We start from the raw sequence: 454,721 nt of genomic DNA, 5'->3' as shown, positions 1-454,721 counted from the left end.
CGCTTCGCCCTGGCCTTCCAGCCGCCGGACGGCGAGCGCCGCGACCTGGGCGAGCTGGAGGTCAGCATCGACCTGGGCGCCGTCTACCTGCGCCTGCTCCATGGCGGTCTCGCCAGCCTGCTGTGGATGGGTGTGTTCCTCTGCGGCCTGGCGGTGGCGCTGAGCTGGCTGTTCCACAGCCTGGTCACTCGTCACCTGCGTGCGATGGCTGACTTCGTGCGCGGGCTCACCGGCGGCGACCTCGGCACTGAGTTGGCGCTGGATAAGAAACGCTCGGGCGAAGAAGACGAGATCGATACCGTCGCCGACGCCCTCGACGGTTTGCGCCGCGCCCTGCGCGCCGAGTTGCGTCGGCGCGAGGCCGACCGCGAGGCTTTGCAGAGCAAGCGTGACGAATTGCAGCGGCGGGTCGAGCGGCGCACTGCCAGCCTGCGCCGCGCCAAGGAGGAAGCCGAAGCTGCCAACCGCGCCAAGAGCCGCTTCCTTGCCACCATGAGCCACGAAATCCGCACGCCGCTCAACGGCATCCTCGGCATGGCCGAACTGCTGCGCGCCGCGCCCCTGGGGGAGCAGGACCGGCGCCGGCTTCAAGCGTTATCCACAGCAGGCGAAGGACTGCTGGCGATCCTCAACGAGGTGCTGCACTTCGCCAAGCTGGAGGACGGCGCCAGCCAGCCGGAGCCGGTGGACTTCTCGTTGCGCCGGCTGCTCGACGATGTGGTGACCCTGCTGGAGCCGCGCGCCGAAGAGAGTGGTACCTGCCTGCGTCTGCGCGTCGATTCCCAGGTCGAGGACGCCTGCCGGGGCGCGGAGCAGTTCCTGCGCCAGGTGCTGAGCAACCTGCTGGCCAACGCGGTGAAGTTCACCGAGGAAGGCGAAGTACTGCTGGAAGTCGCGCTGCTCGGGGGAGGCGACACCGGCCAGCGGCTGCGCTTCACGGTGACCGACGACGGTATCGGCATCTCCGCCGAACAGCAGGAGAAGATATTCCAGCGCTTCACCCAGGCCAGCGACGAGGTGGCGCGGCGCTACGGTGGCACCGGCTTGGGTCTGGCCATCAGCAAGCGGCTGGTGGAAGCCATGGGCGGCGAGATCGGCGTGGAAAGCCTGGAAGGCGAGGGCAGCACCTTCTGGTTCGAGATCGAGCTGGCGCCGGGTGTCGTTCCGCAGTCCGGCATCGGCCCCGAGCCGGCGCCGGCGCTGGACGTACTGGTAGTGGAAGACGTCGCCCTCAACCGCGAGGTCGTCCAGGCCCTGCTGGAGCGCGACGGCCACCGTGTGCAGCTCGCCGAGGACGCGGAGCCGGCGCTGGCGCTCACCGCCGCGCGGCGTTTCGATCTGATCCTGTTGGACATGCACCTGCCGGGCATGAACGGCCTCGACCTGTGCCGGGCTATCCGTACTCAACCGGGTGGGCTCAACGTCACCACACCGATCCATGCCTTCACTGCCAGCGTGCAGCCGGGCATGGTCCGTCGCTATTTCGAGGCCGGCATGCAGGGCGTGCTGGGTAAGCCGCTGCGCCTGGACGACCTGCGCCGTGCGCTGTCCGGCGTGGCCTGGGAGCTGTTGCCGGAGGCTGTGGATGACGGTCCGCTGGATCGGCAGGTACTCGATACCCACCGCCGCCTGCTGGGCGAGCACAAGCTGAACGAACTGCTCGTCAGCCTGTGGAAGTTGCTCGATGAACAGTGGCCGCTGCTGCTGGATGCGTTGCGCCAGGATGACGCCGTTGAGGCGGCGAGCCTTGCGCATCGGTTGGCGGGGAGTTGCCGGTCCATGGGGGTGCGCGGGTTGGGGGAATGCCTGGGTGAGCTGGAGGAGGCGGCGCTTGCGGGGGCTTCGTTTGCCGGCTGGCCGGAGCGGTTGGAGCGGGAGAGGGTTGTTGCTTCTGAGCTTTTGAAGAGCATCCGGGCGTAGTTTCGGCGCGGGCGGACGGCCCTCACCCCAGCCCTCTCCCAAAGGGAGAGGGGGCCGATCGGTGTAGTTGGTCAGTTCAGCGTTCGCCGGCGAGCACCGATTTTGCAGCTTGCTCAGGACAGTCCCCTCTCCCTTTGGGAGAGGGCTAGGGTGAGGGGATCGCCCCAGCGTCTTGCCAGCCAGGGAGCGCCCCTACAAAAAAGAAACCCGCTGAAAGCCCCGCCCCACGCGCCCTGCACAAAATCCTTACATCTTTCTACAACTTCGATCCGGAGGAACAACGGGGCCTTACATCGCCTTCCAATAATCCGGTGGCATCCGTGCCCGAGCCACGGCCTCTGATTGATTGGAGATAACAATAATGATCCAACGTAGAGTTCCGCTCCGTCGCGCCCACCGTTTCCCGGAGGTGCGCCATGTCTGAGTCCTATCACGCCACGAGCGGCGAGAAAATCCAGCTCACCCGCGCGCTCAAGAGCCGCCACATCTTCATGCTGTCGCTGGGCGGCGTGATCGGCACCGGCCTGTTCATGGGCTCGGGTGTCACCATCAGTTCCGGCGGCCCGATGGGCGCCATCCTCGCCTACCTGGTCGCGGGCCTGTTGATGTACCTGGTGATGGTCTGCCTGGGCGAGCTGTCGGTGCAGATGCCCGTCTCCGGCTCCTTCCAGGCCCACGCCACGCGCTTCATCGGCCCGGCCACCGGGTTCATGATCGGCTGGGTCTACTGGATGAGCTGGGCCTCCACCGTCGGCCTGGAATTCACCGCCGCCGGCATGCTGATGACCCGCTGGTTCCCCGAGGTGCCGATCTGGCTCTGGTCGGGCTTCTTCGTGGTCGTGCTGTTCTCCCTCAACGCCCTGGCCACCCGCGCCTTCGGCGAGGCGGAATACTGGTTCTCCGGGATCAAGGTCGCCGCCATCCTCGGCTTCATCGTGGTCGGCCTGCTGGTGATCTTCGGCGCCATCCCGCTGAACAGCGGCGAGGCCGCGCCGGGGCTGTCCAACCTGGTCGGCGACGGCCTGTTCCCCAACGGCCTGTCCGCCGTGTTCGCGGTGATGATGACGGTGGTCTACGCCTTCCAGGGCTGCGAGATCATGGGCGTCGCCGCCGGCGAGACCGACCAGCCGGAAAAGAGCATCCCGCGCGCCGTGCGCAACGTGGTGTTCCGCGTGCTGATCTTCTATGTGCTGGCGATTGCCGTGCTGTCCTGCATCGTGCCGTGGAAGCAGGCCGGGCTGATGGAAAGCCCCTTCGTGCAGGTGTTCGACATGGTCGGCATTCCCTACGCCGCCGACCTCATGAACTTCGTGATTCTCACCGCGATCCTCTCGGTGGGTAACTCCGGCCTCTACGCATCGACCCGCATCCTCTGGGCCATGTCCAAGACCGGCATGGCACCACGCAAGCTGTCGAAACTCAGTGCCCGTGGCGTGCCGCTCTACGCGCTGTTGATCAGCCTGGGCTTCGCGCTGCTGTCGCTGCTCACCAGCGTGGTCGCCGCCGACACCCTGTTCATGGTGCTGATGGCGGTGAGCGGGATGGCCGGCACCGTCACCTGGATCGTCATCGCCTACGCCCAATACCGCTTCCGCCGTGAACACATGGCCAAGGGCGGCACCGTCGCCGACCTGAAATACGCCGCGCCGCTGTTCCCGCTGATCCCGCTGGCGTGCATCGCGATCTGCTGCTCGCTGTTCGTGTTCCTCGCCATGGACCCGACCCAGCGCCCGTCGTTGTACTGGGGCTTCGGCTTCATGGGCGCGTGCTACCTGGCCTACTACCTCCTCAAGCGCAAGCGTGGCCAGGTGTTGAGCGAGGAGGCGCTGCCGAGTATCGGCTGAGTCGTACTGCATCGGAAAAGCCCCGCCTCGCGGGGCTTTTTCTTTGGGTAGGGCGCATAACGCGCCAGCGTTATCCGCCGCAGGGCCGGCGGATAACCTGTTCCAGGTTATGCGCCCTACACGTCGTGGCTTTTGTAGGACCGAGGGGGGCGCCTAGCCCTTGCTCGTGAACACGCCCAACGCCGGAGCTGCCGGGGGGCAATCGCGGACGGAGTCTGCTCCTACGCTCGCCGGTCAGGGAGGAGCGGACTCCGTCCGCGAAGGCCCGCAGGGCCGTTTGTTCGAAGTTGTAACAAGCTCTCGGGGGAAACCGAGAGGAATCCCCTCAGCCCCCGCGTCGCGCGGCCTTCCTGCCGTTCGGCGGAGCGTTACAAGCCACCCATTCGGGTGGATTGCCGCCTTGCTGAACACTTGTTTAGTATTGGCCATCGCCTCAACACAATCGACTACAAGAACGAGGGCAGCATGACTCAGCCATCCCCGCTCAGCCGGGTCCAGGACGGCATCGCCTGGATCACCCTGAACCGCCCCGAGCAGCGCAACGCGCTCGACGTCCCCACGCTCAAGAACCTGCTGGCCCTGCTCGACGCCTACGAGGCCGATGCGGCCGTGCGCGTCATCGTGCTGACCGGTGAAGGCCGCAGCTTCTGCGCCGGCGCCGACCTCGCCGAATGGGCCGAGGCCGAAGCGCGCGGCGAGCTGGAAACCTACGGCTGGACTGAAACCGCCCACGCCCTGATGCGCCGCCTGCACAGCCTGGACAAGCCGACCATCGCCGCCGTCAACGGCACTGCTGTCGGCGCCGGGATGGACCTGACCCTGTGCTGCGACTTCCGCATCGCTGGCGCCTCCGCGCGCTTCAAGGCCGGCTACACCGGCATGGCCTACTGCCCCGATGCCGGCGCCAGCTGGCACCTGCCGCGCCTGATCGGCAGCGAAGCGGCCAAGCGCCTGCTGTTCCTCGACGAATTGTGGAATGCCGAGCGCGCGCTGAACGCCGGCCTGGTCGGCGAAGTGGTCGCCGATGAGCAACTGCAAGCCCACGTCGGCGAATTCGCCGCACGCCTGGCCGCTGGCCCGACCTACGCCTTCGGCCACACCAAGCGCCTGATCCGCGAAGGCGCCAGCCGCACCCTGGCCCAGCAACTGGAAGCCGAACAGGCCGCCGGGCTGCTCTGCGGCCGCAGCGAAGATGCCGCCGAGGCGCTGCGCGCCGTGGCCGAGAAACGCTCCCCCCAATTCAAAGGCCGCTGACGGCTGCAGGTGATGTGATGGATTTCCAACTGACGCAAGAACAGGAAATGCTCGTCGAAGCGGTCAAGGCTTTCGTCGAGAAAGAGCTGCTGCCCTACGAGGAAGAAGTGGACCGCGCCGACGCGGTGTCCCCGGAGCTGGCCGCGAAGATTCGTGGCAAGGCCCTGGCAGCCGGCTTCTACGCCTTCAACATGCCCGAGGAAGTCGGCGGCGGCGGCCTGGACTATCTGTCCCAGGCGCTGGTCGAGCGCGAGCTGTCCAAGGTCTCCTGGGCGCTGCATGTGTTCGTCGCGCGCCCCTCGAAGATCCTCATGGCCTGCAAGGGCGAGCAGATCCAGAACTACCTGCTGCCGGTGGTCCAGGGCGAGAAGATCGACTGCTTCGCCCTCACCGAGCCGGGCGCCGGCTCCGACGCCAACTCGATCAAGACCCGCGCCGTGCGTGACGGCGAGGACTTCGTGATCAACGGCTCCAAGCACTTCATCAGCCATGCCGGGCACGCCGACTTCGCCATCGTCTTCGCGGTGACCGACACCTTCGAGCGCAACGGCAAGAAGCGCAACGCCGTGACCGCTTTCCTGGTGGACAAGGGCACCGCCGGCATGACCGTGCGCCGTGGCCCGAAATGCGTGAGCAACAAGGGCTACCACACCTACGAAATCTTCTTCGACGACTGCCGCGTGCCGGCCTCCCAGGTCCTGGGCGAAGTCGACAAGGGCTGGGAAGTGGCCAACGCCTGGCTCACCGCCGGCCGCGTGATGGTCGCCGCCAACTGCGTCGGCCAGGCCCAGCGCGCGCTGGACCTGGCGCTGCAATGGTCCGCCGACCGCAAGCAGTTCGGTGCGGCCATCGGCAGCTACCAGGGCATCTCCTTCAAGCTCGCCGACATGGCCACGCAGATCCGCGCCGCCGAACTCATGACCCTGCACACCGCCTGGAAGATGGACCGCGGCAGCATGACCGACGGCGAGGCCGGCATGGCCAAGCTGTTCGCCAGTGAAGTGCTGGGCAAGGTCGCCGACGAGACCGTGCAGATCTTCGGCGGCATGGGCCTGATGGACGAAGGCCCGGTGGAGCGCATCTGGCGCAACGCGCGGATCGAGCGCATCTGGGAAGGCACCTCGGAAATCCAGCGCCACATCATTTCCCGCGAACTGCTGCGTCCGCTGTTGCGCTGATTTGCGGTTTTCTCCGGGGAAGGGATGGCTTTCCGGCACTGCCTGAAGACCCCTCTCCCCAGCCCTCTCCCTAAAGGGAGAGGGGGCAAGAGCGATTCGGCGCGCGGCCTGATACCGAGCGCCGAAGGATGACCCCGGAAGCTCCCCTCTCCCTTCAGGGAGAGGGGCTGGGGGAGAGGGCTCAGGCCCCGAACCGAGATTCGACATGAAAAGAGAAAACCTCCAGCGCCTGTTGGCCCCCCGTCACGTCGCCTTCATCGGCGGCCGCAGCATGGCGCGCGCGCTCAAGCGCTGCGCCGAAGGCGGCTTCCCGGGTGCGATGTGGCTGGTCAACCCGCAATACGACGAACTCGAAGGCGTGCCCTGCGTGCGTAGCGTTGCCGACCTGCCCGAAGGCCCGGACGCAGTGTTCGTCGCCACCAACCGCGACCTCACCCTGCAGGCCGTTGCCGAGCTGGCCGCCAAGGACGCCGGCGGCGCCATCTGCTATGCCTCCGGCTTCGCCGAGACCGGCGCCGAAGGCGAAGCGCTGCAGCGCCGCCTGCTCGAATCCGCCGGCGACATGGCCCTGCTCGGCCCCAACTGCTATGGCCTGCTCGACTACCTGCACGGCTCCGCGCTGTGGCCGGTGGCCCACGGCGGGCACATGGTCGAGAAGGGCGTGGCGGTGCTCACCCAGAGCGGCAACTTCGCCTACAACCTGTCCATGAGCGACCGCTCGCTGCCCATCGCCTACATGGCCTCGGTGGGCAACCAGGCGCAGCTGGGCGTGGCCGAACTGATGGACGTGCTGCTCGACGAGCCGCGCGTGACCGCCATCGGCCTGCACCTGGAAGGCCTTAAGAACGTTCCCGGCTTCGCCCGCGCCGCCTTCAAGGCGCTGCAGAAAGGCATCCCGGTGATCGCGCTGAAGACCGGTGTGTCCGAGATCGGTGCCGAGCTCGCGCTCAGCCACACCAGCTCCCTGGCCGGCTCCGATGCGCTGTACGACGCGCTGTTCGACCGCCTCGGTGTGATCCGCGTCAGCGGCCCGGTGAGCTTCATCGAAACCCTGAAGGCTGCCGCCTGCGGCAACCTGCCGGCCGGCCCGAGCCTGGCCGCGCTGGCCTGCTCCGGTGGTGATGCCGGGCTGATCGCCGACTACGCCGAGCGCAACGGCCTGAGCCTGCCCAAGCTGGTCGATGCCCAGCGCGCCGAGCTGGCGCAGGTGCTGCCGGATTACGCCAACATCGCCAACCCGCTGGACTTCACCACCGCCATCTGGGGCGACGGCCCGGCACTGGACCGCATGCTCGACAGCGCCCTGCAGACTGAAGCCGATGCTGCCCTGCTGGTGCTCGACTACCCCGGCGAAGAGACTGGCGAACGCCCGCAGTGCGACCTGCTGCTGGAGCTGTATTGCGCCGCGCTGGAGCGCCACGGCAAGGTCGGCTTCATCGCCTCCGCGTTGCCGGAACTGCTGCCCAGGCACGCCCGCGAACTGCTGCACTCCCACGGCGTCGCCGCGCTGCAAGGCGTGGAAGACGGCCTCGCCGCCTGGGGCCGCATCGCCCATTACCGCCAGCGCCGCGAAGCGCTGCTGGCCCGTGGCGAAGCCGCGCTGGTGCCGCTCTGCCCGCAGGCGCTGGAAGGCGAAGGCCGCCTACTGGACGAGTGGCAATCCAAGCAGGCGCTGAAACCTTTCGGCCTGCCGCTGCCACGCGCCGCGCTGAGCACCCCGACCCAGGCCCGCGAAGCGGCCGCCGATGTTGGCTTCCCGCTGGCGTTGAAAGTGGTCAGCGCGCAACTGCCGCACAAGACCGAGGCCGGCGGTGTGGCGCTCAACCTGCGCAACGAGGCGGCGCTGGAAGCTGCACTGTTCGACATGCGCGAGAACATCGCCCGCCACGCGCCCAAAGTGCCGTTCGACCAGGTGCTGCTGGAGCGCATGGCCAGCCCGCCATTGGCCGAGCTGATCGTTGGCATCAAGCGCGAGAACGGCTTCGGTCTGGCGCTGGTGTTGGGCGCCGGCGGCATCCTCGTCGAGCTGCTCAAGGACAGCCGCAGCCTGCTGCTGCCGACCACCGACGCGGCGATCCGCGATGCCCTGCTGAGCCTGCGCAGCGCGCCGCTGCTCACCGGCTTCCGTGGCCGCGCGCCGGTGAATCTGGAGGCGCTGGTGGAGGCGATCCGCGCGGTGGCCGACTACGCCTGCGAACACGTGGACAACCTGCTGGAACTGGACGTGAACCCGCTGCTGGCAGACGCCGATGGCGCCGTGGCGGTGGATGCGCTGATCCGCGTCGCTGAATGACCGTACCTGTAGGAGCGAGGGGGACGCCTAGTTCTTGCTCGCGAACAGCCCCGCAGCGGGATTTGTTCGCGAGCAAGCTCGCTCCTACAAAAAGCAATTCGGTACTTGAAGGACGAATACGAACGCTCCCCTCTCCCGCTTGCGGGAGAGGGGGCAAAAGCGGCGCACGCCGGACACTCGGCGTAGGCCCCCACGAGTAGGGCGAATAACCGCTTGCGGTTATCCGCCGAAGAACAGTTCGGGAGATCGTTAATGCAAAACGACAAAACTCTCACCGGCGGCCAGGCCCTTGTGCGCCTGCTGGCCAACTATGGCGTCGACACCGTGTTCGGCATTCCCGGCGTGCACACCCTGGAGCTGTATCGCGGCCTGCCCGGCAGCGGCATCCGCCATGTGCTGACGCGCCATGAGCAGGGCGCCGGCTTCATGGCCGACGGCTACGCGCGCGTCAGCGGCAAGCCGGGCGTGGCCTTCATCATCACCGGGCCGGGCGTGACCAACGCCGCCACCGCCATCGGCCAGGCCTACGCCGACTCGATCCCGATGCTGGTGATTTCCAGCGTCAACCACACCGCCAGCCTGGGCAAGGGTTGGGGCTGCCTGCACGAGACCCAGGACCAGCGCGCCATGACCGCGCCGATCACCGCATTCTCCGCCGTCGCCCTGAGCGCCGAGGACCTGCCCGAACTGATCGCCCGCGCCTACGCCGTATTCGGCAGCGAGCGTCCGCGCCCGGTGCACATCTCCGTGCCGCTGGACGTACTCGCCAACCCCGTCGCCCGCGATTGGACCAATGAAGTGGTGCGCCGCGCCGGCCGCGGCCAGCCTAGCGCCGAGGCGCTCCAGCAGGCTGTGGATAAACTCAAGGCCGCCCAGCGCCCGATGATCATCGCCGGCGGCGGCGCGCTGCATGCCGCCGATGCCCTGGCCGCGCTGAGCGAGCGCCTGGCTGCGCCGCTGTTCACCAGCGTTGCTGGCAAGGGCCTGCTGGCGCCGGAAGCGCCGCTGTCCGCCGGCGCCACCCTGTGCACCCAGGCTGGTTGGGACATGATCGCCGAGGCCGACGTGGTCCTCGCCATCGGCACCGAAATGGCCGACACCGACTTCTGGCGCGACCGCCTGCCGGTCAACGGCGAAGTGATCCGCGTCGACGTCGACTCGCGCAAGTTCAACGACTTCTACCCGAGCGCCGTGGCGCTGCTGGGCGATTCGAAAGCCACCGCCGAAGCCCTGCTCGCTGCGCTGCCGAGCGCAGCCCGTGACGCGGCGAAAGCGCAGTCGCGGATTGCCGAACTGCGCGCGCAGATCGACGGCGGCCACGCCCCGCTGCAACTGATCCACAAGTCGATCCTGCAGCGCATCGCCAAGGTCCTGCCGGACAACGCCTTCATCGCCAGCGACATGACCCAGCTGGCCTACACCGCCAACTACCTGTACCCGAGCAAGGCCCCGCGCGGCTGGCTGCACCCCACCGGCTACGGCACCCTCGGCTACGGCGTGCCCGCCGGCATCGGCGCCAAGTTCGGTGCGCCGGAGCGTCCCGGCCTGGTGCTGGTGGGCGACGGCGGCTTCCTCTACACCGCGCAGGAACTGGCCACCGCCACCGAGGAGCTGGACAGCCCGCTGGTGGTGCTGCTGTGGAACAACGATGCGCTGGGGCAGATTCGCGACGACATGATCGGCCTGGACATCGAGCCCATCGGCGTCCTGCCGCGCAACCCGGACTTCGCCCTGCTCGGCCGCGCCTACGGTTGCGAGATGCGCCAGCCGCAGAGCCTGGACGAACTGGAGCGCGACCTGCGCACCGGCTTCGCCCATCCGGGCGTGACGCTGATCGAGCTGAAACACGCCTGCGCCCAGTAGGACCTGTTGCACCCGCCGGGGCCCCTGGGCCCTGGCGCCTTTAAGGATGAACACCATGCGCTACTCGAACTTCACCCAACGCATCGCCGGCGACGGCGCCGCCGCCTGGGACATCCACTACCGCGCCCTGGCGCGCATGGAGCAGGGCGACGACATCCTGCTGCTATCGGTGGGCGACCCGGACTTCGACACTCCCGTCCCCATCGTGCAATCGGCCATCGACAGCCTGCTGGCCGGCAACACCCATTACGCCGATGTGCGCGGCAAGCGTTCGCTGCGCGAGGCCATCGCCCGCCGTCACAGCGAGCGCAGCGGTCAGGCCGTCACCGCCGATGACGTGGTGGTGTTGGCTGGCGCCCAGTGCGCGCTGTATGCCGTGGCGCAGTGCGTGCTCAATCCGGGCGACGAAGTGATTGTCGCCGAGCCGATGTACGTCACCTACGAAGCGGTGTTCGGTGCCTGTGGCGCCAAGGTCATCCCGGTGTCGGTGCGCTCCGAACACGGCTTCCGCGTGCAGGCCGAGGACGTCGCCGCGCTGATCACCCCGCGCACCCGCGCGCTCGCCATCAACAGCCCGCACAACCCCTCCGGCGCCAGCCTGCCGCGCGCCACCTGGGAAAAGCTCGCCGAGCTGTGCGTGAAGCATGACCTGTGGATGATCTCCGACGAGGTCTACAGCGAGCTGCTGTTCGACGGCGAACACATCAGCCCCGCCAGCCTGCCGGGCATGGCCGAGCGCACCGCGACCCTCAACAGCCTGTCGAAATCCCACGCCATGACCGGCTGGCGCGTGGGCTGGGTGGTCGGCCCGCGCGAGCTCTGCGCGCACCTGGAAAACCTTGCCCTGTGCATGCTCTACGGCTCGCCGGACTTCATCCAGGACGCCGCCTGCACCGCGCTGGAAGCGAAGCTGCCGGAACTGGAAGCCATGCGCGAGGCCTACCGCCAGCGCCGCGACCTGGTGCTCGACTGCCTGGCCGATTGCGTCGGCGTGCGCGCCCTGCGCCCGGACGGCGGCATGTTCGTGATGGTGGATATCCGCGCCACCGGGCTCTCCGCCCAGGACTTCGCTGATGTGCTGCTGGACCGCCACGGCGTTTCCGTACTGGCCGGCGAAGCCTTCGGCCCCAGCGCCGCCGGGCACATCCGCCTGGGCCTGGTGCTCGGCGCCGAACCGCTGCGCGAAGCCTGCCGCCGCATCGCCTTGTGCGCCGCCGAACTGCTCAAGGAAAAACGCTATGCATGACCGTACGCGGCTCTACATCGACGGCACCTGGGTGGCGCCGCAAGGGCAGGGCGTGGCCGAGGTGCAGAACCCCGCCACCGAGGAATGCGTCGGCCGCGTGCCGCTGGGCGGCGAAGGCGACGTGAACCGTGCGGTGGATGCCGCGCGCCGTGCCTTCCCGGCCTGGTCGCAAACGCCGTCCCATGTGCGCGCCGGCTACATCCGCGCCCTCGCCGAACAACTGAAGAACCGTGCCGACGAGATGGCCGCGCTGATCACCGCCGAGCTGGGCATGCCGGTGCAGTGGTGCCGCATGGTGCAGGTCGACGGGCCGATCAAGGGCCTGGAAAGCTACGCCACGATGGCCGCGCACATGGACGAAGTGCGCGAGGTCGGCAACTCGCTGATCGTGAAAGAGGCGGTGGGCGTCTGCGCCTTCATCAACCCCTGGAACTACCCGCTGCACCAACTGATCGGCAAGCTCGCCCCGGCGCTCGCCGCCGGCTGCACCGTGGTGGTCAAGCCGAGCCAGGACACCCCGCTGCACGCCTTCCTGCTGGCCGACATGGTCCACGCCATCGGCCTGCCGGCCGGCGTGTTCAACCTGGTCAGCGGCCCCGGCTCCAAGGTCGGCGAAGCACTGGCGCGGCATCCGGACGTGGACATGGTCTCGTTCACCGGCTCCACCGGCGCGGGCGTCAAGGTCTCCGAAGCCGCGGCGCCGACGGTCAAGCGCGTGTGCCTGGAGCTGGGCGGCAAGTCGCCGTTCCTGATCACCGCCGATGCCGACCTGGCCGCCGCTGTACGCCACGGCGTGCAGGACGTGATGATCAACTCCGGGCAGACCTGCACCGCGCTCACGCGCATGTTGCTGCCGGCCCATCGCTATGCCGAAGCCGTGGAAATCGCCCGTGCCGAAACCCTCGCGCTGAAGATGGGCGACCCGCTGGACGCCGACAGCTTCCTCGGCCCGATGTGCTCGGGCGGCCAGCGCCGCACTGTGCTCGATTACCTCCGTGTTGGCCAGGAAGAGGGCGCGCAGCTGGTCTGCGGCGGCGCCGAACGCCCGGCCCATCTGGAGCGTGGCCACTATGTGCAGCCGACGATCTTCGCCGGGGTGAACAACCAGATGCGCATCGCCCGCGAGGAAATCTTCGGCCCGGTGCTGTGCCTGATTCCCTATGCCGATGAAGCAGAAGCCATCGCCATCGCCAACGACTCGCCGTTCGGTCTGTCCAGCGCCGTCTGGGCCGGCGACCGCGAAGATGGCCTGCGCCTCGCCCGGCAGATGCGCGCCGGCCAATGCTTCGTCAACGGCGGTGCCTTCAACTACCGTGCGCCTTTCGGCGGCTACAAGCAGTCCGGCAACGGCCGCGAATGGGGCGAGCAGGGCTTGCACGAGTTCGTCGAGCTCAAGGCCATTCAACTTTGAGCGCCTGAAGAGCGCCCTCTCCCCAGCCCTCTCCCGCAAGCGGGAGAGGGGGCAAAAGCGCTTCGGTGCTAGCGGGGGGAGAGGGCGCAAAAGGTTAAACATCAACACTCCCTCTCTCTTCGGAGCGGGGCGCGTAGCCAGGGCTGGGGAGAGGGTGCCGAGCCAACACACCGATCCGCCAAGAATCGCTTTTCTGGCCAGGAATCCACATGAACGTACTGATCGTCCACGCCCACAACGAACCGCAATCCTTCAGCACCGCGCTGTACCAGCTCGCCGAGGAAACCCTCCGCGGCCAGGGCCATGAAGTGCAGGTCTCCGACCTCTACGCGATGAACTGGAACCCGGTGGCCAGCGCCGCCGACTTCGGCGCCCGCGCCAACCCCGAATACCTGGTCTACGCCCTGGAGCAGCGCGAAGGCGCCAAGGCGAAAACCATCGCCGCCGACATCCAGGCCGAGCTGGACAAGTTGCTCTGGGCGGACCTGGTGATCTTCAATTTCCCGATCTACTGGTTCTCCGCGCCGGCCATCCTCAAGGGTTGGTTCGACCGCGTGCTGGTCTCGGGCATCTGCTACGGCGGCAAGCGCTTCTACGACCAGGGCGGCCTGGCCGGCAAGAAGGCGCTGGTGACCGTGACCCTCGGCGGGCGCGACCACATGTTCGGCGACGGCGCCATCCACGGTCCGCTGGAAGACATGCTGCGGCCGATCCTGCGCGGCACCCTGGCCTACACCGGCATGAGCGTGCTGCCGCCGTTCGTAGCCTGGCACGTGCCCTATATCAGCAACGACGCGCGTCAGGACTTCCTGCGTCAGTACCAGGATCGTCTGCAGAATCTGGAGAGCGACCAGCCGCTGGAGTTCGTGCGCCTGGAGCAGTTCGACGAGCGCCTGTATCCGCTGCCGCGCTGAGCATTTGCGCTTTTTGTAGGAGCGAGCTTGCTCGCGAACCCAGGTGCGCGCCGTTGACTCCGCGGGCCCTCACCCTAACCCTCTCCCAGAGGGAGAGGGGACTGATCGGTGCAGGATGAAACAGCGCCATCGGCTGGCACGAACTACTCCCTCTCCCAGAGGGAGAGGGGACTGATCGGTGCAGGATGAAACAGCGCCATCAGCCGGCACGAACTACTCCCTCTCCCAGAGGGAGAGGGGACTGATCGGTGCGGGATGAAACAGCGCCATCAGCCGGCGCGAACTACTCCCTCTCCCAGAGGGAGAGGGACTGATCGGTGCAGGATGAAACAGCACCATCGGCCGGCACGAACTACTCCCTCTCCCTCTGGGAGAGGGTTGGGGTGAGGGCAATGAGCTGCGCCAGACCTAACCGTCAGAAATGAAAAAGGGCGGCCATCCGAAGAAGGCCGCCCCTGGAGAAAGAGTCAGTCGCTGCAGCCAGGTATGCGCGGGGGAGATGGTCGACGATTGGTGTATCGGCGACCGTACGATGAGCCTGGTATGCCCAACGTTGCTGCAGCGACCTGGCCGGCACTATACGTGGTAACAATCGCCAAACAACGACCCTATACTGCGATTCAGTTTTGCGGCGCGGACAATAATTGTCGTCGTCTCCTACAAGATGGATAAGCAGGGGGAACCATGGACGTGCTTCATGCGATGCGGGCTTTCGTCCGGGTGGTGGATGCTGGCAGCTTCACTGCGGCGGCCAATGCTCTGGGGTTATCCACCGCCCAGGTCTCGCGCGTGGTTTCCGACCTTGAATCCCAGCTCGAAGCCCGCCTGCTGCACCGCACCACCCGCCGCCTGGCGCTGACCGAAACCGGCGAGCGCTACCTGCTGCGCTGCCGGGAGATCCTTGCCGACGTCGAGGAAGCCGAAGCCGAAGCCAGCGGCGCGCACCTCAGTCCACGGGGGCGACTGCGCGTGCATTCGCTGACCGGGCTCGGCCAGCAGCACCTGCTGCCACTGATTTCGCGCTACTGCGAGTCCTTCCCCGAGGTCTACATCGAGCTGACCCTGGCCCAGCGCCAGCCGGACATCCTCGAGGAAGGCCAGGACGTGGTGATCACCCGCGACCGCGAGCTGCCCGACTCCGAGTTCGTCGCCCAGACCCTGGGCACCATCTACAGCGTGCTCTGCGCCAGCCCCGACTACCTCAAGCGACGTGGCACCCCGACCAGCGTTGCCGACCTGCACCAGCATCAGTGCCTGCGCCTGCAGGACCCGACTTTCCCCGAAGGCTGGGCATTCGAGGAAGGTAACGAGGAAAGCGTGATCCGCCCGCGCGACACCTTCATGGTCAACGTCGCCGAAGCGCTCAGCGGCGCGGCCAGTGCTGGCATGGGCATCTGCCTGCTGCCCAGCTACGTGGCGGCGCCGGCGCTGCGCCAACATACCCTGGTGCGCGTGCTACCGCGGCACAGCCTGCACGTGCGGCAGATCTACGCGCTATACCCGTCACGGCGATTCCTCGATGCGAAGATCCGCACGTGGGTGGACTTCCTCAAGGCGGAGTTGCCGAGGGTCTTCGCCGAAGACGAAGCAGTGCTCAACGATCCTGTCAATTGGGCCTGAGGCGCGCCTAGTGTCTTTGCGCCAGCGTGGCGGATGGTCGCAGCCGCTCTATATCGGCGTTCTCGGAAGATCGCAGCGGATTGTTGCTTTTTAGGCAATGCTTTGTTGGTTAGCTAGCTATTTTTCGAGCGACTGTTGCGCCGTAACCTTTCTCCAACCCCGACCAATCGGGTGTTCAGAAAGGATCACCGTCATGTCCCGTTCGCTTTATGTTGCTGCCCTGCTGTCCGTCTGCTCGCTGTCCTTCACTCAGCTGAGCTTCGCCGAAGAATCGCGCCTGATGACCGACAAGATGGTCAAGGCCAACGAAGCAGTGATTGCCCAGCAGCAGGCCCAGTCCGCCGAGCAGACTGCCAAGGCCGCTGCCAGCAGCAACGCCGATTCCTGATCGGCCGCTTCCCCCGGGAGGTCCGGAGCGTGAGCCGGGCTTCTCAACACCTTGCGCCGCATAAGACATGCGGCGTTTTTTTTGCCCGCGTTTTTCGTCTGGAGAGCAATTGTTACAGATGCTGTAACAGTCTTTCGCTGTGGGTGGTCTGTATTCCTGTCTTATCGGTCAATATACTTGACCCAACAGCGCGACTTTCGAGTGGCGCCGTTACCGGCCTCACCGCCGGCAATCTTCCCGACGTCGATTCTTGATTGCTCCAGATCGACGTCCGTCTCAAGGCCGCTGCTATCAGCGGCCTTTTTTTTATGGGGCGCACGACGCCTGGAAGACGAAGAACGGAAAGCCGAAATGACCCTGCCAAGGGCCCCAGTACAGGTGGGCCTGCGCCTTGGCAAACCCCACTTCGCGCAACCTGTCGAGCATGTCCCAGCCGAAGCGCTGGAAGCACAGCACACCGCCATCGCCAATCGGATCGCCGTGGTATTCCGGCGGCAGCAGGTGTTCCAGCACGCCGTTGGCGTCGAAGCGTGCGCGCACTTCGGTCGCCGCCAGGCCGGGACGGAACGGCACGGTGAAGACCAAATGGCCGCCGCTGCGCAGTATCCGCCGGCATTCGGCGAAGGCACGGACGAAGTCGGGGATGTGCTCGAAGATGTCCTGGGTGATCACCAGGTCGAAGCGGCCATCCTCGAATGACAACCGGGTCAGGTCTTCGTGACGGATTTCCTGCTGATAGCGTTCGTTCCAGTAGCTTTTCCCGGGCTCGTGGTCCGCGCCCAGGAACTCGCTGCCGAGCAACCGTGGGAAGCGGCGTTCCAACTGCCGGTAGCTGGCGGTGATGCTTTCGGCGACGAAGACCTGCGTCTGTTCCGCGAGTGCGAGATGCTGGACGCGATCCAGCAGCGCGCGCATCCGGCTATTGAGGCCGCAGCCTTTGCACACCGCGGTTTCCGACCAGGCCGGGTGAACGCTGCCATCGGTGCCGACGCTGCCGAAATGCCAGTCGACCTGGATAGGCTGCACCGCCTGGCAACCGGCACACCAGGCATCGAGCGTCATCGGATGGCGCGACCACAGCACACGATCGTCAATGGCGCCGCCCAGGCGGCGAGCCGTCGGAACCTGCTGGGTTTCCCGCGCCCGGTTCCATTGTTCCGCGCAGTCGAAGGCGCCCAGCCAGATCGAGGGTAGAAGGCTGCCGGTCATACGTATTGTCCTTGTTATGGAGAGCCCGGGAAGTTGGCCGGTGGACGGCTGCCGATAGGGTAGCGGGTGGCTATTCTTTTGCCACCATCCGCTGAAGGCATCGCTGGCGGGAGGCTGGCGGCTGTGAGAGGCTCGGCACAAGATTCGATAGATCGACAAGGACGTTCATGATGAGCGACAACCCCTTCGCCACGCCCCTGGCGTCATTGACGGCGTCCAGCAGCGCACCGGCATCGGCCGGGAACCAGCCCTTCCTGTTCGTTGCCGCCATGGTCGCGGCGGCTGCGCTGCTCTTCTTCGGCAGCAATGGGGTGCAGTGGATCACTGACCTGGGCGGCTTCCGCGAGCGGCTCGTGCAGTACCTGCCGGCGATGATCGCCAACTGGGTTGGCGGGCTGAGCCTCTATGCGGCGGCGGTCCTGCTGCTGGTGCATGCCCAGCGCGAGCGCCATGGCATCGCGCAGTTCAATCCGCAGGCCGGGCTGTTGGCGGGGTTCGCATTGCTGTATCTGTTCGGCACCCTGATCGTCAGCACCGGCGTCGCGTTCCTGAGCCAGTCGTTCTATTCGTGGGCCTTCGAACAGAGTGCGCGCAGCTTCTGGATAGCGCTGCACGGCCAGTTGTCCACCTTGCTCACCCTGGTGCTGGGTTGCCTTCTACCGCTGTGGCTGGTCCTCAGGTATGCGCGGGCGCGTTGGGAGCGGCTGGCCCCGGGGCAGACCCTGGTGCTGCCGTCCTGGCATATCGCCCTGGGCGTGGCGCTCTGTTTCACCGCGGTGATCTACAAGTTGTTCTCCGCGCTCAGTTATGGCGCGCTCTACCTGTATCTCGGCGACGGCAGCCTGCAATCGGTGTTTCTCCTGACCAGCTGCGTGCTGCCGTTCCTGATCGTCATGGCTGCGGTGCATACACGCCTGCCGGCGCAGGTCTCGCGCTTCGCCGCCGGGCGCGTGCTGGCGGCGGCCGTGGCGCTGGTGGCGCTGTGGACGGTGCTGGTCCTGCTGGTAGCGCTCCTGGTGGCGTTCGCCGCGTACAGCTCGCTGAGTTCCAGCAGCCTGCCGGTCTATCTGCTGCCGCCTGCGGTGATCGTGCTCGCGCTGCTCTGGCCGCTGGCGCGCTGGTGCACCGGCTGGTTCTTCGCCGAGCAGCTTGTTCAGTCTTCGCTCAGGTAGTCCCCGCGGCTCAGTCCGTGGCGCTGCATTTTCTCGTTGAGGGTGCGGCGCGGCAGGTCGAGTAGCTCCATCACCGCCTTGATGTCGCCTCTGCACTGGCCCAGCGCCTGGCGGATGCACTGCGCCTCGTAAGCCTCCATGCGCTCGAACAGGCCGTTGCCGGCCGGCGTGATGGGCCCGTCGGCACGGTCCAGGCCAAGCACGTGGCGTTCGGCGGCGTTGGCCAGCTCGCGGACGTTGCCCGGCCAATCGTGGGCGAGCAGGCGGGCCAGTTCGCTGGCCGTTAGTGGCGCGGCTTCGCGGGCGAATTTCTCGCTGGCCAGCAACGCATAGTGCTCGAACAGCAGCGGGACGTCCTCGCGGCGTTCGCGCAACGGCGGCAGGCGCAGCTCGGCGACGTTCAGGCGGTACACCAGGTCTTCGCGGAAGCGTCCGGCGCGGGCTTCTTCCAGCAGGTCCGGCTTGGTCGCAGCGATCACCCGCAAATCGACCTTGATGCTCTGGTTCGAGCCCAGGCGTTCCAGTTGCTGTTCCTGCAGTACGCGCAGCAGCTTCACCTGCTGGGCCAGCGGCATGCTTTCGATCTCGTCGAGGAACAGGCTGCCGCCGTTGGAGTGTTCCAGCTTGCCGATGCGCTTACCCTGGGCGCCGGTGAAGGCGCCGCTCTCGTGGCCGAACAGTTCGGTCTCGAACAACTGCTCGGGGATCGCCGCGCAGTTCAGCGCGACGAAAGGCTTACCGGCGCGCGGGCCGAAGTCGTGCAGGCAGCGCGCGACCAGTTCCTTGCCGCTGCCGGTTTCGCCACGGATCAGCACGTTCACCGGCGTGCCGGCCAGCGCCATGATCTGCCGGCGCAGGGTTTCCATCGGCCGTGAGACGCCGAGCAGGCGCGACTCGATCTGGTGCTTGAGCGCAGCCTGTTCGCGCAGTTGGCGGTTCTCCTGCACCAGCCGGCGTTTCTCCAGGGCGCGGCGCAGGCTGTCGAGCAGGCGTTCGGGGGTGAAGGGTTTCTCGATGAAGTCGTAGGCGCCCTGGCGCATCGCCTGCACCGCCATGGGCACGTCGCCGTGACCGGTGACCATGATCACCGGCAGGTCGCGGTCGATCTTCTGCAGGCGCTCGAGCAGCGCCAGGCCGTCGGTGCCGGGCATGCGCACATCGCTGATGACCACTCCGGGCAATTCGCGCGATACGCTTTTCAGACACTCCTCGGCGCTACCGCACAGGCGCACCTCGAAGCCGGACAACTGCAGCCACTGCTGCACGGCGTCGCGGATGGCGGCTTCGTCGTCGACGAAGAGGATGGTCTCGCTCATGGTCTTCCTTCTTCGCGGGCGACCGGCAGGCTCAGGTGGAACACCGCGCCGCCGGAGGGTTGGTTGGCTGCGCCGAGGCGGCCGCCGAGTTCGTGGACGATGCCATAGGATACCGCCAGCCCGAGGCCGAGTCCTTCGCCCACCGGCTTGGTGGTGAAGAAGGGATCGAAGACGCTGGCCAGATGGGCTTCGTCGATGCCCGGGCCGTTGTCGGCGACTTCCAGGCACCAATGTCCTTCGTCGCGGCGCAGGCTCAGGGTGATGTGCGGATGTTCGACGTCCGCCACCGCGTCCAGCGCGTTGCGGATCAGGTTGACCAGCACCTGCTCGAGGCGGATCGCATCCCCCAGCACCCAGGCGGGCAGGGTCAAGTTCTGGCTGATGTCCACGCGTTCGGCGCGGATGCGCACGGCGAGCAGTTGCAGCGCCTGTTCGACCACATGGCCGAGTTCGATGCGCTCGCGCAGGCCACCGGGCGTCTTGCGGGCGAATGTCTTCAGGTGGCCGGTGAGGGCGGCCATGCGTTCGAGCAACTCGTCGACGCGTACCAGCGCGGCGCGGGCGTCGTCGTGGCGACCGGCGTCCAGCAGCAGGCGCACGCTGGCCAGCTGCATGCGCTGGGCGGTCAGCGGCTGGTTGATCTCGTGGGCGAGCGCGGCGGACATCTGCCCCAGCGCGGCCAGCTTGGCGGCCTGCACCAGGCCGTCCTGGGCGGTGCGCAGGGCGGCGGTACGCTGCTCGACCAGGCGCTCCAACTCTTCCTGGTTGCGCTGGCGCAGGCGGGCGAGGCGGCGCCGTTGCTGCAGCCAGAGGACCAGGAACACCAGCGCCAGCCAGACGCCGGCGGCGGCCAGGCGTGCGCTGGTGACGTCGGACTGCACGCCGCGCGTATCGCGCAACAAGTGCAGGGTCCAGTCTTCTTCCGGCAGGCCGACCGATTGCCAGAGGTAAGCGCCGCTGATGTCCTGGCCGTCCACGCGCACCATGCGCGCGTGCTCGCCGAGGGATTCCAGCGTCCGGTGTGGCAGCGCGCTGAGCGGCTGCCTGTGGTACTGGCGGGTATCGGCCAGTTCCGCACGGGCCACCGCGTCCAGCGGCATCAGCTCGCGGTAGCGCCAGCGTGGGTGGTTGGCGAGGAACACCACGCCCTTGCTGTCGCTCACCAGCACTACGTCCGGAGTCTGGCTCCACTGGCGCTCGAGGTCGGGGAATTCCAGCTTGACCACGATGGCGCCGAGGAAGTTGCCCGTGTCGTCCCGCAGCGCGTTGGACAGGAAGTAGCCGGGAATCCCGGTGGTCACGCCAACCGCATAGAAGCGCCCGGCGCCCTGGGCGATGGTCTGGCGAAAGTACGGGCGGAAGCTGTAGTTGTGGCCGACGTAGCTGGTTGGAAGGTTCCAGTTGCTGGCGGCCACGGCGAGGCCGGTGCGGTCCAGCAGTTCCAGCGTCGAGGAGCGCGCCGCGCCGTTGATCTGCTGCAGCTTGAGGTTGAGCCGGTGCTGCACCTCGTCGGTCACCGGGCCGCGCATGGCTGCGCGCAGTTCCGGGTCCAGCGCCAGCACGGCGGGAATGCTGCGGAAGCGTTCGATCAGGGTATGCAACGAACTGGCGTAGAGGCCCAGCTGTTCATGGGCGGTTTCCGCCTCGGCCAGCAGCGCGCGGTGCCGCGCCTTTTCGCCGGCCCAGTACACCGACAGCACCAGGCCGGCCAGCAGGAGCAGGCTGAGCAGGGCAAGACGGAGGGGGCGGGGAAGCGGCATGTTCGCGGCAAGTCATGCAAGGACGGCGACGATAGCACGTTGGCGCTCTGGTTCGGGGCCCCGCCGCCTCGTTACACTGCGGCGTCCTGATGGAGATACACCCATGCAGTTGTTGTCCTGGGCCCACGAAGGGTCCGCCGGTTTCACCTTGCGCGGCTGGCGCAGCGAACCCAGCGGCAAGCCGCTGTTGCACTTCCTGCACGGCAACGGTTTCTGCGGTCGCGCCTACGAGCCGATGCTGCGCGTGCTGGCGAAGGATTTCGACCTCTGGCTGTGCGACGTGCAGGGCCACGGCGACAGCGACCACGGCGGCCGCTTCCATGGCTGGAACCGCAATGCCGAGATGGCGGTGGAGGCGTTCCAGGCCGGCAGCCGGCTGTTCGGCGACGTGCCGCACTATGCCGCGGGGCACAGCTTCGGCGGCGTGCTCACCAGCCTGATCCTGGGTCGCCATCCCGAGCTCTTCCGCCGCGCCGTGCTGCTCGATCCGGTGCTGTTCACTCCGGCGATGATCGGCGTGATGGCGCTCTCCGAAGTGCTCGGGCTGCACAAGCGCCGCACCATGGTGCAGAAAGCGCGCTCGCGGCGCAGCCAGTGGGCGGATCGCGAGGCGGCCTACGCTGGCCTGCACGGTCGCGGCATCTTCAAGGGCTGGACTGACGCAGCGCTCTGGGCCTACGTGGAGAACGCCATGAAGTGCACTGACGCCGGCGTCGAGCTGAAATGCCGGCCCAGCCGCGAAGCGGAGATATTCAGCTCCTTCCCCAAGCGCCTGTGGCCATCGCTGAACAAAGTGGTAACGCCGACCCAGGTGTTGTTCGGCGAGCGTACCTATCCCTTCGTACCCAAGTCCGTGGCGCGCTGGTGCGCGTCGAATGCGGTGGTGAGCGGGCAGTGCGTCGACGGCGGGCACTGCTTCATGCAGGAGTTTCCCGAGGAGAGCGCCGAGCGAGTCTCGCGCTTCCTGCTGGGCCACGAATGAACGACCCGGTCCGCGAGTCCGTCTGGCTGGCGCTGTCCGAGCTGTGGCTGGACACCGAGTTGGACGACAGCGGCCTGGCCGCCATCGCCCGGACCCTGGCGATCAGCGGTTTCCCCGTCGATGAGCTGGAGGCGATCTACCGCCTGGAAGTGGCGCCAGTGGTCTGGAGCAATGCCTGGGCGACAGCGGGCGTGTGGGACGGCTTCGACCCGGACTGGTTGTTCGAGGCCTGTCGGCGTAATCAGAAGCGGCGCCGTTCACTCTGGCATCGCGGGCGCTGCCGATTGCTCAGGAAGGCGATGACGGCGGCGGTGCAGGACGACTGGGCGAAGATCCGCGCGCAGCTCTAGTCGCCGACCTTCTTGCCCTGGTGTGCCCGACGCCATTCGTCCAGGCGCACGACTTCGGCCTTGGCGCGTGGCACCGGCTCGTCATCGAACACGGCATCGACGATCTCGTCGTCCGAGGCGTTCACGACGGGATGGAACGTGGCGACCGGCATCACCGGGGCGCGCGGTTCGGGTTCCATGCGGAACAGTGCCAGCTCGACGCGGCCCAGGTGCTGGCCGAACATCGCGATGCTGCCGGCGTAGCGTTCCTGGCCGGTGGCGGTGAACTCGAAGGCGTACTCGCGAGCCAGACGCAGGTTGCCCCGGCCGTCGCGCTGGAAGCGGAAGCGTTGCAGCGCCATGGCGTCGTCGAGCAACTCAACACCTTCGCGCGCGCAGTGCTGCTTGGCCAGGGCCAGCGCGCGTTCGCGAATGCCGTGGGCACGCCACCACCAGGCGGCGGCCGCGATAACCAGCATGAAGATGAAAAGATTGCCCAGGTCCACGTCAGCTTCCTCGGAATCGGCGCATCAGCTTACTCACTCCGTCGCCGGGCGGCGAGGGGCGGTTGTTCACAGGGTGTGAATTGCGCTCCATACTGCGCCATTCTGTAGCAGGACACCGTTATGCCGCGCACTCCCCACGTTCTCGCCATCCAGTCCCACGTCGTCTTCGGCCATGCCGGCAACAGCGCCGCCGAGTTCCCCATGCGCCGCGTCGGGGTGAACGTCTGGCCGCTGAACACCGTGCAGTTCTCCAACCATACCCAGTATGGTCACTGGACGGGCCAGGTGCTGCCGCCGGAGCAGATTCCCGCGCTGGTGGACGGAATCGCTGCCATTGGCGAACTGGGCAATTGCGACGCAGTGCTGTCGGGCTACCTGGGCAGTGCGGCGCAGGGCCGTTCGATCCTCGACGTGGTACGCCGGATCCGCGAGGTGAACCCGCGTGCCGTGTACCTGTGCGACCCGGTGATGGGCCATCCGGAGAAGGGCTGCATCGTCGCCCCGGAAGTCAGCGAATTCCTGCTCCACGAGGCCGCCGCGGTGGCCGACTACCTGTGCCCGAACCAACTGGAACTGGACAGCTTCTGCGACCGCCAGCCGACTTCCCTGGAAGACTGCGCCGAGATGGCCCGTGGCCTGTTGGTGCGCGGCCCGAAGGCGGTCCTGGTGAAACACCTGAACTATCCCGGCAAGCCGGCGGATGCGTTCGAGATGCTGCTGGTGACGCTGGACGAAACCTGGCACCTGCGCCGCCCGCTGCTGGCCTTCCCGCGTCAGCCGGTGGGCGTGGGCGATCTGACCTCGGGCCTGTTCCTGGCCCGCCTGCTGTTGGGCGACGACCTGCGCAGCGCCTTCGAATTCTGCGCCGCCGCTGTGCATGAAGTGTTGCTGGAGACCCAGGCCTGCGGCAGCTACGAGCTGGAACTGGTGCGCGCCCAGGACCGCATTGCCCATCCGCGGGTGAAGTTCGAGGCGATGAAGCTGGGGTGAGCTGACTACGGTATTGAAAGGGAAGTCCTGGGCGAGGGCTTTCCCCTCACCCTAACCCTCTCCCAGAGGGAGAGGGGACTGTCCTGAGCGGGTGGGCAGAGTGAAGCTCGCCGGCTGACGCCGAGTTATCCACAGAATGCCGAACGGCCCCCTCTCCCTCCGGGAGAGGGTTGGGGTGAGGGCAGGCCCTTGCGACGAAGCGGTTCGCGAGCAAGCTCGCTGCTACAAAGAACGGCTCAGAGCATGTACTTGCCCAGCAGCAACCCACCCACCACCATCGCGGTCAGCAGGCCGAACGCCAGCCCCAGGCGTTTCTCGATAGCCTCGCGCAGCGCGGGCCCCGCCCAGAACAGCAGAGCGCAGGTCGCCGCAAAGCGCAGGGTGCGCGCCACCACGCTCAGGGCGATGAACAGCACCAGATCGAGCTGGGCCACCCCGCTGGTGAGGGTGATCAGCTTGTAGGGCAGCGGGGTGAAACCGCCGCCCAGCAGCACCATCAGCCAGCCGAGCTCGTTGTAGCGCTCGGCGACCTCGGCGAAGTTCTCCTGCAGGCCATAGAAGGCCAGGATCGCCTGCCCCACCGTCTCGAACAGCAGCAGGCCGATGAAGTAGCCGGCGATACCGCCCAGCACCGAGCTGACGATGCAGATTGCCGCGTAACGCCAGGCCTTGGCCCGGTTGGCCAGGACCATTGGCACCAGCAGCGCATCCGGCGGGATGGGAAAGAACGAGCTCTCGGCGAAGGTCACCCCGCCCAGCGCCAGCTCCGCGCGGGGATGCCCAGCCAGGCGCATGGTCCAGTCGTACAGCCGGCGCAACATGGCGTCAGGCCGACTGCGGCAGGTGGTCGTCACCCGGCGCCGAGGCGGTGTCCTCGCGTTCCACGCGCTCGACCATGCCGCGGGCGATTTCCCGCTCGCCCATGATCACCAGGTTGGCGCCGTTCTGCCCCAGGTAATCCACCTCGGCGTCGAAGTGGGCGCGGGCGATGATGTCCAGGTTTGGGTTGATCGCCCGTGCGTGGCTGGAAATCGTCCCGGCCTCGAAGCCATTGGGGATGGCGATCAGCAACCAGCGCGCCGAGGTGATATTGGCCTGGGTCAGTACATCGGGATTGGCGGCATTGCCCACCACCACGCAGAGGCCGTGTTCGCGCAGCTCGGCGGCTTTCTCGCGCTTGTCCTCGATCACCACCACCGGAACCTTGTCCTTGCGCAGGCGCTCGCTCACCAGCGCACCGACGCGGCCATGACCGATGAGGATGGCGTGGTTGTGCTCCAGTACCGGCGGCGGCAGGTCCTGGGGTTCCACCTGGACCACGCCTGAGTCGCTCTCGGCCTTCTGCTCCTGGCGCGCCTGCAGGCGGTCGATGGCGATGAACAGCAGCGGGTTGACCAGGATCGACAGGATCGCGCCGGCCAGCACGAGGTCGCGGCCGGCTTCGGGCAGCAGGTTCAGGGTCACGCCCAGGCCGACCAGGATGAAGGAGAACTCGCCGATCTGCGCAAGGCTCGCGGCGATGGTCAGCGCAGTGCTGTTGGGGTGGCCGAACATGCGCACGATGACGTAGGCCGCCACCGACTTGCCGAAGACGATCACCAGGAAGGTCGCCAGCACCGGCAGCGGCTCCTGGATCAGGATCGCCGGGTTGAACAGCATGCCCACCGAAACGAAGAACAGCACGGCGAAGGCGTCGCGCAGCGGCAGTGAGTTCTCGGCGGCCTCGTGGCTCAGCTCGGACTCGTTGAGGATCATCCCGGCGAAGAACGCACCGAGGGCGAAGGACACGCCGAAGATAACCGCCGAGCCGTAGGCGATGCCCAGGGCGATGGCCAGCACGGCGAGGGTGAATAGCTCGCGCGAGCCGGTCTTGGCTACGCGCTCCAGCACCCAGGGCACGAAGCGGCGGCCGCCGACGATCATCACCGCGACGAAGGCGGCGACCTTGCCCAGGGTCAGCAGGATCGGCATCAGCACGCCGCCCTCGCTGCCGTCGGAGGTGCCGCCCAGCGAACCCGCCAGCGCCGGCAGCAGGACCAGAGTGAGCACCATCGCCAGGTCCTCGACGATCAGCCAGCCGATGGCGATGCGGCCGCGCTTGGTGTCGATCAGCTGGCGCTGCTCCAGTGCGCGCAGCAGCACGACGGTACTGGCCACCGACAGAGCCAGGCCGAAGACCAGGCCGCCGCCGAAGTTCCAGCCCATCATCCAGGCCAGTCCCAGGCCGAGCAGGGTGGCGACGCCGATCTGCACCACCGCGCCGGGGATGGCGATGGCTTTCACCGACAAGAGGTCCTTGAGCGAGAAGTGCAGGCCGACGCCGAACATCAGCAGGATCACGCCCAGTTCGGCGATCTCCACGGAGAGCGCCTGGTCGGCGACGTAACCGGGGGTGAAGGGGCCGGCCAGCACGCCGGCGAGCAGGTAGCCCACCAGCGGCGAGATACGCAGGCGGTTGGCCAGGGCGCCGAGGACGAAGGCCAGCACGAAGCCGACGGCGAGGGTGGTCAGTAACGGGGTGTGATGCATGGTCTGGGCTCCGGGCACTCAGGGAGCGACCAGACTGCTTAAAAGCACTTGGCCGCTCGACGGTGGGTCACGGGGGCAAACCCGCGTGTGAAAAGTTTAGGCGTAGTAATGATTTCCTACCTTGCTTTCACGCAAGGGTAACCTGTTGACGCATTGGGAAATTTCCGCGACACCTAGGATTTCTTTTCAGGAAATGTCGCGATCGTCCGTCATTCGTCGCGAATGGCCTTGTAACGCTGTTCCAGCTCCTGGCGAATCTGCCGGCGTTGCTGCGCCTGGGCGAAGCGACGTTTTTCATCCTTGGTCTGCGGATCGAGCTGCGGCACGACGATCGGCTTGCGCGCGTCGTCCAGCGCCACCATGGTGAAGAAACAACTGTTGGTGTGGCGCACGGATTTCTCGCGGATGTTCTCGGTCACCACTTTCACGCCGATCTCCATGGAGGTGCGGCCGGTGTAGTTCACCGAGGCGAGGAAGGTGACCAGTTCGCCGACGTGGATCGGCTCGCGGAAGATCACCTGGTCGACCGAGAGCGTTACCACGTAGTAGCCGGCGAAACGGCTGGCGCAGGCGTAGGCGACTTCGTCGAGGTACTTGAGCAGGGTGCCGCCGTGGACATTGCCGGAGAAGTTGGCCATGTCGGGGGTCATCAGGACGGTCATGCTGAGCTGGTGGTTGCCAGGTTCCATGGAATTCTCTTCGGAATTGTCGTGGGAAAAGGAAAGGGCCTCACTCTGGACAACCGGAGCGGGGCTGACGACACAGTTTTTTCTATATCCCTGATTGGCCCGTGGCGCCAGTGGACCATCCGCCAGCGGTGTATCCGCCGTTCGATCAACGCCCTTAACGAAAACGGGCGACCTCTGGCCGCCCGTTCACGTCGCTGCGCTTCAGCGCCCGGCCGAGAGACCGAAGTCGATGGCCAGGTCTGCGCCGGTGATGGCTTCGGATTCCGGTTTGCAGAGGTACCAGACCAGTTCGGCGACTTCCTCCGGGCGGATGAAGCGCGCCACCTTGCCCTGTGGATAATCCTTCAACAGCTCGCGCTTGTAGGCTGCCGGATTGCCTTGGCCATAGCGTTCGGCCTGGTAGTCGAGCATCGGCGTGGCGATGTCGGCCGGCGAGATGGCGTTGACCCGCACGCCGGATTCCGCGAGTTCCAGGGCCAGCGTGCGGGTGAGCATGGTCAGCGCCGCCTTGCTCGCACAGTAGGCCGCGGAGCCGCGATAGGCCTGGCGGCCGGAGTCGCTGGAGATATTGACGATGCTGCCGTGGTTTTCCTTGAGGTAGGGCGTCGCGGCCTGGCACATGTAGAACGCCGCCTTGAGGTTGACTCCCATGACCAGGTCGAAGTCGTCCTCGTTGAAGTCTTCCACCGGGCCCTCGCGCCAGACGCCGGCGGCGTTCACCAGGGCGTCGAGGCGGCCGGTGCGGGCGAGAATGTCGGACATCAGGCTGTGGCAGTTGTCGGCTCGTCGCAGGTCGCCGACGGCGGTGGCGTCCAGCGGAACCTGGGCGTTGAGCGCATGCAGGCCGGCTTTATCCACGTCGGTGGCGGCGATGCGCCAGTGGCTTTGGGCGAAACGTTTGGCGATGGCTTTTCCGAGGCCACCGGCAGCGCCGGTGATCAGTACGACGGGAGTGCTCATTGTCTACGGGTTCTCCCTGCCTGAGAGAGGACGGCGGCCGGCAGGCAGACCGGCGGGCGCCGCATCGATCGCGGAGCGCTCAGGCGCTCCGTGCAACTACAGACCAAGAAAAGACCAGAATCTTCACTCTGGCAGGGTAAATTTTTCGTAAGACTTTCGCGTGTCAGCGGGTGAGCTGCAAATGCCGGATCAAGGGCAGGATCAAAAGCCCCTCACCCTAACCCTCTCCCGCAAGCGGGAGAGGGGACTGATCGGCGCAGAGTGAAGCAGCGTTGTCAGCCGGCACGCACGGCCCCCTCTCCCTCTGGGAGAGGGCTGGGGTGAGGGGAAGCAGTGGTGCAAACTTCACACGTGTCGTGGATCGTAGGGCGAATAACCGTTCACGGTTATCCGCCGATCAGGCCTGTCGCATCACGCGTGATGCAGATACCAGCGCCAATCCTGCTCGCCCACCTCGCCCATGAACTGGCGGAACTCCTCCCACTTGATGGCCAGGAACACCTTGAGGAACTCCTCGCCCAGCGCCTCGTGCGCCCAGGTGGACGACTCCAGCGCGCGCAGCGCGGTGAGCCAGTCGGTGGGGAGGAATTCGGTGGCTTGCTCGTAGCCGTTGCCGACGATGGGGGCGCCCGGATCGATCTGCTCGCGGATGCCTTCATGGATGGCCGCGAGGATCGCCGCCGCCGCGAGATACGGGTTGGCGTCGGCGCCGCAGATGCGGTGCTCGATGTGCCGGCTCTTCGCCGGGCCGCCGGGCACGCGGAACGACACGGTGCGATTGTTCACGCCCCAGCTCTTGGCCAGCGGCGCGTAGCTGTTGGCCTGGAAGCGGCGGAAGGAGTTGGCGTTGGGGCAGAAGATCGCGAGGGAGTCCAGCAGGCGCGCCATCATGCCGCCGATGGAGTGGCGCAGCAGCGGGGTGCCGTGGATGTCTTCGCTGGCATAAAGGTTGTTGCCCTCGGCATCCGCCAGGCTGACGTGCAGGTGCATGCCGCTGCCCGCGCGGTCGCCGAACGGCTTGGCCATGAAGCAGGCCTGCAGCCCGTGCTTGTTCGCCACGCCTTTTACCAGGCGCTTGTAGCGCACGCCTTCGTCGATGGCCTGCATGACGTCGAAACGGTGTTCCAGGGTCAGCTCGACCTGGCCTGGCGCGTACTCGGAAATCGCCGTGCGTACCGGCAGGCCCTGCACTTCGCAGGCGGCGTAGAGATCGTCGAGGAACGGCTGCAGCTGTTCGAGTTCGTAGACGCCGTAGACCTGCGGCGCTTCCGGGCGGATGCCGTTCATCTGTAGCGCCGGTTGCGGGCGACCGTTGGCGTCGCGCTGCTTGTCCAGCAGATAGAACTCCAGCTCCACCGCCATTACCGGGTGGAAGCCGTCGGCTTTCAGACGATCCACCACGCGGCTCAGCGCCTGGCGCGGGTCGGCCGGGGTAGCCGGCAGACCCTGGGTCGGGTGCATGCTCACCTGCAGCTGGCCGGTGGGGCTGGCACGCCAGGTTTGCAGGGTCAGGCTGCCGGGCAACGGGTAGGTCCAGCAGTCGGCGTCGGCCACTTCCCATACCAGCCCGGTGCCTTCGACGTCCTCGCCCTGCACGGTCAGCGCGAGGATCGAGCTGGGCAGCGGACGGCCGTTGTCGTAGATCGCCAGCAGCTCGTCGCGGTGCAGCAGCTTGCCGCGCGGGATGCCGTTGGAGTCGATGATGAAGAGTTCGATGCTGCGCACGTCCGGGTGGGCGGCGAGGAAGGCTTCGGCTTCCTGACGATCGGCGAATTGCATGGTGGTCCTCGGTGGCGCGGGGCGCGCCGCAAAATGCTTTTCGTAGGAGCGGACCTTGTCCGCGATGCCTTTGGCTTTTACCGCCTGCCGGCGGATCGCGGACAAGGTCCGCTCCTACAGGGTTCTATCGATCAGGCTTCGCGTGCGCCGGGAATCGCCAGCAGCTCGGTGATGCCGGCATCGAGGGTCTCGATCAGGCGATCCACGTCGTCGGCGGTGGTGTCCGGGCAGCACAGGGTCATGTTGTGGAACGGCGTGATCAGGATGCCGCGGTTGATCAGGTACAGGTGCAGCGCCATCTGCAGCTCGTCGTGGAAGGCCGCTTCGGCTTCGGCGCCGGTGCGCGGGGAGACGGGGCAGAACTGGAATTCGCTGCGCGCACCCAGCTCGGTCACCGACCACTTCAGCTCGTGCTTGGCGATCAGGGTACGGAAGCCGTCGGCCAGGCGCTTGGCCAGCGGCAGCATGTGGTCGTAGGCCGCCTGGGTCATCACCTGTTCCAGGTTGGCGCGCATGCAGTGCATGGCCAGGGCGTTGGCCGAGAGCGTGGTGCCCATGCCGCTGTGGCCGTGGCCATGGCTGTCTTCCTGGGCGCTCTTGCGCGAGGCGGCCATGCGTTCGGCCATCTCCGCGCTGCAGCCGAAGATGCCGCAGGGCACGCCGCCAGCGATGGGCTTGCCGACCACGAAGAAGTCCGGGTCGAGGTTCCACAGTTTCGTGCAGCCACCGATATTGGTGGAGATGGTGTGGGTTTCGTCGATGATCAGCAGCGAACCGTACTTGCGCGTCAGCTCGCGGCACTTCTGCATGAAGCCCGGATCGGGCAGCACCATGCCGATGTTGGTCATTGCCGGCTCGCACAGCAGGGCGCACACATCGCCCTGGGCCAGCGCGGCTTCCAGCGCTTCCACGTCGTTGAAGGGGATGGAGCGGCTGTGCTGGGTCAGGTCATAGGCCTGGCCGACCAGGCCGGAGCGATGCACGGTTTCGCCGTCGCGGTAGCGCACCATCACGTCGTCCACGGTGCCGTGGTAGCAGCCGTCGAACACCAGCAGGGTCTTGCGCCTGGTCACTGCGCGGGCCCAGCGCAGCACATAGCGGTTGGAGTCGGTGGCGGTGGCGGTCACCTGCCAGTAGGGCAGACCGAAGCGCTGGGCGAGCAGCTCGCCGCAGACCACGGCGTCTTCGCCCGGAAGCATGGTGGTCAGGCCGCGCGCGCCTTGTTCGGCGAGGGCGCGGGCAATCGGCGCCGGCGAGTGGCCGAACATGCTGCCGGTATCGCCGAGGCAGAAGTCCACATAGTCATGGCCGTCCACGTCGTAGAAGCGGGCGCCCTGGGCGCGTTCGACGAACAGCGGGCAGGGCGTGGACCAGTCGGCCATCCAGTGCATCGGCACGCCGGCGTACAGCGACTGGTGCGCGCGCTCGGCAAGGGCGACGGACTTGGGGTTCTGTTCCAGGAAGCGCTGGCGCTCGCGGGCGGTGAAGAGATCCACGGCCTGTTGGGCGATTCCGCTGGCGGTCATGTTGCACACCTCGTTTGTTATTTCGCACATCTTCCATTTGTGATCACAAAAATGTCAATACAGTGGATCGGCTGCCTGATAATCTGCCCTGTAACGAATTCTGTGATCACAGAATGGAACGACATCCATGAATGACATCACGACTGTATCGCCATGGACCGGCCAGGTCGCTCTGGTCAGCGGCGCCGGCAGCGAGTCCGGCATCGGCTTCGCCTGTGCCCGCCGCCTGGCGCGCAACGGTGTGAAGCTGCTGCTCACCGCCAGCAGCGAGCGCGTCCTGCTGCGGGCGGAAGAAATGTGCGGCGAAGGTTTCGACGTCCGTGCACTGCCGGCCGATCTGACCGACGAAAACGATGTTCGCCGCCTGGCCGAATGGGCGCAGGCGCAATGGGGAAGGGTAGACGTGCTGGTGAATAACGCCGGCATGGCCATGCAGGGCAGCCCGGAGCCCTTCGCCGAACTCGCGGCGATGGACCTGGTGACCTGGAACCTGTCCCTGGCGCGCAACCTGACCAGCGCATTCCTGCTCACCCGCGCGCTGCTGCCGGGCATGCTCGAACGCGGCTACGGGCGCATCGTCAATGTCAGCTCCACCACCGGCACGCGGGCGAGCAATCCGGGCGAATCCGCCTACAGCGCGGCCAAGGCCGGGATGCTCGGCATGAGCATGGGGCTGGCGCTGGAAGTGGCGCAGCGCGGGGTGACGGTGAACAGCGTGGCACCGGGCTGGATTGCCACCGGCTCCAGCAGCGACGAAGAAATCCAGGCCGGACGGCGCACGCCGCTCGGCCGATCCGGGCGACCGGAGGAGGTGGCCGCCGCCATCGCCTTCCTGGCTTCGCCCGAAGCCAGCTACATCACCGGCGAAGTGCTGGTGGTGGATGGCGGCAACTGTCTGATCGAGAACAAGGGATAAGCACGATGAAGCACGACTGCAGCCTGACCTTCGCCCAACTGCCGGCACCGCCGGCCGGCCAGGAGTGATTGGCGATGGCCGACAATCTTCAGGAACAGCTCTACCAGAACCTGCGCCAGGCCTTGCTCACCGGGCGCTTCCAGCCCGGCGAGCGGCTCAAGATCCGCGACCTGGCTGACGAGTGGGGCACCAGCCCGATGCCCGTCCGCGCCGCCCTGCAGCGGCTGGTGGCCGAAGGCGCGCTGGAAGGCGAACCGCAGCGCTCGCTACGGGTCCCGGTGATGACCCGCGAGCGCTACCTGCAGATCCTGCAGGTGCGGCAATCCCTGGAGGGGCTGGCGGCGGAAGACGCGACCCGACACTTGCGGCCGGCCGACATGGCGGTGCTGCGCGATTGCACCGAACGCATGGAAAGTGCGCTGAACATCCGCGACGTCCAGGGTTACCTGGAAGCCAACAGCCTGTTTCACCTGACGCTCTACCGCGCCTGTGGCAATCCCACGCTGCTGCGCATGATCGAGGCGCTGTGGCTGCAGGTCGGGCCGTTCTTCAATCGGCTGTTCACCGAGGCCGACCTGTCGCTACGCCTGAACGACTTCCACGAAGACACCCTGCAGGCGCTCGAGCGCGGCGATGGTGAAGGCGCGCGCAAAGCCATCGAACAGGACCTGGGCTACTGCGGCCAGTACCTGCTCAATCTGCTGGAGCTGGAAAGCGGGGGAAGGCTCGGGGCGCGCTAGGGCGCCCTTCAGGGGGTCTTGATGAAGCGGACGTTGTCCTTCTTGATCAGGATCGTCTCGCCGTTCAACTGCTCGAACTCGTAGTAGTCATTGTATTTGTCGTAGTCGGAGTGATCCTTCACCAGAATTTCGCTGCCATCCTGCAGCGTCACCACGGCCTTGTCGGCGCATCCGGCGAGGCCGAGCAGCAACAGGCAGGTGAACAAGGCTTTCAACTTCATAGTTTCTCCACGGGGCATCGTACCCGCCCGGGCAGCAAGGGCTGGAGGTACGCTGGGTTGCCTGTGTGACCATGGAAGTTTCAGGAAATTCCGACACCGAGCTTCAAGTATCCAGCCATACGTCGCGTGCCCAGGTCCAGACGGAGTCCCAGGTTTCCTCGGTGAGCTCGCCGTCGGCCCAGAGAATCACCTCGCCGTCCTCGGCGACCGCGTAGTAGTCGTCACCATCGGCGCAGAGCGGGATGAGCTCGCGCGGCAGTCCACTGGCCCAGGCCACGGCCGCCACTTCCGGCAGGTAGGTGTGGGACTGTGGATCGGTCGCCGTGACGGGTTCCAGGCGGCCATAAACGACGTCGCTGACCAGCAGGAGGAATTCGCGGAATTCCGACGGAATGCCGATCAGCAGCGCTTCCTCGATCTCCACCAGCAGTTCTTCGTCGGGCAGTTCCAGCGGTACCGGAACCGGCTCGTTCGCTTCACGCAGTTTTTCGATCACATCTTCCACAGACGGGGCCTCTCTATATTCGACGAATGGCGCGCTTTATACAGTAGTAGCCGGCCCTCCGCGCAAGACCACTGCGCGGGCGCCGTCCGGACGAGCGGCGGGGTGATTGTCAGGGCATGGGGCGCCCTCACCCCAGCCCTCTCCCAGAGGGAAAGGGGACCGTTCGGTGTAGCGGCGAAGTGTGGCGTCAGCTGGAAATTCAGGTTGTATGCCGATCCTGTCGCGGCCTCTGCTCTGCTCCCTCGCCCTTCCGAATAGGGCTGAGTTGAGAGCAAGTCCAGCGCACGGGTGTTCCGCGAGAAACGAAAAAGCCCGGCCAAGGCCGGGCTTTTCCAGATCGCGCAGGATCAGTTCTGACGGATGCCCGCCACCAGCCAGGGCTGGTTCTCGCCCTGCGGGCGTTCCATGCGCCAGCTTTCGCTGAAGGGCTCGCCCTGGTCGAAGCGCGAGGACTTCGACACACCGCTGAAGGTCAGGGTGGCGATGGTCTTATCGGCCTGGTCGTCCACGCCTTCGAGCTGCACATCGAGGTTGTCGATGTAGGTCGACTGGTAGGCGTCGCCCAGGTCAGCGCGCTCCTGCTTGAGGAACTGCAGCATCTGCGGGGTGACGAACTCGGCGATCTTGTCCATCTCGTTGGCGTCCCAGTGCTGCTGCAGGGACATGAAGTGCTCGCGGGCGGCGCCGATGAAACGGGTTTCATCGAACCAGCTCGGCGCGTTGATCACCGGACGGCTGTCCATCACCGGGCGGGACGCGCCACCGAAGATCGACGGCGGGGCGGCCGGCATTTCACGCTGCATCGGTGCGTGACCACCGGCCATGGCGGGCTGCTGGCCCTGCTGCTGGCGGCGACGCGAAGCGATGAAGCGGAAGGCGATGAACGCGATCAGCGCGATGATCAGGATGTCGAGGAACTGCATGCCCTGGAAGCCGTCGCCCATGAACATGGAGGCGAGCAGGCCACCGGCGGCAAGACCGGCCAGCGGGCCGAGCCAGCGCGAAGCGCCGCTCTTGGCGGCAGCGCCAGCAGCACCTGCGGCGGCACCGGTCGCGGCCGGGCCGGCGGCAGCCGGGGAATTCGGGGCGGCGTTGGGTTGCGCCTGGCGGGTCTGGTGGCTCGGCGCCGAGCCCATGCTCTTGCCGCCACCGAAACGTTTGGCGGCGTTGACGTCGAGGCTGAGCGTCACGGCGACACAGAAGGCCATGGCAAGGCTGAGAAAGCGCTTCATCGTTGTCATTCTCTTGGTTGGTATGCGACGCACGTCATGTTGAAGGCCGGGGCCGGTGAGGGCCAGCCGGATATTGTTTCGTGCTGTTGCCCTGTCCGGGCCCGACACCTGATATGGGGGCGGTTGAATCCCTTTCCAAATCAGTCTGTTACTGATTCTTTCAGAGCCGCCTGTCGGAGGAGTCGGATGGTAGGCTTCGCTGAGCGAGGCCGTCAGCCGCGCGATCCCCTGACCCCACGCCGCGAGGACCGCCGACCATGCATGCCATCGACTTCATCCAGGACCTCGCGGTGATCATGCTGATCGCCGGTTTCGTCACCATCCTCTGCCATCGCTTCAAGCAGCCGGTGGTATTGGGCTACATCGTCGCCGGCGTGATCATCGGCCCGCATACCCCGCCCTTCGCCCTGGTACATGACGAGGACACGATCAAGACCCTCGCCGAGCTGGGGGTGATCTTCCTGATGTTCTGCCTGGGCCTGGAATTCTCCCTGCGCAAGTTGTTCCAGGTCGGCGCCACGGCCTTCATCGCCGCGTTCCTGGAAATCACCCTGATGATCTGGGCCGGCTTCGAGATCGGCCGCCTGTTCGACTGGAGCACGATGGATTCGCTGTTCCTCGGCGCGATCCTGGCGATGTCCTCGACCACCATCATCATCAAGGTCCTGGGCGACCTGAAGATGAAGAACGAGCGCTTCGCCCAGCTGATCTTCGGTGTGCTGATCATCGAGGACATCCTCGGCATCGGCATCATCGCGCTGTTCTCCGGCATTGCCGTGAGCGGATCGGTGGAGGCGGACCAGGTGTTCTCCACGGTCGGCAAGCTCAGCCTGTTCATGGTCGTCGCGCTGGTCGTCGGCATCCTGCTGGTGCCGCGCCTGCTGGCCTACGTGGCGAAATTCGAAAGCAACGAGATGTTGCTGGTGACGGTGCTGGGCCTGTGCTTCGGCTTCTGCCTGCTGGTGGTGAAGCTGGAATACAGCATGATCCTCGGCGCCTTCCTGATCGGCGCAATCATGGCCGAGTCGCGCCAGCTGATCCAGATCGAGCGTCTGATGGAGCCGGTGCGCGACATGTTCAGCGCGATCTTCTTCGTCGCCATCGGCCTGACCATCGATCCCAAGGTGCTGGTGGACTACGCCGCGCCGATCCTGGTGATCACCCTGGTGGTGGTGGCCGGCAAGCTGATCTCCTGCGGCGCCGGCGCGTTCATCGCCGGCAACGACGGACGCACCTCGATGCGCGTGGGCATGGGCCTTTCGCAGATCGGCGAGTTCTCCTTCATCATCGCCGCGCTGGGTATGAGCCTGGGAGTGACCAGCGACTTCCTCTACCCGGTGGTGGTCGGCGTGTCGGCCATCACCACGCTGCTGACGCCTTACCTGATCCGCTCCGCCGACCCGCTGGCGCTGTACCTGGGCCGCAGCCTGCCGTCGCCCATGGTGCGCGTGTTCAGCCTGTACGGCGAATGGCTGCGCAGCATCAAGCCGCGCGGCGACAAGGCGATCCTCGCCAGCCTGATCCGTCGCATCCTGCTGCAGGTCGGGGTCAACCTGACGCTGGTGATCGGCATCTTCTTCGGCCTGGCGTTTTTCGCCGGGCAGATCGGCCAGTGGCTGGCGCAGTTCGTCGAGCCCGAAGCGCTGCACAAGGCGCTGATCTGGGGCGCTGCGCTGCTGCTGTCGCTGCCGTTCCTGATCGCCGCCTACCGCAAGCTCAAGGCGCTGGCGATGCTGCTGGCGGAGATGGGCGTGAAGGCGGAAAGCGCCGGCCGCCATACGGCCCGCGTGCGCCGGGTGATTTCCGAGCTGATCCCGCTGCTGTCGCTGGGCGGCATGATGCTGCTGCTGGCGGCGCTCAGTTCGAGCATCCTGCCGCCGGGCGAGCTACTGGTGGTGGTGGCACTGATTGCCGCGCTGGTGATCGCGGTGTTCTGGCGCTGGTTCATCCGCGTGCACTCGCGGATGCAGGTTGCGCTGATCGAGACCTTCGAGCAGAACGGCGGCGGGCATCACTGAGCCCGCCGGCTGTCATTGTGTAGGCTCGAGATTCTGCCGTTTGGCTGACTGCTCGCGTTCGAGTCTCTGCATGTCGCGAACGGCAATTCGGACAGCCTCATAGTACTGGCCGACGACCTCACCGGCCTCGCCGCACAGGACCGATCGCCCTCGTTCGATCCAGAGCGCCCGATGACATAGCTCCTTGATCGCTTCCATGCTGTGCGAGACCAGGATCACAGTCTTGCCTTGCTTGATCTTGGCCTTCATGGCGGCGTGGGATTTCTCGCGGAAGGTCTGGTCCCCCACGCCGAGCACTTCGTCGATCAGCAGAATGTCCGGATCGGCATGGATCGCCACGGCAAAGCCCAGACGCGCGCGCATACCGGTGGAGTAGGTGCCCACCGGACGCTCGAAGAAGTCGCCCAGGTCGCTGAATTCGCGGATGTCATCCATCTGCCGGCGGATGCTGTCGCGAGGCATGCCCAGCAGCAGGCCGCTGATGACGACGTTGTCGCGCCCGGACAGCTCCGGCTTGAAGCCCACGTTCAGGGCCAGCAGGCTGGCGGTCAGTGGCTTGTGGCGGATCAGGGTGCCGCGGTCGGGGTCGACGATCCCGGCGATCATGCGCAGCAAGGTGCTCTTGCCCGCGCCGTTGTTGCCGATCACGCCAAGGGTCTCGCCCTCGTAGAGCTCGAAGCTGACATCCTGCAGCGCCCAGAAGGACTCGTAGCGCAGCATGCCGACCCGCTGCCGGTACGACAGCCCGACGTGCTCGGCCTGGAGAATCAGATCACCGGACATGCTTCACCTCAGAACAACAGCTTGGGGTATTTGCGCTCGTTGCGGTGCAGTATCCACAGCGCCATGCCAAGCAGCGGCAGGGCGGTGGCCAGCACGTAGAGCTGTTCGCCCCAGGCCGGCCACTGGTTGTGCAACAGCACGTCACGGAAGGCGGTGATCATCACGGTCATCGGATTGAGGTTCAGCAGCGGGGCCATGGACGCGGGAATCTCATGGATGCTGAAGAACACCCCGGACATGAACATCATCAGCATCAGGAGGTTGTCCACCACCTGGCGCAGGTCCGGCACGAAGGGCAGCACCGCGGCCAGCAGGAAGCCGAAGCCGATGGTGAACAGCAACTGGTTGAGGATGAGCACCGGCAGTGCCAGCCATTCCAGCGATGGACGGTAGCCGGCGAACAGCAGCGACACGATCAGCAGGGTCAGGATGATCAGGAACTTGAAGGTATTGCTCAGTACCGGAATCAGCGCGAATACGTACTTGGGCACGTGGATCTGCTGGATCAGCCCGGCGTTGCCCTGGATGGAGTTGCTGGCCTGGCGCACCGAGCCGTCGAACCATTTCCAGGCCACCATGCCGCTGAGCAGCAGCGGGACATAGCCTGGACGGCTGTGGCCCAGCGCCAGGCCGAAGACGATGTAGAAGGCGCCCATGTACATCACGGGCTCGAGGATCCACCAGAGAAACCCCAGAAAGCGTCGCGCCACTTCGGTGCGCAAGTCGCTATAGACGCCGAAAAGAATGATGTCCCTGTGCTTCATGTCGTTCTTGTTGGATTGAAAAGGGTGGGGTATTTAAACACAATGCGCAGCAGCAAGCCTGCGTGCGAATGCGGCGCAATCTGTGCGGATCATCGCCCAAACATAAGAAAAAAGAGCTGGTATGCGCCTATTCGATGTTTTGTTCGGCACTTCCCGAAAAGCCTCCCGGACCACGGAAGACCTGGTTCTCATGGTGGTCGGTATGCACCGTAGCGGCACCAGTTTCCTCACCGGCTCCTTGCAGGAGGCGGGCCTGGAGCTGGGCAAGCACAGTACCTGGAACCCCCACAATCTCAAGGGCAACCGCGAGAACACCGATATCGTCGCGTTCCATGACGCGATGCTGGCTGCCCGTGGCCACGCCTGGGACAACCCGCCCACTGTCGCGCCGCAATGGACCGAGGCGGAGTATGCAGCCGCCCGCGAGCTGATCGCCGGTTACGATGGCGTGAGCCGCTGGGGCTTCAAGGACCCACGCGCCCTCCTGGCGGTTGAAGGCTGGCAGAAGCTGATCCCGGAGCTGCGCTTCGTCGGAATCTTCCGTCATCCGTCTGCGGTCGCCGATTCTCTCCAGGCCCGCGGTGGTATGCCACGCGAACAGGCCCTGGGCCTGTGGCTGGCCTACAACCGCTGCCTGCTGGAACTGCACGGCCGGGTGAAATTCCCGGTGCTGTGTTTTGACCAGGACGAGGACAGCCTGCACCACCAACTGGACGAGGTGCTGCGCGGATTCGGCCTGCAGCCACCAGCGGCCGAGCGCTTCTTCAGCTCCGAACTCAAACATCATCGGCACGGCGACGAGCAACTCGCGCCCGAGCTGATCGCCGTGTACCAGGCTCTCAAAGCCATCGCAGATTGACCCGGGGGTTGTGTCATGCCCATCTTTCGTCGCGCGCCGCGCCTGAGCGTCGTGGTCATCGTCTACAAGATGCCCGAGCAGGCCGACAAGACGCTGCATTCGCTCAGCCCTGCCTATCAGCACGGCGTGAACGAACGAGACTATGAAGTCATCGTCGTCGAAAACCATTCCGACCGTTTGCTGGGGCGCGAGCGCGCCACCCGGCACGCGGGCAACGTGCGTTATTTCCACCGCAACGAGACCGAGCGTACGCCGGTCCATGCCATCAACTTCGGCGCCGCCCAGGCCCGTGGCAGCCATGTCGCGATCATGATCGACGGCGCCCGCATGCTCTCGCCGGGCGTGCTGCGCCACGCCCTGGATGCCTTCCGCCTGGCCCCGGAGGCCGCGGTCTCGGTGCCCGGTTACCACATCGGCCACAAGCTGCAGCAGGTGGCGGTGAACGAGGGCTACAACGAGGACGCCGAGCAGGTACTGCTACAGAGCATCGAGTGGCCGAGCAACGGCTATCGCCTGTTCGACATCGCGGTGCTCAGCGGCTCCTGCCAGGGTGGATTCTTCCAGGCCAACTACGAGAGCAACTTCATCGCGATGTCGATGCGCAAGTGGAGGGCCCTCGGCGGCGTGAACCCGCGCTACAACGATTTCGGCGGCGGCAACGCCAACCTGGATCTGTACAAGCGCCTGCTGGAATACCCCGACACGCCGTTCTACCTGCTCTACAGCGAAGGCTCGTTCCACCAGTTCCACGGCGGCGTGACCACCGGCACCCTGCGCGAGGAGCGCGAGCGGGTGTACAAGCTGCTCGACCAGCAGGACATACAGATCCGCGGTGAGAACCGCAATCCGCCCAGCGTGCGACCGATCCTGCTGGGCACCGTGCATCCGCACATCTTCCGTTTCCTCGACCATTCGCTGAGCCGGGTGAAATCGGCATGACATCGCCTTCCGAAAAGCGTCCGCTGCTGTCGATCATCGTCATCGCCTATGACATGCCGCGCCAGGCGCTCAACACCCTCATCAGCCTGTCGCCGGACTACCAGCAGGGCGTCGATGCCGATGACTACGAAGTCATCCTGGTGGAGAACCGCTCCCAGCGGAACATGGATGCAGAGGCCATTGCCCGGCTTCCCGGTAATTTCCGCTACTACCTGCGTGACGAGGCGGGCGTGTCGCCCGCGCCGGCGATCAATTTCGGCATCGCACAGGCCCGCGGACGCTTCATCGGACTGATGATCGACGGCGCACGGATGGTGACTCCTGGAGTGGTCCAATATGCACTGATGGCCATGCGGATGAACGAGGATGCCCTGGTTGTCGTGCCCGGCTACCACCTTGGCGAGGACGAGCAACAGTTCCATCTCAGTCGCGGTTACAGCGAGGATGCCGAGCAGGTACTGCTGGAGAAGATCGACTGGCCCAACCAGGGTTATAGATTGTTTGAGATTTCCTGCTGGAGCGGCGCGAATCCCAACGGTTTCTTCCAGCCATTCATGGAGTGCAATTGCTTGTTCGTTTCCGCCGGGCGGCTGGCCGAGGTCGGCAATGCCGACGAGCGCTTCGACATGCCCGGTGGTGGCGCCCTCAACCTGTTCATCTATCGAGCTCTGGCTGTGCATCCGCAGACTCAACTCTTCATGCTGGTGGGCGAAGGGTCGTTCCATCAGTTGCACGGCGGTGTGACCACGTCAGAGGTTACCGGGCGTGAGAAAATCCTGGAGTTGCAGAAGGAGCAGCTATGCGAGTTGCTCGGTGAGCCCTTCCGCTCGCCGACGGTCGAGCCGATCCTGCTGGGCAAGGTGAAAGCGCCAGCGCAGCATTACCTGCAGCGCTCGGCGGAGCGGGCGCAGGATCGCTTCGGACGTTTTGCGGCACGCGGTGAGCATCCCTTCCAGGATGATCTGCAGAAGAGCGCCGGGGCTCGGCACTGACTGTCATGGCCGAAGCCAGGATCGCGGTGCTCGACGACCTGCGCGGTGTCGCCATCCTGCTGGTGGTGCTCTACCACGGGGTGACCGCGGCTTTCGGCTTTACTCCGCCCGCTGGTGGTGACTACTGGCTGGCCTATGTCTATGCGGGCAACAGTGGTGTCAGTCTGTTCTTCCTGCTGAGCGGGATCCTGGTGTCGCGTCCCTTTTTCCTGGCGTTACGCGAACGTCGACCAATGGACCTGAAGCGCTACATGGCGCAGCGAGCCCTGAGGATCCTTCCCCCATATTACCTGGCAGTGCTGGTTGCAGTGCTGGTGACCGGGCGTTACGAGCAGATACCTGCTGCCATGGTGTTTCTCGCCTGGGGTTATGACGTTGGCGTATTCAGCAATGTATGGTGGAGCCTCGCCACGGAGGTGCAGTTCTACCTTTTCCTGCCGCTCTTCTTCCTGGTGCTGGGATTTGATCGCCGCCTGGCGGCGGGCGTATTGCTGATCTGGCTACTGCTGTTCGTTGCCGTCTGCCTGCACTGGGTCTCCTTCGGACTGCTCGGCAACATCTACTGGGCCCTGTCGCTGGGTGGGAAACTGCCGGTGTTCCTGTTGGGCGCGGGGATCGGCTGGCTTCTGGCTGAACAACGATTACCGACGCTGAGTACTTTGCCAGGGGCAATGGCCTTGTTCCTGCTGGTCGTCGTATTGGCGGTCTTCCTGCAGGTCACGGTCGAGCACGGTGTTGTCGAGTTCTCCTGGCGGCAGCCCTGGATTGTGGTGCCGGAAGGCCTGCTGTGGGGCTCGGTGGCCTTGGTGATGCTATCGACGCCAGGCCTGGGCGGTGGCCTGCACCGCCGACCGTTGCGCTATCTCGGCAGGATTTCGTATTCCCTCTATCTGATTCACCAGCCTGTGCTGGTGGCTTGCCTGTCCTACGGCAATGCTGCCGACATGCGGGTCTGGCCAAGGCTGCTGCTGGGCCTGGTGCTGGCGCTTGCGCTGGCCCACCTGAGTTACAGCCTGATCGAAAAACCTGCCCTCTCACTGAAGAATCGGTACTCTTCTAAAACCAAAGATTCGGAGGCTTTGCCGGTATGACTTCTGTTTATATGCCGCCATCGGTGCGCCATTTTGAGCCGCTGCACATGGTCTTCAGCACCTGGGTTGATCACCTGGCATTCGGCTACGATCTGGTGACCGCGCTGCGACCCAAGCTGCTGGTGGAACTGGGCACGCACAAGGGGCTGTCCTACTTCACCTTCTGCCAGGCGATGAAGGAAAACGAGATCGACGGTGTCTGCTATGCCGTGGATACCTTCGAGGGTGACGCACACACCGACAAGTACGACGAATCGATATACAACGCGGTGAACAACCACAACCGCCAGCACTACCACGGTTTCTCCTACCTGATGCGGATGTTCTTCGAGGACGCCCTCAAGCACTTCGATGACGACTGCATCGATCTGCTACATATCGACGGCTTCCACACATACGAAGCAGTGAGCGCGGACTTCGCCAACTGGTATCCCAAGGTCAAGCCTGGCGGCATCATCCTGTTCCACGACGTGATGGCGCGCCTGCAGGACTTCGGCGCCTGGAAGTTCTGGGACGAGATCCGTGGCCAGCACGAAACCTTTACCTTCAACCATGGCTTTGGCCTGGGCGTGCTGCGCAAGCCCGGCGGCGATCGGTACAACGATCATCCGCTGATCAGGCTGCTGTTCGAGGAGGCCAAGGCGGACGAGGGCGCTGGCCTGCGCGCGTTCTACGTGCATGCGAGCAAGCATCTGGAGAACACGCGCAAGCTCAAGCGCTTGAGCCAAGGTCAAGGCCAGCAGCAACCGGCCAGCTAAAGCATGAGTGAGCTCGCTGACGCACGGGCGGGGCTGCGCCAGCCGGCGAGCTATCTGCCCGAGCTTGAGTCGCTGCGTGGTTGGGCGATCCTGCAGGTGGTGGGTTTCCACTACTTCGGTATCCTCGGACTGGCCACGCGGCCGGACAACCCGGCGTGGGTGACCCTGCTCGGCGGCGGCAACAGCGGTGTCACGCTGTTCTTCGTGCTCAGCGGCTTCCTGCTGGCGCGGCCGTTCCTCGCGGGCCTGCGTAGTGGTGAACAGGTCAGTATCCGGCGCTTCTATTCGGCGCGTTTCTTCCGCATCGTGCCCTTGTATTACGTGGCGGTGCTGCTGGCCTGGGGGATGACGCAGAAGGCGGTGACCTTCAAGGCGCTGCTGTTCATTCCCATCGGTTTCCAGGCGTTTCCCTTCAGCGTGCCCTGGTGGTCGCTGTGTACCGAGATCCAGTTCTACCTGCTGCTGCCGTGGGTGATGTGGCTTCTGCGCTTCGCTGCCGGCCGCTGGCTGGTGGCGCTCGCCGTGCTGGGCTGGGCGGTGGCGCATGTCTACCTGTTTCATTCGCCGGGCTGGCTGTCGCCGACCAACCCCTGGGAAAACTCCCTGTTCGGCCGCGCCGGCGCCTTCTTCGTGGGAGCCGCCTGCGCGGCGTTCAGCCTGAGCCAGCGCTACCTCTGGCTGCGCGAACGTGGACTGGTCGCCCTCGCGCTGCTGGCTGGCTGCCTGGTCGGTCTGGGGCGGCTGTGGCTATGGTTCTCCCTCACCGGCGAGCGCAACGCTCTGCAGGCCCTGCCGATGTACCACAACATCGAAGCCTTGCTCTGGGGTGGGGTGATGCTCGGTCTGTTGACCCTGGGCTGGCGGATCAAGCGAGTGCTGGCCAACCCGCTGCTGGACCACTTCGGGCGGATTTCCTACTCGCTCTACCTGGTCCACGTTCCACTGCAGTTCTACTGCCTCTACCCGCTGAAAGCCGCCGGCATGACGCTGGACAGCAACCCCGACGCCTACCTGCTGCGCATCGCCGTCAGCCTGGCGGCGTCCTGGGGACTGGCCTGGCTGAGCTATCGCCTGGTCGAGATGCCGTTCCTGAGGCTCAAGTCGCACCTGGCGACCTACTCCGGGCGCGCCCCCTGGGCGCGCCGAGCAGCGGATGCCTGACGTGGGTCAGGCCGGTACATCGCGCCAATGCGTGGCGAAGCCTGGCTCTGCTTCTCCCTGCGGACGCCCGTTGGTGTAGTAGTACAGCGCCAGGGAACGGCGATAGACACCGTCGGGGCAGGTCAGCGGTTGCGGGTGGCCATGGAAGGACTGGGACGTGGTGCTGAAAACCACGCAGCGGTTGAGGATCGGCAGAACGCGTTGCGGCGGGCCGGCCATCTGCGGGTCCCACAGCTCCAGGTGTCCGCCGTAGGATTCGGACCATTCTTCGTTCAGATAAATCAGCACGTTCAGGCGTCGATCCAGGCCGAAATCGCGGTGCGTGGCGAAATCGGTGTGGACCTTGAGAAAGCCGCCACGGGAGATCTGGTGGATGCCGGCCCCGCGCAGGTTGGGGTCGGGAATCAGGTTGGCGATGCCGCTGAGCGTGGCCAGGTAATCGAGGAATCCATGGGAGTTGAGCTCCCAGAACAGTTGCCGGTAGGTCGGCGGCATCTGCAGGTAATCCCGGATGTTTCGCTTTTCCTTCTGGACATATTCGCCACTGGATTTATCCGTGTGCGAAGCGTTGTTCCAGAGTGGGTTGTCCTGCTCTTTCGGGTATTCTTCGAGCAGTTTTTGAATGGTTGTCGATGGCAGGAAGTTGTCGATGACGATATGCGGGAACGGCGAGTTGCCTTGATAACGTGGGGCCTGCTCGACGACCCGGCGCGCCAGGTCCTGATAGTCCAGCAGCAGACCGTTCGACGTGGTCTCGGCTGAAGGCGTGCTTTTTGGGGTGAAAAGCTTTCTGAGCATCTTCCGGGGATTCGCTGAATGTTGTTCTTTTCGATGCGCGCGACGTCGTCGCTCGCTGCCCGTATAGCCTGTGCGCTGATGATTCTGCTTGCCAGCATGGCGTGCAGCAATGCTCAGGATCAATCCTCACGACCGAATATCCTGTTCATCCTGGCCGACGACCTGGGCAACAACGACATCGCGTCCTGGGGTGACGGCCAGGCGCCGACACCCACGCTGGACCAGCTGAGCCAGCAATCCCTGCGCTTTCGCCAACATTATACTGACAGCACCTGCTCGGTCAGCCGCGCCGCGCTTCTGACTGGCCGTGCGCCGGTGAACATCGGCTTCGAGCCTGACGGCCTGGGCCTGTCCCCTGATCTCGATACGCTGCCCAAATCCCTGCACAAACTGGGCTACAGCACCCATCACCTGGGCAAGTGGCACGTTGGCGAAGGATTGGAGTACCTGCAGATACGCCCGAACCACCAGGGTTTCGACGACTGGTTCGGCATGCTCAACCACTTCGTCCTGCAGGGGCCTGATGCCAATGGCAAACTGATCCGCCGCAAGCCGACCTTCAACGACCCTTGGCTGCAACGCGATGATGGCCCGCCGCAGCAGTACAAGGGGCATCTGGACGACCTGCTGACGGACCGTGCCATCGACCTCATCCAGAACGGGCGGGTCGACGGCAAGCCTTGGTTCATCAACCTCTGGTTGTTGTCGCCGCATCATCCGTTCGAGCCCTCCGACGCCTTCCGCCGGCAGTTCCCCGATACCGACGAAGGACGCTATCTAGCGGTGCTCAAGCAACTCGATCACAACGTCGCGCGCTTGCTGGAAGCGCTCTCTCGCAGCGGGCAACTGGACGACACGTTGATCGTCTTCACCAGCGACAACGGCAGCCCGAATCTGGCCCGCGACAGCAATTACCCACTGACCGGTACCAAGGCCACTTACTTCGAAGGCGGCGTGCGTGCGCCGCTGCTGATCATGTGGCCGGGACATACCACCGGGCGGGATGTGGTCGGCGTTTCACGCATCACGGACCTGTACCCGACCCTGGTTGGCATGGTTGGCGGCGTACCGCCCAAGGGACTGAACGGGCGAGACCTGTCTGCGCAATTGAACGCCACTGCGCCGCTGCCGCCGGTGGGCGCGCAGTACTGGGCGGCGGACGTGATGGACTGGGGCATGACCTATGCCGGCCACCTACCCGGCCGTGGGCTCTTCTACCGCAATCTTTTCGCAAAGCTGGAGAGTCGACCGGTGACCGGTCCGATCGGGGCTCCGGCAACGGCCCCTGCGGTCTCGACGACCTTCAATCACGAGGAGGCCTCCAGCCTTATTGGAGCATGGGAGCGTAAAAACCGTCCGGTGCCGCTGCAATGGCATCCGGCCGAGGGCGCGCGCCCGGCATACGCGTCGGGCAGGGACTTTCAGCGCTCGCCGGTGTTCGGTGGGTTCAGTCTCGGCCTGGCAGCCACGCGTAGCGTGGGCGCAGGCCGGCAGATACTGGTGGATCAGCCGGGCATCTGGAGCCTGGCCCTGGAGCAGAAGCGCCTGGTGGTGACGCACGGCGCGCGGCGCTTCCAGAGCGAGCCGGTGGCCTTGCGAGAGGGCTGCAATAGCATCGTGACCAGTTTCAACATCAAGCCCGCGTCGAGCTTCCCCTTCCCTGGGCCGGAAAAAGGCCTGCTGGCGATCTACCTGAATGGGCGCGCGGTATTGAACGCTGATCAAGCCATGCCGCGCGAAGTCAGCGCAGAGGCCATGGCGGTACCGACCTACATCGGCGCCGCCGCCGACGGCAGCCAGCGCTATGGCGGCCGCATCGGGCCACCGCAATTGGTGGGCAAGTACCTGCTGCCGGAGCAGGACGGTTATCGCCTGGCGGACATGCAATCCTCACTGTGCCCCGGCGCGACCCGTTGAGAGGTGGTGAGCCGGAGGCCTAGACGGCCTCCAACTTCGCATACCCCATCATCAGCCACTTGCTGCCCTCGCTATCGAAGTTCACCTGCACCCGTGCCTGGGCGCCGGAGCCTTCGAAGTTGAGGATCACGCCGTCGCCGAACAGCGGGTGGCGCACGGACTGGCCGAGGCTGAACGGCGTGTCCGGCACGCTGGCGCCGCTGAACAGGTTGCCGCTGCGCTGGTTGCCCGAGAGCGGGCGGCTCACCGAGTTGGACAAGCGTACTTCCTGGATCAGGCTCGGCGGGATTTCGCGGACGAAGCGCGACACCTTGTTGTAGGTCTCGCTGCCATACAGGCGGCGGGTTTCCGCGTAGGTCATCACCAGGCGTTGCATGGCACGGGTGATGCCGACGTAGGCCAAGCGGCGTTCTTCTTCCAGACGGCCGGGTTCTTCCAGGCTCATCTTGTGCGGGAACAGGCCTTCTTCCATGCCGGCGAGGAACACCAGCGGGAATTCCAGGCCCTTGGCGCTGTGCAGCGTCATCAGCTGCACGCTGTCCTCGAAGGCGTCGGCCTGGGTGTCGCCGGACTCCAGCGCAGTGTGGTCGAGGAAGGCCACCAGCGGCGGGGTGTCCTCATCGTCCGGGGTCTCGAAGGCGCGGGCGGCGCTGACCAGTTCTTCCAGGTTCTCCACCCGGGCCTGGCCTTTCTCGCCCTTTTCTTCCTTGTGGTAGGTGACCAGGCCGGACTGCTCGATGACGATCTGAGTCATCTGGTGCAGCGGCATGCCTTCCACTTTCACCGCCAACAGGTCGACGGTTTCCAGGAAGCCGTTGAGTGCACTGGCAGCGCGGCCGGCAACGGCCTTGGCGGCGATCACGTCGTTGATCGCGCGCCACATGGAGGTGCCATTGTGGCGCGCAGCGTTGCGGATCGCCTCGACGGTCTTCTCGCCGATGCCGCGTGGCGGCACGTTGATCACCCGCTCCAGCGCGGCGTCGTCGTCGCGCAGGCGGATCAGCCGCAGGTAGGCCAGGGCGTTCTTGATCTCGGCGCGCTCGAAGAAGCGCTGGCCGCCGTAGATGCGGTACGGGATCTTCTCCCGCAGCAGCGCCTCTTCCAGCACGCGGGACTGGGCGTTGGAGCGGTAGAGAATGGCGATCTCGCTGCGCTTGAGGCCGTCCTTGCGCAGGGCGTCCTCGATGGTTTCGACGATGTAGCGCGCTTCATCGTGCTCGTTGAAGCCGGCATAGAGGGTGATCGGGTCGCCGTCGACGCCGTCGGTCCACAGTTCCTTGCCCAGGCGCCCGCTGTTGTTGGCGATCAGCGCGTTGGCGGCCTTCAGGATGGTCGCAGTGGAGCGGTAGTTCTGCTCCAGGCGGATGTCCTCGGTGCCGGCGAAGTCGTCGCCGAACTGCTGGATGTTCTCGATCTTCGCGCCGCGCCAGCCGTAGATCGACTGGTCGTCGTCGCCCACCACCATCAGGCTCTCGCCGCCCTTGCCGAGGAAGCGCAGCCAGGCGTACTGCACGGCGTTGGTGTCCTGGAACTCGTCCACCAGGATGTGGCGGAAGCGCCGCTGGTAGTGCTCCAGCAGGCTCGGGCGGTCGCGCCAGAGGTCCAGCGAGCGCAGCAGCAGCTCGGCGAAGTCCACCACGCCGGCGCGGGCGCAGGCGTCTTCGTAGGCCTGGTAGACGCTGACCATGGTCGACAGGTAGAGGTCGCCACCGGCCTGGATATTCTGCGGGCGGTTGCCCTCGTCCTTCTGGCCGTTGATGAACCACTGCGCCTGGCGCGGCGGCCAGCGCTGCTCGTCCAGCCCCATCTCGCGCACCACGCGCTTGACCAGGCGTAGCTGGTCGTCGCTGTCGAGGATCTGGAAGTTCTCCGGCAGTCCGGCTTCCTGCCAGTGCGCGCGCAGCAGGCGGTGGGCCAGACCGTGGAAGGTGCCGACCCACATACCCGCCGGGTTGATCCCCAGCAACTGCTCGATCCGCGCGCGCATTTCGGCGGCGGCCTTGTTGGTGAAGGTCACGGCCAGGATGCTGTGCGGCGAGGCGTTCTCGACCTGGATCAACCAGGCGATACGGTGCACCAGCACGCGGGTCTTGCCGGACCCGGCGCCGGCGAGCACGCGCTGGCGCCCCAGCGGCGCGGCCACGGCCTGGCGCTGCGGGTCATTGAGGGAGTTGAGCAGGTAGGAGATGTCATCGTTCATGGGTCGGCATTCTACCGGTGGGCTCGAAACCCCGGCAAACCGGACCGCCGTCCGGCGGATTCCCGACGAAAGTTGGGCAGGCAGCCGGCCAATTGCCATCTGTGATGCTGTTAGCAGGACGCCGTCCTCGGTTATGCTCCGCCGACTCTTAGGCCAGAACCTACAAGAAAAACCGCCTATGACCGCTTATGTAGAGCCTTCGGCGATCCCGGTGAGCCATGCCGAGATCCGCCAGCAGTACGCTCACGAGATCGCTGTCGAACGCACTCGCCTGCTGTATCAGGGGTCGCGGGTGCCGACGCTGCTGATGCTGCTCAACGGGTTGGCGTGCGCCGGCCTGCTGTGGGAGGACGTGCCCGTCGCCCGCCTTTGCGGCTGGCTGGTATGGCTGGTGCTGCTTGCCGTGCTGCGCCTGATCCAGGTGTCCGCCTTCAATGCGGCCTCCGTCGAGCGCCAGGCCAGCCCGCACTGGCAGCGCACCTTCCTGTTCGGCGCCGGCGCCTCCGGCCTGACCCTGGCCTTCGCCGCCATCGCGCTGGTGCCGGCGGATGCCTTCCTCCAGCAATCCCTGGTATTCGGCCTGATTGCCGCGGCGATCCTCTCGGCCAGCGTGGCCTACGCCGTCAGCCTGCCGGCTTTTCTCACCTTCGCCTTGCCCTGCCTGTTCCCGTCGATTTCCTACCTGCTGATCAGCGAGAACCCGCTGCAGCAGGGCTGGGGCGTGCTCGGGGTGATCCTCCTGGCCGCGTTGCTGGTGGTGGCCTGGCAGATTCATCGGCTGGTCCACACCAGCCTGCTGCGGCGCTTCCAGGCCCAGGCGCTGGTGGCGCACCTGGAGCGTGCCAAGGCGCAGACCGAAGCACTGAACCAGGACCTGGAGCGCGAAGTCGAGCAGCGCCGGCGTGCCGAGCGCGAGCTCTGCCGCGCCCGTGACGCCCTGCAGGAGCGCGTGGAGGCGGGCAGTGCGCAGCTCAGCCATACCGAGGCGCGCCTGGCGCTGGCGCTGGAAGCCAGCGAGCTGGGCCTGTGGGACTGGAACCTCTTGACCGACGAGGTGCACCACTCGCACCTGCAGGAAATCTTCGGGATCGCCCAGGAGTCGGTGAAGACCGTGCGCAACGACCTTCGTCCGCGCCTGCATCCGGACGATGTGCCGCTGCTGCGCCGCGCGCTGGTCGAGCACCTGAAGGGCCGCACCGACGGCTACCGCATCGAGTACCGCGTACGTCACGCCGACGGCCACTGGGTCTGGGTCGAGGACCGTGGCCGGGTGATGGAGCGCGACGGCCACGGGCAGGTCACGCGGATGGTCGGTACCCGCGCCGACATTTCCACCCGCAAGCAGCGCGAGGAAGAACAGCGCCTGGCCGCCACGGTGTTCGAGGCCGCCAGCGAAGGCATCATCATCCTTGACCCGGACTACCGCCTGATCGCCCTCAACGAGGCCTTCACCCGCCTCACCGGCTACCGCCGCGAGGATGTGCTGGGGCATAACGTGGCGCGTCTGATGGGCTCTTCGGAGGCCTTGCGTCGCTACCAGTTGATCCGCGCCGAACTGGAGCGCCAGGGCACCTGGCAGGGCGAATTGATCGAGACCCGCAAGAACGGCGAGCTTTACCCGCAGTGGCTGCAGCTGAATGTAGTGCGCGACGGCCGCGGGCAGGTGGCGCAGGTGGTCGGCTTCTTCGCCGACCTCACCGCCCGCCGCGACGCCGAGGAGCGCCTGCGCTACCTGTCGCACTACGACGAACTCACGGGCCTCGCCAACCGCACGCTGTTCAAGGAGCGCCTGCACGAGGCCAGCCAGCGCGCGCGCCAGGAAGGCCGCACGGCGGCGCTGCTGCTGATCGACCTGGACCGCTTCAAGCTGCTCAACGACAGCCTGGGCCATGAGGTTGCCGACCAACTGCTGCGGCAGATGTCGCGGCGCATGACCCAGACGGTGCCCGAGGCGGACACCATCGCCCGGCTGTCCGGCGACGAATTCGCCGTGCTGATCGACTCCTACGCCAGCCTCGCGGCGCTGGCGCGGTTATCCAGCCGCCTGCTGGCCAAGCTGCGCACGCCGATGACCGTGGGCGGCCACGAACTGGTGGTCAGCGCCTCGGTAGGCATCAGCCTGCTGCCGGACAACGCCTGGGAAATCTCCGCGCTGATGAGCCAGGCGAACATGGCCATGCAGCACGCCAAGCACCTGGGCGGCAACACCTTCCAGTTCTTCACCGACAACCTGCAGGCCTGCACCCTGGAGCGCCTGCAGCTGGAGACCCGGCTGCGCAAGGCCATCGACGAAGGCCAGCTGGACGTCCACTACCAGCCCAAGCTGAACCTCGCCAACGAGCGCCTGGACAGCGCCGAAGCCCTGGTGCGCTGGCACCATCCGGAAATGGGCATGGTGCCGCCGGGCGATTTCATCGGTCTTGCCGAAGAGACCGGGCTGATCGGCGCCATCGGCGAATTCGTCCTGCGCCGCGCCTGCCAGCAGGCCCGCGCCTGGCAGCGACAGGGACATGAATTGCGCGTGTCGGTGAATCTCTCGGTGCACCAGTTGCGCACCGGCAACCTGGTGGACCTGGTGCGCACCGTGCTGGACGAAACCGGCTTGCCGTCACACCTGCTGGAGCTGGAGCTGACCGAAAGCCAGCTGCTGGACAACGTCGACAGCGTCACCACGACCTTCCGCCAGTTGCGCGAGATGGGCGTGAAGCTGGCCATCGACGACTTCGGCACCGGCTATTCCTCGCTCAGTTACCTCAAGCGCTTCCCGGTGGACTACGTGAAGATCGACCAGACCTTCATCCGCGACCTGTCGGAACGCGGCGAGGACGCGGCCATTACCCGCGCGATCATCGCCATGGCGCACAGCCTAGAGCTGAAAGTGGTGGCCGAGGGCGTCGAGCACGCCGAGCAGCTGCGTTTCCTGCGCGCCCATGGCTGCGACGAGATCCAGGGCTTCCTGATTGCCCAGCCGTTGCCGGCGGCGGCCTGCCTGGCGCTGCTGGAGCGGATGAAGCGGCCGGCCTGAGTGAGGCCACGGCTCAGCCCGGCTGCTGGGCGCCGACGAACAGCAGGTTGTTCTCCAGGTGGATGTGTTCCACCAGGTCGCGCCGCAGTGTTTCGAGCCCGGCATAGAGCTGGCGCCAGTCCTCGTCGGCATCGGCGGGGGCGGTGAAGGCGTCGGTCAGCTCCGCCAATACCAGCAGTGACTGCGCATGTTCGTCATGCTCATGGCGCATGACGCCGATCGGGCCCTGCACATGAGTCAGCGGAATGCCCTGGCGCAGCCAGGGAAACAGCACGCCTTCTTCCTTGCACATGTGCCATTCGAGTTCCTGCTGCATCGTCGTCAGGTGCTCCGCCAGCCCGCCGGGGCACTGTGGATGCGTGGCGTGGGCGCGCTCGGTGCGTTGCGCTTGGGCAATCAGCGCGGGTAGCTGCTGGCGATGGACCTGGTGGTAGCGCGCCAGGATGTGATCGATCAGCGGCGCACTGCCCGCCCCTTGCCAATCGGGCGCGGGCGCGTCCGCCGGCAATGCGTCGAATGCACTGATCAGTCGCTGCAGGTCCAGGTCGTGCTCGCTTGCCGCCTCGCGCAGGCTGCGTTGGCCGCCGCAGCCGAAATCCAGCCGGTGGTCATGCAGCAGCGCGACGCTGCCGGGCAGGCTCAGGGCCAGGTCGCTCAGGGTGCGGTCGGCGAAACGGTGGTTCATGGCGGGCTCGGCTCGGGCGAATGGTGGAGGCGGGCAGTCTACGGAGGTTGGCCGGGCGCCCTCGTTGATGACGGTCAAGCTTCGCGGCGGGGGCGGGCGAGCGGTTCACGGGCGCTCCCTGACCAGGCGGAACCCCAGGTTGTCCGGCGGTTGCCCGGCGGCGCACCCGCCGCCGCGCGCATCGCGGACGAAATCGTTGAGCGCCGCGCGGTGGCGCCCTTCGGCGATGCGGATCGAACATGTCTGCAGTTGGCTGAGCGGGCGGCCATCAGCCTCGAGAGCGACCCGCTGGTGGCAGCTTTGCGTCCACTCCCAGACGTTCCCCGCGAGATCCGCCACCCCGTACTCGTTGAGGCCGTGGCTGCCGCGTGGTTGCACCTGCGGCGCGTCGACGGTGCGTGTCTCGGCCTCGAAGCTGTAGCGGGCGAGCCAGCGACGGGCCGGATTGCTGCCGTCATCGTCGATGCGCAGCGCATCGTCGGCCCAACGCGACCCGGCGAAGAACGCCCATTCCCGATCAGTGGGCAGGCGCCAACGCTGGCGAGTGCGGCGCGACAGCCAGTCGGCGTAGAGCTGCGCATCCAGCTGGCTGGCGCCGGTCAGGGGAAGGTCGGCGCCGGACGTGCCGCTGCCATCCAGGGGCGGGCAAACGCCCTCGGCCACGCAGCGCGCGTACTCGCGCCGGCTGACCTGGTATTTCATCACCACGAACTGCGGCTGCAGGTACTCGCGTCGGGCGGGCGCATCAATGGCGCGCTTGCCCTGCCAGTAGTCGCCGGCAGGGCGGAAGGTGAAGTCGCGCGCGGCCAGCTCTACGGTTTCCGGCGCCAGTTCCGGGTCTGCGCCGGGGGCCTGGAGAAGGATCGTCACGCCGATCAGCAACGCGGCGGGCAGGCCGATCAGGAGTTCCTTGCGCATCGCGTAGCTCCCGCAGCATGGCCGGCCCGTCGGGCCGGCCGGTGACCATGGCGGATCGGCCCTTCAGCGGATCGGCGACGGCGGTTCGACCTGGCTCATCAGGTCGGAGTCCCACTCACCCTCGACCTGGAAGTGCGCGGTGGCACCCAGCAGCACGCCTTCGATGAGGTTGTGGTTGAGGTAGGCGTACAGGCCCGGCTGGCGGAAGGTGTAGAGCGCGGCACCGGCCGCGCCGCCGGGGATGAACCAGGTTTCCAGGTCCTGTTCCGGCGGGTTGCTGAACTTGCCGCTGGCCCAGACGTGGTCGCCGTGACCGCCAATCAGGTGTGGACGCGTATCGCGGTTGGCCTGGGAATGGACGATCAGCACGGTCTCGCCCACCTTGGCGGTGAGCGCGTTCTTGCCGGTCAACGCGCCGACGTTGCCGTTGAAGACGATGTGGCTGGGGATCAGACCGCGCATGACCTGCTGCATGTCGGCGAAGCCCGCGGCGGGCGAGGCGTAGCGCTTGAACTTGCCGTCCTTGTCGCGCGGTACGTAGAAGTCCTGCTCGCCGATGTAGACCACCTTGTCGTAGCCCAGCGGCTTGCCGGCGCGGTCTTTCAGCCCGTCGCGCGGCAGCACCATGATCGCGCCGTTCATGCCCGAGACCACGTGCCAGGGGATCATCGCGCCGCCCGGTGCGCAGTGGTAGACGAACACCCCGGGTCGTGTCGCCCGGAACCGCAGCCTGACCTGCTCGCCGGGGCTGACGATGGTCAGCGCGCCGCCGCCCAGTGCACCGGTGGCCGCGTGGAAGTCGATGTTGTGCGGCATGCTGTTGGTGGCCGGGTTGACCAGGGTGAGTTCGACGTAGTCGTCCTGGTGCACCACCATCAGCGGGCCGGGTACCGAGCCGTTGAAGGTCATGGCGTGGACCTCGGTGCCCTGATCGTCGAGGATCAGCGTTTTCTCCTCGATGACCATGCGGAATTCGACCACTTTGGGCTTGCCCGTGGCCCGCGCCTCGTGGGCATGTACCTGCGGCGGGGCGAGCAGTTCGACCTGCACGCGCTCCAGCGCGGACAGGTCCGGGGCCGGGCGCCCTTGCTTCGGCGCCGATTCGCCGGCGGCCATGGCCGTCCTTGCGCCCAGCAGCGAGCCGCTGACGCCCAGTACCACGGCGCCGGCAAGCAGGGTGCGGCGCGAAACGGACATCTCTTCCTGATCGTGCATCGTGATCTCTCCGTGTCAGACGAAACCGTTCGTCGAGCGCAGAAATACCCCTTGCCGAGCCATGGACTTTTGAGCGGCGACAACTTCCCGGATTGCCGGACAACGTGTCGCAGGGGCGCTATGCCGTAGAGCGCGTTTACAGTCTTGTGCCGAAGGAGGCGGGCAAGTGTGGTTGCGGCGAGGTAAGATTCTCCCTCTGTGCCAATGCGCTGCGCCTTGGGCGCGCGCTCCAACGGACAAGGACCTTTCATGCGTCTGTACGGACTGACCCTGCTGGCTCTGGTCGCCGGCTGCCTCGGTGTGCAGGAAGCGCGCGCGAGCAGCGACGACTCCTGCTACCCGAGCTGGAACCTCAAGCGCGACACGCTGGATGTCTGCAACAACTTGCCGTTCCTCAGTCCGGGCAACGACAGCCGGGTCAATCTGCAACTGCTGCTGGCCGACGCCGGGCAGGCGAGCATTCCCAACCGCGCACTGTCCGACGACGAACAGCAACTGGGCTATGGGCAAGTGCCGTTCCCCCTGGCGCGCTGGCTCGATGGCGCCGCGGCGGGTGACGCCAGCGACAGCGCGGCGACCGCCAGTACCGCGCAACTGGCCGACCTGATCGCGCGCATCGGCCTGCCGGCGGACAGCCTGCCGGCTTCCTCCGATAGCTTCGCCAGCGGCGAAGGCAGCCGTTGCCGCAGCAACAATGCACTCACCGCCCAGGATTTCCTCGGCCAACTGTTACTCGCCGACCGCCTCGCCGCCAATGAGCGCCAGGAACTGGCCCGCGCGCGCCTGACGCTGCTCGGCGCCTGCCAGTGGGACGAAACCCAGCTCAGCGTGCTGCTCCCCAACGACCTGCAAGGCGCCCCGGCCAAGGCTTTCCGCACCTACCTGAAGGGCGCGGCGGACTTCTACAGCGGCCGCTTCGGCGAGGCGCTGAAATCCTTCCGCGCGTTGCAGGACAGCGACCAGCCATGGCTGCAGGAAACCGCGCGCTACATGGTCGCTCGCGGCCTGCTCAACCAGGCGCAGCAGAACGCCTTCGACGATATGGGCTACCCGGATCTGCGCAAAGTCGACAAGAAGGTTCTCGGCCAGGCCGAAGCCGCGCTGGGCGACTATCTCAAGCGTTATCCACAGGGTCAGTACAGTGCCTCCGCCAAGGGCCTGGTGCGCCGGACCTACTGGCTGATGGCCGATGAAAGCCGATTGGCCGGCGAGTATGCCGAACTGTTCGGCCGCGACGATGGCGATGCCGATCTCGCCCAACTGGTCCAGGAAGTGGACAACAAGCTCCTGGTCACCGCGCACCCGGCCGATGTGCGCGATGCGCGCCTGCTGGCGGTGCTCGACCTGATGCAGATGCGCCACCACGAGCCGAACGAGCCCCGCGCCCTCGACGTCGCCGGGCTCGCCGGACAGAAGGAGCTGTTCGCCAAGCAACCTGGTTTGCACGACTACCTGACGGCGGCTTACCAGCTGTACGTCGCGGAGAATGCCACCCAGGCGCTGAAATCGTTGCCGGAAGAACTGCCGTCGAAGCTCGACTACCTTGCCTTCAGCCAGCAGACCCTGCGCGGTTTCGCCCTGGAGGCCGGCAACGACTGGATCGGTGCCGAGAAGCTCTGGCTGCGCCTGCTGCCACTGGCGGAACAGCCCCTGCAGCGTGACCAGCTGGAGCTGGCGCTGGCCTTCAACTACGAACGTAGCGACCGCCTGGTGAAGGTCTTCGCCGAAGGCTCGCCGGTGCACACGCCGATCATCCGCGAAATCCTCCTGCGTCACGTCGCCGGCCCCGACCTGCTGCGCCAACAGGCGCGCTCCGCCAGCATCTCGGTGGAGGAGCGCGACACCGCGCTGTTCGCCCTGCTCTACAAGGACCTGCTGCACGGCCAGTACCAGGCGTTCATCGACGACCTCGCGCTGCTCCCCACCGACGGCAGCGGCAAGCCGCTGGGCGCCAGCATCGGCTATCTCTACGGCAGCCTGCCGCTGTCGCTGTTCCAGTGGCCTGGCGGCAAGAACGACAGTGGCTACGAGTGCCCGGCCATCGTCGACGTCGCCCGCGATCTGTTGCAGAGCCCGCAGCCGCCCAGGGCGCTGAACTGCCTGGGTGAATTCATCCTGCGCAACAACCTCGACGGCTTCCCGCTGGATACCCAGCCCAGCGAACGCGAACTGGGCGGCGGTGAATCGCTGTTCCCCGGCACGGCCTACTCGCGCATGGACGGCTACCTCAAGGTCATCGCCGACAAGCAGGCGCCGGACGACGACCGCGCCTACGCCCTGTTCCGCGCGATCAACTGCTACGCGCCCAGCGGCTTCAATGGCTGCGGCAGCCAGGACATCGCCCCGGCGCAGCGCAAGCAGTGGTTCCGCGCGCTCAAGGGCCAGTACGCCGCCACGCCTTGGGCCAAGTCCCTGAAGTACTACTGGTAAGCGTCGTGCGCCGGGCCGTTGCGTTGGCGCTGGCGTTGCTCGCGGGCAACGCCTCGGCGGCCGGCGTGGACGCCGCCGAGCACGATGCCTTCTGGCTCTGGAGTGGGGTGGCCGCGCAGCCGGTGCTGGCCCAGGCGCGCACGCTCTATGTGCTGCAAGGGCAAGTCAGCGCGCCGCGCCAGAAGGGCGGCCGTGCCCGCCTGATCGCCCAGGGCATCGCCATTCCGCGTCTGACGCGGGGTGAGGTCTGGGTGGTCTACCGCGCCCACACCCTGCGCTGGAACGAAGACATCTACCGCACCCTGCTGTCCCAGCTGCGCCGTTGGCGCGCGGCGGGTAATCCGGTGGTGGGCGTGCAGATCGATTTCGATGCGCGTACGCGCTACCTCAACGAATACGTCGACTTTCTCCAGGACCTGCGCAAGCGCTTGCCGCCGGAGTGCCGTCTGAGCATCACCGGTTTGATGGACTGGGGTAGCAACGCTGCGCCGGAGACCATCAATCGCCTGGCCGGCGTGGTGGACGAGGTGGTGGTGCAGACCTACCAGGGGCGCGAGACGATTCCCAACTACCAGGCCTACCTGCCGCGCGTCGCGCGCCTGCAGCTGCCGTTCCGCATCGGGTTGGCGCAGTACGGGGAATGGCAGGCGCCGGATTACCTGGCGGATAGCCGGTGGTTCAGGGGGTATGTGGTGTTTCTGCAGAATCCCTGACCGGCAGGGAGCGTGTGTTATGGGCGAGCTCGCGAACTGTCGCTGCTTGGGCCTGCCCTCACCCCAACCCTCTCACACAGGGAGAGGGAGCCGTCCGTAGCGGCTGACGCAAAATTTTCATCCTGCACCGAACGGGTCCCCTCTCCCCCCTGGGAGAGGGTTAGGGTGAGGGCCTTTAGAACTGGGCTGGGCAATCAGCTCCCGCCGCACCCGCACTTGCCGCAATCATTCCCGCAGCCGCCGGCTGCAACCGCTTCGCGGGCATCCCGCGTGGTCCCGCCATTCAGATTGCGCATTAGCAGCGCGTACTGCAGCTCCAGCTCCTCAGGCACCGGAATGTAAACCACATGCCCGTCGCCAGGCGCGACGCCGATGGACTCGCCCCGCGTGTTCTCCAGCGCATGCAGGCGGAAGGTGCGGTTGCCGGTCGGGGTCATCAGCTCGACGCTGTCGCCGGTTTCGAAGCGGTTCTTCACCCGCACTTCCGCCAGTCCGTTACGGCGCTCACCGGTGAACTCGCCGACGAACTGCTGGCGCTCGGACAGGGAGTGGCCGTACTGGTAGTTCTGGTACTCGTCGTGCACGTGGCGGCGCAGGAAGCCCTCGGTGTAGCCGCGATGGGCGAGGGATTCCAGCGTATCCATCAGGCCCAGGTCGAACGCGCGCCCGGCCACGGCGTCGTCGATGGCCTTGCGGTAGGCCTGGGCGGTGCGTGCGACGTAGTAGTGGGACTTGGTGCGGCCCTCGATCTTCAGCGAATGCACGCCCATCTGCGCCAGGCGCTGCACGTGCTGGATGGCGCGCAGGTCCTTGGAATTCATGATGTAGGTGCCGTGCTCGTCCTCGAAGGCCTCCATCAGCTCGCCGGGGCGGTTGCCCTCTTCGAGCAGGACGATTTCCTTCGTCGGTGCGCCGATGCCCAGGGTCGGCTCGACGTTTCGCACGGCGTGGCCCAGTTCGTCCTCATGGGCGGCGTGGGTCTGGTACTCCCAGCGGCAGGCGTTGGTGCAGGTGCCCTGGTTGGGGTCGCGGCGGTTGATGTAGCCCGACAGCAGGCAGCGCCCGGAGTAGGCCATGCACAGCGCGCCGTGGACGAAGACTTCCAGCTCCATGCCTGGCACGCGTTCGCGGATCTCGCCGATTTCCTCCAGCGACAGTTCGCGGGACAGGATTACTCGCTTGAGTCCCTGCTGGCGCCAGAATTCCACGCTGGCCCAGTTCACCGCGTTGGCCTGCACCGAAAGGTGGATATCAACCTCGGGGAAATGCTGGCGAACCAGCATGATCAGGCCGGGATCGGACATGATCAGCGCATCCGGGCCCAGGGCGATTACTGATTCGACGTCCTGCAGGAAGGTCTTCAACTTGGCGTTGTGCGGGGCGATGTTGACCACCACGTATAGGCGCTTGCCCAGGGCATGGGCCTCGTTGATGCCGGTGGCGAGGTTGGCGTGGTCGAATTCGTTGTTGCGCACTCGCAGGCTGTAGCGCGGCTGGCCGGCATAGACGGCGTCGGCGCCATAGGCGAAGGCGTGGCGCAGGCTCTTCAGCGAGCCGGCGGGGCAGAGCAGTTCGGGGGAAAACGGAGTGTGGGACATGGCGGCGCAGTGGGTAGTGGGAAAAAGGCCGCCACTCTAGGAAATTCGCGGGTTGCGCGTGCTGAGCGAGGTCAAGGGCATGGCGTTTTTTGTGGGAGCGGTGGGCGTAGGAGCAACTGTTTTCGTCCGGGAAACCCATACCAGTGCTTCCCCCTCACCCCAGCCCTCTCCCTCAGGGAGAGGGGGTAGTCCGAGCCGGCGGACGCAAAGGTTTCATCCTGCACCGAACGGTCTCCTTTCCCTCTAGGAGAGGGGGGCAGTCCGAGCCGGCTGACGCAAAGGTTTCATCCTGCACCGAACGGCCCCTCTCCCTCAGGGAGAGGGGCGGTCCGAGCCGGCTGACGCAAAATTTTCACCCTGCACCGAACGGTCCCCTTTCCCTCAGGGAGAGGGGGCAGTCCGAGCCGACTGACGCAAAGGTTTCACCCTGCACCGAACGGTCCTCTTTCCCTCAGGGAGAGGGGGCGGTCCAAGCCGGCTGACGCAAAGGTTTCACCCTGCGCCGAACGGTCCCCTTTCCCTCAGGGAGAGGGGGCAGTCCGAGCCGGCTGACGCAAATGTTTCACCCTGCACCGAACGGTCCCCTCTCCCTCTGGGAGAGGGTTAGGGTGAGGGCCGACCAAGGCGCAGAAGCATCTCCCAGGAGCGGATCCCATCACTCCAGCCACCGGCGCCCCTGCAGCTCCAGCAGCGTCTGCGCCTGCTCCGGCCCGTTGCTGCCGGCCGGATAGGGACGCGGACTCTGGTAGTGCTCATGCCAGCCGGCCAGGATCGGGTCGACCCAACTCCAGGCCGCTTCCACCTCGTCGCGGCGCATGAACAGCGTCGAGTCGCCCTCGATCACGTCCAGCAGCAGGCGCTCGTAAGCGTCCCAGCGGCGCTTGTTGGTGCTGAAGGCCAGGGCCAGGTTCAGGTCAAGTTCCACCGGCTCCAGCTGCATGCCCTTGCCCGGCGCCTTGGCCATCAACTGCACGCTGATGCGCTCTTCGGGCTGCAACCTTATCCACAGGCGGTTGGCCGTGCTGGCGGCGCTGCCGATCAGGCCGTTGGGCGCCGGCTTGAACTGGATGACGATCTCCGAGCACTTCTTCGCCATGCGCTTGCCGGTGCGCAGATAGAACGGCACGCCGGACCAGCGCCAGTTGTCGATCTCGGCCTGTACGGCGACGAAGGTCTCCGTATCGCTGTCGTTGTCGACATTTTTCTCGAACCAGTAGGCCGGCACTTCCTGCCCGCCGATGTGCCCGGCGGTGTACTGGCCGCGCACGGTCTTGTCCTGCACGTCCTGCCCGGAGATCGGCCGCAGCGCTTCGAGGATCTTCACCTTCTCGTTGCGCACGGCCTCGGCGTTGAAGCGAACCGGCGCTTCCATGGTCACCAGGCAGAGCAACTGCAGCAGGTGGTTCTGCACCATGTCGCGCATCGCCCCGGCGTGGTCGTAGTAGCCGCCGCGGTTTTCCACGCCTAGGGTCTCGCTGACGGTGATCTGCACGTGGTCGATATGGCCGTTGCGCCACACGGGTTCGAACAGTGTGTTGGCGAAGCGCAGCGCCATGAGGTTCTGCACGGTTTCCTTGCCCAGGTAGTGATCGATGCGGAACACCCGCGACTCGTCGAACACCTCGCCGATGGCCTGGTTGATCGCCAGCGCCGAGTCCAGCGAATGTCCCAGCGGCTTCTCCAGCACGATGCGCGCCAGCGGTCCGGCCAGGCCAGCGATCTTCAGGTTCTGCGCAATCGGCGCGAACAGGCTCGGCGCGGTGGCCAGGTAGTGCACCAGCACGCGGCCTTCGCTGCGTTTGAGGGCCTTGGCCACGCGGCCGAAGTCGGCGCTTTGGGAGGCGTCCATCGCCACGTATTCCAGGCGCTGGGCGAAACTGCGCCAGGCTTCGGCAGAAAAGTCGCTGCGCGCTACCTGGGCGCGGCAGTTGCGCTCGGCCAGGGCGAGGTAGGAGGCGTTGTCACGGATACTGCGGGCGAGGGCGAAGATCCGCGTGTCGGCCGGCAGGCGATTCTCCCGGTGCAGGTGGTAAAGCGCCGGCAGCAGCTTGTGCAGCGCCAGATCACCGCTACCGCCGAATACCAGGATGTCGCAGGAGCTGGGAAGACTAGGGCTTGCGGGCGTAATCAAGGACTTATTCCCTGGGCTTGGCGGGTAGTTTTGTAGTATAACTACAACAAGACTACATAAATTTCAGACAACTATCACCGAGCCTATCCCTGTGAACCTTTTGCAGCACATTGCCCAGTCGCGTCATCTGCTCCGCAAGTCGGAGCTCAAGGTTGCCGATCACGTGATGCAGGATCCTGCATCGGTCATGCACAGCTCCATGGCGGACCTCGCCCACAGCGTCGGCGTCAGCGAGCCGACCATCGTGCGCTTCTGCCGCGCCATCGGCTGCAGCGGTTTCCAGGACCTCAAGCTCAAGCTGGCGCAGAGCCTTGCTGCCGGCGCCAGTTTCGGCCAGTTCTCGATCAACGAGAGTGATTCGGTGGCGGACTTCAGCCTGAAGATCTTCGACACCACCCTGCACTCGCTGATGGAAGTGCGCGAAAACCTCGATACGCACGCCCTGGAGCGTGCCATCGCGGCCATCGCCCATGCCCAGCGTGTCGAGTTCTACGGCTTTGGCGCTTCCGGCGCGGTGGCGGCGGATGCCCAGCACAAGTTCTTCCGCCTGCTGCTCTCGGCGGCGGCGTACTCCGACCCGCACATGCAGGCCATGTCGGCGGTGACCCTGAAGCCCTCGGACGTGGCGATCTGCATCTCCCAGTCCGGCCGCTCCAAGGACCTGCTGGTGACCGCCAACCTGGTGCGCGAGGCCGGCGCCACGCTGATCACCCTGTGCCCGAGCCAGACCCCGCTGGCCGATCTGGCCACGGTGAACCTGGCGGTGGACGTCCATGAAGACACCGACATCTACACCCCGCTGACCTCGCGCATCGCCCACCTGGTGGTGATCGACGTGCTGGCGATGGGCGTGGCCATGGCCCGTGGCCCGGATCTGGTGAACCACCTCAAGAGCGTGAAGCGCAGCCTGCGTAGCCTGCGGCTGTCGCCGAAGGTGGTGAAGAATCATGAGGAGCGCCCGGAAGAGGCGTCCTGAGGTCGTACTACCTTGAAGAGCCCTCACCCCAGCCCTCTCCCGGGGGGGGGAGAGGGAGCTGATCGTGCCGGCTGATACTGCGGCGTCATCTCACACCTTACTGTCCCCTCTCCCTTTGGGAGAGGGCTAGGGTGAGGGGAAGGCCGCCACACGGACCTCCCGGAAAGGCCCCCGCCAACCGCTCGTCGGCGTCACCACCGCTTCACTGCCACGTCGTCAAACGGTCATCCGTCGTCAGCATGCTGGCGTCTCCAGCCCCCCGGCCTTGGGAGATGCGAGATGCCCCGCCATATCGACGACACCCAGCAGCAACTGGACGCCAAGACTCGCCGCAAGATTGAAGACCAGCGGCGCATGCAGTTCCGCCGCGCCATCGAGGACCGCGTGGAAGCCCAGCGCCTCGCCCTCGAAACCTCTGATTTCCCCGATCTGATCGCCGCCGCCTACCTCACTTCGGCGAAGGCGGGCCGGCGAAGCGTTCGGCAAGCTGGCTGATCAAGGCCCGCTCTTCACGGATGAAGGCGACGAACGCCTGGGCCACCGGGCTCAGGCGCTTGCCGCGGGCGTGCACCAGACACCAGCTGCGGTAGAGCGGCAGCTCTTCCACCGGCAGCTCGTGCAGCAGCCCGGACTGCAGTTCGCGGCTCACCGCGTGGCGCGGCAACAGTGCCAATCCGAGTCCCGCCAATACCCCTTCCCGTGATCCCTCCAGCGAGGCGAACTCCAGCGTCTGCGCGAAGTGCGCGCGTTTCTGCTGGAAGTGTTCCTCGCAGGCCTTGCGCGTACCCGAGCCGGGCTCGCGGATCAGCAGCGGATAGGGTTCCAGGTCCTTCAGCGAAAGCTTCGCGGCATTGCACAGCGGATGGTCCGGCGGCGCCACGGCAACGATCGGGTTGTTCAGGAAGGGCAGGAATTCCAGCGCCATGTCCTGGGGCACCAGGGACATGATCACCAGGTCGTCGCGGTTGTCCGACAGGCGCTTGATCACCTGGGCGCGGTTGACCACCGTGAGGTTCAGGCTGACGTCCGGGTGCTGCGCGTGGAACGCGGCGAACAGGTGCGGGGTGATGTACTTGGCGCTGGATTCCACCGCCAGGCGCAGCTGGCCCTGCAGCGAACCCTTGAGGTCGGAGAGATTCATGTCCAGCACCTCAAGGCGCTGGAAGATGTCGGTGGTGGCACGCAGCAGTGCGTCGGCGGCGTCGGTCTGGTAGAGCTTCTTGCCGATGTACTCGAACAGCGGTTGGCCGACCAGTTCTTCGAGCTGGCGAATCTGCAGGCTGACCGCCGGCTGAGTCAGGGCCATTTCCTCCGCGGCGCGACTGTAGGAACGGCTTTCGCACACCGCACGGAAAACCTGCAGTTGGCGAAGGGTCATACGCATCAATGACTTACGCATAGAACTCGACCTGATCGCGACATTTTCGATCGACTATAAAGCATTCTTTATGGCTACCCCAATAATTATTGATTTTGGTTAATCCTCCCTCCCGCGCTAGGGTAAAAACACGCCGGAACCCGCTCCGGCCACGAATATCCACAAGAGAATCCAGCTACCTGTAACGGGGCTGCCGATTGGTCTTTACGCCGGGGTCCACAAGGCCCGGGCCGAGGGAAAGCCGCAGTGATCAAGAAAATCCTGATCGCCAACCGTGGGGAGATCGCTGTCCGGATCGTGCGCGCCTGCGCCGAGATGGGCATCCGTTCGGTGGCCGTCTATTCCGATGCCGACCGTCACGCCCTGCACGTCAAGCGCGCCGACGAAGCCCACAGCCTGGGAGCCGATCCGCTGGCGGGTTACCTCAATCCGCGCGCCCTGGTGAACCTGGCCGTGGAAACCGGTTGCGACGCCCTGCACCCCGGCTACGGCTTCCTCTCCGAGAACGCTGAACTGGCCGATATCTGCGCCGAGCGCGGGATCAAGTTCATCGGCCCGTCCGCGGAAGTCATCCGCCGCATGGGCGACAAGACCGAGGCGCGGCGCAGCATGATCGCCGCCGGCGTGCCCTGCACTCCCGGTACCGAAGGCAACGTCGCCGACCTGGCCGAAGCCTTGTCCGAAGCCGAGCGCATCGGCTACCCGGTGATGCTCAAGGCCACCTCCGGCGGTGGCGGCCGCGGCATCCGCCGCTGCAACAGCCGCGAAGAGCTGGAGCAGAACTTCCCCCGCGTGATCTCCGAGGCCACCAAGGCTTTCGGCAGCGCGGAAGTCTTCCTCGAGAAGTGCATCGTCAATCCCAAGCACATCGAGGCGCAGATTCTCGCCGACTCCTTCGGCAATACCGTGCACCTGTTCGAGCGCGACTGTTCGATCCAGCGCCGCAACCAGAAGCTCATCGAGATCGCCCCCAGCCCGCAGCTGACCCCCGAGCAGCGCGCCTACATCGGCGACCTGTCGGTGCGCGCGGCCAAGGCCGTGGGCTACGAGAACGCCGGCACCGTGGAGTTCCTGCTCGCCGATGGCGAGGTGTACTTCATGGAGATGAACACCCGCGTGCAGGTGGAACACACCATCACCGAGGAAATCACCGGCATCGACATCGTCCGCGAGCAGATTCGCGTCGCGTCGGGCCTGCCGCTGTCCGTGAAGCAGGAAGACATCATCCACCGCGGCTTCGCGTTGCAGTTCCGCATCAACGCCGAAGACCCGAAGAACAACTTCCTGCCGTCCTTCGGCAAGATCACCCGCTACTACGCGCCCGGCGGCCCCGGCGTGCGCACCGACACGGCGATCTACACCGGCTACACCATCCCGCCGTACTACGACTCGATGTGCCTGAAGCTGGTGGTCTGGGCGCTGACCTGGGAAGAGGCGCTGGACCGCGGCCTGCGTGCGCTGGACGACATGCGCGTGCAGGGCGTGAAGACCACCGCTGCCTACTACCAGGAAATCCTCAAGAACCCGGAATTCCGTAACGGCCAGTTCAACACCAGCTTCGTCGAAAGCCACCCGGAACTGACCCAGTACTCCATCAAACGCACCCCGTCGCACCTGGCCATCGCCATCGCTACCGCCATTGCCGCCCACGCTGGCCTGTGAGGATCACGTACATGACCGTTGCCAAGAAAGTCACCGTCACCGATACCATCCTGCGCGACGCCCACCAGTCGCTGCTGGCGACCCGGATGCGCACCGAGGACATGCTTCCCATCTGCGACAAGCTCGACAAGGTCGGCTACTGGTCGCTGGAAGTCTGGGGCGGCGCCACCTTCGACGCCTGCGTGCGCTTCCTCAAGGAAGACCCGTGGGAGCGCCTGCGCAAGCTCAAGGCCGCGCTGCCCAACACCCGCCTGCAGATGCTCCTGCGCGGGCAGAACCTGCTGGGCTACCGCCACTACAGCGACGACGTGGTACGTGCCTTCGTCGCCAAGGCGGCGGTCAACGGCATCGACGTGTTCCGCATCTTCGACGCGATGAACGACGTGCGTAACCTGCGCGTTTCCATCGAGGCGGTGAAGGCCGCCGGCAAGCACGCCCAGGGCACCATCGCCTATACCACCAGCCCGGTGCACACCATCGACGCCTTCGTCGCCCAGGGCAAGGCCATGGCCGACATGGGCGTGGACTCCATCGCCATCAAGGACATGGCCGGCCTGCTGACTCCGTATGCCACCGGCCAACTGGTCAAGGCGTTGAAAGAGGCGCTGCCGCTGGACGTGGTGGTGCACTCCCATGACACCGCCGGCGTGGCCAGCATGTGCCAGCTGAAAGCTGTCGAGAACGGCGCCGATCGCATCGATACCGCCATCTCCAGCATGGCCTGGGGCACCAGCCATCCGGGCACCGAATCCATGGTCGCCGCCCTGCGCGACACCCCGTTCGATACCGGCCTGGACCTGGAACTGATCCAGGAAATCGGCATGTACTTCCACGCCGTGCGCAAGAAGTACCACCAGTTCGAGAGCGAGTTCACCGGCGTGGACACCCGCGTGCAGGTCAACCAGGTGCCGGGCGGGATGATTTCCAACCTGGCCAACCAGCTCAAGGAACAGGGTGCGCTGAACCGCATGGCCGAAGTGCTCGCGGAAATCCCCCGCGTGCGCGAAGACCTCGGCTTCCCGCCCCTGGTCACCCCGACCTCGCAGATCGTCGGCACCCAGGCGTTCTTCAACGTACTCGCCGGTGAGCGCTACAAGACCATCACCAACGAGGTGAAGCTCTACCTGCAGGGCCGTTACGGCAAGGCGCCGGGCAAGATCAACGAGCAACTGCGCCGCCAGGCCATCGGCAACGAGGAAGTCATCGACGTCCGCCCGGCCGATCTGATCAAGCCGGAGCTGAACAAGCTGCGCGAAGAGATCGGCAGCGTGGCCAAGTCTGAAGAGGACGTGCTGACCTACGCCATGTTCCCGGACATCGGCCGCAAGTTCCTCGAGGAGCGCGCCGCCGGCACGCTGAAACCCGAAGAGCTGCTGCCGATTCCCAATGGCAAGGGCGTCGCTGCTGCCGGCGGTGAGGGCGTGCCGACCGAGTTCGTGGTCGACGTACACGGCGAGAGCTACCGCGTGGACATCACCGGCGTCGGCGTGAAGACCGATGGCAAGCGCCACTTCTACCTGTCGGTGGATGGCATGCCCGAGGAAGTGGTGTTCGAGCCGCTCAACGAGTTCGTTGGCGGTGGCGGCAACAAGCGCAAGCACGCCAGCGAGCCGGGCCATGTCAGCACCACCATGCCGGGCAACATCGTCGATGTGCTGGTGAAGGAAGGCGACAAGGTGAAGGCCGGCCAGGCCGTGCTGATTACCGAAGCGATGAAGATGGAAACCGAGGTGCAGGCGGGCATCGCCGGCACCGTGAAGGCCATCCACGTAGCCAAGGGCGACCGGGTCAACCCCGGTGAGATCCTGGTTGAAATTGAAGGCTGACCAAGGACAGACGGGTCTTTAAGGTTCAGTCCCACGGGGGAGCACGATGCTCCCCCTTTTTTTTGCCCGCAGGGTTTTCATCCGACGGCGCGTTTGCTTGATCTGCGTCGGAAATTTCCTTCAGAAACCCATTAGCGTCGATGCTGGGAAAACTGACCAGGGTGCGGTGATGGGGAGAGTCGTTCTGTTGTGGGTGCTGCTGTGCGCGAGCGCCCAGGCATGGGGTCAGTCATCGGAGATGATGGATCGGCTCGCCGCTCTGGAGAAAGACCCTGCCAAGCGCGAACAGGCCTATGCGGCGGCGGAGGATCGCATCCTGCTGTGCAGCAAGTGCCACGGCAAGGATGGCAACAGCAAGCGCGACTACATTCCCAACCTCGCCGGGCAGAACCCGCAGTACCTCTTCGATGCCTTCGAGAAATACGTTTCCGGCGAGCGTACCGACTTCGTGATGAACCAGGCGGCCAAGTTGCTGACGCTCCAGGAGCGGGTGAACGTCGCTTTCTATTTCAGCCAGCAGAAGGTCCAGCCGAAAGCCGAGGCCACGGTGTTGGACAAGACGCTGGTGGAGCAGGGCGCGCAGCGTTTCGCCACGGTCTGCGTAACCTGCCATGGCCCGGCTGCGCTGGGGCATGACGGTTTTCCGCGTATCGCCGGGCAGCCCCGGGTGTACCTGACCCACGCGCTGCAGCGTTACCGCGACAAGGATCCGAGCCGGGCCGGATCGCCCATGTTGGGTGTGGCGGCGCTGCTCAGCGATGAGGACATCACGGCGCTGACGGCGTATCTCAGCCAGCTGCAACCCGCGCCTTAGTTCTGGCCGCGCGAACGGCGGCCAGAGGTCTTACCTGTCGTCCAGTGATGGACGACTCACCATCACTCGCACTTGAGCATCGACGCGACCTGGCCGAACTGCTCGTTCGCCGCGGTGCAGGACGGCGCCAGCTGAGATTTGTCGGGCACCGCGTTCCACTGCGCCTGGGCCAGTTCCAGGGACTTTTCGAATTGTGCGGAAGCCGCTGCGCCAGACTTGGCCACGCACGCCTTCACGCGGGCGACATAGTCATCGCACTCCTTGGGCAGAGCAGAAGCGTTGGCTTGCGGTGCGGCAGCGGATTGCTGCGGTTGTGCGGCGGGTTGGGCAGGGGCGCTGGTGGCTGCGGGTGCCGGGGCGCTGGCCTGGGTGGCGTGTTCTTCTTTCTTGTCGCAGGCAGCGAGAGTGGCGCAAAGGGAGAGGAGGAGGCAGATTTTCTTCATGGTTTGCTCTTGTTCAGCGGTTGGCAGGGTTCGGCCGCCCAGATTGGCGACCGAGGCCCGCGATGTTTTCGGTTCCCGCTTGCATCCGGTAGGCGCCTCCTTCCGAATTCGTCGCTGACAATTCCGAAAGTAGTGCGACGCCATCCCTGCCACGCCCCGACTTTGGCCGCCCTGGTTCGCAGGTTCAGCCAGGTAAACGAAAGAAGCCCGGCAATTGCCGGGCTTCTTTCAGCGCAGTTCAACGGATCAGAACGCCATCTGCCACTGGGCGATCAATGCGTGGTTCTGCGCGTTGCTGCCCATCTGGCCGCTGTAGCCGATGCCCACGGTGTTGCGCGCCGAGACACCGACGTCGAAGCCGACGTCCAGCAGCAGGCTGTTGCGGTCCAGCGCGGTGCCCTGGACGCTGAAGGCGTCGCCGCCGGCAATGAAGGACTGGCGGGTTTCGCTGTCGATGTCGCCGAAGGTGTGGCGCCAACCCAGCCCCAGGCGCGGGGTGAAGCTCATGCCGTTGCTCAGGGTGTCCAGGCGGGCGATGCGCAGGCCGAGGGTGCTGCTCAGGTTGTCCTGGTCCTGGGAGTCGACGTGCAGCGCGGCGGCGCCGCCTTTCTCGTTGTAGGAGTCGCGTTCATAGCGCTGGTAGTCCAGGCGCGCGTAGGGTTCGGCGCTCAGGCGGCCGCTGCCCATGGCGTAGCCGGTCTCGGCGAAGGCCTGCCAGCTGTCGGCGTCGTAGTCGCCTTTGGGACGATCGCTGAAACCGTCGAATTCGACCCGGCGTTTGCTCTCGCCGTCATGGCTGCTGTAGGCCGCCCCCAGACGCACCGCCAGCGGGCCGTTCTGGTGCAGCGCGTAGGCGCCCAGGTGCCAGCTGTCGATGTCGCCGGAAACGCCACCGCTGCCATCCAGATCGGTGTGCGAATAGCCGCCGAGTACGCCCAGGCGGCAGTCCGGGGTCACCGCCCAGTCGGCGCCGAGCAGGGTGCCGCCGGTGTTCTGCTGCAGGTCGCCGTTGTTGTCGTGCTCGTCGAGCTTGCCGTGGCTGCCGATGCCCTGCACCCACAGGCGGCCGGCGGCGTTCGGGTCGTTCAGGTTGCGCGCTTCGTTCGGTACGCCGGTGGCGGCGAGCATCGGTGTGTCGCCGCGCTCGGTGGCTGCCAGCAGACTGCTGCTGCCCAGCTGGCGTACGGCGTTGAGCATGGCGCCACCGACCTGCTGGCTGCCGGCGATGGTCGCGGCGGCGAGGCTGGCGTTGCTGGCGCCGGCCAACTGCTCCAGGGCAGCGGTGGCGTTGCCCGCATCGCTGGTGACCAGCGCGTTGTAGAGCGCGCCGCCGTTCTGGCTCTGCAGCGCGGCGCCGGCGTTGCGGCCGTTACTGCTGCTGGCCAGATCGCCGAACTGCACGTCGTTGCGGGTCAGTTGCAGGTCGACGCTGTTGACGCTGTAGCTCAGGGTCGGGGTGAGGAAGGCGAAGTTGCTCTTCACGTCGGCGAACTGGCCACTGACGCCGCCCGTGGAGCTGATGACCTGCACGCTGCTCTGCCACGGCCAGTTGCCGCTGCCGGCCTGCACGGCGAGGTGCGAGCCATCGATGCTGGTCTTGCCGTCGACTTGCACGGTGGCGTGGGCGCCGCTGGGCTCCACGCCGAAGGACAGGGTCGAGCCGCTTTGCAGGTTCAGGTTGCCGGTGACGTGTGCGGCGCCCTGGGCCGGAGAGGCGATCAGGGTGCCGGCGACGTTAAGGCCGCCGACGCTGCCGTTGCCCGAGTAAGTGGCACCCTGGTCGATCTGCAGGGTGCCGAGAATGCTGCCGGTGTTGGTCAGGCTGGCGCCGCTGAAGACTTCGCCGCCTTCGCTGAAGTCGTTGCTGCTGGAGAGGGTCCAGCTGCCTTTTTTCACATCCAGCCACTCGAAGTTCTGGCTGTTGCCGAAGCTGCCGCCGGCGGCGTCGTCGAGGGTGACGGTATCGCGGCCGGTGCCGCCATCCACCAGGCCTTCGAAGCGGCTGCCGGAGAGCAGCGTCAGGCTGTCGTTGCCGCCGCCCATTTCCAGCGCGATGCCGTTGCCGCCGTGGATCAGGCCGTCGTTGATCACGGTGTCGTCGAGGTCGCCTGAGAAGGTGACGCCGGACAGGGATTCACCGGAAATCGTGCCGTGGTTTTCCAGGGTGGTGGAGCTGAAGCCGCTGTTGCCGTTGCCATCGTCGACCAGGATGCCGCGGTCGACGCTGCGGATAATGGCGCCGGCGTAGTTGATGATGGTGCCGCCGCCCATGGCGATGCCTTCGCTGCCGTTGGGCGAGCCGTCTTTCGAGCCGGCTGCGCCGAGGCCTTCGATGATGCCGTGGTTCTCGATGTGGCCGGTGTAGTCGATGTCCACGCCATCGCCGTCGCCGTCCGGCACCAGGCCGTTGTAGGCGCCGCTGATGCGCCCGTAGTTGATCACCGTGCCATCGCCGTCGGAGCCGAAGCCCGAGCCGTTGCGGCCGATGATCACGCCGTCTTGGTAGTTGATCAGGGTAGCGCCCACATCGGTGGTGATGCCGTGGCGGCCGCCGCTGATCAGACCGTGGTTTTCCACATGGCCGCCCGCGGCGCCCTGGAAATCGATGCCGTCGTTCTTGGTGTCGGCGGTGATCATGTCCGAGCTGCTGATCTCGCCATAGTTGGTGATGCTCGCATTGCCGCCGGGGCGAATCGCGTCGTTGCCGTCGCTGTGGATGACCCCGCTGGCGCGGTTGATGATCGTGGTGGTCGCAGCGCTCTGCAGCTTGTCCAGGTCCAGCGCCTGGCCGGTGGCCGAGGTGATGCTGCCGGCGTTGTCGATCAGCAGACTGCCGGCGCTGAACGGGTTGTTCATGCGGATGGCGTCGTCGTAGCCGACGATCCGGCCGCCTTCGCGGTTGATGATCTGGTAGAAGCGCGTGGTGCTGTCGCTGCCGGAAGTGTCGACCACGCGGCCGGTGGTGGACTGCAGCAGGCCGCTGTTATCGATGACCACGCCGCTGCCGGTGGCTGCGCCCTTGAGGTCGAGGCTCTTGCCGCTGGTGACCAGGCTGCCGGTGCTGGTGACCGTCAGGGTGTCCTGGTTGGCCAGGGTGCGGCCGCTGGTCTGCGCGTCGCTGATGATGGGCGATACCGGAACGGCATTGGCGGTTTCGGCGGCCAGGCTCGCCAGAACGACGGCGATACTCAGCGCGAGCGGAGAGGGCTTGTGCAGCATGGCGTGGCGTCCTTTTCTTATCGAAGTGGCCGCCTGTTATAACGATGGATTCTTACGCTTTTGTAACGCTGCTGGCCTTGTGCCTTGCCTGCGTGCCCAGCGGGAAGACGAGAAACCTTATATACTCTGCGGTCTTTTTACCGTTTCCACTGTGAGAACCGCCGTGAGCCAGCTGCCGCCCTGCCCCAAATGCAACTCCGAATACACCTACGAAGACGGCGCCCAGCTGGTCTGTCCCGAGTGCGCCCATGAGTGGTCCGCCGACGGCTCCGGCGAGAGCGACAGCGATGCCCGCGTGATCAAGGATTCGGTGGGCAACCTGCTGCAGGACGGCGACACCGTCACCGTGATCAAGGACCTCAAGGTCAAGGGCTCGTCCCTGGTGGTGAAGGTCGGCACCAAGGTGAAGAACATCCGCCTGGTGGATGGCGACCACGACATCGACTGCAAGATCGACGGCATCGGCGCGATGAAGCTGAAGTCGGAGTTCGTGCGCAAGGTTTGAGCCTTCTGCGCAGATATAAAAAAGCCCGGCCAAGTGCCGGGCTTTTTTATGCGTCTACGACGCCCCTCACCCTAACCCTCTCCCAGGGGGAGAGGGGACTGTTCGGCATGCGCCGAAATGACGGTGCTTACCAACTGGCGCAGTAGCTTGTCGATGCACCGGACGGCTCCCTCTCCTGGGGGAGAGGGCTGGGGTGAGGGGAAAGGCGCCGCGACGAAGTCAGGTCATTCCTTGTAGTAAACGATCTGGTTGCTGGTCGCCAGCAGCGCGCCGGACTCGCTCCACAGCTGGGCGCTCTGGTCGAAGAAGCCGTTGCGGAATTCCTGGGCGCGGGCGTCGCCCAGCAGGTAGCCGGTGCCGACCTCCGCCAGTTGCGCGGCGTCGGTGTGGAAGTAGGTGGTGATCGACACGGTGCCGGCCGGTACCGGCGTGGCGCGGCGCAGCCAGACGCGCGGGTAGAAGATGTCGCTCACCGCCACGAGGGACAGGAAGTCCAGCGGTCGAGCCTGGGCGTCGCGCAGCCACAGTTGGCTGCGGCTGGTCTCGCCAGTGCCGTCCCATTTGGTCGGGAAGGCGCCGGAGACCGGGCGCATCTCGTACTGCTTGGGCCAGGCCACGCCTTTGGCGGCCGGGCTCATTGGCTCGAAGTCGCTGGCCGGGGCGAGGCTGGGGAAGGGCAGGTCGGTTAGGCTCCAGGTCTCGCGGCGCAGCGCGGTGACCAGGGTGGCAGTGGTGGTGACCTGCTGCTCGCCGGTTTCATCGGCCTGGGTCAGTTGCAGCAGCCAGTGCTGGGTGGAGCGGTTGGTGCGCACCGGGATGGCTTCGACCTGGAAGGCGCCGGCCACGACCGCCGCGGCGTAGTTCACCGTCAGCGAAACCGGGCTGCCGAGCAGCTGCGGGTGACGCAGCGCGCCTTGCAGCAGCACTGCGGCGGTCACGCCGCCGAAGGGGCCGACCATGTTCCAGTAGTCCTGGCTGGTGTGGCCTTCGTAGAGGTTGGCTTGGCCAGCAACGGGTTGCAGGGCCACGGCGCGGTCGAACGGATGCAAGGCGGTATCGGTCATGACTCTCTCGGCGCTTTTTGTTCTCGGGAGAGGCTCTATGTAGAGGAAAGCGCCGAGGCGGGTCAAGGATACCGAGCGGTCAGGGCGTGACCTCGAACCTCAGCGTGCCGATCACCTGGCCAGCCTCGGTGAGCACCTGCACCTGCCACTTGCCGCTCGGGTCGTTGGGGAAGTTCTGCTTGTGCGTCCAGGCGCGGTAGCCGGCCTCGCGGCCGCCCTTGATGTCCAGGGCGATGCGGTCGACTTCCTGGCCGTCCTTGCGCCAGGCGTGATAGATGCGCTCGTTCAGCCCGCGCGGAGCGTTGATCGCGGTGTAGGCGTAGAGACCCTGGCTCTTGATCTGCGCGACGCTGACCGTCTCCAGGCTGTCGCCGGGAGTGCGCTGGGCGTTGTCGAAGCTCTCGGTCACCGCCATCTCGGTCATCCACAGGGTCGACGGCGGCACCCAGGCGCGGGCGAACCAGCCCACCGCGCCGATGGACAGGGTCAGGCCGATCAGGGCGAACCAGCGCCACCATTTGTGGATCTTCACCGTCACCGCGAGGCTCGGGAACGACAGCAGCACGGCGATTCCCAGCGCCGCCTCGTAGCTCTGCGGGGTGCTCAGGTGGAGGATGATCGGCAGCGCGGTGAGCAGCACCGCGAACAGCGTCAGGGTGTGGTAGCCGAGGAAGGTCCAGCGCCGCACCGACAGCCACTTGTAGTAGATCGGGTCGGTGATCGCGGCGAGCCCCGCCAGTGTCAGCACGCCGGTGAACAGCGCCTGGCCGCTGTTCCAGGTGGTGGTGACGAAGAAGAACGGCAGGCAGAAGAACAGGCTTTCCTGGTGGATCAACTGGGTCGCGTAGCGCAGCAGGCCTGGCGGTACTTCCCAGCCGAAGCGGCTCTTGAAGCGCTTGGTGAGCAGGTTTTCCAGCATCAGCCAGATCCAGCTGACCAGCATGACGATGGCCATGGCGCGGGCGAAACCGGCGCGGTGGCGGTCGACCATGACGAAGCTGAACACCCCGGAGCAGAAACCGAAGAGGGCGATCAGGCGCTGCGCGCGCTCTTTCCAGATGAGCATGGGGGAGATGGGACAACGAAAACGAAAGGAGGCGGGATTGTAACGCCGGATGTCGGGGAGGGGCACGGGGAGTGACGGGAGGGGCGTCTGGTACTCGGGCGTTTCCCTCACCCCAGCCCTCTCCCGGAGGGAGAGGGGGCGGTCCTCTGCATCGGTGGAATTTGGAGCCAGCCGGCGAGCATTGGGCTTTCAGCCGGCGCCGAACAGTCCCCTCTCCCTCTGGGAGAGGGTTAGGGTGAGGGCAGGCCGCCGAGCCGGGGTTTGTTCGCGAGCAAGCTCGCTCCTACGAACAGCAACCTCAGTGCTTCCCGCTCAACTCCTCCCGCGCGAAATCGACGAACAGCTGCGCCGGCTTGGTCAGCTGGGCGCGCTTGAGCCAGGCGGCGACCAGGCCGGAGGTGCTGACTTCTTCGGCGACATCCACCGTCACCACCTTCTTGCCGTCGTAGGTGCACTCGGAATGTGGACGGGTGACCAGCAGAGAGAAGCCGAAGCCCTGGCCGACCATGCCACGGACCATCTCGATCGACGGCGAGCTGAAGGCGATGTGCGGGTTCAGCCCCAGTTCCTCGAAGATGCGCACGAAGTAGGTGCGGCTGGGCTGCACGTCCAGCAGGATCATCGGCTCCAGCACCAGGTCGCGCAAGGACACCTTGTCCTGCTTGGCGAAGCGGTGGTTCTCCGGCAGCAGCGCGTAGGGGCGCTGGGCGGGCATCAACGGGTCGGTGGAGATGGTGGCGTCGAGGTCGTGTTCGTAGAGCAGTGCCAGGTCGAAGCGGCCGGCGGTGAGGCCTTGCACCAGTTCCTGCTGCTCGCCGTCGCTGATGCGGATTTCCACGCCCGGATAGCGTTCGCGGAAGCCCGAGATCAGGCGCGGCAGGTAGAGCGGGGCGACGGTCTCGAAGCAGCCGATGTCGATCTGCCCGGCGACCACGTCGTTGTCCGCCAGGGCGTTCTGCTCGAACTCGTGGGCCATGCGCAGCAGCTCCTGCGCCTTGCGGTAGAAGCGCGCGCCGCTGGGAGTGAGCGACACGCCCTGGGCGTGGTGGCGGATGAACAACTGCACGCCGAAGCTCTCTTCCAGGCCCTTGATCGCCGTGGAGATGGACGGTTGCGCGATGTACAGCTTGCGCGAGGCTTCAGCCACGCTGCCGCACTCCACGGTGGTCACGAAATACTTCAGTTGCCGCAAGGTATAGGAAGCCACTGCACGCCTCGTTGATGCTTTTTTGAACAAGATACCGTGTTGCGCGGCCTCGCGGGCGCTGCACATGGCGAAGATTTTCCTCGCCGGGGACCACATTTTTCATGGCCTTGGCCGCCTGCTGCGACCCGCCGGGCACGGGCATACTCCGCTGAAACCCGAAATGCACCCTGCAAAACCCGTACACGCGGACTGGAGTAAAGCCCATGCGCATGGCCCTGTGGCAGACCTGCGGACTTCCCGGCGACGTCGCCGGCAACCTCGACCAACTGGAGCGCCAGGCCAGCGCGGCCGCTGCTGCCGGCGCGCAGCTGCTGCTCTGCCCGGAGCTGTGGCTGGGCGGCTACAACGTTCCGCAGCGGATGAACGAGCTGGCCGAAGCGGCGGACGGGCCATCCGCCCGGCGTATAGGCGAGCTGGCGCAGCGCTTCGGGCTGGCCATCGCCTACGGCTACGCCGAACGCCACCGGCAGGGCGGCAAGCCGTACAACTCGGTGCAGGTGATCGGCCCATCCGGCGCTGCCATCGGGCACTACCGCAAGGCGCACCTGTTCGGTGCCATGGAGCGCGACGTGTTCAGCGCTGGCGATGTGCTGGAAGCCCCGTTCGACTATGCCGGCTGGCGTATCGGCCTGCTGATCTGCTTCGACGTCGAGTACCCCGAGGCGGTGCGCACCCACGCGCTGAACGGCGCCGGGCTGATCCTCATCCCCACCGCGCTGACGCCGGAGTACGGCGCGGTTCCGGGCGTGATCGTCCCGGCGCGGGCGGTGGAGAACCAGTTGTTCGTCGCCTACTGCAACCACTGTGGCGTGGAGGATGGGCTGGCCTTCCTCGGCGGCTCCTGCATCGTCGCGCCGGACGGCGAGCGCCTGGCTGCGGCCGGGCCCGCAGAGAGCCTGTTGATCGTCGATCTGGACCCGCAGCAGCGTGCCCGCCAGGCCGACACTTTCCCTTACCTGCCTTGCCGCCGGCCCGAGCTTTACACCGCTCTTACCCGTTGAAATCACGGCCCAGAGCGGTGCGCGCCTGGGCACCATGGGTGGGCGGCGCGAGCCAAAGTGGTGCGAGGCTGCCCAGCTTTTTCATATACCCCGAAGACAAATTTAATAATTTTCCTTGGCAAGGCCTTGGGCGACCATCCAATCCACATTCCAACAACAACGATCCTCTACGGAGTGCCCTGGTGTACGAGCTCAACGATTGGCGGCAGCGTGCTGCCCGGCAGACCTTCATCGACAGCGCGCTGATCGGCGGCCGCCGTGTCGCGGCACAGGACGGCACCACCTTCGCGTCCATCGACCCGGCGACCAACCGCCTGCTGGTCAATGTCGCCGCCTGTGGCGCGGCCGAGATCGACGCCGCCGTGCGTGTCGCCCGCCAGGCCTTCGAGACCGGCCCCTGGGCGCGCATGGCGCCGCGTGAGCGCAAGGCTGTGCTGCAGAAGCTCGCCGAGCTGATGATGGCCAACCGCGACGAACTGGCCCTGCTCGACACCCTGAACATGGGCAAGCCGGTGATGGACGCCTGGAACATCGACGTGCCCGGCGCCGCTGGCGTGTTCTCCTGGTACGCCGAAAGCCTCGACAAGCTCTACGACCAGGTCGCGCCGACTGCGCAGAACGCCCTCGCCACCATCACCCGCACGCCGCTGGGCGTGATCGGCGCCGTGGTGCCGTGGAACTTCCCGCTCGACATGGCCGCCTGGAAGCTGGCGCCCGCGCTGGCCGCCGGCAACTCCGTGGTGCTCAAGCCCGCCGAGCAGTCGCCGTTCTCCGCCCTGCGCCTGGCCGAGCTGGCGCTGGAAGCCGGTATCCCCGAAGGCGTGCTGAACGTCGTGCCGGGCCTGGGCGAAACCGCCGGCAAGGCGCTGGGCCTGCACCCGGATGTGGACGCCCTGGTGTTCACCGGCTCGACCCAGGTCGGCAAGTACTTCATGCAATATTCCGCACAGTCCAACCTCAAGCAGGTCTGGCTGGAGTGCGGCGGCAAGAGCCCGAACCTGGTGTTCGCCGACTGCCGCGACCTCGACCTCGCCGCTGAAAAAGCCGCCTTCGGCATCTTCTTCAACCAGGGCGAAGTCTGCTCGGCCAACTCGCGCCTGCTGGTCGAGCGTTCGATCCACGACGAGTTCGTCGAACGCCTGATCGCCAAGGCCCGCGACTGGACGCCGGGCGACCCGCTGGACCCGGCCAGCCGTGCTGGCGCCATCGTCGATAACAAGCAGACCGCCGGCATCATGGCCTGCATCGACCGCGCCCAGAGCGACGGCGCGCAGCTCGCTTGCGGCGGTCGCCAGCTGAGCTTCAACGGCTCGGACAACTTCATCGAACCGACCATCTTCACCGGCGTGCGCCCGGAACAGTCCCTGGCCCGCGACGAAGTGTTCGGCCCGGTGCTTGCAGTCATCCCCTTCGACAGTGAAGAGGAAGCCGTGCGCCTGGCCAACGACAGCATCTACGGCCTCGCCGCCTCCCTGTGGAGCGACGACCTGCACCGCGCCCACCGCGTGGCTCGCAAGCTCAATGCCGGTACCGTGTCGGTAAACACCGTGGACGCGCTGGACCCGGCGATTCCGTTCGGTGGCGGCAAGCAGTCCGGCTTTGGCCGCGACCTCTCGCTGCACTCGTTCGACAAGTACACCCAGCTGAAGACCACCTGGTTCCAGCTGCGCGACTAAATGCAAGACAGGCCGCCGGGATCAAACCCGGCGCCTGAGCAACACCCGAATTCCTAACCGAACCGCTCGAGACGGCCGGTGAGACTGCCCAGGTAAGTCCGTCGCCCTCGATCCCCTGAAGACCCCTCAGGCCGGCTGCCGGAGCACCGCCGAGGGATAGAGGAGAACGTCGATGACCGACAAGACCCGCGCCCCGCGCGACACCCGTGAATACCAGAAAGCCGATGCGGCCCACCACATCCATGCCTTCCTCGACCAGAAGGCGCTGAACGCCGAAGGCCCGCGCGTGATGGTGCGTGGCGAAGGCCTGCACCTCTGGGACAACGACGGCAACCGTTACCTGGACGGCATGTCCGGCCTGTGGTGCACCAACCTGGGCTACGGCCGCAAGGACCTGACCGCCGCCGCCACCGCCCAGCTGGACGAGCTGCCGTACTACAACATGTTCTTCCACACCACCCACCCGGCGGTGATCGAACTCTCCGAGACGCTCTTCAGCCTGCTGCCCGACCACTACAGCCACGCGATCTACACCAACTCCGGCTCCGAGGCCAACGAGGTGCTGATCCGTACCGTGCGCCGCTTCTGGCAGATCGAAGGCAAGCCGCAGAAGAAGATCATGATCGGCCGCTGGAACGGTTACCACGGCTCCACCCTGGCGGCCACCGCTCTGGGCGGCATGAAGTTCATGCACGAGATGGGCGGCCTGATCCCGGACATCGCGCACATCGACGAACCCTACTTCTTCGCTGCCGGCGGTGACCTGACCCCGGCCGAGTTCGGCCGTCGCTGCGCGCTGCAGCTGGAAGAGAAGATCCTCGAACTGGGCGCCGACAACGTTGCCGGCTTCATCGCCGAGCCGTTCCAGGGCGCCGGCGGCATGATCTTCCCGCCGGAAAGCTACTGGCCGGAAATCCAGCGCATCTGCCGTCAGTACGACGTACTGCTGTGCGCCGACGAAGTGATCGGCGGCTTCGGCCGTACTGGCGAGTGGTTCGCCCACCAGCACTTCGGCTTCCAGCCCGACACCCTGTCCATAGCCAAGGGCCTGACTTCCGGCTACATCCCCATGGGCGGCCTGGTGCTGAGCAAGCGCATCGCCCAGGCGCTGGTGGAAGAGGGCGGCGTGTTCGCCCACGGCCTGACCTACTCCGGCCATCCGGTGGCGGCAGCGGTGGCGGTTGCCAACCTGCGCGCGCTGCGTGACGAGGGTTGGGTGAATGCGGTGAAGAACGACACCGGCCCGTACCTGCAGCAGTGCCTGCGCGAAGTCTTCGGCAACCACCCGCTGGTGGGCGACATCCAGGGCACCGGCTTCGTCGCCGCGCTGCAGTTCGTCGAGGACAAGGCCACCCGCAAGCGCTTCGACAACGAGAACGACATCGCCTGGCGCTGCCGCACCATCGGCTTCGAGGAAGGCGTGATCATCCGCTCCACCCTCGGCCGCATGATCATGGCCCCGGCGCTGGTCGCCGGCCGTGCCGAGATCGACGAGCTGGTCGACAAGACCCGCCGCGCGGTGGATCGCACGGCTCAGGAAATCGGCGTGCTGTAAGGCACGACCTGTAGGAGCGAGGGGGACGCCTAGTCCTTGCTCGCGAAGCTTTTGTGCTGGGTCTGAGGGCCCCTCTCCCTAACCCTGGCTGCGCGCCCCGCTCCGAAGGGAGAGGGGACTGGATCGGTGCAGGTTGATGCCAAGGTGTCAGCCGGCACGAACAGCTCCCTCTCCCTTCAGGGAGAGGGCGGGGGGAGAGGGAACCCGCTAGCGCCGAAGTTTCACGAGCAAGGACTAGGCGTCCCCCTCGCTCCTACAAAAAAGAACACCAACAACAACGCCGCGAGCGCAAAGACGCCCGCGCGATGGAACCCTTTTGCCCGGCTCCTGGCCGGGGGTACTGCCCAGCAACACAACAACGCCAATCCGGCTGTGGGAGTCGTTCCATGAAAGTGTCCTTGTTCACGCGCATCTCCATCACCTGTGCCCTCGCCGCCGCTGTCGGCAGCGTTAATGCCCAAGCTTCAACAGGGCCCCAAAGCATCACCGTCATCTCCTTCGGCGGCGCCACCAAGGCGGCCCAGGAGCAGGCCTACTTCAAGCCCTTCGAGGCCAGTGGCGCCGGCAAGATCGTTGCCGGCGAGTACAACGGCGAGATGGCCAAGGTGAAGGCCATGGTCGATGTCGGCAAAGTCACCTGGGACGTGGTCGAGGTGGAAAGCCCCGAGCTGCTGCGCGGCTGCGAGGAAGGCCTGTTCGAGCGCATCGACCCGGCTGCCATCGGTGCCGAATCGCAATTCGTACCGGGCACTCTCAGTGAATGCGGCGTGGCCACCTACGTCTGGTCCATGGTCATGGCCTACAACAGCGCCAAGCTGGCCAAGGCCCCGCAGTCCTGGGCCGATTTCTGGAACACCGCCGAATACCCGGGCAAGCGCGGCCTGCGCAAGGGCGCCAAGTACACCCTGGAAATCGCCCTGCTGGCCGACGGCGTGAAGCAGGAAGACCTCTACAAGGTGCTCGGCACGAAGGAAGGCGTCGACCGCGCCTTCGCCAAGCTCGACCAACTCAAAGCGAACATCCAGTGGTGGGAAGCCGGCGCGCAGCCGCCGCAGTGGCTGGCCGCCGGCGACGTGGTGATGAGCGCCGCCTACAACGGCCGTATCGCCGCCGCGCAGAAGGAAGGCGTGAAGCTCGGCATCGTCTGGCCGGGCAGCCTGTACGACCCGGAATACTGGGCCGTGGTGAAAGGCACGCCGAACAAGGCGCTGGCCGAGAAGTTCATCGCCTTCGCCAGCCAGCCGCAAACCCAGAAGACCTTCTCCGAGAACATCCCTTACGGCCCGGTGAACAAGGGCACGCTCGGACTGCTGCCGGCGGAGGTGCGTGACCAGTTGCCCACCGCCCCGGCCAACCTGGAAGGCGCCCGCTCGGTAGACGCCGCCTTCTGGGTCGACCACAGCGAAGAGCTGGAGCAGCGCTTCAACGCCTGGGCCGCTCGCTGATTTGATCCATTCCTGATCCGAGCCCGGCGTCCGCGCCGGGCCTGCCTTGCCAACGACGCGTGAGAAACACAATGACAACGACGCAAAACCAGGCGACGACGCTGGAGCTGAGCACCATCCAGCCCATCGCCGCGCACGAACGACACGGCCGCGCTCGCGACCTCTTCACCATCTGGTTCGGCAGCAACATCATGCTGTTGACCGTGGTCACCGGAGCCCTGGCGGTCACCGTGTTCAAACTGCCCTTCTTCGCCGCCGTGCTGGCGCTGGTGCTGGGCAACCTGGTGGGCGGCGTGTTCATGGCCCTGCACTCGGCCCAGGGCCCGCAGCTGGGCGTACCGCAGATGGTGCAGACCCGCGGCCAGTTCGGCTCCTTCGGCTCGCTGCTGGTGGTCGCCCTGGTGGTGATCATGTACCTGGGCTTCTTCGCCTCCAACCTGGTGCTCGGTGGCCAGGCACTGCACGCACGCTTCGAGGTGATCGGCACCAACACCGGCATCCTGCTGGTGGGCGCGATCAGCGTGATCGCCACGGTGTTCGGCTACCGCCTGATCCACGGCTACACCCGCGTGATGTCGTGGTTGTCCGGCGCGGTGCTGCTGGTCAGCTTCGTCTGGCTGGTGTTCGTCCACGGCCTGCCGGCGGACCTGCTTGAGCGCAACGAGAACAACATCCCCGGCTTCCTCGGTGCACTGTCCATCGCCGCGCTCTGGCAGCTGGCCTACGCGCCCTACGTGTCCGACTACTCGCGCTACATGCCGCAGGGCACCGGTTCGCGCACCGCGTTCTGGTCCAGCTACTGGGGCTGCTGCCTGGGTTCGATCCTGCCGATGCTGCTGGGCGTGCTGGTCGGTCTGTCGGTGGGCGAGGGCGACGTCATCGCCGGCCTGATCGAGATGACCGGCGGCTTCAGCGCCGTGATGGTCGCGGTGTTCTCCATCGGCATTGCCGCCACCAACTCGATGAACCTGTACTGCGGCACGCTCTCGGCCATCACCGTCGGCCAGACGCTGATTCCCGCCTGGTCGGCCAAGGCCGGCTGGCGCGCGGTGATCGCCCTGGCGCTGTTCGGCGGCTCGCTGACCATCGCCCTGCTCGGCCAGGACAACTTCATGGCCAACTACACCAACTTCATCCTGTTGCTGCTCTACGTGCTGGTGCCCTGGAGCGCGATCAACCTGGTCGACTACTACCTGATCGCCCATGGCGAGTACGACGTGCTGTCGTTCTTCCGCCGTGACGGCGGCATCTACGGCACCTTCAACTGGACCGCGGTGAACTGCTACATCCTCGGCATCCTGGTGCAGATTCCGTTCATGTCCACCGCGCTGTACACCGGCGCTGCCGCACAGGCCATGAATGGCGCGGACATCTCCTGGGTCGTCGGCCTGGGCGTGGTCTCGCCGGTCTACTGGCTGTTCAGCCGCAAGCGCCAGCGCGCTCTGAAGGCGGCCCGCGCATGAGCCGTCGTACCGGGTTCTTCTTCGACGAGCGCTGCTTCTGGCACGCGACCGGGCTGCACGCCTTGATCCTTCCCGTCGGCGGCTGGCTGCAGCCTCCGGTGGGCGCCGGCCACGCCGAATCGCCGGAGAGCAAACGCCGGCTGAAAAGCCTGATGGACGTCTCCGGCCTGAGCCAGCAACTGCACATGTCCAGCGCGCCGCTGGCCAGCGAGGAAGACCTGCTGCGCGTGCACCCCGCGAGCTACCTGGAGCGCTTCAAGGCGTACAGCGAAGCCGGCCACGGCGACATGGGCGAGGAAACCATGGTCAGCCATGGCACCTACGACATCGCCCGGCAATCCGCCGGCCTGACCATCGCCGCCGTCGACGCGGTGCTGCGCGGTGAGTTGGACAACGCCTACGCGCTGTCCCGCCCGCCGGGTCATCACTGCCTGCCGGATCGCGGCATGGGCTTCTGCTACCTGGCGAACATCGCCGTGGCGGTGGAGACGGCCAAGGCGCGCCACGGCATCCAGCGCGTGGCGGTGCTCGACTGGGACGTGCACCACGGCAACGGCACCGAGGCGATCTTCTACGGCCGCGACGATGTGCTGACCCTGTCGATCCACCAGGCCGACTGCTACCCCACCGGCACCGGTGCGGTGGACGACATCGGCGAAGGTGCGGGCAAGGGCTACAACCTCAATGTGCCGCTCTATCCGGGCAGCGGCGACGACGCCTACCGCGTGGCCATGGAAACCATCATCGTGCCGGCGCTGGAGCGCTTCCAGCCCGAGCTGATCGTGGTCGCCAGCGGCTTCGACGCCAACGGCGTGGACCCGCTGGCGCGGATGCTCGCCCACAGCGAGACCTTCCGCTTCATGACCGCTGCGGTGCGTGACGCTGCCGAGCGCCTGTGCGATGGCCGGCTGGTGGTGGTGCACGAAGGTGGTTACGCGGAAGCCTACGTGCCGTTCTGCGGTCATGCGGTGATCGAGGAAATGGTTGGCGTGCGCACCGAAGTGGTCGACCCCTTCCTGCCGATGCTCGAAGGCCAGCAGCCGGACGCGGACTTCCGCGCCTTCCAGCGCCAGGCGCTGGAGCGGATGGCGGCGAAGTTGCTGGGCTGAACCCGCGACGAAACGGCGGATAACCGCGAGCGGTTATTCGCCCTACGACAGGGATTCGGCCCCACGTAGGGCGAATAACGCCCCAGGCGTTATCCGCCGCCGGTCCTGGGTCTAACTTGGGCCTACGTTCCACCACGTATTCGTGCCCGAGCGGCTAGAGTGGGGATTCCATCCAAAACAACGGATCGCGTCCCCATGAAGTTCCTGCTCCTTCCCCTCGGCCTGCTGGCCTTTTCCTCCCTCGCCCACGCCGCTGCCGACTGCGCCGACGCCCAGACCCAGAGCGAGATCAACGCTTGTATCGGCGCCGCTTTCGAAGCCAGCGACAAACGCCTCAACGATCTCTACGGGCAGTACCGCCAGCGCCTGGATGCCGGGCAGAAGAAGGCACTCACCGCGGCGCAGAAGGCCTGGCTGAACTACCGCGACCTGAGCTGCAAGTTCGAGACGTCCAGCGTCGAGGGCGGCTCCGGTTACCCGATGGCCTACAGCAATTGCCTGAAGGCCATGACCGATAACCGCATCAAGGAACTGCAGGCGCTGTCCGACTGCCAGGAAGGCGACTTCAACTGTCCTGCGCCCAGACCCTGATTCGTGTGGGAGCAACGGCCTTTCCCGGATGGCACCGCGTTTGCGCTTCCCCCTCACCCCAGCCCTCTCCCTCAGGGAGAGGGGGCAGATCGTGCCGGCTGACGCTGTGGTGCCATCCTGCACCGCACAGTCCGCTCTCCCCTGGGAGAGGGAGCAGATCGTGCCGGCTGACGCTGTGGTTTCATCCTGCACCGCACAGTCCCCTCTCCCTCAGGGAGAGGGGGCAGATCGTGCCGGCTGACGCTGTGGTGCCATCCTGCACCGCACAGTCCGCTCTCCCCCTGGGAGAGGGAGCAGATCGTGCCGGCTGACGCTGTGGTTTCATCCTGCACCGCACAGTCCCTCTCCCTCAGGGAGAGCGAGTAGATCGTGCCGGCTGACGCTGTGGTGTCATCTTGCACCGCACAGTCCCCTCTCCCCCTGGGAGAGGGTTAGGGTGAGGGCCGATCCGAGCGCAGGAGTATCTGATAGGAGCGCATTCCAACGGATAAAAAAAGGGAGCCTTGCGGCTCCCCTGGAGAGACGGCCGCGCTGGGGAGCACGGCCGTGGAGCAGGTGCGTCGTCAGGCGGCGCGGAACAGGTTGTGCGGGTCGATGACGAATTTCTTCGGCACGCCGGCATCGAACTCGCCGTAGCCTTTCGGCGCGTCGTCCAGGGTGATGACTTCCACTCCGACGATGTCGGCGATCTTGATGCGGTCCCACATGATCGCCTGCATCAGCTGGCGGTTGTACTTCATCACCGGGGTCTGGCCGGTGTGGAAGCTGTGCGACTTGGCCCAGCCCAGGCCGAAGCGGATGCTCAGCGCGCCATGCTTGGCGGCGTCGTCCACTGCGCCCGGGTCCTCGGTGACGTACAGGCCCGGAATACCGATCTTGCCGGCGACCCGCACCACGCCCATCAGCGAGTTCAGTACGGTGGCCGGAGCCTCGTGCTGCGAACCCGAATGACCGTGGCCGCGAGCCTCGAAGCCCACCGCATCGACCGCGCAGTCCACTTCCGGCTCGCCCAGCAGATCGGCGATCTGCTCGTGCAGCGGAGTGTCCTTGGACAGGTCGGCGATCTCAAAGCCCTGGGCCTTGGCGTGGGCCAGGCGGGTCGGGTTGACGTCGCCGACGATGACCACAGCGGCGCCCAGCAGACGCGCCGACGCAGCAGCGGCCAGGCCGACCGGACCGGCACCGGCGATGTAGACAGTGCTGCCCGGGCCGACGCCGGCAGTCACTGCGCCGTGATAGCCGGTGGGCAGGATGTCGGAGAGGCAGGTCAGGTCGCGGATCTTCTCCATGGCCGCGTCGCGGTTGGGCAGCTTCAGCAGGTTGAAGTCGGCGTAGGGCACCAGTACGTATTCCGCCTGGCCGCCGACCCAGCCGCCCATGTCGACATAGCCGTAGGCGCCGCCGGCGCGGGCCGGGTTGACCGTCAGGCAGACGCCGGTGTGCTGCTCCTTGCAGGTGCGGCAGTGGCCGCAGGCGACGTTGAAGGGCACCGAGACCAGATCGCCGATCTTCATGGTTTCCACGCCCCGGCCGATCTCGACGACTTCACCGGTGATCTCGTGGCCCAGCACCAGGCCCTGCGGCGCGGTGGTGCGGCCACGGACCATGTGCTGGTCGGAGCCGCAAATGTTGGTGGAGACCACGCGCAGGATCACCCCGTGGTCGATCTGCTTGCCCTGCGGGTCCTGCATCTTCGGATAGGGGATGTTCTGGACCTCGACCTTTCCCGGGCCGAGATAAACCACACCACGATTGCCAGACATACGCATTCCTCATTGTGTTTGTGGGTACAAAGGCGGGCCATTCGGCGCGCGGTTCTGCACTGGGATGTCGTGTGTTGCGCGACAGGGCCGGTAGGTACTGCTGGCAGCCGGCTGGGCTGTCGGTGTTGCTCGTGCATGGGGGCTGGGCTTCAAGAGCCCCTCTCCCTAACCCTCTCCCGCAAGCGGGAGAGGGGATATCCGTGTGTGGAGGGAGCGCTGTGTCAGCCGGCGACTCCGAACTGCTCTTGCCCCCTCTCCCTTCAGGGAGAGGGTTGGGGAGAGGGGGTTCTTACAGCACCACCGTCCGATTGGCGTTCAGGAACACCCTCCGCTCGATGTGATACCCCACGGCCTTGGCCAGGGTCAGGCACTCCACGTCGCGGCCCTTGGCGATCAGGTCCTCGGGGTAGTGGGAGTGATCCACGGGCTCGACGCCCTGGGCGATGATCGGGCCCTCGTCGAGGTCGTTGTTGATGTAGTGGGCGGTGGCGCCGACCAGCTTCACGCCCTTCTGGTAGGCCTGGTGATAAGGCTTGGCGCCCTTGAAACCGGGCAGCAGGGAGTGGTGGATATTGATCGCCCAGCCGTCCAGGCGGCGGCACAGCTCGGGGGAGAGCACCTGCATGTAGCGGGCGAGGATCACCAGTTCGGCGCCGGTGTCCTCGATCACCTGCCAGACCTTCGCCTCCTGCGCACCCTTGTCGTTCGGGTCGAGGGCGAAGTGGTGGTAGGGGATGCCGTGCCAGCGCGCCAGCGGTTCCAGGTCCGGGTGGTTGGAAACCACTGCCACCACGTCCATCGGCAACTGGCCGATGCGCTGGCGATAGAGCAAATCGTTCAGGCAGTGGTCGGCCTTGGAGACCATGATCACCACCTTGCTGCGGTAGCCCGGCGGGGTCAGCTCGACGTTCATCTGGAAGGGCGAGACGCGGTCGGCGAGGCCGGCGCGGAAGGCCGCCTCGTCGAAGCCGTCGCCGGCGCGGAATTCGATGCGGATGAAGAAACGCTGGGCCAGGCGGTCGTCAAAGGAGTGGTGCTCGGTGACGTAGCAGCGCTGCTCGAACAGGTAGCGCGTAACCACGTCCACCGTGCCCAGCAGGCTGGGGCTGTCGGCGGTGAGGATCCAGGTATCGGGGGTGCGGCTCATGGTCTGGCTCCGAAGTTTTCCTCTGGTGGCAGAGGTTGGAGTGGGTTTCCCTCACCCCGGCCCTGGCTGCGCGCCCCGCTCCAGAGGGAGAGGGGGAAGAGCGTTTCTTACGCTGCTATCTGCAGGCCGTACTCGGCGCAGGCGTCCTGCAGCCACAGCCAGATGTAGTCGGAGAAGCTGCGGCGCACCACCAGTTCCCAGGTGTGCTCGCCGGTATGGCGGATCACCAGCTGGGACTTGGCGAAGTTCGTACCCACCGCCTTGCCCACCGGGAAGTTGCTCGGGTGCACGTCGTAGCCGGTGGACTTCATCAGCACTTCGCGGACCTTGGCGCCTTCGAGCTCCAGCAGGGTCTGGCCGCCGCTGACGTTGATCACCGAGTAGTGCAGCTCTTCGCCCAGTGCCTCGCGCAGGCGCTGCTCGACGGCGAATTCCTCGCCACCGGGGACGATCAGCAGCCACTCGTCCGGGCCGAGCCACTGCAACGAGGTTTCACCCTTGGCCACCAGGCCCAGGGCGACCGGCAGCTCCAGGCCCAGGGCCTTGTGCACGCCGCCGGCGAAGGCCGGCTCATGGGCATCGCCACGCAGGGTCAGGTGGCCGAGGAATTTCTTCTCGCGCAGGGTCACGCCGGCATTGGCCACCTTGCGTGCGGCGAGCTTGTCCAGCTCGGCGTGGTGCAGGGGCGATTCGGCCTGGATACCGTCTGCGGGGCGTTGCTGGTAGAGGTTGGCTTTGCTCATGTTCTGTTCACCTTGGGGGCGCTTATTGCCTGTTTCCCCTCACCCCAGCCCTCTCCCAGGGGGAGAGGGGGCCGAGCTGAGTGTGCTGTGAGTGTCGTGCTCGCCGGCCGCTCCGAACTGTCCCCTCTCCCCCTGGGAGAGGGTTAGGGTGAGGGCAGCCGAACGCGCCGAATCAATCCACGTTCTGCCGCTCCCCTTTCGGGTCGTAGAACACCGAGCTGCAGATTTCCGCCTCGATCACGCGGCCATCGGCCAGCGGGGCGTAGACCTTCTCGCCCAGGCGCTTGATGCCGCCCTTCACCACCGCCAGGGCGAAGCTGTAGCCCAGGCTGCTGCTCATGTAGCTGGAGGTGACGTGGCCGACCATGGTCGCCGGGACCGTGTGCTGCGGGGTGAACAGCAGTTGCGCGCCTTCGGGCAGCAGGTCCATCGGATTGGTGGGCTTGAGGCCCACCAGCTGCTTGCGGTCTTCGCGCTGGCAGTCGGCGCGGTTCATCCCGCGCCAGCCAATCCAGGAGAACGGCTTGGTACGACCGACCGCCCAACCCATGTTCAGGTCGTCCGGGGTGACCGAGGCGTCGGTGTCCTGGCCGACGATGATGAAGCCCTTCTCGGCGCGCAGGACGTGCATGGTTTCGGTGCCGTACGGCGTCAGGTTGTACTTCGCGCCGGCGGCGATGATGGCCCCCAGCACACCCATGGCGTAGTTGGCCTGGATATTCACCTCGTAGGACAGTTCGCCGGTGAAGGAGATGCGGAACACCCGCGCCGGGACGCCGGCGACCTTGCCTTCCTTCCAGGTCATGAAGGGGAAGGCGTCCTTGTCCAGGTCGATGTCGGTGACCTCGGCCAGCAGCTTGCGGCTGTTGGGGCCGGACAGGGTCAGGGTGGCCCAGTGGTCGGTGACCGAGGTGAAGTACACCTTCAGCTCCGGCCATTCGGTCTGGTGGTACAGCTCCAGCCACTCCAGCACGCGCGCCGCGCCGCCGGTGGTGGTGGTCATGACGAAGTGGTTGTCCGCCAGGCACGCGGTCACGCCATCGTCGAAGACCATGCCGTCTTCCTTGCACATCAGACCATAGCGGGCCTTGCCCACGTCCAGCTTGGTCCAGGCGTTGGTGTAGACACGGTTGAGGAACTCGCGGGCATCCGGACCCTGGATATCGATCTTGCCCAGGGTCGAGGCGTCCAGCAGGCCGACCGACTCACGCACGGCGCGGCACTCGCGGGCCACGGCGGCGTGCATGTCTTCGCCGCGCTTGGGGAAGTACCAGGGGCGCTTCCACTGGCCGACGTCCTCGAATTCGGCGCCGTTCTTCACGTGCCAGGCGTGCAGGGCGGTGAAGCGCACCGGCTCGAACAGGTGGCCGCAATGGCGACCGGCGACGGCGCCGAAGGTCACCGGGGTGTAGTTCGGGCGGAACATGGTGGTGCCGGTGTCGGCGATGCTCTTGCCCTGGGCGCGGGCTGCGATGGCCAGGCCGTTGATGTTGCCCAGCTTGCCCTGGTCAGTGCCGAAGCCCAGCGCGGTGTAGCGCTTGACGTGCTCGATGGACTCGAAGCCCTCGCGGCAGGCCAGTTCGATGGCGGCGGCGGTGACGTCGTTCTGGGTGTCGACGAACTGCTTGGGCGCGCGCGCCGTGGATTTTTCGTGGGGCACCTGGAACAGCGCGAGGGTAGCGTCCTCGGCGCGTTCGGCGACCACCGGCAGCTCACCGTCGACGGCCTTGAAGCCGCCGTCGATTGCCGCCTGGTTGCCGGCCTTGAATCCGTCGGCCAGGGCGTCGGCGAGGCGGAACACGCCGTTCACCGCACCGGCGCAAATACGCTTCTGGAAGGCCAGGCCGGGAACGAAGGCGAGGATGTCCTCGCGCCATTCTGGCTTGCCACCCAGGTGCGAGGCCAGGTGCACCACCGGGCTGTAGCCGCCGGAGCTGGCGACCAGGTCGCAGTCCAGCCACTCACCGGGCGCATTGACCTTGTGGCGGAAGGTGTCGATGGACGCCACCTTCGCGCCGGTCACGCGTTTGCTGCCGCGTGCCTCGATCACTGCGCTGCCGGTGATGACCCGCATACCGCGCTTGCGCGCTTCTTCGACCCATTCGCCACGTGGATTGGGGCGGGCGTCGGCGATGGCGACCACCTGCAGACCGGCTTCCTGCCAGTCCAGGGCGACGCGGTAGGCGTAGTCGTTGTTGGTGGACAGCACCAGTTTCTTGCCCGGTGCCACGCCATAGCGGCGCACATAGGTGGAGACGGCGCCGGCGAGCATGTTGCCCGGCACGTCGTTGTTCGCATAGACCAGCGGGCGCTCGTGGGCGCCGGCGGCCAGCACCACGCGGTTGGCGCGGACGCGGTGCACGCGCATGCGCACCTGGCCCAGCGGGGCAGTTTCGCCGATGTGATCGGTACGGCGCTCGTGGATGGTGAGGAAGTTGTGGTCGTGGTAGCCGTTGACCGTGGAACGCGGCAGCAGGATCACGTCCGGGTTGCCTTCCAGCTCGGCGATGGCCTTGGCCACCCATTCCTCGGCCGGCTTGCCGTCGAGGGTTTCGCGGGTGTCGAGCAGGCTGCCGCCGAACTCTTCCTGTTCGTCGGCGAGGATCACCCGCGCACCGCTGCGCGAGGCGGCCAGGGCGGCGGCGAGGCCGGCGGGGCCGGCGCCGACGATCACTACGTCGGCGTGGTGGTTCATCCAGTCGTAGCTGTCCGGGTCCACTTCGGTGGGCGCGCGGCCCAGGCCGGCGGCCTTGCGGATGTACTTCTCGTAGGTCAGCCACATGGACTGCGGGTACATGAAGGTCTTGTAGTAGAAGCCGGGCGGCATCAGCTTGCCGCCGACCTTGCCGAAGATCCCCATGAGGTCGTTCTGCACGTTCGGCCAGCCGTTGGTGGCGGTCGCCACCAGGCCGTTGTACAGCGCCTGCTGGGTGGCGCGGACGTTGGGCACCTGGGTGGATTCGCGCGAGCCGATCTGCAGGATGGCGTTGGGCTCTTCGGCGCCGGCGGCGACGATGCCGCGCGGGCGCGAGTACTTGAAGCTGCGGCCGAGGATGTCGACGCCGTTGGCCAGCAGCGCGGCGGCCAGGGTGTCACCGGCGAAGCCCTGGTAGCTCTGGCCGTTGAAGCTGAAGGTCAGCGGCTTGTTGCGGTCGATGCGACCGCCACGGGACAGGCGATTGATCTGGCTCATTAGGCCTTCTCCACGGCGGGCTGGACGGCGGATTTTTTGTCGGAGTCGGCGGCGGTGATGCTGGGCTTTTCGCCGATCTTGTAGGTTTCGAGAATCTCGTAGGTCACAGTGTGGCGGGTGACGTTGAAGTACTGGCGGCAGCCGGCGGCGTGCACCCACAGCTCGTGGTGGATGCCGCGCGGGTTGTCGCGGAAGAACATGTAGTCGCCCCACTCGGCATCGGTGCAGGCGGCGGGATCGAGCGGGCGCGGGATGTGCGCCTGGCCCTTGGCGTGGAATTCCTCTTCGGAACGCAGCTCGCCGCAATGGGGGCAGAAGATGTTGAGCATGTTTGTAGCCTCCAGAAACTGTTCTCGCCGGCTGACCGGCCCCCTCTCCCTTCGGAGCGGGGCGCGTAGCCAGGGCTGGGGAGAGGGGCGCTCTCCCGGCTGTTTCGTTTCGGTCAAGGGCTGGCTCGCGCCTGAAACACCCTCTCCCGCCCTACGGGCACCCTCTCCCTGAAGGGAGAGGGCCATCAGATTTCGCCCTTTGGGCGGCTGTTAATGCGCGACGGCGGCGGCGCCGTGTTCGTCGATCAGTGCGCCGGTGTGGAAGCGTTCGATGGAGAAAGGCGCGGCCAGCGGATGCGGCTCGCCCTTGGCCAGGGTGGCGGCGAAGACGTTGCCCGAGCCAGGGGTGGCCTTGAAGCCGCCGGTGCCCCAGCCGCAGTTGAAGAACAGGTTCTTCACCGGGGTTTTGCCGATGATCGGGCAGGCGTCCGGGGTGGTGTCGACGATGCCGCCCCACTGGCGGTTCATGCGCACGCGGGACAGCACCGGGAACATCTCGACGATGGCCTGCAGGGTGTGCTCGATCACCGGGTAGGAGCCGCGCTGGCCGTAGCCGTTGTAGCCGTCGATGCCGGCGCCGATGACCAGGTCGCCCTTGTCCGACTGGCTGATGTAGCCGTGCACGGCGTTGGACATGATCACGCTGTCGATGATGGGTTTCAGCGGCTCGGAGACCAGCGCCTGCAACGGGTGGGATTCGATCGGCAGGCGGAAGCCGGCGAGCATCGCCATGTGCCCGGAGTTGCCGGCGGTGACCACGCCGACGCGCTTGGCGCCGATGAAGCCGCGGTTGGTCTCGACACCGATCACCGCGCCGTCCTGCTTGCGGAAGCCGATCACTTCAGTCTGTTGGATTAGGTCCACACCCAGGGCGTCGGCGGCACGGGCGAAGCCCCAGGCCACGGCATCGTGACGGGCCACGCCGCCACGGCGCTGCACGGTGGAGCCCATGACCGGGTAGCGGGCGCTCTTGGTGCAGTTCAGGTAGGGAATCTCTTCGGCCACCTGCTGGGCGTTGAGCAGCTCGCCGTCCACGCCGTTGAGGCGGTTGGCGCTGACGCGGCGTTCGCCGTCGCGCATGTCCTGCAGGGTGTGGCAGAGGTTGTAGACGCCGCGCTGGGAGAACATGACGTTGTAGTTCAGGTCCTGGGACAGGCCTTCCCACAGCTTCATCGCGTGTTCGTAGAGCAGCGCCGACTCGTCCCACAGGTAGTTGGAGCGCACGATGGTGGTGTTGCGCGCGGTGTTGCCGCCGCCCAGCCAGCCCTTCTCGATCACCGCGACGTTGGTGATGCCGTGCTCCTTGGCCAGGTAGTAGGCGGTCGCCAGGCCGTGCCCGCCACCGCCGACGATGACCACGTCATACACCGGCTTGGGCGTGGGCGTGCGCCACATGCGCTGCCAGTTCTCGTGGTGGCTCAGGGAGTGCTTGAACAGGCCGAAGCCGGAGTAGCGTTGCATGGGGTGCTCCTGATCTCTTCCCCCTCTCCCCTGGGGAGAGGGCTGGGGTGAGGGGTTTGCTCTCCCTCATCCGCCCTTCGGGCACCTTCTCCCAGAGGGAGAAGGAAGTTCGTCAACGGTAGACCGGGAAGTCCGCGCACAGCCCGGCGACCTGGGTAGCCACCTTGGCCTCCACGTCGGCGTCGCCCAGGTGGTCCAGCACGTCGCTGATCCAGCCGGCCAGCTCGCGGCACTGTTCTTCCTTCAGGCCACGGGTGGTGACGGCCGGCGTACCGATGCGGATGCCGGAGGTGACGAACGGGCTCTGCGGGTCGTTCGGCACGGCGTTCTTGTTCACGGTGATGCCGACGCGGCCGAGGGCGGCGTCGGCTTCCTTGCCGGTCAGGCCCTGCTTCACCAGGCTGATCAGCATCAGATGGTTGTCGGTGCCGCCGGACACCACGTCGTAGCCACGCTCGATGAATACCTTGGCCATCGCCTGGGCGTTCTTGATCACTTGGGCCTGGTAGTCCTTGAAGCCGGGTTCCAGCGCTTCCTTGAAGCACACCGCCTTGGCGGCGATCACATGCATCAGCGGGCCGCCCTGGGCGCCGGGGAAGACGGCGGAATTGAGCTTCTTCTCGATCTCTTCGTTGGATTTCGCCAGGATCAGGCCGCCGCGTGGGCCGCGCAGGGTCTTGTGGGTGGTGGTGGTGACCACGTCGGCGTAGGGCAGCGGGTTCGGGTACAGGCCCGCGGCCACCAGGCCGGCAACGTGGGCCATGTCGACGAACAGCAGCGCCCCGACCTTGTCGGCAATGGCGCGGAAGCGCGGGAAGTCGAGAGTCTTGGAGTAGGCGGAGAAGCCGGCGACGATCATCTTCGGCTTGTGTTCCACCGCCAGGCGCTCGACTTCGTCATAGTCGATCAGCCCGGTGTCGGTGTTCAGGCCGTACTGCACGGCGTTGTAGAGCTTGCCCGAGGACGACACCTTGGCGCCGTGGGTCAGGTGGCCGCCGTGGGCCAGGCTCATGCCCAGGATGGTGTCGCCAGCATTGATCAGCGCCAGATACACGGCGGAGTTGGCCGAGGAGCCGGAGTGCGGCTGTACGTTGGCGTAGTCGGCGCCGAACAGCTGCTTGGCGCGGTCGATGGCCAGCTGCTCGACCTTATCCACATGCTCGCAGCCGCCGTAGTAACGCTTGCCCGGATAACCTTCGGCGTACTTGTTGGTCAGCCCGCTGCCCTGGGCCTGCATGACGCGCTTGCTGGTGTAGTTCTCCGAAGCGATCAGCTCGAGGTGGTCCTCCTGGCGGGCCTCCTCGGCATCCATCGCCGCGAGCAGTTCGTCGTCATAGCCCTGGATCTGGTCGTGCTTGCTGAACATCGCTGGTCTCCCTGCGGCGCCCGGAAGCGCCATGGCCGGTACGGAGCCGAGTGGCCCCCATGGCAGCGATGGTATGACTGGCCCTCTCTGGCCAGATGCCTACGCACGCCGTGGCTAGGTGCGTTTGCGACATGTAGGGGCACGCCAGACGCGACATGTAGGAAATGACTGGAAATGCCCTTGGGGCGTGGATGCGCGGTCGGTCGGCTCGCAGAATGCGACGCGCTGCACCGCTCGGTGCCATGCCAGAAAGGAGTTCGAGCATGTCCAAACCCGCCGCTCGCCTGAGCGATCAGGACGCCTGCCCATTAATCGGCCATGGCGTGAATGCGACCGTCACTGGCTCTCCCAACGTCATCATCAATGGATTACCGGCCCTGCGCATAGGCGACAGCACCGCCTGCGGGGATGTCGTGACCGAGGGCATTCCCACCATCCTCGTCAACGGCCAGCCCATTGCTTTCCTGGGAAGTGCCACCGCCCACGGTGGCGTGATCATCAACGGTTCTGGAGATGTTCTGGTGGGCACGCAGCACACGCCTGCGCCGTTCATCCCGCCTGCGCCTTTGCCCAATACGTTTGAGGATAGGTTCCAATTGGTCTGTTCACGGACTGGCGAACCCATTCCCCGCTACCCTTACGCCATCCGCCGAGCCAACGGGGTGATCGAGAAGGGCGTATCCGATGACCAGGGGTTCACTCATCTGGTGAGTCGCCTGGGCGAGGCAGAGAAGGTCCAGATTCTTGCGGGGGGGTGTGGCATGAGCGCCGGGTCGAACGCCGTTCTCGATGCACCCAGGGTAGCGGCCACCCGTACGCTGACTCCTGTGGACGATCAGACGATCAAGCAGGTGCCGGTCGAGGTGAAGAAAGCAGTGGTGTTCTTCATCGGCGGGGCTGCGGACAAGGAATCGTATTACTTCCAGGGGCCGAACAATAATATCGCGGCTCCCAAGAGCACCCTCGATACCGATTTCGAAAATCAGCGGCATGCTGGAATCTATGCATCCCATTACCTGGATTACAGCGAAGCGCGGGGCTGGTGGGATATCGATAAATATGTATTGAAGGAAATTCCCACCCGGTCGGTTCCCGTTTACATCGTTGGGCACAGCCTTGGTGCCTGGAATGGTGCGCACCTCTCGAAGATTCTGACCGACAAGGGTTACCGCGTAGAAATGCTGATAACTCTGGACCCCGTGGGTAATGGCTTCTGGGTTTGGCTGGGTTCGGATATTTACTTGAGCAAACCAACGCCCGTGGCCTCGTTCTGGATCAATGTTCGCGCGGCCGCAGTGCATCCAAACATGTCGGACAGTGTTGCCGAGTTCGGTGAGCGCTGGATACCCGAAGGGACCGACATAGACATCGCTGCGGATATCAATCACGCGGATGCGGATCGCATGTTCACGGTCACGATGTTGCCGAACTACTCGCCCCACTATTACATCAAGCGATCGATCGAGGAGTATTTGGGAAAATGAAGCTTGGCAATGCTCTTTTCCCCCTTCTGATTGCAGCGTTCTGTTCGGCGTGCATGAAAGATCACCACCAACCCACCGCAAACTTGACTTACTTACGCTCGGAGCCGGTAACGGGGCGCATAAGTTTCAACCTGTACTTTGCGTCAGACCTCGATCTCGATGATGTTTATTCCCATCTCGAGGGTAGTGGCAAGATTGGCCAGCGCCTGGTGTGCTCGCTCGAGCGTGAGCCGATATTCGCGATGGATCATGTGATCCCGGTGTTCGGATACGGCACGGTAGATCGCATCGGCCAAGATAGCGGTCAATATCTTTATTCCTCCAGCTTGCACTTTTCGGAAACGGAAGATGAAGGCCGATCGGATCGGTTCATTAATCAGCAGCGTTTCAAGGAGGTTCTTGCTGGGCGCACGAGTATTCCATGCAAGGTCGTGATGAACGCCTACGGTTACAAGGCTTACTTTTCCCACACCCTTACGCTGCCTGCAGGCGAGCTCCTGCCGCTGCTGCTGGAGCAATGATGCAACCTCGATTGGCTGGACGAATCGCGCTGGCTCTCTGGATTGGCGCAGTGCTGTCGCCGCAGGTTCAAGCCATGTCCCGACTCTTCGACGGCGACGCCAACGTCTGGATGCAGGGCAGGACGCTGTGTTTCGGCGGCGCGATGTTCAAGTCCCCAGGCCTGTTCTTCAACCACACGCTGCAGGTAGATGAGCGGCAGGTGGCGGTGCATTACATCGAAGTCGCCCGCGAGCCTTACGAGCCGTTCTGGTCGTCGGCCAGCATCGAACCGACCCAGGGCGTGCCGCTACGCGGCGATACCTGCTTCGGCTATGGCCAGGCAATCCCAGGCTTCCGCGAGAAAGTCCTCGCACGGCCCCTGGAGCCCGGCTTGTACAACGCCACTCTCGGCGGCCACGACAGTGCCGGCGATGGCCAGCGGGCGACCTTCATGAAGACTTTCTGCCTGGTGTCACGCGGGGAGGGCCTCGCCGTGGCGGGTGCAGCCTACGACGAAGCCTTGGGCCGCTGGCGCTGCATGCCCTGATCGCGCGAATTCCGGATCGGAAAATGCCGCCCCTGCAAATGGGAGCGTCCGGCAATGGCTGGATGCTAGAGATCGAGCGGCACTCACTCCGCTGAGCCCTTGCCACCCGTGTTGCCGATCTCGGCGGTGCGGGCCCCGCTCAAATCTGGCAGCGAATGCCGCGTCTCCGGCGACATCGGCCTGCGGACGGATTACCGGACCGACGATCAGCCGCGCAGCGAAGTCGACGGTCGGCCGGAGGTCACAGGCCCGCAGGCCCGCAGGCGATTGCGCCACGCGGCGCTTGAACGGCCCTGCACGGGGAGCGGCGTAGCGGATAAACTGCGCCTCTCACGAAATGCGAGGACGCCATGAACCGCTCCCTGACTCTGCTTTCCGCCCTGCTGCTCACCGCGACGCTGCAGGGCTGTGGTGACGACAGCAAACCCGCCAAGGCCGAAGCGCCCGAGGCTGCCAGCAGCGCCGCCGCGGCCACCCCGGCCGGCGACAGCTGCACTGGCCATGTGCTGGAGAAGGCGCTGCCGCCGACCAAGGCCATCTACGGCTACCCCTACCTGTCCCGCGAGTGCGGCTATGACGACGCCACCATCGTCTACGGCAAGGCCGATGGCAGCCAGCACCTGGTCGTGACCCTGACCGATACCGGCCTGCCTGCGCCGGGCGCCGACCAGCAGGGCGAGGCCGCCAGGCAGTACCTGACCGCCCAGGCCAAGCTCCGCGACACCACCGCGAAGAACGTCTCGCTGCTCAACCAGGCGCGCCAGGCTGCGCTGCAGAACGGCACCGCCGCGCAGTTCGGCGGCGAGCAATACCTGCCGGTGATCGACAGCACCCGCATGGGCGACCCGCTGGCCATCAGCGTGCCGGGCCCGGACGACAAGGCTGGCGAGTCGAGCCTGACCGGCCTGATCAAGGGCCGCTACGTGCTCAACATGACCTCGCCGGACAAGCCCAACGGCGGCACCGCGCAGTCCCTGCGCGAGCTGTTCGTGCCGATCTCCGAGCAGATGGCACTGACCAAGCTGCCCTGATCCATCCCGCGGCCTCCCGTCAGTGGGAGGCCTGCGCCCTCCGGCGGCGGGCGACTATCCGTTGCTACGCTGCTGCCTGACGCACAACGTTTTCCGAGGCCGCACCATGACCGACAACACCCAACAGTTCGCCAGCGACAACTATTCCGGCATCTGCCCCGAAGCCTGGGCGGCCATGGCCGAGGCCAATCGCGGCCACGAGCGCGCCTACGGCGACGACCAGTGGACCGCCCGCGCCTCCGACTACTTCCGCGAGCTGTTCGAGACCGACTGCGAAGTCTTCTTCGCCTTCAACGGCACCGCGGCCAACTCCCTGGCCCTGGCGGCGCTGTGCCAGAGCTACCACAGCGTGATCTGCGCCGAGACCGCCCACGTCGAGACCGACGAGTGCGGCGCGCCGGAGTTCTTCTCCAACGGCTCCAAGCTGCTGCTGGCGCGCACCGACGCCCAGGGCAAGCTGACTCCCGAAGCGATCCGCGAGATCGCCCTCAAGCGCCAGGACATCCACTATCCCAAGCCGCGCGTGGTCACCATCACCCAGGCCACCGAGGTCGGCACCGTCTACCGCCCGGACGAGCTGCAGGCGCTCAGCGCCACCTGCCGCGAACTGGGCCTGCACCTGCACATGGACGGCGCACGCTTCTCCAATGCCTGCGCCTTCCTCGGCGCGACCCCGGCCGAGCTGACCTGGAAGGCCGGCGTCGAAGTGCTGTGCTTCGGCGGTACCAAGAACGGCATGGCGGTGGGCGAGGCCATCCTGTTCTTCAACCGCGAGCTGGCCGAAGGCTTCGACTATCGCTGCAAGCAGGCCGGCCAACTGGCCTCGAAGATGCGCTTCCTCGCCGCACCCTGGGTCGGCGTGCTGCAGGATGACGCCTGGATGCACTACGCCAGCCATGCCAACCGCTGTGCACAACTGCTGGCCGAGCGCGTCGCCGACGTGCCGGGCGTGCAGCTGATGTTCCCGGTGGAGGCCAACGGCGTATTCCTGCAGATGTCCGAGCCCGCGCTGGAAGCCCTGCGTCAGTTGGGCTGGCGCTTCTACACCTTCATCGGCGCCGGCGGCGCGCGCTTCATGTGCTCGTGGGACACCGAGATCGAGCGGGTCGAGGCGCTGGCGGCGGATATTCGCAAGGTGATGAGCGCCTGAGTTGTCCCCAGTCGCTGGGGACGGTTGCTCGCGCAACCTGTCGCCAACCTGTGGATGAACTCCTGCAAGCGACGGGCGGCGAGGCTTTCAGAGGCTTGATCAAACTTTGATCGAGGCCTGCAGGAGCGGACCGCCCCCTCAATCGCCCATGGCGCGCTCCAGCAAGACCAAGAGCCCCTCACCCTAACCCTCTCCCGCAAGCGGGAGAGGGGACCGTTCGGTGCAGGATGAAGCTATGGCGTCAGTCGGCACGATCTGCCCCCTCTCCCCCTGGGAGAGGGTTGGGGTGAGGGGATATAGGGCGGCACCGATTCCCCAGAGGGAAATAGACGCTCTTGCGGGCGTCAGATACGCACCGCCGTCCCGCTCACGCTGACCATCAGCATGCTGCCGTTCTGGCCCACCACCTCGTAATCCAGGTCGATGCCCACCACGGCATTGGCGCCCAGCTCCTCGGCGCGCTCCTGTAGCTCCTCGAAGGCGATCTCTCGCGCCCGCCCCAGCTCCTTCTCGTACGCACCGGAACGGCCGCCGATGATGTCGCGCAGGCCGGCGAACAGGTCGCGGAACACGTTGGCGCCGAGGATCGCCTCGCCGACCACGATGCCGCGGTATTCCTGGATGGTCTTGCCCTCGATGGTGGGCGTGGTGGTCAGGATCATGGGACTGGCTCCTCTGCTGGGGAAACTCAGCATAGCCCTGGGCCCGGCGCGGGGGGCGCCGGCTGTGTTTCAGCATTTGCCGAAAAACTGGGGGCAGCCTTGTGATAAAGCTGTGGATAAGGTCGTGGGAAATGACAGCGTCGTGGCAGTTTCGTGAATAGCGAAAAATCCCTGCGAATTGTCGCAGGGGCCGCGTAATCCGTGGCTTTCATGCATGAAATGGGGCGTTGTGGAGATCTCCACAGTCGCTGTGGAGGCAAGCTTGTCCAACCTGTGGAAAAACTGTTGGGAGGTGCCTGCGGAGCTGATAGCACGTGGCTTCCCTGAAACTGGTTGTTTTCTGACCAAGTCCGTCTTTTCAATTACTTGCGTGCCTGTGTATCGATTGCGGTGATTTTTCTGTGCATGACCTTTCCACCGCTATCCCCGGTTTATGTTGACCCGCTTGTGCGCCTCCTGTGGAAAACATCACCAGCGCCACGCCTGGCGGGGTCTTCACAGGCTTGTTCAAAGATTGATCAGCGATGAATGCAAGCGACTGATCCACAGCCACTTTCCCCAGCGACGCGGGCTACGGGAAACTTTCCACAATCCCTGTGGGGCGAATCTCGCAGAAGGTGTGGACAACCTGTCACCAGATCGCCAGAGGCCGCGTACAGCGTGCCTTTATCATCTCAGTACGTTTTTTGATCAAATGTCGAAAGCCCCGTCACTTCTGGCTTTCAGCGATTTTCACGGCGGGTTTTCCACATTGGCTGTGCAGCGTTCTGCCGGGAAGATGTGGGCGGACTGTGGATGGATCGCTGCAAGCTGCGCCGGTACTGGTGCGCGGCGGGCTGATCAATATTTGTCCAGGGGCACTGGGCGCGCTGCCTATAATTCACCCCACGGCGGGCAGAAACCCTGGGGGCGGGAGACCATCATGTCCAGTTACTCGGTGGAACAGATCCGCACCGTGGCCCTGGTCGGCCACGGTGACTGCGGCAAGACCCTGCTTGCCGAGGCGCTGCTGCAGCACAGCGGGGCGATTGCCAGCATGGGCTCGCTGGAGCGCGGCGACACCCTCTGCGACTCCGACCCCATGGAGCGCGAATACCATCACTCCCTGGCCGCCGCGCTGGTGCACTTCGAGCACGCGGGTGCGCAGATTCGCCTGATCGACACTCCTGGCTATCCCGACTTCATCGGCCACGCGCTGCCGGCGCTGGCGGCGGTGGAAACCGCGCTGGTGGTGGTGAACGCGCAGAACGGCATCGAGCTGTCCACCCGCCGGATGATGGACTGGGCCGGTGAGCGCGGCCTGTGCCGGATGCTGGTGGTGAACAAGATCGATGCCGAACGCGTTGACCTGCCGGCACTGCTGGCGGGTTTGCGCGAGTCGTTCGGCAAGGAGGTATTGCCGATCAATCTGCCCGCCGAGGGTGGCGCACGGGTTGTGGATTGTTTCTTCAATCCCGATGGCGAGGCTGACTTTTCCTCCGTGGCCGAGGCGCACCAGGCGCTGGTCGACCAGGTGGTGGAGGTGGACGAGGCGCTGATGGCGCATTACCTGGAGGAGGGCGAGGTGGCGCCCGAGGCGCTGCACGAACCCTTCGAGCGCGCGCTGCGCGACGGGCACCTGATTCCCCTGTGCTTCGTCTCCGCACGTACCGGCGCCGGCGTGCCGGAGCTGGCCGACATTCTCGCGCGCCTCGCACCCAATCCTGCCGAGGGCAACCCGCCGCTGTTCCTGCGTACCGATGACAAGGGCAAGGAGCATCCGGTGCCCTGCCAGCCGGACCCCAAGGCCCATGTGCTGGCCCATGTGTTCAAGGTGGTGATCGACCCCTTCGTCGGTCGCCTGGCCGTGTTCCGCGTGCACCAGGGCACGATTCGCCGGGAAATGCAGCTGTTCGCCGGCGACGGGCGCAAGTCGTTCAAGGTGGGTCATCTGCTACGCCTGCAGGGAAAGAAGCACGAGGAGGCGCCCTGGTTGATCCCCGGTGACTTTGGCGCACTGACCAAGGTCGACGAACTGGACTACGGCGTGGTGCTGCACGACTCCCATGACGAGGACCATATCCACCTCAAGCCCGTGGAATTCCCCGAGCCGATGCAGGGCCTGGCCATCGAGGCGAGCCGGCGTGGCGACGAGCAGCGCCTGGCGGAAATCCTCCAGCGCCTGCAGGCCGAGGACCCCTGTGTGCGCCTGGACTACAACGCCTCCACCCAGCAGACCGTGCTGCGCGGCATGGGCGAGATGCACCTGCGTTATCTGCTCGAGCGAATGGCCGGGCAGTACAAGCTGGAAGTGCAGACCCGCGCGCCCGCCGTGCCTTACCGCGAGACCGCCACGCGTGCAGCGGAGGGGCATAGCCGGCACAAGAAACAGACCGGGGGAGCAGGGCAGTTCGGCGAGGTGTTCCTGCGCATCGAGCCGCTGCCGCGTGGCGAAGGTTTCGCGTTCGTCGATGCGATCAAGGGCGGGGTGATTCCCGGCAACTTCATTCCATCCGTGGAGAAGGGCGTGCGCTCGGCGCTGGCGGCCGGGCCGCTGGCCGGCTTCCCGGTGGAGGACGTCAAGGTCACGGTCTTCGACGGCAAGAGCCACTCGGTGGATTCCAAGGACATCGCCTTCCAGGCCGCCGGGCGCAAGGCGATGCTCGATGCGCTGCGCAATGCCGGTGGCATCGTGCTGGAGCCGGTGATGCAGATCGAGGTGACCACCCCGGAAACCCATCTGGGCGACATCACCGCCGACCTCACCGGCCGTCGCGGCCAGGTGCTGGGCACCGAGTCGCTATCGGCCAGCGTCGCGCTGGTGCGCGGTCAGGTGCCGCTGGCTGAGTTGGACGGTTACGCCAACCGGCTCAAATCCATTACCGCCGGGCAAGGTCTCTACAGTCTTTCCTCCAGCCACTACAGCGCTGTCCCACAGGACGTGCAGCAACGCCTGTCCGGCAGCTACAAGGCGACCCCGGAAGAAGACTGAGCGAATGTGGATATTCGTCGCAGCCCATGCCTGAAAAGGCCTGCGGCTGTGCGCTTGCGTGCGCCTTGGTGGTGGCTCCGCGCACAAGCTCGAAGCCAGGTGGCATGCGGGTTGCAGACGGGATCGAGGCGGCCAGTCCGGTCGGCCTTAGGTGTCTCCGGCCTTGCGTCGGGACACCTTCAGCCTGTGGATAACTCAGTGGGTAACGTGTGGGGCGGGTGGGGGCAGCCTGTGGTCAGTACTCGATCACCACATCGCCCTTGGGCACGCTGCAGCAGGACAGGATGTAGCCTTCGGCGACGTCTTCGTCGGTGATCCCGCCGTTGTGCTCCATCTCCACCTCGCCGGAGCGCTTCATCACCTTGCAGGTGCCGCAGATGCCCATGCCGCAGGCCTTGGGAATGTGCAGCCCGAGCTGGGCGGCGGCGGCGTGGACAGTCTCGCCCGGCGCCACGCGGATGCTCTTGCCGGTCTCGCAGAACTCGACGAGGTTCTGGTCCGCGAGCGGCACGGCCGGCGCTTCGGCGGCCTCGGCGGCCAGCTCCTTCACGTCGGCGCGCACTTCCGGCGGGGTCGGGCCGAAGGCTTCCTCGTGGTAGCGCGACATGTCGTAGCCCTCGGCCTCGAGCAGGCGCTTGACCGCGTGCATGTAGGGTGTAGGGCCGCAGCAGAACACTTCGCGCTCGAGGAAGTCCGGCGCCATCAGCTGCAGCATCGCCTTGTTCAGGAAGCCCCGGTAGCCGGCCCAGGACTCGCCCATCTCGTATTTCTCGCAGATCAGGTGCAGCTTGAAGTTGTTGATCCGCGAAGCCATGTGCTCCAGCTCGCGGTGGTAGATGATGTCCTTGGGCGTGCGCGCGCTGTGCACGAAGACCATGTCGACATTGCCGTTGGTATCGAAGAACCAGCGCGACATGGACATCACCGGGGTGATGCCGACACCGCCGGAAAGGAACAACGCCTTCTCGGTCGGGAAGTCGATGGCGTTGAAGTTGCCCACCGGGCCGTGCACCGGGACCTGGTCGCCTTCCTTGAGGTTGTCGTGCAGCCAGTTCGAGACCTTGCCGCCGGGCACGCGCTTGATGGTGATGGAGAAGCTGTACGGCACCGAGGGCGAGCTGGAGATGGTGTAGGAGCGCATGATCGGCTGGCCGTCGATCTCCAGTTCCAGGGTGACGAACTGGCCGGGCTTGAAGAAGAACATGATCGGCGCGTCGGCCATGAAGCAGAAGGTGCGCACATCCCAGGTTTCCTGGATGGCTTTCACGCAGCGCACCAGGTGGCGCCCGTTGGCCCAGGTCTGGGTGTTGACCGGGTTGAGGAAGGTGTTCGTCGACATGCTGTCTCTCCGCGCACGCGGGCCGCGCAGGGCCTGATGGGGCAGCGCCGGGGCCCGCTTGTCTGTGTCGCCTGGACATAGAAAGCACGGGGCCTTGCGGCATGCCTGATGGGGCGGATTGTGTGCACGACCTCGGGTGCTGCATTTACCTGCCAGCGACATTTGCATGCTTATCGCGACCTGCCGCCTGGGACGTGCGCTGGCGCGTCGGGAAATGACGTGGCCGTGTCGCCCATGGATAAGGGTATTCCCGGCTCGCGGCCCCACACTCAGCTCCATGCCGAGCAACCCCAATCGGTTGAACGAGGACGGCGGGAAAGCGCACTCGGCGCGCTGTGCACCTGCTGCCACTGCCCTGCGTGGCAAACCGTATCAGCCACTATTTCCGCCGGCAGCCAACGGGCTACGGCATGAGGACCTAGCAATGGACGTCACTACTACCCTGAGTCTGGGCGATCCGCTGGAACCGGCCCGCAAGGCCACCGCCGAGATGCTGCGCACTCGCGACCACAGCTTCTCGCTGCCGCAACCCTTCTACAACGACGAGCGCCTGTTCCAGCTGGACATGCAGGAGATCTTCCACAAGGAGTGGCTGATCGCCGGGATGACCTGCGAGATCCCGACCAAGGGCAACTTCCTCACCCTGCAGATCGGCGACAACCCGGTGATCGTCCTGCGCGGCGCCGAGGGCAAGATCCACGCCTTCCACAACGTCTGCCGCCACCGTGGCTCGCGCCTGTGCGTCAGCGACAAGGGCAAGGTCGCCAAGCTGGTCTGCCCCTACCACCAGTGGACCTACGAACTGGATGGCCGCCTGCTGTTCGCCGGCACCGAGATGGGCGCGGACTTCGACATGAAGGACTACAGCCTCAAGCCGGTGAACGTGAAGACCGCTGGCGGCTACATCTTCATCTCGCTGTCGGAGAACCCGCCGGCCATCGATGACTTCCTGCGTACGCTCGAGCACTACATGGAGCCGTACGACATGGAGAACACCAAGGTGGCGGTGCAGACCACGCTGCGGGAAAAGGCCAACTGGAAGCTGGTGCTGGAAAACAACCGCGAGTGCTACCACTGCAACGGCTCGCACCCGGAGCTGCTGAACACCCTGCTGGAGTGGGACGACGTTACCGACCCGCGTGCCAGCCAGGCGTTCAAGGACCAGGTCGCCGCCTGCACCACCGCCTGGGATGCCGAGAAGATTCCTTACGCCCATGCCAGCTTCGGCCTGCGCAACCGCATCGTGCGCATGCCGCTGCTGCAGGGCACCGTGTCCATGACCATGGACGGCAAGCAGGGCAGCAAGAAGCTCATGGGCCGCATCCAGAACCCGGACCTGGGTTCGATGCGCATCCTGCACCTGCCGCATTCGTGGAACCACTGCATGGGCGATCACCTGATCGTCTTCACCGTTTGGCCGATCAGCGCGCAGGAAACCGTGGTCACCACCAAGTGGCTGGTGCACAAGGATGCGGTGGAAGGCGTCGACTACGACGTGGCACGCCTGCGCGAAGTCTGGGACGCGACCAACGACCAGGACCGTCGCCTGGCCGAAGAGAACCAGCGTGGCATCAACTCCACCGCCTACCAGCCGGGGCCGTACTCGAAGACCTACGAATTCGGTGTGATCAACTTCCTCGACTGGTACAGCGAGCGGATGCTGAACAACCTGGGCGAGGAATCCGCCCACGCGCGTCTGGTCGCCGAGAAGTAAGCCCGCCCGCCCACCCAGCGCCCCCGTTCTCGGGGGCGCTGTCGCTCCGGAGGAATCCACGTGGACGCCATGCTCTTCTACAGCAGCTCCGCTTTCGTCACCGGCCTGGTGGCGTGGAACCTCTTTGCCTGCTGGCGCAAGCGCTGACGCACTGCCCTGTTTAGAAGCCCCTCACCCTAACCCTCTCCCAGGGGGAGAGGGGACCGTTCGGTACAGGATGAAACCTCGGTATCGGCCGGCACGATCAACTCCCTCTCCCTCCGGGAGAGGGTTGGGGTGAGGGGATACCCATGGCACGGGCTTCCCAGCACCAAACAGTCCCTCACAGCTTCCTCCCGCGCTCACCCGAAAAATGCGCTTCCCTGCCGTCCGCACGGCATACATTTTTAGGAGCCCCTCACCCTAACCCTCTCCCAGGGGAGAGGGGACCGTTCGGTACAGGACGAAACCTCGGTATCGGCCGGCACGATCAACTCCCTCTCCCTCTGGGAGAGGGTTGGGGTGAGGGGAGACCCATGGCACGGGCTTCCCAGCACCAAACAGTCCCTCACAGATTCCTCCCGCGCTCACCCGAAAAATGCGCTTCCCTGCCGTCCGCACGGCAAACATTCCCCAGCACGACGCAAACGCTGTCGCCCATGTCGTGAGGTTGACGCTTTCGGGTCGACCCTGGTCGTTTTCGAACCGGGTCGCCTCCGGGGGCAGGGATATCCTGCCTGCAAAGCGTCGGCACAAGCCCCGGCGCACCAAGCCTGAGAAGAGGTACGCCAAGATGAGCCCAGCCGAAGTCCACGCCGACAGCATCGTCATCGATGGCCTGATCATCGCCAAGTGGAACCGCGAGCTGTTCGAAGACATGCGCAAGGGCGGCCTGACCGCCGCGAACTGCACCGTCTCCGTGTGGGAAGGCTTCCAGGCCACGGTGAACAATATCGCCGCCAGCCAGAAGCTGATCCGCGAGAACAGCGACCTGGTCATCCCGGTGCGTACCACCGCCGACATCCGCAAGGCCAAGGAACAGGGCAAGACCGGCATCCTCTTCGGCTTCCAGAACGCCCATGCGTTCGAGGACCAGATCGGCTACGTCGAGGTGTTCAAGCAGCTGGGCGTGGGCATCGTGCAGATGTGCTACAACACCCAGAACCTGGTCGGCACCGGCTGCTACGAGCGCGACGGCGGCCTCTCCGGCTTCGGCCGCGAGATCGTCGCGGAGATGAACCGCGTCGGCATCATGTGCGACCTGTCCCACGTCGGCTCCAAGACGTCCGAGGAAGTCATCCTCGAGTCGAAGAAGCCCGTCACCTATTCCCACTGCCTGCCGTCGGGCCTCAAGGAACACCCGCGCAACAAGTCCGACGCGGAGCTCAAGTTCATCGCCGACCACGGCGGCTTCGTCGGCGTGACCATGTTCGCGCCCTTCCTCGCCAAGGGCATCGACTCGACCATCGACGACTACGCCGAAGCCATCGAGTACGTGATGAACCTCGTCGGCGAGGACGCCATCGGCATCGGCACCGACTTCACCCAGGGCCATGGCCAGGACTTCTTCGAGTGGCTGACCCACGACAAGGGTTACGCCCGCCGCCTCACCAACTTCGGGAAGATCGTCAACCCGCTGGGCATCCGCACTGTGGGCGAGTTCCCCAATCTCACCGAGACCCTGCTCAAGCGCGGCATGCCCGAGCGCGTGGTGCGCAAGGTCATGGGCGAGAACTGGGTGCGCGTCCTCAAAGACGTCTGGGGCGAGTAAGCCGCCTTCCCCCTCTCCCTCTGGGAGAGGGCAGGGGTGAGGGCTACCGCACTCACCCGTAGAACCCCTCACCCCAACCCTCTCCCCAAGGGAGAGGGAGCCAGAAGAATTGGAGCGAAATCCCATGGCCAAACACGCCCCCGAACTGCCCATCGAAGTCGACAGCGAAACCGGCGTCTGGACCACAGACGCCCTGCCGATGCTCTACGTACCGCGGCACTTCTTCGTCAACAACCACATGGGCATCGAGGAAGAGCTGGGCGCCGAGCGCTACGCCGAAATCCTCTACAAGGCCGGCTACAAGTCCGCCTGGCACTGGTGCGAGAAGGAAGCCGAGTGCCACGGCCTGGTCGGCGTGGAAGTCTTCGAGCACTACATGAAGCGTCTGTCCCAGCGTGGTTGGGGCCTGTTCCAGATCGAGCAGATCGACCTCGACAAGGGCACCGCCCAGGTACGCCTGAAGCACTCGGCCTTCGTCTACGTCTACGGCAAGGTCAACCGCAAGGTCGACTACATGTTCACCGGCTGGTTCGCCGGCGCCATGGACCAGATTCTCCAGGCGCGTGGCAGCGATATCCGCACCGTCGCCGAGCAGGTCTACAGCGGCGCCGAGGAAGGTCACGACGACGGCCTGTTCGTCGTCAAACCCCTCTGATCTTTCGCCCCCTGTAGGAGCGAGCTTGCTCGCGAACAAGCAGCCGCAAGGCCGCCAGACAACAAGAAACCTCTGATCCCGTGAGGATGCCGCAATGGCTTTCGAGGCAATGTTCCAGCCGATCCAGATCGGCAAGCTGACCATCCGCAACCGCGTACTCTCCACCGCTCACGCCGAGGTGTATGCCACCGACGGCGGAATGACCACCGAGCGCTACGTGAAGTACTACGAGGAGAAGGCCAAGGGCGGTATCGGCCTGGCCATCTGCGGTGGTTCCTCCGTGGTCGCCATCGACAGCCCGCAGGAATGGTGGAGCTCGGTGAACCTTTCCACCGACCGCATCATCCCGCACTTCCAGAACCTGGCCGACGCCATGCACAAGCATGGGGCCAAGATCATGATCCAGATTACCCACATGGGCCGCCGCTCGCGCTGGGACGGCTTCAACTGGCCGACCCTGATGTCGCCCTCCGGCGTGCGCGAGCCGGTGCACCGCGCCACCTGCAAGACCATCGAGCCGGAAGAGATCTGGCGGGTGATCGGCAACTACGCGCAAGCGGCTCGCCGTGCCAAGGCCGGCGGCCTGGACGGCGTCGAGCTGTCCGCCGTGCACCAGCACATGATCGACCAGTTCTGGAGCCCGCGGGTCAACAAGCGCACCGACGAATGGGGCGGCAGCTTCGAGGGCCGCATGAAATTCGGCCTGGAAGTGCTCAAGGCCGTGCGTGCCGAAGTCGGCGACGATTTCTGCGTCGGCATGCGCATCTGCGGCGACGAGTTCCACCCGGACGGCCTGTCCCACGAGGACATGAAGCAGATCGCCAAGTACTACAGCGACACCGGCATGCTCGACTTCATCGGCGTGGTCGGCTCGGGCTGCGACACCCACAACACCCTGGCCAACGTCATCCCGAACATGACCTTCCCGCCGGAGCCGTTCCTGCACCTGGCGGCCGGGATCAAGGAAGTAGTCAACGTGCCGGTGTTGCACGCGCAGAACATCAAGGACCCGAACCAGGCCACGCGCATCCTCGAAGGTGGTTACGTGGACATGGTCGGCATGACCCGCGCGCACATCGCCGACCCGCACCTGATCGCCAAGATCAAGATGGGCCAGATCGACCAGATCAAGCAGTGCGTCGGCGCCAACTACTGCATCGACCGCCAGTACCAGGGCCTCGACGTGCTGTGCATCCAGAACGCCGCCACGTCCCGTGAGTACATGGGCGTGCCGCACATCATCGAGAAGACCACTGGCGTGAAGCGCAAGGTCGTGGTCGTCGGTGGCGGCCCGGCAGGGATGGAGGCGGCGCGCGTTGCCGCCGAGCGCGGCCACGACGTCACCCTGTTCGAGAAGAAGGACCAGCTCGGCGGACAGATCACCACCGCCTCGAAAGCCCCGCAGCGCGACCAGATCGCCGGCATCACCCGCTGGTACCAGCTGGAGCTGGCGCGGCTGAACGTCGACCTGCGCCTGGGCACCGGCGCGGATGCCGACACCATCCTCGACCTGCGCCCCGACGTGGTGGTGCTGGCCAACGGCGGCCATCCGTTCCTCGAGCAGAACGAACACTGGGGCGCCGCCGACGGGCTGGTGGTCAGCAGCTGGGACGTACTCGACGGCAAGGTCGCGCCGGGCAAGAACGTGCTGGTCTACGACACCATCTGCGAGTTCAGCGGCATGTCGGTGGCGGATTTCCTCGCCGACAAGGGCGCCCAGGTCGAGATCGTCACCGACGACATCAAGCCGGGCGTGGCCATCGGCGGCACCACCTTCCCGACCTACTACCGCAGCATGTACCCGAAGGAAGTGATCATGACCGGCGACCTGATGCTGGAAAAGGTCTACCGCGAGGGCGACAAGCTGGTAGCGGTGCTGGAGAACGAATACACCGGCGTGAAAGAGGAGCGGGTGGTCGACCAGATCGTCGTCGAGAACGGCGTACGCCCGGACGAGAGCCTGTACTACGCGCTCAAGCAGGGCTCGCGCAACAAGGGCCAGATCGACGTCGAGGCGCTGTTCGCGATCAAGCCGCAGCCGTGTCTCAGCGAGCCGGGTGACGGTTACCTGTTGTTCCGCATCGGCGACTGCGTGGCCCAGCGCAACACCCATGCGGCGATCTACGACGCGCTGCGACTGTGCAAGGACTTCTAAGAGCAGCGTCAGGCTGCAGGCGGCAGGCTACAGGTGAGCGCTTTGCCTGGAGCCTGCAGCTTGTAGCCTGTAGCTGCGGCCAAGGTGGTTTTCCATGTTGAGCACACTGCTTCCCATACTCCTTTTCACCGCCCTGGCACTGGCCGCATTCGGTGCCGTGAAGCGCTTCGCGATGTGGCGCCGTGGCCGGCCCGCGCAGGTCGACTGGATCGGCGGCCTGCTGAAGATGCCGCGTCGCTACCTGGTCGACCTGCACCACGTGGTCGAGCGCGACAAGTACATGTCGAAGACCCACGTCGCCACCGCTGGCGGCTTCGTGCTGGCCGCGCTGCTGGCCATCCTCGTGCACGGTTTCGGCCTGCACAGCCGCATTCTTGGCTTCGCCCTGCTGGCGGCCACCGCGCTGATGTTCTGCGGTGCGCTGTTTGTCGCCAAGCGCCGCCTCGACCCGCCGTCGCGCCTGTCGAAAGGCCCGTGGATGCGCCTGCCGAAAAGCCTGCTGATGTTCTCGGCGAGCTTCTTCATTGCCACCCTGCCGGTGGCCGGCATCCTGCCGGAGGGTTTCGGCGGCTGGTTCCTCGCAGCCATCCTCGCCATCGGGGTGGCCTGGGGTGTGTCCGAGCTGTTCTTCGGCATGACCTGGGGCGGCCCGATGAAGCACGCCTTCGCCGGCGCCCTGCACCTGGCCTGGCATCGCCGCGCCGAACGCTTCGGCGGCGGCCGCTCCACCGGGCTGAAGCCGCTGGACCTGCAGGACCCGATGGCGCTGCTGGGCGTCGAGAAACCCACCGATTTCACCTGGAACCAGTTGCTCGGCTTCGACGCCTGCGTGCAGTGCGGCAAGTGCGAAGCCATGTGCCCGGCCTTTGCCGCCGGCCAGCCGCTGAACCCGAAGAAGCTCATCCAGGACATGGTCATCGGCCTTGCTGGTGGCAGCGACGCCAACTTTGCCGGTTCGCCCTATCCCGGTAAACCACTGGGCGAACACAGCGGCGGCCCGCACCAGCCGATCGTCGCGCTGGACGGCAAGGCGCTGGTGGATGCCGAGACGCTCTGGTCCTGCACCACCTGCCGCGCCTGCGTCGAGGAATGCCCGATGATGATCGAGCACGTCGACGCCATCGTCGACATGCGCCGCCACCTCACCTTGGAAAAGGGCGCGACCCCGAACAAGGGCGCCGAGGTGCTGGAAAACCTCATCGCCACCGACAACCCCGGCGGCTTCGCCCCCGGCGGCCGGCTGAACTGGGCGGCCGACCTGAACCTGCCGCTGCTGGCGGACAAGCAGCAGGCCGACGTGCTGTTCTGGGTCGGCGACGGCGCCTTCGATATGCGCAACCAGCGCACTCTGCGTGCCTTCGTGAAGGTCCTCAAGGCCGCCAACGTCGACTTCGCCGTGCTCGGCCTGGAGGAGCGCGACAGCGGCGATGTGGCACGCCGCCTGGGTGACGAAGCCACCTTCCAGACCCTGGCCCAACGCAACATCGCCACCCTGGCCAAGTACCGTTTCAAGCGCATCGTCAGCTGCGACCCGCACAGCTTCCACGTGCTGAAGAACGAGTACGGCGCGCTGGGCGGCAACTACCAGGTGCTGCACCACACGACCTTCATCGATGAACTGGTGCAGAAGGGCGCGCTGAACCTCGGCCAGAGCAAGGCCGGCAGCGTGACCTACCACGACCCGTGCTACCTCGGCCGCTACAACGGCGAGTACGAAGCGCCGCGCGCCGTGCTCAAGGCCATCGGTATCGAGGTCAAGGAAATGGCCCGCTCCGGCTTCCGTTCGCGCTGCTGCGGCGGTGGCGGCGGCGCGCCGATCACCGACATCCCCGGCAAGCAGCGGATTCCCGACATGCGCATGGTCGACATCAAGGAAACCGGCGCCGAGCTGGTGGCCGTGGGCTGCCCGCAATGCACCGCCATGCTCGAAGGCGTGGTCGCGCCACGCCCGGAGATCAAGGACATCGCCGAACTGGTCGCCGAGGTCCTCATCGAGGCCACCGAGGTGCCGGCAAAAAAGCCGTCGCTGGCGCGCCGTGAAGAAGCGGTGGAGGTGCAGTGATGGGGTTCTTCCTACTGCCGCGAACCCCTCACCCCAACCCTGGCTACGCGCCCCGCTCGAAGGGAAAGGGGGCCGGCCGTGCCAACCTGGAAATGCGTATCTCCCTGCTCGCTCGGACGACTCCCTCTCCCTGGGGAGAGGGCCGGGGTGAGGGGACAACCGCCAGCACGGAGACACAATCATGAGCGACATCATCCGCCGCGACCCACGCGCCGAGTGGATCGCCCGCAACCGCCTGCACCCGCTGCATGTGGCCATGCAGTCTTCCCAGGGCGGTGAGAGCCGTTGGATGGGCCCAAGCGGCGTGGTCCGCAAGAACCCTCACGCCGTCGGCTTCATCGGCCCCAACGGGATCAAGCGAATCGACCGCTCCGGCGGCCAGCAGGGCACTGGCGGCAAGCGCAGCAGTGCGCCGGATGTGGTGCAACTGCCGCTGATGCTCATCGAGCAGCCGGCCTTCCTGATTGCCGTGGTGCCGGACATGGTCGGCGGTCGCCTGTCCAGCCACGACCGTGATCTGCTGGGCCTGGCCCGCAAGCTCGCCGGCAGCGACGGTGCGGTGCTGGCCGTGGTGTTCGGCGAGCACAAGGAAACTGCCTTCGACACCGCCGGCGTCGATCGCCTGCTGCAGATCGAGGGCAACGAATACGACGGTTACGCGCCGGAACAACGCGTGCTGGCGCTGCGCTCGGCCAACAGCCAGTTCTCTCCGCGCCATTGGTTGCTGCCCGACAGCCGCACCGGTGGCGGCGAACTGGGCCGCCGTCTCGCCGCCAGCCTGGGCGAGCGCCCGGCCACCCGCGTCTGGCAGGCCGAAGGTGAGCGCTGCATCGGTCGCGCCGGTGCCGGCCAGCAGGACCTGCACCGCGACCTGCCGCGCCTGATTCTGGCCGCTGCCGAGTGCGCCGAGCCGGTCAGCGAAACACGCCATGAATCCCGCGCCGTGGAACTGGAAAGCAACGTCGCACGCAATCTGCCGCGCATCGAGGACCTCGGCCCGGTGGCCGTGGACCCGGCGCAGATTCCCATGGCCGAGGCGGAGTTCATCCTTTCCGGCGGCAATGGCGTCAAGGACTGGGAGCTGTTCCACCGCGCCGCCGTCGCCCTCGGCGCCACCGAAGGCGCGTCCCGCGTGGCGGTCGACGACGGCCACATGCCGCGTGCCCGGCAAGTCGGCGCCACCGGTACCTGGGTGACTGCACGGGTCTATCTCGCCGTCGGTATTTCCGGTGCGATCCAGCACCTGCAGGGCATCGGCTCCTGCGACAAGGTGGTGGCGATCAACATGGACCCGGGCTGCGACATGATCAAACGCGCCGACCTCTCGGTGATCGGTGATTCCGCCGCGATCCTCAAGGCGCTGATCGAACTGGCCGAAGCCCATCGCAATGGAGCGGCGCGCGATGCGGCGTGAAATGAGTTCCCCGGTAGGGCGCATAAAGCCGAAGGCTTTATCCGCCGCCAATGCATTATCGGCGGATAACGCTGCGCGTTATTCGCCCTACGCCAGCTTGAAAGCCCGAGGTGGCTTATGAACGACCTGAACATCATCGCCCTGGTCTCCATCGGCGCCCATCCCGCCTCCGGCCGCGCACGTCGCGCCGACCAGGATGCCCGTGCGGTGGAACTGGGCATGAACCTCGCCGGTAAGCGCCTGCGCGTCGTGCATGCCGGCGAAGCCGGGGAAGAGGCGCTGCGCGGTTACCTCGGCATGGGCCTGGATGAACTGGCCGTGCTCGAACAGCCTGCCGGTGCCGACGCACTTCCAGCATTGGCCGCCTACCTGGGCGACAGCGAGGCGCAACTGGTACTCACCGGCACCCAGGCGGAAACCGGCGAAGGCTCGGGCATGCTGCCCTTCCTGCTGGCCGAGCGTCTTGGCTGGCCGCTGGTGGTCGGGCTGGCGGAAGTTGAGAAGGTCGAAGGCGGCAGTGCCCAGGTGCTGCAGGCACTGCCCCGTGGGCAGCGCCGCAGATTGAAGGTTCGATTGCCCTTCGTTGCCAGCGTCGACAACGCCGCGCCGGTTGCTCGCCAGAGTGCTTTCGGTCCGGCCCGCCGGGGCTATCTGGAGGCTCACGAAGTCGAGGTGGTGGAAGACCCCCTGCTCGCCGACGGCAACCTGCAACCCGCGCGCCCGCGCCCCAAGCGATTGAAGGTGATCAAGGCCAAGACCGGCGCCGAGCGTATGAAGGCCGCCACCGCCAAGGCTTCCGGTGGCACCGGGCAGGTGCTCAAGGACGTCACGCCCGAAGCGGGTGCCGAGGCGATCTTCAAGTTGCTGCGCGAGGAAGGCGTGATTCGCATCTGATGATGGAGTCGTCGGATGGCGATCGCGGACAAGGTCCGCTCCTACAGCTACTTCATCTGCGTAGGAGCGGACCTTGTCCGCGATTGGCGGGTCCAAATTCAGTTGGCGGCAGGAAATCACTGAATTAACACGAGAATTATCTTGTAAGCCATTGAATTGACAGCATACGGCTTGTCAGAAGAACCGCGTTTTCGCTGGCCCCGCCGCGCCCCTTTCTTTATCCTCCGCACCCTTTGAAAGGCTTTGCGGAGGCTCCCATGCTCGATTCCACCCTCGAACAACTTGAACAGTTGGTCGCCGAACTGCTGCAACAGAACGATGTGCTCGTTCAGGACAACGCCGCGGTGCGTGAAGAGCTGCTCAAGGCCCGTGAGGAAAACGACACGCTGCAACTGTCGCTCATGGAGCAGGAAGAGAAGCACAACGCCACCGCGACTCGCCTGCAGGCGCTGATCCGCCGCGTCAGCGACAGCCGCGCCAGCGCATGAGTGGCGACGGCGTCCGCGTCCTGCGCATTCTCGGGCGCGAGTACAGCGTCCGGGCGCCGGCTGGTGAAGAGCGCCGGCTGCAGGACGCGGCCGCGCTGTTGCAGGCGGAGATCACCGCCAGCAAGAAGAAATTCCCCTACGTCACCAGCAATGAGCTGATGGTGCTCTCCGCGCTCAACCTCTGCGCCCGCCAGCTCGGCGCGTCGGATACCGAGTGCGACGAGGCGGACGCCGTAGAGCGTATCGCCGCCCTCAACCGCCGGATTCTCGATCACCTGCAACGGCAGGATTGATCCTCCGCACCACTCTGCTTTTTGTAGGAGCGCGGGGATGTGCCTGTTCAGCTCTCGTAGGAGCGGATCTTATCCGCGAAAACGCATGGCACCGAGGCAAGGCGGGAAACCGCGGGCATGACCCGCTCCTGCAGCCTTCCCAATCCCGAATCACAGGCAAAAAAAAAGGGACACCGGGTAAGTGGTGCCCCTTCGAATGGAGAGTGGGCCAAGAGGCCCCTCAACCGGTGAGACGTGGCGCTTCGAGCAAGCCCGCGGCGCCGGGTATAAAAGAAGGGACTGGGGGTAACCAATCCCTGAAAGGTGAGGGAGGAATACTCCCCCTCAACCGGTGAGACGTGCCCGGCTCGCGCCGGGCGGATGATCAGGCGCGCAGCGGAATCAGGCGCGGGGCGATCATGTTTTCCGGCAGCAGGATGTCGGCCAGGGTGGCTTCGTCCAGCAGCTTCTCCTCGCGAACCAGTTCCAGTACGCCACGGCCGGTTTCCAGCGCGATCTTGGCGATGCGGGTGGAGTTCTCGTAGCCGATGTACGGGTTCAGCGCGGTGACCAGGCCGATGCTGTGCTCCACCAACTGGTGGCAGCGCTCGACGTTGGCGGTGATGCCGGTGATGCAATGCTCGCGCAGCATGTCCATGGCGCGCTGGAGCAGGCGGATCGAGTCGAAGATCTTGTAGGCGATCAGCGGCTCCATCACGTTCAGCTGCAGCTGGCCGCCTTCGGCCGCGATGGTCAGCGCCAGGTCGTTGCCCATGATTTCGAAGGCGCACATGTTCACGGCCTCCGGGATCACCGGGTTGACCTTGCCCGGCATGATCGAGCTGCCCGGCTGGCGCGGCGGCAGGTTGATCTCGTTGATGCCGGTACGCGGACCGCTGGACAGCAGGCGCAGGTCGTTGCAGATCTTCGACAGCTTGACCGCGGTGCGCTTGAGCATGCCGGAGAACAGCACGAAGGCGCCCATGTCGGAGGTGGCTTCGATCAGGTCGGCGGCCGGGACGACCGGGTGGCCGCTGATTTCGGCCAGGCGCTCGACGGCCAGTTTCTGGTAGCCGGGGTCGGCGTTGATGCCGGTGCCGATCGCGGTGCCGCCGAGGTTCACTTCGGTCAGCAGTTCCGGCGCCAGGCGACGCAGGCGGTCGAGGTCTTCGCCCAGGGTGGTGGCGAAGGCATGGAATTCCTGGCCGAGGGTCATCGGTACCGCGTCCTGCAGCTGGGTACGACCCATCTTCAGTACGCCGGCGAACTCGACGCCCTTGGCGGCGAAGGCCTGGATCAGGCTGTCGAGGCTGGCCAGCAGGGTGTCGTGGCCGAGCAGCAGGCCCAGGCGGATGGCGGTCGGGTACGCGTCGTTGGTCGACTGCGCCATGTTCACGTCGTTGTTCGGGTGCAGGTACTTGTACTCACCCTTGGTGTGGCCCATGGCTTCGAGCGCGATGTTCGCGATGACTTCGTTCGCGTTCATGTTGGTCGAGGTGCCAGCGCCACCCTGGATCATGTCCACCACGAACTGGTCGTGGAAGTCGCCACGGATCAGGCGGGCACAGGCCTCGCTGATGGCAGCGTGTTTCTCGTTCGACAGGTGGCCAAGCTGGTGGTTGGCATCGGCTGCCGCCTGTTTGACCATCGCCAGGCCGACGACCAGCTTCGGGTAGTGCGACAGCGGCACGCCCGAGAGGCGGAAGTTGTTCACAGCGCGCAGGGTCTGGATGCCGAAGTAGGCGTCAGAAGGTACTTCGAGGGTGCCGAGGAGGTCTTTCTCTATGCGGAACGATGCAACAGGGGACATGACGGGGATTGTCTCAGGGAAACACGGCCAGTGCCGCGATGCCCGGTAGACTAGGGTTTTCGCCTTTCGTCGGCCAATGCTGTTAAAGGCTGCCTCATGCACGAACGGCATAATGTACCCTGTGACGAATTGATGACGGCGAGCGTGTGACTGTGCTACGCGCGCCCGGCTCCTGACCAATCGATCAGCGCGTGAACGCGTTGGAGTTGACGTGAACCTCGAGACCAAATGGCTGGAAGACTTCAGCACCCTGGCCACCACCCGTAGTTTTTCCCAGGCCGCTGAAAAGCGCTTCGTCACCCAGCCGGCCTTCAGCCGGCGCATCCGCAGCCTGGAGGATGCCCTCGGCCTGATCCTGGTGAACCGCCAGCGCACGCCCATCGAACTGACCGAGGCCGGACAGCTGTTCCTGGTCACCGCCCGCGCGGTGGTCGAGCAACTCGGCCAAGTGGTGCGCCACCTGCATCACCTGGAAGGCGGGCAGGGCGAGGTGCTGCAGTTCGCCGCCGCGCACTCGCTGGCGCTGGGCTTCTTCCCTCCGTGGATTGCCCGACTGCGTTCGGAAGGGCTGAACATTGCCAGCCGCCTGGTGGCCACCAACGTCGGCGAAGCGGTGCATCTGCTGCGCGAAGGCGGTTGCGACCTGATGATGGCCTTCTATGACCCGGATGCGGCGCTGCAGATGGACCCGGAAGTCTTCCCCTCGCTGCACCTGGGGCGCACCGAAATGCTGCCGGTGTGTGCGGTGAACTCCGCCGGTGTGCCGCTCTACGATCTCGACAGTGGGCAGAGCGTGCCGCTGCTGGCCTACAGCGCCGGCGCTTTCCTCGGTCGCGGGGTCAACCTGCTGCTGCGCCAGCGCAACCTGCGTTACACCACCGTCTATGAGACGGCCATGGCCGACAGCCTTAAAAGCATGGCGCTACAAGGCATGGGCGTGGCCTGGGTGCCGCGCCTGAGCATGGAGTCGGAGCTGGCGCGCGGCGAGCTGGCGCTGTGCGGTGGCCCGCACTGGATCGTGCCGCAGGAAATCCGCCTGTACCGCTGCGCCCTGGTGCGCAAGGCGCAGATCCGCTTGCTGTGGCGCAAGCTCGAAGGCGGCCTGGGGCTGGACGAGACGCCCTGAGTCGATCACCGGCCGCCTGCTTTGTGTAGGCGGGCGGTACCTGGGTGATACCCAGGCGGCTGTGCTGTGATCGATGTCTATTGCGTTGCGAACGCACCCAAGGCGCGGGACGGAAATCCATCCCGCGCAAAGGCTCCTTACATCTCGACCACGATCCGCCCTTCGATCTGCCCGGCGCGCATGCGGTCGAGGATGGCGTTGATGTCATCCAGCTTGCCGGCGGCGACGGTGGCCTTCACCAGGCCTTCGCCGGCGAAGTCCAGCGCTTCCTGCAGGTCCGCGCGGGTGCCGACGATGGAACCGGTGATGTGCAGGCCCTTGAGCACCACGTCGAAGATCGGCGTGGGGAAGTCGCCCGGCGGCAGGCCGACCAGCGACACGGTGCCGCCCCGGCGGGCCATGCCGATGCCCTGGCCGAAGGCGCTGTTGGACACGGCGGTGACGACCACACCATGGGCGCCGCCGATATCGCGCTGCACCACTTCCACCGGGTCCTCTTTCTTCGCATTGATGGTCAGGCTGGCGCCGAGCTTGCGGGCCAGCTCCAGCTTGGCGTCATCCACGTCCACAGCGACGACGTGCAGGCCCATAGCCTTGGCGTACTGCACGGCGACGTGGCCCAGGCCGCCGATGCCGGAAATGGCCACCCACTGGCCGGGGCGCGCTTCGGTTTCCTTGAGCGCCTTGTAGACGGTGACGCCCGCGCAGAGGATCGGCGCGATTTCGGTGAAGCCAACATTCTTGGGCAGGATGCCGACGTAGTTCGGGTCGGCCAGCACGTATTCGGCGTAGCCGCCATTCACCGAGTAGCCGGTATTCTGCTGGCTCTCGCAGAGGGTTTCCCAGCCGGTCAGGCAGTGCTCGCAGCAGCCGCAGGCGGTATACAGCCAGGGCACGCCGACGCGGTCGCCTTCCTTCACGCGGGTGACACCGGTGCCGACGGCAGCGACGAATCCGACGCCTTCATGGCCGGGAATGAACGGCAGGCTCGGCTTCACCGGCCAGTCGCCTTCGGCAGCGTGCAGGTCGGTGTGGCAGACGCCGGAGGCCTCGATCTTCACCAGTATCTGCCCGGGGCCGGGCAGCGGGACTTTGACTTCCTCGATCCGCAGCGGCTCGCCAAAGGCGTGGACGACGGCGGCTTTCATGGTCGTGGGCAGGGTCGTGGACATTGCGCTCGCTCCTTGAAGGGTGAGGTGCCTGCCCCGTCCGGGGCAGGAACGTGTCAGAAGAGTCTGAGCCCATGAGCCTAGGCCATCTTGAGCTGTGGCAAGCTTTTCCGAAGTCATTGCAGGGTGATTCAATCGGGTAATGACGAAATCGGGACCAACGGTCACGCACAGTGCACTCCGCTGCGCCCTTTGCGGTATACTGCGCCGCCTTCAAGCCGGCACTGCCCGCCGGTTTGGCCACGTACAAGCCACGCCCTCACGGAGTCGTGGCTTGTTGGTTTCTGACGCGCCCAAGAGCGCACTTGAGAGAGGCACGACGATGAGCGCACTGGTTGGCGTGATCATGGGTTCCAAATCCGACTGGAGCACCCTGAGCCACACCGCAGACATGCTGGACAAGCTCGGCATTCCGTATGAAGTGAAGGTGGTTTCCGCCCACCGTACTCCGGACCTGCTGTTCCAGTACGCCGAAGAAGCCGATGGCCGCGGCATCGAAGTGATCATCGCCGGCGCCGGCGGTGCCGCCCACCTGCCGGGCATGTGCGCCGCCAAGACCCACCTGCCGGTCCTCGGCGTGCCGGTACAGTCCTCCATGCTCTCGGGCGTCGATTCGCTGCTGTCCATCGTGCAGATGCCCGCGGGCGTCCCGGTCGCCACCCTGGCCATCGGCAAGGCCGGCGCGACCAACGCCGCACTGCTGTCCGCCAGCATCCTGGGCGCCAAGTATCCTCAATACCATGAGGCGCTGAAGCAGTTCCGCGCCACCCAGACCGAGTCGGTGCTGGACAATCCCGATCCGCGCGAGGCCTGAGCAGAACCATGAAGATCGGTGTCATCGGTGGCGGCCAGCTGGGCCGCATGCTGTCCCTGGCGGGCACTCCGCTGGGCATGAACTTCGCCTTCCTCGACCCGGCGCCGGACGCTTGCGCACAAGCCCTGGGCGAACACATCCGCGCTGACTACAGCGACCAGGACCACCTGCGCCAACTGGCCGATCAGGTCGACCTGGTGACCTTCGAGTTCGAGAGCGTGCCGGCCGAGACCGTGGCCTTCCTATCGCAGTTCGTGCCGGTCTACCCGAACGCCGAGTCGCTACGCATCGCCCGCGACCGCTGGTTCGAGAAGTCCATGTTCAAGGACCTGGGCATACCCACCCCGGCCTTCGCCGACGTGCAATCCCAGGCCGACCTCGACGCCGCGGTGGCCAGCATCGGCCTGCCGGCGGTGATGAAGACCCGCACCCTGGGCTACGACGGCAAGGGCCAGAAGGTCCTGCGCAAGGCCGAGGACGTCACTGGCGCCTTCGCCGAACTGGGTAGCGTGCCCTGCATTCTCGAAGGCTTCGTGCCCTTCACCGGTGAAGTGTCGCTGGTGGCGGTGCGTGCTCGCGATGGCGAAACCCGCTTCTACCCGCTGGTGCACAACACCCACGAGAACGGCATCCTGCGCCTGTCCGTGGCGAGCACCGAGCACCCGCTGCAGAAGCTCGCCGAAGACTACGTCGGCCGCGTGCTCGACAAGCTGGCCTATGTCGGCGTGATGGCTTTCGAGTTCTTCGAGGTCGACGGCGGCCTGAAGGCCAACGAGATCGCCCCGCGCGTGCACAACTCCGGCCACTGGACCATCGAAGGGTCCGAGTGCAGCCAGTTCGAGAACCACGTGCGCGCCATCGCCGGCCTGCCGCTGGGCTCGACGGCGAAAGTGGGCGAGAGCGCCATGCTCAACTTCATCGGCGAAGTTCCGCCGGTGGCTGACGTGCTGAACATCGCCGACTGCCACCTGCACCACTACGGCAAGGCCTTCAAGGCCGGGCGCAAGGTTGGCCACGCTACCCTGCGCAGCGACGACCTGCCGACCCTGAAGGCGCGTATCGCCGAGGTCGAGGCGCTGATCGCCAAGGGCTGACCGCCACGCCGTTCCGAAGAAGCCGCGTCAATCACTGACGCGGCTTTTTTCATGCCCGCTGCGCGCAATGCTGTAAGGCTCGCGAAACACGGGCGGTCGCTCTGGATCGCGGCGGAACACGGAACGCTGGCGTTTCCTACACTGTCCCATGACAGGCGCGTACCCACCGCGCTCAACCCACAAGGAGGGACTGTCATGGGATTAATCGGAACCATCGTCATCGGCCTGATCGTCGGACTCATCGCGCGCTTCCTGAAGCCCGGCGATGACAGCATGGGCTGGATCATGACCATCCTGATCGGCATCGGCGGCTCGCTGTTGGCCACCTACGGCGGCCAGGCGCTGGGCATCTATTCGGCCGGCCAGGCGGCGGGCTTCATCGGCGCAGTGATCGGCGCCATCGTCCTGCTGGTCATTTACGGCCTGATCAAGAAGAATTGACGGTGATTTCCGGCCCTCTCCCGCTAGGGGGGAGGGTGCTGGAAGAACATCCCGCCTGTGCCCGACCGGGCCATTCGAGTCCACGATGCGCCGACCATTGCTCGCCTGCTGTCTGATAGTGCTGACTTCCCTGGCATCCGCCGCCGAACTTCCCGAAACCGACTGGCTGTCCCTGATGCCACCCAGCGACCGCAAGGCGCTGGAAAACATGCCGGAAATCACCCACAACGGCCCCGAGGCCAACGGCACCTTTACCAACAAGGGCGGCCTGAAACAGACCGAAAAGAAGCTGCCGCAGGTGATGTATTCCACCAAAACAGTGGCTGCACTCAACGGCAAGGCGCTGCGCCTGGGCGGTTACCCTGTGCCGCTGGAGAACGATGCCAAGGGCCGCGTCACCGAATTCTTCCTGGTGCCCTATCCGGGCGCCTGCATCCACGTACCGCCACCGCCGCCGAATCAGATCGTGCTGGTGCGCTACCCCAAGGGCATCCAGATCGACGATATCTACAACCCGATCTGGGTCAGCGGCACGCTGAAGGTGGAGAGGGTCAGCAATGACCTGGCCGATGCGGCCTACGCCATTGACGACGCCAAGGTGCGGCCGGTGGTGGAGAGCGATCTGTAACCGCTTCCGGCCTTCTTCCTGAGGTCAGTACCTGTGCGTTCCCCTCACCCCAACCCTCTCCCAGGGGAGAGGGAGCTGTCCGTACCGACTGGTGCCATGGTTCCATCCTGCACCGAACGGTCCCCTCTCCCTCTGGGAGAGGGTTAGGGTGAGGGCGCCGGCCTTCCACCCAGGCTTCAATCCTTCAGCGGCTCACCCCAGATCTCCACGCTCATGGTCTCGCTACGCCCCGGCGCCACGCTCATCACGTCATCCCATACCCGCGCGGTCTCGATGCAGAGCATCTGCTGCCAGGCATCGTTGGGGAACTGCGACAGACGCGCCGCCTTGTCGATCCAGGGATTCCACACCACCGCCGAACGCGAGCCGCTGGCCTGGATGTGGATGCTGCGCTCCCAGGTCGGATCGCGGATCACCACGACTTTCTCCACGTCCAGGTAGATGCGGTCGGTTTCCCCCGCGACCCGTACCACGCCGTGCTGCTCACGCAGCTCCCAGTTTTCCAGTGTCTCCACATAGCGACAGCCTTGCAGCCCATCGATGCTGGCCTGGCGTACGTCGCCCACGGCGAAGTAGGTGTGCAGTGCCTGGCTGACGGGCAGCGGCGCATCGCCCAGGTTGTGGGTGGTCATTTCCAGCGTCAGGTGTTCGCCGAAGCGCATCACCAGCTCCAGCCGCGCCGAATGCGGCCAGCCGGGCAGGCCGTTGCGTGCATCGAAGCTGAAGTGGACGGAGAGCTGGCCGAGTTCGTCGGCGATGTCGTCCAGCTGCCAGTCCACCGCGCGCACCAGGCCGTGGGCCGGCGGCTTGTCGCCCTGGTAGGCGGTGCGGATCTCCACTGGATTGCGTTCCAGATTGCCAAACCAGGGCCAGCAAACGGGTACGCCGCCGCGAAGGGACTGGCCGTGGCGGTACTCGGCGGATTCGCTCAGCCACACCAGGGGTGGCTGTTCGTGGGGCTGGTAACTCAGCAATTGCGCGCCCTGTTGGGCGATCAGGGCTTCACCATGGGCGGTGTGGATGCGCCAGCAGGGCAGTTGGTCAATCTGCACCTGTTCGACGCGGGGAGTCTGGATGTCGCTGCTCATGGTGGTCTCCGGGACTGCGATGCGAGAGGGTCAGTATCACCGATCCTCTGCGCGCCGGGCAGTTCCCGGAGAGTGAAAAGATCAGCTCTGGCGCAGGTCTTCCAGACGCTTGAGCTGCTGACCGTCGGCGTCGAGATTGGATGCATCCAGCCACGACTCGAAGGCTTGTTGGCAGCGCCGCCATTCGCTGTCGATGATGGAGAACCACGCGGTATCGCGGTTGCGGTCCTTCACCACGGTGGCCTGGCGGAAGGTGCCTTCGTAGGTGAAACCGAGCCGCGCCGCCGCGCGCATGGAGCGGGCATTGAGCGCGTTGCACTTCCACTCCAAGCGGCGGTAGCCCATCTCGAAGGCCCAGCGGGCCAGCAGGTAGACCGCCTCGGTGGAAGCCGGCGAGCGCTGCATCACGCGACCATAGGCGATATGGCCGATCTCGATGCTGCCGTCCTTGGGGAATATCCGCAGGTAGCTGAGCAGCCCGACCGCGCGGCCGCTCGCGCGGTCGATCACAGCGAAGAACAGTGGGTCGTTGCTCGCCGCGTTCGCCGCCAGCCAGGCATCGAAGGGCGCCCGCTCGGGGAAGGGGCCATACGGCAGGTAGTCCCACAGGACCGGGTCGGAGTCCGGGCCTTGCAGCGCTTCCCACAGGTCATCGCCGTGGGTGGCAACGTCCAGCGGCACCAGGTTGATGGTGCGGCCGGTCAGCGTGCGGCGTTCGGGGCTGGCGGCGGGACGCCAGTTCAGCAGGGGTTGGTCGTTCATGGGCGCTCCGGCTCAGAGGATCTTGCGGTACTGGACGAACCCGGAGCGGTCGGCAATCCGGTCGTAGAGGAACATCGCGTCGGTGTTGCTCTCGTGGGTCAGCCAGTGCACCCGCGAAGCGCCGTTCGCGCGGGCGTCGGCGTAGACGTGCTCGATCAGCGCCGCACCGATGCCGCCACCACGTTGGCCTTCGGCAACGTACAGGTCCTGCAGGTAGACGTAGTCGCCCTGGGTCCAGCAGGAGCGGTGGTAGATGAAGTGCACCATGCCGATGGCTTCGCCATCGCGCCAAGCGAGGGCGGCGTGCATCGGTTCGGCCGCATCGAGGAAGCGTTGCCAGGTGACGGCCGTGGTGGCCTCGTCGATGGTGGTCTTGTAGAAGCGCTGGTAGCCCTGCCAGAGCGGCAGCCAGGCGGCGTGATCATCGGCAGTAATGGGGCGGATTTCGACAGCGGAAGACATGGTGACGACCTTGTGTGCGTTGGAGTGCTTCCAGCCTAGGCGCGGAATTGGTTCTGCTAAAGAGCCATTCATGATCAAATCAAAGGAACCATTGTCGCCGCTCTGGAAGCTACCCCATGGGTGTCCCGCTACCGTTCAACCCTTCCGGCATTCGCCTCGATTCTGCGCAACCGCTGGGCCTGCAATTGTTCCAGGCGCTGCGCGAGCGCATCCTCGATGGCCGCCTCGCCGCTCGCTCCAGGCTGCCGGCCAGCCGCGACCTGGCGGCGGCGCTGAGCGTCTCGCGCAATACCGTGGTGCGCGCCTACGAGCAGCTCTACGCCGAGGGTTACATCGAGGGCCGCACGGGCGACGGCACCTATGTGGCCGAGCGGGTGCAGCCTTCGGTCGAGACGATCCGTAGCGAGGCGCGCAGCCCGGACGCGCCTTCCCTCGAACGGCTGGCGCGGCATCATCTGCCCATGCCGCCCACCGGCGCGCCGCGTGCGTTCCGGGTTGGCGTGCCGGCATTCGACCTGTTTCCCTTCGATACCTGGGCACGGCTGCAGGCGCGCTTCTGGCGCGATCCGCCGCTGGATTGTTTGGGCTATGGCGACCCGGCCGGCGAGCAGCGCCTGCGTGAACTGGTCGCCGCCTACCTGCGCAGTACCCGAGGCCTGCACTGCGACGCCGGGCAGATCATCATTACCAGCGGTGCCCAGCAAGGTATTGCGCTGTGTGCCCAGGTGCTGCTGGCTGCTGGTGACGGCGCTGCCATCGAGAATCCCGGCTACCGCGCCGCCGGCCATGCGTTTGCCACGGCGGGCGCGCGACTGCACGGCGTGCCGGTGGATGCCGATGGCCTGCGCACGGACCAACTGGGTCAACTGCCGGATTGCCGGCTGGTCTACGTCACGCCCTCGCACCAGTACCCCACCGGCGTGACCCTCTCGCTGGCGCGCCGCCTGGAACTGTTGGAATGGGCCGAGCGCAGCAATGGCTGGATCGTCGAGGACGACTACGATGGCGAGTACCGCTACAGCGGCACGCCCCTGATGCCGCTGGCGGCGCTGGATCGCCACGACCGCGTGCTCTACGTCGGCACCTTCTGCAAGATCGCCTTCCCGGCGCTGCGCCTGGGCTATCTCGTCGTGCCGCCCGCGCTGGCGCAGGCCTTTGCCCGCCGCCGCGCGCTGGACGTGCGCCATTCGGAAGTCGGTACCCAGCGGGTGATGGCCGACTTCATCGCCGAAGGGCACTTCCAGCGGCATGTCCGCCGTATGCGCCGGGCTGCCCGCAGCCGCCGTGACGCGCTGCTGCGTGGCTGGCCGGAGGTCGAGGGATGCGCGGCGATGCCGGCGGTGGAGGCGGGTCTGCATCTGTGTGTGAAGGTCGACAGCCGCGAGCGAGAGTTGGAATTGGTGCGGCGCGCGGCGTCCGTAGGTGTGGAGGTGAATGCGCTGAGCGATTACTGGTTGCCGGATTCTGTTGAATCCGAGGACCAGCGCGCGGGGCTGGTGCTGGGCTTTGCGGCGGTGCCGGAGGCGCGGATCGGCGAGGCGTTGAAGGCATTGCACAAAGTATGGGGTGGCAAGAGCCCCTCTCCCCAGCCCTCTCCCTGAAGGGAGAGGGAGCCGTTCAGATTTCGCGGATACGACAGCGTTGACCGGCGGTCGCCGAGTTGCTGCCTATGCTGCGAGCCGGAGCTATTGGCCTTCCCCGCGATCACCGTCGCTCTATGCTTGCGCCGAACCAGTCCCCTCTCCCTTCAGGGAGAGGGTTAGGGAGAGGGAAAGAGCCCAGCCTAGACCTCGGAGATGGGCCGAGCTCCATACATCTAGTAACCCCCAGCTATTTCCTTAGCTGACTTACGAAGTTGGCGACAGACGCTACGCTCCCTAGAATGCTGCCCCTCTTGAAAAAGCATCCTCTGGAGTCGCCATGAGCCTAGCCCTGTCCACCGTCCCGGAGCGCAAGTCCCCTGCGCCCTGGATCGCCTTCCTCGTGCTGCTGGCGGGGGCGTTGTTCCTCGCCCAGGTGGTGAGCGGCCGGCAGGCCCTGTTGTTCCTGGTCGGTGGCGCGCTGGGGCTGACGCTCTACCACGCGGCCTTCGGCTTCACCTCCGCCTGGCGCGTGTTCATCCGCGAACGCCGTGGCGCCGGCCTGCGTGCGCAGATGGTGATGCTGGCGATCGCGGTGTTGCTGTTCTTCCCGGCGCTCGCGGCCGGCACCCTGTTCGGCGAACCGGTGAAAGGGCTGGTCTCGCCGGCCGGCACGTCGGTGATCGTCGGCGCCTTCATCTTCGGCATCGGCATGCAACTGGGCGGCGGTTGCGCCTCCGGCACGCTGTTCACCGTGGGCGGCGGCAATGCGCGGATGCTGGTGACGTTGCTGTTCTTCATCATCGGCTCGGTAGTCGCCACCCATCACATCGGCTGGTGGTTCGCCCTGCCGTCGCTGCCGCCGATCTCCATCGTGCAAACCCTCGGACTGTTCCCGGCGCTGGCGCTGAGCCTGGCGCTGTTCGCTGCCATTGCGGCCGTCAGCGTGGTGCTGGAGCGTCGTCGCCATGGCGTGCTGGAGCTGATCGCCAGTAATGGCGAGCAGGGCATCGGCCGATTCTTCCGTGGCCCCTGGCCGCTGGTGTGGGGCGCGGTGGCGCTGGCGCTGCTGAACTTCGCCACCCTGGTGCTGGCCGGGCGTCCTTGGGGCGTCACTTCGGCTTTCGCCCTGTGGGGCGCGAAGGCGTTCGAAAGCCTGGGTATCGCCGTCGACCAATGGGCTTTCTGGCAGGTCGACGCCAACGCCAAGGCGCTGGCTGCACCGGTGTGGCTGGACGTCACCAGTGTCATGGACTTCGGCATCATGATCGGCGCATTGCTGGCCGCCGGCCTCGCCGGTCGCTTCGCCCCGAGTCTGAAGATTCCCGCGCGCTCGCTGGTCGCGGCGGTGATCGGCGGCCTGATGCTGGGCTACGGCGCGCGCCTGGCCTACGGCTGCAACATCGGCGCGTACTTCAGCGGCATCGCCTCCGGCAGCCTGCACGGCTGGCTGTGGCTGGTCGCGGCGTTCTTCGGTAATGCGGTGGGTGTGCGCCTGCGGCCGATCTTCTTCCCGGCCGAGCGCGTGGAAGAGCGCCTGACCGGCTGCTGAGTCAGGCCGGGCGGGGCGTTTCGCGCTCCGCCCAGTAGGTCTGCTTGTGGCCGCGCGCCTGGTAATTACGCGCCAGGTCTTCGGCCTCGGCGCGGGTCAGCTTGCGGCGCATGACGAAGCGATTGCCGTTGTCGTCCAGGCGCAGCAGGCACCAGTCCCGCTCCTCAGGCATTGAAGGTCGACGTCTTGCGCAGGCGCAGCGCGAGCAGGATCAGCAGGACGCCGAAGAACACCGAGTAGGCGCCGATCACCCAGGCAACGGCGATCGCCCCGGCACCCGGATTGCCGATCATCAGCACGCCAAACAGCACCGACACCACGCCGGAAAGCCCCAGCCACCATTCGTTCTGCAGCGCCTTGCGCAGACGGATGGCGGCGATGATCTGCAGCACCCCCATCACCAGCGCCCAGCCGGCGATCAGCATCAGCAGGCCGAGCGCAGTCAGCTGCGGCCAGAAGAACGCCACCAGTCCGGCGGCTATTCCCAGGAGCCCGACCAGCACCAACGGCCACAACGGTCGACCGGATTCGCGCATCTGCGCGGCGGCGATCAGGGTGAACAGGCCGTCGACAAAGGCGTAGGCGCCGAAGAACAGCACCATCACGGTCAGCACGATGCCCGGCCAGACCATCGCCAGGATGCCGAACAGCAGGGCGGCGACGCCGCGCAGGGCGATCCATTTCCAGTGGCGGCCCAGGGCCTGCCAGAGCGGGTGTTGCGACATGGCGGCGATCCTCGCGAGGGGTATGGCTGAAACCATAGTCGTTGGCGCGCGGCATAGGCCCTGACGTGGGGCAAAAGAAAGCCCGGCACTTGGCCGGGCTGTGGAAGGCCCGTCGCAACGGGCGGGTGCCGTCAGGCGACGTCACCGGGGAGAGCGGCTGCGACACATCCGGCGCGGATTCTGCGATCCTTGCGGGTTGGAATGTGGCGTAGCGATGAACGGTACGGGCCCCGCCATGCGGGCGCCTCGAAGGTGTTGATGCAACGCAGCATATTCTTAGTTGATTGAGCGTTCAATAAAAAACGAATAGACTGGCCCACATTATCGCCGGACGGCACAGGCACGCCCGGCGAAGAGGAGATTCGAAATGCCCAAGGTCGGTATGCAGCCGATTCGCCGCTCCCAGCTGATCCACGCGACCCTCGAGGCGGTGGACCAGGTGGGCATGAGCGACGCCAGCATCGCCCTGATCGCCCGCCTCGCGGGGGTCTCCAACGGCATCATCAGCCACTACTTCCAGGACAAGAACGGGCTGCTGGAAGCGACGATGCGACATTTGATGTCGGCATTGAGCAAGGCTGTCGCCGAGCGCCGCGCTACCTTGCGCAACGACGAACCGCGCTCGCACTTGCGGGCCATCATCGCCGGCAACTTCGACAGCAGTCAGGTCAACGGCCCAGCCATGAAGACCTGGCTGGCGTTCTGGGCAACCAGCATGCACCAGCCGGCGCTGCGCCGGTTGCAGCGGATCAACGACCACCGGCTGTATTCCAACCTGTGCAGCCAGTTCCGCCGTGAACTGCCGCTGGCCCAGGCCCGCAGCGCCGCTCGCGGGCTGGCCGCGCTGATCGACGGCCTCTGGCTGCGGGGCGCGCTCTCGGGCGACGCCTTCGACACCGAGCAAGCGTTGGCGATTGCCTACGACTACCTCGACCAACAACTGGCCAAGCGCCCCGGATAGCGGGCGCAGCCTTGCGCTGACACCGACAAGAGAGGACCACCGCACCATGGCTCGATTCGAAGTACAGAAGCTCTACATTGGCGGTCGCTACGTGGAAGCCACCAGCGGCGCCACCTTCGAGACCATCAATCCGGCCAACGGTGAAGTCCTCGCCCAGGTACAACGCGCCTCGAAGGAAGACGTCGAGCGCGCCGTGCAGAGCGCGGTGGAAGGGCAGAAAATCTGGGCGGCGATGACCGCCATGCAGCGCTCGCGCATCCTGCGCCGCGCCGTGGACATCCTCCGCGAGCGCAATGACGAACTCGCCGAGCTGGAAACCCTCGACACCGGCAAGCCGCTGGCCGAGACCCGCTTCGTCGATATCGTCACCGGCGCTGACGTGCTCGAGTACTACGCCGGCTTGGTCCCGGCCATCGAAGGCGAGCAGATTCCGCTGCGCGAGACCAGCTTCGTCTACACCCGCCGCGAGCCGCTGGGCGTGGTCGCCGGCATCGGCGCCTGGAACTACCCGATCCAGATCGCCCTGTGGAAATCCGCGCCGGCCCTGGCCGCCGGCAACGCGATGATCTTCAAGCCCAGCGAAGTCACCCCGCTGTCCGTGCTCAAGCTCGCCGAGATCTACACCGAAGCCGGCCTGCCCGATGGCGTGTTCAACGTGCTCACCGGCAGCGGCCGCGAAGTCGGCCAGTGGCTGACCGAGCATCCGGTTATCGAGAAGATTTCCTTCACCGGCGGCACCTCCACCGGCAAGAAGGTCATGGCCAGCGCCTCCAGCTCCTCGCTCAAGGAAGTCACCATGGAGCTGGGCGGCAAATCGCCGCTGATCATCTTCGAGGACGCCAACCTCGACCGCGCCGCTGATATCGCCGTCATGGCCAACTTCTTCAGCTCCGGTCAGGTTTGCACCAACGGTACCCGCGTGTTCATCCCGCGCAACCTGCAGGCACGCTTCGAAGCCAAGGTGCTGGAGCGCGTGAAGCGCATCCGCCTGGGTAGCCCGCAGGATGAGAACACCAACTTCGGCCCGCTGGTGAGCTTCCCGCACATGGAGAGCGTTCTCTCCTATATAGAGTCCGGCAAGGAACAGAAGGCCCGATTGCTGTGCGGTGGCGAGCGCGTTACCCAGGGCGAGTTCGGCAAGGGCGCGTACGTCGCGCCCACCGTGTTCACCGACTGCCGTGACGACATGACCATCGTCCGCGAGGAAATCTTCGGGCCAGTCATGAGCATCCTCGTCTACGACACTGAAGACGAGGCCATCCGCCGCGCCAACGACACCGAGTACGGCCTCGCCGCCGGCGTCATCACCCAGGACCTGGCCCGCGCGCACCGGGCGATCCACCGCCTCGAAGCGGGCATCTGCTGGATCAACACTTGGGGCGAGTCGCCGGCCGAGATGCCGGTTGGCGGATACAAGCAATCGGGTGTCGGTCGTGAGAACGGCCTGACCACCCTGGCTCACTACACTCGCATCAAATCCGTACAGGTAGAGCTGGGCGACTACACCTCGGTGTTCTGATCGCCGCGATCGAGCCATGAAAGGCCGGTCGCAGGCATGACTCCCTGACCACCGGCCATCCCGAACACGCAGACACCGGCGCGCACGCGTCGCGGGCGGTGTCGTGCCTGAAAAAAGAGGAAGGCCTGCATGTCCCAGGAATACGACTACATCATCATTGGCGCTGGATCGGCCGGTAACGTACTGGCTACCCGCCTGACCGAGGACGCCGATGTCAGCGTCCTGCTGCTTGAAGCCGGCGGCCCGGACTACCGCGCCGACTTCCGCACCCAGATGCCCGCCGCGCTGGCCTACCCGTTGCAGGGCCGCCGTTACAACTGGGCCTACCTGACCGACCCGGAACCGCACATGAACAACCGCCGCATGGAATGCGGACGCGGCAAGGGCCTGGGCGGCTCCTCGCTGATCAACGGCATGTGCTACATCCGCGGCAACGCCATGGACTTCGACGGCTGGGCGCAGGAGAAAGGCCTGGAAGACTGGACCTACCTCGACTGCCTGCCGTACTTCCGCAAGGCCGAGACCCGCGACATCGGCCCCAACGACTACCACGGCGGCAGCGGTCCGGTGAGCGTCACCACGCCCAAGGCCGGCAACAACCCGCTGTTCCACGCCATGGTCGAGGCCGGCGTGCAGGCCGGCTATCCGCGCACCGAAGACCTCAACGGCTACCAGCAGGAAGGCTTCGGCCCGATGGACCGCACCGTCACCCCGCAGGGTCGACGCGCCAGTACCGCCCGTGGCTACCTGGACCAGGCCCGCGAGCGACCGAACCTGACCATCGTCACCCACGCGCTGACCGATCGCATCCTGTTCAGCGGCAAGCGCGCCATCGGCGCAACCTACCTGCACGGTGATGACAATGCGCTGAAGGAAGCGCGTGCACGCCGCGAAGTGCTGGTTTGTTCCGGCGCCGTTGCCTCGCCGCAGCTGCTGCAGCGTTCCGGCGTAGGCCCGTCCGCGCTGCTGCGCGACCTGGGCATCGAAGTCGTGCATGACCTGCCCGGCGTTGGCCAGAATCTTCAGGATCACCTGGAGATGTACCTGCAGTACGCCTGCAAGCAGCCGGTGTCGCTGTACCCGGCGCTGCAATGGTGGAACCAGCCGCAGATCGGCGCGGAGTGGATGTTCCTTGGTACCGGCCTTGGCGCGAGCAACCAGTTCGAGGCCGGTGGCTTTATCCGCAGCCGCCCGGAATTCGAGTGGCCGAATATCCAGTACCACTTCCTGCCGGTGGCGATTAACTACAACGGCAGTAACGCGGTGAGCGAGCATGGCTTCCAGGCCCACGTCGGCTCCATGCGCTCTCCCAGCCGCGGGCGGATCAACCTGACTTCCCGCGATCCGCGCAAGCACCCGAGCATCCTGTTCAACTACATGTCCTGCGAGCAGGACTGGCAGGAATTCCGCGATGCCATCCGCATCACCCGCGAGATCATGAACCAGCCGGCGCTCGACCCTTATCGCGGCCGCGAGATCAGTCCGGGCCTGGACAAGCAGAGCGATGCAGACCTGGACGCCTTCGTCCGCGAGCACGCGGAAACGGCTTTCCACCCGTCCTGCTCCTGCAAGATGGGCGATGACGACATGGCGGTGGTCGATGGCGAGGGCCGCGTGCACGGCATGGAAGGGCTGCGGGTGGTCGATGCGTCGATCATGCCGCTGATCATCACCGGCAACCTCAACGCCACCACCATCATGATGGCCGAGAAGATCGCCGATAAGGTTCGCGGTCGTCCGGCGCTGCCGCGCAGCACGGCGGACTACTTCAAGGCCGAAGGTGCTCCGGTGCGCGGGAAGCCGCAGCGCTGATTCCGAAACGCAGAGACGAAAACGCCGGCGAGAGAGCCGGCGTTTTCAGTTTTCAGCCACGACGTGGAGGAACCGGGCGGGTACGGCCGCTGCCGTCGATGGCGACGAAGACGAACACCGCCTCGGTGACCTTGCGCCATTCGCTGGACAGCGGGTCGTCACTCCATACCTCGACCAGCATGCGGATCGAGCTGCGGCCGACTTCCAGGGTTTGCGTATAGAAGGAGAGCTGCGCGCCGACAGCGACCGGGACCAGGAAGGCCATGCGGTCGATGGCTACCGTGGCCACGCGGCCTCCGGCAATGCGGCTGGACATGGCGGTACCGGCGAGATCCATCTGCGCCACCAGCCAGCCACCGAAGATGTCGCCGAAGCCGTTGGTCTCGCGCGGCAGGGCGGTGATCTGCAAGGCCAGGTCGCCCTGCGGGATGGGATCTTCTTGTTCAAGCTCGATCATAGGTAAGGGCCTCGTGCCCCCGGCGTACTCATGGTGAGGTTATCGAAAAACTCTCCCAAGACACCTGCCGGCGCAAGGCCTTGGGACAGCTTTTGATCGGCCTGCCAGCATTATATAGAAGCAGGAGCCTGTGCGACGACCGCGGGAATTCGAGAAATTCCCGCGGGCGCGGCCGCTGTGTCGCATTCGCGCAATTTGCTATGGTGCGGCACCTGCGGCTGCCGGCCGCAGCCACCTTGCCTGCAGAGATAAAAAGCACCATGCCTTCTGTGAACGCTCCTGCCGCGCCCGCGTCACGTCCGTTGACCCGCAGCGACTACAAGACTCTTTCGTTGTCCGCCCTGGGCGGTGCCCTGGAGTTCTACGACTTCATCATCTTCGTGTTCTTCGCCACCGTGGTCGGCAAGCTGTTCTTCCCCGCCGACATGCCGGAATGGCTGCGCCAGCTGCAGACCTTCGGCCTGTTCGCTGCCGGTTACCTGGCGCGCCCATTGGGCGGCGTGGTCATGGCCCACTTCGGCGACCTGCTGGGGCGCAAGAAGATGTTCACCCTGAGCATCTTCCTGATGGCCGTCCCTACGCTGATCATGGGCCTGCTGCCGACCTACGCGCAGATCGGCATCTGGGCGCCGCTGGCTCTCCTGTTGCTGCGTGTCATCCAGGGTGCGGCCATCGGCGGTGAAGTGCCGGGCGCCTGGGTGTTCGTCGCCGAACATGTTCCGCACCGCCATGTGGGCTACGCCTGCGGCACGCTCACGTCGGGTCTGACCGCGGGCATCCTGATCGGTTCGCTGGTGGCGACGCTGATCAACAGCGTTTACAGCGCAGAAGAAGTGCTGGGCTATGCCTGGCGTATCCCGTTCCTGCTGGGCGGCATCTTCGGCCTGTTCTCCGTCTACCTGCGCCGCTGGTTGCATGAGACGCCGGTGTTCGCCGAGCTGCAGTTGCGCAAGCAACTGGCGGAGGAAGTGCCGCTGGGTGTGGTGGTACGCGAGCATCGTCCGGCTATCGTGCTGTCCATGCTGCTGACCTGGGTGCTCTCCGCCGGCATCGTGGTGGTGATCCTTATGACGCCATCGGTGCTGCAGAGCGTGTACGGATTCGATGCGGCGATGTCCCTCAAGGCCAATAGCCTGGCCATCGTCTGCCTGAGCGTGGGTTGCATTCTTTCGGGGCGGCTCGCCGACCGATTCGGCGCGGGCCGCACCTTTATATATGGAAGCATCCTGCTGGGTGTCGTCTCCTGGACCTTCTACACCAGCCTCAAGGCCCATCCGGATTGGCTGTTCCCTCTGTATGCCGTGACCGGGTTGTGTGTAGGCGTTATCGGCGCGGTTCCTTATGTGATGGTCAATGCCTTCCCGCCGGTAGTGCGCTTCACCGGGCTTTCCTTCTCCTACAACCTGGCCTACGCCATCTTCGGCGGCCTGACCCCCATGGTTGTCGCTCTCCTTATGAAGGAAGACCCGCTAGGCCCGGCCTATTACGTCGTGGCCTTGTGTGTGGTGGGCTTGCTGGTTGGCGGCTACCTGCTGCGCCAGGAGCGCCTCGCAGGGCAGGGATTGACCGTAAATTGATCGATCGGACAGTTTCTTGAAGAAACTTTGAAAAAGTCGTTGACGGCCTTTTTAAAGTCCCTATAATGCGCACCACTCCCAGCGACGAAGCGCTGAAAGAGCTTGAAAATCAAGCACTTGCAAAGATTCGAAACTGAGGGTGGTGATCAGCAAGTGACTCACTTGCTACTTTCCATTGGCTGCCTCGGCAGCGACTGAAAAGAAGATTATCGAGGTGCTTGACAGCGAGTTTGAACGCTGTAGAATGCGCCTCCCGCTGGTGAGAAGGTTAACTTCTCCGAAGCGCAAGCGGTTGAGTAGAAAAGAAAATTTTCGAAAACAACGCTTGACAAGATGAGACGCTGCTGTAGAATGCGCGCCTCGGTTGAGACGAAAGAATCAACCAACTGCTCTTTAACAAGTTGAATCAAGCAATTCGTGTGGGTGCTTGTGATGTAAGACTGATGATCGACTGATTATCAGCAACGCAAGTAACACTCGTGAATTCGAGAGTTTTAGCTCTTTAAATAGAGCATGCGATTGCTGAGCCAAGTTTAGGGTTTTCTCAAAACCCAAGCAGTATTGAACTGAAGAGTTTGATCATGGCTCAGATTGAACGCTGGCGGCAGGCCTAACACATGCAAGTCGAGCGGATGAGTGGAGCTTGCTCCATGATTCAGCGGCGGACGGGTGAGTAATGCCTAGGAATCTGCCTGGTAGTGGGGGACAACGTTTCGAAAGGAACGCTAATACCGCATACGTCCTACGGGAGAAAGCAGGGGACCTTCGGGCCTTGCGCTATCAGATGAGCCTAGGTCGGATTAGCTAGTTGGTGGGGTAAAGGCCTACCAAGGCGACGATCCGTAACTGGTCTGAGAGGATGATCAGTCACACTGGAACTGAGACACGGTCCAGACTCCTACGGGAGGCAGCAGTGGGGAATATTGGACAATGGGCGAAAGCCTGATCCAGCCATGCCGCGTGTGTGAAGAAGGTCTTCGGATTGTAAAGCACTTTAAGTTGGGAGGAAGGGCAGTAAGTTAATACCTTGCTGTTTTGACGTTACCAACAGAATAAGCACCGGCTAACTTCGTGCCAGCAGCCGCGGTAATACGAAGGGTGCAAGCGTTAATCGGAATTACTGGGCGTAAAGCGCGCGTAGGTGGTTTGGTAAGATGGATGTGAAATCCCCGGGCTCAACCTGGGAACTGCATCCATAACTGCCTGACTAGAGTACGGTAGAGGGTGGTGGAATTTCCTGTGTAGCGGTGAAATGCGTAGATATAGGAAGGAACACCAGTGGCGAAGGCGACCACCTGGACTGATACTGACACTGAGGTGCGAAAGCGTGGGGAGCAAACAGGATTAGATACCCTGGTAGTCCACGCCGTAAACGATGTCGACTAGCCGTTGGAATCCTTGAGATTTTAGTGGCGCAGCTAACGCGATAAGTCGACCGCCTGGGGAGTACGGCCGCAAGGTTAAAACTCAAATGAATTGACGGGGGCCCGCACAAGCGGTGGAGCATGTGGTTTAATTCGAAGCAACGCGAAGAACCTTACCTGGCCTTGACATGTCCGGAATCTTGCAGAGATGCGAGAGTGCCTTCGGGAATCGGAACACAGGTGCTGCATGGCTGTCGTCAGCTCGTGTCGTGAGATGTTGGGTTAAGTCCCGTAACGAGCGCAACCCTTGTCCTTAGTTACCAGCACGTTATGGTGGGAACTCTAAGGAGACTGCCGGTGACAAACCGGAGGAAGGTGGGGATGACGTCAAGTCATCATGGCCCTTACGGCCAGGGCTACACACGTGCTACAATGGTCGGTACAGAGGGTTGCCAAGCCGCGAGGTGGAGCTAATCCCATAAAACCGATCGTAGTCCGGATCGCAGTCTGCAACTCGACTGCGTGAAGTCGGAATCGCTAGTAATCGTGAATCAGAATGTCACGGTGAATACGTTCCCGGGCCTTGTACACACCGCCCGTCACACCATGGGAGTGGGTTGCTCCAGAAGTAGCTAGTCTAACCGCAAGGGGGACGGTTACCACGGAGTGATTCATGACTGGGGTGAAGTCGTAACAAGGTAGCCGTAGGGGAACCTGCGGCTGGATCACCTCCTTAATCGAAGATCTCAGCTTCTTCATAAGCTCCCACACGAATTGCTTGATTCACTGGTTAGACGATTGGGTCTGTAGCTCAGTTGGTTAGAGCGCACCCCTGATAAGGGTGAGGTCGGCAGTTCGAATCTGCCCAGACCCACCAATTGTTGTGGTGTGCTGCTGATCCGATAAGGGGCCATAGCTCAGCTGGGAGAGCGCCTGCTTTGCACGCAGGAGGTCAGGAGTTCGATCCTCCTTGGCTCCACCATTAAATCGTCGAAAGCTCAGACATGAATGTTCAGGTTGAACGAACATTGATGTCTGGTCTTTGTGCCAGAACTGTTCTTTAAAAATTTGGGTATGTGATAGAAGTAGACTGAATAATCTCTTTCACTGGTGATTATTCAAGTCAAGGTAAAATTTGCGAGTTCAAGCGCGAATTTTCGGCGAATGTCGTCTTCACGTTCGAGACAGTAACCAGATTGCTTGGGGTTATATGGTCAAGTGAAGAAGCGCATACGGTGGATGCCTTGGCAGTCAGAGGCGATGAAAGACGTGGTAGCCTGCGATAAGCTTCGGGGAGTCGGCAAACAGACTTTGATCCGGAGATCTCTGAATGGGGAAACCCACCCGGGATAACCTGGGTATCTTGCACTGAATACATAGGTGTAAGAGGCGAACCAGGGGAACTGAAACATCTAAGTACCCTGAGGAAAAGAAATCAACCGAGATTCCCTTAGTAGTGGCGAGCGAACGGGGACTAGCCCTTAAGCTTCTTTGAATCTAACAGAACGCTCTGGAAAGTGCGGCCATAGTGGGTGATAGCCCCGTATGTGAAAGGTTCTTTGAAGTGAAATCGAGTAGGACGGAGCACGAGAAACTTTGTCTGAATATGGGGGGACCATCCTCCAAGGCTAAATACTACTGACTGACCGATAGTGAACCAGTACCGTGAGGGAAAGGCGAAAAGAACCCCGGAGAGGGGAGTGAAATAGAACCTGAAACCGTATGCGTACAAGCAGTGGGAGCCTACTTTGTTAGGTGACTGCGTACCTTTTGTATAATGGGTCAGCGACTTATATTCAGTGGCGAGCTTAACCGTATAGGGAAGGCGTAGCGAAAGCGAGTCTTAATAGGGCGTTTTAGTCGCTGGGTATAGACCCGAAACCGGGCGATCTATCCATGAGCAGGTTGAAGGTTAGGTAACACTGACTGGAGGACCGAACCCACTCCCGTTGAAAAGGTAGGGGATGACTTGTGGATCGGAGTGAAAGGCTAATCAAGCTCGGAGATAGCTGGTTCTCCTCGAAAGCTATTTAGGTAGCGCCTCACGTATCACTCCAGGGGGTAGAGCACTGTTTCGGCTAGGGGGTCATCCCGACTTACCAAACCGATGCAAACTCCGAATACCTGGAAGTGTCAGCGTGGGAGACACACGGCGGGTGCTAACGTCCGTCGTGAAAAGGGAAACAACCCAGACCGTCAGCTAAGGTCCCAAAGTTATGGTTAAGTGGTAAACGATGTGGGAAGGCTTAGACAGCTAGGAGGTTGGCTTAGAAGCAGCCACCCTTTAAAGAAAGCGTAATAGCTCACTAGTCGAGTCGGCCTGCGCGGAAGATGTAACGGGGCTCAAACCATACACCGAAGCTACGGGTGCATCGCAAGATGCGCGGTAGAGGAGCGTTCTGTAAGCCTGTGAAGGTGAGTTGAGAAGCTTGCTGGAGGTATCAGAAGTGCGAATGCTGACATGAGTAACGACAATGGGAGTGAAAAACTCCCACGCCGAAAGACCAAGGGTTCCTGCGCAACGTTAATCGACGCAGGGTTAGTCGGTCCCTAAGGCGAGGCTGAAGAGCGTAGTCGATGGGAAACAGGTTAATATTCCTGTACTTCTAGTTACTGCGATGGAGGGACGGAGAAGGCTAGGCCAGCTTGGCGTTGGTTGTCCAAGTTTAAGGTGGTAGGCAGAGATCTTAGGTAAATCCGGGGTCTTAATGCCGAGAGCTGATGACGAGTCATCTTTTAGATGATGAAGTGGTTGATGCCATGCTTCCAGGAAAAGCTTCTAAGCTTCAGGTAACTAGGAACCGTACCCCAAACCGACACAGGTGGTTGGGTAGAGAATACCAAGGCGCTTGAGAGAACTCGGGTGAAGGAACTAGGCAAAATGGCACCGTAACTTCGGGAGAAGGTGCGCCGGCGAGGGTTAAGGATTTACTCCGTAAGCCCATGCCGGTCGAAGATACCAGGCCGCTGCGACTGTTTATTAAAAACACAGCACTCTGCAAACACGAAAGTGGACGTATAGGGTGTGACGCCTGCCCGGTGCCGGAAGGTTAATTGATGGGGTTAGCGAAAGCGAAGCTCTTGATCGAAGCCCCGGTAAACGGCGGCCGTAACTATAACGGTCCTAAGGTAGCGAAATTCCTTGTCGGGTAAGTTCCGACCTGCACGAATGGCGTAACGATGGCGGCGCTGTCTCCACCCGAGACTCAGTGAAATTGAAATCGCTGTGAAGATGCAGTGTATCCGCGGCTAGACGGAAAGACCCCGTGAACCTTTACTGTAGCTTTGCACTGGACTTTGAGCCTGCTTGTGTAGGATAGGTGGGAGGCTTTGAAGCGTGGACGCCAGTCTGCGTGGAGCCATCCTTGAAATACCACCCTGGCATGCTTGAGGTTCTAACTCTGGTCCGTTATCCGGATCGAGGACAGTGTATGGTGGGCAGTTTGACTGGGGCGGTCTCCTCCTAAAGAGTAACGGAGGAGTACGAAGGTGCGCTCAGACCGGTCGGAAATCGGTCGTAGAGTATAAAGGCAAAAGCGCGCTTGACTGCGAGACAGACACGTCGAGCAGGTACGAAAGTAGGTCTTAGTGATCCGGTGGTTCTGTATGGAAGGGCCATCGCTCAACGGATAAAAGGTACTCCGGGGATAACAGGCTGATACCGCCCAAGAGTTCATATCGACGGCGGTGTTTGGCACCTCGATGTCGGCTCATCACATCCTGGGGCTGAAGCCGGTCCCAAGGGTATGGCTGTTCGCCATTTAAAGTGGTACGCGAGCTGGGTTTAGAACGTCGTGAGACAGTTCGGTCCCTATCTGCCGTGGACGTTTGAGATTTGAGAGGGGCTGCTCCTAGTACGAGAGGACCGGAGTGGACGAACCTCTGGTGTTCCGGTTGTCACGCCAGTGGCATTGCCGGGTAGCTATGTTCGGAATAGATAACCGCTGAAAGCATCTAAGCGGGAAACTAGCCTCAAGATGAGATCTCACTGGGAACTTGATTCCCCTAAAGGGCCGTCGAAGACTACGACGTTGATAGGTCGGGTGTGTAAGCGCTGTGAGGCGTTGAGCTAACCGATACTAATTGCCCGTGAGGCTTGACCATATAACACCCAAACAATTTGTGTGTTAGACGGTGAAGACGTAACGAACCGAAAGTTCGTGTGAACCGCAAATACCTGTCACATACCCGAATCTGGATGAGCGTGTGCGTAAGCCACGAGCGTCCGAAAGAATTGCTTGACGACCATAGAGCGTTGGAACCACCTGATCCCATCCCGAACTCAGTAGTGAAACGACGCATCGCCGATGGTAGTGTGGGGTCTCCCCATGTGAGAGTAGGTCATCGTCAAGCTCCTATCCCAAAGCCCCTGGTTAGCGAAAGCTGGCCGGGGGCTTTGCTTTTGCGCGCGGGAAAATAGCCTGACCGTAATCGCTCGCGGAATAGTCATCGCAGACGGAGTCCACTCCTACGCAAGCGATCGTCCTGGGCGTGATTACCGCGAGGATTCGCATGCCTGAGGCCGTTCAGGTGCGCGAGCAAGCTCGCTCCCAGAGCAACGCGTGAAGCGCTGTAGAGGCTCTGGAAAGCCATTTCCCGCCATTTCTGCCCAGCGATTCACCCTGTTACAACCCGTCCGCAACGGACTGATGGCATTTCATCCAACTGTCACATTCGCGTCATAGAGTCTTCATGCGGCCTGACGATACTGGCCCCCGTTCCATCCAACCCCATTCTCCTTAAGGAGCAAGGCATGAAACTCAAGCGTTTGATGGCGGCCCTGACTTTTGTCGCCGCAGGCGTAGGCACCGCCAGTGCGGTGGCCGCGATCGATCCGGCTCTGCCGGACTACCAGAAAGCCAGCGGTGTGTCGGGTAACCTGTCGAGCGTCGGTTCCGACACTCTGGCCAACCTGATGACCATGTGGGCGGAAGAGTACAAGCGCCTGTACCCGAACGTGAACGTGCAGATCCAGGCCGCCGGTTCCTCCACCGCGCCGCCGGCTCTGACCGAAGGCACCGCCAACCTGGGCCCGATGAGCCGCAAGATGAAGGATGTCGAGCTGCAGGCCTTCGAGCAGAAGTACGGCTACAAGCCGACCGCTGTTCCGGTTGCCGTGGACGCCCTGGCGATCTTCGTGCACAAGGACAACCCCATCAAAGGCCTGACCATGCAACAGGTCGACGCCATCTTCTCCTCCACCCGCCTGTGCGGCGGCAAGTCGGAAGTGAAGACCTGGGGTGACCTGGGCCTGACCGGCGACTGGGCCAACAAGCCCGTCCAGCTGTTCGGCCGTAACTCCGTCTCCGGCACCTACGGCTACTTCAAGGAAGAAGCCCTGTGCAAAGGCGACTACAAGCCGAACGTCAACGAGCAGCCGGGTTCGGCTTCCGTGGTGCAGTCGGTTAGCCAGTCCCTGAACGGCGTTGGTTACTCCGGTATCGGTTACAAGACCGCTAGCGTGAAGACCGTTGCCCTGGCCAAGAAAGAAGGCGGCGAGTTCATCGAAGACAACGAAGCTAACGCCCTGAACGGTAGCTACCCGCTGTCGCGCTTCCTCTACGTCTACGTCAACAAGGCGCCGAACAAGCCGCTGAACCCACTGGAAGCCCAGTTCCTGAAAATGGTGCTCTCCAAGACTGGCCAGCAGGTTGTCGTGAAAGACGGCTACATCCCGCTGCCGTCCAAAGTCGCCGAAAAAGCGATCAAGGATCTGGGTCTGTAATCAGCCTTTCAACCGGGCGGAAACCGCCGCCCGGCATGGGCTGACGCATACTCGACCGAGCCCGCCAGCATGGCTCTGCTGGTGGGCTTTGTCGCGTCACTTCCATGTCATCTTTCTGTCATACAGAGCCGCTAGGGTGTCACTCCATGAACGACATGGCCAACTCCCCGATGACTTCTTCTCTCCCCGAGCGGATCGATTTCAATACGCCTGCCCTGCAGCGCAAGCGCCGTATCCGGGCGCTCAAGGATCGACTGACCCGCTGGTACGTGCTGGTCGGCGGTCTCGCCGTGCTGGCTGCCATTACCCTGATCTTCTTCTACCTCGCCTACGTCGTGCTGCCGCTGTTCCGCGGTGCCGAACTGGAGACCCGCGAACCCCTCGCTCCGGCTTGGCTGAAGACGGCCCAGGCGCCGCTGCTGCTGAGCATAGAAGAGCAGAACATGGTAGGTATGCGCGTCGCCGCCAATGGCGAGGTCGTGTTCTTCGACGCCAAGAAAGGCGACGAGATGAATCGCGTTGCGCTGAAGCTGCCCGCCGGCACCAGCGTTACCTCCATCGCCGAGGACCAGCCGGGTCATCCGACCGTCGCGCTGGGCTTGTCCAACGGTCAGGTGCTGGTGTTCAAGCACAACTACAAGGTCACCTACCCGGACAACAAGAAGACCATCACCCCGCACATCGACTATCCCTATGGCGAAGCCGCGATGAACCTGGATCCCCAGGGTCGTCCGCTGGAGCACGTAGCGATCGTCTCGGGTGACGACAGCCTGCTGCTGGCCGCGTCCACAGGTAGCGAAATGCTCCTGCTCGGCCTGACTCAGCAGGAAAACATGCTGACCGGTGAAAGCACTCTGCAGGAAGAGCGCATCAACCTGCCGCAGATCGCCGACCCGGTGAAAGCCATCTATATGGACCCGCGCAAGCAGTGGCTCTATGTACTCAATGGCCGTGCCCAGGCCGACGTCTTCGACCTGAATACGCACCAGCTCAACGGCCGCTACAAGCTGCTGGATGACGCCTCCGCCGAAGTGACCGCCAGCAGCCAGCTGCTGGGTGGCATCTCGCTGATGGTCGGTGACTCCAAGGGCGGCATCGGCCAGTGGTTCATGGCTCGCGGCGAAGATGGCGAACCGCGCCTGTCCCACGTGCGTGACTTCAAGCTGGGCGACCAGCCGATCACCAGTATCGCGCCGGAGCAACGCCGCAAGGGCTTCCTGGCCCTCGACAAGCAGGGCAACCTGGGCATCTTCCACAGCACCGCACACCGCACGTTGCTGGTGGAAAATGTCGCCCCGTCCGCTGGCCCGATGGCGCTGTCGCCGCGCGCCAACCGTCTGGTCGTCGAACAGGGCGGCGAGCTGCGCCGCTTCGTGGTCAGCAACCCGCACCCGGAAGTGTCCTTCAGCGCGCTGTGGGGCAAGGTCTGGTACGAGAGCTATGACAAGCCTGGCTATGTCTGGCAGTCCACCGCCGCCACGACTGACTTCGAGCCCAAGCTGAGCCTGTCGCCGCTGACCTTCGGTACGCTGAAGGCTGCGTTCTACGCGATGATCCTCGCCGCACCGCTGGCCATCGCTGCCGCCGTCTACACCGCCTACTTCATGGCTCCGGGCATGCGCCGCAAGGTCAAGCCGGTGATCGAGCTGATGGAAGCGCTGCCGACGGTGATCCTCGGCTTCTTCGCCGGCCTGTTCCTCGCGCCGTACGTCGAAGGCCACCTGCCGGGCATCTTCAGCCTGCTGCTGCTCACGCCGTTAGGCATTCTCGCCGCCGGCCTGATCTGGAGCCGACTGCCCGAACGCATCCGCCTGAGCCTGCCAGCCGGCTGGGAAGCGGCGATCCTGATCCCGGTCGTTCTTGCCACCGGTGCCTTCGCCCTGTGGATGAGCCCGCACCTGGAGACCATGTTCTTCGGCGGCGACATGCGCCTGTGGATCAGCCACGACCTGGGCATCACCTACGACCAGCGCAACGCCCTGGTGGTCGGCCTGGCCATGGGCTTCGCGGTGATTCCGAACATCTTCTCCATCGCCGAAGACGCCATCTTCAGCGTGCCGCGCAGCCTGACCTACGGCTCCCTGGCCCTGGGCGCCACGCCCTGGCAGACGCTGACCCGCGTGGTGATCCTGACCGCCAGCCCGGGCATCTTCTCCGCGCTGATGATCGGCATGGGCCGCGCCGTGGGCGAGACCATGATCGTGCTGATGGCCACCGGTAACACCCCGGTCATGGACGTGAACATCTTCCAGGGTATGCGAACGCTGGCGGCAAACGTCGCGGTGGAAATGCCCGAATCGGAGGTGGGCGGGACTCACTACCGCGTGCTGTTCCTCTCGGCACTGGTGCTGCTGTCCTTCACCTTCGTGATGAACACCCTGGCAGAGCTGATCCGTCAGCGCCTGCGCAAGAAATACGCGTCGCTCTAAGCGACGCCTGACGAGGCTTACGGCTGTGAAACAGAAACAGGAATCCGTCAAAGCGTGGCTCGCCAGCGGTTCTCCCTGGGTGTGGATGAATGCCGGCGCGGTGTCCATCGCCGTGATCATGACCATCGGCCTGCTCGCCGTGATCGCTGTGCGCGGTCTCGGCCACTTCTGGCCGGCGGACGTGATCGAGGCGACCTACACCGTTCCCGGTGAAGCGCCCAAGACCCTGATCGGCGAGGAAGTGCAGATCGAGCAGGTGCCGCGTGCGCGTCTGCGCGGCGCTGGCCTGCCGGTGCCGGACAACGGCCCGGAGTTCATGACCCGCGAACTGCTCAAGCTCGGCAACCGCGACCTGTACGGCAGTGATTTCTCCTGGGTCATCGGCGAGTGGCTGACCGACCGCCGTCATCCCGCCGACATGGTCACCCTGGAGCGCCGCGAGTGGGGCAACTTCTATGGTTACCTGCTGAGCGTGAAAGAGAACGGCAAGGTTGTCGCCGAAGGGCCCGAGGCCATGGCCGAGCTGCAGACCCGTCTGAAGCGCGTCGATGACCTCTACACCCAGCTTTATCAGCTGGAGAAGAAGGACATCGGTGGCATCAACCACGGTCTTGAGCGGCTGCGCCTGAAAGAGCGCGGCCTGCAGCTCAACAACAAGCTCGATGCCACCGCCGAGGCCGATATCGCCGCCGGCCGCGCCGAACTGAATGCCCAGTACAAGGTGCTGGAAGAGCAGCTCAACGGCCTGCACCAGGAATTCAACCGCGATAGCGTGGTGATGCGCGACGCCACTGGCCAGCAGACCGAGATCACTCTCGGCAAGCTGGTCCATGCCTACCAGCCCAACCAGATGGGCGTGGGCGCCAAGCTGGGTTTCTACTTCAAGAAGCTGTGGGAGTTCCTCAGCGACGACCCGCGTGAAGCCAACACCGAGGGCGGTATCTTCCCGGCCATCTTCGGCACCGTGATGATGACCCTGGTCATGGCCGTGATCGTCACCCCGTTCGGCGTGATCGCTGCGGTATACCTGCGCGAGTACGCCCGCCAGGGCCTGCTGACCCGCATCATCCGCATCGCGGTGAACAACCTCGCGGGCGTCCCGGCGATCGTCTATGGCGTGTTCGGCCTGGGCTTCTTCGTCTATGTGCTGGGCGGATCGATCGACCGGATATTCTTCCCCGAAGCACTACCGGCGCCGACCTTCGGTACGCCCGGGCTGTTCTGGGCCTCGCTGACCCTGGCGATCCTCGCGGTACCGGTGGTGATCGTGGCCACCGAGGAAGGCCTGGCACGTATCCCGCGGGCCACCCGCGAAGGCTCGCTGGCCCTGGGCGCGACCAAGGCCGAGACCCTGTGGAAAGTGGTCCTGCCGATGGCCAGCCCGGCGATGATGACCGGCCTGATCCTCGCCGTGGCCCGCGCCGCTGGCGAAGTGGCGCCGCTGATGCTGGTGGGCGTGGTGAAGCTGGCTCCGGCGCTGCCGGTGGACGGCAACTACCCGTACGTGCACCTGGACCAGAAGATCATGCACCTGGGCTTCCACATCTATGACGTCGGCTTCCAGAGCCCGAACGTCGAGGCCGCGCGCCCGCTGGTGTACGCCACCGCGCTGCTGCTGGTGATGGTGATCGCCCTGCTGAACTTCTCGGCCATCGCCATTCGTAACCGCCTGCGCGAAAAGTACAAGGCGCTGGAAAACTGATTCTGCCGGCGGCGGGCAGCGCCCGCCGCCAAGCCTCCCAAGGAGACTGAACATGCAACATGAAACCGCATCCCACGGCATCGACATCGGCGCACTCGGCCGCGGCGACCGCCAGGGCATGAACCTGGCGAACGAGACCGTCGCCCTCGAAGTGCCCGGCCTGAGCCTGTTCTACGGCGAGAAGCAGGCGCTGTTCGACGTCAGCATGAACATTCCCAAGCAGCGCGTGACCGCCTTCATCGGCCCGTCCGGCTGTGGCAAGTCCACCCTGCTGCGCTGCTTCAACCGCATGAACGACCTGGTCGATGGGTGCAGCGTGAAGGGCGAGATCCGCCTGGACGGCCACAACATCTTCGCCAAGGGCGTGGACGTCGCCGAGCTGCGTCGCCGCGTCGGCATGGTGTTCCAGAAGCCCAACCCGTTCCCCAAGAGCATCTACGAGAACGTGGTCTACGGCCTGCGCATCCAGGGCATCAACAAGAAGCGCGTGCTCGATGAAGCCGTCGAGTGGGCGCTCAAGGGTGCCGCGCTGTGGGACGAAGTGAAGGACCGTCTGCACGAGTCTGCCCTCGGCCTCTCCGGTGGCCAGCAGCAGCGTCTGGTCATCGCCCGCACCATCGCCGTGGAGCCGGAAGTCCTGCTGCTCGACGAACCCTGCTCGGCGCTGGACCCGATCTCCACCCTGAAGATCGAAGAGCTGATCTACGAGCTGAAATCCAAGTTCACCATCGTCATCGTGACCCACAACATGCAGCAGGCCGCGCGCGTCTCCGACTACACGGCGTTCATGTACATGGGCAAGCTGATCGAGTTCGGCGACACCGATACCCTCTTCACCAACCCGGCCAAGAAGCAGACGGAAGACTACATCACCGGTCGCTACGGTTGAGGCCATGAGAAATCTCCTCTGGCTTTGTCGGCGAAGCTTGCCGTACGGGATGTACTGTCGGCGCTTCGCCTTCGCGCCAGCGAAGATTTCTCAAGGGCCTCAATGCTCTGGTTGAGACCGGATAAAGACTGAGTTCTGAACTTCGCACCTTTCAAGGGTTTGCACATGATCAACAAAGAAAGCCTCACCCACCACATCTCGCAGCAGTTCAACGCCGAGCTGGAAGATGTGCGCAGCCATCTGCTGGCCATGGGTGGCCTGGTGGAGAAGCAGGTCAACGACGCGGTCAATGCGCTGATCGACGCTGACTCGGGCCTGGCCCAGCAAGTGCGCGAGATCGATGACCAGATCAATCAGATGGAGCGCAACATTGACGAGGAATGCCTGCGCATCCTTGCCCGCCGCCAGCCGGCCGCCTCCGACCTGCGCCTGATCATCAGCATTTCCAAGTCGGTGATCGACCTTGAGCGCATCGGCGACGAAGCCTCGAAGATCGCCCGCCGCGCCATCCAGCTGTGCGAGGAGGGCGAGTCGCCGCGCGGCTACGTCGAGGTGCGCCACATCGGCGGCCAGGTGCGCAAGATGGTCCAGGAAGCGCTCGACGCCTTTGCCCGCTTCGACGCCGACCTCGCCCTGTCGGTGGCGCAGTACGACAAGACCGTCGACCGCGAGTACAAGACCGCCCTGCGCGAGCTGGTCACCTACATGATGGAAGACCCGCGGGCGATCTCCCGCGTGCTCAACGTCATCTGGGCCCTACGTTCGCTGGAGCGCATCGGCGACCACGCGCGCAACATTGCCGAACTGGTGATCTACCTGGTGCGCGGCACCGATGTGCGGCACCTCGGGCTGACCCGCATGAAGGAAGAAGTGCAGGGCTCCGGCAGCGCGAGCAAGCCCGAGTAAGCCCTTTACCGGTTGCACCGACGGACCCGGCCTCGCGCCGGGTTCGTCATTTTATGGCCAGGCGGTTTTATCCCAATGGCACGTAGCCACCCGGCAAGGCTATTCTTCGCCCTATCGTTTTCGGGAGATGCCGATGGGCAAGGTCAGTGTGCTGGTCGTGGATGACGCTCCGTTCATTCGTGACCTGGTGAAAAAGGGGCTGCGGGACCATTTCCCCGGCCTGCAGATCGAAGAGGCAGTCAACGGCCGCAAGGCGCAGCAGTTCCTCGCGCGCCAGGCCGTGGACCTGATCCTCTGCGACTGGGAAATGCCCGAGCTGTCGGGTATCGAGCTGCTGACCTGGTGCCGCGAGCAGGACAGCCTGAAGACCACACCCTTCATCATGGTCACCAGCCGTGGCGACAAGGACAACGTGGTGCAGGCTATCCAGGCCGGCGTCTCCGATTTCATCGGCAAGCCATTCTCCAACGACCAGTTGGTGAGCAAGGTGAAGAAGGCGCTGTCCCGCTCCGGCAAGCTGGAGGCCCTGGCGGCGCAGGCTCCGCAACGCAGCCTGGTCGGATCGATGCCCAACGATTCGCTTGCCGCGCTCACCGGCGGCAAGGCCGAGGTCGTGCGTCCGGCCGCGCCTGCTGCGCCGCGTCCCGCCCAGGCGGCCCCGGCGCCCGCGGTCGCTGCTCCCGCCGCTGCCCGGAGTGGCGCCAAGGGCCAGCAAGGCCAACTGCGCCTGCCGGCTGCCAACCTGCCCTGCGTGATCAAGGCGCTCAGCCTCAAGGAAGCGCTGCTGGTGGTGAAACGCGGTACGCCGCTGCCGCAGGTGCTGGAAAGCGCCGTGCTGGACCTGGAAGAGGACAGCGACGTCGCTCGCCTCAACGGCTACCTCCACGCCGTGGCAGCGCTCGAGCCCAAGCCCGATAGCGAATGGCTGCAACTGACTTTCCGCTTCGTCGATCGCGACCCGCAGAAACTCGACTACCTCTCGCGCCTGATCGCCCGCGGCAGCAGCCAGAAGCACTACGTGCCCGGCGCCTGATCCGGTTACATTTTTGCCGGACGGCCGGCAGGTACTGCTTCACACGCCGACCGGCGGCAGGTCGCGACGCCGCGGCGACGCTGCTAGTCTTGCCAGCGTCGCCATACCTATAACCAGAGTCGACATGCTAGGGCGCAGTATCTTCCTGTGCGGTCTTTTGGCCGCCTCGGGGACGGCTTCGGCCGTGACCATCTACAAGTACACCGACGCCAACGGCGTGGTCACCTACACGGACAAGGCCGTGGCGGGTGCGGCCGTGTTCGTCTTCCGCGACCGCATGGTCGAGCACCTGGAACAACAGGTGAAGCTGGAGACGAAGAAGCACGCTGGCGGCGAGACGCTGCAGGTGCGCAACGACCTGTACGCGCCGGTGGAAGTCGAACTGAGCGTGAGTGGCGCGCAGAACGCCATTGGCGTACCGGAGCGCCCGATCCGCTGGGTGCTGCCGCCGCGTAGCGCGATCCGTCTCGCCACCCTGACGCCGCTCGATCCCAGTAAACCTTTGCGCTACAAGCCCACGCTGCGCTACGCCCTGGGCGATCCGCGGCCGCGGCCGTTGTCCTATCAGTACGCCCTGCCGTGGGTGGGCGGTCCGTTCCGCCTGACCCAGGGCGCCAATGGCCGCTACAGCCACTTCACGCCCAAGGGGCGCTACGCCATGGACATCGCCATGCCGGTGGGCACGCCCATCGTCGCGGCGCGGGGCGGCACGGTGGTGAAGATCGAGAATGGCCAGGATGGGCGCGGCAAGAATCCATCCGGCAACTTCGTTCGCGTACTGCATGACGACGGCACCATGGGCGTTTACCTGCACCTGATGCGTGGCTCGGTGGTGGTCCGCGAGGGGCAGCGCGTGGCCACCGGTTCGCCGCTGGCGCAGTCGGGTAACACCGGCAACAGCAGCGGTCCGCACCTGCACTTCGTGGTGCAGCGCAACGTCGGCCTGGACCTGGTGTCGATCCCTTACGACTTCGCCCAGCCGGTGGATTCGCTGCCGAATTTCGCGGTGGTCAAAGGCAACTGACCGATGCCTTGCAGGAAAAGAAAAAGGCTGCCCGAGGGCAGCCCTGTTCGTTGCGCGGGGACTGTCAGTCCAGCTTGACCACCTTGGCCAGGACGATCTTCGGCCCTTTCATCTTTTTCACGATGATGCGCAAGCCTTCCGCCTCGAGGACTTCCTCCTCCTCGGGTACGCGCTTGAGGCTGTCGTAGACCAGGCCGGCGAGGGTATCCGCCTCGACGTGGTCGAGGTCGATGCCCAGCAGGCGCTCCAGCTTGAACAGCGGGGTATCGCCACGCACCAGCAGCTTGCCCGGTTGGTAGGCGACGATGCCGCGCTCGGTCTTGCGGTGCTCGTCCTGGATATCGCCGACCAGCACTTCCAGTACGTCTTCCATGGTCAGGTAGCCGACCACCTTGTGGTCGGCTTCTTCCACCAGCGCGAAGTGCGAGCCGCCCTGGCGGAACTGCTCCAGCAGGCGCGCGAGCGGCAGGTGTTTGGTGACCATCTCCAGCGGGTGGGTCAGCTCGTCGAGATCGAAGGATTCCGGCAGGCTATCCAGCGTGGCCAGGGCAAGCAGCAGGTCCTTGATGTGCAGCAGGCCGGTGAACTCGCCCTTCTCGCTGTCGTACACCGGATAGCGGCTGTACTTGTGGCGGCGGATGGTGGCAAGGATGTCGTCCAGCGGCGCGCTGCGCTCGAGGTACACCAGGTCCTCGCGGGAGTTGGCCCAGTCCGCCACTTCCAGTTCACCCAGTTCCACTGCCGAGGCCAGTACGCGCATGCCCTGGTCGCTGGGGTCGTGGGCGCGGCTGGAGTGCAGGATCAGCTTGAGCTCGTCACGGCTGTAATGGTGCTCGTGGTGCGGCCCCGGCTCGCCTTGCCCGGCGATCTTCAGGATGGCGTTGGCGCTGGCGTTGAGCAGCCAGATGGCTGGGTACATGGCCCAGTAGAACAGGTAGAGCGGCACTGCGGTCCACAGCGACAGCAACTCCGGCTTGCGGATCGCCCAGGACTTGGGCGCGAGCTCGCCGACCACGATGTGCAGATAGGAAATGATGAAGAACGCGGTAAAGAACGACACGCCGCGGATGACTTCCTCGGAGTGCACACCAATGGCAGCCAGCAGCGGTTCGAGCAGTTCGGCGAAGGCCGGTTCGCCGACCCAGCCCAGGCCCAGGGAAGCCAGGGTGATGCCCAGCTGGCAGGCGGAGAGGTAGGCGTCGAGCTGGTTGTGCACCTTGCGCAGGATGGTGCCGCGCCAGCCGTGCTGCTTGGCGATGGTCTCCACGCGGGTGGAGCGCAGCTTGACCATGGCGAACTCGGCGGCGACGAAGAAGCCGTTGAGCACGACGAGGAACAGGGCGAACAGGATCAGGCCGAAATCGGCGAAATAGGTGAGGAAGTGGCTACTAGGGGAAGGGTCCATGGTTCTGTTGGATTGAGAATGGACGGACAAGAATGCGGTTCAGCGGGCCCGGCTGGCAAGCCCGCTCAGTCAAGAGTCGCATTCGAGAGTGATTATGCGCGGGTCTCGACCTGCAGCGGCGGGAAGTGGCAGGTGAAGCTGCTGCCCTTGCCCGGCACGCTGCTGATGTCCAGGGTGCCGCGGTGGCGCAGCAGCACGTGCTTGACGATGGCCAGGCCCAGGCCGGTACCGCCGGTGTTGGCATTGCGGCTGGAGTCGACGCGGTAGAAGCGCTCGGTCAGGCGCGGCAGGTGCTTGGGATCGATGCCGATGCCGCTGTCCTGCACGGCCAGGTGCGCACCTTGCTCATCGCCCCACCAGCGAATACGGATCTCGCCTTCCTCGGGGGTGTACTTCACCGCGTTGAACACCAGGTTGGAGAAGGCGCTGCGCAGTTCGGCCTCGCTGCCCTTGAGCTTCACCTTCGAGTCGGCCTCCAGGCTGATCCGGTGGTTGCGCGCCCCGGATAGCGCCTGGGCGTCGTTGCGGATCGACAGCAGCATCAGGTCCACCGCCACCGGCTTGTTGTCCGCCGGGTAGTCGGTGGCTTCGAGCTTGGCCAGCAGGAGCAGGTCGTTGAGCAGGTTCTGCATGCGCCCGGCCTGTTGCTGCATCTGTTGCAGGGCGCGGGTCCAGCGCGGGTTAACGTCTTCGACGTTGTCCAGCAGCGTCTCCAGGTAGCCGGCGATCACCGTCAGCGGTGTGCGCAACTCGTGGGAGACGTTGGCGACGAAGTCCTTGCGCATCTGTTCCAGCTGGTGGACGCGGGTCACGTCGCGCACCAGCATCAGGTGTTCGCCGGCGCCGTAGAGGGTGATGTGGAACTGCAGGCGCAGGCTGTCGCTGATCGGCGAGCTGAGTTCCAGCGGCTCGCGGTAGTCCTCGCCCTCGAAGTATTCCTTGAAGCGCGGATGGCGGACCAGGTTGGTCACTGGCTGGCCGCCGTCCTGCGGACTCTTGAGTCCCAGCAGGCGTTCGGCGGACTGGTTCCACCACTCCAGGTTGCCGTCGCGGTCGAGCAGGATCATGCCGTCGCGCAGCGCGGCGGTGGATTCCTGCATGCGGTCGATCACCGCCTGCAGGCGCCCGCGGGCCTTCTGGTTGCGTCGCTGCAGGTGGTAGATGCTGTCGAACACCTCGCCCCACAGGCCGTAGCCATCGGGCGGGGCTTCGTCGGGCTGGTGATTCCTCAGCCACTTGTGCAGGCGCAGCAACTGCCAGGTCGACCAGCCGAGGTAGGCAGCCAGCGCCACGGCGATGGCCCAGCCGTACTGGCCGGTGATCACGCCGAGCAGCGCGCCAGCGGCCACCACCAACAGCAGGTGGCGTATCAGCACGCCTCTCCAGTTCTGGGTCACGAAATTCCGTTCCTTGTACCCGTCAGACGAGAAGTCGGGTCAGCTTTTGGTCGAGAAACGATAACCGGTGCCGCGCACGGTCTGAACCAGATTTTCGTATACCTCGCCCAGGGCCTTGCGCAGGCGGCGGATGTGCACGTCGACGGTGCGCTCCTCGACGTAGACGTTGCCGCCCCAGACCTGGTCCAGCAGTTGGCCACGGGTATAGGCACGCTCCTGGTGGGTCATGAAGAACTGCAGCAGGCGGTATTCGGTCGGGCCCATCTCGGCGGGTTTGCCGTCGATGGTCACGCGGTGGCTGATCGGGTCGAGCAGCAGGCCGCCGACTTCGATCGGGGTCTCGCTGTCGCCGGCGCCGGTGCGGCGCAGCACAGCCTTCAGGCGGGCCACCAGTTCGCGGGGAGAGAACGGCTTGGTGATGTAGTCATCGGCGCCGACTTCCAGGCCCTGGATCTTGTTGTCCTCTTCGCCCTTGGCGGTGAGCATGATGATCGGGATGGACGCGGTCAGCTCGTCGCGCTTGAGGCGGCGGGCCAGTTCGATACCGGAGGTGCCCGGCAGCATCCAGTCGAGCAGGATCAGGTCCGGCTTGCGGTCGACGATCACGGCATGCGCCTGCTGGGCGCTGTCGGCCTCCAGACACTCGTAGCCGGCCATCTCCAGGGCCACGGCGATCATTTCCCGGATCGGAGCTTCGTCATCGACGATGAGGATTGTCTTGCCAACCATGCTGAGGCCTCAGAATTTCTGTGTTGCGCCGCATTAGATAACGGAAATATTTCATGAATGTGACACCGGGATGTTAGCCGAGCCTTGTCGCAGAGCGCTCGTCTATGCTGAACCAGTCACTGCGCGCTTGCGCCACGGTGACGATGGAGCGCACCGGCCCGGTCGGCGGTGCGGCCGGCAGCCCGGCTGCCGGAACCTGCGATGACGGAAGTGAGTGCGTTGTCGACGTCGCCCTGGCCGGCCCTGCCTGTTACCTCGCCCGCCTGCACGTTTGCGCTCGCGCCGTTTCCACCTCACCAGAGGAGAAGCGTTATGAAACTGCTATTCCCGGCCCTGGCACTGGGCCTGATGCTGCCGGCGATGTCCGCGCTGGCCGCCGAACCCGGCATGGAGAAGAACGGCATGCTGGTCGATGCCAAGGGCATGACGCTCTACACCTTCGACAAGGACAGTGGCGGCAAGTCCGCCTGCAATGGCGGCTGCGCGCAGAACTGGCCGCCGCTGATGGCCAGCGCCGATGACAAGGCGATGGGCGACTGGACGCTGATCAAGCGCGATGACGGTAGCGCCCAGTGGGCCTACAAGGGCAAGCCGTTGTACACCTTCGTGCAGGACAAGAAGGCCGGCGACATGGCCGGTGACGGCAAGATGGGCGTCTGGCACATGGCCAAGCCTTAACGGCTCTTGCCAGGAATTCGCTCCTGCAGGTTGGGATTGCCGTAGGAGCGGACTCCGCCCGCGATGGTCTCCTGCGTGATGCGGACCTATCGCGGACGGAGTCCGCTCCTGCGAATGCCCCAGCATCAACGCAGGGCGAAATCCGCCACGGTGCCGAGGAATATCGCCAGCCCCGCCCAGTGGTTGTGCAGGAAGGCCTTGAAGCACTTCATCGGCTCGCGGTCGCGGGTCGAATGGAACTGCCAGGCGAAGCAGCCCGCCGCCACGGCCAGGCCCAGGTAGTAATACAGGTGCATGGCCAGCTTGTTGCCGGCCAGGATCAGCAGCAGGAGCATCAGGCCCTGCAGGCTCAGGTTGATCACCCGGTCGGCGTCACCGAAGAGGATCGCCGTGGACTTCATGCCCATCTTCAGGTCGTCTTCGCGGTCGGTCATCGCGTAGTAGGTGTCATACGCGACTGTCCACAGCACGTTGGCGAAGAACAGCAGCCAGGCCACGGCCGGCAGCGTGCCGCCAGCCGCGGTGAAAGCCATCGGGATACCCCAGGAGAACGCCGCGCCCAACACCACCTGCGGGTAGTAGGTGTAGCGCTTCATGAAGGGGTAGAGCGCCGCGATGGCCGCGCCGCCGAAGGACAGCCAGATGGTCTGCATGTTGGTGCACAGCACCAGCAGGAAGCTCAAGCCCAGCAACACGAAGAAGGCGATCCAGGCTTCGCGCACGGTGACCCTGCCGGTCGCCAGCGGGCGGGCCTTGGTGCGCTCGACGTGGCCATCCAGCTTGCGGTCGGCGAAGTCGTTGATCACGCAGCCGGCCATGCGCATCAGCACCGTGCCGAGGACGAAGATCACCAGGTTCTTCACGCTCGGCACGCCACCGCTGGCCATCCACAGCGCCCAGAGCGTCGGCCAGAGCAGCAGGTAGATGCCGATCGGCTTGTCCATGCGCGTCAGCTGGATGAAGTCCCAGGCGCGGGGATGCAGGCGGGCGAGGGGTTTGATCAGGGCGACGAACATGGCGGCCTCCGGAAAACGATCCGGGAATTATACGGGCTGTTGTTCCACCCGGTGCCACAGAGTCGGCAGGAATACCTCGGCGACCAGCACGCCCAGACCATCGCGGCTGAAGCAGGAGCGGCGGCCCCAGAGGCGCTCGGCGCGCACTTCGGCGGGTAGGCTGGCGGCCGGGTAGCGGCAGACTTCGATAGGGCCGCGGTGGAAGGCGCGGTCGCTGAACAGCAGCTCGCCCAGCGAACGCGTGCCCAGCAGGCGCAGGTCGAAGCCCGAGCCCTCCAGTGCCGAGCGTGCGGCGACGCTGCGGGCGAACACCCAGGGCGTGCCGTGGCCCTTCAGATACACCTCGCGCACCCAGCCCTGGCTGCCGTCGGGCACGCCCAGCGCGGCGCATTCGTCGGTGCGCAGGCGGTGCCAGCCTTCGGCGAGCGGCTGCACCGCGAAGTTGTCTGCGGAGAGGGCAGTGAGCCGGCGCGTCAGTGAGCCTTCATCGAACAGCCAGTCCTGGATCTGGGTGGTCGGCGCGGGATGCAACTGAGCGGCGGTGAGCCAGCGAGGCGGGTGGATCAGGGCGGCTTCGGGCACGGGTTCGACTTGCGGTTGGCCAGGGACGCGGCAGCTTAACATGGCGCCTTTGCGTGGCCGATTGCGTTGTCTGCAACAGTGCCTTGCGCAAAACCCCACCAAAGGTTTGGCCGGCCATCCGGCATTTTTCCAGGGGCTTGCGCCGCAAGCCCATCGCCAGTACAAAGCCGAACATTGGATGCACTGACGTCCAAGCGACAAGAACATGAGGGTGATAGCTGATGAAGAAGTGGCAGTGCGTGGTGTGTGGCCTGATCTATGACGAAACCAAGGGCTGGCCGGAAGAGGGCATCGCCGCCGGTACCCGTTGGGAAGACGTGCCGGAAGACTGGCTGTGCCCGGATTGCGGCGTCGGCAAGCTGGATTTCGAGATGATCGAGATCGGCTGAGCCCGTAAGGATTGATTCCCGCGACGGCGGCCTTCGGGCCGCCGTCTGCGTTTGCGCGGCCGGCAGGCCTTGGCCTTGCGCGGTAGACTGGACGGAGCCGGGTTGGCCTTGCTGACGCTGCCCGGCGGCACGGGCGCCGTTGGCCGGTGCGGTTAAAGTACGTTAGGTTCACTTTGCAATCGCAGGAGGGCTTGGCCGATGCGCAAATGGCAATGCGTGGTCTGTGGCTTCATCTACGACGAGGCACTGGGCCTGCCGGACGAGGGCATCGCCCCCGGCACGCGCTGGGAAGATATTCCGGCGGACTGGGTCTGCCCGGATTGCGGCGTGGGCAAGATAGACTTCGAGATGATCGAAATCTCGTAATCCCAACCCGACACAAAGTATTCATGCGGCGGCCCGAAGGCCGCCGTGCCGTCTTCAGGACAGAGCATTTCTAGAAGTGGAGAGCGCAATGAGCGACAACGCACCGCTGGTGATCATCGGAACCGGTCTGGCCGGCTACAACCTGGCCCGCGAGTGGCGCAAGCTGGACGCGGAAACGCCGCTGGTGCTGATCACCGCCGATGACGGTCGCTCCTACTCCAAGCCGATGCTGTCCACCGGCTTCTCCAAGGACAAGGACGCCGACGGCCTGGCCATGGCCGAAGCTGGCGCCATGGCCGATCAGCTCAAGGCGCGCATCCTCACTCACACCCGCGTCACCGGCATCGACCCGGGCCACCGGCGCATCTGGATCGGCGAAGAAGAGATTCACTACCGCGACCTGGTGCTGGCCTGGGGCGCCGAGACCATTCGCGTACCGGTCGAGGGGGATGCCCAGGACCTGATCTTCCCGATCAACGACCTGGAAGACTACGCGCGCTTCCGCAGCGCCGCCGCCGGCAAGCGTCGTGTGCTGCTGCTGGGCGCCGGCCTGATCGGCTGCGAATTCGCCAACGACCTCACCAGCGGCGGCTACCAGATCGACGTGGTCGCACCCTGCGAGCAGGTCATGCCCGGCCTGCTCCACCCGGCTGCCGCCCAGGCGGTGCAGCAGGGGCTGGAAGGCCTCGGCGTGCGCTTCCATCTCGGACCAGTGTTGAACAGCCTGGTGCGCGCCGGCGATGCCCTGGAAGCACACCTCTCCGATGGCCAGGTGATCGCCTGCGACCTGGTCGTCTCCGCCGTCGGCCTGCGTCCGCGCATCGACCTGGCTGCCGCCGCCGGCCTGGATATCAATCGCGGTGTCATGGTCAACCGCGAGCTGCGCACCTCCCACGCCAACATCTACGCCCTGGGCGACTGCGCCGAGGTCGACGGACTGAATCTGCTTTACGTGATGCCGCTGATGTCCTGTGCCCGTGCGCTGGCGCAGACACTAGCCGGCAAGCCGACGGCAGTAGCCTATGGCGCCATGCCGGTGACGGTGAAAACCCCGGTCTGCCCGCTGGTGGTATCGCCGCCGCCGCGCGGAAGCGAGGGTGAATGGCAAGTGGAAGGCTCTGGCCCGGACCTCAAGGTCCTGTGCCGGGATACCGCCGGTCGATTGCTCGGATATGCCCTGACGGGGGCCGCTGTGGGGGAAAAACTCTCCCTGAACAAGGAGTTGCCAGCCCTGCTGGCGTGACAAGCGTCGCCAATGGCAGTTTTGCCTTGGGAAAGAGCCCGCAAATTGTCAGACGATACTGGCGTACCAGCTTTCGGCGTGCCATTCTCCCCCCGTCTGCCGCAGCCTAGAGCCTGTACGGCAAGCCTGCGGTGCCTTGGGCGCTGTTGGGAAGACAGCACGGACACAACAACAACAAACCGTCAAAGAGGCATTTATGCGTAAACCAGAACTCGCCGCCGCGATCGCCGAGAAGGCCGACCTCACCAAAGAACAAGCCAACAAGGTGCTGAACGCGCTGCTGGATGAAATCACTGGCGCGCTTAACCGCAAGGACAGCGTTACCCTTGTCGGTTTCGGTACCTTCGTTCAGCGCCACCGTGGCGCCCGTACCGGCAAGAACCCGCAAACCGGTCAACCGGTCAAGATCAAAGCCAGCAACACCGTTGCCTTCAAACCGGGCAAGGCGCTGAAAGACGCGGTCAACTGATCGCGCCTGACCCGGAGCCAGAGCGGCTCCGGGTTGCCTCCTCCAGTTACATAATCCCTCCAAAAGACCGGATGTAGTCCGTTTTCAAACTGGCTACAATGCGCAGACTTTTGTCTCGAACGTCGAGGTTTGTGCATGAAATTCCGTCTTCTCCTGTGGATGCTCGGTCGCCTGATGGCCAAGGCCAGCCGCGAAAACCCGGCGTTCCAGAAGCAGCTCGAAGGCAAGGACCTGGTGTTCCAGCTCCACACCCTCGACGGCAAGGTCGCCCGCCACTACATCGTCAAGGACCTCAAGGTCAGCGCCCGTCGCGGTACGCATCCCAGCCCTGCCTTTGCGTTGGGCTTCAAGGATGGTGCCTACGGCTTCGCCACCATGACTTCGAAGAACCCGCAGCTGGCGTTCATGCAGGGCATCCAGAACAAGGACATCCAGATCCAGGGCAATCCCGGCCTGGTGATCTGGTTCCAGGGCCTGGTGAAGTACCTGAAGCCGAAGAAGAAAGCCGCGCCGGCCAGCGACAAGAAAGCGGCCTGAACCGGCCACAAAAAAGCCCTCTTGCGAGGGCTTTTTTTATGGGGGCAGAGAATGGCTTTTCGTAGGAGCGAGCTTGCTCGCGAACCGGAACCGCTTGGTGCTATTGGGTTCGCGAGCAAGCTCGCTCCTACAAGAGAAAGCGCGACTTCGCTCAGTGGCCGGGATTGAACTGGCTGGCCAGCTCGCGCAACACGGCCTCTGCGTCGAGTACCTTGCGCACGGCGTCCTCGGCCTTTTCACGCGGGATGTCCAGACGATCCAGCAGGTCCTGCGGGATGCTGGTTTCCGGGCCGCTGCCGATGCCGTGGTTGCGCAGCAGGCGGGTCGCCAGGCACACCAGGTTGGCGTAGGCCGAGCAGTCGCCGGCATAGGACGGATCGTGCTGGAAGCGCAGCGCGGTGTAGATCTCTTCCGGCATGTCCCAGGTGCGCATCAGCCAGGCGCCGATCTGCTCGCGGGTGATGCCCAGCAGGTGCTGCTCGACAAGGTTGTGCTCGACGTGCGGGTTCACTTCCAGGTGCCGGCAGATCAGCGAGAAATGCGGCGGGAAGATGTGTGCCAGGACCAGGTAGCCAATGCTGTGCAGCAGGCCGCCGAGGTAGGTCAGTCCGGCTTCCGGACGCTCGGCGCGCGGCACGGCGCGGGTCAGGCCTTCGATCACCGCGGCGGTGTAGATCGCCTGGTGCCAGTAGGGCGTGGCGTGCTGTGGCTGATCCTTGGGCAGGCTCAGGGTCTTGCCCAGGGCCAGGCCCAGGGCGAGGTTGATCACCAGGTCGAAGCCCAGTACGCGGACGATGGCGTCTTCCACCGAGCGGATCTTGCCGGGCGCGGCGTAGTAGGGCGAAGCCGCCCAACTGACTACCTGCGCGGCCAGCGCCGGGTCGGTTTCCACCACGCCGGTGATGTCGTCCACCGTGGCGTTGGGGTCGACGCGCAGCTTGATGATCTTCTGCGCGGTTTCCGGCAGCGGCGGGATCTCGATGGTTTCCTCGAGGCGCTGCTGGATGCGGCGGGCGGTGAACGCCTGCACGGCCTGGGTGATTTCCTTGCGGTCGTCGTCCGGGCGGTCGAGGTTCGGTCGGATCGATTCCAACGGCACGCCGAAACGCGCGGCGCTGGCTTTCTCCAGCAGCCCGCGGAACGACGCGGTAGGAATTTCCAGCAGGGTGCCCGGCGCGCCGGACTCGATCAGCAGCTGGGGTTCCTGCAGCAGGCGCTCGTCATACAGGCAGGGCGAGCTGGTCAGCGGCGGCAACGCCGGCAGGCGGCCGAGCTGGTGCTTGCCGAGCATGCGCTCCAGGCGATCGGGTTTGACCGCCACCAGCTTGCGGCCGGTGAGTTCGGCGAGGCGGTTCAAATCGAGCAATTGGCTCTGCGGGAACAGCACCAGCAGAGTGCCGACGGCGTCTTCCAGCAGGCTCGCCTGCACCCGGCGGGTGGCGGGAAGCGTGGTGGAGTCGCTGACCTCGCGAGAGGCGATGCCCAGTTTGTCGAGCAGCTGCAGGATGACCTCGGGGGCCTGCGAGGAGTCGGATGGGGCGCGTGCAAGGTCGCTCATGAATGTGATCCGGTTATCAACGGCTGGGTCGGAGTATAACCACGCGGTCAACAAGACCGAGCGATCAACTGACCGGCGAGAGTGAAGTAGATCACACTTGCCCGTATTGTTGGCCGTGGCGTAGCCAACGTGCCAGCAACGGGCTCACAGATTGCGGCCAATGCGCCAGCAGCGCCTGGGCGGCGTCGCGTACCGCCGGCAACAGGTCCGCGTCGCGCATCAGGTCGGCGACCTTGAATTGCAGCAGGCCGGTCTGGCGGGTGCCGAGCATTTCGCCTGGACCGCGCAGCTCCAGGTCCTTCTCGGCGATGACGAAGCCATCGCAGGTCTCACGCATGATGCCCAGGCGCTCGCGGCCAATCTGCGACAGCGGCGGGTGATACAGCAGCACGCAGTGGCTCGCGGCGCTGCCCCGGCCGACGCGGCCGCGCAGCTGGTGCAACTGCGCCAGGCCCAGGCGTTCCGGATTCTCGATGATCATCAGGCTGGAGTTGGGCACGTCCACGCCGACTTCGATCACGGTGGTTGCCACCAGCAATTGCAGCATGCCTTCCTTGAAGGCTTCCATGACCACGGCCTTGTCCGCCGGCTTCATGCGCCCGTGGATCAGGCCCACGCGCAGCTCGCCCAGTGCTGAGGAGAGTTCCTCGTAGGTCGTCTCAGCGGCTTGGCAGGTGAGTTCTTCGGATTCTTCGATCAGCGTGCAGACCCAATAGGCCTGGCGGCCTTCGGCGCAGGCGGCGCGCACGCGCTCGATCACTTCGATACGGCGGCTGTCGGCCACCAGCACGGTGTTCACCGGCGTGCGGCCGGGCGGAAGTTCGTCGAGGATCGAGGTGTCCAGGTCGGCGTAGGCGCTCATCGCCAGGGTCCGGGGGATGGGCGTGGCGGTCATGATCAGCTGGTGCGGGCAGAGCCGGCCGTCCACGCCTTTCTGGCGCAGGGCAAGGCGTTGCTGCACGCCGAAGCGGTGCTGCTCGTCGATGATCACCAGGGCCAGGCGCTTGAACTTCACTTCGTCCTGGAACAGCGCGTGAGTGCCGACGATCATCGGCACACCGCCGGCGATCTGCTCCAGCGCGCTGGCGCGGGCCTTGCCCTTGAGCTTGCCGGCCAGCCACGCGACCTCGATACCCAGCGGCTGCAGCCACTTGGTGAAGTTGACGAAATGCTGCTCGGCGAGGATTTCGGTCGGCGCCATCAGTGCCACCTGGTAGCCGGCTTCCAGTGCTTGCAGGGCGGCGAGGGCGGCGACCACGGTCTTGCCGGCGCCCACGTCGCCCTGGACCAGGCGCAGCATCGGCTCGGGCTGGGCAAGGTCGTAGGCGATCTCCGCGCCGACCCGCTGCTGTGCGCCGGTGGGCTTGAAGCCGAGGTTCTTCAGGTACAGCGCCGGCAGGCGTTTGGCCGGCGGTAGCTGCGGCGCGGCCTGGGAGCGTACGCTTTCGCGCAGGCGCTGCAGCGACAACTGGTGGGTCAGCAGTTCTTCGAAGGCGAGACGATGCTGCGCCCAGTGACGGCCTTCGGCGAGCTCTTCCAGGTCGGCATCCGGCGGCGGCCGGTGCAGGTAGCGGATGGCTTCGTCCAGCGGGCCCAGGCGGTAGTCGCGGGCCAGTTCCGCCGGCAGCCAGTCCGGCAGGCTCGACGGGCCGAGGCGCGCCAGGGTCTGCTCGCTGAGCTGGCGCAGACGCTGCTGGGTAAGGCCTTCGGTGGTCGGGTAGATCGGCGTGAGCGTCTGCTCCACCGGCGCCGCGGCGGCGTCGGTGAGCGAGCGGTATTCGGGGTGGTAGATCTCCAGGCCAGAAGCGCCGGGGCGCGCCTCACCGTAGCAGCGCAGGTGCGTGCCGCGCTTGAGGTTTTCCTTCTGCGCCTGGCTGAAGTGGTAGAAGCGCAGGCTTAGCACGCCGGTGCCGTCCTGCAGGCGAACCAGCAAGCTGCGGCGCTTGCCCATCACCACGTCGGCGCCGGAGACCACGCCTTCGACCACTGCATCCTGCCCCGGGCGCAGCGCGCCGATGGGGGTGATGCGGGTGCGGTCCTGGTAGCGCAGCGGCAGGTGGAAGAGGATGTCCTGGAGATTCTCCAGGCCGACCTTTGCCAGCTTTTCTTCCAGCGCGGCGCCCACGCCCTTGAGCGCGGTGACCGGGACATTCGACAGATCGGTCATGCCGGCTCGGCTTCACCCTTGACGGTCGGCTTGGCGACCGAGCACAGGCGGATCGAGTCGGCCAGCACTTCGATGGCGCGCGGTCGCGGGAAGCTGGCGCGCCAGGCGATGGCGACGGTGCGGAAGGGTACCGGCGCGCTGAACGGGCGCACTTCCAGCACGCCCGGCGCGTAGTGGTGGCTGTCCACGGCGGAGAAGGGCAGCACCGATACGCCCAGGCCGGAAGCGACCATGTGGCGGATGGTTTCCAGCGAACTGGATTCCACCGTGGTGTGCTTGTTCTCGCTGCCCTTGTGGGTAGTCGGGCAGGCTTCGAGCACCTGGTCGCGGAAGCAGTGGCCTTCGCCGAGCAGCAGCAGGCTCTTGTCGTTGAGCAGCTCCGGGTCGATGGTCTTCTTCGCGGTCCAGGCGTGGTCTGCCGGCATCAGCACGTAGAAGGGCTCGTCGAACAACTGCAGGGTCAGCACGTCGGCTTCGTGGAACGGCAGGGCGATGATGATCGCGTCCAGTTCGCCGGTGCGCAGCTTGTCGCGCAGGATGTGAGTGAAGTTTTCCTCGATGTACAACGGCATCTGCGGGGCGACCCGGTGCAGCTGCGGAATCAGGTGCGGGAACAGGTACGGGCCGATGGTGTAGATGGCGCCGACCTTGAGCGGCGAGGTCAGCTGGTTCTTGCCGGCCTGGGCCAGTTCGCGGATGCCCTGGGCTTGCTCCAGCACCTTCTGCGCCTGCGCCACGATGCCTTCGCCGACCGGGGTCAAGCGGACAGCGCTCTTGCTGCGCTCGAAGATCAGCACGCCGAGCTCGTCTTCCAGCTTCTTCACGCCCACCGACAGCGTCGGCTGGCTGACGTGGCAGCGCTCCGCGGCGCGGCCGAAGTGTTGCTCCTGGGCAAGCGTGACGATGTAGCGCAGTTCGGTCAGGGTCATGGCGACTAAATCCGTTGAGGTGGCCCAAGCATAGCGGCTGCACCGCCGCGAACCAACCGCGCTAAACTGCCGAGCTTTGATTCGCGGAGCCAAGCATGAGCAAGAGCACCTTCCCGAGCCTGATGATCGTCGGTTGCGGCGATGTCGGCAGCCGCCTGGGGCGCCAACTGGCCGCGCGCGACTGGCGTGTCCATGGCCTGCGCCGCAATGTCGCCGCGCTGCCGCTGGAAGTGCTGCCGGTGGCTGGCGATCTGGCCCAGCTCGAATGCCCCGATACCTGGCCGGTGGGCAACCTGGACTACCTGGTGTACTGCGCCGCCGCGACCCAGCATGACGAGGCCGGCTACCGCGCCGCCTACGTCGAAGGCCTGCGCAACACCCTCGGTTGGCTCAAACAGCGCGGGCAGACGCCCAAGCGCCTGCTGTTCGTTTCCAGCAGCGGCGTGTACGCCCAGCGCGATGGTGAGTGGATCGATGAGACGTCCCCGGCCGAGGCTGAAAGCTATTCCGGCAGCGTGATGCTCGAAGCCGAGCAGGTGGCGCTACAGAGCGGCATTCCCGCCAGCGTCGTGCGCCTCACCGGCATCTACGGCCCGGGCCGCGAGTGGCTGCTCAAGCAGGTGCGCGACGGCTACCGAGTGGCCAGCGAACCGCCGCTGTACGCCAACCGCATTCATGCAGAGGATTGCGCGGGCCTGCTGGCGCATCTGCTGGAAGCCGATCGCAACGGTGTTGCGCTGGAAGACTGCTACCTGGGCGTCGACAACGATCCCGCCGCGTTGCACGACGTGGTCGCCTGGCTGCGTGAGCACCTTGGCGTGACCCACTGGGCCGACGAGCAGACCGTGCGCCGCGCCGGCAGCAAGCGCTGCAGCAACGCCCGCGCCCGCGCGCTGGGCTGGGAACCGCGTTACCCGAGCTTCCGCGAAGGCTACGCGGCGATTCTGGCGGGCAAGCAGGACTGATGGACGCCAACCGGCTGCTGGCGCGCCCCTGGTTGCCGGGGGTGGAGTTGTTCCATGCGGACTTCTCCGGCCAGCCGTTCGGCCGTCATAGCCACGATGCCTTCGCCATCGGCGCCATCCTCCACGGTGCTGGTGGCTACCAGTGTCGGGGCGCACATCACGTGCTGCCCGCGGGCACCCTGTCGCTGATGAACCCGGAGGAGCCGCACACCGGCAACGCCGAGTCGGAGCGGCTGGTCTACCGCATGCTCTACATCGAGGAGTCGCGCCTGCTGCCGTTGCTGGGGCGCAAGCAGTTGCCGCGTGGTTTCCAGGCGCTCAATCCGCATGACGACGGGCAAGTCGCGGAGGCGCTGCGGCGTGTGGCAAGCGAGTTCGAACGCAACGATGCGCTGGGGCTGGAGAGCGAGTTGCTGGCGCTGCTGGAGCTGGTGTTCGTCCGTCACGGCGGGATGCGGCCGAATGCGGCGGCCTCACGCGACGGCAGCGTGACGGCGAAGCTGCGCGACTACCTGGAGGCGCATTACCGCGAGGCGGTCAGCCTCGAAGAGCTTGCCGCGCTGTTGCAGCGCCATCCGCGTCATCTGATCGAAGCTTTCCGCACCGCCTACGGCGTGCCGCCGCATACCTATCTGCTGCAACGGCGTATCCGCGAGGCCAAGCGCCTGCTGGTGGCCGGTGAGAAGCCGCTGGACGTCGCGCTTTCGCTGGGCTTCTACGACCAGGCGCATTTTTCCGGCACCTTCCGCCGCTTTACCGGCGTCACTCCCGGTCACTTCCTGCGCGCCACGCGCACCTGACTTTCTTCCAAGACTGGCGCCGGCCGGCCTCTCCAGACTGCGCGACATCGCATTCGGGAGATCGCCATGTTTGCCGCCTTCGCGCTGGTCGCCAGCACTCACTTCGCCGCTCTGCTGTCGCCGGGGCCGGATTTCTTCCTGCTGATCCGTGCCGCCTTGTTGCGCGGGCGGCGCCATGCGGACGGCTGTGCCGCCGGCATCGCCCTGGCGAATCTGGCTAGCATGCTGCTGGTGTTGTTCGTCCTCGGCCTGCTGCCGGAGGTGGCGAGCCATGGGTTGCGCGTCGTGCAACTGCTGGGCGGGGGGTATTTCGTCTGGCTCGGTGCGCAGGCATTGCTGGCGCGGCGCGAGTTGGAAATTCCCACGGCGCTGGGCCAGCCGCGGTCTGGAGGATTTCTGCGGGGAATGCGCGAGGGGTTGCTGGCCAGCAGCCTGAACCCCAAGTTGCCGATCTTCTACACCGGCCTGTTTGGTGTGCTCGGCCAGTTCCAGCTGCCAGCGTGGGCGCTGGGCGTCTGCGTGTTGTGGATGGGCGCGGTGGTGTTGCTGTGGGACCTGTTGCTGGTCCGCTTGCTGGATCGTCCGCGCTGGCGTGGCTGGCTCAAGCGCCGGGTGACGGCGCTGGACAGGATATGCGGAGGGCTGCTGCTGGCGCTGGGTGGCTGGCTGCTGTGGAGCGGGTTGCGCTGATTTTTTCCAATCGAGCCTGCCCGCTCGCGTGGATCAGTCGCGCTCCAGGGTCCAGACCTTGTTGCCCGGCGCGTAGCTGGGCATCTCGTCGGCCTGGGCGCGGTTCACCGCCTCGAACAGCTCCAGCTTGTCGCCATCGCGTTCGAACAGGTACTCGCGGCCTTGCTGGCCCTGTTGCAGCCAGATGCTGTCGTTGTCGCCGCTCATGGCCGCGCAGTCGCCGGCCAGGCACAGCGCATAGCGGTCGAAGCCGGGCATGCCTTCGAGACTGCCATTGGGCTGGAACTTGACCTTGCCGCCCTTGCCTTCGCCTTCCTCGATGATCCAGGTACCGTTGAGATAAGCCGCATAGAGAGCATTCTCGAACGTACTGCCGGCCGGGCCCTGTGCGGCAGGCTGCTCCTTGGGGCGAAGGAAGCGCTGCTCGGGCCAGTTGTCGCTGCCGACCTGCACCAGCTCCTTGCCATCCAGCTCCAGGGCTTCCTGGTTGCTGCCGTAGAAGTCGACGCGGTAGTGCTTGGGATCGGTCTGGGTCAGTTGGCCTTCACCCAGCTCGAAGCCGTTGCTGAAGGTGGCCTGCTGCGTCTTGGTGTCGATCTTCCATTCCAGATTCGGACCGTAGCCCAGCAGCGCCTCGCGCAATTTTCCGCCCTTGCCGGCGGCGTCGATGGCGGCCTGGTTGACCCAGACACCGGAAGGGTCGGACGGGGTGCCGGCACAGCCGGCGAGCAGGCCGAGCAGGGCGCTCAGGATCAGGGCGCGACGCATGTTTGCTCCTTGCGGACAAAGGAACGGGGCCGCTGGGGCCCCGTAGGTGTTTCGTGACGCTTATTCCAGGACGACGATGGCGTCCATCTCGACCTGGGCGCCTTTCGGCAGGGCAGCGACGCCGATGGCGGCGCGGGCCGGGTAGGGCTGGGTGAAGTATTTGCCCATGATCTCGTTGACCTTGGCGAAGTGCGACAGGTCGGTGAGGAAGATGTTCAGCTTGGCCACGTCGTGCAGATAGCCGCCGGAGGCTTCGATCACGGCTTTCAGGTTCTCGAAGACCTGGACGGTCTGCTCTTCGAAGCCCTCGACCAGTTCCATGGTTTTCGGGTCCAGCGGGATCTGACCGGAGACATAGACGGTGTTGCCGGCCTTGATGGCCTGGGAGTAGGTACCGATGGCGGCCGGGGCTTTGTCGGTATGGATTACGGTCTTGGTCATGTCGACTCCTTAGGGTGGGATCAGCTGCGCATGCGGGTGATGCGAATCACGCCCTTGAGCGCGCGCAGCTTCTTGATGACGCGGGCCAGGTGCACACGGTCATGCACGCTGACGACGAGCTGGACCACGCTGATGCGGCCGTCGCGCTCGTCCATGCTGATCTTCTCGATGTTGCCGTCGGCGGCGTTGACGCTGGTCGCCAGCAGGGCGATCAGGCCGCGCTGGTGCTCCAGTTCGACACGCAGTTCGACGTTGAATTCGCCGGTGACATCCTTGGCCCAACTGAGCTGGATGCATTTTTCCGGGTTGTGGCGGATTTCGAGGATGTTCCGGCAGTTCTCCAGGTGCACGACCATGCCCTTGCCGGCGGACAGGTGGCCGACGATCGGGTCACCGGGGATCGGCGTGCAGCACTTGGCGTAGCTGAGGACCAGGCCCTCGGTGCCGCGGATCGCCAGCGGCCCTTCGGCGCTGGGCGCTTCCTCGCCTTCGCTGGACAGCAGGCGACGCGCGACCACGTAGGCCATGCGGTTGCCGAGGCCGATTTCTTCCAGCAAGTCCTCGAAGACTTCCATGCGGTACTCGGCGAGCACGCCCTGGATGCGCTCCTGCGGGATTTTCTCCAGGTGGCTGTCGAAGCCAGCCAGGGTCTTGTTCAGCAGGCGCTCGCCGAGGTTGATCGACTCGGAGCGGCGCTGCAACTTGAGCGCGTGGCGGATGTGCGTGCGCGCCTTGCCGGTGACCACGAAGTTGAGCCAGGCCGGATTCGGCCGGGTGCCGGGCGCGGTGACGATTTCCACCGTCGCGCCGCTCTGCAGCGGTTCGGACAGCGGCGCCAGGCGGCGGTTGATACGGCAGGCGATGCAGCTGTTGCCGACGTCGGTGTGCACCGCGTAGGCGAAGTCAACGGCCGTGGAGCCCTTGGGCAGCTCCATGATGCGGCCCTTGGGCGTGAAGACGTAGACCTCGTCCGGGAACAGGTCGATCTTCACGTTCTCGATGAATTCCAGCGAGTTGCCGGCGCGTTGCTGCAGCTCGAGGATGCCCTTCACCCACTGGCGGGCGCGGGCGTGGGTGCCCTTGGGCGATTCGTCCTCGCTGGACTTGTACAGCCAGTGCGCGGCGATGCCGTGGTTGGCCATCTCTTCCATCTCGCGGGTGCGGATCTGGATCTCGATGGGCACGCCGTGCATGCCGAACAGCGTGGTGTGCAACGACTGGTAGCCGTTGGCCTTGGGAATCGCGATGTAGTCCTTGAAGCGACCGGGGAACGGCTTGTACAGGTTGTGCACGGCGCCGAGCACGCGGTAGCAGGTGTCGACCTTGTCGACGATGATGCGGAAGGCGTAGACGTCCATGATCTCGGTGAACGCCTTGCGCTTGCCGCGCATCTTCTTGTAGATGCTGAACAGGTGCTTCTCGCGGCCCAGGACCTGGCCTTCCATCTCCTCGCGGGCGAGGCAGTTGACCAGCGATTCCTGGATCTTGCCGACGATCTCGCGGCGGTTGCCACGGGCCTTCTTCACCGCCTGGCGGATACGCTCGGAGCGCATCGGGTGCATGGCCTTGAAGCCGAGGTCCTCGAACTCCACGCGCATGCTGTGCATGCCCAGCCGGTTGGCGATGGGGGCGTAGATTTCCAGGGTTTCCTTGGCGATGCGCCGGCGCTTCTCGCCCGACAGCACTTCCAGGGTGCGCATGTTGTGCAGGCGGTCGGCCAGCTTGACCAGGATCACGCGGATGTCGCGCGCCATGGCCATGGCCATCTTCTGGAAGTTCTCGGCTTGCGCCTCGGCCTTGGACTCGAAGTTCATCTGGGTCAGCTTGCTGACCCCGTCCACCAGTTCCGAGACGGTCTCGCCGAACTGCGCGGTGAGCGCTTCCTTGGCGATGCCGGTGTCCTCGATCACGTCGTGCAGCATGGCCGCCATCAGGCTCTGATGGTCCATGTGCATGTCGGCGAGGATATTGGCGACGGCGAGCGGATGCGTGACGTAGGCTTCGCCGCTGCGGCGGCGCTGCCCGTCATGGGCCTGCTCGGCGTAGTAGTAGGCGCGGCGAACCAGGTTGACCTGATCCGGGCCCAGATAGCTCGATAGCCGGTCGGCGAAGGCGTCTATGCTCGGCATGGGTCAACCCCCTGCCGAGCAGAACATCGCGGCGCGCCGATTCGTCGGCCCGACATCGACTTACAGGGCCTCGTTGTTGGCCTCGTCTTCAAAAGCAGCGAACAGCGGCTCTTCTTCAACCACGTCCTCCTGCTGAACGATGTCAGCATCCACCAGGCCCGACGCGATTTCGCGCAGAGCGACGACGGTGGGCTTGTCGTTTTCCCACGGTACCTTGGGCTCTTTGCCGCCGGTAGCCAGTTGGCGCGAACGCTTGGTGGCGAGCATGACCAGCTCGAAACGGTTATCGACGTTGTCCAGGCAGTCTTCAACGGTGACGCGGGCCATGGTGTTCCTCATTACGCAAATGGAGACCCGGAGAATTACCGGGCGGACTGGATAGTCTAAAAAATCGCCAATCTTTATGGAAGTGCCTTTGCTCGCCCGTTTCAGGCCAGCAGGCGTTGGAGCAGCTCGGTGTGGCGTTGCTGCTGGGCATCCTGGCGCAGCTGGCGGGCGCGGAAGATCGCCTTGAGGTCTTCCAGCGCGTGGGCGAAATCGTCGTTGATCACCAGGTGATCGTACTCCACATAGTGGCTCATTTCGCTGACGGCTTCCTGCATGCGCCGCTCGATCACCTCGTCGCTGTCCTGGCCACGGTTGGTCAGGCGCTGGCGCAGGGCTTCCTGGGTCGGCGGCAGGATGAAGATCGACTGCGCCTCGGGCATCAGCCGGCGTACCTGCTGCGCGCCCTGCCAGTCGATCTCCAGGATCAGGTCGTTGCCTTCGGCGAGGGTCTTCTCCACCCAGCGCTGGGAGGTGCCATAGAGGTTGTCGAAGACCTGCGCGTGTTCCAGGAACTCGTTGCGCTCAAGCATGGCCCTGAAGGTGTCGTGGCCGACGAAGTGGTAGTTCACCCCGTCCACTTCGCCCGGACGCATGCCGCGGGTGGTGTGGGAGACCGAGACGCGCACGCTGGGCATGGCGTCGAGCAGGGCCTTGACCAGGCTGGTCTTGCCGGCGCCGGACGGGGCGGAAACGATGTAGAGGGTGCCGGACATGGCGCTTTCCTGGAGTAACGGTTGACGTGGGGAAGCCGGGAACGCCGGCTTACTCGATATTCTGGACCTGCTCGCGCATCTGCTCGATCAGGACCTTGAGGTTGACCGCGGCCTGGGTGGAGCGCGGGTCGAAAGCTTTCGAACCTAGCGTGTTGGCCTCGCGGTTGAGTTCCTGCATCAGGAAGTCGAGGCGGCGACCGGCGGCGCCGCCGGCCTTGAGCACGCGGCGCACTTCGGTGACGTGGGTAGTCAGGCGGTCGAGCTCTTCGGCGACGTCGCTCTTCTGCGCCAACAGGACCATTTCCTGCTCCAGGCGCTGCGGGTCGAGATCGGCCTTCATCTCGGTGAAGCGATCGAGGATCTTCTGACGCTGGTTGGCGAGCATCTGCGGCACCAGCTCGCGCAGGTTCACCACTTCTTCCTGCATGGCGCTCAGGCGTTCGTCGATAATCTTCGCCAGCTCCGCGCCTTCGCGGGCGCGGCCGGCCTTGAGTTCGTCCAGGGCCTGGTTGAAGGCGGCCAGCGCGCTGGCATTGAGTGCCTGCGGGTCGGCGGCATCGCCCACCAGCACGCCGGGCCAGGCCAGCACCGCGAGCGGATCGAGCGGCGCGGGCTGCTGGATCAGGCCGGCGACGGTCTCGGCGGCGGCGACCAGCTGTGCGGCGCGCTCACGGTCGACCTGCAGTGGCTTGCCGGCGTTTTCCTCATTGAAGCGCAGGGTGCATTCCACTTTGCCGCGCGACAGGCCCTGGCGCAGCGCCTCGCGCACCGCGCCTTCGAGATCACGGAAGGCTTCGGGCAGGCGCAGGTTGGGCTCGAGGTAGCGGTGGTTGACCGAGCGCAGCTCCCAGCTGAGGGTGCCATGGGTACCGGCGCGCTCGACGCGGGCGAAGGCGGTCATGCTGTGCACCATGGGATTACCTCGCTGGATGCTTTTGGGAAAACGGCCGACAGACCGTCGGAAACCGGTAATTGTACCCCAGCGTGGCGCGCCGCCGCACGCCGGCGGTGGTTGTGCCCGCCCGCTGGCCTCTATAATGGCGGACATTCCCCCGCCAGCAATCTGTACAGGATGCCTCCATGAACCGTCCCAGTGGCCGCGCCGCCGACCAACTGCGCCCGATCCGTATCACCCGCCATTACACCAAGCACGCCGAGGGCTCCGTGCTGGTGGAGTTCGGCGACACCAAGGTGATCTGCACCGTCAGCGCCGAATCCGGTGTGCCGCGCTTCCTCAAGGGCCAGGGCCAGGGCTGGCTGACCGCCGAGTACGGCATGCTGCCGCGCTCCACCGGCGAGCGTAACCAGCGCGAAGCCGCGCGCGGCAAGCAGGGTGGCCGCACCCTGGAAATCCAGCGCCTGATCGGCCGCTCCCTGCGCGCCGCGCTGGACCTGTCCAAGCTGGGCGAGAACACCCTGTACATCGATTGCGATGTGATCCAGGCCGACGGCGGCACCCGCACCGCGTCCATCACCGGCGCCACCGTGGCGCTGATCGACGCCCTGGCTGTGCTGAAGAAGCGCGGCGCGCTCAAGGGCAACCCGCTCAAGCAGATGGTCGCCGCGGTGTCCGTGGGCATGTACCAGGGCGAGCCGGTGCTGGACCTGGACTACCTGGAAGATTCCGCCGCCGAGACCGACCTGAACGTGGTCATGACCGATGCCGGCGGCTTCATCGAAGTCCAGGGCACCGCTGAAGGCGCGCCCTTCCAGCCGGCCGAGCTGAATGCCATGCTGGAGCTGGCGCAGCAGGGCCTGCGCGAACTGTTCGAACTGCAGCGCGCCGCGCTGGCCGAGTGATCCGACGGGCGGTGGCCCGGAGAAGGAGCGAAAGATGAACGACGAAGTACCCGTGCAACAGGCTCGACCGAGCCAAGAAGCCCGGCAATGGGCGATGTTCTGTCACTTCGCGGCCTTCCTCGGCTTCATCTTCCCGTTTGGCAACCTGCTCGGGCCGCTGATCGTCTGGCAGGTCAAGCGTGAGTCGGATCCCTTCATCGACCAGCAGGGCAAGGAAGCGCTGAACTTCCAGATCACCGTGACCCTCGCGGTGCTGGTCAGCTTCCTGCTGATGCTGGTGGTGATTGGTTTCTTCCTGCTGGGGCTGGTGAGCATCGGTGCGCTGGTCCTCACCATCATCGCCGGTGTGAAGGCCAACGAGGGGTTGGACTATCGCTATCCCTTCACCTGGCGTCCGATCAAGTAAGCGCCGAACTCCAGGCACGAAAAAGCCGGCTCGAAGCCGGCTTTTTTCTGTCCGCCATTCGGCGGTACGACGGGGCTCAAATGCTCAGCGTCCAGTCGTAGTCCACGATCAGCGGCGCATGCTGGGAGAAGCGCGGCTGGCGCGGCAGCTTGGCACTGCGCACGAAGCGGCGCAGGCCCGGTGTCAGCACCTGGTAGTCGAAACGCCAGCCCAGGTTCAGAAGCTCGGCCTGTTCGCTTTCCGGCCACCAGCTGTACTGGTCGCCTTCGCGGTTGACCTCGCGCAGGGCGTCGACATAGCCCATGGTGCCGAAGATCTCATCCATCCAGCCGCGCTCCGGCGCCATGAAGCCGGGCATCTGCTGGCACTCGCGCCAGTTCTTCACGTCCAGCTTCTGGTGCGCGACGTAGAGCGAGCCGCAATAGATGTATTCGCGGCGCTTGCGGCGCTGCTTGTTCATGTACTGGGCGAAATCGTCCATGAACTTGAACTTGTGGTTCAGGTTCTCATCCCCTTCCTGCCCGGTAGGCAGCAGGAGAGTGGCGATACTCACCTTATCGAAATCGGCTTGCAGGTAGCGCCCGTAACGATCGGCCATCTCGAAACCCAGGCCGCTTATGACGGCCTTGGGTTGCAGACGACTATAGATTGCGACGCCGCCCTGACTGGGCACTTCGGCATCGCAGGCGTACAGGAAGTAGCCATCCAGTTGGTAGGACGGGTCATCCAGATCGAAAGCGGAGGCGCGGGTATCCTGCAAGCAGATCACGTCGGCATTCTGGGCTTGCAGCCAACTGAGCAATCCACGCTCCGCTGCAGCCTGAATACCATTCACGTTCACACTGATGATCCGCATAAATGGCCCCCAAAATCACGTGTGTGTATGATACCCGAGCTCAAACGGTTTAGCTAAATTCATACCGGCCGGTCCTCCTCCATGCACGCATATCAACGCGATTTCATCCGCTTCGCCATCGAGCGCGGCGTTTTGCGCTTCGGCGAGTTCACGCTCAAGTCCGGGCGCACCAGTCCCTATTTCTTCAATGCCGGGTTGTTCAATACCGGCGTTGCGCTGTCCCAGCTGGGTCGTTTCTACGCCAGCGCGGTGGTCGACAGTGGCATACCTTTCGACGTGTTGTTCGGCCCGGCCTATAAAGGAATTCCGTTGGCGGCCGCTACAGCGATTGCATTGGCCGAGCAGCACGGCCGCGACCTGCCCTGGTGCTTCAACCGCAAGGAAGCCAAGGACCACGGCGAAGGCGGTACGCTGGTGGGCGCGCCGCTGACCGGCCGCGCATTGATCATCGATGACGTGATCACTGCCGGCACCGCGATCCGCGAGGTGATGCAGATCATCGACGCCCAGGGCGCTCAGGCGGCCGGCGTGCTGATCGCGCTGAACCGCCAGGAGCGCGGCAAGGGCGAGCTGTCGGCGATCCAGGAAGTTGAACGGGACTTTTCGATTCCGGTCGTAAGCATTGTCTCGCTGGAGCAGGTGCTGGAATATCTCGCCGGTGATGCGCAACTCAAGCAGCATCTTTCGGCGGTCGAGGCGTATCGGGCTCAATACGGTATCTAAGCGGATCTAAGGTGTCGGGCATGGCCAAGCAGGGTGCTTACCGTTACAGGGTGTGGATGGGGCTTCTGGGGGCCATGCTCGCCGGCCAGGCGATTGCCGGCAGCCAGGTCGAGATGTATCGCTATGTCAACGACAAGGGCGTGACCGTCATCGATCGTCTGGGCGTGCCGCCGCAGTACATCGGCAAGGGTTACCAGGTGCTCAACGAGCAGGGCCGGGTTATCCGCGAAGTGCCGCCGGCGCCGACCGCCGCCGAGATCGAGCAGCGCAAGGCGGACGCCGCCCGCGCGAGTTCCGACCAGCAATTGCTGCGCATGTATACCAGCGTGGAAGATGTCGACCGCGCCCGTGATCGCAAGCTGGCCGAGCTCGACGGCCTGACCAGCGTGGCCAGGGGCAACCTGCAGTCACTCAAGACCCAGCAGGCCAACCTGCAATCGCGCGCCGCCGATCAGGAGCGCGCCGGGCGGCAGGTACCGGAAGACCTGGTGGCTCAACTGGGCAACCTGCGCGATGACGAGCAGCGGCTGCAGCAGGACATCGCCCGCTATCAGCAATTGCGCATTCAGTCGCAGGACAGCTTCGCCGCCGACCGCGCGCGCGTCGCCCAGTTGCTGGGCAACTGAGCGGGCGGCTCGCCGCTCATTGCAGCGGCGAGCAGCGTTCGAATTCGTTGATCTTTCCGCGCAGCCAGTCCGGCACGGGCTGGCTCGTCCGGTCTTCGCCTGCGTAGGCGTAGACCAGTTCTCCCAGTGTGAGCAATTGCTCGTCGCACCAGATCGCCACCTGGAACGTCAGGCTGCTGCGGCCCAGGCGGCTGACGCGCACGCCCATCTCCAGCCAGTCGTCGAAGCGCGCCGGCGCCAGGTATTCCAGCGTGGTCTTCACCGCGAACAGATCTCCGCCGCCACGCAGCAGGTCGGCCGGATAGCTTACGCCCAGGTGGCGGTAGTATTCGGTCGTCGCGACGTCGGCGTAGGTCAGGTAATTGCCGTTGAAGACGATGCCTTGCGGGTCGACCTCCGACCAGCGCACGCGCAGGCCGTGGAAGAAGCTGAAGTCGTTGCGGGAAGCGGGAGACGCGGCCATGCGGAACTCCATGGGCAAAAAAACACCCGCGAGGATCGCTCCTGGCGGGTGTCTTGATCAGCGGTGCTTGCGGTTGGTGATCAGGGTGCCGACGCCGCTGTCGGTGAATATCTCCAGCAGCACGGCGTTGGGCACGCGGCCATCGATGATGTGCGCGCTGGTCACGCCACCTTGCACGGCTTCGAGCGCGCAGCGGATCTTCGGCAGCATGCCGCCGTAGATGGTGCCGTCGGCGATCAGCTCGTTGACCTGCTCAGTGGTCAGGCCGGTGAGCACCTGGCCCTGCTTGTCCATCAGGCCGGCGATGTTGGTGAGCAGCATCAGCTTCTCGGCCTTCAGCGCCTCGGCCACCTTGCCGGCCACGAGGTCGGCGTTGATGTTGTAGGACTCGCCATTGGCACCCACGCCGATCGGCGCGATGACCGGGATGAAGTCGCCCTGCACCAGCATGTTCAGCAGGTCCACGTTGACCCCGGTGACTTCGCCTACGTGGCCGATGTCGATGATTTCCGGCTTGGTCATCTCCGGGGTCTGGCGGGTAACGGTGAGCTTCTTCGCACGGATCAGCTCGGCGTCCTTCCCGGTCAGGCCGATGGCGCTGCCGCCATGGCGGTTGATCAGGTTGACGATGTCCTTGTTCACCTGGCCGCCGAGGACCATCTCCACCACGTCCATGGTCTGCGCGTCGGTGACGCGCATGCCATCGATGAAGTGACTTTCGATCGACAGGCGATTGAGCAGGTCGCCGATCTGCGGACCACCACCATGGACCACCACCGGGTTGATACCGACGGCTTTCATCAGCACCACGTCGCGGGCGAAGCTGTTCTTCAGCTCGTCCGTTTCCATGGCGTTGCCGCCGTACTTGATCACCAGCGTCTTGCCGACGAACCGGCGGATATAGGGCAGGGCTTCGGCAAGGACGCGGGCAACCTGGGCGGCGTCATCGCGGCTCTGGGTCATGGTGGGCTCCGGCATAGTCTTACTTGAGGGTCAGAAGGGCAGGCTGAGGGCGGGGTCGACCGCTTTCAGCTGGGTGCGGAACACTTCCTTGATGCGTTCCAGTTCTTCCTGGGAGTCCGCCTCGAAACGTAGGACCAGCACCGGCGTGGTGTTGGACGCGCGAACCAGGCCCCAGCCTTTGGGGTAATCGACACGCACGCCGTCGAGGGTGGTGAGGTTGGCTTCGCCCCACTGGCCGCGGGCCTGCAGCGCCTCGATCAGGGCGAACTTGCCCTCGTCGGTGACGGTGATGTTGATTTCCGGGGTGGAGATGTCCATCGGGAAGGCGGAGAACACGCGCTCGGCATCGCGCTTGTCCAGGCTGATGATTTCCAGCAGGCGAGCGGCGCTGTAGATGCCGTCGTCGAAGCCGTACCAGCGTTCCTTGAAGAAGATGTGGCCGCTCATCTCGCCTGCGAGCAGTGCGCCGGTTTCCTTCATCTTCTTCTTGATCAGCGAGTGACCGGTCTTCCACATCACCGGACGGCCGCCGTAGCCGCTGATCAGCGAGATCAGGCGGCGGGTGCATTTGACGTCGAAGATGATGTCGGCGCCCGGATTGCGCGAGACCACGTCCTTGGCGAACAGCATCAGCAGACGGTCGGGATAGATGATGGTGCCTTCGTTGGTCACCACGCCCACGCGGTCACCGTCGCCGTCGAAGGCCAGGCCCAGGTCGGCGCCGGTCTCTTTCACCTTGGCGATCAGGTCTTCCAGGTTCTCGGGCTTGCCCGGGTCCGGGTGGTGGTTGGGGAAGGTGCCGTCGACGTCGCAGTACAGCGGAATGACGGTGCAGCCCAGGGCTTCGATCAGTTGCGGCGCAATCACGCCGGCCACGCCGTTGCCGCAGTCCACCACCACTTTCAGCGGCTTGGCCAGGGCGATGTCATCGCGGATCTGCTTGAAGTAGCGCGGCAGGATGTCGATCTGCTGCACGCTGCCCACGCCGGAGGCGAGGTCGTTGTTCTGGATGCGCTCACGCAGGGCCTGGATCTGCTCGTTGGCCAGGGTCTCGCCGGCGACGACGATCTTGAAGCCGTTGTAGTCCGGCGGGTTGTGGCTACCGGTGAGCATCACGCCGGATTTGCCTTCCAGGACGTTGGCCGCGTAGTACAGGACCGGAGTGGGCACCATGCCGACGTCGGTAACCTGGCAGCCGCAGTCGAGCAGGCCCTGGATCAGTTGCTGGACCAACTCCGGGCCGGACAGGCGGCCGTCGCGGCCGACGGAGACGCACGGCTCGCCGCGCGCCAGGCTTTCGGAGCCGATCGCCCGGCCTACCCAGTAGGCGGTTTCGGCGGTCAGGGTGTCGCCGACCACGCCGCGAATGTCGTAGGCGCGGAAGATGCTGGCGGGCAGTTGCGGGGCTTTAGGCGTGCTCATAGCGGGTGTTTGCTCCAATCCCAGGAGATCCTGGTCTTCATCAAGAATGTCGATGTCCAGAATGTCGGTGCTCTGGAACAGCGGGTCGACCAATGGCGCATCGGAGGCCGCGCCCGGGGCGCTGGCCACAGCCACCGCAGGGGCGGGAGTCGGCTGGGCAGGCGTTGCGGGGGCGGCGACAGGTGCACTGGCACCATTCGTTTCGGTTTTGCGGCGTGGCTGGCGGGCCAGCGCCTGAGCCAGCGCCTGCAGACTCGGCAGGCTTAGCTCAGGAGCTTTGGCAGTTCGTTGGCCGGCGAGTTCCTGAATGAACTGGCCCAGGGCCTGGGCATCCTTGCTGACACGGCGCTGCATGGCGCCCTGCGCAAGGTAGAGACCGAGCAGGGCGCCGGCGAGGGCGAGCAGCGCGGCAATACCCAGCAGGGCGGGTGAGTACAGGGGCTCGGTAATGCTCGCGCCGGGCGTGAAGCTGAGCTTCCAGTTGGGGTTGCCGCTGGGGAGTTGCTGAGCAGGCGCGCCGCTGGCCTGCCCCTGTTGCAGCAGGATCTGCGCAGGGGAGTTGCCGAATTGCTGGGAAAGCTGCAGTTGTCCGACGTCGGTCGGCAGCGGCGGCAAGGTGCTCAACAGGCGTTGCAGGTCGACGACCAGCAGCAGGGTGCCCTGGATGGTGTTGTCCGCTGCGCGCAGCGCCGTCGGGCTGTACACCAGCCAGCGATTGCCGACCTTGTAGGCCTCCGGCGCGACACTCTGGCCGCTTTCCACGCGGTGCAGCATGTCCAGCGCGGCATAGTTCAGCGGGCCCGGGCGCGAGGTGTCCTGCACCGCCTGGCCATTGGCATTGAGGTGCACATCCACCAGGCCGTCCAGGTGCCCCTGGGCGAGTGCCTTTTCAATTCCGGCGATTCGTGCGGGATCGTTGCTCTGCAGGATCGGGAGCAGCTCCGGGTTGCCGGCCATGCTGCGGCCGTCCGCTGCCAGCAGGCTCAGCGACTGGCGCAGGCCGCCAGCCTGGCTACCTCCCCAGGCGCTGCCCAGTTTTGCGGCCTGCACTGCGTCGGCCTGCCCGAACAGGGTGAACCACAGCAGCACGCCGGCCGCTGCCACGCCGCCGATCGACAGGACCAGGGCGGGCAGCAAGGGTTTGACGTCCAGCTTGGGGGCGGGCGTTCTGGCAGCCTTCTCCGCCGGAACGAGGTCCGGCAGTTCGGTGCTGTCCTTGGCAGTGCGTTGGAAAAGTTTCATGCAACGTCTCCTCGGCGATTCATCCTGAATGGGAAGGTCAATGGCTACCGGAGTGACCGAAGCCGCCGGCGCCGCGCTGGCTTTCGTCGAAGGTCTCGACCAGCTCGAAATGCGCCTGCACCACCGGCACCAGCACCAGCTGGGCGATACGTTCGCCGATGGCGATCTTGAAAGCGGTATTGCCGCGATTCCAGCACGACACCATCAGTTCGCCCTGGTAGTCCGAGTCGATCAGCCCGACCAGGTTGCCCAGCACGATGCCGTGCTTGTGGCCCAGGCCCGAGCGCGGAAGGATCAGAGCGGCCAGGCCCGGATCGGCGATGTAGATGGACAGGCCGGTGGGGATCAGGACGGTCTGGCCTGGCTCGAGGGTCAGGTCTTCCTTGAGCATGGCGCGCAGGTCGAGGCCGGCGGAGCCCGGAGTGGCGTACTGGGGCAGGGGGAATTCGTTGCCCAGGCGGGAGTCGAGGATCTTGGCTTGCAGGGAATGCATTGGGTTCTCAGTGTTGATTGATACGGTCGGCGATGAAGGCGATCAGCTGACGGGCGATCTTGCCCTTGCTGGTCTGGGCGAACGCAGTCTTGTGCAATTCGCGATCGATGACCGTGATGGCGTTCTCTTCACTATTGAAGCCGATTGACGGATTCGCCACGTCATTGGCGACGATCAGGTCGAGATTCTTGTCCTTGAGCTTGCGCGAGGCGTACTCGAGCAGGTTCTCGGTCTCGGCGGCGAAGCCGACGCTGAAGGGGCGGTCGCTGCGTTGCGCGAGGGTGGCGAGAATGTCGGGATTGCGCACCAGCTGCAAGAGCAGGCCGTCACCCTTGGTGGGGTCTTTCTTCAGCTTCTGCGGTGCGACCAGTTCCGGGCGGTAGTCGGCTACTGCGGCGGAGGCGATCAGGATGTCCGCCGGCATCGCCGCTTCGCAGGCGGCGAGCATGTCGCGGGCACTGACCACGTCGACGCGGTTCACCCGGTCAGGCGTGGGCAGGTGCACCGGACCGGTCACCAGGGTCACGCGCGCGCCGGCTTCGGCGGCGGCTTCGGCCAGGGCGAAGCCCATTTTTCCGGAGCTGTGGTTGGTGATGTAGCGCACCGGGTCGATGTTTTCCTGGGTCGGCCCTGCGGTGATCAGGATGTGCTGGCCGGTCAGGGCCTTGAACTCGAAGCAGTCGGCGGCCAGCTGCGCCAGCTCCTCGGCTTCGAGCATGCGGCCCGGGCCGACATCGCCGCAGGCCTGGCTGCCGGCGGCGGGGCCGAAGAAGTGCAAGCCGCGGCTGCGCAGAAGCTCGGCGTTGACCTGGGTGGCCGGGTCGCGCCACATGGCCTGGTTCATCGCCGGGGCGAGGGCTACCTGTGCGTCGGTGGCGAGCACCAGGGTGGTCAGCAGGTCGTTGGCTACGCCCTGGGCCAGGCGCGCCATCAGGTCGGCGGTGGCGGGTGCGATCAGCACCAGGTCGGCCCAGCGGGCCAGCTCGATGTGCCCCATGGCCGCTTCGGCGGCGGGGTCGAGCAGGTCCAGGTGGACCGGATGGCCGGACAACGCCTGGAGGGTGAGAGGGGTGATGAACTCGCGGCCACCCTGGGTCATCACGACACGCACCTCGGCGCCCTGGTCGCGCAAGCGACGGACCAGTTCGGCGCTCTTGTAGGCGGCGATACCGCCTCCGACGCCCAGAACGATGCGTTTACGATAGAGCCGCTGCATAGGCCAGCCTTAAATACGGAAATGGATGACGCGCGCTGAAGCCGACGACGCCTCCCCAGGCCTCCGGCTGCGCGAAGCGAGGGGGCTAAGATAGCACAGCGCCTGCGCGGGAACAGCGGGCGGACAAGACCTGGAGGTCCCTTGAGTATTCGTGACTGGCCCGCGGCGGAACGCCCGCGGGAGAAACTCCTCGAACGCGGCGCGGCGAGTCTGAGCGACGCCGAGTTGCTGGCCATCTTCCTGCGCACCGGCGTGGTCGGCTGCAGCGCCGTCGACCTGGCGCGGCGCCTGCTGAGTGAATTCGGCAGCCTGCGGGCACTGCTGGAGGCGGATCTGGAATCGTTCTGCAGCCACCTGGGGCTGGGCGTGGCCAAGTTCGTGCAATTGCAGGCCGTTCTGGAGATTGCCCGGCGTCATCTCGCCGAGCAGATCAGCCGCGATCCTGCCCTGGAAAGCCCCCAGGCAGTGCGGGACTTCCTCAAGTCACGGCTGCGCCATGAACCGCACGAAGTCTTCGCCTGCCTGTTCATGGACAACCGCCACCGGGTGCTGGGCTTCGAGGTGCTGTTCCACGGCTCCATCGACAATGCCAGCGTCTACCCGCGGCAGATCGTCAAGCGCGCCCTAGCGCACAATGCGGCGGCCCTGATCCTCACGCACAACCACCCTTCCGGGGTCTGCGAGCCGAGTCATTCCGATCGCCTGCTCACCCGGCGCATCGTCGATGCGCTGGCGCTGATCGACGTGCGTGTGCTGGATCATTTCATCGTCGGCGACGGCGAGCCGCAGTCGATGGCGGAGCTAGGAATGCTCTGACGCGCGGCGTTCTATGTCGCGCAGCAGGCGTCTGCGAATCAGGCCGCTGACGGGGCGGATGGCCAGCCAGTAAGGCGCGAACAGCAACTGGCTACGGGCGTCCGGACAGTGCACGCGGGTTTCAGTGCGAACACGGGTGGTGCCATCGCCGTCGCCTGGGTCGCAGGAAAAATGCAGCATCAGCCTGGCGGTACCGGGTTCGGAGAAATGCCGGAAGCTTTCACCGTCGGCACACGGACGCAGGCCGAAGTCGCTGCGCCAGAAACGCCCGATCAGTCCATACGCAAGTTCCCGATCGCCGTTGCGGCCGAGCAAGGTGAACTCATGCAGGCCGAAACGCGGGCGGTCAGCCAGGGCATTGCGTAGCCCCAGCCGAAGTGCCAGGCGGGCCGGGGCTTCGCGAATCTGCAAGAAACGCGAAGCCAGCGGGTCGTGCTCGGCGGTCAGCTCCGTGACCGCATCCAGCACCCGTGTTGGCGTGGCCCGCATGTCCCGCGAGTGTCGCTCGGAGAACTGGAAATCCGGCAGCAGTCGCTCCAGGAGCTCCATGCTCAGAGCTGGACCTTGGAGAAGTCCTGGCGGCCGAACGGGCTCACCGTGTAACCCTTTACGTCCTTGCGGGTGATGGCGGTCGCGGTGGGGTGCGCCAGCGGCAACCACAGCGCCTGGTCGTGGATGATCTGCTGCGCCTGGTGATACAGCTCGCTGCGCTTGGCCTGGTCGGCTACCGCCTTGCCCTGGCTGATCAGCCCGTCGAGTTTCTCATCGCAGTAGCGGGCGAAATTCAGGCCGGACTTGACGCTGGCGCAGGAGAATTGCGGGGTGAGGAAGTTGTCCGGGTCGCCGTTGTCGCCGGCCCAGCCCATGAACAGCAGGTCATGCTCGCCGGCCTTGGCGCGGCGGATCAGTTCGCCCCATTCGATCACGCGGATCTCGGCCTGAATGCCGATCTGCGCCAGGTCCGACTGCAACAGCTGCGCGCCAGTGCTGGGGTTCGGGTTGAGCAGGCTGCCCGAAGGGCGGGTCCAGATGGTGGTCTTGAAGCCGTCCTTGTGCCCGGCTTCGGCGAGCAGTGCACGGGCCTTGTCGAGATCGCGCGGATAGCCGGGGATGTCCTTGGCATAGCTCCAGGTGTTGGGTGGATAGATACCGTTGGCCGGTGTGGCGCTGCCGGCGAAGACCGTTTCCAGGTAGCTGCGCTTGTCGAAGGCGAGGTTGATGGCCTGGCGTACCTTGGGGTTGTCGAGTGGCGGGTGCTGGCTGTTGATGCCGACGAAGGCGGTCATGAATGCCGGGGTCTGCTCCACCTTCAGGTCGGCGGCCTTGGTCGCCGCTTCGACGTCCACCGGCTTGGGCGACAGAGCGATCTGGCACTCGCCGCGCTTGAGCTTTTGCAGGCGCACGCTGGCATCCGGGGTGATGGCGAACACCAGGTTATCCACAGCCGGCTTGCCGCCGAAGTATTCGGCGTTGGCGCTGTAGCGCACCACGGCGTCCTTCTGGAAGCGCTTGAAGACGAAGGGTCCGGTGCCGATCGGCTGGGCGTTGAGCTTCTCGGGGGTGCCGGCCTTCATCAGTTGGTCGGCGTATTCGGCGGAATAGATGGAGGCGAAGCCCATGCTGAGCATCGCCAGGAAGGTCGCGTCCGGATGGGTGAGGGTGAAGCGCACGTGATGCGCGTCGACCTTCTCCACGGCTTTCACCAGGGTCGGTAGTTGCATCGACTGGGCGTGCGGGAAGCCGCTCTGCGCCACCTTGTGCCAGGGCTGGGTGGGATCGAGCATGCGCTGGAAGCTGAACATCACATCGTCGGCATCCAGCGCGCGGCCTGGCTTGAAGTAGTCGGTGTGGTGGAAGGCGACGTCGTCGCGCAACTGGAAGTCATAGGTCAGGCCATCGTCGGAGACCTTCCAGCTCTCCGCCAGGCTCGGCACCACTTCGCCGCGGGCGGCGTCGAAGTCCACCAGGCGGTTCATCAGTACGTCGGCCGAGGCGTTGGTGGTGGTCAGCGAGTTGTACTGGACCACGTCGAAGCCTTCGGGACTGGCTTCGGTGCAGACACTCAGCGAGGCGGCACTGGCGAGGGCGGGAGAAATCAGAAGGGCGAGCAGGGCAAGACGCATGACGAACTCCGTGAGAGGTGGCAAGATGCCCATCCGCGCGGCTGGGCAGGTCATGCAAGGCTGTTGGCAACCTCGAAGGGGCTACCCTAGACCAAGCTGCCGGCAGCCACAACGATGACAGGCGACGAACGGCAGCAGTGCCGCGCCCCACGGGGGCTGGCGTCGCCTTTCTCGGCGTATGCTTGCCCTTGCGGCGCGAAGCGACTTTCTGATATAAAGCTGCGCTCTTTTCTGGGGCCCTGCCTGATCCTGCGACTCGATCGCGGCGAAGCGGCAGTTAAGACCCCGGTGAAACTGAGAATCCTATTGAGTTAAGCAGCCAACCCATGCCGGGTTTGGCATGTGGTTTATAGAGGGCTGAGCCATGTCGAGAGTTTGCCAAGTGACCGGTAAGGGTCCGGTTACCGGGAATAACATTTCCCACGCACACAACAAAACCCGTCGCCGTTTCCTGCCGAACCTGCAGCATCACCGTTTCTGGGTAGAAGCCGAGAAGCGTTTCGTACGTCTGCGCGTTTCCGCTAAAGGCATGCGTATCATCGACAAGCGTGGTATCGAGGCCGTTCTGAACGACCTGCGCGCCCGCGGCGAAAAATTCTAAGGAGCTGCAGTCATGCGTGAACTGATCCGTTTGGTGTCCAGCGCCGGTACCGGCCACTTCTACACCACCGACAAGAACAAGCGCACCAAGCCTGAGAAAATCGAGATCAAGAAATTCGATCCGGTTGTTCGCAAGCACGTGATCTACAAGGAAGCCAAGATCAAGTAATTGATCTTCGCCCTTGTGAAGAAACCCGCCCAAGTGGCGGGTTTTTTCTTGCCTGCGGAAAAGTCGACACGAAAAAAAGCCCGCCTACTGGCGGGCTTTTTCATGCCTGGGGGATCAGGCCTTCTGTTCGAAGATCACGTAGACCTTGCGGCAGGGCTCCAGCACTTCCCAGGTGCCGCTGAAGCCGGCCGGGATGACGAAGCGATCGCCGACGCGCACGGTCTTGGCGCCGCCGTTGGCATCACGGATCACCGACACGCCCTGGAGGATCTCGCAGTATTCGTGCTCGGTGTAGCTGACGTTCCAGTGGCCCGGCTCGCCTTCCCAGATGCCCACGTTGAACTGGCCGCAGCCGCTGGAGTAGTGGTTGCGTACGTTCTGCGCCGGGTCGCCCTTGATGATGCGGTCCGGGGCGGGGCGGTAGTGTTCGGGGGCGGTGGTGGCCTGGGCGAAATCGACGATCTGCTCGACGTTCATGGCGGTCTCGGTTCTTGTGTGTTTGTTTGCCAGAGTGCGTGCGTGCACGCGCGACGCTGTTGGATATTTCGCTCGACGCCGTGGTCGGTGACTATTCAGGCATCGATTCAGGCGAGTCTATGTTTAATAAAACGAACGTGACAAGGCTGTTTTGCCGTCTAGTGTAAAAAATATTGAAAATTGGCCGCCTCCAGTTTAGGGTTGCCAGCAGCATGCGTTCGCTTCGCCTTGCGATATTTTTGACAGCGCGCCCGCCGCCGGGCGCCTGCACCTAGATAAGTACATTAATAAGAGGACACGTTGTCATGGGTACCCTCACTCGCGCCGATTGGGAAGCTCGCGCCAAGGATCTGAAGATCGAAGGCCGCGCCTTCGTCAACGGTGAATACGTCGACGCCGCATCCGGCGCCACCTTCGATTGCCTCAGCCCTGTGGATGGCCGCTTCCTGGCCAAGGTCGCCAGCTGCGACCTGGCCGATGCCGAAAGTGCCGTGCAGGTCGCCCGTGCCGCTTTCGACTCCGGTGTCTGGTCGCGCCTGGCTCCGGCCAAGCGCAAGAAGGTCATGATCCGCTTCTCCGAGCTGCTGCTGGAGAACGCCGAGGAGCTGGCCCTGCTGGAAACCCTGGACATGGGCAAGCCGATCAGCGATTCGCTGAACGTGGACGTCTCCGGTGCTGCCAACAGCATCCGCTGGAGCGCCGAGGCCATCGACAAGATCTATGACGAAGTCGCCGCTACCCCGCACAACGAGCTGGGTCTGGTGACCCGCGAGCCTGTGGGCGTAGTGGCGGCCATCGTGCCGTGGAACTTCCCCCTGCTGATGTCCTGCTGGAAGCTCGGCCCGGCCCTGACCACCGGCAACTCGGTGATCCTCAAGCCCTCCGAGAAGTCCCCGCTGACCGGTATCCGCGTCGCCCAGCTGGCCATCGAGGCCGGTATCCCGAAAGGCGTGTTCAACGTCCTGCCGGGCTTCGGCCACACCGTGGGCAAGGCCCTGGCCCTGCACATGGACGTCGACACCCTGGTGTTCACCGGCTCGACCAAGATCGCCAAGCAACTGATGATCTACGCTGGCGAATCCAACATGAAGCGCGTCTGGCTGGAAGCCGGTGGCAAGAGCCCGAATATCGTCTTCGCTGACGCTCCGGACCTGAAAGCCGCTGCCGAAGCCGCTGCCAGCGCCATCGCCTTCAACCAGGGCGAAGTCTGCACCGCCGGCTCGCGCCTGCTGGTGGAGAAGTCGATCAAGGCCGAGTTCGTACCGCTGGTGGTCGAAGCCATCAAGGCCTGGAAGCCGGGCAACCCGCTGGACCCGGAAACCAACGTTGGTGCGCTGGTCGATACCACCCAGATGAACAACGTGCTGAGCTACATCCAGGCTGGCCACGACGACGGCGCCAAACTGGTGGCCGGCGGCAAGCGCACCCTCGAAGAGACCGGCGGCACCTACGTCGAGCCGACCATCTTCGACGGCGTGACCAACGCCATGCGCATCGCCCGTGAAGAGATCTTCGGCCCGGTGCTGTCGGTCATCGAGTTCACCGATGCCGAAGAAGCCGTGCGCATCGCCAACGACACTCCGTACGGCCTGGCCGCGGCGGTGTGGACCAGCGACCTGTCCAAGGCCCACCTGACCGCCAAGGCGCTGCGCGCCGGCAGCGTGTGGGTGAACCAGTACGACGGTGGCGACATGACCGCTCCGTTCGGTGGCTTCAAGCAGTCCGGCAACGGCCGCGACAAGTCGCTGCACGCGTTCGACAAGTACACCGAGCTGAAAGCTACCTGGATCAAACTCTGATCCTAGGCTGAAGCAGGTCGGCCCCGATCCAGGGGCCGGCTCTGACAAAGAGCCACACCCGCGGCCGGGTTTCCCTCAGGGAAGCCCGGCCGCTGTGCATTGCGCATCGGGCACCCTCGCGCCTGGCGTGCGCTCCGGATGGAACGGGAGAAAGACAATGCGTTGGGGTCCCTATTTTGCTGTGTGTGCTGCCGTGATCAGCATTGGTCTGGCCTTGGGCCTGACCATGCCGCTGGTCTCTCTGCGTCTGGAAGGCTGGGGCTACGGTAGCTTCGCCATCGGTGTCATGGCGTCCACGCCAGCCGTGGGCGTGCTGCTGGGCGCGATGATTGCCGGCCGTCTTGCCGCGCGGGTCGGCACCCCGTTGCTGATGCGCATCTGCCTGATCTCGGGCGCTTTCTCGGTTGGCCTGCTGGCGCTGCTGCAGAGCTATCCGATCTGGCTGATCCTGCGCCTGCTGATCGGCGTGCAGCTGACCGTGGTGTTCATCCTCGGCGAAAGCTGGATCAACCAGCTGGCCATCGAGAAATGGCGCGGCCGCCTGGTCGCCCTGTACGGCACCGGCTATGCGCTGAGCCAGCTGTCCGGCCCGGTGCTGCTGACGTTCATCGGTACCGCCGACAACCGTGGCTTCTGGTTCGGCGTCTGCCTGCTGATCGGCGGTGCGTTGCTGCTGCTGGGCCGCACCGGCGCGCCCAAGGTCGACCCGCACAGTGCCTCCGGACGCGGGCTGTTCGGCTTCTGCGCGAACCTGCCGGCGATTGCCTGGGCGGTTGTGCTGTTCGCCGGTTTCGAGGCAATGATCCTGACGTTGCTGCCCGTCTACGGCATCCAGCAGGGCTTCACGCAATCGGTGGCGCTGGCGATGGTCAGCACCGTGGTGGTCGGCGACGCGCTGCTGCAGTTGCCCATCGGCTGGCTGGCCGACCGCGTCTCCCGGCAGACGCTGTTCAAGGGCTGCGGCATCGTGCTGTTCCTCAGCAGCCTGGGCATTCCGCTGCTGCTGCACCACGCTGCCATCTGGCCGGTGCTGGTGCTCTTCGGTGCGGCGGCGGGCGGGCTGTTCACCCTGTCGCTGATCCTTATCGGCGAGCGCTACCGGGACGACGCGCTGGTGCGCGCCAATGCGCACATTGCCCAGCTCTGGGGGATTGGCTGCCTGATCGGCCCCTTGGCTACCGGCGCCGCCAGCCAGTGGATCAGCGGCCATGCGCTGCCGTTGGTGATGGCGCTGGGAGCCGCCGGGTTCGTCGTGCTGGTCTCCTACCGTGGCCTGCCGCCGGCAATGCGGGCGACCGACGCGGAGCTGCAGCAGGAGCGCTCCTAGAGCATCTTCTCCAGGCCGATGGCGCCGGCGATCCACGCGTTGAGCCGGCGCCAGGTGTTGCCTGGCTCGCGGTCGATTTCCACCAGCCTGCCGTTACGCTCTTCGATCCAGACCAGCTTCGGCGGATCGCTGTTGGGTGCGATCTTCACCTGGTAGCTGACCTTGGGCGACATACTGGCCAATGCGAGCCGGCGCACCTGGTCGGCCAGCTCCGGGCTGTCGACGATGATGCCGACTTCGGTGTTCCAGAGTACCGAACGCGGATCGAAGTTCAGCGAGCCGACGAACACCTTCTGCTGATCGAACACCGCTGCCTTGCTGTGCAGGCTGGCGCTGCTGGAGCCGCGCACCATCCACGGTGCGCCGGATTGGCGCTGATCCGGATCGGCACGCAACTCATAAAGTTTCACTCCGTGCTCCAGCAACGCCAGGCGATAGGGTGCGTAGCCCGCATGCACGGCCGGTACGTCGGTGGCTTCGAGTGAGTTGGTCAGCAGCCGCACGCTGACACCCTGGCCGGCCCGCTGGGTCAGGTAGTCGACCCCGGCGCTGGTTGGCACGAAGTAGGCCGAGACCAGGATCAGCTCCTTCGATACCCCGTCGAACAGCGGTTGCAACTGGGCGCTGAGCAGTTGTTCCGCGTTCGGCTCGCCCTGATCGAGCACCTTCAACGGCGTGTCCCAGACGGCCTTGCCCTGCGCCCAGACCAGCTCGTCCAGCCAGTTCTGCAGGTGTGGCCGGTCGCTGTTGCGGTTGAGCCGGGCGATGTAGCCATTGCGTTTGACCCGCTCCTTGGCCAGGTAGCGATCCAGCGAATGGCGGACATTTTGCAACTCATCGAGGTCCGGTTCGCTCCACAGGTAATCCTCGATGGGCCGACTGATACGGCTATTCCAGTATTGGTCGAAGCTTTGTCCAAGCGACTGGGCGACCGGGCCGACGCCCATAAGGTCGAGATCGCTGAAGTTCATCTCGGCCTTGGCGTCGAAGTACTCGTCGCCCAGGTTGCGGCCACCGACGATGGCTACGCTGTTGTCCGCCAGCAGCAGCTTGTTGTGCATGCGCCGATGCTGTTCGGAGAGGTTGAACAGGCGCCCGAGGTTGCGCGTGACGCCGGTGCTGCGGCCCAGGTGCAGCGGGTTGAACAGGCGTACCTGGATGTTGGGATGGGCCGCCAGGGTGCCCAGCTCATAGTCCCAGCCGTCGCTGCTGGTGTCGTCGATGAGGATGCGCACACGCACGCCGCGGTCGGCCGCCTTGAGCAGCTCGCGGATCAGCGCGCGGGTGGTCAGGCCGTCGTGCACGATGTAGTACTGGATGTCGAGACTGCGCTGGGCCTTGCGGATCAGTTCGGCGCGCGCGAGAAAGGCGTCGACGCTGGAAGCCAGCAGGTGGAAGCCGGACAGGCCTGGGTGAGCCGCAGCGCGCTCGCTGATCTCATTGTCCAGCGTGGTGCCCTGCACCGGCAGCACGTGCGAAGGCTCCGGCGGGGGCGCACTGGCGCAGCCACCGAGGGCCAGCAGGATCAGCAGAAGGAAGCGTGGAAGCAACGAGGCCATCTCCGACAAGCCCGCCGATGGCGGGCTGCCGGAGATTCTAGCCGCTCGTCGGGGATGCGGTCAGCCCGACAGCGCTTCCTTGAACCGGTACCAGGCCATGCCCAGCGCCAGCAGCGGCGAGCGCAGCAGCTGGCCGCCAGGGAAGGTGATGTGCGGGACCTTGGCGAACAGCTCGAAGCCGCTGCCCTGCTGCCCGGCGATGGCCTCGGCGAGCAGCTTGCCGGCCAGGTGCGTGGCGTTCACTCCGTGGCCGGCATAGGCCTGGGCGAAGTACACGTTGGGCTGGTCCGGCAGGCGACCGATCTGCGGCAGGCGGTTGGCGCCGATGCCGATCATGCCGCCCCACTGGTAGTCGATGCGCACGTTGGCCAGGTGCGGGAACACCTTGAGCATCTTCGGTTGCATGTAGGCGGCGATATCCGCCGGGTCACGGCCGGAGTAATGGCAGGCGCCGCCGAACAGCAGGCGGTTGTCGGCGGAAAGGCGGTAGTAGTCCAGCGCTACACGCTGGTCGCACACCGCCATGTTCTGCGGCAGCAGGGCGTGGGCCTGTTCGGCGGACAGCGGCTCGGTCGCGATGACGTAGCTGCCGGCGGGCAGCACCTTGCCGTCCAGGTAGGGATTCAGACGGTTCTGGTAGGCGTTGCAGGCGATCACCAGGGATTTGGCGCGCACGCTGCCGCCAGCGGTGCGCACGCGCACCTCGCTGCCATAGTCGATGGCGGTGACGGCGGAATTCTCGAACAGTTTCACGCCCAGGCTCTGCGCTGCGGCGGCCTCGCCCAGGGCGAGGTTGAGCGGGTGCAGATGGCCGGAGCCCATATCGACCATGCCGCCGACGTAGAAGTCGGAACCGACGATGGAGCGCATCTGCTCTTGCGGCACCAGGCGCAGTTCGTGGCGATAGCCGAGGCTCTTCAGCTCGTCGAAGTCTTCCTGGAAGCCTTCGACGTCGGAGGGCTTGTTGGCCAGGTCGCAATAGCCCCAGGTCAGGTCGCAGTCGATCTTGTACTGCTCGACACGGCGGCGGACGATCTCTACCGCTTCCAGGCCCATCAGTTTCAGCGCATGCACGCCATCGGCACCGATGACCGGCTCGAACTGCTCCAGACCATGGCCAACGCCGCGGATCAGTTGGCCGCCGTTGCGGCCGCTGGCGCCCCAGCCGATCTGGTGGGCTTCCAGCAGGATCACCGAGAGTCCGCGCTCGGCCAGCTCGATGGCCGTGTTCAGCCCTGAGAAGCCTCCACCGATGATGCACACGTCGGCCTTTTCCTCACCGGCCAGGGGCGGTACTTCGAGGCGGCGATTGACGCTCGCGGCGTAGTAGGACGGGGCGTGACGGTCGGTGTGCACCGGCTGGTGAACGCGGGCGTTCATGTGCGATATCCTGATTTTTGTGTTGTTAAAATTTTACGCAGGATAAACGCCGACTTCCCGCCCAGCCAATAGGCAGTGGCGCAAAAAGCGCCGGGAAGTCGTAAATAAATCGTGTGAGCTTGCCGCGGACGGCGGGGAATCGGTCCGGCTTTTTAGTCCGGCTATTTAGTCGGGGATGGGCAGGGTGAGGCTTTCCTTCACCTCTTCCATCACGATGTAGCTCTTGGATTCGCGCACGTGCGGCAGCTTGAGCAGGATATCGCCCAGCAGCTTGCGGTAGGAGGCCATCTCCGAGATGCGCGCCTTCACCAAGTAGTCGAAGTGACCCGATACCAGGTGGCACTCCAGCACGTGGGGCAGCTTGAGCACCGAGCGGCGGAAGTCCTCGAAGGTATCGCCGGACTTGTAGTCCAGGCTGATTTCGACGAACACCAGCAGGCTGGCCTTGAGGTACTGCGGGTTCAGCCGGGCGTTGTAGCCCATGATGATCCCTTCGCGCTCCAGCCGGCGCACGCGCTCGGTGCACGGCGTGGTGGAGAGGCCGACGCGCTCGCCCAGTTCGGTGAAGGAGATGCGGCCTTCCTCCTGCAGGATGCGCAGGATGTTGCGGTCGATCTTGTCCAGTTCGCGGCGGCTTTGATGCTGGGTTCTCATGGGAAGGACTCTGAAGTCGAGCAATGAGCTTGGGGGAATGTCGGCAATATAGTCGGTTGTGCAGGGAATATCACTGGCATGCCTTGAATTTCCGGCGGCGGACGGCCAGCCTGTAGGCCAATGCTCCGGTCTTCACGGCCGGAATCGCATGTTTTTTCGCCGGAGTTCCGCATGCCGCTTCCCCGTCTGCGCACCGTCCTCCTGCTGCTGTTGCTGATCCTGGCACTGGCGGTCGGCGGCCTGTGGCTGGCGGTTCCGCGCCTGCTGGCGGATGCCGGTGTGAGCGTCGAGCAATGGCAAGGCCTGGGCTTTACGCGCCAGGGTGTGACGGTGGAGCGGATGGCTCTTCAACGGCAGACGCCGGATGGTTCTCGGTTGGCCATTCAGCTACAGGACCTGCGCGTAGGCTGGCCGGAGCGCGCCGATGGCCGCTGGCGCCTGAAGGAGTTCGCCGCCGGTAGCATCGATGTGCGCCAATGGGCGGGACAGGGCGCGGCGGAAGATGACGCCGCGCCGCCGGACCTTGCGCAGCTCAACCGCTGGCTGGCGCTGCTGCCAGGGCAGTTGGCGCTGCAGCGCGTGTCGGTCGAATTGCCCTGCGCCCGCGAACAGCGCTGCACCCTCAATGGCAGCGCCCACTGGCAGCAGATCCAGGGCGGCGCCGCGGCGCTGGGCGGCGAGCTGCGCCAGGGCGGCCAGCAGCTTGCCTTCAACGGCCTGCTGCAACCGGGCGACGGCCAGTGGCGCCTGCAACTGAACACCTACCTCGACAACGAACAACTGCTCACCCTCGACTCCAGTTGGGCGCCGGGCAGTCGCCAGCTCAGCGGCCGCATTGCCAGCCCGGCGGTGCCACCGGTGCAGGCTGTGCGTAACTGGCTGGGCATGTGGTTGCCGACGCCGAACCTGCCGCTGCCGGTCCCTGAAGCCGGACGGCTGCGCTTCAGCTGGGATGTCCAGGTTGCCGGCGATTCGGCCTGGCCGGATTGGCCGGGGCTGCGCGACGGCCGGGGCAGCGCCGATCTTTCCCTGCAACTGCCGGAGCCCTGGCCGCTGCCGGGCCTTGGCAACCTGCAGGGCGACCTGCGGCTGATCGCCAGCGCGATCGGCATCGGTTGGCGGCCCACGGTGGTCGGCGGCGATCTGCGCCTGTCCGATCTCTACGGTGACTGGTTGCAGGCGCTGCCGGTCGGCTTGCGTCCGGCGCGGCTGACGCTGCACATGGAGCCTGGGGTCGATGAGGAGGCCGGCAGTGTGCGCGCCGAGCTGCGGGCCACCGGCGCCGCCGATCTGCGCTTGCGCGCGCGTATGGCATTGCTGGATGCCGCGCCGCTGGCACTGCAGCTGGATGACGCGAAACTCGAAGGCAAAGTCCCCCATCTCGAGGTAGCCGGGATGCGCGTCGACGACAGCCGCTTGAACCTGAGCTTCGCTGGCCGCGTGGACCAGCAGTCCGCCAACTTCGCCGTCGCCGATGGTACGCAACTTCAGGTCGGTGCCCTGACCGGACCGCAGTCGCTCAAGGCGAGCAAGTCCAGCGCCGCTCTCGGCAAGGGTACGTTCGACCTCGGCTATGCGCCCGATACACGCGCCACTCTGCAACTCAATGCGCCGCTGAAACTGGCCGTGGGCGAACTGCGCCAGCCCCACGTCAAACCCCTTTCCTGGAATGCCATCGGGACGCTGGCGGCGAGCCTCGACAGCCAGCAGTTCAAGGGCCGCCTGTTGAACAGCGGCGGCCTGAATGCCGACGTCGATCTGAACAACTCGGCAAAGCAGGGCGCTGCCCTGGTCGCACGCCATCCGGAATTCTTCCTGCGCAGCGGCAATCCACTGGAAAAATCCCTCGCCGACTGGCCGGCGCTACTCAGCCTGAATAACGGCAAGGCCAGCTTCGACCTGAGCTGGCGCCTGCCGCCGGGCAGCTCGCCGCAAAGCCTGGACCTCAATCTGCGCGGGCAAGGTCTGGACGGCGTGTACGACCGCAGCGAAGTCCACGGCCTCGACCTCCAGGCGAAATTCGCCCTGAAGGGCTCGCAGATGGAACTGCAACTGCCGCAGGTGAAAGTCGCCTCGCTCAACCCCGGCGTGACGCTGGGCCCGCTGTCCCTGCAGGGCAACTACAAGGGCTCACTCGAGGCGCCGCTGGGCGGGCGGGTCGACTGGCAGCAGGCGGAGCTGGCGCTGTTCAATGGCCGCGCCTGGCTGCCGGCCGGTGCCGTGGATCTTTCGACCCGCGGGCAGGGTCTGACCCTGAAGCTGGAAGGGCTGGCGCTGGAGACGATCCTGGCGGCCTACCCGGCGGAAGGGTTGTCCGGCACCGGCATCATCGACGGCAACCTGCCGCTGGGCCTGCACGACGGCAAGCTGGTCATCCAGGGTGGGGAAGTGGCCGCACGGCAGCCGGGCGTCCTGCAATTCCGTTCGGAAAAGATCCGCTCGTTGGGCCAGAGCAACCCGGCCATGCAGCTGGTGGCCACGGCCATCGACGATTTCCGTTACGACAAGCTGAGCAGCCGCGTGGATTATGATGAATCCGGCAAGCTGCTCCTCGCCCTGAGCCTGAGCGGGCGCAATCCCGCGCTGGAGCAGGGCCGGCCGATCAACCTCAACGTCAACCTGGAGGAGAACGTGCCCAAGCTGCTCACCAGCCTGCAACTGAGCGACCGGGTCAGCGACACCATTCGCAAGCGCGTGCAGGAACGCCTGCGCAACGACCCGGCCGCCGCGCCATGACCGCAAGGAGAATCCCGATGCGCCTTCGCGCCGTTTTACCCTTCCTGCTCCTGGCAGGCGTGGTCCAGGGCTGCACGCCCACCGTGCAACTGGCCGCGCCCAAGGAGCCGATCAACATCAACCTCAACGTGAAGATCGAGCACGAGATCTATATCAAGGTCGACAAGGCGCTCGACGGCATCATCAACGAGAACAGCGGCCTGTTCTAAAGAAGGAGCCTTTGCATGAGATTGCACCGCAAACTGGGCGTCGCGCTGGTCGCCCTCTGCCTGAGCCTGCCGGTCATGGCGATGAGCCTGGAGCATGCGATGTCCGCCTTGGGCGGCGCCAAGTCCCAGGGTTTGGTCGGCGAACAGACCGACGGCTACCTGGGCGTCGTGAAGAATGGTGGCGAAGCTGCCGATATCGCTGCGCAGATCAACGCCGCGCGTCGCGCCGAATACCAGAAGGTTGCCGGGCAGAGCGGCGCCAAGCTCGCTGACGTCGAAGCGCTGGCTGGCAAGAAGGCGATCGAACGTACGCCTTCGGGTCAGTACGTGCAGGTCAATGGCCAGTGGGTGCGCAAGTAAGCGCACCAAGGGGATTTCCCTGCTCGCCGCCGCTTGTCGCGACGAGCAGGGGCTGCTCTCCGAAGAGCAGGTAATTCCCGCGCACGTCGATCTCGGCGAGAGAAGTTCTGGTCGAACCTTCCCTGTTCGCTATTTCCTCTGGATATGGTGAAATTTTCGCCACATGTTCGACCACTCGGTCTAGGGCGAAAAGCCCATAATTCCGGTGGATGTCCCTCCGCAAAAGCGAATTTCGCCAGGATTTTTCGTCAAATACCGCATCGCAATCAGTGAATATCGCTGAGCCTGACTTCCTATACTGCGCGCATCTACGTTCAGAATAAGAAACGTCCGCGCCCCTGGCGCGACGTAGGAGGCAAAGATGCGCGTTCTGGTGCTTGGCAGCGGTGTGATCGGTACCGCCAGTGCTTACTATCTCGCCCGTGCCGGCTTCGAAGTGGTCGTCGTCGACCGCCAGCCCGGCCCGGCCCTGGAAACCAGCTTCGCCAACGCCGGCCAGGTGTCGCCTGGCTACGCCTCCCCCTGGGCCGCCCCGGGCATCCCGCTCAAGGCCATGAAATGGCTGCTGCAGACCCACGCCCCGCTGGCCATCAAGCTGACCGGCGACCCCAGCCAGTACACCTGGATGTGGCAGATGCTGCGCAACTGCAACGCCAAGAGCTACGCGGTGAACAAGGAGCGCATGGTGCGTCTGTCCGAGTACAGCCGCGACTGCCTCGACGAGCTGCGCGCCGAGACCGGCATCACCTACGAAGGCCGCTCCCTGGGTACCACCCAGCTGTTCCGCACCCAGGCGCAGCTGGACTCGGCCGCCAAGGACATCGCCGTCCTGGAAAGCACCGGCGTGCCCTATGAAGTGCTCGACCGCGCCGGCATCGCCCGCGTCGAGCCGGCCCTGGCCAAGGTGGCGGACAAGCTGGTCGGCGCTCTGCGTCTGCCCAACGACCAGACCGGCGACTGCCAGATGTTCACCACCAAGCTGGCCGAGATGGCCAAGGCCCTGGGCGTGGAATTCCGCTTCGGCCAGGACATCCAGCGCCTGGACTTCGCTGGCGACCGCATCAACGGCGTCTGGGTCGATGGCCAACTGGTCACCGCCGACCGCTACGTGCTGGCGCTGGGCAGCTACTCGCCGCAGATGCTCAAGCCGCTGGGCATCGACGCCCCGGTCTACCCGCTCAAGGGCTACTCGCTGACCGTGCCGATCACCAACCCGGACATGGCGCCGACCTCGACCATTCTCGACGAGACCTACAAGGTCGCGATCACCCGCTTCGACCAGCGCATCCGCGTCGGCGGCATGGCGGAAATCGCCGGCTTCGATCTGTCGCTGAACCCGCGTCGCCGCGCCACCCTGGAAATGATCACCACCGACCTCTATCCGGAAGGCGGCGATGTCAGCCAGGCGGAATTCTGGACCGGCCTGCGCCCGGCTACCCCGGACGGCACTCCGATCGTCGGCGCTACCCGCTACCGCAACCTGTTCCTCAACACCGGCCACGGCACCCTGGGCTGGACTATGGCTTGCGGCTCGGGTCGCTACCTCGCCGACCTGATGGCCAAGAAGCGTCCGCAGATCAGCACCGAAGGTCTGGATATCTCCCGCTACGGTTCCATTTCGGAGGCTCAGAATGGCCATCCAGCGCCTGCACACTAATCAGCGGATGAGCCAGGTCGTCGTCCACAACGGCACGGTGTACCTCGCCGGCCAGGTGGCGGATGACCTCACCGCTGGTGTCGAGCAACAGACCCGCGAAGTCCTCGCCAGCATCGAGCGCCTGCTCGATGAAGCCGGCACCGACAAGTCGCGTGTCCTCTCGGCAACCATCTACCTGAAGGACGTCGCCGCCGACTTCGCCGGCATGAACGGCGTCTGGGACCAGTGGGTCCCGCAGGGCTGCGCCCCGGCGCGCGCCACCGTCCAGGCGGCGCTGTGCTACCCGGAGATCCTCGTCGAGATCTCCATCGTCGCCGCACTGCCCTGATCGTTTTTGCGTGGCCCGGCCGGAGCGCCGGGTTTTTTTCGTCTGCAGTTTCGTACCACGTTGATAAAAAGAGAGCCTCGCCATGCGTCCCGCCCGTGCCCTGATCGATCTCGCCGCCCTGCGCCACAACTACCGCCTGGCCCGTGAAGTCACCGGCGCGCGAGCGCTGGCCGTGGTCAAGGCCGACGCCTACGGCCACGGTGCAGTGGTCTGCGCCCGCGCCCTGGAAGGCGAGGCTGACGGCTTCGCCGTGGCGTGCATCGAGGAAGCGCTGGAGCTGCGCGAAGCCGGCATCCGCGCGCCGATCCTGCTGCTCGAAGGTTTCTTCGAGGCCAGCGAGCTGGAGCTGATCGACGCCCATGATTTCTGGTGCGTGGTGCACTCGGCCTGGCAGTTGGAAGCCATCGAGCGCGCGCGCCCGAGCAAGCCGCTGACCGTCTGGTTGAAGATGGACTCGGGCATGCACCGCGTCGGCTTCTTCCCGCAGGACTACGCCGCCGCGCTGGCGCGCCTGAAGGCGCTGCCCCACGTGGCCAAGGTCGTGCTGATGAGCCACTTCTCCCGCGCTGACGAACTGGACTGTGCCCGCACCGAAGAGCAGGTCGCCGCCTTCCAGGCCGTGCGCGAAGCCGCAGGCCAGGGCCATGAGATCAGCCTGCGCAACTCCCCCGGCATCCTCGGCTGGTCCGAAGTGCCCAGCGACTGGGTGCGTCCCGGCATCATGCTCTACGGCGCCACTCCGTTCGAGCAGGCCCATCCGTTGGCGGGCCAACTGCGCCCGGTGATGACCCTGGAATCCCAGGTCATCAGCATTCGCGAGCTGCCGGCCGGCGAGCCGGTGGGGTACGGCGCGCGCTTCATCGCCGACCGCCCGGTACGCGTCGGCGTGGTCGCCATGGGTTACGCCGACGGCTATCCGCGCCATGCGCCGGACGGCACGCCGGTGTTCATCGACGGAAAGCCCAGCCGCATCATCGGTCGCGTGTCCATGGACATGCTCACCGTGGACCTGACCGACCTGCCGCAGGCCGGCCTGGGCAGCCGCGTCGAACTCTGGGGCCCGAACGTCCCCGCCAGCCAGCTGGCTTCCCTGTGCGGCAGCATTCCCTACCAGCTGTTCTGCAACCTCAAGCGCGTCCCGCGGGTCTATAACGGCGAGTGACGGATACCGCCCGTAAAGTTTGCGCAGGATCGTCGGGCGATCTGTTGTAAATACTGAACGGTGTTGCCATGATACGTGGCACTTGGAACCCGCTCGGCTCAAGCCGCTGCGGGTTCTGCCTTTCAGAGCCTGCCTGATCACAAGAATAAGGAGGACCCCACCCTTGGACGTCGGTGCTCGTCTGCAAGCCATCCGTAAGCTCAAAGGTTTGTCCCAGCGCGAACTCGCCAAACGGGCGGGTGTGACCAACAGCACAATCTCGATGATCGAGAAGAACAGCGTCAGCCCCTCCATCAGTTCGCTGAAGAAAGTGCTGGGTGGTATTCCGATGTCCCTGGTCGAGTTCTTTTCCCTCGATCTTGAGCAGAGCAGCAACACTCCTGTGGTCTACAAGGCAGACGAACTCAGCGACCTGTCCAGTGGCTCGATCATCATGAAGCTGATCGGCAAGGACTACCCCAGTCGTGCCATCACCCTGCTCGACGAGACCTATCCGCCGGGTTCCGACACCGGTGACGACATGTACGCCCACGAAGGCGAAGAGACCGGCGTACTGGTCGAGGGCCGCCTGGAACTGACCGTCGGCGACGAGACTTTCGTCCTTGAATGTGGCGACAGCTACTATTTCGACAGCACCAAGCCGCACCGCTTCCGCAATCCGTTCGAAACCCCGGCACGACTGATCAGCGCGACCACACCGGCAAATTTTTGAACAGCCGGTAGGACCGGCCAGACCAGCTGCGACCTAATGCCGCAAAGGCGGGCAAGGTGGCGCAATTGTTTCGAGCTTCCCGGCTTTGCCGTTATACTTGCGCCCGCTCGCGCGGCCCGAGACTGTGACTGCACCGCGACCGGGCGTGATAAGCCACGATGAGGGTGAAAGGGTGAACCTGATTAGAAAAATCCTGGCAGCCCAAGCTGCCGTGCTGGCCCTGTGGGCCGTAAGCGTTCAGGCCGCGACCAACGATGACGCCATCGCCAAGCGTCTGGAACCAGTGGGCAAAGTCTGCGTCCAGGGCAAGGAATGCGAAGGCGTTGGCGCCGTGGCTTCCTCCGGTGGCGGCGGTGCTCCGCGTTCTGGCGAAGAGATTGTCGGCAAGGTCTGCACCAACTGCCACGGCAGCGGCCTGCTGGGCGCGCCGAAGGTTGGCGACAAGGCCGAGTGGGACAAACGCGCCAAAGAGCAGGGCGGTCTCGACGGCCTGCTGGCCAAGGCCATCTCCGGTATCAACGCCATGCCGCCCAAAGGCACCTGCGCTGATTGCACCGATGATGAGCTGAAAGCTGCGATTCATCACATGTCCGGCCTGTAATAGCCGAGCTGTGCGAAAGAGCCGCCTCCGGGCGGCTTTTTCATGCCCGCAATCTTCTATCGAGAGTTGTCGGAGCATCTCGCGGCAAATCCGGTCCAAACTCCTGTCATCGCCCGTGGAAGCGAACCAGGAGGAAAGCCCGGTGCAATCCTGCTCAATCGAAATCGCTGTCGAACAACTGCTGCAGCGCCTGGACGGTCACATCCGTCTCGGCCTGCCGCTGGGGTTGGGCAAGCCGAATCATCTGGCCAATGCGCTGTACCGGCACATCCGCGAGAACCCGCGGCGACAGCTGACCATCTACACCGCGCTGTCCCTGGGACGACCGCAGGCTGCTGGCGAACTGCAGCGGCGCTTCCTCGATCCCTTTGTCGAGCGCATCTACGGCGACTATCCCGAGCTGGACTACCTGCACGACCTGCGCAAGGGTGCGCTGCCGGAGAACATCCGAGTCGAGGAGTTCTATCTCCAGCCCGGCAGCCTGCTGGACAGCGCTCCGGCACAGCAGAACTACATCAGTTGTAACTACAGCCACGTCGCCCGCGACATCAACGCCAAGGGTGTCAATGCCGTTGCCCAACTGGTGGCGCGCGACCCGGCGCGGCCGGGCAAGCTGAGCCTGGCCTGCAACCCGGACATCACCCTCGACTTGCTGCCGATGTTGCGGCGGCGCCGCGCGGCCGGCGAAACCATCGTCACCATTGGCGTCGTCCATGACCAGTTGCCGTACATGCCGGGCGACGCGGAAGTGGACGAGGACTTCTTCGACCTGCTGATCGACACCCCGGTGGACAGCAGCACACTGTTTTCCACGCCCAATCTGCCGGTTGGCTTGCAGGATCACTGCATTGGCCTGCATGCCAGCGCGCTGGTGCGGGACGGCGGCACGCTACAGGTCGGTATCGGTTCGATGGGTGATGCGCTGACTTCTGCGCTGCTCACCCGTCAGCGCAACAACGAAGGCTATCGGGCTTTGCTCGACAGCATCGAGGCCACCTCGCGGCATCCAGGGCTGATCGGACGGGACGGTGAAACGGGCGTCTTCCAGCAGGGCCTATATGGATGCAGCGAGATGTTCGTTCCCGGATTGCTGGCGCTGGCCGAGGCCGGCGTGCTTACCCGGCGCGTGACCTCTCGGCCAGGTGCGGCGCCGGGCGAAGCGGGCGTCTGGCTGCATGGCGGATTTTTCCTCGGTCCACAGGCGTTCTACCGGCGGCTGCGCGAAATGCCGGTCGAGGAGTTGGCGGGCATCGGCATGACCGGTATCGGCTTCGTCAACAACCTGTACCGCGACGAGGAGCTCAAGCGCGAACAGCGCCGCGATGCGCGCTTCATCAACAGCGCCTTCACCGTCACCCTGCTGGGTGCCGGCGTGGCCGATCAACTCGAAGACGGCCGAGTGCTCAGTGGCGTAGGCGGGCAGTACAACTTCGTCGCCCAGGCCCATGAGCTCGAAGGTGGGCGCTCCATCCTGATGCTGCGCAGTTGGCGCGAGTCCGAGGGCGAGCTGAGCTCCAACATTGTCTGGAGCTACGGCCATACGACCATTCCCCGCCACCTGCGCGACATGGTGGTGACCGAGTACGGCATCGCCGACCTGCGCGGCAAGAACGATGCGGAGGTGATCGCCGCCCTGCTGGCCATCGCCGACTCGCGCTTCCAGGACGAACTGATGGCCCAGGCGCAGGAGGCCGGCAAGTTGCCGAAGGATTTCGAACTGGATGCGAGTTACCGCAGCAACACTCCGGAACGCCTGCGTGAAGCGACCCGCGGGCTGCGCAATCTGCTGCCGGAATTCCCGCTGGGATGCGACTTCACCGAGCACGAGCGTGACCTGCTGCGCGCGCTGAGTTGGCTGAAGAGCAAGCTGCGCCTGAGCGAAATCCTCGAACTGGGCAAGGCGACGCTGGATGCGCCGGAGCCGGAGACTTTCCCGGACCACCTGGAGCGCATGGGCTTGGCCAAGCCGGAAGGATTACGCGAGGAGTTGTACCAGCGCCTGGTACTCGCCGGTCTGAAAGCCAGCGCCGAGCCGGACTCGTAGGAGCGGACCTTGTCCGCGAATGCATCCGGCCGCATGACCGTGTGCCGGTGGATCGCGGATAAGATCCGCTCCTACGAAACGCGTTCTTTTCAGGCATGAAAAAAGGCGGGCCCTCTCGGTATCCGCCTTTTTCGTGGAGCGCAGGATCAGTCTTCGAGGAACTCGACCTGACCATTGGCCAGGGATTTCACACGAGCTAGGGACTCCACGCGGTAGCCTTCGCTTTCCAGCAGTGCGCGGCCTTCCTGGAAGGATTTCTCGATCACGATACCCAGGCCGGCGATGCTGGCGCCTGCCTGCTGGATCAGGTCGATCAGCGCCTTGGCGGCGTGGCCGTTGGCGAGGAAGTCGTCGACGACCAGTACGTGGTCGGCGGCAGTCAGGTGCTTGGCCGAGATGGCGATGGTGCTTTCGGTCTGCTTGGTGAAGGAGAAGACCTTGGAGATCAGCAGGTCGTTCTTCAGCGTCAGCGACTGGAACTTGCGGGCGAAGATCACCGGAATACCCAGTTCAAGACCGGCCATGACGGCGGGGGCGATGCCCGAGGCCTCGATGGTGACGATCTTGGTGATGCCCTGGTTCTTGAAGCGTTCGGCGAATTCGTGGCCGATCTGCTTCATCAGCGACGGGTCGATCTGGTGGTTGAGGAAGGCGTCTACCTTGAGGACCTGTTCGGAGAGAACGATGCCTTCGCTGCGAATTTTGTCTTTGAGAGTGTTCACGGGGGTGCTTCCGGAGCGGCTGTCGCTGATGAAGCGCGTAATTCTACAATGCCCGAGGGGTTCTGCGCGACGTTCCGACCAGTGCAATTGCTGATCGAGTGGACAGTTTTTCGATGGGCGGAAGTGCACAGATCGCCTGTCGGGAGATACCTGCCTGGGCTTTGCCCTCTCCCTAACCCTGGCTGCGCGCCTCGCTCCGAAGGGAGAGGGGACTAGTTGGCTGCAGGGTCAAACTGATGTGTTAGCTGGCACGGAGAGCTCCCTCTCCCTTCAGGGAGAGGGCGGGGGAGAGGGGCTACGGCACGAGGCGGAGCGGGGGAAATCCGCCAGACCTCAGCGCTTGAGCATCGCCCGAATATCCGCCAGCGCCGAATTGCCCTTGGCCACCTTCACCTCCTGCGGCGCGTCCTCCAGGCCTTCCCAGACCAGGTCTTCGGGTGGCAGCTCGTCGAGGAAGCGGCTGGGCGAACAATCGATGATCTCGCCGTACTGCTTGCGCTTGGCGGCGAAGGTCATGGCCAGGTTCTTCTTCGCCCGGGTGATGCCCACGTAGGCCAGGCGCCGCTCTTCCTCGATGGTGTCGGCCTCGATGCTGGAGCGGTGCGGGAGGATTTCCTCTTCGACGCCGAGAATGAACACGTAGGGGAATTCCAGGCCCTTTGAGGCGTGCAGGGTCATCATCTGCACGCCGTCGGCGCCTTCTTCCTCTTCCTGCTGGCGTTCAAGCATGTCGCGCAGCACCAGCTTGGCGATGGCCTGCTCGATGGTCATGTCGCCTTCTTCGTCGCGCTCCAGGGTGTTCTTCAGCGCGTCGATGAGGAACCAGACGTTGCCCATGCGGAAATCGGCGACCTTGTCGCTGGATGCGTTCTGCCGCAGCCAGTTCTCGTAGTCGATGTCCATCACCATGCTGCGTAGCGCGCCGATCGGGTCACTGCCGGCGCATTGCTCGCGGACCTTGTCGATGAAGCGCTTGAAGCGCTGCAGGCGCTCGATGTAGCGGGCATCCAGGTGTTCGGACAGGCCAAGTTCGCCGGAGGCATTGAACATCGAGCAACCGCGCTCGGTAGCGTAGTTGCCGAGTTTCTCCAGGGTAGTGGAGCCGATCTCGCGGCGCGGCACGTTGATCACCCGGAGGAAGGCATTGTCATCGTCCGGGTTCACCAGCAGGCGGAAGTAGGACATCAGGTCCTTCACTTCCTGGCGTCCGAAGAAGCTGGTGCCGCCTGACAGGTGATAGGGAATCTGGTGGTGCTGAAGCTTCAGCTCGATCAGCTTCGCCTGATAGTTGCCCCGGTAGAGGATGGCGAATTCGCTGTAAGGCCGCTGCGTCTTCAGGTGGATGGTGAGGATTTCCATGGCTACCCGCTCGGCCTCGGATTCCTCGTTGCGGCAGCGGATCACCCGGATCGGATCGCCTTCGCCCATCTCGCTCCACAGCTGTTTCTCGAACACGTGGGGATTGTTGGCGATGAGGATGTTGGCGCATTTGAGGATGCGGCTGGTGGAGCGGTAGTTCTGCTCCAGCATCACCACTTTCAGCGAGGGAAAGTCGTCCTTCAGCTGCATCAGGTTTTCCGGGCGCGCGCCGCGCCAGGCGTAGATCGATTGGTCGTCGTCGCCCACCACGGTGAAGTGCGCGCGCTGCTGCACCAGCATCTTCACCAGCAGGTACTGGCTGGCGTTGGTGTCCTGGTATTCGTCCACCAGCATGTAGCGCACGCGGTTGCGCCACTTGTCGAGGATCTCCGGGTGCTCCTGGAACAGCTTCACCGGCTGCAGGATGAGGTCGTCGAAGTCCACCGCGTTATACGCCTTGAGCGTGCGCTGGTAATGCAGGTAGACCATGGCCGCGGTCTGTTCCTTGGGGTTGCGCGCCTTTTCCAGCGCCTCCTCCGGAAGGATCAGGTCGTTCTTCCAGCTGCCGATCAGGTTCTTGATCTCGTCCAGACCGTCATCGCCGGAATACTCCTTCTGCATGATGTCGGTCATCAGCGCCTTCACATCGCTCTCGTCGAAGATCGAGAAGCCGGGCTTGTAGCCCAGGGCCGCGTGTTCCTTGCGGATGATGTTCAGGCCCAGGTTGTGGAAGGTCGAGACGGTCAGGCCCTTGCCTTCGCCCGGGCGCAGCAGGGTGCTGACGCGCTCCTTCATCTCGCGGGCGGCCTTGTTGGTGAAGGTCACGGCAACGATGTACTGGGCGCGGATGCCGCATTGCTGCACGAGGTACGCGATCTTGCGGGTGATCACGCTGGTCTTGCCGGAGCCGGCGCCGGCCAGCACAAGGAGGGGGCCGCCGACGTAGTTCACGGCCTCTTGCTGGCGGGGATTGAGTCGGGACATGAAGGGCGGGGAATCGGTAGCGAAGCGGGGGCGTATTCTAGCAGGCCGTGCCGAGCGTCGGGGTGCCGCTTGGAATCGCGGCGATCTGTGACACGCTCGTACTTCTTTGTTTTGGATAAATCTGCACTTGTATTAGGCTTGTGACAGCATTTCTTGAAGAAAACTCTTAAGAGTTTCTCTGAAGCTTCGTCTACATCCGGTGGAGCCGGATGGCGCGGCTTCAAAACCGGGAGAGGCGGACGCAGGGACGGTGTCCGGGATTCTTCCATTTTTCTAGGACATGGGGGTCACTTGGCAGCGTCGGTCGAACCAACGCGCCTGCTCCTGCTGGCGGAAACGCCGCAGTGGGCCCAGCTACTGCGCGGTCATCTGGCTGCGTTGGGCCAGAGCTATTCGCTGATCACCGCCCCGTCCTGGCAAGCAGCCAGCAGCCTGTTCGATGAGAACCAGGTTGGCCTGGTCCTCGCCACCCCCGGCAAGCTACCGTCCTCCCACCAGTGTCATCTGCCGCTGGTCCTCTTGCTGGAGCGCGAGCCCGCGGAAGAACCAGTGGGCGTCGCCGACTACCTGGTGGCCGAATCGCTCAATGTCGAGGTCCTGCGCCGTACCCTGCGCTACGTGCGTGAGCGTGCCTCGCTGGAACATACGCTGCAGAGCCTCGCCGAGCAGGATCCACTGACCGGCATCGCCAACCGCCAGGGCTTCCAGACGTTGCTCGCCGCGCGGTTGAGCGACAGCGATGGACGTGGCCTGGCGCTCGGCCACCTGGACCTGGACAACTTCCGCCACGTCAACGACGCCCTCGGCCACCAGGCCGGCGACCGCCTGATCCTGCAGGTGGTGGCGCGGCTGAAGGCTCAATTGGACAACGGCGACCATATCGCCCGCCTGGGCAGCGACGAATTCGCCCTGCTGCTGGACACCCGCCGCGATCCGGCACGGGTGGAGAAGATCGCCGAGCGTATCGTCGAGTCCCTCGGCGAGCCCTATTGGGTCGAGGGTGAAAGCCTGCTGATGGGCTGCAGCCTGGGCGTCGCCCATGCCCGCGCCGGCGATGCCGCCGACCCGCTGCTGTGGCACGCGCACATCGCCATGCAGCAGGCCAAGTCGCGCCAGGGCTGCACCTTCCACGTCTTCGACGAACGCATCAACCGTGGCGCCCGCAGCCTCGCTGATCTGGAAAGCGAACTGCGCCGGGCGCTGCGCCGCGACGAACTGGAACTGCACTACCAGCCACGCCTGGACCTGCACAACGGCCAGATCGTCGGCCTCGAAGCCCTGGTGCGCTGGCGCCATCCCGAGCGTGGACTGCTGACGCCGGGCGACTTCGTGCCGCTGGCCGAGGAAAGCGGGCTGATCGTGCCGCTGGGCTATTGGGTCATCTCCCGCGCATTGCGCGACATGCAGTGGTTGCGCGGCCGCGGCCTGCCACCGCTGCACATGGCGGTGAACCTGTCGTTCCGCCAGTTCCAGGACAGCCAACTGCTGCCGACCCTGGAGCGCCTGATCCGCGAGCGCGGCGTCGATGCCCAGTGGCTGGAATTCGAACTTACGGAAACCGCCGTGATGCGCCGCAGCGATCAGGTGCTGCAGACCATGCAGGCCCTCGGTCGTCTGGGCGTGCGTTTCTCGCTGGACGATTTTGGCACCGGCTTCTCCTCCTTCGTGCACCTCAACAGCTTGCCGATCACCCTGCTGAAGATCGACAAGAGCTTCGTCGGCGGCATGCACGAGCGCCCGGAAAACCTGCAACTGGTGCGGGCGATGATCAACCTGGCGCATAACCTGAACCTGGAAGTGGTCGCCGAAGGCGTCGAGACCGCCGCCCAGCAGGACGAGCTGCGCCAGTTCGGCTGCGACCAGGTGCAGGGCTTCTGGATCAGCCGCCCGCTGCCATTGTCGGAGCTGGCGCGTTTCCTGGTCTTCGGCGCCAACCGCGCGCTACGCCTGCAGGACTCGGTCAGCTAGCGACCAGCGCCGCCCCAGACCTCTGCGGGCGTAGCAGGCGCGAGGTCTTCGCCTCGAACGCCAGTGTCAGCCCGATGGCCGCGCAGGCCAGCCCGGAAGCCAATCCCCACCACACGCCGCTCGGCCCCCAACCCAACGGGAAGGTCAGCAGCAGTGCCATCGGCACGCCCACCAGCCAATAGCCGGCCAGCCCGACGAGGAAGGTGGTGCGCGCGTCCTTCAGGCCGCGGATCGCGCCCATGGCGATGCACTGGGTGCCGTCGAACAGCTCGAACCATGCAGCGATGGCCAGCAGGCTGACCGCCAGTTGCACCACATCGCGGTTGGCCGGGTCGTTGTGGTCGATGAACAGGCCGATGACCAGTTCCGGCGCCAGCCAGAACAGCGCGGCGAAGGCGAACATGCAACTCGCGCCGAAGCCGATGCCCAGCCGCCCGGCGCGGCGCGCCTCGACCAGTCGGCCGGCTCCGTAGTGCTGGCCGATGCGGAAGGTCACCGCGTAGGAAATCCCCATGGGCACCATGAAGGCCACGTACACCGACTGGATGGCGATCTGGTGCGCCGCCAGCGCGGTGCTGCCGATCACGCCCATGCACAGCGTCGCCACGGTAAACATGCCCGACTCCACGGCGTAGGTGCCGCCGATGGAAATACCCAGCCGCAGCGACTCGCCGATCACCTTGAAGTCCGGCTTCGACAGGCCGGCCAGCAGCGGGTAGGGCGCATAGGCACGGTGCCAGCGCAGGTACAGGGCGAAGATCACCGGCAGCGCATTCATCACCACGGCGGTGACCATGCCGATTCCCGCCAACCCCAGGCGCGGCAGGCCGAACAGTCCTTCGATGAAGGCGTAATTGAGGGCGAAGTTGGCCAGCGCGCCGATCAGGCTGATCGCCATGACCGGACCGGGCCGCTCGATGGCGCTGGTGAAGCCGCGCAGCACCATGAAGGCCATGTAGCCGGGCAGGGCGAAGACGATGCTGTGCAGAAAACTCAGGGTGCCGGCGACCGTTTCCGGAGCCTGGCCGAAGGCGATCAGGATCGGCCCGAGGTTCCACAGCAGCAGGCCCGCCAGCAGCGCCAGCGCACCGCCTATCCACAGGCCGGCCTGGGTCGCTTCGACTACGCCGCGTGTGTCCTTCGCACCATGCCGGATCGCCACCAGATTGCCGGTGGCGGCCACCACGCCGACGCAGAAGGTCGAGATCAGCGCATAGGTAGATGCACCCAACCCACCGGCGGCCAGCGCCTCGCGGCCGAGCTTGCCCATCATCACGGTGTCGGTGAACACCATGGCCACATAGGCCAGCTGCGCGGCGATCAGCGGGCCGGCGAGGCGAAGGATGGCGGCAAGTTCGTCACGGTACAGGCGTTTCATGAGTCAGGCTCAGCAAGCGGCAGGCGCCGCATCGTGGATAGTCCCCCATTCTCCGGCGCTCGTGGATGCGGGCACAAAAGGAAAAATGCGATGCTATCCATGAGTCATACTCATGCCTGAGCGATTTCGGAGCCCGCCATGAACCGCCAGTTGCCGCCGCTGTACGCCCTGCGCGCCTTCGAGGCTGCCGCCCGGCATGCGTCCTTCACCCGCGCCGCCGAGGAGCTGGCGATCACCCAGAGTGCGGTCAGCCGGCACATCAAGACCCTGGAAGAACACTTCGCCTGCCGGCTGTTCCAGCGTCGTGGCCGCCAGCTGGAACTGACCGAAACCGCGCGGATGCTGCTGCCCGGCTTGCGCGATGGCTTCGATGCGCTGGAGCGCGCCTGCGCCAGCCTGCGCGCGGAGGAGGGCGTGCTGCGCCTGAAGGCGCCCTCGACCCTGACCATGCGCTGGCTGCTGGCGCGGCTGAGCAAGTTCCGCATGCAGCACAGCGATATCGAGGTGCAGCTGACCAGTGCGTGGATGGACGTGGACCGCGTGGATTTCGTCCACGAGCCCTTCGATTGCGCGGTGCTGCTCAGCGCCGGGCACTTCCCGCCGGACTGGGAGGCGACGCTGTTGTTCCCCGAATGGCTGATCCCGGTGGGCGCGCCGGATCTGCTGGTGGACGGCCCGTGGGACGCCGAGCGCCTGGCCGGCGCCGAACTGCTGCATCCCACGCCCGACCGCCGTGACTGGCGGCGCTGGCTGCAACGCATGGACCTGGGCGAGCGGGTGTCGCTCAAGGGCGGACAGGTCTTCGACACCCTCGAACTGGGCATCGTCGCCGCCACCCGAGGCTACGGCGTGTCCATCGGCGACCTGGTGATGGTTGCCGAGGATGCCAATCAGGGGCGACTCGCCTTGCCCTGGCCCAGCGCGGTGGCCAGCGGCGAGAGCTATTACCTGGTCTGGCCCCGCGCCCGCCGACACCAGAAGCGGCTGCGTCGTCTGCGTGATTTCCTCCAGGCGGAGGTCCAGGCCATGCAATTGCCGCCGGTGGTACTGCTTGAATGAGTCGGACCGGCGTTTACAGGTCGCGCGCCGTGGGTAATCTGTAGGCCCTTTCCTCCGCCATCGGCTGCCATGAACTCGATCGATCGCCTCATCCAGTTGGCCGGCCTGCGTGGCAGCCTCGACCTGCGCTGTCAGTTGCAGGGTGACTGGGCGCTGGACCACGAGCCGCTACCGGCTGGCGTGGCGCAGTACCACATCGTGCTGTCCGGCCATTGCCAGGCGGAAATGCCCGACGGCAAGGTCCTGCGCCTGGCCGCTGGCGACATCCTGGTGCTGCCTGGCGGCGCTGCTCACGTGCTGCGCAACGAGGGGCGGCGCGTGGCGCCGACGGTCCCGCAGATCAGCGAGGCTGGTTTCCTGCCACTGCATCGTATCGGTCGCGAGGGCGATACGCTGGATATGCTCTGCGGCAGTTTCCATTACCAACCTGAGTCGTTGCTGATGGGCGCTCTGCCCGAATACCTGAAAATCGCCAGCGATTCGTTTGCCCAAGGCGACCAGCTACCGGCGCTGGTCGGATTGTTGCGCGGCGAGGCGGACGCCAACCGGCTTGGCGCGCGGGTGCTGGTGGACGCGCTGTCTTCGGCGCTGTTCACGCTGATCCTGCGGGTATATCTGCAGGAAAACGCACCCAGCGGCGGCACCTTGGCGCTGCTGGGCGACAAGCGCCTGGGTCGTGCCTGGCAGGCGATGCTGAACGATCCCGCCCATGCGTGGACCATCGAGGCGCTGGCCGAGCGCGCGAGCATGTCTCGTGCGACGTTCATGCGCCAGTTCACCCAGGTTTCCGGGGAGTCACCCTGGGCGCTGCTGACCAAAGTGCGGATGGGTCTGGCCTACCGCCTGCTGGCCAGCTCGCAGATGAGCCTCACCGACATCGCCGCGCAGGTTGGCTACCAGTCCCAGGCGGCTTTCACCAAGAAGTTCCGGGACACCTATGGCGACGCTCCCGGCCGCGTGCGCCGCGCGCTGAACTAGCCCAGCTGCAACCCCGGCCGGGCTCGCTCGGCCATGGCTCCCGTTCCAGCGGGGTGCTTCGGACATTGCTTGCAGCAGCCCGGGATATTTCATACCTCGGGCCCACCTTTCCCGCTCCTACACTCGCCGTTCTGCTAATGATGGGTGGCGTCGAGAATGGATGTGGAAACCGCCTGGAGTCGATTCCCGAACCGCGCTGGCACCCGGTTCATTGCACTGCTCGCCGTCGTGCTGTGCTGCCTGCTGGCGAGCAAGGGGCTGGCGTTGTTGCCTGGCTACATGCTCGACGACTACCTGCACTCCGACACCTTTTCCGGTCGGCAATTGGCATACCTCAGCCAGGGCCGTTTCACCGAGGCGGCGTTGGCGACGCTTTCGAATGCCCTCGGGCTGCGCTGGACCGAGATCTACCTGTTCAACCTGGCGCTCTCCTTCGTTGCCTACGCGTGGCTGATCGGCCGCTTCGTCAGCGCGCTGGTCCCCGAGGGCCGGGCATTTGCCGCACAACTGCTGGGTGGCGCCCTGATCGCGGTGCACCCCTTCTTCACCGAGTTACTCGCCTTCCGCAACGCCGACGTCAATACGCTCTGCTTCGTCGGATTGCTGTGCCTGTTCCTGCAGGCCTGGCTGGGGATCGATGCTCGCGCTGCCCTAGCGCTCCAGTGGCGACGCCAGGTGGTGGCGGCGGTGGCGTTGACGTTGTCCATCGGCGCCTACCAGGCGGCACTGCCGTTGGCTGGCTGCGTGGTCATGCTGATCGTGTTCCGGCGGTCCCTGGATGGGCCCGCGTCGGGGTTCATCGCTCGCTACGCGGGCCAGTGGCGAACCTTGCTGCCGCTGGTAGGGGCAACCTTGCTGTATGCGCTGGTCAACGGCGCGATTCGGATGCTATTGCCCAATGCCACGGGGGATGCGCGGGGCAAGATCGCGGGCGCGCAGGAGCTGGCGCAGCGCCTGCCGCAGGTGGTGGACCTGCTCGCGGAACTGCTTTACCGCGGGTCGTCGTTCCAGTCCGCGGCGCTCAGCGTGACGATCCTGCTGATGCTGGTGTTTTGCGTGCTGCGGATGCGACACCTTGGTCCGACCGCTCCCTGCGTGGCCGCTGCCATGTTCCTGGGCTTGCTGCTGGCGTGCGTGCTGCCGCTCGCGCTCGCCGGCCAGTGGTGGCCGGTTTACCGGGCGCTGCCGGGGGTGGCTTTCCTGGTGGGCGGCCTGGTCACGCTGGGGCTGGGCGCGAAGGAGCGTCCGCCTCTGGCGCTGCTGCTCGGCGTAGCCGTGGTGGTGTGGGGCCTGGCGGGGCAGAGCAATCGCATTCTCTTCGACCAGTGGCGACTCAATCGGTGGGACATGAATCTGGCGGCGCAACTGCTGCTCGATCTCGAGAAGTCCTACGGCCAGGTGTTCCCCCAGGCCGTCAGTCTGGTACCGCCGCCGGTGTCGATCCACCAGACGCCCCTGCTGAGCGCCATGAAGGACCATGGGGTTTCGGGACTGCAACTGACGAAGTACCAGTCGGGACTGTTCCGCGAGGCTACCGGCCGGAGTATTCGCGTGGTGCCACCGGACACCACGGCAGTGCTGTATTGCCAGGCATCCCCACGTTGGCCGGCGGCGGAAGCCGTGACGCTTCGCGGCGAGGTGATCTATGTCTGCCTGTAGCGACGAGCCCGCGGCGCCCACAGGCATGTCCTGACGCGGACGCAATTGTCCGTGTCGTTCCAGTCGCAGAGCTGAAACAGCGCTTTGCTAGGGTCATTGCTGGACTAGTCCAGTGAGGGCCCGTGTCGGGCCTTCCCCATTCCAATAACACCACTCGGGGGAATTCCATGAAGCCCATGCGCACCTTGCTCGCCGGCCTGTTGCTGGCCGGTCTCGCCAGCACCGCCTTTGCCGCCACCGAACTGAAGCACTGGCCGGCGCCGGCCGCCAAGCAGCTCGACGCCCTGATCGCCGCCAACGCCAACAAGGGCGCCTTCGCGGTCTTCGACATGGACAACACCAGCTACCGCTATGACCTCGAGGAATCGCTGCTGCCCTTCCTCGAAATGAAAGGCGTGCTGACCCGCGAGAAGCTCGACCCTTCGCTCAAGCTGATCCCCTTCAAGGACGTGAACGGCCACAAGGAAAGCCTCAACAGCTATTACTACCGCCTCTGCGAGATCGATGATCTGGTCTGCTATCCCTGGGTCGCCCAGGTGTTCTCCGGCTTCACCCTCAAGGAGCTCAAGGGCTACGTCGACGAGCTGATGGCCCACGGCAAGCCGGTGCCCAGCACCTACTACGAAGGCGACGTGGTCAAGACCCTCTCGATCAACCCGCCGAAGGTCTTCACCGGACAGACCGAGCTGTACAACAAGCTGATGGAGAACGGCATCGAGGTCTATGTGATGACCGCCGCCCATGAAGAGCTGGTGCGTATGGTCGCCAGCGATCCGAAGTACGGCTACAACGTGAAGCCTGAGAACGTCATCGGCGTCACCACCTTGCTCAAGGACCGCCAGAGTGGCGCCCTGACCACCGCGCGCAAGCAGATCACCGAGGGCAAGTACGATCCCAAGGCCAACATGGACCTGGAAATCACCCCCTACCTGTGGACTCCGGCAACCTGGATGGCCGGCAAGCAGGCGGCCATCCTCACCTACATCGACCAGTGGAAGAAGCCCATCCTGGTCGGCGGCGACACCCCCAGCAGCGACGGGTACATGCTGTTCAACGGAACTGCCGAAAACGGTGTGCACCTGTGGATCAACCGCAAGGCGAAGTACATGGACCAGATCAACGGCATGATCAAGAAGAACGCCGAGGCCCAGGCCAAACTCGGCCAGCCGGTTACTGCCGACAAGAACTGGGTGATTGTGACGCCGGAGGAGATTCAGTAACCCGACGCATGCCCGGTATTGCGGCCATGTAGGACTTCCGAGCTGAAAGATATATCCTACATTAAATTAGAATAAATCCATTTTGTTCCCGGACATTGTGCCGGGAACTTTCTTATAGCGTGACCTTGAGTATGGCTTGGCATTCTGCTGGGCCTAAATTTTCAGGGTCACGCGCATGCGTCCATACGCTGTTTTTCTTCTTTTTGCGCCACTGATTTGGCACCCGATGCTATTTGCTGCAGAGGAATTTAATGCGGCAGCGGTGGGGACATACCAGGAGCCAGGGTTCAATGAGAATCATGATTACTCCGGAAACCATCAGGTTGATAGTGTTGATCCTTTCACCGGTGCGCTGAAAATATTAGTCCGCGACTTACGAATTCCCGGTAATGGCGGGCTTGATATCGAGGTCGTAAGAAACTACCAAAGCGTAACAAACACCGTTGGGCCATACAGTACTGGTTATACCGAGCGGACCCCATATGGTACTGGTTGGGACATGCATTTCGGTCGTGTTTGGGTCTCCGAAAAATACAAATATCTAAACGCAGCAGATAACAATCGTGGATGTCAGATTGGACAGCCTGCCTCGAACCTCAATCCGATACTCGAATTGCCTGATGGTTCCAAGCAGGTCTTGGCCAATGGCGATGGAAACGACTTTGCCTTTATAAGTAAATCCCGCTGGATCGGGCGCTGCTTGCCAACGAGTGAAAATACCGGTGACGGTGGGTTAGTCGTATTCTCCCCGGCTGGTATTAAATATGTATTCAATTTGATGGGGACGGTTTCTCCGGATAAACAGCTTAGAAGCTACTTTGTTACGCGAATCGAAGATGCGGACGGAAATAATCTAAAGTTCACATACAATATAGGTTCGTCAAACAAGTTGGCCCGTCACCATCTTCTCAAGAAAATAACATCCTCAGATGGCCGTGTGGTTGATTTTACCTACTCGGATGAAGGCGGTCCAAAAGCATTGCTGGCGGGAATATCTGCAAATGGCAGGACTATCTCCTATGGTTATACAGACGCAAGTTGGAATGTCGGAGCCACTCCGCAATACCTCACGACTGTAAATCATCCAGATGGAACGCGCTGGTTATACTCATATAATAATGCTAATTCCTTGGTTGGAATCAATCCAGGTCGATTCTCTCTTGTCTCGATGACGAGCCCGAATGGTTTGCAGACTAGGTATGAATACGACTTTCTGCAGATGGGCACAGATCCGGCGGAGAAGCTAAATGTCATCAAACGGCGGGTAAACGTTGGTCTTGTTGGGATGCAAACAGGCGATCTGACGTGGGATTACCAGTATTCCAAAGGCTACTATCCAAACAATGACCAAACCCTGGAAAAAGGCCCTTTGCAATGTATAACCTACGAGCATGTTGGCGCTAGCACCATACCGAATGGAGCTTCCAATGTTGATCAAGGATTGTGGAAAATAGGGACATTAGTACGCAAAAGCATTGCGGCGCGCTCCGGTACAGGGTGTGGAGTAGTGTTGCGCAATGAGGTTTATACATGGGACCGACAGGATATATCCAGCCAGAAGGAGATGCGGCGACTGAGTCTTCTGGTAGAGAATAGCACCCGTGCTCCATTGCTTTCGCAGCGAGTAATAAACCAGGCTGGGATGGCCTATACGACGCGCTATAGCTATGATGCTTACGGACAGCCTTCATCAGTTTCAGAGCAAGGCCAACGTAGTCGAACGTTGAGCTATACCTATGTTAGGCCGAATGGTCGTTGGATGTTAGGTAAGGTTTCCATCCAATCGACATCCGGTATTCCAGGGACAGTCGGCTATAGCTATACATCTACAGGCCGTATTTCACAAAAGTCCCTATATGGGGTAGTAACTAACTACACCTATACCGTGAATGGCGACTTGGCCAGTGAGGCTGATGGGAACGGCAATACCTCTCGTCAATCCGACTACTATCGTGGGGTTCCTAGACGAACCCAAAAGGCGGATGGAGGAGTGACGTTACGATCTGTAAATGCTAGTGGAACTCTGGACTCTATTACTGATCCGCTTGGGCGAACCACTCGGTATGCTTACGACGCCATGGACCGAGTGACACTCATACAATTGCCGAAAAGTAGTCTCACGCGGTACGACATAAATTACGAATTTTCTACCTCGGGTCTAAAACAGACTGCCACTCGAGCCGGATATACGATTGTTCGCCAGTTCAATGCTTTAGGATATTTAATTAATCAACAGGAAATGGGAGGCGCCTCTGCGATTGTCTCTAATGCAGTTTATCAGGCAGACGGGCACAAAGTGTTTTCCTCATTTCCTGGATATGGTGCCGCCAGTACGAGTGGTGAGCGATTTGAGTATGATGCTATTGGTAGGGTGATCTCCGTTCGACACTCCGATGGATCTAGTCAGTCCACTTCCTATGGGTTGAATAATGTTGAAACTTATAAAGACGAGCGAGGAAGCATAACCAACAAGTTTTACTCCTCGTTTGGTGATCCAGATGATCGGAGTGTGGTTAGGTTTGAACAGCCGGAAGGTGTGGTCACGGTTATCGGTAGGGACAATATTGATCGTGTAACATCTATAGAGCAGGGAGGGCTTACTCGAACATATACCTATGACTCTCGTGGGTTACTGGCAAGCGAGTTTAATCCAGAAACTCAGTTGACCGCCTATAGCTATGATTCGGCGGGTAATGTGGTAACTCGAAAGGTCGGCGGTGCTGACGTGGATCGTTATTCGTATGATTCTCTCAATAGGTTGGTCTTGAAGAGTCTCCCTGCTGGTCAAAATTTCACCTTTGAATATGACCTCGGAGGAAGGCTTGTAAAGCAATCTTCATATCAGGGTGCTACTTGGTCCTACGTTTACAATGCTCACGATCAAGTCATCAGTGAAGCTTTATCACTGACCAATCCCTCAAGGTCCTGGACGATAGGGTATGGATACAACGCCTTGGATCAACTCCATACCATCACTTACCCAAGTGGAATGCAGGTTTTCTATGATCCCGACGTTTATGGAAGGCCGCGGCAGGTTGGAACATTTGCTAGTGGAGTTACTCACTATGCTAACGGCGACTTACAGTCTCTGGTTTTTGCTAACGGCCGCTCCCTGACTATTGGTCAGGATACTTCAACGCTACGGGCAACTGATCGGCGGGTCGGCGGTCTTCCGCAGTTTTTTTCTCCGATGGCACAGCGTTATACCTATGACCAATCGGGTAATTTGACTCAATTGATCGATGAAATAGATCCGCGTTACAGCCAGTCCATGCAGTTTGATAATTTGAATAGATTGGTGGGTTCAGGCGGAATCTGGAATGGTGCAGTTTTCAGATATAATAATCGTAATGACTTGGTGTATCAAAGTATCGCTGGTCGGCAGTTGGAGTATTGGTATGATACGCAAGGCCGTCTGGCATCGATTAGTGGCTCAATGAATTTTGGATTGAGTTACAACAATCGAGGTAATACCACTCAGGGCCGCTCTAGATACACGTATGACAATGCTAACCAAATGCAGCAATTCTGCATCTCACCGCAATGGGAGTGTTCCAATCCTACTGAGAGCTATATATACGATGCGCGTGGATATCGTAGTGTAACTACCTTCTCAAATGGGATTCAGGCCATGAGCCTTTACGGACAAGAGGGAAGGTTGCTAAGAGAGGATTACCCGAGCGATGGTGGTTTTGTCGAGCATGTGTATCTGGATGGTGAACGTATAGCTTCACGTATGCAATGTGAGTTTGTCGATAGCAATGGCAATGGAATATCCGATTGCGAAGAACGTCGCTACCCGGTCAGTGGAATTCTAGGCGCCGGCTTATAATCACACAGGGAGAGATATCGTGCAAAACTGGTTAAAACTCCTACCCTTGATCTTTTTGATAAGCAGTGGTGCAGCGAGGTCGGATCAAGTGTTTATCACCTACTATCATAATGACCTACTCGGTTCGCCTGTTGCTGCGACGGATGAATCGGGAAAGATTCTATGGCGTGAGCATTTTCGCCCCTACGGAGAGCGGCAAGATGCTCCGTATTATTTTGGTTATGGGTCATTGGGATTTACTGGGCATGCTCATGGGCAGTTTAGTGGTTTGGCCTATATGGGGGCTCGTTACTATGACCCAGTAATAGGTCGTTTCCTATCTGTGGACCCTGTTGGTGCAAAGTCTGACGCGCCAGATAGTTTAAGTCGGTATGCATACTCCTCTAATAATCCTTTCCGATACATTGATCCTGATGGTCGAGAAATTGTTTCGGTTAATTCTGCCGACAATCGACGAATAGAATCCATGATAAATTCTATTTCTTTCGGTCGTTTCATGTTTTCAAAAAATAATCGACTGCAGATAGTGCCCGGTTCAGGCGGAAAGTTTGGATCTGCATATTACTCTCAGCGACTGATCTCAGGAATAGCTTCGGCTGGAGTTATCTCTATTTCCTTAGGTGGGGTGGTGGCTTTGCCTGGTGGTCGGCAGGAGAGTGTTAGTGATTATTTCGGAGGAGGGGTTACAGTGGGTCCGATTAAAGGTGGCGAACAGCGTGTAACGGTTTCCGAAAATGGTACCGCTGTTGAAGCTGCTGGAGGAGGCTATATACCCTATTCGCAGTCAGAGTCCCTTATGCACGAGTTGGTTGGCCATGCGATCCCAAGATTGGTTGGTGGCGGGTCAGGTGACGGTGTTGTAAATGAAAATAAAGTTAGGGTTCAATTGCCTGGAGTGCTTCTAAGAGTTCCTGGGTTAATGCGAGATACAGAATGAATAAGCTAATCTATAGGGCTTTTGTCTTGTTTTTCGCTTTGGGGGCTATCGAATGCTGGGCATACTCTTTGAAGCATCTAACATTGGAGCAGATTTCTGCGAAGTCTGATAGTGTATTTATTGGTCGAGTGGTTGGACTAGAAATGGATGGCGACAGGCGTATCGCCATATTTGATGTTATTCACATGCTAAAAGGAGTAGTTGATAAGGAAAGATTTATATATGAGGGGAGTGGCGTTTCAGAGGACGACGCCACTATGTGTTGCGAGACGAATGGTGTTTATTTGGTGTTCGGGGTGAAAGGCTCTGATGGTTATCTGTATGGTGCAAATGGTCCATATAGTACCTATCGGGCTGAATAAGTTGGGCAAGTTGCATTCTGATGGAGCTAGTTCGGCCGCCAAGAATCTCGGCCAATTCGCATTGAAATTGTCAGAGGCGTCGGTCTCCAAATACCACAGCGCCTCGGATCCGCCTGACTGAAGTCGATCAGCGACTTAGCGTCACCCGCGCGCTGCTCTTGAAGGCGCCCTGAACGACCGGAACGTCCTTCGCGTAGTACTGGAGGTAGTACGTGAGCTCTTCGGACTCTGCGTCACTTACGGTTCGCCCCGCATCCTTGGCCAGGTCGACCGGGCTGAAATCCTCGTTCAGTACTCGAACCTGAGCGTTGGTACCGGTAGAAAGGGCGTTGCGCAGACCGCCGGAGGCCGGGTCCATCAGGTCCGGTGCGGACCAGGCGACAATCGTCCCGACCGGGCAATCCGTCAGATGTAGCGTGAATCGCGTGTTCGCCGACCAGCTCCCGGCGGTGGACAGCGACTGGATGGAAACCTTCGGCAACTTCACCGAGATCTGTGCCGTGCCGTGTGTGCCGTTGATCTTGCAGCTGGCGGGCAGAGCCGAGCCGTCGACTTCGATTTGCACGTCATTGGCGAAGGCGCCGACTGTCAGTGAGGAGAGAACCGCTGCGAGGAGGATGCGTTTCATGAGGTACCTTCCCAGGAGATGAGCGAAGGTCAGCCGGCTGGTCTGCCGCTTCTGGCCAATTGGCGAGTCTGATAAAGCGTTTTTCCCGCGCTAATAGGCGGATTCCGATTTAGTCGTCGTTCGATTCCTATTTTTCGGCCACTTCTCAAGGCAGCATCCCGCTGTGCCGGCAGGCGGGTATTCCAGTCGGAAGCCGGCCCGGCACAGGCCTCCCGCGAAGTGGATGGCCTCGCGCAATCGCCCTTGAACAGAGACGAGGAAGTGCGTCGTCGCGCCGTGCCAGGCAGGTCAGTCCCTGAGCTGGCCCAGGCCATATTCCAGGCTGGCCGCGGAGAGTTCGCCCATCTGGCTGTGCTTGAGGCGCCCCTGGGCGTCGTAGAACAGCGTGGTGGGCATGCCGTAGGAACCGGTGAGCTGGCCCAGGCGGTTGCCGCTGTCGAGCAGCACTGCCGCGTCGCTCAGGCCTTGGTCGCGCAGGAAACGCTGCACGGCTTCGGCGTTCTCGCCCTGGTTGACCAACAGGAAGCGCACATCGCTGCGCTGCTTCTGCGCAGCCTCCAGCACCGGCATCTCACGCCGGCACGGCGGGCACCAGGTGGCCCAGAGATTTACCACCATGGGCCGGCCATCCAGCGCGCGCAGGTCCACGGCCGCGCCGCGCAGGTCCATTACCGTCAGTTCGGGAAGCTGCTGGCTGCGGTCCAGCGCCGAGGTCACGGCCTTGCCACCGCCCCACAAGCACACACCGACCACCGCCGCGACGGCTAGCGGCCGACGCAGCTCTGTCTTGCGCCATGCCAGCACGGCGCCGATCAGCGCAGCGGCAATCACGCCCGGCAGCGCGAGAAAGCCGCCATCGCGAATGTCCACGATGCTCAGCGGTGTCGCCGCGTATTGCTCGAAGTAGCGCGCAACGAAGGCCAGTCGCGCCGCCAGCAGGCCGCCGAGGAACATGGCGAACAGCGCACCTTCGGGATTGGCGCCGCGCCTGCGCGCGGCCAGCCAGCCAGCTAGCAGCGCGCCGAAGAAGCCGAGGTAGAGCAGGACGTGGGGCAGGGGAATGGCCAGCGGGCCAAGGGTGAGACTGGTCAAAGTGGGTGCCTGGCAAAAGGAAACCAAGGTACAACAGCCGGCGCCGCGCGGTAGCGTCGGGCTGTGGATAAATGTTTCGCCTCAGGCTGGCAGCGGCTCCGCGTGCTGTTCGTGCAGCTCGGCGGTGAGCCGCGTGGCGCAGGCGCCGACCTTGCGCACTGCGTCTTCGATGCGCGCCAGCTCGCGATTGGCGTAGTTCATGCGGATGCAGTTGCGGTACTTGCCTGACGCGGAAAAGATGTTGCCGGCCGCCACCTGCACGTTGTCGCGGCGCAGCTCCTGGTTCAGCCGCACGCTGTCGAACTGCGGGTCGAACTCGACCCAGAGCATGAAGCCACCGCGCGGCCGGCTGACCAGCGCGCCCTCGGGGAAGTAGCGGCCGATCCACTCGGTCATCAGGTCGCGGTGGCGCTGGTATTGCGCGCGCATGCGGCGGATGTGCGGCTCGTAGTGGCCGCCGCCGACGAATTCGGCCAGGGCCATCTGCGGCTGCGGTGCGCAGGTGCCGCTGGCGATGTACTTGAAGTGCAGGATGCGGTCCAGATAGCGCCCCGGCACTACCCAGCCGGTGCGCAGGCCCGGTGCCACGGTCTTGGAGAAGGAGCTGGCCAGCAGCACGCGGTCATCGGTGTCGAACGACTTGATGCTGCGCGGGCGCGGGAAGGCGTAGGCCAGTTCGCCATAGACATCGTCCTCGAGGATCGGCACGTCGTAGCGCGCCGCCAGCGTCAGCAGGGCGCGCTTGCGGGCGTCGGGCATGATGTAGCCCAGTGGGTTGTTGCAGTTGGGCGTGAGCAGGATCAGCTTCACCGGCCACTGTTCCATGGCCAGCTCCAGCGCTTCCAGGCTGATGCCGTTGGTAGGGTCGGTGGGGATTTCCAGCGCCTTCAGCCCATACGCCTTGAGCGCCTGCATGGCGCCGTGGAAGCTCGGCGAGTCGATCGCGACGATGTCCCCCGGCTCGCAGATCGCGCGCAGGGTGATGGCCAGTGCTTCCTGGCAGCCGGTGGTGATGACGATTTCGCTGGGCGGCACCTGGCAGCCGGAATCGAGCATCAGCCGGGCGATCTGCTCGCGCAGCGCGAGGGAGCCCTGGATACCTTCGTAGCCCAGGCTCTGCAGGTCGGTCCTGCGCGCGGCATGCACCATCGCGCGCTGCAGCGGCTTGAGCGACGGGCTGGCGATATCCGGCGTGCCGCGCCCGAGTTGAACGAATTCGCCTCCCGGCGCACGTCGCACCTGTTCCAGCACCTGGTCCCACTGCGACACGTCCACTGGCCGCTGGGCGGGGCGGGTCATGGCCGGCATGGGGGGTAGTTCGCGGCGTTCGGGCACGAAATAGCCGGACTTCGGTCGCGGCTCCACCAGCCCGTCGTCCTCCAGCACGCGGTAGGCCTGCTGCACGGTACTGATACTGACGCCGTGCTCCTCGCTGAGTGCGCGAACCGAGGGCAGCCGGTCGCCGGGACGGTACAGGCCTTGTTCGATACGTTCGCCCAAGGTGGCGGCCAGTTGCGCGTAGCGTTTCATGACAGATCTCCCGTGCCGGGTCGACGCGGCTCGATGCAGTACAGATCGGGAGAAAATACGCCATTCAGAAGGATTTCGCTCGGCTCTGTATGGAAAAAATTCTGTCGTGTTGAATCTGTAATGATTTTCGGCGATTCGTCACGCTATCCCCACGTCCGAGGAACCCGACTGGAGGAGCGACGACATGACCGGCCTGAGCGATGTGCGGCTGACCCTTTATCAGCAGGAGTTGCTGGAGATTCCCGGCAGCCACGTAGCCCCGCGCGGCCACGAGGAAAACCGCTGGCAGCAGTTCTGGCGCCGCGTGCGCACCCGCAAGCAACTGCTGGAGCTCTCCGACGAACAACTGCGCGACATCGGCGTCAGCCGCGAGCAAGCGAAGCTGGAAGCCATGCGGCCGTTCTGGCGCTGCTGAACAGGAAATGACCCATCAGGAGTGTTTATGAGCGAGATGCGCGCTGCCGCGTTTGACCGGATTGCCGCCGAACTCGGCTGTGACTTCAGTGGCGAGATCAAGATCGGCGGTGACTATGTGCCCTTCCTGATCGAAGGAAGCCAGGTGCACATCAGTGGGCAGATTCCACGGGTGGGTGATGAGGTTGTCGTCACCGGTCGGGCAGGCGGCGATGCGTCGTTGGCCGAGGCCCAGCGTGCCGCCAGGATTTGTGTCATGCGTGCGCTGGCCCTGCTGCGACAGGCGCTGGGCGATCTCGAGCGAGTCCGCAAGGTGCTGCACCTCAACGTGTTCGTGCAGTCGGCCGAGCACTTCACGCAGCAGAGCGAAGTGGCCGATGCGGCGTCGTCGGTACTGCACACGGTGTTGGGTGCTGCCGGCGTGCACACGCGCACCTCGGTCGGCGTCTATCAGTTGCCTAAGAATGCGACGGTCGAATTGAACCTCGTGGCTGTCGCGGAAGGCCTGTCCCGCTAGTGTCCCGCGCGGTACTGCAGCGCTTCGGCCAGGTGCGGTCGGGCAATGGCATCCGTCTGTTGCAGGTCGGCGAGGGTGCGCGCCACCTTGAGAATTCGGTGCAGGGCGCGCAGTGACAGGTTCAGGCGCTCGCCGGCTTTCTCCAGCCAAGCCTGATCGTCTGGGCTTAATGCACAATATTGGTGCATTTTCTTCAGGTCGAGAAAAGCGTTGGCGCAGCCTTGACGACTGAGCTGGCGCTGGCGTGCGGCGGCGACCTGTACGGCCAACTCGGCGCTGCTGATGCTCGGGCCGCTGGGCGCGAGGCTGGTGCTCTCGCGGCTGACGGTGAGGTGCAGGTCGATGCGGTCCAGCAATGGACCGGAGAGCTTGGCGCGATAGCGCTGGATCTGCTCCGGCGAACAGCGGCAGCGCCCGCTGGGGTCGCCGAGATATCCACATGGGCAGGGGTTCATCGCCGCGACCAGTTGGAAGCGTGCCGGGAAGCGGACGCGGCCGTTGGCGCGGGAGATGACGATTTCGCCGCCTTCCAGGGGTTCACGTAGCACTTCCAGAACTTTCCGATCAAATTCCGGAAGCTCATCGAGAAAGAGCACACCTTCGTGCGCCAGCGTGATCTCTCCCGGCTGTGGGCGGCTGCCTCCACCCACCAGCGCTGGCGCGGAGGCGGTGTGGTGCGGTTGCCTGAAGGGGCGCTGCGGCCAGTGAGTCAGCGGCCCGCGACCTGCCACGGAATGGATCGCCGCAACCTGCAGCGCCTCGTCTTCGTCCAGCGGCGGCATCAGGCCGGGCAGGCGGCTGGCGAGCAGCGTCTTGCCGGTGCCGGGTGGGCCGCTGAGCAGGAGGTTGTGGGCGCCTGCGGCAGCGACCAGCAGGGCGCGCTTGGCGGCGGTCTGTCCCTGGACTTCGGCGAGGTCGGGGTAGGGCGGCGTGGCGCGCAGCAGGCCGTTGGCCTCGTAGGGGCGCAGGCGCTCCTGGCCGCTGAAGTGCGCAGCCAGCTCCAGCAAGTGGCCCACGGCGTAGACGGTCAGGCCGCTGGCGAGACTGGCTTCCTCGGCATTTTCCTTCGGCACCACCAGTGCGCGTCCGGCGGCACGGGCGGCCAGTGCGGCGGGCAGCACGCCAGGCACTGGGCGCAGGGCGCCGGAAAGCGCCAGCTCGCCGAGGCATTCCAGGTCGTGCAGGCCCGCCGCGTCAGCCAACTGGCCGCTGGCGGCAAGGATGCCCAGGGCGATGGCGAGATCGAAGCGACCGCCGTCCTTCGGCAGGTCGGCGGGGGCAAGATTCAGAGTAATGCGGCGGCTGGGAAAATCGAAACCGGCGTTCAGCAGGGCGCTGCGGACGCGGTCCTTGCTCTCCTTCACGGCGCCTTCGGGCAGGCCGACGAGGGTCAGCGAGGGCAGGCCGTTGGCAAGGTGCGCCTCGACGGTGACACCGGGGGCTTCCACGCCGACCTGGGCGCGGCTATGGACGATGGCGAGGGACATGGATCACTCCTTGATCGCATGCGGCCCGCCGTCGGGGCTTACTCGGCGGCGGGCGGCGAGAGTTTGGCTTCCATCTCCGCGACCTTGGCTTCCAGTGCCTCGAGACGGGCGCGGGTACGGGCGAGAACCACCATCTGGCTGTCGAACTCGTCGCGGCTGACCAGGTCGAGCTTGCTGAAGGCACTCTGCATCAGAACCTTGAACTGAGCTTCCAGCTCGGCCTTCGGCAGGGGCGATTCGCCACCGAACAGGCGTCCGGCTTGTTGGCTGATGGCATCGAGGAAGGCTTTGGGCGGCAGCATGGTTCATGGGTTCCGGATTGAATCAGAGCGCAGTCTATCACGCAGCCGACGGCGGCTGCGGCGCGAGAGGTTGCACGCTTTTTGAGCAGTGCGCCCGCTCGCTGTGCGCGTTTTCGGTGCGCCGCGAGGGCGCTGGCGATTCGCCAGAAAGCCATTCTTTTCGCCAAGTACCTGATGCCGTGGGCATTTCCGGGAACTGGCAAGCTTCATGCTTTGGGGCATACATGGCGTGCACCGATGCAGTTCCGGTGCGGCAGGCGAGGCAGGGGATCGCTTCGTGGAAGGCAGTCGGAGTGCTGAGGTAGGGCGGCCGGCGCATTACAAAAGCCAGACACTGCGCTTAGACTTGTCCCCGGGTTCGTTCTTCCTGGGGCGGGTCCACCAAAACACGGGAGAGAGTTACATGAAGCTAGTCACAGCCATCATCAAGCCGTTCAAGCTGGACGACGTTCGTGAGTCGCTGTCCGAGATCGGCGTGCAGGGCATCACTGTGACCGAAGTCAAAGGCTTCGGCCGGCAGAAGGGTCACACCGAGCTGTACCGTGGCGCGGAATACGTTGTCGATTTCCTGCCGAAGGTGAAGATCGACGTCGCCATCGCCGATGACCAGCTGGATCGTGTTATCGAAGCCATCACCAAGGCCGCCAACACCGGGAAGATCGGTGACGGCAAGATCTTTGTCGTAAATCTGGAACAGGCCATTCGTATCCGTACCGGCGAAACCGGCACCGACGCGATCTAAGCCAAGCCCACACCGAACCCCACGCCCCAGGAGAAACAACAATGACTCTGCGCAAATACGCAGGGCTAGGCGCCCTATTGCCCCTCGCAATGCCCGGTCTGGCCTTGGCTGACGAGGCTGCGGCCCCCGTCCTGAACAGCGGTGACACCGCCTGGATGCTGATTTCCAGCGCCCTGGTGCTGCTGATGACCATCCCCGGCCTGGCCCTGTTCTACGGCGGCATGGTGCGCGCCAAGAACGTCCTGTCGATCATGATGCAGTGCTTCGCGATCACCGCGCTGATCAGCATCCTCTGGGTCGTCTACGGCTACAGCCTGGCCTTCGATACCGTCGGTATGGAAAAGGGCGTGGTCAACTTCGCTTCCTTCGTCGGCGGCTTCGACAAGGCCTTCCTCAGCGGCCTGACCAGCACCGGCCTGACCTCCGCCGCCGCGCTGTTCCCGGAAAGCGTCTTCGTGATGTTCCAGATGACCTTCGCGATCATCACCCCGGCCCTGATCGTCGGCGCCTTCGCCGAGCGCATGAAGTTCTCGGCCATGCTGATCTTCACCGCGCTGTGGTTCACCCTGGTCTACGCACCGATCGCCCACATGGTCTGGAGCGGTGACGGCGGCCTGCTGTGGGACTGGGGCGTGCTCGACTTCGCCGGTGGCACCGTGGTGCACATCAACGCGGGTATCGCCGGCCTGGTCGCCTGCCTCGTGCTGGGCAAACGCAAGGGCTACCCGACCGCTGCCATGGCGCCGCACAACCTGGGCTACACCCTGATCGGCGCCGCGCTGCTGTGGGTAGGCTGGTTCGGCTTCAACGCCGGTTCCGCCGCCGCCGCCAACGGCACCGCCGGCATGGCCATGCTGGTCACCCAGATCGCCACCGCCGCCGCCGCCCTGGGCTGGATGTTCGCCGAGTGGATCACCCACGGTAAGCCGAGCGCCCTGGGCATCGCTTCGGGTGTGGTTGCCGGCCTGGTTGCCGTCACCCCGGCCGCCGGTACCTGCGGCCCGATGGGCGCCATCGTGATCGGTCTGGCTGCCGGCGTGATCTGCTTCTTCGCCGCCACCAGCCTCAAGCGTGCTGTTGGTTACGACGACTCCCTGGATGCCTTCGGCGTGCATGCTGTTGGCGGCATCGTCGGCGCCCTGCTCACCGGCGTGTTCGCCGCTCCCGCTCTGGGCGGCTTCGGCACCGTGACCGACATCGGCGCCCAGCTGTTCACCCAGTTCAAGGGTGTGGCCTTCACCATCGTCTACACCGGTATCGTCAGCTTCGTGATCCTCAAGGTCCTGGACCTGGTCATGGGCCTGCGCGTCACCGAGGAAGAGGAAACCGTGGGTCTGGACCTCTCCCTGCACAACGAACGCGGCTACAACCTGTAAGGGTTTGCACAAGTTCGACGAAGGGCGCCCTCGGGCGCCCTTTGTTTTTTTGAACATCACGCTAGAATGCGCGCGCATCACCGTAGCTGACGGAGGTAGCCCGCCATGTGGCAGCAGAAATCCATCACCCTGCGCCCTCGCCCGCGAGGTTTCCACCTGGTCACCGACGAGATCCTGGCCGCGCTGCCGGAGCTGTCGCAGTGCCGGGTCGGCCTGCTGCACCTGCTGTTGCAGCACACGTCCGCTTCGCTGACGGTGAACGAGAATGCCGACCCGTCGGTACGCCGCGACTTCGAGCGGTTCTTCAACCGCCTGGTGCCTCAGGGCGAAGGTGGTTACGAGCATGATTACGAAGGCCCGGACGACCTTCCGGCGCATTTCAAGTCGAGCCTGCTGGGTTGTCAGCTGACGCTGCCGATACAGAAGGGAGGCTTGGCAATGGGCACCTGGCAGGGTATCTATCTCGGCGAGCACCGTGACCACGGCGGCCCGCGCAGGGTGGTAGCGACCTGGCAGGGCGAGCTTGTATGAATTTTTTCCGGCGGCGTTCGTCAAAGCGCGCAGCTGGGCTATAACTAACGTGCTTTGCAGCACCACAGAGGTTGAACAATGAGCGACGAAGAACTGGAACAGGACGAGCTGGACGGCGCTGACGAGGACGATGGCGAGGAACTCGCCGCGGCGGACGACGGCGAAGCCGAAGCAGACAGCGGCGATGGGGATGAAGCCCCTTCTTCCAAGGGCGGTGGCAAGAAAGCCAAGGCCGCTGCGGAAGAAGAGGAACTGCCCTCGGTCGAGGCCAAGCAGAAGGATCGTGATGCACTGGCTCGCGCGATGGAGGAGTTCCTCACTCGCGGTGGCAAGGTGCAGGAGATCGAGCCCAACGTGGTTGCCGACCCGCCCAAGAAGCCGGATAGCAAATACGGCAGCCGCCCTATCTGATATCTGATGCGTCATGAAAAAGCCCCGCCGCTCCCAACGGAGCGGCGGGGCTTTTTCATGTCCGTTCGTTGCGGCCCTTCATGCGCGATGCACCAGCGCTGGGTCTGGCCCTCACCCTAACCCTCTCCCAAGGGGAGAGGGGGCCGTTCGGTGCAGGGATAACCCTTGGCGTCAGCCGGCACGATCAGCTCCCTCTCCTTGAGGGAGAGGGCTGGGGTGAGGGGGAAGCTCAGCGAAGGACTTCGCGGGGAAGACCGTCGTCTTCTACAAGCGGGCCAGGACGCCCGGCAGCTCGGACAGGTTGTGGATGATCGCACTGGGCGCCTCTTCGCCGTCCCACGCCTTGCGCGCCGGGTTGAACCAGATCGCCTTCATGCCCGCGCGCCGCGCCCCGGCGATGTCATCGCTGGGATGGTCGCCGATGTGCACGGCGTGCTCCGCCGCCACGCCGCCGCGCTTGAGCGCTTCCTGGAACGGGTGCGGGTCCGGCTTGCCGACGCCGAGCTCCTCCGCGCACAGGGCGAACTGGAAGTAGTCGGCCAAACCCAGGCGGCGCACGTCGGCGTTGCCGTTGGTGAGCACGCCGAGGATGAAGCGGTTGGCCAATTGCTCCAGGGTCGGATGCACCTCGGGGAACAGCGCCACCTGGTGCCGCGCGTGGAGGAAGGTCTGGAAGCCGGCTTCGGCCAGATCCGTCGCCTCGGGTTGTGGATAACCCGCATCGAGCAGTGCGTGGAACAGGATGCGCCGGCGCAGCTCGCTCAGGCGGTGCTTGAGCATCGGGTCCTGCTGCATCAGCCGTGTGCGGATCGCCCACAGGTGCTCGATGGGTACCGGCCCGAGCTGCGCGGCGTTCACCGCCAGCCAGTCGCGCAAGGTAGCTTCGGCGCTGTTCATCACCGGGGCGACGTCCCACAGCGTGTCATCGAGGTCGAAGGTGACCAGGCGGATACTCATTCTTCTGCTCCGGGTTTACGGCGTGCCCGTGGGTGCGCCTGGTCGTAGACCGTGGCGAGGTGTTGGAAGTCCAGGTGGGTGTAGATCTGCGTGGTGGCGATGTCGGCGTGGCCGAGCAGTTCCTGCACCGCGCGCAGGTCCTGGGAGGATTCGAGCATGTGGCTGGCGAAGGAATGCCGCAACATGTGCGGATGCAGGTGCTGGCCCAATTCGCGTACGCCGGCCTCGCGCACCCGCAGTTGAATGGCGCGGGGCGTCAGGCGTTTGCCGCTGCGGCCGATGAATACCGCGTTGTCCTGCGGCGACACCGCGGCGCGCAGCGGCAGCCAGGCTTCGATGGCCTGCCGCGCGGCGCGGCCGACCGGCAGTTCGCGCACCTTGTTGCCCTTGCCATGGACGCGTACCAGGCCTTCCTTGAGGTCCAGCCATTCCAGATCGAGGCCGACCAGTTCGGAGAGGCGCAGGCCCGAGGAATAGAACAGCTCCAGCAACGCCTGGTCGCGGCGGGCGATGAAGTCGTCCTCGACTCCACCATCGAGCAGTTGTGCCGTGCGGTCGGTGTCCAGGGTGCGCGGCAGCTTGCGCGCCCCCTTGGGTGCGGCGAGGCCATCGGCGGGATCGTGTCGGCAGCGCCCTTCGCGGATCAGATACTGGAACAGCCCGCGCGTGGCCGACAGCAGGCGCGCCAGGCTGCGGCTGGCGAGGCCTTGCTGGTGCAGGCGGGCAACGAACAGGCGCAGGTCGCGCACCTGCAGCGCCGGCCATTCGGTAATGGCGGACTTTTCACAGAGTGCGGCGAGGCGCGTCAGATCGCGACGGTAGCCGTCGAGGGTATGGATGGACACCTGGCGCTCGCTGCGCAGGTGTTCCAGGTAGGCATCCAGATCGGCTTCGAGCGACAAGCGATCAGCTCCCAGCGGTGACGGCCCGGGCTGCCGGAATTCAGCGTACCGAGCGCAGTGGTGTGGCGAAGCGCGGCAGTGTCCGCGCGAGGACTTCGGCGACGTAGCCGAGGAACAGGGTACCCAGCGAACTCTTGTAGTGCTGCGGATCGGGGCTGCCGATCGCCAGCACACCGTGCAGGCCCTGGAAGGTCAGCGGCACCACGGCGGCGGAGCCGACCTGCTCGCGTTCGTTTTCGCAGAACAGGAAGGCCAGTTCGTGGGGGCGCAGCACGCCGCTCACGGTCTTGCCGCCCGACAGCAGGCCGCCAATGGCCTGGTGTGCCTCGGCGCTGCTGACCGATCGGCCAACTGGCAGGTTGTTGTCGCTGAACAGGATGAGGCTGACGTAGGGCACCAGGAATTCGTGACGCAGGCTGTCTTCGACGGTGCTGACGATCTCTTCCAGGCTGGTGGCGTCGAGCAGGTCGAGCACCAGGCGGCGGGTCTTGTCGAACAGCCGGTCATTGTCGCGGGCCACGTCCATCAGCTGAGACAGCCGATGGCGCATCTCGATGTTGCGCTCGCGCAGCAGGCGTACCTGGCGCTCCACCAGCGACACGGCATCGCCCGGCTGGTGCGGAATGCGCATCTCCGGGATCAGCTCGTCATGGTCGACGAAGAATTCCGGGTGCCGACGAAGGTAGTCGGCAACCTGTTCGGCTTCGAGCGTAACGGTCGGTTCCTGGGGAGTGTCAGTGGTCATAAGCGTCCCGGTTTATTGCCTGCGCCCGATCACGGGGCGTTGGAAACAGGCCTTATAGACGTACCTGGCCTTCGAAGACCCGCACCGCGGGCCCGGTCATCATAACGGGCTGACCCGGTCCTGCCCACTCGATGGACAACCGTCCGCCGGGAAGGTCGATTTGTACCGGAGATTGCAGCCAGCCCTGACGGATACCGGCGACCGCCGCCGCACAGGCGCCGGTGCCGCAGGCCAGTGTCTCGCCAGCGCCGCGTTCCCAGACGCGCAGGCGTGCCTGGTGCGGATTGACGATCTGCAGGAAGCCGATGTTGGCCTTCTTTGGGAAGCTTTCGTGAACTTCGAGTTTCGGTCCGAGAGTCCGTACCGGCGCGCTGTCCACGTCGTCCACGCGCAGCACGCCGTGCGGGTTGCCCATGGAGATCGCGGCCAGCTCGTAGCGCTGGCCGTCCACGTCGACGCTGTAGCTCAACGCCTCGGCATCGGCCTGGAATGGCACCTGGTCGGGTTGCAGGCGCGGCGGGCCCATGTCGACGGTGACCTGGCCATCGTTGGTGAGGGTCAGTTCGATCATGCCGCCCTTGGTTTCCACGCGGATGGTCTTCTTCGCGGTCAGGCGCTTGTCCACCACGAAACGGGCGAAGCAGCGCGCGCCATTGCCGCACTGTTCGACCTCGGTGCCGTCGCAGTTGAAGATGCGATAGCGGAAGTCCGCGTCCGGCGTGCTCGGTGGTTCGACGATCAGCAGCTGATCGAAGCCGACCCCGAAATTGCGGTCGCCCCACTGTTTCACGTGGCGCGGCTGTACATGGGCGTGTTGGCTGACCAGGTCCAGGACCATGAAGTCATTGCCCAGCCCATGCATCTTGGTAAAGCGCAGAAGCATCGTCGTCTCGGCCTCAGTCCGGCAGCAGGCTTTCGCCGGCGAATAGCTCTTCGATTGTCTCGCGGCGACGCACTTCATGCGCGGCCGAGCTATCCACCAGCACCTCGGCGGCGCGGCCCCGGGTGTTGTCGTTGGAATTCATGACGAAACCATAGGCGCCGGCCGAATGGTCGGCCAGCAGATCACCTTCTTCCCGGACGGGGTTGCGGAGCTGGCGCTGTAGCCGCCGATTCCGCAGGGCTGCATGTCACAGCGCTCGGCAATCGCCGACGAGGACACGTCTGCCACGATCAGTTGCCCGTCCCGGACGGCGAAGGCGTCCATGGGAACGCCCTCAGAGACCGTAGCGGTCCTTGCTATGTTCGTTCTTGGCCTTTTCGTCGTCCGGCAGGTACAGCGGGCCTTTCTGGCCGCAGCCGGCGATGGCGGCGGTCAGCAGGGCGATCGCGACGAAGGGAAGCAGCAGTCGCTTCATGGCGGAATCCTTGTAATAAAGCGTCAATTGGACCGGAGTATACCGACCCCCCGCCGCCTTGCCTATGCGAGCGGACTCCCGCCCGGCGGGGCTTGCGGCTCGCGCGGGGAGGGCAACTGGCCCTATGATGCCGGCAAAAAATGGAATGCCCCATGGACTATCGCGATCCCCTGCCCAGTTCGGTGTCGGTGGCCTACCTGCAGGGCCTCGTGGAGCATCTGCAGCGCCAGGGCGTGGACCCGGCGCAGTTGCTGGCGACGGTGCACCTGGAACCCTCGATTCTCGCCCAGCGTGACCAGCGCATCGCCGCCAGCGCCTATCTCGAGCTGGTCGGCGCCGGCGTGCGCCTGAGCGGCGACGACAACCTCGGCCTGCATCTGGGCGAAGCCGTGCGGCCCGGCTATTACGGCGTGCTGGGCTACCTGATCATGAGCTGCGCGACCCTTTCCGACGCCCTGCACCGCCAGGCCCGCTATGCCTCGCTGGTCGGCAACCTGGGGCGCGTCGAACTGGCCGACGAACCGCAGCGCGCCGGCTGCGAGCCGCTGGTGAAGCACTGCTGGGAGCCGCTGCTGCCGCAACAGCAGCGGCAGATGAGCGAGGAAACCCTGGCCGGCTGGGTCAGCTTCGGCCATTGGGTCAGCGGCGTGGACGAGGTGCCCTACGAGGTGCGCTTCAGCCACAGCGCCCCGGCGGACGTCAGCGAACACGTACGCATCTTCCGCTGCCCGGTGCTGTTCGATCAGCCGGACAACGCTCTGGTCTTCCCCAGGCGCCTGCTGGCGCTGCCGCTCGGCCAGGCCGACGCCCAGGTACAGCGCACGCTGGATGCCTACGCCGAGCGCTTGCTGGTGGAGATCAACAGGGGTGACAGCGTGCTTGACCGGGCTCGCCTGGAACTGGCGCGCCAGCTGCCGGAGCAGGGCGCCGACCTCGAGCGCCTGTCGCAGACGCTGGCGCTGAGCCCGCGCACCCTGCAGCGACGCCTGCGCGACACCGGCCTGTCGTTCAGCCAACTGGTGGACGAAACCCGCCAGCAACTGGTGCTGCACTACCTGCGCGACCCGGCGCTGGACACCGCCGATATCGCCTACCTGCTGGGCTTCAGCGAAGCGGGTTCGCTGGCCCGCGCATTCCGGCGCTGGACGGGGCAGAGTCTGGGCGAATACCGGCGTAAACTGGTGCCTTTGACTGATCCCGAGGACGATGCATGAGCACTTTGAGCGAAGCCCGCTTCCATGACCTGGTGGACGCCGTACAGGTAACGGTGGAGGACGCCTTCGACGACAGCGACCTGGACGTGGACCTGGAGAACTCCAGCGGCGTGCTGACCGTGCGCTTCGAGAACGGCACCCAGTTGATCCTCAGCCGCCAGCCGGCGCTGCGCCAGCTGTGGGTGGCAGCGCGCTCCGGTGGCTTCCATTTCGACTACGACGAATCCGGCTCGCTGTGGATCAGCGACAGCACCCGCGAGCCGCTGGGCGCACTGCTCAACCGCGCCACCCTGGAGCAGGCGGGCGAGGATGTCGACTTCCCCGGCATCTGATCCTTCGGCGAGCGTCGCCTCGCCCTGTTGCCGGCGCTGCTGCCTCGACGAGGCGGACGTCTGCGTCGGCTGCGGGCGCACCCTGGGCGAGATCCTGGAGTGGAACGAGGCGAACGGCGAGCGGCGCCGGGCGATCCTGACGGAGTGCGAAAAGCGCCGAAACAACCACTCACCGAAGTGGTGACTGGTCGGTGTTGCTTATTTTCTGTGCTGTGTTAGTGTCCGGGAAAACCCCGCCTTGGGCGGGGTTTTTCTTTTTTTGGATTTCATTGCGCATTCGCTCGCCGAACGCCTTTACTGCTAGAACACCCAGGGCCCCGAACGCGTGAGCGTCCGGGGCTCTCCTGTAAGGAGACTGCCAACCATCATGACCACGACACCCATCACCGTTACTCGACTCGACCTGCAACGTCTGGAGCGCATGCTCGACAGCCTGGATGAGTACGGCCCCGCGGCCGAGGCGCTGGAGGCCGAACTGGCCCGCGCCACGGTGGTCGGCCACGACGAGATACCGCCGGGCGTGGTCACGATGAACTCCACCGTGCGCTGCCGCGAGGAAGGCAGCGGCAAGGAATACCACCTGACCCTGGTCTACCCGGCCGGTGTCGGCGGCGACGGCAAGGTTTCCGTCCTCGCGCCGGTGGGTACCGCGCTGCTGGGCCTGACCACCGGCCAGAGCATCGACTGGCCGGTGCCGAGCGGCAAGACGCTGAAGCTGACCCTGCTGGAAGTGGAATACCAGCCCGAGGCGGCTGGCGACTTCGATCGCTGAGACCTTTCCAGACTCCCTCTCTCCGGACGCGCGGCCCGGCCCTTCAGGCCTCGGCCAGCGCCCGGTTCAGGGCCTGTTCCAGGCTCTGCTTGTAGCGCAGGAAGTGCACCGTCTGTAGCTCGCCGCCTTCGCGCATCGCCGACAGGTCCAGGTCAGTGATGTAGCAGGGATAGCGCTCCTGCCCGCGTCGCCGGTCGAGGATGTGCCGGGCCACGGCCTGGAACAGCTCGCTGCCGAATTCCAGTTCCGAGAACTCGCGGTGGTTGCAGTACAGCGTGGTGCGCGCGCGCTGGCCTTCGCCTGGTTCGACAATCGCCTGCACGTTGTAGAAAGGCATCGCCTCCAGCGGTTGCGGCGTGTTGCGCCGTTCAATGCGCTGGGCGCGCTGGTGTCCATTGGTCACCACCTCGTAGAAGAGGATGTCGGCACCTACCGGTCCCTGGGTTTCCAGCAGCGGTATCAGGGCGTTGCGACGGTATTGCACGGATTGCAGGAAGCGTTGCAGCGGCAGCAGCAGGCCTTCTTCGCTGTCGTACTCCTGGCGGCGCCGCCAGAGGGCGTTGCGCTCATCGAGGATGGTGATTTCCGCGCTGCCTTCGTCCAGGCGGTAGAACACCTGCACGGTATTGGCCCGGCCCAGCGGCAGGATCATGGCGAGATCGTCGCCTTCCAGCGCGTGCCGGTCCAGTTGCAGGAAGCCGCTGTCGTCCTGGGTATCGCCTAGGTGCTCCACCAGCGCCGGCAGGCCTTCGATCACCCGGTGGCTGACGCTTCCGGGGATCAGGTGCAGCAGGTGGAAATGCTGGCGCACCTGCAGCAGGTAGCGCCCGCCCTTGCCGCTGGTGAGTTGCCCGTGGGCATCGCGGAACAGATCTTCCACGCGCTGGGCGATGGCCGTGGCTCGGTTGCGGCAGAAGCAGCGCACCAACAGGCGCGGTGGCGGCGCGTCGGTGGGCAGGCCATTGAGGAATTCGCGCAGGCAGTCGAGCAGTGCGTGGGGGCCGGAGAATCGGTTGACCAGCAACTCGTTCCAGCTGTTCAGGGTGATCTGGTCGAGGGTCAGCACCAGGTTGTCGCGCACGCCGGAGTAGCCGAGCGAGTCGGTGCGCTCGGTGGTCATGTGCACGTTCATCTGGCTGTGCTGGCGCAACGGGTCGACGCCGACGTTCACCAGCAAAAGAACCTGTGTCGGCACCGTGCTACGCAGCAGGGCGCTTTCCGGCACCTCCGCCAGCGGCAGCGGGACGGCCTGCTGCAGGCTGCCCAGCAGGTTCTGCAGCTCGAATTCGCTCAGGTCGCTGGAGCCGGGTTGCAGGGGCAGTCGCGTGGTGGTGTCGATCACGCCGTTGCGATGGCTCCAGGCGAGCAGTTCCAGCAGGTCGCGGGCGCGGCGCAGCGGGGCGAAGTCGGCCATCTCCTGCAGCGACAGGTTGCCGCTGAACAGTGCCCAGTAGGGCGGCTTGCCGGCCTCGCCGCCGGGTAGTTGGGCGAGGGTGAGGATGTCTTCGGCCATGTCCGGGGCGATGCCGGGATTGATGAACTCGACCTTGCCGGCCTTGCGTTCGAAGGCGGCGTACAGGCGCCGGCCGAGGATGCCCATGTCCCGCGGGTTGATGCCGCTGGCGGCCTGCTGCAGGCGGGCGAACTGGGACAGGAAGCGGTAGCTGTGGGTCAGTTCGTTGACCAGCGCGCGGCGCTCCAGCAGTACCTGGCGTACTTTCCACTGGCTGCGGCTGTCGAGCTGGCCGTAGGCGCGGCTGTCCCATTTCCACGGCGCGGAGACGCGTTCCATCACCTTGCGCTGCCAGCTCTTGCGGCCCTGGCGCGGTGGCCGGCTGAGCTTCTTGCCGACCTTCAGGTAGAGGCAGCGACGGATCAGTTCCAGGCGTTCCTGCTCGCCGCGCGCCACCAGGTATTCCTCCAGGCGGCGGTAGAGCATCACGTAGGGATCGAGTTCTTCCACGTCCAGGCGGCCGGCGTAGATGGCTTGCTTGTAGCGCAGGCTCAGGCAGGAAACATTCGGGTGCTCGCTGGCGTAGACCTCGGTGAGCAACAGCTTGAGCACCGATTTGTAGGGCGACTCGATGCCCTTGAACAGCTGCCACATGCCCGCGCCGATGAATTCGCCGGGTGGGATGCGTGCCAGGTGCCCCAGGTCGAGGACGTCGTCGGCGCGGATGAAGCGCTTGCTCAGCAGTGTCTCGCAGTATTCGGCGTAGCGGCCTTCTTCATAGACCGGCACCAGCCACCACAGCGGCGTGCGTCCGCCGAGCCAGATGGCGGTGCGATAGAACTCGTCCAGCAGCAGGTAGTGCTGGCTGGTGCCGCAGTCGTCGGAGGTGAGCCGTGCTTCCCGCGCGCCCTGGGTGAAGCGTTGTGGATCGACGAGGAAGCAGTGCACCTCGGCGCCTTGCGTCGCGGCCCATTGCTCCAGCAGGTCGCACTTGCGGCGCAGCTCGGCCAGTTCTCGTTCGTCGAGCTCGGAGCTGTGGCAGACCCACAGGTCCAGGTCGCTCTGCTCGGCCTGGGCGACGGTGCCCAGGCTGCCCATCAGGAACAGCCCGTGGATCGGCAGCGGCGGATTGCCGCGTCGGGTCTTGTAGCTGAAGGAGCGGGTCAGGCGCTGGGCTTCGGCGAGGATGTCGTCGTCCGGGACGAAGTTGGAGAGTCCGGCGGGCGTGCTGGCCGAGACATAGCCGGGCAGCAGCGGATGGTTCACGTCCAGCAGCAGCGGCAACAGCTTGAGGACCAGTTGCTGGCGGGTGGACAGCGCTTCGCTCGCCCGCGCCAGACGACCCTCGTTGACCTTGAGGAAGCGCTGGCGCAACTGCGCCAGCACCTTGCGGTCGATGCCGTCGTCGATGTCCGGGCGGATTTCGTGGGTGAGCGTCATGGCGTACTGCTGCCTGGCCAGCGGCGCCGCATCAGGGTATGCGGCGCTCGGATGTTTGCTGGTTTATCGCCCGCTCGCGAATTTTCTTGAGGTCAGCCGCGCAGGATGCCGAGAAGGACCTGGGCGTGCTCGGCGGCATCGAGGCCCAGGCTGGTCAGGTAACCGCCGTCCTGCTGGTCGATCAGTCCCTTGGCGTGTAGCCGGCCCGCGGCCGCCACGGCCTCGACGGAGGCGTCACGGTGGACCTTCAAGCCCGCCTGGCTGTTCTCCAGGTCGTACAGCGCCAGCAGGTCCAGTTCCTCAACCATTTCTTTCGTGAAAGCCATTCGCCTAACTCCCGATGGTCAATGAGGCTTCAGTGTAGTCTCAAGTCCCGCCGGTTCGGCAAGCGCTGTTATGCCGCTGCCTCATTCGGCAACAGTGCCGTCCGGCAGGGTCGGCAGCGCGCGCAGGGCCTGTTCGTACCACTCGCCGTCGAAAGCGCGGTCGGCCGCGAGCATGGCCTCGATCTCGTGGGCGAGCACCAGGGCCATCAGGTGCAGGGCGTCCTCGCGCTCGTAGCCGACCAGCGTCAGCTTGTTGAACACCGCGCGGGCGGCCGGCGGGTTCTCGCTCTCGATCTGGTTCTCGATGGCCTGGATCAGGGTGTCTTCGGCGAAGGACTCTTCGCCGTCGTCTTGGTCGGTCATCACATTGCTCTCCGGCGGACTTGTGAAGCGGCGGGAAGTTGGCCAACCTGCGGGGCAACTTCCGGCTGCAAAGGATCGTTGGGCGACATGATCACCTATTACACCCTCGTCGGCGACCGCCTGGTACGCCATAACGGCAACGAGTGCCACGGCATGCCCAAGGACACGCTGTGGATCGACCTGTTCCAGCCCACGGCGGAAGAGGAGAAGCTGCTGGAGTCGATCATCGAGGTCGATGTGCCGACCCAGGAGGAAATGGCCGAGATCGAGGACTCCTCGCGCTTCTACGAGAGCAAGGGGGCGCTGTACATGACCACCACCGTGGTCGGCGGCATCCGCGAGCACAAGCCGACCACCTCGGAAGTGACCTGCGTGCTGACCCCGCACTGGCTGGTGACGGTGCGCTACACCGACCTGCTGGCTTTCCGCACCTTCGAGACGCGCACCCAGCGCGGTGGCTGCGAGGGCCGCAGCGACCAGTTGTTCGTCACCCTGATGGACAGCGTGGTGGACCGCATCGCCGATGTGCTGGAGACCGTGCAGAAGCAGCTCGATACGCTGGGCAACAGCATCTTCCGCGAGGGCCAGGCGGCCACCGATAAGACCGACCTGCAGGAAGTCGTGAAGCAGTTGGGGCGCAAGAATTCGCTGCTGTCCAAGCTCAACGAGAGCCTGCTGAGCATCAGCCGCCCGCTGGCCTATTTCCGCCAGGGCAGCAATGGCTGGATCAGCGACGAGGTGAAGCTGGGCATGAAGTCGGTGGAGCGCGACGTGCGCTCGCTGAGCGAGTACCAGACCAAGATGGCCGGGGAAATCACCTTCCTGCTGGACGCCACCCTCGGCCTGATCAACATCGAGCAGAACAGCATCATCAAGGTGTTTTCCATCGCCGCTGTGCTGTTCCTGCCGCCGACGCTGGTGGGCACGGTGTACGGCATGAACTTCGCGCACATGCCCGAATTGCAGTGGCTGGCGGGCTACCCGATGGCGCTGGTGGCCATGGTGATCTCGGCGGTCATTCCTTACTACTGGTTCAAATTCAAAGGCTGGCTGTAACGCGCGTCCGGGCGGTTTCGGAATATTCCCCCGGCGTGTGCGCTCGCTGAAATTGATGCCGGTCAAGGACGGCGGGCCGGGTGGCGCACAGAGTGGAAATCTTCCCTTGTCCGCTTTGTCTCACTGGAGGAGACCATGCCCGAGTCCACCACCCCTAGAAAGCCGCCGGTACGTCGTGCCACCAAACCCGCCAGCAGAGCCCGTGTCGCCGCCACCGCTTCCGAGCCCGCAGTGACCCCGGGTGGCCAGGAAATCCGCACGCAGAGCCACGGTCCGGTCGCCCTCAAGGTGGCTATGGCACCGCGTGGCAGCAACGAGGATTCCACCTCGGCCGAACTGCCGGCCAATTATCCCTATCGCAAACGCCTGCAGCGCAAGGAGTACGAGCGGCTCAAGGAGCAACTGCAGGTGGAGTTGCTGAAGGTGCAGAGCTGGGTGAAGGAAACCGGTCAGCGCGTCGTGGTGCTGTTCGAGGGGCGAGATGCCGCCGGCAAGGGCGGTACCATCAAGCGTTTCATGGAGCACCTGAATCCGCGCGGGGCAAGGGTCATCGCCCTGGAAAAGCCCAGTGACGCCGAGCGTGGCCAGTGGTACTTCCAGCGCTATATCCAGCACCTGCCCACCGCCGGCGAAATCGTCTTCTTCGACCGCTCCTGGTACAACCGCGCCGGGGTCGAGCGGGTCATGGGCTTCTGTTCGCCGCGCCAGTACCTGGAGTTCATGCAGCAGACGCCGGAACTGGAGCGCATGCTGGTGCGCAACGGCATCCACGTCTTCAAGTACTGGTTCTCGGTCAGCCGCGAGGAGCAGCTGCGCCGCTTCGTTTCGCGCCGCGACGATCCGTTGAAGCACTGGAAGCTGTCGCCCATCGACATCCAGTCACTGGACAAGTGGGATGACTACACCCAGGCCAAGGAAGCCATGTTCTTCCACACCGACACCGCCGACGCACCCTGGGTGGTGATCAAGTCCGACGACAAGAAGCGCGCACGCCTGAACTGCCTGCGGCACTTCCTGCACACGCTGGACTACCCCGGCAAGGACGAGAGGATTGCCCACGTGCCGGACCCCCGGCTTGCCGGGCGCGCCGCCGAACTGGACCGTGACGAGCTGAAGGAGGCCTCCGTCGCCGAAGCGCCTTCCGTCGTCGCGGCGGTCACGCCGGAGGAGGAAGCGGTCCCGGCGTGAATCACTACTGCTGGCTGAGCTGCATCAGCTGACCGGAGACGGCGCGGGCGTTGCGATCAACGATGATCGGCGCCCAGGGCCGGCCCGAGGCGCTGACCACGGCGTTGCTCTTGCTGTTCATGTCCAGCAGCGCCTTGCTCAGGTACTCCCAGCGGGTGCGCAGCTTCTTGGTCGAATCGTTGTCGGGCAGCTGGTCGATCCGTTGGGACAGCAGCGGCACCAGTACGCTTTCGTCCTGGCCGAGGTACTCCTGCGGCTGTTCGCGGGCCAGCTCCAGCCCGCTCATGTAGGCGCGGCCCAGGTATTGGGTGGCGAGGAACTCGACGCGCACCGGCAGCTCCCACAGCGGAATCTTGCTGGCATCGGCGGTGGCAGGGACGAAGCGTTCGACCTGGTTCAGCAGGTCACGCAGTGCGCGGCTGAGGTCCTGGTTGTAGCGCCAGGGGAGGTCTTCTTCCTTGGGGCCGTAGGAAACGCCATTGCGAATCTGGGTAACGAATTCCTGGTGCGCCTTCTTCAGCGCATCGTCGGACTTGGCGTAGCCCTTGACGGCGTTGTCCAGCGTGGCCAGGTCCTTCTCCAGCTGGGCGGCGTGGGTTTCCTGGAAGCCTTCGCCACGTAGTAGCAAGAGGCTATTGATCGAGCGACAGGTGTAGACCTGCAGGGTCTGCAATTGCAGTTCCTCGCTGGGCAGGTTGGCCTGGGCGGCGAGGGAGAGGAGTCCGAAACAGCACAGCAGGAAACCGCGATAGACATCGAGCTTTCGGAACATGGCAGAGGCGTCCTTCTTGTTATTGTGAGCTGCGTGATCAGCCGGGGCGCGTCTTATTTGGCGCCAGAAACGCAACTATCCCTAGGCTAGCTCCGAACCTTGTTGCTGCAACCGTCCGAAAGAGTGATTTGCGCAGGTGAGCAGGTGCCGACGGAGGGTTCCGGGAGGGAGGGGAGGTTGAACACCTCCGCCGGGCTTTAAATGCGGGCGGGATCAAGCGGGCGCGGAGGCCCGCCTCGTCGTCAGAAGCGCAAGTAGGCGGAGAGGGTGGTCTGGTCGAGGTCGATGTCACCGACGTCCAGGTATTCCTGTTCCAGGCGCACGCCCAGGCCGCCGATCAGGTCCACTTCGCCACCGAAGCCGTAGAGCGGATCGACATCGTCGGATTTGCCGGCGGCATCGTCGTCGGCGTGCCAGGCGTGCACGCCGGCGATGCCATACAGGCGGATGCGCTGGCCGATGGGGAAGCCCAGGTGCACGTTGGCCTGCAGGGATTCGCCATCGAAGTGCTTGCGGTCGTCGCTCATGTCGCCGAAGTCAACCACCGCGCCTTCCAAGGACAGGTAGTTGTTGAAGCGGTAGCCGGCGTAGAGCTTGTAGCTGTTGTCGTGGTCATCGAAAGACCGCTCGTCGATCTCGAGGCGAGTCACGCCGCCACCGACGTAGAGGCCACGGTCGTCTGCCATCGCCAGTGCCGGAGCGGTCAGCGCGAGGGCGCAAAGGAGTTTCGAAAGGCGCATAGGATTCCCTGGCGGCAGGCGAGGGGGCCGGCCGCTTCTCTGTCTTGCTGAAGATTGGGGTGCCGCAGTCGGTCCTGCGGCGGCACGCAATTAGAGCGAGGGAGCGCCGGCACCGACCATCGTAAGGTGTCGAGATTGGCGAATCCGGGTGTCGCGGTTCAGGCGTGGGCGGCGTGGCGCAGGCGTTCGCGGTCGAGGATCTCGATGCCGCCGTAGCTCAGGCGCAGGATGCCCTGGGCTTCCAGGTCCTTGAGGATCTGGTTGGTGGTCTGCCGGGACAGCGACAGCATGGCCGCCAGTTGTTCCTGGGGCAGGTGCAGCTCGCGTTTGGCAGTGGCCGACTCGCCGTAGCCCTCGGCGATCATCAGCAGGCGCCGGGCCAGGCGCGGCGCGGCCGGCAGCAGCGACAGCTCCTCCAGCACGGCGAAGGTGATGCGCAGCTTGTGGCTCATCAGCAGGGCGAAGTCGCGCCAGTATTCCGGGTGCTGGGCCAGGATCGCCTGCAAGGGCGCCTGGGGTACCTGCAGCAACGTCGTGGCGCCCTCGGCGTAGGCATCGTGGGTGCGTGGCTGGCCATCGAACAGGCAGATCTCGCCGAACCAGTTGGGGGCTTCCACCAGCGCCAGCAGCGCTTCCTTGCCGCTCTCGCCGACCACGCTGACGCGCATCGCCCCTTCGACCACACAGTACAGCCCGCAGGGCGCGTCGCCTCGGGCGAACAGCCGCTGTCCGGCCGGCAGGCGGCGTACCACGGCGGCATCGCACAGCGACTGGCGCAGGCCTTCGGGCAAGGTCTGGAACCAGCGGCCTTCACGCAGTAGGGGCAGGTAGGGCTTGGCGTCGGTCATGGCTTTGTCGGCTAGCTGACAGAGTGCAGGGGCGCACAACGCCATCATGCCAGTACCTTGCGGGAGAACAACAATGAAAACGCTCGTCGACCATCTTGCCCAATATGCCGCCTATCACCGTGACCGGCGGAACATCGTCAGCCATTTCATCGGCATCCCGATGATCGTGCTGTCCATCGCTACCCTGCTGTCGCGCCCCGGCTTCGAGCTGGCCGGCCTGCTGGTCTCGCCCGCCACGTTGCTGGCGCTGGCCTCGGTGGTGTTCTACCTGCGCCTGGACCTGCGCTTCGGCCTGCTGATGACTGCGCTGCTGGCACTCTCGCTGTGGATCGGCGCAGGGCTGGCGGCGGGCAGCACCGCGTCCTGGCTGGTATGGGGCATCGGCCTGTTCGTGGTGGGTTGGATCATCCAGTTCGTCGGCCACTGGTACGAAGGCCGCAAGCCGGCGTTCGTCGATGATCTCACCGGGCTGATCGTCGGCCCGCTGTTCGTCGCTGCCGAAGCGGCGTTCCTGCTCGGCCTGCGCGACGAAGTGCGCCACGCCGTGGAAGAGCGCGCCGGCCCCACCTGCATCCGCGAGAAGAAGGCGACCGCCTGATTCCGCTCACTCTGTGCCGCTGAGCTGGCGCAGGATCCGGGCGCTGTCGGGGTCGGCGGGGAAGAAGGTTTCCAGCGCCAGCTCCGACAGCGTCACGTCCACCGGCGTGCCGAACACCGTGATGGTGCCGATCAGGCTGCACACGCCCAGTTCGGTCTGCAATTGCACCGGAATCAGCACCATGTCGCCGCTGGCCGCTTCGTCATAGGGCGGCGCCGGATAGGCCGCCACTTCGTCGCGCAACGCCGCTAACGCCGGATCGCCGCTGGCTTCGTAATCGCGCTGCAAGCGCTCCACCACATGCGCCTTCCACGGGCCGAGATTGAGGATGCGCGGTGCCAGCCCCTTCGGGTGCAGGCTCATGCGCAGCACGTTGATCGGCGGCTGCAACAGCTCCGGGTCGACGCCGATCAGGAAGATATCCACCGTGCGGTTGGACGCCAGCAGGTTCCAGTGGCGGTCCACGACCATCGCCGGGTTCGGCTCGTGGGCCTTGAGCAACTGGTCGATGGCCTGTTTCGCCACGGTCAGCGCCGGGTCGTCCAGGCCTTTCTCCGAATACACCGGCGCATAGCCCGCCGCGCTGAGCAGGCGGTTGCGCTCGCGCAGCGGAATGTCCAGTTGTTCCGCCAGGTGCAGGAGCATCTCGCGGCTGGGCAGGGCGCGTCCGGTTTCGACGAAGCTCAGGTGGCGCGTGGAAATCTCCGCATCGCAGGCGAGGTCGAGCTGGCTGAGTCGGCGGCGCTGGCGCCATTGGCGGAGCAGGGCGCCGACAGGTTGGGCTTGGCTGTTCATGGTGACGAACGATAGACCTCTAGTCTCGTTGCGGCCATTACCTGGCAGGTAATCGACGCGCCGCAGGCTCGGGCGGATTCTTCAGCCACACGCCGCCAACCGGTGGCGACCCTTGAAGGAGCTTCGCCATGACTCTGCTGCAACCGTCCCCGCTGCTTCGCCTCACCCTCAAAGTCGACGCCATCGCCGGTGGTGCCATGGGCCTGCTGATGGCGCTGGCTGCGCAACCGCTGGGTCAGATCCTGGGCCTGCCGTTCGTCCTGCTGCTGGTGGCCGGTATCGTGCTCCTGCCGCTGGCGCTGGTGCTCTACTGGATGAGCAATCAGACGCTGCTGTCGCGCACCGGTGTCTGGGCGGTGATTGCCCTGAACGCGCTGTGGGTGGTGGAGAGTGTCGCCCTGCTGGTGACCGGCTACGTGCAACCGACCACCTTGGGCTACGCCTTCGTCATCGGCCAGGCGCTGGTGGTCCTGCTGCTGGCTGAGCTGGAGTTCTTCGGCCTGCGCCGGTCGGCTGTTCTTGCGCTGTGATGTTTGAGAAACGTAGGGCGCATAACGCGCCAGCGTTATCCGCCGGGCACTGGCCGGCGGATAACCTGTTCCAGGTTATGCGCCCTACGGTGCTGGTTTAAGCCAGCGCTTCGCGGACGAAGTCCAGGCGATCCTGGCCGAAGAACATCTCGTTGCCGACGAACATGGTCGGCGCCCCGAACATCCCGCGCTTGATGGCCGCCTCGGTGTTGGCCTTCAACGCGTCCTTCACCTCCTGCTCGGCGGTCAGCGTCAGCAGCGTCTGCGGATCGAAGCCTGCCTCGGCCAGCAACGGGCCGAGCACCGCCGGGTCGCCCAGGTTCAGCGCATCCACCCACATGCCCTTGAACACGCAGGCCAGCAGCGCATCGAAGCGTTCCGGCTGGCGCATCTGCACGCCGGTCGCGGCGCGCATCAGGGTCAGGGTGTTGATCGGGAAGTGCGGGTTCATTTTCATCGGCACGCCATAGCGGCGGGCGAAGCGGGTCATGTCGAGCAGCGTGTAGCGCCCCTTGGCCGGCACGGCGATGGGCGAGGCGTTGCCGGTGGCCTGGAACACACCGCCCAGCAGGACCGGGCGGTAGACCAGCTCGGCGTCGGTTTCGGCGCAGATGCCTGGCAGTTGGGTATACGCCAGGTAGGACGTCGGGCTGCCGAAGTCGAAGTAGAACTCGACGGATTTGCTCATGAGTGGCTCTCTCTTTTTATGTAGGTTCGCAAAATCGGCATACGACCTTGCGAGCTAGAGCCAGGCTAGGCGGAATCCAGCAGGGGCGCGGAGTTTACGTTTGTAAATGAGCAGCTCCTGCTGGATTCCAACGACGCCTGGCCGACGCGCAGCTAGTCGTCTGCCGATTTTTACCAGCGCTCGATCCACGGGCGGAGATCGAGTTCGAAGGTCCAGGCATCGCGCGGTTGACTGTGCAGGTACCAGTAGCTGTCGGCAATGTGCTCGGGGTCGAGGATGCCGTCCTGGTCCTTCTGTGCGTATTTCTGCGGGAAGTTCTCGCGGATGAATTCGGTGTCGATGGCGCCGTCCACCACCACGTGGCCGACATGCAGGCCCATCGGTCCCAGTTCGCGGGCCATGCTCTGCGCCAGGGCGCGGATGCCGTGCTTGGCCCCGGCGAAGGCGGCGAAGCCCGAGGCGCCGCGCAGGCCGGCGGTAGCGCCGGTGAAGAGGATCGTGCCGCGCTGGCGCTTGACCATGCGCTTGGCCACTTCGCGGCCGGAGAGGAAGCCGGAGAAGCAGGCCATCTCCCAGATCTTGAAGTACTTGCGTGCGGTCTCTTCGAGGATGCTGCACGGCACGTTGGCGCCGATGTTGAAGACGAAGGCTTCGATGGGGCCGATGTCACGCTCGATGGTCTCCACCAGCTCGATCACCGCTTCTTCGTTGCGGGCGTCGGAGGCGAAGCCGTGGGCCTCGCCGCCTTCGGCGCGGATGGCGTCCACCAGCGGCTGCAGCTTGTCCGCCGAGCGCCGGGTGACGCAGGCGACGTAACCTTCGCGGGCGAAGCGGCGGGCGATGGCGCCGCCGGTGGCATCGCCGGCGCCGATGACCAGGACGACTTTCTTGTTCGACATTTTCGTTTCCTCTGCGGTGCGCGATATTTGGTAAACGGTCGTTAGGTAAACGAACGTTATGTTAATATTCGGCACATCGTCAACCGCTTCGACGGAGTCGCCCCGATGCGCTACTCAGCCACCCACAAGGAAGAAACCCGCCAGCGCCTGCTCGACAGCAGTGGTGCGCTCGCCAAGCAAGGCGGTTTCGCCACCACCGGCGTGGACGGGCTGATGAAGGCCGTGGGGCTGTCCGGCGGGGCGTTCTACAACCACTTCGGTTCGAAGGACGAGCTGTTCGCCGCCATCGTCGAGCGCGAACTACAGCAAAGCGTCGAGCGCCTCTCGGCGAAGGGCAAGGTGCTCGACCGCGCGCGCCTGGAACGCGGTCTGAAGCGCTACCTCAATGTCACCCACGTGCAGGATGCCGGCGCTGGTTGCGCGATTCCGGCCCTGGGCGCGGAGATTGCCCGCGCCGACGAGTCAGTACGTCAAAGCGCCGAGGATGCGCTGGTGGAATTGCAGCAGGCCTGGGCTGAGGTGCTGGGTTCGGCGGAAGACGCCTGGGCATTGCTGGCGCAGTGCGTCGGCGCGCTGGTGCTGGCGCGGATGGTGGCCAGCGAACAGGCACAGAAGGCGATTGTCGAGTCGAGCCGGGATTTCCTGATCCGTCATCTGGACGAGAAGTGAGCTACGTCCCTTCGGGGCGCAATCTCGGCGTTGTTCACCAGCTCTCGTAGGGCGAGTAACCCGGCACGGGTTATCCGCCGGAATGGCGGATAACGCCCTAGGCGTTATGCGCCCTACGCGGCTGGGTTCGCGAGCAAGCTCGCTCCTACAAAAGAGCAGTTACAGGCCACGAATTGCGAGGTCCGCGCCCAGCAGCAACAGCCCACCGAAGAAGCAGCGGCGGAACGCCAGTGGGCTGATCCGCGAACGCAGCCAGGTGCCCAGGTACATGCCGATCAGCGCCGGCAGCAGGGCCAGCAGCGAGAGTCCGAGCACGTCCGCCTGCAGCAGTGAGCCGTGCTGGCTCAGGGTGATCGCCAGGGCCAGCGTCGACACGGTGAAGGACAGCCCCAGCGCCTGCACCAGGTCGTCCTTTTCCAGGCCGAGAGCCTGCAGGAAAGGCACGGCAGGAATCACGAAGACGCCGGTCACCGCCGTGATGCCGCCGGTGACCACGCCGATCAGCGGCGATAGCCAGCGCTCGTGCCGCGGCGCCACGCTGAAGCGCTTGTTCGACAGCCCCAGCAGCGCATAGAGGATCAGCGCCACGCCTAGCAACGGCGTGGCCGCCGGCCAGTTTTCCCCCGCCAGCAGCCAACCCACCGCCAGCGTGCCGATGACGATGCCGACCAGCATGCCCCACAGCCGTTTGAGCAGCCCGAGGAAACGCGGGCCGGCCGCGAGCTGCCAGATATTGGTGACGGTGGAGGGGACGACGAGGATCGCGGCGGCCTGCATTGGCGGCATCACCAGCCCGAGCAGTCCGACCGCCACCGTGGGCAGGCCGAGGCCCACCACACCCTTCACCAGGCCGGCGAGGAGGAAGGTGAGGACGATCAGTTCGAGGTGTTGGGGGAGGGCGTCGAACATGGCCGGGCCTTGTTTAAAGCGAGGCCGGCAGGATACGAGGGTTTGGGAGTAAAGGGACAGCGCGGTCCCTCTCCCCAGCCCTCTCCCTGAAGGGAGAGGGCGCTATCCGTGCCGGCTGAGAGAATACTGCTCCCTGCACTCAATTTGTCCGGCGGGCTCTGTGGAACCATCTCACTCCGAACGGTCCCCTCTCCCTTCAGGGAGAGGGTTAGGGAGAGGGCAAGCCCTCGCGCTGGAGCATGAGGCGGAAGACCGGCCGGATCAGATATTCGCCACCGGCTGATACGCCTTCGGCTTGAAGTACAGCGTCTCGCCACGCGCCAGGCCGGTCAGGCTGTCGTGGTCCTTGACCACTTCGGCCTCGATCAACTCGTCCTGCCCGTCGACCTTCAGGGTCACCCGGGTGATCGCGCCCAGCGGACGGATGTCGCGGACTTCCGCGGCGCGGTGCTCGGCCACTTCGGAGCGCGACAGCGAGACCTCGTGCGGACGGAACAGCACGTGCTCGTCGCCGCCGATGTGCAGGCGGTTGGAGTCGCCGAGGAAGTGGTAGACGAAGTCGCTGGCCGGGTTCTCGTAGACCTCGCCCGGGGAGCCGATCTGCTCGATCACCCCCTTGTTCATCACCACGATGCGGTCGGCGACTTCCATCGCTTCTTCCTGGTCGTGGGTGACGAACACGGAGGTCAGGTTGATCTCCTCGTGCAGGCGCGCGAGCCAGCGGCGCAGTTCTTTACGCACCTTGGCGTCAAGGGCGCCGAAGGGTTCGTCGAGCAGCAGGATCTTCGGTTCCACCGCCAGGGCGCGGGCCAGGGCGATACGCTGGCGCTGGCCGCCGGAGAGCTGCTCCGGGTAGCGGTCCGACAGCCAGTCCAGTTGCACCATGTTCAGCAGTTCGTGGACTTTCTCGGCGATGCGCGCTTCGCTTGGGCGCTCGCTCTTGGGCTTCATGCGCAGGCCGAAGGCGACGTTGTCGAACACCGTCATGTGGCGGAACAGCGCGTAGTGCTGGAACACGAAGCCGACGTTGCGATCGCGCACGTCGTGCTGCGAAACGTCCTCGCCGTGGAACACGATGTTGCCGGCGTCCGGGGTTTCCAGGCCGGCGATGATGCGCAGCAGGGTGGTCTTGCCGCAGCCGGACGGGCCGAGCAGGGCGACCAGTTCGCCGCTGTGGATATCCAGGTTGATGTCGTTCAGCGCCTTGAAGGCGTTGAAGTTCTTGCTGACGTTACGGATCTCGATGCTCATGGCTGGGCTCTCACTTATTCATCGTCAGCTTTGACTTTGGTGCGGGACAGGCGCGACTCGCTCCACTGCTTGAGCAGCAGGATGACGAGGGCCATCAGCAGCAACAGGGTGGCAACGCTGAAAGCGGCGACGTGGTTGTACTCGTTGTAGAGGATTTCGACGTGCAGCGGCAGGGTGTTGGTGACGCCGCGGATGTGGCCGGAGACCACTGACACGGCGCCGAACTCGCCCATGGCGCGCGCGGTGCACAGCACCACGCCGTAGATCAGGCCCCATTTGATGTTCGGCAGGGTCACGTGCCAGAACATCTGCCAGCCGTTGGCGCCGAGCAGGCGCGCGGCTTCTTCTTCCTGCGTGCCTTGTTCCTGCATCAGCGGGATCAGTTCGCGGGCGACGAAGGGGAAGGTGACGAAGATGGTGGCCAGGACGATGCCGGGCACGGCGAAGACGATCTGGATGTCGTGGTCCGACAGCCACTCGCCGAAATAACCCTGGGCGCCGAACAGCAGCACGTAGATCAGACCGGCGATCACCGGCGAGACCGAGAACGGCAGGTCGATCATGGTCACCAGGATGCTCTTGCCGGGGAATTCGAACTTGGTCACGCACCAGGCGGCGGCCACGCCGAACACCAGGTTCAGCGGCACCGAGATGCCCACGGCGATCAGCGTCAGCTTCAGGGCGGCCAGCGCGTCGGGCTCCAGGATGGCCTCGAAGAAGGTGCCGAAGCCCTGCTTCAGCGCCTCGCTCAGCACCACGAACAGCGGCAGCAGCAGGAACAGCGCAAAGGCCAGCCAGGCCAGCGCGATCAGGGCGCGGCGGCCCCAGACATTACCCCGGCGAGCAGCGTTGGCAGCGGCCGCGGCGGAAAGGCTTGCGGTACTCATGGCGCGCTCCTCAAGGCGTTTCGATGCGGCGTTGCAGCAGGTTGATCAGCAGCAGCAGGACGAAGGCGACGACCAGCATCAGCACGCCGATGGCGGTGGCGCCGGTGTAGTCGTACTGGTCCAGCTTGACCATGATCAGCAGCGGCAGGATCTCGGTCTTCATCGGCATGTTGCCGGCGATGAAGATGACCGAGCCGTACTCGCCGACGCCGCGGGCGAAGGCCAGGGCGAAACCGGTCAGCCAGGCGGGCAGCAGCGCCGGCAGCAGCACGTGGCGGAACACCTGCAGCGGCTTGGCGCCCAGGCAGGCGGCGGCTTCTTCGATTTCACGCGGGATGTCCGCCAGCACCGGCTGAACCGTGCGTACCACGAAGGGCAGGACCACGAAGGTCAGTGCCAGGGTGATGCCCAGCGGGGTGTAGGCGATCTTCAGGCCGATCTCGGTGGCGAAGCGGCCGACCAGGCCGTTGGGCGCATACAGCGCGGTGAGCGCGATGCCGGCCACGGCGGTGGGGAGGGCGAAGGGCAGGTCGATCATCGCGTCGATGATCTTGCGGCCGGGGAAGCGGTAGCGCACCAGCACCCAGGCCAGCAGGGTGCCGATCACGCCGTTGATCAGGGCGGCGATCAGCGCGGAGCCGAAGCTCAGCTTGAGCGCGGCGATGACACGCGGCGCGGTGATGATGGTCCAGAACTGATCCCAGGAGAGCTGGGTCGTCTTGAGGAACATGGCCCCCAGCGGAATCAGCACCAACAGGCTGAGGTACACCAGGGTGTAGCCCAGAGTCAGCCCGAAGCCGGGTATGACCGGGGAGATGCGTCGTGACATTGTCTGTCCTTTCTCATGAACGCGTTGAGCCCCCGCCATGGGGCGGGGGTTTTCGTTCCGCGCGGGCTGTGCACCGGCCCGCGTGGATCGTACCGCCCGGCACGGAGCCGGGCAGTCGGCGCATCACTGCGCCTGGTAGATCTTGTCGAACACGCCACCGTCGTTGAAGAACTTGGGCTGTGCGGATTTCCAGCCGCCGAAGTCCTTGTCGATGGTCACCAGGTTGAGTTTCGGGAACTGGTTGGCGAACTCGGCAGCGACCTTGGCATCACGCGGGCGGTAGAAGTTCTGCGCGGCGATGCGCTGGCCTTCTTCGCTGTACAGGTACTTCAGGTATTCCTCGGCGACCTTGCGGGTACCTTTCTTGTCGACGGTCTTGTCGACCACGGCCACCGGCGGTTCGGCGAGGATGGAGATGGACGGAACGACGATCTCGAAGTTCTCGCCACCCTGTTCCTTCTTGGCCAGGAACGCTTCGTTCTCCCAGGCCAGCAGGACGTCGCCAATGTTGTTGTTGACGAAGGTGATGGTCGAGCCGCGGGCGCCAGTGTCCAGAACCGGCACGTGCTTGTACAGATTCTTGACGTATTCCTGGGCTTTCTCGTCGCTGCCGTATTCCTTCTTCGCCCAGGCCCAGGCGGCGAGGAAGTTCCAGCGGGCGCCGCCGGAGGTTTTCGGGTTCGGCGTGATGACTTCGACGCCTTCCTTGGTCAGGTCGCCCCAGTCCTTGATGCCTTTGGGGTTGCCCTTGCGGACCAGGAACACGATGGTCGAGGTGTAGGGCGTGCTGTTGTCGGGCAGGCGGGCCTGCCAGTCGGCGGGCAGCAGCTTGCCCAGCTTGTTCAGTTCGTCGATGTCGCCGGCCAGGGCCAGGGTCACCACGTCGGCCTTCAGGCCGTCGATCACGGCGCGGGCCTGTTTGCCCGAGCCACCGTGGGATTGCTGCACGGTCAGGTCGTCACCGCCCTGGGCCTTCCAGTGCTTGATGAAGGCGGCGTTGTAGGCCTGGTACAGCTCGCGGGTCGGGTCGTAGGAAACGTTCAGCAGTTGGGTCGCGGCGGAAACCGGGCCTGCGATCAGTGCGCTGGCCAGTGCGGCCAGGGCGAAACGGCGGATGGACATGTGCAGCTCCTGAAAAAAATGCAGTTCTATTTGTGTTTGTTTGGCAGGGTCTTTCGGGGGGCGATGTCAGCCACGCATTCGTGGCTGGCAGCTGCAGTACCGGTGGGGCAGTGCGGTCATGGCGACGCTCCGGGTGTCCAGTCATGCCCCTTGATAAAGGGACGCGGGGCTCAGGCGGGTTTGCCTGGGCTCTGTTGCAGACGGAATTTTTCCTTGCGCTCGATCTGCACGACCTGGCCGTTGTGCACGGTGATCTCGACGGCGCCGAAACGCAGGCCACGCAGGGCGCTCTGCACTTCGCGCAGGATGTTGGCTTCGTCCTGGCCGTCCAGGCTACGGAGGGTTGCGCTCATGGGTATCTGCTCCTAGTGGGTTGACCACCGGCCGTTTCACCTACGGCGCGTGCGGTGTGAGCGCATATTAGGCAGGAGCTGGATATTCTTAAAAATACTGTTTAAGAATTTTTATATATCCGAAAGTTTTTAGCGCGATCTTATGCGGTGCCGCGCGGCAATTGCGCCAGCAGGACGCTGGCCGGTTGCGGTGCGCCATACCAGTAACCCTGGCCGAAATCGCAGGCGTGGGTGAGCAGAAATGCCGCCTGGTCGGGGCGCTCGATGCCTTCGGCGACGACTTGCAGGCCCATGCTCTGGCCCAGAGCAATCACCGCGCAGGCGATGGCGGCGTCCTCGGAGTCGTCTGGCAGGCCGGCGACGAATCCCTGGTCGATCTTCAGCTTGTGCACCGGCATGCGCTTCAAGCGCATCAGCGAGGAGTAGCCGGTGCCGAAGTCGTCGATGGCCAGGTGCACGCCGAGCAGGCGCAGCTGACAGAGCAGTTCCAGGGCCTGGTCGAAGTTCTCCATCACGGCGCTTTCGGTGATCTCCAGCTCCAGGTGATGGGGCGCCAGGCCGCTCTGCTCCAGGGCCAGGGCCACGCGCTCTTCGAGTCCGCCGCGGCCGAAGAGCCGGCTGGAGACGTTGACCGCGATGAAGTTCAGGCAGGCCCCCGCGTCCAGCCATTCGCGCATCTGCCGGCAGGCCCGCTCCAGCACCCAGGCGTCGATGGCGGTGATCAGGCCGCTTTCCTCCGCTACCGGAATGAACTCGCTGGGCGGGATCAGGCCGTGCTGCGGATGCTGCCAGCGCACCAGCGACTCGACGCCGACCATCCGCCCGCTCGCCAGGTCGTGCACCGGCTGGAAATACAGGCGCAGTTCGTCGTGGTCCAGCGCGTGGCGCAGCGCCGATTCCACCTGGACGTGGGAGCGCGCGCGGGCCGTCAGTTCGGGGGTATAGAAAGCGTACAGGTTGCGTCCGCTGGCCTTGGCCTGGAACAGCGCAGCGTCGGCATGCTGCATCAGGTGATCGACGTTGCGCGCGTCTTCGGGGAACAGGCTGACCCCCAGGCTGACCGACACGTAGATCAGCTGGCCATTGACCTCGAAGGGAGCGCTCATCGCCTCCAGCAGGCGCTGGGCCAGGCTGCTGGCCTGGTGCGGTTGCTGGCTCTCGAGCACCACGGCGAACTCGTCGCCGCCCAGGCGCGCCAGGGAGCAGCGCTCGTCCAGGCAGCCTTCCAGGCGCTCGGCCACGGCGCGGATCAGCAGGTCGCCGATGCTGTGCCCGAGGCTGTCGTTGATGTGCTTGAAGTGGTCCAGGTCGATGCTCAGCAGCGCGCCGCTGGTCTGCTCGCGCTCGGCGCGGGTCAGCGCCTGCTCGATGCGCTCGCGCAGCAGCAGGCGGTTGGGCAGGCCGGTAAGCGGGTCGTGGTGGGCGAGGAAGTCCAGCTCGTGCTGCGAGCGCTTGAGGCTGCTGAGGTCGGAGAACACCGCGACGTAGTGGGTCAGTTCGCCTTCGTCATTGCGCACCGCGCGGATGTGCTGCCACTGCGGGTACACCTCGCCGCTCTTGCGCCGGTTCCAGATCTCGCCGCTCCACACGCCGTGATCGTTCAGGGCGGTCCACATGCGCTGATAGAAGGCGGCATCCTGGCGCCCGGACTTGAGCAGCGAAGGCTGGCCGCCGAGCACGTCTTCGGCACTGTAGCCGGTGATGCGCGAGAAGGACGGGTTGGTGTGCACGATCACGCCGCGCGCATCGGTCACCAGTAGGCCTTCCTGGGTCGCCTCGAAGACGGCGGCGGCCTGGCGCAGGTGGTCCTCGTTGTTGCGCTGGCGGGTGATGTCGCGGCTGACGCCGGTCAGGCGCAGCGGCCGGCCGCTGGCGTCGCGGGTCAGGCGGGCGCTGCTGCGCACCCAGCGGTAGTGGCCGTCGCTGTGGAGGATGCGGTAGACGCACTCCAGGCGCGGCGTCAGGCCTTCGACGCAGTCCTGGTGGGCGGTGAGGACAGCGGCACGGTCATCGGGATGCAGCCGGTTCTCCCACAGAAGCAGGTCATCGCTCAGGCGCTCCCGGGGCAGTCCGATGAGGTCGGCGTAGCCGGGCGAGTAGTAGACGCGGTGGCTGTCCAGGTCCCAGTCCCAGATACCGTCCTCGACCACGTCGAACGCGCGGATCAGGCGCTGTTCGCTGTCGGCCAGCGCAACATAGGCGGCGTGCTGGCGGCGGAAATGGCGGCAGAGGAGGAGGAACAGCAACAGCGAGGTAATGCCGAGGAACAGGTACTTCTTCACCTCCATCCAGCGCAGCAGCGACGCGGGATCGATGAAAACCTTTTGTAACCATTGATCACTGAGCAGCACCCACAGGGACGCGAGGACCAGGTACGAGAGGCTGATGCGCAGGGCGCTGAGGCGAGGATTCATGCGGTCGTGGGATGGATTTATTGGCTGCGCAGTATAAAGGATGGCCTCTGGGCCCGGTTCGTATCTAAAAGACCGGATGGTAATCCGGACCTGCTTGGTGATAATGCGGGCTGACTTGTCCTGCGGGATGTTCGTTGTCAAGACGACCCTGCAAGTCGCAGCCCTACACCCCTTCCGAGGTACAGTATCGCCTATGTGGTACAACGGTTTCCTTGACCTGTCGCCGTGGCAACTGGTGGCGGTTACCCTGGTCCTGACGCATATCACCATCGTCAGCGTGACGGTCTATCTCCATCGCTATTCGGCGCACCGGGCACTCGAACTGCATCCGGCGCTGCAGCATTTCTTCCGCTTCTGGCTGTGGATGACCACCGCCATGAATACCCGCGAGTGGACTGCCATCCACCGCAAGCACCACGCCAAGTGCGAAACCGCCGAAGACCCGCATAGCCCGGTGTTCAAGGGCCTGGGCACTGTGCTGCGCACCGGTGCCGAGCTGTATCGCAAGGAGGCGGAGAACGCCGACACCCTGCGTATCTATGGCAAGAACTGCCCGGAAGACTGGATCGAACGCAACGTCTACTCGCGTTATCCCATCGGCGGCATCGTCCTGATGGCAATCATCGATCTCGCGCTGTTCGGCGTCCTCGGCATGACCGTCTGGGCCGTGCAGATGATGTGGATTCCCGTGTGGGCCGCCGGTGTGATCAACGGCCTGGGCCATGCCATCGGCTACCGCAACTTCGAGTGCCGCGACGCCGCCACCAACCTGGTGCCCTGGGGCATCCTGATCGGCGGTGAAGAGCTGCACAACAACCACCACACCTACCCGAACTCGGCGAAGCTGTCGGTGAAGAAGTGGGAGTTCGACCTGGGCTGGGCCTGGATCAAGGTGTTCAGCTTCCTGCGTCTGGCCAAGGTGGCCCGCGTGGCGCCCATCGCCCATCGCGTGGAAGGCAAGGGCAGCCTGGACATGGATACCGCCATGGCCATCCTGAATAACCGCTTCCAGATCATGGCCCAGTACCGCAAGCTGGTGATCGGCCCGCTGGTGAAGCAGGAGCTGGCCAAGGCCGACGAGTCGGTGCGCCACCTGTTCCGCCGCGCCAAGCGCCTGCTGTCGCGCGAGACCAGCCTGCTGGAAGAGCGTCACCACGCGCGCATCCAGGATCTGCTCGCCCAGAGCCAATCCCTGCAAGTGATCTACGAGAAGCGCCTGGCGCTCCAGCAGATCTGGGTGAAGACCAGCGCCAACGGCCACGACATGCTCGCGGCGATCAAGCAGTGGGTGCACGAGGCGGAAGCCAGCGGTATCCAGTCCCTGCGCGAGTTCGCCGAACAGCTGAAGACCTACTCCCTGCGACCGGCTGTCTAAACCGTCGAATCGTCCTAAGATGCTGTGAGATGCATCGCAAGAAATGCCCGCCGTTCGGCGGGCTTTTCGTTTATTTTGCAGCACCCTGGCGTAGTTTGCGGTCATAGCCCCGGTCAATGAGCGGGAGGACGCTGATACATGGACGAACACAACAAGATTCCGGCCGATCAGGATGAGGCTCTGCTGGCGCTGCTTCACAGCCGCGCCGAAGTGCAACGGCTGAAAGAGCGCGAACAGCTTTTCAGTGCGCTGCTCGCCAGCGTCAATTCGGTGCTGTGGGCCTTCGATTGGCAATCGCAGCGCATGGTCTATGTCAGCCCTGCCTACGAGCGCATCTTCGGCCGTTCCGCCGCGCTACTGCTGTCGGACTACAACGAGTGGCGCAACTGCATCTATCCCGATGACCTGGACTACGCCCAGAGCTCGCTGCAGGAAGTGCTCGAGCGTGGCGCCATCGAGCAACGCGAGTACCGCATCCTGCGCGCCGACGGTGAGGTGCGCTGGCTCAGTGACAAGTGCTTCGTCAGCCAGCACAGCGATGCCGGCCTGCCGCTGATGATCGTCGGCATCGCCGATGACATCACCGACAAGAAGCACATGGAGACCGAGCTGCATCGCCTGGCCACCACCGACGTGCTGACCCAGAGCAGCAACCGTCGCTACTTCTTCGACAGCGCCGAGCAAGCCTTCCGCGACTGCAAGGCGACCTCCACGCCGCTGGCCTTCCTGCTGCTGGACGTGGACGATTTCAAGAAGATCAACGACGTCTACGGCCACCAGGTCGGCGACGTCGTGCTGCAGCGCATCGCCCAGTGTGGCGCAGGCGCATTGCGCCGAGGCGATCTGTTCGGGCGCATCGGCGGTGAGGAATTCGCCGTGCTGTTGCCTGGCTGCGACGAAAGCATGGCGCGGCAGATCGGTGAGCGTCTGCAGCGGGAAGTACAGCGTTTGCGCTTCAACGAAGCCGAGCATTTCTTCAGCGTGACCATCAGCCAGGGGATGACCCTGTTGCAGCCTGATGACCAGAATCTTTCCGCGCTCTACAGCCGTTCCGATGCCGCCCTGTATCAGGCAAAACGCACCGGGAAGGACCGCATTGTTCAAGGATGAAACACATTTGCGGTGTCCGTGGCGTTTACACTAACACCTTCCGACTAATACTTTTGCCGCAGATACGACGGTGTACGTTTATGCTGTCAAAATGCCCGTGTCGGTATTATGGCGCCTTGTAAATCAGTAAGTTACGAATGCTGCTTTGCCTTTTGTCGGATTCTTGGCGTCACGCCGCTTCGTTGATTGACATGCCTTCTACCCCCCCACTATTACTATTCACATAGCAATATCGTGTGGTGTCCAAATGAGACACCACCAGGGAGCAGTCGCAAGAGCAGTCGTGTCACGGAAGATTCTGCCCACCTCTTCTTCCTGTCACTTTCCTATCGCTGCCTGATAACTTCCGGAGCCGTTCTGGCAGCCGGAAGCGCGATAGATTTTTGCTGTCGTTTTTCCAGATTTTCGGAAATGGCCGAAGGGCGGTAGCTTTGCCCGGCGAAAATTAAAGGCCACTCCAGGGACGAACTGCTGATAGTCGTTGATTGAATCGGGTCATTCGAACTCGGGCGGTAGCCTTGTCTTCGAATTCTGTGAAAGGCCCGATGCAGAGCGATCTCCACGAATGGAGCAGGTGTCGATGGGCGAGCAGATAATGGAAATCGGCGGAACTAACAGTACCGCGACGACACGCAGAAAATATTCAGCGACGTCTTCTTCGCGTGTGCAAAAGGTGAGTGCGTATAAATCTGGCGCCAATAAAGCCGAACGCTTCCCTACATTTATAGAAAGAACAACAGTTATTGCGCCAGGAAGTTATGGCATTACCCCGGCGTGCGCGAAAACTGAACTTTCGGCGAAATTCGCTAATCGCCAGAAGCTATTTGCCTTATCGCTGAAACAGCAACTTCCTGCCTGCGCGGAATTTTGTTTCCCGTCGTTCGCCTTCGACTCCGTCCGTGCCCCGTCTGCCGCCCTGGCGGCCTCGGCTGCGCCGCAAGTGACGGAATTCCGACGCGGACGCCATCCTGCCGGCCGACAGCGCCGGCATCACGTAAGCCGCGCGGTGCGCCGCGCTGGGAGTCATGGCTGATGGCCGAGCAATCGCTTCGTTCCACCTATGCCTGCGTTGTCGGCGGTGCCGGCCCGGCAGGCATGGGCTTCCTCTTCAACGCCTACAAGACCGGCGCGCTGGCCAGTCTCGCCCGTGATGGACTGCTGGTGGTGGACGCCGCACTTGCGGTGGGTCGCGGCCGGTTGGGCGACTACCACATCACCGCCAACTCGGTGGGCGACGTCTTCCTCGATTGCCTGCGCGACCCGGCCCTCTTGCCGATCTTCGCGCCGCTGGCGCACTCGCCGGCGTTCCGTGCTCTGCAGAACGATCCCCACGGTGCGCCGATGCTCACCCAGGTGGGCGAGTTGCTGGCGCACGCCTCGACGCTGTTCATGCGTTATGTCACCGAGCACCTCGGCGTCGAGGTTGCCCTGGGTACACGCATCGAGAAGATCACCGCCCAGGACGACGGCGCTTTCCAGCTGGCCCTGCGCAGTGGTTCCCACGGTGCGCAGGTCGGCGCCGGCGCGCTGGTGATGAACCTGGGAGGCCGGCAGAACCGCGAGTACCTGAGCTGGAGCCTGGCCGAGCAGGACCTGCACCTGTCCCATGACGGCCCCACGGTCTACTCCTCCGACGCGCTGCTCAGCCTGAGCCCCGCCGAGCTGGTGGAACTGTTCGGCGACCGGGTCACCCCCGGCAGCCGCTTCACCGTGGTCGGCGGTTCCCACAGCGCCTTCTCGATCCTCGACAACCTTGCCTGCGCCCTGGACTGCCTGGGGCTGGAGCAGATTACCCTGCTGCATCGCGCGCCGATCCGCCTGTTCTTCGAGAGCGTCGAGGAGGCCCGCAACGCCGGCTACGTCGTGGACGAGGGCATGGACGTCTGCCCGGTATCCGGCCGGGTCAACCGTTCCGGCGGCCTGCGCTACCGCGCTCATCAGGTCGGCACCGACGTGCTGTCCAGCGGGGTGGTCAGCGGCACGCGGGTCAAGGTCGAGCTGCTGTGCCTGGAAGACCGTTCACCGGCCGTGCGCGCGCGCCTGGAGCAGTGCTGCAGCGAGGACGGTGTGATGGTCCAGGCCATCGGCTACCAGCCCTGCCTGCCGGCGCTGCGTCGCGCCAACGGCGAGCCGCTGCAGGTGCGCGAGAGCAAGGGCGGGCTGGATTCCGACGCCGACGGCTGCCTGCGTGACCTCAATGGCCGGCCGATTCCCGGCCTGTACAGCTTCGGCCTCGGTTCGGGCCTGGCGGCCAACCCGATGCTGGGCAGCGAGCGCTCCTTCGACAGCCGCATCTATGGCGTCTGGCAGTTCCACCACGATGCCAGCGGGCGGGTCATCGACGCCTTGCAGGAGCACCTCGTCAGCCGCGTGCCACAGGTGCCGGCGGAAATGGATTCCCAGTCGGACGGCGTGCCCTTCGCACTGCCGGCGCTGGGTTGACCGGCGCGCGCCGGCACTCCATCCGACAGCTAACGGACTTTCCATCCAACAGAGGGATGCGACCGTGATCAATGTGACCAAGACGTACCTGGGCAACCTGGACAAGTTCAAGGGCTATGTGGAGCAGATATATGCCTCCGGCTGGATCACCAACCACGGGCCCTTCGTCACGGAGCTGGAAGAGCGCCTGCAGGACTTCCTCGGCGTGCGCCATGTGATCCTCACCAACAACGGCACCATTGCCCTGCAGGTCGCCTACCGCGCCCTCGGCGTCACCGGCAGCGCGGTGACCACGCCGTTCAGCTTCGTCGCCACCAGCAGCACGCTGCAGTGGGAGAGCATCCGCCCGCGCTTCGCCGACATCGATCCGCAGACCTGGAACCTCGATCCGGCGCGTATCGAAGCCAGCCTGGCGGCGGACACCACCGCCATCGTCGCCACCCACGTGTTCGGCAACCCCTGCGCGGTGGAAGAGATCCAGGCGGTGGCGCAGCGCAACCAGCTGAAGGTCATCTATGACGGTGCCCACGCGTTCGCCTCGCGCTACCGCGACCGTTCGGTGCTGGCCTGGGGCGACGTAAGCACCCTGAGCTTCCATGCCACCAAGCTGTTCCACACCATCGAGGGCGGCGCCATCGTCACCGCCGACGATGAGCTGGCCAAGCAGATCCGCCTGATGTGCAACTTCGGCATCGCCGGCGTCGACCAGATCGTCGGCCTGGGGATCAACGCCAAGCTCAACGAGTTCTCCGCCGCGATGGGCCTGTGCGTGCTCGACGAGATCGACAGCATCCTCGCCCAGCGCGAGGAAATCGCCGCGCGCTACACCGCCGCCCTCGGCGGTTACTACGACCTGCAGGTCTGCCAGAACGGCGCGAAGCTGAACAACAGCTACTACCCCATCGGCCTGCGCGACGAGGAACAGGTACTGCGGGTGCGTGCCGCGCTCAACGAGATCGGCGTCAACCCGCGCCGCTACTTCTACCCGTCGCTCGATACCCTCGACTACCTGGCGCCGCAGGAGCCGCAGGTGCTGTCCCGCGAGCTGAGCCAGCGCATCCTCTGCCTGCCGTTGTATCCGGGCCTGCCGCAGGACATCCAGCGCGCGGTGATCGAAGTGCTGCTGCTGGAAAGCGGCCGCGTCGCGGTCGCGGTGTAAGGGGACGATCATGCGCACCGCACGCTCGCTGTCGATGGTCCGCAATACCCTGCTCAATTACGCAGGGCAGGCGTACGCCATCGTCATCGGCATCCTGATCCAGCCGTTCTACCTCGGCCACCTGGGCGCCGAGGCCTACGGCCTGATCGGCTTCTTCGCGGTGCTGCAAACCTGGCTGCTGCTGCTCGATGTCGGCCTGTCGCCGGCGCTGGTGCGCCAGGTGGCCCACGGCCGTGGGGTCAATGGCGAAGGCCAGGACCAGGCGCGCCTGCTGCGCTCCTTCGAACTGATCCTGCTGCCGCTGACCCTGGCCAGTTCCCTGGCGGTGTTCGCCGGCAGCAACTGGATCGCCGGGCAGTGGCTCAATGTGCAGCAACTCTCGCCGGAGCTGGTGGCCCAGTGCATCAGCCTGATGGGCCTGCTGGTTGCCCTGCGCCTGTACGCCACCCTCTACCGCAGCGCATTGCAGGGCCAGGAGCTGCACGGGTTCATCAACGCGGTGAACGTGTTCATCACCACGCTGCGCTACTTCGGCGGCCTGCTGCTGGTGGCGCACGTCAGCCAGGACCCACTGGTGTTCTTCCAGTTCCAGGTCGGCGTGTCGCTGATCGAGGCGTTGCTGCTGGGCGGCAAGGCCTACGTGTGGATGGACGTGCGCCTGCTGACCCGCTTCTGCTGGGACACCGTGCGCCCGGTGCTGCCGTTCGCCCTGGGCATGTCCTTCACCTCGTGCCTGTGGATTGTCCTCACCCAGCTGGACAAGGTCCTGCTGTCGAACCTGCTGCCGTTGCAGCAGTACGGTTACTTCTCCCTGGTGGCGCTGATTTCCGGTGGCATCCTCAGCCTGGTCAACCCGCTGGCGCAGTCGCTGCTGCCGCGCATGACCATGCTGGTCGCCGAAGGGCGCCACGACGACATGCAGCAGCTCTATCTCAAGGCGAACCGTTTCGTCTGTGTGCTGCTGTTCCCGATGGTCGCGGTGATCGCCGCTCATGGTCATGACCTTGTCCTGGCCTGGAGCGGCGATGCCGTGGCCGCCAGTTGGTGCCGGCCGATTCTCGTCTGGTACGTGCTGGGCGCAGGCCTGCTGGCAGTGGCCAGCTTCCAGTTCTACCTGCAATACGCCCATGGCCAGCTGCGCATGCACGTCTGGTACAGCGTCATCTCCACCCTGGTGACCGTGCCGCTGGTGATCGCCAGCGCCTATCTGTACGGCGTCGTGGGCGTGGCGCTGTGCTGGTTCGGCCTGCGCCTGGTGTCGTTCCTGATCTGGCCGCTGATCGTGCACCGCACCTTCGCCCCGGAACTGCACGGCACCTGGCTGCGCGACACGCTGCAGATCGCCGCCCTGAGCGCCGCCGGCCTGTTGCTCAGCGAGCCCTTCTACACGCTGCTCGCTCGTTCCGGCGAGCGCCTGTGGCTGCTGGCGGCGCTCGCCGTGTGCGGCCTGATCACCCTGTTCCTCGTCGGCGCGGGCTCTGCCCCGGCATTGCTGCGCCTGTTCAAACCGTCCCAGAAGCCGAGTGTCTAGACATGGATATCCGCTCCGAGCTGCAGATCCTTTCCAACTGGCCGGAAGACCCGAGGCCGCTGCTGAGTGTCGTGTGCCTGGCCTACAACCAGGTGAACTACATCGGCCGCACGCTGGACAGTTTCCTGGAGCAGATCACCGACTTCCGCATCGAAGTGCTGGTCAACGACGACGCCTCCACCGACGGCACCACGGAAGTGATCGCCGACTACGCGGCGCGCTACCCGCACATCATCAAGCCGATCTTCCACAAGGAAAACCAGTACTCCAAGGGCCTGTCCCACGGCTTGCCGGTGTTCCGCAAGGCGCGCGGTCGCTACATCGCCTACTGCGAAGGCGACGACTTCTGGACCGACCCGCGCAAGCTGCAGATCCAGGTCGACTTCCTCGAAAAGAACCCCGACTACGTGATCACCTACCACGACGCCTACACCTTCAACGAGGACGGCGTGATGAAGCCGCTGCAGCTGGCCGGCAAGTTCCGCAGTGACGCCAGCCGCCTGGAGCTGCAGCAGGCGCGGGCGCTCTCGACGCTCACCACGGTGTTCCGCAACGTGCTCACCGAGATGCCCGAGGAGCTGCTTACCACGCGCATGGTCGACCTGTGCTGGTGGTCGCTGCTGGGCGCCTACGGCAAGGGCAAGTTTCTCGGCGACATCCGCCCCGCCGCCTACCGCGTGCACAAGGGCGGGATCTTCTCCATGCAGGCCGCCCGCGTGCAGCAGCACATGACCCTGCACACCTACTACTGCCTGGCGCGCTACTACCAGCGCCTGGGTAACCAGGAACTCAACGAGTTCTTCCTGATGCAGGTCTGCCGGATGTCCATGGCGGCCATTTCACCCACGCGCAAGGTCCAGGCGTTCCTGATGCTGATCGGCAACCACGGCGCCAATCTGCTCAAGCGGCTCAACCCGATTCAGGCGCGCTGAGCCGCGCCACCTCACTGGAGGATGGAAGTCCATGAGTGTCATGCCCCGCTCGTCCCTGGAAACGATCCAGGACACCCGGATCGACGTCGCGGCCCTGCTGCGCCTGCTGTTCGACCACAAGAAGATGATCATTGCCGTCACCGGCCTGTTCGCCGCGCTCGGGCTGTTCTACGCGGTGGTCGCCACGCCGATCTACGTATCCGGCGCGATGATCCAGATCGAGCAGAAGAAGAACGGCCTCAACGGCACGCCCGAGGTGATCAATCGCCCCGACTCGGTATCGATCGCCTCCACCGAGATCGAGCTGCTCAAGTCCCGCGCGGTGCTGGGCAGGGCGGTCGAACTGCTCAAGCTGGATATCGTCGCCCGGCCCAAGCGCATGCCGCTGATCGGTGACTACCTCGCGCGGCGCTACCACCCGGAGGCCGGGCAAACGATTGCCGCGCCGTGGCTGGGCCTGGGCTCGTATGGCTGGGGTGGCGAGCAGATCAAGGTGTTCTCCCTCGACGTGCCGGAGGAATACCTGGGCGAACCGCTGACCTTGGTGACCGATGGCGGCGAGGCCTATCACTTGCTCAACGCCGACGGCCAGCTGATCCTGCGTGGCGAGCTGAAGAAGACGGTGATGGAGAAGGGCTTCAGCATCGAGGTGGACGAACTGGTGGCGCGCCCCGGCACCGAGTTCACCCTGGTGAAGAACCGTCTGCTGACCACCACCCTGAACTACCAGAAGATGCTCAAGGTGGCCGAGGCCGGCAAGGATTCCGGGATCATCTACCTGACCCTGGAAGATCCCAACCCGCTGCAGGCTGACCGCATCCTCGACAAGATCAGCCAGCTCTATGTGCTGCAGAACGTCGAACGCAGCTCCGCCGAAGCCTCCCAGCGCCTGCAGTTCCTGCGCTCGCAGCTGCCGGTGGTGCGCCTGGACCTGGAGAAGGCCGAAGCCGCCTACAACGCCTACCAGACCACCGCCAAGTCCGCTGACATCAGCGTCGAGACGCGCGGCGTGCTGGACCAGGTGGTGGGTATCGACAACCAGCTGTCCGAACTCAGGCTCAAACGCGCCGAGTACGACCGCCTCTACACCCCGACCCACCCGCTGTACCAGGCGCTGAACAAGCAGATGGGCAGCCTGGAGGATCGCAAGGCGCAGCTGCAGAAACGCATCCAGACCCTGCCGGCCACCCAGCAGGAACTGCTGCGTCTGTCCCGCGACATGCAGGTCACCCGGCAGACCTACACCAGCCTGCTGAACAAGGCCCAGGAGCAGGACATCATCCGCGCCGGCACCATCGGCAACGTGCGGGTGATCGACACCGCCCAGGCCAACGTCGAGCAACCGGCCAAGCCGATGCGCAAGGTCATCGTGCTGCTCGCCACGCTGCTGGGCTTCTGCATCGCGCTGGGCATCCTGTTCCTGCGCCAGGCCTTCTACCGTGGCGTGGAGAATCCCGAGGCGATCGAACAGCTCGGCCTCTCGGTGCTCGCGGCGATTCCGTACTCGCGGCAGCAGGAGCGCCTGGAGAAGGAACGCAAGGGCGACATCCTCGGGCATACGCCCAAGCTGCTGGCTTCGTCCACCCCGGGCGACCTGGCCAACGAAGCGATCCGCAGCCTGCGCACCAACCTGCACTTCGCCCTGCTCGAAGCGCGCAACAACGTGGTGATGCTGACCAGCCCGGCGCCGGGCGCCGGCAAGTCGTTCGTCTCCAGCAACCTCGCGGCGATCGTCGCGCAGTCCGGGCAGCGCACCCTGCTGATCGATGCCGACATGCGCAAGGGCTACCTGCACCGGGTGTTCGGCCTGACCCCGCGCCACGGCCTGTCCGACGCGCTGAGTTCGCACCGTCCGCTGAGTGAAGTGATCCTGCCCACCGAAGTGCCGGAACTGGATTTCATCTCCTGCGGCTTCGCGGCGCCCAACCCCTCCGAGCTGTTGATGCACGACACCTTCGCCCAACTGCTGCGCGATGCCTCGGCCATGTACGACCTGGTCATCGTCGACACCCCGCCGGTGCTGGCGGTGACCGACGCCGCCCTGGTCGGCCGGCTGTGCGGCATCAGCCTGCTGGTGACCCGCTTCGGCCAAAGCCCGACCAGCGAGATCGACACCGCGCGCCGCCGCCTGGCGCAGAGCGGCATTCACCTGCAGGGCGCGATCCTCAATGGCGTGAAACGCAAGGCCTCCACCGCCGCCTACGACTATGGCGCCTACGCGTATCGCTACGACGCCAAGGATTGAGACAGCGGGCAGGGAAGGAGTACCGACATGGTCCATATCGTCAGCCTGATGCAGCCGTACCTGTTCCCCTACCTGGGGTACTTCCAGCTGATCGCCGCGAGCAGTCTGTTCATTCTCGGCGACAGCCTGCAGTACACCCGGCGGGGTTGGATCAACCGCAATCGCCTGCTGGTCGGCGGGAAGATCTGGCAGTTCAGTTTTCCGCTGGAGCAGGGCTCGCAGACCCAGGCGATCAACGAGCGATGGCTGAGCGAAGAGATGCAGGCGACCAACCAGCGCCTGCTGCACACCATTCGCCATGCCTACCACCGTGCGCCGTGTTATCCGCAGGTAATGCCGCTGCTGGAGGAAATCCTCGAACACCCCGAACGCAACCTGTCGCACTTCGCCGAGCACTCGATCCGTCGCATCTGCCAGTACATGGCGATCGACACGCCGATGACGCGTGTCTCCGAGCTGGACCTGGCCGACGACATCGGGCGCGACCAGCGGCTGATCGAGGCGGTGAAGCAGACCGGTGGCGACATCTACCTCAATCCCGAAGGCGGCCGTCACCTGTATTCGCCGGACGTGTTCAACGCCCATGGCCTGGAGTTGCAGTTCCTGCACATGGAGCCGGTGAGCTACCCGCAATTCAGCCCGGATTTCGTGCCCAGCCTGTCGATCATCGACGTGCTGATGTTCAACCCGCCGGACGAACTGCAGCGCCTGCTGGGCCGCTACACCGTGGAGCGGCCGCAGCCGTCGTCGGACATTCTCGGGGAGTACGAATCATGAACGCCTCTGCCGCTCTGTATCGCTGGTACCTGATCCAGACCAAGCCGCACCAGGAGCCGCGCGCCGAGGAGAACCTGATGCGCCAGGGCTTCTCCTGCTATCGCCCGGTGGTGGGGCAGGGCAGCCGGCCGCAACCCTTGTTCCCCGGCTACCTGTTCATCCGCCTGGATCAGCAGCACGACAACTGGTTTCCGATCCGTTCCACCCGTGGCGTGGCGCGCATCGTCAGTTTCGGTGCGCAGCCGCTGGCGGTGGCCGACGAGTTGGTGGAGGAGATCCGCCAGCGCATCGCGACCCTGCCCGAACGCCCCGCCAGTCGCTTCCACCAGGGCCAGGCGGTGCGCGTGAAGTGTGCCGGCGATTGCGAAGTGGAAGCGATCTTCGTCTGTGACGACGGCACCGAGCGCGGGTTGATCCTGCTCAACCTGCTGCAACGCGAACAACGTATCCGTGTCCCGCTCAGCCAGCTTTCGGCGGCGAGCGGCAACGACGGCTGGCGCGCCTGAGGCGACCGGCCGCAAGCAAGGAGGAGTGGCGAGATGAACGGATCGACCGTGCTGGTGACGCTGACCTATGGCGATCGCCTCGAGTACCTGGAAGAACTGCTGGCCCGTGCTTTTCGCGAGAAGGACATCACCCGCGCGATCGTCGTCAGCAATGCCTCGGTGGCGGAGCTGGACCAGCTGTTCATGCTCTGGCCCAACCGCGTGCAGGTGATCGAGCTGGACAGCAACACCGGTTCGGCCAATGGCTATGCGGTGGGTATCGAGGCGGCGTTGCAAAGCGGTTGCGAGTTCATCTGGCTGATGGATGACGACAACGCGCCGACGCCGGGTTCGTTCCCCCTGCTCAAGCAGCGCCTGATCGATTGCGCGCTACGCCATGGCACCGACAACACCGCCGTGCTGGGCTTCCGCCCGACCCACCAGGCCGACGTCGCCTCCGGTGTGCCGACCCGCTTCATCGCGCCGCCGCGTTCCAGCTACTTCGGCTTCCACGTGCGCCAGCTGCCCTACAAGCTCTGGCGCCGCACGCCCTGGGGCAAGCCGAAGCCGCGCCCCGTGCAGCCGCTGCTGGAGCTGCCGTTCGCCTACTACGGCGGCCTGCTCGGCCACGCCGATCTGTTCCGCCGCATCGGCCTGCCACGCCGCGACCTGGTGCTCTACGCCGACGACACCGAATACACCTTCCGCATCGGCGCCCTGGGCGGTCACTTGTACCTGGTGCCCGAGGCCGGCCTGGATGACCTGGAGAACTCCTGGAACATCAAGGCGCGCACCTCCAACATCTACGAGACCTACCTGCTCGGCAGCTCTGACCTGCGCGCCTACTACGCCGCGCGCAACCAGGCCTGGTTCGACAAGAACCTGTGGGTCACCTCGCCATTGATGTACCGCTTCAACCGCTGGCTGTTCATCCGCCTGCTGCACTTCTTCGCCCGCCGCCACCAGCGCGAGAGCCGCCTGGCCCTGCTGCTGCAGGCGATCCGCGATGGCGAGGCCGGTGCGCTCGGCATGAACCGGGCCTACCCGCTATGAGAGTGCTGCTGCTCAACACCCTCTACGCCCCGCACATCGGTGGTGGGGCGGAGGTCATGCTGCAGCACATGGCCGAGGGCCTGCGCGCCCGTGGCCATGCGGTGCAGGTGCTGAGCACCGGGCCCGATGGCGGGCTGAGCCGCGACACGATCAACGGCGTGCCGGTGTGGCGGGTCGGCGTACGCAATCTCTACTGGCCGTTCGACGGCCGCGCCCACGGTGCCTTGCAGCGCCTCGCCTGGCACGGCCTGGACCGCTACAACCGCGGCATGCGCGGCGTACTGGCGCGAGTGCTGGGGCAGACCGAGCCGGATATCGTGGTCTGCCATAACCTGTCGGGCTGGTCGATCTCCGCCTGGGATGCGATCCGCAGCGCCGGCGTGCCCATCGTGCAGGTCCTGCATGACCAGTACCTGACCTGCCCGCGCGGCGTGCGCTTCAACAAGGGTCGCCACTGCCAGCAGCAATGCGGCCCGTGCGCGCTGCTGCGGCGCTCCCACGCTGCCGCATCGGCCAAGGTCGATGCCGTGGTCGGTGTCAGCCGCTTCCAGCTCAACACGCTGCTCGATGCCGGCTACTTCATCGGCAGCCATCAGCATGTGGTCTATAACGGCTCGCCGCTGGCCACCGCGCCGGTGGCCGCGCCCATCGACGAGCGCCGTGCGCTGCGCTTCGGTTTCATCGGCGCGCTGACACCGAACAAGGGCGTGGAATGGCTGATCGAGCAGTTCCAGGCGCGTACCGAGGATGCCTCGCTGCTGATCGCCGGACGGGGCGATCCGGGCTACCTGAATCAACTCAAGTCCCTGGCCGACCCGCTGCGCGTGCACTTCGTCGGCTACCGCCAGGCGGCCGAATTCTTCGCCGAAATCGACATCGCCGTGGTGCCCAGCCTGGCTCCGGAATCCTTCGGCCTGGTGGCGCTGGAAGCCTGCGCCCATCACCTTCCGGTGATCGCCTCGCGGATGGGCGGCCTGTCCGAAATCGTCCAGGACGAAATCAACGGCCTGCTCGTTTCGCCCGCCCGCGCCGATTCGCTGGGCGATGCCATCGAACGCCTGGTACGCGATCCCTCGCTGCGCCAGCGCCTCGCCGCGCGCGCCCGCGAAACCGTGGAACCGATGCTCAGCGTGGAACGGATGCTCGACGAATACGAGGCCATCCTGCGCCACACCCTGCTCACCCGTGGAGTCCAGCATGGAACTGCAATCCCCGTATCCACGCTTTGAGCCGGCGCGCGGCCTGACCTTCGACCGCTCGCTGCTGGCGCTCGGGGTGCTGGTGGCGTTGCTGGTGGTGGAGACCTTCAACGGCGCGCTGCGCTTCTATGCCGACCAGGCCGGCCTGTCGGCCATCGTCTACCTGCCGAAAGTGGCCTGCGTGGTGGCGGTGGCCTGGGAGCTGATCACCCGCCCGCAGCAACGCGGCCTGTGGTTGCTCCTGCTGCTGGCGTCGGCCTCGCTGCTGCTTGGCCGCCTGCACGGCGCCGAGTTCAAGAGCGGCGCCTTCGCCGTGTTCATCTACGCACCGCTGCTGTTCGGGCTGCTCTGCGGCAATTACCTGGAAATGCACCGCAAGGCCGTGGGCTGGATCATCGCCTTCTGCCTGCTCGCCTCGCTCGCCGGCATCGCCGTGGACCTGCTGATCAACGTGCCCTGGAAGGGCTACACCTACTCCATGGGCGGGGTCGAGGTCAGCGCCAACCGCTCCTGGAGCGCCTACGGGCTGGACCGTATCGCCGGCTTCTCGCGCATGTCCTCGAGCCTGGCAATGATGCTGGCGGTCTTCAGCCTCTACCTGGGCTCCTTCCGCCTGCCGTTGCTGGCGCGCGGTCTGCTCTACGCGGTGGCGCTGGTGGGCATCGTGCTGACCACCAACAAATCCTCCGCCGGCGCCTTCTTCGTCGCCCTGATCGTGATGAGCATCAGCCGTCAGCGCCTGCTGTTCCTGTTCGCCGCGCTACTGGTGGTCCTTGGCGCATTGCTGCTGCCGCTGTACGGCCTGTACGCCCAGGTCGACCCGTACCTGGCCAGCGCCACCGGCGACAACCTGATGGGCTCGATGGTGGATCGCCTGGTCAACACCTGGCCGAACCTGATCAAGGTGATGGACTACAACGGCTGGATCTACACCGGCGCCGGCCTGGGCATGACCGGCAGCGCGTATGCGGCGTTTCCGATCTTCGGCGTCGAGCAACTGGCGGTGGCGGACAATTCGCTGCTCTACCTCTGGTGCCTGTTCGGCGTCGCCGGCGTCGCGCTCTACCTGATGGCGGTGCCGATGCTGATGCGCCTGCAACGCCAGCACGACCGCGAAGCCCGTGCGCTGCTCGGCATCGCCTACTGCATCCTGCTGATCGGCTGGACCAGCGATGTGCTCGAGGCGCAGATTCCCAGCCTGTTCCTCGGCCTGGCCATCGGCCGCGCGTTGCGCCTGCCGGGTGAAACCGCGCCGCAACCGGCGCCGCGCACCCTGCGCCTGCAGGGTGGGTTGCTCAGCCTGCTGGCCTGTGCGCTGCTGGTTGGCAGCCTCCTGCAAGCGCCGCGCGCCATGGCCAAGGAAGCGCCGGTGCAGAACCTGGGCGCGCCGGAATTCATCGTCGGCGCGAGTACCCACCAGAACATCCGCGCCGGCAACCGTGACGGTATCAACCGCCTGGCCCGCGAGGCCGGCATCTCCTCGTTCCGCGACGACGCCTACTGGTCCAGCGTCGAACGCCAGCCGGGCGTGCTGTCCATCGACGCCGCCTGGCGCGCGCAACTGCGCAGTACCCGCAGCCTGGGGATCGACACGCTGCTGATCCTGGGCAACGAAAACCAGTTCTACGGCAACGCCAAGCCACGCGACGCCGCCTCTCGCGAGGGCTATTTGCGCTACGTGCGCTACGTGGCGCGCAGCTTCAAGGGCCAGGTGGCGTTCTACGAAGTGTGGAACGAATGGGACGTGGAAAACCCCACCGACAAGGACTTCAGCGACGACTACCTGACCCTGGTGCGCGCCGCCGCCAAGGTGATCCGCGAAGAAGACCCGAACGCCAAGGTGCTGGCCGGCGCCGTGACGTTGCGCGGCATCCGTCAGGGCTTCGCCGAGCGCCTGGCCGGGGGTGGCGTGCTCGACGTCGCCGACGGCATTTCGCTGCACCCGTCGGTGTACTGCGAGGGCGAGATGTCCACGCCCGAGGCCTGGCTGGAGTGGTTCAAGGGCGTCGACCAGAAACTGCAGAACGCCGCCGGCAAACCGGTGCCGCTGTACTTCACCGAATTCAGCTGGCCGGCCCACGAAGGCGACTGCGGCATCAGCCGCGAGCGCCAGGCCGCCTACCTCGCCCGCGCCTATTTCCTGGTACGCAGCCTGCCCAACGTGAAGGGCGCCTGGTGGTACGACCTGGTGGACGACGGCATCGACCGCACCGACATGGAACACAACTTCGGCCTGCTCACCGCCAGCGGCCAGCCCAAGCCGGCCTACCACGCCATGGCCAGCGTGGCCGACATCATCGGCCGCTACCGTTTCGTCGGCCGCGTGCCCAACGAAGACCCGAACGTCTACCTGCTGCGCTTCGCCAAGGCCAGCGAGGAAATCCTGGTGGCCTGGACCCTGGGCCACGAACAGACGCTGAACATCACCAGCAAGCCCGGCAGCAGCGACACCCTCTGGCGCCTGGATGCCGTCGACGGCATCGCTCGCGGCGAGGGCCGGCCGGTGCCCTGGCGCTGCCCGCAGGGCGGTGGTGACTGTCAGGCCGATATCCGTATCGATGCTTCGCCCACCCTGGTGCGCAGCGCGGCGGAACCCCAGCTGTCGTTGCGTTGAGGAGAAGCATCCATGATCGTGATCAACGCGCGTTTCCTGACCCAGCAGCTGAGCGGCGTGCAACGCTTCGCCGAGCAGATTTCGCTGTCGCTGGCGCGGTTGCGCAGCGACGTGCATTTCGTCGCGCCGCCCGGTGAAATCCTCCGCCCGGAAATCGCCCGGCAGCTCAACGTCGAGCAGATCGGCCGCCACGGCGGACACCTCTGGGAGCAGCTCGACTTGCCGCTGTGGCTGGCGCGCCGTGGCCGGCCGTTGCTGGTGTCACTGTGCAGCACGGCGCCGCTGGCCTATTCGCGCCAGTTGGCGACGCACCACGACATCACCTACGTGCGCCATCCGGAAAGTTTCTCCTGGAAGTTCCGCGCGCTGTACCGGCTGATGATTCCGGTGATGCTGCGCCGCTCGCTGGCGCAGGTCACGGTCAGCGAGTTCTCCCGCCAGGAGATCGCCTCGCACTACGGCATCGATGCGCAGCGCATCCATGTGATCGCCAATGCGGTCTCCGCCGAGTTCTGCACCGGCCTTGAACCGGCGGTGGGGGAGCGGCCCTATGTGCTGGCGGTTTCCTCGCCGGCGACGCACAAGAACTTCTCCCGCTTGATCGAGGCCTTCGGCCTGCTCGGTGATCTGGACGTGGAGTTGCGCATCGTCGGCGCCGCCAATCGCAGCTTCGTCGACGCGCAGTTGCAGGCCAGCGGGCAGGGCGACCGGGTGCGCTGGCTCGGACGGATCGACGACGACCAGTTGATCGAGCAGTACCGCAACGCCGCCGCCTTCGTCTTCCCCTCGCTCTACGAAGGCTTCGGCATTCCGCCGCTGGAAGCGCAGGCCTGCGGCTGCCCGGTGGTGGCCGCCAGCAGCGCGTCGATTCCGGAAGTGCTGGGCAACTCGGTCCTCTACTTCGACCCCTACGACCCGCAGGGCATGGCCGACGCCATGCGCCGTGTGCTGAGCGATGCGCAGCTGCGCGACGACCTGCGCAGGCTCGGTCAGGAGAACGTCCTGCGCTATTCCTGGGACATCTCCGCGCTGCGGCTCTCCAGTCTCATCGACACCTTCCTGGCGGAGCGCTCGGACTACGTGCCGCGCTTCGAATCCAGCAAATAGCCAAGCAAGGAGGCAGACCATGAAAGGCATCATACTCGCCGGCGGTTCCGGCACACGCCTGCACCCCATCACCCTGGGGGTGTCCAAGCAACTGCTGCCGATCTACGACAAGCCGATGGTGTACTACCCGCTGTCGGTACTGATGCTCGCCGGCATCGACGAGATCCTGCTGATCAGCACCCCCGCCGACCTGCCGAACTTCCGCGCCCTGCTGGGCGACGGCGAGCAGTTCGGCGTGAAGCTCGAATACGCCGTCCAGCCCTCGCCGGACGGCCTCGCCCAGGCGTTCCTGATCGGCGCCGAGTTCATCGGCGATGACTCGGTGTGCCTGGTGCTGGGCGACAACATCTTCTACGGCCAGGGCTTCACCGAGACCCTGCGCGACGCCGCCGCACGGCAGCACGGCGCGACCGTGTTCGGTTACCAGGTGGCGGACCCGGCGCGCTTCGGCGTGGTCGAGTTCGACGATGAGGGTCGCGTGCTTTCCATCGAGGAAAAACCGCGGGTGCCGCGCTCCAACTACGCCGTCACCGGCCTGTATTTCTACGACAACCGGGTCGTGGAGATGGCCCGGCAGATTCGCCCTTCGGCCCGCGGCGAACTGGAAATCACCGATATCAACAACCTCTATCTGGAGCTGGGCGAGTTGCATGTGAGCCTGCTCGGTCGTGGCTTTGCCTGGCTGGATACCGGCACCCACGAATCGCTGATGGAGGCCGGGCATTTCGTCCAGACCATCGAGCAGCGCCAGGGCCTGAAAGTCGCCTGCCTGGAGGAGATTGCCTTCCAGCAGGGCTGGCTCAGCGCGACCAACCTGGCGCTGCAGGCCGAGCGCCTGAGCAAGACCGGCTACGGCCGCTACCTCCAGCAGTTGCTGCTGGACAAGCGCCACTGAACCGCAGCCTGCGAGCCCGCAGCGGGCTCGCAGGCCATGCGCCCAATCACGGACTGCGATAACGAAGCAGCGGCTCAAGGAGCGATGCCGGACATCGCGAGGTCATCATGCCCAACAAGACAAAAGGAATTCTGCGTGCGCACCAATCGCTGATTTCGCTGGCACATCGCCTGAGCGACATCCTGGTGATCGTGCTCACCGGGGTGATCCTGCTCAGTGCCGGCAGCGGCGTGCTGGAGTCCCAGCTGTGGGTCTCGGTGCTGCTCTGCGTGATGCTTTTCCATTGGCTCGGCGAGCTGAATCAGCTCTACGGCTCCTGGCGCGGCGAGTCGCTGCTGCGCGAATCGCTGAGCGTCACCCTGTACTGGTCGCTGGCGTTTTTCGCCGTGCTGCTGCTGGATATCTCACTGCGCCATGTGGAGCTGGAAGAGCCCCGGCGGCTGGGCTGGTTCGCCGTGGCGCTGCTGATCATGTGCGGCTATCGGCTGGCCATCCGCATGCTGCTCCGCGTGGCGCGCCGCCATGGCTTCAACAGCCGCAACGTGGCGATCTATGGCACCGGCGAGGTCGGTGCGCGGCTCGCCGAAACCATACTTAATGCACCGTGGATGGGCCTGCGCCTGATCGGCTTCTATGACGACCGCCCGCGGCAGATGGAACTGGGCGAGCGGGTGCCGGTGAAAGGCGATCGCCTGGCGCTGATCGAGGCGGCCCGTTCGGGGCAGATCGACAAGGTCTACCTGACGCTGCCGCTGTCCCGCGAGCCGTTGCTCAATGAGCTGATCCGCGAGCTGTCCGACACCACCGTGTCGGTCTACCTGATCCCCGACCTGTTCATGTTCGACCTGCTGCATGCCCGCAGCGAGAGCATCAACGGCCTAGCCACCATCAGCATCTTCGATACGCCCATGGACGGCCCCAATGCCGTGCTCAAGCGCATCGAAGACGTGGTGCTGGCTTCGCTGATCCTGCTGCTGATCGCCGTGCCGATGCTGCTGATCGCCCTGGCGGTGAAGCTCACCTCGCGCGGCCCGGTGCTGTTCCGCCAGGTTCGTTACGGCATGGATGGCCGGCCGATCCGCGTGTGGAAATTCCGCAGCATGACGGTGATGGAAGACGGTGCCGACGTCACCCAGGCGTCGCGCAACGACTGCCGCATCACCCCGCTGGGCGCCCTCCTGCGGCGCACTTCGCTGGATGAGCTGCCACAATTCTTCAACGTCTTGCTCGGCGACATGTCGGTGGTTGGCCCGCGCCCTCATGCCGTGGCGCACAACGAGCAATACCGGCGTCAGGTCAGTCGCTACATGCTGCGTCACAAGGTCAAGCCAGGCATCACCGGCTGGGCCCAGGTGAACGGCTGGCGTGGCGAGACCGACACCCTGGAGAAGATGCAGAAACGCATCGAGTTCGACCTGGACTACATCGAGAACTGGTCCGTCTGGTGGGATCTGAAGATCGTCCTGCTGACCCTGTTCAAGGGGTTCGTACACCGCAATGCCTACTGAGTTTCCACACTCGTTTCAAGGAAGGATTGCCATGAAAAACCTGCTCGCTTTCAGTCTCGTAGTCGGCAGTCTGGCGCTACAAGGCTGTGTGTTCTCCCCCGGTCAGCACATGACGGATTCCGATATCCAACGCGAGGCACAGAAAGAGGGGATGAACATCACCCTCGTGCCCATCACGCCCCAGGTGCTGCAACGCCAGGAGGCCGACTTCGCCGCCAGACCCGGCATACCGACGGAACTGACGAACTACCGCCCACCCCAGGAGGATTACGTGATCGGCGGCGGCGACGTGCTGTTGGTGACGGTCTGGGACCACCCGGAACTGACCAGCCCCGGCTCGACTCAGCAGATGGAAGCCAACGGCCGCGTGGTCGGCGCCGATGGCAACATCTTCTTCCCCTATGCCGGCGTCGTGCGCGCCGAAGGCCAGACCCCGGCGCAGTTGCGTAAACGCCTGTCCAGCCAACTGGCGAAGAAAGGCATCGTCGATCCGCAGGTGGACGTCACCGTGCTGCGCTACAGCAGCCAGCACGTGGTGCTTTCCGGGGCCTTCCAGAATGGCGGCCAGGTGGAGCTGAACAACACGCCGACCACCCTGGTGCAGGCCGTCAGCAAGGCCGGGGTGATCGCCGGCGAAGCGGACCTCTCGGGGCTGACGCTCAAGCGTGACGGCCGCGAGTACGTGATCGACGTCGACGCGCTGAACCGCACCGGCTCGACCCTCAGCGGCATCTACCTGAAGAACGGCGACCAGATCCACCTGCCGTACAACGACCGCAAGAAAGTCTACGTGGTCGGCGAGGTGGAGCGTCCGCAGGTGGTCACGTATCGCACCACCGGCCTGTCGCTGCTGGAAGTGCTGGGTAACGCCGGTGGCCTGAGCCCGGAAACCTCCGATGGCGACTCGGTCTATGTGATCCGCGGCGCTCCGCAGCAGACCGCCAGCAGCGGCCAGAAGGGTGTCTTCCAGGCGCAGGTGTTCCACCTGGAAGCCAAGCGCCCGACGGCCTACGCGTTGGCGAAGGACTTCGCCATGCAGCCGCAGGACGTGGTGTTCATCGGCCCGGCCAACATCACCCGTTGGAACCGCTTCATCAGCCAGCTGTTGCCGTCGGCTTCGTTCGTCGGCACCGGCGCCGCCCTGGGACGCTGACGGCGTACCCGGCTGAAGGCTTTGTCTTCAGCCGGGCCGCATCGGAATCTCCAGCACGACGTACGCAGCTTTCGAATTTTCCTACGCAAGCGGCGGGTTCGATGGAATCGACGCCGCTGCATCGGGTCGCGATCATCACGGCCATCCGGTGTATGGACGCACCACCCTCAGGGTGGGTGCCAATCCCCGTTTCTTGGGAGCCTTCCCCTAGCACGAGGCTCCGAACCCGCCCGCGTTGCAGCGTTGGCGGGTTTTTTTTACCCCGAATTTCACGGTGCCGGAGATCGGCAGCCAGAGGCCAATGGAGGTACCTCCAGCGATGGACAGGCAAGAGCGGGGAGGAGGTGTATCATATATTCCATAAAGGAATTACATATTAATAATTAATTCTTTTTGGATTTATAACGGTTCTTTTATCGTTGCCCTGCGTTGCAGCGAACTGGCTCGGATGGCGCGGAAAAAGGATGGCGGTATTCCGCCGGACCGAGGTGGTGAAATGGCGGTTTTCCGCTGATTCGGTCTTGTGGGGAGCGGCTCGAAGTTGGAGCCGAAGGCCGAAGGAATGCGGGTGTCGGACGAGGTAGGCCGGTTGGCCTGGGGATTGCCTTGTCAGTGGCGCGAATGCCTCGCGCATCGCCACAACAACAAGACACGAGAAACCGATCATGCCATTCCCGTCCTCTGCCGTACCCCTGTTCGCCAGCGCGCGCTTCGTTCCTGTCTAGGGGCGTTGAAACAACCCAAGAATCACGCAAGTCCGGCCGTGCCTGTCACACCGCGGCCGCTGCCTGCCGTTCGGTCGGCCCTGCTGGGGGCGGTCGTCGTCGCGATGGCCTGAATACCAAGATCAATAAAATGGGGAAAGTCCAATGAAAAGCCGCACTCTCACGCAATCGAGTCTCGCGCTCGCCATCGCCGCCGCGGGCCTGGCCCAGTCGGCCGTCGCCGGTGGATTCATCGAAGACAGCAAGGCCAACCTGACCCTGCGCAACTTCTACATCAACACCGACAACCGCAACGGCACCGCCGACCCGAGCAAGCAGGAAGAGTGGGGCCAGGGTTTCCTGCTCAACTACACCTCCGGCTTCACCGAAGGCACCGTGGGCTTTGGTGTCGACGCCCTCGGCCTGCTGGGCGTACGCCTGGACAGCAGCGGCGGCAAGCACTATGAGTCGGCCTCCCAGCAGGGTGGCACGGTGTTCCCGTCCAAGAGCAACGGCGACGCGGTGAATGACTTCAGCAGCCTGGGCCTGACCGCCAAGGCCAAGGTCTCCAATACCGAATTCCGTTACGGCACGCTGCAGCCCAAGCTGCCGGTGGTGACCTACAACGACGGTCGCCTGTTGCCTGTCACCTTCGAGGGTGGCCAGGTCGCTTCCACCGATCTCAAGGATTTCAACCTGGTTGCCGGTCAGCTGGAGCACTCCAAAGGCCGTAACTCCACGGATAACCGCAGCCTCAGCATCGCTGGCGCCAACGGCTCGAGCATCAGCTCCCGCGACAGCAACAAGTTCTACTACGCCGGTGGCGACTACAAACTGAACAAGGACCTGACCCTGCAGTACTACTACGGTCAGCTCACCGACTTCTACCAGCAGCATTTCCTCGGCCTGCAGCACAACTGGGCAATCGGCCCGGGTGTCCTGAAGACCGACCTGCGTGCCTTCGACAGCAGCTCCGACGGCAAGAACGGCAGCGCCTCCGGTCGTGCGGACGGCTATGTCAGCAGCGGCTACTACGGTGGCAACACCACCAAGGGCGAGGTGGACAACCGCGCCTTCAGCGGCCTGTTCACCTACTCGGTCAGCGGTCACAGCTTCGGCGCCGGCTACCAGGTGCTCAACGGCGATAGCGACTTCCCGTTCCTCAACCGTGGTGATGGCGAAGGCTCCACCGCTTACCTGATCACCGATGTGCAGATCGGCAAGTTCCAGCGCGCCGGCGAGCGCACCTGGCAGGTTCGCTACGGCTACGACTTCGCCAAGGCCGGCGTGCCTGGCCTGACCTTCCAGACCATCTACCTGCACGGCGACAACATCGATACCAAGCAGGGTGACCAGAGCGAATGGGAGCGTGACATCACCCTCGCCTACGTCATTCCGGACGGCGCCCTCAAGGGCCTGGGCTTCACCTGGCGTAATGCTGCACTGCGCAGCGGCCTGCCGGCATCCAGCACCCCGGGTTCGGCCAGCCAGCGCGACCAGGACGAAAACCGCCTGATCGTCAGCTACACCATCCCGCTGCTGTAATCCTCGCGGGCTGAAGAAAAAGCCGCCGGCCTCGCAAGAGGCGGCGGCTTTTTCATGCCTGCGCAAAAGCAGAAAGGCCGTCACCCCGGCGGAGTGACGGCCTTTCTGCACGGCGGCAAATCAGCGCTTCTGCGGTGCCGGCTGCTGCTGGGTGATGCAATGGATGTTGCCGCCGCCCAGGAGGATTTCGCGGCCTGGCACCATCACGATTTCGTGCTCGGGGAAGATGCGCTTCAGCGTGGCTTCGGCTTCGGCATCCGCCGGGTCGTCGAAACGTGGGGCGATGATGCCGCCGTTGACGATCAGGAAGTTGACGTAGGAGCCGGCCAGGCGGATCGACGGATCGCGCGGCTGAGTGCCGATCACCAGGTCGATGCCCTCGCACTCGGCTTCGGTCGCGTGGATCGGGCCGGGAATGACGATCTTGTGCACGGTCAGCTGGCGGCCCTTGGCGTCGCGGGCGGTTTCCAGCACGCGCATGGCGGCCTGGCAGCGCTCGTAGTTCGGGTCGTTCACGTCGTCGGTCCAGGCCAGCAGGACTTCGCCCGGACGCACGTAGCAGCAGAAATTGTCGACGTGGCCGTCGGTCTCGTCGTTGAACAGGCCGTCCGGCAGCCAGATCACGGTGTCGATGGCCAGGTGCTCGCGCAGCACGGCTTCGATCTCTTCGCGGCTCATGTGCGGGTTGCGGTTGTGGTTGAGCAGGCATTCCTCGGTGGTGATCACCGTGCCTTCGCCGTCCACGTGGATCGACCCGCCCTCCAGCACGAAGCCTTCGGTGCGATAGCCGTCGCAGCGCTCGATGCCGAGGATCTTGCTGGCAACCTGATCGTCACGGTGCCACGGGAAGTACAGGCCGCCTTCCAGGCCGCCCCAGGCGTTGAAGGTCCAGTCCACGCCGCGCACGTCGCCCTTGTCGTTGGTGACGAAGGTCGGGCCGGTGTCGCGCACCCAGGCGTCGTCGTTGCTGATTTCCACCACGCGGATATTGGCTGCGTCCGCCAGCTGTGCGCGGGCGTTCTCGTACTGGCCAGCGGAAACGCCGACGGTCACCGGCTCGAAGCGGGCGATGGCGCGGGCCACGGCGCTGAAGGCGGCCTGCGCGGGCTTGCCGCCCAGGCGCCAGTTGTCCGGGCGCTCGGGCCAGACCATCCAGGTCTGGGTGTGGGATTCCCATTCCGCCGGCATGCGGAAGCCATCGGCGCGGGGAGTGCTGGTCAACGTAGTCATGGGGCGATCCTGGGTTGAGTCATTCGAGAGGGCGGCACCCTCGATTGCCGCGAGCGGCCAGTATAGGCCGATGCGCAGAGTGAATGGATTTATATCCGATAAAAATCGATTCAAGAAGGGCTTTACTAAAAATTTAGGTCCGCTTATCCGGATATTTATCGGATAAAAATCGATTAGCTGAGCGGCGCAGAGCGCTTCGGCAAGCAGGGCGGCAGGTACAGCGACAGGTAGGCATCGATCACCCGCATGCCTTCCTCGGCCAGGCGCTCGGTGATGCCGCCGTGGCGCTGCACGGAGAGGGCATAGACGCGGTCGCCCAGCTCGATGGCGAGGCTGAATACCTCGATGTCCTGCGGCAGCGGCGGCAGCTCGAAGTGGCGCTCGAACAGTTCGCGCATGGCCCGGCCGAGCTGCACATCGTGCTGGCTGTCCGCCTGGGTGACTTCGGCCAGGCCGTGGCTGGCGAGAATCAGCTGGCGCGCGGCGGCATCGTCGGCGTACACGGCCAGCGTGCGTTGTTCGACCAGGCGAGCCAGGTCGCGCCAATCGCGCAGTGCAGCGTGATCCACCGGCTGTTCCAGACAGGCGCGGAAGGCGGCGTGGACGTCGTTGGTGAGGCCCTGCAGCAACGCCGGCACGCTGGGGAAGAAGTGGTAGACGGAGGAGGGCGGGATGCCCGCGCGTTCGGCCACCGCATAGATCGACAGGCTCGCCGCGCCGCTTTCCGCCAACAGCGCGCGGGCGGCGTCGAGGATCACGGCGATGCGCGCCTGGCTGCTGGCGCGGGGCTTGCGGGTGGGGGCGGGCATGTCGATCTCCGGAGCTGGGTGGCTATTGGACGCCAGCTCCGGGGGGCTCGGCAAGTCAGCTGCCGCCGTCGCGCAGCTTGGCCCAGACTTCGGTAATCACCGGGGCGGTCTTCTCCGGCGCGGTTTCCAGGGCGAACAGGCGGCGCTTGGTTTCCTGGTCCGGGTACAGGCCCGGCTGGTCGCGCAGGGCGGCATCGAGGAACTGCGCGGAGTCCTTGTTGCCGTTGGGGTAGAGGGTGGCGGCGGTGATCTGCGCGGCGACCTTGGGTTGCATCAGGTAGTCGATGAACTTCAGGGCCAGATCGGGATGTTCGGCGGTGGTGGGGATTACCAGGTTGTCGATGAACAGCACCGAGCCTTCCTGCGGCACCACGAAGCGCACCGGCTGGCCGGCGTTGGCGGCGCCCAGGGCATCGCCGACCCAGGCCATGGCGACGCACAGCTTGCCGCTGTTGAGGTCCTGGATGTAGCGCTCGCTGTCGATGTAGCGCAGGTTCGGGCGCAATTGCGCGAGCACTTCGCCGGCGCGGCGGATCTGCGACGGTGCGCTGCGGGCGAAGTTGCGGCCCTGGTAGTTCATCAGTACCGAGAAGGCTTCGTCCGGCGCGTCCAGGATGCTCATGCCGCAGGCTTTCAGGCGCTGGCTCTGCTGCGGGTCGAACATCACGCTCCAGCTGTCGGGCAGCTTGCCGCCGTAGGCCTTCTCCGCTTCGGGTTCGTTGATCGCCAGGCCCACGGCGCCCCACAGGTAGGGCACGGCGTGCTGGTTGTTCGGGTCGACCGCGGCCAGCTTGCTCAGCAGCTGGGTATCGAGGTGGCTGCGGTTGGGCAGTTTGCTGAAGTCCAGCGCCTGGATGCGCTTGTCGCGGATCAGCGCCGGCAGGTCGTTGTGCGAGGGCACGGCGACGTCGATTTTCTCGCCGCTCTCCAGGGCCTTCTTGACCTCTTCGGCGGTGCTGTAGGTCTTGTACTCGACGCGGATGCCGGTGTCCTTCTCGAAGTCCTTGAGCACCTCGGGGGCGATGTAGTCGTTCCAGTTGTAGACCTGGATGACCTGCTCGGCCCAGGCGGACAGCGGGCACAACAGCATCAGAATCACAGCGTACAGGCGTGGCATTGGCGATCTCCCTGAATGAACCACGTAATCAGCGGATGCGGCGTCAGCCGCTCGAAAGCGCAACAACAAAGACACGACAGACGCGATGGGCGCCGCGGTGGGCGGATGGAGACATCGCGAGCAGATAGGAATAGCGGGCATGAGTCGTTGCGGCGCCCCTCCTCGCCGTCACGATGTCGCTGTCCCCGGTGTGTGCCAGAGGCACAAGGAAACGCCGGCACGAGGGCCGGCGTTTCGTTTACCACTTATACGGTGTGCAAGTACCAGTTGTACTCGAGGTCGGAGATCGAATACTCGAACTCCTGCATCTCATGCTCCTTGCACGCGACGAAGATGTCGATGTACTCGGGACTGATGTACTTGTTCATCACGTCGCTGTCGTCCAGCTCGCGCAGGGCATCGCGCAGGTTGTTCGGCAGGCTCTGTTCCAGTTGCTCGTAAGCGTTGCCTTCGATCGCCGCGCCCGGCTCGACCTTGTTGGTCAGGCCGTGGTGGACGCCGGCCAGCACCGCCGAGAGCAGCAGGTACGGGTTGGCATCGGCACCGGCGACGCGGTGTTCCAGGCGCACCGCTTCCGGCGCTCCGGTGGGCACGCGCAGGGCGACGGTACGGTTGTCCAGGCCCCAGCTCGGTGCGTTCGGCACGAAGAAGGCCGAACCGAAACGGCGGTACGAGTTGACGTTCGGGCAGAGGAACGCCATCGACGCCGGCAGGGTCTCGAGCACACCGCCGATCGCGTGGCGCAACGCGGCGTTCTGCTCGGGATCCTCGCTGGTGAAGATGTTCTTGCCGTCCTTGTCGAGCAGCGAGACGTGGACGTGCAGACCGTTGCCAGCCTGACCCGGGTAGGGCTTGGCCATGAAGGTCGAGTCCATCTCGTGGTCGTAGGCGACGTTCTTGATCAGGCGCTTGAGCAGGACTGCGTAGTCGCAGGCCTTCAGGGCGTCGTCAACGTGGTGCATGTTGACTTCGAACTGGGCCGGGGCGCTTTCCTTGACGATGGCGTCGGCCGGAATGCCCTGGGCGCGGGCGCCGTCGATGATGTCCTGCAGGCAGTCGGCGTACTCGTCGAGGTCATCGATGGAGTAGACCTGGACCGATTGCGGACGTTTGCCGGAGATCGGCGAACGCGGCGGCTGCGGACGGCCGTTCACGTTCTCCTGGTCGATCAGGTAGAACTCCAGCTCGAAGGCCGCGACGATGGTCAGGCCGATGTCGGTGAACTTCTGTACGACTTGACGCAGCACTTCACGCGGATCGGCGAAGAAGGGCTGGCGCTCTTCCATCTCGTGCATGGTCATCAGCAGTTGCGCGGTCGGGCGCTTCTGCCAGGGTTCCATGGAGAGGGTGTTAGGGATCGGGAAACAGACGCGGTCCGCGTCGCCAATGTCCAGGCCGAGGCCGGTGCTTTCCACGGTGGAGCCGGTGATGTCGAGAGCGAAGAGAGAGGCGGGGAGGTTGATGCCCTTCTCATAGACTTTGGGCAGGTTGGTGCGTTCGATGCGCTTGCCGCGGACCACACCATTCATGTCTGCAATAAGGAGGTCGACGAATTGGACCTCGGGGTGTTCCTTCAGGAACTCACTCGCTTCTTCGAGCGACACGGCACTCTGGGGTACCGACATGATGTAACACCTTTATTGTTAAAAATTTCAATCATTCGAAAGCTGAGGTGTGAGTCAATCCGAATTGGCAAGGGTTGTCAATGTCGCACCAAAACGGAGCGTGGTGCTCGACATAGGCCGTTTTTGGGGCGTTTCGGGCCACTTTCAGTCGACGGAGAGCCTTTGCTGGCGGGCTGTTCAGTGGGGCGTGTTTGATTTTTTACATGACTATTGTGTAAAAAAATGAACAAGGCTAAGCTCGGCCTCAAGCCCATAACACTTACAAACACGGGTGTCCCATGTCTCGCCTGCCGTTAATCGGCGTGTCCGCCTGCATCAAGCAGATCGGTTCCAAACCCTACCATGTTGCTGGCGACAAATACCTCAGAGCAGTGATCTCCGGGGCCGCGGGCATTCCGGTGATCGTTCCCTCCCTGGGCGATGTCATCGACCAGGAAGCCATGTTGGCCGCGTTCGACGGCCTGCTCTTCACAGGCTCGGCGTCGAACGTCGAACCCCATCATTATAGTGGCTCCGCAAGCGAAGCCGGCACTTCTCATGATCCTGCACGCGATAGCACGACGCTGCCGCTGATCCGCCGCGCGGTCGCCGCCGGTATTCCGGTGCTGGGCATCTGCCGCGGATTCCAGGAAATGAACGTCGCCTTCGGCGGCTCGTTGCACCAGAAGGTGCATGAAGTGCCGGGCTACATGGATCACCGCGAACCCGCCGGTGAGCCGATCGAGATTCAATATGGATTGCGGCATGTCGTCGACGTGCAGCCGGGCGGCGTTTTCGCCGGTATCGGGCTACCCTCGCAGTTCCAGGTCAATTCTATTCACGGCCAGGGCGTTGATCGTCTGGCGCCCGGCCTTCGTGTAGAAGCTCTGGCGCCTGACGGGTTGGTTGAAGCCTTCTCCGTCGAAGGTGCGGCCTTCGCCGTCGGGGTGCAGTGGCACCCGGAGTGGCAGGTCGAAACGAACCCCAACTATCTCGCTATCTTCCAGGCATTCGGCAAAGCCTGCGGCAAGAGGGCGGGGAACCGCTGAGTCCGGCGTTGGGGCCGGGCTCTCAAACCCTGAGGTCTTTATGACTACCAAGCTAGACCAGCTGAGCGGCTGGTTGAAGGAACGCAAGATCACCGAAGTGGAATGCATGATCGCCGACCTGACCGGGATTGCCCGGGGCAAGATCGCGCCGACTGCGAAATTCCTCAACGAGAAGGGCATGCGCCTGCCGGAGAGCGTTCTCCTGCAGACCGTGACCGGCGACTACGTCGAGGACGACATCTATTACGACCTGCTGGACCCGGCCGACATCGATATGGTCTGCCGCCCGGACGAGAATGCCGTGTTCCTCGTCCCCTGGGCCATCGAGCCGACCGCGATGGTCATCCACGATACCTACGACAAGCTGGGCAACCCCATCGAGCTGTCGCCGCGCAACGTCCTCAAGCGCGTGCTCCAGCTGTACGCAGACAAAGGCTGGAAGCCGATTGTCGCGCCGGAGATGGAATTCTACCTGACCAAGCGCAGCGACGACCCCGACTACCCGCTGCAGGCTCCGATTGGCCGCTCCGGTCGCCAGGAAACTGGCCGCCAGTCCTTCTCCATCGACGCGGCGAACGAATTCGATCCGCTGTTCGAGGACATGTACGACTGGTGCGAACTGCAGGGCCTGGATCTGGATACCCTGATCCATGAAGAAGGCACCGCGCAGATGGAAATCAACTTCCGTCATGGCGATGCCCTGGACCTGGCCGACCAGATCGTGGTGTTCAAGCGCACCATGCGTGAGGCCGCGCTCAAGCACAACGTGGCCGCCACCTTCATGGCCAAGCCGATGACCGGCGAGCCGGGCAGTGCCATGCACCTGCACCAGAGCATCGTCGACATCAAGACCGGCAAGAACATCTTCTCCAACGCCGACGGCAGCATGAGCGAGCTGTTCCTGCACCACGTCGGCGGCCTGCAGAAGCTGATCCCCGAAGCCCTTCCGCTGTTCGCCCCGAACGTCAACTCGTTCCGCCGCTTCCTGCCCGATACCTCGGCGCCGGTGAACGTGGAGTGGGGCGAAGAGAACCGTACCGTCGGCCTGCGCGTACCGGACTCCACCCCGGACAACCGCCGCGTGGAAAACCGCCTGGCCGGCGCGGACGCCAACCCCTACCTGGCCCTGGCTGCCAGCCTGCTGTGCGGCTACATCGGCATGGTCGAAGGCTTCAAGCCCAGTGCCCAGGTCAAGGGTCGTGGCTACGAACGGCGTAACCTGCGCCTGCCGCTGACCATCGAGGCGGCGCTTGAATGCATGGAAAGCAGCAAGACCCTGGAAAAGTACCTGGGCGACAAGTTCATTCGCGGCTACGTGGCGGTCAAACGCGCCGAGCACGAGAACTTCAAGCGAGTGATCAGTTCCTGGGAGCGTGAGTTCCTCCTGCTTTCTGTCTGATCGGCGTGGGGCCCGGTCACCTGGCCGGGCCCTGTGTTTCTTAGAGAAGAGGTTTTACCAAGATGACTAACCAGACCAGCGCCAACACCCAACATTGGCAGGCGCTCAGCCGCGATCACCACCTGGCTCCGTTCACCGACTACAAGCAGCTGAACGAGAAGGGCGCTCGCATCATCACCAAGGCCGAAGGCGTGTACCTGTGGGACAGCGAGGGCAACAAGATCCTCGATGGCATGGCCGGCCTGTGGTGCGTGAACGTCGGCTACGGTCGCAAGGAGCTTGCTGAAGCCGCCTACAAGCAGATGCAGGAACTGCCCTACTACAACCTGTTCTTCCAGACCGCCCACCCGCCGGTGCTGGAGCTGGCCAAGGCCATCGCCGATATCGCCCCGGAAGGCATGAACCATGTGTTCTTCACCGGCTCGGGTTCCGAGTCCAACGACACCGTGCTGCGCATGGTTCGTCACTACTGGAGCGTCAAGGGCCAGCCGCAGAAGAAAGTGGTCATTGGCCGCTGGAACGGCTACCACGGCTCCACCGTCGCCGGCGTCAGCCTGGGCGGCATGAAGGCGCTGCACGAGCAGGGTGACCTGCCGATCCCCGGTATCGAGCACATCGCCCAGCCTTACTGGTTCGGCGAAGGCGGCGACATGGACCCGGAAGAGTTCGGCGTCTGGGCTGCCGAACAGCTGGAGAAGAAGATTCTCGAAGTCGGCGAAGACAAGGTCGCCGCCTTCATCGCCGAGCCCCTGCAGGGCGCGGGCGGCGTGATCATTCCGCCGAAATCCTACTGGCCGAAGATCCGCGAGATCCTCGCCAAGTACGACATCCTGTTCATCGCCGACGAAGTGATCTGCGGTTTTGGCCGTACCGGCGAATGGTTCGGCAGCCAGTACTTCGGCAACGCACCGGACCTGATGCCGATCGCCAAGGGCCTGACCTCCGGCTACATCCCCATGGGTGGCGTGATCGTTCGCGACGAGATCGTCCATACCCTGAATGAGGGTGGGGAGTTCTACCACGGCTTCACTTACTCTGGTCACCCGGTAGCCGCTGCGGTGGCGCTGGAGAACATTCGCATCCTGCGCGAAGAGAAAATCGTCGAGCGCGTGAAGAACGAAACGGCACCGTATTTGCAACAGCGCTGGCAAGAGCTGGCCGACCATCCCCTGGTAGGCGAAGCCCGCGGGGTAGGCCTGGTGGCAGCACTGGAGCTGGTGAAGAACAAGAAGACCCGCGAGCGCTTCGAAGGCAAGGGTGTCGGGATGCTGTGCCGCGAGCACTGCTTCCGCAACGGTCTGATCATGCGCGCGGTGGGAGACACTATGATTATCTCGCCGCCGCTGGTGATCGAGAAATCGCAGATCGATGACCTGATCACCCTGGCGCGCAAGTGCCTCGATCAAACCGCCGCAGCCGTTCTGTCTTGAGTCTTTCACCGGACCTTTGACAGACTGCGCCTGTGCGTTGGCCAGGCTCACCGGGTGGTGACGGAAGGAGATGTCCACGCCACCCGGAACATCAAAAAAACAAACGGAGCTACCCGCATGTTCAAGACCTTCGGCAAATCCCTGCTCGCTGTGACGCTGGCAGGTGCTGTGGCTGGTATGGCGCAGGCTGATGACAAGGTGCTGCACGTCTACAACTGGTCGGACTACATCGCACCGGACACGGTCGACAAGTTCACCAAGGAAACCGGAATCAAGGTCGTCTACGACGTCTACGACAGCAACGAAGTGCTGGAAGCCAAGCTGCTGGCTGGCAAGTCGGGTTATGACATCGTGGTGCCGTCCAACTCCTTCCTCGCCAAGCAGATCAAGGCTGGCGTGTATCAGCCGCTGGACAAGTCCAAGCTGCCGAACTGGAAGAACCTGAATCCGGACATCATGAAGACCCTGGAGATCAGCGACCCGGGCAACCAGTACGCGATCCCCTACATGTGGGGCACTATCGGCATCGGCTACAACCCGGACAAGGTCAAGGCCGTGCTGGGCGACAACGCGCCGGTGGACTCCTGGGACCTGGTGTTCAAGCCGGAAAACATCCAGAAGCTGAAGGCTTGCGGCGTGAGCTTCCTCGACTCGCCGACCGAAATGCTCCCGGCCGCCCTGCACTACCTGGGCTACAAGCCCGATAGCCAGGACCCGAAAGAGCTGAAGGAAGCCGAAGCGCTGTTCCTGAAGATCCGCCCGTACGTCTCCTACTTCCACTCCTCCAAGTACATCTCCGACATCGCCAACGGCAACATCTGCGTGGCTATCGGTTACTCGGGTGACGTGTACCAGGCCAAGTCCCGCGCTGAAGAAGCCAAGAACAAGGTCACTGTGAAGTACAACATTCCGAAGGAAGGTGCCGGCGCGTTCTTCGACACCGTTGCCATTCCGAAGGATGCCGAGAACCAGGAAGCCGCGCTGAAGTGGATCAACTTCCTGCTTGAGCCGGCCGTCATGTCCGAAATCACCAACGTCGTGCAGTTCCCGAACGGCAACGCTGCCGCGACCCCGATGGTGAACGAGGCGATCCGCAACGACCCGGGTGTGTATCCGACCCCGGAAACCATGAAGAAGCTGTACGCCTTCCCGGACCTGCCGGCGAAGACCCAGCGTCTGATGACCCGCAGCTGGACCACCATCAAGTCCGGCAAGTAATCGGGTAGTCGCTGCCGCCTGGTGCGGCAGCCGATGATCCGGGCAAGCGGCGGGGGAGCGCGCTCCCTCGCCGCCACCGGTAGCAACAAACAGCTTCCATCGGTGGAATGGCTGCGCAAGCCCTGGCGCTCTCGTGCTGCGAAGGCTTCGGCGCTATCCACGGACTGGCCGTCGACGCCCCCGGCAGCAACCGATTTGAAGAAGTTAAAACAACGAGAGGACTCACGTGTGCGCATTCCCTTCCGCAGAACCCTGATCGCTGCAGTCTCCCTCTTCGGCCTGACTTCGCTGGCCCAGGCGGAACAGACCGTCCACATCTACAACTGGTCCGATTACATCGGTGAAACCACCCTCGCCGATTTCGAGAAGGAAACCGGCATCAAGCCGGTGTACGACGTCTTCGACTCCAACGAAACCCTGGAAGGCAAGCTGCTGGCCGGTCGCACCGGCTACGACGTGGTCGTGCCGTCCAACCACTTCCTCGGCCGCCAGATCAAGGCGGGCGCGTTCCAGAAGCTGGACAAGAGCCAGCTGCCGAACTGGTCGAACCTCGACCCGCACCTGATGAAGCAGCTCGAGGCCAACGACCCGGGCAACCTGTACGGCGTGCCGTACCTGTGGGGCACCAACGGCATCGGCTACAACGTCGAGAAGGTCAAGGCCGTACTGGGTGTCGACACCATCGATTCGTGGGCGATTCTCTTCGAGCCCGAGAACATGAAGAAGCTCAGCCAGTGCGGCGTCGCCTTCCTCGATTCGGGCGACGAGATGATGCCGGCTGTGCTCAAGTACATGGGGCTGGACCCCAACAGCACCAACCCGGACGACTACAAGAAAGTCGAAGAGAAGCTGATGGCGGTGCGTCCGTACGTCACCTACTTCCATTCCTCCAAATACATTTCCGACCTGGCCAACGGCAACATCTGCGTTGCGGCCGGTTTCTCCGGTGACGTATTCCAGGCTGCCAACCGCGCCAAGGAAGCTGGCAAGGGGGTGAACATCGCCTACGCCATTCCGAAGGAAGGCGCCAACCTCTGGTTCGACATCCTCGCCATTCCGAAGGATGCCTCCAACCCGAAGGCCGCCCATGCGTTCATCAACTACCTGCTCAAGCCCGAAGTGATCGCCAAGGTCAGCGACTACGTCGGTTACGCCAACCCGAACCCCAAGGCTGGCGAATTCATGGATGAGTCCGTGCGCAACAATCCTGAGGTGTACCCATCCCAGGAGGTTCTGGACAAACTCTTCGTGCAGCATGAGCTGCCGCCGAAGATCCTGCGCCTCATGACCCGTTCGTGGACCAAGATCAAGTCGGGCAAGTAAGACGTTTCCCCTGGATTCGTTCGCGCGGGCACGGAGCCTCGGAGTGGCCTCAACAAGCCATTCCGGCGCACGTAAACTGCGCCAGCCCTGGTAATACCAAGCATGCCCGGCCGCGGGGGCCGGGCCTCTATGATTTGGGAGTTGTGGTAATGGCAATAGCCTCCGGTGCCTACAAGAAAGCCTTGAGTGGCGACCAGAAACCCAAAGAGGTTCTGGTAAAAATCGACCGGGTCAGCAAGCAGTTCGATGAAACGCTGGCTGTGGACAGCGTGTCCCTGGACATCAAGAAGGGCGAGATCTTCGCCCTGCTCGGTGGCTCGGGTTCGGGCAAGTCGACCCTGCTGCGTATGCTGGCTGGTTTCGAGCGTCCCACTGAAGGTCGCATCTTCCTCGATGGCCAGGACATTACCGACCTGCCGCCCTATGAGCGGCCGATCAACATGATGTTCCAGTCCTACGCCCTGTTCCCCCACATGAGCGTGGCGCAGAACATCGCTTTCGGCCTCAAGCAGGACGGCCTGCCCAAGGCTGAGATCGACAAGATCGTCGACGAGATGCTCAAGCTGGTGCAGATGACCCAGTACGCCAAGCGCAAGCCGCACCAGCTCTCCGGTGGCCAGCGTCAGCGCGTGGCCCTGGCCCGCTCCCTGGCCAAGCGTCCGAAGCTGCTGCTGCTCGACGAGCCCATGGGCGCGCTGGACAAGAAGCTGCGTTCGCAGATGCAGCTGGAACTGGTGGAGATCATCGAGCGCGTGGGCGTGACCTGCGTGATGGTGACCCACGACCAGGAAGAGGCCATGACCATGGCCCAGCGCATCGCCATCATGCACCTGGGTTGCATCGAGCAGATCGGCAGCCCGATGGACATCTACGAGACGCCGGCCAGCCGCCTGATCTGCGAGTTCATCGGCAACGTCAACATGTTCGACGGCGAGCTGGTGGAAGACCTGCAGGACCACGCGGTGATCGCCTGCCCGCACCTGGAAAACCCGATCTATATCGGCCACGGCATCAGCACCCGTGCCGAGAACAAGCGCATCACCTATGCGCTGCGTCCGGAAAAGGTCATGGTCAGCGCGCAGAAGCCGGCCGACCTGGAGCACGAAGGCCACAACTGGGCCCAGGGCACCGTCCACGACATCGCCTACCTGGGCGGCCATTCGGTGTACTACATCAAGCTGGCCTCCGGCTTCATCGTCCAGGCCTTCATGGCCAACGCCGAGCGCCACGTGGCGCGCCCGACCTGGGACCAGCCGGTTTACATCAGCTGGTACGACGACAGCGGTGTGGTACTGCAATCATGAACATCAGCAAATCGCTCATGAAACGGCTGCCGAACGGCCGCCACGCCGTGATCGGTGTGCCGTTCTTCTGGCTGTTCCTGTTCTTCCTGCTGCCCTTCGCCATCGTGCTGAAGATCAGTCTGGCGGCAGCGGACGTGGCCATTCCGCCGTACACCGAAGTATTCCAGTACGCCGACCAGACCCTTCAGGTCGTGCTGAACCTGGGCAACTACCTGATGCTGACGGACGACCCGCTCTACATCGATGCCTACCTGGGCTCGCTGAAGATGGCGGCGATCAGCACCTTCCTGTGCCTGCTGATCGGTTATCCGATGGCCTATGCCATCGCCCGCGCCAGCAAGGAGATGCAGACCGTCCTGCTGCTGCTGATCATGATGCCGACCTGGACGGCGATCCTGATCCGCGTGTACGCCTGGATGGGTATCCTCTCCAACAACGGCCTGCTCAACAGCTTCCTGATGTGGCTGGGCGTGATCAACGAGCCGCTGACGATCCTCAACACCAACTTCGCGGTGTACATCGGTATCGTCTACTCGTACCTGCCCTTCATGGTCATGCCGCTCTACGCCAACCTGGTGAAGCACGACATGAGCCTGCTGGAAGCCGCATCCGACCTCGGCGCGCGCAGCTTCACCAGCTTCTGGAAAATCACCGTCCCGCTGTCCAAGAACGGCATCATCGCCGGCTGCATGCTGGTGTTCATCCCGGCGGTGGGCGAGTTCGTGATTCCGGAACTGCTGGGCGGCCCCGAGACGCTGATGATCGGCAAGGTGCTGTGGCAGGAGTTCTTCAACAACCGTGACTGGCCGGTGGCATCCGCCCTTGCCGTCGTGATGCTGGCGATCCTGATCGTGCCCATCATCTTCTTTAACAAGAACCAGGCTAAAGAGCTGGAGGGCAAGGTATGAACAAGCGTTGGTCGTTCTCCAACATCATGCTGGTGTTGGGCCTGCTCTTCATCTACGTGCCGATGCTCATCCTGGTCATCTACTCGTTCAACGGCTCCAAGCTGGTGACCGTGTGGGGCGGCTGGTCGGTGAAGTGGTACGTCGGCCTGCTGGACAACCAGCAGCTGGTTGGCTCGGTGTTCCGCTCGCTGGAGATCGCCTGCTACACCGCGATCTCCTCGGTAGCCCTGGGCACCCTGGCGGCCTTCGTGCTGACCCGCATCCCGCGCTTCCGTGGCCGTACGCTGTTCGGCGGCATGGTTACCGCGCCGCTGGTCATGCCCGAGGTGATCACCGGTCTGTCGCTGCTGCTGCTGTTCGTGGCAATGGCCCAGCTGATCGGCTGGCCGCAGGAGCGCGGCATCGTGACCATCTGGATCGCCCACACCAGCTTCTGCTCGTCCTACGTGGCAGTGGTGGTGTCGGCGCGCCTGCGCGAGCTGGACCTGTCCATCGAGGAAGCGGCCATGGACCTGGGCGCCAAGCCCTGGAAAGTGTTCATGCTGATCACCATCCCGATGATCGCGCCGTCGCTGGCGGCGGGCGGCATGATGTCCTTCGCCCTGTCGCTGGATGACCTGGTACTGGCCAGCTTCGTGTCCGGTCCTGGCTCCACCACCCTGCCGATGGAAGTGTTCTCCGCCGTGCGCCTGGGTGTGAAGCCGGAGATCAACGCCGTAGCCAGCCTGATCCTGCTGACCGTATCGCTGTTCACCTTCTTCGCCTGGTACTTCACCCGCCAGGCCGAGGAACGTCGCAAGCGCGCGATCCAGGAAGCCATGGAGTCCAACGCGACCGATTGGCAAAAGGGTTCGACAGCCACCGCCTGACGCCGTCTTGTCGGCCGGTTGTATCCGGCGATTGTCGAACCACGGGCCACCTTCGGGTGGCCCGTGTTTTTTGCCCGCGCGTTATTCCGAAGTGCTTGGAAAATCGGGATTTATCGGAAAAATCCGTGGGTAGGAAAGACTCCCTCCTGTCGCAATGCCAACTACGCTTTAGACGTTCGAAGGTGATTTCCGGTCTCCCCCCGAACCAGGACCGGGACGCACCGTCGGCAAACTTCAGTGATGCCTCTGGCACGCGTGCGGGAGACGGCGCGCAATACAACACCCCGACCTATCCCTAGGGGGAATACCGCGCCAGGGAGCCCCTGGCATCTCCCGCAGCACTCTCTTCGCCCACCCATGAAAAACCCCGCCTGAGCGGGGTTTTTCGTTTTGCCTGGCGGTGCCTATCGGCGTACCGGGATCAGCCTCAGCAAGCCCTTGGTATTGGCCTTCACCTCGTTGTCATCGTAGTGCTGGGGCAGGTATTGCCCTTCGATATAGGCCTCGGCCTGGTCGTCGTAATGCTTGTCGAACGGCACGCCGCTCTGGCCGACCGGGTTGATGCCCAGGCTGTGGGCCGGATCGGCGAAGTCGATCAGGCGGCGCGTGGATGGACCATAGACCACCTGCCAGGGCGCCGGGCCGACCCGTGCGGACAGGTTGTTCGGCACCTCGTGGCCACCGGGCGCGGCGAACGGGCCGACGTTGAAGATCTTGTCGAGCGGCTTCTGCATGCCCAGCGGGTGGCCGTGCGTCAGGGTATGCGCCTTGCCCCACTGCCATTGCTTGGAATCCTCGCCCAGTGTCGCGCGCAGGTGCGCCAGGCTGGCTTTCCAGGCGGCCTTGACGATATCCGCGCGGGTTTCCTTTTCCGGCGTCTTGCGGTTGTCCCACCAGGGCGAGCTTTCGTCCGCGGCCAGGCGCGGCAGGGCGACATCGAGCACGCGGGTGGACAGCAGGTTGTCGAAGAAGGCATCGCCCATTTCGTCGCGCATGGCACCGTCGGCGACCTGGTAGATCAACTGGTTGAAGACCGTGGCAGTGACCGAGTCCAGCGGATGATCGCCCTGCCAGCCGGCCAGTTGCTCCACCAGCGCCTTCTCTGCGTCCGTCGTCGCCGCTTCGCGCAGGATCGGCAGCAGCGGCTTGAGGAAGCGCGGGCCGTAGCCGGTGGCGGTGTCCAGTTGCAGCGCCTGGCTGTTCTGCAGGTCCCATTTCACCGCGTTGTCGGACAGGCGCTTGTTCAGTTGCTGGCCGCGATCGGGCAGGTTGTAGTAGCCCGGCACCGGGCGACCGTTGGCCGGCACCGGCTGGAAGTTGGCGGAGACGATGTAGCCGCGCGCCGGGTTTTCTTCCTGTGGGTTCTCGCTGAACGGGTAGAAGCCGGTCTTGTCGGCCTGCCCGCTGGCACCGTCGAGCAGGAAGTTCGGGTTGACCCCGTCCGGGCGCACCGGCAGCTGCGCCGAAGCCCACCAGCCGATATCACCGCGCGCGTTGGCCCAGACCACGTTGAGACCCGGCGACTGGATCTTCGACGCGGCTGTGCGGGCCTTGGCCAGGGTGTCGGCGCGGTTCAGCTCGTAGAAGGCGTCGAGGATCGGGTTCTGGGTTTCCAGGAAGGCCCACCACATGGATACCGGCGTCTTGCCGGCAGCGGTGCCCAGCGCATCGTTGACCAGCGGGCCATGGGGCGAGCTGCGCAGGGTGATCTTCACCGGCGCCTCGCCCTTCACCGCGATGCTCTGTTCCTCGTTCTTCAGGTCGACCCACTGGCCGTGGTACCAGACCTGGTTGGCGTTGTCCGGGTTGACCTTCTCGGCGACCAGATCGACGTCGTCGTTCTGGAACATGGTCAGGCTCCAGCCGAACTGCAGGTTATGGCCGAGCGAGGCGAAGGGATTGAGCGCCTGGTAGTGACCGTACAGCTCGAAGCCCGGCGCGCTGGCCTGCATCTCGTACCACACCGCCGGTACGGCGAAGCGGATGTGCGGGTCACCGGCCAGCAGCGGCTTGCCGCTCTTGGTGCGGCTGCCGGAAACGGCCCAGGCGTTGCTACCCTCGAACTGCGGCAGGCCGGCTTTCTCCAGCGCGGCATGGCTCAGGCGGGCAATGGCGCTCATGTCCTGCCAGTCGGCGGCGGCCAGCGGCGAGGGTGTGAGTACCCCTTCGGGATGCCAGTCGAGGTCGAAGACTTTCAGGTAATCCGCGCCCAACTGGTCACGCACATAGGTCAGCACGGGTTCGGTGCGGAAGGCGGCGGCGAAGCTGTAGGCCATGTAGCCGGCGACGCTGACGGTGTCTTCCGGCGTGAACGGCCGCTTGGGAATGCCGAGGATGTCGAACTCCACGGGGCGCGGGTGGCTCTCCTGGAACTGGTTGACGCCATCGAGATAGGCGACCAGCGCTTTCCACGCCGGGGAATTCTTGTCCTGCTTCGCCACGTATTCGGCAGCGTGATCGCGGATGCGCAGGCTACGGAACATGCGGTCGGTGTCCACCAGCTTCGGCCCGAGCACCTCGGCTAGCTCGCCGCGGGACAGGCGCCGCAGCATTTCCATCTGGAACAGCCGGTCCTGGGCGTGGACGTAACCGATCGCCCGGTACATGTCCTCCTCGCTGCCGGCCTTGATGTGGGGCACCCCGCGCTCGTCGTAACGGACGGTGACCTCGGTCGAGAGGCCGGCCAGGGGCAGTTGTCCGTCGCGTACCGGCTGCTTGCCGTGCAGGTACCAACCGGCGCCCGCCGCGGCAGCGGCTACGACGACGGCGAGGACAGTCAAAGTGCGTTTCATGCGCCAACTCCTTGTTGTTATCCACCGATTCTGCAAAGGAAGGCGCATGGCGTTCATTGACTGAACGTCTCGCAGCTGGAACTCTTTGGTCAACTCCAGGAGGGATCATGTCCGCCGCTGAACTGAATTTCCCCGCCAGCCCGGCGATGACCCAGTCCGCCACCCTGCGCCGCCAGCTGTACGAGGCGCTCTCCGTGCTGGGCTTCGATCCCACCGATGTCTACCGCCAGGCTTTGCAGAAGGTTCGCCTGCCGCCGCCCGCGCAGAGCGGCCGGCTGGTGCACGATGACGCGCCGCTGTTCTGGACGACCCTCGACGACATCACCGGTGATGCCGATATCGGCCTGCACCTTGGCGAGGCGATGAAGCCGCGCCTGCTCGACGTGGTGGGTTACCTGCAGATGGCCAGCAGCGACCTGCGCGAAGCGCTCGCCAGCTTTCTGCGCTTCCAGCACATCCTCTCCGGCGGCTTTGCCGCGCAGATGCGCGAGGAGGGCGAGCAGGTGCGGCTGATCCTCGACCTCAACTACCTCGGCACGAGCAACCTGCGCCAGCAGATGGAATGCCTGATGCTGCTGTTCATCAAGCAACTGGCGCTGATCACCGATGGCGAGTTTCGCGTCCAGGCCATCGAGTTCCGCCATCCACAACCGCGGCGCCTGAGCGAGCATCGGCGGTTGTTCGGCATGACGCCCAGCTTCGGCAAGCCCAACGATGCGCTGCTGTTCGACCGCGCGCTGCTGGCGCGTCCCTCGCGCACGGGCAATCCGGTGCTGCATCGGCTGCTCACCGAGCATGCGCGTGAGCAGTTGGGCACGCTGGACGAGAACGACCTGCTGAATCGGCTGCGCTACCTGATCGGGATTCGCCTGGGCGACTCGGAGTGCACCCTGCGCAGTTGCGCCCGCGAGCTGGGGGTGCGACCCGGTCTGTTGCAGCGCAACCTGGCGGGGCGGGCGCAGACGTTCAGGGAGGTGCGCGAAGAAGTGCGCCGGCAGCGAGCGGTGGAAATGCTCGAAGGCGGCGTGGCGATCCGGGAGGTGGCGCGGGCCTGCGGGTTCGCCGAGCTGTCGCCGTTCTACCGGGCGTTTCGGCGCTGGTATTCAGTGCCGCCCGAGCGCTATCGCCAGCGCTTGCAGGGCGGCACCGAAGGTTGAGGGCTACTCGGCGAGGGGGATTTCGCGACTCACTTCCAGCAGCGCCATGGCGTCGAGCTGGTCCTCGATCTGCAGGAAGCGCAGGGCCCGCTGGGGAGAGACTTCCTTGGCAATGCGCTTGAGGTACTTCTCCTTGAGCTCCTGCCGGTCGTCCTGCAGCTCCAGCACCTGCTTCTGCAGCTTGGCCGCCTCGTCGTTGCCCACCGAGCCGGTGTTATAGCTGTTGGCGTAGTCGATGATGATCGCCAGCGTCTGCTTGCTCAGCTTGTCCGCCTCGGTGCGATAGCTGTTGTAGATCGGCCAGAACTTCTCGGTTTCCTGCGGGGTGAGCTTCATGTTCGCTTCGACGATGCGCTTGCGCTTGTAGTCGATGTCGGCGATCCGGTTGTTGATGGCTTGCTTGTGCTGCTCCATGAGCTGGCTGCTGCTGGGGGTATCGTCCGCGTGGACGGCCAGGGGCAGCGCTAGCCCGGTACAGAGGACGGCGCAGAAGGCAAGAGCGGGTTGAAAACGCATGCTGAGCTCCTTGGTAGCGAGCGGCCCTTCATGGGCCGGCGTTCCAAGTGTAGTCACGGATTGCCGATCGTCTTCGTTGACGAGGCTCAGTGTTGAGCATTGTCCCACGGGCAATAGCAGCCCACCGCCAGCGTATGGGTGGCGTTCACCTGGCGGCCCTGGACCAGGGCATCGAGGATCGGCTCGATGAAGCTGTTGCCCGAGGTGCACACGGCGCCTTCGCTGTAGGGGCCGACGTAGGCCAGTTGACCCTGGGCATTCCAGATCGCCACGGCGGGACTGGCGGGCAATAGTTCGGCGCCGGGCAGGCCATCGAGTGTGCGCATCGACTTCAGCGTGTCGGGCAGATGGCCGCGCGTCCCGGCTTTCTGTACCGCGAAGAACTCCACGCCCTGCGGGCCGAAGCGCTGGATCAGCTCGGCCAGGTGCTGCTGGTTGCCGACGTTGCACGGGCAGGCCGGGTCCCAGAAGTGCACCAGGCGGATCTTGCCGGGGCCGGCCAGTTGCGCGGGCAGCATCAGGTGGTCGCCGGAAAACAGCTGCGGCTGGTGGGTGAACGGGCGGATGAAGCGGTTCTCGTACCACCAGTAGGTGGCCAGCAGCGCGCCGAGGCAGAGTGCGGCGATCAGCCAGGTGATGAGCGACTTGCGGCGGGTGGGCATGTCATTTCCCGAAAAGGAAGGCCGGTAAACTGGCCGACAAGCTTGCCACGAGGACGGTCGCGGCAGAATATCCCCGCAGCGCGCCGTTGCCGTTGTCCATCTCTCCCTGATGAGTGAAGAAGCCCATGCCTGAAGCCTTCCAGCCCGATCTGCTGCGCTCGCTGCTGCGACCTCTGACCGCAGCGACGAGTGAGGGTGGTATCGCGCTGTACCAGCATTTCTACGGCCTGGACCTGGATGCACGGCATCCGGGCTTGCAGAGTCGGCTGGGTACTTTCGAGTCCGGCGGCTATCGCATCGCCGCGCAATACTGGCGGCCCGTGCTGGCTCGCGGGACGATGCTGTTGATGCACGGCTACTACGACCACATGGGTCTGTATCGCCACGTGATCGACTGGGCGTTGGGCATGGGCTTCGCGGTGCTGGCCTGCGACCTGCCGGGGCATGGCTTGTCGGAAGGCGTGGCCGCCAGCATCGGCGACTTCGCCGAGTACCAGGTGGTCCTCGCCGACCTGCTCGACCAGGCTCAGGTACTGGACCTGCCGCAACCCTGGCACTTGTGTGGCCAGAGCACTGGCGGGGCAATCCTGCTGGATTACCTGCTCACCGGCGCGCCACGTCCCGAACTGGGCCGCACCATCCTTCTCGCGCCGCTGGTGCGGCCGCGTGCGTGGGGCTGGTCGAAGTTGAGCTACCAGGTGCTCAGGCCTTTCGTGGATTCGATTCCGCGCCGCTTCAGCGAGAACTCCAACGACGCCGAGTTCCTGGCCTTCCTGCGGGACCGCGATCCCTTGCAGCCGCGCACCTTGCCCACGGCCTGGGTCGGCGCGCTGGCGCGCTGGATTCCGCGCATCGAGGCGGCAGGACATGGCGCGCAGAGCCTGTTGGTGGTGCAGGGCGACGCGGACGAGACGGTGGACTGGCGTTACAACTTGAAGGTGCTGGAGGAGAAGTTCGAGAAGATCGAGTGCCTGTTACTGACGGGCGCGCGGCACCACCTGGCGAACGAGAGCGAGACGTTGCGCAGGCGTTACTTCGATTTTCTCAGCGAGCGGATGGGGTAGCGCGGGGGGAGGAGTGCTGTAGTGAGGGCGTGTCCTTGATTCCTTGCGCCATGTTCCTCAGGCGCCACCCTCTGTACAGCGGGTACCATTCTAGGCAGTAAGTTCCTCGGAGTGGACCGCAAGCTCGGTAGGTTTATTCCTCTCACTGCCCGTTGGCAGGAACTGCCAATCCGGCCTTCAGCGCGGCGAGGGCGGCGCGGTAGTAATCACGGCCGGCCGGCGATTCGCTGAAGTCGGCGAACTGGCCCAGTTCGGCATCGCTCAGGCCGCGGTAGACATACAGCAGGGTATTGTCGAGGTCGGCGCCGATCTGGCTCATCAGCTTCTGCCGCTGGCCTTCGAGCATGCCTTGCGTACCGCCGCCACCGAGGAGACCCGGAAGCATCTGGCTGAGGCTGTCGGCGGCAACGCTGGCCAGGGCCAGGCTGACTTCGGCGCCTGCTTCGCGGGCCGGCAATATCTGGCTGAGACGGTGCACGGTCTGCTTGCGGGCGTCGCTGGCCTGTTGGCGAGGCAGGCCATTGGCGTATTTCTGCAACTGGTCGCTGCGCGTGGCCAGGGTTTCGGCGCCAGCGACCTTGCGGCCCAGGGGGGATTCGAAGAAGTTGAGGGCGCCGCCGCTGTTCGGCAGGTTCTGGCGCAGGCCGTTCAACGCGCGTTGGTCGATGTCGGCGGGGGCGAAGCGTTGGTTGCTGTTGTCCACCAGCGTCTGGTACAGCGCCGGTGGCAGGTTGCCCTGGTAGCGCTTCTGCGCGGCATGCAGGGCGTCGTTGAAGTGCGCACGCTGTTCCGGCCATCCGGCGGCCTGGTACAGGCGCTGGTAGTCATCGGCCAGGGCGGGCATGCCCAGTACAAGAAGGGTGAGGGCCAGCAGTACGCGCATTGCAACTCCTTTTGGGCGGCAGGGATCGCTCGCCGGGGGCTATTGTCGGCAAGGCTTGCCCCGCTTGTCGAGACACTGGCGCCGGACGTTACAATACGCCATGCATTTCGACGCCCCTTCTCCCTTCGTGCAAGGCCCCCTCCTGCAACGCATCGTTGACGACCTCGCCGACAAGGGCTGGTCGCAGCAGGATGCCTTCCTTCCCGATGCCCTGATCGCCGCGCTGGCGCAGGAGTGTCGTGCCCGCGATGCCGCCGGCAAGCTGGCCACCGCAGCCATCGGTCGGGGTGAAGGACAGGCTGTGCGCGAGGGCATTCGCGGCGACCGCATCCAGTGGATCGAGCCCGGCCAGGCCGAGGCCTGCGACCTCTACCTGGCCGCGCTGGACGAATTGCGGCGGCTCATCAACCGCACGCTGTACCTGGGTCTGGAAGACTTCGAAGGACACTTCGCCCTCTATCCGCCGGGCGCCTTCTATCAGAAACACCTCGACCGTTTCCGCGACGATGACCGTCGCAGCGTGTCGGCGGTGTTCTATCTCAACCGTGATTGGCCGGTGGAGCAGGGCGGCGCGCTACGCCTGTATCTGGACGACGAACGGTCGCTGGATCTGGCGCCGCTGGGTGGGCGACTGGTGATCTTCCTTTCCGGCGACTTCCCCCATGAAGTGCTGCCGGCCAGCCACGAGCGCCTGTCGCTGACCGGCTGGTTCCGCCGTCGGGGCGATGCTCCGCGCTGAGCGCCTCAGTGCCCCCAGACCTTGATGGTCCCGCTGATGTCCTGGATGTCGCGGATTTCGATGGTGCCCAGCCGCCCGCTGCCCACATAGACGTCGCCGATCACGCGCAGGCGGATGGTCTGTGCCGGCAGGCCGCTGGCGTTGAGCTGCTGGTTGATGGTGGTGAGATCGGGCAGGGTCAGGGCGAGTTGCTGCTGGCCGCTGGCGTTCTGCGTCACGTCCACCTGCAGGGTCGGTTGCTCGATGCCGAAGATCGGCAGGCTCAGGCCCAGTTGTGTCGGGCCATAGGGCAGGCTGCCACCGCGGCCGTCCGGGCAGTCGCTGGCGCTGACGCAACCGTTGTCGATGAATACGTTGCGCAGGGAGACGCTGCCGCCCTCATCGTTCCAGGCGACGCTATCCATGTGTGCCAGCACGTCGGCGCGGATGCTGATGCCATCCTGTCCGGTGACGGCGCCCAGGCGATCGTTATCCAGGGCTTCGAGCTCGGCGTAGGCCAGTGGCAGGTAGGACAGTGCCGCGAGCGTTGCGGAATAGAGGAAGAGGCGGGACATGACGGGGCTCCATGGCAATTGGCCGATGCGCGAGTCTGGGCGGCGACCCGCTGGGCAGCCAGTGCCGGACGGCTGTTCCCGTCGAAGGTTGTGTTTCAGCGCTGTGCCGACAGCCGGCGAGCCGCTCAAGGGCCCGACTTTCGGCGGGGCGGAAACCTGTTGCGACACACGCTCCGATGAATGTCGCGTTACCCGGCGTGACCGGAAAAGAGCGAGCAGCTAGTCTGTCCCCTTCCAAAAGGGAGTGATTCGCCCATGCAGAAGGTTCTCGTCAGCCGCTGCCTGCTTGGCCATCGCGTCCGCTATGACGGCGGCGCGCACGGGCCGTTCGACCTGCTGTCCCGCTGGCAGGCCCAGGGGCGCGTGGTCGCGTTGTGTCCGGAAGTGGCCGGCGGCCTGCCGACGCCCCGCGCCCCGGCGGAGATTCCCGGTGGCCAGGGCATGGCCGTGCTGGAGCGTGTGCGTCCGGTGATGACGGTGGAGGGCGAGGATGTCAGCGACGCCTTCCTGCTCGGTGCAGAAGAGGCCATGGCGCTGGTGCGCCGCCACGATATACGCCTGGCGGTGCTCAAGGCGCGCAGCCCTTCCTGTGGCAACCGCGAGAATTACGACGGCAGCTTCAGCGGCCAGAAGGTCGCCGGCGAAGGCGTCACCGCCGCCGCGCTGAAGCGCATGGGCGTGCTGGTGTTCAGCGAAGAAGAGCTGGATGCCGCCGCCGTCTGCCTGGCCGGGCTGGAAGCCGGAGGCTAGAGCGCTCGCCGACACTCGAAGACGTACTATTTTCCTTGAGCCTCGCGCGCTGGCGCCTATGCTTGTCCGTTCCATGCGGAAGGCGAGGCCGGCCTGAGCGCGACCTTCGCCTTCCGATTTCCATGTAGAAGGAGAAGAACATGAGAACCCTGCTGCCTTGCCTCGGCCTTGCCGCGCTGCTCGCCGGCACTTCCGCCGTTGCCGCCGATATCCCGCGCACCCCGGCTCCGGAAGGCGCGAAGGTGTACTTCATCGAGCCGGCCGACGGTGCCACGGTGGACAAGACCTTCACCGTCAAATTCGGCCTCAAGGGCATGGGCGTCGCGCCGGCGGGCGTGGATTCCCCGGCCACCGGCCACCACCACCTGCTGATCGACCTCAAGGAGCAGCCGGCGATGAATATGCCGCTGCCGATGACCGACCAGATCAAGCACTTCGGCAAGGGCCAGACCGAGACCCAGGTGACCCTGCCACCGGGCAAGCACACCCTGCAGCTGCTGGTGGGCGACAAGAACCACGTGCCGTTCGACCCGCCGGTGGAGTCGCAGCAGATCACCGTCAATGTGAAGTGATGGCTGGGCTCGGGGGCGGGGGCTTGCCCTCACCCTAACCCTCTCCCGGGGGGAGAGGGGACTGTCCCGAGTGCGCTGATTGTTTGGAGCTTGCCGGCTAACGCTGAACTCACTCCCATGCTCCAATCGGCCCCCTCTCCCTCTGGGAGAGGGCTGGGGTGAGGGGCTTTCAGCCACGCCGATATTCCAAACCGCAGAAACAAAAAAGGAGGCCCAAAGGCCTCCTTTTTCTTACCACCAACCAGCGTTTAGAACAGAACGCGGCTGCGGATGGTGCCGTTCACGTGCTGCAGCTTCTCCAGCGCCAGGTCCGAGTACTCGGCGTCGACGTCGATCACCACGTAGCCGACCTTGTCGTTGGTCTGCAGGTACTGGCCGGAGATGTTGATGCCGTTGTCGGCGAACACCTTGTTGATCTCGCTCATCACACCCGGAATGTTCTCGTGGATGTGCAGCAGGCGGTGCTTGCCCGGGTGCGACGGCAGGGCGACTTCCGGGAAGTTGACGGAAGACACCGAGGTGCCGTTGTCGCTGTACTTGACCAGCTTCTCGGCCACTTCCAGACCGATGTTGGCCTGGGCTTCGGCGGTGGAGCCACCGATGTGCGGGGTCAGGATCACGCGATCCAGGCCGCGCAGCGGGCTTTCGAACTCGTCGTCGTTGGACTTGGGCTCGACGGGGAATACGTCGATGGCGGCGCCGATCAGGTGTTCGTCCTTGATCGCGGCGGCCAGGTGGTCCAGCTCGACCACGGTGCCACGGGCGGCGTTGATCAGGATGCCGCCTTTCTTGATGGCGCGGATTTCCTTCTCACCGATCATCCACTGGGTGGACGGCAGTTCCGGCACGTGCAGCGAGACGATGTCGGACATGCCGAGCAGCTCGTGCAGGTTGCCGACCTGCTGGGCGTTACCCAGCGGCAGCTTGGTCACGGTGTCGTAGAAGAACACCTGCATGCCCAGGGCTTCGGCCAGGACCGAGAGCTGGGTGCCGATCGAGCCGTAGCCGACGATGCCCAGCTTCTTGCCGCGGATCTCGAAGGAGTTGGCTGCGGATTTGATCCAGCCGCCACGGTGGCAGGAGGCGTTCTTCTCCGGGATGCCGCGTAGCAGCAGGATGGCTTCGGCCAGCACCAGTTCGGCGACCGAACGGGTGTTGGAGTAGGGCGCGTTGAACACGGCGATGCCGCGCTCGCGGGCCGCGTTCAGGTCGACCTGGTTGGTGCCGATGCAGAAGCAGCCAACGGCGATCAGCTTCTTGGCAGCGTCGAAGACTTCTTCGGTCAGCTGGGTGCGGGAGCGGATACCGATGAAGTGTGCATCGGCAATCTTTTCCTTCAGCTCGTCACCGGACAGCGCGGTCTTGAGGTACTCGATGTTGGAGTAGCCGGCCGCCTTGAGGGTGTCGACGGCGTTCTGGTGCACGCCTTCAAGGAGAAGGAATTTGATCTTGCTCTTGTCGAGAGAAGTCTTGCTCATCTGCTTTGAACCTGTAGTCCCGGGATGTGGCGAGAAATTGAACAGCTCAGGCCGGACCGGCCGGTGCCAAGCTTGGCGCCAGGTGGCGATCTGCGTGGGGTGCGTATGCTAGCATGTTCTCCCTTTTCCTTGCCCGGTTGCGACCTGAGCTGTTCTCAGGACGACCATGAACCATTTGAGAGTTCCTCCAATGACCCGCGACGCCCTGATCGAATCGCTCAAGCCCCTGCTGGATGCCGGGAAGCTGCTGACAGACGCCGATTCCCTCGAAACCTATGGCAAGGATTGGACCAAACATTTCGCCCCGGCGCCGCTGGCGATCGCCTTCCCCAAGAGCACCGAGCAGGTTCAGGCCATCGTTCGCTGGGCCAATGAGCACAAGGTCGCGCTGGTCCCCTCGGGCGGCCGTACCGGTCTCTCCGCTGCCGCCGTCGCCGCCAATGGCGAAGTGGTCGTGGCCTTCGACTACATGAATAAGATCGTCGAATTCAACGAATTCGACCGCACCGCGGTTTGCCAGCCGGGCGTGATCACCAAGCAGCTGCAGACCTTCGCCGAAGAGCATGGCCTCTATTACCCGGTGGACTTCGCGTCCTCCGGTTCCAGCCAGATTGGCGGCAACATCGGCACCAATGCCGGCGGGATCAAGGTCATTCGCTACGGCATGACCCGCAACTGGGTGGCCGGCATGAAGGTCGTCACCGGCAAGGGCGACCTGCTGGAGCTGAACAAGGACCTGATCAAGAACGCCACCGGCTACGACCTGCGCCAGCTGTTCATCGGCGCCGAAGGCACCCTGGGCTTCGTGGTCGAGGCGACCATGCGCCTGGAGCGCCAGCCGAAGAACCTCACCGCGATGGTCCTCGGTACTCCGGACTTCGATTCGATCATGCCGGTGCTGCACGCCTTCCAGAGCAAGCTGGACCTGACCGCCTTCGAGTTCTTCTCCGACAAGGCCCTGGCCAAGATCATGGCCCGCGGCGACGTACCGCCGGCCTTCGAGACCGATTGCCCGTTCTACGCGCTGCTGGAATTCGAAGCGACCACCGAGGAAGTGGCCAACGAGGCGCTGGCGACTTTCGAACATTGTGTAGAGCAGGGCTGGGTGCTGGACGGCGTGATGAGCCAGAGCGAGCAGCAGCTGCAGAACCTGTGGAAGCTGCGCGAGTACATCTCCGAGACCATCTCGCACTGGACGCCGTACAAGAACGACATCTCCGTTACCGTCAGCAAGGTCCCGGCCTTCCTCAAGGACATCGACACCATCGTCGAGGCCAACTACCCCGACTTCGAAGTCGTGTGGTTCGGCCACATCGGCGACGGCAACCTGCACCTGAACATCTTGAAGCCCGAGAACCTGAGCAAGGACGAGTTCTTCGCCAAGTGCGCGACCGTCAACAAGTGGGTGTTCGAGACCGTGCAGAAGTACAACGGCTCCATCTCCGCCGAGCACGGCGTGGGCATGACCAAGCGCGATTACCTGGGTTACTCTCGCTCCGAGGCTGAAATCGGCTACATGAAGGCGGTCAAGGCGGTGTTCGACCCGAACGGGATCATGAATCCCGGCAAGATTTTCGCCGAATAAGTCGCTGCCTATAGAGAAGGGCCGGCTCTTCGGATAGAGGGGCCGGCCCTTCGCACGTCAGCGTCACAGGAAGTGGCGCGTGCGCCGGCAGGATGCGGGCAACCGCGCGGGGTCACGAACCCCGCGCGGATCATCTCTTCCTTGCGTTCAGGAGTCGGTCATGAGTTACCAGCATCAGTATGTCGATGGCACCCCGATCCATTTCACCCTGGGCAAGGTGGTGTGTGTCGGCCGCAATTATGCGGAGCACGCCAAGGAGCTGAACAACCCGGTGCCGACCGAGCCGCTGCTGTTCATCAAGCCCGGCTCCTGCACGGTTTCCCAGGCCGGCGGTTTCGCCATTCCCGAGGACCGTGGCTCGGTGCACTACGAGGCGGAAATCGCCGTGCTGATCGGCAAGCCGCTGTCGCGCAAGCCGAGCACCGAGGAAGTGCTGGATGCCATTTCCGGTTACGCCCCGGCCCTGGACCTGACCCTGCGCGACGTGCAGGCCAAGCTGAAGGAAAAGGGCCTGCCGTGGGAGCTGGCCAAGTCCTTCGACGGCGCCTTCGTGCTGGCGCCCTTCGTCAGCTCTGACCACTTCCCGGACCCGACCGACATCGGCATCCGCCTGACCATCGACGGTGAAGTCCGCCAGGATGGCAACAGCCGCGACATGCTCAACCCCATCGTGCCGCTGATCCAGCACATCTGCGGGCACTTCTCGCTGCAGCCGGGCGACGTGGTCTCCACCGGCACGCCGGTCGGCGTCGGCCCGCTCACGAGCGGCAGCGAGGTGGTGCTGGAACTTCCCGGCGCCAGTCGATTCGAAAGCCGCGTGCTTTAACACCGTTGTCCCGCCGAAGGCCGCCGTTTGTGCGGCCTTCGCTTGTTGCGGGGCACCTTGCCGTGCTGATCAACAAGAGTCGCCATGACCATGTCCGTCCTTCGTCCTCGCTGGCTGCTGCTGGCCCTGCTGATTGCCCTGGTGGTGATCGGCGTCCTGACCTTCCTCTTCCACTGGGATGACCGCGCACGTCTTTGGCTGCGCGAGCAGGACACCAGTGCCCAGGCCCGCGCCGAGAGTATCTGGTTGCCGGGCTACACGGCGGTGATCCAGGCCAAGCCGCTCAAGGGTGGCATCGAAGGGCAGGAGACGTCGGACCTCGCCTACAACCCGGTCACCCGCACCCTGTTCACCGTCACCGGCAAGAAGCCGTTGCTGGCCGAGCTGTCGCTGACCGGTGACGTGCTGCGGGTGATTCCGCTGCTGGGCATGTCCAACCCCGAAGGCGTCGCGGTGCTCGAGGGCGGCAACGTCGCGGTGACCGATGAGCGCAAGAACTCCCTGACCATCTTCCACGTCGACCCGCAGACCCGCGAGTTGAGTACCGAGAAGCTCTCCAGCTTCGACCTGGGCGAGCGCGGCAAGAAGAACAAGGGCATCGAGGGCATTGCCTGGGACCCGCGGCAGAAGCGCCTGCTGCTGGGCCAGGAGCGTGACCCGCTGACTCTGTTCAGCCTTGCCAGCGACGGCAGCGCCAGCCTGAGCGGCGCGCTCCACGCACTTCCCAGCGACCAGTTGATGATGCGCAACGTCTCGGCGCTGAGCATCGATCCGCGCACCGGCCACACCCTGGTGCTGTCGGCGGAATCGCACCTGCTGCTGGAGCTGGACGAGAAGGGCGAACCGGTCAGCTTCATCAGCTTGCTCGGCGGCCTCAACGGCCTCCACGACAAGATCCCGCGTGCAGAAGGCGTGGCCATCGACGAGCAGGGCACCATCTACATGGTCAGCGAGCCGGACCTGTTCTACGTGTTCAAGCGTGAGGCGCAGCCGGCCAAGGATTGATTCAGATCGGAGTAAATGGCGGTTCTGGGGTCTTAAGCTTGGATTAAGTCCTGATTCAGGCTGGTTTCAGCCATGGACACTAAGCTGAACCCATCGAAAACGCCCCAGGAGGCACTTCCATGAAACTCCGTCATTTCCCCCTGATCGCTGCCGTTGGCCTGTTCTCCACCGTTACCCTGGCCGCTGGCGGCTACACCGGTCCGGGCAGCGATGCCCAGCCAGCCGCCGCTGCCGCCGGCCAGATCACCACGGTGAAGCAGGCCCAGGCCGCCGCCGATGACACCAAGGTCGTGCTCGAAGGCACCATCACCAAGCGCATCAGCAGCGAGCACTACGAGTTCAAGGACGCCACCGGCAGCATCCAGGTCGAGATCGACCACGACGACTGGCCGGCGGGCACTTCGGTTTCCGAGAACACCAAGGTGCGCCTGACCGGTGAAGTCGATCACCACAAGCAGAAGCCCACTGACATCGATGTGGATCGCGTGGAAATCCTTCAGTAATCCACTCTCGATAAAAAAGCCGCGCCGGGAACCCCATCCTCGGCGCGGCTTTTTGCATTCTTGGGTGCTTGTGGGCTCCCTGGAAGACGCTCTGCCGCCCTCTCCCTAACCCTCTCCCTGAAGGGAGAGGGGACTGAGCGGCGTCAAGCGAAACACCGAGCCTACCGGCAACGCCGAATGGCTCCCTCTCCCTTCAGGGAGAGGGGACTGAGCGGCGCCAAGCGAAACACCAAACCTACCGGCAACGCCGAATGGCTCCTTCTCCCTTCAGGGAGAGGGGACTGAGCGGCGTCAAGCGAAACACCGAGCCTACCGGCAACGCCGAACGGCTCCCTCTCCCTTCAGGGAGAGGGCTGGGGAGAGGGGCTTTCCAGTCCGCGCCAGGGGCCAGACGTTCTAGCCATCAACCGATGCTTTCAAACCCCTGCAGCACGTTGATCGCATTGATGCCGATTTCTTCCACCGCGTAACCCCCTTCCATGACGAACAGCGTCGGCAGGCCCAGCTTGCCGATGGCTTCACCCATCCGCAGGTAATCCGGGCTGTCCAGCTTGAACTGGGAGATCGGGTCTTCCTTGTAGGTGTCCACACCCAGCGACACGATCAGCACATCCGGCTTGTACGCCGAGATCTGCCGGATCGCCGCCTGCAGCGCCAGGCTCCACACCGACCAGTCGCTGCCCGAGGCCAGCGGGTAGTTGAAGTTGAAGCCTTCGCCCACGCCCTGGCCCTTCTCGTCGGCGTAGCCGAGGAAGTAGGGATACTCGAAGCGCGGGTCACCGTGGATCGAGGTGAACAGCACGTCGGCGCGGTCGTAGAAGATGTCCTGGGTGCCGTTGCCGTGGTGGTAGTCGACGTCGAGGATGGCCACCCGGTTGGCCCCCTGGTCGAGGATCGACTGGGCGGCGATGGCCGCGTTGTTGAAGAAGCAGTAGCCGCCCATGAAATCCGCCGAGGCGTGGTGGCCCGGCGGGCGGCAGAGCGAGAACACCGAGCGCGCGCCCTTGGCCAGTTCGGCCTGGCCGGTCATCGCCACGTTCACCGAGCTGAGCACCGCCTGCCAGGTGCCAGCAGTGATCGGCGCGCCGGCGTCCAGGCTGTAGTAGCCCAGGCGGCCGTCGATGCTGTCCGGCTCCTTCTGCCGCAGGCGGCGGGTCGGCCAGCAGATCGGCAGCATGTCGTGGGTCCGGCCGGTGGCCAGCCAGTCACGCCAGGCATGTTGCAGGAATCGCACGAAGCCTTCGCTGTGCACCCTCAGGATAGGGTCCAGGCCGAAATCACGCGGGGCCTGGATGTCGCCCAGTTTCACCGCCTTGGCCCGGTCCAGCACCATGTCGGCGCGGCTGGGCTTTTCGAAGCAGGGGGTGAACTGGCCGCCGATCAGCTCGTGCTGACCGTGGTGCAAGCGATGGTCGTCGGTATAGATCGTCAACATCACGCGCTCCTGAGGGCGCCTCCGGGCGCCCGTTGGGTTCTGAGTAGCTGGGCCGTCAGGCGTTTTCCTCGAAATTCACACTCGGTGCCTTGCGGCGGAAACCGCCGGTGTGCACCGCCAGATAAGCGAAGCCGACCGCGAACCAGCTCAGGCCGACGATCAGCGTCAGCTGCGAGAGGCTGGTCCACAGCCACAGGGTCAGGCACAGGCCGATGAACGGAATCGCCCCGTACAGCAGGACGTTCTTCGCGCCCCGGCGGCGCTCCACGCCCAGGTAGGTGCGGATCACCGCCAGGTTGACCACGGAGAAGGCCACCAGCGCGCCGAAGCTGATCATCGAGGCGAGGGTGGTCAGGTCCAGCACGATGGCGAGCAGGGAGATCGCCGAGACCACCAGGATCGCCACCACCGGCGTCTGGAAGCGCGCGTGCAGGGTGCCGAACAGGCTGCGCGGCAGGATGCCGTCACGGCCCATGGTGAAGATGATGCGCGACACCGAGGCCTGGGAGGCCAGCGCCGAGCCGATGCAGCCGGCGATATAGGCGGAGGTGAAGAAGTTGCCGAGGAACTGGCCGCCGGCCTTGAGCATCACTTCGTTGGCCGCCGAATCGGCGTTCTGGAACACGCTGCCGGGGAACACCAACTGGCTGATGATCGCCAGCAGGGTGAACATCAGGCCGGCGATGACGGTGGTGATGATGATCGCGCGGGGGATGTCGCGGCGGGCGTCGCGGGTTTCCTCGGCCATGGTCGAGACGGCGTCGAATCCCAGGAACGACAGGCACAGCACCGCGGCACCGGCCATCAGCGGGGCAAAGCCGGGCTGGGTGCCGTCACCGACGAAGGGCAGGCTGAAGTCGATCGCCGCGCCGCCGCTGAGGGTCTTGATCGACATGACCACGAACACCGCGATGAACACGAGCTGCGCGCCGACGATGACGTTGCTCATCCCGGCCACCTGGCTGATGCCGACGACGTTGAGCACGGTGACCAGGGCGATGGAGGCGACCACGAACATCCAGGCCGGGATTTCCGGGAAGGCGATGTTCATGAACAGGCCGATGAGCAGGTAGTTGATCATCGGCAGGAACAGGTAGTCGAGCAGCAGCGACCAGCCGGACAGGAAGCCGACCACCGGGCCGAAGCTCAGGCTGGTGTAGGAGTACGCGGAACCCGAGATCGGGTACTTGCGCACCATGAAGCTGTAGGAGGCGGCGGTGAACAGCATCGCCAGCAGGGTGATCAGGTAGGCGCTGGCGGTACGGCCGCCGGTCATTTCGGTGACCACGCCGTAGGTGGTGAACATGGTCAGCGGGACCATGTACACCAGGCCGAAGAAGACCAGGGCGGGCAGGCCCAGGACGCGTTTCAGGCGGGCGTCGGCGTTGACCGGGGTGCCCTGGTGGGTGTGAGCTGTGCTGGCGCTGTGTTGGCTGGCCATGGGGGAATCCTCGCGATTGTTGTTGTCTTGCGGGCGGGCGGCGTTCGGTGGCCGTCCTGAAGTCGTCGGCTTACGGCTCAGCCGCAGCGATGACGACGCGCGAGGAATGAGGGTGTGTGCTGCAGGGTGACGCAAAAGCTGGTCATGGGCGTTCTCGGGGCATTTGTTCTTGTGGATAACGCGCTCGCGTTCCCTCGGGAAATCCCTGCGCCATCTGCGATGGCACCGGGGCTGGCCGCCTTTCCAGCCGCTCCCTGCGCGAGCCGCCCGACTCTAGCAACCGAGGTCTCCGGGCAGAACCCTGCAAAGGGTCAAAAAGGGATCGAAATGGCCAAATTGGCTGTCAGGGACACCCGGCGCGCACCGCCGCGCCGGGTGACCTGTGGGTCATTTCTTCAGTTTGGTCCAGACCTTGGAGCGCAGTTGCAGCGCTTTGGGCGAACACAGCTTGAAGGGTTTCAGGCGATCGAGCTTGTCCGCCGGGGTGTTGATCGCCGGGTCGTCGAACAGCTCCTTGTCCATGAACTTGTCCGAGCCTTCGATCGCGTTGTTGTACTTGGCGAAGTTGGAGGCCAGGGCAATGTTCTCAGGCTGCATCATCCAGTTCAGGAAGGCATGGGCCTCCTTGATGTTGGTGGCGTCCTTGGGAATGGTCAGGTTGTCGATGAACAGGCGCACGCCTTCCTTCGGATAGACGTAGACCAGGCTGGCGCGCTGGGCGTGGGCGCGGTGGAAGGCGCCGTTCCATTGTTGGTGCATGGAGACTTCGCCGGCGGCCATGCGCTCGATGGTGCCGTCGCTGTTGTACATGGCCAGCATCGGTTTCTGCTTGAGCAGCAGGTCCTGGATCTTCGCCGCCTCTTTCGGGTCCTCGGTGCACTCGTCGATCCCCAGGAAGTAGGACGCCGGGGCATACAGCTCCTCGATGGAGTTGAGCGCGACGACCTTGCCTTTCAGCTCCTCCGGCGGCTCGAAGAACGGCTTCCAGCTTTCATCCAGCTTGCCGCCGGGCACCTTGGCGCTGTCGTAGCTGTAGCCGGTGGTACCCCACAGGTAGGGCACGGAGTAGTCGTGGCCCGGGTCGTAGGTCAGGGTCTTGAACTTGTCTTTCAGGTTGGCCAGGTTCGGCAGCTGCGACTTGTCGAGCTTCTGCAGCAGGCCTTCCTTGACGAAGATCTCGATGAAGCTGTCCGACGGCACGACCACGTCGTAGGCGCCACCGCCGGCCTTCAGCTTGGCCAGCAGGGTTTCGTTGCTGTCGTAGGAGTCCAGGGTGGCGTGGATGCCGGTGTCCTTCTCGAACTTCTTCAACAGTTCCGGCGGGAAGTAGTCGGACCAGTTGGCGAAGTGCAGGGTGCCGTCGGCGTGGGCGCTGCCCGCCAGCAACAGGCTGGCGGCGACGAACGCGCGGGCGATGGGGGTACGGCGGAATTTCATCGGTGAAGCTCCTTGCAATGTTGTTTTGATTGGCGGCAGGAGGTCAGCGGCGACGCTGGCCGACGTAGTACGACAACGCAACGAACGCGATGGAAATCAACAGTATTATTGAAGATATGGCGTTGATCTTCGGGGAAATCCCCATTCGGATGGAGCTGAAGATGTACACCGGCAGGGTGGTGGCCCCGGCACCGGCGACGAAGTAGGTGATGACGAAGTCGTCCATCGAGATGATGAACGCCAGCATCGCCCCCGACACGATCCCCGGCGTCAGCAGGGGGAAGGTCACCTTCCAGAAGGTCTTCCAGGGCGAGGCATAGAGATCCGCCGCCGCTTCCGCCAGCCGTGGGTCCATGCCTTCGAGACGGGCGCGGATCGGCAGGTAGGCGAAGGGAATGCAGAACACGATGTGCGCCAGCAGGATGGTGAACAGCGACAGCTTCAGGCCGATGAAGGCGAAGAACATCAGGGTCGCCACGGCGGTGACGATCTCCGGCACCAGCAGCGGCAGGCCCAGTACGCCACTCATCAGCGTCTGCCCGCGGAACGTGCGACCGCGCATGCCCAGTGCCGCGAGTGTCGCCAGCGTGGTGGCGACGACGGTGGCCAGGGTCGCGACGATCAGCGAGTTCTTCGCCGCGCGGAGGATTTCCGGGTCGTCCGCCACCACCGAGTACCACTTCAGGCTGAAGCTTTCCCACAGCGTGGCCGACTGGCCGCTGTTGAAGCTCAGCACCACCAGCACGAAGATCGGGATATAGAGGAAGGCGAAGAACAGCCAGGCAGCGGGCCGGACTCCGGTGAACCGCCAGAGCGGGTTGGCCGACTTCATGGATGACCTCCCGCCGCGCCCGGTTTGAAGCGCATGTTGTAGATCATCATCGCCAGCAGCACGAAGGCCAGCAGTGCGAAGGACAGCGCCGCGCCGAACGGCCAGTTGTGCGCCGTGCCGAACTGCAGCTGGATCAGGTTGCCGATCATCAGCGACTTACCGCCACCCAGTAGCTCGGGAATGATGTAGCTGCCCAGTGAGGGGATGAACACCAGGATGCAGCCGGCGACGATGCCGGGCATGGCCAGCGGAATGATGATCCGCTTCAGCGCCTTCCAGCGGTTGGCGCCCAGGTCGAAGGCCGCCTCCACCAGGCGCCAGTCCATCTTCTCAAGACTGGTGTAGATGGGCAGGACCATGAACGGCAGGTAGGTGTAGAGCAGCCCGATGATCACCGCGTTGTCGGTATACAGGATGCCCAACGATGCGTTGGAGAATCCCAGCCCGTGCAGGCCCTCGTCGATCAACCCGCCGTTACGCAGCAGCAGCATCCAGGCATAGACCCGCACCAGCAGGTTGGTCCAGAACGGCACGGTGACCAGGAACAGCAGCAGGTTGCGCCGGCGTTCGTCCTGCAGCGCCAGGTACAGCGCAGTGGGGAAGCCGATCAGCACGCAGCCCAGGGTGGTCAGGATCGACAACCAGAACGAGCGCTGGAAGATGCCCAGGTAGTCGGCGTTGAACGCCAGGCTGTCGTCCAGATCGCGTTCCCAGAGGAAGTTGATGTAGGCCTCGATGGTGTGCTGGCCCCATTTCACGCCGCCGTAGTCCCCCGGTGCCTGGACCGACACAGCGAACATGATGCCCAGCGGCAGGACGAGGAACACTACCAGCATGATCATCGCCGGGCTGGTCAGGGCCAGGCGCTTGAACAGTGACTTACGTTCCGCTTGTGCGCGCAGTGTACTCATTCGGCCAGCACCCGGATGGCGGTGGCGGGAATGCGGACCCGCACCCGCGCGCCGGGCGCGTGGGTGGAAAGAGCGCCGTCGCGGTTCTGCTGACGCACGCGGAAGCCGCCCTGACCGGCGACATTGAGGTGGTACACGGTGTCGGTGCCGACGTAGACGATGTTCTCCACCACGCCTTCGAGCTGGCCGTCCTGCGCCAGCTCGGTGCGCTCCGGGCGGATCGCCAGGGTTACCTTGCCGGGCAGGGTGGTGGCGGCCGGGAGCAGCTGGCCGTCGGCCAGGCGCACGCTGTCGCCGCTGGATTCGCCTTCGAGGAAATTGGTCTCGCCGATGAAGTCGGCCACCAGGCGGTTGACCGGCGCCTCGTAGATCTCGGTGGGCGTGCCGATCTGCATGACCTTGCCGCGACTCATCACCGCGATGCGGTCGGACATGGTCAGGGCTTCTTCCTGGTCGTGGGTGACGAAGATGAAGGTGATGCCGGTCTCGTGCTGCAGGCGCTTGAGCTCGATCTGCATTTCCTTGCGCAGCTTGAGGTCCAGCGCGGAAAGCGATTCGTCGAGCAGCAGCACCTTGGGCCGGCTGGCCAGGGCGCGGGCCAGGGCGATGCGTTGTTGCTGGCCGCCGGAGAGCTGGTCGGCGCGGCGTTTGCCGACGTCGGGCAGGCGCACCAGGTCGAGCATCTTCTGCACGGTGGCGTCGATGTCGCTGCGCTGCTTGCCCTGCATTTCCAGGCCGAAGGCGATGTTCTCCGCCACGGTCATGTGGGGGAACAGGGCGTAGCTCTGGAAGACGGTATTGACCGGGCGGCGGAAGGGCGGAAGGCCTTCCATCGGGTCGCCGTAGAGGCGAATGCTGCCGGAGGAGGGTTGTTCGAAGCCGGCGATCAGTCGCAGCAAGGTGGTCTTGCCGCAGCCCGAGGGGCCGAGGAGGGTGAAGAATTCGTTGGCGCGGATTTCCAGTGACACGTCGTCCAGGGCCTTGAGGCCTTGTCCGGGTGTACCGAACTCCATGCATATCCGCTCGATGGTGATCGCGCTGGTCATGCTGGTACCATGCAGTTAAGCAGTTGTTATTGTTGAGGTTTTACGGTTTCTAGGACCGTTTCACCTAGCTGCGGATTGATAATGACCAAGCGCCGGGATGCGCAGAACGATAGATCAGGCCAATAAGGGATAAATCAGGCCAAGTTGAAAATGCGCTCTGCAATGCTGGATTTCGGGCGTCAGCGGGATGTCGATTCGGGATATCTCGGCGCGCTGGTCGGCCCTCACCCTAACCCTCTCCCAGTGGGAGAGGGGACCGTTCGGCGCGGCGTCGAATGGTGGAGTAGGCCGATAGCTGTATCTGTGCGGTTTAGGAGTGCCGTGGTATCCGTCTGCACGGGCGGTCCCCTCTCCCTTCAGGGAGAGGGTTAGGGTGAGGGTGCCATCGGCCTGCGCCTCACCCCCGATACAAACTCGGACTCGCCCCGCTCCAGCGCTGGAAGGCATGGCGGAAGCTCGCCGTCTCGCTATAGCCCAACTGCTCGGCGATCAGGTAGATCGGCAGGTCGGTGTCCTTGAGCAATTGCCGCGCACGGTCGAAGCGCACTTCATCCAGCACCTGTTGATAACTGGTGTTCTGCTGCTGCAGATGCCGACGCAGGGTACGCGTGGAGCGATGCAGGTGACGCGCCACGGAGTCGAGGCTGGCGGTGTCCTGCAGGTGGCTTGCCAGGTGCTGGCGCATCTGGTCGATCACATTGCCGCGGCTGCTGAGCATCGCGCTCATGCGCAGGCATTGCTGCACGCCGTTGTGGCAGCTGACCGGGTCGGCCAGCGGCAGCGGACGATCGAGCAGGGCCGGGCTGAAACAGAGCGCGCTGGTCGGCGCGCCGAAATCCACCGGGCAGCCGAGGCGCTCGGTGTAGGTCTCCGCATGCAGCGGCGGACGATAGGCCAGCATCAGGCGGCGCGGTCGCACCGACTCGCCGAGCAGGTCACGGATCACTGTCAGCAACGACGTCAGGCACAGCTCGGTGTTGAACACCGTCAGCTCCGGTGCGTAGCGGTAGCCGTCGGCGGTCAGGCGCACTTCGTCGTCCTGTGGCACCAGCGCCAGGCGGAAGTAGGTGCCGAGCAGCTCGGGGAAGGACAGCGCCAGTTGCAGCGCGTCGCGCAGGGTGCGGCTGGCGAGCATGCTGTAGCCGAGAATCCCATAGGCGGAAACGTGCATGCGCAGCCCCAGGTAGAGACCCAGCGCCGGATCGTGCTGGCAGTTCAGCGCGTTGGCGAAGACACGCAGCTCCTGGGCATGGGTGATGAGCTTCTCCGGTGTCAGCAGGTCCGCCTCGCCGATGCCGCTGCCTTCGAGCAGCTTCGGACGGGGTACGCCGGCGTGGTGCAGCACTTCGGTCGCCAGCACCACGGTGTGCAGGGTGGCCTGCTGGCGTTGTTCGGGGAGCAGATGCTGGGCCATCGATACGCCTCTTGCAGCCTCTTGCAAAAGAAACACAGGACAGACTTGCGCTAACCTGACTCTAGCCTGCCCGCAACCCCTGGTGGCCTTTAAGTTTGGCTTCAGGCGCTGCTGCCAATCTGCCACGCCAATCCCATCCCGAGTCCTCCATGCGTCGTCTGCTCAAGCCCCGTCGTCTGTTCCTGCTGCTGGCGCTGCTCGCCTTGGCCCTGCTGCTCGCGCTGGGCCAGAGCTTCCGCGTCTACGAGCGCGCCTGGTTCAAGTACAACGAGTGGCGCCATGCCGCGCTGTGGCAGGACAAGTCCATCTGGCTGCCCGACTATCGCGTGGTGCTGGAGGCGCAGCCGATCGAGGGGCTGGAGGAAAATGTCTCGGCGCTGACCTACGACCCGGACCGACAGACTCTCTTCACCGTCACCAACAAGCAGAACGAGCTCGTCGAGCTGTCACTCGAAGGCAAGGTGCTGCGCAAGATCGAGCTGCACGGCTTCGGCGATACCGAGGCCATCGAATACATCAGCCGCAACGTCTATGTGATCAGCGATGAAACCCACCAGCGACTGATCCGTGTCGAGCTGCACGACGACACGACGGAATTGCACGTCGAAGACGCCCAGCAACTCGCCCTGGCCCTTGGGCGCGGTGGCAACAGTGGCTTCGAGGGGCTGGCCTATGACTCGGTAGGAAAGCGCCTGTTCGTCGCCAAGGAGCGCAAGCCGGTGCATATCTACGAGGTGCGCGGCTTCCCCTACGAACAGTCGGAGCAGCCCATCGCCGTGCATGTGGTGGAAGATCTCAAGCACAACCGCAACCTGTTCGTCCGTGACCTCTCCAGCCTGCAGTACGACGAACGCAGCGGCCATCTGCTGGCGCTGTCGGACGAGTCCCGCCTGGTGCTGGAGCTGAGCGCCGATGGCGAGCCGATCAGCTCGCTGTCGTTGCTGCGCGGCATGCAGGGCCTGCGGCGCAGCGTGCCGCAGGCCGAGGGCATCGCCATGGACGACCAGGGCACGCTGTACCTGGTCAGCGAGCCCAATCTTTTCTACGTGTTCAAGAAGCGCGAGGCGCACTGAGGGCGCCTCGCTTTTCCGCGATCAGAACTGCCATTGCACGCCGAGGGAATACGATGCCTGGCTACCTTCGCTATGGGCGAAGCGCGAGTTGGCTTCGGCGAACACGCCCAACTGCTCGGTGACTGCCAGCAGGGCGCCGACCTGAGCGCGGCCGAAGTCCTTGTCCACATCGCCCAGATCGGCGACGCGGGTGCGGCCATCGCCCAGGGCGGTCAGCGCGATATCGTCCAGGCGGCCGTCGGCCAGCTCCTTCACCCAGCGCACGCTGGCGTAGGGTTGCACGGCCATGCGGTTGCCCAGCGGCAGCTCGCCACGCAGGCCCCAGCCAAGGCTGGCTTCCAGTGAGTCGTAGTCCTGCTTCTCGTAGCCCAGCGCGGTGCGCAGGTCGTCGTCTTCGTCGAAGTCGTCGATTTTATAGTGCACATAGTCGAGCCCGCCCTGCGGCCCGGTCTTGATGCCGGCTAGATCGAAGTCATAGCCGCCGTCGACGCGCGCGCCCCAGAACCAGGCGTTGGTGTCGCCATCGATGCGCTGGTCGAGCAGGACGGGACCATTCTTCGCCTTCAGGTACACCGCGCGCTTGCTGTCGAAATCGGCGTAGCCGGCGCTCAGTTCGCCGCCCAGCCAGGCCGGGCCGCCGTCGTTGAGCAGGCCGTAGAGGCCCAGTTGCCAGGTTTCCGCTTCGAGGCGGGCGCTGTGGTCGAGGTTGTCGCGGCTGCGCTGGAAGCTCAGGCTGCCGCCGACGGTCACGGCCTCGCTGGCGCGGTAGTCACCCAGCAGGTTGACCCCGGCGCGGTGCGAGCGGGGGTCGCCGGGCATGTCGAAACCGCTCTCGGGGGTCGTTTCACCTTCCACGCCGACGGCGCCATCGAAGCTGCCGACCGGGCGTGAGCTGCCCAGCAGGGTGAGCCAGCGGCGGTCGTGCAGGCGGGTCAGGGCCAGGTGCTGGCGCTGCAGCTGGTCTTCCATCTGCCGCGCCATGGCGCCGCCGGAGGCGGTGGAGGCGAGCAGGTCGGCGTTGGTCAATTCCAGCACCAGGCGCGTGAGCAGGCGGGAGAAGTCACGCAGGCGCTGGTCGATGCGCTCCTGGCCGAAGGCGCCGGTAAGCACCTGCTCATTGTCCAGCGCCGGGTTGTGCCAGGTGGCGCCGCCGGGGATGGCGGGGTTGTCGGTCTGCTGATAGCCGTCCAGGTCGCCCAGCTCCCAGTTGGTGGCCTCGATGAACAGCACCGGGACGTTCAGGCCCTCGAAACTTTCGCCGTCGCTGCAGCAACCGGTGCCGGCAGTGTATTCCTCGTTCAGGCCGGGGTTGGTGAACAGCGGGATCTTAAGTTCCTGGGCAATGCGCAGGAGTTGATCGCGGTACGCGCCCAGCGCTGGGTTATCGACGCTGTTGGCGCCGGCGTGGGCGTACATCTTGTCGCCGGTGATCAGGCTGTCGAGGTTGATCATGCCCAGCAAGTTGCTGCGTTGCTCGTCGCTGAGGGACGCGACGTAAGCACGGGAGCCGCGCAGCCCTTCCTCTTCCGCACCGAAGCCGACCACTTCCAGGCCGTTCTCCAGCTCGATGCCTCCGAGGTTGCGGGCGATTTCCGTCAGTACGGCTGCGCCGGAACCGTTGTCGTCCAGGCCCTGCAGGGTGGGCCGGCCGAAGTAGGTGTCGTAGTGAGCGCCCAGCACTACGTACTGGCCGCTGCTGCCCGGCGCGCTGGCGATGACGTTCTGCGAGCTGCGGTTACCGGCCCAGGTGAAGTTCTGCACCTGCGTCTGGTAGCCGAAGCCCAGGCGCGACTGCATCAGTGCGGTGGCGCCGGCGAAGCTGGCGGTGCCCCGGTAACGGCCGGGGTAATCGTTGATCAGGGTGTCGAGGGTGTCCCCGGCATAGTCCCCGTATTCGTAGGCGTTGGCGTCGGTCGCCAGCGCAGCGCAGCCCAGGCTGACCGCAACGGCTAAGGGTTTGAACACGGCACTTTCCTCTGTGTCGATTGGAATCGCATCGGTCGTCGATGCGTGGGCGGAGGAAAGCAGGATGCAGGCCGGTTCGCCGGAGATGGGCGGAATTTGACGCCTCAGTGACTGAGGGTGTCGCGACACTGTAACAATAGTGATACACGGCCGGCGGGAGGGCGGGCCGTGTGGGGGAGGGTGTCACCGAAATGGGGCGCGATCAGGATTCGTCGCTGACCACGGCCTCGGGCGCGTAACGTTTCACCGCAAGCACGCCAGCTTCGGTGGTGGCGAGGCTCGCGTACATCTGGCTTTGCCCGACGACCTGGCCGTTGCCGGCCTTGAGCACGAAATGGTGCTTGCCGTTGGCGGCGACCTTGATCTCGAACGCGCCCTCGCGCTGGGAGTTCTTGCGCACCGACTCGATGCCGTCGATGGCCGAGGTCTTGGCCTTGTACAGCTCGCTGGTCAGGACGATCTCGCCATTGCTGGCGTGCAGGTTGAAGTGGAACTGGCCATCACTGGCCTTCCTGAGATGGTATTTGCCGGCCATTGCAGGTCTCCGCAGGGTAGGTCATACCCAGCGTAGACGGCCTGTGGCGCCATCCGGACGATGGCGCCGAACGGTTGCGGTCAGGCCTTGAGGGTCTTCACGCCCTCGGCGGTGCCGAGCAGCAGCAGGTCGGCCGGACGCGCCGCGAACAGGCCGTTGGTGACCACACCGACGATGTTGTTGATCGCCTCTTCCAGCTGCACCGGGCTGTCGATGCGCAGGTTGTGCACGTCGAGGATGATGTTGCCGTTGTCGGTCAGCACGCCCTCGCGGTACACCGGGTCGCCGCCCAGTTTCACCAGTTGGCGCGCGACGTGGCTGCGGGCCATGGGGATGACTTCCACCGGCAGCGGGAACTCGCCGAGGATCGGCACCAGCTTGCTGCCGTCGGCGATGCAGATGAACTTCCGGGCCACTGCAGCGACGATCTTCTCGCGGGTCAGCGCGGCGCCACCGCCCTTGATCAGTTCCAGGCGCTCGTTGGTCTCGTCGGCGCCGTCCACGTAGAACTCCAGCTCGCTGACGGTGTTCAGGTCGTAGACCGGAATGCCGTGGCCCTTCAGGCGCTGGGCGGTGGCTTCGGAGCTGGCCACGGCGCCATCGAACTCGGCCTTGTGCTTGGCCAGCAGGTCGATGAAGAAGTTGGCCGTGGAGCCGGTGCCTACGCCGACGATGCTCTTGCTGTCGAGGTGCGGAAGGATATGGTCGACGGCGGCCTGGGCCACAGCCTGCTTGAGCTGATCCTGGTTCATGGCGAAGGGTCTTCTGCTTGGGCGGCGGCGGATGGACGACCCGGCGCCTGGGTGAGTTTCGAGACCGCCGATTATAGCGGCCGGCGGCGCGCCGGTGTTGCGCCGCCGGGCAACTGTTACGGTGATCTGCGCGCGGATTGTTCGGTGGCTCGCCCGGCGCCGGCTGGAGTAGACTCGCAAATCCTCGAAAAAACCGCCGATGTAGCCCTTCCGATGCTCGAACAATACGTCAAGAAGATCCTCACCTCGCGTGTCTACGACGTTGCCGTGGAAACGCCCCTGCAGCCCGCCCGCCAGCTCTCCGAGCGCCTGGGCAACCAGATTCTGCTCAAGCGCGAAGACCTGCAGCCGGTGTTCTCCTTCAAGATTCGCGGCGCCTACAACAAGCTGGCGCAGCTGAGCCCGGAAGAACTGGCCCGCGGCGTGGTCACCGCTTCGGCCGGCAACCATGCCCAGGGCGTGGCGCTGGCGGCCCGCGAGCTGGGCATCAAGGCGACCATCGTGATGCCGCGCACCACGCCGGAACTGAAAGTCCAGGGTGTGCGCGCCCGTGGCGGCAAGGCCGTGCTGCATGGTGATGCCTTCCCCGAAGCCCTGGCGCATTCGCTGAAGCTGGTGGAAGAAAAGGGCTACGTCTACATCCATCCCTACGACGATCCGGAAGTGATCGCCGGCCAGGGCACCGTGGCGATGGAAATCCTCCGCCAGCATCCGGGCCGCATCGACGCGATCTTCGTCCCGGTGGGCGGCGGCGGCCTGATCGCCGGTATCGCCGCCTACGTGAAGTACCTGCGCCCGGAGATCAAGGTCATCGGCGTCGAACCTGACGACTCCAACTGCTTGCAGGCCGCCATGGCCGCTGGCGAGCGTGTGGTGCTGGGCCAGGTCGGGCTGTTCGCCGATGGCGTCGCCGTGGCGCAGATCGGCAAGCACAACTTCGAGCTGTGCAAGGAATACGTCGACGAGGTGATCACCGTCAGCACCGACGAGATCTGCGCGGCGATCAAGGACATCTACGACGACACCCGCTCCATCACCGAGCCAGCCGGCGCGCTGGCGGTGGCCGGGATCAAGAAGTACGTCGAACGCGAAGGCGTGAAGGGCGGCACCCTGGTGGCCATCGATTCGGGCGCCAACATCAACTTCGACCGCCTGCGCCACGTGGCCGAGCGTGCCGAGCTGGGCGAGAAGCGCGAAGCGATCATCGCGGTGACCATCCCCGAGCGTCCGGGCAGCTTCAAGGCGTTCTGCGAGGCCATCGGCAAGCGCCAGATCACCGAGTTCAACTACCGCTACAACACTGACAGCGAAGCGCACATCTTCGTCGGCGTGCAGACGCACCCGGAGAACGACCCGCGCGCCGCGCTGGTGCAGCAGTTGCAGGAACAGGGCTTCCCGGTGCTGGACCTGACCGACAACGAACTGGCCAAGCTGCACATCCGCCACATGGTCGGCGGCCATTCGCCGCGCGTTTCCGGCGAGCAGGTGTTCCGCTTCGAATTCCCCGAGCGTCCCGGCGCGCTGTTCAACTTCCTCAATCGTCTGGGCGGGCGCTGGAACATCACCCTGTTCCACTACCGCAACCACGGCGCCGCCGATGGCCGCGTGGTGGCGGGGCTGCAGGTGCCGGAAGACGAGCGCCACTTGATCGCCGCGGCGCTGGAAGAGATCGGTTATCCGTACTGGGACGAGACTGACAATCCGGCCTACCGCCTGTTCCTCGGCTGACGCCGGGCACGGGCGGCGTCGCCGGTGATGCTAGGCTTGGCAGATCGCAGGATCGATCACGGGATTCGCTGAACATGGAAAGCTTGCAGACCTTCCGCATCCTTCACGGCATCGCTGCGGTGGTGCCCTTCCTGGCCATCCTCGGCCTGGCCTGGTACGGCTGGCGCAGTTGGCGCGGTGGCGACGCCGGGGTGATCGCCAAGGCGTTGCAGCGCATCGGCCTGATCGGCTGGGTGCTGGTCGCCGGCAGCGTCGCCAGCCTGCCGGTCACCGGCTACCGCATGGTGCAGACCATCGGCTGGCCGCTGGGGCAGACCTGGCTGCTGGGCAGCGCCTGCCTGCTGATCGTCGCGACGATCTTCTGGCTGCTGTTCACCACCCGGCTGTGGCGCATCCGCGACCTGGCGCTGGTGGCGCAGACCAGCGGCGAACCCATTTCTGCCGGTGCTGCGCGCCAATGGAAGTTCGGCCTGGCCTTCTTCGTACTGGCGCTGCTGTGCGTCATCGCGATTCTGGTGCTGATGATCAGCAAGCCGGTGTGATGCGCGCCGCGTGAATCTCTACCTGCTGCTCAAGACCCTGCACATCCTTTCTTCCACGCTGCTGTTCGGCACCGGCCTGGGCTCGGCTTATTACAGCTGGCGCGCCTGGCGTAGCGGCAATCTGGAAGCGATCCGCATCACCTTCCGTCATCTGGTCACCGCGGACTGGCTGTTCATCGCCACCACGGCGGTGTTCCAGCCGCTGTCCGGCATCGCCATGGCGCACATGGCTGGCTGGCCGCTGGATTCGGGCTGGCTGCTGTGGAGCCTCGCGCTCTACGTGTTCGCCGGTGCCTGCTGGCTGCCGGTGGTGTGGCTGCAGATCCGCGTGCGCGACATGGCCGAGGCGGCGTACCGGGAAGGCACGGCGTTGCCGCCACGGGCCTTCCTTTATATGCGCTGGTGGTTCGCCCTGGGCTGGCCGGCGTTCCTGGCCTTCCTGGCGATCTTCCACCTGATGGTGAACAAGGGTTTTTGACGACTCAGCGCAGGCTGAGCACCGGCCACCCGCGTTCGAGGGCGATGGCGCGCAAGGTGTCGTCCGGGTCGACGGCCACCGGGTTGGCGACCTGTTCGAGCAGTGGCAGGTCGTTGCGCGAGTCGCTGTAGAAGTAGGCGTCGTCCAGCGTCAGGCCACTTTCCTCAAGCCACTGTTGCAGGCGCGTGACCTTGCCGCCCTGGAAGCAGGGGACCCCGCAGGTCTGGCCGGTGTAGCGGCCGTCCTGCATCTCGCACTCGGTGGCGATCAGGGTTTCCACGCCCAGGCGCTCGGCGATGGGCGCGGTGACGAAGCGGTTGGTGGCGGTGATGATCACCAGCTTGTCGCCGGCGGCGCGGTGCTCGGCCAGCAGCGCCTCGCCTTTGGCCAGGACGATCGGCTCGACCACTTCTTCCATGAACTGGCGGTGCCAGATGGCCAGTTGCGCGAGTTCAGTGCGACCGAGGATGGCCTGGGTGAACGCCTGGTAGGCGAACACGTCGAGGGTGCCGGCCATGTAATCGGCATAGAAGGCATCGTTGCGCGCCTGGTACTCGCCGGCATCCACCAGCCCGCGCTGGCACAGCCATTCTCCCCAGCTGTGGTCGCTGTCGCCGGCCAGAAGAGTGTTGTCGAGATCGAAGAGAGCCAGTCGCACGATGGATTACCGCCAGTTGCCAATACGGAAAAGTCGCCTAGAGTAACGGCTTTTGCCCACCCAGCACAGGACGCCGCAGCCCGCGTTGCCGCTGTCACAAGCTTTGTGGAACAATGCGGGCACACGCGATTTCGAGGATGTGTTGCCGTGATCGATCCCGATGGTTTTCGCCCCAATGTCGGCATCATCCTTTGCAACGATGTCGGACAAGTTCTGTGGGCACGGCGTATCAACCAGGAAGCCTGGCAATTTCCCCAGGGCGGAATCAATGCCCGCGAAACCCCTGAGGAAGCGCTGTACCGCGAACTGAACGAAGAAGTCGGCCTGGAAGAACAGGACGTACGGATTCTTGCCTGTACCCGTGGCTGGCTGCGTTACCGCCTGCCGCAGCGCCTGGTGCGGACCAACAGCCAGCCGCTGTGCATCGGGCAGAAACAGAAATGGTTCCTTCTGCGCCTGACCGGCGAGGAAAGCCGGGTGCGCATGGATGTGACCGGCAAACCCGAATTCGACGGCTGGAAATGGGTGAGCTACTGGTACCCGCTGGGCCAGGTCGTGACCTTCAAGCGCGAGGTCTACCGCCGGGCCCTGAAGGAATTGGCACCGCGCCTGCTGGCGCGCGACTAGCACGAAGTTCAAGGAGTTAGACCCCGAGCCATGCTCAACACGCTGCGTAAGATCGTCCAGGAAGTGAACTCCGCCAAGGACCTCAAGGCGGCGCTGGGCATCATCGTGCAGCGCGTGAAGGAGGCCATGGGCACCCAGGTGTGCTCGGTCTACCTGCTGGACCCGGAGAGCAACCGCTTCGTGCTGATGGCCACCGAGGGCCTGAACAAGCGCTCCATCGGCAAGGTCAGCATGGCGCCGAACGAAGGCCTGGTCGGCCTGGTCGGTACCCGCGAGGAGCCGCTGAACCTCGAGAACGCCTCCGAACACCCCCGCTACCGCTACTTCGCCGAGACCGGCGAGGAACGCTACGCCTCCTTCCTCGGCGCGCCGATCATCCACCACCGTCGGGTGATGGGCGTTCTGGTCGTGCAGCAGAAGGAGAAGCGCCAGTTCGACGAAGGCGAGGAAGCCTTCCTCGTCACCATGAGCGCCCAGCTCGCCGGCGTCATCGCCCACGCCGAGGCCACCGGTTCGATCCGTGGCCTGGGCAAGATGGGCAAGGGCATCAGCGAAGCCAAGTTCGTCGGCGTCCCCGGCGCCCCCGGCGTGGCCGTGGGCAAGGCCGTGGTGGTGCTGCCGCCGGCCGACCTGGAAGTGGTGCCGGACAAACCCATCGACGACGTCGAGGCCGAGATCGAGCGCTTCAAGCAGGCGCTGGAATCGGTCCGCGAAGACATGCGCAACCTTTCCAGCAAGCTGGCCACCCAGCTGCGCAAGGAAGAGCGCGCGCTGTTCGACGTCTACCTGATGATGCTCGACGACGCCTCCATTGGCCTGGAAGTCAAACGCATCATCCGCACCGGCCAATGGGCCCAGGGCGCCCTGCGCCAGGTGGTCATGGAGCACGTACAGCGCTTCGAATTGATGGACGACGCCTACCTGCGCGAGCGTGCGTCCGACGTGAAAGACATCGGCCGGCGCATCCTGGCGTATCTCCAGGAAGAGCGTAAGCAGTCGCTGACCTATCCCGACCAGACCATCATTGTCAGCGAGGAGCTCTCGCCGGCCATGCTCGGCGAAGTGCCGGAAGGCAAGCTGGTGGGCCTGATCTCGGTACTGGGTTCGGGCAACTCCCACGTCGCCATCCTCGCCCGCGCCATGGGTATCCCCACGGTCATGGGCGCGGTCGACCTGCCGTATTCCAAGGTCGACGGCATTGACCTGATCGTCGACGGCTACCACGGCGAGATCTACACCAACCCGTCGCCGCAGTTGGTCAAGCAGTACGGCGAAGTGGTCGCCGAAGAGAAAGAGCTGAGCAAGGGGCTTGCCGCGTTGCGCGAGCTGCCCTGCGAGACGCTGGACGGCCATCGCATGCCGCTGTGGGTCAACACCGGCCTGCTGGCGGACGTGGCGCGCGCCCAGGAGCGCGGCGCCGAGGGTGTCGGCCTGTACCGCACCGAAGTGCCGTTCATGATCAACGACCGCTTCCCCAGCGAGAAGGAACAGCTCGCCATCTACCGCGAGCAGCTCGCCGCCTTCCATCCGCTGCCGGTGACCATGCGCACCCTGGACATCGGCGGCGACAAGGCGCTGTCCTACTTCCCGATCAAGGAAGAAAACCCCTTCCTCGGCTGGCGCGGCATCCGCGTTACCCTCGACCACCCGGAAATCTTCCTGGTGCAGACTCGCGCCATGCTCAAGGCCAGTGAAGGCCTGGACAACCTGCGCATCCTGCTGCCGATGATCTCCGGCACCCACGAGCTGGAAGAGGCGCTGCACCTGATCCACCGCGCCTGGGGCGAAGTGCGCGACGAAGGTGTGGACATCCCCATGCCGCCGATCGGCATGATGATCGAGATTCCCGCCGCCGTGTACCAGACCCGTGAGCTGGCACGCCAGGTGGACTTCCTCTCGGTCGGCTCCAACGACCTCACCCAGTACCTGCTGGCGGTGGACCGCAACAACCCGCGCGTCGCCGACCTCTACGACTACCTGCACCCGGCCGTGCTGCAGGCGCTGAAGAAGGTGGTCGACGACTCCCATGCCGAAGGCAAGCCGGTGAGCATCTGCGGCGAGATGGCCGGTGATCCGGCGGCCGCCGTGCTGCTGATGGCCATGGGTTTCGATTCCCTGTCGATGAACGCCACCAACCTGCCCAAGGTGAAGTGGCTGCTGCGCCAGATGACCCTGTCCCGCTCCCGCGAGCTGCTCGCCCAGTTGATGACCTTCGACAACCCGCAGGTTATCCACAGCTCGCTGCACCTGGCCCTGCGCAACCTCGGCCTGGGCCGCGTGATCAACCCGGCGGCGACCATCCAGGCCTGACCTGCACGCCCGGCGCCATGCTGCGCCGGACGGCACGGTCCGTCACAGACTCATGTGCACTTCACCCAGGCGTGCCCCGCTGGGACCGAAGCTGTGCTCCAGCATTTCCCGCCGGCCATCGGCATGGACGATCAGTGCCGTGCTGGCACGCGTGCCGTAGGTCGGGCTGGCGATGAACACGCTGGAGAGCAGCCGCTCGGTGGCCAGGCCCACGCCGGTCTCCGGTAGCTCGTGCTCATCGGGCTGGTGCTTGTCGGCCAGCAGGGTGATCAGTGAGTCGGCGTCTGGTTTTTCCAGCACCGCTTGCAGTCCGGAGCGGGCAGTGAGCAGCTTGGGCCAGGGTGTGTTCAGGGCGGCGTTAGACAGGCCGTGTACGCCGGGGGCGACAGCGGCTGGCGGGCCCACGCGCGGATTGAAGTAGCAGAGCTGCTCGCCGTCGCCCACCAGCAGGTTGAAGCCGCTGTAGTCATTGGCGCGACGGGCGACCTGCTGCAGGTACTCCAGGGGCGACTGCCGGCCTTGCAGGAAACCGGCGACCAGCTCGCCCCGCGAGCGCGGCCCGACGGATTGCCCGGGATCACGCACATTGGTCAGCGCGGCGAAGCGGCCGTTCGGTGCCACGCCCAGCCAGGTGCCGCCGGCTTCCAGGTCGCGGCCGGCGTAAACGCCGGGGAAATCCTCCCAGGCCGCCAGCGGCAGGGTGGGGCGGGCGTAGAACTCGTCGCGGTTGGCCGCAACGATCAACGGCGTGGCGTGGTCAGGGCGCCAGGCGAAGACGATCAGGCACATGGGTCGAACTCCGTAGTGTGCCGGCAGTCTATCAACATCCGTCGATGTCCCGGAGTGGCTGGAGCGCCCGGAAGGCATCGGCTACCATGCCCGCTTTGTATGCGTAAGGTGCTCCATGGAGTTCGTGCTCTACCTGGTGCTGGGCGCCTGTGCCGGCGTTCTGGCCGGCCTGTTCGGCGTCGGCGGCGGGTTGATCATCGTGCCGGCGCTGGTATTCAGCTTCACCGCCCATGGCTTCTCGCCCGACGTCCTGACCCAGATGGCGGTCGGCACGTCGCTGGCGACCATCATCTTCACTTCGATCAACTCGATCCTCGAACACCATCGCCGTGGCGCCGTGCGCTGGCGGGTATTCGGCTGGATGACCGTCGGCATCCTGATCGGTAGCGCGCTGGGCGCGGTGACCGCCTCGAAGATCCAGGGGCCGATCCTGCAGAAGATCATTGGCACCTTTGCCATCCTGGTGTCGATCCAGATGGCGCTGGGCCTGCAGCCCAAGGGCGAGCGCGAGCTGCCCGGCCGTTTCGGCCTCGGCGTGGCTGGCGGTGTGGTGGGCTGGGCCTCGGCGATCTTTGGCATCGGCGGTGGCTCGCTGACCGTGCCTTTCCTGTCCTGGCGCGGCGTCTCCATGCAACAGGCGGTTGCGACTTCCTCGGCGTGCGGCCTGCCGATCGCCATCGCTGGCGCGATATCCTTCATCGCCGTTGGCTGGCACAACGAGAAACTACCGGAGCTGAGTCTTGGCTTCGTCTATCTTCCGGCGCTGCTGGGCATCGCCGTTACCAGTATGTTCTTTGCGCGCATCGGGGCGCGGCTGGCTCACCGCCTGCCGGCGAAAGTCCTGAAGCGTATGTTCGCCCTGCTGCTGTTCAGCGTGGGCTTGAGTTTTCTGATCTGATTCCTGCTAGGAGAAGCGGATGCTGCCTTATCCAGAGATCAACCCGGTTGCCCTCGATCTCGGGCCGCTGAAAATCCATTGGTACGGTCTGATGTACCTGATCGGCATCGGCGGCGCCTGGCTGCTGGCCTCGCGCAAGCTCAAGGAGTTCGATCCGACCTGGACCAAGGAGAAGCTTTCCGACCTGGTGTTCTGGGTGGCGTGCGGTGTGGTCCTGGGTGGGCGCCTGGGCTATGTGCTGTTCTACAACCTGGACGAGTACATCGCCAACCCGACGCTGATCTTCGAGGTGTGGAAGGGCGGCATGTCGTTCCACGGCGGGCTGATCGGCGTGATGCTGGCCACCTGGTGGTTCGGCAAGCGCAACAACAAGAGCTTCTTCCAGCTGATGGACTTCATCGCGCCGCTGGTGCCGATCGGTCTGGGTGCCGGGCGTATCGGCAACTTCATCAACGGCGAGCTGTGGGGCAAGGTGACCGACGTGCCCTGGGCGATGGTCTTCCCCACCGGTGGCCCGGAGCCGCGTCATCCGTCGCAGCTGTACCAGTTCGCGCTGGAAGGCGTGGCGCTGTTCGTCGTCCTCTGGCTGTTCACCCGCAAGCCGCGCCCGACCGCCTCGGTCTCCGGCCTGTTCGTGCTGTGCTATGGCATCTTCCGCTTCATCGTCGAGTTCGTCCGCGTGCCGGATGCCCAGCTGGGGTACCTGGCCTGGGGCTGGCTGACCATGGGTCAGGTACTCTGCGTACCGATGATCCTTGGTGGCATCGCGCTGATGGTCTGGGCCTACCGCCGCGCACCGGCGCAGCCGGCCGCGAGCTGAGTATTGCCTGAATGAAAAAGCCCGCCGATTGGCGGGCTTTTTTATGGCGCTTTGCAGGGGCGACTGTCTTCTTTCGGGTAATCGGTGCCCGTCCGTCCCCTCACACCAGCCCTCTCCCAGAGGGAGCAGTCCGAGCCGAATGACGCCAAGGTTTCATCCTGCACCGAACGGTCCCCTCTCCCTACGGGAGAGGGTGAGGCCGACCCTGGCGCAGAGGTATCTCGTAGGAGCCGTCGGTGTCAGACCGGTTCCACCAGCAGCAGAACGCCATCCTGCCCGGTCACTCGCACCTGCGCGCCAGCCGGCAGATCAGGCCCGCTGACCAGCCACACGCTATCGGCGACGCGGACCTTGCCGCGTCCGCCAACGATGGCGTCGTACAGGGTGAACTGTCGGCCGACCAGCTCGCTGCCGCGGCGATTCAGGCTGGTGGGTTCGGCGTCACGCCTGGCGATGCGCTGATGGTTCCACCAGTACAGCGCGGTGAGTATGGCCAGCACGCCGAACGCGAGGCACTGCCAGATCCAGTCCAGTCCGGGCACGAGGAAGGCGAGCACGCCGGTCAGCGCCGCGGCGATCCCGATCCACAGCAGATAGCCGCCGGCACCGAAGATTTCCAGGATCAGCAGGACGATGCCCAGTCCGAGCCAGTCCCAGAATCCGAGGTTCTGGAGAAAGGCGGCCATCAGCTACGGCCCTTGGTGTCACCGAAGGTGGCCTTGACGATCTCACCGATGCCGCCGATCGCGCCGATCACCTGGCTGGCTTCCAGCGGCATCAGCACGATCTTGCTGTTGTTGGAGCTGGCCAGTTGGCCCAGCGCATCGACGTACTTCTGTGCCACGAAGTAGTTCACCGCCTGCACGTTGCCACTGGCGATAGCCGCGGAAACCACCTGGGTCGCCTTGGCTTCGGCCTCGGCCTGGCGCTCGCGGGCCTCGGATTCGAGGAACGCCGCTTGCCGCTGGCCTTCGGCCTTGAGGATCTGCGCCTGCTTCTCACCCTCGGCGGTGAGGATGTCTGCCGCGCGCCGGCCTTCGGCTTCGAGAATCTGTGCACGCTTGAGGCGCTCGGCGCGCATCTGGCCGCTCATGGCCTCGATCAGGTCGGCCGGCGGGCTGATGTCCTTGATCTCGATGCGGGTGACCTTCAGGCCCCAGGGCGCGGTGGCCTCGTCGACGGTGCGCAGCAGGCGCTCGTTGATCGCGTCGCGCTGGCTGAGCATGTGGTCCAGCTCCATGGAGCCGAGCACGGTGCGGATGTTGGTCATCACCAGGTTGCGGATGGCGTTTTCCAGGCCGCTGACCTCGTAGGCCGCGCGCGCCGCGTCGACGACCTGGTAGAAGCACACGGCGTCGATCTGCACGATGGCGTTGTCGGCGCTGATCGCTTCCTGCGGTGGGATGTCCAGCACGCGTTCCATCATGTTGATCTTCTGGCCGATGCGATCCACCACCGGGACGATGATGCTCAGGCCCGGCTTGAGCGTGTTGGTGTAGCGGCCGAAGCGCTCCACCGTCCATTCGAAGCCCTGGGGGACCACCTTGAAGCCCATGAGGACGATGACGATGGCGAGGATGACGAACAGCAGGATGACACTGCCGATTTCCATGCGAAGGACTCCTTGTCTGGCGTGGAGGAAAGAGAGTCGAGTGTAACTTTCCTGCCGTATCGATACCCAGGAAAGTGCAGCACTCGGCGTGAGGCATTTCCTCCAGCGACTGACGGACGGCCTACTTCTGCTCGCTTTGCGGCGTCACCCGCATCACTTCCTCGATAGTGGTCAGTCCTGCGGCGACCTTCTGCGCACCCGACAGCCGCAGGCTGCGCATGCCTTCCTTGAAGGCCTGGCGGCGCAGCGGGATGAGATCGGTATCGGCGGTGATCAGCTCTTTCAGGGACTCGCTGAGCAGCATGATCTCGTAAACGCCGGCACGCCCGCGGTAGCCGGTGTCGCGGCACTCCAGGCAGCCGACGGCCTGGTGTGCGCCGGTGGGCAGCGGGGCGTTCCACGGGCGGGTGACTTCCTGCCAGTCTTCCTCGTGCAGTTCCATCGGTGCCTTGCAGTGCGGGCACAGGGTACGCACCAGGCGCTGGGCCATGACGCCGAGCACGGTAGCGCGGATCAGGTAGTAGGGCACGCCCAGCTCGAGCAGGCGGGTGATCGCCGTGGGCGAGTCGTTGGTATGCAGGGTGGAGAGCACCAGGTGCCCGGTGAGCGCCGCCTGGATCGCCATTTCGGCGGTCTCCAGGTCGCGGATCTCGCCGACCATGATGATGTCCGGGTCCTGCCGCAGCAGGGCTCGTACGCCGCTGGCGAAGGTCAGGTCGATGTTGTGCTGCACCTGCATCTGGTTGAACGAGGGCTCGATCATCTCGATCGGATCCTCGATGGTGCAGAGGTTCACCTCGTCGGTCGCCAGCTGCTTGAGCGTGGTGTAGAGCGTGGTGGTCTTGCCCGAGCCGGTGGGGCCGGTGACCAGGATGATGCCGTTGGGCTGGCTGGTCATGCTTTCCCAGCGGCGCAGGTCATCCGGCGAGAAGCCGAGCTGGTCGAAGCTCTTGAGCAGCACCTCGGGGTCGAAGATCCGCATCACCATCTTCTCGCCGAAGGCGGTGGGCAGTGTCGACAGGCGCAATTCGACCTCGGCGCCTTCCGGGGTCTTGGTCTTCACCCGGCCATCCTGCGGTTTGCGCTTCTCGGCGACGTTCATCCGGCCCAGGGACTTCAGGCGGCTGACCACCGCCATGGTGACCTGCGGGGGAAACTGGTAGACGTTGTGCAGCACGCCGTCGATGCGGAAGCGCACGGTGCCCTGCTCGCGGCGTGGCTCGATGTGGATGTCGCTGGCGCGCTGCTGGAAGGCGTACTGGAACAGCCAGTCGACGATGGTGACGATATGCGCATCGTTGGCATCGGGCTCCTGGTCGCTGGCGCCCAGGTTGAGCAACTGCTCGAAGTTGCCGACACCACTGATCTTCTGGTCCTTGTTGGTGGCGCCGCTGACCGACTTGGCCAGGCGGTAGAACTCCACCGTGAAGCGCTGGATGTCCACCGGGTTGGCGACCACGCGCTTGATCGGGCGCTTGAGCACATGGGTCAGGTTGCTTTCCCAGGCGTGCACGAAGGGTTGCGCGCTGGCGATGGTGACTTCGTCAGGCGCGACCGCCACCGCGAGGATCTGGTGGCGCTGGGCAAAGGCGTAGGACATCAGCGGGGTGACCGCGGCGACGTCGATCTTCAGCGGGTCGATGCGCAGATAGGGCTGGCCGGCGAAATCCGCCAGCCATTGCACCAGGGTGTCCAGATCCAGCTTGCGCCCCGGCCGCTTGCGGTCCTCCACCTGCTGCGCGGCGAGGAACTCCAGCGGATGCTGCTGGTTTCTCACCGCGCTGCGGCGGATCGCCAGGCATTGTTCGGCGTCGTTCTGAGCGACGCGGCCCTGAGTGACCAGCTCGCGCAGGATGTCGCCCAGGTCGAGCAGACGGTCCTGGGCGGATGGGGCAAAGACGGACATGCGGACTCCCTACTTCCAGTGGCGGGTCACGGGCCCGCAGCAATGCCGGGCCAGCTTATTTCAAAAGCGCCTTCCACGACTTGAGGGTCAGCACAGTATGGGCCTGGGCCGCGAGGGCATCCAGGCGCCCCTCGGCGTCGGGGCTGACGAGCAGCTCCTGCAGCTTGGCCAGTTCGCCATACAGGCGGTCGGTTTCCGGCAGCTCCAGTACGCCACGCGCCAGGCGCAGCCAGACCAGCATGCGCTGCAGGCGCGGCAGTTGGTCGGCGAGCACTTCGGGCAACTGCTGGGCGCGTTGCAGTGGCATGGCCTGGGCCTCTTCGGCCAGGGTGCGCTGCAGCCACTTGCCGACGGCGGAGCCGCCCAGGCGGTTGGCGCGTTCGTTGCGCTCGGTGGTCCAGGCCTTGCCCAGCAGCCAGCGCGAGGTGCTCAGGGAGAACTGACCCCAGCGCACGTTCGCCAGTTCCTCGAGGAAGGCAGCCGGCATCTGCTGGCGCACGGCGTCGTCGTGGCGGCCCTGTTCGATGCGGGGCTGCCAGTCGGCGATCAGCGCGTCGAGGGCGGCGCGCAGCTCGCGGGTGCTGGCGCGCGGCACGGCCTGGCCGAGGCTGCCGAGCAGGGCGCGCAGGTCGACCAGTTGCTGCAGCCAGCTTTCCAGCAGGCTCCAGTGGCCGTTGAAGCGGTACTGCTCGGCCAGGCGCTGGCTGCTGCCCAGCAGCGCCCAGGACAGCGCGGCGAAGGCGCCGTCCAGCGGGGTTTCATGCAGCAGCTTCTGGGTGTCGGGCTGGATGCTGTAGCTGGCCGGATCGAACAGGCGATAGCCGCGCTCGGCCTTGCTGATGTCGCAGGGCATCAGCGCCAGGTCCGCGGCCAGTTCGATGGCCAGGTCCAGCAATGCCTCGGGCTCGCCCTGGCGCAGTTCCAGTTCCAGCTCGCAGATTTCCTCTTCCTGCTTGCCGGCGATGACCTTGCCCAGATCCAGCGCGGCTTCGATCACCACCTTGGCCTTGCCGCGGCCCCAGGCGATCTCGGCGCGCTGGCGGGTGAAGTCGGTGCTGAAGATCGGCTTGAGCGACTTCTTGTCGAGATCGACCAGGGCGGCCGGCCAGCACTGGTCGTCGAGTTTCTTGATGTCGAGCTTGTTCTTTTCCAGGTACCAGTCCCACTCGTTGCGCTCGGACAGGCCGGCGACGCTCTGGCCGCGGGTCTTCAGGGTCTGGATGAACTGCTCGCCGTCGCGACGCATGCGCAGCGCCACGCGGGCGCGGGCGAGCTCGCGGGTCGGGGTGTCGTAGTACTGGTTGAACAGTTCGCGGAGTTCCCAACCGGATTTATTGCGCTTCTTCAGCGCGGGATGCTCGCGCAGGGCTTCGAGGGTTTCGCGGCTGGCGCGCAGTTTGATTTCGGTTTCTTTCTGCATGGCGGGGGTCCGGGTCAGAGCGGACGCGCCCTGTTTTCCGAGCCTGCTGTACGAAGGACGGAACGACGGGCGCGAAAAAGACTTCAAAGTCATGCAGTTTACAGGACTTCAGCGTTCCTGCCGGGCGCCGCGAGGTTTTACCGCGGCGGCGCTTGGTCCATAGTGGCAGGACAGTCTTCGGAGGACGCCATGTCGTTGCCGCCCCTGAAACAACGTTTCGCCGAGCTGATCGCCCTTCCGTCGGTCAGTTGTACCCAGCCCACGCTCGACCAGTCCAACCGCCCAGTGGTCGAACTGCTGGGCAACTGGCTGGTCGATCTGGGCTTCGCTTGCGAGATGCAGCCGGTATCCCCGGGCAAGTTCAACCTGGTCGCCATCCTGGGCAGCGGCCCCGGTGGCCTGGTACTGGCCGGGCACACCGACACCGTGCCCTACGACGAGGCGCTGTGGAAAAGTGATCCGCTTGGGCTGGATGAGCGCGATGGGCGCTGGTTCGGCCTGGGCGCCTGTGACATGAAGGGCTTCTTCGCCCTGGCCATCGAGGCGCTGCTGCCACTGCTGGAGCAGCCCTTCAAGCAGCCGCTGATCCTGCTCGCCACCTGCGACGAGGAAAGCTCCATGGCCGGCGCCCGCGCGCTGGCCGAGGCCGGACGGCCGCTGGGGCGTGCGGCGGTGATCGGTGAACCCACCAATCTCAAGCCGATCCGCCTGCACAAGGGTGTGATGATGGAGCGCATCGACATCCTCGGGCAGAGCGGCCATTCCTCCGACCCGAGCCTGGGGCGCAGCGCGCTGGAGGCGATGTACAGCGTGATGGGGGAATTGCAGGGCTTGCGCAGCCAGTGGCAGCGGGAGTTCAACAACCCGCAGTTCAGCGTGCCGCAGCCGACCCTCAACTTCGGCTGTATCCACGGCGGCGACAATCCCAACCGTATCTGCGGCCAGTGCGCGCTGGAGTTCGACCTGCGTCCGCTGCCGGGCATGTCCCCGGAGGCCCTGCGCCAGGCCATCCGCGAGCGCCTGCAACCGGTGGCGGAGCGCCACGCCGTGACGATCGATTACGCACCGTTGTTTCCCGCCGTGCCGCCCTTCGAGGAGCCGGCGCAGAGCGAGCTGGTGCGACTCGCCGAAAGTCTGACCGGGCACACGGCGGAAGCGGTAGCCTTTGGCACCGAAGCACCGTATCTTCAGCAGCTCGGCTGCCAGACCCTGGTGCTGGGCCCGGGCGACATCGCCTGCGCCCACCAGCCGGACGAACACCTCGAGCTCGACCGAATCGAGCCTACCGTGGAATTGCTGCGCGGACTGATCCGTCATTACTGTCTATGAGACGGTCCGTGAAACTGTTGATGAAGAGTTGCCTGTAGAGCGCCCCGACAACGGGCCCGACCTATCCAAGAGGAGAAACCTGTCGATGTTCCTGCGACGACGATAACCGCGCCGCCCCTGGCCGCCTTTCGGCCGCATCCGACAGATTTCCGCCCACTCGAACGACAGGCTTTTCAAGCAATGCACGACTACGTCAACTGGCTGCGCCACGCCTCGCCCTACATCAACTCGCACCGGGACTGCACCTTCGTGGTGATGCTTCCCGGCGAGGGCGTCGAAGACCCCAATTTCGGCAATATCGTCCACGACCTGGTGCTGTTGCACAGCCTGGGTGTGCGCCTGGTGCTGGTGCACGGTTCGCGCCCGCAGATCGAAGCGCGCCTGGCCTCCCACGGGCTGGCGCCGCGCTTCCACCGTGGTCTGCGCGTCACCGATGCGCCGACCCTGGGCTGTGTGATCGATGCGGTTGGCAGCCTGCGCATCACCATCGAGGCACGCCTGTCCATGGACATGGCCGCTTCGCCCATGCAGGGCTCGCGCATGCGCGTGACCTCGGGCAATTTCGTCACCGCGCGGCCGATCGGCGTGGTCGATGGCATCGACTACCACCACACCGGTGAAGTCCGTCGGATCGACCGCAAGGGCATCAACCGCCAGCTCGACGAGCGCAGCATCGTCCTGCTTTCGCCCCTGGGCTACTCGCCCACCGGGGAAATCTTCAACCTCGCCTGCGAGGACGTGGCCATGCGCGCGGCCATCGACCTGGGCGCGGACAAGCTGATCCTTTATGGAGCCGAGCGCGGCCTGATGGACGATGCCGGCAAGCTGGTGCGCGAACTGCGCCCGCAGCAGGTGCCGGCGCACCTGGAACGCCTTGGCGCAAGCTATCAGGGCGAGTTGCTGGACGCCGCGGCGCAGGCTTGCCGCGCGGGCGTGCGCCGTAGCCACATCGTCAGCTACACCGAGGACGGCTCGCTGCTCAGCGAACTGTTCACCCGCACCGGCAACGGCACCCTGGTGGCCCAGGAACAGTTCGAGCAGCTGCGCGAGGCGGGCATCGAAGACGTCGGCGGCCTGCTGGAACTGATCCGTCCGCTGGAAGAGCAGGGCATCCTGGTGCGCCGCTCCCGCGAGGTGCTGGAGCGCGAGATCGAGCAGTTCAGCATCGTCGAGCGCGAAGGGCTGATCATCGCCTGTGCGGCGCTGTATCCCATCGCCGATTCCGACTCCGGCGAGCTGGCCTGTCTGGCGGTGAACCCGGAGTACCGCCACGGCGGACGCGGCGACGACCTGCTCGAGCGCATCGAGCAGCGTGCGCGCAACCTCGGCCTCAAGACCCTCTACGTGCTCACCACGCGTACCGCCCACTGGTTCCGCGAGCGTGGCTTCCAGCCGAGCAGCGTCGATCGGCTGCCGGCGGCGCGGGCATCGCTGTACAACTACCAGCGAAACTCGCAGGTCTTCGAAAAGGCGCTCTAGGGCGCCTTTCCTACAGCGAGTAGTCGGAGCCCGCCAGGCAGCCGTGCGTGCGGCTGTTATGGTCGCTGGGCACCCGCAGGTGCAGGGTCATCAGGCGTGTGCCTTCGCGGCGGCGTCGCTGTTCCGTCTGCCAGAGCAGGGCGAGCCCGTCTTCGCAACCCGCTTCCCAGCCGGCTGCCAGCACTGCGTTGTAGTAGAAAGATTGTCGAACGTAGCGTCCGCGCAGACCGCTATCGAGACCGAGTTGGTAGGCCTCTTCCAGTTCGTCGAGTGTCCAGTCTTTGGAGGAGGAAGGGGTGTCGCGCAACATGGGCGCCTCCTGATGGAAGGAATGGGCCAATGCTAGCGGGGACGTCGGGCGGTTCTGAGGGTACGGCGTGGGTATCGGGATTATCTGTCGCCATAACGAGAAAAACCCTTCACCGTTGCCGGGGAAGGGCCTTGTTTCTCGCCAGAATCAGACGCTGAGCAGGCCCAGGATGCTGGCCTGGTAGGCGGCGACGAAGGTATCGAAATCGCCTTCGGGCTGTTTTTCCAGCTCCGCCTGTTCTGCCAGGGATTCGCTGGCCATGCCCTCGAAGCGTGCCTGTTCTTCCACGGACAGCGGTTCGCCCTGCAAGGTGGCGGAGTGCTGGCGGCTGTAACGCAGAGCGAAGGCTTCGAAACTCTCGCCATGTTCGCGCATCTCAGCCAGGACCTTCGCCGAGGGTGTCAGGTCGGCATCGGCGACCTTGGCCCGCTGTTCGGCCAGGCTTTCAGCGTGCAGATTGCCGCCATTGGCGCGGTCGAGCAGCTCGATGATCGGCGCGATGCCGTCGAGCAGCGCGCTAGCCCATTGCTTCATTTCGATCTGCTGGCCGCCGCGTTCGAGCTTCAGCCCGGGACGACGCCCTTCCTTGACCACCTTGAGGAAGTTGCTGGTGGCCGAGCCGCACTCGCAGCCGCCCAGCGGCGGGCTGTCGGCGAGCGCGCAATAGAGCAGGAAGGCGTCGAGGAAACGCGCTTCGGTAACGTCGATGCCCAGCGGCAGGAGCGGGTTGATGTCCAGGCAGCGCGCCTCGACGTACTGCACGCCACGGGCCATCAGCGCCTGGATCGGGCGCTCGCCGGTGTAGGTGACGCGTTTCGGGCGGATACTCGAGTAGTACTCGTTCTCGATCTGCAGGATGTTGGTGTTGAGCTGCACCCACTCGCCATCGACCTTGGTACCGACCTTCTCGTACGGCGCATACGGCGTGCTGACTGCGCGGCGCAGGCTGTCGATGTAGCTGTCCAGATCGTTGTAGCAGGGCGTCAGGCCCGCCTGGGCGTTGTTCTGGTAGCCCAGGTCGCTCATGCGCAGGCTGGTGGCGTAGGGCAGGTAGAGGGTGTGTTCGTCGAAGGCTTCCAGGCCGTGCGGGCGGCCGCGCAGGAAGCCGGCGTCCAGCGCCGGCGAGGCGCCGAACAGGTACATCAGCAGCCAGCTGTAGCGACGGAAGTTGCGGATCATCGCGATGTAGCGGTGCGACTGGAAGTCCCGCGCGCTCTTCTCGCTGCCTTCGTCCTGGCGCAGCAGTTCCCAGATGCCTTCGGGCAGGGAGAAGTTGTAGTGGATGCCGGCGATGCACTGCATGGTCTTGCCGTAACGCAGGGCCAGGCCCTTGCGGTAGACGTATTTCAGGCGACCGATGTGCGAGCTGCCGTAGCGGGCGATCGGGATGGTCTCTTCATCCGGCAGCTCGCAAGGCATGGACGGACTCCACAGGTATTCGCCGTCGAGCTTGCCGCTGGCGAAACGATGGATTTCGCCCAGCTCTTCCAGGGTCTTCTCGACGCTGGTGGAAGTCGGGGTGATGAACTCCAGCAGCGACTCGGAGTAGTCCGTGGTGATCTGCGGGTTGGTCAGCGCCGAGCCGAGGGTGCGCGGATGCGGGGTCAGCGCGAGCTTGCCGCGTTCGTCGACGCGCAGGCATTCGCGCTCGATACCGTGCAGGCACTGGGTGAGCAGGGACAGGTTGGCGGCATCGCCAAGCAGGGCCAGGCGGCGGGAGAGTTGGTCGCTCAAGTTGGAAGTCCTTCACACGGCAATCGCCCCACTATGGGGGTGGACTGGGCGGTCTACAAGGGGAGAACAACCGGCGTGGTCGCCTGGCTTTATCGAGGCGCTGCGCCGGCGCCCGCAAATCCGGGGCTCCGGCGTACAGCATAGGTCAGTTGTCGTGGCGCGAATTACAGCTGGGCGAAGGTGCCTTGTCCCTTGGCGACCAGCTTGTCGCCCTGGTGGATGTCGGCCTCGACCACCAGCGAACGCCGCCCGGCATGCAGGACTTTCGCTACACAGCGCACTTCGCCCTCGGCGACCGCGCGGATGTAGTTGATCTTGCATTCCAGGGTGACGCTCTGCCGATCGAAACCATGGGCGCTGGAACAGGCCAGGCCCATGGTCATGTCCATCAGCGTGAAGAGCGCGCCGCCGTGCATGACGTTGCCGCGATTGCGCAGGTGCTCGGCCATCGGCAGCAGCACCTCGGCTTCGCCGTCGGCGACACGGATCGGCTGCACGCCGAGGGTGTCGCTGAAGCGGCTGATCATCAGCTCGCGGGCGGGCATCTCACTCATGGACCTTCCTTACTTCTTCTTCAGTTGCTTGGCATTGGCGAACAGCGAAGCCATGGCGTTGTTCGACGGGGCCTTCTCCTGCTGGCGCGGGGCGCTGCGTTCGCCACGCGGCGCACCGTTGCCGGGGCGGCCGCCGCCACGCGGACCGTCGACCTTCTCGCCGGGGGTGTCGCTCATGCGCATGGACAGGCCGACGCGGTTGCGCGGGATGTCCACTTCCATGACCTTGACCTTGACGATGTCACCGGCCTTGACCACTTCGTACGGGTCCTTGACGAACTTCTCCGACAGCGCGGAGATGTGCACCAGGCCGTCCTGGTGGACGCCGATGTCAACGAAGGCGCCGAAGTTGGTGACGTTGGTCACCACGCCTTCGAGCACCATGCCGGGGGTGAGGTCCTTCAGGCTCTCGACGCCTTCCTGGAACTCGGCGGTCTTGAACTCCGGGCGTGGGTCGCGGCCGGGCTTGTCGAGTTCCTTGAGGATGTCGGTGACGGTGGGCAGACCGAACTGCTCGTCGGTGAACTTCTTCGGGTCCAGGCGCTTGAGGAAGCCCGAGTCGCCCACCAGCGAGCGCACGTCGCGGCCGGTGTCAGCGGCGATGCGCTGCACCAGCGGGTAGGTTTCCGGGTGCACCGCGGAGGCGTCCAGCGGGTTGTCGCCGTTCATCACGCGGAGGAAGCCGGCAGCCTGCTCGAAGGTCTTGTCGCCCAGGCGGCTGACTTTGCGCAGGTCATCGCGGGTCTTGAATGCGCCATTGGCATCACGGTGCGCGACGATGTTCTGCGCGAGGGTGCTGTTCAGGCCGGAGATGCGTGCCAGCAGGGCGGCGGAGGCGGTATTCACGTCCACGCCGACGGCGTTCACGCAGTCTTCCACCACGGCATCCAGGCTGCGCGCGAGCTGCAGTTGGGAGACGTCGTGCTGGTACTGGCCAACGCCGATGGATTTCGGCTCGATCTTCACCAGTTCGGCCAGCGGGTCCTGCAGGCGGCGGGCGATGGAGACGGCGCCGCGCAGCGACACGTCCAGCTCCGGGAATTCCCTGGCGGCCAGTTCGGAGGCCGAGTACACCGAAGCGCCGGCCTCGCTGACCATGATCTTGGTGCACTTGAGCGCCGGGTATTTCTTGATCAGTTCGGCGGCCAGCTTGTCGGTCTCGCGGCTGGCGGTGCCGTTGCCGATGGCGATCAGCTCCACCTGGTGCTTGGCGCACAGCGCGGCGAGCACGGCGATGGTCTGGTCCCACTGGTTCTTCGGCACGTGCGGATACACGGTGGCGGTGTCCAGCAGCTTGCCGGTGGCATCGACCACGGCGACCTTCACGCCGGTGCGCAGGCCCGGGTCCAGGCCCAGGGTGGCGCGCGGGCCGGCCGGTGCGGCCAGCAGCAGGTCGTGCAGGTTACGGGCGAAGACGTTGATCGCTTCGAGGTCGGCGCCTTCGCGCAGTTCGCCCAGCAGGTCGGTTTCCAGGTGGGTGTAGAGCTTGACCTTCCAGGTCCAGCGCACCACTTCGGAGAGCCACTTGTCCGCCGCGCGCCCCTGGCTGGCGATGCCGAAGCGCTCGCCAATCATGATTTCGCAAGGGTGCGAGGTGCCCGGCAGCTCTTCGCCGACTTTCAGGGCGACGCTCAGAATGCCTTCGTTGCGACCACGGAAGATCGCCAGGGCGCGGTGCGACGGCGCGTTCTTCAGCGGCTCGTCGTGCTCGAAGTAGTCGCTGAACTTGGCGCCTTCGGTTTCCTTGCCCGGCACCATGCGCGCGGTGAGGGTGGCGTTGTCCTTGAGGAAGCTGCGCAGGCGGTCGAGCAACGTGGCGTCCTCGGCGAAGCGTTCCATGAGGATGTACTTGGCGCCTTCGAGCACGGCCTTGGTGTCGGCGAAGCCCTTCTCGGCATCGACGAAGCGCGCGGCTTCGGTTTCCGGGGTCAGGCTCGGGTCGGCGAACAGCGCGTCGGCCAGTTCGCCCAGGCCGGCTTCCAGGGCGATCTGGCCCTTGGTGCGGCGCTTCTGCTTATACGGCAGGTAGAGGTCTTCGAGGCGGGTCTTGGTGTCGGCGAGGTTGATCTCGCGGGCCAGTTCCGGGGTCAGCTTGCCCTGCTCCTCGATGCTGGCGAGGATCGCGCCACGGCGCTCGTCCAGTTCGCGCAGGTAGCGCAGGCGCTCTTCGAGCATGCGCAGCTGGGTGTCATCCAGGCTGCCGGTGACTTCTTTCCGGTAGCGGGCGATGAAGGGGACGGTGGAGCCTTCGTCGAGCAGGGCGACGGCAGCGGCGACTTGCTGCGGTTGAACGCGGCCGGAGGGCAGTGCGGAAAGCTCTTCGGCGATACGGGTGTTGATGCTGTCCATAAATCCACCTGGTGAAACCAACAAAATACGGGGCTTGGCTGCCGCGCCGTGGCGCTTGGCAGGCGTCTATGACAACGCCCCGCCGCAAAAGCGCCGCATTATACCCACGACAATTTCACCGGGTGGGCGGCTGGTCGGGGAAAAATCTGCTAACAATGGACAAGCCGTGAAGCGCGGCTGCTGGGCGATAATGCCCGCCGAATCAGATTCTGGGAGTCTCCATGAGCAACGCTGCCACCCTGCCGGAAGGCGAAAAGATCCTCGTGGTCGATGACGACGCGCGCCTGCGCCGTCTGCTGGAACGCTTCCTCGATGAGCAGGGTTACCGTGTCCGCGCCGTCGAAAACACCGAGCAGATGGACCGCCTGCTGGCCCGCGAGCTGTTCCAGCTGGTGGTGCTGGACCTGATGATGCCCGGCGAGGATGGCCTCTCCGCGTGCAAGCGCCTGCGCGAGTCGAACAACCAGATCCCGATCATCATGCTCACCGCCAAGGGCGACGAGACCAGCCGCATCTCGGGCCTGGAGCAGGGCGCCGACGACTACCTGGCCAAGCCGTTCAACCCGCGCGAATTGCTGGCGCGGATCAAGGCCGTGCTGCGCCGCCAGGCGCCGCTGGTGCCCGGCGCGCCGGCGGGCGAGGACGAGATCGTCACCTTCGGCGACTACGAACTGCACCTGGCGACCCGCGAGCTGAAGAAGGGCGAGGAAGTGCACATGCTCACCACCGGTGAGTTCGCCGTACTCAAGGCCCTGGTGCAGCACGCACGCGAGCCGCTGACCCGCGACAAGCTGATGAACCTGGCCCGTGGCCGCGAGTGGGACGCCCTGGAGCGCTCCATCGACGTGCAGATTTCCCGCCTGCGCCGGCTGATCGAGCCCGACCCGTCGAAGCCGCGCTACATCCAGACCGTCTGGGGCGTGGGCTACGTATTCGTGCCGGATGGCGCCGCGCGTAAGTGAGCCAATCCGGGGAGACAGCTCGCGCCCTCTGAAAACTCTGGCCGATGTTTCCCCTCACCCCAGCCCTCTCCCGGAGGGAGAGGGGGCCGTCCGTGCCGGCTGACGGTGTGGTTTCAATTGGCGCCGATCAGTCCCCTCTCCCTCTGGGAGAGGGTTAGGGTGAGGGGCTCCTACAAACGCCGTTCTCTGGTATTCCGTTCTTGAAAACACCCCTCTGGTTCCCGCAAAGCTTCTTCGCCCGCACTCTGTGGCTGGTGCTCATCGTCGTGCTGTTTTCCAAGGCGCTGACCCTGGTCTACCTGCTGATGAACGAAGACATGCTGGTCGACCGCCAGTACAGCCACGGCGCGGCGCTGACCGTGCGCGCCTACTGGGCGGCGGACGAGAAATCGCGCGAAGCCATTGCCGAGTCCGCCGGGTTGAAGTGGGCGCCCCATGAACAGGGGCAGCCGGAGGAAGTGCACTGGCCCTACACCGAAATCTTCCAGCGGCAGATGCGCATGGAGCTGGGCATCGACACCGAAACCCGCCTGCGCATCCATCATCCGTCGATGCTCTGGGTGCGCGCACCGACCCTGGGTGACGGCTGGATCGGCGTACCGCTCTACCCGCACCCGCTGCGCGGCCAGCAGATCTGGAGCGTGCTGGGCTGGTTCCTCGGCATCGGCCTGTTGTCCACGGCTGCCGCCTGGATCTTCGTGCGCCTGCTCAGCCAGCCGCTCAAGCGCCTGGTGTTCGCCTCCCGCGAGTTCGGCAAGGGACGCAGCGTGCGCCTGCCGCTGGGGGCGGAAACCCCCAGCGAGATGGCCGAGGTGTACCGCGCGTTCAACCAGATGGCCGACGATGTCGAGCAGGCCGGGCGTGAGCGCGAGCTGATGCTGGCGGGTGTCTCCCACGACTTGCGTACGCCGCTGACGCGCCTGCGCCTGTCACTGGAACTGATGCCGGAAAGCGACCGCGAGATGGTCGAGGACATGGTTCGCGACATCGAGGACATGGACGCGATCCTCGATCAGTTCCTCGCCTTCATCCGCGATGGCCGTGACGAGCCGGTAGAAGAGGGTGACCTGGCCGACCTGATCCGCGAAGTGGCCGATGCCTTCAACCAGAATGGCAACCGCGTACGCCTGTGCCTGGAGACGTTGCCGCTGTTCCGCTTCCGCCGCGTATCGATCAAGCGCCTGCTCGGCAACCTGATCGAGAATGGCCTGAACCATGGTGGCGGCAAGGTCGAGGTGGCGGCCCACGTGGCGGGTGGCGGCGGTGCACCCTACGTGGTGCTCAGCGTGCTGGACCGTGGCGCGGGCGTCGATCCGCAGGAGCTGGAGAATATCTTCAACCCCTTCTTCCGCGGCGACAAAGCGCGCGGCGGCAAGGGCACCGGCCTGGGCCTGGCCATCGTCAAGCGCATCGCCGAACAGCACGGCGGCAGCATCGAGCTGCGCAACCGCGAGGGTGGTGGCGTGGAAGCGCGTGTCTGCCTGCCGCTGGGCCTGCTGCTGCCGCGCGACGCGCATTAAGAGCCTGCTTGCGATCTGCTGCGCGTCGGCATAACTGCGTTGAGGCCAGCCGAGAAGTGCTCATTGACTGCAGTCAGCTCCGCTTTCTCAGCTGTCCTCGCCTTGTTCTGCTCTAGCTCGCGAGATCGTAAACAGACTCTAATCCCAGCGCAGGGCCTTTCCTTCCAGTACCGCCTGGCGCCCATAGGGCCAGGCGCGGTTGTGCGCGCCGTGGCCGCTGGGCAGGCCGTGGTAGAGCGGGACGCCCAGTTGCGCGGCGTACTCGGCGAAGATTTCTTCCAGGCTGTGGGCCACGCCCTTGCGCGGGCAGTCGGTGAAGGTGCCGAGGCAGATCGCGCCCAGGCGCGCGCCATTCAGGCTGTTGAGTAACTGCCAGAGGCTGCGCTCGATGCGGTAGTAGGGCTCGCCGACGTCTTCGAGGATCAGGATCGCACCGTCGGGCACATACAGCGCGCCTACGGTGCCGGCCATGCAGGCCAGCGCGGTGAGGTTGCCGCCGATCAATTCGCCTTCTACGGCGAGCTTCGGTCCGGCGAGGTGCTGAGCCGCCAGCTTGCCGGGGCCGCCCGCCAGCACATGGCTGATCGAGGCCAGCGACGCCAGGCGTTCGCGCTGCTCGTTGGGGGCGCTCAGCGGCTGCAGGCCGAGCCCGGTGGCGACCATGCCGTGGATCGCCGGCAGACCCTGCTGATGGAAGGCGCTGAGCAGGATGGAAATGTCCGAAAAGCCAATCAGCGGGCGTGGTGAGGCGGCCTTGATGCGCTGCCAGTCCAGCTGCGGAACGAGTTGTCCACAACCGTAACCGCCGCGCAGGCACCAGACGGCGCTGACGTCTTCCAGTTCGAAGGCGGCGTGGAAGTCTTCCAGGCGCCGCTCCGGCGTGCCGGCCAGGTAGCGGTAGCGTGCGTCGGCGTGTTCACCCAGGTGGTAGTCGATGCCCTGGACTTCCAACTGGCGCAGAGTCGCTTCCAGCACTTCCTCGGCGATGGCGGAAGCCGGCGCAACCAGCGCGACGCGGCCTTCGATGGGCGACCATTTGAGTTCGGCGTGGGGGCGGGAAGCGGGCATTTCTGTCATCCGGTTACTGCGGGAGAGTCTGTAGGAGCGAGCTTGCTCGCGAAGGGTTCCACGGGGCAATGAAGCTTGGAGCTGGAACTTCAGGGGCGCGGTGCTTCATGTTGGTTTGGCTGCCATGCGGCCCCTCACCCTAACCCTGGCTACGCGCCCAGCTCCTGAGGGAGAAGGAACTGATCGGCGCAGGATGATGCTGCGATGTCAGCCGGCACGGACCGCTCCCTCTCCCCCCGGGAGAGGGCTGGGGTGAGGGCAAAGCCCCGCGCCGATGCCGAATTCCTGCTCACCCCTTGCCCTTGGTCCGCGCCAGATGCGGCCCGCCATTCTTCTCCAGGTACTCGATGATCACTCCGGCGATGTCCTTGCCGGTGGTGGTCTCGATGCCCTCCAGGCCCGGGGAGGAGTTCACCTCCATTACCAGTGGCCCGTGGTTGGAGCGCAGGATGTCCACGCCGGCCACGTGCAGGCCCATCACCTTGGCGGCGCGGACGGCGGTCATGCGCTCCTCCGGGGTGATCTTGATCAGGCTGGCGCTGCCGCCGCGGTGCAGGTTGGAGCGGAACTCGCCGGCCGCCGCCTGGCGCTTCATCGAGGCGATCACCTTGTCGCCCACCACGAAGCAGCGGATGTCGGCGCCGCCGGCTTCCTTGATGTACTCCTGCACCATGATGTTGTGCTTGAGCCCCATGAAGGCCTCCAGCACGGACTCGGCGGCCTTCTCGGTCTCGCACAGCACCACGCCGATGCCCTGGGTGCCTTCCAGCAGTTTGATCACCAGCGGTGCGCCGCCAACCATCTGGATCAGGTCCGGCACGTCATCGGGAGAGTGGGCGAAACCGGTCACCGGCAGGCCGATGCCCTTGCGCGAGAGCAGCTGCAGCGAGCGCAGCTTGTCGCGGGAGCGGGCGATGGCCACCGATTCGTTGAGCGGGAATACCCCCATCATCTCGAACTGGCGCAGGACGGCGCAGCCATAAAAGGTCACCGAGGCGCCGATGCGCGGGATTACCGCGTCGAAGCCTTCCAGCGACTGCCCGCGGTAGTGGATCTGCGGCTTGTGGCTGGCGATGTTCATGTAGGCGCGGAGGGTGTCGATCACCACCATCTCGTGGCCGCGTTGCTGCCCGGCCTCCACCAGCCGACGGGTGGAATACAGGCGCGGATTGCGCGACAGCACAGCAATTTTCATTGATCACCTGGAAGGGTGGCGGGAACCATGATGAGGGGTTTGTCTTGTACGTAGGTCAGGCCCGGGTTGACCACCAGTTGGCCATGGACCAGCGCCTTGGAGCCTAGCAGCACGCGGTAGCGCATGGTCTTGCGGCAGGCCAGGGTGAACTCCACCGACCAGGCGCGATCACCCAGGGCCAGCAGGGTGCGGATCACATAGCGGGTCTGGGCCTGGCCGTTGGAGCTCTTGATGGTCTTCATCGTCACCACCGGTGCCTCGCAGCGGTGGCGACGCTGCACCTGGGTGCCCAGGTGGGCGATGAAGCGCACCCAGTCCTGGCCGCCGCGCTGGAACGGCACGATGTCGCTGGCATGCAGGGTGGAAGTGCTGGCGCCGGTGTCGATCTTCGCACGCAGGCCGACCATGCCCAGTTCGGGCAGGGCGATCCATTCGCGCAGACCAATTACCGACAGCTGGTCGAAAGTCTTCAAGGCAGGCGTCCCCGGCGTTTGCCGGCATTCTAGTCAGGCCGATTGTGCCCCGCCAGCGGGGCGCGCGGTACACTCGCAGGCCCGCATGACGAGGTTGTGACGTGAGCGAGAAAGACGACGACAAGGTCCGCCTGGACAAGTGGCTGTGGGCGGCGCGCTTCTACAAGACCCGCTCCCTGGCCAAGGAAGCCATCGACGGCGGCAAGGTGCATTGCCGGGGCGAGCGCTGCAAACCGGGCAAGGAGCCCAAGGTTGGCGACGAATACGTGATCCGCACCGGCTTCGACGAGCGCACCGTGGTGGTGAAGGCGCTATCGATGGTGCGTCGTGGCGCGCCGGAAGCGCAGCTTCTTTATGAGGAGACCGCCGACAGTGTGAAGCGCCGCGAGGACGCCTCGGCGATGCGCAAGGCGGGCGCGCTGGGCGTGCAGACAGACGGGCGACCCACCAAGAAGCAGCGCCGCCAACTGTTCAGCTTCCGCGATCAGGAGTGATCCAGCGGCGAGGGCCGCACGCGCCTCGCCCGGATCGAATGGCCGTCAGGCCGTGACGACGCTCAGCCGGTTGAGCAGCGGGATTTTCGCCGCCAGGCGGAACAGCGGATCGGTCCAGCGCACCAGCGCCGCACTGCCTTTGGCGGCGAACGGCGTGAAGCAGCTCCAGGCCAGGGCCACCAGCGCCATCTGCACGCCGCCGATATAGTCGTCCTGGCCCCAATGGGCGCCGGCCACCAAACGCGGCAGCATGAATAGCAGCGCCAGGCCCCAAATCACCACCCATTGCAGGGCGGTGCGGGCGAACAGGGTGAGGAACAGCGCCCAGATCAGCAGCACCGAGGCGTGGTCGCCGGGGAAGCTGCGGGCCGATTCGTCTTTCACTTCGAAGGGAGTGTCTTCCCACTGCGGGAAGAAGTCCTCCAGGCGCACCGCGTCCGGCGCGATGGCGGAAATGCTCGCGTGCTGCCAGCCCAGCTTGTGGGCGACCTTGGCGTACAGGATGCGCACGATCACCAGCACCACGGCCGCGCAAAGGAAGCCGAAAGTGGCGGCGCGGGCCTGGGTGGCCTTGAAGATCCAGTCGCCGCGAATCAGCAGGCAGAGCAGGATCACGCCCACCAGCAGGTCGAACGGACGGGTGCTCGCCACCGCCCAGCTCATGCGCCAGGCTTCGTTGGTCGCCAATGGCTGGTTGAGCAGGCTGAACAGGCTGAAATCGAACAGGTTCATCGCCGCGCGAGTGGGCTCCCAGAGCCACAGCAGGAGCAGGACGAGCGCCATCAGATGACAGGCGATGAAGGGCTTCCAGGACCAGGTGGCTTGGAACGGCGTGGTTTTGTCCATAAAATCGATTCCCCCTTCTGACAACGGTTCCGGGTTGCCGGATACGACAAAGCGCGCTTTATAGGCCTTTGCCATCAACTTGTCATTTATTTGTGCCTATCGCAGCGTTGTGCCCAGCATGTCCCAAATCGATCAAAGTCAGCGTTTCCTGTTCGACAACACCGACGTTCGCGGTGAGCTGGTGGAGCTGGATCGCAGCTACGCCGAAGTGCTGGCCAAGCACCCCTATCCGCAGCCGGTCGCCCAACTGCTTGGCGAAATGCTAGCTGCCGCCGCGCTGCTGTGCGGCACCCTGAAGTTCGACGGCCTGCTGGTGTTGCAGGCACGTTCCAGCGGCGCCGTGCCGTTGCTGATGGTGGAGTGCTCCAGCAACCGCGAAGTGCGCGGCCTGGCCCGCTACGATGCCGAGGCCATCGGCGATTCCGCCGGCCTCGCGGACCTGATGCCCCATGGCGTGCTGACCCTCACCGTCGATCCGAAGAACGGCAAGCGCTACCAGGGCATCGTGCCGCTGGAGGGTGCGACCCTGGCCGACTGCCTGTCGACCTACTTCGCCACCTCCGAGCAGTTGCCGACCCGCTTCTGGCTCAACGCCGACAGCCGCCGCGCCCGTGGCCTGCTGCTGCAACAACTGCCGGCCGACCGCCAGCGCGACACCGAGTCGCGGGAAGCCAGCTGGCAGCACGTCGCCACCCTGGCCGACACCCTCACCGCCGAGGAACTGCTGGGCCTGGACAACGCCACCGTGCTGCATCGCCTCTATCACGAAGACGACGTGCGCCTGTTCGATCCGCAGCCGCTGGTGTTCCGTTGCAGCTGCTCGCGGGAACGCTCGGCCAACGCGCTGGTCAGTCTTGGACACGAGGACGCCGAGCGTCTGCTGGATGAGCAAGGTGGCGAAGTCGTGATCGACTGCCAGTTCTGCAACCAGCGCTACCGTTTCGACGGTTCGGACGTTGCCCAATTGTTTTCGGGCGGTGGTAGCACCACACCGTCAGAAACCCGCCATTGACCGCTTCTATCTGTCCGATAGCCGAACCAATGGCGCTCTCGCCAGATCAGAGGCTGCACGAGAACAGTTCTTTTCTGGCATAATCCCGCGACTTTTTTCCGCGGTAGTGGGAATCAGAAGTCACTACGCAATGTTTGGAGGACTCGGCTTCGGCCGACGGGGACCCACATGACGCAAGCCAACAAAGCCGTTTACACCGATATCAGCGTTGCCCAACTGGTTGAAGAAGCCATTCGCCGCGGCGAAGGCGAACTCGCCGACAACGGCTCGCTGGTCGTGAAAACCGGCCACCGCACCGGCCGCTCGCCTGCCGACCGTTTCATCGTCGAAGAGCCGGGCAGCAAGGACTCCATCGCTTGGGGCGCCATCAACCGTCCGTTCCCGGCCGACAAGTTCGATGCCCTGTGGGACCGTGTCCAGGCCTTCAATAACGCCCAGGAACACTTCGTCTCCCACGTTCATGTAGGTTCCGCCGCGGATCACTACCTGGCCGTCAAGATGACCACCGCCACCGCCTGGCAGAACCTGTTCGGCCGCGCGCTGTTCATCGAGCCCGAGCAGTACAACCCGGCCGGCCGCGAAGAGTGGCAGGTGCTCAACGTCGCCAACTTCGAGTGCGTGCCCGAGCGTGACGGCACCAACTCCGATGGCTGCGTGATCCTCAACTTCGCCCAGAAGAAAGTGCTGATCGCCGGCATGCGCTACGCCGGTGAAATGAAGAAGGCCATGTTCGGCGTGCAGAACTACCTGCTGCCGGAAAAAGACGTGCTGCCGATGCACTGCGCCGCCAACATCGGCGAAGCCGGCGACGTCACCCTGTTCTTCGGTCTGTCGGGCACCGGCAAGACCACCCTGTCCGCTGACGAAAGCCGCTACCTGATCGGCGACGACGAGCACGGCTGGGGCGAAGGCGTTGTCTTCAACATCGAAGGCGGTTGCTACGCCAAGTGCATCGACCTGTCCGAGAAGAACGAGCCGGTCATCTGGAAAGCCATCAAGTTCGGCGCCGTGCTGGAAAACGTCGTCCTCGACGAGAACCGCACCCCGGATTACGCCGATGACAGCCTGACCCAGAACTCCCGCGCGGCCTACCCGCTGGAGAACGTCGAGAAGCGTTCCGAGCAGAACCTCGGCGGCGAGCCCAACGCCGTGATCTTCCTGACCTGCGACCTGACCGGCGTTCTGCCGCCCGTCTCGATCCTGAACAACGAGCAGGCGGCCTACCACTTCCTGTCCGGCTACACCGCGCTGGTCGGTTCCACCGAAATGGGTTCGGGCGGCGGCATCAAGTCGACCTTCTCCACCTGCTTCGGCGCACCGTTCTTCCCGCGCCCGGCCGGCGTTTACGCCGAGCTGCTGATCAAGCGCATCAAGGCCTTCGGCTCCAAGGTCTACCTGGTCAACACCGGCTGGACCGGCGGTGGCTACGGCGTCGGCAAGCGCTTCAACATCCCGACCACCCGTGGCGTGATCGCTGCCATCCAGAGCGGCGCTCTGATCGGTGCCGAGACCGAGCACCTGGACATCATCAACCTGGACGTACCGAAGGTCGTTCCGGGCGTCGAGACCAACCTGCTCAACCCGCGCAACACCTGGGAAGACAAGGCTGCCTACGACGAAGCCGCCAAGGGCCTGGCCAGCAAGTTCATCGAGAACTTCAAGAAGTTCGACGTGAGCGACGCCATCAAGAACGCCGGCCCGCAGCTGTAAGCGAGCCCGTTCTGCGAAAGAGCCGCCTCCGGGCGGTTTTTTCATTGGTGCGTTGCCAATCTCGCGCCATGGTGCTCCTTGTAGGAGCGGACCTTGTCCGCGAAATCCATCGCGGCGAAATCCGATCTCCAAGAGAAGCACTGCACTGCGGTGCACTTGTAGGACCGAGAGGGCGCCTAGCCCTTGCTCGCGAACCGGAGTTGGGCTGTTCGCGAGCAAGCTCGCTCCTACAATGGACTTCCCTAGGCTCACGGGATCGTCCATGACAGGCAAAGGAGTTATCCCCATGCACGACACCCTCGAACGCGTCTTCGGTTTCCGCCAGTTCCGCCCCGGCCAGGAAGCCGCCGTCAGCGCCGTGCTCGCCGGACGCTCGGCGGCGGCGATCTTCCCCACCGGCTCGGGCAAGTCGCTGTGCTACCAGTTGCCGGCGCTGCTGCTGCCGCACCTGACGCTCGTCGTGTCGCCGCTGCTGGCGCTGATGCAGGACCAGCTCGCCTTCCTCGCCCGCCACGGCATCGCCGCCGCCAGTATCGATTCGGCGCAAAGCCGCGAGCAGGCCGCGCAGACCATGGCCCGTGCGCGCAGCGGCGAGCTGAAGGTACTGATGATTTCGGTGGAGCGCCTGAAGAACGAGCGCTTCCGTAACTTCATCAGCGAGGTGCCGATTTCCCTGCTGGTGGTGGACGAGGCGCACTGCATCTCCGAGTGGGGCCACAACTTCCGCCCCGATTACCTGAAGCTGCCGGACTACCAGAAGCAGTTCCGCATTCCCCAGGTGCTGCTGCTCACCGCCACGGCGACGCCGGCGGTGATCGCCGACATGCGCAGCAAGTTCGCCATCGCCGAGAGCGACGTAGTCACCACCGGCTTCTACCGCGCCAACCTCGACCTGCAGGTGGAGCCCATCTCCAGCGCCGCCCGCCGTGCCCGGCTGGTGGAATGGCTGCGCGAGCGTTCGGGCAAGCCGGCCATCGTCTACGTCACCCAGCAGAAGACCGCCGAGGACATCGCCGCGCATCTGGCCGAACGCGGCCTTCCTGCCTGCGCCTACCACGCGGGAATGGAGCACCCGGAGCGCGAAGGCATCCAGCGCCGCTTCATGGATGGCTCGCTGAACTGCATCGTCGCCACCATTGCCTTCGGCATGGGCATCGACAAGAGCGACATCCGCCAGGTGGTGCACTACGACCTGCCCAAGTCGCTGGAGAACTACAGCCAGGAAATCGGCCGCGCCGGACGCGACGGCCAGCGCTCGGAATGCCTGGTGCTGGCCAACCGTGACAGCCTCAACGTGCTGGAGAACTTCGTCTACGGCGACACACCCGAGCGTGAGGGCATCCGCAACGTTCTGGAGGAAATCCGCCAGGCGTCCGGAGGTCAGGAGGGTGGCCAATGGGAAACCATGCTGGTGCCGTTGTCGGACCAGTCCAATATTCGCCAGCTGCCACTCAAGACGCTGTTGGTGCAGCTGGAGCTTCGCGGCATCATCGCGTCACGCTTCGCCTATTTCGCCGAATATCGCTACAAGCTGCTGATCGATTCCTCCGCGCTGTTGAGCCATTTCGAAGGTGAGCGGCGGCAATTCGTCGACGCCATCCTCACGACTTCGGCCCGTGCTCGAACCTGGGCGACCCTGGACTTCGACACGCTCTACAGCCGCCATGGCGCCGAGCGCTCGCGGGTGGTGAAGGCGCTGGATTACTTCCAGGAACGCGGCTGGGTGGAGCTGGAGAGCAAGCAGATGACCGAGGTGTACTCGGTGCGCGACGCGTCCTTCGTTGTGGATAAGTTGAGCGAGGAGCTGCACGGCTACTTCAAGCGCCACGAGGAAAGCGAGATCGCCCGCATCGGCGCCATGCTCGATCTGCTGGGCAGCTCGGACTGCCTGAGCTGGCGCCTCGCCCAGTACTTTGGCGACCAGCAGGCGCCGCGCCAGTGTGGTCACTGTTCGGTCTGCGCCGGCCGCGTCGCCCGCCTGCCGGAGCCGCCTGCGCTGCCAGCTCTGGATGGCCAGTCGCTGCACGATCGATGCGACGCCTTCCTGGAGAAGTACCGCAGCGCCCGAGGCACCGCGCCCAGCGCCGACTGCATCACGCGCTTCCTCTGTGGCATCAGCGTGCCGGCCTTCACCCGCATGCGCGCGCGCGGATTGCCGGGCTACGCCACGCTGGAAGACTACCCCTACGCCCAGGTGCGCGACTGGGTACAGGCGCAGCTCTGAACGCCTGAAGACGGCGGCGCCACGCACGACTAAAGGTCGGCGTGATGCCGCCCGGCCTGCTTGTAGGGTGAGTGGAGGAAATTCCTCCTAGACTCACCAGGCACTGCCTGCCTAACGGCCGAGGAGCCCCAAGCATGTCCGTCGAGCACCTGGATGTACTGATCATCGGCGCCGGCCTGTCCGGCATCGGCGCCGCCTGCCATCTGCAGAAGCAATGCCCCGGCAAGTCCTACGCCATCCTCGAAGGCCGTGAGGCCATGGGCGGCACCTGGGACCTGTTCCGCTACCCGGGCATCCGCTCCGACTCGGACATGTACACCCTGGGCTACAACTTCAAGCCCTGGACCGACCCCAAGGCCATCGCCGACGGCCCGTCGATCCTCAACTACATCCGCGAAACCGCCCGCGAGTACCGCGTCGAGGACAAGGTGCGCTACCGCCACCGCGTCCTCAAGGCCGACTGGGACAGCAACACCGCGCGCTGGAACCTCAGCGTGCAGCGCGGCGACGAAGAGGAGCCCGTGCGCATGAGTGCGCAGTTCCTCTTCATGTGCACCGGCTACTACCGCTACGACGCCGGCTACACCCCGGACTTCCCGGGCCGCGAAAGCTTTGGCGGGCAGGTCATCCACCCGCAGCTGTGGCCGGAGAATTTCGACTACAGCGGCAAGCGCATCGTGGTGATCGGCAGCGGCGCCACCGCCGTCACGCTGATCCCTTCGCTGACCGACAAGGCTGCCCACGTCACCATGCTGCAGCGCTCGCCCTCCTACGTGATCACCCTGCCGGCGAAGGACCCGATCTCCAACTTCCTGCGCAACTTCCTGCCGGAGAAGTGGGTGTACCGACAGGCGCGGGCGCGCAACGTGACCATGCAGATGATCTTCTTCATGGCCTCCAAGATGTTCCCCGGCGCGGTGCGCAAGCTGATGCTCAAGCTGGCCAACCTGCAGCTGGGCAAGGACTTCGACATGCGCCACTTCAGCCCGCGCTACAAGCCGTGGGACGAGCGCGTGTGCTGCGTGCCGGACGGCGACCTGTTCAAGGCGCTGCGCCAGGGCCGCGCCTCGGTGGTCACCGACCATATCGAGCGCTTCAGCGAAAAGGGCATCGTGCTGAAATCCGGTCAGGTGCTGGAGGCGGACGTCATCGTCACCGCCACCGGGCTGGACCTGGTGATGTTCGGCGGCGCGGAACTGGCCATCGATGGCAAGCCCTTCGAGGTCACCCAGAGCATGGGCTACCGCGGCATCATGCTGCGCGACCTGCCCAACCTCGCCGCCATCGTCGGCTACACCAACGCCAGCTGGACGCTCAAGGCGGACCTTTCCAGCGAGTACTTCTGCCGCCTGATCAACCACCTCGACGCCATCGGCATGCGCCAGTGCACGCCGCGCCAGACCGACGGAACGGTGAAGGAAGAGCCCTTCCTCAACCTCAATTCCGGCTACATCCAGCGCGCCGCCGGCCGCATGCCTAAGCAGGGCGACCGCACGCCGTGGAAGCTCTATCAGAACTACGCCCTCGACCTGGCCCTGCTGCGCTTCGGCAAGGTCGAGGATGGCTACCTGACCTTCACCTCGCCCAAGCAGCGCCAAGCCAGCGCGGCGCCCGTGGAGGCGCTGGAAAGCTGACTTCCGCGTCGGAGCCCGCCAGTCCTGGCGGGCTCCGTTCTATCGAGGCATCGAATAGACATTATCGATACGCCGCTCTGCAACGCGGCCGCCTCTCGGCTTACCATGCGCGCCATTCCCGCCCATGCCAGCCAGAGGATTTTCCATGCTGATCGAAGACGCCATCCGCAGCCGCCGCTCCATTCGTGGTTTCGACACCTCCTACGTGATGAGCCGTGAGGAGAAGGACGACCTGCTGCAACAGGCGCTGCTCGCTCCCACCTCCTTCAACCTGCAGCACGTGCGCCTGGTGGACGTCAGCGATCCGCAACTGCGCGCGCAGATTCGCGAGGTGGGCTGGGACCAGGTTCAGATGACCGAGGCGTCGATGCTGGTGATCGTCTGCGCGCAGGTCGACAGCTGGGAACAGAACGCCCAGCGCGTGTGGGACGGCGCCCCGGTCGAAGTGAAGAACTTCATGGTCGGCGCCATCGACGGCTACTACCGCGACAAGCCGCAGACCCAGCGCGACGAAGCCATGCGCAGCTGCGGCCTGGTGGCCCAGACGCTGATGCTTGCCGCCCGTGGCCGCGGTCTGGACAGCGTGCCGATGGTCGGTTTCGACTTCGACGCCGTGGGCAAGCTGATCAACCTGCCGGCCAACCATGCCATCGGCCTCATGATCGCCGTCGGTAAACAGGCCGTGGAAGCCAAGCCGCGCATCGGTCGCCTGCCGCTGGAAGAGACGATCATTCGCGATCGCTTCTGATCCCCACGAAACGCGCCTCCGGGCGCGTTTCTGCTTTCTTCTGCACACTGCCCGCCTCCGAGCCTGTGCTTTCCCTCACCCTAACCCTCTCCCAAAGGGAGAGGGGACTGGAGCTGTGCCGGCTGTAACCGTGCGATCAGCCGGCACGGACGGCTCCCTCTCCCTCTGGGAGAGGGCGGGGGTGAGGGTAGCCCCCGAGCGCGAAGCTCACATTCGCGTGCCTCGCCCTCACTCCGGCGCCGCCTCGACAATCCGCTCGACCAACCACTGCAACGCCGCATCCCGCTCGCGCTGGGCGAGGTACACCAGCTCCAGGTGGAACTGCCCCACATCGAACGGCAGCTCCAGCACCTGCAACGGAAGCAGCTCCGCGAAATAGACAGCCAGGCGCGTTGGCAGCACCGTCAGCAGATCCGTCGTCGCCACCAGGTGCGCCGCCTGCAGGTAGTTGGGCGTGGTGTAGGCGATCTCCCGCTTCAGTCCCTGGCTGGCCAGCCACTGGTCGACCATGCCCTTGGTCTGCCCGCCGGAAACCCACAGGTGCCGCTGCTGGAGGAAGGTCTGCAGATCGATCCCGCCGTTCACTTGCGGATGCCCGCGCCGGGCCAGCAGGCGCAGCGTTTCGCTCGCCCACGGCCGACGCTGGAAGCGTGCCGGCAACTCTTCGAAGCGCCCCAGCACCAGGTCCAGGTTGCCCTTGTCCAGCGCCTCCGCCGGTAGCGTCGGTGTCAGGTGCTGGATGGCGAGGCCCATGCCCGGCGCCGCGCTTCCCAGACTTTCGAGCAGGTGCGGCATGCACAGCGCTTCCACATAGTCGGTCAGCGCCATCGTGAAGCGCTGGCGGCTGCGCGCCGGGTCGAAGGTGTCGCCGCCGGCCAGGCTCTGGCCGATACGTTGCAGAGCGTCGCGGATCGGCGCTTCCAGCTCCAGCGCCCGGGGCGTCGGCTGCATCGCACGGCCCACGCGTACCAGCAACGGGTCATCGAGCAGTTCGCGCAGACGGTTCAGCGCGTTGCTCACCGCCGGCTGGCTCAGCGACAGGCGCTCCGCCGCACGGGAAACGTTGCGCTCGCGCAGCAGCGCGTCCAGCACCCGCAGCAGGTTGAGGTCGAACGTATTCATATTCATCGGCTGAATGCCACTTATCACAACTCAAAATTTCAAAAATAGTACCGCCTTCCCTAAGGTGAGTGGTCTTCAAACGAGCGTTTCAGGCTGACAAGAGGAACAACATGAGCCAGAACATCCGCATCGCCAGCGCCGCCGTCATCGGCGCCGGCACCATGGGCCGGGGCATTGCCATGTGCCTGGCGAACGCCGGCGTGCAGGTCCTGTGGCTGGACAACAACCCGCAGATGCTGACCCAGGCCCTCGGCGCCGTGGCCGACACCTACGCCCACAATGTCCGCCAGGGTCGCATCGACGAGGCCGAGGCGGCCCGCCGCCGCGCGCGCATCTCCCAGGTGGCGAACTACGCGGCGATCCGCGAGGTGGACCTGGTGATCGAGGCGGTGTACGAGAACCTCGAACTCAAGCAGTCGATCTTCCGCGAGCTGGATGCGGCGCTGAAACCCTCGGCGATCCTGGCTTCCAACACCTCCTACCTCGACGTCGACGCGATTGCCTCGGTGACCTCGCGTCCGTCCCAGGTGCTCGGCCTGCACTTCTTCAGCCCGGCGCACATCATGAAGCTGCTGGAAATCGTGCGTGGCGCGAAGACCGCGCCCGCCGTGCTCGAAGCCGCATTGGAACTGGGCGAGCGCATGGGCAAGGTCAGCGTGGTGGCCGGCAACTGCCACGGCTTCATCGGCAACCGCATGCTGGAGAAATACGTCCAGGAATCGCGCCGGCTGATCCTCGAAGGTTCGCTGCCGCATCAGGTGGACGCGGCGATCCAGGGCTTCGGTTTCGCCATGGGCCCGTTCCGCATGTTCGACGTGGTCGGCATCGACCTCGAATGGCGCGCCCGCGAGTTGGCCGGCAAGGGCCAGGACGCGCCGACCGTACAGGTGGATAACCGCCTGTGCGAGATGGGCCGCTTCGGCCAGAAGAGCGGCAACGGCTTCTATCACTACGAGCCGGGCAGCCGCCAGGCCGAGCACGACCCGGAAGTCGACGCCCTGGTGGTGCGCGAATCCGAGCGTCTGGGCTACGCCCGCCGCGACATCGGCGCCGAGGAAATCCTCGAGCGCTGCCTGCTGGCCCTGGTCAACGAAGGCGCGAAGATCCTCGACGAAGGCATCGCCTCCACCAGTGCCGACATCGACACCGTTTACCTCAATGGTTATGGCTTCCCCAAGGACAAGTCCGGCCCAATGGCCTGGGCCGATGCCCAGGGCCTGCAGAGCGTGCTGGCGCGCCTGCGTGACCTGGCCGGCGAGCACGGCGCGCACTGGCAGCCGGCCGCGCTGATCGAGCGCCTGGCTGCCGCCAATGGCCGCTTCGCCGACGTGAAACAGGAGCATTGAACATGAGTTACCACGCACCCCTGCGCGACATGCGCTTCGTCCTCCACGAGCTGTTCGACGTCAGCGCCCACTGCGAGCTGCTGGGCAACGGCCTCGACCGCGAACTGATCGACGGCGTGCTGGAAGAGGGCGCGCGCTACACCGGCGAAGTGGTCGCGCCGCTGAACCGCAACAGCGACGAGCAGGGCGCGACGCTGCTGAATGGCGAGGTCACCACGCCGGACGGCTTCCGCGACGCGTACAAGCAGTACTGCGACAACGGCTGGGCGAGCATGACCGGGCCGACCGAGTTCGGCGGCCAGGGCTTCCCGCAGATGGTTTCGGCCAGCTTCCACGAGATGCTGATGGCCGCGTCGCTGTCCTTCCGCGTCTATTCCGGGCTGACCGAGGGCGCGGTGCTGGCGCTGTACAAGCACGGCGCGCCGGAGCTTCAGCGCGACTACCTGGCCAAGATGGTGAGCGGCGTGTGGACCGGCACCATGTGCCTCACCGAGCCGCAGGCCGGCACCGACCTCGCGCTGCTGCGCACCCGCGCCGAGCCGCAGGCTGATGGCTCCTACAGCGTCAGCGGCAGCAAGATCTTCATCAGCGGCGGCGAGCAGGACCTGTCGGAGAACATCGTCCACCTGGTGTTGGCGCGTCTTCCGGATGCACCGGCCGGGGTGAAGGGCATCAGCCTGTTCCTCGTGCCCAAGTTGATTGCCAACGCCGACGGCACGCCGGGTGCGCGCAACTCCCTGAGCTGCGGCGCCATCGAGCACAAGATGGGCATCAAGGGCGCCTCGACCTGCGTGATGAACTTCGACGGCGCCACCGGCTGGCTGATCGGCCAGGCCAACCAGGGTCTGGCATGCATGTTCACCATGATGAACGACGCGCGCTTCCAGGTCGGCCTGCAGGGCCTGGGCATTGCCGAGCGCTCCTGCCAGGGCGCGCTGGCCTACGCTCGCGAGCGCCTGCAGTCGCGCGCACTGACCGGAGCCGCGGAGCCGTCCAAGGCTGCCGACCCGATCATCGTCCACCCGGACGTGCGGCGCATGCTACTGACCCAGAAGACCCTGACCGAGGGCTGCCGGATGGTGTCCGCGCTCTGCGCTCGCGAACTGGACCTGGAGCACGGCCATCCCGAGGCCGATGCCCGCAAGTCCGCGAGCAAGCGCGCGGCGCTGTTGATCCCCATCGTGAAATCGTTCTTCACCGACGTCGGCCAGGAGGTTTCCAGCCTTGGCGTGCAGGTCTATGGCGGCCATGGCTACATTCGCGAGTGGGGCATGGAGCAGCTGATGCGCGATAGCCGCATCACCCAGATTTACGAAGGCACCAACGGCATCCAGGCGCTCGACCTGATCCGTCGCAAGCTGCTGGGCGATGGCGGTACTGAGTTGAATGCGCTGATCGGCGAGCTGGCGGCTGCCTGCGAGACTGCGGGCGCCCGGACCGAACTGGCCGGCCTGGCAGAAACCGTGCGTCAACGCCTGTTGGAATGGCGCAGCCTGACCAGCGAAGTGATCGCCGCCTGCCAGCGCGACCCGCAGGAAATCGGCGCCACCTCGGTGGACTTCCTGCAGTACTGCTCCTACGTGCTGCTGGCGGGCCTGTGGGTGCAGGCCGCCGGCGTGGCCCAGGCCAAGCTGGCGGCCGGCGAGGGCGACGCGGATTTCTACCGCGCCAAGCTCGCCAGCGCGGAGTTCTACATCAAGCGCATCCTGCCGCGCGCCAGCATGCACCGCGAGGCGCTGCTGGGTGGGGCGGATTGCCTGATGGGGTTGGATGCGGAGCATTTTGCGTTCTGATCGATTGGTGTAAAGAAAAACGCCGCGCCGGGTGACCGGGGCGGCGTTTTCTTTGCGAGTTCGGAGTTGGGCGTTCCCTCACCCCAGCCCTCTCCCAGGGGGAGAGGGGGCCGTATGTGCCGAGACGAGTCCTGCTTTCACTGATACACCCGGCTACCGCAGAGCTTTCAATGCATGCCGGTCGGTCCCCTCTCCCTCCGGGAGAGGGTTAGGGTGAGGGGCTCTGAGTGCGCTGAGCGATCAAGCCCGCTCCCACACCTCGAACGCATAAGCCGGCGTTTCGCCTTCCGCGTCATGCTCGATGCTCGAAGCCAGATGCCAGTGCGCCTCATCCACTTCCGGGAAATGCGCATCACCCGCCGGGCTTAACCCCACGCGGGTCAGGTACAGCCGCTCGGCACGCTCCAGCGCTTCACCGTACAGCTGCGCCCCACCGATCAGCATCAGTTCCTCGGCTTCTTCCTGCTTCGCCCACTCGGCGGCGCGCTCCAGGGCGGCATCGAGGCTGGTGAAGACTTCCGCGCCTTCCAGCTGCAGCCCGGCCTGGCGGGTGACCACGATGTTCAGCCGGCCCGGCAGCGGGCGGCCCAGCGAATCCCAGGTCTTGCGGCCCATAATCACCGGCTTGCCCAGGGTCATCGCCTTGAAGTGCTTGAGGTCCTGCGGCAGGTGCCAGGGCAGGCGGTTGTCGACGCCGATCACGCGGTTGTCGGCAAGGGCGGCGATCATCGCCAGGGGCAGGGCTTCGGACATCGTGACTCCAGTGCTGAACATCAGTGGGAACTCCCAGTGCCAGAGGATACCAGCCGCTCGCCCTCGGCGGGGCCGGCGGGCGGCGGAACGCGCATGAAGAAGGTGCCGTCCTCGTTGACCTGGGTAATGCCGGTGGAGAGCACCTTGCGGTAGTCCTTGAGGTTGAATGAGAGCGTCTGGTCCGGCTGCTCGGCCTTGAGCAGCACCTGCGAGTAGGTAATCAGGATCTCGAAGATCTTCAGGTCCCCCGACTGCAGCCAGATATAGGACGGCCCCGCCTGGCGCGGCGGTTCGAAGGCCAGCGAAGCGGCGCCGGGCTTGGGCGCGAACTTCAGGTGCAGGCCCTTGGCGTCCAGCCAGCTGGATTCTACGCGGCCATCGATGCCCACCAGGGGGAAGACCTGGTGGTAGTTCAGGTGCATCACGTTGTCCTGCAGCACCGCGCCGGGCCGCTCCAGGGTCACCAGCGAATCCAGGCGCAGGCCGACCAGGCTCATGGCGCCGTAGCTGGGCACGCCGAGCACCTTCACGCTGTCGGGCTGGTAGTCGAGGTTGTCGCCGTCGAGCTTCACCGTGCCGGACAGCCGCAGCGGCAGCCAGGGCCCGACGCCCAGCGGCTGGACTTCGCCGGCCACCAGCAGGCGGTCGCCTTCGACGCTCAGCTGGAAGCCGCGCAGCATGGTCTCCGGGTAATCGAGGATGTGCTGGTTGAACAGGTTGGCGAGCTGCTCGGGGCTGAGGATCACCTCGCCTTCGGAGACGTTGATGCGCATGTCCTGCGGGCGGTCGAAGTCGATGGGCTCGCCGGCCTTGAGCGGCACTAGCCAGCCCTTGAGCTGCGGGCTGTGGAAGCCGATGCCGCCCTGGAAATAGAGGTCCACGTTGTTCAGCAGGATGCCCACGCCGTCCTGGCCGGAGTCGCGCAGGCCGCCCGGCCGGCTGGCCTTGAAGTCTGCTGCCGGCGGCGTCTGCTGGAACCAGCCCTGGCGCAGCACGCCCAGTTCGCGCTGCTGCTTGTCGATGGCGCTCTCGGCGGCGGCGTTGCCGGCAAACGCCAGCAGGAGCAGGGAGGCGAGGAGGGTTCTCATAGGGCTTTCTCCTCCGGGGCGGGCGCCTTCACGGGCGCTTTTATGGGAGATACCGCGATGTGCACCATGCCGTCCTCGCGCAGGCGGATTTCGCCGTACTGCAGCTGGCGCCGGTAGTCGTAGAGGTTGAACAGCAGCGGGGCGTCGGGGCTGAGGCTGGTGAACAGCGCGTAGGCCTTCACCAGGATGGTCCGCGCCATCTTGATGTCGCCGCCCTCGATGAACATGTAGCTCTTCGGCGCCTTGAGCTGCGGCCATTTCAGTTCGGCCAGCTCGCTGCCCAGCAGCAGGTCCATGCCGCCATCGGCCAGTTTCAGGCTTCGCACGGTGAAGTCCAGGCGCGGCGGCGGGAACAGGCCGTCGAGGTCGACCAGGATGCGGTTGCCGATCAACTGCATGTGCGCGGTGTGCAGTTGCAGCACCTCGGACATCTCGATGGACGCGGCGCTCAGCGAGGGCGTGACGTCCACGTTGTCGACGTAGATCCGCTGCGGCACCAGCGCCACCTTCAGCGGGCCGGCCTGCTCGATCCCGGTGACCATCCGCAACGGCCGCCAGCGCCCCTTGCGCAGCAGTTCGCCGTGGACTTCCTGGCCATCGGCGCGGGTGCTGAGCTTCAGGTTGCGCACCGGCGCATTGGCGTTGCGCAGCTCCTCGTTGAGCAGGCTGGCGAGGGTGGCGTCGGCGACGAAGATATCCCCGGCCTGGATGCGCGCGACCATGGACTTCGGGTCGTCGAGCATCAGCGGCGTGCCCGCGCCGGCCACCGGGCTCATCTGGATCAGCATCTTGCGGATGAAGAAGCCGATGTCGTCGTGCAGGCGGAAGTCGGTCTGGCTGATCCACAGTTGCGAGGTATTGCTGGCGGACTGCCGAGCGCTGACGCTGGCGTCCAGCACGCGCGGCGGCACGGCCTGCATCAGCGGGGTATCCGGGCCCCAGTCGGAAGGGCGCACCGGCGGTGTTTCCACGGCCGCCGCGGTGGCGGCGGCGAGCAGCAGGGGCAAGGCACTGAGCAGCGAGCGCAGCATGGCGAGGCCTCATTGTTGTTTTTATAGGGGCAGTGCTATCCGCTGAGTCTGAGCCCGCCCGCGCCTGGCGAGAGCCCCTCCTTGGTTTGGTTGACGATGCAGGGTGTTACCGGCGCCGCCGGGACGCCACGGCGAGCAGCGGTTATCCTTGCTGGCGAATACCGATTGTCGGAGAACCCGTGAGCGAGTCCGCCCTCCAATCCCTGTGGCTGTGCGAGGCCGTGCGCCTGCGCGAGGAACAGGTCGGTCCCCTGGAAGACAGCGAGGCCAATCGCCGCGCCATCGTCGGCGGTGGCGACCTCGCGCAGCGCCTGCAGAACCGCGCGCTGCTGCTGGCCGAGCGCGATGGCCAGCGCGCCGCCTTGCGCACCTGGAGCCAGGGAGCGCGCCTGTCGATCTACCTGCTGCTGGCCCTGGCGCTGTTCACCGGCGGCGGCCTGGCCTTCGCCGCGCTGGGCGACGGTCAGCGCCCGGTCAACGTGTTCTGGGCTTTGGCCAGCCTGCTCGGCCTGCACTTGATTACCCTCATTGGCTGGACGCTGGCCTTCTTCGCCGGCGGCGAGGCGGCCGGCGCGCTCGGGCGCCTGTGGCTGTGGCTGAGCGGCAAGCTCGCCCGCGATGCCCATGCGGCGCAGCTGGCGCCCGCGCTGCTGGTGCTGCTGGACCGGCAGAAGCTGACCCGCTGGGCGCTTGGCCTGCTGGTCCACGGCCTGTGGTTTGTCGCGCTGAGCAGCGCGCTGGGCGTGCTGCTGGCGCTGCTGGCGACGCGGCGCTACGGCTTCGTCTGGGAGACCACCATTCTCGGCGGCGATACCTTCATCGCACTGACCCATGGCCTGGGTGCGCTGCCGTCCCTGCTCGGCTTCCCGCAGCCGGATTCGGAGCTGGTGCGCGCCAGCGGCGATGTCCTGGTGGCCAGCGAGAACGCGCGCCACGCCTGGGCCGGCTGGCTGGTGGGCATCCTGCTGGTCTACGGCGTGCTGCTGCGCGGCGCGCTCTGGTTGCTTTGCCTGTGGCGCTGGAAGCGCGGGCGGGCGCAGCTGGCGCTGGATGTCTCGCTGCCCGGCTACGCCCTGCTGCGCGAACGCCTGATGCCGGCCAGCGAACGGCTGGGTGTCAGCGATGCCGCACCGGATGAGCTGGTCGAGCCACAAGCGCAGTTGCCGGCGTCCACCGCCGATGGCGCGCTGCTGGTTTCCATCGAACTGCTGGACCGACCCAACTGGCCGCCAAAGCTGCCGGAAAGTATCGCCAATGCTGGCGACCTCGACGACGGCGCCCAGCGCCGCCGCCTGCTGGAGCAACTGACCCGCTACCCGCCGGCACGCCTGGTGATCGCCTGCGACCCGCGCCGCTCGCCGGATCGCGGCACTTTGGCGTTGATCGCCGAACTGTCGCGTTGCGCCGCCGCCACTCGCGTCTGGCTGCTGCAGGCGCCGCCGGGTGAAGCGCTGGACGCCGAGCGCCTGGGCGATTGGCACGCCGGCATCGAGCGGCTGAATTTGCCTCACACCTCGGCATCCCCGTTAGGTTGGCTGGAGACCGGGCATGACTGATGCGCTGAAACTGGCCGTGGTCGGCCACACCAATGTCGGCAAGACCTCGCTGCTGCGGACCCTGACCCGTGATGTCGGATTTGGTGAAGTCTCTCATCGCCCCAGCACCACACGGCATGTGGAAGGCGCGCGCCTGTCGGTGGACGGCGAGCCGCTGCTGGAGCTGTACGACACGCCGGGCCTGGAAGACGCCATCGCCCTGCGCGACTTCCTCGACGGCCTGGAGCGCCCCGGCGAACGTCTCGATGGCCCGGAAAAACTGCGCCGCTTCCTCGACGGTAGCGAAGCCCGCGGCCGCTTCGAGCAGGAAGCCAAGGTACTGCGCCAGTTGCTAGCCTCCGACGCGGGCCTCTATGTGATCGACGCCCGCGAGCCGGTGCTGGCCAAGTACCGCGACGAATTGGCCGTGCTCGCCGCCTGCGCCCGGCCGCTGCTGCCGGTGCTCAATTTCGTCGCCAGCCCGCAGCACCGCGAAGAGCAGTGGCGCGAGGCGCTGTCCCGCCTTGGTCTACATGCGCTGGTTCGCTTCGACAGCGTGGCGCCGCCGCTGGATGGCGAGCGCCGCCTCTACGAAAGCCTTGCTCTGTTGATGGAGCGTGCGCGCCCGCAGCTGGATCGACTGGTGGCCGATCACGAAGCGCAGGCAGTCGCCCGCCGCGAGGCCGGTGCGCGGTTGATCGCCGAATTGCTGGTGGATGTCGCCGCCTGTCGCCAACTGGTGCCGGCCGGCGATGCCGCCGTGCGCGCCGCCACCGAGACGCTGCGCAACCAGGTGCGCAAGCGCGAAGACACCTGCGTGAAGGCGCTGCTCAGCCTCTACGCCTTCCGCAAGGACGACGCCCGCGCGGCGGACCTGCCATTGATGGACGGCCGCTGGGGCGATGACCTGTTCAATCCGGAAACCCTGCGCCAACTGGGCATTCGTCTCGGCGGTGGCGTGGCGGCCGGCGCAGCGGCGGGGGCGGGGATCGATCTGCTGGTCGGCGGGCTGACGCTCGGTGCGGCGACCGCGCTGGGTGCCATCGCCGGGGGCGCGTGGCAGACCGTCGGCCATTACGGCCAGCGCCTGCTGGGCAAGCTCAAGGGCAGCCGCGAGCTCTCCGTAGACGACAGCGTGCTGCGACTGCTGGCGCTGCGGCAGCGGCAACTGCTGGCGGCGTTGCAGACTCGCGGGCATGCGGCGGTGGAGGCGATCCACCTGCAATCGCCGGAAGACAAGCAATGGCGCGAAGGCAAGCTGCCCGATGCCCTGCGCAAGGCGCGGGCGCATCCGGAGTGGTCGGGTCTCAATGGCAAGCGGCGCTCGGAGAAGACCGAGCGGCAGGAGGCGGTGGCGCAGTTGGCGGCTCATTTGCTAGAGCCGTGAGCCCATCGTCAATTGGCGCGATCGGCATAGCTGACGCCCCCTCACCCTAACCCTCTCCCGGAGGGAGAGGGGACCGTACGGTGCGGGGAGAGCCAACAGTATTAGCCGGTACGATCTGCCCCCTCTCCCGTTGGGAGAGGGCTGGGGTGAGGGCAAGCATGGGCGGCGGATTTCCCTGTAGGAGCGGGCTTGTGACCCACGGATGTGGGGAATGCCGTTTTCCGTAGGGAACGGATGCGGCCTCGCAAACGCTCTCAGACGAGCGAAACCATCTCCACCCAGGGTTGCCCGTCGACGATCTCCAGAATCGCCAGCGCAATCGGCAACTTGAACCGCCGCGGCCCCGCGCTCCCCGGATTCAGGTATAGAACCTCATCGCGCACCTCGTTCAGCGGCTTGTGCGAATGCCCCGCGAGCACCACGTCGATACCTTCGGCGACGGGATCGATGGCCAAATACTTGAGGTCGTGGATCAGATAAAGCCGCAGGCCGCCCAGCGCCAGCAGCAAGGTTTCCGGCAACGCGTCCGCCCAGTCGTCGGTGTCGTTGTTGCCGCGCACCACGTCCAGCGGGGCTAGCTCGCGGAGTTGATCGAGCAGCGAAGCGGGGCCGATATCGCCCAGGTGCAGGATGCGCTCGCAGCCGCGCAGCGCCGCCAGCGCTTCGGGGCGCAGCAGGCCGTGGGTGTCGGCGACGACGCCGATGCGCAGGGAAGTGGTCATGCCAGGGAGCATAAACGACGACGCCACCCGAAGGTGGCGTCGTGGCAGATCAACCGTTGTGCGAGGCCTTGGCGGCGTCGGACTCGGGGAGGAACCAGTTCAGCAGCAGCGCGCAGATGCCGCCGGTGGCGACGCCGGATTCCAGCACGTTGCGGATCGCGTGGGGCATGTGCGCGAGGAACTCCGGCACCTGGGAGATGCCCAGGCCCAGCGCGAGGCTGACGGCGATGATCAGCAGCGCGCGGCGATCCAGGTGGGTGCCGGCGAGGATGTTGATGCCGGAGGCGGCGACCGCGCCGAACATCACCATCACCGCGCCGCCGAGCACCGGCTCCGGCACGGCCTGGATCACCCCGGCGACGCTGGGGAACAGGCCCAGCACGATGAGCATCGCGGCGATCCACAGGCCGACGTGGCGGCTGGCGACGCCGGTCAGCTGGATCACGCCATTGTTCTGTGCGAACACCGAGCTGGGGAAGGTGTTGAACAGGCCGGCCAGCAGCGAGTTGGCGCCGTTCACCAGCACGCCGCCCTTGATGCGTTGCATCCACAGCGGGCCTTCGACCGGCTGCTTGGAAATCTTGCTGGTGGCGGTGACGTCACCGATGGCTTCCAGCGAGGTCACCAGGTAGATCACCAGCATCGGGATGAACAGGCTCCAGGAGAAGCCCAGGCCGAAGTGCAGCGGCACCGGGACCTGGAAGGCCGGCGCCTCGTGCATGCCGGTGAAGTCCAGGCGGCCCAGGTAGCCGGCCAGCGCGTAGCCCACGGCCAGGGCGATGACGATGGCGCCGCTGCGCATCCACACCACCGGGATGCGGTTGAGGATGACGATGATCGCCAGCACCAGGCCCGACAGCATCAGGTTCTCGCCGTTGGCGAAGGTGCCGTTGGACATGGCGGAGAAGCCGCCACCCATGCTGATCAGGCCGACCTTGATCAGGGTGAGGCCGATCATCAGCACCACGATGCCGGTGACCAGCGGGGTGATCAGGCGCTTCACGAAGGGCAGGATGCGCGACACGCCCATCTCCACGAAGGAGCCGGCCATGACCACGCCGAAAATCGCCGCCATCACCGCTTCCACCGGCGTGCCGTTCTTCACCATCAGCGCACCGCCGGCGATCAGCGGGCCGACGAAGTTGAAGCTGGTGCCCTGGACGATCAGCAGCCCCGCGCCGAAAGGCCCGAAGCGCTTGCACTGGACGAAGGTGGCGATGCCGGAGATAACCAGCGACATCGACACGATCAGGTTGGTGTCGCGCGGCGACACGCCCAGCGCCTGGCAGATCAGCAGGCCGGGGGTGACGATGGGCACGATGATCGCCAGCAGGTGCTGCAGCGCCGCGAGCAGGGCGATGGGCAGGGCGGGGCGGTCTTCCAGGCCGTAGACCAGGTCGGGCTGGTCCTTGGCGGCGGACGGGTTCTCGAGGGAGCTCATGGGCGGCGGTCCGGGAAAAAGGAGCGCGATTTTACTGGCCTGGAGCGGGATCGCACAGTGCCATGAGGCAAGGAAGGACAAGCGGACCTTCAGAAATACAGCCGTCATTTGTGGGATCAGGCTTACTGTGGCCTGGATCGTCAGGGAAACGGCAACCTTTCAGCGTCCCGCGCGGAAACGTCTGAATGCCGCCTTTCGAATCGCCGGCTTCACTGCACCGGGCCGGCGCCATGAGGGCTCCGGAATTCCCCTCATCAGAAGGATTTGACGATGAAGAACGTGCAAAGTGGCTTCACCCTGATCGAACTGATGATCGTCGTGGCGATCATCGGCATCCTCGCTTCGGTTTCCCTCCCCCTGTATTCGAACTACTCCTCGCGCTCCCATGCGGCGGCCGCGAAGGCGGAGTTGTCCGGCGTGAAAACCGCCGTGAGCCTGTGTATCGCCGAGGCAGCCAAGGTTGACGAGTGCAATGCCGGCGAGTTCGGCATTCCGCCAAGCCTGGCCGCGACCTCGAACATCTCCGGCGATTACTCGGTGGAGAATGGCGTGATCAAGGCTACTTCCGTCTCGACCGACGCCGATGGAAATCCGCTCAAGTTCGAACTGGAGCCGAAGAAGGACGGCACCTCCGGGAATATCGTGTGGACGGAGAACGGCACGGTCTGCAATGCCGATCGTGGTCTCAAGCCGGGCACGGGCGATTGTCCGAAGGCGGCCAAGTCCGGCTCCTGAGGACCTGCGGCGCCAACAAAAAAGCCCGGCATTCGCCGGGCTTTCTCGTTTCGTGCGGGGCGTCAGCCGTCCAGCAGCGCCTTGTCGCGTACCGCGCCCTTGTCGGCGCTGGTGGCCAGCAGGGCATAGGCTTTCAGTGCGGTGCTCACCTTGCGCGCGCGCGGATGTACCGGCTTCCAGCCTTTCTTGTCCTGCTCGACGCGGCGGGCGGCCAGCTCTTCATCGCTCACCAGCAGGTTGATGCTGCGGTTGGGGATGTCGATCAGCACCTTGTCGCCGTCCTGCACCAGGCCGATGGCGCCGCCTGCGGCAGCTTCCGGCGAGGCGTGGCCGATGGACAGGCCCGAGGTACCGCCGGAGAAACGGCCGTCGGTGAGCAGGGCGCAGTCCTTGCCCAGGCCCTTGGACTTCAGGTAGCTGGTCGGGTACAGCATTTCCTGCATGCCCGGGCCGCCTTTCGGGCCTTCGTAGCGGATGATCACGATGTCGCCCGGCTTCACTTCGTCGGCGAGGATGCCTTTCACGGCACCGTCCTGGCTCTCGAAGATCTTCGCGCGGCCTTCGAACACATGGATGGACTCGTCGACGCCGGCGGTCTTCACCACGCAGCCGTCGAGGGCGATGTTGCCGTACAGCACGGCCAGGCCGCCTTCCTGGGAGTAGGCGTGCTCGACGCTGCGGATGCAGCCTTCGGCGCGGTCATCGTCCAGGGTGTCCCAGCGGGTGCTCTGGCTGAACGCCACCTGGGTCGGGATGCCGGCAGGGCCGGCCTTGAAGAAGGTGTGGACCTTCTCGTCCTGGGTCTGGGTGATGTCCCATTCGGCGATGGCGTCGGCCATGCTCGGGCTGTGCACGGTCGGTACGTCGGTGTGCAGCAGGCCGCCACGGGCCAGTTCGCCGAGGATGGAGAAGATGCCGCCGGCGCGGTGCACGTCTTCCATGTGGTACTTCTGGATGTTCGGCGCGACTTTGCACAGCTGCGGCACCTTGCGCGACAGGCGATCGATGTCGCGCAGGTCGAAGGCGATCTCCGCCTCCTGGGCGGCGGCCAGCAGGTGCAGGATGGTGTTGGTCGAGCCGCCCATGGCGATGTCCAGGGTCATGGCGTTCTCGAACGCCTTGAAGCTGGCGACATTGCGCGGCAGCACGGACTCGTCGCCCTCGCCGTAGTAGCGCTGGCACAGTTCGACGGCCAGGCGGCCGGCGCGCAGGAACAGCTGCTCGCGGTCGGCGTGGGTGGCGAGGGTCGAGCCGTTGCCCGGCAGGGACAGGCCCAGGGCCTCGGTCAGGCAGTTCATCGAGTTGGCGGTGAACATGCCGGAGCAGGAACCGCAGGTCGGGCAGGCGCTGCGCTCGTACTCGGCGACTTTCTCGTCGGAGCAGGAGTCGTCGGCGGCGACGACCATGGCGTCCACCAGGTCCAGGCCGTGGTTGGCCAGCTTGGTCTTGCCGGCTTCCATCGGGCCGCCGGAGACGAACACCACCGGGATGTTCAGGCGCAGGGCGGCCATCAGCATGCCGGGGGTGATCTTGTCGCAGTTGGAGATGCAGACGATGGCGTCGGCGCAGTGGGCGTTGACCATGTATTCCACGGAGTCGGCGATGATCTCGCGCGACGGCAGGGAATAGAGCATGCCGTCATGGCCCATGGCGATGCCGTCGTCCACGGCGATGGTGTTGAATTCCTTGGCCACGCCGCCGTGTTTTTCGATCTCGCGGGCGACCAGCTGGCCCAGGTCCTTCAGGTGCACGTGGCCGGGCACGAACTGGGTAAAGGAGTTGGCGATGGCGATGATCGGCTTCTTGAAGTCTTCGTCCTTCATCCCGGTGGCGCGCCAGAGAGCGCGGGCGCCGGCCATGTTGCGGCCGTGGGTGGAGGTTTTCGAACGGTAATCGGGCATGACAGGTTCCTGCGGCTCAGGTGCACGGTGGGAGTCGATCCGGGTCTTCTGTGCGGCGGCGTGCAGCGGATGGCGCTGGCCGGCGAGACCTTGAGCAGACTCTAAGTCGTATCGTGAGCGCGGTACGCACCGGATGCAAACAGCAGATGGCCTTGCATGGGCGAGGTCGGCGCGGGGCTTGGCGGGGTCACCGCCTGCTCGGCCGGGGCTCACAGGCCCGCCGGGGGATAAATGGCAGGAATGAGCCGGATTCTACGCCGGCCCTTGCTGCCAGGGAAAGGCTGGCGGTCGGCGCGGGCCATAGACTTTCGCCGAGCAGGCGTGGTCAGAATGGCGATTGACGCTTTTTGATCCCGTTCGTTGAAGGAGCAACTCCATGAGAATCATCCCCGTCGCCCTATTGGCCACGCTCTTCGTCGGCAGCGTGCAGGCCTCGTCCGATGCGGCCTGGCAGGCGCAGGACAAGCAGCAGCGCGAAGCCTGCCTGGCGCTGAGCCATCTGCAGAACAAGAAGGTGCTGGGCGCGCCGGTGCTGTTCGACGACAGCGTGGGCTACACGGCGCTGATGATCGGCGGTCGCTATCCACAGAAGCACATGCAGGGCAAACAGGGTCGCGAGCTGTGCCTGTTCGAACGCAAGACGGGCAAGGCGGTGATCAGCGAGGCGGATTCGTTGATGCCGGTGAAGTGAAGGGGGTGAGGGACCTTATCTCGTAGGGCGCATAACACCCCAAGCGTTATCCGCCGACTCGTGGATAGAGCCGGCGGATAAAGCGTTCCGCTTTATGCGCCCTACTTTGCTGATGCCGATGAAATGATGCAGCGTTGCCGGTCGTAGGGCGCATAACGCCTCGAGCGTTATCCGCCATCTGCCGTTGAAACGAAAAACGGGGCGCATCCCGAGAGGAGGCGCCCCGTTTTCGTGCTTACCGTCTTAGCCGTTAGGCAGCAGGCGGACGGTCAGGCTCTTGATGTAGCGGGTTTCCGGGATCGCCAGGTGGACCGGGTGGTCCGGGCCCTGGCCGCCGCGCTCGAGCAGTTGGATGTTGCGGTCCAGGTGGCGGGCGCTGCCCAGCAGGATGTTCTGCAGGTCGTCCTCGGGCAGGTGCATCGAGCAGGAGGCGCTGACCAGCACGCCGTCCTTGGACAGCAGGCGCATGGCCTGCTCGTTGAGGCGACGGTAGGCGGCCTCGCCGTTCTTCAGGTCCTTCTTGCGCTTGATGAAAGCGGGCGGGTCGGCAACGATCACGTCGAAGCGCTCGTCGGCGGCCTTCAGCTCGCGCAGGGCGTCGAACACGTCGCCTTCCACGCAGGCTACCTTCTCGGCCAGGCCGTTGAGGGTGGCGTTGCGCTCCACGCCATCGAGGGCGAAGCCGGAGGCATCGACGCACATCACTTCGCTGGCGCCGAAGGCCGCGGCCTGGATGCCCCAGCCGCCGATGTAGCTGAACAGGTCCAGCACGCGCTTGCCCTGCACATAGGGCTGCAGGCGCGCGCGGTTCATGCGGTGGTCGTAGAACCAGCCGGTCTTCTGGCCGGCAAGGACCGGGGCTTCGAACTTCACGCCGTTCTCTTCCAGGGCAACCCACTCAGGGACTTCGCCATAGGCATTCGCCACGTAGCGCTCCAGGCCTTCGGCATCGCGTGCGCTGGAGTCGTTCTTCCACAGTACGGCGCTGGGCTTGAGCACTTGCAGCAGGGCGGCGAGCACGTCGTCGCGGTGCTTTTCCATGGTCGCCGAGGCGAGTTGGACCACCAGCACGTCGCCGAAACGGTCGACTACCAGGCCCGGCAGCAGGTCGGAGTCACCATAGACCAGGCGGTAGAAGGGCTTGTCGAACAGGCGGTCGCGCAGGCTGAGCGCGACGTTCAGGCGGTGAACCAGCAGGGATTTGTCGAGAACGTGCTTGGTATCGCGGGAGATCAGGCGGGCGCAGATGAGGTTGTTCGGGCTCATCGCGACGATGCCCAGCGGCTTGCCGTTGGCCATTTCGAGGATGGCCTGCTCGCCGGCGCCGAAGCCGTTCAGCGGGGTGGCGGCGACGTCCACCTCGTTGCTGTAGACCCACAGGTGGCCGGCGCGCAGGCGGCGCTCGGCGTTGGCTTTCAGACGCAGGCTGGGCAGGGTCATGGGGTAGGGCTCCGGCAAAAGAGCGGGATTATAGCGCAGCGGCACGCGCCGCCGGAGCGTGGCGCGTGCCTTTCCATCGGTTCATCAGGCGGCCAGGGTTTCGATCAGTTGCTTGTTGAAGGCGGGGATGTCGTCAGGCTTGCGGCTGCTGATCAGATGCCCGTCCTTGACCACCTGGCGGTCGACCCAGTGGCCGCCAGCGTTGTTGATGTCGTCCTTGAGCGAATTCCAGCTGGTCAGTGTCCTGCCCTTGACCAGTCCGGCCGAGACCAGCAGCCAGGCGCCATGGCAGATCACGGCGATGGGTTTGCCGGCCTGGTCGGCCTTCTGCACGATTTCCTGGGCCTTGGGCAGGTTGCGTATCTGATCGGAGTTGAAGACGCCGCCCGGCAGCAGCACGGCGTCGTAGTCATCCACGCGGGCGGTCTCGAAGGTGCCATCGACCTTGAAAGTGTCCGCCGGCTTGTCGTGGTTCCAGCCGCGTACCTTGTCGGTGCTGTCGGAGAGGATTTTCACCTTGGCGCCGGCCTCCTCGAGTGCTTCCCGTGGGCCGGTCAGTTCGACCTGCTCGAAACCATCGGTGACCAGGATGGCGATGGTCTTGCCTTTGAGTGTCTGGCTCATGGCGTGTCTCCCATTTCTTCCGCTTGGGTGTAAAGGTTCCGACACAGTTGCCGATGAAAGTTCAATCAAAAGCAGTCCTTCCAGACGCCTCGGCTCTGGGTAAACTGTGCACCCCGTCAACTTTCATCAGCGCACCCATGTCCCAAGAACTCTCCGCCGAACAGATCCGTCAGGCCCTGCAGGGCATCAGCGTGCCGCCGCAGCCGCAGATCATGGTTGACCTGCAGATGGAGCAGTTCATGCCCAATCCGGACCTGAAGGCGATCGCCAAGCTGATCAGCCAGGACCCGGGGCTGTCCGGCGCGCTGCTGAAGCTGGTGAACTCGCCGTTCTTCGGCCTGGCGAACCGCATCACTTCGATCCAGCGTGCGGTGAACCTGCTGGGCAGCCGCTCGGTGATCAACCTGATCAACGCCCAGTCGATCAAGGGCGAGATGACCGACGACACCATCGTCACGCTCAATCGCTTCTGGGACACCGCCCAGGACGTGGCCATGAGCTGCCTGACCCTGGCCAAGCGCATCGGCTACGAATCGGTGGACGAGGCGTACGCGCTGGGGCTGTTCCACAACTGCGGCATTCCGCTGATGCTCAAGCGCTTCCCCAATTACATGGTGGTGCTGGAAGAGGCGTACGCCAGTGCCAGCGACGAACGCCGCGTGGTGGATACCGAGAACCGTGTGCTGAACACCAACCATGCGGTGGTCGGCTACTTCACCGCGCGCTCCTGGCGGCTGCCGGAGCATGTCTGCGAGGCCATCGCCAACCACCACAACGCGTTGTCGATCTTCAGCGATGACAACTCCCGCGATACCCAGCTGAAGAATCTGCTGGCGATCCTCAAGATGGCCGAGCACATCTGCGGCTCCTACCGCGTGCTGGGCAACCAGGACGAGGACCACGAGTGGGAGAGCGTGCGGGCGCTGGTGCTGGATTACGTCGGGCTCAGCGAATACGACTTCGAGAACCTCAAGGCGAGCATTCTCGAGCTGGGCGTGGGGCAGGGGACGTACTGATCGGAGCCAGGTGTGGGAGCGGCCACACCGAGTGAATCGTCAAGCATGAAAAAGCCGGGCATCTGCCCGGCTTTTTCGTTCAACGTCGGCGATCAGTCGATCATGTCGCTGAAGCGCTCATCCTTCTTGTAGGCGATGGTCTGGCTGAAGCCGGGGACCTGGATGCCTTGGTCGCTGATCTCGATGGCCTGCTCGTCGATCATGTCATTGCCGAAGTTGTAGATGATGTCGAAACGGCCCTGTGTCGCGGCTTCGTCGTACTGGCGGGCGGCGGCGCGGGTGGCTTCGCGGCGGGCCTGGTAGTCGTTGAAGGCAGCGTCGCCATGGCGCTTGCGCAGCATCTTCTCGGTGACGGTAGGGGACAACAGCACGCCAGTGGCGTTGTTACCGCCGAAGCCCTTGGAGTTGATGAAGCAGACTTCCAGATCATCGCGGCGCACATCGGTGTTGGACAGGGCGATGTGGTCCTTGAAGACGTCGTCGGCGAAGGTGTCCACGGTCTTGATGCCGGGGATGACGCCGTAGCGGAAGGTGCCCAGGGCGGAGATCAACTGGTCGGCGCTGGCGGTTGCCAGGGAATGGCCGACGAAGGCTTTCACTGCGGTGGTCGGCCAGTTGCTGATACCGAAAGCGGTGGCGACGCGGTCGAGGATTTCCGATTCGGTCACGCGGTTGGCCGGGGTGCTGGAGCCGTGGGCGTGGACGAAGCTGTGCTGGCGCACGCTGTCTTCACCGACGATCTGCGCGGCGGCGGCCACGGCCTTGGCCATGGTCAGGTAGTTGCCCGGGCCGGGCGCGGAGATGGATTTCTTGAAGCCGTCGGCGTTGATGAACACGTCGGTCACCGAGCCATGGATATCGGCGCCCAGCTCCAGGGCCAGGGCGTCGTCCATCAGCACCACGTACTGCGCGGACTCGGCCAGGGAGAAGCCGCAGTTTTCGCCGAACGGGCGGCTGGCGCGGCGGAAGTCGACGTCGTCGCGACCTTCGATGTGGCGCAGGCCTTCCTCAGTGGCCAGCGCGCCCATGGCGGCGTAGCCCTCGATGATCTCCGAGGTGATCGGCGCCTCGGCGTTGCCGACGATGGCCACGCGAGCCTGGCCGGTGGTGATGACGTCGATGCCTTTCTGCAGGTTGTACAGGAAGGTGGCGCAGGCGCCGGTGACGCTGCCGGTCATGCCGACGCTGCCCAGCACGTAGGCGTTGATGAAGTCGGTGGGCATGCTGTTGAAGCCCAGCGGCAGCTGCTTGGCCGAGACGCGGTGGCCGCGCAGGCGCGATTGCAGCAGGCCGCCGAAGCCGTTTTCGTCCAGCTGGCTCATGATGCTGCTGGAGAACACGGCGATTTCGTCGGGTTGCACGGCGTTGCAGATGGTCTGCCAGTCGATGCCGGTGGAGCGCACCGCGTCGGTGGCGGCGACCACGGACATCTGCAGGCCACGCGGGTGGAAACGCGAGTTGTACAGCTCGCCCGGCTCGAAGCCGGTGGGCAGTTGGCCGGCGGATTTCACCGGCAGCGCGCGGTAACTGTCGACCTTGAATTCGCAGCTGTCGTGCAGGGTAACGCGGACTTCGCTGCCTTCGGCCTCTTCCACCGACCAGTTGGCCGGCAGCGGCTCGGGCAGTTGCTTGCGCAGGGTGGTGAAGGTTACCGGCGTGCCGGCAGTGCTGACGGTCAGGCTCTTGTGGCAGTGCGCGGCGTCGACGTCGAGGTATTGCAGTTCGATGCGACGGATCAGGGTGGACTGGCGAATCTGCTCGGCGAAGCGCTGTTCGATGGCGGCCAGGTCCAGGGTTTTGCCATCGGCATCCTGGTACTGGCCGTCGACGACCTTGACCAGCTTCATCATTACCGCGAGGCCGGCGAGGGTTTCCTGGCGGGCGGCGGGCTCCATGGATTCGAGGACGGTGCGGCGGAACCCATGGTGGAAGGAACTGCGGCCTGCCGCGTTATATCCACCAAAACCAACGATGACCGGTAGTCGAGACATCTCTCGGAAACTCCTTCAGCAAGTGCATCTTGTGCGACAGGGCGCCAGTTGCGCAGGGAGGCGCGGCCCGGTAGCACAAAGCCAGGCGGTGGCTTCTAGTGATTCGAATGCTTTAGCTGACGAGGATGATGACTGCCGAGTCACGCTTGCGCCAGGAATTGTCGGAAGAAGGCGACGAGTTTCCGGGGGGATCGTGCAGGGTCCTTGAACGAAAACGGGAGCCATGAGGGCTCCCGTTTCGATGTTGCCTTTGCTGAGGACAGGGCTTAACGGTACTCGATGCCTGCCTTTTTGGTGCTGACGCGGGTGCCGGATTCGCCTTTGGTGATGGCGACGATGTTTTCCAGCGAGCCGATCACTGCGTCTTTACCGGTGGCGCGGGCGAACTCGATGGCCGCCATGACCTTCGGACCCATGGAGCCAGCGGCGAAGCCGAGGCGCTCCAGTTCGTCCGGGTGGGCCTGGGCGATGCCTTTCTGGGTCGGTTTGCCCCAGTCGATGTAGGCCGCGTCCACGTCGGTGGCGATGATCAGGATGTCAGCCGACAGCTCCTGAGCCAGCAGCGAGGAGCAGAGGTCCTTGTCGATCACCGCTTCGACGCCGGAAAGCTTCTTGCCGGATTCGTCATACATGGTCGGGATACCGCCGCCGCCTGCACAGATGACGATGGTGCCTTTTTCCAGCAGCCACTTGACTGGGCGAATCTCGAAGATGCGCTTCGGACGGGGGCTGGCGACCACGCGGCGGAACTTGTCGCCGTCCGGAGCGATGCTCCAGCCTTTCTCCTTGGCCAGGGCTTCAGCTTCTTCCTTCGAATAGACCGGGCCGATCGGCTTGGTCGGGTTCTGGAAAGCCGGATCTTTGGCGTCCACTTCGACCTGGGTGAGGATGGTGGCGAACGGCACTTCGAACGGCAGCAGGTTGCCCATTTCCTGTTCGATCATGTAGCCGATCATGCCCTCGGTTTCGGCGCCGAGGACGTCCAGCGGATAGGGTGCAACCTTGTCGTAGGCGGCGCCCTGTAGGGCCAGGAGGCCGACTTGCGGCCCGTTGCCGTGGGCGATCACCAGTTCATTGCCGGGGGCGACCTTGGCGATCTGCTCGGCGGCGATGCGAACGTTCAGCCGTTGATTGTCGGCAGTCATGGGCTCGCCACGACGCAGCAGGGCATTACCGCCCAATGCGACGACGATACGCATATTCAGTACCTCCAAAAGAGTGGGATGGCCCCCGGGCCAGCAGGGAAACCGCTGGCCGGGGGCTGTCCGGCATTACATGTCGGCGAGGGTCGAAACGAGGATTGCCTTGATGGTGTGCATGCGGTTCTCCGCTTGCTCGAAGGCAATGTTGTACGGGGATTCGAAGACGTCTTCGGTCACTTCGATGCCGTTCTTCAGGTTCGGGTACTTGGCGGCGATTTCTTTGCCGACCTTGGTCTCGCTGTTGTGGAAGGCGGGCAGGCAGTGCATGAACTTCACGCGCGGGTTACCGGCGGCTTTCATCATGTCCATGTTGACCTGGTAGGGCAGCAGTTCGTTGATGCGTTCGCCCCAGGCTTCCACCGGCTCACCCATGGATACCCAGACGTCGGTGTGGATGAAGTCCACGCCCTTGACGGCTACTTTCGGGTCTTCGGTGATGGTGATGCGAGCACCGCTTTCTTCAGCGAATTTCTTGCAGGCGGCGACGTGCTCGTCGGTCGGCCACAGTTCCTTCGGAGCGGCGATGCGTACGTCCATGCCGAGTTTGGCGCCGATCAGCAGCAGGGAGTTACCCATGTTGTTGCGGGCGTCGCCCAGGTAGGCGTAGCTGATGTCGTGCAGCGGCTTGTCGCTGTGCTCGCGCATGGTCAGCACGTCGGCCAGCATCTGGGTCGGGTGGTACTCGTCGGTCAGGCCGTTGAACACCGGTACGCCGGCGAACTTGGCCAGTTCCTCGACGATTTCCTGCTTGAAGCCACGGTATTCGATGGCGTCGTACATGCGGCCGAGTACGCGGGCGGTGTCCTTCATCGATTCCTTGTGGCCGATCTGCGAGGAGTTCGGGTCGATGTAGGTGACGTTGGCGCCCTGGTCATAGGCGGCGACTTCGAAGGCGCAACGGGTGCGGGTCGAGGTCTTTTCGAAGATCAGAGCGATGTTGTTGCCTTTGAGGTGTTGCTGCTCGGTACCGGTGTACTTGGCGCGTTTCAGGTCGCGGGACAGGTCGAGCAGATAGCGCAACTCGCGAGTGCTGTGGTGCATCAGGCTGAGCAGGTTGCGGTTGTGCATATTGAAAGCCATGTTCGTTCTCCTTGTGGGATGGAATCTTGGCCTCGTCAGTACAGCTCGTGGCTGGCGGGGCGGGCGGCCCTGGCTAGGGCCGCCTCTTCAGTTCGTTGCGCTCTGTTGGGTGTAGCCGGTTTCTTAGTAGTCGACCGGATCGCGGATGATCGGGCAGGTCATGCAGTGACCGCCGCCACGGCCCCGGCCCAGTTCGCCGGCGCTGATGGTGATGACTTCCACGCCAGCCTTGCGCAGCAGGGTGTTGGTGTAGGTGTTGCGGTCATAACCAACCACCACGCCCGGCTCCAGGCAGACCACGTTGTTGCCGTCGTCCCACTGTTCGCGTTCGGCAGCGAAGCTGTTGCCGCCAGTCTCGACGACGCGCAGTTTCTTCAGGCCCAGGCTCTCGGCGACGACGGTCATGAAGTCCTTGTCTTCGCGCTGGACGTTGATGCCGTAGGGGCTCTTCTCGTCCGGACGCAGGGTGAAGGCAACGATCTCTTTCACCACTTCCGGGAAGACGGTGACCAGGTCGCGGTCGCAGAAGGTGAAGACGGTGTCCAGGTGCATCGCGGCGCGGGACTTCGGCAGGCCGGCGACGATGACTTTCTCTGCTGCGCCTTTGGCGAACAGTGCCTGGGCCACTTGGCCGATGGCTTGACGGGAGGAGCGCTCACCCATGCCGATCAGCACGACGCCGTTGCCGATGGGCATGACGTCGCCGCCTTCGAGGGTGGACATGCCGTGGTCCTTGTCCGGATCGCCGTACCAGACTTCGAATTCGGCGTTGGTGAATTCCGGGTGGAACTTGTAGATCGCGGTGGTCAGCAGGGTTTCCTGACGTCGCGCCGGCCAGTACATCGGGTTCAGGGTCACACCGCCGTAGATCCAGCAGGTGGTGTCACGGGTGAACTGGGTGTTGGGCAGCGGCGGCAGCAGGAAGCTGGAGTGACCGAGGTAGTCGCGGTACATCTTCAGCGCCTTGGCGCCTTCGCTCTCGGGGATGTCGTCGGAGGCCACGCCGCCGATGAGGAATTCCGCCAGCTTGCGAGGCTCCAGGCTTTCGAGCCAGCCGCGCAGTTCCTGGGTCAGGCCTACGCCAACGCTGTCATTGGTGATCTTGCGATCGAGGATCCACTTGAGGGCCTCGGGGTTCTGGACGGTCTCGGTCAGCAGGTTGTGCATTTCGAGGACGTCGATGCCACGCTCGCGCATCTTGGTGACGAAATCGAAGTGGTCACGCTTCGCCTGGTTCACCCAGATAACGTCGTCGAACAGCAACTCGTCGCAGTTGCTCGGGGTCAGGCGTTGATGGGCGAGTCCGGGCGAGCAGACCATCACTTTGCGTAGTTTGCCAGCTTCAGAATGGACGCCAAGTTTGGTTTTTTCCGTGCTCATGAGATGTCTCCAGGAGTTACAGAGTGAGGAAGCCGTCGTAGAGGCCGTACGCCGCTATCAGGGCGCCGATTACAACGCCAGCGAAGATCAGCTTCTCGATATTGGTGAAGATGGGTTGGCCCACTTCACGTTTCGCTTTAGCGAAGAGGATTACCCCCGGCGCGTACAGCAGCGCCGACAGCAGCAGGTACTTCAGACCACCGGCGTAGATCAGCCAGATGGCGTAGATGACCGAGATACCGGCAATGATCAGGTCCTTGGTGCGGTCAGCCGAGTCGGTCTCGTAGGTTTCGCCCTTGACTGCCAGCAGCAGGCCGTAGGCCGCGGACCAGAAGTACGGGATCAGGATCATCGAGGTCGCAAGCAGCAGCATCTTGGTGTACGGGTCCATGCCACCGTCGGAGCTGCCCGAGGTGAAGAACACGATGACCAGGAAGACCTGCACGCAGATGTTGGTCAGCCAGAGGGCGTTGGCCGGCACCTGGTTGGCGTTCTCCTTGCGGAGGAACTCCGGCATGGTGTGGTCCTTGGCGGCGGCGAACATGATCTCGGCGCACAGCAGGACCCAGGAGAGCAGCGCACCCAGCAGGGAGATGAGCAGGCCGACGCTGATCAGGACCGCGCCCCAGTGGCCGACCACATGCTCCAGCACCAGCGCCATCGACGGGTTCTGCAGCTTGGCCAGTTCCGGCTGGGTCATCACGCCCATGGACAGCACGTTCACCAGTACCAGCAGCAGCAGGACGGTGATGAAGCCGATCACGGTGGCCTTACCGACGTCCGAACGTTTTTCCGCACGGGAGGAGAAGATGCTCGCGCCTTCGATGCCGATGAACACCCACACGGTGACCAGCATCATGTTGCGCACCTGGTTCATCACGCTGCCCAGGTCAGGATTGCTCTTGCCCCAGATGTCAGCGGTGAAGATGTCCAGCTTGAAGGCGAACAGGCAGATCAGGATGAACAGGAACAGCGGGACGATCTTCGCCACCGTGGTGATGGTGTTGATGAACGCCGCTTCCTTGATCCCGCGCAGCACGAGGAAGTGCAGGGCCCACAGCAGAATCGACGCGCAGATGATCGCCGCGACGGTGTCGCCCTTGCCGAAGATCGGGAAGAAGTAGCCCAGGGTGCTGAACAGCAGGAGGAAGTAACCGACGTTGCCGAGCCAGGCGCTGATCCAGTAACCCCAGGCCGAGGAGAAGCCCATGTAGTCACCGAAACCGGCCTTGGCGTAGGCGTACACACCGCCGTCGAGCTGCGGTTTACGGTTGGCCAGCGTCTGGAAGACGAAAGCCAGGGTCAGCATGCCGACCGCGGTGATGGCCCAACCGATGAGAATGGCGCCGACGTCTGCGCTGGCCGCCATGTTTTGTGGCAGGGAGAAAATGCCCCCGCCGATCATGGAGCCTACGACCAGCGCTGTCAGCGCGCCGAGTCGTAGTTTTTGGCTGCTTTCTTGCGACATTTAAGAATCTCCCTATAGGAAGTTGGAGAGTGAAGCTATTAGGCGCTTGTCATCGGGGAGCGCCCCTGACCCAGGTCAATAGCTTGCTATCCAATGTTTCGAGCGGTACTTCCTGCTCCGCTCACCCCGGATAAACCATAGGAGAGGATTTGCATTAGTGCCCGATTTAGAGGGGATTTCGTGAAGATTTGATCGCAGTCCCATGACCACTGAATGGCGGTTGGGGATGCCAGCCCAAGCAGGACAAGTCGTTGAGGTCGATTCGCAGGCGCGAGCGAGCCCAGGTCCGTTATGTAGGAAAGTCCTGAGCGAGGGTGCGGAAGAGGGGGATTGGCCGGGGCAGGATCACTGCACCCGGCGATGCGCCAAGCGGATGAAGGCGCGAGATGGCAAGTAGCCGAAGGACACCGTCGGGTTCGTGGCCCGGCGGGCGCGGCGTGGCGAGCACGTCGCGAAGGTGGGATGCGCCAGGCATCCACACCCGATGTCGCAGAGCAAGGTGTATGCCAGCCACGGAAGACTACGCCAGGCCGCGCAGCTGCGCTGTTCGCCCTTGGTCGCAGTCAGCGCGGTCGGCGGATTTTTGCTCAGCCCTCGCTATCGTCGGCGGAATTTCCGCCACTGCCGGCGAACAGCAGGCCGTGTTTGCGCAGCTTGTCGTGCAATGTCTTGCGCGGTATGCCCAGCGCCTCGGCAAGGCTGCGCAGGGAGTTGTGCGGACGGCTCATCTCGGCGGCGATCAGTGAGCGCTCGAAGGATTCCACCTGGTCGTTCAGCCCGCCGCCCGTTGCACCGGCGAGCGCCTGTCCCCGGCTCTCGTCCAGGCCCAGGTCGAGCCCGAGGGCGTAGCGCTCGGCGGCGTTCTGCAGTTCGCGGACATTGCCCGGCCAGCCGTGGGCGAGCAGTTGTGCCCGCTGCCCGGAGTCCAGCGGGCGCGGGCTCACACCATGGCGCTCGGCGCCGCGCTCGGCAAAATGCTGGAACAGCAAAAGGATGTCATCCCCCCGTTCGCGCAGCGGCGGAATGCGCAGGCTGGCGACGTTCAGGCGGTAATAGAGGTCGGCGCGGAAACGACCCTCGTCGGAGGCGAGGCGCAGGTCTTCCTTGGTCGCGGCGATGATGCGGATGTCCAGGGGAATGAGCTGGTTGGAGCCCAGGCGCTCGACGGTGCGTTCCTGCAGCAGGCGCAGCAACTTCACCTGCACGTCCAGGCTCATGCTCTCGATCTCGTCGAGAAATAGCGTGCCGCCATTGGCGAATTCGAACTTGCCGATGCGCCGTTTCTGCGCGCCGGTGAAGGCGCCTTGTTCATGGCCGAACAGCTCGCTCTCCACCACCGACTCGGCCAGCGCACCGGCGTTGATGGCGACGAAGGGACCGTTGCGGCGGCTGGACAGGTCGTGCAGCGCGCGGGCCACCACTTCCTTGCCGGAACCGGTTTCGCCCAGGATCAGCACATCAGCCTGGATCGCCGCCAACGAGGCGACTTGCTGTTGCAGGCGTTGCATCGGGGCGGACTGGCCTACGAGGCGGCCGCGCAGTTCCTTCTGCTCGGTCAGCGCCAGGCGCAGGCTGCGGTTCTCCAGCACCAGCCGGCGCAGGTCCAGCGCGCGACGCACGCTGTCCAGCAGGGCATCACTGGGGAAGGGTTTTTCCAGGAAGTCGTAAGCGCCCGAGCGCATCGCCTTGACCGCCAGCGGCACGTCGCCGTGACCGGTCACCAGGATGACCGGCAGCTCCGAGTCCTGGGCATGCAGCTGCTCCAGCAATTGCAGGCCATCGATCCCCGGCATGCGGATATCGCTGACGATCACTCCTGGCCAGTCCCGCGCTCGCTGCGGATCGATCTGCCGCGCATCGCCCAGCGCCACGACCTTGAAGCCGGCGAGGTCGAGGGTCTGGCAGAGCGCCTGGCGCAGGTGCGGGTCGTCATCGATCAGCAGCACCTGGGTGGTGGAATCGAAAGGCTCGGCCGAACTCATGCGCGGGTTTCCTCCTGCGGCGTCAGGGTCACGCCGGGAACGCCCGGCAACAGGTGCAATTGTACGAGAGCGCCGCCCTCGGGGTGATTCCCCAGTTCCAGATGGCCGCCGAGCGTGCGCAGCAAGGTGTCGCAGATGGCCAGGCCGAGGCCGAGGCCCTTGGCGCTGGTCTTGGTGGTGAAGAAGGGTTCGCGGGCGTGTGCCAGGGCTTGCTCGGAGAAGCCGGGGCCGTTGTCGCGCAGGGACAGAACGATGCGCTCGGGTGTCTGCTCGGCGGTCAGCCAGATGCGCCGTGGCAGGCCCTTTTCGGTGAGCGCATCGAGGGCGTTGGAGATCAGGTTGGAGAGGATCTGCCGCAGCCGCGTCTCGCCCGCCTGGACCCAGATCGCCGCGTCGGGCAGGTCGCGCAGCAGCTCCACGTTCATGGCCTGGCGGCGTTGCGCGACCAGGGCCAGGGCGTCGTTGATCGCCGGTTGCAGCGCGACGTTTTCCGGTGCGCGGCGGGCACCGCGGGCGTAGGCCTTCAGATGGCCGATGATCGACGCCATGCGTCCGGTCAGCTCGCCGATCTGCTGCAGGTTGCCGCGAGCGTCGTCGTAGCGCTCGTGGTCGAGCAGCACGCGGGCGTTGTCGGCGTAGCTGCGGATGGCCGCCAGTGGCTGGTTGAGTTCATGGCTGATGCTGGCGGACATGGTGCCCAGCGCAGTGAGCTTGCCGGCCTGTACCACTTCGTCCTGCGCATGCATCAGCTCGCGCTGCGCCTGCTCGCGGTTGCTGACTTCTTCCAGCAGGCGGGTGTTGGCATCTTCCAGCTCGCGGGTGCGCTCCTGCACGCGCAGCTCCAGTTCATGCTTGGCCTGGGCTTCCAGGGCGATCCGTTCGAGGAAGTGGCGGCGGCTGATGGTCAGCAGCGAGAGCAGCAACAGGAGTGCCACCAGGGTCGCCGCGCCGATCAGCACGACGCTGCGCACCGGCCCGTCGACCTGGGTGCGCGGGGTGTAGATGCTGACTGTCCAGCCGGTCTCCTGGAGCTCCCGGCTCTGGCTGATCCAGCGGCGCCGGTCGATCTTCAGCGGCAGCGGATGCAGGACCGGATAGGGGATGTTCTCGGCGATTTCGCGCTGCTTCGCCGGCGACAGCTCGCGTCCCGCGTGGAAGCGCCAGGCATTATTGGAGGACAGGATCACCACGCCGTTGGAGTCCATCACCAGCAGCTGATCCGGCGTGTTGCCCCATAGCTGCTCCATGTGCTCCAGGTCGACCTTGACCACCAGCACGCCGAGCAGCTTGTCGTTGCCGCGCACTTCGCTGGCGAAGAAGTAGCCGCGCCGCTTGGAGGTCGTGCCCAGGCCGAAGAAGCGCGCCGGCCTGCCCTGCAGGGCTTCCTTGTAATAGGGGCGGAAGGCGAAGTTGCGGCCGACGAAGCTGTCCGGCTGGTCCCAGTTGGAGGCGGCGCGGGTCAACCCATCGGGCTGCATCAGGTAGATGACGTCGGCTCCGGTGCGCCCGCGGATGCGCGCCAGTTCGAGGTTGGCGGCATTCTGCGCGACCAGGCTGTCGGGCTCTTGCAGCGCGGCGCGCAGGGTCGGCAGTTCGCCCAGGATGGGCGGCAGGTCTTCGTAGCGGCGCAGGGTGCCGAGCAGGTTGGCGACGTAGAGGTCGAGGGTCTGCTGGTTCTGTTCGGCCGTCTGCTCGCTGTAGTAACGCTCTGCGAAGTAGTGCAGCGGCCAGAGCAGCGGTGCCAGCAGCAGCGCCAGCAGGGCCAGCGAGCGCCAGCGGGTCAGGTGTGGGTTCACGGCGGCGTTCATCGCATGCGGTTGTTTGCGCCGCCGATGCTACACCGATCAGCGCTCGATGGGCTGCAGCTCCAGCAGTTTCATCAGGCGCGCCACGCTCTCTTCCAGGCTGAGGCGGTCGGTGTCGATGCTTTCGAAGGGATCGAGCGGCTCCTCATAGGGCGAGCCGATGCCGGTGAAGTCCGGCAGCGTGCCAGCGCGCGCCTTCTTGTAGAGGCCCTTGGGGTCGCGCTCTTCGCAGACGCTCAGGTCGGTGCTCAGGTGGATCTCACGGAAGCGCTCGTCGCCGATGATCTGCCGGGCTTGCGCGCGGTCCTCGCGGAACGGAGAGATGAACGAGGTAATGACGATCAGGCCGGCGTCGTTCATCAGGTGCGCGACTTCGGCCACCCGGCGGATATTCTCGGTACGGTCCTCGTGGCTGAAGCCCAGATCCTTGCACAGGCCGTGGCGGACGTTGTCGCCATCGAGCACGACGGCGGAGTAACCCATCTCATGCAGGGCGTATTCGAGGGCGAAGGCCAAGGTCGACTTGCCGGAGCCGCTCAGCCCTGTCAGCCAGAGGGTCGCCGGCTTCTGACGCATGCGCGTGACGCGTTCCTGGGCGCTCAGGCGGCCGGTGTGCCAGCGGATGTTGCGATCGGTCATGGGCGTCGATTCCTTGGTGAGCGGGCGGTGTTCAGCTGACATAGCCGCGGCCGCAGTAATGATCGTCCAGGGTCAGGCGCTGCAGCAACTCGTCTTCCGCCGCGCTGGGGCGGTCGATGAACAGCGCCCATAGCCGCTGGGCCAATTCCCTGGGCGGACGCAGCCCCGGGTGCAGTCGCTCGCGCAGGTCGCGAGCGTCGGCAACATACGCCAGCGCCCCCTGCTGGATCGCGTAGCGGGTCGCGCAGGCGTCCCTTTCCTGCTCGGTTTGTGACAGGAACCGACCAATCGCGCGGCCGTCACCGTCCAGTTCGTAGCGCACCAGTTGGGTCTCGTCGGCGCTGAGCAGTTTTTCCAGCTGGAAGCTCTGCCGGTACAGCTCGGCGCCCGGTTGCAGGCGCGTGGCCTGGTCGAGGAAACAGCCTTGCGCCCAGGCGCCCAGCGGTTCCAGGACCTGGCCGATGTCCTTGTCGGTGATGAAGTAGTAACCCTGGACAGGCCGTTCCAGCAGGCCGCAGAGCTGTGCCTGGATGGTGCCGGAATAGCCGACGTCGACCACCGCCGCCGTCTCGCCCGTGCTCAGCGCCGTCGATTGCAGGTAGGCCATCATCGCCGGACGTTCGCCGGCGGCCTGCTCCAGCAGGTCGCCCTGCAGCGCTTCGAGTACCGGACGCAGTGCGCGGGTATCGTTGTCGATCACTTCGACCAGTTGGTCTTCGCGCCAGACGCCCGCCTCGATCAGTTGTTGGCGACGCTGTGCACTGAGGTGATAGCCGAAGCGCGATTCGAGGAAGTTCTCCAGGGTGTTGGCGAAATACGTCGGTCGCGCCATGCGCTGGATGTCGTCCTCGCCGCTGAGGCGCGACATGGTGATGGCGCGCCGCGAGAGCACCAGGTAATGCGCCGACGGGGCATCTTCCACGCCATCGCACCAGAGGTCGTACGCCGCCTTGATCAACTTGCCCTCGCGGGAAAGGAAGTGCAGCTGGTCGATACCGTCGCGCTGGGCGGCGTGCCGGAGCCAGTCGGCGAAGCTTGCCAGCAGCGGCCCGAGGACGTTGTAGCCGAGCAGGCCGGCGTCGTCGCGGGTCAGGTTGCGCACGGGCAGGCCCGCGTAGGTCAGCGGCGAGAAGTTGCGCCGCAGCAACAGGCCGAGCATCAGTTCCTGGTCCAGCTCGGGATGGCGCTCGCAGTCTTCCACCAGTGGCCGGAATTTCGGCAGGCCACGGGCCAGTTCGGTCGGGCGCAGCAGGTGCACGGTGCGAATGCCGAGGTCGTCGGGAATCTGGAAATCGGAACGCTCGTTGTCGCCGAACATCAGCAATTGCTGTGGCTCCAGCTGGCGCTCATCCAGGACGTGGCGATACAGATCGCCCTGGTCCTTGCGCACGCCGACCTCGTTGGACAGGTAGAAAGCCGTCCAGCCCTCGATGCCGTTGTTGAGCAGCATCTGCTCGATACAGCTGCGCGGCAGGAACATGTCGCTGATCAGCAGGACGGGCTTGCCCAGGTTGCGCGCATGGGCGAACAGCTCGACGGCTTCGGGGCGGGCGCTGACGCTGGCCAGCTCGATGCGCTCCTCCAGGCCCTGCAGCTGGCGCCGCTCGTCGTCCTTGATACCGGTCAGGCGTTGCAGTTCATCGTAGATCGCGTCCAGGCCGACATCCCGGCCAGCGCGCTCGCGAGCGCGGCCTTCCGCGCTGGCGCGGTAGTCCAGGTAGAGGTCGCCGAGCGTGGTGCCGGCTTGCTGCGCCACCAGGCGTTTGGTGGATTCCGCATTGACCAGCGGTCGCACCAGCAGGGTGTCGAAGATATCGAAGGCCACGGCCTTGGTCTGCGGCGCCTCGATGCTCTGGCGCAGGTGCTCGTGGCTGCGCGCGAAGTAATGGTGCATGCCCCAGGGCGACCAGGCGTGCGGCTGTGGATCGCTGAGAATGGCGATGGGCAGTTGTTGCGACTGGCTGCTGAGGGTCAGCAGGCGCTCCAGGCAATGGGCCAGGGTGCCGTCGCGCTGGCCCGCTTCGGCTTCGAAGTCGTCCAGTTGCAGCTTGGCATCGAAGAGCGGCTTGAGCGCCTCGCTGCGGGCCCAGAACATGCTGCCGGCGGGGTAGTGGAAGTAGCCGGCGGGAATCTGTGCCAACCCCAGCCGCTGGGCCCAGATGCGCCCGCGCGCGGCATTGGCCAGCCAGGTATTGGCCATGTAGGGCAGGCCGTCGTAGTTCTGCGGGTAGACGATGCCGCAGCGCTCGCTATCGAGCAGGGTGAACAGCGAGCGGATGCGCTCCGCGCTGCCCAGCAGCGAGCCGCACAGGTACTCGCGCCAGCCCAGGGTGGCGCCCTGGTTGTAGAGCGATTTCTTGCTGTGCAGGTGCAGCAGGTAGTCGTAGTCGCGCAGGCTCTCGCCGAAGGTGCAGAAGAATGGGGCGATGTCGCGGCCCCGGTTTTCCACTTGCTGGACCGTCACGGTGGAGCAGTTCGGCAGGGTGCTGAAGGTGCGCTGGGCGACTTCCTCTGCGGCCGCGTCGCAGACCGAGACGAACAGGTCGTAGGCGTACGGCATGTGCGCCAGGTGGCTGCGGAACTCTTCGGCCAGGTCGCTGTAGAAGAGGTGCAGGTGAATGGCGATGCGCCCGTCCGGGCTGGCGCACGGAGGAACGTTCTGCAGGTCCACCAGTTCCGGCGCGCTCTGGCCCTCGCCATGGCCCTGGCGGCCGAGGTTGCGCCATTGTTCGTAGTGCGGCACGCCTTTGAAGGCGAAGCCCATGTGCCGGTAGACCAACCGCACCATCGGGTCCCGATAGGCGACGGGCAGGCGCCAGTAGGCACTGCGGCCCAGTTGTACGCTGTAGTTGCGCAGGCTGACCAGGGCTTCGCGGTGTTTGCCGCTGAACAGGCGGCTGGTGAAGCGTACCGGTTTGGTGAGCAGCCAGGAGGTGGAGGACTGGATTTCCTCGACGGTGTTGCGGGTGTCCTTCAGCTCCAGGCGCGTGCTGTCCAGTTCGCTTTCCAGGCGCCTGGCGCGCTGCTGGGCGGAGCTCAGTTCCGCGACAAGGAAACGCAGGCGTTCGGCCTGTTCGTCCAGTTGCGCCTGGCTTTCCCCGCGGAGCGTTTCCAGGGAGAGCTCCAGGGCCTGGCGCTGGGGATGTTCGATGCTGTCGTGGCGATGGAACAGTGCCAGTGCATCACGCTGCACATCGAGTTGCTCGCGCAGGGCCTGCAGCCTGGACAGGGTCTCGGGCTGCTCCAGCGAGCTGCGGTCCGCGGCCAGCTCCATCAGCAGTTTGTAGAGCTCCAGCAGCGCCGTGGGCGCCTGGTTGGCCAGCTCGGGATCGTCGATGGCATGGCGACCGTGCTGCAGTTGCTCATCGAGGAAGTCATTGAGGTAGTCGTCGAACAGTTCCTGGCTGCCGGGCTGCAGATCCAGTTGGCTGGCGATGCGCAGCAGTTGGCCCTTGGGGTCGCCCATCAGGTATTCATAGCACAGCACCACGCGCTGGCTGGCAGCCGTGTGGCTCAGCGAGTCGAGGGTATGCTGCTGCCACAGGGCGAGGCTCTTGGCGCTGCTGAAGCCATCGCGGCGGGCGAGCGACTGCGCCACGCTCAGGGGATGGCGAACGCAGATGACATAGCTCGTCTCGATCCCCTTGCTCTCCAGCAGGCGTCGCCAGAACGGCAACAGCCGGCTGATGCGCGGGTCCTTCAAGCCCAGCAGCGGAGCGACTTCCAGGCGCTCGTCGAGATAACGCGCGGCACGCTCTTCGAGGTCGACGGTCAGGCGCGCGTCGAGCTGGCGATCGTCGATCAGCGACAGCGAGTCCCAGTCGCCACCCAGGCGCTGCAGCAGGAGCTCGTTGATCGCAACGACCTCCCGGTCCTCCCAGAACCCCTTGTCGTTATTGCCCGCCTTCGCAGGCGTGAGGTTTTCTCCGAGTTCGACATTCAGCGCCTGCAGGCCGCGCGTGAGTGCGCTGGTACCGCTGCGGTGCATGCCAAGGACAATTACAACCTTGCGCCGGTGTTGCACAGGCTTTCTCCGTACTGCTGATTCTTCTTATGGTGGTGCGAGTCGTCGCGGCGGCCTTCAGTCGAACAGATCGGCCTGCGCCAGGCACTTGCCCTCGCGGTCCTTGCCGGACAGGCTGGGCTCGCCGTCGAGCGGCCATTCGATGGCCAGCTCCGGATCGTTCCAGGCGATGCAGCGTTCGTGCTCGGGTGCCCAGAAGTCGGTGGTCTTGTAGAGGAACTCGGCGCTTTCGCTGAGCACCACGAAGCCGTGGGCGAAGCCTTCGGGAATCCACATCTGCAGCTTGTTCTCGGCGCTCAGCACCTGGCCGACCCACTGGCCGAAGGTCGGCGAGGTGCGACGCAGATCGACGGCGACGTCGAAGACTTCGCCCTGGACCACGCGCACCAGTTTCCCCTGCGCCTGCTGGATCTGATAGTGCAGGCCGCGGAGCACGCCGCGGGCCGAGAGGGAGTGGTTGTCCTGGACAAAATCGACGGTGCGGCCGATGGCCTGCTCGATTTTCTTCTGGTTGTAGCTTTCGAAGAAGAAGCCGCGGCTGTCGCCGAAAACCTGGGGTTCGAGCAGAAGGACGTCGGGAATCGACAGCGGAGTGACTTTCATCAGTAGACCGTTTGCGTCAGTAGGCGTTGGAGGTAGAGGCCGTATCCGCTCTTGGCCAGCGGTGCGGCCAGGCGTTGCAGTTCATCGGGGCTGATCCAGCCCTGGCGGAAGGCGATCTCTTCCGGGCAGGCGACCTTGAGGCCCTGGCGGTTCTCCAGGGTGGCGATGAACTGGCTGGCCTCGAGCAGCGACTCGTGGGTGCCGGTGTCGAGCCAGGCGTAGCCGCGGCCCATGATCTCCACGGACAGTTCGCCTTGCTCCAGGTAGGCGCGGTTGACGTCGGTGATCTCCAGCTCGCCGCGTGCCGACGGACGAATGCTCTTGGCGATCTCGACGACATTCCTGTCGTAGAAATAGAGTCCGGTGACCGCATAGTTGGACTTGGGCTGGGCGGGCTTTTCCTCAAGGCTGATGGCCTTGCCGAGGCCGTCGAACTCCACCACGCCGTACCGCTCGGGATCATGCACGTGATAGGCGAAGACGCTGGCGCCGCTCTCGCGCGCCATGGCGCTGGTCAGCAGGTCGTGGAAATCGTGGCCGTGGTAGATGTTGTCGCCCAGCACCAGTGCACTGAGGTCATCGCCGAGGAACTCCTCGCCGATCAGGAAGGCCTGGGCCAGCCCGTCGGGAGATTCCTGCACCGCATACTGCAACTCGACACCCCAGCGCTGGCCATCGCCCAGCAGTTGCTGGAAACGCGGCGTGTCCTGGGGGGTGGAGATGATCAGGATCTCGCGGATACCGGCCAGCATCAGGGTGCTGAGCGGGTAGTAGATCATCGGCTTGTCGTAGACCGGCAGCAGTTGCTTGGAAACCGACAGGGTGGCCGGGTGCAGCCGGGTGCCGGAGCCACCGGCGAGGATGATGCCCTTGCGCTTCATGCGACTTTTTCTCCGATCAGTTCGACCAGCATGCGCCTGACATGGAACTGCCAGTCCGGCAGGGTCAGGGCAAAGGTCGAGCCGAGTTTGTTCGTATCCAGCCTCGAGTTGGCCGGGCGTGGCGCAGGCAGCGGATATTCGTGGGTCATGATTGGCAGTACGCGTTCGGCCGTGGTGCGCAGGGGCAGGCCAAGCCGCGCTGCCTCGGCGATGACGAAGCGTGCATAGCCATGCCAGCTCACTTCACCGCCAGCTGCCAGGTGATAGAGGCCGGATGGCACCGCCTGGGGATCGTCGCGCAGCCGAGCCAATACCTGGGCGGTGACGTCGGCTATCAGTTCGGCGCTGGTCGGTGCGCCGATCTGGTCGGCAACGATGCGCAACTCTTCGCGATCGGCGGCAAGCCGCAGCATGGTCTTGGCGAAATTGGCGCCGCGCGCGGCGTAGACCCAACTGGTGCGGAAGATCAGATGGCGACAGCCGCTCTCGCGAATGGCCTGTTCGCCGGCGAGCTTGGTCCGACCATACGTGTTCAGCGGAGCAGTCGGGTCGTCCTCGCGGAAGGGACGGCTACCGCTGCCATCGAACACGTAATCGGTGGAGTAGTGCACCAGCCAGGCGCCGAGGTCAGCAGCCAGGGTGGCCAGCAGGTCGACCGCGTCCGCATTCACGCGCTGGGCGCGTTCGTGGTCGCTCTCCGCCTTGTCCACGGCGGTATAGGCGGCGGCGTTGACGATGATGGCGGGGCGTTCGGCCTGTACCAGCGCGCGCAGGCTGTCGAGGTCTTCGAGGTTGCCGCGCTGGCGATCACAGATGATCAGGCGGCCCAGCGGTGCGAGGGCGCGCTGAAGTTCCCAGCCGACCTGGCCGTTGGCGCCGAGGAGAAGAATGTCGTTCATGCGTACTGCTGGCTCAACCATTCGCGGTAGGCGCCGCTGGCGACGTTTTCCACCCAACCCTGGTTATCGAGGTACCAGCGCACGGTCTTGGCGATGCCGGTCTCGAAGGTTTCCGCCGGCTTCCAGCCCAGCTCGCGCTCCAGGCGCGTGGCATCGATGGCGTAGCGGCGGTCGTGGCCGGGACGATCCTTCACGAAGGTGATCTGCTCGCGATAACTGCGGCCGTCTTCGCGCGGCGACTCCTGGTCGAGCGTGTCGCAGATGCGGTGCACCACGTCGAGGTTGGCCTTTTCGTTCCAGCCGCCGACGTTGTAGGTCTCGCCGACGTGCCCGGCCTCCAGCACACGACGGATGGCGCTGCAGTGATCCTTGACGTACAGCCAGTCGCGGATCTGCTGGCCATCGCCATAGATCGGCAGCGGCTCGCCGGCCAGCGCATTGCGGATGACCAGAGGGATGAGCTTTTCCGGGAAGTGGAACGGGCCGTAGTTGTTCGAGCAGTTGGTGGTCAGCACCGGCAGGCCATAGGTGTGATGGTAGGCGCGCACCAGGTGGTCGGACGCCGCCTTGGAGGCCGAATAGGGGCTGTTGGGCTGGTAAGGATGCTGCTCGGTGAAGGCCGGAGCGCTGGGCTCCAGGGAGCCGTAGACCTCGTCGGTGGAGACATGCAGGAAGCGGAAGTCCGCCTTGTGCTGTTCGTCCAGGCCATTCCAGTAGGCGCGAACGGCTTCGAGCAGGTGGAAGGTGCCCACCACGTTGGTCTGGATGAAGTCTTCGGGGCCGAGGATCGAACGGTCCACGTGGGATTCGGCGGCGAAGTTCAGCACCGCGCGCGGCTGGTGCTGCTCCAGCAGTGCGGACACCAGGCGGGTGTCGCCGATATCGCCGTGCACGAACAGATGGCGCTCGTCGCCATCCAGGCTGGCGAGGTTCTCGCGGTTGCCGGCGTAGGTCAGCTTGTCGAGGCTCACCACGGTTTCATCCTGCCCGGCCAGCCAGTCGAGCACGAAATTGGAGCCGATGAAGCCAGCGCTGCCTGTTACGAGGATCGTCATGGGGTCACAGCCTCTGTATGAGCGATGCGGCAACCAGTCCGAGGTTGCCGGGAAGCGTTTGCCGATAGACGCCTGACTGGCTGATCAGCGACAGCTTGCGATACAGCGGCGCGCGGCGCGCACTGCCGAACAACTCGAGGATCCGCTGGTTCTCGTGGGTCAGGTGCTGTCTGAAGTGGGAAACCGCCTCCAGGTTCACGTCGTTCCACTGTCGGAACGTCCCTTTGAGCATGCGTTGGAGGCGAACGAGCCGGTCCCTGACGCTCGAGTTCGAGCCTATCAGGTTGTTGCCATGCTGGCGGTAGTTGATCGCGGGATATTCGTCGTAATGCACGCGGCCGCCACAACCCGTGACGATGATGTAGGACCACCAGTCGTGGGAGATGATCGGCACCTGAAATGGCGTCAGGCTCAGCAGTTGCGCGGCGGCGGCATTGAACAGCATGGTGTTGCCGCCCGCAATGCTCTGCACCAGGGCATTGGCGAAACTGGGGGGGCGGCGAAACAGCGGGGAGAACCCGATGAGCTGGCCGGTGGAGTCGATCAGGCGCGTCCGGGAGCAATAGAGTAGAGGCGTCGACGTGGGATGCGCGCTGGCCCAGGCCAGACCGCGTTCCAGCTTGTCGGCTTCCCACAGGTCGTCCTGGTCGCAGAAGGCGAAATAGTCCGCCTGATCCTTCGTCCGCTTGAGCGCGGAAAGAAAGTTGGCGGCAAATCCCTGGCGTGGGCCGGCGTGGATATACAGCCGGTCGTCGCCCAGGCGGCGCTGGTATTGGTACAGGATTTCCAGCGTGGCATCGGTCGAGCCGTCGTCCGAGGCGTGGATCACCCAGTCCTGTTCGGTCTGGGCGATCAATGATTCCAACTGCTCGCTGAGATAGGTTGCGCCATTGTAGGTCGACAACAGGATGGCAACCCTGGCGGTGCGGTTGGGGCTCGCAAAAGGCATGGCAAGAGCTGAATGCTGTCTTTCCAAAGCGGCATCCCCTACTTTTTATTAGTTATGTGTCGCTTTTATGGGGCAGGATAAGTGTCTAGGTTGGGCTCGGGCAACCCTGCTTCGGCGTGACTGGTTAGTCAGTTTGCCTGTGCCACTTATCCTGAATCATGTGGCGCCGGATTTCCGTGCAGGCGTCATAGCTGGTCGATCAGCGCCACGAATCTGGCGCGTACGACATCCTCTGCGAATACCTGCCGGCAGCGCTGCAGTCCGCCATTTCCGAGCGCGGCCAATTGCGCGGGATCGTTGTACAGGGTCAGCATCGCCTCGGCGAGCTGCTCGGCGTTGCCGGCCTCGACCGTGACCGCCGCCTCGCCATCCGGCGCCACCCAGTTGACGCCGGTCTGCAGCCAGCAATTGATGATGGGTTTGGCGCACGCCATGGCGTCCAGCTGGGCGATACCGAAGGCCTCGGAGTAGTACACCGAGGGGAACAGAAAGAGTTTCGCGCGCTGGATCAGATGATACTTGTCGACGTCGCTGACGAAGGCGTTGATGAAGTGAACGCGCTCGGGAAACGCTTCGGCGAGCCTCCAGAAGCGCTGTTCCTCCGGGCCAATGCCGAACATCACCAGGTTCACCGCCTCGCCGCGCGCCATCAATTGGCGGAACGCCGCATCCAGCGGTTCGGTGCCCTTGTAGCTCACCAGGCGGCCGAAGAATACGCAGTAGCCTTCCTTCAGAAAGTGCTCGGGTAGCTTGTGTTCCGGGCTGCGGGACAGGCACTCGTCGATGTACTGCGGATTGACCGTGTAGGGGACGGCGCTGATCTCGCGGGCGATGCTTCCGAGCACTTCGGAATGTTCGCGTAATGCCGGGCTGCCGGTGATGACCAGATCGGCCTTGCGCACCGCGAAGCGATCGAACAGATAGGTCACGCGCTTGAGGTAGCGCTGGCGGTAGACGTCGCAGTGGTAGCTGACGACGGTCTTGCCGCGAATCAGCCAGTGCGTCAGCAGCAGCGCCAGGCTGGCCGAGGGGAACTGCAGGTTGATGTGGACGATGTCGGACTTCAGCGCCAGGCGCAGGAAGTGCCAGAAGAAGGCGAAGCTCAGCGGAACGGACAGCAGGTTGCCCAGGGAGGCTGCGCGGAGGACTCGGATGTTGTCGATCTGCTCCAGCCGGGAGCGTAACAGGCGGGTATTGGCGCAGCACAGGACGGTCACGTCGTGTCCGCTTTCTTGATACCAGTGGGCGTATTGCTTGACTGCAGTCTCGATGCCGCCGGTGGAGGGGGCATAGTATTTGTTGACCAGCAGGATGCGCTTTTTTGCCATTGATAATCTCAGGAGCGGAGGGCCGGGATTGACTGGCCCGGATCAGAGCGAAGTGTTCGATCAAGTAACGTTTGGGCGCCGATCATCGGGTGGTCAGGCGTTTTGCGCAATGACCTGTCGATAAACCGCCAGCGTCTTTTCGCAACACGCACCCCAAGAGTAGTCGCGGGCGCGAAGGTACCCGCGGTCCACCCGTTGTTGTGCGGCCACAGGGTCGGCGATCGTCGCAGTCATGGCTTGCGCGATTGCGGCTTCGTCCAGCGGATCCACCAGCAGCGCCGCGTCGCCGGCGACTTCCGGCAGCGACGTGGAATTGGACGTGATCACCGGGCAGCGCGCGGCGAAAGCCTCGACCACCGGAAGACCGAAGCCTTCGTAGAGCGAGGGGAATACCACTGCGGTCGCACTCTGCAGCAACGCGAGCACATCGGCCTGTGGCAGGTAATCCAGCCACCTGCCTTCACCGCGTGCTTCGAGGGCGCGTAGCGCCGGCAGCAGATCGTCGGCACCCCAGCCGTTGCGGCCGACCACGATCAGCGGATGCTCCCTGCGAACGTCGGCCGGCAGCGACTGATGTGCCAGTAGCACGCGCATCAGGTTCTTGCGGGGCTGCAGGGTGCCGATACAGAGGAAGAAGCCCCTGGCTACGCCGCATTTTGCCAGCGCCTCGAGTCGGTGCTCCTCGCCAATGCGCTCGAAGTAGATGGGATCGACGCCCAGCGGGGTGACCGAGATATCGTCGGCGGCGATACCCAAATGGTTGATCAGGTCGCGCTTGCTGTACTCGGAGATGGTGATGATGTGGTCGGCGCTGCGAACGGTTCTACCGAACAGCCAGTTCTTCGCCTGGCGCAGATTGGGCGAGGCCCACTCGGGGTGGAGCATCGGGATCAGGTCCATGACGTTGGCCACGACCGGAACGCCCTTCAGTTGCGGGATGTGGTGGTCGGTGGCGTGGAACAGGTCCACTTGGCTGCGGACCTTGGCCGACACGCTTCGCGATGGGCCGAGTAGGGCGGCGCGCAGAGCATAGGCGGAAAAGTGCCCCGACACCGGCTGCGGAATGCCGCACTCCAAGACCGGTAACTCGCGGCCAAAAGCGAATGGCGTGACGCTGAAATCCGCCTGCGCGGCTTGGCTGCGTTGGTGCAGGCTGCGCCATAGCGCCTGGGTATACACACCGATTCCGTCCAGATGGCCAGCCTTGGCCCCCTTGGCCCATACCGAAGTGCCGAGTCCGATTCGCATGAACTGTCCCAATTTCGTCAATCTGCGCGGGCAACTGCCAGCATATCTTCCAGGGTGTGCCGAAGATCCGCCTTCGGAGCGAAGCCGGTGGCCGCGAACAAGCGCCGATTGTCGCCGCGCAGGGTCGGAATTTCATTGGCGCGGACGAATGCCGGATTGACCGCGACAGTGATGCGGTAGCCAGCGATGTCTTCCATCAGCCCGATGATTTCCCGTAGCGAAGTCGCACGGTTGGTGCAGATGTTGACAGGCTCGCCAGCGACCTCGGTGTCGAGCAGGCGTACGTAGGCCTCCACGACATCGCGCACGTCGGAGAAGTCGCGGCTGACATCGAGGTTGCCCAGCTCGATGGATGCTTCGTTGCGGGCAAAGTGGCCGACGATCTTGGGAATGAGGAAGCGTTCGTCCTGCCCCGGGCCCGTGTAATTGAACGGGCGAGCGATGACGATTGGCAGGCGGTCGGCCCAGGTCGCGACCATGTGCTCCATCGCCAGTTTGCTGCAAGCGTAATGGTTCACCGGTGCGGGGCAGATATCCTCGCTGATCAGCTCCACGCCCGGCGTGCCATAGATGTTGGCGCTACTGGCGATCAGAATTCGTTGCGGTGCCTTCTTCTGCTCGCCGAGAGCGGCGAGCAGGTTCAGGGTGCCAAAGACGTTCACACGGTAGAACGCCTCCTGGTCGGCATGGCCCACGAAGGCCAGCGCCGCCAGGTGCACCACCCAGTCTGGCTGGGCTTTTTCAACGGCGGCCTGGACGGCCGCGGCGTCGGTCAGGTCGCATGCCAGGGTTTCATCCGCATTGGTGATCTCGCTACCGAAGCCAACGACCTTGAAGCCTCGTTTCTTCAATGCATCGATCATGTAGCGCCCGGTGAAACCCGAGGCGCCGGTTACCAAAGCTGTTGGCATGCAATGTCCCCTTAGAACGAGAAGCCTTGTTCGTTACGGCGTAGATCCGCTTCGACCATCATCCGGCACAGCTGTTCAAGGGTAGTGGTAGGTTCCCAGCCCAGCTCGCGCTTGGCTTTCTCGGGGTTGCCGATCAGCAGGTCGACTTCGGCGGGACGGTAGAACTTGGGATTGATCGCCACCAGCACTTTGCCGCTGGAGTCCAGGCCCTGCTCGGCTTCGTCCGAGCCTTTCCAGGTCAGTTCGATGTCAGCGGCCTTGAACGCCATGCTGACGAAGTCGCGCACGGTCTCGGTGCGGTTGGTGGCCAGCACGTAGGTGTCAGGCTTGTCGGCCTGCAGCATGCGCCACATGCCTTCCACGTACTCCTTGGCGAAGCCCCAGTCGCGCTTGGCGTCGAGGTTGCCGAGTTCGAGTCGGTCCAGCTTGCCGAGTTTGATCTTGGCGACGCTGTCGGTGATCTTGCGGGTCACGAACTCACGGCCACGCAGCGGCGACTCGTGGTTGAAGAGGATGCCGCTGCTGCCGAAGATGTCATAGGACTCGCGATAGTTCACGGTCATCCAGTGGGCGTACAGCTTGGCGACACCGTAGGGGCTGCGCGGGTAGAACGGGGTGTCTTCGACCTGCGGAATGGCCTGCACCTTGCCAAACATCTCGGAGGTCGACGCCTGATAGAAGCGGACCTTCGGGTTGACGATGCGGATGGCTTCCAGCAGGTTCACAGCGCCGATGCCGGTAATCTCGGCGGTGGTCAGCGGCTGCTCGAACGAGACGCCCACGAAGCTCTGCGCGGCCAGGTTGTACACCTCGGTGGCTTCGGTGGTTTGCAGCAGACGGATGCTCGCGGAGAGGTCGGTCAGGTCGTACTCGACGAGATGCAGGTTGGGGTGCCTGTCGACGCCCAGTTCCTCGATGCGCCAGAAGTTCACGGAGCTGGTGCGGCGGTAGGTGCCGAAAACGGTGTAGCCCTTCTCCAGCAGCAGTTGAGCGAGATAGGCGCCATCCTGGCCTGTGATTCCAGTAACAATCGCTTTCATGGTGTTCCTTCTAGTCCTTGGCAAGGATCGCAAAGTTGGCGGTCGCGGGTTCGTGCCCGCAGACCTGATTAGTCATGTTACAACCGCAATGACGCGTGAGCGCCGACCGCGAGTCGGTTGCTGCAAATACTCGCGCGTCAGTGGCTCAATGTCTGCTGCGTGCCCGGCATGGCCGATGCCAATGCCGACGCTGCATTCAGAATCTCCGCTGCGGTAGTGCCCCACGGTTTGGCTCGATAATCGGTCGCAATCAACTGCTCGCGACGCGTGATCTCGTTCGGATTGGAGAAGTAAAAACTCAAGCGGTCTGCCCAGGCCGGGATATCCCAGGGGTCGACATAGTCAACCAGGTTACCGCCCACTTCGGGAATCGACGCGGCACTGGACGCCACGCAGAACTTTCCGTAGGCAAGGCTCTCCGCTACTGGAAGCCCCCAACCTTCGTAAAGAGACGGATACACGGTGAAGAGGGCGTGCTCATAGAGCGCAGCCAACTCTGCATCGTTTACATGGCCGCGTATTTCGATCAGGTCCTGCGTGCGCGGATCCAGCTTCAGATCGGTCAACAGACCGTCTACACCCCAGCCATGCATTCCAACGAAGATCAGTTTCGGGAGGTTCTTTTCACCTCGATCCAGCAGGCGTGTGTAAGCCCGATAGAGCGCTTCATGGTTCTTGCGCCGCTCGATCGTAGAGACATACAGGATGTACGGAGAGCCCACGAGATCGGCGGATTGGTCCTGTGCGGCGTGCAGTTCCGAACCATGATTGATCACGACAGTCTTGGGAATGGGCGTGCCGAGGATGTCCAGCATGCCCAGCAAATCTCTTTCCGAGCATTGAGACACGCAAACGATCTTGTCGGCATTCCAGGCCACGTCGGCGAAATAGCGCGAGAACATGGCAGACACGCTCTCCACGCACAGATGCGGCAGTTTCAGCGGAATCACGTCGTGGCAGCACAGGAGGATCTTGAGATCCAGCTTGCGCTTGAGCGCATGCAGGTAGCTCAGATCCTTGTCATCCCAATCCAGTCCCAGCGATATATAGACATCCGACCGGCCGAAGGGCGGTGTGCTGCGTTGGCTATCGTCGTACGCGGCTTGCGGGGCAGCAGCAGGCAGGGGCCTGATCAGTTGCTTGATGCCACTCTTGATATGTCGCAGCCCCTGCAGCAGTTCCCGGAAGTGGTGCCGGCGATTATGGAGGATCTGGTAGAGGCGCGTGCGGTGTCGTTCGGGTAGCCAGCCAAGGAGGGTCTTCAACTGCTGCTTGAGGCGTTCCTCGAGCGACGGACGCTGTGCCGCAGGTGCATGCACGGCAACTGGCGCGGCATGGGGCGCAGGTTTTCCAAGGTTATCGAGGCAGGACTGGGCCTGGGGATGGGAAACTTCTCGATAACCCAGCACGCGATCGAAGGCGCAGAAGCGCACAGCGTGCGTAGTCTGCGTAAGCGCGTGGCGGACGCATTCGGCCTCGACGCGCACGATCCCGACAGCGGGCCGCTTCCACGCGAGTAGCGTCGTGATATCAATCCAGATAGTAGTCATTGATGCGGCTCAGGAGCAGTCAGCGACGAAGCGCATGGCTCGGTCGATGGAGCGGATGGGCTTGCCAGTTCACGTGCTTTGTCGAAGATCGAGCGGGCAGTGTCAGCCCAGGTCGGTGCGACGTAACGCGAGGCAATGGCCAGTTCCTTGGCTGCAAGATCTTGCGGATTGCACGCGTAAAAGCGGATGCGCTCGGCCCACGATGGAACGCTGAGGGGATCGAGATACTCGACGAACTCGCCGCCGACCTCGGGCAGCGACGCGGCGTCGGAGGACAGGCAGAATTTTCCGTGGGCCAGGCTTTCTGCCACCGGAAGACCCCATCCCTCATAAAGAGAGGGGTAGACCGTGAACAGCGCATTGCGGTACAGGCCGTTCAATTCGTCATCGGTGACATTGGTTCGCATCTCTATGTAGCCTTTGATGCGCTCGTCCAGACGCAAATCATTGAGCAGCTCTTGGATTCCCCAGCCACTCATGCCGACGAACACCAGGCGCGGCAGATCGGTCACGCCGGCGTCCAGAAGGCGCGTGTAGGCGCGATAGAGCACTTCGTGGTTCTTTCGCCGCTCGATGGTGGAAACGAACAGGACGTAAGGGACGTCGATGTCTGGCAGTTTCTGTGCCGGGCGCGGCAGGTCGGAGCCCAGGGTGATCACGGAAGTCTCGGGTACCGGTGTTCCCAGTGTGTCCAGCACTTCCAGAAGGTCTTTTTCCGAACAGCGGGAAATGCACACGACCTTGTCGGCAGCCCAGGCAAGGTTGGAAAAGTAGTTCGAGAAGAAGGGTGCGACATCGCCGGCGCATAGTTGCGGAGCTTTGACCGGGATGACGTCATAGCAACACAGCAATACCTTGAGGCCCATCTTGCGCTTGAGCTGCCGCAGCTGAGGAAGATCCTTGTCGTTCCAGTCCAGTCCAAGGGAAACATACGTATCGCCTGCCGTGAACGGCGGAGCCGCGCGCACTGGCGCAGAGACCGGAACGGCCGCAACCTGAGGCTCAGGTTGACGGCGGGGCCGATAGGCGCTGCGAGCCAGTGCCACCGTTGTGTGCTTGATCAGGCGCAGACCGTGAATGAGCTCGAGCGCGCCTTTCTTGCGGGCAATCGCCCAGTGCAGCACTCGCGATGAGTAGCGCGTCGGCAATCGGCCCACCAGCCAGAAGACCGCCTGCTTCAACCGGGCATCCAACGGAGTCCTGGCCGGCGCGTTGGGCGCGACACTGCCAGGTTCCTGCGGCTTGCTGTGCTGCACGCCGTCGATACGCGCCAGCGCCGCACTCAGGCTCGCCGCTGAGACTTCGAAAAAGCCACTGTCGCGGTTGAACGCACAGAAGCGGATGGGCAGGTCCCCTGCGTTGCCCGCGAGTGCGGTCTTGGCGCACTCAGCTTCCACGCGGACGACGCCGACTGCGGGGCGTTGCCAGGACAGGGTGGTGGTGACATCAAGCCAGACAGTACTCATGCGACGCAGCTCTTGTTCAGCAGTTTTTCCGCTTCTCTGGGAATGTTGGCCAGAGTCTCCGACCACAGAAGGGCTTTTCTCGTGTCACTGCCAGCGTCGGCCGTATTGCCCTGATCCTCACTCAACAGTGATCTCATGAATTGCTGGAAGTCTCGCGGGTTGCGGGCAACGTTGATCTGCGGCAGGTCCAGATAGTCTTCAAATCCCCGGAAAGCCGTCTCCGAGCCAATAACGTGCTTGCCGGAATAGATCGCTTCGGCGGTCTTGATGTTTGAGCCGCCCCCGTGGGGTATGGGCAGCAGGAATGCATGTGCCAGAGACTTGACCGCTGCGAGGTCTTCGTCCGACAGGACGTACAGCAGTTGCATTCTCGACAGGTTCAATGAGTGCCAGCGCGTCTTGGCCAGTTCACGGTACAGGTGCTCGCAGACGCTGCCCGCAACGACCAGGCGGCTGTCGGGCGGAATGCAGCCCAGAGTGTCGCCCACGCAGGAGACGAAGCCCGTGAAGTTTGGTGGGTGGGCGCTGGCCACATAGAGAATCCAGGGCGCGTCGGGCAGCTTCTCCTTCCAAGTGGAAAGATTCTCTTGGGTGGCTTGCCAATGAGAAATACCGTTGGCCGCGAGCATTGCGTTTTCAGCTCCCCAGGACCGAATGATCGCCAGGTCGCTGTTGGTGACAGCCAAGGCAATATCTGCTTCCCGAGCCGCCGCCTGTTCAAGTTCGAGAATCTCCTGGAGAGCGTCATCGGCACCCACGATGCCGTAGCTCTGGAAAATGTCTCGCTTGAGGGGCTCTTCGATGTTCTGCGATCCATAGATCAACAGGCAGTTGCTGTACTGCGCAAGTGCGCGGATCTTTTTTGCCAGGGGCCAGAGCCAGGGCTGCTCGACGTGAATGACGTCGATGCGCTCGGGCAGCTTGCTGCGAATGTGCGCAAACCCGCCATCTTCGGCGCAGGCAAACGCGCCGGAGAGCAAATCCGTGATCATCGGAATCGCTCGATCACCTTTGTAGAAGCGATACGGCGAATCGAAGTTGAACGGCACATCGTTCGGGCTGAGCAGCTCGGGGCCATGGCTTTCGGATTCGTACACCGCCAGGCTTACCAGGTTCCACCCGGCATCACGATAGGCTGTGGCGATACTGTCCAGACGGATCTGGCCACCGTGGCGAGGTACCTTGAAGGGGTATGTACTGAGGAGAAGTGCTGTCTTCTTCATGAAATGGATTTCACCTTCAATGGCGCTGGCCGAGCAAGTTCGTAATAGCGCGTAAGGGGCGCGTGATTCGCCAGGATCTTGAGTGGATCACTGCGTGTAACTGGTCAGAAAGGGTCTGGCGCTGAGTGTCCAGTACCGTGCGCTCTGACTGGCTGCTCTTGAGTTCAGCGCGGGTGTGCGCCAACTGCGCATTCAAGATCTCGATGCGTTCGTTGAGCAAACCAGCTTCGCCGCGCATCTGATCGATGCCCTGACTCAGGCTGAGCACTTCTTCCTGGGTGCGGTCGGCTCGTTCCTGCTCCGCGACAAGTTCGTAGCGGACGAAGTTGTCGAATACATTCGGCGGGTACTTGAAGGCCGCTTTGAGCTCCGGATGGTTGTCTGCGACGTAGAAGCGATTGAGGCCGTCGGCATAGACGAACTGGTACCCGGCGCTCAGAACCAATGGCTCCCAGTCGGCATGGGACTCGATCTGGCTCATGGGGAATGTCGCTTCGACTACCAGTAACCAAGGGCGAAAGCGATCCCAGTCGTTACCCCGAATGACGTTCTCTTCCAGGCCTTCCACGTCGATCTTCAGGAAGTGGATATCTCGCTGCGGGGCGTGCTCTTCCAGTATCTCGGCGAGTGTCCGGACGCGGACCTTGACGGGCTCCACTTTCCAGCCAACGTCCGCATGATGCTCGGCGACTTCCTGATCCATCGACGTCAGGCCGGTGCTGGGAATGATGAAAATATCCTGTTCACCGGCGGTGTCGGACACCGCGTCGGTCACCAGAATGTCGCGCGGCCGGTTGACCTGGTAAGGCAGCGCGAATGCCGGATTTGGCTCGATGTTGATACCTGACCAGCCCGCCATGTAGAAGGCTTTGGTTACGGAATCGTGATCCGGTGAGAACGCGCCGACATCTACGTAGAAGCCGTTTTCGACATGTTTGAGTGCACGCCACAACATGACATCTTCATAGTTCTGCGCGAAGGAAACGAACTTCATACCTGGGAAATCTCGATTCTTGGGTCCAGCCAGGAGCAGCCGGCGAAAGGCTCTTTATTGATGTTGACGATATTGAATACCAAGGCCAGATCGCGCCATTCATAGTTGTTGACCAGATGCGTATCGGTGCTCACTAACGCTGTCTGGACCGAATAGCTGCCTTGCCCGAGATTGGCCGGGAAACTTATATCGAACTGGTAGGTGGTGCCCACCTCGGGATGTTCGATGACTTGCTTCTTCAGGTCGGTATTGGTCCCGTACATGACCTGGCCGAGACGGTCCTTGATGCCGTAACCCAGGACCAGACGCTCCACTTGGCGGTGGACCTTCGCCTGAACGCGCAAAGTGACGACCTGGCCGACATCCACGAACTCAATGCGGTTGCCTTGCTGGTCGAGGAGCTCGATGCCCTCCACCGACGCCTCGCCGGTACCCGAGATCGTCTGGACTCTGCCGTCCTCGGTGAGATCCTGGCGAAGCTGCTGGTTCTGGCGGTCGGCAAGCATGGCATTGTAGTAATCCATGACCGATTCCGGATCACCCTCGAGTGCAATGGAGCCCTTGTTCAACAGAATGGCTCGGTCACAGATGCTCTGGATTGCCTGCTTGTCGTGAGATACCAGCAGCAGCGTCGTTCCGGATTTACGGAATTCACGAATCCGCTCGAAACTCTTGTGCTGGAAATAGGCGTCTCCCACGGACAACGCCTCATCCACGATGAGGATGTCGGGGCGGATGGCGGTTGCGACGGCGAATGCGAGTCGCACCTGCATGCCGCTGGAATACACGCGCACGGGCTGATCGACGTATTCGCCAATTTCGGCGAAATCCTCGATGGAGGGCATCAGCTCGCTGATCTGCTCATTGCTCAGGCCGAGTAACTGGCCCGCCATGTAGACGTTCTGACGTCCCGTGAACTCCGGATGGAATCCCATGCCCAACTCGAGCATCGCTGCTACCCGGCCAGTCATGCGGACTTCGCCAGTGGTGCAGTGTGCCGTGCCGGTGATGAGCTTGAGCAGCGTACTCTTGCCGGCACCGTTGATGCCGATGATGCCGACGGCCTCGCCCGGGTTAACGCTGAAATTGATGTCCTGAAGAATCCATTTCAGCGTGTGATGTGGTCGCGAGGTGGGAGAAAGCCATTCCTTGAGGCGGTCGAAGCGCGAGTGGTACTGCTTGTACGCCTTGCCCAGGCCCTTGACTTGGATACTGCCCATTACAGCTCGTCCACCATGTCTGCGGAATGTTTACGGAACAGGTACAGCCCGAGCATGAGTGTGACGACGCTGATGGCTACTACGGGCCAGAGGGTGTGCCACTCAGGCCATTGGTGCTGGACCAGAACTGCCTGGTAGGCGATCACGATATCCGCCATCGGATTCATCAGCATGTATTCGTGGGCCCACGACGGGATGATCGCTAGTGGATAGACGATCGGTGTGAACCAGAACCAGAACTGCAGAAAAATCCCCATGAACTGGCCCACATCACGGAAGAACACGTTCAGCACACCCAGGACCATCCCCAGTCCCAGAGCGAACGCTGTCTGCAGGATCAGCAGCGGGAGCACGGCAATGAATACCGTGCCAGGGAAGCTGTTCGTCACGACCAGGAACAGCAGGAAAATCGAAAAGATGATGGCGAAGTTGAGCAAAGCGGATAACGAGATGATGACCGGCAGGCATATCCTCGGAAAGCTCAGCTTTTTCAGCATGTTGGCGTTTTCGATGAACACGCCCTGCGCCCGGCCGATCATCTCCGCGAAGAGGCCCCACGTGAGGCTGCCCGCGCACAGGTAGATGCTGTATGCATACGCATTGTCGACGCCGGGAAGCTTGGCGCGCATGATCTGCGAGAAGACCAGCGTATAGATCAGGATCATCGCCAAGGGCTGCAGAATCAGCCATAGCGCGCCAAGCATGCTGCGGCGGTAACGGGACTGGAATTCGCGCTTGATGCTTCCCAGAACGAAACCGCGGTACTGATAGATGGCTTTCAGGTTCGAGAACATTGGTATACCAGAAGCTCTACTCATAAATGCGCCCCGCAGGATTGTTCCGGCGGGGCGAGTCTATGCGTGGAGAGGGTGAAACGTTAATCACCGACGGTCATAACGTCGCTGATTCATGTGCGACCGTAGTTGTCTTCGAAGCGCACGATATCATCCTCACCCAGATAATCACCGCTCTGCACCTCGATGAGGACCAGATCGATGACGCCCGGGTTCTCCAGGCGGTGCCTGTGGCCGGCTGGAATGAAGGTCGATTCGTTGCTGTTGAGCATCATGCAGGTTTCACCGTTGACGACCCGTGCCATGCCGGTCACGACGATCCAGTGCTCGCTGCGGTGATGGTGCATCTGTAGCGAAAGCGAAGCGCCCGGCTTGACCACGATGCGCTTGATCTTGAAGCGATGTCCTTCTTCCAGGGTGGTATAGGTACCCCAGGGACGGTGCACGGTGCGATGCAGCAGATGTGCGCTGTGCCCCTTCTTCTTCAGTTGGGCGACGATCTGTTTGACGTCCTGGGTGTGCTCTTTATGAGCAATCAGCAGGGCATCCGGGGTGTCGACGACGATCAGGTTCTGCACGCCAACCAGCGCTGCCAGCCGTTCAGGACTGTGCACATAGTTGTTGTGGGCGCCGTGGGAGAGCACCTCGCCTTCGCAGCGGTTCCCGTTAGCATCTTCTGCGGTCAGTTCGCTCAAGGCGTTCCACGAGCCGATGTCGCTCCAGCCGAGATTGCACGGCACGGTAGCAACCTTGGAGGAGCGCTCCATCAAGGCATAGTCGATGGAAATGTCGGGTACCTGGGCAAACACGTCGGCATCCAGGGACAGGCAGCGATGCGCAGCCGCTTCGGTGAGACGCGACTGGGCGATGGTCCGGGCAACGGCTTCATGGACTTCGGGTGCCAGGACCTTCATTTCTTCGATCAGGGTGCCTACGCGGAAGCAGAACATCCCCGAGTTCCAGAAGTAGTTGCCGGCGGCCAGGTATTCCTGCGCCTTTTCCAGGCTTGGCTTCTCGACGAAACGCTTGACCTTCAGTCCGCCATCCAGCGGTTGGGTGTCGCTTTCTATGTAGCCGAAGCCGGTTTCGGGGTACTGCGGCTGGATGCCGAAGGTGACCAGCCAGCCCGCGGCGGCCAGCTTGGCAGCGTTGCTGACCGCTTCGGCGAATGCATCGGTGTGCTGGATCAGGTGGTCGGCCGGAAGTACCAGCATCAGGGCGTCGGCCCCGTGAGCCTGTTCGAGTTGCAGTGCGGCCGAAAGGACGGCGGCGGCGGTGTTTCGGCCGAAGGGCTCCAGGACGTAGCTCAAGCAGCCGGGCTTGGCTTTCAGGGCGCGGTACTCATCCTCGGTCTTGAAGAACAGTTCACGGTTGGTGACTGTCATTACTTCGGAGATGTCACCCAGGGCGAGCGCACGCAGCAAGGTCTTCTGCAGCAGGTTCTGCCCATCGGGAAGGGGCATGAACGGCTTGGGGTGGGCCTCACGGGAAACGGGCCACAACCGGCTTCCTGCGCCGCCACAAATGATCACTGGGATCAACATCAATCAAAGGTCCTTTGCAAGTTTCGTCCTACACAGCCACGCAGAGAGAATCCGGACCTTGGAAAAGGGCGGGTTAGCCAGCGCGTGCGAAAATTACCTTATGAGCGGCTTGCCGCATAGTATCTGGGGAATAGAAATCGGGCCCACACACATCATCTGGGTTTCGACTTTCTGACAGTAGATTCGTTCACTCGAGCTGACAACCGGCGTAAGACCGGTATAAGAAATCAGCGTTACTGCAAAGCGAAGGGAAGTCAATTTCAGCCGTCGGATGGAGCAACGGTGCTGGAGCTGACTTTTGAGGGAGCAGACACACAAAGGCCCGCTGCGAGGCGGGCCTTTGTGTTGGAGTCTGATGGTGCCGGCACCAGGAGTCGAACCCGGGACCTACTGATTACAAGTCAGTTGCTCTACCAGCTGAGCTATACCGGCAAGGAGGGTGGCCATTATAGCGACGCCGCTTGAGGTGTAAACCTCTGATTTTACAGTGTGATGCAGTACCTGCTCAGTGCCCGCCAGCGGCGGCTGCGCCCGGCTTGGCGCCGAAGGGCGGCTTGGCCAGGCAGATGATCACCAGCATGGCGAGGAACAGCCAGCCCAGCAGGGTGAAGTAGTCGATGGTGCTGATCATGTAGGCCTGGCTTTCCACCATGCGCTCCAGCAGCGCGGCGCTGTGTTGGCCAGGGCCTCCCAGCTGTTCGACTGCAGCGCGGGTGGCCGGGTCGTATTGGCTGAGGTTCTCGGTCAGGTAGGCATGATGCATGGTGGCGCGACGGTTCCAGATCCAGGTCGTCAGGGACGCGGCGAAGCTGCCGGCCAGGGTCCGCAGGAAAGTCGCCAGGCCCGAGCCGTCGGCGATCTGGTCCGGTGGCAGGTCCGAGAGCAGGATGCTCAGGATCGGCATGAAGAAGAATGCCACCCCCAGCCCCATGAACAGTTGCACCAGGGCGATGTGCGTGTAGTCGACGTCGGTGGTGAAGTCCGCGCGCATGAAACAGGTCGCCGCCATGGCCAGGAATGCGAGGCCGGCGAGCAGGCGAAGATCGAAATTGTTCGCGTAGCGTCCGACGAGCGGCGACAGGAATACCGGCAGGATGCCGATTGGAGCGGCCGCCAGGCCCGCCCAGGTAGCGGTGTAACCCATCTGGGTCTGCAGCCACTGCGGCAGCAGCAGGTTCATGCCGAAGAAGCCTGCGTAGCCGCCGACCAGGGCCAGGGTTCCGATGGTGAAGTTACGGTGCACGAACAGTCGCAGATTGACGATTGGGTGCCGGTCGGTCAGTTCCCAGATTACGAACACCGCCAGGGCGATGACCGCAAGCACGGTGCCGCCGATGATGAAGCTGGATTCGAACCAGTCCAGGTCATTGCCCTTGTCGAGCACGATCTGCAGCGCGCCGACGCCGATCACCAGCATCGCCAGGCCCATGTAGTCCATCGGCGCGTGTTTGATCACCACGGGCCGGGCGCGCAATTGCTGGTAGACCACCATGGCGGCGAACAGGCCGATGGGCACGTTGATGAAGAAGATCCACGGCCAGCTGTAGCTGTCGGTGATCCAGCCGCCGAGGATGGGTCCGGCAATGGGCGCAACAACCGTGACCATCGCCAGGAGTGCCAGTGCCATCCCCCGTTTTGCCGGTGGATAGATGGAGATCAGCAGGGTCTGGGTGATCGGATAGAGCGGCCCGGCGACGAAACCTTGCAGCGCGCGAAAGCCCACCAGCATGCCCATCTGCTGCGCCACGCCGCAGAGGAACGAGGCGATCACGAAGAGCAGCGTGGCGGCGATGAACAGCCGCACCTCGCCGACCTTTCGACTGAGCCAACCGGTCAGCGGCAGGGCGATGGCGTTGCTCACTGCGAAGGAGGTGATGACCCACGTGCCCTGCTCGGAGCTCACCCCGAGGTTGCCGGAGATGGTCGGCAGCGCGACGTTGGCGATGGTGGTGTCCAGCACCTGCATGAAGGTCGCCAGCGACAGGCCGATAGTGGCCATCACCAGGCTGGGTGGGCTGAAACTGCTGCTGTTCTGCTGGCTCATGGCGGCGGCCGGATCAGCGCAGCGCGGTACGGTGGTTGGCGTCGGCCAGGTTGGCCTGGATCAGCTTCTCGATCAGCTGGTCCGCGGAAGCCAGTTGCTCCTGGTAGATGTCGGTGGAGAACACCGCTTCATGCGGCGCCTGCTGGGCCAGGGCGGGACCGCTCTGGTCGTGCAGGCTGACGTTGACGTCCATGGACAGACCGATACGCAGCGGGTTCTTCGCCAGCTCCTCGGCGTTGACGCGGATGCGCACGGGCACGCGCTGGACGATCTTGATCCAGTTGCCGGTGGCGTTCTGCGCCGGCAGCAGCGAGAAGGCGCTGCCGGTGCCGACGCCGAGGCTGTCGACGGTGCCGGAGTACTTCACTTCGCTGCCGTAGAGGTCCGAGCGGATCTCCACCGGCTGGCCGATGCGCATGTGCTTGAGCTGGGTTTCCTTGAAGTTGGCGTCGATCCACACCTGGTCCAGGGGGATCACCGCCATCAGCGCGGCGCCCGGCTGCACGCGCTGGCCGACCTGTACGGTGCGCTTGGCGACGTAGCCGGTGACCGGCGCGATGATCACGGCGCGGGCATCATCCAGATAGGCCTGGCGCAGCTTGGCGGCGGCGGCTTTCACATCGGGGTGGGAAGCGATCACGGTGTCGTCCACCAGGGCGCGGTTGGTGTCCAGTTGCTGCTCGGAGGTGGTCAGCGAGCTGCGCGCGGTGTCCAGGGCGTCGCGGGCGTGGGCCAGTTCTTCCTGGGAAATGGCGCCGTCGGTGGCCAGGTGTTGGCGGCGCTTGAAGTCCGCCTCGGCCTTGGTCAGTGCGACTTTCTTCGCCGCCACATCGGCCTTGTAACCATCGACATTGCTGAACAGGCCGCGCACCTGGCGCACGGTGCGCGCGAGGTTGGCTTCGGCCTGTTGCAGGGCGATGTCGGCATCGCTGGGGTCGAACTTCACCAGTACCTGGCCCTTGTGCACCAGGTCGCCGTCATCGGCGCCGATGCTCACCACAGTGCCGGTGATCTGCGGAGTGATCTGCACGATGTTGCCGTTCACGTAGGCGTCGTCGGTATCTTCGTGCCAGCGGCCGTAGAGGAATTCCCAAGCCGCGGCGGCGATGCCGGCCAGCACGACGACGGCGAGCAGGATCAGCAACCAGCGCTTGCGCTTGGGATTGCTGGTGGGGGTTTCTTGCGTTGCGGTGCTCATGTCGGTGCCTCGTTCAATGCGCGGCGGCCGCGTTCGCCTGGGCGAGCGGGGCTGGAGTGGAAGTGGTGTCGGGCTGGTAGCCACCGCCCAGGGCCTGGATCAGTTGCACCGAGAGATCGATGCGCTGGGCGTCCAGGCCGGCCAGTTGGCGCTCGGCGACGAGCAGTTGCTGCTGCACGCTGAGGGCGTCGAGGTAGTTGCCGACGCCTTCGCCGTATCGGCGCATGGCCAGGTCGAAGTTGGATTTGGCGATATCACGGGCATCGCGCTGGTCATCGATCTGCTGTTCCAGCGAGCGCAGCTTGCCGAGATCATCGGTAACCTCGCCCAGGGCGTTGACCAGGGTCTTGTTGTACTGGGCGACAGCCAGGTCGTAGTCGGCATCCTTGCTGGCAAGGTTTGCGCGCAGCCGGCCGCCGTCGAAGATCGGCAAGGAAATCGCCGGAGCGATCTGGAAGAAGCGGCTCGGTGCCTTCAGCACATCGCTGGTGTGCAAGGCGGCCAGGCCGACCATCGCCCCCAGGTTAAGATTGGGATAGAACTCGGTCTTCGCCGAATCGATGCTCTTCGAGGCAGCCTCGACTCGCCAGCGCGCGGCGACGATATCCGGCCGACGGCCCAACAGCTCTGCCGGCAGATTGGATGGCAGGCCCAGTGCGCCGGGCTTGAGCCCTTGCGGGCGCTGCAGCTCCAGGCCACGGTCGGGCCCTTGGCCGAGCAGTACGGCGAGCGCGATACGATCGCTGGCGATGTCCTGCTCCGCTGCGGCCAGCTGTTGCTTGGCGCTGGCGACCTGGGTTTGCGTCTGTTGCAACTGGACCTTGCTGTCGAGACCCGCGTCCATGCGCTTCTGGCTGAGCTGGAAAAGGTGCTGGGAGCGATCCAGCTCGTCGCGGGCCAGGTCGCGCACGACGAAGGCGTGGGCGAGTTCGCTGTAGGCGCGGGCGACATTGGTGGAAAGCGTGATCGACGCGGCCTGGCGGTCGACTTCGGCGGCGTTGGCCTGGCCGAGGGCGGCTTCCCAGGCATCGCGCTGGCCGCCCCAGAGGTCAAGGTCGTAACTGAAGCTCGCCGACAGGTACTTCACCGCCGAATAGCGGCCGCCGGTCGGGGCTGGCAGGACGCTTTCCGGGGCGCGGATGCCGGCATAGCTGGCGGTGCCTTTCACGCTGGGCATGCGCTCGGCGTCCTGCGCCTGGGCGGCGGCGGAGGCTTGGCGGGCTCGGGCGGTGGCGATGTCGAGGTCCGGCGTGCCGCGCAGGGCCTCGTCGATCAGGCCGTCGAGTTGCGAGTCGCCAAGGCTGGTCCACCAGCGTTCGCTGGGCCAGGTGGCGGGCGATAGCGGTACGCCGTCGAGGCTGACGCCAGCCTTCAGGCTCGCCGGGTCGACGGCCTTGCCGCTGCTGGTGAGTCCGGAAGAGCTCACGCAGCCGGCCAGCCCCAGCACGGTGGCAAGCACGGCAGCCGGCAGCAAGGCGATGCGAAGGTGGTTCATCGTCATTTCTCCTGCGCCGCGCAACTGGGCGCGGCGCCGTGGGCGCTCAGGATCTTGTCGAGCAACCCGGTGAGGGTGTGCAGCTCTTCGCTGGAGAGGCCGCCAACCAGTTCGTTCATCGCGGCGGCAGCGATGCGCGGCGCCTCGTCGTTCACTGCCTGACCGGCGTCGCTGAGGCTCAGTCGTACGCTGCGTCGATCATTGGGGCAGGGCTGGCGGACCAGCAGGTCCTTGCGCGAGAGGCGATCGAGCATGCGGGTCATGGAGCCGCTATCGATGGAGAGTTCGCGGCATAGCTCGGCTGGTGTGTTGGCGCGGTCGTTGCCGATGAAGAACAGCACCTTGAACTGCGCGGCGGTGATGTCCAGGTGCGCCAGGTGCTTGTCCAGCAGGCGATCCTTGAGGATGGCGGTGGCGCCCAGCAACTGGCCGATGGAGCCTTTGAACGGAAAGTCCGCGACGTCGTAGTGATTCATGTCAAAACAGATAGCTGCTTAGGCAGTGAAATGTTTCGAAATGATACTGCCTAGGCAGCGATTGACAAGGCTCTATTGTCGCGAATGCGCAACAATCCGTTCGACGAAGCACTATTGGAGCTTGAATGGGAACATACAGCGGCCGCTTTGGCCGCTGACGGCGACCTTTTATGCACAATGGGCGCGACTTTTGGGCGCAAATCGCATATGAGCTGTGCGATCCGTCACATGATCGTCTAACTATATGTATTTAAAGGATTTATTGATTCTGTACAAAAAGTGATCAGTTCGCTGGAAAGCGGTCTGGAAGGACGCGGATGGCGATTTTTTCCGGGGTTACGAACAGAGTTATCCACAGGTGCTGTGGGTGAATCTCTGGAACGCCCGTCTCAGGTGCGTTCGGCCAGCAACAACAGGTTGCGTGGCGTCGTCTGGGGCGGGCAGAAGCTGCCGAGCGAGACGCTGTAGCCCTGTTCAGCGAGGAACAGGGCGCGGTCGAGGAGCAGCCACAACTCCATTGGCCTGCGGAACAGGCCACGCACCAGTTCGAGGTTCCTGACCTCGGCCAGGCGCTGCCAGCCGGCGGCTTCCAGGGCTGCCCAATCGGTCGCCGCAGGCACCTCGATGCCCTTGAGCGCAGCAAGCTCCCGGCAGTAATCGGCAAACGGCTTCGCGAGCCAGGTCGGGGGCACTGGCGGAACCGAGAGGTAGTCGTTGCTGCCGCGAATGGTCCGTTGCAGCAGATCGAAAGCCAGGCGCCGCGCCATCGATGCATCCCGTTGCCGACGCACGCGGGCGCCAGCGGTGACGGTTTCGATCAGTGGCAGGCGCAGGTCTTCCTTCGACAGGGAGAGTTTGGCGGACCGGGCCGCATGCGAGAGCGGGGAGTAGGTTTCACCATCGATGCGGTTGTAGCAGCACGGCGCGATCGCCAGTTGCCGGCAGCCGCGCTGGCTGGCCTGTTGCAACAGGCGAACATGCAGATCGCCGCAGGCGTGCAGGGCGATAGCGGTGTGTTCACCGTTCAGGTGCACGCCTGTGCCGGGCGCGAGGACGTCCTGCTGGCGATGCGTGGCGTCGAGGTGCAGGCGATCGCTCAGGCGCTGTCCTTCCTGTACCAGGGCCAGGTCGAAATCCAGGCTCAACAGCGGCTTGCCGTCTCGCGCCAGTAGGCGCCCCAGATGGCCCTTGCCGGCGCACCAGTCGAGCCACTGACGCGGAGGCTGCGCGAAGCTCAGGGAGCTGGCGAACGCTTCGATCTGCTGCCACTTGCGGCCTGGCACATCGACGGTCAGTTGATTCGGTAATTTGCCCAGCGGGCGCGCGGGCAAGGCGTCGATGAGCGACAGCTCCGCGGCCCGAGCGGCGATGTCGGGAAAGGGGGCTGGCGCCTGGAGCAGCTCGGGCGAATTGTGCACCGCATCGGCATCTTCGATCGTGCGTTGCCTCAGCCACGCGGCCAGCTCGGGCAGGTCTTTCTCCCAGGGCAGTTCCAGTTGCGTGAACGGCTTCGGAGTCCACAGCGATCGGTGCTCCAGCAAGAAGCCGTCCAGCGCCTGGAAGCGCTGAAGGAGAGCGGAGTCGGTCAGGGATGCGTCGTTGGAATACTGCACGATGCGGAGCGGGGAGAAACCACGGGGCGCGCATTATAGCGACCCCGTGGCCGAGTGGGGCCGCCGGTCAGCGGCCTTGCATCATGTCGACGCGCAGCCAGCGTTCGACCAGGCGGAAGATGCGAGTCAGCACCAGCGTGATGACCAGGTAGAAGACCCCGGCGTAACAGAAGAACAGCATGTACTCGTAGGTACGCGCGGCGATGGTCTTCGACATGCCCATCAGGTCGTACAGCGTCACCGTATACACCACGGCGCTCGCCTTGAGCATGAGGATGACCTCGTTGCTGTAAGCGGGCAGGGCGATGCGCGCGGCGCGCGGCAGGATGATGTGGAACAGCGCCTGGCGCCGCGACATGCCCAGCGCACGGGCAGCTTCCACTTCGCCGACCGGAATGGCATGGATGGCGCCCCGGAGGATTTCCGCGATGTAGGCGGCGGTGTGCAGCGTCATGGTCAGCAGTGCGCACCAGTAAGGGTCACGCAGATAGGGCCAGAGCACACTCTTGCGCACCGCTTCGAACTGCGCCAGGCCGTAGTAGACCAGTGCCAGCTGCAACAGCAGCGGGGTGCCGCGGAAGAAGAAGACATAGGTGTAGGGCACCGCGCGCACGTACCAATGGCGGGAGGCGCGGGCAATGCCCAGCGGCAGCGCGAGGATCAGCCCGGCGACCACCGCGATGGCCAGCAGCTCCAGGGTCAGCTGTGCGCCCTGCAGCATTTTGGGCAGCCACTTGAGGATCAGTTCCATGTCGGTCATAGCTCATTCCTCACGAAGCCCTGGCCGGCACGGCGTTCCAGGAAGTGCAGGGCGGCCATGATGAAGATGGTCAGACCCAGATAGATCAGTGCGGCAACCATATAGAAGGTGAAAGGCTCCTTGGTCGCATTGGAAGCGACGCCGGCCTTGCGCATGATTTCGTCAAGGCTGATGAGCGAGACCAGGGCGGTGTCCTTCAGCAGGATCAGGTAGAGGTTGCCCAGGCCCGGCAGTGCCACGCGCCACACCTGCGGCAGCACGACCCGCCAGAAGATGCGCGGGGCCGACAGTCCCAGCGCCTGGCCGGCTTCACGGTGTCCCTTGGGGATTGCCAGCAGCGCGCCGCGGAACACTTCCGTGGCGTAGGCACCAAAGCACAGGCCCAGTGCGCAGGTCCCGGCGGCGAAGGGCGAGAGGGCGAGGTCGGGATGCCCGAACAGGCCGCCCAGGGCGTTGAGCCCGGTCACGGTACCGAAGTAGATCATCAGTACCCAGAGAGTCTCGGGGATGCCTCGCACCACGGTGGTATAGAAGCCGCCGAGCATGCGCAGGAAGGCATTCTTCGAAGTCTTGGCGACGGCGCCCAGCAGGCCCAGGACCAGTCCCACGCAGACTGAGGCGAGCGAAAGCTTGAGCGTCATCCAGGTGCCGGCGATCAACTGGTCGCCGAAGCCGTGCAGGTCGAAAATCATGGGGAGTCACGCCTGAAGGCGCGCGCCGCCCCGGCGGGGCGACGCGGCACGTGCATCAATAGATGCTGAAGGGGAAGTACTTGTCGTTGATCTTCTTGTAGGTACCGTCGTCGACGATTTCCTTCAGAGCGGCGTTCAGCTTCTCACGCAGCGGGTCGCCCTTGCGCACGGCGATGCCGATCTTGTCATTGTCGAACACCGGCTCGCCCTTGAACTCGAAGTCCTTGCCGGCGTCGCTCTTCAGCCAGTCGTACTGCACGAACTTGTCGGCCAGCACGCCGTCGAGGCGGCCCGAGGACAGGTCGAGGTAGGCGTTTTCCTGGGTGTCGTACAGCTTGATGGTGACGACATCGGACATATTGTCCTCAAGCCAGGTACCGGCGATGGTCGCGCGCTGCGCACCGATCACCTTGCCTTTCAGGTAGCCCTTGTCGGTCTTGAAGTCGGTGGACTTGGGCGCCACGAACTGCAGCTTGTTGGTGTAGTAGGGATTGGTGAAATCAACCGCCTGCTTGCGCTCGTCGGTGATCGACATGGACGCGACGATGAAGTCGAACTTCTTGGCGTTCAGGGCCGGAATGATGCCGTCCCAGTCCGAGGTCACGACTTCACACTCGGTCTTCATCTTGGCGCACAGCGCCTTGCCGATGTCGAGGTCGAAGCCGACGACCTGGCCGCTGGCGTCGATGCCGTTGAAGGGCGGGTAGGCGCCTTCGGTACCGATGCGCAGTTTGTCCGCGGCGATGGCATTGCTCCCCAGTGCCAGGGTGGCCGCGATAGCCAGAACGATCTTCTTATAGTTCTTCATGCAGTGATGCTCCGTTAGCGGTGGCTGGACATGAATTGTTTACAGCGTGCCGATTGCGGGTTGTCAAATACCTGCTGCGGCGGTCCCTGCTCTTCTACCAGGCCCTGGTGGAGGAACACCACCTCGCTGGAAACCTGGCGGGCAAAGTTCATCTCGTGGGTGACCAGCAACATCGTGCGGCCTTCCTCGGCGAGCTTGCGGATAACGTTAAGCACTTCCTGGACCATTTCCGGGTCCAGCGCGGAAGTCGGCTCGTCGAAGAGGATCACCTTGGGCTGCATCGCCAGGGTGCGAGCGATGGCGGCGCGCTGCTGCTGACCGCCGGAGAGTTGGGCCGGATAGCTGTGACGCTTGTCGGAGATGCCGACCTTGGCCAGCAGCGCTTCGGCGATCTCGATGGCTTCGGCCTTGGTCTTGCCCAGCACACGGCGCGGCGCCTCGATGATGTTGTCGAGGATGCTCAGGTGCGGCCAGAGGTTGAAGTTCTGGAAGACGAAGCCCAACTCGCTGCGCATGCGGTTGATCTGCTTGTTGTCGGCGGCGACCAGCGATCCGTCTTTCGACTTCTTCAGCTTGAGCTCTTCGCCGGCGACCAGAATCTGGCCCTGATGCGGGTTTTCCAGCAGGTTGATGCAGCGCAGGAACGTGGATTTACCGGAACCGGAGGAGCCGAGGATGGAAATCACATCGCCGTCGCGGGCGGTCAGGGAAATGCCTTTGAGCACCTCCAGGTCTCCGTAACGTTTGTGCAGGTTACGGATTTCCAGTGCGGGCATGGCCGTGGCCATATGGGGCTCCTCTATTGTTATTCGGACGCTTTCGCAGCATGTCACTGCAGAATCGGGGCCATCCTGGCGAGGGGGAAGCTAACACGCGCTCCGAGGTGCGCCAAGCGCCCTTCTGCCGCGGTCGTCGGCGATAGTGGCAAGTTGTCGCATTGCCGCTCGGCGTTGTCGCCTGGGCTGAATTAGCCGGGCCGGAAGAGGGCATCGCCGGTTGGCGCGGGGGCGGGATAGTGCCAGCTTCCGCCAGCAGGGAAAAGACCGGCGGCCTGCGCGGCCGCCGGTGGGCGGTGATAATTTCGCCGGCGTGGGGAATGTGCCGTGGCTTCTGCCTCAGGGTTGCCTACGACTAGCCCCGTGGCTTGTCGTTGAACCAGATCTGTCCACCGTCACGTAGCGTCCAGCCATTAACGTCAGGCGTACGGTCGTTCTGCTGATAAACCGTCGGGCGCTCCCGGTAGAGCTGCCAATTCATGGCGGAGAGGGCCTTCAGGGCAAGGCCTTCGATCAGGCGTGATTGGGTGGCGATGAACAGCGTGGTAACGCGCTCATCCAGCAGTCGCAGGAAGTCCGCGTCCTGTAACAGGGCTTCTTCGGCACCTTGCAAGTCCATGTGCAGAAAGTCGATGCGGGGGATATCGGCGCATAGGGTCGGCAGTGATAGGCCGGGCACTTCCTCGTATTCGTAAGCCAGTCCCCGATAGTCCTGAGCCTCGGGTTCGAGTGTCAGCTGCGCCCCGTTGTCGTGACTGGTGTCGATCTTGGGGAAGTAAACGGGCTCATCACGCACATGCACAGCGCCATGGATGGCGCGCAAGTCGACGTTGCTGACGTCCAGCAAACCGTTGAGCTTCGCGTGCCTCGTGATTTTGGGGACAGAGTTTCGGTTCGCCTCTACCGCGACCAGGCTCACTTCGCCGAATCCTTTGCGGAGCGCCATTACCCCTGCAGCAACTGCCCAGGGCGCATAGGAAGCGCCAAGCTCCACGGCGACGAAGCGGTGATGTCCGGATCGCGCAGCGCGCTCCAGGCTGCAGATGAGGCCTATGTATTCGATGGTTTCAGCGTGAACCTGATCGTCCGGGACTGGCAGGTCGCGAATGGACAAGGGGCCGGATGCGGGGCGTGGAAGCCAGGCGTGGAAATCGATGTCGGTCCGAATTCCCAACCAGTCGAGGATTTCGCCATGTCCGGCACTGCTGGCGCCTTCATATCTGTAACGTTGCAGGACTTCAATGTCCTCCAGCTCCCATCCACCGAAGAAGTCATTGACCAGTTGATCCCGCGCGGCCACGGCCGCAGCTGAGCGACTCGGGGGGGCAGGTGCTGTCTGTGGATTGATTTCTGGTCTTGCCAACAGCTTGTTCAGAAGCGTCTTCATGGGTCGATGCTCTTCCTTTGTTCGACGGGCGATAACAACAGGTAGATCGATTGCTGAATGAAGCGGACTGCACGTTAGTTGTCAGGTTTTACGCATGGTGCAAGCAGGGAGGGAGGCTGTCTATTTTTCCGTCCATTCGTCCGATGGCTGGAACGCAAGATCGTAGTTGAGGTGAAAGCCTGGAATTGGTCTAAGGTCAATCGAGCAAAACGTAAGCTCAATGCACAGGGGGGCGCAAGATGATTTCCAATATCCGATCTCTAATCGGAAGGAGTGAGCGTAGCTCAGATGCCTTCGGGGCAAAGATCAACATTGGCTGCGGGCATAACAAGCTTGAGGGATACCTGAACCTGGATTGCGATCCGGCGTGCAACCCGGACATCCTGGTTGAGGACAACGATCTGTATGCACTGCCGCGCAATCACTTCATCGAAGTGCATGCCAAGGATGTGCTCGAGCACATTCCGCGAGCCCATACCATGACTGCGCTGTTCGATTGGGCCTCGCTTCTGCGCCCCGACGGTGAGTTGTTCGTTCAGACTTCCTGGATATTCGGGATCATCGACATCATGCGTAAGGCCAATGATTTCGAGACGATCCATAACTGGAAGATGTGCCTGTTCGGAAATCAGGTTCATCCCGGAGACTGGCATTTCAACGGCTTTACCGAAGTCACTCTGCGCGTTTATCTGACTGCCGTCGGATTGCAGGATACGGGCTTCGCCATCGAAGACGGATGGTTGATCTCCACGCGTGCGAAGAAGGTCGAGGATTGGTCGCACCTGCTGGAAATGCGTAAGTATGAGGAATTTGTAGTGGAGGCCTACCGGACCTTGTTGGGCAGGGAGCCGGAAGAATGGCGTCTATCAGGTGGTTTCGGCAGTCAGGCGGGGACGAAGGAGCGGTACCACGAGCTTCGGTCCCTCGCGTGCTCTGCGGAGCGGCTCTACAAGATCGGTAAGCATTTGGAAGGCAGGCCTAGCGCTCAGGTTGTCTGAGAAAGCTCTGGCTGACTGGGCTTCAATGAAAAAGCCCCTGAAATCGGAAGGTTTCAGGGGCTTTTCATTGACGGGCTGAACCTGCTTGCGGTTACTGCATCATCTGCCGCAATTGCGGGTTCGGGTCTTCGATGACGTCGGCCGGGGTGATGTCGTCCTGGGAGTCCGCCGGTTGGCTGGCCATCAGGTTGGGATGGCCGGACAGGCGCGGGATCGGTAGCGGCTTGGCCTCGGCCAGCGCCTTGCCTCCCGCTTCACTGGCATTGATCGTCGATTTGCGCGGCTGCGTGAGCACGTGGAAGTCGGTGATCTCGATGATCCCCTTGCCTTCGGCCAGCAGGTGGAACGAGAAGGCCTTGCGCGCCTCCTCGTTGTCGAAGCCGAAGGTCACTTCCAGAGGCTGGTTGCGTTTCACCAGCGGGAATTCCGGCATCTCGATGGGCACCGGTTTCTCGAAGGAGCGCGTCTTGAGCGTCACTTTCGCCCCATTGGCGTCCATCTGGATCGCACGGATCTTCAGACGCACGGTGGTGTGGGTGTTGGCCGGGAACTCCAGGTACTGCGCGCCGATCAGGTTGTCGGTGTACTCGTTTTCGATCTGCGGCTTCAGGCGGATGCGCTCCTTGGTCGCGAACTGATATTCGCGGGCCGACTGCGCCTTGGTCACCGACTGGTCGAGAATATCTGCGCGGGCGGTCATCAGGCGCGCATCGCGGCCACTGAAGCGACCTTCGAACTTGGCAGTGTCGGCGATGAAGCCGTCACTCTTGTAGCGCCGGCAGACCTGCTGGAAATCGCACTCGGTGAAGTTGCCCTTGCCGTCGTGATAGCGCTGCATGCCGTTGGTGAAGGACACCATCTCTCGGCCGGTGCTGTATTCGCGGAACAGCGAGCGGCCGGCGATATCCTGCGGCGCCTTGATGGCGAAGTAATCGAGGACCGAGGATTCCAGGTCGACGTGGCCGTAGACGCCGGCCTTCACCGGTGGCAGCGCGGCCTGTTCCGGTGCGAGCACCAGATTCAGGCCCCACGCCGAGGCAAGGCGCACGTTGTCGATGCCGTGGGATTCGTCGGAGGTGACGATCACCAGGGTGTCCTTCAGGACGCCTTTCTCTTCAAGGCCCTTGAGGAACGCATCGACCGCATCATCCAGGTAGGCGACCGCGGCCTGGCGCGGCGTCGGGTACTTGGCCAGGTATTCCGGGGTAGCGGAGTAGGGCTGGTGGGTGCCGACGGTGAGCAGGGTCAGCATCCACGGCTGCTTCTTCTGGCGCAGCTGGCCGACATAGTCCAGCGCTCCCTCGAAGAAGGCCTTGTCGTCCATGCCCCAGGCGAATTCCAGGTAGGGCTTCTTCTTGAACCAGTCGCGGCCCAGGGTCTTGTCGAAGCCCATGGCGGGCATGACCTTGTCCTTCGCCATGAAGCGCAGACCGGCGCCTTGCAGGAAGTGGGTGCTGAAGCCTGCCTGGTGCAGTTGCGCCGGCAGGCATTCGGCGGCGCGGGTCGGGTTGCCCAGCAGTTCGACGCCTTTCGGGGTGCCGTTGTCCAGCTTGCTGTAGTCGCCGCAGAGCATCGCGTACAGGCCACGGATGGTCTGGTGGCTGTGCACCACGTAGTCCGGCGTGGTCATCGCCCGCTCGGCCCAGGTGCTGAGCTTGGGCATCATCGATTCTTCGTAGCTGCTGCTCAATGCCGCGCGATTGGTGGCGACATAGGCGCCGGGAATACCTTCCATCGCGATGATCAGAACGTTCTTCGCCTGGCCGCGGCCCGCCAGCAGGGAGGCGCCGCTGAGATCGTGCTGGGTCAGGCCGGTAACGTCCGGCTGGAGGTCCGGTCGATCGCCGTCACGCCAGTCTGCGTAGGCGATTTCGCCGCTGGTGATCACGCGGGAAACGAGCTGGTGCGGCAGGTTGAATTGCTTCCACATCTCCGCGTCGCTGGGCTGGAAATACTGCACGCCGAAATGGCCAGCCAGCAGTGCTGCCGGCAGTACGTAGGCGTAGCGCGTCAGGGGTTTTTCCCGGCGGCGCCAGAGCAGGGCGCAGGCGAGGATGGCAGCACCGACGACGATCGCCAGGTGCAGGTGATTGAGGCCGCCGCCCTCGGTGGAGTTGGCGACGAAAGTGGGGTCGGCGAGGAAGTGCAGGTCCTCCGGCGCGGGCATGCGGCCCACGGCGCTGACCAGTTCGGCTGTGCCGATGACCGACAGCGCCCAGACCAGCATCACCGGGATGGCAATGAATAGTCGTCGATTGTGCAGGGCAATGACGAGCAGCGTGCCCAGGGCCAGATCGGACAGATAGCCGAGCGGCGTGCCCCAGCCCAGGCTGTAGCGGCCGATCAGCGGGATCAGCAGGAAGAGGGCAGACAGGGAAACCAGGTTGCCCCGTGAATTCCACCAACTAATGAGTTTGCGCACAGTGACTCCGCTACGAAACATCGAATTCCAGAGGGTATCTCACTGAAGAGTGAAAATCGTCCGGTGTGTAATGATTCTGAAAGATCGGCGTGCTATGCGCTAGTAGACAGCGGAGGTCGGCAAATATTCGACACGATTCGTGCGAGATGCCCGCCTCGGGGGAGTGACTTGTGTGGATCAGAAATGAAAAAGCCCCTGAAATCTCGCGATTTCAGGGGCTTTTCGGAAGGCTTGGTGCCAGGGACGGAATCAAACTTTTCCATACAAGCATTGCTCTGCAAGGGCTTTGCTATCTGCTATCAGTAATCTACTCACAAATCTACTCACATTTGTGCGGGTGACACCTTGTATGGGGTGCAAGGCGGCAGGTTCGACCCCTCTCCGGGACACCAGCTATTCGCGATATCCAGCCGCTCTTCCTGGGTGATTATTACGCCTTGTTGGGTTTCCACGGGATCACAGCTGGATCTTTGCTGCTCTCGCCTGTTACGGCGTGAGTGGTCACCGCGGGCCACCCATTCATTTTGATGGTGTGCCTGATCCCGTTCTGCTTCAAGACGCGCATTTGGCCGGACTTGGTTCTAGCGCCGGTGAGCTCGCATACCTCCTCGTGGGTCAGAAATTCGATTGGCATAAGCTCCTCCCATCGCTTCGGTATCGTGCTACACCGGAGGGACAGTGAACTGGGGATTTGCGCATGTCTTCAAGAGAACCGTTAGCCGTTGCGGCCAGGAAGCTCCACGAACAGTTGAACGCGTTGACGACAACCGTCGGCGAAATCGTGGAGATTCTAGAAGGTCGGCCACACCAGCCCCCGATGCTGCCTGAGTGGCAAATGGCGGAATATCTTGGGATAACCAAGAAGGCCTTGGCCTCTCGCAGGTGCAAAAAGCTCATACCAGAGCATTTGATGGTGAAGTTCAATCGTAGCTGGTACTACAACGTAGACGCATACGAGGAGTGGGTTCTCCAATTATGGGAATCCGCGCTAGCGGCTAGGCACATTTCTAAACCGCCTGCGCCAAAACGAAGGACGGCATCACCTGGGTACGGAAAACCGGTATATATCCTGAAGTGAGACTCCTGAGATCTGGCGCGCCACCTATTTTCATGCGCAGATCTGTTGAGCCTGGTGCTCATGATCCTTGATCGGCCGTAGCGCTGCCTGGGGTGTAGTGGCAATATGACTGCAGAGACGACAAGGAGGTCAGCGTGCGTATAGCAGTGCTCATCATTTTTGCGGCCATTCTCAGCGGCTGCGCCAACAATCAATCCAGCGCCCTGAAAGGCGAGTTCTTGCGCACGGTACCGCAGTGCCACGAAGCTCGAGATTGTGAACTCAAATGGTCAGCAGCCCGGAACTGGGTGCTGCGAAACGCCGGGTTCAAAATCCAGACCTACAACGATGATTTCATCGAAACGTACAACCCCCTTCCTAACTCACCAGCTCTTGCTGCCCGCGTGATCAAAGAGCCCATTCCCAGCGGAGGCTACGAGATCAGAGTTGAGTTGTGGTGCAACAATATTTTTGGATGCGTGCCTGACTCTTGGGCCTCGGCCGTCGACTTTAATAAGAAGGTCTCAGCGGCCGGCGCTCAAGCTGCTTCTGCTGAGCCGTTAGCACCTGCCTCAAACCAGCTAACCTCCGTGCCCACCGGCGAAATGTCTCGCGCACAGTGGCAACAGCAGCAGTTGGATGAGCTAGCGAAAAAGTCGATCCCCTACGAGCAGTACCAGCAGGAGTACCGCAGAATTATGGGACAGTAGACTTCGGCATAGCAAAGAACGTGATTGAACGAACTGAACAAGGAAACGAGCAGTGACGACCGACTTGGAGGTCAGCCTCCCGCTGGCCTTCTACTACGACACCAAGAAGCCAGTACCTATCCCAGATGTAATCAAGGCTCTCTCCGCCCTTGATCGAATGAGTCTCGGTATCCCTGCGTTTTTCACGGCCATCAGTGGCGCGAAGGTGGATTCGTGCTCCCTTAAGGTCTCGAAAATTGAATCGGGAAGCCTTAAGGAATACCTGGAATTAGCGTTAAAATTTCTAACGGCTGAAGAAAGGAAGAAATTCGAGGACTGGCTGAAGACTACGAAAATGGGCAAAGGACTTCGCTATACGATCATTGGTGGTGTTGCTGCTGCGGCCTTCGTAGTCGTTGCCTCTAGCGCCATCGCTCTGGTTGATAGGGTTTCTGGGGCCAACGCACCATCTATTAGCGCGAATAACAGCGTGGTCATGGTTGCAGGGCAGGACCTTTACAATGTCACCCCGCAGCAACTTGAAGCTGCTGTAAATGCCGCCCTCTCAAGAGACAGGAAGAAAATCGCTTCTGCGGCGCTTGATTTCGTAAAGCCGGCCTCTGGTCAGAATGGCGGTGCGATCTATGCCGGGGAGGACTCCAGCAGTGATCTCAAGATCAGCAAAGAGGCCGTCCGCGACGCTCCTGATAGCATCGACTTCAGTGCCAGTGATCAAGACATCAGCTATCAGAATGTTGCCATTGATATCAGAACCCTGAATCGTGACAGCGACCATTCTGGGTGGGTTGCTCGCATTCAGTCCATTGCGAACAACAAGAAGCTTGCCTTGTCCTTTGCCAGTGGTGTGGACTACTCTAAAGCGACATCGCAACAGTTCATTCAGGCAGATATAACAGTCACTTACACGCAGGACCCAAACAAGGGAGCATTAGTCCCCAAGGCAGTCCTTGTTACCAAGGTATACTGACAATTAGCCCCGCACCGCGGGGCTTTTCGTTTCTGGCCCCACTCCCCTGAGGCCCTACACTTTGCTTTCGCTAGCCTCAAAGGCTAAGAACTCTTGCAACCACTACGAAACAGGGAGGTGTTATGAGTTTCATCATGGGCATACTGGTAGCACTGATCGTGTACGGGAACTACCAAGTAAAGGACCTCCAAAAACAGCTTAAGGTGGCCACAGACAAAATCGACGCACTAGACGCTGCTGTCATGTCTGTTAAAGGCGATTTGGCGGATACCGCAATCATCGCTGAGGAGATTCGGAAGGCAACGGCGACCAGCTAAAGCGGTACCTTCTTATCATCACATGCGCCCTCCACTGAACGGTTGCCCGGTTTGCCAGTGCTGGGCAACTCTCTGGTGGCCTACGCTGAATCCTCTGCCCAGGAGGTTGCCATGGCCGACTTACCATCGCTGGCCTTCTCCTAGAGGTGATGGCGCTGCGCCATAGTGTTAGCATCATATGATATTCAGACAGAGAATTTATGGATGAAAGCTCTAGCATCAATCCTTTTCGCAATCGCAATTGCGGGCGCTGGCTGGTTCGGTTGGACCAAATACCAAGGCAACCAAGAGTCTAGCGTTGCAGCCAATGCTACTCGCGCCGCAGCCTTGCAGATGGAAAGGCAATTGAACGCACGAAAGGAAGACGGAATTACCTTCGTCGAATATTTCAAGCGTGGTTCTTCAGTCATAGAGAAACTAGACGAAGAGGTAGCAGATCTTCAGACAAAGCCTTGGTCGTACCGTCAAAAAGATCGAGATTTGGCGATAGAGTTCATCGATCAGTGCAAGGCTGTCGTTCGCGCTGATCAAGCAGAGATGCGGCTTTTGTTGGAGCAAAGCACGGCCACTGATGCGCTTGATGTGGCTAAAAAGGATGTCGATGAGGCGACTAGCTCGGTTGCCATTGAGTTCGCGTCAAAGCGCAGATCCCGTGCCTCGGAAGACCTAATTCAGGTCTTAGACAAGCTGATTGAAAATGCCAAGCAGAACAAGCCAAAGATCGAAAAGATGATTGCAACTGACGATGCCGTGAAGTCCAGATTTGGTAAGGATGCAGGGCTCAGCGAAGCTACGTCTTTAAAGCTCAAACACTATATTGCGTCAGAGAAAGATGCCCAGCCTAAAGATGGTTGAGTGCGCGTCTCAAGCCCTTGGCACGAGCCTCCCACCCATTCTCAGAATGAGCGTGGCGCGGCAATGCTGACCTGAAACGCATTCAATCGGCGCCTGAGCTCGTCGCGCAGCTCATCAGACTCGATGTCGTCGAGCTGACGTTGCGCCCAGCCAACCCATAGCTTCTGGTGCCTGAGTCTACCCATCAGGATGCGGTGATACTCACGATCTGCGATAGACGCAAGCTTTCCTTTGGTTTGATGGCGGAGCAGAGCGTCAAGTCGCTTTTTCTCTTCCGCCGTGCGCTCTTCCGGAGAAAGGTTCGCTAGATTCCAAGTCATCGCTATGCCTCTCTCCCGGATGATGCTTAGGCGTCGTTCAGGCGCTCAATATTGTCATCCCAGCCCTCTTGATCTTCGATATCCAGAGGGTGACTCAGCTCTTCTTCTTCAGCTTCTGCTTCTGCCTCCGCCTCTGCTTCTTCTTCGAGGCGTAAAGCGAGCTCTTCAGCCTTTCGCTCCTCCTCGCTCAGAGGAAGCGTCTCTGCGTCATAAGTGATGGTGGTGCTGGAGTCTACTGGCTTGATCATCTTCTCATCCTTGGTTGGCAGATCTGGATCTCCTTATAGATCCTTTTCGAGCGTGATCTCAAGGGGGGCATTGGTGACCCAAAATGGTCAAAGCAGGTCTAGAGACGGCGATTCGATGGAAGTCGAAGCTGCGGCTCTCGCCTCTTTTCGGCCGATATCCCACCAAGGCGATCGTTGACTACCTGGCGCAGAACTTTGGGATGACCATCGCCACCCATAACGAATGGAAAGCAATTACGCTCCAACCACCTAGCCTGCGCGGAGGGTTTTCGGTAACCGCTAAGCTCAACCAATTCAATCGCTGTCAGCACAATGGATGTTTGCACTTCGAATCTCCAGGGAGCCCCAATCAGTGATTGAGGAACCAACAGTGAACACCGCGTTTCTGCTTATGGCCCAGTACAACGGAACAGCCATTATCCCGCTCGAGCGCGTATGCGCCGACTACTTCAGCCACCTGTCACCGGAGAAGCTCCAGCGGAAGGTGCTGGCCGGAGAGATCAATCTGCCGATCATACGCATGGAGCGCTCGCAGAAGACCGCGCGCGGCGTCCACCTCGCTGACCTAGCCAGGTACATCGATGATCGCCGGACAGAAGCACAGGAAGAGCTCAGAAAACTGAGACGGTGACACAAGCGCACGGTCTAGTTCAGGTCCAGTTAATTTGTTAACCATTTGCTGATTTCAAATGGATTTGCTGAAACGGTGAATCGCTAGTGCTGCGTGGGTTTCAGGCTTGCTTGTTAATTTGATTTGCTGATTAACAAGGGGTCAAAGGGGGGATTTATTATGCGCGTGGGAGCAGGCGTGGTTTCCAGTCGAAAGGGGATCTGAGTATCCGACTACCCCCCTACCCCTGGCGTGAGAACGCAGCAAAATTGTTGCGATTAGTGCTCAGTGAACTGGTCAGGCGGTTTCCGTGTAGGTGGGCCCAAAGATCTCCCTTGCCCGCCCCTGGTACTGCCTGGAAAACGCAGTGTCGTCCCTTACCTTAAGAGATGCCGAGTAATGGTCGCCATGTGTATAGTGATGGCCTCTAGCCACTCGCTCACTCACGCGGTGGTGGCAAGGAAGCATTCACCACACAAGGAGAAATGAAGTGCGAGACTTCTTCCGCATGACCTTCGGCGGTCTATCGACTCAATATTTTCTGCGCCAACTCTTCTTCGGAGTCCTCATTGCCGCAGCGATCCTTTGGATGGCGGCCCAAGGAGCTAAGGGAATTCAGGTAAACGCAGTCGTGTACGCGGTTATCTGCACGTTGCTTTACCCATACTCTCGCTTTGTGTACGAGCAGGTGGTCGGCTTCATCATGGGCAACAATGTGTTCTTCGGAAACGCTCTCGTCATGATGATTGCGAAGGCTTTCACCATGGTGCTGTGCTGGGCGTTCTCAATCTTCGTCGCCCCGGTTGGCCTGCTGTACCTGTACATCTACCACCGCAGGGCGGCCTAACCCTGGGCACTACAAGCTTTCTGAGAGTGGAGGCAAAGGATGGCCCGGTACCTCGTTCTGATTCTGATAGCAGCTTCCCTGCAGGCAAGCGCTGATTCGTTCCAGCCAAGCCACAGCTGCTCCGAACCTACAGTGCCGTACGAATTCGACGATGAGTTTGAGCGGCAAAACTTCATCAACGAAGTCGAAGAGTACAAACAGTGCCTGTCGGACTTTGTTGAGGAACAGAATGACGCTGTCCAGAAGCACAAGGCAGCAGCCGAGGAAGCGATTGACGACTGGAATAGTTTCGCCAGCTCTCTCAACTGATCACAAAAAACTACGGATTAGTAGTTGAATCAGTTCCGAGGCGGTTTCCGCCTCGGCGCCCACCAGGGTATGCATATCCCCCCGTTATCCAACTGGCCAACCATCGATGCCGATGGTTCTCTTCTGGCTGTATCCAAGATCAGCCGCCGTCTTCTTCGCGTGGCAACCATCAGGCCCTGAGCAGAGCACCTGGCAGTTCTCGTCCGTGTCAGCGCCACCAGCGTGGAGGGATAGCTTGTGATCAAGCTCGAAGCCTTCAGGGAAGGCGCATAGCTTTCCGCAGTGCGCACAGCATGGATTCTGCGACCACACTCGCAACCGACGCTCCTGAAGCTTCCTGCCGGTCATCCTGCGCTCTCGGGTGCTGGGCAATGGGCGCGGCTCTTTCCCTTTGAATTCTTGCAGGCGAGGCTTGAGGGTACGCAATCTAGCCATTAGCTGTGCTTCTCCATCAGCAGTAGAAGAATGATGTCTTTGGCCAGCCGAACACGCTCTCTGCAATCGTCCTGGAACTTGCCAACCACTTCGCTTACGTCTTGATCGACGATCTCCTGCTGCTCTGGGGAAAGCCGGGCGCGGGACGTGAACTTGACGTTCACTGAGAAGTGAAGAGCTCGATGGTAGTCCTGGAATTCTTCCAGAATCCGATCTACTGCCTCGGGTCTAACGCCCTTTGATACCAAGTAGTCCCGTGTCTCTCTGCCTTCCCGGCGCCAAATGCGGTCGATGCTGCACGGCATTGGAACGACCTGTGACATCAGACATATCTCCCTGAGTCGCGCATGATGCGCTGGATTTGCCGAGCAGCTTTCGCGTTGGCTTGGTTCTGGCTTTTGCCGTCGGTGGTGCTCTGGTTGAATACGATGCTGATCGAGCCGGACTCGCGACGATTCATGGCCGCTTCGTCCAATTGCTTGTCCAGCTTTGCGCTGGTTTCAGCGGTGACTACTCGCTCACCGCGCTGGAGTAACCAAGTGCCCGTTTCCGGTACTGAGTCGATTCCGTCGTGTGCCATCCCGAGCAGCGCCAGGCTTTCCGCTAGCGAGGTGGTAGACGCAATACCGGCCATTGCAGGCGCTGAGTTACTGCCAAACGATGCCAGGGAAGCCATTGCTGCCGCCGGCGCGTAAGCAGTGGCGATTGCCGGGCCTGCGACAGCCGCCTGTGCGACAGCGGCAGTGGCGGTGGTCTGCCCCATAGCTAGCTGGACGGCCTGCATGACGATCCATTGGGCAGCCATATCGGTCATCGCCTTTAGGACGGACTGAATGATCGTCTGGCCGATATCGGCAAAGGCATCGCGTACGCTCTCTGCGCCGGTGATCACGTCATAGAGGTTGTCGCTGATGGAGTCTGTGGTGTTCTGCAGCACATTCGCCATAGCGCTGTAGGCTTGGGCAGAGATATTGCTGGCTTGGTCGTAATAGTCCTGCAGAGCGGACGATGCGCCATTAGTCCAGTCTGCCTGGGCCTCATCGAGCTTCTGATATCCCTCCTGTTGAATCTGTAGCCGCTCTTCTAGAGCAGCCTTCAGCGCTTCGTTCTCCTTGGCGTAAAGGTCTTCGCTGATCTGTCCAGTGTTGCGCTGCTGGAGCAAGCGATCCTGCTGACGCTGGAAGTCCTTGGTGATGTCGATCATCTCCTGGGCGCGCTTAGCCTCCTTGCTGCCCATGCCGATCGTGGCCAAGTACTGCTGCTGGCTATCCCTCGCCTGCTGGAGCTGCGAGTTCAGGTTCTGCTGGTAAGCATCAAGCTTTCGCATCTCTTCCAGCGTTTGCTTACGCAGAGAAATCTCTTGCTCGAGAGCTGCGTTTTTCTTGAGTTGGGCGGTGATCAAGTCCTCGTTTGCCAGCAGCGATTTCTGATCCGCTGTGAGCGTTTGCTTCGACTTGATATCGGCGAGTTGCTGCTCCCATCTTGCCAAAGCCTGGGACTGCTCGCCGAGTTTCTGCGTTGACTTATCTTGCTCATCCAGGGCGCTGTTTTGCATCTGAATGGCAGCGTACTGCTGGCGAAGGTTGTCCAGCATCTTGGTGCCGGCGTCTTCCGAGTACGCCTTACTCCGGCCGCTCGACTTCTTGTCGAACTGGGAGTTGATCTGCTTCAAGCGCTCATCATAGGAGCCGCCAAAGAAGTTTTGGCCGTCGTACTCGACACCGGCAAGCAGAGGGCTTGAGCGCCCAGTGATGCTGGCTGCCTTCGACAGCTCAAGGTATTGCTCCTTGAGGTCGTTCAGCGCTTTCTCTTTCTTCTTCTCTGGCGAGCCATCAGTGAGGGCGGCATCAATGATCCCGGAGTACTTGATGTAGTCCTGATTGGCCTGATTGGCTTCGGCCTGGATCTTGACGAGGTTGGACTCTGCGGTGGCCTGGCTGTTGAGGAGCTGGATCCGCTGCTGGAGATACTGGATACCTTCCTGACCGGTGACGGTGCCGCGCTCACCAGGAATTGATACCTCCTGTGCTGGATGGTTCTGAAGGAACTCCAGTTGACTCTGAGTTTGCGCCAGCAGCTCCCCATTGGTCTGGGGCATGAATTTGGAGCGGCCAAAGTTATAGGCCTTGGCAGCCGCTTCGGAGATTCGATTCCACGCATCCTCGATGCCGGTCAGGGAACTCTTGTACTGATCAAGGCGAGCAAGGGCATTTTTGTTCATGCTCTCGCTGAGGGTATCGAGAGCCTGCTGGTGGTTGCCCTGATCGTCGAGCGCTTTGATCAGGTCGTACTGCTCCGCGGTGAGCAGGCCGTATTGCTCGCTAGCTTTCTGCGCAGCATCGGTAGCGTTGTCGCCGAGCTTCGCGAACGCATTTGCCAGATCGGTAGCACTCTTGCCGCTGTATTGAGCAACGGCCGCAGCGGCTTCGCCCAGATTTTCAACTTGGGTAACGCTGAGGTGCCCAGCCGCGGCCAGCGCCTTGATCGCATCCTCGGCGTCGCTGAAGTCGCCGACGGTGTTGCCGATCTGGCGAGACAGCTCAATGAGCGCGCCGCTGGTTGCTGCGATGGTGTTATTGCCATCGAGCAAGGCTTTGCTGAATTCGCTCTGTACCTTCTCTGCGTCGTACCAGGCATAGCCCAGCGCGGCGATTGCGGCTGCCGCGGCGGTGGCTGGCGTCACCAGGGAAGCGATATAGCTACCAGTTGCCTTGAGCGCATTACCGGCCCCACCGAAGGAGTCTTTGATTTGGCCGCCCTGTTGCAGGAACACGGTGAGTGGGTTTTGGCCGGCAGCAATCGAAGTGGCAATATCAGTGAACTGAGCAGGTAGAGTCCCCAGCGCTGCGCTGTACTGTTTGGCAGACATCGTTCCGCTCTTGAACGAAGTGTTGGCCGACCCGAGCTGATCCATCTGTTTGCCGAGGACGGCATTGAGCCGCTCGAAGTCGGATGTCGGAATCAGTCCCGCCTTCCAGTGCCTCTCCAACTCAGCCGACTGCTTCACCAGATTGTTCATGGCGCCAACAACCGGGTCGATCTGACCAACAAGACGCTCAGCAGCTTCGCCTTGCTTCTGGAAAGCTTTGGTAGCACCAGCAACCTTCCGTTCGGCCTTGTCCATGCCACGCTCAAAGCTGCCGGTGTTGGCGATCAGGTCGACTGTAAGGGTGCCAAGGCTATCAGTGGCCATCTAATTCTCCTGCTGCAAAATTGGTTGCCTGCCACCGTGCCGGCGATATCGCGCTTGAAGTCGCTCGTAGGAGGGATTGCACGCGCAGGCTGTCGCGGTTGTTCTGGACACTCACGACTTGTCCGTTGAAGTCAGTGCTAGTGGATCTGCTGTGGCTCAAGCTTGAGCGTCATCAAGTGGGGCGCCGGGTCGCCCTTCAGCACGAGGATGATCAGTTGGTCTGGCTCGACCTTCAGCACCCGAACCTCTCCCACTTCCTCGCTGACCTGGGCCAGGCGCCCGGCCAGTTCGGGGTGGATGGGAAGCTGCTTCATGTGCGCGAGATAGGCCTCGGGAAGCTCGGCTAGAAACTGCGGGAGGCGATCATCGGAGGCCTCGAAGAACTCTCTCATCAGGTCGCTCATGGGCGGCGCCCCTTACCCTGGTGCTGGGCTTCCTCGCGGAGTGCTGCAGACGAGATTTCGAAGGCACGACGCATGTCGTCGAAGGTGCCGTAGTCGTCGAGTTCTTCATCCTCGTAGTTCGCACGAGCAGCGATCATGGCGAGCTTCTGAAAGAGACGACCATCGAGCCAGTCCGCGTTCTGGCCGATGATCCGACCCATGGCGAAAATGACTTCGTTGCAGTTCTGATTCGAGCTCATCGCTGCGCCCCCTTGGCCGAGAGCTGCCAATCAGGCGCGGCTTCGTCGGGCGCCTTGTCGGTGGCCTTCACCGCTGTCCAGAGGCTGCCCTTGTGGGTCACACAATCGCCGCGGCGGTAGTCCATGGCGCGCTGCCAAGTGCCGCAGTATTTGAGACCGCGTTCTTCGAGCGTGGCGGCCTTTTCGGACAACTGCCGAATCTCGCTTTCGAGCCGTTCGATGCGCTCAAGCGACATGATCAGTTGGCCAGCGAGAATGCCGACTCCAGCCACCCCATAGGATTCTCTTACGCCCCCATCAGAAGCCTCTTTGGCCGCTTCTGTGATCTTCTTCAGAATGGATTTGGAGCGATCCTCAAAACTGCCCATCACACACCCCACTGAACGCCGGACAGCCAGGCGACGGAGCCAGAACGAACCGCTTCCCAGTTCAGGAAACGCTCGGCCAGAGCTGAGGTGAGATTGTTCTGCCAGAGCGACAGGTACCCGGAACCACCTTGCCCGTCGTCCATTTGGATGGTTGCGATCGTGGATTGTTGGATATCGACACCTTCGTCGGTGAGGATGATTCCGGCCGGATCAATCAGAGCCACCAAAGCGCCGTTGGAGTCCTTCGGTACCGAATCGCTGGTCACCACCGGCACGCCAAACAGTTCCCCACCCCGGACTGTCAGACTCGTCTCGCCAAGGGTGGCCTGCATCATCGACAGCTCGAGGGCCGTCTCTGGATGCATTGCGATGACAGCGGTTTCTAGCGAGCCACCGAATGCCGCGAAGAGCGCACGAATATCGGCGCGCACGGCGTCTGCATCGTTGCCAGAGGAAGGCACAGGAGTAACACCGTTGGTGATAGATGCTGGTGACTCGGCACCGCCTGCGTTGGCTGGATCCAGGAAAGAGATACCCTCGAGGGCGGCAATTGGATTCACCAAGTCATTACTCACTGCCGATTCAAATGCGGCGCCCTGCCCCTGAAGCAATTCGTTGGTCAGCACCAAAAGAGCGGTGATCTTTTTCGAGTCCAGACGCTTCTGCTCAAAGGCAGTATGCGTGGCTACCTTCGGTTGTCCCTGGCCAGTCCAATGCGCAGCAGGTCTCTCGGTTTGTGCCAGAACTCGGGTTTCTGCCGGGATCATCCGGAAGGGAGAGACCGCATTGATCTTGCCGATGAGCGAGCGAGTCTGGACAAGTTCGATGAATGCGCGCCCAGCGGAGCGGAAATCAGGGTCGGCATGGAGGTCACTGGTCGTAACTACGGCCTTTTCCAACAGGCGCACCACTGCGCTGGAGTGGCCGTAGAGCTTTCGACTGACCGTCAGAGCTATCTGCCGATCACGGTTGGCCAGCATCGCTTTGGCGAATTGGGAAAGGACGAGTTCGCGCATGGGTTTCTCCAGGAAAAGTTGCTGGAGAAATGGTCGCTTCCTTGCGACCTCGGAACCATGCCGAGATTTCCGCCTATTCCGCGAAAACCGGCGTTTTCCGGGTTATCCGTGACCGTATGTCCTTTCGATCTCCACGGCGAGGTCGCGAAGCCGGTAAAGGCGGCGATTTCCGAGGCGCCGATGAGGCAACTGGCAGATGCCTTCGCTTACCTGCTTCCGCAGCGTGTCGCCGCTCGAGTACCCCAGCAGATCAGCAGCATCGTTCTCACTCACAGCGTGATCACCAGAGAGGCGAATCTCGCGCTCACGACAGGTCTCCAGCAACAACCTGGTGGTGGCCTCGATGCGCTCTTCTATCGAATCGCTCATCAGCACCACCCCGCTGCCAGTTTGCTGGTTTTCCGCATACTGGCTTGCTGGTTTTCCGCAACCAAGGATGCGAATGGCACTAACGCAGTGGGCGTTACCTCGCCGACGTCGTGAGCATCCACAGACTTGCTACCAAGGCGGAAAGCACTTTCCACCAGACGTACACGCTTCGTGACCAAGCGTGACCAGAACCCGGCAGTAACCCAGCCGGTTTGCCTTGGGTTTGCACGATGCTGAGCATCGCCTTGGTCGTGGTCTGAGTCAGACGTTTTGGTCTGTTTCGCGCCAGAGTGGAAACGCCTCAGTGAGACCAAATAGCCACACTGGAGCGCGTCATGCCGGCGCTGAACTCGCTCGAGAACCGGGGAATTCCGCGCCGCCGCACATCCCGCGCCGGCATTGGACGACGTCACCATCCTTCTCGGCCCGCTTACGACTACCCGGGCCAGGTCGGACAAAAATCCGAGGTCGGAAATTTTGCGCCGATGCGCCGCGCGCACTTCTGAGCCCTTTTTGGAGCTGCAGAACAGGTAGATCAACAGATCTACATCCCAGGCTGCGCCTGGTATATCTAATAAGGAGTCCAGAAAGTGGACTAAGTGAAACCGCTCCATGCGTCCACTTTCTGGACCGATGAGAGTGTTTTCCATGGATCAGCAGGCCTCCATGAGTCCATTTTCTGGACGCAGTGCGTCCACTTTCTGGACAGGGTTTTTTACTCTTTCGAGGCTGAATTTCCGCGGAGCCGTAGCAGTCGGTGATACCTCGATCTTCTCATCGCAGGGATCGATGGGGCGCCATGTGATTGCGTACAAGGCGCAGCAACCGCCGGGCTTGATGAATCTGCCTTCACGGGTACGCACGATCAGATCACGCGCCTGAAGCTCCTCCAGCGCCTTTGCTAGCGTTGTGCGGCTATTCATGCCCCATTGCTTGGCTTGGGTGAAAGATGCGCTGAGGTCCCCGTTGTTCGCGCCGCGGTACTGCCGGAGCAAACCCAGCAGTACCTTGAGCGCGCCACCGGAGAGCGCCCGAAAATCCTCGCTGTCCATCACCGCATGGGGAATGGCAGCGAAGGTCCCGGACTCTCGGCGGCCTTTCGACCTGGCGAGAGAGCGGGCCATTTAAAACGGGACCAGCGCCGGCGTTCCAGGAACCCTTTTGTATCCAAGGCGCTCGCGGGTCCTCAGCTCACGCTCCCGCGACCGCCTAACAGCAGCTTGTGAAACCTTGCTGCCTACGAACTCCATCCGCTCGTTCGTCGTTAGCATCCACTCCGTAACGTTCTCGTACTGCCCGGTCCCGCGTTGACCCTTGAAAACTTTCTTCTTGGGTACGAAAGATTCGATGAGGAATAGGCATTCGCTGACGTGCTGCTCGATTTCCTTTCCGTGCTCGCTAAGGGGAAGCGGCTCGCCGGGACGGATCACATTCCAGGCATAGCGATCCGCAAGAACTTCGTTAACCATCGTCATCCAGCGCTCGCAGCGCTTACGGATTTGCGTGTTCTCGATATCTGAGGTGGCATAGGTCTCGAAATTGTCGACTCGATGGCCAATCTCGTGCTGCAGAATGAATGGATAAATCTCGTAGTCCTCGAGTGCTGACCAGTCGAGCTCTGGGCGAATGGCGCCCCTGAAACTCTCAGTTTTCACCGAAGCGGCGAGAGTGATCCCCGCTATTTCGTCGTAGCGAACAACATCGCAAGATGCGTCGATGAAGACTGAGCGAGCCATTCGGTTGAACATCCCCCAGTTGTTGCCCAACTCACGGTAAGTAGCGATATCGAGGTAGCTGCCGCTTTCCTTCGCCTGCCTGGCGTAATCCCGATATTGGCGGCGACCAAGTCGCAGAGTGGTATCGGTCTTCATTGCTCGCCTCCTTGCTGATCCTGAGCAGCGCAGGGAAGTCGGCGCATGATGAGTTCGCAATCGGGATACGTATCAATCAACTGATCCGCCAATTGGCGCATGGCATGAACGCCTGGAATGGGACCGTACTCAGCGAGGGAGTTACCGCGGAGGTCGAAGGCATGAACGACATAGTTTGCGCGAGATGCCATCAGCGCCGACTCAAGCGCGAAATCGTTGATAGCGCTCATTGGGCACCGCCTTGCGCTTCCAGAGCGCGAGCGCGGGCCATAGCTGCGTTGTAGCGGGCCAGGCGTACTGAAATTGAGGAGTTGGCGTGAAGAGCTGCCAGAGCCATTGCTCGGTGGGCAGCGGCGCGCGCTTTTAGGGCGGCAGACGGACTGAGGGCGTGTTTCATTGGCGGAGCTCCTTGATAGTGGAGCTGCCACCGTTCGCCGCGACGCGAAGGGAGGTGGCAGCTGTACGCGGGTTCGCGGACCGGCATCAAGGAAACCGGCACACCCGAAGGTGTCCCACGCACAGCCACCACCATAGAACGGCATTGCGAGCACAAAAAAAGCGCCAGCAATGGAGTCTTGGGGCGCTTGTGCGCCTTGATCATTCGGTCCGCGACGACCGTTCACGGGATTTACCGTGACGTAATCAAGATAGCCGCTGGAATTAGTGAGTGCAAGAGTCATGCTGCAACCCTCCGATTGAGGGTCATCATCGCCAGCGCACGCTGGGCACGCTTACGTCGCGACTCGGGGATGCTGTAGCGGTTCACGTCGCAGCCCTTCCCCCACCGAGTAGGCACACGTTCCGGCACCACCAGGAAATCGATCCCCCAGTTGTGCTTCAAGGCGCTGATGGTGGAGTTCAGGCAGTGATCGCCCAGGCGCTCGGCTTCGAAACGATTGAGGGATCCGCCGGCGACCAGGTAGGCAAGGATCCTGCTGACCTTGGTGGGAGCGTTCGCGACTGTGATAGTATTACGTTCAGAACGTTGTGGGCTGGCCTGTTGGTCGGCCTTTTTTTTGTCCATTAGGCGGCCACCCCGCGAGCTTCAGCGATGCGCTGTTCGCACCAGGCAACCACCTCGGATTCGATCCAGGCGGCGTGACCTTCGGACAGTTTGATTTGGGCGGGGAATGTGCCCAGCTTGATGCGCTTGTAGATCTCCGCTCGGCAAAGACTTGTACGTTGCTCAACTTCTTTGCGGCGGATGAAGCGGGGAGTCTCTTGCGTTGCCATCTTCGCCTCCATAGGCGTTTTGAAGATGGCTCCATCTTTCTAGAGACGGTATTAAAGAAAAATTCGGCAGACGTTACGGATATTGGGTTATTCGTAACGTTTAACTGGTTATCCGTGACGTCTCGGGGGATTCTTTCTTCTGCCTCCTGACTTGGCATAATCAGGCGCTAAGTCTGGCCTTATCCAGTCGGCAATGCTTGAGTTTTTGGGTAGATCGTCAAACCCCTCATCTACCAGTGCTTCCCTGACAATCTGGGCCATTTCACCTATTCTGATCAGTTGATCGGTATCCTCGCTCCACTTCATCTTGGCTATGGCACGCGCACGCAGGATGGTCTGCTGTATCGCTTCATTGCGATTGACTATTCCACTCTGCCGCTTCATCTCTATTTCTATCTTTTCGCAGGCGTCCTCATTTGCATGAAACGTGATTGCGATAACCAGACATTGCAGAGCGGCTTGGATGTCTTCGGATGCCTCCGGGTGCTTTTTTAAGACGGATGCGAACGCCTCAAAACTTATATCGACTGCTGTTCCATATTCGTCACTTGCTGTCTTTGGAAGGCAAACGCTAGTTATTTTCCGCATCTGCTCTAACGTGAGATCTCCAGGCTCGCCGATCTCGTCAAAAACAGCGTCAAGCTTCGCCCCAAACTTGCGGTGTGTTGGAGTCATCTTTTCGTCCATCACGAAGCTCTCCTGATAGGTTTCACATCTGCTCCAGCGCACAGCGCGTCGATTTCGTTCGCCCAGGCTTGCATCATTTGCCGGCGCTGATCGAGATAGTGAGCGTGGTTGTAGGTATCGCGGATCTCGTTTTCATCGCCGTGGGCCAGCTGACGCTCAATCCAATCACGGTTGTAACCGCGGTTGTTCAGTTCGGTACTCAGTAGGTGACGGAATCCGTGGCCAGTTTGCCTACCCTCATAACCGAGATTGCGCAGCGCCTTGTTGACGGTGTTCTCGGACAGGGGGCGGCCTGGATTTGCCTTGCCAGCGAAGGCGAGTTCATAGCGACCGGTGATCTCCTGCAGGTTGCGCAGCAGGTCGACCGCCTGGGTGGGTAGCGGAACGATATGGGGACGTCGTGCCTTCATCCTGGTCGCTGGAATGGTCCAGGTGGCGGCGTCCAGGTCGAATTCACTCCACGGGGCCTGTCGCAGTTCGCCAGGGCGTACGCCGGTCAGCACCAGCAGATGGATAGCGATCTTGGTCGACAGATCGCAAGACGCACTGGAGAGCAAATCCAGTAAGGCTGGGAGCTCTGCCAGCGGGACATGCGGGTGATGCTTCGCCCGGGGTGCGTGGGCGGCGACCACATCCAGATCGGTAGCGGGGTTGGTGGTGACCACTCCCTTGGCCAGACCGAAGCGGAAAATCTGGTTCAGCCATTGGCGGATCTTGCCGGCGGCGTTCAGGGTTCCGCGCGCTTCCACCTTGCGGACCAGCTCTACCACTTCGGGCCTGCTGATCTCTGACGAAGGCTGCTTTCCGATGGCGGGGATGATGTCGTTGTCCAGGTACAGACGAGCCTTGTAGGCAGTGGCCTCTGCCCATCGCGGAGCGCTGTAGTCGTACCACTCATTGGCCAGCCGCTCGAAGGTGTACGCCTCTGCCGCTCTGGCGCGCTTCTCAGCTTGCTTGTGATGGGATGGGTCTACCCCAGCGGCGACGTGTGATCGCGCAACGTCGCGCAATTCTCGGGCCTTGGCGAGCGTAACGGCCGGATAGGCACCAAGGCTGATCATCTTCGGCTTACCGGCGAAGCGGTACCGAAAGCGCCATAGCTTGCTGCTGGTGGGGGTGATTTCGAGGCTAAGGCCCAGGGTGTCAGAGAGGCGGTAGAGCTTCTCGCGGGGCTTGGCGGTACGGACTGCGGAGTCGGTGAGAGGCACGGCATTCCTCTGGAAGCCACGCCTGGCGCCAAATTGGCCGTCAGGTGTGAGTAGAAAATGAGGACCGAACTGCGGTTACTCACGAATCTACTCACAATTTTTGGAGCTTTCAACGGAACGGTGGGGAACCGTAGAAACAAAAAAACCGGCTCAAGGGCCGGTTTTCCTGTGTTGCCAAGCATCGTGAGGACTGCTGGACACCTATGTGTGGTGCCCAGGGACGGAATCGAACCGCCGACACGGGGATTTTCAATCCCCTGCTCTACCAACTGAGCTACCTGGGCAACGTGGCGCGCATTAAAAGGGTTTTCGGAAAGGGTGTCAAGCGTGCCGCGAAAAATTTTTCAAATAATACCGGAGCTTACGCGCTGGGCGGGACGTAACCCTCGGCCTGCGCGTATTCCTCGCCACTGAGGAACTTGTCCATCTCGGCGGTGAGGAACTTGCGATCCTCGGCGTTCATCATGTTCAGGCGACGCTCGTTGATCAGCATGGTCTGGTGTTTCTGCCATTCTTCCCAGGCTTTCTTCGAAACGTGCTCGTAGATGTCCTGGCCCTTGGCGCCGGGATAGGGTGCGCGATCGAGGCCGGGCAGCTCTTCTTTGAATTTGCGGCACATCACCAGTCGGGTCATGACATTTCTCCTGCATTCAACACGTCGGCGGCTCGTTTGAGCAGCTTCTTCACCGGGGCGGCAAGGCCGAGCCGCGGCGGGGTGGCGAGGTTATACCAGAGCCAGTCGCCCTCGGCCACGGCGGGGGCTGCGTCCTCGACGCGCACCAGCCAGGGTTCGATGGCCAGCTGGAAGTGGCTGAAAGTGTGGGTCAGGCCGGGCAGCTCGCGACGTTCGCCCAGGCGCAGGGCGTGGCGCTGGGCCAGCGGGTCGAGGGCGGCCAGGTCGTCCAGTTCGGGGAAGCTCCACAGGCCGCCCCAGAGACCGGTCGACGGACGGCGGTATAGCAGTATGTCGCCCGCGCGATTGGCCAGGATCGGCATCAGCGTGCGCTTCTGCGGCAGCGCCTTGCGCGGCTTGGAGACCGGGAAGTCGGTTTCGCGACCAAGGAAGTGCGCACGGCAGCCCTCGCGCAGTGGGCAGAGCAGGCAGCTCGGCTTGCTGCGGGTGCAGAGGGTGGCGCCCAGGTCCATCATCGCCTGGGTGTAGTGGTTGACCCGCGCATGCGGCGTGAAACGCTCGGCGGCGTCCCACAACTGCTTGGCTACCTTGGGCTCGCCCGGATAGCCGTCACAGGCCAGGTAGCGCGCCAGCACGCGCTTGACGTTGCCGTCGAGGATCGGCGCGCGCAGGCCCATGGAGATACTGGCGATGGCGCCGGCGGTGGAACGACCGATGCCGGGCAGTTCGGCGAGCTGCTCGACGTCCCGGGGGAATTCGCCGCCGTGCTGCTCCATCACCGTTTTTGCGGTCTTGTGTAGGTTGCGGGCGCGGGTGTAGTAGCCCAGGCCCGTCCACAGGTGCAGCACTTCGTCTTCCGGCGCGTTGGCCAGGTCCGCCACCGTCGGCAGCGCGGTCATGAAGCGATCGTAGTAGCCCATCACGGTGCTGACCTGGGTCTGCTGCAGCATGATTTCCGAGACCCACACCCGGTAGGGCGTGATGTTCTGCTGCCAGGGCAGGTCATGGCGGCCGTGGCTGTCGAACCAGTCGAGCACGGCCGAGTTGAAGCTTTGCGGGGTCACTTCTTGAACAGCCCTTTGAGTGCGTCTTTGAGTTCGGGACTGACCTTGTCACCGAGTTTCTCTTCGAGTTTTTCGTTCAGCCGGTCCCCGGCCAGACGTGCGGCGATCTTGCCGATGCCGTCCTTGTCCAGGCGGCAGGCTTTGGCGCCCAGTTCCAACGGGCCGCGGCAGCGCAGCGGCCATTCGATGCCGACGTAGCGCTTGTTCACCTGGCAGGCAGGGTCGGGCATATCGCTCTTGTCGCCTTCGATAGTCACGCCGACGCGGTAGTCCATGCCCAGTACGCGCAGGTCGAGGTCGCCGTCACCCTTGACGGTCAGGCCGGGGATGCTGGCCTTGAGGTCCGGGTTGCTGGCCACGCCGTTGCGGAAGGTCAGGTTGCCTTGCAGCTCGCGGAACGGCGTGTCCTTGCCGCCGTGCTCGCCACTGAGCGACTTGCGGTTGAGGGTGGCGATGCCCTGGCACAGTTGCTGTTCGAGGTTGGCGTTGAGCAGCACGCCCTGGGTCATGACAAAGCGTGCGGTGCCATTGAGGTTGTCGATCCAGGCCTTCTGGCTATTGCCCTGGGTGGTGATGTCGGCGTCCAGGTCCAGCAGGCCTTTTACCGGTGGCTTCTGGCCCTGGGATTCGAGCAAGCGTTCCACCGGCACGTCGGCGATGTGTTTCTGCGCCTTCAGGCTCGGCACGTCCTGGCGTACGTCGAGGGTTGCCTTGGCGTTGAACTTGCCGTCGTAGAGCTCACCGCGCATGTCGTCGAGGCTGAGCAGTCCGCCTTGGCCGCGCAGTTTGAGCACGGCGTTCTCGATGGGCAGCTTGTCCAGCGTCAACTGGCCGAGGTTCAGGCCGATGTCGAGGTCCAGCGTGCGCAGGCGGGCGATGGGCAGCAACGGAGCGTCGCTCCAGGCCTGCTGGGTCGGCTGGCTGGGCAGCGGGGTATCGCCCTTGATGGCGCTCTGTTCGGTGCTGGCGACTTCGGCCTTGCGCGCGCTGTTGGTGGCGTCCTGGGCTTTCTTGACCTTGGCCGGCAGGTAGCGGTCGAGGTTCAGCTTGTCGCCGCTCAGTTGGGCGCGAATCGCCTGCTTGTCGAAGTCGGCGATGCCGAGGTTGCCGCTGAAGCTGCTGTCGTCGAGCTTCAGCTGGATGTCGCTCAGGTTCAGGCTGTTGCGCGTGCCGCTCAGGCGGGTGGCCAGTTCCAGCTTGGTCAGGGTCGCGGGGTCGGCCATCTCCGGCAGGGTCTGGCCGATGCCTTCGAGGAATTCGCGCAGGTTGAACGGTGCCAGGGAGAGGCCGCCGTCGAGCTTGGGTTCTTTGTCCAGCTCGCGGGCCTTGATCTCGCCGAGCGCGCGCAGTTGGTTGACGGTGACCTTCAGGCCGTTCCACTCGGCAACCTGGGCGGCCTGGTCGAGCACCAGTTGGCCCTGGGCGCTGTAGTTGGCGGTCTTGCCCTGGAAGGGATCGCCGGACACTTCGCCGGACAGCTTGGCGTCTTCGAACTGGTAGCGCTTGAGCGCACGGTCGAAACGCAGGTTGCCGGTCACTTCGGTACGGGCGCGGATCACTGGCTGGTTGCTGCCCAGGTAGGCGCTGAGTTTCACCGGGATGTTGCTGCCCTCGCGGATCGCCCCGGTGGTCAGCTCGATGCCTTCGACGCTGTAGTTCTTGCCGCTTTGCGCGTCGGCGTAGTCGATGCGGGCGTTCTTCACGCTCAGGCTGTCGATGTCCAGTTTCATCGCCTGGCGGGATTCCTGCGCGTCAGCCTTGGCCTGCTCGTTCGGCGCTGGAGTCGGTTGCGCGGCGGGCGGTGTGCCGTTGGCCGGCTGGACGGGTTTGCCGATACTCTCCCAGTTGCCGACGCCGTTCTTGTCCTTGCTCAGGCTCAGGCTGAGGCCTTCGACGCGGATGTCGCTCATCTGCACTTCCTTGCGCAGCAGCGGCAGCACGCGCACGGACATGCCGAGCAACTGCACGTCGGCGAACGGTTTGTCCGGGGTCTGCAGGCTGGCCACGCTGGTGTCGTGCAGCTCCAGGCCCAGCCAGGGGAACAGGCTCCAGCCGATGTCGCCCTTGAGGTTCAGCTCCAGGTTGGCCTTGTCCCGGGCGAGCTGGCGGATCTCGTCCTTGTAGTCGTTCGGGTCGAAGAAGTGGGTCAGCACGAAGCCGGCGGCGACGATGAGCAACAGCAGGGCCAGGGCAACGATGCCGAAGATTTTGCCGAACGCTTTCATGGACAGGTCCTTGTTCAGGCGGCGAATGGAATGGCGAGAAAGTATACCAATGACGCGCCGACACCCCTGGCGGGAATGCGAGGCGTCGCTGTTGCGGGGTTTGAGCGGTGAGCGAGCGCGCGGTTCCCCGCGAGTGGCGTCAGGCCGGGCCCCGCGTCAGGCCCAGGTGTTCGACGAACCTGATGGCTTCGGCCTGGTCCGCCGGCGTCCTCAGGCGCAGGCTGGCGCCCTGCAGGACGGCCATGCGCTGCGCCTCTTCAAGGAGGCGTCGCGCCACGCCGCGGCCACGGGTGACCCGTCGTATGCACAGTCGCGAAAGGTGCCAGACGTCCGCCTCGCGCTCGATCCATGCCGCGCCCAGCAGGCGATCGTTGAACCGTCCGGTGAGCAGTCGATCTTCCGCCAGCCCGCACTGCACCAGGGCTCCGGCATCGGTGAAGGGCGTCAACAGCCAGTCCGGCGCGTCGGCGTAGATCTTCAGCAGGTCCTGGCGGTCCTGCTCGCTGGGTTGGGTCAGGTGCTGGACGACGACGGGCATGCTCGATCCTCGTATTCGGGCCGCGCAGTGTAGGACCATCGGCCAGCGCCGACCACCGCCCGTAGCCGCGCAGCGCCCGGCGCGCCTATAATGCCGGCCCTTCTTATAATTACGTGCAGTGTTAGCTGTGGAGCTGGTGATGGCCGAACGCAAGGCATCCGTCGCGCGCGACACCCTGGAAACCCAGATCAAGGTTTCCATCGACCTGGATGGAACGGGCAAGGCCCGCTTCGATACCGGGGTTCCCTTCCTCGAGCACATGATGGACCAGATCGCCCGCCACGGCCTGATCGACCTGGACATCGAGTGCAAGGGCGACCTGCATATCGACGATCACCATACCGTCGAAGACATCGGCATCACCCTCGGCCAGGCCTTCGCCAAGGCCATCGGCGACAAGAAAGGCATCCGCCGCTACGGCCATGCCTACGTGCCGCTGGACGAGGCGCTCTCGCGCGTGGTGATCGACTTCTCCGGCCGCCCCGGCCTGCAGATGCACGTGCCGTTCACCCGCGCCAGTGTCGGCGGCTTTGACGTGGACCTGTTCATGGAGTTCTTCCAGGGCTTCGTCAACCACGCCAACGTCACCCTGCACATCGACAACCTGCGCGGGCACAACACCCACCACCAGATCGAAACCGTGTTCAAGGCCTTCGGCCGCGCGCTGCGCATGGCCATCGAGCTGGACGAGCGCATGGCCGGCCAGATGCCGTCCACCAAAGGGTGCCTGTAATGCAGACAGTGGCCGTCATCGACTACGGCATGGGCAATCTGCACTCGGTATCCAAGGCGCTGGAACGCGTGGGCGCCGGGCGCGTGCTGGTGACCAGCGATGCCAACGTGATCCGCGAGGCGGACCGCGTGGTGTTCCCCGGCGTCGGTGCGATCCGCGACTGCATGGCCGAGATCAAGCGCCTGGGCTTCGACAGCCTGGTGCGTGAAGTCAGCCAGGACCGCCCGTTCCTCGGCATCTGCGTCGGCATGCAGGCGCTGATGGAGCGTAGCGAAGAGAACGACGGCGTCGATTGCATCGGCCTGTTCCCCGGCCAGGTACGCTTCTTCGGCAAGGACCTGCACGAGGATGGCGAGCACCTGAAGGTGCCGCACATGGGCTGGAACGAAGTAGCGCCGGGCGTCGACCACCCGCTGTGGCACGACATTCCGAACAATGCGCGCTTCTACTTCGTGCACAGCTATTACATCGAGGCGGGCAACCCGCGCCAGGTGGTCGGTCGCGGCCACTACGGGCGTGATTTCGCCGCGGCGCTGGCAGAAGGTTCGCGCTTCGCCGTGCAGTTCCACCCGGAGAAGAGCCATACCCACGGCCTGCAGCTGCTGCAGAACTTCGCCGCCTGGGATGGCCGCTGGTAAGCCATGGCACGCCAGAAGGACAAGCCCGCGATCCTCGAGCTCGATGGCGCCCAGCGCCAGAGTGCGGCGCGGGCCATCCAGCGTTTTCTCGAAGAACGCTTCGAGCTGGACGTCGGTGCCTTCGAGGCCGAGGAGGCGCTGGATTTCTTCATGCGCGAGTTCGGCCCGCTGTTCTACAACAAGGCGATCTTCGACGTGCAATCTCACCTGAAAGACCGGTTCGAGAGCATCGAAAGCGACTTGTGGGCGCTCGAGAAGAGCTGACCCGACCCCATTCATCTTTGGATTCGAGCAGGTTCAACCCATGCTGATCATCCCCGCAATCGATCTGAAAGACGGCGCCTGCGTGCGCCTGCGCCAGGGCCTGATGGAAGACGCCACGGTGTTCTCCGACGACCCGGTGTCCATGGCCGCCAAATGGGTGGAGGGCGGCTGCCGCCGTCTGCACCTGGTGGACCTGAATGGCGCCTTCGAAGGCAAGCCGGTCAACGGTGACGTGGTCACCGCCATCGCCAAGCGCTACCCGAACCTGCCGATCCAGATCGGCGGCGGCATCCGCTCGCTGGAAACCATCGAACACTACGTCCGCGCCGGCGTCAGCTACGTGATCATCGGTACCAAGGCGGTCAAGCAGCCGGAATTCGTCGGCGAAGCCTGCCGCGCCTTCCCCGGCAAGGTGATCGTCGGCCTCGACGCCAAAGACGGCTTCGTCGCCACCGACGGCTGGGCCGAGGTGAGCGAAGTGCAGGTGATCGACCTGGCCAAGCGCTTCGAAGCCGACGGCGTCTCCGCCATCGTCTACACCGACATTTCCAAGGACGGCATGATGCAGGGCTGCAACGTCGAAGCCACCGCTGCGCTGGCCAATGCCACGCGCATCCCGGTGATCGCTTCGGGCGGCATCCACAACCTGGGGGACATCCAGAAGCTGCTGGACGCCCGCACCCCGGGCATCGTCGGCGCCATCACCGGCCGCGCGATCTACGAAGGCACCCTGGACGTCGCCGAGGCCCAGGCACTGTGCGACGCCTTCAAGGGCTGAGCTGAACCACGGGGAACCCTGACATGGCACTGGCTAAACGCATCATTCCCTGCCTCGACGTGGACAACGGCCGCGTGGTGAAGGGCGTCAAGTTCGAGAACATCCGCGACGCCGGCGACCCGGTGGAAATCGCCCGCCGCTACGACGAGCAGGGCGCGGACGAGATCACCTTCCTCGACATCACCGCCAGCGTCGATGGTCGCGACACCACGTTGCATACCGTCGAGCGCATGGCCAGCCAGGTGTTCATCCCGCTGACCGTGGGCGGCGGCGTCAGGACGGTGCAGGACATCCGCAACCTGCTCAATGCCGGTGCGGACAAGGTCTCGATCAACACCGCCGCGGTGTTCACCCCGGAATTCGTCGGCGAGGCTGCCGCGCGCTTCGGCTCGCAGTGCATCGTGGTCGCCATCGACGCCAAGAAAGTGTCGGCCCCCGGCGAAACCCCGCGCTGGGAAATCTTCACCCATGGTGGCCGCAAGCCCACCGGGCTGGACGCGGTGGAATGGGCGAAGAAGATGGAAGGCCTGGGCGCCGGTGAAATCCTGCTGACCAGCATGGATCAGGACGGCGTGAAGAGCGGCTACGACCTGGGCGTGACCCGCGCTATCAGCGAGGCGGTGGGTGTACCGGTGATCGCTTCCGGCGGCGTTGGCAACCTGGAGCACCTGGCCGCCGGCATTATCGAAGGCAAGGCGGATGCGGTGCTGGCCGCCAGCATCTTCCACTTCGGCGAGTACAGCGTGCCGGAAGCCAAGGCCTATCTGGCCAGCCGCGGTATCGTCGTTCGCTGACCCTTCCGGGCCGGGGTTCTCCCGGCCCGACTGCTTCCTCCGAGACTTCCTTCAGGCGACTCGCCCCTGCGGCGAGTGGCCGCATCCTGCGTCTGCGCATGAAGCTTGCTAGCCAAAGGCTTCAGTCAAGGTAATGGCGGTCTCATGTCCCATTGCCATATTCATAGGGTTTATTGGCGTCAATTCTCCGAGTAAGCTCTTCGCCTTCTCAGAAAATTCACACTCAGGAAATTCCAGATGCTGAAGCGCATTCTGCTCGCATGGATCGGCTGCGGCCTGTTGTTGGCCAGTGCGGCCAGGGCGGAAACGGAAACGTCGGACTACAGCATGGTTCTGCTGACCGAGAACTTCCCGCCGTACAACATGGCGATCAACGGCAAGAACTTCGCCCAGGAAGACAACATCGACGGCATCGCCGTGGATATCGTCAAGGAAATGTTCAAGCGCGCTGGCGTGCAGTACAGCCTGACCCTGCGCTTCCCCTGGGACCGCATCTACAAGCTGGCACTGGAGAAGCCCGGTTACGGCGTGTTCGTCACCGCCCGCCTGCCGGAGCGCGAGAGCCAGTTCAAATGGGTCGGCCCGATCGGTCCGGACGATTGGGTCATGCTGGCCAAGGCCGACAGCACCATCAGCCTGAACAATCTGGATGAAGCCAAGAAATACCGTGTCGGTGCCTACAAAGGCGACGCCATGGCCCAGTACCTGACCGAGCACGGCTTCGAGCCGGTGCTTGCGCTGCGCGACCAGGAGAACGCCGGCAAGCTGCAGGAAGGCGAGATCGACCTGTGGGCGAGCGGCGACCCGGCCGGCCGCTACCTGGCCAAGCAGGTTGGCGTCAGCGGCCTGAAGACCGTGCTGCGCTTCAACAGCGACCAGCTGTTCCTCGCGCTGAATCGCGAGACGCCGGATGAGGTGGTGAAGAAGCTGCAGACCGCCCTGGACAAGATGCGCGGCGAAGGTTTCGTCGACGACGTGCTCAACAGTTACCTCTGACACCCGAAGGCCGGCTACTCGCCGGCCTTCGCGTTTGGCGCCGACATCCCTCGGCGCCGGTTGTGCCACGGAAGGCAGACGAGCGAAGTATTCCGTCCCCTCTGCAGGGATGCCGCAAGCCCAATAACGATAACCAAGCGAGCGGTATGACCATGCTGAAAGTCCTGATCAAGACCCTTACCCTGGGTCTGCTGTTGGGGGCCGCCACGGCCCGCGCCGAGTTGCCCGTCGACTACAAGATGGTGTTGCTCACCGAGAACTTCCCGCCCTTCAACATGGCGGTGGACGACAAGAACTTCGCCCGCGACGAGGGCATCGACGGCATCAGCGCCGACATCGTCCGGGAGATGTTCAAGCGTGCCGGCATCCAGTACAGCCTGAGCCTGCGCTTCCCCTGGGATCGCTTATACAAGCTGGCCCTCGACAAGCCTGACTATGGGCTGTTCTCCACCACCTACACCCCTGAGCGCGTGCCGCTGTTCAAGTGGGTCGGCCCCATCGCCAAGACCAGTTGGGTCCTGCTGGCGCCGCCGGGTAGTTCGATCAAGGTCAAGGACCTCAAGGACGCCGCCAAGTACAAGCTCGGCGCCTACAAGAACGACGCCGTCAGCCAGAGCCTGGAAAGCCAGGGCATCCCGGTGCTCAACGCGCTGCGCGACCAGGAGAATGTGAAGAAGCTGACCTCAGGCGAAATCGATCTGTGGGCCACCACCGATCCGGTGGGCCGCTACCTGGCCAAGCAGGAGGGCGTCTCCGGCCTGCAGACCGTGCTTCGCTTCAATGAGGCGCAGCTGTACCTGGCGATCAACAAGGACACGCCGGATGAGGTAGTGACCAAGCTGCAGAAGGCGCTGGACGAGATGCGCGCCGATGGCTTCGTCGAGCAGGCGACCAATAACTATCTGTAAGCAGGGACGGATGTGCGGAATGACCGGCTGAAGATTTGGCTGCGGTCCGCTCAGTCGGCCCCCTCTCCCTTCAGGGAGAGAGCGGGGGGAGAGGGAGGCTTCGCGCCGGAGTTGCCTGAAAGCCCCTCTCCCCAACCCTGGCTGCGCGCCCCGCTCCGAAGGGAGAGGGAGCTATCCGTGCGCTTGGCGGGTGCAGTGCTCGCCGGGAAAGTCAGCGGTAAATCCCATCCCGCCCATGCCCCGCCATGGCGCGGTTGCCGCGCTCGGCGATCATCAACGGCGGTTTCACCAGCTCGAAGCCCTGGGCTTTCAGCGTCGGCAGCACGCGCTTGAGCACCGCCAGCGTCGCCGGCTTCGGGTGGCCGATCATCACCACGGTTCCTTGTTTGCGCGCCAGTTGCAGGCCGCGCTGCATCTGCTCCATCACCGCCGCTTCGCTCGGGTCGTCATCGAGGAATACGTCCCGCGACAGGCTGGCCAACCCGATCTTCTGCGCCTCGGCGGCCGCCACCGTAGCGGCGCTGGTACGGCTGTCGAGCAGGAACAGGTGGCGCCGCTGAAGCTCCGCAGCCAGCCAGGCCATGGCCGGGCGGTCGGCGGTCATGCGGCTGCCTTCGTGGTTGTTCACACCCTGTACATACGGGACTTTCGCCAGCGCGGCGTCCAGGCGCCGGGCTCGCTCTTCCTGGGTCAGCTCCGGGCTCCAGGCGTAGTCACCGCCGGCCGGGTCCATGGGCATGTGCAGCATCACGGTGCGCCCGCGCTGATGCGCTTCGCGGGCCAGTTCGGCGGCATGGGGTGTGTCGGGGATGATCGCCACGGCGATGGCGGGGGAGATGTCGAGGACCTGGCGGTCGCGCGCCAGGTTCTGCCCGAGGTCGTCGATGACGATGCTGACCAGCGGCTTGCTGCCGTCCGGCCGGGGCGCGGCGGCCACCGGCAGGCACAGCAGCGCGCCCAGGCCTAGGCTCAGCAGCAGCCGGGCCAGGCGCATCGGTCAGTTGTTGCCGCGGCTGACGCTGAGTCCTTTCAGCAGGCTGAGGGCTTGGCTGAGCTGGTAGTCGCCATCCTGCGGGCGATCCACCGGAGGCTTGCCGGACGTGGTCGGACGGTCCTTGCCACCGTTGCCATTGGCCAGGTGGCCCTGCAGGTCGGCTTCCTTGAAGCCGTCGAACTCGCTCTGCTCGCGGGTTACCTTGGCGCGTTCCACCTCGATGTCCGGCGTGATGCCCTGGGCCTGGATCGAGCGGCCGTTGGGGGTGTAGTACAGCGCGGTGGTGAGCTTCAGGGCGCGGTCGTTGTTCAGCGGCAGCACGGTCTGTACCGAGCCTTTGCCGAAGCTGTCGGTGCCCATGAGGATCGCGCGCTTCTGGTCCTGCAGGGCGCCGGCGACGATTTCCGCTGCCGAGGCGCTGCCACCGTTGATCAGTACCACCAGTGGGACGCCGTCGCTCGGGTCTGCCGGATCGGCGGAGAAGCGCAGCTCGGAGTTCGGGATGCGCCCCTTGGTGTAGACGATCAGCCCCTTGGTGAGGAAGGCGTCGGCCACTTCCACCGCCGACTGCAGCACGCCGCCGGGGTTGTTGCGCAGGTCCAGCACCAGGCCCTTGAGCTTGCCCTTGTTGTCATTGCGCAGCTTGGCCAGCGCCTTGACGGTTTCCTCGCCGGTGTTGACCTGGAACTGAGTGATGCGCAGGTAGCCATAGCCCGGTTCGAGCATCTGGCTCTTCACGCTCTTCACCTTGATGATGGCGCGCTTGAGGGTGACGTCGAACGGCTTGCCGCCGCCGCGCACGATGGTCAGGGTGATCGGCGAGCCGGCCTTGCCGCGCATGCTGTCCACCGCTTCGTTCATCGACTGGCCCTTGGTGGGCTTGCCGTCGATCTTGACGATCAGGTCGCCCGGCTGGATGCCGGCGTTGGCCGCGGGGGTGTCGTCGATCGGCGAAATCACCTTGACGAAGCCATCCTCGCTGCCGACCTCGATGCCCAGGCCGCCGAACTCGCCGCTGGTGCTTTCCTGCAGCTCGGCGAACTCTTCCGGGCCGAGATAGGCCGAGTGCGGATCGAGGTTGCTGAGCATGCCCTTGATGGCGTTCTCCAGCAGCGTCTTGTCGTCCACCGGCTCGACGTAGGCGGCTTTCACCCGGTCGAGCACCTCGGCGAAGGTGCGCAGCTCATCGAGCGGCAGCGGAGCCTCCTTGCCGTTGGCCGCGGGGGCCGCAGCCGGGGCGTCGGCGGCTTGTACCGCACCGGCGCCGAGCAGCAGGGCCAAGGCCAGGGTGGTGAGACGGAAAGCTTGCGACATGTTTGGCTCCTAATGCGTGTTCGCCGCTTATCCCTGCGTGCGACACCAGGTCGAAGGGTCCGCCGGGCGGCCCTGATGGCGGATGGCAAAATACACCGCTGGAGTACTCTGACCCCCGCTGGCTCCCACGGTTGCAATGGGATCGCCCGCTTTGACGGTATCGCCGGCGTCCTTCAGAAGACTTTGATTATGCCCATAAAGGCTGAGGTAGCCACCACCGTGGTCGAGAATGACCAGTAGGCCGGCGCCGCGCAGCCAGTCGGCGAACACCACACGGCCGCCGTGCACGGCACGCACCGTGCTGCCAGCGGAGGCACCGATCAGCACGCCGTCCCAGGTAGCGCGGGGATCGTCGCCGCGCGGGCTGCCGAAGCGCGCCAGCACGCGGCCATCCACCGGCCAGGGCAGCTTGCCCTTGGCGGCACCGAACGCACCGCCGAAGCCCGTGCCGCTGGAGACCAGCGGACCGCTGTAGTCAGTGCGAGGCTTGGCGGGGGTGTCTGGTTTTTCGCCGCGCTCTGCCAGTTCGCGCTCGCGTTTCACTCGCTCGCGCTCGGCGGCCAAGGCACGCTGGCGCGCTTCCTCGGCTTCGCGGGCCTGGCGAGCGAGGGTTTCCTCGATGGTCTTGAGGACCTTGTTCAGGTCTTCCTGGCTCTGCTCGCGGTTCTTGAGCTTGCTGCTGCTGTCCTTCAGGTCGCTGTTGAGCTTGGCCAGGGTTTCCTGGCGCGCCTTGCGGGCGTCGGCCAGTTCCTGGCGACGGCCTTCGAGCGCGCTCTGCTGGGCGACCTGCTCATCCTTCTGCGAGGTGATTTCCTGCTCGACATTGCTTAACTGGCGCAGCGTTTCGTTGAACGCGGAGAGCTGCTCCAGGCGCGCCTTGTTGATGTAGTCGTAGTAGGTGAGGGTGCGGCTGAATTTCTCGGGATGCTCCTGGTTCAACAGGAGCTTGAGGTACTCCTCGCGGCCGCTCTGGTAGGCAGCGCGGGCCTGGATGGCGATCAGGCGCTGTTGCTCAAGGCGCGCGCCCTGGAGTTTTTTTTTCTCCGAATCGAGGCGCTGGAGCTCTTCCTCGTTCTTCTTCATCTCGTCCTGGATCTGCTTGATCTGCTTTTCCAGGTCGCCCATCTGGGTTTCGGTGGACTTGAGCTGCTTCTGCACCCCGGACTTTTCGTCCTGGATGTTCTGCAGATTCTTCTTCAGCTCATTGATGTCTTTCTGCGTCTGCTCCAGCTGTCGCTGGGTGTCGGCACGTTCGTCGGCGACGGCCGAGAGCGGGCCCAGGAGGCAGATCAGCAGCAGCGGGAGGAGGGCGCGAGGCATTGGGCGGCGGGAACCTGAAGTTCGGACGGCCTAGTATGCCCGTGGCGGCCACTAAAAAAAACGCCCCGAGCCGCATGGCTCGGGGCGTTTCCTCTGGCCGGCGGGAGCCAGGTCACGATCCCGCACACTCGTTTGCCGAAGGGCGTCGCCTTACAGCAGGGTCACGATGGATTTGCCGGTCATCTCTTTGGGCTGTTCCAGACCCATCAGATTCAGCAGGGTCGGAGCCACGTCGGCCAGCACGCCACCCTCGCGGATGTTCAGTTTGCGCTTGCCGACATAGACGAACGGTACCGGCTCACAGGTATGCGCGGTGTGCGCCTGGCCGGTCATGGCGTCTTCCATCTGCTCGACGTTGCCGTGGTCAGCGGTGATCAGGGCTTCGCCACCGACCTTGTCCAGTGCCTCGACTATCCGACCAACGCAGGTATCCAGGCACTCGACGGCTTTCACCGCGGCCTCGAACACCCCGGTGTGGCCGACCATGTCGCCGTTGGCGTAGTTGACGATGATCACGTCGAAACGCTGGTTCTCGATGGCGTCGACGATCTTGTCGGTGACTTCCGGCGCGCTCATTTCCGGCTGCAGGTCATAGGTGGCGACCTTGGGCGACGGAATGAGGATGCGCTCTTCGCCTTCGAAGGGCTCTTCGCGGCCGCCGGAGAAGAAGAAGGTCACGTGGGCGTACTTCTCGGTCTCGGCAATGCGCAGCTGGGTCTTGCCATTCTTCGCCAGGTATTCGCCCAGGACGTTGTCCAGGGATTCGGGCTTGAACGCGCTGGGTGCCGGGATGCTCGCCGCGTACTGGGTCAGCATCACGTACTCGGCCAGGTGCAGCTCGCGCTGGCGCGGGAATTCCTTGAAGCCCGGCTCGACGAAGGCACGCGACAGCTCGCGGGCGCGGTCGGCGCGGAAGTTCATGAAGACCACGGCGTCGCCGTCTTCCACGCGTACCTGCTCGCCGATACGGGTGGCCTTGACGAATTCGTCGCTCTCACCGCGTTCGTAGGCGGCATTCAGCGCAGCCACGGCGGTGTCGGCGGCGTACTCGGCGGTGCCGTCGGTGATCAGGTTGTAGGCGGCTTCGACGCGGTCCCAGCGGTTGTCGCGGTCCATGGCGAAGTAGCGGCCAATGATGCTGGCGGTGCGGCCCTTGCCGATGCGGGCGAAGGCGTCGTCCAGTAGCTTGAGCGACGGCTCGGCGCTCTTGGGCGGCGTGTCGCGGCCGTCGAGGAAGGCGTGCAGGTAGATTTTCTCTGCGCCGCGCTGGGCGGCCAGTTCGGCCATGGCGATCAGGTGGTCCTGGTGGCTGTGTACCCCGCCGTCGGAGAGCAGGCCGAGGATGTGCACGGCCTTGCCGGCGCCTGCGGCCTTGTCCACAGCGCCGGTCAGCACCGGGTTCTGGAAGAAGTCGCCGTCGCGGATCGCTTTGGTCACGCGGGTGAAGTCCTGGTAGACGACACGACCCGCGCCCAGGTTCATGTGGCCGACCTCGGAGTTGCCCATCTGGCCATCGGGCAGGCCGACATCCATGCCGGAGCCGGAGATCAAGCCGTTGGGCTGGCTGGCCAGCAGACGGTCCCAGTTGGGCTTCTTCGCGGCATAGATGGCGTTGAATTCGGGGCTATCGCTATGGCCGAAGCCGTCCAGAATGATCAGGACCAGCGGTTTGGGCGTTGCAGTCATAGGTACGGCTCTTTCCGAGAATAGGGGTCAGAAAAGGACACACATTTTACCTTTTGGTGCCGACAGACGCCATGATCCGTAGGGTTCAGCCGTCAGATACGCGCGTGTATACTGGCCGGCATTTTTACGTCTGGATGTCCTGTGCCATGCCTTCGTTTATTCCGCGTCTGATCGAATTCGCCACCAACCACTACCTGCTGGTGGGGGCACTGGTCGTCCTGCTGGTCCTGCTGGCCCTGCATGAAATGCGCAAGGGCGGCCGTGCGCTGTCCACCCGCGAGCTGACCGCCATGGTCAACGCCGATCAGGCGGTGGTGCTGGATATCCGCCCGACCAAGGAGTTCTCCGCCGGCCATATCGTCGACGCGCTGAACATCCCGGCGGACAAACTGAACGCCCGCCTCGC

Annotated in this window: 407 protein-coding genes, 4 tRNA genes, 3 rRNA genes and 1 pseudogene (2 of these 415 cut by a window edge); 205 read left to right on the top strand and 210 right to left on the bottom strand. The window is 64.3% G+C overall.

The features are described 5' to 3' along the window. From JVX91_RS04975 to JVX91_RS04925, 11 genes are all read left to right on the top strand, one after another. A protein-coding gene (locus tag JVX91_RS04975) for an ATP-binding protein (RefSeq protein ID WP_205338283.1) crosses the window boundary here: on the top strand, nt 1-1,920 show its 3' portion. It extends 324 nt beyond the left edge of the window; the window shows 1,920 of its 2,244 coding nt (coding positions 325-2,244); the start codon falls outside the window, past its left edge; it ends in the stop codon at nt 1,918-1,920. A gap of 416 nt (nt 1,921-2,336) precedes the next feature. Further along, nucleotides 2,337-3,764, top strand: coding sequence for an amino acid permease (locus JVX91_RS04970; protein WP_205338282.1), 1,428 nt, complete (start codon nt 2,337-2,339; stop codon nt 3,762-3,764). A 465-nt stretch (nt 3,765-4,229) separates the two neighbouring features. Further along, entirely contained in the window at nt 4,230-5,018 is a 789-nt protein-coding gene (locus JVX91_RS04965) for an enoyl-CoA hydratase-related protein (protein WP_205338281.1), read from the top strand. A gap of 17 nt (nt 5,019-5,035) precedes the next feature. Beyond that, nucleotides 5,036-6,196: an acyl-CoA dehydrogenase family protein gene (locus JVX91_RS04960; protein WP_205338280.1), complete on the top strand. Its 1,161-nt coding sequence runs from the start codon at nt 5,036-5,038 to the stop codon at nt 6,194-6,196. Between the two features lie 205 nt (nt 6,197-6,401). Next, entirely contained in the window at nt 6,402-8,489 is a 2,088-nt protein-coding gene (locus tag JVX91_RS04955; RefSeq protein WP_205338279.1) for an acetate--CoA ligase family protein, read from the top strand. A gap of 252 nt (nt 8,490-8,741) precedes the next feature. Continuing rightward, on the top strand, nt 8,742-10,352 hold the full coding sequence (locus tag JVX91_RS04950; RefSeq protein ID WP_205338278.1) for a 5-guanidino-2-oxopentanoate decarboxylase: 1,611 nt from the start codon (nt 8,742-8,744) through the stop codon (nt 10,350-10,352). A 55-nt stretch (nt 10,353-10,407) separates the two neighbouring features. Beyond that, nucleotides 10,408-11,598 (top strand): pyridoxal phosphate-dependent aminotransferase, encoded by a 1,191-nt coding sequence (locus JVX91_RS04945; protein ID WP_205338277.1) that lies wholly within the window; start codon nt 10,408-10,410, stop codon nt 11,596-11,598. Next, nucleotides 11,591-13,009 (top strand): aldehyde dehydrogenase family protein, encoded by a 1,419-nt coding sequence (locus JVX91_RS04940; protein ID WP_205338276.1) that lies wholly within the window; start codon nt 11,591-11,593, stop codon nt 13,007-13,009. The genes JVX91_RS04945 and JVX91_RS04940 overlap by 8 nt, the downstream gene beginning before the upstream one ends. A 209-nt stretch (nt 13,010-13,218) precedes the next feature. Further along, nucleotides 13,219-13,923: an NAD(P)H-dependent oxidoreductase gene (locus tag JVX91_RS04935; RefSeq protein ID WP_205338275.1), complete on the top strand. Its 705-nt coding sequence runs from the start codon at nt 13,219-13,221 to the stop codon at nt 13,921-13,923. Between the two features lie 684 nt (nt 13,924-14,607). After that, on the top strand, nt 14,608-15,543 hold the full coding sequence (locus JVX91_RS04930; protein WP_205338274.1) for a LysR family transcriptional regulator: 936 nt from the start codon (nt 14,608-14,610) through the stop codon (nt 15,541-15,543). Between the two features lie 193 nt (nt 15,544-15,736). Then, nucleotides 15,737-15,931, top strand: a complete 195-nt coding sequence (locus JVX91_RS04925) for a hypothetical protein (RefSeq protein WP_024766827.1) — start codon at nt 15,737-15,739, stop codon at nt 15,929-15,931. Between the two features lie 306 nt (nt 15,932-16,237). Here the strand turns inward: JVX91_RS04925 and JVX91_RS04920 are convergent, their stop codons facing one another. Then, nucleotides 16,238-17,140: a class I SAM-dependent methyltransferase gene (locus JVX91_RS04920; protein WP_205338273.1), complete on the bottom strand. Its 903-nt coding sequence runs from the start codon at nt 17,138-17,140 to the stop codon at nt 16,238-16,240. 170 nt (nt 17,141-17,310) lie between these two features. On the opposite strand from JVX91_RS04920, the gene JVX91_RS04915 reads away from it, so the two are divergent. Then, on the top strand, nt 17,311-18,312 hold the full coding sequence (locus JVX91_RS04915) for a hypothetical protein (protein ID WP_240201701.1): 1,002 nt from the start codon (nt 17,311-17,313) through the stop codon (nt 18,310-18,312). On the opposite strand, the gene JVX91_RS04910 is transcribed toward JVX91_RS04915, so the two are convergent. Together JVX91_RS04910 and JVX91_RS04905 are read right to left on the bottom strand one after the other, a co-directional pair. Next, a complete protein-coding gene (locus tag JVX91_RS04910) occupies nt 18,294-19,628 on the bottom strand; it encodes a sigma-54 dependent transcriptional regulator (RefSeq protein WP_205338271.1) in 1,335 nt (444 codons plus the stop codon). The two genes, JVX91_RS04915 and JVX91_RS04910, sit on opposite strands and share 19 nt — an antisense overlap. Further along, nucleotides 19,625-21,388: an ATP-binding protein gene (locus JVX91_RS04905; protein WP_205338270.1), complete on the bottom strand. Its 1,764-nt coding sequence runs from the start codon at nt 21,386-21,388 to the stop codon at nt 19,625-19,627. The genes JVX91_RS04910 and JVX91_RS04905 overlap by 4 nt, the downstream gene beginning before the upstream one ends. Before the next feature lie 103 nt (nt 21,389-21,491). On the opposite strand from JVX91_RS04905, the gene JVX91_RS04900 reads away from it, so the two are divergent. Next, nucleotides 21,492-22,370 carry an alpha/beta hydrolase gene (locus tag JVX91_RS04900; RefSeq protein WP_205338269.1) on the top strand — a complete coding sequence of 293 codons (879 nt, stop codon included), beginning with the start codon at nt 21,492-21,494 and terminating at the stop codon, nt 22,368-22,370. After that, nucleotides 22,367-22,720 carry a hypothetical protein gene (locus JVX91_RS04895; RefSeq protein WP_205338268.1) on the top strand — a complete coding sequence of 118 codons (354 nt, stop codon included), beginning with the start codon at nt 22,367-22,369 and terminating at the stop codon, nt 22,718-22,720. Before JVX91_RS04900 ends, JVX91_RS04895 begins: the two co-directional genes overlap by 4 nt. Here JVX91_RS04895 and JVX91_RS04890 read toward each other — a convergent pair. Continuing rightward, entirely contained in the window at nt 22,717-23,205 is a 489-nt protein-coding gene (locus JVX91_RS04890; protein WP_205338267.1) for a DUF3301 domain-containing protein, read from the bottom strand. The two genes, JVX91_RS04895 and JVX91_RS04890, sit on opposite strands and share 4 nt — an antisense overlap. Nucleotides 23,206-23,325: 120 nt before the next feature. Between JVX91_RS04890 and pdxY the strand changes: the two genes are divergently transcribed. Further along, the gene (gene pdxY / locus JVX91_RS04885) at nt 23,326-24,195 is read left to right on the top strand and encodes a pyridoxal kinase PdxY (RefSeq protein WP_205338266.1); all 870 of its coding nucleotides are present in this window, start codon (nt 23,326-23,328) and stop codon (nt 24,193-24,195) included. A gap of 236 nt (nt 24,196-24,431) precedes the next feature. Here pdxY and JVX91_RS04880 read toward each other — a convergent pair whose 3' ends face one another. The 6 genes from JVX91_RS04880 to JVX91_RS04855 form a co-directional block, all read right to left on the bottom strand. Further along, nucleotides 24,432-25,016 carry a YqaA family protein gene (locus JVX91_RS04880; RefSeq protein WP_205338265.1) on the bottom strand — a complete coding sequence of 195 codons (585 nt, stop codon included), beginning with the start codon at nt 25,014-25,016 and terminating at the stop codon, nt 24,432-24,434. Between the two features lie 4 nt (nt 25,017-25,020). Next, nucleotides 25,021-26,724 carry a YbaL family putative K(+) efflux transporter gene (gene ybaL / locus JVX91_RS04875; RefSeq protein WP_205338264.1) on the bottom strand — a complete coding sequence of 568 codons (1,704 nt, stop codon included), beginning with the start codon at nt 26,722-26,724 and terminating at the stop codon, nt 25,021-25,023. Nucleotides 26,725-26,933: 209 nt separating this feature from the next. Further along, complete coding sequence (locus tag JVX91_RS04870) at nt 26,934-27,413, bottom strand: acyl-CoA thioesterase (protein WP_205338263.1); 480 nt, start codon at nt 27,411-27,413, stop codon at nt 26,934-26,936. Between the two features lie 201 nt (nt 27,414-27,614). Next, nucleotides 27,615-28,373, bottom strand: coding sequence for an SDR family oxidoreductase (locus JVX91_RS04865; protein ID WP_054910324.1), 759 nt, complete (start codon nt 28,371-28,373; stop codon nt 27,615-27,617). Between the two features lie 411 nt (nt 28,374-28,784). Then, entirely contained in the window at nt 28,785-30,152 is a 1,368-nt protein-coding gene (locus tag JVX91_RS04860; RefSeq protein ID WP_205338262.1) for a glutamine synthetase family protein, read from the bottom strand. A 131-nt stretch (nt 30,153-30,283) separates the two neighbouring features. After that, complete coding sequence (locus JVX91_RS04855; RefSeq protein WP_205338261.1) at nt 30,284-31,678, bottom strand: aspartate aminotransferase family protein; 1,395 nt, start codon at nt 31,676-31,678, stop codon at nt 30,284-30,286. 127 nt (nt 31,679-31,805) lie between these two features. Here JVX91_RS04855 and JVX91_RS04850 point away from each other — a divergent pair, with 127 nt between their 5' ends. Beyond that, a complete protein-coding gene (locus JVX91_RS04850) occupies nt 31,806-32,594 on the top strand; it encodes an SDR family NAD(P)-dependent oxidoreductase (protein ID WP_205338260.1) in 789 nt (262 codons plus the stop codon). A gap of 74 nt (nt 32,595-32,668) precedes the next feature. Beyond that, a complete protein-coding gene (locus JVX91_RS04845) occupies nt 32,669-33,334 on the top strand; it encodes a GntR family transcriptional regulator (protein WP_205338259.1) in 666 nt (221 codons plus the stop codon). A gap of 8 nt (nt 33,335-33,342) precedes the next feature. Here the strand turns inward: JVX91_RS04845 and JVX91_RS04840 are convergent, their stop codons facing one another. From JVX91_RS04840 to JVX91_RS04830, 3 genes are all read right to left on the bottom strand, one after another. Then, entirely contained in the window at nt 33,343-33,555 is a 213-nt protein-coding gene (locus JVX91_RS04840; protein ID WP_017521498.1) for a YgdI/YgdR family lipoprotein, read from the bottom strand. Between the two features lie 103 nt (nt 33,556-33,658). After that, the gene (locus JVX91_RS04835; protein ID WP_205338258.1) at nt 33,659-34,060 is read right to left on the bottom strand and encodes an SMI1/KNR4 family protein; all 402 of its coding nucleotides are present in this window, start codon (nt 34,058-34,060) and stop codon (nt 33,659-33,661) included. Between the two features lie 347 nt (nt 34,061-34,407). Then, nucleotides 34,408-35,292 (bottom strand): TIM44-like domain-containing protein, encoded by an 885-nt coding sequence (locus JVX91_RS04830; RefSeq protein WP_205338257.1) that lies wholly within the window; start codon nt 35,290-35,292, stop codon nt 34,408-34,410. Between the two features lie 257 nt (nt 35,293-35,549). On the opposite strand from JVX91_RS04830, the gene JVX91_RS04825 reads away from it, so the two are divergent. Further along, complete coding sequence (locus JVX91_RS04825; protein WP_205338256.1) at nt 35,550-37,310, top strand: cation:proton antiporter; 1,761 nt, start codon at nt 35,550-35,552, stop codon at nt 37,308-37,310. A 12-nt stretch (nt 37,311-37,322) separates the two neighbouring features. On the opposite strand, the gene JVX91_RS04820 is transcribed toward JVX91_RS04825, so the two are convergent. Both JVX91_RS04820 and JVX91_RS04815 read right to left on the bottom strand, forming a co-directional pair. Then, a complete protein-coding gene (locus JVX91_RS04820) occupies nt 37,323-38,093 on the bottom strand; it encodes an ABC transporter ATP-binding protein (RefSeq protein ID WP_205338255.1) in 771 nt (256 codons plus the stop codon). 8 nt (nt 38,094-38,101) lie between these two features. Next, nucleotides 38,102-38,857 (bottom strand): ABC transporter permease, encoded by a 756-nt coding sequence (locus tag JVX91_RS04815; protein ID WP_240201700.1) that lies wholly within the window; start codon nt 38,855-38,857, stop codon nt 38,102-38,104. A 202-nt stretch (nt 38,858-39,059) separates the two neighbouring features. Here JVX91_RS04815 and JVX91_RS04810 point away from each other — a divergent pair, with 202 nt between their 5' ends. Genes JVX91_RS04810 through JVX91_RS04785 form a run of 6 tightly spaced genes read left to right on the top strand, consistent with a single transcriptional unit; the run spans nt 39,060 to nt 44,657 of the window. Further along, entirely contained in the window at nt 39,060-39,716 is a 657-nt protein-coding gene (locus tag JVX91_RS04810; protein ID WP_240201699.1) for a sulfotransferase family protein, read from the top strand. Between the two features lie 15 nt (nt 39,717-39,731). Further along, the gene (locus JVX91_RS04805; protein WP_205338253.1) at nt 39,732-40,655 is read left to right on the top strand and encodes a glycosyltransferase family A protein; all 924 of its coding nucleotides are present in this window, start codon (nt 39,732-39,734) and stop codon (nt 40,653-40,655) included. Then, nucleotides 40,652-41,647, top strand: coding sequence for a glycosyltransferase (locus tag JVX91_RS04800; protein WP_205338252.1), 996 nt, complete (start codon nt 40,652-40,654; stop codon nt 41,645-41,647). Before JVX91_RS04805 ends, JVX91_RS04800 begins: the two co-directional genes overlap by 4 nt. A gap of 5 nt (nt 41,648-41,652) precedes the next feature. Then, nucleotides 41,653-42,738, top strand: a complete 1,086-nt coding sequence (locus JVX91_RS04795; protein WP_205338251.1) for an acyltransferase — start codon at nt 41,653-41,655, stop codon at nt 42,736-42,738. Beyond that, complete coding sequence (locus tag JVX91_RS04790) at nt 42,735-43,496, top strand: class I SAM-dependent methyltransferase (protein WP_205338250.1); 762 nt, start codon at nt 42,735-42,737, stop codon at nt 43,494-43,496. The genes JVX91_RS04795 and JVX91_RS04790 overlap by 4 nt, the downstream gene beginning before the upstream one ends. Nucleotides 43,497-43,499: 3 nt before the next feature. After that, a complete protein-coding gene (locus tag JVX91_RS04785; protein WP_205338249.1) occupies nt 43,500-44,657 on the top strand; it encodes an acyltransferase in 1,158 nt (385 codons plus the stop codon). Between the two features lie 6 nt (nt 44,658-44,663). Here JVX91_RS04785 and JVX91_RS04780 read toward each other — a convergent pair whose 3' ends face one another. Then, complete coding sequence (locus tag JVX91_RS04780; protein WP_205338248.1) at nt 44,664-45,455, bottom strand: 2OG-Fe(II) oxygenase; 792 nt, start codon at nt 45,453-45,455, stop codon at nt 44,664-44,666. A 78-nt stretch (nt 45,456-45,533) separates the two neighbouring features. On the opposite strand from JVX91_RS04780, the gene JVX91_RS04775 reads away from it, so the two are divergent. Next, complete coding sequence (locus JVX91_RS04775; RefSeq protein WP_240201698.1) at nt 45,534-47,372, top strand: sulfatase-like hydrolase/transferase; 1,839 nt, start codon at nt 45,534-45,536, stop codon at nt 47,370-47,372. Between the two features lie 19 nt (nt 47,373-47,391). On the opposite strand, the gene uvrD is transcribed toward JVX91_RS04775, so the two are convergent. Then, a complete protein-coding gene (gene uvrD / locus JVX91_RS04770) occupies nt 47,392-49,572 on the bottom strand; it encodes a DNA helicase II (RefSeq protein WP_205338247.1) in 2,181 nt (726 codons plus the stop codon). A gap of 178 nt (nt 49,573-49,750) precedes the next feature. Here uvrD and JVX91_RS04765 point away from each other — a divergent pair, with 178 nt between their 5' ends. Next, nucleotides 49,751-52,597: an EAL domain-containing protein gene (locus JVX91_RS04765; protein ID WP_205338246.1), complete on the top strand. Its 2,847-nt coding sequence runs from the start codon at nt 49,751-49,753 to the stop codon at nt 52,595-52,597. Nucleotides 52,598-52,610: 13 nt separating this feature from the next. Here JVX91_RS04765 and ytfE read toward each other — a convergent pair whose 3' ends face one another. From ytfE to nirK, 3 genes are all read right to left on the bottom strand, one after another. Beyond that, entirely contained in the window at nt 52,611-53,282 is a 672-nt protein-coding gene (gene ytfE, locus JVX91_RS04760; RefSeq protein WP_205338245.1) for an iron-sulfur cluster repair protein YtfE, read from the bottom strand. A 105-nt stretch (nt 53,283-53,387) separates the two neighbouring features. Further along, nucleotides 53,388-54,200 carry an SUMF1/EgtB/PvdO family nonheme iron enzyme gene (locus JVX91_RS04755; RefSeq protein WP_205338244.1) on the bottom strand — a complete coding sequence of 271 codons (813 nt, stop codon included), beginning with the start codon at nt 54,198-54,200 and terminating at the stop codon, nt 53,388-53,390. Between the two features lie 63 nt (nt 54,201-54,263). Then, nucleotides 54,264-55,316 (bottom strand): copper-containing nitrite reductase, encoded by a 1,053-nt coding sequence (gene nirK / locus JVX91_RS04750; protein ID WP_240201754.1) that lies wholly within the window; start codon nt 55,314-55,316, stop codon nt 54,264-54,266. 348 nt (nt 55,317-55,664) lie between these two features. On the opposite strand from nirK, the gene JVX91_RS04745 reads away from it, so the two are divergent. Together JVX91_RS04745 and JVX91_RS04740 are read left to right on the top strand one after the other, a co-directional pair. Further along, on the top strand, nt 55,665-57,845 hold the full coding sequence (locus tag JVX91_RS04745; protein WP_205338242.1) for an outer membrane assembly lipoprotein YfiO: 2,181 nt from the start codon (nt 55,665-55,667) through the stop codon (nt 57,843-57,845). 5 nt (nt 57,846-57,850) lie between these two features. After that, entirely contained in the window at nt 57,851-58,558 is a 708-nt protein-coding gene (locus JVX91_RS04740) for a DUF3142 domain-containing protein (protein ID WP_205338241.1), read from the top strand. A gap of 194 nt (nt 58,559-58,752) precedes the next feature. Here the strand turns inward: JVX91_RS04740 and yegQ are convergent, their stop codons facing one another. Together yegQ and zwf are read right to left on the bottom strand one after the other, a co-directional pair. After that, the gene (gene yegQ / locus JVX91_RS04735; RefSeq protein ID WP_205338240.1) at nt 58,753-60,156 is read right to left on the bottom strand and encodes a tRNA 5-hydroxyuridine modification protein YegQ; all 1,404 of its coding nucleotides are present in this window, start codon (nt 60,154-60,156) and stop codon (nt 58,753-58,755) included. A gap of 655 nt (nt 60,157-60,811) precedes the next feature. Further along, a complete protein-coding gene (zwf, locus tag JVX91_RS04730) occupies nt 60,812-62,284 on the bottom strand; it encodes a glucose-6-phosphate dehydrogenase (protein ID WP_205339930.1) in 1,473 nt (490 codons plus the stop codon). Nucleotides 62,285-62,378: 94 nt separating this feature from the next. On the opposite strand from zwf, the gene hexR reads away from it, so the two are divergent. Further along, nucleotides 62,379-63,263: a transcriptional regulator HexR gene (gene hexR / locus JVX91_RS04725; protein ID WP_138213612.1), complete on the top strand. Its 885-nt coding sequence runs from the start codon at nt 62,379-62,381 to the stop codon at nt 63,261-63,263. A gap of 279 nt (nt 63,264-63,542) precedes the next feature. Then, nucleotides 63,543-63,758: a transcriptional regulator gene (locus JVX91_RS04720; protein WP_205338239.1), complete on the top strand. Its 216-nt coding sequence runs from the start codon at nt 63,543-63,545 to the stop codon at nt 63,756-63,758. Here the strand turns inward: JVX91_RS04720 and JVX91_RS04715 are convergent. After that, nucleotides 63,712-64,647 carry a LysR family transcriptional regulator gene (locus JVX91_RS04715; protein ID WP_139092869.1) on the bottom strand — a complete coding sequence of 312 codons (936 nt, stop codon included), beginning with the start codon at nt 64,645-64,647 and terminating at the stop codon, nt 63,712-63,714. The genes JVX91_RS04720 and JVX91_RS04715 overlap by 47 nt on opposite strands. Nucleotides 64,648-64,887: 240 nt before the next feature. On the opposite strand from JVX91_RS04715, the gene JVX91_RS04710 reads away from it, so the two are divergent. The 3 genes from JVX91_RS04710 to JVX91_RS04700 all read left to right on the top strand — a co-directional run bounded on the left by JVX91_RS04710 (nt 64,888) and on the right by JVX91_RS04700 (nt 68,943). Next, the gene (locus JVX91_RS04710) at nt 64,888-66,303 is read left to right on the top strand and encodes an acetyl-CoA carboxylase biotin carboxylase subunit (protein ID WP_024766119.1); all 1,416 of its coding nucleotides are present in this window, start codon (nt 64,888-64,890) and stop codon (nt 66,301-66,303) included. Between the two features lie 11 nt (nt 66,304-66,314). Continuing rightward, a complete protein-coding gene (gene oadA, locus JVX91_RS04705) occupies nt 66,315-68,129 on the top strand; it encodes a sodium-extruding oxaloacetate decarboxylase subunit alpha (RefSeq protein WP_205338238.1) in 1,815 nt (604 codons plus the stop codon). 169 nt (nt 68,130-68,298) lie between these two features. Next, on the top strand, nt 68,299-68,943 hold the full coding sequence (locus JVX91_RS04700; protein WP_345890279.1) for a c-type cytochrome: 645 nt from the start codon (nt 68,299-68,301) through the stop codon (nt 68,941-68,943). Nucleotides 68,944-69,005: 62 nt separating this feature from the next. Here the strand turns inward: JVX91_RS04700 and JVX91_RS04695 are convergent, their stop codons facing one another. Together JVX91_RS04695 and JVX91_RS04690 are read right to left on the bottom strand one after the other, a co-directional pair. Continuing rightward, nucleotides 69,006-69,386: a hypothetical protein gene (locus JVX91_RS04695; RefSeq protein WP_205338237.1), complete on the bottom strand. Its 381-nt coding sequence runs from the start codon at nt 69,384-69,386 to the stop codon at nt 69,006-69,008. Between the two features lie 246 nt (nt 69,387-69,632). Beyond that, nucleotides 69,633-72,605 carry an autotransporter outer membrane beta-barrel domain-containing protein gene (locus JVX91_RS04690; RefSeq protein WP_205338236.1) on the bottom strand — a complete coding sequence of 991 codons (2,973 nt, stop codon included), beginning with the start codon at nt 72,603-72,605 and terminating at the stop codon, nt 69,633-69,635. A 163-nt stretch (nt 72,606-72,768) separates the two neighbouring features. Between JVX91_RS04690 and JVX91_RS04685 the strand changes: the two genes are divergently transcribed. Then, complete coding sequence (locus JVX91_RS04685; RefSeq protein ID WP_205338235.1) at nt 72,769-73,110, top strand: zinc ribbon domain-containing protein YjdM; 342 nt, start codon at nt 72,769-72,771, stop codon at nt 73,108-73,110. 224 nt (nt 73,111-73,334) lie between these two features. On the opposite strand, the gene JVX91_RS04680 is transcribed toward JVX91_RS04685, so the two are convergent. The 3 genes from JVX91_RS04680 to JVX91_RS04670 form a co-directional block, all read right to left on the bottom strand. After that, complete coding sequence (locus tag JVX91_RS04680; protein ID WP_205338234.1) at nt 73,335-74,174, bottom strand: thioesterase family protein; 840 nt, start codon at nt 74,172-74,174, stop codon at nt 73,335-73,337. A gap of 79 nt (nt 74,175-74,253) precedes the next feature. Continuing rightward, on the bottom strand, nt 74,254-75,240 hold the full coding sequence (locus JVX91_RS04675) for a DUF5924 family protein (RefSeq protein WP_205338233.1): 987 nt from the start codon (nt 75,238-75,240) through the stop codon (nt 74,254-74,256). 298 nt (nt 75,241-75,538) lie between these two features. After that, a complete protein-coding gene (locus JVX91_RS04670) occupies nt 75,539-76,447 on the bottom strand; it encodes a LysR substrate-binding domain-containing protein (RefSeq protein ID WP_192435430.1) in 909 nt (302 codons plus the stop codon). A 203-nt stretch (nt 76,448-76,650) separates the two neighbouring features. On the opposite strand from JVX91_RS04670, the gene JVX91_RS04665 reads away from it, so the two are divergent. The 7 genes from JVX91_RS04665 to JVX91_RS04635 all read left to right on the top strand — a co-directional run bounded on the left by JVX91_RS04665 (nt 76,651) and on the right by JVX91_RS04635 (nt 85,287). Continuing rightward, complete coding sequence (locus JVX91_RS04665; RefSeq protein WP_205338232.1) at nt 76,651-77,448, top strand: carbon-nitrogen hydrolase family protein; 798 nt, start codon at nt 76,651-76,653, stop codon at nt 77,446-77,448. Between the two features lie 182 nt (nt 77,449-77,630). After that, entirely contained in the window at nt 77,631-79,124 is a 1,494-nt protein-coding gene (locus JVX91_RS04660) for an aldehyde dehydrogenase (RefSeq protein ID WP_205338231.1), read from the top strand. Between the two features lie 172 nt (nt 79,125-79,296). Next, nucleotides 79,297-80,679 (top strand): aspartate aminotransferase family protein, encoded by a 1,383-nt coding sequence (locus JVX91_RS04655; protein WP_205338230.1) that lies wholly within the window; start codon nt 79,297-79,299, stop codon nt 80,677-80,679. A gap of 386 nt (nt 80,680-81,065) precedes the next feature. Beyond that, the gene (locus JVX91_RS04650) at nt 81,066-82,124 is read left to right on the top strand and encodes an ABC transporter substrate-binding protein (protein ID WP_205338229.1); all 1,059 of its coding nucleotides are present in this window, start codon (nt 81,066-81,068) and stop codon (nt 82,122-82,124) included. 71 nt (nt 82,125-82,195) lie between these two features. Beyond that, entirely contained in the window at nt 82,196-83,587 is a 1,392-nt protein-coding gene (locus JVX91_RS04645; RefSeq protein ID WP_205338228.1) for a cytosine permease, read from the top strand. Next, nucleotides 83,584-84,696, top strand: coding sequence for a class II histone deacetylase (locus JVX91_RS04640; protein WP_205338227.1), 1,113 nt, complete (start codon nt 83,584-83,586; stop codon nt 84,694-84,696). The genes JVX91_RS04645 and JVX91_RS04640 overlap by 4 nt, the downstream gene beginning before the upstream one ends. Before the next feature lie 195 nt (nt 84,697-84,891). After that, nucleotides 84,892-85,287 carry a lysozyme inhibitor LprI family protein gene (locus tag JVX91_RS04635; protein WP_205338226.1) on the top strand — a complete coding sequence of 132 codons (396 nt, stop codon included), beginning with the start codon at nt 84,892-84,894 and terminating at the stop codon, nt 85,285-85,287. Between the two features lie 563 nt (nt 85,288-85,850). Here JVX91_RS04635 and fdhA read toward each other — a convergent pair. From fdhA to glyA, 7 genes are all read right to left on the bottom strand, one after another. Further along, nucleotides 85,851-87,050, bottom strand: coding sequence for a formaldehyde dehydrogenase, glutathione-independent (fdhA, locus tag JVX91_RS04630; protein WP_205338225.1), 1,200 nt, complete (start codon nt 87,048-87,050; stop codon nt 85,851-85,853). A 289-nt stretch (nt 87,051-87,339) separates the two neighbouring features. Beyond that, nucleotides 87,340-88,197 (bottom strand): formyltetrahydrofolate deformylase, encoded by an 858-nt coding sequence (locus JVX91_RS04625; protein WP_205338224.1) that lies wholly within the window; start codon nt 88,195-88,197, stop codon nt 87,340-87,342. Between the two features lie 107 nt (nt 88,198-88,304). Next, nucleotides 88,305-88,940, bottom strand: coding sequence for a sarcosine oxidase subunit gamma family protein (soxG, locus tag JVX91_RS04620; protein ID WP_205338223.1), 636 nt, complete (start codon nt 88,938-88,940; stop codon nt 88,305-88,307). A gap of 172 nt (nt 88,941-89,112) precedes the next feature. Then, nucleotides 89,113-92,133 carry a sarcosine oxidase subunit alpha gene (locus JVX91_RS04615; protein WP_205338222.1) on the bottom strand — a complete coding sequence of 1,007 codons (3,021 nt, stop codon included), beginning with the start codon at nt 92,131-92,133 and terminating at the stop codon, nt 89,113-89,115. Continuing rightward, a complete protein-coding gene (locus JVX91_RS04610) occupies nt 92,133-92,462 on the bottom strand; it encodes a sarcosine oxidase subunit delta (protein WP_205338221.1) in 330 nt (109 codons plus the stop codon). Before JVX91_RS04610 ends, JVX91_RS04615 begins: the two co-directional genes overlap by 1 nt. A 210-nt stretch (nt 92,463-92,672) precedes the next feature. After that, a complete protein-coding gene (locus JVX91_RS04605; RefSeq protein ID WP_045214067.1) occupies nt 92,673-93,923 on the bottom strand; it encodes a sarcosine oxidase subunit beta in 1,251 nt (416 codons plus the stop codon). Nucleotides 93,924-94,035: 112 nt separating this feature from the next. Then, complete coding sequence (glyA, locus tag JVX91_RS04600; RefSeq protein ID WP_205338220.1) at nt 94,036-95,289, bottom strand: serine hydroxymethyltransferase; 1,254 nt, start codon at nt 95,287-95,289, stop codon at nt 94,036-94,038. 263 nt (nt 95,290-95,552) lie between these two features. Here glyA and JVX91_RS28965 point away from each other — a divergent pair, with 263 nt between their 5' ends. The 5 genes from JVX91_RS28965 (at nt 95,553) to JVX91_RS04570 (ending at nt 100,002) form a co-directional block, all read left to right on the top strand. Further along, nucleotides 95,553-96,773: a PAAR domain-containing protein gene (locus JVX91_RS28965; RefSeq protein WP_240201697.1), complete on the top strand. Its 1,221-nt coding sequence runs from the start codon at nt 95,553-95,555 to the stop codon at nt 96,771-96,773. Further along, nucleotides 96,770-97,294 (top strand): hypothetical protein, encoded by a 525-nt coding sequence (locus JVX91_RS04585; RefSeq protein WP_205338219.1) that lies wholly within the window; start codon nt 96,770-96,772, stop codon nt 97,292-97,294. The genes JVX91_RS28965 and JVX91_RS04585 overlap by 4 nt, the downstream gene beginning before the upstream one ends. A gap of 74 nt (nt 97,295-97,368) precedes the next feature. Then, nucleotides 97,369-97,821, top strand: coding sequence for a hypothetical protein (locus tag JVX91_RS04580; RefSeq protein ID WP_205338218.1), 453 nt, complete (start codon nt 97,369-97,371; stop codon nt 97,819-97,821). A 350-nt stretch (nt 97,822-98,171) separates the two neighbouring features. Continuing rightward, nucleotides 98,172-98,852: a hypothetical protein gene (locus JVX91_RS04575; RefSeq protein WP_205338217.1), complete on the top strand. Its 681-nt coding sequence runs from the start codon at nt 98,172-98,174 to the stop codon at nt 98,850-98,852. A 106-nt stretch (nt 98,853-98,958) separates the two neighbouring features. After that, on the top strand, nt 98,959-100,002 hold the full coding sequence (locus tag JVX91_RS04570) for a low specificity L-threonine aldolase (RefSeq protein ID WP_205338216.1): 1,044 nt from the start codon (nt 98,959-98,961) through the stop codon (nt 100,000-100,002). Between the two features lie 344 nt (nt 100,003-100,346). On the opposite strand, the gene JVX91_RS04565 is transcribed toward JVX91_RS04570, so the two are convergent. Next, on the bottom strand, nt 100,347-100,664 hold the full coding sequence (locus JVX91_RS04565; protein WP_138523208.1) for a heavy metal-binding domain-containing protein: 318 nt from the start codon (nt 100,662-100,664) through the stop codon (nt 100,347-100,349). A 922-nt stretch (nt 100,665-101,586) separates the two neighbouring features. On the opposite strand from JVX91_RS04565, the gene fusA reads away from it, so the two are divergent. Then, nucleotides 101,587-103,635: an elongation factor G gene (fusA, locus tag JVX91_RS04560; protein ID WP_205338215.1), complete on the top strand. Its 2,049-nt coding sequence runs from the start codon at nt 101,587-101,589 to the stop codon at nt 103,633-103,635. A gap of 235 nt (nt 103,636-103,870) precedes the next feature. On the opposite strand, the gene gbcB is transcribed toward fusA, so the two are convergent. Beyond that, complete coding sequence (gbcB, locus tag JVX91_RS04555; RefSeq protein ID WP_205338214.1) at nt 103,871-104,974, bottom strand: glycine-betaine demethylase subunit GbcB; 1,104 nt, start codon at nt 104,972-104,974, stop codon at nt 103,871-103,873. Between the two features lie 424 nt (nt 104,975-105,398). Between gbcB and gbcA the strand changes: the two genes are divergently transcribed. The 9 genes from gbcA (at nt 105,399) to JVX91_RS04510 (ending at nt 116,399) form a co-directional block, all read left to right on the top strand. Further along, a complete protein-coding gene (gene gbcA, locus JVX91_RS04550; protein WP_205338213.1) occupies nt 105,399-106,688 on the top strand; it encodes a glycine-betaine demethylase subunit GbcA in 1,290 nt (429 codons plus the stop codon). A gap of 772 nt (nt 106,689-107,460) precedes the next feature. Beyond that, nucleotides 107,461-108,438 (top strand): dipeptidase, encoded by a 978-nt coding sequence (locus tag JVX91_RS04545; RefSeq protein ID WP_205338212.1) that lies wholly within the window; start codon nt 107,461-107,463, stop codon nt 108,436-108,438. 124 nt (nt 108,439-108,562) lie between these two features. Then, nucleotides 108,563-109,093: a 4-vinyl reductase gene (locus JVX91_RS04540; protein ID WP_015479613.1), complete on the top strand. Its 531-nt coding sequence runs from the start codon at nt 108,563-108,565 to the stop codon at nt 109,091-109,093. Between the two features lie 94 nt (nt 109,094-109,187). Continuing rightward, complete coding sequence (dgcA, locus tag JVX91_RS04535) at nt 109,188-111,248, top strand: dimethylglycine demethylation protein DgcA (RefSeq protein WP_205338211.1); 2,061 nt, start codon at nt 109,188-109,190, stop codon at nt 111,246-111,248. A gap of 94 nt (nt 111,249-111,342) precedes the next feature. After that, nucleotides 111,343-113,310: a dimethylglycine demethylation protein DgcB gene (dgcB, locus tag JVX91_RS04530; protein ID WP_205338210.1), complete on the top strand. Its 1,968-nt coding sequence runs from the start codon at nt 111,343-111,345 to the stop codon at nt 113,308-113,310. Between the two features lie 181 nt (nt 113,311-113,491). Beyond that, nucleotides 113,492-114,724 (top strand): electron transfer flavoprotein subunit alpha/FixB family protein, encoded by a 1,233-nt coding sequence (locus JVX91_RS04525; protein ID WP_205338209.1) that lies wholly within the window; start codon nt 113,492-113,494, stop codon nt 114,722-114,724. A gap of 117 nt (nt 114,725-114,841) precedes the next feature. After that, entirely contained in the window at nt 114,842-115,618 is a 777-nt protein-coding gene (locus JVX91_RS04520; protein ID WP_205338208.1) for an electron transfer flavoprotein subunit beta, read from the top strand. Between the two features lie 257 nt (nt 115,619-115,875). Next, nucleotides 115,876-116,106 (top strand): hypothetical protein, encoded by a 231-nt coding sequence (locus JVX91_RS04515; protein ID WP_205338207.1) that lies wholly within the window; start codon nt 115,876-115,878, stop codon nt 116,104-116,106. Continuing rightward, nucleotides 116,103-116,399: a cell division protein ZapA gene (locus JVX91_RS04510; RefSeq protein WP_054909630.1), complete on the top strand. Its 297-nt coding sequence runs from the start codon at nt 116,103-116,105 to the stop codon at nt 116,397-116,399. The genes JVX91_RS04515 and JVX91_RS04510 overlap by 4 nt, the downstream gene beginning before the upstream one ends. A gap of 364 nt (nt 116,400-116,763) precedes the next feature. Here the strand turns inward: JVX91_RS04510 and JVX91_RS04505 are convergent, their stop codons facing one another. Next, nucleotides 116,764-118,188, bottom strand: a complete 1,425-nt coding sequence (locus JVX91_RS04505; protein WP_205338206.1) for an aspartate ammonia-lyase — start codon at nt 118,186-118,188, stop codon at nt 116,764-116,766. A 211-nt stretch (nt 118,189-118,399) separates the two neighbouring features. On the opposite strand from JVX91_RS04505, the gene JVX91_RS04500 reads away from it, so the two are divergent. Next, entirely contained in the window at nt 118,400-119,314 is a 915-nt protein-coding gene (locus JVX91_RS04500; RefSeq protein WP_205338205.1) for a LysR substrate-binding domain-containing protein, read from the top strand. Nucleotides 119,315-119,451: 137 nt separating this feature from the next. On the opposite strand, the gene adhP is transcribed toward JVX91_RS04500, so the two are convergent. Further along, on the bottom strand, nt 119,452-120,486 hold the full coding sequence (adhP, locus tag JVX91_RS04495) for an alcohol dehydrogenase AdhP (RefSeq protein ID WP_205338204.1): 1,035 nt from the start codon (nt 120,484-120,486) through the stop codon (nt 119,452-119,454). A 319-nt stretch (nt 120,487-120,805) separates the two neighbouring features. Between adhP and purE the strand changes: the two genes are divergently transcribed. The 4 genes from purE to JVX91_RS04475 all read left to right on the top strand — a co-directional run bounded on the left by purE (nt 120,806) and on the right by JVX91_RS04475 (nt 123,460). Then, a complete protein-coding gene (purE, locus tag JVX91_RS04490) occupies nt 120,806-121,297 on the top strand; it encodes a 5-(carboxyamino)imidazole ribonucleotide mutase (RefSeq protein ID WP_205338203.1) in 492 nt (163 codons plus the stop codon). 8 nt (nt 121,298-121,305) lie between these two features. Then, nucleotides 121,306-122,391 (top strand): 5-(carboxyamino)imidazole ribonucleotide synthase, encoded by a 1,086-nt coding sequence (locus tag JVX91_RS04485; protein ID WP_205338202.1) that lies wholly within the window; start codon nt 121,306-121,308, stop codon nt 122,389-122,391. A 195-nt stretch (nt 122,392-122,586) separates the two neighbouring features. Then, a complete protein-coding gene (locus JVX91_RS04480; RefSeq protein ID WP_169935442.1) occupies nt 122,587-122,832 on the top strand; it encodes a GlsB/YeaQ/YmgE family stress response membrane protein in 246 nt (81 codons plus the stop codon). Nucleotides 122,833-122,917: 85 nt separating this feature from the next. Next, nucleotides 122,918-123,460, top strand: coding sequence for a DUF3299 domain-containing protein (locus tag JVX91_RS04475; protein ID WP_205338201.1), 543 nt, complete (start codon nt 122,918-122,920; stop codon nt 123,458-123,460). A gap of 176 nt (nt 123,461-123,636) precedes the next feature. On the opposite strand, the gene JVX91_RS04470 is transcribed toward JVX91_RS04475, so the two are convergent. The 3 genes from JVX91_RS04470 to JVX91_RS04460 form a co-directional block, all read right to left on the bottom strand. Beyond that, nucleotides 123,637-124,548: a D-hexose-6-phosphate mutarotase gene (locus JVX91_RS04470; protein WP_205338200.1), complete on the bottom strand. Its 912-nt coding sequence runs from the start codon at nt 124,546-124,548 to the stop codon at nt 123,637-123,639. A gap of 81 nt (nt 124,549-124,629) precedes the next feature. Continuing rightward, nucleotides 124,630-125,310: a GNAT family protein gene (locus JVX91_RS04465; RefSeq protein ID WP_205338199.1), complete on the bottom strand. Its 681-nt coding sequence runs from the start codon at nt 125,308-125,310 to the stop codon at nt 124,630-124,632. A 12-nt stretch (nt 125,311-125,322) separates the two neighbouring features. After that, nucleotides 125,323-125,772, bottom strand: coding sequence for a GNAT family N-acetyltransferase (locus tag JVX91_RS04460; protein WP_205338198.1), 450 nt, complete (start codon nt 125,770-125,772; stop codon nt 125,323-125,325). A 116-nt stretch (nt 125,773-125,888) separates the two neighbouring features. On the opposite strand from JVX91_RS04460, the gene JVX91_RS04455 reads away from it, so the two are divergent. Both JVX91_RS04455 and JVX91_RS04450 read left to right on the top strand, forming a co-directional pair. Continuing rightward, nucleotides 125,889-127,373, top strand: coding sequence for a PLP-dependent aminotransferase family protein (locus JVX91_RS04455; protein WP_205338197.1), 1,485 nt, complete (start codon nt 125,889-125,891; stop codon nt 127,371-127,373). 319 nt (nt 127,374-127,692) lie between these two features. Continuing rightward, nucleotides 127,693-128,904: a YeeE/YedE family protein gene (locus JVX91_RS04450; RefSeq protein WP_205338196.1), complete on the top strand. Its 1,212-nt coding sequence runs from the start codon at nt 127,693-127,695 to the stop codon at nt 128,902-128,904. Nucleotide 128,905: 1 nt separating this feature from the next. Here the strand turns inward: JVX91_RS04450 and JVX91_RS04445 are convergent, their stop codons facing one another. Then, the gene (locus tag JVX91_RS04445; RefSeq protein ID WP_205338195.1) at nt 128,906-129,076 is read right to left on the bottom strand and encodes a hypothetical protein; all 171 of its coding nucleotides are present in this window, start codon (nt 129,074-129,076) and stop codon (nt 128,906-128,908) included. Beyond that, nucleotides 129,069-129,629, bottom strand: a complete 561-nt coding sequence (locus JVX91_RS04440) for an HdeD family acid-resistance protein (RefSeq protein ID WP_054909620.1) — start codon at nt 129,627-129,629, stop codon at nt 129,069-129,071. The genes JVX91_RS04445 and JVX91_RS04440 overlap by 8 nt, the downstream gene beginning before the upstream one ends. Nucleotides 129,630-129,996: 367 nt before the next feature. On the opposite strand from JVX91_RS04440, the gene betI reads away from it, so the two are divergent. From betI to betA, 3 genes are all read left to right on the top strand, one after another. Beyond that, entirely contained in the window at nt 129,997-130,590 is a 594-nt protein-coding gene (gene betI / locus JVX91_RS04435; protein ID WP_045214133.1) for a transcriptional regulator BetI, read from the top strand. A gap of 46 nt (nt 130,591-130,636) precedes the next feature. Further along, entirely contained in the window at nt 130,637-132,109 is a 1,473-nt protein-coding gene (betB, locus tag JVX91_RS04430) for a betaine-aldehyde dehydrogenase (RefSeq protein WP_205338194.1), read from the top strand. 129 nt (nt 132,110-132,238) lie between these two features. Then, the gene (gene betA / locus JVX91_RS04425) at nt 132,239-133,921 is read left to right on the top strand and encodes a choline dehydrogenase (protein WP_205338193.1); all 1,683 of its coding nucleotides are present in this window, start codon (nt 132,239-132,241) and stop codon (nt 133,919-133,921) included. Nucleotides 133,922-133,973: 52 nt separating this feature from the next. Here betA and JVX91_RS04420 read toward each other — a convergent pair whose 3' ends face one another. Then, on the bottom strand, nt 133,974-134,378 hold the full coding sequence (locus tag JVX91_RS04420; RefSeq protein ID WP_017521585.1) for an acyl-CoA thioesterase: 405 nt from the start codon (nt 134,376-134,378) through the stop codon (nt 133,974-133,976). A 260-nt stretch (nt 134,379-134,638) separates the two neighbouring features. On the opposite strand from JVX91_RS04420, the gene JVX91_RS04415 reads away from it, so the two are divergent. The 13 genes from JVX91_RS04415 to JVX91_RS04355 all read left to right on the top strand — a co-directional run bounded on the left by JVX91_RS04415 (nt 134,639) and on the right by JVX91_RS04355 (nt 151,027). Beyond that, nucleotides 134,639-135,955: an MFS transporter gene (locus tag JVX91_RS04415; RefSeq protein WP_205338192.1), complete on the top strand. Its 1,317-nt coding sequence runs from the start codon at nt 134,639-134,641 to the stop codon at nt 135,953-135,955. Nucleotides 135,956-136,518: 563 nt separating this feature from the next. Further along, a 16S ribosomal RNA gene (locus JVX91_RS04410) occupies nt 136,519-138,055 on the top strand. A gap of 64 nt (nt 138,056-138,119) precedes the next feature. After that, a tRNA-Ile gene (locus JVX91_RS04405) sits at nt 138,120-138,196 on the top strand. A 29-nt stretch (nt 138,197-138,225) separates the two neighbouring features. Next, a tRNA-Ala gene (locus JVX91_RS04400) sits at nt 138,226-138,301 on the top strand. Nucleotides 138,302-138,531: 230 nt separating this feature from the next. Beyond that, nucleotides 138,532-141,423, top strand: a 23S ribosomal RNA gene (locus JVX91_RS04395). Nucleotides 141,424-141,556: 133 nt separating this feature from the next. Beyond that, nucleotides 141,557-141,672: ribosomal RNA gene (rrf, locus tag JVX91_RS04390) — 5S ribosomal RNA — on the top strand. Together the 16S, 23S and 5S rRNA genes with 2 tRNA genes alongside form the textbook arrangement of a ribosomal RNA operon. A gap of 400 nt (nt 141,673-142,072) precedes the next feature. After that, complete coding sequence (locus tag JVX91_RS04385) at nt 142,073-143,044, top strand: phosphate ABC transporter substrate-binding protein PstS (RefSeq protein ID WP_054910037.1); 972 nt, start codon at nt 142,073-142,075, stop codon at nt 143,042-143,044. Nucleotides 143,045-143,439: 395 nt separating this feature from the next. Beyond that, the gene (locus JVX91_RS04380) at nt 143,440-145,473 is read left to right on the top strand and encodes an ABC transporter permease subunit (protein WP_205339927.1); all 2,034 of its coding nucleotides are present in this window, start codon (nt 143,440-143,442) and stop codon (nt 145,471-145,473) included. A 25-nt stretch (nt 145,474-145,498) separates the two neighbouring features. Next, a complete protein-coding gene (gene pstA, locus JVX91_RS04375) occupies nt 145,499-147,175 on the top strand; it encodes a phosphate ABC transporter permease PstA (protein WP_205338191.1) in 1,677 nt (558 codons plus the stop codon). 52 nt (nt 147,176-147,227) lie between these two features. Further along, nucleotides 147,228-148,064 (top strand): phosphate ABC transporter ATP-binding protein PstB, encoded by an 837-nt coding sequence (gene pstB / locus JVX91_RS04370; protein WP_205338190.1) that lies wholly within the window; start codon nt 147,228-147,230, stop codon nt 148,062-148,064. Nucleotides 148,065-148,229: 165 nt separating this feature from the next. Next, entirely contained in the window at nt 148,230-148,970 is a 741-nt protein-coding gene (gene phoU / locus JVX91_RS04365; protein ID WP_205338189.1) for a phosphate signaling complex protein PhoU, read from the top strand. Nucleotides 148,971-149,103: 133 nt separating this feature from the next. After that, nucleotides 149,104-150,003: a response regulator gene (locus JVX91_RS04360; RefSeq protein WP_205338188.1), complete on the top strand. Its 900-nt coding sequence runs from the start codon at nt 149,104-149,106 to the stop codon at nt 150,001-150,003. Nucleotides 150,004-150,127: 124 nt separating this feature from the next. Further along, nucleotides 150,128-151,027 carry a peptidoglycan DD-metalloendopeptidase family protein gene (locus tag JVX91_RS04355; RefSeq protein WP_205338187.1) on the top strand — a complete coding sequence of 300 codons (900 nt, stop codon included), beginning with the start codon at nt 150,128-150,130 and terminating at the stop codon, nt 151,025-151,027. A gap of 64 nt (nt 151,028-151,091) precedes the next feature. On the opposite strand, the gene JVX91_RS04350 is transcribed toward JVX91_RS04355, so the two are convergent. The 3 genes from JVX91_RS04350 to phoB all read right to left on the bottom strand — a co-directional run bounded on the left by JVX91_RS04350 (nt 151,092) and on the right by phoB (nt 154,558). Beyond that, nucleotides 151,092-152,432 carry a hemolysin family protein gene (locus JVX91_RS04350; RefSeq protein ID WP_205338186.1) on the bottom strand — a complete coding sequence of 447 codons (1,341 nt, stop codon included), beginning with the start codon at nt 152,430-152,432 and terminating at the stop codon, nt 151,092-151,094. 92 nt (nt 152,433-152,524) lie between these two features. After that, the gene (phoR, locus tag JVX91_RS04345) at nt 152,525-153,829 is read right to left on the bottom strand and encodes a phosphate regulon sensor histidine kinase PhoR (protein ID WP_205338185.1); all 1,305 of its coding nucleotides are present in this window, start codon (nt 153,827-153,829) and stop codon (nt 152,525-152,527) included. Between the two features lie 39 nt (nt 153,830-153,868). Then, nucleotides 153,869-154,558 (bottom strand): phosphate regulon transcriptional regulator PhoB, encoded by a 690-nt coding sequence (gene phoB / locus JVX91_RS04340; protein ID WP_205338184.1) that lies wholly within the window; start codon nt 154,556-154,558, stop codon nt 153,869-153,871. Between the two features lie 312 nt (nt 154,559-154,870). Between phoB and JVX91_RS04335 the strand changes: the two genes are divergently transcribed. Then, nucleotides 154,871-155,236, top strand: coding sequence for a hypothetical protein (locus tag JVX91_RS04335; protein ID WP_205338183.1), 366 nt, complete (start codon nt 154,871-154,873; stop codon nt 155,234-155,236). A 125-nt stretch (nt 155,237-155,361) separates the two neighbouring features. Here the strand turns inward: JVX91_RS04335 and ubiA are convergent, their stop codons facing one another. Then, complete coding sequence (gene ubiA / locus JVX91_RS04330) at nt 155,362-156,252, bottom strand: 4-hydroxybenzoate octaprenyltransferase (RefSeq protein WP_205338182.1); 891 nt, start codon at nt 156,250-156,252, stop codon at nt 155,362-155,364. Nucleotides 156,253-156,279: 27 nt separating this feature from the next. Beyond that, nucleotides 156,280-156,834, bottom strand: coding sequence for a chorismate lyase (locus JVX91_RS04325; RefSeq protein WP_240201696.1), 555 nt, complete (start codon nt 156,832-156,834; stop codon nt 156,280-156,282). A gap of 221 nt (nt 156,835-157,055) precedes the next feature. On the opposite strand from JVX91_RS04325, the gene JVX91_RS04320 reads away from it, so the two are divergent. The 5 genes from JVX91_RS04320 (at nt 157,056) to JVX91_RS04300 (ending at nt 159,838) form a co-directional block, all read left to right on the top strand. Then, nucleotides 157,056-157,223: a rubredoxin gene (locus JVX91_RS04320; protein ID WP_015479573.1), complete on the top strand. Its 168-nt coding sequence runs from the start codon at nt 157,056-157,058 to the stop codon at nt 157,221-157,223. Nucleotides 157,224-157,421: 198 nt separating this feature from the next. Continuing rightward, nucleotides 157,422-157,589: a rubredoxin gene (locus JVX91_RS04315; protein WP_017520693.1), complete on the top strand. Its 168-nt coding sequence runs from the start codon at nt 157,422-157,424 to the stop codon at nt 157,587-157,589. 88 nt (nt 157,590-157,677) lie between these two features. After that, nucleotides 157,678-158,832, top strand: coding sequence for an FAD-dependent oxidoreductase (locus tag JVX91_RS04310; RefSeq protein ID WP_205338181.1), 1,155 nt, complete (start codon nt 157,678-157,680; stop codon nt 158,830-158,832). Between the two features lie 196 nt (nt 158,833-159,028). Then, on the top strand, nt 159,029-159,301 hold the full coding sequence (locus JVX91_RS04305; RefSeq protein WP_017520695.1) for an HU family DNA-binding protein: 273 nt from the start codon (nt 159,029-159,031) through the stop codon (nt 159,299-159,301). 135 nt (nt 159,302-159,436) lie between these two features. After that, complete coding sequence (locus JVX91_RS04300) at nt 159,437-159,838, top strand: hypothetical protein (RefSeq protein ID WP_024762049.1); 402 nt, start codon at nt 159,437-159,439, stop codon at nt 159,836-159,838. Between the two features lie 151 nt (nt 159,839-159,989). Here the strand turns inward: JVX91_RS04300 and JVX91_RS04295 are convergent, their stop codons facing one another. From JVX91_RS04295 to JVX91_RS04285, 3 genes are all read right to left on the bottom strand, one after another. Further along, nucleotides 159,990-161,396 carry an aminoacyl-tRNA deacylase and HDOD domain-containing protein gene (locus JVX91_RS04295; RefSeq protein ID WP_205338180.1) on the bottom strand — a complete coding sequence of 469 codons (1,407 nt, stop codon included), beginning with the start codon at nt 161,394-161,396 and terminating at the stop codon, nt 159,990-159,992. 91 nt (nt 161,397-161,487) lie between these two features. Beyond that, nucleotides 161,488-163,563, bottom strand: coding sequence for an ATP-dependent DNA helicase RecG (gene recG, locus JVX91_RS04290; RefSeq protein WP_205338179.1), 2,076 nt, complete (start codon nt 163,561-163,563; stop codon nt 161,488-161,490). Beyond that, on the bottom strand, nt 163,560-164,492 hold the full coding sequence (locus JVX91_RS04285) for a hydrogen peroxide-inducible genes activator (protein ID WP_205338178.1): 933 nt from the start codon (nt 164,490-164,492) through the stop codon (nt 163,560-163,562). The genes recG and JVX91_RS04285 overlap by 4 nt, the downstream gene beginning before the upstream one ends. 95 nt (nt 164,493-164,587) lie before the next feature. Between JVX91_RS04285 and JVX91_RS04280 the strand changes: the two genes are divergently transcribed. The 3 genes from JVX91_RS04280 (at nt 164,588) to JVX91_RS04270 (ending at nt 166,947) form a co-directional block, all read left to right on the top strand. After that, nucleotides 164,588-165,457 (top strand): NAD-dependent epimerase/dehydratase family protein, encoded by an 870-nt coding sequence (locus JVX91_RS04280; protein ID WP_205338177.1) that lies wholly within the window; start codon nt 164,588-164,590, stop codon nt 165,455-165,457. Next, on the top strand, nt 165,457-166,257 hold the full coding sequence (locus JVX91_RS04275) for an AraC family transcriptional regulator (RefSeq protein WP_205338176.1): 801 nt from the start codon (nt 165,457-165,459) through the stop codon (nt 166,255-166,257). Before JVX91_RS04280 ends, JVX91_RS04275 begins: the two co-directional genes overlap by 1 nt. A gap of 66 nt (nt 166,258-166,323) precedes the next feature. Then, nucleotides 166,324-166,947 (top strand): LysE family translocator, encoded by a 624-nt coding sequence (locus JVX91_RS04270; protein WP_205338175.1) that lies wholly within the window; start codon nt 166,324-166,326, stop codon nt 166,945-166,947. Between the two features lie 33 nt (nt 166,948-166,980). Here the strand turns inward: JVX91_RS04270 and JVX91_RS04265 are convergent, their stop codons facing one another. From JVX91_RS04265 to JVX91_RS04240, 6 genes are all read right to left on the bottom strand, one after another. Then, nucleotides 166,981-167,715, bottom strand: a complete 735-nt coding sequence (locus tag JVX91_RS04265; RefSeq protein ID WP_205338174.1) for a hypothetical protein — start codon at nt 167,713-167,715, stop codon at nt 166,981-166,983. 60 nt (nt 167,716-167,775) lie between these two features. Beyond that, nucleotides 167,776-168,156: a RidA family protein gene (locus JVX91_RS04260; protein WP_024762056.1), complete on the bottom strand. Its 381-nt coding sequence runs from the start codon at nt 168,154-168,156 to the stop codon at nt 167,776-167,778. A gap of 20 nt (nt 168,157-168,176) precedes the next feature. Continuing rightward, nucleotides 168,177-170,285 (bottom strand): bifunctional GTP diphosphokinase/guanosine-3',5'-bis pyrophosphate 3'-pyrophosphohydrolase, encoded by a 2,109-nt coding sequence (spoT, locus tag JVX91_RS04255; protein ID WP_205338173.1) that lies wholly within the window; start codon nt 170,283-170,285, stop codon nt 168,177-168,179. Nucleotides 170,286-170,345: 60 nt separating this feature from the next. After that, nucleotides 170,346-170,612: a DNA-directed RNA polymerase subunit omega gene (rpoZ, locus tag JVX91_RS04250; protein WP_024762058.1), complete on the bottom strand. Its 267-nt coding sequence runs from the start codon at nt 170,610-170,612 to the stop codon at nt 170,346-170,348. Between the two features lie 101 nt (nt 170,613-170,713). Beyond that, nucleotides 170,714-171,325 (bottom strand): guanylate kinase, encoded by a 612-nt coding sequence (gene gmk, locus JVX91_RS04245; protein ID WP_205338172.1) that lies wholly within the window; start codon nt 171,323-171,325, stop codon nt 170,714-170,716. 49 nt (nt 171,326-171,374) lie between these two features. After that, complete coding sequence (locus JVX91_RS04240) at nt 171,375-172,238, bottom strand: YicC/YloC family endoribonuclease (RefSeq protein WP_205338171.1); 864 nt, start codon at nt 172,236-172,238, stop codon at nt 171,375-171,377. Between the two features lie 167 nt (nt 172,239-172,405). Here JVX91_RS04240 and rph point away from each other — a divergent pair, with 167 nt between their 5' ends. Beyond that, the gene (gene rph / locus JVX91_RS04235) at nt 172,406-173,125 is read left to right on the top strand and encodes a ribonuclease PH (protein ID WP_192433402.1); all 720 of its coding nucleotides are present in this window, start codon (nt 172,406-172,408) and stop codon (nt 173,123-173,125) included. Between the two features lie 34 nt (nt 173,126-173,159). Beyond that, nucleotides 173,160-173,531: a DUF4870 domain-containing protein gene (locus tag JVX91_RS04230; RefSeq protein ID WP_205338170.1), complete on the top strand. Its 372-nt coding sequence runs from the start codon at nt 173,160-173,162 to the stop codon at nt 173,529-173,531. Nucleotides 173,532-173,607: 76 nt separating this feature from the next. Here the strand turns inward: JVX91_RS04230 and JVX91_RS04225 are convergent, their stop codons facing one another. Then, the gene (locus tag JVX91_RS04225; protein ID WP_205338169.1) at nt 173,608-174,387 is read right to left on the bottom strand and encodes an exodeoxyribonuclease III; all 780 of its coding nucleotides are present in this window, start codon (nt 174,385-174,387) and stop codon (nt 173,608-173,610) included. Between the two features lie 81 nt (nt 174,388-174,468). Here JVX91_RS04225 and pyrE point away from each other — a divergent pair, with 81 nt between their 5' ends. Both pyrE and JVX91_RS04215 read left to right on the top strand, forming a co-directional pair. Further along, nucleotides 174,469-175,110, top strand: a complete 642-nt coding sequence (pyrE, locus tag JVX91_RS04220; protein WP_088419875.1) for an orotate phosphoribosyltransferase — start codon at nt 174,469-174,471, stop codon at nt 175,108-175,110. Between the two features lie 74 nt (nt 175,111-175,184). Further along, nucleotides 175,185-175,736 (top strand): DUF4124 domain-containing protein, encoded by a 552-nt coding sequence (locus JVX91_RS04215; protein WP_205339925.1) that lies wholly within the window; start codon nt 175,185-175,187, stop codon nt 175,734-175,736. 16 nt (nt 175,737-175,752) lie between these two features. On the opposite strand, the gene JVX91_RS04210 is transcribed toward JVX91_RS04215, so the two are convergent. From JVX91_RS04210 to coaBC, 5 genes are read right to left on the bottom strand one after another with little or no spacing between them, the layout of a single operon-like run. Further along, entirely contained in the window at nt 175,753-176,199 is a 447-nt protein-coding gene (locus JVX91_RS04210; RefSeq protein ID WP_205338168.1) for a thioesterase family protein, read from the bottom strand. Nucleotides 176,200-176,256: 57 nt separating this feature from the next. Next, nucleotides 176,257-177,162 (bottom strand): acetylglutamate kinase, encoded by a 906-nt coding sequence (argB, locus tag JVX91_RS04205; protein WP_205338167.1) that lies wholly within the window; start codon nt 177,160-177,162, stop codon nt 176,257-176,259. Nucleotides 177,163-177,192: 30 nt separating this feature from the next. Beyond that, nucleotides 177,193-179,826: a phosphomannomutase/phosphoglucomutase gene (locus JVX91_RS04200; RefSeq protein ID WP_205338166.1), complete on the bottom strand. Its 2,634-nt coding sequence runs from the start codon at nt 179,824-179,826 to the stop codon at nt 177,193-177,195. A 37-nt stretch (nt 179,827-179,863) separates the two neighbouring features. Then, entirely contained in the window at nt 179,864-180,319 is a 456-nt protein-coding gene (dut, locus tag JVX91_RS04195; protein WP_205338165.1) for a dUTP diphosphatase, read from the bottom strand. Between the two features lie 7 nt (nt 180,320-180,326). Further along, a complete protein-coding gene (gene coaBC / locus JVX91_RS04190; protein ID WP_205338164.1) occupies nt 180,327-181,535 on the bottom strand; it encodes a bifunctional phosphopantothenoylcysteine decarboxylase/phosphopantothenate--cysteine ligase CoaBC in 1,209 nt (402 codons plus the stop codon). 141 nt (nt 181,536-181,676) lie between these two features. Between coaBC and radC the strand changes: the two genes are divergently transcribed. After that, nucleotides 181,677-182,351, top strand: a complete 675-nt coding sequence (gene radC, locus JVX91_RS04185; protein WP_205338163.1) for a DNA repair protein RadC — start codon at nt 181,677-181,679, stop codon at nt 182,349-182,351. Here radC and JVX91_RS04180 read toward each other — a convergent pair. Together JVX91_RS04180 and JVX91_RS04175 are read right to left on the bottom strand one after the other, a co-directional pair. Then, nucleotides 182,337-182,900 carry a DUF2867 domain-containing protein gene (locus JVX91_RS04180; protein ID WP_205338162.1) on the bottom strand — a complete coding sequence of 188 codons (564 nt, stop codon included), beginning with the start codon at nt 182,898-182,900 and terminating at the stop codon, nt 182,337-182,339. The two genes, radC and JVX91_RS04180, sit on opposite strands and share 15 nt — an antisense overlap. A gap of 2 nt (nt 182,901-182,902) precedes the next feature. Further along, nucleotides 182,903-184,474 carry an ABC transporter substrate-binding protein gene (locus JVX91_RS04175; RefSeq protein ID WP_205338161.1) on the bottom strand — a complete coding sequence of 524 codons (1,572 nt, stop codon included), beginning with the start codon at nt 184,472-184,474 and terminating at the stop codon, nt 182,903-182,905. Between the two features lie 364 nt (nt 184,475-184,838). On the opposite strand from JVX91_RS04175, the gene rpmB reads away from it, so the two are divergent. Beyond that, complete coding sequence (gene rpmB, locus JVX91_RS04170) at nt 184,839-185,075, top strand: 50S ribosomal protein L28 (RefSeq protein ID WP_184596581.1); 237 nt, start codon at nt 184,839-184,841, stop codon at nt 185,073-185,075. Between the two features lie 12 nt (nt 185,076-185,087). Continuing rightward, nucleotides 185,088-185,243, top strand: coding sequence for a 50S ribosomal protein L33 (gene rpmG, locus JVX91_RS04165; RefSeq protein ID WP_009614117.1), 156 nt, complete (start codon nt 185,088-185,090; stop codon nt 185,241-185,243). Nucleotides 185,244-185,357: 114 nt separating this feature from the next. Here rpmG and JVX91_RS04160 read toward each other — a convergent pair whose 3' ends face one another. After that, nucleotides 185,358-185,720, bottom strand: a complete 363-nt coding sequence (locus tag JVX91_RS04160; RefSeq protein WP_205338160.1) for a cupin domain-containing protein — start codon at nt 185,718-185,720, stop codon at nt 185,358-185,360. A 305-nt stretch (nt 185,721-186,025) separates the two neighbouring features. Between JVX91_RS04160 and JVX91_RS04155 the strand changes: the two genes are divergently transcribed. Together JVX91_RS04155 and JVX91_RS04150 are read left to right on the top strand one after the other, a co-directional pair. Next, a complete protein-coding gene (locus JVX91_RS04155) occupies nt 186,026-187,519 on the top strand; it encodes an aldehyde dehydrogenase (protein ID WP_205338159.1) in 1,494 nt (497 codons plus the stop codon). A gap of 157 nt (nt 187,520-187,676) precedes the next feature. Then, nucleotides 187,677-188,846 carry an MFS transporter gene (locus JVX91_RS04150; RefSeq protein ID WP_205338158.1) on the top strand — a complete coding sequence of 390 codons (1,170 nt, stop codon included), beginning with the start codon at nt 187,677-187,679 and terminating at the stop codon, nt 188,844-188,846. On the opposite strand, the gene JVX91_RS04145 is transcribed toward JVX91_RS04150, so the two are convergent. The 3 genes from JVX91_RS04145 to dadR form a co-directional block, all read right to left on the bottom strand. Continuing rightward, nucleotides 188,843-190,405, bottom strand: a complete 1,563-nt coding sequence (locus tag JVX91_RS04145; protein WP_205338157.1) for a phospholipase D family protein — start codon at nt 190,403-190,405, stop codon at nt 188,843-188,845. The genes JVX91_RS04150 and JVX91_RS04145 overlap by 4 nt on opposite strands. A gap of 60 nt (nt 190,406-190,465) precedes the next feature. Beyond that, the gene (locus JVX91_RS04140) at nt 190,466-191,785 is read right to left on the bottom strand and encodes an FAD-binding oxidoreductase (protein WP_205338156.1); all 1,320 of its coding nucleotides are present in this window, start codon (nt 191,783-191,785) and stop codon (nt 190,466-190,468) included. Between the two features lie 165 nt (nt 191,786-191,950). Further along, nucleotides 191,951-192,439, bottom strand: coding sequence for a transcriptional regulator DadR (dadR, locus tag JVX91_RS04135; protein ID WP_015479539.1), 489 nt, complete (start codon nt 192,437-192,439; stop codon nt 191,951-191,953). Nucleotides 192,440-192,610: 171 nt separating this feature from the next. On the opposite strand from dadR, the gene JVX91_RS04130 reads away from it, so the two are divergent. The 9 genes from JVX91_RS04130 to JVX91_RS04090 all read left to right on the top strand — a co-directional run bounded on the left by JVX91_RS04130 (nt 192,611) and on the right by JVX91_RS04090 (nt 202,248). After that, nucleotides 192,611-195,175, top strand: a complete 2,565-nt coding sequence (locus JVX91_RS04130) for a YdbH domain-containing protein (protein WP_205338155.1) — start codon at nt 192,611-192,613, stop codon at nt 195,173-195,175. A 17-nt stretch (nt 195,176-195,192) separates the two neighbouring features. Then, nucleotides 195,193-195,384, top strand: coding sequence for a YnbE family lipoprotein (locus JVX91_RS04125; RefSeq protein ID WP_024762075.1), 192 nt, complete (start codon nt 195,193-195,195; stop codon nt 195,382-195,384). Between the two features lie 15 nt (nt 195,385-195,399). Beyond that, nucleotides 195,400-195,744 carry a YdbL family protein gene (locus tag JVX91_RS04120; protein WP_205338154.1) on the top strand — a complete coding sequence of 115 codons (345 nt, stop codon included), beginning with the start codon at nt 195,400-195,402 and terminating at the stop codon, nt 195,742-195,744. A 361-nt stretch (nt 195,745-196,105) separates the two neighbouring features. Continuing rightward, complete coding sequence (gene dadA / locus JVX91_RS04115) at nt 196,106-197,401, top strand: D-amino acid dehydrogenase (RefSeq protein WP_205338153.1); 1,296 nt, start codon at nt 196,106-196,108, stop codon at nt 197,399-197,401. Beyond that, entirely contained in the window at nt 197,376-197,729 is a 354-nt protein-coding gene (locus JVX91_RS04110; protein ID WP_169935512.1) for a RidA family protein, read from the top strand. The genes dadA and JVX91_RS04110 overlap by 26 nt, the downstream gene beginning before the upstream one ends. A gap of 82 nt (nt 197,730-197,811) precedes the next feature. Continuing rightward, the gene (gene alr / locus JVX91_RS04105) at nt 197,812-198,891 is read left to right on the top strand and encodes an alanine racemase (protein WP_205338152.1); all 1,080 of its coding nucleotides are present in this window, start codon (nt 197,812-197,814) and stop codon (nt 198,889-198,891) included. Between the two features lie 163 nt (nt 198,892-199,054). After that, nucleotides 199,055-199,603: a cupin domain-containing protein gene (locus tag JVX91_RS04100; protein WP_037009703.1), complete on the top strand. Its 549-nt coding sequence runs from the start codon at nt 199,055-199,057 to the stop codon at nt 199,601-199,603. 172 nt (nt 199,604-199,775) lie between these two features. Next, nucleotides 199,776-200,204 (top strand): cytochrome c5 family protein, encoded by a 429-nt coding sequence (locus tag JVX91_RS04095; protein WP_345890278.1) that lies wholly within the window; start codon nt 199,776-199,778, stop codon nt 200,202-200,204. 202 nt (nt 200,205-200,406) lie between these two features. Further along, nucleotides 200,407-202,248 (top strand): acetyl-CoA hydrolase/transferase C-terminal domain-containing protein, encoded by a 1,842-nt coding sequence (locus JVX91_RS04090; RefSeq protein WP_240201753.1) that lies wholly within the window; start codon nt 200,407-200,409, stop codon nt 202,246-202,248. A 146-nt stretch (nt 202,249-202,394) separates the two neighbouring features. On the opposite strand, the gene JVX91_RS04085 is transcribed toward JVX91_RS04090, so the two are convergent. Both JVX91_RS04085 and rep read right to left on the bottom strand, forming a co-directional pair. Next, complete coding sequence (locus tag JVX91_RS04085) at nt 202,395-202,970, bottom strand: xanthine phosphoribosyltransferase (protein ID WP_205338151.1); 576 nt, start codon at nt 202,968-202,970, stop codon at nt 202,395-202,397. A 333-nt stretch (nt 202,971-203,303) separates the two neighbouring features. Continuing rightward, nucleotides 203,304-205,313: a DNA helicase Rep gene (gene rep / locus JVX91_RS04080; protein ID WP_205338150.1), complete on the bottom strand. Its 2,010-nt coding sequence runs from the start codon at nt 205,311-205,313 to the stop codon at nt 203,304-203,306. Nucleotides 205,314-205,604: 291 nt separating this feature from the next. On the opposite strand from rep, the gene JVX91_RS04075 reads away from it, so the two are divergent. Further along, nucleotides 205,605-207,281, top strand: coding sequence for a bifunctional diguanylate cyclase/phosphodiesterase (locus JVX91_RS04075; RefSeq protein ID WP_205338149.1), 1,677 nt, complete (start codon nt 205,605-205,607; stop codon nt 207,279-207,281). On the opposite strand, the gene JVX91_RS04070 is transcribed toward JVX91_RS04075, so the two are convergent. Beyond that, nucleotides 207,274-208,659: a NorM family multidrug efflux MATE transporter gene (locus tag JVX91_RS04070; protein WP_205338148.1), complete on the bottom strand. Its 1,386-nt coding sequence runs from the start codon at nt 208,657-208,659 to the stop codon at nt 207,274-207,276. The two genes, JVX91_RS04075 and JVX91_RS04070, sit on opposite strands and share 8 nt — an antisense overlap. A 138-nt stretch (nt 208,660-208,797) precedes the next feature. Here JVX91_RS04070 and JVX91_RS04065 point away from each other — a divergent pair, with 138 nt between their 5' ends. From JVX91_RS04065 to JVX91_RS04035, 7 genes are all read left to right on the top strand, one after another. Continuing rightward, on the top strand, nt 208,798-209,718 hold the full coding sequence (locus JVX91_RS04065; RefSeq protein ID WP_205338147.1) for a LysR substrate-binding domain-containing protein: 921 nt from the start codon (nt 208,798-208,800) through the stop codon (nt 209,716-209,718). Between the two features lie 69 nt (nt 209,719-209,787). After that, a complete protein-coding gene (locus JVX91_RS04060) occupies nt 209,788-210,696 on the top strand; it encodes an AraC family transcriptional regulator (protein ID WP_205338146.1) in 909 nt (302 codons plus the stop codon). Nucleotides 210,697-210,852: 156 nt separating this feature from the next. Beyond that, complete coding sequence (locus JVX91_RS04055) at nt 210,853-212,355, top strand: glucosyltransferase domain-containing protein (RefSeq protein WP_205338145.1); 1,503 nt, start codon at nt 210,853-210,855, stop codon at nt 212,353-212,355. A gap of 176 nt (nt 212,356-212,531) precedes the next feature. Then, a complete protein-coding gene (locus JVX91_RS04050; protein WP_205339922.1) occupies nt 212,532-213,575 on the top strand; it encodes a haloacid dehalogenase-like hydrolase in 1,044 nt (347 codons plus the stop codon). A 175-nt stretch (nt 213,576-213,750) separates the two neighbouring features. Continuing rightward, complete coding sequence (locus JVX91_RS04045) at nt 213,751-217,407, top strand: RHS repeat protein (RefSeq protein WP_205338144.1); 3,657 nt, start codon at nt 213,751-213,753, stop codon at nt 217,405-217,407. 19 nt (nt 217,408-217,426) lie between these two features. Then, nucleotides 217,427-218,344 (top strand): RHS repeat-associated core domain-containing protein, encoded by a 918-nt coding sequence (locus JVX91_RS04040; RefSeq protein ID WP_205338143.1) that lies wholly within the window; start codon nt 217,427-217,429, stop codon nt 218,342-218,344. After that, a complete protein-coding gene (locus tag JVX91_RS04035; protein ID WP_205338142.1) occupies nt 218,341-218,706 on the top strand; it encodes a hypothetical protein in 366 nt (121 codons plus the stop codon). Before JVX91_RS04040 ends, JVX91_RS04035 begins: the two co-directional genes overlap by 4 nt. A gap of 127 nt (nt 218,707-218,833) precedes the next feature. On the opposite strand, the gene JVX91_RS04030 is transcribed toward JVX91_RS04035, so the two are convergent. From JVX91_RS04030 to JVX91_RS04020, 3 genes are all read right to left on the bottom strand, one after another. After that, complete coding sequence (locus JVX91_RS04030) at nt 218,834-219,334, bottom strand: fimbrial protein (protein ID WP_205338141.1); 501 nt, start codon at nt 219,332-219,334, stop codon at nt 218,834-218,836. Nucleotides 219,335-219,622: 288 nt separating this feature from the next. Further along, nucleotides 219,623-220,426 carry a TlpA disulfide reductase family protein gene (locus JVX91_RS04025; RefSeq protein WP_205338140.1) on the bottom strand — a complete coding sequence of 268 codons (804 nt, stop codon included), beginning with the start codon at nt 220,424-220,426 and terminating at the stop codon, nt 219,623-219,625. Between the two features lie 81 nt (nt 220,427-220,507). Then, entirely contained in the window at nt 220,508-221,956 is a 1,449-nt protein-coding gene (locus JVX91_RS04020) for a PLP-dependent aminotransferase family protein (RefSeq protein WP_205338139.1), read from the bottom strand. Nucleotides 221,957-222,140: 184 nt separating this feature from the next. Here JVX91_RS04020 and JVX91_RS04015 point away from each other — a divergent pair, with 184 nt between their 5' ends. Next, nucleotides 222,141-222,371 (top strand): DUF1127 domain-containing protein, encoded by a 231-nt coding sequence (locus tag JVX91_RS04015; protein WP_205338138.1) that lies wholly within the window; start codon nt 222,141-222,143, stop codon nt 222,369-222,371. A gap of 27 nt (nt 222,372-222,398) precedes the next feature. Continuing rightward, nucleotides 222,399-222,887 carry a RidA family protein gene (locus JVX91_RS04010; protein WP_205338137.1) on the top strand — a complete coding sequence of 163 codons (489 nt, stop codon included), beginning with the start codon at nt 222,399-222,401 and terminating at the stop codon, nt 222,885-222,887. Here the strand turns inward: JVX91_RS04010 and JVX91_RS04005 are convergent. Then, on the bottom strand, nt 222,884-224,374 hold the full coding sequence (locus JVX91_RS04005) for a YifB family Mg chelatase-like AAA ATPase (RefSeq protein ID WP_205338136.1): 1,491 nt from the start codon (nt 224,372-224,374) through the stop codon (nt 222,884-222,886). The genes JVX91_RS04010 and JVX91_RS04005 overlap by 4 nt on opposite strands. A 38-nt stretch (nt 224,375-224,412) precedes the next feature. Beyond that, nucleotides 224,413-224,676, bottom strand: a complete 264-nt coding sequence (locus JVX91_RS04000) for an accessory factor UbiK family protein (RefSeq protein WP_205338135.1) — start codon at nt 224,674-224,676, stop codon at nt 224,413-224,415. A 403-nt stretch (nt 224,677-225,079) separates the two neighbouring features. Here JVX91_RS04000 and glnK point away from each other — a divergent pair, with 403 nt between their 5' ends. From glnK to sutA, 4 genes are all read left to right on the top strand, one after another. Then, on the top strand, nt 225,080-225,418 hold the full coding sequence (glnK, locus tag JVX91_RS03995) for a P-II family nitrogen regulator (protein WP_003457590.1): 339 nt from the start codon (nt 225,080-225,082) through the stop codon (nt 225,416-225,418). Nucleotides 225,419-225,459: 41 nt separating this feature from the next. Then, nucleotides 225,460-226,794: an ammonium transporter gene (locus JVX91_RS03990; RefSeq protein ID WP_205338134.1), complete on the top strand. Its 1,335-nt coding sequence runs from the start codon at nt 225,460-225,462 to the stop codon at nt 226,792-226,794. Between the two features lie 105 nt (nt 226,795-226,899). Next, nucleotides 226,900-227,325, top strand: coding sequence for a secondary thiamine-phosphate synthase enzyme YjbQ (locus tag JVX91_RS03985; protein ID WP_205338133.1), 426 nt, complete (start codon nt 226,900-226,902; stop codon nt 227,323-227,325). 78 nt (nt 227,326-227,403) lie between these two features. After that, on the top strand, nt 227,404-227,736 hold the full coding sequence (sutA, locus tag JVX91_RS03980) for a transcriptional regulator SutA (RefSeq protein WP_205338132.1): 333 nt from the start codon (nt 227,404-227,406) through the stop codon (nt 227,734-227,736). A 264-nt stretch (nt 227,737-228,000) separates the two neighbouring features. Here the strand turns inward: sutA and JVX91_RS03975 are convergent, their stop codons facing one another. The 6 genes and pseudogenes from JVX91_RS03975 to JVX91_RS03950 all read right to left on the bottom strand — a co-directional run bounded on the left by JVX91_RS03975 (nt 228,001) and on the right by JVX91_RS03950 (nt 231,698). Continuing rightward, nucleotides 228,001-228,693 carry an HAD family hydrolase gene (locus JVX91_RS03975; protein WP_205338131.1) on the bottom strand — a complete coding sequence of 231 codons (693 nt, stop codon included), beginning with the start codon at nt 228,691-228,693 and terminating at the stop codon, nt 228,001-228,003. Continuing rightward, on the bottom strand, nt 228,690-229,595 hold the full coding sequence (gene xerC, locus JVX91_RS03970) for a tyrosine recombinase XerC (protein WP_205338130.1): 906 nt from the start codon (nt 229,593-229,595) through the stop codon (nt 228,690-228,692). Before xerC ends, JVX91_RS03975 begins: the two co-directional genes overlap by 4 nt. A gap of 40 nt (nt 229,596-229,635) precedes the next feature. After that, complete coding sequence (locus tag JVX91_RS03965) at nt 229,636-230,340, bottom strand: DUF484 family protein (protein WP_205338129.1); 705 nt, start codon at nt 230,338-230,340, stop codon at nt 229,636-229,638. A 52-nt stretch (nt 230,341-230,392) separates the two neighbouring features. After that, nucleotides 230,393-231,223 carry a diaminopimelate epimerase gene (gene dapF, locus JVX91_RS03960; protein WP_205338128.1) on the bottom strand — a complete coding sequence of 277 codons (831 nt, stop codon included), beginning with the start codon at nt 231,221-231,223 and terminating at the stop codon, nt 230,393-230,395. A 13-nt stretch (nt 231,224-231,236) separates the two neighbouring features. After that, nucleotides 231,237-231,413, bottom strand: a pseudogene (locus tag JVX91_RS03955) (diaminopimelate decarboxylase); the annotation flags it as partial. 144 nt (nt 231,414-231,557) lie between these two features. Then, nucleotides 231,558-231,698 (bottom strand): lipoprotein, encoded by a 141-nt coding sequence (locus tag JVX91_RS03950; RefSeq protein WP_017520757.1) that lies wholly within the window; start codon nt 231,696-231,698, stop codon nt 231,558-231,560. Nucleotides 231,699-231,850: 152 nt separating this feature from the next. On the opposite strand from JVX91_RS03950, the gene JVX91_RS03945 reads away from it, so the two are divergent. The 4 genes from JVX91_RS03945 (at nt 231,851) to rnk (ending at nt 234,016) form a co-directional block, all read left to right on the top strand. Further along, nucleotides 231,851-232,912, top strand: coding sequence for an AraC family transcriptional regulator (locus tag JVX91_RS03945; RefSeq protein WP_205338127.1), 1,062 nt, complete (start codon nt 231,851-231,853; stop codon nt 232,910-232,912). Beyond that, nucleotides 232,909-233,244, top strand: a complete 336-nt coding sequence (gene cyaY / locus JVX91_RS03940; protein ID WP_015479506.1) for an iron donor protein CyaY — start codon at nt 232,909-232,911, stop codon at nt 233,242-233,244. The genes JVX91_RS03945 and cyaY overlap by 4 nt, the downstream gene beginning before the upstream one ends. Beyond that, complete coding sequence (locus tag JVX91_RS03935; protein WP_205338126.1) at nt 233,222-233,428, top strand: DUF1289 domain-containing protein; 207 nt, start codon at nt 233,222-233,224, stop codon at nt 233,426-233,428. The genes cyaY and JVX91_RS03935 overlap by 23 nt, the downstream gene beginning before the upstream one ends. 183 nt (nt 233,429-233,611) lie before the next feature. Further along, entirely contained in the window at nt 233,612-234,016 is a 405-nt protein-coding gene (rnk, locus tag JVX91_RS03930) for a nucleoside diphosphate kinase regulator (RefSeq protein WP_205338125.1), read from the top strand. 43 nt (nt 234,017-234,059) lie between these two features. Here the strand turns inward: rnk and JVX91_RS03925 are convergent, their stop codons facing one another. The 3 genes from JVX91_RS03925 to JVX91_RS03915 form a co-directional block, all read right to left on the bottom strand. After that, complete coding sequence (locus JVX91_RS03925; protein WP_205338124.1) at nt 234,060-236,909, bottom strand: class I adenylate cyclase; 2,850 nt, start codon at nt 236,907-236,909, stop codon at nt 234,060-234,062. A 92-nt stretch (nt 236,910-237,001) separates the two neighbouring features. After that, complete coding sequence (locus JVX91_RS03920) at nt 237,002-237,235, bottom strand: TIGR02647 family protein (protein ID WP_205338123.1); 234 nt, start codon at nt 237,233-237,235, stop codon at nt 237,002-237,004. 81 nt (nt 237,236-237,316) lie between these two features. Then, entirely contained in the window at nt 237,317-237,598 is a 282-nt protein-coding gene (locus JVX91_RS03915; RefSeq protein ID WP_205338122.1) for a hypothetical protein, read from the bottom strand. 87 nt (nt 237,599-237,685) lie between these two features. On the opposite strand from JVX91_RS03915, the gene JVX91_RS03910 reads away from it, so the two are divergent. Both JVX91_RS03910 and ppk2 read left to right on the top strand, forming a co-directional pair. Next, on the top strand, nt 237,686-238,654 hold the full coding sequence (locus tag JVX91_RS03910; RefSeq protein WP_205338121.1) for a magnesium transporter CorA family protein: 969 nt from the start codon (nt 237,686-237,688) through the stop codon (nt 238,652-238,654). 294 nt (nt 238,655-238,948) lie between these two features. Then, on the top strand, nt 238,949-239,842 hold the full coding sequence (gene ppk2 / locus JVX91_RS03905) for a polyphosphate kinase 2 (protein ID WP_240201752.1): 894 nt from the start codon (nt 238,949-238,951) through the stop codon (nt 239,840-239,842). 4 nt (nt 239,843-239,846) lie between these two features. Here ppk2 and JVX91_RS03900 read toward each other — a convergent pair whose 3' ends face one another. The 3 genes from JVX91_RS03900 to JVX91_RS03890 form a co-directional block, all read right to left on the bottom strand. Beyond that, the gene (locus JVX91_RS03900; protein WP_205338120.1) at nt 239,847-240,614 is read right to left on the bottom strand and encodes a hypothetical protein; all 768 of its coding nucleotides are present in this window, start codon (nt 240,612-240,614) and stop codon (nt 239,847-239,849) included. Between the two features lie 242 nt (nt 240,615-240,856). Further along, entirely contained in the window at nt 240,857-241,354 is a 498-nt protein-coding gene (locus tag JVX91_RS03895) for an outer membrane beta-barrel protein (RefSeq protein ID WP_205338119.1), read from the bottom strand. A 158-nt stretch (nt 241,355-241,512) separates the two neighbouring features. After that, nucleotides 241,513-242,202 carry a Crp/Fnr family transcriptional regulator gene (locus JVX91_RS03890; protein WP_205338118.1) on the bottom strand — a complete coding sequence of 230 codons (690 nt, stop codon included), beginning with the start codon at nt 242,200-242,202 and terminating at the stop codon, nt 241,513-241,515. A gap of 73 nt (nt 242,203-242,275) precedes the next feature. Here JVX91_RS03890 and JVX91_RS03885 point away from each other — a divergent pair, with 73 nt between their 5' ends. After that, nucleotides 242,276-242,800, top strand: coding sequence for an Mpo1-like protein (locus JVX91_RS03885; RefSeq protein ID WP_205338117.1), 525 nt, complete (start codon nt 242,276-242,278; stop codon nt 242,798-242,800). A gap of 6 nt (nt 242,801-242,806) precedes the next feature. Here JVX91_RS03885 and JVX91_RS03880 read toward each other — a convergent pair whose 3' ends face one another. Then, complete coding sequence (locus JVX91_RS03880) at nt 242,807-243,595, bottom strand: helix-turn-helix domain-containing protein (RefSeq protein WP_205338116.1); 789 nt, start codon at nt 243,593-243,595, stop codon at nt 242,807-242,809. 128 nt (nt 243,596-243,723) lie between these two features. Between JVX91_RS03880 and JVX91_RS03875 the strand changes: the two genes are divergently transcribed. After that, nucleotides 243,724-244,125 carry a hypothetical protein gene (locus JVX91_RS03875; RefSeq protein ID WP_205338115.1) on the top strand — a complete coding sequence of 134 codons (402 nt, stop codon included), beginning with the start codon at nt 243,724-243,726 and terminating at the stop codon, nt 244,123-244,125. 97 nt (nt 244,126-244,222) lie between these two features. On the opposite strand, the gene JVX91_RS03870 is transcribed toward JVX91_RS03875, so the two are convergent. After that, nucleotides 244,223-244,813, bottom strand: coding sequence for a 2-hydroxychromene-2-carboxylate isomerase (locus JVX91_RS03870; protein WP_205338114.1), 591 nt, complete (start codon nt 244,811-244,813; stop codon nt 244,223-244,225). A gap of 170 nt (nt 244,814-244,983) precedes the next feature. Then, nucleotides 244,984-245,712: an SDR family oxidoreductase gene (locus JVX91_RS03865; RefSeq protein WP_205338113.1), complete on the bottom strand. Its 729-nt coding sequence runs from the start codon at nt 245,710-245,712 to the stop codon at nt 244,984-244,986. A gap of 105 nt (nt 245,713-245,817) precedes the next feature. On the opposite strand from JVX91_RS03865, the gene JVX91_RS03860 reads away from it, so the two are divergent. Further along, a complete protein-coding gene (locus tag JVX91_RS03860; RefSeq protein ID WP_205338112.1) occupies nt 245,818-246,381 on the top strand; it encodes a TetR/AcrR family transcriptional regulator in 564 nt (187 codons plus the stop codon). A 159-nt stretch (nt 246,382-246,540) separates the two neighbouring features. Here the strand turns inward: JVX91_RS03860 and JVX91_RS03855 are convergent, their stop codons facing one another. From JVX91_RS03855 to JVX91_RS03825, 7 genes are all read right to left on the bottom strand, one after another. After that, the gene (locus JVX91_RS03855; RefSeq protein WP_205338111.1) at nt 246,541-247,290 is read right to left on the bottom strand and encodes a sulfite exporter TauE/SafE family protein; all 750 of its coding nucleotides are present in this window, start codon (nt 247,288-247,290) and stop codon (nt 246,541-246,543) included. 261 nt (nt 247,291-247,551) lie between these two features. Then, nucleotides 247,552-248,541: a sulfate ABC transporter ATP-binding protein gene (locus JVX91_RS03850; protein WP_205338110.1), complete on the bottom strand. Its 990-nt coding sequence runs from the start codon at nt 248,539-248,541 to the stop codon at nt 247,552-247,554. Nucleotides 248,542-248,555: 14 nt separating this feature from the next. Then, entirely contained in the window at nt 248,556-249,428 is an 873-nt protein-coding gene (gene cysW, locus JVX91_RS03845) for a sulfate ABC transporter permease subunit CysW (RefSeq protein ID WP_205338109.1), read from the bottom strand. A gap of 10 nt (nt 249,429-249,438) precedes the next feature. Continuing rightward, complete coding sequence (gene cysT, locus JVX91_RS03840) at nt 249,439-250,257, bottom strand: sulfate ABC transporter permease subunit CysT (protein ID WP_205338108.1); 819 nt, start codon at nt 250,255-250,257, stop codon at nt 249,439-249,441. Nucleotides 250,258-250,380: 123 nt separating this feature from the next. After that, nucleotides 250,381-251,379 carry a sulfate ABC transporter substrate-binding protein gene (locus tag JVX91_RS03835; protein WP_205338107.1) on the bottom strand — a complete coding sequence of 333 codons (999 nt, stop codon included), beginning with the start codon at nt 251,377-251,379 and terminating at the stop codon, nt 250,381-250,383. 170 nt (nt 251,380-251,549) lie between these two features. Then, a complete protein-coding gene (gene oscA, locus JVX91_RS03830; RefSeq protein ID WP_017520779.1) occupies nt 251,550-251,732 on the bottom strand; it encodes a sulfur starvation response protein OscA in 183 nt (60 codons plus the stop codon). Nucleotides 251,733-251,872: 140 nt separating this feature from the next. Beyond that, nucleotides 251,873-254,146, bottom strand: coding sequence for a GGDEF and EAL domain-containing protein (locus JVX91_RS03825; RefSeq protein WP_205338106.1), 2,274 nt, complete (start codon nt 254,144-254,146; stop codon nt 251,873-251,875). A gap of 193 nt (nt 254,147-254,339) precedes the next feature. Between JVX91_RS03825 and desA the strand changes: the two genes are divergently transcribed. The 18 genes from desA to JVX91_RS03735 all read left to right on the top strand — a co-directional run bounded on the left by desA (nt 254,340) and on the right by JVX91_RS03735 (nt 277,980). Next, nucleotides 254,340-255,521, top strand: coding sequence for a delta-9 fatty acid desaturase DesA (gene desA, locus JVX91_RS03820; protein ID WP_205338105.1), 1,182 nt, complete (start codon nt 254,340-254,342; stop codon nt 255,519-255,521). A 138-nt stretch (nt 255,522-255,659) separates the two neighbouring features. Beyond that, nucleotides 255,660-256,631: a sensor domain-containing diguanylate cyclase gene (locus tag JVX91_RS03815; RefSeq protein ID WP_205338104.1), complete on the top strand. Its 972-nt coding sequence runs from the start codon at nt 255,660-255,662 to the stop codon at nt 256,629-256,631. 580 nt (nt 256,632-257,211) lie between these two features. Beyond that, complete coding sequence (locus tag JVX91_RS03810) at nt 257,212-257,664, top strand: hypothetical protein (RefSeq protein ID WP_205338103.1); 453 nt, start codon at nt 257,212-257,214, stop codon at nt 257,662-257,664. After that, complete coding sequence (locus tag JVX91_RS03805; RefSeq protein WP_205338102.1) at nt 257,664-259,073, top strand: hypothetical protein; 1,410 nt, start codon at nt 257,664-257,666, stop codon at nt 259,071-259,073. The genes JVX91_RS03810 and JVX91_RS03805 overlap by 1 nt, the downstream gene beginning before the upstream one ends. Before the next feature lie 64 nt (nt 259,074-259,137). Next, nucleotides 259,138-260,232 (top strand): DegT/DnrJ/EryC1/StrS family aminotransferase, encoded by a 1,095-nt coding sequence (locus JVX91_RS03800; RefSeq protein ID WP_205338101.1) that lies wholly within the window; start codon nt 259,138-259,140, stop codon nt 260,230-260,232. 10 nt (nt 260,233-260,242) lie between these two features. After that, nucleotides 260,243-261,763, top strand: coding sequence for an oligosaccharide flippase family protein (locus JVX91_RS03795; protein WP_205338100.1), 1,521 nt, complete (start codon nt 260,243-260,245; stop codon nt 261,761-261,763). Nucleotides 261,764-261,765: 2 nt separating this feature from the next. Next, nucleotides 261,766-262,695 carry a glycosyltransferase family A protein gene (locus JVX91_RS03790; protein WP_205338099.1) on the top strand — a complete coding sequence of 310 codons (930 nt, stop codon included), beginning with the start codon at nt 261,766-261,768 and terminating at the stop codon, nt 262,693-262,695. A 31-nt stretch (nt 262,696-262,726) separates the two neighbouring features. Beyond that, the gene (locus JVX91_RS03785) at nt 262,727-264,940 is read left to right on the top strand and encodes a polysaccharide biosynthesis tyrosine autokinase (RefSeq protein WP_205338098.1); all 2,214 of its coding nucleotides are present in this window, start codon (nt 262,727-262,729) and stop codon (nt 264,938-264,940) included. A 27-nt stretch (nt 264,941-264,967) separates the two neighbouring features. After that, nucleotides 264,968-265,717, top strand: a complete 750-nt coding sequence (locus JVX91_RS03780; protein ID WP_205338097.1) for a WbqC family protein — start codon at nt 264,968-264,970, stop codon at nt 265,715-265,717. Then, on the top strand, nt 265,714-266,223 hold the full coding sequence (gene rfaH, locus JVX91_RS03775) for a transcription/translation regulatory transformer protein RfaH (RefSeq protein ID WP_205338096.1): 510 nt from the start codon (nt 265,714-265,716) through the stop codon (nt 266,221-266,223). The genes JVX91_RS03780 and rfaH overlap by 4 nt, the downstream gene beginning before the upstream one ends. A gap of 33 nt (nt 266,224-266,256) precedes the next feature. Then, nucleotides 266,257-267,255, top strand: a complete 999-nt coding sequence (locus tag JVX91_RS03770; protein WP_205338095.1) for a glycosyltransferase — start codon at nt 266,257-266,259, stop codon at nt 267,253-267,255. Further along, nucleotides 267,252-268,484 (top strand): glycosyltransferase family 4 protein, encoded by a 1,233-nt coding sequence (locus JVX91_RS03765; RefSeq protein WP_205338094.1) that lies wholly within the window; start codon nt 267,252-267,254, stop codon nt 268,482-268,484. The genes JVX91_RS03770 and JVX91_RS03765 overlap by 4 nt, the downstream gene beginning before the upstream one ends. Next, nucleotides 268,453-271,068, top strand: a complete 2,616-nt coding sequence (locus tag JVX91_RS03760; RefSeq protein WP_205338093.1) for a hypothetical protein — start codon at nt 268,453-268,455, stop codon at nt 271,066-271,068. Before JVX91_RS03765 ends, JVX91_RS03760 begins: the two co-directional genes overlap by 32 nt. A 12-nt stretch (nt 271,069-271,080) precedes the next feature. Continuing rightward, on the top strand, nt 271,081-272,175 hold the full coding sequence (locus JVX91_RS03755) for a glycosyltransferase family 1 protein (RefSeq protein ID WP_205338092.1): 1,095 nt from the start codon (nt 271,081-271,083) through the stop codon (nt 272,173-272,175). 19 nt (nt 272,176-272,194) lie between these two features. Next, complete coding sequence (rfbA, locus tag JVX91_RS03750; protein WP_205338091.1) at nt 272,195-273,070, top strand: glucose-1-phosphate thymidylyltransferase RfbA; 876 nt, start codon at nt 272,195-272,197, stop codon at nt 273,068-273,070. A 107-nt stretch (nt 273,071-273,177) separates the two neighbouring features. After that, a complete protein-coding gene (locus tag JVX91_RS03745) occupies nt 273,178-274,578 on the top strand; it encodes an undecaprenyl-phosphate glucose phosphotransferase (protein WP_205338090.1) in 1,401 nt (466 codons plus the stop codon). A gap of 31 nt (nt 274,579-274,609) precedes the next feature. Then, nucleotides 274,610-275,731, top strand: a complete 1,122-nt coding sequence (locus JVX91_RS03740; RefSeq protein WP_205338089.1) for a polysaccharide biosynthesis/export family protein — start codon at nt 274,610-274,612, stop codon at nt 275,729-275,731. 869 nt (nt 275,732-276,600) lie between these two features. Next, complete coding sequence (locus JVX91_RS03735; RefSeq protein WP_205338088.1) at nt 276,601-277,980, top strand: OprD family porin; 1,380 nt, start codon at nt 276,601-276,603, stop codon at nt 277,978-277,980. Nucleotides 277,981-278,100: 120 nt separating this feature from the next. On the opposite strand, the gene aguA is transcribed toward JVX91_RS03735, so the two are convergent. The 4 genes from aguA to JVX91_RS03715 all read right to left on the bottom strand — a co-directional run bounded on the left by aguA (nt 278,101) and on the right by JVX91_RS03715 (nt 282,761). Beyond that, entirely contained in the window at nt 278,101-279,210 is a 1,110-nt protein-coding gene (aguA, locus tag JVX91_RS03730) for an agmatine deiminase (RefSeq protein ID WP_205338087.1), read from the bottom strand. Nucleotides 279,211-279,383: 173 nt separating this feature from the next. Further along, nucleotides 279,384-280,025, bottom strand: a complete 642-nt coding sequence (locus JVX91_RS03725) for a TetR/AcrR family transcriptional regulator (RefSeq protein ID WP_205339920.1) — start codon at nt 280,023-280,025, stop codon at nt 279,384-279,386. A 49-nt stretch (nt 280,026-280,074) separates the two neighbouring features. After that, a complete protein-coding gene (locus tag JVX91_RS03720; protein WP_205338086.1) occupies nt 280,075-281,136 on the bottom strand; it encodes a polyamine ABC transporter substrate-binding protein in 1,062 nt (353 codons plus the stop codon). A gap of 245 nt (nt 281,137-281,381) precedes the next feature. After that, on the bottom strand, nt 281,382-282,761 hold the full coding sequence (locus JVX91_RS03715; protein ID WP_205338085.1) for a glutamine synthetase family protein: 1,380 nt from the start codon (nt 282,759-282,761) through the stop codon (nt 281,382-281,384). A 278-nt stretch (nt 282,762-283,039) separates the two neighbouring features. On the opposite strand from JVX91_RS03715, the gene JVX91_RS03710 reads away from it, so the two are divergent. The 8 genes from JVX91_RS03710 (at nt 283,040) to JVX91_RS03675 (ending at nt 292,240) form a co-directional block, all read left to right on the top strand. Beyond that, nucleotides 283,040-283,789 carry a gamma-glutamyl-gamma-aminobutyrate hydrolase family protein gene (locus tag JVX91_RS03710; protein WP_205338084.1) on the top strand — a complete coding sequence of 250 codons (750 nt, stop codon included), beginning with the start codon at nt 283,040-283,042 and terminating at the stop codon, nt 283,787-283,789. 40 nt (nt 283,790-283,829) lie between these two features. Continuing rightward, on the top strand, nt 283,830-285,188 hold the full coding sequence (locus tag JVX91_RS03705) for a glutamine synthetase family protein (RefSeq protein WP_205338083.1): 1,359 nt from the start codon (nt 283,830-283,832) through the stop codon (nt 285,186-285,188). Nucleotides 285,189-285,250: 62 nt separating this feature from the next. Then, nucleotides 285,251-286,618: an aspartate aminotransferase family protein gene (locus JVX91_RS03700; protein ID WP_205338082.1), complete on the top strand. Its 1,368-nt coding sequence runs from the start codon at nt 285,251-285,253 to the stop codon at nt 286,616-286,618. A 117-nt stretch (nt 286,619-286,735) separates the two neighbouring features. Further along, the gene (locus tag JVX91_RS03695; protein WP_205338081.1) at nt 286,736-287,836 is read left to right on the top strand and encodes a polyamine ABC transporter substrate-binding protein; all 1,101 of its coding nucleotides are present in this window, start codon (nt 286,736-286,738) and stop codon (nt 287,834-287,836) included. A gap of 252 nt (nt 287,837-288,088) precedes the next feature. After that, nucleotides 288,089-289,159 carry a polyamine ABC transporter substrate-binding protein gene (locus JVX91_RS03690; RefSeq protein WP_240201751.1) on the top strand — a complete coding sequence of 357 codons (1,071 nt, stop codon included), beginning with the start codon at nt 288,089-288,091 and terminating at the stop codon, nt 289,157-289,159. 149 nt (nt 289,160-289,308) lie between these two features. Next, a complete protein-coding gene (gene potA, locus JVX91_RS03685) occupies nt 289,309-290,463 on the top strand; it encodes a polyamine ABC transporter ATP-binding protein (RefSeq protein ID WP_205338079.1) in 1,155 nt (384 codons plus the stop codon). Between the two features lie 26 nt (nt 290,464-290,489). Further along, a complete protein-coding gene (locus JVX91_RS03680) occupies nt 290,490-291,371 on the top strand; it encodes an ABC transporter permease subunit (RefSeq protein WP_205339919.1) in 882 nt (293 codons plus the stop codon). After that, nucleotides 291,368-292,240 (top strand): ABC transporter permease subunit, encoded by an 873-nt coding sequence (locus JVX91_RS03675; RefSeq protein WP_081515243.1) that lies wholly within the window; start codon nt 291,368-291,370, stop codon nt 292,238-292,240. The genes JVX91_RS03680 and JVX91_RS03675 overlap by 4 nt, the downstream gene beginning before the upstream one ends. A gap of 404 nt (nt 292,241-292,644) precedes the next feature. Here JVX91_RS03675 and JVX91_RS03670 read toward each other — a convergent pair whose 3' ends face one another. Continuing rightward, nucleotides 292,645-295,032, bottom strand: coding sequence for a penicillin acylase family protein (locus JVX91_RS03670; RefSeq protein ID WP_205338078.1), 2,388 nt, complete (start codon nt 295,030-295,032; stop codon nt 292,645-292,647). Nucleotides 295,033-295,139: 107 nt separating this feature from the next. On the opposite strand from JVX91_RS03670, the gene JVX91_RS03665 reads away from it, so the two are divergent. After that, a complete protein-coding gene (locus JVX91_RS03665; RefSeq protein WP_205338077.1) occupies nt 295,140-296,189 on the top strand; it encodes an AraC family transcriptional regulator in 1,050 nt (349 codons plus the stop codon). 3 nt (nt 296,190-296,192) lie between these two features. Here JVX91_RS03665 and JVX91_RS03660 read toward each other — a convergent pair whose 3' ends face one another. Then, nucleotides 296,193-296,705, bottom strand: coding sequence for a transcriptional regulator (locus tag JVX91_RS03660; protein ID WP_205338076.1), 513 nt, complete (start codon nt 296,703-296,705; stop codon nt 296,193-296,195). 86 nt (nt 296,706-296,791) lie between these two features. Continuing rightward, entirely contained in the window at nt 296,792-297,367 is a 576-nt protein-coding gene (locus tag JVX91_RS03655; RefSeq protein WP_205338075.1) for a DUF6436 domain-containing protein, read from the bottom strand. A gap of 125 nt (nt 297,368-297,492) precedes the next feature. On the opposite strand from JVX91_RS03655, the gene JVX91_RS03650 reads away from it, so the two are divergent. After that, complete coding sequence (locus tag JVX91_RS03650) at nt 297,493-298,431, top strand: alpha/beta hydrolase (RefSeq protein WP_205338074.1); 939 nt, start codon at nt 297,493-297,495, stop codon at nt 298,429-298,431. Between the two features lie 142 nt (nt 298,432-298,573). Here the strand turns inward: JVX91_RS03650 and JVX91_RS03645 are convergent, their stop codons facing one another. Beyond that, entirely contained in the window at nt 298,574-299,314 is a 741-nt protein-coding gene (locus JVX91_RS03645; protein WP_205338073.1) for a hypothetical protein, read from the bottom strand. A 100-nt stretch (nt 299,315-299,414) separates the two neighbouring features. On the opposite strand from JVX91_RS03645, the gene JVX91_RS03640 reads away from it, so the two are divergent. Further along, entirely contained in the window at nt 299,415-300,053 is a 639-nt protein-coding gene (locus JVX91_RS03640) for a 2OG-Fe(II) oxygenase (protein WP_205338072.1), read from the top strand. A 5-nt stretch (nt 300,054-300,058) separates the two neighbouring features. Here the strand turns inward: JVX91_RS03640 and JVX91_RS03635 are convergent, their stop codons facing one another. Next, nucleotides 300,059-300,607 carry a DUF6160 family protein gene (locus tag JVX91_RS03635; protein WP_205338071.1) on the bottom strand — a complete coding sequence of 183 codons (549 nt, stop codon included), beginning with the start codon at nt 300,605-300,607 and terminating at the stop codon, nt 300,059-300,061. 255 nt (nt 300,608-300,862) lie between these two features. Between JVX91_RS03635 and JVX91_RS03630 the strand changes: the two genes are divergently transcribed. Then, on the top strand, nt 300,863-301,357 hold the full coding sequence (locus tag JVX91_RS03630; protein ID WP_205338070.1) for a DUF523 domain-containing protein: 495 nt from the start codon (nt 300,863-300,865) through the stop codon (nt 301,355-301,357). Between the two features lie 140 nt (nt 301,358-301,497). Further along, entirely contained in the window at nt 301,498-301,929 is a 432-nt protein-coding gene (locus JVX91_RS03625; RefSeq protein ID WP_017520821.1) for a DUF4399 domain-containing protein, read from the top strand. Nucleotides 301,930-302,177: 248 nt separating this feature from the next. Here the strand turns inward: JVX91_RS03625 and serA are convergent, their stop codons facing one another. Beyond that, complete coding sequence (gene serA / locus JVX91_RS03620) at nt 302,178-303,407, bottom strand: phosphoglycerate dehydrogenase (RefSeq protein WP_045215566.1); 1,230 nt, start codon at nt 303,405-303,407, stop codon at nt 302,178-302,180. 190 nt (nt 303,408-303,597) lie between these two features. On the opposite strand from serA, the gene JVX91_RS03615 reads away from it, so the two are divergent. From JVX91_RS03615 to JVX91_RS03600, 4 genes are all read left to right on the top strand, one after another. Beyond that, a complete protein-coding gene (locus JVX91_RS03615; protein WP_205338069.1) occupies nt 303,598-304,992 on the top strand; it encodes an FAD-binding oxidoreductase in 1,395 nt (464 codons plus the stop codon). Nucleotides 304,993-305,152: 160 nt separating this feature from the next. Further along, nucleotides 305,153-305,818 carry a fumarylacetoacetate hydrolase family protein gene (locus JVX91_RS03610; protein WP_205338068.1) on the top strand — a complete coding sequence of 222 codons (666 nt, stop codon included), beginning with the start codon at nt 305,153-305,155 and terminating at the stop codon, nt 305,816-305,818. An 84-nt stretch (nt 305,819-305,902) separates the two neighbouring features. Continuing rightward, complete coding sequence (locus tag JVX91_RS03605; protein ID WP_205338067.1) at nt 305,903-306,823, top strand: SdiA-regulated domain-containing protein; 921 nt, start codon at nt 305,903-305,905, stop codon at nt 306,821-306,823. A gap of 119 nt (nt 306,824-306,942) precedes the next feature. Further along, nucleotides 306,943-307,326: a NirD/YgiW/YdeI family stress tolerance protein gene (locus JVX91_RS03600; protein ID WP_205338066.1), complete on the top strand. Its 384-nt coding sequence runs from the start codon at nt 306,943-306,945 to the stop codon at nt 307,324-307,326. A 403-nt stretch (nt 307,327-307,729) separates the two neighbouring features. Here JVX91_RS03600 and JVX91_RS03595 read toward each other — a convergent pair whose 3' ends face one another. The 7 genes from JVX91_RS03595 to JVX91_RS03565 all read right to left on the bottom strand — a co-directional run bounded on the left by JVX91_RS03595 (nt 307,730) and on the right by JVX91_RS03565 (nt 315,842). Further along, complete coding sequence (locus JVX91_RS03595) at nt 307,730-308,761, bottom strand: histone deacetylase family protein (RefSeq protein WP_045215578.1); 1,032 nt, start codon at nt 308,759-308,761, stop codon at nt 307,730-307,732. A 55-nt stretch (nt 308,762-308,816) separates the two neighbouring features. Then, on the bottom strand, nt 308,817-310,202 hold the full coding sequence (locus JVX91_RS03590) for an APC family permease (RefSeq protein ID WP_205338065.1): 1,386 nt from the start codon (nt 310,200-310,202) through the stop codon (nt 308,817-308,819). Nucleotides 310,203-310,589: 387 nt separating this feature from the next. Next, entirely contained in the window at nt 310,590-311,639 is a 1,050-nt protein-coding gene (locus JVX91_RS03585) for an extracellular solute-binding protein (protein ID WP_205338064.1), read from the bottom strand. Between the two features lie 43 nt (nt 311,640-311,682). Further along, nucleotides 311,683-312,471, bottom strand: coding sequence for an ABC transporter permease (locus tag JVX91_RS03580; RefSeq protein ID WP_205338063.1), 789 nt, complete (start codon nt 312,469-312,471; stop codon nt 311,683-311,685). Then, entirely contained in the window at nt 312,468-313,382 is a 915-nt protein-coding gene (locus tag JVX91_RS03575) for an ABC transporter permease (RefSeq protein ID WP_205338062.1), read from the bottom strand. The genes JVX91_RS03580 and JVX91_RS03575 overlap by 4 nt, the downstream gene beginning before the upstream one ends. Then, on the bottom strand, nt 313,379-314,428 hold the full coding sequence (locus tag JVX91_RS03570) for an ABC transporter ATP-binding protein (protein WP_205338061.1): 1,050 nt from the start codon (nt 314,426-314,428) through the stop codon (nt 313,379-313,381). Before JVX91_RS03570 ends, JVX91_RS03575 begins: the two co-directional genes overlap by 4 nt. Before the next feature lie 397 nt (nt 314,429-314,825). Beyond that, nucleotides 314,826-315,842 (bottom strand): AraC family transcriptional regulator, encoded by a 1,017-nt coding sequence (locus JVX91_RS03565; protein WP_205338060.1) that lies wholly within the window; start codon nt 315,840-315,842, stop codon nt 314,826-314,828. A 149-nt stretch (nt 315,843-315,991) separates the two neighbouring features. On the opposite strand from JVX91_RS03565, the gene JVX91_RS03560 reads away from it, so the two are divergent. Beyond that, complete coding sequence (locus tag JVX91_RS03560; RefSeq protein WP_205338059.1) at nt 315,992-316,915, top strand: SdiA-regulated domain-containing protein; 924 nt, start codon at nt 315,992-315,994, stop codon at nt 316,913-316,915. Between the two features lie 21 nt (nt 316,916-316,936). Here JVX91_RS03560 and JVX91_RS03555 read toward each other — a convergent pair whose 3' ends face one another. From JVX91_RS03555 to rpiA, 3 genes are all read right to left on the bottom strand, one after another. Further along, nucleotides 316,937-318,880, bottom strand: coding sequence for an autotransporter domain-containing protein (locus JVX91_RS03555; protein ID WP_205338058.1), 1,944 nt, complete (start codon nt 318,878-318,880; stop codon nt 316,937-316,939). A gap of 202 nt (nt 318,881-319,082) precedes the next feature. Then, nucleotides 319,083-319,415, bottom strand: a complete 333-nt coding sequence (locus JVX91_RS03550; RefSeq protein ID WP_205338057.1) for a YegP family protein — start codon at nt 319,413-319,415, stop codon at nt 319,083-319,085. Nucleotides 319,416-319,495: 80 nt separating this feature from the next. Further along, nucleotides 319,496-320,167, bottom strand: a complete 672-nt coding sequence (rpiA, locus tag JVX91_RS03545) for a ribose-5-phosphate isomerase RpiA (protein WP_205338056.1) — start codon at nt 320,165-320,167, stop codon at nt 319,496-319,498. Nucleotides 320,168-320,380: 213 nt separating this feature from the next. Between rpiA and ilvA the strand changes: the two genes are divergently transcribed. From ilvA to JVX91_RS03530, 3 genes are all read left to right on the top strand, one after another. Beyond that, the gene (gene ilvA / locus JVX91_RS03540) at nt 320,381-321,895 is read left to right on the top strand and encodes a threonine ammonia-lyase, biosynthetic (RefSeq protein WP_205338055.1); all 1,515 of its coding nucleotides are present in this window, start codon (nt 320,381-320,383) and stop codon (nt 321,893-321,895) included. A 74-nt stretch (nt 321,896-321,969) separates the two neighbouring features. Continuing rightward, on the top strand, nt 321,970-322,437 hold the full coding sequence (locus JVX91_RS03535) for a DUF2269 domain-containing protein (RefSeq protein ID WP_205338054.1): 468 nt from the start codon (nt 321,970-321,972) through the stop codon (nt 322,435-322,437). A gap of 10 nt (nt 322,438-322,447) precedes the next feature. Next, a complete protein-coding gene (locus JVX91_RS03530; protein ID WP_205338053.1) occupies nt 322,448-322,915 on the top strand; it encodes a DUF2269 domain-containing protein in 468 nt (155 codons plus the stop codon). Between the two features lie 4 nt (nt 322,916-322,919). Here JVX91_RS03530 and JVX91_RS03525 read toward each other — a convergent pair whose 3' ends face one another. Further along, nucleotides 322,920-323,573, bottom strand: coding sequence for an HAD family hydrolase (locus tag JVX91_RS03525; RefSeq protein WP_205338052.1), 654 nt, complete (start codon nt 323,571-323,573; stop codon nt 322,920-322,922). A gap of 147 nt (nt 323,574-323,720) precedes the next feature. Between JVX91_RS03525 and JVX91_RS03520 the strand changes: the two genes are divergently transcribed. After that, nucleotides 323,721-324,200: an RNA pyrophosphohydrolase gene (locus JVX91_RS03520; RefSeq protein ID WP_045215602.1), complete on the top strand. Its 480-nt coding sequence runs from the start codon at nt 323,721-323,723 to the stop codon at nt 324,198-324,200. A 30-nt stretch (nt 324,201-324,230) separates the two neighbouring features. Further along, on the top strand, nt 324,231-326,510 hold the full coding sequence (ptsP, locus tag JVX91_RS03515) for a phosphoenolpyruvate--protein phosphotransferase (RefSeq protein WP_205338051.1): 2,280 nt from the start codon (nt 324,231-324,233) through the stop codon (nt 326,508-326,510). A gap of 42 nt (nt 326,511-326,552) precedes the next feature. On the opposite strand, the gene JVX91_RS03510 is transcribed toward ptsP, so the two are convergent. Continuing rightward, on the bottom strand, nt 326,553-327,299 hold the full coding sequence (locus JVX91_RS03510) for an NRDE family protein (RefSeq protein WP_205338050.1): 747 nt from the start codon (nt 327,297-327,299) through the stop codon (nt 326,553-326,555). Nucleotides 327,300-327,414: 115 nt separating this feature from the next. Here JVX91_RS03510 and JVX91_RS03505 point away from each other — a divergent pair, with 115 nt between their 5' ends. Next, complete coding sequence (locus tag JVX91_RS03505; protein ID WP_205338049.1) at nt 327,415-328,197, top strand: sulfite exporter TauE/SafE family protein; 783 nt, start codon at nt 327,415-327,417, stop codon at nt 328,195-328,197. Between the two features lie 19 nt (nt 328,198-328,216). Then, nucleotides 328,217-329,017: a prolipoprotein diacylglyceryl transferase gene (lgt, locus tag JVX91_RS03500; RefSeq protein WP_205338048.1), complete on the top strand. Its 801-nt coding sequence runs from the start codon at nt 328,217-328,219 to the stop codon at nt 329,015-329,017. 239 nt (nt 329,018-329,256) lie between these two features. Here the strand turns inward: lgt and JVX91_RS03495 are convergent, their stop codons facing one another. The 4 genes from JVX91_RS03495 to JVX91_RS03480 form a co-directional block, all read right to left on the bottom strand. Then, entirely contained in the window at nt 329,257-329,703 is a 447-nt protein-coding gene (locus JVX91_RS03495) for an NfeD family protein (RefSeq protein ID WP_205338047.1), read from the bottom strand. Beyond that, nucleotides 329,703-330,629 (bottom strand): SPFH domain-containing protein, encoded by a 927-nt coding sequence (locus tag JVX91_RS03490; RefSeq protein ID WP_205338046.1) that lies wholly within the window; start codon nt 330,627-330,629, stop codon nt 329,703-329,705. The genes JVX91_RS03495 and JVX91_RS03490 overlap by 1 nt, the downstream gene beginning before the upstream one ends. A gap of 121 nt (nt 330,630-330,750) precedes the next feature. Then, a complete protein-coding gene (locus tag JVX91_RS03485; protein ID WP_205338045.1) occupies nt 330,751-332,535 on the bottom strand; it encodes a GspE/PulE family protein in 1,785 nt (594 codons plus the stop codon). A gap of 55 nt (nt 332,536-332,590) precedes the next feature. Next, the gene (locus JVX91_RS03480) at nt 332,591-333,955 is read right to left on the bottom strand and encodes an inorganic triphosphatase (RefSeq protein WP_205338044.1); all 1,365 of its coding nucleotides are present in this window, start codon (nt 333,953-333,955) and stop codon (nt 332,591-332,593) included. 189 nt (nt 333,956-334,144) lie between these two features. Here JVX91_RS03480 and argE point away from each other — a divergent pair, with 189 nt between their 5' ends. Together argE and argA are read left to right on the top strand one after the other, a co-directional pair. Continuing rightward, nucleotides 334,145-335,284, top strand: a complete 1,140-nt coding sequence (argE, locus tag JVX91_RS03475) for an acetylornithine deacetylase (protein ID WP_205338043.1) — start codon at nt 334,145-334,147, stop codon at nt 335,282-335,284. Nucleotides 335,285-335,464: 180 nt separating this feature from the next. Then, the gene (gene argA / locus JVX91_RS03470) at nt 335,465-336,763 is read left to right on the top strand and encodes an amino-acid N-acetyltransferase (RefSeq protein ID WP_205338042.1); all 1,299 of its coding nucleotides are present in this window, start codon (nt 335,465-335,467) and stop codon (nt 336,761-336,763) included. 10 nt (nt 336,764-336,773) lie between these two features. Here argA and JVX91_RS03465 read toward each other — a convergent pair whose 3' ends face one another. The 4 genes from JVX91_RS03465 to JVX91_RS03450 form a co-directional block, all read right to left on the bottom strand. Then, entirely contained in the window at nt 336,774-337,073 is a 300-nt protein-coding gene (locus JVX91_RS03465) for a hypothetical protein (RefSeq protein ID WP_205338041.1), read from the bottom strand. A 147-nt stretch (nt 337,074-337,220) separates the two neighbouring features. Next, complete coding sequence (gshA, locus tag JVX91_RS03460) at nt 337,221-338,807, bottom strand: glutamate--cysteine ligase (protein ID WP_205338040.1); 1,587 nt, start codon at nt 338,805-338,807, stop codon at nt 337,221-337,223. A gap of 164 nt (nt 338,808-338,971) precedes the next feature. Continuing rightward, a complete protein-coding gene (locus tag JVX91_RS03455; protein ID WP_052239101.1) occupies nt 338,972-339,361 on the bottom strand; it encodes a PaaI family thioesterase in 390 nt (129 codons plus the stop codon). 9 nt (nt 339,362-339,370) lie between these two features. Continuing rightward, nucleotides 339,371-341,710, bottom strand: coding sequence for a Tex family protein (locus JVX91_RS03450; RefSeq protein ID WP_205338039.1), 2,340 nt, complete (start codon nt 341,708-341,710; stop codon nt 339,371-339,373). Between the two features lie 221 nt (nt 341,711-341,931). Here JVX91_RS03450 and ompR point away from each other — a divergent pair, with 221 nt between their 5' ends. Both ompR and JVX91_RS03440 read left to right on the top strand, forming a co-directional pair. Next, the gene (gene ompR / locus JVX91_RS03445; protein WP_045215632.1) at nt 341,932-342,672 is read left to right on the top strand and encodes a two-component system response regulator OmpR; all 741 of its coding nucleotides are present in this window, start codon (nt 341,932-341,934) and stop codon (nt 342,670-342,672) included. Between the two features lie 200 nt (nt 342,673-342,872). Beyond that, a complete protein-coding gene (locus tag JVX91_RS03440; protein ID WP_205338038.1) occupies nt 342,873-344,192 on the top strand; it encodes an ATP-binding protein in 1,320 nt (439 codons plus the stop codon). A gap of 138 nt (nt 344,193-344,330) precedes the next feature. Here the strand turns inward: JVX91_RS03440 and JVX91_RS03435 are convergent, their stop codons facing one another. The 3 genes from JVX91_RS03435 to JVX91_RS03425 all read right to left on the bottom strand — a co-directional run bounded on the left by JVX91_RS03435 (nt 344,331) and on the right by JVX91_RS03425 (nt 346,895). Further along, the gene (locus tag JVX91_RS03435; protein WP_205338037.1) at nt 344,331-345,260 is read right to left on the bottom strand and encodes an LD-carboxypeptidase; all 930 of its coding nucleotides are present in this window, start codon (nt 345,258-345,260) and stop codon (nt 344,331-344,333) included. Between the two features lie 289 nt (nt 345,261-345,549). Continuing rightward, on the bottom strand, nt 345,550-346,455 hold the full coding sequence (gene rimK, locus JVX91_RS03430) for a 30S ribosomal protein S6--L-glutamate ligase (RefSeq protein WP_184587846.1): 906 nt from the start codon (nt 346,453-346,455) through the stop codon (nt 345,550-345,552). Continuing rightward, nucleotides 346,452-346,895, bottom strand: a complete 444-nt coding sequence (locus tag JVX91_RS03425; RefSeq protein ID WP_275892389.1) for an ATP-dependent zinc protease — start codon at nt 346,893-346,895, stop codon at nt 346,452-346,454. The genes rimK and JVX91_RS03425 overlap by 4 nt, the downstream gene beginning before the upstream one ends. 134 nt (nt 346,896-347,029) lie before the next feature. Between JVX91_RS03425 and JVX91_RS03420 the strand changes: the two genes are divergently transcribed. Beyond that, on the top strand, nt 347,030-347,422 hold the full coding sequence (locus JVX91_RS03420; protein WP_065086535.1) for a S4 domain-containing protein: 393 nt from the start codon (nt 347,030-347,032) through the stop codon (nt 347,420-347,422). Between the two features lie 45 nt (nt 347,423-347,467). On the opposite strand, the gene JVX91_RS03415 is transcribed toward JVX91_RS03420, so the two are convergent. Continuing rightward, nucleotides 347,468-348,268 carry a phosphatase PAP2 family protein gene (locus JVX91_RS03415; protein WP_205338036.1) on the bottom strand — a complete coding sequence of 267 codons (801 nt, stop codon included), beginning with the start codon at nt 348,266-348,268 and terminating at the stop codon, nt 347,468-347,470. A gap of 118 nt (nt 348,269-348,386) precedes the next feature. On the opposite strand from JVX91_RS03415, the gene hslO reads away from it, so the two are divergent. The 5 genes from hslO to JVX91_RS03390 all read left to right on the top strand — a co-directional run bounded on the left by hslO (nt 348,387) and on the right by JVX91_RS03390 (nt 355,596). Continuing rightward, the gene (gene hslO, locus JVX91_RS03410) at nt 348,387-349,280 is read left to right on the top strand and encodes an Hsp33 family molecular chaperone HslO (RefSeq protein WP_205338035.1); all 894 of its coding nucleotides are present in this window, start codon (nt 348,387-348,389) and stop codon (nt 349,278-349,280) included. Nucleotides 349,281-349,448: 168 nt separating this feature from the next. After that, complete coding sequence (locus JVX91_RS03405; RefSeq protein WP_205338034.1) at nt 349,449-350,990, top strand: phosphoenolpyruvate carboxykinase; 1,542 nt, start codon at nt 349,449-349,451, stop codon at nt 350,988-350,990. A 286-nt stretch (nt 350,991-351,276) separates the two neighbouring features. Next, a complete protein-coding gene (locus tag JVX91_RS03400; RefSeq protein WP_205338033.1) occupies nt 351,277-353,214 on the top strand; it encodes an ATP-dependent DNA helicase RecQ in 1,938 nt (645 codons plus the stop codon). A 134-nt stretch (nt 353,215-353,348) separates the two neighbouring features. Further along, on the top strand, nt 353,349-354,848 hold the full coding sequence (locus JVX91_RS03395) for an NAD(P)/FAD-dependent oxidoreductase (protein WP_205338032.1): 1,500 nt from the start codon (nt 353,349-353,351) through the stop codon (nt 354,846-354,848). Nucleotides 354,849-354,993: 145 nt separating this feature from the next. Continuing rightward, nucleotides 354,994-355,596: a nitroreductase family protein gene (locus JVX91_RS03390; RefSeq protein WP_205338031.1), complete on the top strand. Its 603-nt coding sequence runs from the start codon at nt 354,994-354,996 to the stop codon at nt 355,594-355,596. A 228-nt stretch (nt 355,597-355,824) separates the two neighbouring features. Here the strand turns inward: JVX91_RS03390 and JVX91_RS03385 are convergent, their stop codons facing one another. Beyond that, nucleotides 355,825-356,724 carry a LysR family transcriptional regulator gene (locus JVX91_RS03385; protein WP_205338030.1) on the bottom strand — a complete coding sequence of 300 codons (900 nt, stop codon included), beginning with the start codon at nt 356,722-356,724 and terminating at the stop codon, nt 355,825-355,827. 104 nt (nt 356,725-356,828) lie between these two features. On the opposite strand from JVX91_RS03385, the gene JVX91_RS03380 reads away from it, so the two are divergent. Then, entirely contained in the window at nt 356,829-358,064 is a 1,236-nt protein-coding gene (locus JVX91_RS03380; protein ID WP_205338029.1) for a 3-hydroxyacyl-CoA dehydrogenase, read from the top strand. A gap of 2 nt (nt 358,065-358,066) precedes the next feature. Further along, nucleotides 358,067-359,857 carry an acyl-CoA dehydrogenase C-terminal domain-containing protein gene (locus tag JVX91_RS03375; RefSeq protein ID WP_205338028.1) on the top strand — a complete coding sequence of 597 codons (1,791 nt, stop codon included), beginning with the start codon at nt 358,067-358,069 and terminating at the stop codon, nt 359,855-359,857. 240 nt (nt 359,858-360,097) lie between these two features. Here the strand turns inward: JVX91_RS03375 and JVX91_RS03370 are convergent, their stop codons facing one another. Genes JVX91_RS03370 through JVX91_RS03360 form a run of 3 tightly spaced genes read right to left on the bottom strand, consistent with a single transcriptional unit; the run spans nt 360,098 to nt 362,729 of the window. Further along, the gene (locus JVX91_RS03370) at nt 360,098-360,610 is read right to left on the bottom strand and encodes a dihydrofolate reductase (protein WP_024762199.1); all 513 of its coding nucleotides are present in this window, start codon (nt 360,608-360,610) and stop codon (nt 360,098-360,100) included. A 20-nt stretch (nt 360,611-360,630) separates the two neighbouring features. Continuing rightward, a complete protein-coding gene (locus JVX91_RS03365) occupies nt 360,631-361,698 on the bottom strand; it encodes a hypothetical protein (RefSeq protein WP_205338027.1) in 1,068 nt (355 codons plus the stop codon). After that, nucleotides 361,695-362,729 carry a hypothetical protein gene (locus tag JVX91_RS03360; protein ID WP_205338026.1) on the bottom strand — a complete coding sequence of 345 codons (1,035 nt, stop codon included), beginning with the start codon at nt 362,727-362,729 and terminating at the stop codon, nt 361,695-361,697. The genes JVX91_RS03365 and JVX91_RS03360 overlap by 4 nt, the downstream gene beginning before the upstream one ends. A 179-nt stretch (nt 362,730-362,908) precedes the next feature. Here JVX91_RS03360 and JVX91_RS03355 point away from each other — a divergent pair, with 179 nt between their 5' ends. Together JVX91_RS03355 and JVX91_RS03350 are read left to right on the top strand one after the other, a co-directional pair. Continuing rightward, a complete protein-coding gene (locus JVX91_RS03355) occupies nt 362,909-364,285 on the top strand; it encodes a DUF2868 domain-containing protein (RefSeq protein ID WP_205338025.1) in 1,377 nt (458 codons plus the stop codon). Continuing rightward, nucleotides 364,278-365,651: a GTPase/DUF3482 domain-containing protein gene (locus JVX91_RS03350; RefSeq protein ID WP_205338024.1), complete on the top strand. Its 1,374-nt coding sequence runs from the start codon at nt 364,278-364,280 to the stop codon at nt 365,649-365,651. Before JVX91_RS03355 ends, JVX91_RS03350 begins: the two co-directional genes overlap by 8 nt. 254 nt (nt 365,652-365,905) lie before the next feature. Here JVX91_RS03350 and JVX91_RS03345 read toward each other — a convergent pair whose 3' ends face one another. Both JVX91_RS03345 and JVX91_RS03340 read right to left on the bottom strand, forming a co-directional pair. Next, on the bottom strand, nt 365,906-366,373 hold the full coding sequence (locus tag JVX91_RS03345) for a metallophosphoesterase family protein (protein WP_205338023.1): 468 nt from the start codon (nt 366,371-366,373) through the stop codon (nt 365,906-365,908). A gap of 49 nt (nt 366,374-366,422) precedes the next feature. Then, nucleotides 366,423-367,814, bottom strand: a complete 1,392-nt coding sequence (locus tag JVX91_RS03340; protein WP_024762204.1) for a uracil-xanthine permease family protein — start codon at nt 367,812-367,814, stop codon at nt 366,423-366,425. A gap of 270 nt (nt 367,815-368,084) precedes the next feature. On the opposite strand from JVX91_RS03340, the gene JVX91_RS03335 reads away from it, so the two are divergent. Beyond that, nucleotides 368,085-368,549: a prepilin-type N-terminal cleavage/methylation domain-containing protein gene (locus JVX91_RS03335; protein WP_205338022.1), complete on the top strand. Its 465-nt coding sequence runs from the start codon at nt 368,085-368,087 to the stop codon at nt 368,547-368,549. Nucleotides 368,550-368,611: 62 nt separating this feature from the next. Here the strand turns inward: JVX91_RS03335 and ilvD are convergent, their stop codons facing one another. Continuing rightward, nucleotides 368,612-370,450: a dihydroxy-acid dehydratase gene (ilvD, locus tag JVX91_RS03330; protein WP_205338021.1), complete on the bottom strand. Its 1,839-nt coding sequence runs from the start codon at nt 370,448-370,450 to the stop codon at nt 368,612-368,614. 376 nt (nt 370,451-370,826) lie between these two features. On the opposite strand from ilvD, the gene JVX91_RS03325 reads away from it, so the two are divergent. After that, the gene (locus JVX91_RS03325; protein WP_205338020.1) at nt 370,827-371,141 is read left to right on the top strand and encodes a hypothetical protein; all 315 of its coding nucleotides are present in this window, start codon (nt 370,827-370,829) and stop codon (nt 371,139-371,141) included. A gap of 243 nt (nt 371,142-371,384) precedes the next feature. Here the strand turns inward: JVX91_RS03325 and JVX91_RS03320 are convergent, their stop codons facing one another. Together JVX91_RS03320 and JVX91_RS03315 are read right to left on the bottom strand one after the other, a co-directional pair. Further along, entirely contained in the window at nt 371,385-372,581 is a 1,197-nt protein-coding gene (locus tag JVX91_RS03320; protein ID WP_081515305.1) for a class I SAM-dependent rRNA methyltransferase, read from the bottom strand. Nucleotides 372,582-372,665: 84 nt separating this feature from the next. Then, nucleotides 372,666-373,205: a type 1 glutamine amidotransferase domain-containing protein gene (locus JVX91_RS03315; protein WP_205338019.1), complete on the bottom strand. Its 540-nt coding sequence runs from the start codon at nt 373,203-373,205 to the stop codon at nt 372,666-372,668. Nucleotides 373,206-373,396: 191 nt separating this feature from the next. On the opposite strand from JVX91_RS03315, the gene JVX91_RS03310 reads away from it, so the two are divergent. After that, the gene (locus tag JVX91_RS03310) at nt 373,397-374,221 is read left to right on the top strand and encodes an HDOD domain-containing protein (protein WP_205339918.1); all 825 of its coding nucleotides are present in this window, start codon (nt 373,397-373,399) and stop codon (nt 374,219-374,221) included. 92 nt (nt 374,222-374,313) lie between these two features. On the opposite strand, the gene JVX91_RS03305 is transcribed toward JVX91_RS03310, so the two are convergent. The 36 genes from JVX91_RS03305 to JVX91_RS03130 form a co-directional block, all read right to left on the bottom strand. Continuing rightward, nucleotides 374,314-376,212 (bottom strand): beta-ketoacyl synthase, encoded by a 1,899-nt coding sequence (locus JVX91_RS03305; protein WP_205338018.1) that lies wholly within the window; start codon nt 376,210-376,212, stop codon nt 374,314-374,316. A 266-nt stretch (nt 376,213-376,478) separates the two neighbouring features. Next, nucleotides 376,479-377,411 (bottom strand): carbamate kinase, encoded by a 933-nt coding sequence (gene arcC, locus JVX91_RS03300; protein ID WP_205338017.1) that lies wholly within the window; start codon nt 377,409-377,411, stop codon nt 376,479-376,481. Between the two features lie 72 nt (nt 377,412-377,483). Continuing rightward, a complete protein-coding gene (locus tag JVX91_RS03295; RefSeq protein WP_045215705.1) occupies nt 377,484-378,494 on the bottom strand; it encodes an ornithine carbamoyltransferase in 1,011 nt (336 codons plus the stop codon). 123 nt (nt 378,495-378,617) lie between these two features. Continuing rightward, nucleotides 378,618-379,874 (bottom strand): arginine deiminase, encoded by a 1,257-nt coding sequence (arcA, locus tag JVX91_RS03290; RefSeq protein ID WP_205338016.1) that lies wholly within the window; start codon nt 379,872-379,874, stop codon nt 378,618-378,620. A gap of 16 nt (nt 379,875-379,890) precedes the next feature. Beyond that, nucleotides 379,891-381,342 carry an arginine-ornithine antiporter gene (arcD, locus tag JVX91_RS03285; RefSeq protein ID WP_169935758.1) on the bottom strand — a complete coding sequence of 484 codons (1,452 nt, stop codon included), beginning with the start codon at nt 381,340-381,342 and terminating at the stop codon, nt 379,891-379,893. A gap of 587 nt (nt 381,343-381,929) precedes the next feature. After that, on the bottom strand, nt 381,930-383,324 hold the full coding sequence (gene dctD, locus JVX91_RS03280; protein WP_205338015.1) for a two-component system response regulator DctD: 1,395 nt from the start codon (nt 383,322-383,324) through the stop codon (nt 381,930-381,932). Further along, entirely contained in the window at nt 383,321-385,132 is a 1,812-nt protein-coding gene (locus JVX91_RS03275; protein WP_205338014.1) for an ATP-binding protein, read from the bottom strand. Before JVX91_RS03275 ends, dctD begins: the two co-directional genes overlap by 4 nt. A gap of 36 nt (nt 385,133-385,168) precedes the next feature. Continuing rightward, nucleotides 385,169-385,768 (bottom strand): adenylyl-sulfate kinase, encoded by a 600-nt coding sequence (gene cysC / locus JVX91_RS03270; protein ID WP_240201695.1) that lies wholly within the window; start codon nt 385,766-385,768, stop codon nt 385,169-385,171. A gap of 31 nt (nt 385,769-385,799) precedes the next feature. Beyond that, nucleotides 385,800-389,756, bottom strand: a complete 3,957-nt coding sequence (locus JVX91_RS03265; protein ID WP_205338012.1) for a rhamnan synthesis F family protein — start codon at nt 389,754-389,756, stop codon at nt 385,800-385,802. A 93-nt stretch (nt 389,757-389,849) separates the two neighbouring features. Further along, entirely contained in the window at nt 389,850-390,395 is a 546-nt protein-coding gene (gene rfbC, locus JVX91_RS03260) for a dTDP-4-dehydrorhamnose 3,5-epimerase (protein WP_205338011.1), read from the bottom strand. Continuing rightward, nucleotides 390,395-391,276 (bottom strand): glucose-1-phosphate thymidylyltransferase RfbA, encoded by an 882-nt coding sequence (gene rfbA, locus JVX91_RS03255; RefSeq protein WP_205338010.1) that lies wholly within the window; start codon nt 391,274-391,276, stop codon nt 390,395-390,397. Before rfbA (JVX91_RS03255) ends, rfbC begins: the two co-directional genes overlap by 1 nt. Next, a complete protein-coding gene (gene rfbD, locus JVX91_RS03250) occupies nt 391,273-392,175 on the bottom strand; it encodes a dTDP-4-dehydrorhamnose reductase (RefSeq protein ID WP_205338009.1) in 903 nt (300 codons plus the stop codon). Before rfbD ends, rfbA (JVX91_RS03255) begins: the two co-directional genes overlap by 4 nt. Further along, nucleotides 392,172-393,230, bottom strand: a complete 1,059-nt coding sequence (rfbB, locus tag JVX91_RS03245) for a dTDP-glucose 4,6-dehydratase (RefSeq protein ID WP_205338008.1) — start codon at nt 393,228-393,230, stop codon at nt 392,172-392,174. The genes rfbD and rfbB overlap by 4 nt, the downstream gene beginning before the upstream one ends. Nucleotides 393,231-393,234: 4 nt before the next feature. Further along, nucleotides 393,235-394,206, bottom strand: coding sequence for a glycosyltransferase family 2 protein (locus JVX91_RS03240; protein WP_240201694.1), 972 nt, complete (start codon nt 394,204-394,206; stop codon nt 393,235-393,237). Nucleotides 394,207-394,364: 158 nt separating this feature from the next. Further along, nucleotides 394,365-395,507: a glycosyltransferase gene (locus JVX91_RS03235; protein ID WP_205338007.1), complete on the bottom strand. Its 1,143-nt coding sequence runs from the start codon at nt 395,505-395,507 to the stop codon at nt 394,365-394,367. 93 nt (nt 395,508-395,600) lie between these two features. Then, nucleotides 395,601-396,755, bottom strand: coding sequence for a glycosyltransferase family 1 protein (locus JVX91_RS03230; protein WP_205338006.1), 1,155 nt, complete (start codon nt 396,753-396,755; stop codon nt 395,601-395,603). Nucleotides 396,756-396,772: 17 nt separating this feature from the next. Continuing rightward, complete coding sequence (locus JVX91_RS03225; RefSeq protein WP_205338005.1) at nt 396,773-397,666, bottom strand: GDP-mannose 4,6-dehydratase; 894 nt, start codon at nt 397,664-397,666, stop codon at nt 396,773-396,775. An 11-nt stretch (nt 397,667-397,677) separates the two neighbouring features. Next, complete coding sequence (gmd, locus tag JVX91_RS03220; protein ID WP_205338004.1) at nt 397,678-398,706, bottom strand: GDP-mannose 4,6-dehydratase; 1,029 nt, start codon at nt 398,704-398,706, stop codon at nt 397,678-397,680. A gap of 137 nt (nt 398,707-398,843) precedes the next feature. Further along, a complete protein-coding gene (locus tag JVX91_RS03215; protein WP_205338003.1) occupies nt 398,844-400,256 on the bottom strand; it encodes a glycosyltransferase family 1 protein in 1,413 nt (470 codons plus the stop codon). Then, on the bottom strand, nt 400,253-401,722 hold the full coding sequence (locus tag JVX91_RS03210; protein WP_205338002.1) for a glycosyltransferase family 1 protein: 1,470 nt from the start codon (nt 401,720-401,722) through the stop codon (nt 400,253-400,255). The genes JVX91_RS03215 and JVX91_RS03210 overlap by 4 nt, the downstream gene beginning before the upstream one ends. After that, nucleotides 401,719-402,945, bottom strand: coding sequence for a hypothetical protein (locus tag JVX91_RS03205; protein ID WP_205338001.1), 1,227 nt, complete (start codon nt 402,943-402,945; stop codon nt 401,719-401,721). The genes JVX91_RS03210 and JVX91_RS03205 overlap by 4 nt, the downstream gene beginning before the upstream one ends. A gap of 16 nt (nt 402,946-402,961) precedes the next feature. Further along, complete coding sequence (locus JVX91_RS03200; protein ID WP_205338000.1) at nt 402,962-403,939, bottom strand: FkbM family methyltransferase; 978 nt, start codon at nt 403,937-403,939, stop codon at nt 402,962-402,964. After that, nucleotides 403,936-405,159, bottom strand: a complete 1,224-nt coding sequence (locus tag JVX91_RS03195; protein ID WP_205337999.1) for an ABC transporter ATP-binding protein — start codon at nt 405,157-405,159, stop codon at nt 403,936-403,938. The genes JVX91_RS03200 and JVX91_RS03195 overlap by 4 nt, the downstream gene beginning before the upstream one ends. Next, nucleotides 405,159-405,953: an ABC transporter permease gene (locus tag JVX91_RS03190; protein WP_205337998.1), complete on the bottom strand. Its 795-nt coding sequence runs from the start codon at nt 405,951-405,953 to the stop codon at nt 405,159-405,161. The genes JVX91_RS03195 and JVX91_RS03190 overlap by 1 nt, the downstream gene beginning before the upstream one ends. Before the next feature lie 113 nt (nt 405,954-406,066). Further along, the gene (locus JVX91_RS03185; protein WP_205337997.1) at nt 406,067-407,500 is read right to left on the bottom strand and encodes a mannose-1-phosphate guanylyltransferase/mannose-6-phosphate isomerase; all 1,434 of its coding nucleotides are present in this window, start codon (nt 407,498-407,500) and stop codon (nt 406,067-406,069) included. 353 nt (nt 407,501-407,853) lie between these two features. Then, nucleotides 407,854-407,929: transfer RNA gene (locus tag JVX91_RS03180), tRNA-Thr, on the bottom strand. A gap of 73 nt (nt 407,930-408,002) precedes the next feature. After that, entirely contained in the window at nt 408,003-409,541 is a 1,539-nt protein-coding gene (locus tag JVX91_RS03175) for a DHA2 family efflux MFS transporter permease subunit (protein ID WP_205337996.1), read from the bottom strand. A 13-nt stretch (nt 409,542-409,554) separates the two neighbouring features. Further along, nucleotides 409,555-410,739, bottom strand: coding sequence for an efflux RND transporter periplasmic adaptor subunit (locus tag JVX91_RS03170; RefSeq protein WP_205337995.1), 1,185 nt, complete (start codon nt 410,737-410,739; stop codon nt 409,555-409,557). Nucleotides 410,740-410,752: 13 nt separating this feature from the next. Continuing rightward, nucleotides 410,753-412,240, bottom strand: coding sequence for an efflux transporter outer membrane subunit (locus tag JVX91_RS03165; RefSeq protein ID WP_205337994.1), 1,488 nt, complete (start codon nt 412,238-412,240; stop codon nt 410,753-410,755). After that, the gene (locus tag JVX91_RS03160; protein WP_205337993.1) at nt 412,237-412,710 is read right to left on the bottom strand and encodes a MarR family transcriptional regulator; all 474 of its coding nucleotides are present in this window, start codon (nt 412,708-412,710) and stop codon (nt 412,237-412,239) included. Before JVX91_RS03160 ends, JVX91_RS03165 begins: the two co-directional genes overlap by 4 nt. Before the next feature lie 389 nt (nt 412,711-413,099). After that, nucleotides 413,100-414,323: a methyltransferase gene (locus JVX91_RS03155; protein WP_240201693.1), complete on the bottom strand. Its 1,224-nt coding sequence runs from the start codon at nt 414,321-414,323 to the stop codon at nt 413,100-413,102. Between the two features lie 67 nt (nt 414,324-414,390). Further along, nucleotides 414,391-415,083: an ABC transporter permease gene (locus JVX91_RS03150; RefSeq protein WP_205337992.1), complete on the bottom strand. Its 693-nt coding sequence runs from the start codon at nt 415,081-415,083 to the stop codon at nt 414,391-414,393. After that, on the bottom strand, nt 415,080-415,775 hold the full coding sequence (locus tag JVX91_RS03145) for an ABC transporter permease (RefSeq protein ID WP_205337991.1): 696 nt from the start codon (nt 415,773-415,775) through the stop codon (nt 415,080-415,082). Before JVX91_RS03145 ends, JVX91_RS03150 begins: the two co-directional genes overlap by 4 nt. A gap of 55 nt (nt 415,776-415,830) precedes the next feature. Next, nucleotides 415,831-416,583 carry an ABC transporter substrate-binding protein gene (locus JVX91_RS03140; protein WP_205337990.1) on the bottom strand — a complete coding sequence of 251 codons (753 nt, stop codon included), beginning with the start codon at nt 416,581-416,583 and terminating at the stop codon, nt 415,831-415,833. Nucleotides 416,584-416,597: 14 nt separating this feature from the next. Next, nucleotides 416,598-417,371 (bottom strand): ABC transporter ATP-binding protein, encoded by a 774-nt coding sequence (locus JVX91_RS03135; RefSeq protein WP_205337989.1) that lies wholly within the window; start codon nt 417,369-417,371, stop codon nt 416,598-416,600. A 343-nt stretch (nt 417,372-417,714) separates the two neighbouring features. Beyond that, nucleotides 417,715-418,746 (bottom strand): FkbM family methyltransferase, encoded by a 1,032-nt coding sequence (locus tag JVX91_RS03130; protein WP_205337988.1) that lies wholly within the window; start codon nt 418,744-418,746, stop codon nt 417,715-417,717. Nucleotides 418,747-418,985: 239 nt separating this feature from the next. On the opposite strand from JVX91_RS03130, the gene JVX91_RS03125 reads away from it, so the two are divergent. Further along, nucleotides 418,986-419,744, top strand: a complete 759-nt coding sequence (locus tag JVX91_RS03125) for a hypothetical protein (protein ID WP_205337987.1) — start codon at nt 418,986-418,988, stop codon at nt 419,742-419,744. Between the two features lie 91 nt (nt 419,745-419,835). On the opposite strand, the gene JVX91_RS03120 is transcribed toward JVX91_RS03125, so the two are convergent. Both JVX91_RS03120 and JVX91_RS03115 read right to left on the bottom strand, forming a co-directional pair. Next, nucleotides 419,836-422,166 (bottom strand): LTA synthase family protein, encoded by a 2,331-nt coding sequence (locus JVX91_RS03120; protein ID WP_205337986.1) that lies wholly within the window; start codon nt 422,164-422,166, stop codon nt 419,836-419,838. Between the two features lie 430 nt (nt 422,167-422,596). Continuing rightward, the gene (locus tag JVX91_RS03115; RefSeq protein WP_205337985.1) at nt 422,597-422,800 is read right to left on the bottom strand and encodes a DUF4224 domain-containing protein; all 204 of its coding nucleotides are present in this window, start codon (nt 422,798-422,800) and stop codon (nt 422,597-422,599) included. 578 nt (nt 422,801-423,378) lie between these two features. Here JVX91_RS03115 and JVX91_RS03110 point away from each other — a divergent pair. The 4 genes from JVX91_RS03110 to JVX91_RS03095 all read left to right on the top strand — a co-directional run bounded on the left by JVX91_RS03110 (nt 423,379) and on the right by JVX91_RS03095 (nt 426,072). Next, nucleotides 423,379-423,933, top strand: a complete 555-nt coding sequence (locus tag JVX91_RS03110; protein WP_205337984.1) for a hypothetical protein — start codon at nt 423,379-423,381, stop codon at nt 423,931-423,933. Nucleotides 423,934-423,985: 52 nt separating this feature from the next. Then, nucleotides 423,986-424,900, top strand: a complete 915-nt coding sequence (locus JVX91_RS03105) for a hypothetical protein (protein WP_205337983.1) — start codon at nt 423,986-423,988, stop codon at nt 424,898-424,900. A gap of 122 nt (nt 424,901-425,022) precedes the next feature. Beyond that, a complete protein-coding gene (locus JVX91_RS03100; RefSeq protein WP_205337982.1) occupies nt 425,023-425,217 on the top strand; it encodes a hypothetical protein in 195 nt (64 codons plus the stop codon). 204 nt (nt 425,218-425,421) lie between these two features. Then, nucleotides 425,422-426,072, top strand: coding sequence for a hypothetical protein (locus JVX91_RS03095; protein WP_205337981.1), 651 nt, complete (start codon nt 425,422-425,424; stop codon nt 426,070-426,072). 41 nt (nt 426,073-426,113) lie between these two features. Here JVX91_RS03095 and JVX91_RS03090 read toward each other — a convergent pair whose 3' ends face one another. The 3 genes from JVX91_RS03090 to JVX91_RS03080 all read right to left on the bottom strand — a co-directional run bounded on the left by JVX91_RS03090 (nt 426,114) and on the right by JVX91_RS03080 (nt 426,951). Further along, nucleotides 426,114-426,392, bottom strand: a complete 279-nt coding sequence (locus JVX91_RS03090; protein ID WP_205337980.1) for a hypothetical protein — start codon at nt 426,390-426,392, stop codon at nt 426,114-426,116. Between the two features lie 26 nt (nt 426,393-426,418). Continuing rightward, nucleotides 426,419-426,640, bottom strand: a complete 222-nt coding sequence (locus JVX91_RS03085; RefSeq protein ID WP_205337979.1) for a hypothetical protein — start codon at nt 426,638-426,640, stop codon at nt 426,419-426,421. A 98-nt stretch (nt 426,641-426,738) separates the two neighbouring features. Then, the gene (locus tag JVX91_RS03080) at nt 426,739-426,951 is read right to left on the bottom strand and encodes a DUF4224 domain-containing protein (protein WP_345890294.1); all 213 of its coding nucleotides are present in this window, start codon (nt 426,949-426,951) and stop codon (nt 426,739-426,741) included. Nucleotides 426,952-427,010: 59 nt separating this feature from the next. On the opposite strand from JVX91_RS03080, the gene JVX91_RS03075 reads away from it, so the two are divergent. From JVX91_RS03075 to JVX91_RS03065, 3 genes are all read left to right on the top strand, one after another. Continuing rightward, the gene (locus JVX91_RS03075) at nt 427,011-427,271 is read left to right on the top strand and encodes a pyocin activator PrtN family protein (protein ID WP_205337978.1); all 261 of its coding nucleotides are present in this window, start codon (nt 427,011-427,013) and stop codon (nt 427,269-427,271) included. A gap of 469 nt (nt 427,272-427,740) precedes the next feature. Next, entirely contained in the window at nt 427,741-428,097 is a 357-nt protein-coding gene (locus JVX91_RS03070; RefSeq protein ID WP_205337977.1) for a hypothetical protein, read from the top strand. A 39-nt stretch (nt 428,098-428,136) separates the two neighbouring features. Next, entirely contained in the window at nt 428,137-428,406 is a 270-nt protein-coding gene (locus JVX91_RS03065; protein WP_205337976.1) for a hypothetical protein, read from the top strand. 84 nt (nt 428,407-428,490) lie between these two features. Here JVX91_RS03065 and JVX91_RS03060 read toward each other — a convergent pair whose 3' ends face one another. The 21 genes from JVX91_RS03060 to JVX91_RS02960 all read right to left on the bottom strand — a co-directional run bounded on the left by JVX91_RS03060 (nt 428,491) and on the right by JVX91_RS02960 (nt 443,890). Further along, nucleotides 428,491-428,754 carry an HNH endonuclease signature motif containing protein gene (locus tag JVX91_RS03060; protein WP_240201692.1) on the bottom strand — a complete coding sequence of 88 codons (264 nt, stop codon included), beginning with the start codon at nt 428,752-428,754 and terminating at the stop codon, nt 428,491-428,493. 86 nt (nt 428,755-428,840) lie between these two features. Continuing rightward, nucleotides 428,841-429,164 (bottom strand): hypothetical protein, encoded by a 324-nt coding sequence (locus JVX91_RS03055; RefSeq protein WP_205337974.1) that lies wholly within the window; start codon nt 429,162-429,164, stop codon nt 428,841-428,843. After that, entirely contained in the window at nt 429,164-432,034 is a 2,871-nt protein-coding gene (locus JVX91_RS03050; protein WP_205337973.1) for a phage tail tape measure protein, read from the bottom strand. The genes JVX91_RS03055 and JVX91_RS03050 overlap by 1 nt, the downstream gene beginning before the upstream one ends. Nucleotides 432,035-432,171: 137 nt before the next feature. After that, complete coding sequence (locus tag JVX91_RS03045; protein WP_205337972.1) at nt 432,172-432,438, bottom strand: hypothetical protein; 267 nt, start codon at nt 432,436-432,438, stop codon at nt 432,172-432,174. Further along, nucleotides 432,435-432,677 (bottom strand): hypothetical protein, encoded by a 243-nt coding sequence (locus tag JVX91_RS03040; protein ID WP_205337971.1) that lies wholly within the window; start codon nt 432,675-432,677, stop codon nt 432,435-432,437. Before JVX91_RS03040 ends, JVX91_RS03045 begins: the two co-directional genes overlap by 4 nt. Beyond that, nucleotides 432,674-433,045: a hypothetical protein gene (locus JVX91_RS03035; protein WP_205337970.1), complete on the bottom strand. Its 372-nt coding sequence runs from the start codon at nt 433,043-433,045 to the stop codon at nt 432,674-432,676. The genes JVX91_RS03040 and JVX91_RS03035 overlap by 4 nt, the downstream gene beginning before the upstream one ends. After that, nucleotides 433,045-434,061 (bottom strand): phage major capsid protein, encoded by a 1,017-nt coding sequence (locus JVX91_RS03030; protein WP_205337969.1) that lies wholly within the window; start codon nt 434,059-434,061, stop codon nt 433,045-433,047. Before JVX91_RS03030 ends, JVX91_RS03035 begins: the two co-directional genes overlap by 1 nt. A 102-nt stretch (nt 434,062-434,163) precedes the next feature. Further along, nucleotides 434,164-434,430, bottom strand: coding sequence for a hypothetical protein (locus JVX91_RS03025; protein ID WP_205337968.1), 267 nt, complete (start codon nt 434,428-434,430; stop codon nt 434,164-434,166). After that, nucleotides 434,430-435,080, bottom strand: coding sequence for a hypothetical protein (locus tag JVX91_RS03020; protein ID WP_205337967.1), 651 nt, complete (start codon nt 435,078-435,080; stop codon nt 434,430-434,432). The genes JVX91_RS03025 and JVX91_RS03020 overlap by 1 nt, the downstream gene beginning before the upstream one ends. Nucleotides 435,081-435,083: 3 nt before the next feature. Further along, the gene (locus JVX91_RS03015) at nt 435,084-435,554 is read right to left on the bottom strand and encodes a hypothetical protein (RefSeq protein WP_205337966.1); all 471 of its coding nucleotides are present in this window, start codon (nt 435,552-435,554) and stop codon (nt 435,084-435,086) included. Beyond that, a complete protein-coding gene (locus tag JVX91_RS03010; RefSeq protein ID WP_205337965.1) occupies nt 435,555-436,301 on the bottom strand; it encodes a hypothetical protein in 747 nt (248 codons plus the stop codon). Next, on the bottom strand, nt 436,298-436,531 hold the full coding sequence (locus JVX91_RS03005) for a hypothetical protein (protein WP_205337964.1): 234 nt from the start codon (nt 436,529-436,531) through the stop codon (nt 436,298-436,300). Before JVX91_RS03005 ends, JVX91_RS03010 begins: the two co-directional genes overlap by 4 nt. Before the next feature lie 446 nt (nt 436,532-436,977). Next, nucleotides 436,978-437,325 (bottom strand): hypothetical protein, encoded by a 348-nt coding sequence (locus tag JVX91_RS03000; RefSeq protein WP_205337963.1) that lies wholly within the window; start codon nt 437,323-437,325, stop codon nt 436,978-436,980. Continuing rightward, complete coding sequence (locus JVX91_RS02995) at nt 437,325-437,534, bottom strand: AlpA family phage regulatory protein (protein ID WP_205337962.1); 210 nt, start codon at nt 437,532-437,534, stop codon at nt 437,325-437,327. The genes JVX91_RS03000 and JVX91_RS02995 overlap by 1 nt, the downstream gene beginning before the upstream one ends. Nucleotides 437,535-437,642: 108 nt before the next feature. Next, a complete protein-coding gene (locus JVX91_RS02990; RefSeq protein WP_205337961.1) occupies nt 437,643-438,221 on the bottom strand; it encodes a hypothetical protein in 579 nt (192 codons plus the stop codon). Then, a complete protein-coding gene (locus JVX91_RS02985; RefSeq protein WP_205337960.1) occupies nt 438,221-439,429 on the bottom strand; it encodes a tyrosine-type recombinase/integrase in 1,209 nt (402 codons plus the stop codon). The genes JVX91_RS02990 and JVX91_RS02985 overlap by 1 nt, the downstream gene beginning before the upstream one ends. Nucleotides 439,430-439,637: 208 nt before the next feature. Beyond that, a tRNA-Phe gene (locus tag JVX91_RS02980) sits at nt 439,638-439,713 on the bottom strand. 77 nt (nt 439,714-439,790) lie between these two features. Further along, nucleotides 439,791-440,063, bottom strand: a complete 273-nt coding sequence (locus JVX91_RS02975) for an oxidative damage protection protein (RefSeq protein ID WP_138213851.1) — start codon at nt 440,061-440,063, stop codon at nt 439,791-439,793. Then, a complete protein-coding gene (mutY, locus tag JVX91_RS02970; protein WP_205337959.1) occupies nt 440,060-441,127 on the bottom strand; it encodes an A/G-specific adenine glycosylase in 1,068 nt (355 codons plus the stop codon). Before mutY ends, JVX91_RS02975 begins: the two co-directional genes overlap by 4 nt. Next, the gene (locus JVX91_RS02965; RefSeq protein WP_205337958.1) at nt 441,124-443,352 is read right to left on the bottom strand and encodes an AsmA family protein; all 2,229 of its coding nucleotides are present in this window, start codon (nt 443,350-443,352) and stop codon (nt 441,124-441,126) included. The genes mutY and JVX91_RS02965 overlap by 4 nt, the downstream gene beginning before the upstream one ends. Nucleotides 443,353-443,491: 139 nt before the next feature. Further along, entirely contained in the window at nt 443,492-443,890 is a 399-nt protein-coding gene (locus tag JVX91_RS02960; RefSeq protein WP_205337957.1) for an acetyl-CoA sensor PanZ family protein, read from the bottom strand. Nucleotides 443,891-444,029: 139 nt separating this feature from the next. Between JVX91_RS02960 and hisB the strand changes: the two genes are divergently transcribed. The 7 genes from hisB to JVX91_RS02925 all read left to right on the top strand — a co-directional run bounded on the left by hisB (nt 444,030) and on the right by JVX91_RS02925 (nt 449,001). Next, entirely contained in the window at nt 444,030-444,623 is a 594-nt protein-coding gene (gene hisB, locus JVX91_RS02955) for an imidazoleglycerol-phosphate dehydratase HisB (RefSeq protein ID WP_015479330.1), read from the top strand. Next, nucleotides 444,623-445,261: an imidazole glycerol phosphate synthase subunit HisH gene (gene hisH, locus JVX91_RS02950; RefSeq protein ID WP_205337956.1), complete on the top strand. Its 639-nt coding sequence runs from the start codon at nt 444,623-444,625 to the stop codon at nt 445,259-445,261. The genes hisB and hisH overlap by 1 nt, the downstream gene beginning before the upstream one ends. 3 nt (nt 445,262-445,264) lie before the next feature. Continuing rightward, entirely contained in the window at nt 445,265-445,525 is a 261-nt protein-coding gene (locus tag JVX91_RS02945; RefSeq protein WP_205337955.1) for a DUF2164 domain-containing protein, read from the top strand. 40 nt (nt 445,526-445,565) lie between these two features. Next, entirely contained in the window at nt 445,566-446,303 is a 738-nt protein-coding gene (gene hisA / locus JVX91_RS02940) for a 1-(5-phosphoribosyl)-5-[(5-phosphoribosylamino)methylideneamino]imidazole-4-carboxamide isomerase (RefSeq protein WP_205337954.1), read from the top strand. A 23-nt stretch (nt 446,304-446,326) separates the two neighbouring features. Continuing rightward, complete coding sequence (gene hisF, locus JVX91_RS02935; protein WP_024762245.1) at nt 446,327-447,097, top strand: imidazole glycerol phosphate synthase subunit HisF; 771 nt, start codon at nt 446,327-446,329, stop codon at nt 447,095-447,097. A 237-nt stretch (nt 447,098-447,334) separates the two neighbouring features. Continuing rightward, nucleotides 447,335-448,093, top strand: coding sequence for an ABC transporter substrate-binding protein (locus JVX91_RS02930; RefSeq protein WP_205337953.1), 759 nt, complete (start codon nt 447,335-447,337; stop codon nt 448,091-448,093). Between the two features lie 152 nt (nt 448,094-448,245). Continuing rightward, entirely contained in the window at nt 448,246-449,001 is a 756-nt protein-coding gene (locus JVX91_RS02925; protein WP_205337952.1) for an ABC transporter substrate-binding protein, read from the top strand. A gap of 211 nt (nt 449,002-449,212) precedes the next feature. Here JVX91_RS02925 and JVX91_RS02920 read toward each other — a convergent pair whose 3' ends face one another. The 4 genes from JVX91_RS02920 to gpmI all read right to left on the bottom strand — a co-directional run bounded on the left by JVX91_RS02920 (nt 449,213) and on the right by gpmI (nt 454,315). Beyond that, complete coding sequence (locus JVX91_RS02920; protein ID WP_205337951.1) at nt 449,213-449,995, bottom strand: divergent polysaccharide deacetylase family protein; 783 nt, start codon at nt 449,993-449,995, stop codon at nt 449,213-449,215. A 3-nt stretch (nt 449,996-449,998) separates the two neighbouring features. Next, complete coding sequence (locus tag JVX91_RS02915; protein ID WP_205337950.1) at nt 449,999-451,309, bottom strand: S41 family peptidase; 1,311 nt, start codon at nt 451,307-451,309, stop codon at nt 449,999-450,001. A gap of 27 nt (nt 451,310-451,336) precedes the next feature. After that, a complete protein-coding gene (locus JVX91_RS02910) occupies nt 451,337-452,629 on the bottom strand; it encodes a murein hydrolase activator EnvC (RefSeq protein ID WP_205337949.1) in 1,293 nt (430 codons plus the stop codon). A 150-nt stretch (nt 452,630-452,779) separates the two neighbouring features. Then, nucleotides 452,780-454,315: a 2,3-bisphosphoglycerate-independent phosphoglycerate mutase gene (gene gpmI, locus JVX91_RS02905; protein ID WP_205337948.1), complete on the bottom strand. Its 1,536-nt coding sequence runs from the start codon at nt 454,313-454,315 to the stop codon at nt 452,780-452,782. Nucleotides 454,316-454,461: 146 nt separating this feature from the next. Here gpmI and JVX91_RS02900 point away from each other — a divergent pair, with 146 nt between their 5' ends. Beyond that, nucleotides 454,462-454,721, top strand: the 5' portion of a protein-coding gene (locus tag JVX91_RS02900) for a rhodanese-like domain-containing protein (RefSeq protein ID WP_205337947.1). Its footprint extends 163 nt past the window's final position; the window shows 260 of its 423 coding nt (coding positions 1-260); its start codon is at nt 454,462-454,464; its stop codon lies beyond the right edge, outside the window.

The organism is Pseudomonas sp. PDNC002 (assembly GCF_016919445.1).
Classification (GTDB): Bacteria; Pseudomonadota; Gammaproteobacteria; order Pseudomonadales; family Pseudomonadaceae; genus Pseudomonas.
The sequence above is the reverse complement of the archived record's forward strand: the minus strand, read 5'-3'. Positions and strand labels throughout refer to the sequence as shown.

Excerpts from the sequence above, each read along its gene's own strand:
- JVX91_RS03455 (WP_052239101.1), bottom strand. The coding sequence starts at position 339,361 with ATGAGTGAGATGCCCGCCCGCGAGCTGATGATCAGCCGCTTCAGCGAC.
- JVX91_RS03965 (WP_205338129.1), bottom strand. The coding sequence starts at position 230,340 with ATGACCACTGACACTCCCCAGGAACCGACCGTTACGCTCGAAGCCGAA.
- JVX91_RS04450 (WP_205338196.1), top strand. The coding sequence starts at position 127,693 with ATGAGCCTAGCCCTGTCCACCGTCCCGGAGCGCAAGTCCCCTGCGCCC.
- JVX91_RS03805 (WP_205338102.1), top strand. The coding sequence starts at position 257,664 with ATGGCCGAGCAATCGCTTCGTTCCACCTATGCCTGCGTTGTCGGCGGT.
- JVX91_RS04540 (WP_015479613.1), top strand. The coding sequence starts at position 108,563 with ATGGCCAAACACGCCCCCGAACTGCCCATCGAAGTCGACAGCGAAACC.
- JVX91_RS04575 (WP_205338217.1), top strand. The coding sequence starts at position 98,172 with ATGAACCGCTCCCTGACTCTGCTTTCCGCCCTGCTGCTCACCGCGACG.
- JVX91_RS04800 (WP_205338252.1), top strand. The coding sequence starts at position 40,652 with ATGACATCGCCTTCCGAAAAGCGTCCGCTGCTGTCGATCATCGTCATC.
- JVX91_RS04335 (WP_205338183.1), top strand. The coding sequence starts at position 154,871 with ATGAAACTGCTATTCCCGGCCCTGGCACTGGGCCTGATGCTGCCGGCG.
- arcC (WP_205338017.1), bottom strand. The coding sequence starts at position 377,411 with ATGCGTATCGTCGTCGCATTGGGCGGTAATGCCCTGCTGCGTCGTGGC.
- JVX91_RS03095 (WP_205337981.1), top strand. The coding sequence starts at position 425,422 with ATGAAAGCTCTAGCATCAATCCTTTTCGCAATCGCAATTGCGGGCGCT.
- JVX91_RS03625 (WP_017520821.1), top strand. The coding sequence starts at position 301,498 with ATGAGAACCCTGCTGCCTTGCCTCGGCCTTGCCGCGCTGCTCGCCGGC.
- adhP (WP_205338204.1), bottom strand. The coding sequence starts at position 120,486 with ATGTCCACGACCCTGCCCACGACCATGAAAGCCGCCGTCGTCCACGCC.
- JVX91_RS03005 (WP_205337964.1), bottom strand. The coding sequence starts at position 436,531 with ATGAGCGCTATCAACGATTTCGCGCTTGAGTCGGCGCTGATGGCATCT.
- JVX91_RS04050 (WP_205339922.1), top strand. The coding sequence starts at position 212,532 with ATGCGCACCTTGCTCGCCGGCCTGTTGCTGGCCGGTCTCGCCAGCACC.
- JVX91_RS03615 (WP_205338069.1), top strand. The coding sequence starts at position 303,598 with ATGACCCGCGACGCCCTGATCGAATCGCTCAAGCCCCTGCTGGATGCC.
- JVX91_RS03765 (WP_205338094.1), top strand. The coding sequence starts at position 267,252 with ATGAGAGTGCTGCTGCTCAACACCCTCTACGCCCCGCACATCGGTGGT.
- JVX91_RS04940 (WP_205338276.1), top strand. The coding sequence starts at position 11,591 with ATGCATGACCGTACGCGGCTCTACATCGACGGCACCTGGGTGGCGCCG.
- JVX91_RS03265 (WP_205338012.1), bottom strand. The coding sequence starts at position 389,756 with ATGCACCGCAGCGGTACCAGCGCACTCACGCGCGGCCTGCAGGCGCTG.
- JVX91_RS03010 (WP_205337965.1), bottom strand. The coding sequence starts at position 436,301 with ATGAAGACCGATACCACTCTGCGACTTGGTCGCCGCCAATATCGGGAT.
- pstB (WP_205338190.1), top strand. The coding sequence starts at position 147,228 with ATGCAACATGAAACCGCATCCCACGGCATCGACATCGGCGCACTCGGC.
- ppk2 (WP_240201752.1), top strand. The coding sequence starts at position 238,949 with ATGGCACCGCGTGGCAGCAACGAGGATTCCACCTCGGCCGAACTGCCG.
- JVX91_RS03025 (WP_205337968.1), bottom strand. The coding sequence starts at position 434,430 with ATGAGCGATTCGATAGAAGAGCGCATCGAGGCCACCACCAGGTTGTTG.
- JVX91_RS04845 (WP_205338259.1), top strand. The coding sequence starts at position 32,669 with ATGGCCGACAATCTTCAGGAACAGCTCTACCAGAACCTGCGCCAGGCC.
- rfbD (WP_205338009.1), bottom strand. The coding sequence starts at position 392,175 with ATGAACGACATTCTTCTCCTCGGCGCCAACGGCCAGGTCGGCTGGGAA.
- JVX91_RS03660 (WP_205338076.1), bottom strand. The coding sequence starts at position 296,705 with ATGCGTTTTCAACCCGCTCTTGCCTTCTGCGCCGTCCTCTGTACCGGG.
- JVX91_RS04030 (WP_205338141.1), bottom strand. The coding sequence starts at position 219,334 with ATGAAACGCATCCTCCTCGCAGCGGTTCTCTCCTCACTGACAGTCGGC.
- JVX91_RS04810 (WP_240201699.1), top strand. The coding sequence starts at position 39,060 with ATGCACCGTAGCGGCACCAGTTTCCTCACCGGCTCCTTGCAGGAGGCG.
- JVX91_RS03920 (WP_205338123.1), bottom strand. The coding sequence starts at position 237,235 with ATGGCTTTCACGAAAGAAATGGTTGAGGAACTGGACCTGCTGGCGCTG.
- JVX91_RS04855 (WP_205338261.1), bottom strand. The coding sequence starts at position 31,678 with ATGACCGCCAGCGGAATCGCCCAACAGGCCGTGGATCTCTTCACCGCC.
- JVX91_RS03950 (WP_017520757.1), bottom strand. The coding sequence starts at position 231,698 with ATGAAGCGACTGCTGCTTCCCTTCGTCGCGATCGCCCTGCTGACCGCC.
- JVX91_RS04485 (WP_205338202.1), top strand. The coding sequence starts at position 121,306 with ATGAAGATCGGTGTCATCGGTGGCGGCCAGCTGGGCCGCATGCTGTCC.
- ompR (WP_045215632.1), top strand. The coding sequence starts at position 341,932 with ATGAGCAACGCTGCCACCCTGCCGGAAGGCGAAAAGATCCTCGTGGTC.
- JVX91_RS04015 (WP_205338138.1), top strand. The coding sequence starts at position 222,141 with ATGACCGGCCTGAGCGATGTGCGGCTGACCCTTTATCAGCAGGAGTTG.
- JVX91_RS04360 (WP_205338188.1), top strand. The coding sequence starts at position 149,104 with ATGGGCAAGGTCAGTGTGCTGGTCGTGGATGACGCTCCGTTCATTCGT.
- JVX91_RS03305 (WP_205338018.1), bottom strand. The coding sequence starts at position 376,212 with ATGTCTCGACTACCGGTCATCGTTGGTTTTGGTGGATATAACGCGGCA.
- JVX91_RS02975 (WP_138213851.1), bottom strand. The coding sequence starts at position 440,063 with ATGACCCGACTGGTGATGTGCCGCAAATTCAAAGAAGAGCTGCCCGGC.
- JVX91_RS03135 (WP_205337989.1), bottom strand. The coding sequence starts at position 417,371 with ATGGCCACGGCCATGCCCGCACTGGAAATCCGTAACCTGCACAAACGT.
- JVX91_RS04460 (WP_205338198.1), bottom strand. The coding sequence starts at position 125,772 with ATGTCTTCCGCTGTCGAAATCCGCCCCATTACTGCCGATGATCACGCC.
- soxG (WP_205338223.1), bottom strand. The coding sequence starts at position 88,940 with ATGAGCAAAGCCAACCTCTACCAGCAACGCCCCGCAGACGGTATCCAG.
- JVX91_RS04470 (WP_205338200.1), bottom strand. The coding sequence starts at position 124,548 with ATGAGCAGCGACATCCAGACTCCCCGCGTCGAACAGGTGCAGATTGAC.
- JVX91_RS04265 (WP_205338174.1), bottom strand. The coding sequence starts at position 167,715 with ATGCGTCGCGCCCTGATCCTGAGCGCCCTGCTCGGCCTGCTCGCCGGC.
- fusA (WP_205338215.1), top strand. The coding sequence starts at position 101,587 with ATGTCCAGTTACTCGGTGGAACAGATCCGCACCGTGGCCCTGGTCGGC.
- JVX91_RS04680 (WP_205338234.1), bottom strand. The coding sequence starts at position 74,174 with ATGACCGATACCGCCTTGCATCCGTTCGACCGCGCCGTGGCCCTGCAA.
- JVX91_RS03590 (WP_205338065.1), bottom strand. The coding sequence starts at position 310,202 with ATGGCCAGCCAACACAGCGCCAGCACAGCTCACACCCACCAGGGCACC.
- JVX91_RS03975 (WP_205338131.1), bottom strand. The coding sequence starts at position 228,693 with ATGAGTATCCGCCTGGTCACCTTCGACCTCGATGACACGCTGTGGGAC.
- JVX91_RS03550 (WP_205338057.1), bottom strand. The coding sequence starts at position 319,415 with ATGGCCGGCAAATACCATCTCAGGAAGGCCAGTGATGGCCAGTTCCAC.
- JVX91_RS04790 (WP_205338250.1), top strand. The coding sequence starts at position 42,735 with ATGACTTCTGTTTATATGCCGCCATCGGTGCGCCATTTTGAGCCGCTG.
- JVX91_RS03870 (WP_205338114.1), bottom strand. The coding sequence starts at position 244,813 with ATGAGCAAATCCGTCGAGTTCTACTTCGACTTCGGCAGCCCGACGTCC.
- rpoZ (WP_024762058.1), bottom strand. The coding sequence starts at position 170,612 with ATGGCCCGCGTCACCGTTGAAGACTGCCTGGACAACGTCGATAACCGT.
- rfbB (WP_205338008.1), bottom strand. The coding sequence starts at position 393,230 with ATGACGATCCTCGTAACAGGCAGCGCTGGCTTCATCGGCTCCAATTTC.
- JVX91_RS03200 (WP_205338000.1), bottom strand. The coding sequence starts at position 403,939 with ATGAAGTTCGTTTCCTTCGCGCAGAACTATGAAGATGTCATGTTGTGG.
- JVX91_RS03535 (WP_205338054.1), top strand. The coding sequence starts at position 321,970 with ATGGAAAGCTTGCAGACCTTCCGCATCCTTCACGGCATCGCTGCGGTG.
- glyA (WP_205338220.1), bottom strand. The coding sequence starts at position 95,289 with ATGTTCAGCAAGCACGACCAGATCCAGGGCTATGACGACGAACTGCTC.
- JVX91_RS03465 (WP_205338041.1), bottom strand. The coding sequence starts at position 337,073 with ATGTTGCGCGACACCCCTTCCTCCTCCAAAGACTGGACACTCGACGAA.
- JVX91_RS03605 (WP_205338067.1), top strand. The coding sequence starts at position 305,903 with ATGACCATGTCCGTCCTTCGTCCTCGCTGGCTGCTGCTGGCCCTGCTG.
- JVX91_RS04900 (WP_205338269.1), top strand. The coding sequence starts at position 21,492 with ATGCAGTTGTTGTCCTGGGCCCACGAAGGGTCCGCCGGTTTCACCTTG.
- JVX91_RS04960 (WP_205338280.1), top strand. The coding sequence starts at position 5,036 with ATGGATTTCCAACTGACGCAAGAACAGGAAATGCTCGTCGAAGCGGTC.
- argB (WP_205338167.1), bottom strand. The coding sequence starts at position 177,162 with ATGACCCAGAGCCGCGATGACGCCGCCCAGGTTGCCCGCGTCCTTGCC.
- hisA (WP_205337954.1), top strand. The coding sequence starts at position 445,566 with ATGCTGATCATCCCCGCAATCGATCTGAAAGACGGCGCCTGCGTGCGC.
- JVX91_RS03985 (WP_205338133.1), top strand. The coding sequence starts at position 226,900 with ATGTGGCAGCAGAAATCCATCACCCTGCGCCCTCGCCCGCGAGGTTTC.
- JVX91_RS03295 (WP_045215705.1), bottom strand. The coding sequence starts at position 378,494 with ATGGCTTTCAATATGCACAACCGCAACCTGCTCAGCCTGATGCACCAC.
- cysC (WP_240201695.1), bottom strand. The coding sequence starts at position 385,768 with ATGACCGATCGCAACATCCGCTGGCACACCGGCCGCCTGAGCGCCCAG.
- JVX91_RS04925 (WP_024766827.1), top strand. The coding sequence starts at position 15,737 with ATGTCCCGTTCGCTTTATGTTGCTGCCCTGCTGTCCGTCTGCTCGCTG.
- glnK (WP_003457590.1), top strand. The coding sequence starts at position 225,080 with ATGAAGCTAGTCACAGCCATCATCAAGCCGTTCAAGCTGGACGACGTT.
- JVX91_RS03405 (WP_205338034.1), top strand. The coding sequence starts at position 349,449 with ATGACGCAAGCCAACAAAGCCGTTTACACCGATATCAGCGTTGCCCAA.
- JVX91_RS04270 (WP_205338175.1), top strand. The coding sequence starts at position 166,324 with ATGTTTGCCGCCTTCGCGCTGGTCGCCAGCACTCACTTCGCCGCTCTG.
- JVX91_RS03650 (WP_205338074.1), top strand. The coding sequence starts at position 297,493 with ATGCCTGAAGCCTTCCAGCCCGATCTGCTGCGCTCGCTGCTGCGACCT.
- JVX91_RS03085 (WP_205337979.1), bottom strand. The coding sequence starts at position 426,640 with ATGATCAAGCCAGTAGACTCCAGCACCACCATCACTTATGACGCAGAG.
- JVX91_RS04230 (WP_205338170.1), top strand. The coding sequence starts at position 173,160 with ATGAACGACGAAGTACCCGTGCAACAGGCTCGACCGAGCCAAGAAGCC.
- JVX91_RS03365 (WP_205338027.1), bottom strand. The coding sequence starts at position 361,698 with ATGAGAACCCTCCTCGCCTCCCTGCTCCTGCTGGCGTTTGCCGGCAAC.
- JVX91_RS04300 (WP_024762049.1), top strand. The coding sequence starts at position 159,437 with ATGAAATTCCGTCTTCTCCTGTGGATGCTCGGTCGCCTGATGGCCAAG.
- JVX91_RS04675 (WP_205338233.1), bottom strand. The coding sequence starts at position 75,240 with ATGCTCATCTGGAAAGAGCGCGCGCAGCGCCTGATCGCCCTCTTCGGT.
- JVX91_RS04775 (WP_240201698.1), top strand. The coding sequence starts at position 45,534 with ATGATTCTGCTTGCCAGCATGGCGTGCAGCAATGCTCAGGATCAATCC.
- rnk (WP_205338125.1), top strand. The coding sequence starts at position 233,612 with ATGACCACGACACCCATCACCGTTACTCGACTCGACCTGCAACGTCTG.
- JVX91_RS03745 (WP_205338090.1), top strand. The coding sequence starts at position 273,178 with ATGCCCAACAAGACAAAAGGAATTCTGCGTGCGCACCAATCGCTGATT.
- JVX91_RS04055 (WP_205338145.1), top strand. The coding sequence starts at position 210,853 with ATGGATGTGGAAACCGCCTGGAGTCGATTCCCGAACCGCGCTGGCACC.
- JVX91_RS04145 (WP_205338157.1), bottom strand. The coding sequence starts at position 190,405 with ATGGCCTCGTTGCTTCCACGCTTCCTTCTGCTGATCCTGCTGGCCCTC.
- JVX91_RS03575 (WP_205338062.1), bottom strand. The coding sequence starts at position 313,382 with ATGAGTACACTGCGCGCACAAGCGGAACGTAAGTCACTGTTCAAGCGC.
- JVX91_RS04870 (WP_205338263.1), bottom strand. The coding sequence starts at position 27,413 with ATGGAACCTGGCAACCACCAGCTCAGCATGACCGTCCTGATGACCCCC.
- JVX91_RS04635 (WP_205338226.1), top strand. The coding sequence starts at position 84,892 with ATGAAGTTCCTGCTCCTTCCCCTCGGCCTGCTGGCCTTTTCCTCCCTC.
- JVX91_RS03755 (WP_205338092.1), top strand. The coding sequence starts at position 271,081 with ATGATCGTGATCAACGCGCGTTTCCTGACCCAGCAGCTGAGCGGCGTG.
- JVX91_RS03235 (WP_205338007.1), bottom strand. The coding sequence starts at position 395,507 with ATGGCAAAAAAGCGCATCCTGCTGGTCAACAAATACTATGCCCCCTCC.
- JVX91_RS03855 (WP_205338111.1), bottom strand. The coding sequence starts at position 247,290 with ATGTTCGACGCCCTCCCCCAACACCTCGAACTGATCGTCCTCACCTTC.
- betB (WP_205338194.1), top strand. The coding sequence starts at position 130,637 with ATGGCTCGATTCGAAGTACAGAAGCTCTACATTGGCGGTCGCTACGTG.
- ilvD (WP_205338021.1), bottom strand. The coding sequence starts at position 370,450 with ATGCCCGATTACCGTTCGAAAACCTCCACCCACGGCCGCAACATGGCC.
- rfaH (WP_205338096.1), top strand. The coding sequence starts at position 265,714 with ATGAACGCCTCTGCCGCTCTGTATCGCTGGTACCTGATCCAGACCAAG.
- gpmI (WP_205337948.1), bottom strand. The coding sequence starts at position 454,315 with ATGACTGCAACGCCCAAACCGCTGGTCCTGATCATTCTGGACGGCTTC.
- JVX91_RS03415 (WP_205338036.1), bottom strand. The coding sequence starts at position 348,268 with ATGGACAAAACCACGCCGTTCCAAGCCACCTGGTCCTGGAAGCCCTTC.
- JVX91_RS03740 (WP_205338089.1), top strand. The coding sequence starts at position 274,610 with ATGAAAAACCTGCTCGCTTTCAGTCTCGTAGTCGGCAGTCTGGCGCTA.
- JVX91_RS04315 (WP_017520693.1), top strand. The coding sequence starts at position 157,422 with ATGCGCAAATGGCAATGCGTGGTCTGTGGCTTCATCTACGACGAGGCA.
- JVX91_RS03140 (WP_205337990.1), bottom strand. The coding sequence starts at position 416,583 with ATGAAGAACTATAAGAAGATCGTTCTGGCTATCGCGGCCACCCTGGCA.
- JVX91_RS04610 (WP_205338221.1), bottom strand. The coding sequence starts at position 92,462 with ATGCTCAACATCTTCTGCCCCCATTGCGGCGAGCTGCGTTCCGAAGAG.
- JVX91_RS03125 (WP_205337987.1), top strand. The coding sequence starts at position 418,986 with ATGATTTCCAATATCCGATCTCTAATCGGAAGGAGTGAGCGTAGCTCA.
- uvrD (WP_205338247.1), bottom strand. The coding sequence starts at position 49,572 with ATGAACGATGACATCTCCTACCTGCTCAACTCCCTCAATGACCCGCAG.
- argE (WP_205338043.1), top strand. The coding sequence starts at position 334,145 with ATGTCGTTGCCGCCCCTGAAACAACGTTTCGCCGAGCTGATCGCCCTT.
- JVX91_RS04815 (WP_240201700.1), bottom strand. The coding sequence starts at position 38,857 with ATGAAGCACAGGGACATCATTCTTTTCGGCGTCTATAGCGACTTGCGC.
- ilvA (WP_205338055.1), top strand. The coding sequence starts at position 320,381 with ATGCTCGAACAATACGTCAAGAAGATCCTCACCTCGCGTGTCTACGAC.
- rfbA (WP_205338010.1), bottom strand. The coding sequence starts at position 391,276 with ATGAAGCGCAAGGGCATCATCCTCGCCGGTGGCTCCGGCACCCGGCTG.
- JVX91_RS03570 (WP_205338061.1), bottom strand. The coding sequence starts at position 314,428 with ATGACCAGCGCGATCACCATCGAGCGGATATGCATGGAGTTCGGTACA.
- JVX91_RS03325 (WP_205338020.1), top strand. The coding sequence starts at position 370,827 with ATGAGAATCATCCCCGTCGCCCTATTGGCCACGCTCTTCGTCGGCAGC.
- JVX91_RS02910 (WP_205337949.1), bottom strand. The coding sequence starts at position 452,629 with ATGCCTCGCGCCCTCCTCCCGCTGCTGCTGATCTGCCTCCTGGGCCCG.
- JVX91_RS03020 (WP_205337967.1), bottom strand. The coding sequence starts at position 435,080 with ATGGAAAACACTCTCATCGGTCCAGAAAGTGGACGCATGGAGCGGTTT.
- JVX91_RS04965 (WP_205338281.1), top strand. The coding sequence starts at position 4,230 with ATGACTCAGCCATCCCCGCTCAGCCGGGTCCAGGACGGCATCGCCTGG.
- JVX91_RS04850 (WP_205338260.1), top strand. The coding sequence starts at position 31,806 with ATGAATGACATCACGACTGTATCGCCATGGACCGGCCAGGTCGCTCTG.
- dadA (WP_205338153.1), top strand. The coding sequence starts at position 196,106 with ATGCGCGTTCTGGTGCTTGGCAGCGGTGTGATCGGTACCGCCAGTGCT.
- JVX91_RS04795 (WP_205338251.1), top strand. The coding sequence starts at position 41,653 with ATGGCCGAAGCCAGGATCGCGGTGCTCGACGACCTGCGCGGTGTCGCC.
- JVX91_RS04570 (WP_205338216.1), top strand. The coding sequence starts at position 98,959 with ATGACCGACAACACCCAACAGTTCGCCAGCGACAACTATTCCGGCATC.
- JVX91_RS04355 (WP_205338187.1), top strand. The coding sequence starts at position 150,128 with ATGCTAGGGCGCAGTATCTTCCTGTGCGGTCTTTTGGCCGCCTCGGGG.
- alr (WP_205338152.1), top strand. The coding sequence starts at position 197,812 with ATGCGTCCCGCCCGTGCCCTGATCGATCTCGCCGCCCTGCGCCACAAC.
- JVX91_RS03895 (WP_205338119.1), bottom strand. The coding sequence starts at position 241,354 with ATGCGCCTTTCGAAACTCCTTTGCGCCCTCGCGCTGACCGCTCCGGCA.
- nirK (WP_240201754.1), bottom strand. The coding sequence starts at position 55,316 with ATGGCCGCCGGCGAATCGGCGCCGAAGCAAGGGCGCCCGGCCCCGGAC.
- JVX91_RS04700 (WP_345890279.1), top strand. The coding sequence starts at position 68,299 with ATGGGGAGAGTCGTTCTGTTGTGGGTGCTGCTGTGCGCGAGCGCCCAG.
- JVX91_RS04765 (WP_205338246.1), top strand. The coding sequence starts at position 49,751 with ATGACCGCTTATGTAGAGCCTTCGGCGATCCCGGTGAGCCATGCCGAG.
- JVX91_RS03670 (WP_205338078.1), bottom strand. The coding sequence starts at position 295,032 with ATGAAACGCACTTTGACTGTCCTCGCCGTCGTCGTAGCCGCTGCCGCG.
- serA (WP_045215566.1), bottom strand. The coding sequence starts at position 303,407 with ATGAGCAAGACTTCTCTCGACAAGAGCAAGATCAAATTCCTTCTCCTT.
- fdhA (WP_205338225.1), bottom strand. The coding sequence starts at position 87,050 with ATGTCTGGCAATCGTGGTGTGGTTTATCTCGGCCCGGGAAAGGTCGAG.
- JVX91_RS04920 (WP_205338273.1), bottom strand. The coding sequence starts at position 17,140 with ATGACCGGCAGCCTTCTACCCTCGATCTGGCTGGGCGCCTTCGACTGC.
- JVX91_RS04615 (WP_205338222.1), bottom strand. The coding sequence starts at position 92,133 with ATGAGCCAGATCAATCGCCTGTCCCGTGGCGGTCGCATCGACCGCAAC.
- cyaY (WP_015479506.1), top strand. The coding sequence starts at position 232,909 with ATGAGCACTTTGAGCGAAGCCCGCTTCCATGACCTGGTGGACGCCGTA.
- purE (WP_205338203.1), top strand. The coding sequence starts at position 120,806 with ATGAGCGCACTGGTTGGCGTGATCATGGGTTCCAAATCCGACTGGAGC.
- argA (WP_205338042.1), top strand. The coding sequence starts at position 335,465 with ATGCACGACTACGTCAACTGGCTGCGCCACGCCTCGCCCTACATCAAC.
- JVX91_RS03395 (WP_205338032.1), top strand. The coding sequence starts at position 353,349 with ATGTCCGTCGAGCACCTGGATGTACTGATCATCGGCGCCGGCCTGTCC.
- rfbA (WP_205338091.1), top strand. The coding sequence starts at position 272,195 with ATGAAAGGCATCATACTCGCCGGCGGTTCCGGCACACGCCTGCACCCC.
- JVX91_RS04445 (WP_205338195.1), bottom strand. The coding sequence starts at position 129,076 with ATGCCTGAGGAGCGGGACTGGTGCCTGCTGCGCCTGGACGACAACGGC.
- JVX91_RS03045 (WP_205337972.1), bottom strand. The coding sequence starts at position 432,438 with ATGAGCGACCTGATGAGAGAGTTCTTCGAGGCCTCCGATGATCGCCTC.
- dapF (WP_205338128.1), bottom strand. The coding sequence starts at position 231,223 with ATGCTTCTGCGCTTTACCAAGATGCATGGGCTGGGCAATGACTTCATG.
- JVX91_RS03055 (WP_205337974.1), bottom strand. The coding sequence starts at position 429,164 with ATGTCACAGGTCGTTCCAATGCCGTGCAGCATCGACCGCATTTGGCGC.
- JVX91_RS04690 (WP_205338236.1), bottom strand. The coding sequence starts at position 72,605 with ATGCTGCACAAGCCCTCTCCGCTCGCGCTGAGTATCGCCGTCGTTCTG.
- JVX91_RS04215 (WP_205339925.1), top strand. The coding sequence starts at position 175,185 with ATGCTCGCCGGCCAGGCGATTGCCGGCAGCCAGGTCGAGATGTATCGC.
- JVX91_RS04000 (WP_205338135.1), bottom strand. The coding sequence starts at position 224,676 with ATGCTGCCGCCCAAAGCCTTCCTCGATGCCATCAGCCAACAAGCCGGA.
- JVX91_RS02920 (WP_205337951.1), bottom strand. The coding sequence starts at position 449,995 with ATGCGCCTGGCCCGGCTGCTGCTGAGCCTAGGCCTGGGCGCGCTGCTG.
- JVX91_RS03130 (WP_205337988.1), bottom strand. The coding sequence starts at position 418,746 with ATGAAGACGCTTCTGAACAAGCTGTTGGCAAGACCAGAAATCAATCCA.
- JVX91_RS04275 (WP_205338176.1), top strand. The coding sequence starts at position 165,457 with ATGGACGCCAACCGGCTGCTGGCGCGCCCCTGGTTGCCGGGGGTGGAG.
- rep (WP_205338150.1), bottom strand. The coding sequence starts at position 205,313 with ATGTCCCGACTCAATCCCCGCCAGCAAGAGGCCGTGAACTACGTCGGC.
- JVX91_RS03160 (WP_205337993.1), bottom strand. The coding sequence starts at position 412,710 with ATGAATCACTACGACGTCGCGGACTTTCCGTTCAAAGGCTCCATCGGC.
- JVX91_RS04915 (WP_240201701.1), top strand. The coding sequence starts at position 17,311 with ATGAGCGACAACCCCTTCGCCACGCCCCTGGCGTCATTGACGGCGTCC.
- hisH (WP_205337956.1), top strand. The coding sequence starts at position 444,623 with ATGCAGACAGTGGCCGTCATCGACTACGGCATGGGCAATCTGCACTCG.
- JVX91_RS03060 (WP_240201692.1), bottom strand. The coding sequence starts at position 428,754 with ATGACCGGCAGGAAGCTTCAGGAGCGTCGGTTGCGAGTGTGGTCGCAG.
- ubiA (WP_205338182.1), bottom strand. The coding sequence starts at position 156,252 with ATGTTCGTCGCCCTGATCAAACCCCTCGCCCGCCTGCATCCCCGCGCC.
- JVX91_RS03700 (WP_205338082.1), top strand. The coding sequence starts at position 285,251 with ATGACTAACCAGACCAGCGCCAACACCCAACATTGGCAGGCGCTCAGC.
- rph (WP_192433402.1), top strand. The coding sequence starts at position 172,406 with ATGAACCGTCCCAGTGGCCGCGCCGCCGACCAACTGCGCCCGATCCGT.
- JVX91_RS03490 (WP_205338046.1), bottom strand. The coding sequence starts at position 330,629 with ATGGAAATCGGCAGTGTCATCCTGCTGTTCGTCATCCTCGCCATCGTC.
- JVX91_RS04910 (WP_205338271.1), bottom strand. The coding sequence starts at position 19,628 with ATGAGCGAGACCATCCTCTTCGTCGACGACGAAGCCGCCATCCGCGAC.
- JVX91_RS03645 (WP_205338073.1), bottom strand. The coding sequence starts at position 299,314 with ATGCGCGTACTGCTGGCCCTCACCCTTCTTGTACTGGGCATGCCCGCC.
- JVX91_RS03935 (WP_205338126.1), top strand. The coding sequence starts at position 233,222 with ATGTCGACTTCCCCGGCATCTGATCCTTCGGCGAGCGTCGCCTCGCCC.
- JVX91_RS03720 (WP_205338086.1), bottom strand. The coding sequence starts at position 281,136 with ATGCCACGCCTGTACGCTGTGATTCTGATGCTGTTGTGCCCGCTGTCC.
- JVX91_RS04640 (WP_205338227.1), top strand. The coding sequence starts at position 83,584 with ATGAGCCGTCGTACCGGGTTCTTCTTCGACGAGCGCTGCTTCTGGCAC.
- JVX91_RS04880 (WP_205338265.1), bottom strand. The coding sequence starts at position 25,016 with ATGTTGCGCCGGCTGTACGACTGGACCATGCGCCTGGCTGGGCATCCC.
- JVX91_RS03705 (WP_205338083.1), top strand. The coding sequence starts at position 283,830 with ATGACTACCAAGCTAGACCAGCTGAGCGGCTGGTTGAAGGAACGCAAG.
- JVX91_RS04070 (WP_205338148.1), bottom strand. The coding sequence starts at position 208,659 with ATGAAACGCCTGTACCGTGACGAACTTGCCGCCATCCTTCGCCTCGCC.
- JVX91_RS04150 (WP_205338158.1), top strand. The coding sequence starts at position 187,677 with ATGCGTTGGGGTCCCTATTTTGCTGTGTGTGCTGCCGTGATCAGCATT.
- JVX91_RS03225 (WP_205338005.1), bottom strand. The coding sequence starts at position 397,666 with ATGCCAACAGCTTTGGTAACCGGCGCCTCGGGTTTCACCGGGCGCTAC.
- JVX91_RS04545 (WP_205338212.1), top strand. The coding sequence starts at position 107,461 with ATGAGCCCAGCCGAAGTCCACGCCGACAGCATCGTCATCGATGGCCTG.
- JVX91_RS04480 (WP_169935442.1), top strand. The coding sequence starts at position 122,587 with ATGGGATTAATCGGAACCATCGTCATCGGCCTGATCGTCGGACTCATC.
- sutA (WP_205338132.1), top strand. The coding sequence starts at position 227,404 with ATGAGCGACGAAGAACTGGAACAGGACGAGCTGGACGGCGCTGACGAG.
- JVX91_RS03000 (WP_205337963.1), bottom strand. The coding sequence starts at position 437,325 with ATGGACAAAAAAAAGGCCGACCAACAGGCCAGCCCACAACGTTCTGAA.
- JVX91_RS04285 (WP_205338178.1), bottom strand. The coding sequence starts at position 164,492 with ATGACCCTGACCGAACTGCGCTACATCGTCACGCTTGCCCAGGAGCAA.
- JVX91_RS04160 (WP_205338160.1), bottom strand. The coding sequence starts at position 185,720 with ATGAACGTCGAGCAGATCGTCGATTTCGCCCAGGCCACCACCGCCCCC.
- JVX91_RS03890 (WP_205338118.1), bottom strand. The coding sequence starts at position 242,202 with ATGACCGACGCCAAGCCCTACCTGCCCCTACTGCGTGAAGGCCGCTGG.
- JVX91_RS04935 (WP_205338275.1), top strand. The coding sequence starts at position 13,219 with ATGAACGTACTGATCGTCCACGCCCACAACGAACCGCAATCCTTCAGC.
- pyrE (WP_088419875.1), top strand. The coding sequence starts at position 174,469 with ATGCACGCATATCAACGCGATTTCATCCGCTTCGCCATCGAGCGCGGC.
- JVX91_RS03400 (WP_205338033.1), top strand. The coding sequence starts at position 351,277 with ATGCACGACACCCTCGAACGCGTCTTCGGTTTCCGCCAGTTCCGCCCC.
- JVX91_RS03035 (WP_205337970.1), bottom strand. The coding sequence starts at position 433,045 with ATGGGCAGTTTTGAGGATCGCTCCAAATCCATTCTGAAGAAGATCACA.
- JVX91_RS04180 (WP_205338162.1), bottom strand. The coding sequence starts at position 182,900 with ATGGAGCTCCTGGAGCGACTGCTGCCGGATTTCCAGTTCTCCGAGCGA.
- JVX91_RS04805 (WP_205338253.1), top strand. The coding sequence starts at position 39,732 with ATGCCCATCTTTCGTCGCGCGCCGCGCCTGAGCGTCGTGGTCATCGTC.
- JVX91_RS04120 (WP_205338154.1), top strand. The coding sequence starts at position 195,400 with ATGAGATTGCACCGCAAACTGGGCGTCGCGCTGGTCGCCCTCTGCCTG.
- JVX91_RS03210 (WP_205338002.1), bottom strand. The coding sequence starts at position 401,722 with ATGAGTACTGTCTGGCTTGATGTCACCACCACCCTGTCCTGGCAACGC.
- hslO (WP_205338035.1), top strand. The coding sequence starts at position 348,387 with ATGTCCCAAATCGATCAAAGTCAGCGTTTCCTGTTCGACAACACCGAC.
- JVX91_RS03925 (WP_205338124.1), bottom strand. The coding sequence starts at position 236,909 with ATGACGCTCACCCACGAAATCCGCCCGGACATCGACGACGGCATCGAC.
- arcA (WP_205338016.1), bottom strand. The coding sequence starts at position 379,874 with ATGAGCACGGAAAAAACCAAACTTGGCGTCCATTCTGAAGCTGGCAAA.
- phoU (WP_205338189.1), top strand. The coding sequence starts at position 148,230 with ATGATCAACAAAGAAAGCCTCACCCACCACATCTCGCAGCAGTTCAAC.
- JVX91_RS04580 (WP_205338218.1), top strand. The coding sequence starts at position 97,369 with ATGTCCCGACTCTTCGACGGCGACGCCAACGTCTGGATGCAGGGCAGG.
- JVX91_RS04895 (WP_205338268.1), top strand. The coding sequence starts at position 22,367 with ATGAACGACCCGGTCCGCGAGTCCGTCTGGCTGGCGCTGTCCGAGCTG.
- JVX91_RS03710 (WP_205338084.1), top strand. The coding sequence starts at position 283,040 with ATGTCTCGCCTGCCGTTAATCGGCGTGTCCGCCTGCATCAAGCAGATC.
- JVX91_RS04970 (WP_205338282.1), top strand. The coding sequence starts at position 2,337 with ATGTCTGAGTCCTATCACGCCACGAGCGGCGAGAAAATCCAGCTCACC.
- JVX91_RS03375 (WP_205338028.1), top strand. The coding sequence starts at position 358,067 with ATGAGTTACCACGCACCCCTGCGCGACATGCGCTTCGTCCTCCACGAG.
- rfbC (WP_205338011.1), bottom strand. The coding sequence starts at position 390,395 with ATGAAAGTCACTCCGCTGTCGATTCCCGACGTCCTTCTGCTCGAACCC.
- JVX91_RS04665 (WP_205338232.1), top strand. The coding sequence starts at position 76,651 with ATGCGCATGGCCCTGTGGCAGACCTGCGGACTTCCCGGCGACGTCGCC.
- JVX91_RS04755 (WP_205338244.1), bottom strand. The coding sequence starts at position 54,200 with ATGCGCAAGGAACTCCTGATCGGCCTGCCCGCCGCGTTGCTGATCGGC.
- JVX91_RS04645 (WP_205338228.1), top strand. The coding sequence starts at position 82,196 with ATGACAACGACGCAAAACCAGGCGACGACGCTGGAGCTGAGCACCATC.
- desA (WP_205338105.1), top strand. The coding sequence starts at position 254,340 with ATGTGGTACAACGGTTTCCTTGACCTGTCGCCGTGGCAACTGGTGGCG.
- JVX91_RS04865 (WP_054910324.1), bottom strand. The coding sequence starts at position 28,373 with ATGAGCACTCCCGTCGTACTGATCACCGGCGCTGCCGGTGGCCTCGGA.
- JVX91_RS04505 (WP_205338206.1), bottom strand. The coding sequence starts at position 118,188 with ATGTCCCCTGTTGCATCGTTCCGCATAGAGAAAGACCTCCTCGGCACC.
- JVX91_RS04930 (WP_205338274.1), top strand. The coding sequence starts at position 14,608 with ATGGACGTGCTTCATGCGATGCGGGCTTTCGTCCGGGTGGTGGATGCT.
- JVX91_RS03675 (WP_081515243.1), top strand. The coding sequence starts at position 291,368 with ATGAACAAGCGTTGGTCGTTCTCCAACATCATGCTGGTGTTGGGCCTG.
- JVX91_RS04320 (WP_015479573.1), top strand. The coding sequence starts at position 157,056 with ATGAAGAAGTGGCAGTGCGTGGTGTGTGGCCTGATCTATGACGAAACC.
- JVX91_RS03825 (WP_205338106.1), bottom strand. The coding sequence starts at position 254,146 with ATGAATCCTCGCCTCAGCGCCCTGCGCATCAGCCTCTCGTACCTGGTC.
- JVX91_RS03770 (WP_205338095.1), top strand. The coding sequence starts at position 266,257 with ATGAACGGATCGACCGTGCTGGTGACGCTGACCTATGGCGATCGCCTC.
- JVX91_RS03655 (WP_205338075.1), bottom strand. The coding sequence starts at position 297,367 with ATGCCCACCCGCCGCAAGTCGCTCATCACCTGGCTGATCGCCGCACTC.
- JVX91_RS03565 (WP_205338060.1), bottom strand. The coding sequence starts at position 315,842 with ATGGCCCAGCATCTGCTCCCCGAACAACGCCAGCAGGCCACCCTGCAC.
- JVX91_RS03610 (WP_205338068.1), top strand. The coding sequence starts at position 305,153 with ATGAGTTACCAGCATCAGTATGTCGATGGCACCCCGATCCATTTCACC.
- aguA (WP_205338087.1), bottom strand. The coding sequence starts at position 279,210 with ATGACTACGTTGACCAGCACTCCCCGCGCCGATGGCTTCCGCATGCCG.
- JVX91_RS03195 (WP_205337999.1), bottom strand. The coding sequence starts at position 405,159 with ATGGGCAGTATCCAAGTCAAGGGCCTGGGCAAGGCGTACAAGCAGTAC.
- JVX91_RS03360 (WP_205338026.1), bottom strand. The coding sequence starts at position 362,729 with ATGCTGCGCTCGCTGCTCAGTGCCTTGCCCCTGCTGCTCGCCGCCGCC.
- JVX91_RS04525 (WP_205338209.1), top strand. The coding sequence starts at position 113,492 with ATGAGCGACATCATCCGCCGCGACCCACGCGCCGAGTGGATCGCCCGC.
- JVX91_RS02960 (WP_205337957.1), bottom strand. The coding sequence starts at position 443,890 with ATGCCCGTCGTCGTCCAGCACCTGACCCAACCCAGCGAGCAGGACCGC.
- dctD (WP_205338015.1), bottom strand. The coding sequence starts at position 383,324 with ATGAGTTCGGCCGAGCCTTTCGATTCCACCACCCAGGTGCTGCTGATC.
- JVX91_RS04035 (WP_205338142.1), top strand. The coding sequence starts at position 218,341 with ATGAATAAGCTAATCTATAGGGCTTTTGTCTTGTTTTTCGCTTTGGGG.
- JVX91_RS03790 (WP_205338099.1), top strand. The coding sequence starts at position 261,766 with ATGGATATCCGCTCCGAGCTGCAGATCCTTTCCAACTGGCCGGAAGAC.
- JVX91_RS04785 (WP_205338249.1), top strand. The coding sequence starts at position 43,500 with ATGAGTGAGCTCGCTGACGCACGGGCGGGGCTGCGCCAGCCGGCGAGC.
- JVX91_RS03340 (WP_024762204.1), bottom strand. The coding sequence starts at position 367,814 with ATGAGCTCCCTCGAGAACCCGTCCGCCGCCAAGGACCAGCCCGACCTG.
- rpiA (WP_205338056.1), bottom strand. The coding sequence starts at position 320,167 with ATGAACCAGGATCAGCTCAAGCAGGCTGTGGCCCAGGCCGCCGTCGAC.
- JVX91_RS03335 (WP_205338022.1), top strand. The coding sequence starts at position 368,085 with ATGAAGAACGTGCAAAGTGGCTTCACCCTGATCGAACTGATGATCGTC.
- JVX91_RS03585 (WP_205338064.1), bottom strand. The coding sequence starts at position 311,639 with ATGAAATTCCGCCGTACCCCCATCGCCCGCGCGTTCGTCGCCGCCAGC.
- coaBC (WP_205338164.1), bottom strand. The coding sequence starts at position 181,535 with ATGCAGCGGCTCTATCGTAAACGCATCGTTCTGGGCGTCGGAGGCGGT.
- ptsP (WP_205338051.1), top strand. The coding sequence starts at position 324,231 with ATGCTCAACACGCTGCGTAAGATCGTCCAGGAAGTGAACTCCGCCAAG.
- JVX91_RS04200 (WP_205338166.1), bottom strand. The coding sequence starts at position 179,826 with ATGAAACTTTTCCAACGCACTGCCAAGGACAGCACCGAACTGCCGGAC.
- JVX91_RS03635 (WP_205338071.1), bottom strand. The coding sequence starts at position 300,607 with ATGTCCCGCCTCTTCCTCTATTCCGCAACGCTCGCGGCACTGTCCTAC.
- ytfE (WP_205338245.1), bottom strand. The coding sequence starts at position 53,282 with ATGAACCACCGTTTCGCCGACCGCACCCTGAGCGACCTGGCCCTGAGC.
- JVX91_RS04415 (WP_205338192.1), top strand. The coding sequence starts at position 134,639 with ATGCCTTCTGTGAACGCTCCTGCCGCGCCCGCGTCACGTCCGTTGACC.
- JVX91_RS04155 (WP_205338159.1), top strand. The coding sequence starts at position 186,026 with ATGGGTACCCTCACTCGCGCCGATTGGGAAGCTCGCGCCAAGGATCTG.
- JVX91_RS03100 (WP_205337982.1), top strand. The coding sequence starts at position 425,023 with ATGAGTTTCATCATGGGCATACTGGTAGCACTGATCGTGTACGGGAAC.
- JVX91_RS03275 (WP_205338014.1), bottom strand. The coding sequence starts at position 385,132 with ATGAACGCCGCCGTGAACCCACACCTGACCCGCTGGCGCTCGCTGGCC.
- JVX91_RS03880 (WP_205338116.1), bottom strand. The coding sequence starts at position 243,595 with ATGAACAGCCAAGCCCAACCTGTCGGCGCCCTGCTCCGCCAATGGCGC.
- JVX91_RS03215 (WP_205338003.1), bottom strand. The coding sequence starts at position 400,256 with ATGACTACTATCTGGATTGATATCACGACGCTACTCGCGTGGAAGCGG.
- JVX91_RS02945 (WP_205337955.1), top strand. The coding sequence starts at position 445,265 with ATGGCACGCCAGAAGGACAAGCCCGCGATCCTCGAGCTCGATGGCGCC.
- JVX91_RS04565 (WP_138523208.1), bottom strand. The coding sequence starts at position 100,664 with ATGATCCTGACCACCACGCCCACCATCGAGGGCAAGACCATCCAGGAA.
- arcD (WP_169935758.1), bottom strand. The coding sequence starts at position 381,342 with ATGTCGCAAGAAAGCAGCCAAAAACTACGACTCGGCGCGCTGACAGCG.
- JVX91_RS03390 (WP_205338031.1), top strand. The coding sequence starts at position 354,994 with ATGCTGATCGAAGACGCCATCCGCAGCCGCCGCTCCATTCGTGGTTTC.
- JVX91_RS03190 (WP_205337998.1), bottom strand. The coding sequence starts at position 405,953 with ATGTTCTCGAACCTGAAAGCCATCTATCAGTACCGCGGTTTCGTTCTG.
- JVX91_RS03230 (WP_205338006.1), bottom strand. The coding sequence starts at position 396,755 with ATGCGAATCGGACTCGGCACTTCGGTATGGGCCAAGGGGGCCAAGGCT.
- JVX91_RS03170 (WP_205337995.1), bottom strand. The coding sequence starts at position 410,739 with ATGAGCACCGCAACGCAAGAAACCCCCACCAGCAATCCCAAGCGCAAG.
- JVX91_RS03850 (WP_205338110.1), bottom strand. The coding sequence starts at position 248,541 with ATGAGCATCGAGATCCGTAACGTCAGCAAGAACTTCAACGCCTTCAAG.
- JVX91_RS03860 (WP_205338112.1), top strand. The coding sequence starts at position 245,818 with ATGCGCTACTCAGCCACCCACAAGGAAGAAACCCGCCAGCGCCTGCTC.
- JVX91_RS04715 (WP_139092869.1), bottom strand. The coding sequence starts at position 64,647 with ATGCGTATGACCCTTCGCCAACTGCAGGTTTTCCGTGCGGTGTGCGAA.
- rpmB (WP_184596581.1), top strand. The coding sequence starts at position 184,839 with ATGTCGAGAGTTTGCCAAGTGACCGGTAAGGGTCCGGTTACCGGGAAT.
- JVX91_RS03485 (WP_205338045.1), bottom strand. The coding sequence starts at position 332,535 with ATGTCCGTCTTTGCCCCATCCGCCCAGGACCGTCTGCTCGACCTGGGC.
- JVX91_RS04295 (WP_205338180.1), bottom strand. The coding sequence starts at position 161,396 with ATGAGCGACCTTGCACGCGCCCCATCCGACTCCTCGCAGGCCCCCGAG.
- JVX91_RS02930 (WP_205337953.1), top strand. The coding sequence starts at position 447,335 with ATGCTGAAGCGCATTCTGCTCGCATGGATCGGCTGCGGCCTGTTGTTG.
- JVX91_RS03030 (WP_205337969.1), bottom strand. The coding sequence starts at position 434,061 with ATGCGCGAACTCGTCCTTTCCCAATTCGCCAAAGCGATGCTGGCCAAC.
- JVX91_RS04060 (WP_205338146.1), top strand. The coding sequence starts at position 209,788 with ATGAACTCGATCGATCGCCTCATCCAGTTGGCCGGCCTGCGTGGCAGC.
- cysW (WP_205338109.1), bottom strand. The coding sequence starts at position 249,428 with ATGAGTACCGCAAGCCTTTCCGCCGCGGCCGCTGCCAACGCTGCTCGC.
- JVX91_RS04830 (WP_205338257.1), bottom strand. The coding sequence starts at position 35,292 with ATGAAGCGCTTTCTCAGCCTTGCCATGGCCTTCTGTGTCGCCGTGACG.
- JVX91_RS02995 (WP_205337962.1), bottom strand. The coding sequence starts at position 437,534 with ATGGCAACGCAAGAGACTCCCCGCTTCATCCGCCGCAAAGAAGTTGAG.
- JVX91_RS04350 (WP_205338186.1), bottom strand. The coding sequence starts at position 152,432 with ATGGACCCTTCCCCTAGTAGCCACTTCCTCACCTATTTCGCCGATTTC.
- JVX91_RS28965 (WP_240201697.1), top strand. The coding sequence starts at position 95,553 with ATGTCCAAACCCGCCGCTCGCCTGAGCGATCAGGACGCCTGCCCATTA.
- JVX91_RS03315 (WP_205338019.1), bottom strand. The coding sequence starts at position 373,205 with ATGAGCCAGACACTCAAAGGCAAGACCATCGCCATCCTGGTCACCGAT.
- JVX91_RS04310 (WP_205338181.1), top strand. The coding sequence starts at position 157,678 with ATGAGCGACAACGCACCGCTGGTGATCATCGGAACCGGTCTGGCCGGC.
- oscA (WP_017520779.1), bottom strand. The coding sequence starts at position 251,732 with ATGAGCGCAACCCTCCGTAGCCTGGACGGCCAGGACGAAGCCAACATC.
- JVX91_RS03065 (WP_205337976.1), top strand. The coding sequence starts at position 428,137 with ATGGCCCGGTACCTCGTTCTGATTCTGATAGCAGCTTCCCTGCAGGCA.
- hisF (WP_024762245.1), top strand. The coding sequence starts at position 446,327 with ATGGCACTGGCTAAACGCATCATTCCCTGCCTCGACGTGGACAACGGC.
- JVX91_RS03050 (WP_205337973.1), bottom strand. The coding sequence starts at position 432,034 with ATGGCCACTGATAGCCTTGGCACCCTTACAGTCGACCTGATCGCCAAC.
- JVX91_RS03885 (WP_205338117.1), top strand. The coding sequence starts at position 242,276 with ATGAAAACGCTCGTCGACCATCTTGCCCAATATGCCGCCTATCACCGT.
- JVX91_RS04825 (WP_205338256.1), top strand. The coding sequence starts at position 35,550 with ATGCATGCCATCGACTTCATCCAGGACCTCGCGGTGATCATGCTGATC.
- JVX91_RS04225 (WP_205338169.1), bottom strand. The coding sequence starts at position 174,387 with ATGCGGATCATCAGTGTGAACGTGAATGGTATTCAGGCTGCAGCGGAG.
- JVX91_RS03915 (WP_205338122.1), bottom strand. The coding sequence starts at position 237,598 with ATGACCGACCAAGACGACGGCGAAGAGTCCTTCGCCGAAGACACCCTG.
- JVX91_RS03015 (WP_205337966.1), bottom strand. The coding sequence starts at position 435,554 with ATGGCCCGCTCTCTCGCCAGGTCGAAAGGCCGCCGAGAGTCCGGGACC.
- JVX91_RS03510 (WP_205338050.1), bottom strand. The coding sequence starts at position 327,299 with ATGTGCCTGATCGTCTTCGCCTGGCGCCCTGACCACGCCACGCCGTTG.
- JVX91_RS04695 (WP_205338237.1), bottom strand. The coding sequence starts at position 69,386 with ATGAAGAAAATCTGCCTCCTCCTCTCCCTTTGCGCCACTCTCGCTGCC.
- JVX91_RS03560 (WP_205338059.1), top strand. The coding sequence starts at position 315,992 with ATGCGTCGTCTGCTCAAGCCCCGTCGTCTGTTCCTGCTGCTGGCGCTG.
- dadR (WP_015479539.1), bottom strand. The coding sequence starts at position 192,439 with ATGAGAACCCAGCATCAAAGCCGCCGCGAACTGGACAAGATCGACCGC.
- hisB (WP_015479330.1), top strand. The coding sequence starts at position 444,030 with ATGGCCGAACGCAAGGCATCCGTCGCGCGCGACACCCTGGAAACCCAG.
- JVX91_RS03175 (WP_205337996.1), bottom strand. The coding sequence starts at position 409,541 with ATGAGCCAGCAGAACAGCAGCAGTTTCAGCCCACCCAGCCTGGTGATG.
- betA (WP_205338193.1), top strand. The coding sequence starts at position 132,239 with ATGTCCCAGGAATACGACTACATCATCATTGGCGCTGGATCGGCCGGT.
- pdxY (WP_205338266.1), top strand. The coding sequence starts at position 23,326 with ATGCCGCGCACTCCCCACGTTCTCGCCATCCAGTCCCACGTCGTCTTC.
- JVX91_RS03435 (WP_205338037.1), bottom strand. The coding sequence starts at position 345,260 with ATGCCCGCTTCCCGCCCCCACGCCGAACTCAAATGGTCGCCCATCGAA.
- JVX91_RS04020 (WP_205338139.1), bottom strand. The coding sequence starts at position 221,956 with ATGAAACGCTACGCGCAACTGGCCGCCACCTTGGGCGAACGTATCGAA.
- JVX91_RS03835 (WP_205338107.1), bottom strand. The coding sequence starts at position 251,379 with ATGTCCATCCGCCGTTTCGCCCTGGCCGCACTGGCCAGCGCACTGATC.
- JVX91_RS03205 (WP_205338001.1), bottom strand. The coding sequence starts at position 402,945 with ATGAAGAAGACAGCACTTCTCCTCAGTACATACCCCTTCAAGGTACCT.
- JVX91_RS03695 (WP_205338081.1), top strand. The coding sequence starts at position 286,736 with ATGTTCAAGACCTTCGGCAAATCCCTGCTCGCTGTGACGCTGGCAGGT.
- rimK (WP_184587846.1), bottom strand. The coding sequence starts at position 346,455 with ATGAAAATTGCTGTGCTGTCGCGCAATCCGCGCCTGTATTCCACCCGT.
- JVX91_RS03945 (WP_205338127.1), top strand. The coding sequence starts at position 231,851 with ATGGACTATCGCGATCCCCTGCCCAGTTCGGTGTCGGTGGCCTACCTG.
- JVX91_RS03370 (WP_024762199.1), bottom strand. The coding sequence starts at position 360,610 with ATGTCCGAAGCCCTGCCCCTGGCGATGATCGCCGCCCTTGCCGACAAC.
- JVX91_RS03595 (WP_045215578.1), bottom strand. The coding sequence starts at position 308,761 with ATGTTGACGATCTATACCGACGACCATCGCTTGCACCACGGTCAGCAC.
- JVX91_RS04605 (WP_045214067.1), bottom strand. The coding sequence starts at position 93,923 with ATGCAACGCTACTCCGGCTTCGGCCTGTTCAAGCACTCCCTGAGCCAC.
- JVX91_RS04420 (WP_017521585.1), bottom strand. The coding sequence starts at position 134,378 with ATGATCGAGCTTGAACAAGAAGATCCCATCCCGCAGGGCGACCTGGCC.
- JVX91_RS04280 (WP_205338177.1), top strand. The coding sequence starts at position 164,588 with ATGAGCAAGAGCACCTTCCCGAGCCTGATGATCGTCGGTTGCGGCGAT.
- JVX91_RS04860 (WP_205338262.1), bottom strand. The coding sequence starts at position 30,152 with ATGCAATTCGCCGATCGTCAGGAAGCCGAAGCCTTCCTCGCCGCCCAC.
- JVX91_RS03760 (WP_205338093.1), top strand. The coding sequence starts at position 268,453 with ATGGAACTGCAATCCCCGTATCCACGCTTTGAGCCGGCGCGCGGCCTG.
- JVX91_RS04840 (WP_017521498.1), bottom strand. The coding sequence starts at position 33,555 with ATGAAGTTGAAAGCCTTGTTCACCTGCCTGTTGCTGCTCGGCCTCGCC.
- recG (WP_205338179.1), bottom strand. The coding sequence starts at position 163,563 with ATGACCGATCTGTCGAATGTCCCGGTCACCGCGCTCAAGGGCGTGGGC.
- JVX91_RS04385 (WP_054910037.1), top strand. The coding sequence starts at position 142,073 with ATGAAACTCAAGCGTTTGATGGCGGCCCTGACTTTTGTCGCCGCAGGC.
- JVX91_RS03780 (WP_205338097.1), top strand. The coding sequence starts at position 264,968 with ATGGTCCATATCGTCAGCCTGATGCAGCCGTACCTGTTCCCCTACCTG.
- JVX91_RS04650 (WP_205338229.1), top strand. The coding sequence starts at position 81,066 with ATGAAAGTGTCCTTGTTCACGCGCATCTCCATCACCTGTGCCCTCGCC.
- JVX91_RS04475 (WP_205338201.1), top strand. The coding sequence starts at position 122,918 with ATGCGCCGACCATTGCTCGCCTGCTGTCTGATAGTGCTGACTTCCCTG.
- JVX91_RS03380 (WP_205338029.1), top strand. The coding sequence starts at position 356,829 with ATGAGCCAGAACATCCGCATCGCCAGCGCCGCCGTCATCGGCGCCGGC.
- JVX91_RS04780 (WP_205338248.1), bottom strand. The coding sequence starts at position 45,455 with ATGCTCAGAAAGCTTTTCACCCCAAAAAGCACGCCTTCAGCCGAGACC.
- JVX91_RS02925 (WP_205337952.1), top strand. The coding sequence starts at position 448,246 with ATGCTGAAAGTCCTGATCAAGACCCTTACCCTGGGTCTGCTGTTGGGG.
- JVX91_RS03580 (WP_205338063.1), bottom strand. The coding sequence starts at position 312,471 with ATGAAGTCGGCCAACCCGCTCTGGCGGTTCACCGGAGTCCGGCCCGCT.
- JVX91_RS03795 (WP_205338100.1), top strand. The coding sequence starts at position 260,243 with ATGCGCACCGCACGCTCGCTGTCGATGGTCCGCAATACCCTGCTCAAT.
- yegQ (WP_205338240.1), bottom strand. The coding sequence starts at position 60,156 with ATGTCCCACACTCCGTTTTCCCCCGAACTGCTCTGCCCCGCCGGCTCG.
- potA (WP_205338079.1), top strand. The coding sequence starts at position 289,309 with ATGGCAATAGCCTCCGGTGCCTACAAGAAAGCCTTGAGTGGCGACCAG.
- JVX91_RS02915 (WP_205337950.1), bottom strand. The coding sequence starts at position 451,309 with ATGTCGCAAGCTTTCCGTCTCACCACCCTGGCCTTGGCCCTGCTGCTC.
- JVX91_RS04905 (WP_205338270.1), bottom strand. The coding sequence starts at position 21,388 with ATGCCGCTTCCCCGCCCCCTCCGTCTTGCCCTGCTCAGCCTGCTCCTG.
- JVX91_RS03150 (WP_205337992.1), bottom strand. The coding sequence starts at position 415,083 with ATGACCGACATGGAACTGATCCTCAAGTGGCTGCCCAAAATGCTGCAG.
- JVX91_RS04820 (WP_205338255.1), bottom strand. The coding sequence starts at position 38,093 with ATGTCCGGTGATCTGATTCTCCAGGCCGAGCACGTCGGGCTGTCGTAC.
- JVX91_RS04175 (WP_205338161.1), bottom strand. The coding sequence starts at position 184,474 with ATGCGTCTTGCCCTGCTCGCCCTTCTGATTTCTCCCGCCCTCGCCAGT.
- JVX91_RS03865 (WP_205338113.1), bottom strand. The coding sequence starts at position 245,712 with ATGTCGAACAAGAAAGTCGTCCTGGTCATCGGCGCCGGCGATGCCACC.
- JVX91_RS04010 (WP_205338137.1), top strand. The coding sequence starts at position 222,399 with ATGAGCGAGATGCGCGCTGCCGCGTTTGACCGGATTGCCGCCGAACTC.
- JVX91_RS03145 (WP_205337991.1), bottom strand. The coding sequence starts at position 415,775 with ATGATTTTCGACCTGCACGGCTTCGGCGACCAGTTGATCGCCGGCACC.
- JVX91_RS04510 (WP_054909630.1), top strand. The coding sequence starts at position 116,103 with ATGAGTGGCGACGGCGTCCGCGTCCTGCGCATTCTCGGGCGCGAGTAC.
- JVX91_RS04440 (WP_054909620.1), bottom strand. The coding sequence starts at position 129,629 with ATGTCGCAACACCCGCTCTGGCAGGCCCTGGGCCGCCACTGGAAATGG.
- JVX91_RS04585 (WP_205338219.1), top strand. The coding sequence starts at position 96,770 with ATGAAGCTTGGCAATGCTCTTTTCCCCCTTCTGATTGCAGCGTTCTGT.
- JVX91_RS03450 (WP_205338039.1), bottom strand. The coding sequence starts at position 341,710 with ATGGACAGCATCAACACCCGTATCGCCGAAGAGCTTTCCGCACTGCCC.
- JVX91_RS03480 (WP_205338044.1), bottom strand. The coding sequence starts at position 333,955 with ATGCAGAAAGAAACCGAAATCAAACTGCGCGCCAGCCGCGAAACCCTC.
- JVX91_RS04720 (WP_205338239.1), top strand. The coding sequence starts at position 63,543 with ATGCCCCGCCATATCGACGACACCCAGCAGCAACTGGACGCCAAGACT.
- JVX91_RS02990 (WP_205337961.1), bottom strand. The coding sequence starts at position 438,221 with ATGGACGAAAAGATGACTCCAACACACCGCAAGTTTGGGGCGAAGCTT.
- dut (WP_205338165.1), bottom strand. The coding sequence starts at position 180,319 with ATGCATTCCCTGCAAGCCAAGATCCTCGACTCCCGCCTGGGCAACGAA.
- cysT (WP_205338108.1), bottom strand. The coding sequence starts at position 250,257 with ATGTCACGACGCATCTCCCCGGTCATACCCGGCTTCGGGCTGACTCTG.
- JVX91_RS03630 (WP_205338070.1), top strand. The coding sequence starts at position 300,863 with ATGCAGAAGGTTCTCGTCAGCCGCTGCCTGCTTGGCCATCGCGTCCGC.
- JVX91_RS04240 (WP_205338171.1), bottom strand. The coding sequence starts at position 172,238 with ATGGTGCACAGCATGACCGCCTTCGCCCGCGTCGAGCGCGCCGGTACC.
- JVX91_RS04955 (WP_205338279.1), top strand. The coding sequence starts at position 6,402 with ATGAAAAGAGAAAACCTCCAGCGCCTGTTGGCCCCCCGTCACGTCGCC.
- gmk (WP_205338172.1), bottom strand. The coding sequence starts at position 171,325 with ATGTCCGGCACCCTCTACATCGTTTCCGCCCCGTCCGGCGCCGGCAAG.
- JVX91_RS04625 (WP_205338224.1), bottom strand. The coding sequence starts at position 88,197 with ATGAGCCGCACCCCCGATACCTGGATCCTCACCGCCGACAGCCCCAGC.
- JVX91_RS03640 (WP_205338072.1), top strand. The coding sequence starts at position 299,415 with ATGCATTTCGACGCCCCTTCTCCCTTCGTGCAAGGCCCCCTCCTGCAA.
- JVX91_RS04520 (WP_205338208.1), top strand. The coding sequence starts at position 114,842 with ATGAACGACCTGAACATCATCGCCCTGGTCTCCATCGGCGCCCATCCC.
- JVX91_RS02965 (WP_205337958.1), bottom strand. The coding sequence starts at position 443,352 with ATGAAAGCGTTCGGCAAAATCTTCGGCATCGTTGCCCTGGCCCTGCTG.
- oadA (WP_205338238.1), top strand. The coding sequence starts at position 66,315 with ATGACCGTTGCCAAGAAAGTCACCGTCACCGATACCATCCTGCGCGAC.
- JVX91_RS04945 (WP_205338277.1), top strand. The coding sequence starts at position 10,408 with ATGCGCTACTCGAACTTCACCCAACGCATCGCCGGCGACGGCGCCGCC.
- JVX91_RS03320 (WP_081515305.1), bottom strand. The coding sequence starts at position 372,581 with ATGACCCTGCCCAGCCTGCGTCTGAAAGCCAACGCCGAGCGCCGCCTG.
- spoT (WP_205338173.1), bottom strand. The coding sequence starts at position 170,285 with ATGCCGAGCATAGACGCCTTCGCCGACCGGCTATCGAGCTATCTGGGC.
- JVX91_RS03345 (WP_205338023.1), bottom strand. The coding sequence starts at position 366,373 with ATGACCACTTCCCTGCGCATCGGCGTCGTCGCCGACACCCACGGCCTG.
- JVX91_RS04045 (WP_205338144.1), top strand. The coding sequence starts at position 213,751 with ATGCGTCCATACGCTGTTTTTCTTCTTTTTGCGCCACTGATTTGGCAC.
- dgcA (WP_205338211.1), top strand. The coding sequence starts at position 109,188 with ATGGCTTTCGAGGCAATGTTCCAGCCGATCCAGATCGGCAAGCTGACC.
- JVX91_RS03495 (WP_205338047.1), bottom strand. The coding sequence starts at position 329,703 with ATGGCCGCCTTTCTCCAGAACCTCGGATTCTGGGACTGGCTCGGACTG.
- betI (WP_045214133.1), top strand. The coding sequence starts at position 129,997 with ATGCCCAAGGTCGGTATGCAGCCGATTCGCCGCTCCCAGCTGATCCAC.
- JVX91_RS04305 (WP_017520695.1), top strand. The coding sequence starts at position 159,029 with ATGCGTAAACCAGAACTCGCCGCCGCGATCGCCGAGAAGGCCGACCTC.
- JVX91_RS03385 (WP_205338030.1), bottom strand. The coding sequence starts at position 356,724 with ATGAATATGAATACGTTCGACCTCAACCTGCTGCGGGTGCTGGACGCG.
- JVX91_RS04260 (WP_024762056.1), bottom strand. The coding sequence starts at position 168,156 with ATGACCAAGACCGTAATCCATACCGACAAAGCCCCGGCCGCCATCGGT.
- JVX91_RS04465 (WP_205338199.1), bottom strand. The coding sequence starts at position 125,310 with ATGAACGACCAACCCCTGCTGAACTGGCGTCCCGCCGCCAGCCCCGAA.
- JVX91_RS03165 (WP_205337994.1), bottom strand. The coding sequence starts at position 412,240 with ATGACGATGAACCACCTTCGCATCGCCTTGCTGCCGGCTGCCGTGCTT.
- gmd (WP_205338004.1), bottom strand. The coding sequence starts at position 398,706 with ATGAAAGCGATTGTTACTGGAATCACAGGCCAGGATGGCGCCTATCTC.
- JVX91_RS03715 (WP_205338085.1), bottom strand. The coding sequence starts at position 282,761 with ATGTCGGTACCCCAGAGTGCCGTGTCGCTCGAAGAAGCGAGTGAGTTC.
- JVX91_RS04005 (WP_205338136.1), bottom strand. The coding sequence starts at position 224,374 with ATGTCCCTCGCCATCGTCCATAGCCGCGCCCAGGTCGGCGTGGAAGCC.
- JVX91_RS04515 (WP_205338207.1), top strand. The coding sequence starts at position 115,876 with ATGCTCGATTCCACCCTCGAACAACTTGAACAGTTGGTCGCCGAACTG.
- JVX91_RS04950 (WP_205338278.1), top strand. The coding sequence starts at position 8,742 with ATGCAAAACGACAAAACTCTCACCGGCGGCCAGGCCCTTGTGCGCCTG.
- phoB (WP_205338184.1), bottom strand. The coding sequence starts at position 154,558 with ATGGTTGGCAAGACAATCCTCATCGTCGATGACGAAGCTCCGATCCGG.
- dgcB (WP_205338210.1), top strand. The coding sequence starts at position 111,343 with ATGTTGAGCACACTGCTTCCCATACTCCTTTTCACCGCCCTGGCACTG.
- gbcB (WP_205338214.1), bottom strand. The coding sequence starts at position 104,974 with ATGTCGACGAACACCTTCCTCAACCCGGTCAACACCCAGACCTGGGCC.
- JVX91_RS03600 (WP_205338066.1), top strand. The coding sequence starts at position 306,943 with ATGAAACTCCGTCATTTCCCCCTGATCGCTGCCGTTGGCCTGTTCTCC.
- ybaL (WP_205338264.1), bottom strand. The coding sequence starts at position 26,724 with ATGCATCACACCCCGTTACTGACCACCCTCGCCGTCGGCTTCGTGCTG.
- JVX91_RS04130 (WP_205338155.1), top strand. The coding sequence starts at position 192,611 with ATGCCGCTTCCCCGTCTGCGCACCGTCCTCCTGCTGCTGTTGCTGATC.
- JVX91_RS04110 (WP_169935512.1), top strand. The coding sequence starts at position 197,376 with ATGGCCATCCAGCGCCTGCACACTAATCAGCGGATGAGCCAGGTCGTC.
- JVX91_RS03910 (WP_205338121.1), top strand. The coding sequence starts at position 237,686 with ATGATCACCTATTACACCCTCGTCGGCGACCGCCTGGTACGCCATAAC.
- JVX91_RS04745 (WP_205338242.1), top strand. The coding sequence starts at position 55,665 with ATGCGTCTGTACGGACTGACCCTGCTGGCTCTGGTCGCCGGCTGCCTC.
- JVX91_RS03735 (WP_205338088.1), top strand. The coding sequence starts at position 276,601 with ATGAAAAGCCGCACTCTCACGCAATCGAGTCTCGCGCTCGCCATCGCC.
- JVX91_RS03350 (WP_205338024.1), top strand. The coding sequence starts at position 364,278 with ATGACTGATGCGCTGAAACTGGCCGTGGTCGGCCACACCAATGTCGGC.
- JVX91_RS03505 (WP_205338049.1), top strand. The coding sequence starts at position 327,415 with ATGGAGTTCGTGCTCTACCTGGTGCTGGGCGCCTGTGCCGGCGTTCTG.
- gbcA (WP_205338213.1), top strand. The coding sequence starts at position 105,399 with ATGGACGTCACTACTACCCTGAGTCTGGGCGATCCGCTGGAACCGGCC.
- JVX91_RS04125 (WP_024762075.1), top strand. The coding sequence starts at position 195,193 with ATGCGCCTTCGCGCCGTTTTACCCTTCCTGCTCCTGGCAGGCGTGGTC.
- JVX91_RS03810 (WP_205338103.1), top strand. The coding sequence starts at position 257,212 with ATGGGCGAGCAGATAATGGAAATCGGCGGAACTAACAGTACCGCGACG.
- JVX91_RS04655 (WP_205338230.1), top strand. The coding sequence starts at position 79,297 with ATGACCGACAAGACCCGCGCCCCGCGCGACACCCGTGAATACCAGAAA.
- rpmG (WP_009614117.1), top strand. The coding sequence starts at position 185,088 with ATGCGTGAACTGATCCGTTTGGTGTCCAGCGCCGGTACCGGCCACTTC.
- JVX91_RS04210 (WP_205338168.1), bottom strand. The coding sequence starts at position 176,199 with ATGGCCGCGTCTCCCGCTTCCCGCAACGACTTCAGCTTCTTCCACGGC.
- JVX91_RS03990 (WP_205338134.1), top strand. The coding sequence starts at position 225,460 with ATGACTCTGCGCAAATACGCAGGGCTAGGCGCCCTATTGCCCCTCGCA.
- JVX91_RS04065 (WP_205338147.1), top strand. The coding sequence starts at position 208,798 with ATGAACCGCCAGTTGCCGCCGCTGTACGCCCTGCGCGCCTTCGAGGCT.
- JVX91_RS03785 (WP_205338098.1), top strand. The coding sequence starts at position 262,727 with ATGAGTGTCATGCCCCGCTCGTCCCTGGAAACGATCCAGGACACCCGG.
- JVX91_RS03115 (WP_205337985.1), bottom strand. The coding sequence starts at position 422,800 with ATGCCAATCGAATTTCTGACCCACGAGGAGGTATGCGAGCTCACCGGC.
- JVX91_RS03040 (WP_205337971.1), bottom strand. The coding sequence starts at position 432,677 with ATGAGCTCGAATCAGAACTGCAACGAAGTCATTTTCGCCATGGGTCGG.
- lgt (WP_205338048.1), top strand. The coding sequence starts at position 328,217 with ATGCTGCCTTATCCAGAGATCAACCCGGTTGCCCTCGATCTCGGGCCG.
- JVX91_RS04140 (WP_205338156.1), bottom strand. The coding sequence starts at position 191,785 with ATGAACGCCCGCGTTCACCAGCCGGTGCACACCGACCGTCACGCCCCG.
- JVX91_RS03665 (WP_205338077.1), top strand. The coding sequence starts at position 295,140 with ATGTCCGCCGCTGAACTGAATTTCCCCGCCAGCCCGGCGATGACCCAG.
- JVX91_RS03815 (WP_205338104.1), top strand. The coding sequence starts at position 255,660 with ATGGACGAACACAACAAGATTCCGGCCGATCAGGATGAGGCTCTGCTG.
- JVX91_RS04455 (WP_205338197.1), top strand. The coding sequence starts at position 125,889 with ATGGGTGTCCCGCTACCGTTCAACCCTTCCGGCATTCGCCTCGATTCT.
- JVX91_RS03875 (WP_205338115.1), top strand. The coding sequence starts at position 243,724 with ATGACTCTGCTGCAACCGTCCCCGCTGCTTCGCCTCACCCTCAAAGTC.
- JVX91_RS03090 (WP_205337980.1), bottom strand. The coding sequence starts at position 426,392 with ATGACTTGGAATCTAGCGAACCTTTCTCCGGAAGAGCGCACGGCGGAA.
- JVX91_RS03900 (WP_205338120.1), bottom strand. The coding sequence starts at position 240,614 with ATGTTCCGAAAGCTCGATGTCTATCGCGGTTTCCTGCTGTGCTGTTTC.